The sequence below is a fragment of the Actinomyces graevenitzii C83 genome, from assembly GCF_000239695.1.
GTDB lineage: Bacteria > Actinomycetota > Actinomycetes > Actinomycetales > Actinomycetaceae > Actinomyces > Actinomyces graevenitzii.
Genome location: NZ_JH470338.1, coordinates 1 through 461373 on the forward strand (window position 1 = coordinate 1; position 461373 = coordinate 461373).

387 protein-coding genes, 16 tRNA genes, 2 rRNA genes, 2 other RNA genes and 11 pseudogenes are annotated in these 461373 nt (G+C 57.5%); 275 read left to right on the forward strand and 143 right to left on the reverse strand.

Translation table 11 applies throughout. From position 1 onward, the window contains the following. From HMPREF0045_RS00005 to HMPREF0045_RS09860, 24 genes are all read left to right on the forward strand, one after another. A 23S ribosomal RNA gene (locus HMPREF0045_RS00005) occupies positions 1 to 410 on the forward strand; the annotation flags it as partial. A 175-nt stretch (positions 411 to 585) separates the two neighbouring features. Then, positions 586 to 703, forward strand: a 5S ribosomal RNA gene (gene rrf / locus HMPREF0045_RS00010). 289 nt (positions 704 to 992) lie between these two features. Continuing rightward, positions 993 to 2777 carry a tetratricopeptide repeat protein gene (locus HMPREF0045_RS10300; protein ID WP_005984295.1) on the forward strand — a complete coding sequence of 595 codons (1785 nt, stop codon included), beginning with the start codon at positions 993 to 995 and terminating at the stop codon, positions 2775 to 2777. After that, positions 2774 to 3820, forward strand: a complete 1047-nt coding sequence (locus tag HMPREF0045_RS00020; protein WP_005984297.1) for an HAD-IIA family hydrolase — start codon at positions 2774 to 2776, stop codon at positions 3818 to 3820. Before HMPREF0045_RS10300 ends, HMPREF0045_RS00020 begins: the two co-directional genes overlap by 4 nt. Continuing rightward, positions 3820 to 4674 (forward strand): TlyA family RNA methyltransferase, encoded by an 855-nt coding sequence (locus tag HMPREF0045_RS00025; protein ID WP_005984299.1) that lies wholly within the window; start codon positions 3820 to 3822, stop codon positions 4672 to 4674. The genes HMPREF0045_RS00020 and HMPREF0045_RS00025 overlap by 1 nt, the downstream gene beginning before the upstream one ends. A gap of 70 nt (positions 4675 to 4744) precedes the next feature. Then, complete coding sequence (locus tag HMPREF0045_RS00030; RefSeq protein ID WP_050807401.1) at positions 4745 to 5587, forward strand: NAD kinase; 843 nt, start codon at positions 4745 to 4747, stop codon at positions 5585 to 5587. Beyond that, positions 5587 to 7323 carry a DNA repair protein RecN gene (gene recN / locus HMPREF0045_RS00035; RefSeq protein WP_005984302.1) on the forward strand — a complete coding sequence of 579 codons (1737 nt, stop codon included), beginning with the start codon at positions 5587 to 5589 and terminating at the stop codon, positions 7321 to 7323. Before HMPREF0045_RS00030 ends, recN begins: the two co-directional genes overlap by 1 nt. Further along, positions 7320 to 8525: a putative cytokinetic ring protein SteA gene (gene steA / locus HMPREF0045_RS00040; protein ID WP_005984304.1), complete on the forward strand. Its 1206-nt coding sequence runs from the start codon at positions 7320 to 7322 to the stop codon at positions 8523 to 8525. The genes recN and steA overlap by 4 nt, the downstream gene beginning before the upstream one ends. Before the next feature lie 11 nt (positions 8526 to 8536). Beyond that, positions 8537 to 9451 (forward strand): copper transporter, encoded by a 915-nt coding sequence (locus HMPREF0045_RS00045; protein ID WP_005984306.1) that lies wholly within the window; start codon positions 8537 to 8539, stop codon positions 9449 to 9451. Between the two features lie 27 nt (positions 9452 to 9478). Continuing rightward, positions 9479 to 10456, forward strand: coding sequence for a hypothetical protein (locus HMPREF0045_RS00050; RefSeq protein ID WP_005984307.1), 978 nt, complete (start codon positions 9479 to 9481; stop codon positions 10454 to 10456). After that, the gene (gene murJ / locus HMPREF0045_RS00055) at positions 10438 to 12114 is read left to right on the forward strand and encodes a murein biosynthesis integral membrane protein MurJ (RefSeq protein WP_005984308.1); all 1677 of its coding nucleotides are present in this window, start codon (positions 10438 to 10440) and stop codon (positions 12112 to 12114) included. Before HMPREF0045_RS00050 ends, murJ begins: the two co-directional genes overlap by 19 nt. 2 nt (positions 12115 to 12116) lie before the next feature. Next, positions 12117 to 13322, forward strand: a complete 1206-nt coding sequence (locus tag HMPREF0045_RS00060; protein WP_005984309.1) for a glycosyltransferase — start codon at positions 12117 to 12119, stop codon at positions 13320 to 13322. Positions 13323 to 13354: 32 nt separating this feature from the next. Next, entirely contained in the window at positions 13355 to 15112 is a 1758-nt protein-coding gene (locus HMPREF0045_RS00065) for a CTP synthase (protein ID WP_005984310.1), read from the forward strand. Beyond that, a complete protein-coding gene (locus HMPREF0045_RS00070; RefSeq protein ID WP_005984312.1) occupies positions 15112 to 15786 on the forward strand; it encodes an NUDIX domain-containing protein in 675 nt (224 codons plus the stop codon). Before HMPREF0045_RS00065 ends, HMPREF0045_RS00070 begins: the two co-directional genes overlap by 1 nt. 56 nt (positions 15787 to 15842) lie before the next feature. Then, positions 15843 to 16559, forward strand: coding sequence for a nitroreductase (locus HMPREF0045_RS00075; RefSeq protein ID WP_005984314.1), 717 nt, complete (start codon positions 15843 to 15845; stop codon positions 16557 to 16559). A gap of 356 nt (positions 16560 to 16915) precedes the next feature. After that, positions 16916 to 17647 (forward strand): helix-turn-helix transcriptional regulator, encoded by a 732-nt coding sequence (locus HMPREF0045_RS00080; protein WP_005984316.1) that lies wholly within the window; start codon positions 16916 to 16918, stop codon positions 17645 to 17647. After that, positions 17644 to 19080, forward strand: coding sequence for a Fe-S cluster assembly protein SufB (sufB, locus tag HMPREF0045_RS00085; protein ID WP_005984318.1), 1437 nt, complete (start codon positions 17644 to 17646; stop codon positions 19078 to 19080). Before HMPREF0045_RS00080 ends, sufB begins: the two co-directional genes overlap by 4 nt. A gap of 16 nt (positions 19081 to 19096) precedes the next feature. Beyond that, positions 19097 to 20314: a Fe-S cluster assembly protein SufD gene (sufD, locus tag HMPREF0045_RS00090; RefSeq protein WP_005984320.1), complete on the forward strand. Its 1218-nt coding sequence runs from the start codon at positions 19097 to 19099 to the stop codon at positions 20312 to 20314. A 28-nt stretch (positions 20315 to 20342) separates the two neighbouring features. Beyond that, positions 20343 to 21092: a Fe-S cluster assembly ATPase SufC gene (gene sufC, locus HMPREF0045_RS00095; protein ID WP_005984322.1), complete on the forward strand. Its 750-nt coding sequence runs from the start codon at positions 20343 to 20345 to the stop codon at positions 21090 to 21092. Between the two features lie 170 nt (positions 21093 to 21262). Beyond that, entirely contained in the window at positions 21263 to 22603 is a 1341-nt protein-coding gene (locus HMPREF0045_RS00100; protein WP_005984325.1) for an aminotransferase class V-fold PLP-dependent enzyme, read from the forward strand. A 7-nt stretch (positions 22604 to 22610) separates the two neighbouring features. Then, the gene (gene sufU, locus HMPREF0045_RS00105) at positions 22611 to 23108 is read left to right on the forward strand and encodes a Fe-S cluster assembly sulfur transfer protein SufU (protein ID WP_005984328.1); all 498 of its coding nucleotides are present in this window, start codon (positions 22611 to 22613) and stop codon (positions 23106 to 23108) included. Positions 23109 to 23120: 12 nt separating this feature from the next. Further along, complete coding sequence (locus HMPREF0045_RS00110) at positions 23121 to 23576, forward strand: metal-sulfur cluster assembly factor (protein WP_005984330.1); 456 nt, start codon at positions 23121 to 23123, stop codon at positions 23574 to 23576. Positions 23577 to 23691: 115 nt separating this feature from the next. Then, complete coding sequence (locus tag HMPREF0045_RS00115; RefSeq protein WP_005984332.1) at positions 23692 to 23916, forward strand: antitoxin VbhA family protein; 225 nt, start codon at positions 23692 to 23694, stop codon at positions 23914 to 23916. A 15-nt stretch (positions 23917 to 23931) separates the two neighbouring features. Beyond that, a complete protein-coding gene (locus HMPREF0045_RS09860) occupies positions 23932 to 24738 on the forward strand; it encodes a Fic/DOC family protein (RefSeq protein WP_005984334.1) in 807 nt (268 codons plus the stop codon). A gap of 4 nt (positions 24739 to 24742) precedes the next feature. Here HMPREF0045_RS09860 and HMPREF0045_RS00125 read toward each other — a convergent pair whose 3' ends face one another. Next, positions 24743 to 26566 (reverse strand): cation:proton antiporter, encoded by a 1824-nt coding sequence (locus HMPREF0045_RS00125; protein ID WP_050807402.1) that lies wholly within the window; start codon positions 26564 to 26566, stop codon positions 24743 to 24745. A 56-nt stretch (positions 26567 to 26622) separates the two neighbouring features. Between HMPREF0045_RS00125 and HMPREF0045_RS00130 the strand changes: the two genes are divergently transcribed. Further along, positions 26623 to 27648, forward strand: a complete 1026-nt coding sequence (locus HMPREF0045_RS00130; protein ID WP_005984338.1) for a quinone-dependent dihydroorotate dehydrogenase — start codon at positions 26623 to 26625, stop codon at positions 27646 to 27648. A gap of 81 nt (positions 27649 to 27729) precedes the next feature. On the opposite strand, the gene HMPREF0045_RS00135 is transcribed toward HMPREF0045_RS00130, so the two are convergent. Continuing rightward, positions 27730 to 28341 carry a DUF3043 domain-containing protein gene (locus HMPREF0045_RS00135; RefSeq protein ID WP_005984340.1) on the reverse strand — a complete coding sequence of 204 codons (612 nt, stop codon included), beginning with the start codon at positions 28339 to 28341 and terminating at the stop codon, positions 27730 to 27732. Between the two features lie 38 nt (positions 28342 to 28379). On the opposite strand from HMPREF0045_RS00135, the gene HMPREF0045_RS00140 reads away from it, so the two are divergent. The 5 genes from HMPREF0045_RS00140 (at position 28380) to HMPREF0045_RS11170 (ending at position 34156) form a co-directional block, all read left to right on the forward strand. Continuing rightward, complete coding sequence (locus tag HMPREF0045_RS00140) at positions 28380 to 29762, forward strand: dipeptidase (protein WP_005984342.1); 1383 nt, start codon at positions 28380 to 28382, stop codon at positions 29760 to 29762. A 3-nt stretch (positions 29763 to 29765) separates the two neighbouring features. After that, positions 29766 to 30830 carry a glycerate kinase gene (locus tag HMPREF0045_RS00145; protein ID WP_005984344.1) on the forward strand — a complete coding sequence of 355 codons (1065 nt, stop codon included), beginning with the start codon at positions 29766 to 29768 and terminating at the stop codon, positions 30828 to 30830. 12 nt (positions 30831 to 30842) lie between these two features. Continuing rightward, entirely contained in the window at positions 30843 to 32114 is a 1272-nt protein-coding gene (locus tag HMPREF0045_RS00150) for a deoxyguanosinetriphosphate triphosphohydrolase (RefSeq protein ID WP_005984346.1), read from the forward strand. Positions 32115 to 32166: 52 nt separating this feature from the next. Then, positions 32167 to 33552, forward strand: coding sequence for a DNA primase (dnaG, locus tag HMPREF0045_RS00155; protein ID WP_005984348.1), 1386 nt, complete (start codon positions 32167 to 32169; stop codon positions 33550 to 33552). A gap of 127 nt (positions 33553 to 33679) precedes the next feature. Continuing rightward, complete coding sequence (locus tag HMPREF0045_RS11170; RefSeq protein ID WP_330932958.1) at positions 33680 to 34156, forward strand: hypothetical protein; 477 nt, start codon at positions 33680 to 33682, stop codon at positions 34154 to 34156. Positions 34157 to 34180: 24 nt separating this feature from the next. Here HMPREF0045_RS11170 and def read toward each other — a convergent pair whose 3' ends face one another. Next, positions 34181 to 34672, reverse strand: a complete 492-nt coding sequence (gene def, locus HMPREF0045_RS00160) for a peptide deformylase (RefSeq protein ID WP_005984354.1) — start codon at positions 34670 to 34672, stop codon at positions 34181 to 34183. 134 nt (positions 34673 to 34806) lie between these two features. On the opposite strand from def, the gene HMPREF0045_RS00165 reads away from it, so the two are divergent. Beyond that, positions 34807 to 35613 (forward strand): hypothetical protein, encoded by an 807-nt coding sequence (locus tag HMPREF0045_RS00165; protein ID WP_005984356.1) that lies wholly within the window; start codon positions 34807 to 34809, stop codon positions 35611 to 35613. A gap of 260 nt (positions 35614 to 35873) precedes the next feature. Here the strand turns inward: HMPREF0045_RS00165 and HMPREF0045_RS00175 are convergent. Then, positions 35874 to 35948: transfer RNA gene (locus HMPREF0045_RS00175), tRNA-Asn, on the reverse strand. An 84-nt stretch (positions 35949 to 36032) separates the two neighbouring features. After that, the gene (locus HMPREF0045_RS00180) at positions 36033 to 36578 is read right to left on the reverse strand and encodes a hypothetical protein (RefSeq protein WP_005984357.1); all 546 of its coding nucleotides are present in this window, start codon (positions 36576 to 36578) and stop codon (positions 36033 to 36035) included. Between the two features lie 177 nt (positions 36579 to 36755). Between HMPREF0045_RS00180 and HMPREF0045_RS00185 the strand changes: the two genes are divergently transcribed. Next, positions 36756 to 37253: a DUF3145 domain-containing protein gene (locus HMPREF0045_RS00185; RefSeq protein ID WP_005984359.1), complete on the forward strand. Its 498-nt coding sequence runs from the start codon at positions 36756 to 36758 to the stop codon at positions 37251 to 37253. A gap of 117 nt (positions 37254 to 37370) precedes the next feature. Here the strand turns inward: HMPREF0045_RS00185 and HMPREF0045_RS00190 are convergent, their stop codons facing one another. From HMPREF0045_RS00190 to HMPREF0045_RS00200, 3 genes are read right to left on the reverse strand one after another with little or no spacing between them, the layout of a single operon-like run. Continuing rightward, positions 37371 to 38591: a beta-ketoacyl-[acyl-carrier-protein] synthase family protein gene (locus HMPREF0045_RS00190; protein WP_005984361.1), complete on the reverse strand. Its 1221-nt coding sequence runs from the start codon at positions 38589 to 38591 to the stop codon at positions 37371 to 37373. A gap of 29 nt (positions 38592 to 38620) precedes the next feature. Further along, positions 38621 to 38869, reverse strand: coding sequence for a phosphopantetheine-binding protein (locus tag HMPREF0045_RS00195; RefSeq protein ID WP_005984362.1), 249 nt, complete (start codon positions 38867 to 38869; stop codon positions 38621 to 38623). A 39-nt stretch (positions 38870 to 38908) separates the two neighbouring features. Continuing rightward, positions 38909 to 40087: a PucR family transcriptional regulator gene (locus HMPREF0045_RS00200; protein ID WP_005984364.1), complete on the reverse strand. Its 1179-nt coding sequence runs from the start codon at positions 40085 to 40087 to the stop codon at positions 38909 to 38911. A gap of 182 nt (positions 40088 to 40269) precedes the next feature. Here HMPREF0045_RS00200 and aspA point away from each other — a divergent pair, with 182 nt between their 5' ends. After that, complete coding sequence (aspA, locus tag HMPREF0045_RS00205) at positions 40270 to 41724, forward strand: aspartate ammonia-lyase (RefSeq protein WP_005984366.1); 1455 nt, start codon at positions 40270 to 40272, stop codon at positions 41722 to 41724. 113 nt (positions 41725 to 41837) lie between these two features. Here aspA and aceE read toward each other — a convergent pair whose 3' ends face one another. Beyond that, positions 41838 to 44591 (reverse strand): pyruvate dehydrogenase (acetyl-transferring), homodimeric type, encoded by a 2754-nt coding sequence (aceE, locus tag HMPREF0045_RS00210; RefSeq protein ID WP_005984368.1) that lies wholly within the window; start codon positions 44589 to 44591, stop codon positions 41838 to 41840. Positions 44592 to 44911: 320 nt separating this feature from the next. Here aceE and HMPREF0045_RS00215 point away from each other — a divergent pair, with 320 nt between their 5' ends. From HMPREF0045_RS00215 to HMPREF0045_RS11270, 4 genes are all read left to right on the forward strand, one after another. Next, positions 44912 to 45334, forward strand: a complete 423-nt coding sequence (locus HMPREF0045_RS00215) for a DUF3052 domain-containing protein (protein ID WP_005984370.1) — start codon at positions 44912 to 44914, stop codon at positions 45332 to 45334. A 42-nt stretch (positions 45335 to 45376) separates the two neighbouring features. Beyond that, a tRNA-Val gene (locus HMPREF0045_RS00220) sits at positions 45377 to 45453 on the forward strand. Positions 45454 to 45936: 483 nt separating this feature from the next. Further along, positions 45937 to 46434, forward strand: coding sequence for an Abi family protein (locus HMPREF0045_RS00225; protein ID WP_005984372.1), 498 nt, complete (start codon positions 45937 to 45939; stop codon positions 46432 to 46434). Then, entirely contained in the window at positions 46352 to 46639 is a 288-nt protein-coding gene (locus HMPREF0045_RS11270) for an Abi family protein (protein ID WP_414105142.1), read from the forward strand. The genes HMPREF0045_RS00225 and HMPREF0045_RS11270 overlap by 83 nt, the downstream gene beginning before the upstream one ends. Here HMPREF0045_RS11270 and HMPREF0045_RS10310 read toward each other — a convergent pair. From HMPREF0045_RS10310 to glgX (HMPREF0045_RS00240), 4 genes are all read right to left on the reverse strand, one after another. Further along, a complete protein-coding gene (locus tag HMPREF0045_RS10310) occupies positions 46636 to 46809 on the reverse strand; it encodes a hypothetical protein (RefSeq protein WP_005984376.1) in 174 nt (57 codons plus the stop codon). The genes HMPREF0045_RS11270 and HMPREF0045_RS10310 overlap by 4 nt on opposite strands. Positions 46810 to 46995: 186 nt before the next feature. Next, on the reverse strand, positions 46996 to 49203 hold the full coding sequence (locus HMPREF0045_RS00230; protein WP_005984378.1) for an alpha/beta fold hydrolase: 2208 nt from the start codon (positions 49201 to 49203) through the stop codon (positions 46996 to 46998). Between the two features lie 158 nt (positions 49204 to 49361). Next, a complete protein-coding gene (trpS, locus tag HMPREF0045_RS00235; RefSeq protein WP_040315612.1) occupies positions 49362 to 50480 on the reverse strand; it encodes a tryptophan--tRNA ligase in 1119 nt (372 codons plus the stop codon). Then, positions 50455 to 52791 (reverse strand): glycogen debranching protein GlgX, encoded by a 2337-nt coding sequence (gene glgX / locus HMPREF0045_RS00240; RefSeq protein WP_231196656.1) that lies wholly within the window; start codon positions 52789 to 52791, stop codon positions 50455 to 50457. Before glgX (HMPREF0045_RS00240) ends, trpS begins: the two co-directional genes overlap by 26 nt. Positions 52792 to 52947: 156 nt before the next feature. Here glgX (HMPREF0045_RS00240) and HMPREF0045_RS00245 point away from each other — a divergent pair, with 156 nt between their 5' ends. Both HMPREF0045_RS00245 and HMPREF0045_RS00250 read left to right on the forward strand, forming a co-directional pair. After that, positions 52948 to 53706 carry an electron transfer flavoprotein subunit beta/FixA family protein gene (locus HMPREF0045_RS00245; protein ID WP_005984384.1) on the forward strand — a complete coding sequence of 253 codons (759 nt, stop codon included), beginning with the start codon at positions 52948 to 52950 and terminating at the stop codon, positions 53704 to 53706. 14 nt (positions 53707 to 53720) lie between these two features. Further along, positions 53721 to 54692, forward strand: coding sequence for an electron transfer flavoprotein subunit alpha/FixB family protein (locus tag HMPREF0045_RS00250; RefSeq protein WP_005984387.1), 972 nt, complete (start codon positions 53721 to 53723; stop codon positions 54690 to 54692). Between the two features lie 203 nt (positions 54693 to 54895). Here the strand turns inward: HMPREF0045_RS00250 and mnmA are convergent, their stop codons facing one another. From mnmA to HMPREF0045_RS00270, 4 genes are all read right to left on the reverse strand, one after another. After that, complete coding sequence (gene mnmA / locus HMPREF0045_RS00255) at positions 54896 to 55987, reverse strand: tRNA 2-thiouridine(34) synthase MnmA (protein ID WP_005984389.1); 1092 nt, start codon at positions 55985 to 55987, stop codon at positions 54896 to 54898. 174 nt (positions 55988 to 56161) lie between these two features. Next, entirely contained in the window at positions 56162 to 56800 is a 639-nt protein-coding gene (locus tag HMPREF0045_RS00260; protein ID WP_005984391.1) for an excalibur calcium-binding domain-containing protein, read from the reverse strand. A gap of 160 nt (positions 56801 to 56960) precedes the next feature. After that, complete coding sequence (locus tag HMPREF0045_RS00265) at positions 56961 to 58154, reverse strand: hypothetical protein (protein ID WP_005984393.1); 1194 nt, start codon at positions 58152 to 58154, stop codon at positions 56961 to 56963. 33 nt (positions 58155 to 58187) lie between these two features. After that, on the reverse strand, positions 58188 to 59486 hold the full coding sequence (locus HMPREF0045_RS00270; RefSeq protein WP_005984395.1) for a cysteine desulfurase family protein: 1299 nt from the start codon (positions 59484 to 59486) through the stop codon (positions 58188 to 58190). Between the two features lie 41 nt (positions 59487 to 59527). Between HMPREF0045_RS00270 and nudC the strand changes: the two genes are divergently transcribed. Continuing rightward, entirely contained in the window at positions 59528 to 60502 is a 975-nt protein-coding gene (nudC, locus tag HMPREF0045_RS09455) for an NAD(+) diphosphatase (RefSeq protein WP_081466762.1), read from the forward strand. Between the two features lie 162 nt (positions 60503 to 60664). Further along, complete coding sequence (locus HMPREF0045_RS00280) at positions 60665 to 62710, forward strand: ATP-dependent DNA helicase UvrD2 (protein WP_005984400.1); 2046 nt, start codon at positions 60665 to 60667, stop codon at positions 62708 to 62710. A 7-nt stretch (positions 62711 to 62717) separates the two neighbouring features. Here HMPREF0045_RS00280 and HMPREF0045_RS00285 read toward each other — a convergent pair whose 3' ends face one another. Both HMPREF0045_RS00285 and HMPREF0045_RS00290 read right to left on the reverse strand, forming a co-directional pair. Continuing rightward, positions 62718 to 63704, reverse strand: coding sequence for a hypothetical protein (locus HMPREF0045_RS00285; RefSeq protein WP_005984402.1), 987 nt, complete (start codon positions 63702 to 63704; stop codon positions 62718 to 62720). Between the two features lie 108 nt (positions 63705 to 63812). After that, on the reverse strand, positions 63813 to 65021 hold the full coding sequence (locus tag HMPREF0045_RS00290; protein ID WP_005984403.1) for a YlbL family protein: 1209 nt from the start codon (positions 65019 to 65021) through the stop codon (positions 63813 to 63815). Between the two features lie 164 nt (positions 65022 to 65185). Between HMPREF0045_RS00290 and HMPREF0045_RS00295 the strand changes: the two genes are divergently transcribed. Then, positions 65186 to 66625, forward strand: a complete 1440-nt coding sequence (locus tag HMPREF0045_RS00295; RefSeq protein ID WP_005984405.1) for a zinc-dependent metalloprotease — start codon at positions 65186 to 65188, stop codon at positions 66623 to 66625. An 82-nt stretch (positions 66626 to 66707) separates the two neighbouring features. Here the strand turns inward: HMPREF0045_RS00295 and HMPREF0045_RS00300 are convergent, their stop codons facing one another. Further along, a complete protein-coding gene (locus HMPREF0045_RS00300; protein WP_005984406.1) occupies positions 66708 to 67268 on the reverse strand; it encodes a PPA1309 family protein in 561 nt (186 codons plus the stop codon). A 117-nt stretch (positions 67269 to 67385) separates the two neighbouring features. On the opposite strand from HMPREF0045_RS00300, the gene HMPREF0045_RS00305 reads away from it, so the two are divergent. From HMPREF0045_RS00305 to HMPREF0045_RS09460, 7 genes are all read left to right on the forward strand, one after another. Further along, a complete protein-coding gene (locus tag HMPREF0045_RS00305; protein WP_005984408.1) occupies positions 67386 to 70436 on the forward strand; it encodes a UPF0182 family membrane protein in 3051 nt (1016 codons plus the stop codon). Between the two features lie 237 nt (positions 70437 to 70673). Further along, complete coding sequence (gene orn / locus HMPREF0045_RS00310; protein ID WP_005984410.1) at positions 70674 to 71297, forward strand: oligoribonuclease; 624 nt, start codon at positions 70674 to 70676, stop codon at positions 71295 to 71297. Between the two features lie 177 nt (positions 71298 to 71474). Beyond that, positions 71475 to 71547, forward strand: a tRNA-His gene (locus HMPREF0045_RS00315). A gap of 153 nt (positions 71548 to 71700) precedes the next feature. Continuing rightward, positions 71701 to 71776, forward strand: a tRNA-Arg gene (locus HMPREF0045_RS00320). Positions 71777 to 71844: 68 nt separating this feature from the next. Next, positions 71845 to 73416 (forward strand): GTPase domain-containing protein, encoded by a 1572-nt coding sequence (locus HMPREF0045_RS00325; RefSeq protein ID WP_005984412.1) that lies wholly within the window; start codon positions 71845 to 71847, stop codon positions 73414 to 73416. After that, positions 73416 to 74846: a GTPase gene (locus tag HMPREF0045_RS00330; protein ID WP_005984413.1), complete on the forward strand. Its 1431-nt coding sequence runs from the start codon at positions 73416 to 73418 to the stop codon at positions 74844 to 74846. The genes HMPREF0045_RS00325 and HMPREF0045_RS00330 overlap by 1 nt, the downstream gene beginning before the upstream one ends. A gap of 290 nt (positions 74847 to 75136) precedes the next feature. Further along, a complete protein-coding gene (locus HMPREF0045_RS09460) occupies positions 75137 to 75895 on the forward strand; it encodes a single-stranded DNA-binding protein (RefSeq protein WP_005984414.1) in 759 nt (252 codons plus the stop codon). Positions 75896 to 75982: 87 nt separating this feature from the next. On the opposite strand, the gene HMPREF0045_RS09465 is transcribed toward HMPREF0045_RS09460, so the two are convergent. Then, entirely contained in the window at positions 75983 to 76453 is a 471-nt protein-coding gene (locus tag HMPREF0045_RS09465; RefSeq protein ID WP_005984415.1) for a hypothetical protein, read from the reverse strand. A 113-nt stretch (positions 76454 to 76566) separates the two neighbouring features. Between HMPREF0045_RS09465 and ftsE the strand changes: the two genes are divergently transcribed. The 5 genes from ftsE (at position 76567) to ssrA (ending at position 80870) form a co-directional block, all read left to right on the forward strand. Beyond that, the gene (gene ftsE, locus HMPREF0045_RS00345) at positions 76567 to 77256 is read left to right on the forward strand and encodes a cell division ATP-binding protein FtsE (RefSeq protein WP_005984416.1); all 690 of its coding nucleotides are present in this window, start codon (positions 76567 to 76569) and stop codon (positions 77254 to 77256) included. A gap of 10 nt (positions 77257 to 77266) precedes the next feature. Then, positions 77267 to 78184 carry a permease-like cell division protein FtsX gene (gene ftsX, locus HMPREF0045_RS00350; RefSeq protein ID WP_005984417.1) on the forward strand — a complete coding sequence of 306 codons (918 nt, stop codon included), beginning with the start codon at positions 77267 to 77269 and terminating at the stop codon, positions 78182 to 78184. A gap of 3 nt (positions 78185 to 78187) precedes the next feature. Continuing rightward, positions 78188 to 79507: a peptidoglycan DD-metalloendopeptidase family protein gene (locus tag HMPREF0045_RS00355; RefSeq protein WP_005984418.1), complete on the forward strand. Its 1320-nt coding sequence runs from the start codon at positions 78188 to 78190 to the stop codon at positions 79505 to 79507. A gap of 225 nt (positions 79508 to 79732) precedes the next feature. Next, on the forward strand, positions 79733 to 80260 hold the full coding sequence (smpB, locus tag HMPREF0045_RS00360) for an SsrA-binding protein SmpB (RefSeq protein ID WP_005984419.1): 528 nt from the start codon (positions 79733 to 79735) through the stop codon (positions 80258 to 80260). Between the two features lie 236 nt (positions 80261 to 80496). Then, positions 80497 to 80870: a transfer-messenger RNA gene (ssrA, locus tag HMPREF0045_RS09865) on the forward strand. Between the two features lie 560 nt (positions 80871 to 81430). Here ssrA and HMPREF0045_RS11275 read toward each other — a convergent pair. Both HMPREF0045_RS11275 and HMPREF0045_RS00370 read right to left on the reverse strand, forming a co-directional pair. Further along, positions 81431 to 82405, reverse strand: a pseudogene (locus HMPREF0045_RS11275) (recombinase family protein); the annotation flags it as partial. Between the two features lie 170 nt (positions 82406 to 82575). Continuing rightward, positions 82576 to 83502, reverse strand: coding sequence for a hypothetical protein (locus HMPREF0045_RS00370; RefSeq protein ID WP_005984422.1), 927 nt, complete (start codon positions 83500 to 83502; stop codon positions 82576 to 82578). 45 nt (positions 83503 to 83547) lie between these two features. Between HMPREF0045_RS00370 and HMPREF0045_RS00380 the strand changes: the two genes are divergently transcribed. The 3 genes from HMPREF0045_RS00380 (at position 83548) to HMPREF0045_RS00390 (ending at position 85318) form a co-directional block, all read left to right on the forward strand. Next, positions 83548 to 83868, forward strand: coding sequence for a helix-turn-helix domain-containing protein (locus HMPREF0045_RS00380; RefSeq protein ID WP_231196658.1), 321 nt, complete (start codon positions 83548 to 83550; stop codon positions 83866 to 83868). A 638-nt stretch (positions 83869 to 84506) separates the two neighbouring features. Continuing rightward, the gene (locus HMPREF0045_RS00385) at positions 84507 to 85040 is read left to right on the forward strand and encodes an antirestriction protein ArdA (RefSeq protein ID WP_005984424.1); all 534 of its coding nucleotides are present in this window, start codon (positions 84507 to 84509) and stop codon (positions 85038 to 85040) included. Between the two features lie 134 nt (positions 85041 to 85174). Beyond that, complete coding sequence (locus HMPREF0045_RS00390; RefSeq protein WP_159430574.1) at positions 85175 to 85318, forward strand: hypothetical protein; 144 nt, start codon at positions 85175 to 85177, stop codon at positions 85316 to 85318. A gap of 326 nt (positions 85319 to 85644) precedes the next feature. On the opposite strand, the gene HMPREF0045_RS00395 is transcribed toward HMPREF0045_RS00390, so the two are convergent. The 11 genes from HMPREF0045_RS00395 to HMPREF0045_RS00440 all read right to left on the reverse strand — a co-directional run bounded on the left by HMPREF0045_RS00395 (position 85645) and on the right by HMPREF0045_RS00440 (position 94010). Further along, positions 85645 to 86268 (reverse strand): hypothetical protein, encoded by a 624-nt coding sequence (locus HMPREF0045_RS00395; RefSeq protein WP_005984426.1) that lies wholly within the window; start codon positions 86266 to 86268, stop codon positions 85645 to 85647. Next, a complete protein-coding gene (locus HMPREF0045_RS10840; protein ID WP_231196659.1) occupies positions 86265 to 86909 on the reverse strand; it encodes a hypothetical protein in 645 nt (214 codons plus the stop codon). The genes HMPREF0045_RS00395 and HMPREF0045_RS10840 overlap by 4 nt, the downstream gene beginning before the upstream one ends. A gap of 85 nt (positions 86910 to 86994) precedes the next feature. After that, positions 86995 to 87651 carry an ABC transporter ATP-binding protein gene (locus HMPREF0045_RS00405; protein WP_005984428.1) on the reverse strand — a complete coding sequence of 219 codons (657 nt, stop codon included), beginning with the start codon at positions 87649 to 87651 and terminating at the stop codon, positions 86995 to 86997. Positions 87652 to 87988: 337 nt separating this feature from the next. Further along, positions 87989 to 89002 (reverse strand): IS30 family transposase, encoded by a 1014-nt coding sequence (locus tag HMPREF0045_RS00410; RefSeq protein WP_005984431.1) that lies wholly within the window; start codon positions 89000 to 89002, stop codon positions 87989 to 87991. Between the two features lie 132 nt (positions 89003 to 89134). Continuing rightward, complete coding sequence (locus tag HMPREF0045_RS10315) at positions 89135 to 89293, reverse strand: hypothetical protein (RefSeq protein WP_005984432.1); 159 nt, start codon at positions 89291 to 89293, stop codon at positions 89135 to 89137. Positions 89294 to 89310: 17 nt separating this feature from the next. Further along, positions 89311 to 89907: a hypothetical protein gene (locus HMPREF0045_RS09880; RefSeq protein ID WP_081466764.1), complete on the reverse strand. Its 597-nt coding sequence runs from the start codon at positions 89905 to 89907 to the stop codon at positions 89311 to 89313. Then, entirely contained in the window at positions 89855 to 91147 is a 1293-nt protein-coding gene (locus HMPREF0045_RS09885) for a relaxase/mobilization nuclease domain-containing protein (protein WP_081466765.1), read from the reverse strand. Before HMPREF0045_RS09885 ends, HMPREF0045_RS09880 begins: the two co-directional genes overlap by 53 nt. Continuing rightward, positions 91144 to 91404 carry a hypothetical protein gene (locus HMPREF0045_RS10320; RefSeq protein ID WP_129582511.1) on the reverse strand — a complete coding sequence of 87 codons (261 nt, stop codon included), beginning with the start codon at positions 91402 to 91404 and terminating at the stop codon, positions 91144 to 91146. The genes HMPREF0045_RS09885 and HMPREF0045_RS10320 overlap by 4 nt, the downstream gene beginning before the upstream one ends. 278 nt (positions 91405 to 91682) lie before the next feature. Further along, positions 91683 to 92006 (reverse strand): hypothetical protein, encoded by a 324-nt coding sequence (locus HMPREF0045_RS00430; protein ID WP_005984440.1) that lies wholly within the window; start codon positions 92004 to 92006, stop codon positions 91683 to 91685. Beyond that, positions 91990 to 93792: a DNA primase family protein gene (locus HMPREF0045_RS09470; RefSeq protein WP_005984442.1), complete on the reverse strand. Its 1803-nt coding sequence runs from the start codon at positions 93790 to 93792 to the stop codon at positions 91990 to 91992. The genes HMPREF0045_RS00430 and HMPREF0045_RS09470 overlap by 17 nt, the downstream gene beginning before the upstream one ends. After that, positions 93783 to 94010: a helix-turn-helix domain-containing protein gene (locus tag HMPREF0045_RS00440; protein ID WP_005984444.1), complete on the reverse strand. Its 228-nt coding sequence runs from the start codon at positions 94008 to 94010 to the stop codon at positions 93783 to 93785. The genes HMPREF0045_RS09470 and HMPREF0045_RS00440 overlap by 10 nt, the downstream gene beginning before the upstream one ends. A gap of 805 nt (positions 94011 to 94815) precedes the next feature. Between HMPREF0045_RS00440 and HMPREF0045_RS00445 the strand changes: the two genes are divergently transcribed. Beyond that, a complete protein-coding gene (locus HMPREF0045_RS00445; RefSeq protein ID WP_005984447.1) occupies positions 94816 to 95457 on the forward strand; it encodes a DarT1-associated NADAR antitoxin family protein in 642 nt (213 codons plus the stop codon). Positions 95458 to 95504: 47 nt separating this feature from the next. After that, positions 95505 to 96107, forward strand: a complete 603-nt coding sequence (locus HMPREF0045_RS00450; protein WP_005984449.1) for a class I SAM-dependent methyltransferase — start codon at positions 95505 to 95507, stop codon at positions 96105 to 96107. Here the strand turns inward: HMPREF0045_RS00450 and HMPREF0045_RS00455 are convergent. The 8 genes and pseudogenes from HMPREF0045_RS00455 to HMPREF0045_RS00495 form a co-directional block, all read right to left on the reverse strand. Continuing rightward, positions 96091 to 96876: an alpha/beta fold hydrolase gene (locus tag HMPREF0045_RS00455; RefSeq protein ID WP_040315822.1), complete on the reverse strand. Its 786-nt coding sequence runs from the start codon at positions 96874 to 96876 to the stop codon at positions 96091 to 96093. The two genes, HMPREF0045_RS00450 and HMPREF0045_RS00455, sit on opposite strands and share 17 nt — an antisense overlap. Positions 96877 to 98386: 1510 nt before the next feature. Next, positions 98387 to 99061 (reverse strand): LutC/YkgG family protein, encoded by a 675-nt coding sequence (locus tag HMPREF0045_RS00465; RefSeq protein WP_005984456.1) that lies wholly within the window; start codon positions 99059 to 99061, stop codon positions 98387 to 98389. Positions 99062 to 99063: 2 nt separating this feature from the next. Then, complete coding sequence (locus HMPREF0045_RS00470) at positions 99064 to 100668, reverse strand: LutB/LldF family L-lactate oxidation iron-sulfur protein (RefSeq protein WP_005984458.1); 1605 nt, start codon at positions 100666 to 100668, stop codon at positions 99064 to 99066. Between the two features lies 1 nt (position 100669). Further along, positions 100670 to 101467 carry a (Fe-S)-binding protein gene (locus HMPREF0045_RS00475; protein ID WP_005984461.1) on the reverse strand — a complete coding sequence of 266 codons (798 nt, stop codon included), beginning with the start codon at positions 101465 to 101467 and terminating at the stop codon, positions 100670 to 100672. Between the two features lie 364 nt (positions 101468 to 101831). Further along, positions 101832 to 102389 (reverse strand): hypothetical protein, encoded by a 558-nt coding sequence (locus HMPREF0045_RS00480; RefSeq protein ID WP_005984464.1) that lies wholly within the window; start codon positions 102387 to 102389, stop codon positions 101832 to 101834. A gap of 158 nt (positions 102390 to 102547) precedes the next feature. Beyond that, positions 102548 to 103087: pseudogene (locus HMPREF0045_RS00485) on the reverse strand (L-lactate permease); the annotation flags it as partial. Continuing rightward, positions 103079 to 103532: pseudogene (locus HMPREF0045_RS10625) on the reverse strand (helix-turn-helix domain-containing protein); the annotation flags it as partial. The pseudogenes HMPREF0045_RS00485 and HMPREF0045_RS10625, both read right to left, overlap by 9 nt. A gap of 264 nt (positions 103533 to 103796) precedes the next feature. Beyond that, positions 103797 to 107447 (reverse strand): CHAT domain-containing protein, encoded by a 3651-nt coding sequence (locus tag HMPREF0045_RS00495; RefSeq protein WP_040315627.1) that lies wholly within the window; start codon positions 107445 to 107447, stop codon positions 103797 to 103799. Between the two features lie 439 nt (positions 107448 to 107886). On the opposite strand from HMPREF0045_RS00495, the gene HMPREF0045_RS00500 reads away from it, so the two are divergent. Then, positions 107887 to 108360, forward strand: coding sequence for a hypothetical protein (locus tag HMPREF0045_RS00500; RefSeq protein ID WP_005984473.1), 474 nt, complete (start codon positions 107887 to 107889; stop codon positions 108358 to 108360). Between the two features lie 63 nt (positions 108361 to 108423). Beyond that, positions 108424 to 109728: an MFS transporter gene (locus HMPREF0045_RS00505; RefSeq protein ID WP_005984475.1), complete on the forward strand. Its 1305-nt coding sequence runs from the start codon at positions 108424 to 108426 to the stop codon at positions 109726 to 109728. 101 nt (positions 109729 to 109829) lie between these two features. Here HMPREF0045_RS00505 and HMPREF0045_RS00510 read toward each other — a convergent pair whose 3' ends face one another. From HMPREF0045_RS00510 to HMPREF0045_RS00525, 4 genes are read right to left on the reverse strand one after another with little or no spacing between them, the layout of a single operon-like run. Beyond that, entirely contained in the window at positions 109830 to 112964 is a 3135-nt protein-coding gene (locus HMPREF0045_RS00510) for a type I restriction endonuclease subunit R (RefSeq protein WP_005984477.1), read from the reverse strand. After that, on the reverse strand, positions 112951 to 113985 hold the full coding sequence (locus HMPREF0045_RS00515) for a virulence RhuM family protein (protein ID WP_005984479.1): 1035 nt from the start codon (positions 113983 to 113985) through the stop codon (positions 112951 to 112953). The genes HMPREF0045_RS00510 and HMPREF0045_RS00515 overlap by 14 nt, the downstream gene beginning before the upstream one ends. After that, positions 113978 to 115189, reverse strand: coding sequence for a restriction endonuclease subunit S (locus tag HMPREF0045_RS09475; protein ID WP_005984481.1), 1212 nt, complete (start codon positions 115187 to 115189; stop codon positions 113978 to 113980). Before HMPREF0045_RS09475 ends, HMPREF0045_RS00515 begins: the two co-directional genes overlap by 8 nt. After that, positions 115186 to 116760, reverse strand: a complete 1575-nt coding sequence (locus HMPREF0045_RS00525) for a class I SAM-dependent DNA methyltransferase (protein WP_005984483.1) — start codon at positions 116758 to 116760, stop codon at positions 115186 to 115188. Before HMPREF0045_RS00525 ends, HMPREF0045_RS09475 begins: the two co-directional genes overlap by 4 nt. A gap of 1033 nt (positions 116761 to 117793) precedes the next feature. On the opposite strand from HMPREF0045_RS00525, the gene HMPREF0045_RS00530 reads away from it, so the two are divergent. Next, positions 117794 to 118066, forward strand: coding sequence for a DUF1540 domain-containing protein (locus tag HMPREF0045_RS00530; protein WP_005984484.1), 273 nt, complete (start codon positions 117794 to 117796; stop codon positions 118064 to 118066). Positions 118067 to 118167: 101 nt separating this feature from the next. Next, a complete protein-coding gene (locus tag HMPREF0045_RS00535) occupies positions 118168 to 118686 on the forward strand; it encodes a methylated-DNA--[protein]-cysteine S-methyltransferase (RefSeq protein ID WP_040315630.1) in 519 nt (172 codons plus the stop codon). Between the two features lie 340 nt (positions 118687 to 119026). Here the strand turns inward: HMPREF0045_RS00535 and HMPREF0045_RS00540 are convergent, their stop codons facing one another. Continuing rightward, positions 119027 to 119791, reverse strand: a complete 765-nt coding sequence (locus tag HMPREF0045_RS00540; RefSeq protein ID WP_005984488.1) for a FadR/GntR family transcriptional regulator — start codon at positions 119789 to 119791, stop codon at positions 119027 to 119029. A 127-nt stretch (positions 119792 to 119918) separates the two neighbouring features. Between HMPREF0045_RS00540 and HMPREF0045_RS00545 the strand changes: the two genes are divergently transcribed. The 9 genes from HMPREF0045_RS00545 to HMPREF0045_RS00580 all read left to right on the forward strand — a co-directional run bounded on the left by HMPREF0045_RS00545 (position 119919) and on the right by HMPREF0045_RS00580 (position 129121). After that, complete coding sequence (locus HMPREF0045_RS00545; protein ID WP_005984491.1) at positions 119919 to 121532, forward strand: ABC transporter substrate-binding protein; 1614 nt, start codon at positions 119919 to 119921, stop codon at positions 121530 to 121532. A gap of 134 nt (positions 121533 to 121666) precedes the next feature. Further along, the gene (locus tag HMPREF0045_RS10325; protein ID WP_155813057.1) at positions 121667 to 121816 is read left to right on the forward strand and encodes a hypothetical protein; all 150 of its coding nucleotides are present in this window, start codon (positions 121667 to 121669) and stop codon (positions 121814 to 121816) included. A 230-nt stretch (positions 121817 to 122046) separates the two neighbouring features. Beyond that, complete coding sequence (locus HMPREF0045_RS00550; RefSeq protein WP_005984493.1) at positions 122047 to 123006, forward strand: ABC transporter permease; 960 nt, start codon at positions 122047 to 122049, stop codon at positions 123004 to 123006. Positions 123007 to 123009: 3 nt separating this feature from the next. Then, complete coding sequence (locus HMPREF0045_RS00555) at positions 123010 to 125133, forward strand: dipeptide/oligopeptide/nickel ABC transporter permease/ATP-binding protein (protein ID WP_005984495.1); 2124 nt, start codon at positions 123010 to 123012, stop codon at positions 125131 to 125133. Beyond that, positions 125133 to 125969 (forward strand): ATP-binding cassette domain-containing protein, encoded by an 837-nt coding sequence (locus tag HMPREF0045_RS00560; protein WP_005984497.1) that lies wholly within the window; start codon positions 125133 to 125135, stop codon positions 125967 to 125969. The genes HMPREF0045_RS00555 and HMPREF0045_RS00560 overlap by 1 nt, the downstream gene beginning before the upstream one ends. Positions 125970 to 126022: 53 nt before the next feature. Beyond that, positions 126023 to 126943, forward strand: a complete 921-nt coding sequence (locus HMPREF0045_RS00565; protein ID WP_005984499.1) for a dihydrodipicolinate synthase family protein — start codon at positions 126023 to 126025, stop codon at positions 126941 to 126943. Between the two features lie 87 nt (positions 126944 to 127030). Further along, positions 127031 to 127993: an ROK family protein gene (locus HMPREF0045_RS00570; protein WP_005984501.1), complete on the forward strand. Its 963-nt coding sequence runs from the start codon at positions 127031 to 127033 to the stop codon at positions 127991 to 127993. A gap of 13 nt (positions 127994 to 128006) precedes the next feature. Continuing rightward, positions 128007 to 128690: an N-acetylmannosamine-6-phosphate 2-epimerase gene (locus HMPREF0045_RS00575; protein WP_005984503.1), complete on the forward strand. Its 684-nt coding sequence runs from the start codon at positions 128007 to 128009 to the stop codon at positions 128688 to 128690. A 146-nt stretch (positions 128691 to 128836) separates the two neighbouring features. Further along, positions 128837 to 129121 (forward strand): HU family DNA-binding protein, encoded by a 285-nt coding sequence (locus tag HMPREF0045_RS00580; protein ID WP_005984505.1) that lies wholly within the window; start codon positions 128837 to 128839, stop codon positions 129119 to 129121. 142 nt (positions 129122 to 129263) lie between these two features. On the opposite strand, the gene HMPREF0045_RS11135 is transcribed toward HMPREF0045_RS00580, so the two are convergent. Further along, positions 129264 to 129386, reverse strand: coding sequence for a hypothetical protein (locus HMPREF0045_RS11135; RefSeq protein WP_269146524.1), 123 nt, complete (start codon positions 129384 to 129386; stop codon positions 129264 to 129266). A gap of 148 nt (positions 129387 to 129534) precedes the next feature. Between HMPREF0045_RS11135 and HMPREF0045_RS00585 the strand changes: the two genes are divergently transcribed. The 5 genes from HMPREF0045_RS00585 to HMPREF0045_RS00605 all read left to right on the forward strand — a co-directional run bounded on the left by HMPREF0045_RS00585 (position 129535) and on the right by HMPREF0045_RS00605 (position 135708). Beyond that, positions 129535 to 130332, forward strand: coding sequence for an ABC transporter ATP-binding protein (locus HMPREF0045_RS00585; protein WP_005984507.1), 798 nt, complete (start codon positions 129535 to 129537; stop codon positions 130330 to 130332). Then, on the forward strand, positions 130308 to 131942 hold the full coding sequence (locus tag HMPREF0045_RS00590) for a hypothetical protein (RefSeq protein ID WP_005984509.1): 1635 nt from the start codon (positions 130308 to 130310) through the stop codon (positions 131940 to 131942). Before HMPREF0045_RS00585 ends, HMPREF0045_RS00590 begins: the two co-directional genes overlap by 25 nt. Positions 131943 to 132101: 159 nt before the next feature. After that, entirely contained in the window at positions 132102 to 132836 is a 735-nt protein-coding gene (gene nagB / locus HMPREF0045_RS00595; RefSeq protein ID WP_005984510.1) for a glucosamine-6-phosphate deaminase, read from the forward strand. Positions 132837 to 133223: 387 nt separating this feature from the next. After that, positions 133224 to 133550 carry a DUF3039 domain-containing protein gene (locus HMPREF0045_RS00600; RefSeq protein ID WP_034479494.1) on the forward strand — a complete coding sequence of 109 codons (327 nt, stop codon included), beginning with the start codon at positions 133224 to 133226 and terminating at the stop codon, positions 133548 to 133550. Between the two features lie 442 nt (positions 133551 to 133992). After that, complete coding sequence (locus tag HMPREF0045_RS00605) at positions 133993 to 135708, forward strand: DEAD/DEAH box helicase (protein ID WP_005984515.1); 1716 nt, start codon at positions 133993 to 133995, stop codon at positions 135706 to 135708. A 120-nt stretch (positions 135709 to 135828) separates the two neighbouring features. Here the strand turns inward: HMPREF0045_RS00605 and HMPREF0045_RS00610 are convergent, their stop codons facing one another. Next, positions 135829 to 137181 carry a nicotinate phosphoribosyltransferase gene (locus HMPREF0045_RS00610; RefSeq protein ID WP_005984518.1) on the reverse strand — a complete coding sequence of 451 codons (1353 nt, stop codon included), beginning with the start codon at positions 137179 to 137181 and terminating at the stop codon, positions 135829 to 135831. A 257-nt stretch (positions 137182 to 137438) separates the two neighbouring features. Here HMPREF0045_RS00610 and murI point away from each other — a divergent pair. Next, a pseudogene (gene murI / locus HMPREF0045_RS11175) lies at positions 137439 to 138101 on the forward strand (glutamate racemase); the annotation flags it as partial. A gap of 443 nt (positions 138102 to 138544) precedes the next feature. Beyond that, positions 138545 to 139453 carry an MBL fold metallo-hydrolase gene (locus HMPREF0045_RS00620; RefSeq protein ID WP_005984522.1) on the forward strand — a complete coding sequence of 303 codons (909 nt, stop codon included), beginning with the start codon at positions 138545 to 138547 and terminating at the stop codon, positions 139451 to 139453. 169 nt (positions 139454 to 139622) lie between these two features. Here the strand turns inward: HMPREF0045_RS00620 and rdgB are convergent, their stop codons facing one another. The 7 genes from rdgB to HMPREF0045_RS00650 all read right to left on the reverse strand — a co-directional run bounded on the left by rdgB (position 139623) and on the right by HMPREF0045_RS00650 (position 142267). Next, the gene (gene rdgB / locus HMPREF0045_RS00625) at positions 139623 to 140282 is read right to left on the reverse strand and encodes an RdgB/HAM1 family non-canonical purine NTP pyrophosphatase (protein ID WP_005984524.1); all 660 of its coding nucleotides are present in this window, start codon (positions 140280 to 140282) and stop codon (positions 139623 to 139625) included. Position 140283: 1 nt separating this feature from the next. Next, entirely contained in the window at positions 140284 to 141060 is a 777-nt protein-coding gene (gene rph, locus HMPREF0045_RS00630; RefSeq protein WP_005984526.1) for a ribonuclease PH, read from the reverse strand. 59 nt (positions 141061 to 141119) lie between these two features. Then, positions 141120 to 141200: transfer RNA gene (locus HMPREF0045_RS00635), tRNA-Leu, on the reverse strand. Positions 141201 to 141256: 56 nt separating this feature from the next. Then, positions 141257 to 141733 (reverse strand): thioredoxin-dependent thiol peroxidase, encoded by a 477-nt coding sequence (bcp, locus tag HMPREF0045_RS00640; RefSeq protein WP_005984528.1) that lies wholly within the window; start codon positions 141731 to 141733, stop codon positions 141257 to 141259. Between the two features lie 23 nt (positions 141734 to 141756). Next, complete coding sequence (locus tag HMPREF0045_RS10630; protein WP_005984530.1) at positions 141757 to 141894, reverse strand: hypothetical protein; 138 nt, start codon at positions 141892 to 141894, stop codon at positions 141757 to 141759. A 196-nt stretch (positions 141895 to 142090) separates the two neighbouring features. Beyond that, positions 142091 to 142166 (reverse strand) — tRNA-Lys (locus HMPREF0045_RS00645). A gap of 28 nt (positions 142167 to 142194) precedes the next feature. After that, positions 142195 to 142267 (reverse strand) — tRNA-Lys (locus HMPREF0045_RS00650). A 173-nt stretch (positions 142268 to 142440) separates the two neighbouring features. Here HMPREF0045_RS00650 and HMPREF0045_RS00655 point away from each other — a divergent pair. Together HMPREF0045_RS00655 and HMPREF0045_RS00660 are read left to right on the forward strand one after the other, a co-directional pair. Continuing rightward, complete coding sequence (locus HMPREF0045_RS00655; RefSeq protein ID WP_005984532.1) at positions 142441 to 143361, forward strand: ATP-grasp domain-containing protein; 921 nt, start codon at positions 142441 to 142443, stop codon at positions 143359 to 143361. 157 nt (positions 143362 to 143518) lie between these two features. Then, the gene (locus HMPREF0045_RS00660; protein ID WP_040315829.1) at positions 143519 to 143911 is read left to right on the forward strand and encodes a YccF domain-containing protein; all 393 of its coding nucleotides are present in this window, start codon (positions 143519 to 143521) and stop codon (positions 143909 to 143911) included. 120 nt (positions 143912 to 144031) lie between these two features. Here HMPREF0045_RS00660 and ybaK read toward each other — a convergent pair whose 3' ends face one another. Together ybaK and HMPREF0045_RS00670 are read right to left on the reverse strand one after the other, a co-directional pair. Then, on the reverse strand, positions 144032 to 144526 hold the full coding sequence (gene ybaK / locus HMPREF0045_RS00665; protein WP_005984536.1) for a Cys-tRNA(Pro) deacylase: 495 nt from the start codon (positions 144524 to 144526) through the stop codon (positions 144032 to 144034). Continuing rightward, positions 144526 to 147180 carry a DEAD/DEAH box helicase gene (locus HMPREF0045_RS00670; RefSeq protein ID WP_005984538.1) on the reverse strand — a complete coding sequence of 885 codons (2655 nt, stop codon included), beginning with the start codon at positions 147178 to 147180 and terminating at the stop codon, positions 144526 to 144528. The genes ybaK and HMPREF0045_RS00670 overlap by 1 nt, the downstream gene beginning before the upstream one ends. 66 nt (positions 147181 to 147246) lie before the next feature. On the opposite strand from HMPREF0045_RS00670, the gene HMPREF0045_RS00675 reads away from it, so the two are divergent. From HMPREF0045_RS00675 to HMPREF0045_RS00685, 3 genes are all read left to right on the forward strand, one after another. Continuing rightward, positions 147247 to 148692, forward strand: a complete 1446-nt coding sequence (locus tag HMPREF0045_RS00675) for an alanine/glycine:cation symporter family protein (protein ID WP_005984540.1) — start codon at positions 147247 to 147249, stop codon at positions 148690 to 148692. A gap of 64 nt (positions 148693 to 148756) precedes the next feature. Then, complete coding sequence (locus tag HMPREF0045_RS00680) at positions 148757 to 150274, forward strand: alanine/glycine:cation symporter family protein (RefSeq protein ID WP_005984542.1); 1518 nt, start codon at positions 148757 to 148759, stop codon at positions 150272 to 150274. 167 nt (positions 150275 to 150441) lie between these two features. After that, positions 150442 to 151230 carry a fumarylacetoacetate hydrolase family protein gene (locus HMPREF0045_RS00685; protein ID WP_005984544.1) on the forward strand — a complete coding sequence of 263 codons (789 nt, stop codon included), beginning with the start codon at positions 150442 to 150444 and terminating at the stop codon, positions 151228 to 151230. Positions 151231 to 151329: 99 nt separating this feature from the next. On the opposite strand, the gene HMPREF0045_RS00690 is transcribed toward HMPREF0045_RS00685, so the two are convergent. Continuing rightward, the gene (locus HMPREF0045_RS00690) at positions 151330 to 152505 is read right to left on the reverse strand and encodes a MalY/PatB family protein (protein ID WP_005984546.1); all 1176 of its coding nucleotides are present in this window, start codon (positions 152503 to 152505) and stop codon (positions 151330 to 151332) included. Between the two features lie 61 nt (positions 152506 to 152566). On the opposite strand from HMPREF0045_RS00690, the gene gltX reads away from it, so the two are divergent. The 8 genes from gltX (at position 152567) to HMPREF0045_RS00730 (ending at position 163718) form a co-directional block, all read left to right on the forward strand. Further along, positions 152567 to 154141: a glutamate--tRNA ligase gene (gene gltX / locus HMPREF0045_RS00695; protein WP_005984548.1), complete on the forward strand. Its 1575-nt coding sequence runs from the start codon at positions 152567 to 152569 to the stop codon at positions 154139 to 154141. A 123-nt stretch (positions 154142 to 154264) separates the two neighbouring features. Beyond that, positions 154265 to 154339, forward strand: a tRNA-Gln gene (locus HMPREF0045_RS00700). Positions 154340 to 154368: 29 nt separating this feature from the next. Next, positions 154369 to 154441: transfer RNA gene (locus HMPREF0045_RS00705), tRNA-Glu, on the forward strand. Between the two features lie 48 nt (positions 154442 to 154489). Then, a tRNA-Glu gene (locus tag HMPREF0045_RS00710) sits at positions 154490 to 154565 on the forward strand. Between the two features lie 71 nt (positions 154566 to 154636). Then, entirely contained in the window at positions 154637 to 156331 is a 1695-nt protein-coding gene (locus tag HMPREF0045_RS00715; protein ID WP_050807405.1) for a ribonuclease J, read from the forward strand. Between the two features lie 15 nt (positions 156332 to 156346). Then, positions 156347 to 159778 carry a bifunctional lysylphosphatidylglycerol synthetase/lysine--tRNA ligase LysX gene (gene lysX, locus HMPREF0045_RS00720; RefSeq protein WP_005984550.1) on the forward strand — a complete coding sequence of 1144 codons (3432 nt, stop codon included), beginning with the start codon at positions 156347 to 156349 and terminating at the stop codon, positions 159776 to 159778. A gap of 79 nt (positions 159779 to 159857) precedes the next feature. Then, positions 159858 to 160823, forward strand: a complete 966-nt coding sequence (locus HMPREF0045_RS00725) for a PfkB family carbohydrate kinase (RefSeq protein WP_005984551.1) — start codon at positions 159858 to 159860, stop codon at positions 160821 to 160823. A gap of 105 nt (positions 160824 to 160928) precedes the next feature. Further along, positions 160929 to 163718 carry a DNA translocase FtsK gene (locus HMPREF0045_RS00730; protein WP_005984552.1) on the forward strand — a complete coding sequence of 930 codons (2790 nt, stop codon included), beginning with the start codon at positions 160929 to 160931 and terminating at the stop codon, positions 163716 to 163718. A gap of 52 nt (positions 163719 to 163770) precedes the next feature. Here HMPREF0045_RS00730 and HMPREF0045_RS00735 read toward each other — a convergent pair whose 3' ends face one another. From HMPREF0045_RS00735 to HMPREF0045_RS00775, 9 genes are all read right to left on the reverse strand, one after another. Further along, a complete protein-coding gene (locus tag HMPREF0045_RS00735) occupies positions 163771 to 164637 on the reverse strand; it encodes a HisA/HisF-related TIM barrel protein (RefSeq protein ID WP_005984553.1) in 867 nt (288 codons plus the stop codon). A gap of 2 nt (positions 164638 to 164639) precedes the next feature. Further along, positions 164640 to 165521, reverse strand: a complete 882-nt coding sequence (gene trpA, locus HMPREF0045_RS00740; RefSeq protein WP_005984554.1) for a tryptophan synthase subunit alpha — start codon at positions 165519 to 165521, stop codon at positions 164640 to 164642. A 4-nt stretch (positions 165522 to 165525) separates the two neighbouring features. Continuing rightward, positions 165526 to 167793 carry a tryptophan synthase subunit beta gene (trpB, locus tag HMPREF0045_RS00745; RefSeq protein WP_005984555.1) on the reverse strand — a complete coding sequence of 756 codons (2268 nt, stop codon included), beginning with the start codon at positions 167791 to 167793 and terminating at the stop codon, positions 165526 to 165528. A gap of 32 nt (positions 167794 to 167825) precedes the next feature. After that, positions 167826 to 168857 (reverse strand): anthranilate phosphoribosyltransferase, encoded by a 1032-nt coding sequence (gene trpD / locus HMPREF0045_RS00750; protein ID WP_005984556.1) that lies wholly within the window; start codon positions 168855 to 168857, stop codon positions 167826 to 167828. Positions 168858 to 168958: 101 nt separating this feature from the next. Continuing rightward, complete coding sequence (locus HMPREF0045_RS00755) at positions 168959 to 169609, reverse strand: anthranilate synthase component II (RefSeq protein WP_005984557.1); 651 nt, start codon at positions 169607 to 169609, stop codon at positions 168959 to 168961. Positions 169610 to 169612: 3 nt separating this feature from the next. Beyond that, entirely contained in the window at positions 169613 to 171268 is a 1656-nt protein-coding gene (locus HMPREF0045_RS00760; RefSeq protein WP_005984558.1) for an anthranilate synthase component 1, read from the reverse strand. A 301-nt stretch (positions 171269 to 171569) separates the two neighbouring features. Further along, on the reverse strand, positions 171570 to 172163 hold the full coding sequence (locus tag HMPREF0045_RS00765; RefSeq protein ID WP_005984559.1) for a DJ-1 family glyoxalase III: 594 nt from the start codon (positions 172161 to 172163) through the stop codon (positions 171570 to 171572). 259 nt (positions 172164 to 172422) lie between these two features. After that, a complete protein-coding gene (locus tag HMPREF0045_RS00770) occupies positions 172423 to 172905 on the reverse strand; it encodes a DUF4411 family protein (protein WP_005984560.1) in 483 nt (160 codons plus the stop codon). Positions 172906 to 172908: 3 nt separating this feature from the next. Then, complete coding sequence (locus HMPREF0045_RS00775; protein WP_005984562.1) at positions 172909 to 174042, reverse strand: ImmA/IrrE family metallo-endopeptidase; 1134 nt, start codon at positions 174040 to 174042, stop codon at positions 172909 to 172911. 908 nt (positions 174043 to 174950) lie between these two features. On the opposite strand from HMPREF0045_RS00775, the pseudogene HMPREF0045_RS11380 reads away from it, so the two are divergent. Next, positions 174951 to 175086, forward strand: a pseudogene (locus HMPREF0045_RS11380) (transposase); the annotation flags it as partial. 269 nt (positions 175087 to 175355) lie between these two features. Continuing rightward, complete coding sequence (locus HMPREF0045_RS00780) at positions 175356 to 177020, forward strand: hypothetical protein (RefSeq protein WP_005984564.1); 1665 nt, start codon at positions 175356 to 175358, stop codon at positions 177018 to 177020. A 123-nt stretch (positions 177021 to 177143) separates the two neighbouring features. Here the strand turns inward: HMPREF0045_RS00780 and HMPREF0045_RS00785 are convergent. After that, positions 177144 to 178280: pseudogene (locus HMPREF0045_RS00785) on the reverse strand (class I tRNA ligase family protein); the annotation flags it as partial. Between the two features lie 823 nt (positions 178281 to 179103). Between HMPREF0045_RS00785 and HMPREF0045_RS00790 the strand changes: the two are divergent. Beyond that, positions 179104 to 179802, forward strand: a complete 699-nt coding sequence (locus HMPREF0045_RS00790) for a recombinase zinc ribbon domain-containing protein (RefSeq protein ID WP_005984568.1) — start codon at positions 179104 to 179106, stop codon at positions 179800 to 179802. Here HMPREF0045_RS00790 and HMPREF0045_RS00795 read toward each other — a convergent pair. The 6 genes and pseudogenes from HMPREF0045_RS00795 to HMPREF0045_RS11185 all read right to left on the reverse strand — a co-directional run. After that, a complete protein-coding gene (locus HMPREF0045_RS00795; RefSeq protein ID WP_005984570.1) occupies positions 179786 to 182353 on the reverse strand; it encodes a DEAD/DEAH box helicase in 2568 nt (855 codons plus the stop codon). The genes HMPREF0045_RS00790 and HMPREF0045_RS00795 overlap by 17 nt on opposite strands. Then, positions 182353 to 184200 carry a site-specific DNA-methyltransferase gene (locus HMPREF0045_RS00800; protein ID WP_005984572.1) on the reverse strand — a complete coding sequence of 616 codons (1848 nt, stop codon included), beginning with the start codon at positions 184198 to 184200 and terminating at the stop codon, positions 182353 to 182355. Before HMPREF0045_RS00800 ends, HMPREF0045_RS00795 begins: the two co-directional genes overlap by 1 nt. A 103-nt stretch (positions 184201 to 184303) precedes the next feature. Next, on the reverse strand, positions 184304 to 186178 hold the full coding sequence (locus HMPREF0045_RS00805; protein WP_005984576.1) for an AAA family ATPase: 1875 nt from the start codon (positions 186176 to 186178) through the stop codon (positions 184304 to 184306). A gap of 146 nt (positions 186179 to 186324) precedes the next feature. Beyond that, positions 186325 to 186621: an ABC-three component system middle component 2 gene (locus HMPREF0045_RS00810; protein WP_005984578.1), complete on the reverse strand. Its 297-nt coding sequence runs from the start codon at positions 186619 to 186621 to the stop codon at positions 186325 to 186327. Next, positions 186621 to 186857, reverse strand: a complete 237-nt coding sequence (locus tag HMPREF0045_RS11180; RefSeq protein ID WP_040315632.1) for an ABC-three component system protein — start codon at positions 186855 to 186857, stop codon at positions 186621 to 186623. The genes HMPREF0045_RS00810 and HMPREF0045_RS11180 overlap by 1 nt, the downstream gene beginning before the upstream one ends. A 37-nt stretch (positions 186858 to 186894) precedes the next feature. Beyond that, a pseudogene (locus tag HMPREF0045_RS11185) lies at positions 186895 to 187209 on the reverse strand (ABC-three component system protein); the annotation flags it as partial. Positions 187210 to 187398: 189 nt separating this feature from the next. On the opposite strand from HMPREF0045_RS11185, the gene HMPREF0045_RS00825 reads away from it, so the two are divergent. Beyond that, positions 187399 to 188211 (forward strand): DNA polymerase, encoded by an 813-nt coding sequence (locus HMPREF0045_RS00825; RefSeq protein WP_005984581.1) that lies wholly within the window; start codon positions 187399 to 187401, stop codon positions 188209 to 188211. Between the two features lie 15 nt (positions 188212 to 188226). Here the strand turns inward: HMPREF0045_RS00825 and HMPREF0045_RS00830 are convergent, their stop codons facing one another. After that, positions 188227 to 189168: an Abi family protein gene (locus HMPREF0045_RS00830; RefSeq protein ID WP_005984582.1), complete on the reverse strand. Its 942-nt coding sequence runs from the start codon at positions 189166 to 189168 to the stop codon at positions 188227 to 188229. 430 nt (positions 189169 to 189598) lie between these two features. Here HMPREF0045_RS00830 and HMPREF0045_RS00835 point away from each other — a divergent pair, with 430 nt between their 5' ends. The 3 genes and pseudogenes from HMPREF0045_RS00835 (at position 189599) to HMPREF0045_RS09920 (ending at position 191316) form a co-directional block, all read left to right on the forward strand. Next, a complete protein-coding gene (locus HMPREF0045_RS00835) occupies positions 189599 to 190363 on the forward strand; it encodes a phage antirepressor (RefSeq protein WP_005984584.1) in 765 nt (254 codons plus the stop codon). Between the two features lie 138 nt (positions 190364 to 190501). Next, positions 190502 to 190771 (forward strand): hypothetical protein, encoded by a 270-nt coding sequence (locus HMPREF0045_RS00840; RefSeq protein WP_005984587.1) that lies wholly within the window; start codon positions 190502 to 190504, stop codon positions 190769 to 190771. Positions 190772 to 190937: 166 nt separating this feature from the next. Next, positions 190938 to 191316 (forward strand): annotated as a pseudogene (locus HMPREF0045_RS09920) (HNH endonuclease). Positions 191317 to 191517: 201 nt separating this feature from the next. Here HMPREF0045_RS09920 and HMPREF0045_RS00850 read toward each other — a convergent pair. Then, positions 191518 to 192360: an abortive infection family protein gene (locus HMPREF0045_RS00850; protein WP_005984590.1), complete on the reverse strand. Its 843-nt coding sequence runs from the start codon at positions 192358 to 192360 to the stop codon at positions 191518 to 191520. A 52-nt stretch (positions 192361 to 192412) separates the two neighbouring features. Here HMPREF0045_RS00850 and HMPREF0045_RS00855 point away from each other — a divergent pair, with 52 nt between their 5' ends. Further along, a complete protein-coding gene (locus tag HMPREF0045_RS00855) occupies positions 192413 to 193054 on the forward strand; it encodes a P27 family phage terminase small subunit (protein WP_005984592.1) in 642 nt (213 codons plus the stop codon). Between the two features lie 5 nt (positions 193055 to 193059). Here HMPREF0045_RS00855 and HMPREF0045_RS00860 read toward each other — a convergent pair whose 3' ends face one another. Then, a complete protein-coding gene (locus tag HMPREF0045_RS00860) occupies positions 193060 to 193401 on the reverse strand; it encodes a Fur family transcriptional regulator (RefSeq protein WP_005984594.1) in 342 nt (113 codons plus the stop codon). A 116-nt stretch (positions 193402 to 193517) separates the two neighbouring features. On the opposite strand from HMPREF0045_RS00860, the gene HMPREF0045_RS00865 reads away from it, so the two are divergent. The 4 genes from HMPREF0045_RS00865 (at position 193518) to HMPREF0045_RS00880 (ending at position 195927) form a co-directional block, all read left to right on the forward strand. Next, positions 193518 to 193760, forward strand: coding sequence for a BrxA family protein (locus HMPREF0045_RS00865; RefSeq protein ID WP_005984596.1), 243 nt, complete (start codon positions 193518 to 193520; stop codon positions 193758 to 193760). A 113-nt stretch (positions 193761 to 193873) separates the two neighbouring features. After that, a complete protein-coding gene (locus tag HMPREF0045_RS00870) occupies positions 193874 to 195028 on the forward strand; it encodes an AAA family ATPase (RefSeq protein WP_005984598.1) in 1155 nt (384 codons plus the stop codon). A 3-nt stretch (positions 195029 to 195031) separates the two neighbouring features. Next, positions 195032 to 195682, forward strand: coding sequence for a hypothetical protein (locus HMPREF0045_RS00875; protein WP_005984600.1), 651 nt, complete (start codon positions 195032 to 195034; stop codon positions 195680 to 195682). Positions 195683 to 195687: 5 nt separating this feature from the next. Then, the gene (locus HMPREF0045_RS00880; protein ID WP_005984601.1) at positions 195688 to 195927 is read left to right on the forward strand and encodes a hypothetical protein; all 240 of its coding nucleotides are present in this window, start codon (positions 195688 to 195690) and stop codon (positions 195925 to 195927) included. On the opposite strand, the gene HMPREF0045_RS00885 is transcribed toward HMPREF0045_RS00880, so the two are convergent. Genes HMPREF0045_RS00885 through HMPREF0045_RS00900 form a run of 5 tightly spaced genes read right to left on the reverse strand, consistent with a single transcriptional unit; the run spans position 195924 to position 199169 of the window. After that, positions 195924 to 196334, reverse strand: a complete 411-nt coding sequence (locus HMPREF0045_RS00885; protein ID WP_005984603.1) for a Fur family transcriptional regulator — start codon at positions 196332 to 196334, stop codon at positions 195924 to 195926. The two genes, HMPREF0045_RS00880 and HMPREF0045_RS00885, sit on opposite strands and share 4 nt — an antisense overlap. Next, positions 196327 to 197238 (reverse strand): metal ABC transporter permease, encoded by a 912-nt coding sequence (locus tag HMPREF0045_RS00890; RefSeq protein ID WP_005984605.1) that lies wholly within the window; start codon positions 197236 to 197238, stop codon positions 196327 to 196329. Before HMPREF0045_RS00890 ends, HMPREF0045_RS00885 begins: the two co-directional genes overlap by 8 nt. A 10-nt stretch (positions 197239 to 197248) precedes the next feature. Further along, positions 197249 to 197626, reverse strand: a complete 378-nt coding sequence (locus HMPREF0045_RS11190; protein WP_005984607.1) for a P-loop NTPase family protein — start codon at positions 197624 to 197626, stop codon at positions 197249 to 197251. Next, entirely contained in the window at positions 197599 to 198177 is a 579-nt protein-coding gene (locus tag HMPREF0045_RS11195; protein ID WP_005984609.1) for a metal ABC transporter ATP-binding protein, read from the reverse strand. The genes HMPREF0045_RS11190 and HMPREF0045_RS11195 overlap by 28 nt, the downstream gene beginning before the upstream one ends. Then, a complete protein-coding gene (locus HMPREF0045_RS00900) occupies positions 198174 to 199169 on the reverse strand; it encodes a metal ABC transporter substrate-binding protein (protein ID WP_005984611.1) in 996 nt (331 codons plus the stop codon). The genes HMPREF0045_RS11195 and HMPREF0045_RS00900 overlap by 4 nt, the downstream gene beginning before the upstream one ends. Before the next feature lie 189 nt (positions 199170 to 199358). Between HMPREF0045_RS00900 and HMPREF0045_RS00905 the strand changes: the two genes are divergently transcribed. Further along, positions 199359 to 200753 (forward strand): glycine--tRNA ligase, encoded by a 1395-nt coding sequence (locus tag HMPREF0045_RS00905; RefSeq protein WP_005984613.1) that lies wholly within the window; start codon positions 199359 to 199361, stop codon positions 200751 to 200753. Beyond that, positions 200754 to 202256 carry a YibE/F family protein gene (locus HMPREF0045_RS00910; RefSeq protein WP_005984614.1) on the forward strand — a complete coding sequence of 501 codons (1503 nt, stop codon included), beginning with the start codon at positions 200754 to 200756 and terminating at the stop codon, positions 202254 to 202256. It begins immediately after the preceding gene. On the opposite strand, the gene dusB is transcribed toward HMPREF0045_RS00910, so the two are convergent. Beyond that, a complete protein-coding gene (dusB, locus tag HMPREF0045_RS00915) occupies positions 202253 to 203533 on the reverse strand; it encodes a tRNA dihydrouridine synthase DusB (protein ID WP_269146529.1) in 1281 nt (426 codons plus the stop codon). The two genes, HMPREF0045_RS00910 and dusB, sit on opposite strands and share 4 nt — an antisense overlap. 149 nt (positions 203534 to 203682) lie before the next feature. Here dusB and HMPREF0045_RS00920 point away from each other — a divergent pair, with 149 nt between their 5' ends. Then, positions 203683 to 204273: a GNAT family N-acetyltransferase gene (locus HMPREF0045_RS00920; RefSeq protein ID WP_005984619.1), complete on the forward strand. Its 591-nt coding sequence runs from the start codon at positions 203683 to 203685 to the stop codon at positions 204271 to 204273. Positions 204274 to 204533: 260 nt separating this feature from the next. Here HMPREF0045_RS00920 and HMPREF0045_RS00925 read toward each other — a convergent pair whose 3' ends face one another. Both HMPREF0045_RS00925 and HMPREF0045_RS00930 read right to left on the reverse strand, forming a co-directional pair. Then, entirely contained in the window at positions 204534 to 207476 is a 2943-nt protein-coding gene (locus HMPREF0045_RS00925; protein WP_005984621.1) for a leucine--tRNA ligase, read from the reverse strand. A gap of 122 nt (positions 207477 to 207598) precedes the next feature. After that, a complete protein-coding gene (locus tag HMPREF0045_RS00930; protein ID WP_005984623.1) occupies positions 207599 to 207943 on the reverse strand; it encodes a hypothetical protein in 345 nt (114 codons plus the stop codon). A gap of 630 nt (positions 207944 to 208573) precedes the next feature. Here HMPREF0045_RS00930 and HMPREF0045_RS00935 point away from each other — a divergent pair. The 5 genes from HMPREF0045_RS00935 (at position 208574) to holA (ending at position 214464) form a co-directional block, all read left to right on the forward strand. Further along, complete coding sequence (locus HMPREF0045_RS00935) at positions 208574 to 209029, forward strand: Dps family protein (protein WP_005984625.1); 456 nt, start codon at positions 208574 to 208576, stop codon at positions 209027 to 209029. Between the two features lie 224 nt (positions 209030 to 209253). Beyond that, positions 209254 to 210378, forward strand: coding sequence for an aldose 1-epimerase (locus HMPREF0045_RS00940; RefSeq protein ID WP_005984628.1), 1125 nt, complete (start codon positions 209254 to 209256; stop codon positions 210376 to 210378). Between the two features lie 260 nt (positions 210379 to 210638). Further along, positions 210639 to 211493, forward strand: coding sequence for a ComEA family DNA-binding protein (locus HMPREF0045_RS00945; RefSeq protein WP_005984630.1), 855 nt, complete (start codon positions 210639 to 210641; stop codon positions 211491 to 211493). Between the two features lie 10 nt (positions 211494 to 211503). Next, entirely contained in the window at positions 211504 to 213402 is a 1899-nt protein-coding gene (locus HMPREF0045_RS09480) for a ComEC/Rec2 family competence protein (protein WP_196793385.1), read from the forward strand. 15 nt (positions 213403 to 213417) lie between these two features. Then, positions 213418 to 214464, forward strand: a complete 1047-nt coding sequence (holA, locus tag HMPREF0045_RS00955) for a DNA polymerase III subunit delta (RefSeq protein WP_005984634.1) — start codon at positions 213418 to 213420, stop codon at positions 214462 to 214464. A 364-nt stretch (positions 214465 to 214828) separates the two neighbouring features. On the opposite strand, the gene rpsT is transcribed toward holA, so the two are convergent. Then, on the reverse strand, positions 214829 to 215089 hold the full coding sequence (rpsT, locus tag HMPREF0045_RS00960; RefSeq protein WP_005984636.1) for a 30S ribosomal protein S20: 261 nt from the start codon (positions 215087 to 215089) through the stop codon (positions 214829 to 214831). A 152-nt stretch (positions 215090 to 215241) separates the two neighbouring features. Beyond that, a complete protein-coding gene (locus tag HMPREF0045_RS10850; RefSeq protein ID WP_005984638.1) occupies positions 215242 to 216003 on the reverse strand; it encodes a type II toxin-antitoxin system PemK/MazF family toxin in 762 nt (253 codons plus the stop codon). Positions 216004 to 216261: 258 nt separating this feature from the next. Here HMPREF0045_RS10850 and lepA point away from each other — a divergent pair, with 258 nt between their 5' ends. From lepA to HMPREF0045_RS01000, 7 genes are all read left to right on the forward strand, one after another. Further along, the gene (gene lepA, locus HMPREF0045_RS00970) at positions 216262 to 218136 is read left to right on the forward strand and encodes a translation elongation factor 4 (protein ID WP_005984640.1); all 1875 of its coding nucleotides are present in this window, start codon (positions 216262 to 216264) and stop codon (positions 218134 to 218136) included. Then, positions 218136 to 219137 carry a tRNA (guanosine(46)-N7)-methyltransferase TrmB gene (gene trmB, locus HMPREF0045_RS00975; protein WP_005984641.1) on the forward strand — a complete coding sequence of 334 codons (1002 nt, stop codon included), beginning with the start codon at positions 218136 to 218138 and terminating at the stop codon, positions 219135 to 219137. Before lepA ends, trmB begins: the two co-directional genes overlap by 1 nt. Then, positions 219130 to 220386: a radical SAM family heme chaperone HemW gene (gene hemW / locus HMPREF0045_RS00980; protein ID WP_005984643.1), complete on the forward strand. Its 1257-nt coding sequence runs from the start codon at positions 219130 to 219132 to the stop codon at positions 220384 to 220386. Before trmB ends, hemW begins: the two co-directional genes overlap by 8 nt. A gap of 71 nt (positions 220387 to 220457) precedes the next feature. Continuing rightward, complete coding sequence (locus HMPREF0045_RS00985) at positions 220458 to 220754, forward strand: hypothetical protein (RefSeq protein ID WP_005984645.1); 297 nt, start codon at positions 220458 to 220460, stop codon at positions 220752 to 220754. Positions 220755 to 220910: 156 nt separating this feature from the next. After that, positions 220911 to 222401, forward strand: coding sequence for a DUF1846 domain-containing protein (locus tag HMPREF0045_RS00990; RefSeq protein WP_005984647.1), 1491 nt, complete (start codon positions 220911 to 220913; stop codon positions 222399 to 222401). A 70-nt stretch (positions 222402 to 222471) separates the two neighbouring features. Then, entirely contained in the window at positions 222472 to 224070 is a 1599-nt protein-coding gene (gene ffh / locus HMPREF0045_RS00995) for a signal recognition particle protein (RefSeq protein WP_005984650.1), read from the forward strand. A 3-nt stretch (positions 224071 to 224073) separates the two neighbouring features. Then, entirely contained in the window at positions 224074 to 225204 is a 1131-nt protein-coding gene (locus tag HMPREF0045_RS01000; protein WP_155813060.1) for an amidohydrolase family protein, read from the forward strand. A gap of 50 nt (positions 225205 to 225254) precedes the next feature. On the opposite strand, the gene HMPREF0045_RS01005 is transcribed toward HMPREF0045_RS01000, so the two are convergent. The 4 genes from HMPREF0045_RS01005 to HMPREF0045_RS01020 all read right to left on the reverse strand — a co-directional run bounded on the left by HMPREF0045_RS01005 (position 225255) and on the right by HMPREF0045_RS01020 (position 228685). Then, positions 225255 to 225863 (reverse strand): response regulator transcription factor, encoded by a 609-nt coding sequence (locus HMPREF0045_RS01005; protein WP_005984654.1) that lies wholly within the window; start codon positions 225861 to 225863, stop codon positions 225255 to 225257. Continuing rightward, complete coding sequence (locus tag HMPREF0045_RS01010) at positions 225860 to 226861, reverse strand: sensor histidine kinase (RefSeq protein ID WP_155813061.1); 1002 nt, start codon at positions 226859 to 226861, stop codon at positions 225860 to 225862. The genes HMPREF0045_RS01005 and HMPREF0045_RS01010 overlap by 4 nt, the downstream gene beginning before the upstream one ends. 96 nt (positions 226862 to 226957) lie before the next feature. Continuing rightward, positions 226958 to 227719 (reverse strand): ABC-2 transporter permease, encoded by a 762-nt coding sequence (locus tag HMPREF0045_RS01015; protein ID WP_005984658.1) that lies wholly within the window; start codon positions 227717 to 227719, stop codon positions 226958 to 226960. A 39-nt stretch (positions 227720 to 227758) separates the two neighbouring features. Continuing rightward, positions 227759 to 228685, reverse strand: a complete 927-nt coding sequence (locus tag HMPREF0045_RS01020) for an ABC transporter ATP-binding protein (RefSeq protein ID WP_005984660.1) — start codon at positions 228683 to 228685, stop codon at positions 227759 to 227761. Positions 228686 to 229122: 437 nt separating this feature from the next. Here HMPREF0045_RS01020 and rpsP point away from each other — a divergent pair, with 437 nt between their 5' ends. From rpsP to HMPREF0045_RS01085, 13 genes are all read left to right on the forward strand, one after another. Further along, positions 229123 to 229548, forward strand: a complete 426-nt coding sequence (gene rpsP / locus HMPREF0045_RS01025; RefSeq protein ID WP_005984662.1) for a 30S ribosomal protein S16 — start codon at positions 229123 to 229125, stop codon at positions 229546 to 229548. A gap of 1 nt (position 229549) precedes the next feature. Beyond that, on the forward strand, positions 229550 to 229786 hold the full coding sequence (locus HMPREF0045_RS01030) for an RNA-binding protein (protein WP_005984664.1): 237 nt from the start codon (positions 229550 to 229552) through the stop codon (positions 229784 to 229786). Positions 229787 to 229873: 87 nt separating this feature from the next. Continuing rightward, positions 229874 to 230404, forward strand: a complete 531-nt coding sequence (gene rimM / locus HMPREF0045_RS01035; protein ID WP_005984666.1) for a ribosome maturation factor RimM — start codon at positions 229874 to 229876, stop codon at positions 230402 to 230404. Further along, positions 230404 to 231900, forward strand: coding sequence for a tRNA (guanosine(37)-N1)-methyltransferase TrmD (gene trmD / locus HMPREF0045_RS01040; RefSeq protein WP_005984669.1), 1497 nt, complete (start codon positions 230404 to 230406; stop codon positions 231898 to 231900). The genes rimM and trmD overlap by 1 nt, the downstream gene beginning before the upstream one ends. Positions 231901 to 232043: 143 nt before the next feature. Further along, on the forward strand, positions 232044 to 232397 hold the full coding sequence (rplS, locus tag HMPREF0045_RS01045; protein ID WP_005984671.1) for a 50S ribosomal protein L19: 354 nt from the start codon (positions 232044 to 232046) through the stop codon (positions 232395 to 232397). Between the two features lie 142 nt (positions 232398 to 232539). Further along, on the forward strand, positions 232540 to 233493 hold the full coding sequence (lepB, locus tag HMPREF0045_RS01050; protein ID WP_005984673.1) for a signal peptidase I: 954 nt from the start codon (positions 232540 to 232542) through the stop codon (positions 233491 to 233493). Continuing rightward, positions 233490 to 234206 carry a ribonuclease HII gene (locus HMPREF0045_RS01055; protein WP_005984675.1) on the forward strand — a complete coding sequence of 239 codons (717 nt, stop codon included), beginning with the start codon at positions 233490 to 233492 and terminating at the stop codon, positions 234204 to 234206. Before lepB ends, HMPREF0045_RS01055 begins: the two co-directional genes overlap by 4 nt. A 33-nt stretch (positions 234207 to 234239) precedes the next feature. Then, on the forward strand, positions 234240 to 234557 hold the full coding sequence (locus HMPREF0045_RS01060; RefSeq protein WP_005984677.1) for a DUF2469 domain-containing protein: 318 nt from the start codon (positions 234240 to 234242) through the stop codon (positions 234555 to 234557). Positions 234558 to 234610: 53 nt separating this feature from the next. Next, positions 234611 to 235699, forward strand: a complete 1089-nt coding sequence (locus HMPREF0045_RS01065) for an ankyrin repeat domain-containing protein (RefSeq protein ID WP_005984679.1) — start codon at positions 234611 to 234613, stop codon at positions 235697 to 235699. Positions 235700 to 235870: 171 nt separating this feature from the next. After that, positions 235871 to 236260, forward strand: coding sequence for a YraN family protein (locus HMPREF0045_RS01070; protein ID WP_005984681.1), 390 nt, complete (start codon positions 235871 to 235873; stop codon positions 236258 to 236260). Next, positions 236257 to 237813: a YifB family Mg chelatase-like AAA ATPase gene (locus tag HMPREF0045_RS01075; RefSeq protein WP_005984683.1), complete on the forward strand. Its 1557-nt coding sequence runs from the start codon at positions 236257 to 236259 to the stop codon at positions 237811 to 237813. The genes HMPREF0045_RS01070 and HMPREF0045_RS01075 overlap by 4 nt, the downstream gene beginning before the upstream one ends. After that, entirely contained in the window at positions 237806 to 238957 is a 1152-nt protein-coding gene (dprA, locus tag HMPREF0045_RS01080) for a DNA-processing protein DprA (RefSeq protein WP_005984685.1), read from the forward strand. The genes HMPREF0045_RS01075 and dprA overlap by 8 nt, the downstream gene beginning before the upstream one ends. A 27-nt stretch (positions 238958 to 238984) precedes the next feature. Next, a complete protein-coding gene (locus HMPREF0045_RS01085) occupies positions 238985 to 239896 on the forward strand; it encodes a tyrosine recombinase XerC (protein WP_040315849.1) in 912 nt (303 codons plus the stop codon). Positions 239897 to 240149: 253 nt separating this feature from the next. On the opposite strand, the pseudogene HMPREF0045_RS11200 reads toward HMPREF0045_RS01085, so the two are convergent. Then, positions 240150 to 240602: pseudogene (locus HMPREF0045_RS11200) on the reverse strand (M23 family metallopeptidase); the annotation flags it as partial. 206 nt (positions 240603 to 240808) lie between these two features. Here HMPREF0045_RS11200 and HMPREF0045_RS01090 point away from each other — a divergent pair. The 13 genes from HMPREF0045_RS01090 to HMPREF0045_RS01150 all read left to right on the forward strand — a co-directional run bounded on the left by HMPREF0045_RS01090 (position 240809) and on the right by HMPREF0045_RS01150 (position 255122). Beyond that, complete coding sequence (locus HMPREF0045_RS01090; protein WP_040315850.1) at positions 240809 to 242218, forward strand: amino acid permease; 1410 nt, start codon at positions 240809 to 240811, stop codon at positions 242216 to 242218. Positions 242219 to 242457: 239 nt separating this feature from the next. Further along, positions 242458 to 243264 (forward strand): 30S ribosomal protein S2, encoded by an 807-nt coding sequence (rpsB, locus tag HMPREF0045_RS01095; RefSeq protein ID WP_005984691.1) that lies wholly within the window; start codon positions 242458 to 242460, stop codon positions 243262 to 243264. Positions 243265 to 243334: 70 nt separating this feature from the next. Then, positions 243335 to 244174 (forward strand): translation elongation factor Ts, encoded by an 840-nt coding sequence (gene tsf, locus HMPREF0045_RS01100; RefSeq protein ID WP_005984693.1) that lies wholly within the window; start codon positions 243335 to 243337, stop codon positions 244172 to 244174. Positions 244175 to 244321: 147 nt separating this feature from the next. Beyond that, complete coding sequence (gene pyrH, locus HMPREF0045_RS01105; RefSeq protein ID WP_005984695.1) at positions 244322 to 245074, forward strand: UMP kinase; 753 nt, start codon at positions 244322 to 244324, stop codon at positions 245072 to 245074. After that, entirely contained in the window at positions 245071 to 245628 is a 558-nt protein-coding gene (gene frr / locus HMPREF0045_RS01110) for a ribosome recycling factor (RefSeq protein ID WP_005984697.1), read from the forward strand. The genes pyrH and frr overlap by 4 nt, the downstream gene beginning before the upstream one ends. A 60-nt stretch (positions 245629 to 245688) precedes the next feature. After that, complete coding sequence (locus HMPREF0045_RS01115) at positions 245689 to 246666, forward strand: phosphatidate cytidylyltransferase (RefSeq protein WP_005984699.1); 978 nt, start codon at positions 245689 to 245691, stop codon at positions 246664 to 246666. Between the two features lie 77 nt (positions 246667 to 246743). After that, positions 246744 to 247973: a dual-specificity RNA methyltransferase RlmN gene (gene rlmN, locus HMPREF0045_RS01120; protein ID WP_005984701.1), complete on the forward strand. Its 1230-nt coding sequence runs from the start codon at positions 246744 to 246746 to the stop codon at positions 247971 to 247973. A gap of 3 nt (positions 247974 to 247976) precedes the next feature. Continuing rightward, on the forward strand, positions 247977 to 248519 hold the full coding sequence (locus HMPREF0045_RS01125; RefSeq protein ID WP_005984703.1) for a DivIVA domain-containing protein: 543 nt from the start codon (positions 247977 to 247979) through the stop codon (positions 248517 to 248519). Between the two features lie 15 nt (positions 248520 to 248534). Then, on the forward strand, positions 248535 to 249782 hold the full coding sequence (gene dxr / locus HMPREF0045_RS01130) for a 1-deoxy-D-xylulose-5-phosphate reductoisomerase (protein ID WP_005984704.1): 1248 nt from the start codon (positions 248535 to 248537) through the stop codon (positions 249780 to 249782). A gap of 6 nt (positions 249783 to 249788) precedes the next feature. Continuing rightward, the gene (locus HMPREF0045_RS01135; protein WP_005984706.1) at positions 249789 to 251096 is read left to right on the forward strand and encodes a M50 family metallopeptidase; all 1308 of its coding nucleotides are present in this window, start codon (positions 249789 to 249791) and stop codon (positions 251094 to 251096) included. Between the two features lie 8 nt (positions 251097 to 251104). Next, positions 251105 to 252301 (forward strand): flavodoxin-dependent (E)-4-hydroxy-3-methylbut-2-enyl-diphosphate synthase, encoded by a 1197-nt coding sequence (ispG, locus tag HMPREF0045_RS01140; RefSeq protein WP_005984708.1) that lies wholly within the window; start codon positions 251105 to 251107, stop codon positions 252299 to 252301. Beyond that, positions 252301 to 253212 (forward strand): GNAT family N-acetyltransferase, encoded by a 912-nt coding sequence (locus tag HMPREF0045_RS01145; protein WP_005984710.1) that lies wholly within the window; start codon positions 252301 to 252303, stop codon positions 253210 to 253212. Before ispG ends, HMPREF0045_RS01145 begins: the two co-directional genes overlap by 1 nt. A 110-nt stretch (positions 253213 to 253322) precedes the next feature. Further along, complete coding sequence (locus HMPREF0045_RS01150) at positions 253323 to 255122, forward strand: proline--tRNA ligase (RefSeq protein WP_005984713.1); 1800 nt, start codon at positions 253323 to 253325, stop codon at positions 255120 to 255122. A gap of 115 nt (positions 255123 to 255237) precedes the next feature. Here HMPREF0045_RS01150 and HMPREF0045_RS01155 read toward each other — a convergent pair whose 3' ends face one another. Continuing rightward, positions 255238 to 256179: a hypothetical protein gene (locus tag HMPREF0045_RS01155; RefSeq protein WP_005984715.1), complete on the reverse strand. Its 942-nt coding sequence runs from the start codon at positions 256177 to 256179 to the stop codon at positions 255238 to 255240. 62 nt (positions 256180 to 256241) lie between these two features. Between HMPREF0045_RS01155 and HMPREF0045_RS01160 the strand changes: the two genes are divergently transcribed. The 8 genes and pseudogenes from HMPREF0045_RS01160 (at position 256242) to HMPREF0045_RS01190 (ending at position 264493) form a co-directional block, all read left to right on the forward strand. After that, positions 256242 to 256727 (forward strand): ribosome maturation factor RimP, encoded by a 486-nt coding sequence (locus HMPREF0045_RS01160; protein WP_005984717.1) that lies wholly within the window; start codon positions 256242 to 256244, stop codon positions 256725 to 256727. A 25-nt stretch (positions 256728 to 256752) separates the two neighbouring features. Continuing rightward, positions 256753 to 257790 (forward strand): transcription termination factor NusA, encoded by a 1038-nt coding sequence (gene nusA / locus HMPREF0045_RS01165; RefSeq protein ID WP_005984719.1) that lies wholly within the window; start codon positions 256753 to 256755, stop codon positions 257788 to 257790. 32 nt (positions 257791 to 257822) lie between these two features. Then, positions 257823 to 258113 (forward strand): YlxR family protein, encoded by a 291-nt coding sequence (locus HMPREF0045_RS09930; protein ID WP_081466811.1) that lies wholly within the window; start codon positions 257823 to 257825, stop codon positions 258111 to 258113. A gap of 109 nt (positions 258114 to 258222) precedes the next feature. Next, positions 258223 to 261279 carry a translation initiation factor IF-2 gene (infB, locus tag HMPREF0045_RS01170; RefSeq protein ID WP_005984721.1) on the forward strand — a complete coding sequence of 1019 codons (3057 nt, stop codon included), beginning with the start codon at positions 258223 to 258225 and terminating at the stop codon, positions 261277 to 261279. 125 nt (positions 261280 to 261404) lie between these two features. Beyond that, a pseudogene (gene rbfA, locus HMPREF0045_RS10645) lies at positions 261405 to 261893 on the forward strand (30S ribosome-binding factor RbfA); the annotation flags it as partial. 165 nt (positions 261894 to 262058) lie between these two features. Further along, on the forward strand, positions 262059 to 263291 hold the full coding sequence (gene truB / locus HMPREF0045_RS01180; protein WP_330932954.1) for a tRNA pseudouridine(55) synthase TruB: 1233 nt from the start codon (positions 262059 to 262061) through the stop codon (positions 263289 to 263291). A 15-nt stretch (positions 263292 to 263306) separates the two neighbouring features. Continuing rightward, the gene (locus tag HMPREF0045_RS01185) at positions 263307 to 263498 is read left to right on the forward strand and encodes a hypothetical protein (RefSeq protein ID WP_040315636.1); all 192 of its coding nucleotides are present in this window, start codon (positions 263307 to 263309) and stop codon (positions 263496 to 263498) included. Continuing rightward, positions 263495 to 264493 (forward strand): bifunctional riboflavin kinase/FAD synthetase, encoded by a 999-nt coding sequence (locus HMPREF0045_RS01190; protein ID WP_005984727.1) that lies wholly within the window; start codon positions 263495 to 263497, stop codon positions 264491 to 264493. Before HMPREF0045_RS01185 ends, HMPREF0045_RS01190 begins: the two co-directional genes overlap by 4 nt. A gap of 111 nt (positions 264494 to 264604) precedes the next feature. Here HMPREF0045_RS01190 and HMPREF0045_RS11140 read toward each other — a convergent pair whose 3' ends face one another. Beyond that, the gene (locus HMPREF0045_RS11140) at positions 264605 to 267412 is read right to left on the reverse strand and encodes a choice-of-anchor M domain-containing protein (protein WP_005984728.1); all 2808 of its coding nucleotides are present in this window, start codon (positions 267410 to 267412) and stop codon (positions 264605 to 264607) included. Positions 267413 to 267703: 291 nt separating this feature from the next. On the opposite strand from HMPREF0045_RS11140, the gene rpsO reads away from it, so the two are divergent. Both rpsO and HMPREF0045_RS01210 read left to right on the forward strand, forming a co-directional pair. Beyond that, positions 267704 to 267973 (forward strand): 30S ribosomal protein S15, encoded by a 270-nt coding sequence (rpsO, locus tag HMPREF0045_RS01205; RefSeq protein WP_005984730.1) that lies wholly within the window; start codon positions 267704 to 267706, stop codon positions 267971 to 267973. 150 nt (positions 267974 to 268123) lie between these two features. Then, on the forward strand, positions 268124 to 270469 hold the full coding sequence (locus tag HMPREF0045_RS01210; protein ID WP_005984732.1) for a polyribonucleotide nucleotidyltransferase: 2346 nt from the start codon (positions 268124 to 268126) through the stop codon (positions 270467 to 270469). Positions 270470 to 270583: 114 nt separating this feature from the next. Here HMPREF0045_RS01210 and HMPREF0045_RS01215 read toward each other — a convergent pair whose 3' ends face one another. The 3 genes from HMPREF0045_RS01215 to HMPREF0045_RS01225 all read right to left on the reverse strand — a co-directional run bounded on the left by HMPREF0045_RS01215 (position 270584) and on the right by HMPREF0045_RS01225 (position 273237). Beyond that, positions 270584 to 271093, reverse strand: a complete 510-nt coding sequence (locus tag HMPREF0045_RS01215; RefSeq protein WP_005984734.1) for a hypothetical protein — start codon at positions 271091 to 271093, stop codon at positions 270584 to 270586. 61 nt (positions 271094 to 271154) lie between these two features. Then, positions 271155 to 272075 carry a hypothetical protein gene (locus tag HMPREF0045_RS01220; RefSeq protein WP_155813063.1) on the reverse strand — a complete coding sequence of 307 codons (921 nt, stop codon included), beginning with the start codon at positions 272073 to 272075 and terminating at the stop codon, positions 271155 to 271157. Positions 272076 to 272463: 388 nt separating this feature from the next. Continuing rightward, positions 272464 to 273237, reverse strand: a complete 774-nt coding sequence (locus HMPREF0045_RS01225; protein ID WP_081466768.1) for an ATP-binding cassette domain-containing protein — start codon at positions 273235 to 273237, stop codon at positions 272464 to 272466. A gap of 457 nt (positions 273238 to 273694) precedes the next feature. On the opposite strand from HMPREF0045_RS01225, the gene HMPREF0045_RS01230 reads away from it, so the two are divergent. Then, positions 273695 to 275035: a M16 family metallopeptidase gene (locus HMPREF0045_RS01230; RefSeq protein ID WP_005984741.1), complete on the forward strand. Its 1341-nt coding sequence runs from the start codon at positions 273695 to 273697 to the stop codon at positions 275033 to 275035. 67 nt (positions 275036 to 275102) lie between these two features. On the opposite strand, the gene HMPREF0045_RS01235 is transcribed toward HMPREF0045_RS01230, so the two are convergent. From HMPREF0045_RS01235 to HMPREF0045_RS01245, 3 genes are all read right to left on the reverse strand, one after another. Beyond that, the gene (locus HMPREF0045_RS01235; RefSeq protein WP_005984743.1) at positions 275103 to 275639 is read right to left on the reverse strand and encodes a GNAT family N-acetyltransferase; all 537 of its coding nucleotides are present in this window, start codon (positions 275637 to 275639) and stop codon (positions 275103 to 275105) included. Positions 275640 to 275735: 96 nt separating this feature from the next. Continuing rightward, entirely contained in the window at positions 275736 to 277718 is a 1983-nt protein-coding gene (locus tag HMPREF0045_RS01240; protein ID WP_005984744.1) for an AMP-binding protein, read from the reverse strand. A 158-nt stretch (positions 277719 to 277876) separates the two neighbouring features. Then, positions 277877 to 280186 (reverse strand): HelD family protein, encoded by a 2310-nt coding sequence (locus HMPREF0045_RS01245; RefSeq protein WP_005984745.1) that lies wholly within the window; start codon positions 280184 to 280186, stop codon positions 277877 to 277879. A gap of 221 nt (positions 280187 to 280407) precedes the next feature. Between HMPREF0045_RS01245 and HMPREF0045_RS01250 the strand changes: the two genes are divergently transcribed. Then, positions 280408 to 281376 (forward strand): PAC2 family protein, encoded by a 969-nt coding sequence (locus HMPREF0045_RS01250; protein ID WP_005984746.1) that lies wholly within the window; start codon positions 280408 to 280410, stop codon positions 281374 to 281376. Positions 281377 to 281491: 115 nt separating this feature from the next. Beyond that, on the forward strand, positions 281492 to 282763 hold the full coding sequence (locus tag HMPREF0045_RS01255; protein WP_040315638.1) for an MFS transporter: 1272 nt from the start codon (positions 281492 to 281494) through the stop codon (positions 282761 to 282763). A gap of 629 nt (positions 282764 to 283392) precedes the next feature. On the opposite strand, the gene HMPREF0045_RS01265 is transcribed toward HMPREF0045_RS01255, so the two are convergent. Next, entirely contained in the window at positions 283393 to 284223 is an 831-nt protein-coding gene (locus HMPREF0045_RS01265; protein WP_005984749.1) for a spermidine synthase, read from the reverse strand. Positions 284224 to 284239: 16 nt separating this feature from the next. Here HMPREF0045_RS01265 and HMPREF0045_RS01270 point away from each other — a divergent pair, with 16 nt between their 5' ends. The 25 genes from HMPREF0045_RS01270 to HMPREF0045_RS01395 all read left to right on the forward strand — a co-directional run bounded on the left by HMPREF0045_RS01270 (position 284240) and on the right by HMPREF0045_RS01395 (position 312206). Further along, the gene (locus HMPREF0045_RS01270) at positions 284240 to 285463 is read left to right on the forward strand and encodes a DNA polymerase IV (RefSeq protein ID WP_005984750.1); all 1224 of its coding nucleotides are present in this window, start codon (positions 284240 to 284242) and stop codon (positions 285461 to 285463) included. A 177-nt stretch (positions 285464 to 285640) separates the two neighbouring features. After that, positions 285641 to 286024, forward strand: a complete 384-nt coding sequence (locus HMPREF0045_RS01275) for a DUF3040 domain-containing protein (RefSeq protein ID WP_005984751.1) — start codon at positions 285641 to 285643, stop codon at positions 286022 to 286024. 234 nt (positions 286025 to 286258) lie between these two features. Further along, positions 286259 to 286690, forward strand: a complete 432-nt coding sequence (gene mraZ, locus HMPREF0045_RS01280) for a division/cell wall cluster transcriptional repressor MraZ (protein ID WP_005984752.1) — start codon at positions 286259 to 286261, stop codon at positions 286688 to 286690. Between the two features lie 137 nt (positions 286691 to 286827). Further along, positions 286828 to 287838: a 16S rRNA (cytosine(1402)-N(4))-methyltransferase RsmH gene (rsmH, locus tag HMPREF0045_RS01285; protein WP_005984755.1), complete on the forward strand. Its 1011-nt coding sequence runs from the start codon at positions 286828 to 286830 to the stop codon at positions 287836 to 287838. After that, complete coding sequence (gene ftsL / locus HMPREF0045_RS01290; protein ID WP_005984758.1) at positions 287835 to 288263, forward strand: cell division protein FtsL; 429 nt, start codon at positions 287835 to 287837, stop codon at positions 288261 to 288263. Before rsmH ends, ftsL begins: the two co-directional genes overlap by 4 nt. A 27-nt stretch (positions 288264 to 288290) precedes the next feature. Beyond that, on the forward strand, positions 288291 to 290219 hold the full coding sequence (locus HMPREF0045_RS01295) for a peptidoglycan D,D-transpeptidase FtsI family protein (protein ID WP_005984760.1): 1929 nt from the start codon (positions 288291 to 288293) through the stop codon (positions 290217 to 290219). Between the two features lie 83 nt (positions 290220 to 290302). Then, positions 290303 to 291880, forward strand: coding sequence for a UDP-N-acetylmuramoyl-L-alanyl-D-glutamate--2,6-diaminopimelate ligase (locus tag HMPREF0045_RS01300; protein ID WP_040315640.1), 1578 nt, complete (start codon positions 290303 to 290305; stop codon positions 291878 to 291880). Further along, complete coding sequence (locus HMPREF0045_RS01305) at positions 291877 to 293286, forward strand: UDP-N-acetylmuramoyl-tripeptide--D-alanyl-D-alanine ligase (RefSeq protein WP_005984764.1); 1410 nt, start codon at positions 291877 to 291879, stop codon at positions 293284 to 293286. Before HMPREF0045_RS01300 ends, HMPREF0045_RS01305 begins: the two co-directional genes overlap by 4 nt. Continuing rightward, a complete protein-coding gene (mraY, locus tag HMPREF0045_RS01310) occupies positions 293287 to 294378 on the forward strand; it encodes a phospho-N-acetylmuramoyl-pentapeptide-transferase (protein WP_005984766.1) in 1092 nt (363 codons plus the stop codon). It begins immediately after the preceding gene. Next, entirely contained in the window at positions 294371 to 295867 is a 1497-nt protein-coding gene (gene murD / locus HMPREF0045_RS01315) for a UDP-N-acetylmuramoyl-L-alanine--D-glutamate ligase (RefSeq protein ID WP_005984768.1), read from the forward strand. The genes mraY and murD overlap by 8 nt, the downstream gene beginning before the upstream one ends. 1 nt (position 295868) lies before the next feature. After that, positions 295869 to 297137: an FtsW/RodA/SpoVE family cell cycle protein gene (locus tag HMPREF0045_RS01320; protein ID WP_005984770.1), complete on the forward strand. Its 1269-nt coding sequence runs from the start codon at positions 295869 to 295871 to the stop codon at positions 297135 to 297137. Continuing rightward, positions 297130 to 298254 (forward strand): undecaprenyldiphospho-muramoylpentapeptide beta-N-acetylglucosaminyltransferase, encoded by a 1125-nt coding sequence (gene murG / locus HMPREF0045_RS01325; RefSeq protein ID WP_005984771.1) that lies wholly within the window; start codon positions 297130 to 297132, stop codon positions 298252 to 298254. The genes HMPREF0045_RS01320 and murG overlap by 8 nt, the downstream gene beginning before the upstream one ends. Before the next feature lie 2 nt (positions 298255 to 298256). Next, positions 298257 to 299660, forward strand: coding sequence for a UDP-N-acetylmuramate--L-alanine ligase (murC, locus tag HMPREF0045_RS01330; RefSeq protein WP_005984772.1), 1404 nt, complete (start codon positions 298257 to 298259; stop codon positions 299658 to 299660). Positions 299661 to 299669: 9 nt separating this feature from the next. Then, positions 299670 to 300767, forward strand: coding sequence for a cell division protein FtsQ/DivIB (locus HMPREF0045_RS01340; RefSeq protein WP_155813066.1), 1098 nt, complete (start codon positions 299670 to 299672; stop codon positions 300765 to 300767). Positions 300768 to 300909: 142 nt separating this feature from the next. Beyond that, complete coding sequence (ftsZ, locus tag HMPREF0045_RS01345) at positions 300910 to 302187, forward strand: cell division protein FtsZ (RefSeq protein WP_005984775.1); 1278 nt, start codon at positions 300910 to 300912, stop codon at positions 302185 to 302187. A 49-nt stretch (positions 302188 to 302236) separates the two neighbouring features. Next, a complete protein-coding gene (pgeF, locus tag HMPREF0045_RS01350) occupies positions 302237 to 302998 on the forward strand; it encodes a peptidoglycan editing factor PgeF (RefSeq protein WP_040315862.1) in 762 nt (253 codons plus the stop codon). Positions 302999 to 303075: 77 nt separating this feature from the next. Next, positions 303076 to 303525, forward strand: coding sequence for a cell division protein SepF (locus HMPREF0045_RS01355; protein ID WP_005984777.1), 450 nt, complete (start codon positions 303076 to 303078; stop codon positions 303523 to 303525). Positions 303526 to 303533: 8 nt separating this feature from the next. Further along, positions 303534 to 303836, forward strand: a complete 303-nt coding sequence (locus HMPREF0045_RS01360) for a YggT family protein (RefSeq protein ID WP_005984778.1) — start codon at positions 303534 to 303536, stop codon at positions 303834 to 303836. Between the two features lie 85 nt (positions 303837 to 303921). Then, entirely contained in the window at positions 303922 to 304572 is a 651-nt protein-coding gene (locus HMPREF0045_RS01365; protein WP_005984779.1) for a DivIVA domain-containing protein, read from the forward strand. A gap of 264 nt (positions 304573 to 304836) precedes the next feature. Next, positions 304837 to 305454: a DivIVA domain-containing protein gene (locus tag HMPREF0045_RS01370; RefSeq protein ID WP_005984780.1), complete on the forward strand. Its 618-nt coding sequence runs from the start codon at positions 304837 to 304839 to the stop codon at positions 305452 to 305454. An 80-nt stretch (positions 305455 to 305534) separates the two neighbouring features. Then, the gene (lspA, locus tag HMPREF0045_RS01375; RefSeq protein WP_005984781.1) at positions 305535 to 306029 is read left to right on the forward strand and encodes a signal peptidase II; all 495 of its coding nucleotides are present in this window, start codon (positions 305535 to 305537) and stop codon (positions 306027 to 306029) included. A gap of 37 nt (positions 306030 to 306066) precedes the next feature. Continuing rightward, positions 306067 to 306984, forward strand: coding sequence for an RluA family pseudouridine synthase (locus tag HMPREF0045_RS01380; RefSeq protein WP_005984782.1), 918 nt, complete (start codon positions 306067 to 306069; stop codon positions 306982 to 306984). Positions 306985 to 307071: 87 nt separating this feature from the next. Next, complete coding sequence (dnaE, locus tag HMPREF0045_RS01385) at positions 307072 to 310629, forward strand: DNA polymerase III subunit alpha (RefSeq protein ID WP_005984784.1); 3558 nt, start codon at positions 307072 to 307074, stop codon at positions 310627 to 310629. A gap of 14 nt (positions 310630 to 310643) precedes the next feature. After that, positions 310644 to 310865 (forward strand): RNA-binding S4 domain-containing protein, encoded by a 222-nt coding sequence (locus HMPREF0045_RS01390; protein ID WP_005984786.1) that lies wholly within the window; start codon positions 310644 to 310646, stop codon positions 310863 to 310865. A gap of 66 nt (positions 310866 to 310931) precedes the next feature. After that, on the forward strand, positions 310932 to 312206 hold the full coding sequence (locus tag HMPREF0045_RS01395) for a threonine/serine exporter family protein (protein ID WP_005984788.1): 1275 nt from the start codon (positions 310932 to 310934) through the stop codon (positions 312204 to 312206). A 104-nt stretch (positions 312207 to 312310) separates the two neighbouring features. Here HMPREF0045_RS01395 and HMPREF0045_RS01400 read toward each other — a convergent pair whose 3' ends face one another. Next, positions 312311 to 313927 (reverse strand): aspartate:alanine exchanger family transporter, encoded by a 1617-nt coding sequence (locus HMPREF0045_RS01400; protein ID WP_005984790.1) that lies wholly within the window; start codon positions 313925 to 313927, stop codon positions 312311 to 312313. A 242-nt stretch (positions 313928 to 314169) separates the two neighbouring features. Here HMPREF0045_RS01400 and HMPREF0045_RS01405 point away from each other — a divergent pair, with 242 nt between their 5' ends. From HMPREF0045_RS01405 to HMPREF0045_RS01425, 5 genes are all read left to right on the forward strand, one after another. Continuing rightward, the gene (locus HMPREF0045_RS01405; protein ID WP_050807411.1) at positions 314170 to 315948 is read left to right on the forward strand and encodes an acetolactate synthase large subunit; all 1779 of its coding nucleotides are present in this window, start codon (positions 314170 to 314172) and stop codon (positions 315946 to 315948) included. A 3-nt stretch (positions 315949 to 315951) separates the two neighbouring features. After that, the gene (gene ilvN / locus HMPREF0045_RS01410) at positions 315952 to 316467 is read left to right on the forward strand and encodes an acetolactate synthase small subunit (RefSeq protein ID WP_005984794.1); all 516 of its coding nucleotides are present in this window, start codon (positions 315952 to 315954) and stop codon (positions 316465 to 316467) included. A gap of 9 nt (positions 316468 to 316476) precedes the next feature. Continuing rightward, entirely contained in the window at positions 316477 to 317505 is a 1029-nt protein-coding gene (ilvC, locus tag HMPREF0045_RS01415) for a ketol-acid reductoisomerase (protein ID WP_005984796.1), read from the forward strand. An 83-nt stretch (positions 317506 to 317588) separates the two neighbouring features. Next, positions 317589 to 318746 carry a branched-chain amino acid aminotransferase gene (locus HMPREF0045_RS01420; protein ID WP_005984798.1) on the forward strand — a complete coding sequence of 386 codons (1158 nt, stop codon included), beginning with the start codon at positions 317589 to 317591 and terminating at the stop codon, positions 318744 to 318746. Between the two features lie 251 nt (positions 318747 to 318997). After that, a complete protein-coding gene (locus tag HMPREF0045_RS01425; protein ID WP_005984801.1) occupies positions 318998 to 319189 on the forward strand; it encodes a hypothetical protein in 192 nt (63 codons plus the stop codon). Between the two features lie 78 nt (positions 319190 to 319267). Here HMPREF0045_RS01425 and HMPREF0045_RS01430 read toward each other — a convergent pair whose 3' ends face one another. Continuing rightward, complete coding sequence (locus HMPREF0045_RS01430; RefSeq protein ID WP_040315642.1) at positions 319268 to 319987, reverse strand: YggS family pyridoxal phosphate-dependent enzyme; 720 nt, start codon at positions 319985 to 319987, stop codon at positions 319268 to 319270. Between the two features lie 138 nt (positions 319988 to 320125). Between HMPREF0045_RS01430 and HMPREF0045_RS01435 the strand changes: the two genes are divergently transcribed. Next, complete coding sequence (locus tag HMPREF0045_RS01435) at positions 320126 to 321544, forward strand: sodium:proton antiporter (protein WP_005984805.1); 1419 nt, start codon at positions 320126 to 320128, stop codon at positions 321542 to 321544. Positions 321545 to 321686: 142 nt separating this feature from the next. Here the strand turns inward: HMPREF0045_RS01435 and HMPREF0045_RS01440 are convergent, their stop codons facing one another. Then, positions 321687 to 322604, reverse strand: coding sequence for a DUF3097 domain-containing protein (locus HMPREF0045_RS01440; RefSeq protein WP_155813067.1), 918 nt, complete (start codon positions 322602 to 322604; stop codon positions 321687 to 321689). Positions 322605 to 322810: 206 nt separating this feature from the next. On the opposite strand from HMPREF0045_RS01440, the gene hrcA reads away from it, so the two are divergent. The 3 genes from hrcA to HMPREF0045_RS01455 all read left to right on the forward strand — a co-directional run bounded on the left by hrcA (position 322811) and on the right by HMPREF0045_RS01455 (position 325838). After that, positions 322811 to 323854 carry a heat-inducible transcriptional repressor HrcA gene (hrcA, locus tag HMPREF0045_RS01445; protein ID WP_005984809.1) on the forward strand — a complete coding sequence of 348 codons (1044 nt, stop codon included), beginning with the start codon at positions 322811 to 322813 and terminating at the stop codon, positions 323852 to 323854. 98 nt (positions 323855 to 323952) lie between these two features. After that, a complete protein-coding gene (dnaJ, locus tag HMPREF0045_RS01450; protein ID WP_005984811.1) occupies positions 323953 to 325065 on the forward strand; it encodes a molecular chaperone DnaJ in 1113 nt (370 codons plus the stop codon). Between the two features lie 2 nt (positions 325066 to 325067). Next, positions 325068 to 325838, forward strand: a complete 771-nt coding sequence (locus tag HMPREF0045_RS01455) for a 16S rRNA (uracil(1498)-N(3))-methyltransferase (protein ID WP_005984813.1) — start codon at positions 325068 to 325070, stop codon at positions 325836 to 325838. Positions 325839 to 325866: 28 nt separating this feature from the next. Here the strand turns inward: HMPREF0045_RS01455 and HMPREF0045_RS01460 are convergent, their stop codons facing one another. Continuing rightward, positions 325867 to 327027, reverse strand: a complete 1161-nt coding sequence (locus HMPREF0045_RS01460; protein WP_005984814.1) for an oxidoreductase — start codon at positions 327025 to 327027, stop codon at positions 325867 to 325869. 152 nt (positions 327028 to 327179) lie between these two features. On the opposite strand from HMPREF0045_RS01460, the gene HMPREF0045_RS01465 reads away from it, so the two are divergent. From HMPREF0045_RS01465 to miaB, 15 genes are all read left to right on the forward strand, one after another. After that, positions 327180 to 328211: a PhoH family protein gene (locus HMPREF0045_RS01465; RefSeq protein WP_005984816.1), complete on the forward strand. Its 1032-nt coding sequence runs from the start codon at positions 327180 to 327182 to the stop codon at positions 328209 to 328211. Further along, entirely contained in the window at positions 328208 to 328690 is a 483-nt protein-coding gene (ybeY, locus tag HMPREF0045_RS01470; RefSeq protein ID WP_005984819.1) for an rRNA maturation RNase YbeY, read from the forward strand. Before HMPREF0045_RS01465 ends, ybeY begins: the two co-directional genes overlap by 4 nt. Continuing rightward, the gene (locus HMPREF0045_RS01475; protein WP_005984821.1) at positions 328690 to 329973 is read left to right on the forward strand and encodes a hemolysin family protein; all 1284 of its coding nucleotides are present in this window, start codon (positions 328690 to 328692) and stop codon (positions 329971 to 329973) included. Before ybeY ends, HMPREF0045_RS01475 begins: the two co-directional genes overlap by 1 nt. After that, positions 329966 to 331060, forward strand: coding sequence for a GTPase Era (gene era, locus HMPREF0045_RS01480; RefSeq protein ID WP_005984823.1), 1095 nt, complete (start codon positions 329966 to 329968; stop codon positions 331058 to 331060). Before HMPREF0045_RS01475 ends, era begins: the two co-directional genes overlap by 8 nt. A gap of 63 nt (positions 331061 to 331123) precedes the next feature. After that, positions 331124 to 332878 carry a 2-isopropylmalate synthase gene (locus HMPREF0045_RS01485; RefSeq protein ID WP_155813068.1) on the forward strand — a complete coding sequence of 585 codons (1755 nt, stop codon included), beginning with the start codon at positions 331124 to 331126 and terminating at the stop codon, positions 332876 to 332878. A 23-nt stretch (positions 332879 to 332901) separates the two neighbouring features. Continuing rightward, positions 332902 to 333645 (forward strand): DNA repair protein RecO, encoded by a 744-nt coding sequence (recO, locus tag HMPREF0045_RS01490; RefSeq protein ID WP_005984827.1) that lies wholly within the window; start codon positions 332902 to 332904, stop codon positions 333643 to 333645. A gap of 1 nt (position 333646) precedes the next feature. Continuing rightward, positions 333647 to 334480: an isoprenyl transferase gene (locus HMPREF0045_RS01495; protein WP_005984828.1), complete on the forward strand. Its 834-nt coding sequence runs from the start codon at positions 333647 to 333649 to the stop codon at positions 334478 to 334480. A 26-nt stretch (positions 334481 to 334506) separates the two neighbouring features. Continuing rightward, on the forward strand, positions 334507 to 335103 hold the full coding sequence (pgsA, locus tag HMPREF0045_RS01500) for a CDP-diacylglycerol--glycerol-3-phosphate 3-phosphatidyltransferase (RefSeq protein ID WP_005984829.1): 597 nt from the start codon (positions 334507 to 334509) through the stop codon (positions 335101 to 335103). Beyond that, positions 335100 to 335594 (forward strand): CinA family protein, encoded by a 495-nt coding sequence (locus HMPREF0045_RS01505; protein WP_005984830.1) that lies wholly within the window; start codon positions 335100 to 335102, stop codon positions 335592 to 335594. Before pgsA ends, HMPREF0045_RS01505 begins: the two co-directional genes overlap by 4 nt. A gap of 188 nt (positions 335595 to 335782) precedes the next feature. Beyond that, positions 335783 to 336193, forward strand: a complete 411-nt coding sequence (locus HMPREF0045_RS01510; RefSeq protein WP_005984831.1) for a helix-turn-helix domain-containing protein — start codon at positions 335783 to 335785, stop codon at positions 336191 to 336193. Then, positions 336193 to 336429 (forward strand): DUF3046 domain-containing protein, encoded by a 237-nt coding sequence (locus tag HMPREF0045_RS01515; protein WP_005984832.1) that lies wholly within the window; start codon positions 336193 to 336195, stop codon positions 336427 to 336429. Before HMPREF0045_RS01510 ends, HMPREF0045_RS01515 begins: the two co-directional genes overlap by 1 nt. Before the next feature lie 312 nt (positions 336430 to 336741). After that, on the forward strand, positions 336742 to 337926 hold the full coding sequence (gene recA, locus HMPREF0045_RS01520; RefSeq protein ID WP_005984833.1) for a recombinase RecA: 1185 nt from the start codon (positions 336742 to 336744) through the stop codon (positions 337924 to 337926). Further along, positions 337926 to 338426: a regulatory protein RecX gene (locus tag HMPREF0045_RS01525; protein WP_005984834.1), complete on the forward strand. Its 501-nt coding sequence runs from the start codon at positions 337926 to 337928 to the stop codon at positions 338424 to 338426. Before recA ends, HMPREF0045_RS01525 begins: the two co-directional genes overlap by 1 nt. Before the next feature lie 40 nt (positions 338427 to 338466). Then, positions 338467 to 340137, forward strand: a complete 1671-nt coding sequence (locus HMPREF0045_RS01530; RefSeq protein ID WP_005984835.1) for a formate--tetrahydrofolate ligase — start codon at positions 338467 to 338469, stop codon at positions 340135 to 340137. A 32-nt stretch (positions 340138 to 340169) separates the two neighbouring features. Next, positions 340170 to 341720: a tRNA (N6-isopentenyl adenosine(37)-C2)-methylthiotransferase MiaB gene (gene miaB, locus HMPREF0045_RS01535; protein WP_005984836.1), complete on the forward strand. Its 1551-nt coding sequence runs from the start codon at positions 340170 to 340172 to the stop codon at positions 341718 to 341720. A 66-nt stretch (positions 341721 to 341786) separates the two neighbouring features. On the opposite strand, the gene HMPREF0045_RS01540 is transcribed toward miaB, so the two are convergent. Further along, positions 341787 to 343160, reverse strand: a complete 1374-nt coding sequence (locus tag HMPREF0045_RS01540; RefSeq protein WP_005984837.1) for a ClC family H(+)/Cl(-) exchange transporter — start codon at positions 343158 to 343160, stop codon at positions 341787 to 341789. A 68-nt stretch (positions 343161 to 343228) separates the two neighbouring features. On the opposite strand from HMPREF0045_RS01540, the gene miaA reads away from it, so the two are divergent. Together miaA and HMPREF0045_RS01550 are read left to right on the forward strand one after the other, a co-directional pair. Further along, positions 343229 to 344173, forward strand: coding sequence for a tRNA (adenosine(37)-N6)-dimethylallyltransferase MiaA (miaA, locus tag HMPREF0045_RS01545; RefSeq protein ID WP_005984839.1), 945 nt, complete (start codon positions 343229 to 343231; stop codon positions 344171 to 344173). 3 nt (positions 344174 to 344176) lie between these two features. Then, complete coding sequence (locus tag HMPREF0045_RS01550) at positions 344177 to 345124, forward strand: hypothetical protein (protein ID WP_005984841.1); 948 nt, start codon at positions 344177 to 344179, stop codon at positions 345122 to 345124. 22 nt (positions 345125 to 345146) lie between these two features. Here HMPREF0045_RS01550 and HMPREF0045_RS01555 read toward each other — a convergent pair whose 3' ends face one another. After that, positions 345147 to 345758 carry a class I SAM-dependent methyltransferase gene (locus tag HMPREF0045_RS01555; RefSeq protein ID WP_005984843.1) on the reverse strand — a complete coding sequence of 204 codons (612 nt, stop codon included), beginning with the start codon at positions 345756 to 345758 and terminating at the stop codon, positions 345147 to 345149. A gap of 49 nt (positions 345759 to 345807) precedes the next feature. On the opposite strand from HMPREF0045_RS01555, the gene hflX reads away from it, so the two are divergent. From hflX to HMPREF0045_RS01570, 3 genes are all read left to right on the forward strand, one after another. Beyond that, a complete protein-coding gene (hflX, locus tag HMPREF0045_RS01560; RefSeq protein ID WP_005984845.1) occupies positions 345808 to 347385 on the forward strand; it encodes a GTPase HflX in 1578 nt (525 codons plus the stop codon). Next, positions 347385 to 349367: an ATP-dependent DNA helicase gene (locus tag HMPREF0045_RS01565; protein WP_005984847.1), complete on the forward strand. Its 1983-nt coding sequence runs from the start codon at positions 347385 to 347387 to the stop codon at positions 349365 to 349367. The genes hflX and HMPREF0045_RS01565 overlap by 1 nt, the downstream gene beginning before the upstream one ends. Positions 349368 to 349538: 171 nt before the next feature. After that, positions 349539 to 350537 carry an L-lactate dehydrogenase gene (locus HMPREF0045_RS01570; protein WP_005984850.1) on the forward strand — a complete coding sequence of 333 codons (999 nt, stop codon included), beginning with the start codon at positions 349539 to 349541 and terminating at the stop codon, positions 350535 to 350537. A gap of 209 nt (positions 350538 to 350746) precedes the next feature. Here HMPREF0045_RS01570 and lexA read toward each other — a convergent pair whose 3' ends face one another. Then, positions 350747 to 351433 (reverse strand): transcriptional repressor LexA, encoded by a 687-nt coding sequence (gene lexA / locus HMPREF0045_RS01575; RefSeq protein ID WP_005984852.1) that lies wholly within the window; start codon positions 351431 to 351433, stop codon positions 350747 to 350749. Positions 351434 to 351651: 218 nt separating this feature from the next. On the opposite strand from lexA, the gene HMPREF0045_RS01580 reads away from it, so the two are divergent. After that, complete coding sequence (locus HMPREF0045_RS01580; RefSeq protein WP_005984854.1) at positions 351652 to 352167, forward strand: hypothetical protein; 516 nt, start codon at positions 351652 to 351654, stop codon at positions 352165 to 352167. 123 nt (positions 352168 to 352290) lie between these two features. Further along, the gene (nrdR, locus tag HMPREF0045_RS01585) at positions 352291 to 352788 is read left to right on the forward strand and encodes a transcriptional regulator NrdR (RefSeq protein WP_462138028.1); all 498 of its coding nucleotides are present in this window, start codon (positions 352291 to 352293) and stop codon (positions 352786 to 352788) included. Positions 352789 to 352877: 89 nt separating this feature from the next. Here the strand turns inward: nrdR and HMPREF0045_RS01590 are convergent, their stop codons facing one another. Continuing rightward, positions 352878 to 354017: a glycosyltransferase family 4 protein gene (locus HMPREF0045_RS01590; protein WP_005984858.1), complete on the reverse strand. Its 1140-nt coding sequence runs from the start codon at positions 354015 to 354017 to the stop codon at positions 352878 to 352880. 30 nt (positions 354018 to 354047) lie between these two features. Continuing rightward, a complete protein-coding gene (locus tag HMPREF0045_RS01595; protein ID WP_005984860.1) occupies positions 354048 to 354785 on the reverse strand; it encodes an IclR family transcriptional regulator in 738 nt (245 codons plus the stop codon). Positions 354786 to 354955: 170 nt separating this feature from the next. Between HMPREF0045_RS01595 and murA the strand changes: the two genes are divergently transcribed. The 4 genes from murA to thiL all read left to right on the forward strand — a co-directional run bounded on the left by murA (position 354956) and on the right by thiL (position 359533). After that, on the forward strand, positions 354956 to 356278 hold the full coding sequence (gene murA / locus HMPREF0045_RS01600; protein WP_005984862.1) for a UDP-N-acetylglucosamine 1-carboxyvinyltransferase: 1323 nt from the start codon (positions 354956 to 354958) through the stop codon (positions 356276 to 356278). 167 nt (positions 356279 to 356445) lie between these two features. Then, positions 356446 to 357198, forward strand: a complete 753-nt coding sequence (locus HMPREF0045_RS01605) for a lysophospholipid acyltransferase family protein (protein ID WP_005984864.1) — start codon at positions 356446 to 356448, stop codon at positions 357196 to 357198. A gap of 85 nt (positions 357199 to 357283) precedes the next feature. Next, positions 357284 to 358408 carry a D-alanine--D-alanine ligase family protein gene (locus tag HMPREF0045_RS01610; protein WP_005984866.1) on the forward strand — a complete coding sequence of 375 codons (1125 nt, stop codon included), beginning with the start codon at positions 357284 to 357286 and terminating at the stop codon, positions 358406 to 358408. Positions 358409 to 358429: 21 nt separating this feature from the next. Continuing rightward, positions 358430 to 359533, forward strand: a complete 1104-nt coding sequence (gene thiL / locus HMPREF0045_RS01615) for a thiamine-phosphate kinase (protein WP_005984868.1) — start codon at positions 358430 to 358432, stop codon at positions 359531 to 359533. 42 nt (positions 359534 to 359575) lie between these two features. On the opposite strand, the gene rnpB is transcribed toward thiL, so the two are convergent. Then, positions 359576 to 359949: RNase P RNA component class A (gene rnpB, locus HMPREF0045_RS09785), an RNA gene on the reverse strand. Between the two features lie 34 nt (positions 359950 to 359983). Here rnpB and HMPREF0045_RS09490 point away from each other — a divergent pair. The 5 genes from HMPREF0045_RS09490 to HMPREF0045_RS01645 all read left to right on the forward strand — a co-directional run bounded on the left by HMPREF0045_RS09490 (position 359984) and on the right by HMPREF0045_RS01645 (position 362891). Then, positions 359984 to 360907: a YaaA family protein gene (locus HMPREF0045_RS09490; protein ID WP_005984870.1), complete on the forward strand. Its 924-nt coding sequence runs from the start codon at positions 359984 to 359986 to the stop codon at positions 360905 to 360907. A 75-nt stretch (positions 360908 to 360982) separates the two neighbouring features. After that, positions 360983 to 361063 (forward strand) — tRNA-Leu (locus HMPREF0045_RS01630). Between the two features lie 25 nt (positions 361064 to 361088). Continuing rightward, positions 361089 to 361179, forward strand: a tRNA-Ile gene (locus HMPREF0045_RS01635). Positions 361180 to 361319: 140 nt separating this feature from the next. Beyond that, positions 361320 to 362144, forward strand: a complete 825-nt coding sequence (locus tag HMPREF0045_RS01640; protein ID WP_005984873.1) for a Nif3-like dinuclear metal center hexameric protein — start codon at positions 361320 to 361322, stop codon at positions 362142 to 362144. A 15-nt stretch (positions 362145 to 362159) separates the two neighbouring features. Then, positions 362160 to 362891, forward strand: coding sequence for a zinc ribbon domain-containing protein (locus HMPREF0045_RS01645; RefSeq protein WP_005984875.1), 732 nt, complete (start codon positions 362160 to 362162; stop codon positions 362889 to 362891). A 123-nt stretch (positions 362892 to 363014) separates the two neighbouring features. Here the strand turns inward: HMPREF0045_RS01645 and ppgK are convergent, their stop codons facing one another. From ppgK to panB, 3 genes are all read right to left on the reverse strand, one after another. Beyond that, a complete protein-coding gene (gene ppgK / locus HMPREF0045_RS01650) occupies positions 363015 to 363767 on the reverse strand; it encodes a polyphosphate--glucose phosphotransferase (protein ID WP_005984877.1) in 753 nt (250 codons plus the stop codon). Between the two features lie 139 nt (positions 363768 to 363906). Beyond that, positions 363907 to 364782, reverse strand: coding sequence for a type I methionyl aminopeptidase (map, locus tag HMPREF0045_RS01655; RefSeq protein ID WP_005984879.1), 876 nt, complete (start codon positions 364780 to 364782; stop codon positions 363907 to 363909). Between the two features lie 20 nt (positions 364783 to 364802). Then, on the reverse strand, positions 364803 to 365627 hold the full coding sequence (gene panB, locus HMPREF0045_RS01660) for a 3-methyl-2-oxobutanoate hydroxymethyltransferase (RefSeq protein ID WP_005984881.1): 825 nt from the start codon (positions 365625 to 365627) through the stop codon (positions 364803 to 364805). A gap of 178 nt (positions 365628 to 365805) precedes the next feature. On the opposite strand from panB, the gene HMPREF0045_RS01665 reads away from it, so the two are divergent. The 3 genes from HMPREF0045_RS01665 to HMPREF0045_RS01675 all read left to right on the forward strand — a co-directional run bounded on the left by HMPREF0045_RS01665 (position 365806) and on the right by HMPREF0045_RS01675 (position 371006). After that, positions 365806 to 367140 (forward strand): glutamine synthetase family protein, encoded by a 1335-nt coding sequence (locus HMPREF0045_RS01665; protein ID WP_005984882.1) that lies wholly within the window; start codon positions 365806 to 365808, stop codon positions 367138 to 367140. A 12-nt stretch (positions 367141 to 367152) separates the two neighbouring features. Then, positions 367153 to 370242, forward strand: a complete 3090-nt coding sequence (locus HMPREF0045_RS01670; RefSeq protein WP_005984884.1) for a bifunctional [glutamine synthetase] adenylyltransferase/[glutamine synthetase]-adenylyl-L-tyrosine phosphorylase — start codon at positions 367153 to 367155, stop codon at positions 370240 to 370242. Positions 370243 to 370325: 83 nt separating this feature from the next. Continuing rightward, on the forward strand, positions 370326 to 371006 hold the full coding sequence (locus tag HMPREF0045_RS01675; protein WP_005984886.1) for a histidine phosphatase family protein: 681 nt from the start codon (positions 370326 to 370328) through the stop codon (positions 371004 to 371006). A 189-nt stretch (positions 371007 to 371195) separates the two neighbouring features. Here the strand turns inward: HMPREF0045_RS01675 and HMPREF0045_RS01680 are convergent, their stop codons facing one another. The 4 genes from HMPREF0045_RS01680 to HMPREF0045_RS01695 form a co-directional block, all read right to left on the reverse strand. Then, positions 371196 to 371990, reverse strand: coding sequence for an amino acid ABC transporter ATP-binding protein (locus HMPREF0045_RS01680; RefSeq protein WP_005984889.1), 795 nt, complete (start codon positions 371988 to 371990; stop codon positions 371196 to 371198). 10 nt (positions 371991 to 372000) lie between these two features. Next, a complete protein-coding gene (locus HMPREF0045_RS01685; protein WP_005984891.1) occupies positions 372001 to 372945 on the reverse strand; it encodes an amino acid ABC transporter permease in 945 nt (314 codons plus the stop codon). 24 nt (positions 372946 to 372969) lie between these two features. Continuing rightward, positions 372970 to 373905 carry an ABC transporter substrate-binding protein gene (locus HMPREF0045_RS01690; protein WP_005984892.1) on the reverse strand — a complete coding sequence of 312 codons (936 nt, stop codon included), beginning with the start codon at positions 373903 to 373905 and terminating at the stop codon, positions 372970 to 372972. 131 nt (positions 373906 to 374036) lie between these two features. Then, complete coding sequence (locus HMPREF0045_RS01695) at positions 374037 to 376577, reverse strand: DNA gyrase/topoisomerase IV subunit A (protein ID WP_005984894.1); 2541 nt, start codon at positions 376575 to 376577, stop codon at positions 374037 to 374039. Positions 376578 to 376641: 64 nt separating this feature from the next. On the opposite strand from HMPREF0045_RS01695, the gene HMPREF0045_RS01700 reads away from it, so the two are divergent. After that, a complete protein-coding gene (locus HMPREF0045_RS01700) occupies positions 376642 to 378075 on the forward strand; it encodes an alkaline phosphatase family protein (RefSeq protein ID WP_005984896.1) in 1434 nt (477 codons plus the stop codon). A gap of 59 nt (positions 378076 to 378134) precedes the next feature. On the opposite strand, the gene sepH is transcribed toward HMPREF0045_RS01700, so the two are convergent. After that, entirely contained in the window at positions 378135 to 379205 is a 1071-nt protein-coding gene (gene sepH / locus HMPREF0045_RS01705; protein WP_005984897.1) for a septation protein SepH, read from the reverse strand. Positions 379206 to 379463: 258 nt separating this feature from the next. On the opposite strand from sepH, the gene HMPREF0045_RS01710 reads away from it, so the two are divergent. Genes HMPREF0045_RS01710 through HMPREF0045_RS01725 form a run of 4 tightly spaced genes read left to right on the forward strand, consistent with a single transcriptional unit; the run spans position 379464 to position 381586 of the window. Next, positions 379464 to 379769 (forward strand): DUF4193 domain-containing protein, encoded by a 306-nt coding sequence (locus tag HMPREF0045_RS01710; protein WP_005984899.1) that lies wholly within the window; start codon positions 379464 to 379466, stop codon positions 379767 to 379769. A gap of 55 nt (positions 379770 to 379824) precedes the next feature. Continuing rightward, positions 379825 to 380505 carry a DUF3710 domain-containing protein gene (locus tag HMPREF0045_RS01715; RefSeq protein WP_005984901.1) on the forward strand — a complete coding sequence of 227 codons (681 nt, stop codon included), beginning with the start codon at positions 379825 to 379827 and terminating at the stop codon, positions 380503 to 380505. A gap of 32 nt (positions 380506 to 380537) precedes the next feature. Beyond that, positions 380538 to 380873, forward strand: a complete 336-nt coding sequence (locus HMPREF0045_RS01720; RefSeq protein WP_231196662.1) for an OB-fold nucleic acid binding domain-containing protein — start codon at positions 380538 to 380540, stop codon at positions 380871 to 380873. Positions 380874 to 380878: 5 nt separating this feature from the next. After that, the gene (locus tag HMPREF0045_RS01725) at positions 380879 to 381586 is read left to right on the forward strand and encodes a DUF3159 domain-containing protein (RefSeq protein WP_231196663.1); all 708 of its coding nucleotides are present in this window, start codon (positions 380879 to 380881) and stop codon (positions 381584 to 381586) included. Here the strand turns inward: HMPREF0045_RS01725 and HMPREF0045_RS01730 are convergent. Then, a complete protein-coding gene (locus HMPREF0045_RS01730) occupies positions 381521 to 382258 on the reverse strand; it encodes a potassium channel family protein (protein ID WP_005984906.1) in 738 nt (245 codons plus the stop codon). The genes HMPREF0045_RS01725 and HMPREF0045_RS01730 overlap by 66 nt on opposite strands. Beyond that, the gene (locus HMPREF0045_RS01735) at positions 382258 to 382923 is read right to left on the reverse strand and encodes a potassium channel family protein (RefSeq protein ID WP_040315643.1); all 666 of its coding nucleotides are present in this window, start codon (positions 382921 to 382923) and stop codon (positions 382258 to 382260) included. Before HMPREF0045_RS01735 ends, HMPREF0045_RS01730 begins: the two co-directional genes overlap by 1 nt. Before the next feature lie 48 nt (positions 382924 to 382971). Here HMPREF0045_RS01735 and HMPREF0045_RS01740 point away from each other — a divergent pair, with 48 nt between their 5' ends. The 15 genes and pseudogenes from HMPREF0045_RS01740 (at position 382972) to HMPREF0045_RS01805 (ending at position 399159) form a co-directional block, all read left to right on the forward strand. After that, positions 382972 to 384954: an APC family permease gene (locus HMPREF0045_RS01740; RefSeq protein WP_005984911.1), complete on the forward strand. Its 1983-nt coding sequence runs from the start codon at positions 382972 to 382974 to the stop codon at positions 384952 to 384954. A gap of 65 nt (positions 384955 to 385019) precedes the next feature. Beyond that, the gene (locus tag HMPREF0045_RS01745) at positions 385020 to 386285 is read left to right on the forward strand and encodes a class I SAM-dependent RNA methyltransferase (RefSeq protein WP_005984914.1); all 1266 of its coding nucleotides are present in this window, start codon (positions 385020 to 385022) and stop codon (positions 386283 to 386285) included. A gap of 229 nt (positions 386286 to 386514) precedes the next feature. Next, a pseudogene (locus HMPREF0045_RS11205) lies at positions 386515 to 386739 on the forward strand (DUF421 domain-containing protein); the annotation flags it as partial. Beyond that, positions 386740 to 387147 carry a DUF421 domain-containing protein gene (locus HMPREF0045_RS01750; RefSeq protein WP_330932959.1) on the forward strand — a complete coding sequence of 136 codons (408 nt, stop codon included), beginning with the start codon at positions 386740 to 386742 and terminating at the stop codon, positions 387145 to 387147. It begins immediately after the preceding pseudogene. A 119-nt stretch (positions 387148 to 387266) separates the two neighbouring features. After that, the gene (locus tag HMPREF0045_RS11280; protein WP_414105154.1) at positions 387267 to 387395 is read left to right on the forward strand and encodes a hypothetical protein; all 129 of its coding nucleotides are present in this window, start codon (positions 387267 to 387269) and stop codon (positions 387393 to 387395) included. A 24-nt stretch (positions 387396 to 387419) separates the two neighbouring features. Continuing rightward, complete coding sequence (locus tag HMPREF0045_RS01760; RefSeq protein ID WP_005984919.1) at positions 387420 to 388613, forward strand: VanZ family protein; 1194 nt, start codon at positions 387420 to 387422, stop codon at positions 388611 to 388613. A 109-nt stretch (positions 388614 to 388722) separates the two neighbouring features. After that, complete coding sequence (locus HMPREF0045_RS01765; protein ID WP_005984920.1) at positions 388723 to 389250, forward strand: hypothetical protein; 528 nt, start codon at positions 388723 to 388725, stop codon at positions 389248 to 389250. A gap of 11 nt (positions 389251 to 389261) precedes the next feature. Beyond that, entirely contained in the window at positions 389262 to 389894 is a 633-nt protein-coding gene (locus tag HMPREF0045_RS01770) for a GyrI-like domain-containing protein (protein WP_021603108.1), read from the forward strand. A 53-nt stretch (positions 389895 to 389947) separates the two neighbouring features. Beyond that, the gene (locus HMPREF0045_RS01775) at positions 389948 to 390991 is read left to right on the forward strand and encodes a DMT family transporter (RefSeq protein ID WP_005984924.1); all 1044 of its coding nucleotides are present in this window, start codon (positions 389948 to 389950) and stop codon (positions 390989 to 390991) included. A gap of 41 nt (positions 390992 to 391032) precedes the next feature. Next, a complete protein-coding gene (locus HMPREF0045_RS01780; RefSeq protein WP_005984925.1) occupies positions 391033 to 391548 on the forward strand; it encodes a YfbM family protein in 516 nt (171 codons plus the stop codon). 29 nt (positions 391549 to 391577) lie between these two features. Beyond that, positions 391578 to 392093 carry a hypothetical protein gene (locus HMPREF0045_RS01785; RefSeq protein ID WP_005984926.1) on the forward strand — a complete coding sequence of 172 codons (516 nt, stop codon included), beginning with the start codon at positions 391578 to 391580 and terminating at the stop codon, positions 392091 to 392093. A 95-nt stretch (positions 392094 to 392188) separates the two neighbouring features. Beyond that, positions 392189 to 393052 carry a DUF2262 domain-containing protein gene (locus HMPREF0045_RS01790; RefSeq protein ID WP_005984928.1) on the forward strand — a complete coding sequence of 288 codons (864 nt, stop codon included), beginning with the start codon at positions 392189 to 392191 and terminating at the stop codon, positions 393050 to 393052. A 54-nt stretch (positions 393053 to 393106) separates the two neighbouring features. Beyond that, positions 393107 to 393565: a tRNA (cytidine(34)-2'-O)-methyltransferase gene (locus HMPREF0045_RS01795; RefSeq protein ID WP_005984931.1), complete on the forward strand. Its 459-nt coding sequence runs from the start codon at positions 393107 to 393109 to the stop codon at positions 393563 to 393565. Positions 393566 to 393779: 214 nt separating this feature from the next. Beyond that, complete coding sequence (locus HMPREF0045_RS01800) at positions 393780 to 396035, forward strand: glycoside hydrolase family 66 protein (RefSeq protein WP_005984933.1); 2256 nt, start codon at positions 393780 to 393782, stop codon at positions 396033 to 396035. 259 nt (positions 396036 to 396294) lie between these two features. Further along, the gene (locus HMPREF0045_RS01805; protein WP_005984935.1) at positions 396295 to 399159 is read left to right on the forward strand and encodes a hypothetical protein; all 2865 of its coding nucleotides are present in this window, start codon (positions 396295 to 396297) and stop codon (positions 399157 to 399159) included. Positions 399160 to 399243: 84 nt separating this feature from the next. Here HMPREF0045_RS01805 and HMPREF0045_RS01810 read toward each other — a convergent pair whose 3' ends face one another. From HMPREF0045_RS01810 to HMPREF0045_RS01820, 3 genes are read right to left on the reverse strand one after another with little or no spacing between them, the layout of a single operon-like run. Further along, positions 399244 to 399780: a YbhB/YbcL family Raf kinase inhibitor-like protein gene (locus HMPREF0045_RS01810; protein WP_005984937.1), complete on the reverse strand. Its 537-nt coding sequence runs from the start codon at positions 399778 to 399780 to the stop codon at positions 399244 to 399246. Between the two features lie 45 nt (positions 399781 to 399825). Further along, entirely contained in the window at positions 399826 to 400548 is a 723-nt protein-coding gene (locus HMPREF0045_RS01815; RefSeq protein ID WP_005984939.1) for an SDR family oxidoreductase, read from the reverse strand. Then, entirely contained in the window at positions 400545 to 401126 is a 582-nt protein-coding gene (locus HMPREF0045_RS01820; RefSeq protein WP_180962951.1) for a phosphatase PAP2 family protein, read from the reverse strand. The genes HMPREF0045_RS01815 and HMPREF0045_RS01820 overlap by 4 nt, the downstream gene beginning before the upstream one ends. A gap of 240 nt (positions 401127 to 401366) precedes the next feature. Here HMPREF0045_RS01820 and HMPREF0045_RS01825 point away from each other — a divergent pair, with 240 nt between their 5' ends. Continuing rightward, complete coding sequence (locus tag HMPREF0045_RS01825) at positions 401367 to 401891, forward strand: hypothetical protein (protein WP_040315645.1); 525 nt, start codon at positions 401367 to 401369, stop codon at positions 401889 to 401891. A gap of 246 nt (positions 401892 to 402137) precedes the next feature. Here HMPREF0045_RS01825 and HMPREF0045_RS01830 read toward each other — a convergent pair whose 3' ends face one another. Continuing rightward, a complete protein-coding gene (locus HMPREF0045_RS01830; RefSeq protein WP_005984945.1) occupies positions 402138 to 404102 on the reverse strand; it encodes an NlpC/P60 family protein in 1965 nt (654 codons plus the stop codon). A gap of 778 nt (positions 404103 to 404880) precedes the next feature. Then, on the reverse strand, positions 404881 to 406212 hold the full coding sequence (locus HMPREF0045_RS01835; RefSeq protein WP_005984947.1) for an AI-2E family transporter: 1332 nt from the start codon (positions 406210 to 406212) through the stop codon (positions 404881 to 404883). 85 nt (positions 406213 to 406297) lie between these two features. On the opposite strand from HMPREF0045_RS01835, the gene HMPREF0045_RS01840 reads away from it, so the two are divergent. After that, entirely contained in the window at positions 406298 to 407185 is an 888-nt protein-coding gene (locus tag HMPREF0045_RS01840) for a D-hexose-6-phosphate mutarotase (protein ID WP_040315884.1), read from the forward strand. Positions 407186 to 407625: 440 nt separating this feature from the next. Next, a tRNA-Leu gene (locus tag HMPREF0045_RS01845) sits at positions 407626 to 407717 on the forward strand. A 422-nt stretch (positions 407718 to 408139) separates the two neighbouring features. Here HMPREF0045_RS01845 and HMPREF0045_RS10875 read toward each other — a convergent pair. The 5 genes from HMPREF0045_RS10875 to HMPREF0045_RS01865 all read right to left on the reverse strand — a co-directional run bounded on the left by HMPREF0045_RS10875 (position 408140) and on the right by HMPREF0045_RS01865 (position 412130). After that, entirely contained in the window at positions 408140 to 408757 is a 618-nt protein-coding gene (locus tag HMPREF0045_RS10875) for a hypothetical protein (protein WP_050807413.1), read from the reverse strand. Positions 408758 to 408905: 148 nt separating this feature from the next. Beyond that, on the reverse strand, positions 408906 to 409601 hold the full coding sequence (locus HMPREF0045_RS09940; protein ID WP_005984952.1) for a DUF6318 family protein: 696 nt from the start codon (positions 409599 to 409601) through the stop codon (positions 408906 to 408908). 35 nt (positions 409602 to 409636) lie between these two features. Further along, positions 409637 to 410128 (reverse strand): hypothetical protein, encoded by a 492-nt coding sequence (locus HMPREF0045_RS10880; RefSeq protein ID WP_050807414.1) that lies wholly within the window; start codon positions 410126 to 410128, stop codon positions 409637 to 409639. A 280-nt stretch (positions 410129 to 410408) separates the two neighbouring features. Then, positions 410409 to 411101, reverse strand: a complete 693-nt coding sequence (locus HMPREF0045_RS09950) for a DUF6318 family protein (protein WP_005984956.1) — start codon at positions 411099 to 411101, stop codon at positions 410409 to 410411. A gap of 294 nt (positions 411102 to 411395) precedes the next feature. Then, a complete protein-coding gene (locus tag HMPREF0045_RS01865; RefSeq protein WP_005984958.1) occupies positions 411396 to 412130 on the reverse strand; it encodes a DUF6318 family protein in 735 nt (244 codons plus the stop codon). A gap of 750 nt (positions 412131 to 412880) precedes the next feature. On the opposite strand from HMPREF0045_RS01865, the gene HMPREF0045_RS01870 reads away from it, so the two are divergent. Continuing rightward, positions 412881 to 418007: a DUF4011 domain-containing protein gene (locus HMPREF0045_RS01870; RefSeq protein ID WP_196793388.1), complete on the forward strand. Its 5127-nt coding sequence runs from the start codon at positions 412881 to 412883 to the stop codon at positions 418005 to 418007. A 306-nt stretch (positions 418008 to 418313) separates the two neighbouring features. Here HMPREF0045_RS01870 and glnA read toward each other — a convergent pair whose 3' ends face one another. From glnA to lipB, 4 genes are all read right to left on the reverse strand, one after another. After that, positions 418314 to 419735: a type I glutamate--ammonia ligase gene (glnA, locus tag HMPREF0045_RS01875; protein WP_005984964.1), complete on the reverse strand. Its 1422-nt coding sequence runs from the start codon at positions 419733 to 419735 to the stop codon at positions 418314 to 418316. A gap of 236 nt (positions 419736 to 419971) precedes the next feature. Next, positions 419972 to 420697 carry a DUF4191 domain-containing protein gene (locus HMPREF0045_RS01880; RefSeq protein WP_005984965.1) on the reverse strand — a complete coding sequence of 242 codons (726 nt, stop codon included), beginning with the start codon at positions 420695 to 420697 and terminating at the stop codon, positions 419972 to 419974. A 46-nt stretch (positions 420698 to 420743) separates the two neighbouring features. After that, positions 420744 to 421766 (reverse strand): lipoyl synthase, encoded by a 1023-nt coding sequence (locus HMPREF0045_RS01885; RefSeq protein ID WP_005984966.1) that lies wholly within the window; start codon positions 421764 to 421766, stop codon positions 420744 to 420746. A 76-nt stretch (positions 421767 to 421842) separates the two neighbouring features. Further along, positions 421843 to 422502, reverse strand: coding sequence for a lipoyl(octanoyl) transferase LipB (gene lipB / locus HMPREF0045_RS01890; protein WP_040315648.1), 660 nt, complete (start codon positions 422500 to 422502; stop codon positions 421843 to 421845). A gap of 86 nt (positions 422503 to 422588) precedes the next feature. Between lipB and HMPREF0045_RS09495 the strand changes: the two genes are divergently transcribed. The 4 genes from HMPREF0045_RS09495 to HMPREF0045_RS01905 all read left to right on the forward strand — a co-directional run bounded on the left by HMPREF0045_RS09495 (position 422589) and on the right by HMPREF0045_RS01905 (position 428006). Further along, positions 422589 to 423959 (forward strand): protein kinase domain-containing protein, encoded by a 1371-nt coding sequence (locus HMPREF0045_RS09495; protein ID WP_005984968.1) that lies wholly within the window; start codon positions 422589 to 422591, stop codon positions 423957 to 423959. A 207-nt stretch (positions 423960 to 424166) separates the two neighbouring features. After that, on the forward strand, positions 424167 to 425537 hold the full coding sequence (locus HMPREF0045_RS01900; RefSeq protein WP_005984969.1) for an SWIM zinc finger family protein: 1371 nt from the start codon (positions 424167 to 424169) through the stop codon (positions 425535 to 425537). Positions 425538 to 425836: 299 nt separating this feature from the next. Beyond that, on the forward strand, positions 425837 to 426799 hold the full coding sequence (locus tag HMPREF0045_RS11285) for a DUF6493 family protein (RefSeq protein ID WP_414105155.1): 963 nt from the start codon (positions 425837 to 425839) through the stop codon (positions 426797 to 426799). A gap of 19 nt (positions 426800 to 426818) precedes the next feature. Further along, positions 426819 to 428006 (forward strand): DUF7824 domain-containing protein, encoded by a 1188-nt coding sequence (locus HMPREF0045_RS01905; RefSeq protein WP_462138030.1) that lies wholly within the window; start codon positions 426819 to 426821, stop codon positions 428004 to 428006. Between the two features lie 242 nt (positions 428007 to 428248). Here HMPREF0045_RS01905 and sucB read toward each other — a convergent pair whose 3' ends face one another. The 3 genes from sucB to HMPREF0045_RS01920 all read right to left on the reverse strand — a co-directional run bounded on the left by sucB (position 428249) and on the right by HMPREF0045_RS01920 (position 433075). Then, positions 428249 to 430039, reverse strand: a complete 1791-nt coding sequence (gene sucB, locus HMPREF0045_RS01910; RefSeq protein ID WP_005984972.1) for a 2-oxoglutarate dehydrogenase, E2 component, dihydrolipoamide succinyltransferase — start codon at positions 430037 to 430039, stop codon at positions 428249 to 428251. A gap of 20 nt (positions 430040 to 430059) precedes the next feature. After that, complete coding sequence (lpdA, locus tag HMPREF0045_RS01915; protein ID WP_005984973.1) at positions 430060 to 431433, reverse strand: dihydrolipoyl dehydrogenase; 1374 nt, start codon at positions 431431 to 431433, stop codon at positions 430060 to 430062. Between the two features lie 169 nt (positions 431434 to 431602). Next, on the reverse strand, positions 431603 to 433075 hold the full coding sequence (locus HMPREF0045_RS01920) for a leucyl aminopeptidase (protein ID WP_050807415.1): 1473 nt from the start codon (positions 433073 to 433075) through the stop codon (positions 431603 to 431605). A 96-nt stretch (positions 433076 to 433171) separates the two neighbouring features. Between HMPREF0045_RS01920 and HMPREF0045_RS01925 the strand changes: the two genes are divergently transcribed. Continuing rightward, positions 433172 to 433654 (forward strand): hypothetical protein, encoded by a 483-nt coding sequence (locus tag HMPREF0045_RS01925; RefSeq protein ID WP_040315649.1) that lies wholly within the window; start codon positions 433172 to 433174, stop codon positions 433652 to 433654. A gap of 191 nt (positions 433655 to 433845) precedes the next feature. Here the strand turns inward: HMPREF0045_RS01925 and HMPREF0045_RS01930 are convergent, their stop codons facing one another. After that, positions 433846 to 435849, reverse strand: coding sequence for an alpha/beta hydrolase family protein (locus HMPREF0045_RS01930; RefSeq protein WP_005984977.1), 2004 nt, complete (start codon positions 435847 to 435849; stop codon positions 433846 to 433848). Between the two features lie 300 nt (positions 435850 to 436149). Between HMPREF0045_RS01930 and dxs the strand changes: the two genes are divergently transcribed. From dxs to pflA, 4 genes are all read left to right on the forward strand, one after another. Continuing rightward, positions 436150 to 438030 (forward strand): 1-deoxy-D-xylulose-5-phosphate synthase, encoded by a 1881-nt coding sequence (dxs, locus tag HMPREF0045_RS01935; protein WP_005984978.1) that lies wholly within the window; start codon positions 436150 to 436152, stop codon positions 438028 to 438030. A 269-nt stretch (positions 438031 to 438299) separates the two neighbouring features. Then, positions 438300 to 440426 (forward strand): formate C-acetyltransferase, encoded by a 2127-nt coding sequence (pflB, locus tag HMPREF0045_RS01940; RefSeq protein ID WP_005984979.1) that lies wholly within the window; start codon positions 438300 to 438302, stop codon positions 440424 to 440426. 93 nt (positions 440427 to 440519) lie between these two features. Beyond that, complete coding sequence (grcA2, locus tag HMPREF0045_RS01945; RefSeq protein WP_005984981.1) at positions 440520 to 440768, forward strand: autonomous glycyl radical cofactor GrcA2; 249 nt, start codon at positions 440520 to 440522, stop codon at positions 440766 to 440768. A 22-nt stretch (positions 440769 to 440790) separates the two neighbouring features. Next, a complete protein-coding gene (gene pflA / locus HMPREF0045_RS01950) occupies positions 440791 to 441666 on the forward strand; it encodes a pyruvate formate-lyase-activating protein (RefSeq protein WP_005984983.1) in 876 nt (291 codons plus the stop codon). Here the strand turns inward: pflA and HMPREF0045_RS01955 are convergent. From HMPREF0045_RS01955 to glgX (HMPREF0045_RS01965), 3 genes are all read right to left on the reverse strand, one after another. Beyond that, positions 441653 to 442927, reverse strand: a complete 1275-nt coding sequence (locus HMPREF0045_RS01955; protein WP_005984985.1) for an HRDC domain-containing protein — start codon at positions 442925 to 442927, stop codon at positions 441653 to 441655. The genes pflA and HMPREF0045_RS01955 overlap by 14 nt on opposite strands. Then, positions 442924 to 443526: a DUF3000 family protein gene (locus HMPREF0045_RS01960; RefSeq protein ID WP_180963001.1), complete on the reverse strand. Its 603-nt coding sequence runs from the start codon at positions 443524 to 443526 to the stop codon at positions 442924 to 442926. The genes HMPREF0045_RS01955 and HMPREF0045_RS01960 overlap by 4 nt, the downstream gene beginning before the upstream one ends. Positions 443527 to 443598: 72 nt before the next feature. Further along, positions 443599 to 445722 (reverse strand): glycogen debranching protein GlgX, encoded by a 2124-nt coding sequence (gene glgX / locus HMPREF0045_RS01965; protein WP_005984989.1) that lies wholly within the window; start codon positions 445720 to 445722, stop codon positions 443599 to 443601. A 119-nt stretch (positions 445723 to 445841) separates the two neighbouring features. Here glgX (HMPREF0045_RS01965) and HMPREF0045_RS01970 point away from each other — a divergent pair. The 16 genes from HMPREF0045_RS01970 (at position 445842) to HMPREF0045_RS02045 (ending at position 461342) form a co-directional block, all read left to right on the forward strand. Then, positions 445842 to 445914, forward strand: a tRNA-Gly gene (locus HMPREF0045_RS01970). A gap of 1 nt (position 445915) precedes the next feature. Beyond that, positions 445916 to 445987: transfer RNA gene (locus tag HMPREF0045_RS01975), tRNA-Val, on the forward strand. 51 nt (positions 445988 to 446038) lie between these two features. Further along, the gene (gene uvrC, locus HMPREF0045_RS01980; protein WP_005984992.1) at positions 446039 to 448060 is read left to right on the forward strand and encodes an excinuclease ABC subunit UvrC; all 2022 of its coding nucleotides are present in this window, start codon (positions 446039 to 446041) and stop codon (positions 448058 to 448060) included. A gap of 43 nt (positions 448061 to 448103) precedes the next feature. Further along, positions 448104 to 449051, forward strand: coding sequence for an RNase adapter RapZ (rapZ, locus tag HMPREF0045_RS01985; protein ID WP_005984994.1), 948 nt, complete (start codon positions 448104 to 448106; stop codon positions 449049 to 449051). Then, a complete protein-coding gene (locus HMPREF0045_RS01990; RefSeq protein ID WP_005984996.1) occupies positions 449051 to 450040 on the forward strand; it encodes a gluconeogenesis factor YvcK family protein in 990 nt (329 codons plus the stop codon). Before rapZ ends, HMPREF0045_RS01990 begins: the two co-directional genes overlap by 1 nt. 4 nt (positions 450041 to 450044) lie before the next feature. Beyond that, complete coding sequence (whiA, locus tag HMPREF0045_RS01995) at positions 450045 to 451052, forward strand: DNA-binding protein WhiA (protein ID WP_005984998.1); 1008 nt, start codon at positions 450045 to 450047, stop codon at positions 451050 to 451052. 281 nt (positions 451053 to 451333) lie between these two features. Then, positions 451334 to 452338, forward strand: coding sequence for a type I glyceraldehyde-3-phosphate dehydrogenase (gap, locus tag HMPREF0045_RS02000; protein WP_005985000.1), 1005 nt, complete (start codon positions 451334 to 451336; stop codon positions 452336 to 452338). A 152-nt stretch (positions 452339 to 452490) separates the two neighbouring features. Beyond that, complete coding sequence (locus HMPREF0045_RS02005) at positions 452491 to 453684, forward strand: phosphoglycerate kinase (protein ID WP_005985003.1); 1194 nt, start codon at positions 452491 to 452493, stop codon at positions 453682 to 453684. A gap of 4 nt (positions 453685 to 453688) precedes the next feature. After that, entirely contained in the window at positions 453689 to 454468 is a 780-nt protein-coding gene (gene tpiA, locus HMPREF0045_RS02010; RefSeq protein ID WP_005985005.1) for a triose-phosphate isomerase, read from the forward strand. A gap of 169 nt (positions 454469 to 454637) precedes the next feature. Further along, complete coding sequence (gene secG, locus HMPREF0045_RS02015; protein WP_005985006.1) at positions 454638 to 454880, forward strand: preprotein translocase subunit SecG; 243 nt, start codon at positions 454638 to 454640, stop codon at positions 454878 to 454880. Further along, positions 454873 to 455805: a site-specific tyrosine recombinase XerD gene (xerD, locus tag HMPREF0045_RS02020; RefSeq protein WP_005985007.1), complete on the forward strand. Its 933-nt coding sequence runs from the start codon at positions 454873 to 454875 to the stop codon at positions 455803 to 455805. The genes secG and xerD overlap by 8 nt, the downstream gene beginning before the upstream one ends. A 79-nt stretch (positions 455806 to 455884) precedes the next feature. Further along, the gene (locus HMPREF0045_RS02025) at positions 455885 to 456745 is read left to right on the forward strand and encodes a ParA family protein (protein WP_005985008.1); all 861 of its coding nucleotides are present in this window, start codon (positions 455885 to 455887) and stop codon (positions 456743 to 456745) included. Positions 456746 to 456797: 52 nt separating this feature from the next. After that, positions 456798 to 457694, forward strand: a complete 897-nt coding sequence (locus HMPREF0045_RS02030; RefSeq protein WP_005985010.1) for a pseudouridine synthase — start codon at positions 456798 to 456800, stop codon at positions 457692 to 457694. 149 nt (positions 457695 to 457843) lie between these two features. Beyond that, entirely contained in the window at positions 457844 to 458941 is a 1098-nt protein-coding gene (locus tag HMPREF0045_RS02035) for a prephenate dehydrogenase (RefSeq protein WP_040315892.1), read from the forward strand. Between the two features lie 86 nt (positions 458942 to 459027). Beyond that, a complete protein-coding gene (der, locus tag HMPREF0045_RS02040) occupies positions 459028 to 461163 on the forward strand; it encodes a bifunctional cytidylate kinase/GTPase Der (protein WP_005985014.1) in 2136 nt (711 codons plus the stop codon). A gap of 102 nt (positions 461164 to 461265) precedes the next feature. Continuing rightward, a tRNA-Pro gene (locus HMPREF0045_RS02045) sits at positions 461266 to 461342 on the forward strand. The last annotated feature ends 31 nt before the right edge of the window (positions 461343 to 461373 follow it).

The window sequence follows — 461373 nt, forward strand, 5'->3', positions numbered from 1 at the left end:
GGCACCTCGATGTCGGCTCGTCGCATCCTGGGGCTGGAGCAGGTCCCAAGGTTGGGCTGTTCGCCCATTAAAGCGGTACGCGAGCTGGGTTTTAGAACGTCGTGAGACAGTTCGGTCCCTATCCTCTGCGCGCGTTGGAAAACTTGAGAAGGGCTGTCCCTAGTACGAGAGGACCGGGACGGACGAACCTCTGGTGTGCCAGTTATCCTGCCAGGGGTATGGCTGGTTTGCTACGTTCGGGATGGGTAACCGCTGAAAGCATCTAAGCGGGAAACTAGCTTCGAGATTAGGTTTCCGTCCCTGTTTTTTGGGGGGAGGTTCCCGGTAGATTACCGGGTTGATAGGCTAGGAGTGTAGACATTGTAAGGTGACCAGCTTACTAGTACTAATTGACCGATTACTAACAATAACTTGTTGCATCAGCTTTGGTTGGTGTTTGTTTGATGGTGTTTGCGTCCACTGTGCGGTTCACGACCAACACGGCCTCGAATCCTTAATGGGTTTGTGGGTTGGGTTGTTAAGTGGATAATTGTTTCACTGACTTGGGTTTCGCCCTTTTTGTTGGGGTGTTGCTTGTTTGGTTGTGTTGGTGGTTTTAGCGAGGGGGTTACACCCAGTATCCTTTCCGAACCTGGAAGTTAAGCCTTTCTGCGCTGATGGTACTGCAACTGGTGGGTTGTGGGAGAGTAGGGCGCTGCCAACCGTTTCCTTATGGTGGTGGGGGTGTTGATCCTTCGGGGTTGGCACCCCCACCACTTTTTTTGTTTGTGTTTCGAGCCCCCACCGCTTTTTTTGTGTTTGTGTGGTGGGGTTGTGTTTGGGGGGTGGGTTGCCCCCCAAAATTTTTTGTGCGTTTAGAAGAAGGCAGACACCGGTAAAGGTAGTCAAAGACACGCCTACGGTTAGATGCCAGACATACTAGAACTGCACCTACCCGGCTAAACTTGATACTAGGTTTATACGTATATTCTCAACTAAACAGGATGGTTTTGATGGCGCAACGCTTTGATGATTCTCGTTCAGGCGGCGATAACCGCAATCAGGGGCGTGGCGGCGACCGCCACGGTGGCGATCGACGTCGTCGAGATGAGGCGCATAACCGTTCTGGGGCACGTGACTACCGTAGCGAAGGCCAGCGCGGACACTACCGCAACAATGACGAGCACAGCCGCGACCGTCGTCATGACGGTGAGCGTTATGGCGAACGATCCAACTCTCGCTACGGAGACCGTCACGAGGGCGGCCGTAACTGGCATGAGGGTGAGCGCCGCGATGAGCGTTCCCGCCGCGAAGGGGAACGCCGTGACGGGGGCCGTAACTGGCGCGATTCGCGTGATGGTGAGCGTCGCGAAGGCCGCAGCTGGCGTGATGGGGACCGTCGTCGTGATGGTGAGCGCCGCGAAGATCGCCCGCGCCGTGAAGAAGGCCGCCGTGAAGAGCGCAATTGGGGCGATCGTCCCCGCCGCGACGAGCGTGGCTGGGAAGAGCGCGGTCACGAGCGTCGTCGTGATGGTGAGCGCCGTGATGAGCGTAACTGGCACGAAGGTGAGCGTCGCGAAGATCGCCCTCGTCGTGAGGGAGACCGTCGTGATGAGCGTCCGCGCCGCGACGGCGAACGCTCCGATTTCCGTCGTGGCCAGGGCCGTGGCGGCAGCCGTAACGGCCGCTTTGACCGTGACCGCCTGCGCGGAGAACGCCGCAACTCGCGTCCGCCCCAGCGTAACCGTGTGCCCGAGCCGGAGTTGCCTGAAGACGTTAGCGCCAAGGACCTAGAAAGCCCCGCCCGTATGGCGCTGCGTGCGCTTAGCCGCCTCAACGCCGAAAACATTGCCCGTCACCTCGTGATGACCCAGCGTCTGCTAGACACCGATCCGGAAGTGGCTTACGCCCACGCCCGCTACGCCGCCTCGCACGCTGGCCGTATCGCTATTGTGCGTGAAGCTGCCGGTATCGCCGCCTACGTGGCCGGGCTGTATTCAGAGGCGCTGCGTGAACTGCGCGCGGCCCGTCGCCTCAGCGGCATGGACACCATGTACCGCGCCATGGAAGTTGACTGTGAACGCGCCCTGGGCCGCCCTGACGCCGCATTGCGCTCAGCCCAGAACGCCCTACAGCTAGACCTGGAAGATGACGAACGCGCTGAGCTGGCCATCGTGGTCACCGGCATTTACCACGACCAGGGCAATGACGAGCTGGCCCTGATCACCATTGAGGACGCCATTCGTAAGGCTCCCAAGGACACTGAGATCCTGCGTCGCCTGCACTCCGTGCGCGCTGACCGCCTAGAAGACCTAGGCCGGGTGCGTGAAGCCGAGGCTATTCGTGAGCGCATTTACGTGCCCGAAGAGCCCGAAGTTGAGCTATACGACATTGAGGAAGAATCTGCCCCCGAACTGGCTGAAATTGCTCGCCAGCTAGAAGAGCAGAGCCAGGCTGAGGCTGCTGAGCGTCGTCGTGAGGCTGAGGAGCTAGAGGCCGCCCGCCAGGAGGGTTCCGCCGACGGCGCCGCTGCCGACGACGCCGCTGCTGACGGCATCGAGGGTGCTGACGGCGCCGAGGATGCAGATGGCGCCGCTGCGGATAGCGAGAGTGCGGACTCTGCTGTGGGTGGTGAGACCGACGACGTCGTAGACACCGTCCAGGACGGGGCGGATGAGGACGCTACTGCTGAGGAGAGCGAGCCCGAGGCAGCTGAAGCAGCTGGCAACGCTGAAGGCGACGACGTCGACCCTATTGCCGCCGAGGTAGAGGACGTAATCGAAGGACGTAGCAAATGAGCGCCACCCTGCTGGGCACCACCAAGCCGCTAGTTGAAGAATTTGAACTTGCCCTGCTGGACCTAGACGGGGTGTGCTACTCCGGCGCCGACCCGGTTGTACACGCCGCTGACTCAGTCATGGCCGCCAAAGGCCAGGGGCTACGCACCTGCTTCGTCACCAACAACGCCTCACGCACCCCCGCCCAGGTGGTAGCTAAACTTGCCGGCTTTGGCATTGAGGCAGATGAGCAGCAGATCTACACCGCCGCCATGGACGCGGTGGCGCTGCTAGCTGAGCACGTGCCGGCCCCCGCAACCGTGCTGGTAGTCGGTGGTGCCGGGGTGGAGCAGGCCCTAACTGAGGCCGGTTACACCACCACCCGCAGCGCCCTAGATAACCCGGTGGCAGTGGTACAGGGCTATGACCCCAGTGTTGACTGGGCGGCCATGAGTGAAGCCGCCTACGCCATCACCAACGGGGCCCTGCACGTGGCCACCAACCTGGACTCCACCTTGCCCACCGAGCGCGGCTTTGCGCTAGGTAACGGCTCGCTAGTGGCCGCAGTAGTGCACGCCACCGAACGCCAGCCGCTAGCTGCCGGTAAGCCTTTTGCTGGTATCTACACGCGCGCCATTGCCCGCTCAGGCGGTGGCAAAGCCATCGCGGTAGGCGACCGGCTAAACACCGACCACGCCGGAGCACGCCAATCCTCACTACCCTCGCTGCACGTACTTACCGGTGTGGCCAGCGCGCGCGACGTGCTGCTAGCCCCGCCCCAGTACCGGCCCACCTTCCTGCACACTGACCTGCGCGGTTTGCTTGAGCCTGCGCCGGCGCCCCAACGCGTCGACGACGGCTGGCTGGTGGGTGACGCCGTCGCCAAGGTAGAAAACGGCGCCGTAACCCTAAGCTTTGACGGTAAAAACGTTGAGCTGGGCGGCCAGAGCGTAACTTTGAGCCTAAACGCCTACCGGGCCGCCGCCGTGGCCGCCTGGGACCTGGCTGATCAGGGCCAAACCCTAAGCAACCTGCCAGATATCACGGTTGCAGAAGCGCGTTAATGGCTAGGCTGACCCGCTTAGACACCGAGCTGGTACGCCGCCAGCTAGCACCTTCACGTAACCAGGCTGCCGCGCTTATCAGTGATGGCAAAGTGAAAGTTGACGGTCAGGTAGTTACCAAACCCGCCCGGCAGGTCAACCCGGCACAAGCCATTTTGGTAAGCCAAGACCAGGGGCCTAACTATGTTTCGCGTGGCGCCCACAAACTAGCTGGCGCCCTAGACATTCTGGCCCAGCGCGGGATTGAGGCCACGGTTGCCGGGCGCCAATGCCTTGATGCGGGCGCCTCCACCGGGGGCTTTACTGACGTTTTGCTGCGGCGTGGGGCGGCCCGGGTTACCGCCGCTGACGTGGGCTATGGGCAGCTGGCCTGGTCGCTACAAAGCGATCCGCGCGTAAACGTCATGGACCGTACCAATGTGCGCACCCTGGCAGCCGGGGATATCACTCCTGCCCCCACCCTGGTGGTTTCGGATCTGTCTTTTATCTCCCTGACCCTGGTACTGCCGGCACTGGTGGCAGTGGCCGCCGCCGCCGCTGACTTCCTGCTAATGGTTAAGCCCCAGTTTGAGGTAGGTAAAGAACTTATCGGACATGGTGGGGTGGTGCGTGACGTGCGCCTACACGCCCAGGCCATCACCAAGGTGGCCACCTGCGCGTTAGAGCTAGGTTTAAGCATTGAGGCCGTGGCTCCCTCACCCCTGCCCGGGCCAGCCGGAAACGTCGAGTACTTCCTGTATATGCACGCTGGCGCTGAAAGCTCCTTGACCGCCGATGACTTACAAGCTGAGATAGAAGCAGCCATAATTTCAGGTCCGGCTGGAAAAGGCGCGAAGGCTAAACTTCGCCGCTAAGCCAAGATAGGGGAGGAAGATTTTGGCCGCTGCGCGCACAACCTCACCGCGTAGAGTTTTGGTGCTCGAAATGAATCGAGCCCTACCCCCATCAACTATTCGCAGCCCGCGTGAACCCTCTAGCTCGCAGCTAGACACTGTCTCTAAGGCTTTGGTTAAACATGGGGTGCAGGTGCTGCGCAAACGCAGCCAAGCTAAACAGGCCCAAGCCATTGTGGTGCTGGGCGGCGACGGCACTATCTTGTCTGCCGCCGAGATTGCGCGCGAATACGATATTCCGCTGCTGGGTATTAACACGGGTCACGTAGGTTTCTTGGCTCAAGCTGAGCCCGCTGAAATGCTTGACGCCATTGAATCTCTATCTGAAGGTGACTACACGGTAGAGCCACGCATGACCCTGGCAGTATCTGTGCGCCAACCCAACGGGGACATCAGCCACGGCTGGGCCCTTAATGAGGCAGCCTTGGAGCGTCGCGACCGGGCGCATATGGCCGAAATTTCTTTAGGTATTGATGGTCACGCCGTCTCCTCATTTGGCTGTGACGGCCTGATTACTGCCACCCCTACCGGCTCAACCGCCTACGCTTTTAGCTGTGGCGGGCCGGTGATGTGGCCAGACACCCAAGCCATGCTGGTGGTGCCGGTGGCTGCCCATGCGCTGTTTACCCGGCCCCTAGTAATTGGTCCGCATTCACGCCTGGAAGTGCAGGTACAGTGGTGCGGCGATTATCCTTGTGAAATCTGGTGCGACGGACGCCGTTCCATACCGGCTCCGGCTGGCTCAACAGTGAGTGTGAGTGTGGCGCAGCGCCCAGTGAAACTGATCCGTATTGGCCAGATGCCCTTCTCGGCGCGTCTGGTAGCTAAATTCGAGCTGCCCGTACGCGGCTGGCGTGAATCTAAGAGTCATTAATGATTGAAACTATTTCCATAGAAAACCTTGGTGTTATCGCCCAAGCTGAGCTGCCGTTAGGTCCGGGACTAACCGCCCTAACCGGTGAAACTGGTGCCGGTAAAACCATGGTGCTCACCTCCCTGAAACTACTGTTGGGAAGCAAAGCTGACCCGGCGATTGTGCGCGCAGGCACCCAGCGCTGCGTGGTTGAGGGAGCCTTTGCTTTAGAAGAAGACGCCAAATGCATCCAAATCGCCCAAGAAGCCGGCTGCGAAATTGAAGACGACCTGCTGCTAGCCTCCCGGGTGGTGCCCGCAACTGGCCGCTCGCGCGCACACCTAGGGGGCCGGGCCGTACCCGCCTCAGTGCTTGGCCAGGTGGGTAGTCGTTTAGTGTCTATCCACGGGCAAGCTGACCAGCTGCGCCTGCGCACTGCCGCCGCCCAACGCCGCGCCCTGGACGCCGTCGGAGGTAGCGAACACGAGCAACTATGCCGCCAATACAGCACCTGCTACCGGGCTTGGAATCAGGCCCGCCAAGATCTAGAAACCTGGCGTGAACAGGCCTTGGCGCGCGAAGGCGAAATTGCTGGCCTGCGCCACGCCCTTGAACAACTAGAAGCCCTAGACCCCAAGCCGGGGGAGGACCAGGCCCTAGCCGAAGAAGCCGGCCGCCTAGAAAACCTAGACCTGCTGCGTAGTGGGGCCGCTGAGGCCGCTAGTGCCATTAGTGGAGATGAGCTTAACGACGACGTCGCTAACGTTATCGCGTTAGTTTCTGTGGCACGCCGCGCCCTAGAAAACGCTGCCGACCACGACCCGCGCCTAGCTGCCCTAATGCCCCGACTTAACGAAGTGGCGGCGCTGACCAGTGACCTAGCCATGGAGCTAACCGACTACCTATCTGACCTAGACGCCGACCCTGACCGCCTAGCCTGGGTACATGAGCGGCGCGAACAGCTACGGCGCGGCTGCCTAGAAATCGGCGGGCTGGGCCAAGTATTTACCAATGTTGATGAGCTACTAGCTTTTGGCCAGCACTCCGCCGCCCGTCTAGCCCAACTAGATGGGCCGCTAGATCGCGAAACAGAACTAGCAGCTGAAGTTGAGCGCACCGGCAAAGAACTAAAAGCTGTTGCCAAACGCCTAAGCCAAGCCCGCACCAAACTCGCCAAGCTGTTAAGCCAACAGGTCAGCGCCGAGCTGGAGGGTTTAATGATGCGTGGGGCTAAGCTGCAAGTGAGGCTTAACCCGCTAGAACAGCCCGGCCCTACCGGCATGGAAGAAGTAGAGCTACTGCTACGCGCTCACCCAGGTGCGGCGGCGCTACCGCTAGAAAAAGGCGCCAGTGGCGGTGAACTAAGCCGCATCATGCTGGCCCTGGAAGTGGTTCTGGCGCAGCACACCGCCACCAAACGCCACACCTTCGTCTTTGACGAGATTGACGCCGGCGTTGGTGGGCGCGCCGCTGTAGAAATCGGCCGCCGCCTAGCCGCCCTAGCCCGTCACCATCAGGTGATTGTGGTTACTCACCTAGCGCAAGTGGCCGCCTGGGCTCAAACCCAACTGGTTGTAGTCAAACAGGTGGGTCAAGCCAGTAATGAAGCCACAACCACCGCCGTCGAGACCGTAGAGGGACCCGAGCGGGTGCGTGAACTGGCGCGAATGCTATCAGGACAAAGTGACTCACAAACGGCCTTACGCCACGCCGAGGAGTTACTTGAACAAGCGAACATGGCACAATCGAAACTGTGAAGCTACCCTTCCGTAAAAATGCAGCGTCCACCGCAGACCTATCGCAGGCTCGAGTGCGGGTAGATACGCGCACCAAAAATCTAACCAAACGCCTGCAACCGGGCGAAATTGCCGTCATCGACCACGGCGACCTAGACCGGGTAGCCGCCGAAGCCCTGGTGGAATGCCAGGTGCGGGCAGTTCTTAACGCCTCACCGTCAGTGTCGGGGCGTTACCCCAACCTAGGCCCAGACGTGCTGCTCGACAACGGTATTGTGTTAATTGACGGCCTAGGCCCAGACATCATGACCCTGCATGAGGGTAGCCAGGTACGTATTGAACAAGACGGCCAGGTTTTCTCCAAATCCGGCAAGCTAATCGCCCAGGGCACGCTGCAAACCAAGGAAAGCGTAGCCCAGCTGATGGACCAAGCCCGCCAGGGCTTATCGCATCAGCTGGAAGCTTTCGCCGCCAACACCATGGACTATATGAAGCAGGAACGTGACCTGCTGCTAAACGACGTGGGTATGCCTGAGCTACGCACCAACTTCTCTGGCAAACATGTGCTGGTAGTGGTGCGTGGCTACAGCTACAAAGAAGACCTAAAGGCGCTACGCTCCTACATTCGCGAATATCGCCCCATCATCATTGGTGTAGACGGCGGCGCTGACGCGGTTATGGAAATTGGTTTCAAACCCGACCTGGTAGTTGGGGATATGGACTCAGTTTCCGACAAAGCCCTAAAGAGCGGCGCCGAGATTATCGTGCACGCCTACCGTGACGGGCGCGCCCCCGGCCTGGCCCGAGTAGAAGAGCTAGGGGTAGAACACACCGTCTTTGCCGCCACCGGCACCAGCGAAGACATCGCCATGCTGATCGCTGATTCTGGCGGCGCCCAGCTGATCGTAGCGGTGGGCACCCACGTAACCTTGCTGGAATTTTTAGACAAGGGCCGTGAAGGTATGAGCTCCACCTTCCTAACCCGCCTTAAGGTAGGCTCCAAACTAATTGACGCCAAGGGCGTCTCGCAGATCTACCACACTCGCGTCTCTAACTGGCAAATCATGTTGCTTGCGCTAGCTGGACTACTAGCCATCTTTGCGGCGCTATACGCTACACCTGCCGGTCAGACCCTATTAGGGCTGTTGGCAGCCGGTATTGATGACATGGTTGATACCGTGCGCTCATGGGTTGGCCTACGCCCCACCACCCCCAATATTTAAGGACTACTGCCATGATTGACTTTCGCTACCACCTAGTTTCTTTGATCGCGGTGTTCATGGCGCTAGCCGTCGGCGTGGTGTTGGGGGCCGGTCCCTTGCAGGGCACGCTCGGCAGTGCGCTATCTGACCAGGTCACCCAGCTACGTGCAGACCGCAATAGCCTCTCGCGTAACCTGGAAACCACCCAGAAAGCCGTCAACGACCGCGACAGCTACATTAGCGCCAGCTCCAAGACCCTACTGGCAGGGTCTTTGTCCGGTCAGCGAGTAGCTGTGGTGAGCCTACCGGGAGCCAATAGCGACGACGTCGACGCTACCGTAAGCGCCCTGACCAACGCCGGCGCCACCATCAGCGCCCGCGTGAGCCTAACCGACGCCTGGGTGAGCAAGAGCCGCGAAACTTTCCGCTCCACCTACGCCGCCCAGTTCGCCAGCTACCTGCCCGGCACCGTTAAAGCCGCCAGCGGCAACGAACTACTGGGCCAGGGCCTAGCCGTAGCCCTAACCAGCCCCGAATCCCAGGGCTCAAACCTGCAGGATCTACTCACCGCCTCCGAAAACCCCCTGATCAAGGTGGAAAGCAAGGACGGCGCCGCTGGACGCATTGTGGTGGTAGGCCCGCGCTCGGCTGACCCCAAGAGCGTCAACTCCTCTGAGATTGCAACCCAAAACACCAACTGGCTCACCGCTCTGCGTGGCGTCAGCTCCGTGGCCCCCACCGTACTGGAGGGCGCCGCTAGCAGCGACACAGATCTAGTTTCAGCCGCCCGCAGCGCCGGCACCACCCTAACCACCGTGGACAGTGTGGGCTCAGCACCCGCCGCAGTTACCTCCGCCCTGGCCCTGGCCAACGCCAAGGCAGCCACCAAAGCTGCCTACGGTTTCGCCGCTAACGCCGACGCCCTCATGCCCGGCGTGGCCAAGTAGCAGCCAAGTAAAACAGGAGCTAACCCTATGCGCCTTAGTATCAGCCCCCGTCAGCTACCCGTAGTGGTCGCCGGCATCGGGGTATGCGCCGGCCTTGGCTATGTGCTGCGCCGCAAACACATTAAAGCCAGCCAATGGGAGCGCACTAACTTCCACGGCGCCACCGTGAGCCTACGCGGAGGCGTAGCCATGGCCGGTGCCAGCGTGGCTAGTGCCGCCGTGGCCAGCGCGCTCAGCGACCAGCCCCGCGCCGCCCTGGGTGGGGTAGTAGCTTCCTTGGGTGGGGGCCTGGCCGGCTATATCGACGACGTCGATCAAGGCGCCCACGACGGCGGCAAGGTAGCTAAAGGCCTCAAAGGCCACCTAGGCGCCCTAGCCCACGGGCAGGTAACCACCGGCGTAATCAAAATTGCTGGAATTGGCGCTAGCGCGCTCGCGGCCAGCGCCCTGGTGGGGTCTAAGGCCACCAGCGTGGGCGGGAAAGTAGCGGACCTGGTGCTAAACACGGTGCTGATTGCTGGCACCGCTAACCTGGCGAACCTGTTGGATCTGCGTCCAGGGCGGGCCCTTAAAGCCACAGTGCTGGTGGCTACGCCGCTAAGCTACTTCAGCGCCGCCGCCGCAAAGGCCCCGGCCTGGGAGGCGTCAGTTACGTCAGCGACGGCGTCGGCGTCAGGGGCGGCGTCGGCCACGCCAGCCGCGCCGGCTTCAGCCTCAGGGGCTAGCGCCCAGCGTTTGCTGGCTAGCGGGCTTAACGCCGCCGCTATCACTGCCCTGGTGGAAGACCTGCAAGAAACCACCATGCTGGGAGACACCGGCGCCAACGCTGCCGGCGCCCTGCTGGGCACCTCCCTGGCAGCCAATGACTCCTGGAAATTGCGTCTGGGGGCAGCCCTGGGCGTGGTGGCTTTGATTCTGGCTTCTGAGAAAGTTTCATTTTCTAAGGTGATTGCCGCCAACCCGGCCCTGAACTGGCTTGACCAGCTATGGCGTCGCCCGCTGTAAAACCTAGTGGCGCCCAAAAACCTAGTGGCGCCCAGCAGGGCGAGATTTCAGCTACTCAAGGCGCTAAGACCGGCGCCTCCCTGGGGGCTAAAGCAGGCCAGGTAGGCACCTTCACCTTAGCCTCGCGACTGCTGGGATTTTTGCGCTGGGTAGTGCAGGCCGCCACGGTTGGCTCTGGCGCCATGGCGGGGGCCTACAGCTCCGCCAACCAGATCCCCAACGTGTTTTACGAGGTGGTGGTCGGTGGAGCCCTGGCCGGCACGGTAGTGCCCCTGCTAGCCGGCGCTATTGCCCACGGTCAACGTGAAAAGGTGCGTGAGACTGCTAGTGGCCTGCTGGGTTTAACCCTGGCAGTGCTGGTGCCCCTAGCGCTGCTAATGGCGCTATTTGCTGAGCCCCTGGCGCAGCTGCTGGTCACCAGTGACACTCGCATGGGTGCCGATAAGGCCGCAATCACCTACTGGGGTGGCAGCCACCAGCTAGTGGTGGCGTTTTTGCGCATGTTTGCCCTGCAAATCCCGCTTTACGGCTTGGGTGTGGTGCTCACCGGCGTGCTGCAGGCTTACAACCGTTTCACCTGGCCGGCGCTGGCCCCGATTTTTTCCAGCCTGGTCGTGATGCTCACCTATGGCATCTATGGCTTGCTTATAGATGCAGGTCACTATGCTCAGGCAGTGCTTGTCCTGGGGTGGGGTACAACCGCTGGCGTGGCCGCGCTGAGTTTGCCACTGCTGTGGCCGGTGCATCGCCTGGGGCTGGGGCTGCGTGCGCGCCTGCGCCTGCCTGCGGGCACTTTCACCCAGCTGCGCTCACTGGCGGGGGCGGGGATTGCGGCCCTGATTGCCCAGCAGATAAGTGTGCTAACGGTAGTGGCAGTGGCGCGTCGTTACGGCAGCGCCGGTACGATCGCTATCTACCAGTACACCCAGGCTATCTACGTTTTGCCCTATGCAGTGCTCGCCGTACCCCTGGCCACGGTGGTATATCCGCAGCTGGCAGCCCGTTTGGCGAGTAAGCATGTTTCACGTGAGACAAAGGATCTAATCGCTAACTCCACAGCTTTGGTTACTTTGGCGGCCTGCGTGGGGGCAGGGGCTTTAATGCTGGGAGCGCCGGTGGCCCAGCAGGTATTTGGGCTGATCACCACGGTGGACTATATGGGGGCCGCACTGGTGGCTTTCGCTCCGGGCCTGGTGGGTTATGCCCTGATTTATCAACTCACCCGGGTGCTTTATGTGCTCGACGCCGCCCGTAGCGCCGCCCTGGCTACTTGCCTGGGTTGGTTGGTGGTAGCCGGCGCTAGTTGGATGTTTAGTGCTAACGCTAAAGGCGCAGCGGTGCTGGTATATCTGGGCGCTGCCTCCTCAGCTGGTATGAGCCTGGCTGGGGTGGCGTTAGCGCTGGTATTGGCGCGCCGGGTAGGGGCTAGAGCCTTGGTGCCCAGCTTGAAAATAGTGGCTTTGTATCTGGTAGTGAGCGCGCCGGCATTAGCGCTAGCACAGCTACTTGACCCCACTAGTGCGCTAGGAATAGTGGGCTTGTTAGCTTTGGCTTTAGCCGTAGCTGGCGTTATCGCCCTAGGTGGGGTCCGTTTGGTGCCCCAAAGCATTAAAGTGCTGCGCTCACGTAAAGCGCTGGCCAAAACTGAGCAGGAGTGAGCATGACGCGCGTTTTAGAGTTAAGCGCCCAGGCCGCCGGGGGAGTGCGTGCACACATCCGCCAGGTGTCCCAGCTACTGGCTAAAGACGGCCATCAGGTTTTGCTAGCGGGACCTAGTAACGTCATCTCGCCGGCCGACGACGCTGTGAGCGGTGCTTGCCTGCGCACCTACCAAATCGATATTGGCGCCCGCCCCTCAGGAGCTGACTTAAAAGCGCTGCGCCAACTAAAACAGCTGGCTGCTACCGCGCAGGTAATTCACGCCCACGGCCTGCGCGCCGGAGCTTTAGCGGTGCTAGCTGTTAAGCGTCTACCTGCCGCCAAGCGCCCGCGCGTGGTGGTGACCCTACATAACTTGCCAGTAGGCTCAGCCCCCACCCGCCTGGTGGGCCAGGTCCTGCAACTAGTGGTGGTTAAGGGCGCTGACTATGTGCTCACCGTCAGCCCCGATCTACTTGAAAAAGCTAAACAGCTAGGCCTTAAGGCAGGGGAAATCGCGGTTGTGCCCGCCCCGGCGCGCGGCTGCGCGGACTGCGGCTGCATGGATCGCGCCGCCCAGTCAGAAATCAGCCAGGCCAGTGCGCAGAGTTCGCACGCCGGCTCTGGTGTTGGCACTGGCTCTGGTGTTGGCACTGGCTCTGGTGTTGGCGCCGGTTCTAGTTATGGCGCCAGCTCTGCGGCCGGCTCTGGCGCTACCCCGTGCGTGCTTACCATTGCCCGCCTGGCCCCCCAAAAAGGCTTAGACCTGCTGCTAGAAGCAGCCGCCCTAATCAAACAACGCGGCATTGACTTCACCTGGCTAGTGGCGGGAGACGGCCCCCTTAAGGCGCAGTTAAACCAGCAAATTGCCGCCGCCGCCCTACCCGTCAAGCTGCTGGGGCGCCGTGAAGACATTGGCGCTCTGCTGTCCCAAGCTGATGTGGTGGTGCAAACCTCCTACTGGGAAGGTCAGCCGCTGACCCTGCGTGAAGCTATGCAAGCGGGCCGCGCTATTGTGGCCACCGATGTTGGCGGCAGCGCCTACACTTTGGCCGGCTGCGGTCAGTTGGTAGAGCCCCAGGCAGGTCCGCTAGCCGACGCCGTCGTCGCCGTAATCAGCGACCCTAAGCGGCGCGAAAGCTTAGAAGCAGCCTCGCGCGCCGCCGTCGCCAAAATCCCCGGGGAAACGCAACTACGTGAGCAACTAGACCGAGTACTAAAACTTTAAAGGTCACTTTAGGGGGAGTAGGCTGGAAGTCCGTGATAGATGCATACGGAAACCACGGCCACGTAACCCGACACATTTTCGTAACCGGAGGCGTAGTTTCCTCCCTCGGTAAAGGGCTAACCGCCTCCAGTCTGGGGCGACTGCTACGTTCACGCGGACTAAGCGTGGCCATGCAGAAACTGGATCCCTACATCAACGTAGACCCGGGTACCATGAACCCCTTCCAGCACGGCGAGGTGTTCGTAACTGAAGACGGCGCCGAAACCGACCTAGACATTGGTCACTATGAGCGCTTCTTGGATGTAAACCTATCGGGCAAAGCCAACGCCACCACCGGGCAGGTCTACTCAAACGTAATTGCTAAAGAACGTCGCGGCGAATACCTAGGCGACACGGTGCAGGTCATCCCGCACATTACTGACGAAATCAAGCGCGTGATGCGCGCCCAGGCTGAGCCCGACAGTGACGGCAACGCCCCCGACGTAATCATCACCGAAATCGGCGGAACCGTTGGTGACATTGAATCCCAGCCCTTCCTAGAAGCCGCCCGGCAGGTGCGCGCCGACATTGGCCGCGCCAACGTGGCTTTCGTGCACGTATCCTTGATTCCTTTCCTGCCCGCCGCCGGCGAGCTCAAAACCAAGCCCACCCAACACTCGGTGGCGGCCCTGCGCAATATTGGTATCCAGCCAGATGCGCTGGTGCTACGCACTGACCGGCCCTTGCCTGAAGGCATCAAAGGCAAAGTGGCGCTCATGTGCGACGTAGAGCGCGAAGCCGTAATTGAATGTAAAGACGCCGCCTCCATTTACGAAGTTCCCCCCACCTTGCACCGTGAGGGCCTAGATGCCTTCCTGGTGCAGCGCCTGGGGCTAACCTTCCGTGACGTGGACTGGCGCGAATGGAATGCGCTGCTAGAGCGGGTGCACTCGCCTAAGTACCGCGTTGAGGTGGCGCTGGTTGGTAAGTACGTGGATCTGCACGACGCCTACCTGTCCGTCTCTGAAGCTATTAAGCACGGCGGTTTTGCCAACAACGCCCATGTGGATATCCGCTGGGTGGCTTCTGACCAGTGCGAAACCCCTAACGGTGCGCAGCTGGCCCTGGCCGGGGTGGACGCTATTGTGGTACCCGGCGGTTTTGGGGTGCGCGGCATTGAAGGCAAGCTGGGGGCACTACGGTGGGCCCGTGAACACGGCGTGCCCACCTTGGGTATCTGCCTGGGCCTACAGTGCATGGTGATTGAAGCCGCCCGTAACCTGTTGGGGCTAAAGGCTGCCGCCTCCACTGAGATGGAAAGTGAAACCCCTGACCCGGTGGTTACCACCATGAATTCGCAGCGTGAATTTGTGGAAGGCGAAGGCGACCTGGGTGGCACTATGCGCCTGGGGGCTTACCCGGCTAAGCTCACCGCCGGCTCGGTGGTGGCCCAAGCCTATGGCACCTGTGAGGTTAGCGAGCGTCACCGTCACCGCTACGAGGTCAACAATGACTACCGCGAGCGCCTAGAATCTGTGGGCTTGCACGTGTGTGGTACCTCGCCGGATGGTAGTTTGGTGGAGTTCGTGGAGCTGGATTCTAAGCTTCACCCCTACTATGTGGCCACGCAGGCTCACCCTGAGTTTAAGTCTCGCCCCACTAAGGCTCACCCGTTGTTTGCGGGCTTGGTTAAGGCGGCTTTGGCTCGGCGTAGTGAGGTTTTTGCTTCGCCTAAGGCTCACTCACTGCCGCGTGAGGCTAGCTTGCAGGCGCGTGAGGCGGCCGCAGCTAAAAATGGAGAGGAACGCTGATGCAGTTGCGTGATGAGCGCGATCTTAGTCGGGAGCTGGTAAGTCACCAGCGTATGTGGTCTGGGCCGGTGTTTGCTTTGGATGCGGACACGTTGCGTCTAGAGCCGGGTGCGGATCCGATTGGGCGCCAGTATTTGGCGCATCATGGGGCTGTGGCGGTGGTGGCTTTGCGTGAGGGTGAGGATTCTTCTCAGCCCGACGGCGCCCCTGAGGTGCTTATGATCCGCCAGTATCGTCACCCGGTGCGCGCTAACCTTTGGGAGTTGCCGGCGGGTTTGATGGATCATGCGGGTGAGTCTGCTTTGGTGGCGGCTGAGCGTGAGCTGCGTGAAGAGACTGACATGGAGGCGCTCACTTGGCACACCTTGGTGGATGTGTTTTCTTCGGCTGGCTGTTTGACTGAGTCGCTGCGGGTGCTGCTGGCGCGGGATTTGCGCCGCGTGGAGCGTAACGATTTTGTGCGTGAAGATGAGGAAGCTGATTTGCGTCCCACCTGGGTGCCTTTGGTGCAGGCGGTGGATGCGGCGTTAGCTGGCCAGATTCATAATGCGGCGGCGGTGGCTGGTTTGCTGGCTACGGAGCGGATGCGTGCAAAGGGCTGGCAGGGGTTGCGTAGTGCGGATGCGCCGTGGCTGCGGGCTCCTTATGGCTTTGAGGTTGAGCCTGAGCTTTAAGCTGTTAGCTAGCTGTTTGGCGCTGTAACTGGGGCGGGGTTGCTAGGGTGGAAAGTATGAATGATTTTTCTGCTTTGGCAGCCTCGCGCCGTTCTGTGCGGGCTTATTTGGATAAGCCGGTTAGCGCTGAGGATTTACGCGCTATTCTCGACGACGCCGCTAGTGCCCCCAGCTGGTCTAATACGCGTGCTTTCCGGGTGGCTATTGCCCAGGGGGAGCAGGCCCAGCGTCTGCGTAAGGATTATGTGGAGCGTTTCGATAAGACCTTAGATATTCAGCATCACAAAGCTATGGCTGGCGCTAAGGCGGCGCTGCGTGGGGATTTGCCTGATGGGGATTTCCCGGTGTGGAAGCCTTATCCCAGTGAGCTGCGCCCGGCCCAGGTTGAGGTGGCTAAGCTGCTGTATGGGGCTTATGGGGTGGAGCGCTCTGATCATGCTGGGCGCGACGCCGCTAATAGGCGTAATGTGACTGCGTTTGATGCGCCGGTGATGGGTTTTGTGTTTGTTCATGAAAAGATGCTGCCTTGGTCGGCTATGGATGCGGGTTTGATGTTGCAGACCTTGTTCTTGTCGGCTAAGTCGCGTGGGATTGATTCGTGTGCGATTGGGATTTTGTCTACTTGGCGTGCCCCGGTGGAGGCTGAGTTTGAGATTCCTGAGCATTACAAGCTGATTACTGGTTTTGCTTTGGGTTATCGCGATCCGCAGGCGCCTATTAACCCGATGGCGGCTCCGCGCCCTGCGATTGAGTTATTGCCATCTAAAAATTGATTTGTGCGGCCTAATTTGCCGCTCTTTGGGCTTACGTCACCTGCCGGCAGGTGGTGGCGTAAGCCCTACTTATTTAAGGACATAGGTCCTTATCTGCTACGCTCGCTGCTAGCCGAATGTGGCCAAGTGTTCAACTTGGGTTTGGATGGGCTTAGGGGAGTGGCTAAAGCGTGAAATTGTGCAGGTAAACCTAAGTTAGGTTGAGCAAAGTTGGCGTGTTTCCGCTCTCAACAAAGCGGTTTTAGTATTTATGCAAGCCTAATCTTCGCTATTGTTGTGGGTGCCAGGTATGCTGGAAGCGACCAGGATATATGGCATCCCTAAGTTAGTTGCGGGCGATGCGTAAAGGAGGACCAATGAACTACGGCGACGACGCCGGCACTAGGGCTAAAGTCCTTGATCTCATTGTTGAGAAGGGGCCTATTACAGCCGCCCAGCTCGCGCGCGTACTTTCGCTAACCCCAGCCGCAATTAGGCGTCATATCACCGCCCTAGAAAACACCGGTCAGATTGAAGTCCATGAGCGTCTAGCGGCAGGTAGACGCGGACGCGGGCGCCCCGCACGCCACTATGTAGCCACCGCAGCCGCCCGCACCAACCTCCAAGAAGGTTACTCAGAACTTGCTAGTCGGGCCCTTTCCTACCTCTCCCAAATCGCTGGCGAAGATGCGGTAGATTCTTTTGCTGCAGCTCGCGGGCGAGAGTTAGAGCGGCGCTACAGCGGCGTCGTCGAGAGCGTAGGCAAAGACCCGGCAGCACGCGCACGCGCCCTAGCGGACGCACTTAGCGCTGACGGATACGCAGCCACCGTTCGTGAAATCGGGGACGGTACCTTTGCGGTCCAACTGTGCCAAGGCCACTGCCCAGTACGCGAGGTAGCCGGCAAATTTAATGAATTATGCGACGCGGAGACCGCTGCGTTCTCCAGGCTACTAGGAGTGCCGGTACAAAGACTGGCCACCCTAGCGGGCGGAGAACATGTGTGCACCACCCATGTGCCACTAGCGATGCCTACCGTGCGCGCCAGGGCCATCAGGCACCCACAGGAGCCTGCAAACTTACGCAGGCAAAAGGAAGGACAACGATGACAAGTACCACGAATGAGGCACAACGTAGCGACGAGGAGATCATTGCGTCTATCTCCACGTCCTACGACTACGGGTGGCATGACTCGGACGCCGCCGGCCAAAGTGCCAAGCGTGGACTGGACGAGCAGGTGGTACGAGACATCTCGGCCATCAAGCAAGAACCGCAATGGATGCTCGAACGCCGCCTGAAGGCATATGAAATTTTTGCGCGCAAACCCATGCCCACCTGGGGTATCGACCTATCCCAGCTAGACATGGATCAGGTCAAGTACTATGTGCGCTCCACTGAGCGTCCCACCAACAGCTGGGACGACCTACCCGAAGACATCAAAAACACCTACGACCGTCTAGGCATCCCCCAGGCCGAACACGAGCGTCTGGTGGCTGGTGTGGCCGCGCAGTACGAATCTGAAGTGGTTTACAACCAGATCCGTGGCGACCTAGAAGAACAGGGCGTTATCTTCGTCGACACCGACACCGCCCTCAAGAAGTACCCCGAACTGTTCAAGGAATACTTCGGCACCGTAGTTCCCGCCGGCGACAACAAGTTCGCCGCCCTGAACACCGCCGTATGGTCAGGTGGCTCCTTCATCTACGTGCCCCCGGGTGTACATGTAGAAATCCCTTTGCAGGCCTACTTCCGTATCAACACCGAAAACATGGGCCAGTTCGAGCGCACCCTAATCATCGCCGACGAGGGCTCATACGTGCACTACGTAGAAGGCTGCACCGCCCCCATCTACTCCACCGACTCGCTGCACTCAGCCATCGTGGAAATCGTAGTCAAAAAGAACGCCCGCGTTCGCTACACCACCATCCAAAACTGGTCTAACAACGTCTACAACCTAGTCACCCAGCGCGCCACCTGCGAAGAAGGCGCCACCATGGAATGGGTAGACGGCAACATCGGCTCCAAGCGCAACATGAAGTACCCGGCAGTATTCCTGCTCGGCCCCCACGCACGCGGTGAAGCCCTCTCCATCGCCTTCGCCGGCGAAGACCAGCACCAAGACACCGGCGCCAAGATGGTACACATGGCGCCCTACACCTCCAGCCACATTGTCTCCAAGTCCATCTCCCGTAACGGTGGACGCAGCGCCTACCGTGGCCTAGTAAAAATCATGCCCAACGCGCATCACTCCAAGTCCAACGTGCTCTGTGACGCGCTACTAATCGACGAAATCAGCCGTTCAGACACCTACCCCTACGTTGATGTACGCAACGACGAGGTAGAAATGGGCCACGAAGCCACCGTCTCCAAGGTAAGCGCAGACCAGCTGTTCTACCTGATGCAGCGCGGGCTAACCGAAACCGAAGCCATGGCCACCATCGTGCGTGGCTTCGTCGAGCCCATTGCCCGTGAGCTACCCATGGAATACGCCCTGGAACTCAACCGTCTAATCGAGCTACAGATGGAAAACTCGGTCGGCTGACCGCGAGGAGAAGAAAATGAGTCAAAACCTAGCAACCGACCATTCCCAAGCCAAGCTCGTCGGGGCCCACTCACACGGCGGCCCGCGTTACGTCTCCAGCCGCGCAGACCGCAAAACCTCCTTCGACCTAGCGGATTTCCCGATCCCCACCAAGGAAGAAGAATGGCGCTTCACCCCGCGCAAACGTTTTGCCCCGCTATTTGACCTAGAGGCCGTCAGCGCCGCCAAAGACCAGGTAAAGGTAACTGCCAACCAGGTTGAAGGCATCAGCGTGCAAAACGTTGAGCGCACCGATGAGCGCCTAGGCCAGGTAGGCCAGCCCGGCGACCGCGCCTCCGCAGTAGCCTGGAACGCCTTCAACCAAGCCACCGTGGTGACCATTGGCGCCGGCGTTCAGGCAACACAGGCCCTGGTAGTGGAAATTACCGGCCAGGCTAAAGACGCCGACGACGCCGCCGCTCACCCCAGCGCCGGACACCTACGTATCATCGCTGAAACTGGCTCCAAAGCCACCGTGGTGCTCTCCCACAAAGGCATGGCCTACTACACCCAGGGCGTCGAAGTTAGCGTAGCCCCCGACGCTGAGCTAACCCTGGTCACCAACCAGGAATGGGACGACCACGCCCTACACGCCAGCCAACACCGCGTCGAGGTAGGCGCCAACGCCACCCTCAAACACGTAGTGGTCTCCCTGGGCGGCGACGTGCGTATCAGCCCCGAACTGGGATTTAGCGGCGAAGGCGGACACATCGACGCCTACGGCGTGTACTTCACCGACGCCGGACAGCACCAAGAACACCGCCCCTACGTGGCCCACACCGAGCCCCACTGCTACTCGCGCGTCACCTACAAGGGCGCCCTACAGGGTAAAGACGCTCACGCCGTGTGGGTAGGCGACTGCCTCATCGGCCGTCGCGCCCGTGGCACCGACACCTACGAACTCAACCGCAACCTGGTACTAACCACCGGGGCCAAGGCTGACTCAGTACCCAACCTGGAAATCGAAAACGGCCAGATCGAAGGCGCCGGTCACGCCAGCGCCACCGGCCGTTTTGACGACGAGCAGCTGTTCTACCTGCGCGCTCGCGGCATTCCCGAGATTGAGGCTCGCCGCCTGGTGGTGCTGGGCTTCTTCAACGAAATCGTGGCCGAAATTGCCGTGCCCGAGGTGGAAGAACGCTTGATGAGCGCCATCGAAGCAGAACTTGAAGTCAACGGGCTGCTGGAAGCCTGATCCAATCAAATAAGTTAAGGAAAAAGACGTGAGCACCCTAGAAATCAAGAACCTACACGTACAGGTAGAAACCAACGACGGCCCCAAACCGATTCTGCGCGGCGTAAACCTAACTGTTGGCTCCAACGAGGTACACGCCATCATGGGCCCCAACGGCTCAGGTAAGTCCACCCTGGCTTACTCCATTGCCGGTCACCCCGCCTATGAGGTCACCGAAGGTGAAGTGCTGCTCGACGGCGAAAACCTGCTAGACATGAGCGTAGACGAGCGCGCTCGCGCCGGCCTGTTCCTGGCCATGCAGTACCCCGTGGAGGTACCCGGCGTAAGCGTGGCTAACTTCCTGCGCACCGCCAAGACCGCTATGGACGGTCAGGCCCCCAAGGTACGCCAGTGGATCGGTGAAGTTAACGCCGCCATGGAGCGCCTACGTATGGACCCCGCCTTCGCTCAACGTGACGTGAACGCCGGCTTCTCCGGTGGTGAGAAGAAGCGTTTTGAAATCTTGCAGATGGAACTGCTGCGTCCGCGCTTTGCCGTGCTTGACGAAACCGACTCCGGTCTGGACGTTGACGCGCTACGTATCGTCTCTGAGGGCGTCAACCGCCTACACGACGACTCCGAGGCCGGCTTCCTGCTGATCACCCACTACACCCGTATTTTGCGCTACATCAAGCCTGACTACGTGCACGTGTTTGTTAACGGCCGCGTGGCCGAGCAGGGTGGCCCCGAGCTGGCCGACCGTCTTGAAGAAGAAGGCTACGACCGCTTCTTGAAGTAACCTACTAGCTGCTTAGCCAGCGCGAGGGCACAAAGCCTCTAGCTGGCGTGGTTGGATAGGCCAACTGGGCTATCCAACCACGCCGCCACCGGCTAATAAATACGCAAAATAACCGGCCCGCCGTAGCCTAAAGCTACGGCGGGCATAGACCTAAGAAGTTAAGAATCCTCATGACGCAATTAACTGGAATTGGTATCGCCGCCCACGACACTGTGGCGCTTAGCCAGTCAGAGCTGGCAGCTATCGTGGCCGATTTTCCAACCCTGGCTACGCCGGCCCGTGATGGCGGCCGCCTAGCCTACCTGGACAGCGCTGCCACCAGCCAAAAACCTAACTGCGTCATTGACACCGTCACCGAATTCTATGAGCGCTCCAACGGGGCGGCAGGCCGCTCCACCTATGAACTGGCTGACCGCGCCACCGCCGCCTGGGATGACGCCCGCGCCGCAGTGGCCAGCTTTGTAGATGCCCGTCCCCAGCAGCTGGTATTCACCAAAAATGCCACCGAAGCCATCAACCTGGTGGCACTGGGCATCGGTAACGCCTCCCAAGGCGTAGTGGGAGGTGACGGGCCGCTGGATCTAAACCTGGGCGCCGTCGACGAAATCCTAGTAACCCCCGCCGAACACCACGCCAACCTGGTGCCCTGGCAGATCCTGGCCCAACGCACCGGGGCGAAGCTACGCTGGCTGGAACTAACCCCTGACGGGCGCATTGACACTAACCCGGCGCTGCTGGCCCAGGCTATTAACAGCCGCACCCGCGTGGTGGCGTTAACCCACGTTTCTAACGTGACCGGCGCAATCACTGACCTGGAACCCATTTTGGCGGCGGTGCGCGCCCAGGAACGCAAGCCCGTGGTGGTGCTAGACACCTGCCAGTCCAGTGCTCACCTGCCGCTTTCTTTCGCTCAGCTGGCTAGCGCCGGGGTGGATGCGATCTGCCTGTCATCCCACAAGATGCTGGGCCCCACCGGTATTGGGGCGCTGGTGGCCACCGGGGAGCTGCTTTACAGCCTGCCCCCGGTGCTCAGCGGTGGCTCCATGATTGAGCTGGTGGATATGGAGCACTCCACCTATATGGCCCCGCCGGCCCGGTTTGAGGCTGGCACCCAGCCGCTTGCGCAGGCCGCCGGCTGGCACAGCGCCGTCGATTATCTGCGTGAACTTGACCTGTCGCGTTCCATGCTTAACGAGCACGAGCTCACCGGCCAGCTACTTGAAGGCATGAACCAGGTTGAAGGCGTGCGCCTACTGGGCCCAGCCAACACCACTCAGCGCCTGGGGGTAGTGGCCTTTGAAGTGCAGGGGGTACACCCTCACGATGTCGGCCAGGTGCTAGATGCCAGCGGGGTGGCGGTACGCACCGGTCACCACTGCGCCCAGCCGATCCACGCCCACTTCGGGCTGCGCGCCTCCGCCCGCGTCTCGCTAGGGGTATACTCCACGCCCGCAGACGTGCGTCAATTCCTCGACGCGCTACAAAACGTACGTAAGTATTTCAACCGCTAGGTCGCTTATGAATGAACTAGATCAGCTTTACCAGCAAGTTATCCTCGACCACTCGCGTGAACGCCACGGCCAGGGCCTATTAGAGGCACCCCAGGGTGACTCTTTCCAGGTCAACCCCACCTGTGGTGATGAGGTGCAGTTACAGGTGCGCCTAGAGGGCCAGACCCTGGCCGAGCTGGGTTGGCAGGGCAGCGGCTGCTCAATTTCGCAGGCCTCCATCTCCGTGATGAACGATCTGGTGGTGGGTAAAAACCTAGAGCAGGTGCGTGAACTAGAGGAAGACTTTGACGCCCTGATGCATTCACGCGGCCAGGGAGTGGATGACGCGGTTTTGGATGCGCTTGACGACGGCGCAGCTTTCGAGGGCGTGTCTAAATACCCCAACCGGGTTAAGTGCGCCCTACTGGGCTGGATGGCTTTAAAAGACGCAGTAGCTAAAGCAGTAGTTAACGGCGAAAACCAGGTTGCTAGTGGCAGTGCCAGTGCTGCTCACTGTGACGAATAAAGGAGTTAGTAGATGAGCGACAACCCTATGGCTGCTAGCTACACCCCGCGTGTGGCTAGTCAGGAGGAGGTTAAGGCCGCCTCCCAGGCTCAGCTTGATGGCCAAAGTGCAGCCCGACTAGCGGCTGATAACGCTTTTGCCCCGCGCGCTGAGCCGGGCAGCTTTGACGTGGCCGACGTCGAAGAGTGCCTGCGTGACGTGATTGACCCGGAGCTGGGCATTAACGTGGTGGATTTGGGTCTGCTTTACGGGGTGGAGATTGGTTCTAGCAACGAGATCACCCTGGACATGACGCTGACCTCGGCTGCCTGCCCGCTCACCGATGTGATTGAGGAGCAGGCCCGCCAGGTGCTAGATCACCTTTCCGACGACGTACGGGTGCAGTGGGTGTGGCTGCCGCCGTGGGGTCCGGACAAGATCACCCCTGAAGGGCGCGAACAGCTACGAGCTTTAGGCTTTAACGTATAAGCCTGAGCCAAGCAATTAGGGGCGTTTAGCGAAATGCTAAATGCCCCTTTGTAGTTTCAGGAAAGCCACTCGTAGTTTGTATAAAATGATGGGCGAGTTAAGGGAAGGGGACGTAATGGCTGAAACACTTGATCTTGATAAGCGTTGGCCAGAGCTGTTTGCCCAGCTTGATCAGGCTCAGCACAGGGCTGTCATGCAAGCTTTGGCTGCTAGTTGGCATGAAGGCGTGCAGCATACGCGTGAAGACGTAGAAAATCTGACTGACTATGTGCGCGGGGCGATTGATAAAGACGAATATCGCCGCCGGGCTCATGCCGCTGCCAGGCGTGGCACAGCCTAGATAGTGGGGAGTCATATGCGTTATGAGACTTGGGAATCCTACTTCTATCCAGAAACTTATGACACAGCTACTAGGCAAGGCACACTGCGCAATCTTTATGGTGAACGTAATGCTGAAATATTGGCGCGATTGGAGTACACAGAAACTGATATAAATTACTATGAGCTCGTGAGTGGTAAAGTTTATATACCTCACACCTATGATGCTGTGCACCTATGTGCGATCCATAGCTATTTATTTCAGGATGTATATGAATGGGCTGGTCAATATCGCTGTGTCAATATTTTCAAAGGTGTATCCTCTTTCGCTGACGTTCATGCGGGGCAAATAGATAGATATTTGGGTGACGCAAAGCAACTTATCCAAGAAATCGACTGGAGTAGTCTTAATCATAGCGATTTTGCACAAGTCAGTGCTGAGGTATTTGCATACATAAATCAAGCCCATCCATTTAGAGAAGGAAATGGGCGCAGTTCTAAAGTATTTATGGAACATGTTGCGCAACAGTCACAATTCACTTTTGACTTCAAACGTGTTTCACCACAGCAATGGAATCAAGCTAGTATGTTATCGGGGCCAGATCTTGGATCGTATAAACCAGTGCCTGATTTGCTTGTGCCAGTTTTTGAGGTAATTTCAATTCCGCGCATAGAGCCTGTACTGATGCAGGAAAAGTCGTCTATCAAGCAACCTGTTCAGGCTGGAAAACAACTGCACGCAAAGGCTGATGTTTTAGCTGAGTTAGGTCGTAAACGTACGACAGGTTCTACTAACTCAGTCGATAAGCGCCTACCGAACCCTGGCAGGACAGTCAAACGCTAACTAATTAGTCGTCGGAGCGGTTGTCTTCAGCCAGGCTGTTTTCCTCATCCTCAAGGATTCGGTTCATGCCGCCTTGGGCCATATTTAGCTGAGTTTCAACGCGCATTTCAGAGCCATCAATTAGCTTCAAAGTAAGGCGATAAACGTCAGAAGTAATTGTGCCCTTGCGGTTTTGCTCAACTAAGGCCTCGCGTTCAGCGCGATGCACTTCAAGCTGGTATTTGCACATCAAAATACGCACTTCCAAGGCTACCAGCGGATCCTCAATGCGGTGCGCATTCCATTTACGTAGCTTGGCGGCAACCGTGTGGGAGTCACAGGGACCAATAATCCGTGTTAGCTCCTCGGGCATGTCCACGCTTTCCTTAGCTACCTCAATAAGCTGGTAGACAGCGTCAAGTTCATCTGGGGCATAGCCGCCAGCGCTGTCAGGCTTAATCCAGCGAATAAAAGCCGCCAGAGTGCCGCCTTGAATAATCAGCGAAATAGCCGCCACTAAAAAGGCGGTAAACATCAAGAAATTACGGTTCGGCGTCGACAGTGGGAAAGTTTGCGCCGCAGCCAAAGTAATAGCCCCACGCATACCAGCCCACACCATAGTTAGGCCCTCACGGTAGCCCAGGTGAGCTTCCTCATAATACTGCATATCCGCGCGGCGTCGATCCAAACGCATACGAATCCGCTCTAAACGCTGCTGAGAAGTGGGGGTGCGCCGGCGTACCAAGTTTGGCAACTGCGGGCCGTAAGGTAACCCCTCAGGCAGCTGTCCGTCGTCGACCTCATCAAGAATCAGCTCCCAAGAATCTAAGTGGGCGCGCTTAGAAATCAAATCCCGGGCACGAAAACGCGCATAATAGGTGGTAGCAAAAACCACTAATGTGCGCATAATCGTGACTACTAGCAAAGAAATAATTGCAGCTTTAAAAGCTAGTGAAAGCTCGTAACCGGAATCTTTAAATGAGCTCAAAATATTGTTCAGCTGCAAGCCCATCAGCAAGAACACTAAAGACTCAAAAATCAACCCAAAGGTTTGCCACGAGTTATTTGAGATCATGCGCTGGGCGGGGCTGAGTTTATTGTCGTGGTGGTAGGAGGTAACCAGCCCGGCCACCACCGCTGCCACCAGGCCGGAAGAGTGCATCTCTTCAGCGGGGATAGAAGCCGCAAAAGGCACAATAAAACTCAAAATCGTGGCCGCCCGGGCGTCCCCAATGTGCGAGCGCAGCCAGAGCGTCAAATGTCCCACGATCATGCCCACCACCAGTGCGCCCACAACAGACCACACCAGTGACTGGGTTATGCTCAGCAGGCTAACTGAGCCGGCCACAGCCCCCAGTGCACTACGCAGCAGCACCAGGGCAGAGGCGTCGTTAATTAGGCCTTCACCTTCCAAAATTGTGACAATACGCCGCTGCACACCCTGGCTTTTAACGATAGTGGTGGCCACGGCATCCGTGGGGCTCATAACCGCACCCATGGCCATACCAATTGGTAGTCCCAGGCCTGGGATGATGGCGTTAAGAACAAAGCCCAGCGCCACCGTAGAAGCAATCACCAGCAAAAAAGCCAGCGAAGTGATCGCGCTTAGGTTACGGCGAAAATCCTGCACCGGGGTATTAACTGCAGTAGCAAACAGCAGCGGCGGCAAAATTACTTCAATAATTAAATCCGGATCCACTTCAAATCCGGCAAACTGAGGCAGAAAACTTAAAGCGCCCCCAATCACCAGCAAGATGACGGGCGTGGCCAGGCGCAGTTTCTCGCTTAAAGGTTCAGATAACGCGATGATAGCCAGGGCGCTCAGCGCGATGATGAGAGTTTGCGTCATAGTCATAGCTTCCCACACATCTACAGACTCGCTTAGCTTTGCGGTAGCCTGAACACGTGCTTTATAACCTGCTCTATAAAAGCGTCTTAACCCACACTGATCCGGAAAAAATCCACGACCTAACTATCAAAGGCTTGCAGGTAGCTGCAGCTGTGCCGCTAGTGTCTGACCTTTTGCGTGGCACTTGGGGTTACCTGCCCGGGCGCCGTCGTCCCACTATTAGCGGCCCCTTTGCCCGGCCTGTGCCCGGGGTACTGGGCCTAGCTGCGGGTATGGATAAGGAAGGCAAAACCGTTGCCGGCATGGACATGCTGGGCTTTGGTTTTGTTGAGGTAGGTACGTTTACCGCTAAGGCCCAGCCGGGCAATGAGGCGCCGCGACTGTGGCGCTACCCGGATGTGCGCGCAGTGCGTAACAAGATGGGCTTTAACAACTCCGGCGCCGATGAGGCGGCAGCTACGCTGCGTAAACTGCGTTCCACTAAGCGTGGCCGCTCCATTATTGTGGGCGCCAATATTGGTAAAACTAAGGTGACGCCGCTGGAAGATGCGGTAGCTGACTATGTGTACTCGGCGCGGGCTGTGGCGCGTTGGGCCGACTACCTGGTGGTTAACGTCTCCAGCCCCAACACCCCGGGGCTGCGTAACCTGCAAAGCGTAGATAGCTTGCGTCCCATCCTCACTGCTGTGGGTCAGGCGGCTGATAAGGCAGCCGGCCGTCACGTGCCGCTGTTCGTTAAGATCGCCCCCGATTTGGCTGATGAGGACGTCGACGCCGTAGCTGCGTTGGTCCTTGAGCTTAAGCTCGACGGCGTGGTGGCTACTAACACCACTATTGCCCACAACCTGGGGGAGGGGGGCCTGTCTGGCGCCCCGCTGCGTCCGCGCGCCCTGGCGGTAGTGCGCCGCCTGCGCGAAAAGCTAGGCCCTGAGCCCACCATTATTGGGGTGGGGGGAATTTCCTCCATTCAAGATGGCCGCGACATGCTGGCGGCTGGGGCTAACCTGCTGCAGGCCTACAGCGCTTTCATTTACGGCGGCCCGGCTTGGCCTGGACGCATCAACCGCGCCCTGAGCGCCTAAGCGTCAGTGCCCTAGCGCTGGTTGCAACTAAAAAACGTGAGGCCCGCTTTAAGCGGGCCTCACACAGTTTTATAAGTCGATTTACTTAGGGAACTGGCGGCGCTTGACACGCGGCTTAGGCTGACGCCAAGAGCGGAACTGGAAGCAGCGGCCAAAAACATAGAACACATAGCTCCAAGGCAGGTGCTTGTCCGGGTACTTCTTGGCTAGCTTGTGGCGCACAATGAACCAAACCACCAGGGCATCAATGATCGCCAACACGAACATGATGTAAATAGACATCAGCACCACAAAAGAAGTCATGGTGGCGCGGGTGCCGCCCTGGCCGATCACTAGCAGGGCAATCAGGATCGCGAAAGATAGCGGCACAAAAATCTCGCCAATGGAGTAACGCGCGTCGATGTAGTCGCGAATATAACCTGCTAGCGGACCCCGGTCACGGGTGCGGAAATAGCGTTCATCACCGGCCATCATGCGCTCATAGGCGTGCTGCTGTTCGGCGCGCTTTTGCTCACGAGAAGCCTTATCCGCAGCTTTGCGGTCAGCAGGAACTAAGGGCCTGAGGTTGCGGGCCTCAGACTGGCTACGTTTGGGGGTAGGGTGTCCCTTGGGGCCCCGGCCACGCACGGGCTTGGCTTCTACCGCCGGGGTGCTTTTTTCAGGCTCCGGCTCGGACTTCTTAAACCACTTCACATGCTTAGATTAGCCGCTTGACGCGATACCCTGAAGTTATGGCAACAACTGAAGCACTCCGCAAGCAAATTTCGCAGGCTATGCCGGAGATTATTGATGAACTAACCGAGCTGGTAGCCATCCCTTCCGTGGCTTTTGCTGGCCATGACCTAGCCCAGGTGCGTCGCAGCGCTGAGCACGTGGCAAGCCTATTTGAGCAGCTAGGCGGCCAGGTGGAGATCCTTTCTGCACCCACCGAAAGCGGCGCCAAGGGCCAGGACGCCGTCGTCGCCCACTTCGACGGACCCGCCGGCGCCCCCCGCGTACTGCTATACGCCCACCACGACGTACAGCCAGCAACAGGCCAGGCCGGTTGGGACCAGGCCGACCCCTTCAAGGCTGAGCGTCGCGGGGACCGTCTCTACGGGCGCGGCACTGCTGACGACGGCGCCGGCGTAATCACCCACGTTGAGTCGCTGCGGGCCCTTAAGGCCCTAGGTGAACTGCCGGTAAGCGTCACCGTTTACATTGAGGGTGAAGAAGAAGTTGGTAGCCCCTCATTCGTTAACTTCCTAAACACCTACCGTGAGCGTCTAGAAGCCGATGTGATCGTGGTGGCTGACTCTTCCAACTGGAAGGTGGGCACGCCCGCCCTGACCACCTCGCTACGTGGCGTGGTACAAAGCGACGTCACCGTCACCACCTTGGACCACGGGCTACACTCGGGCCAGTTTGGTGGGCCGGTTCCTGACGCCACCACCACCCTGATCCGCGTACTGGCTTCGCTGCATGATGAGGCCGGCGACGTGGCCGTTAAGGGCCTGGTCAGCCAGAGCCAGGCAGACCCGGACTTCCCCTTCTACCCTGAGGAAGATTTCCGCGCTGATGCTGGCCTACTTGAAGGCGTGCAGCTGATGGGCACCGGCGATCTAACCGCTCGCGTGTGGACTAAGCCCTCCATCACTGTGATTGGCATTGACACCCCCTCAATCGCCCAGTCTTCCAACACCCTCACCCCCAGCGCCAGCGCCCGCATCTCTATGCGTATCGCCCCTGGTCAGGACCCGCGTGAAGCCCACGCCGCGCTAGAGGCTCACCTGCTTGAGCACGCTCCTTTTGGGGCTCAGGTGACGGTTTCTAACCGTGAGCTGGGTCAGCCTTTCAAGGCCGACGGCGACAGCGAAGCTACCGTGGACGCTATGGAGTCCCTGGCTGCTTCCTGGCAGACCGGTGCGGTAAAGATCGGTCAGGGTGGTTCGATTCCCTTCATCTCTGACCTGCGCGAAGTATTCCCGCAGGCCCAGGTGCTAGTGACCGGCATTGAAGACCCCGACTCGCGCGCTCACAGCGCTAACGAATCCATGCACCTAGGGGAGCTGGAAAATATTGTGTTGGCTCAGGCTCTGCTACTGGCGCGACTAGGTGGCGCGCTTGAAGACTGAGCTATGCGCGTAGTACTAGCCCCGGGCTCGTATGCTTACGAGCCCGGGGGAGTGCCCCTGGTTGCAGGCTCTTATAGTGCCGCTTGGGTAGCTGATTGTTTGGCTCGGGGCTGGCGTGCCAAGCGTCCTGGCGATCGCCTTGATGTGGCCGGCCAGCCCGACATGGCGGTGGAATCTGGTGCCTATGGGCCGGTGGTAGCCGCCCAAGGCCAGCATTACGTTGATCTAGCGCGCCTGTGCTCACTGCCAGCTGATACTCACCAGGCCGGCCTTCAGGCTGCTAGTGGCTCCACTTTTGCTTTAGGGGTTGCTTTTAAAGCGGCTTTAGAACAGCTTCCGGCGGGCTCAACCGTGGTGGTGGGGGCAGCTCGCAGCGCTATTCACGACGGCGGCGCCGGGTTCTTGCAGGCCCTGGGTGGGGCGCAGGCGGCTTGGCAGCTAACCGCGCCCTACCAGCTGATTGTGGCTTTAAGTGACGCCATGGCCCTGTCTGGTTTAAGCGGGGCTGGGGCCAACCTGAGTGCACTAACAGATCTAGACGCTGTCCAGGTGCAGGAAATTGATCGGCGCGCGGGAGCCGCTAGCGCCCAGTGCCTGCGCCAATTAGAGGCGGCTCGCCCAGCCCATAGGCGTCAGCTGCTAACCCAAGGCCCGCGTTTAACGCCTAGTGCTTGGGGTAGTGGCGCGCTTGGAGGCGTGAGCCTGATTTTGGCGGCTCTGGGAGCTAATTTGGTTTTGGCCGGCAACTATTACGCCCAGGCCACCGACTTAGTGCAGCTAGCGGGCCAAGCGCAACTGCTAGTTACCGGCTATGGGCAGGCTTTCGACGTCGTCGCAGGCAGCCCCCTAGAAACTGTGGGGCAGGCAGGGCTTGAGCATGGGGTGCCGGTGGTGGCGCTGCTAGGGCAAGGCACTTTGGGGCGCAGCGAGCTGGCTGAAGCTGGCATAACCCGCCTGCACACGCTTGATGAGGTACTAGATACCCCCTGGTGGCAGGCCAGTAGCGAGCAGGTAGCCCAGGGGCTTGAGCAAATTGGACAGCGTTTGGCGCAGGCTTGGTCGCGCTGAAAAGGAAAACTTATGGAATTTATAACTGGTGCTTATAGGTCGCATGATTGTGAGCGTTACCTGCCTGAAGCCAGCAAGTCGGCTGAGCGCACCGCCTTTGAACGTGACCGTGCCCGCGTGCTGCACTCTTCAGGCCTGCGCCGCCTGGGCGCCAAAACCCAGGTGCTTGGCCCTACCAGTGACGATTTCGTGCGCACCCGCCTAACCCACTCACTGGAAGTAGCCCAGGTAGGCCGCGCCCTAGCCGGTGAAATGGGCTGCGACCCGGACGTGGTGGACACCGCCTGCCTCAGCCACGATCTGGGCCACCCTGCTTACGGTCACAACGGCGAAAAAGCCCTAGATATAATTGCCGCCGACATTGGCGGATTTGAAGGCAACGCCCAAACTTTGCGCCTACTTACCCGCTTAGAGCCTAAAGTGATCGCCCCCGATGGGCGCAGCCTGGGCCTAAACCTGACCCGCGCCAGCTTGGATGCCACCGCCAAATATCCTTGGGCTAAAGGTGCCGGGCCCGGGGGAGAAGAGGGTAAAAGCGCCCGCAAATACTGCTTTTACAGCGACGACGCCGATATCGCGGCCTGGATGCGTCAAGGTGCCCCCACCTTCAAACGCTGCATCGAAGCCCAAATCATGGATCTTTCAGACGACATCGCCTACTCAGTGCATGACGTGGAAGATGCCATCAGCTTAGGGGCTATGGATCCGGTAGAGGCAGATAAAGACAGTGAGCTGGAGGGATTAATTAACTCCACGCTTTCCTGGTACCACCCCGACTTTAGTGCCGATGAGCTAGGCCAGGCCTGGCATCGCCTGCGCAACAGCTCCTACTGGCTGGCTAGCTACGACCATTCACGCCTTGACCAAGCTGCCCTTAAAACCATGAGCTCCCAGCTCATTGGCCGCTTTGTAGATGCCACCGTGCTGGCCACGCGCCAATGCTACGGGGCCGGGGCGCTTACCCGCTACGCCGCTGATCTAGTGGTGCCGCGAGAAATCCAAGCCGAAATCATGATCCTTAAAGGCGCCGCCGTGCGCTACGTAATGGCGCCGCGTGAACATGAACCTACTTACCTACGTCAGCGCACCATCCTTTTTGACCTGGCCCAGGCCATGGAAGAAGGCGGCGAAAAGCTACTTGACCCGGTATTTCGCGCTGACTGGCGAGCTGACACCAGCGACAGTGCCCGCAAACGTGTAATTGTGGATCAACTCGCCTCACTGACCGACAACTCAGCGCGGGCCTGGCATGCACGCTACTGCGGCTGGTTCAGCCAGATTTAACCCGTCGGGGAAGTTAAAAATCAGCTTAACTAAAACCCGCTAGTATGGGCTCGTGGCTGGCAAGATCCTACGTGAAGACATTGATGAGGTCCGCTCACGGGCAAACATTGAAGAGATCGTGGGCCAGCACGTCACGCTCAAAAGCGCCGGGGTGGGCTCTCTAAAAGGGCTGTGTCCTTTCCACGACGAAAAGACCCCCTCCTTCCATGTGCGCCCACAGGCTGGTTTCTTCCACTGCTTTGGTTGCGGTGAAGGTGGAGATGTAATCACCTTCGTTGAGAAAATTAACCACCTGACCTTCGCTGAGGCAGTTGAGCAGCTGGCGGCTCAAACCGGGGTGAGCCTGCGCTATGAGGAAGGCAGCGCCCCCACTAACGCCATTGAACCCGGTACCAGACAGCGTCTAGTGGCTGCTAATCGCGCCGCTGAAGCCTTCTACCGCAGTCAACTAACCAGTCCAGAAGCGGCCGCCGCCCGCCAATTTTTAGGTCAGCGCGCCTTTGACCGCCAGGTGGCTGAGCGTTTCGGTATCGGCTATGCCCCTAAAGGCTGGGATAACCTGGCCCGCCACCTGCGCTCACTGGGCTACACCGAATCTGAACTCACCGACTCGGGCCTGTGCACCCCCGGTAAACGCGGCGTCTATGACCGTTTTAGAGGCCGCCTGATCTGGCCCATCCGCGACATCACCGGGGTCACCGTGGGCTTTGGGGCCCGCAAACTCTATGACGATGATGAAGGCCCCAAATACCTAAACACTCCCGAAACTGTTCTATACAAGAAAAACCAGGTGCTTTACGGGCTAGACCTGGCTAAAAAAGCTATCGCCTCCACTCACCAAATTGTGGTAGTTGAAGGCTACACAGACGTGATGGCCGCCCAGCTGGCCGGGGTGGAGACCGCTGTGGCCACCTGCGGCACCGCATTTGGGGAAGGCCACGTGCGCATTGCCCGGCGCCTGATTGGTGACTCGGCTGACCCAGCCGCCGGGGTGCTGCTGCGCTCAGGTGGGGCCCGGGGTGGGGAAGTGGTTTTCACTTTCGACGGTGACGCCGCTGGGCAAAAAGCCGCCCTGCGTGCTTTTGGTGAAGACCAGCACTTTGCTGCCCAAACTTTCGTAGCTGTCTCTCAAGGCGGCATGGACCCGTGCGAGCTGCGCCTAGCGCGCGGCGATGAGGCAGTTAAAGCCCTGGTGGCTGGGCGCAAGCCACTGTTTGAGTTCGTTATCCGCAACGCCCTTAAAAACGTTGATTTATCAACCGCTGAAGGGCGGGTTAACGGTTTGCGCGCCGCCGCCCCGGTGGTGGCCGGAATCCGTGACCGCGCCCTGCGCAGCGAATACACCCGCTCCCTGGCCGGCTGGCTGGGGATGCGTGAAGCTGAAGTAGCTGGAGCCGTGCGCGCCGCTGGGCGGCGCGGGATAGGGGCCCAATGGTGAACGCGCTGGCGTCCCCGGGGCGGCGGAAGCTGCCAGTGCTAGCGAGGCGCGGCGTCGGGCCATAGAAGCAGACCCACTGCTGCGCCTACAACGCCAAACCCTAGAGGTAGCCCTGCAACTGCCCCAACTGGCCGCCCAAGCCGGGGTAGATAACTGGACCCGGGAACTATTTGACCTACCCAGCTACCGCGCCGTGTTTGACGCCATCATGGCTGCCGGCGGCTACGCCAAATACACCGAAATTGCCCGCGAAATTAACGCCGCCCACCCGGGCCTACCTGAGACTGAACGCGAGCGCCAAGCCCTGCAACAGTGGGGGGCGCAGGTGCGCGAATTTACCCCGCAAATAATTGATTCTTTGCTTACTGAGTTGGCGGTGGCCCCCCTGCCGGTTTCTGCTAAAAACGACGACGTCGCTGGGCAGATCAACTATGGTGCCGGGGTGCTGCGCTCGGCAGGGGAGATGTCTTTTAACCGCCGTTTGGCCGATCTGCGTTCACGCCAGCGCCGTATGGCCCTGGACGATCCTGAATATCGCCAAGTGTTTACGCAGATCGTGGAGCTGGAAACGCAGCGTCGCCAGCTTTTCCACCATGACCGTTAGGGTTATTGGGGTTTACCGGCTCTTTTATAGGCCCTTTTCGCGTAGCTGACGCATGGCCTGCACGCGGTACTTGCGCTCTAGGCGGTCAATGTAAAGCTTGCCTTCAAGGTGGTCGGTTTCGTGCTGCAAGCAGCGGGCCATGAGCTCTTCACCCTCAACCACTACCGGCTTGCCGTCCAGGTCGATGCCCTCCACGCGGGCATACCAGGCGCGCTCGGTGGGGAACCATAGGCCGGGCACGGACAGGCAGCCTTCGTCGCCGTCCTGGTACTCGTCCTTGGAAACTTCCACTAGCTTGGGGTTGAGGACGTAACCGATTTCGCCGTCGATGTTCCAAGAGAAAGCACGCAGCCCCACACCAATCTGGTTAGCGGCCAGGCCGGCGCGGCCTTCATCGTCAACGGTTTCTAGTAGATCTTCAACGAGCTGCTTAACAGTGTCGTTGATGTCAGTGATCCAGTCGCATTCAGTGCGTAGTACGGGGTCTCCAATAATACGGATATCGCGGTAAGCCATGGGCCTATTGTCTCACGGCTTAAGGAACGGTATAAACTATCCCGGTTAGCGCTTAAAGCGCCCTTCATAGCTAGGTCATCCCCCTAAACGGCCTGCTCGTAAGGTTTAAGTTCCCATCAACCCTAAAGGTTCATATGCAGGTTTCACGCCGTAATGTAACGCGCGCGGCGCTTTGGAGTGCGCCGGCTTTGATTGCTACCTCAGCTGCTCCGGCTCTGGCGGTTTCTGCTGATAAGCAGGCTGGCCAGGTGGTGGCTGTGCTGTGGTCTAACACTTTCTCTGATGTTGGTCAGGGTAAAACTACCGGTACCGATAAGCACTACCAGCCGTGGATTATTTACCCCACTGCCACTAAAACCGGCTCAAATACGCTGGTGGTGACTAATGCCACGGCGGCTTCTACGCTGGGTTCAGCCCAGAAGGGTACTGGCAAGCTAACCCCGGCTCCGGCTAGCAAGAGTGGCTACTACGAGCAGGTTGGTAGGGGCCAGCAGATCCATGTGGTGATTGAAAACATTGGCGATACTTCATCTCCCGGTTCAGATGAGTACGCTGATGTGGCACGTATCAGCCAGGAGGATGTGCCCAGGGGTACGCGTTACACGCGCGGCACGGCTGCTAACCCGGCTTGGCCTTCGCTAGTTATGCGTGACCAGGGTTGGTATTCGGTGGTACAGGGGACTCGCTCCACTTCGGATGGTAATCACTGGTTTGGGGTGCGCTCTAAGGGCGCTAATGGCCGCACTAAGTGGGATTTGACCTTGCAGCTCAACCAGAACTTCACTTCGCCTAACGACGGCGCCAGTGCGGTTACCTTCGATCTGTTCTGGCCTTCACGTCTGCCGGCTACATTCCCTAAGCGCATTAGTGCCAAGCTGATTTACCGCGTGACGGTTACCAGCCCGTGGGGGACCGTGGTTTACACCACCAGCCCCATCTAAAGCGCTTATGCCCCGCTTGTCGGCCCGTTTTGGGTGGCAGGCGGGGTTTTTGTTTTGGGTGCGGCTAGGGCGGCGCTCGACGGCGGCGCTGGGCGGACTCGACGGCGCCAGGCTGGCCCTGGCCGTAGCTGCGGATAGTGGTGGCTGCTGAGGGCCGGCGCAGTGGCTGGGAGCTGAGGGGGAAGCTGGCAAGGGGGAGCAAGGGGGAGCCTGGGCTGCTTGGGTAAACAAAAACCCCGGAGGTTTTACCTCCGGGGTGCTGGCTCCTGCGACTGGATTCGAACCAGTAACCGTCCGATTAACAGTCGGATGCTCTGCCGTTGAGCTACGCAGGAATTGCTCGCGCAGGAAGAAACTTTATCAAGCCTGCCCACGCATGTCTAATCGGCGCAAAGGTGGCTTTTCCTTGAAATTCCGCGCTAATCTTCTTGTGTGGCCAGGCCCACACTAAGTTTAGTTTGGGTTTCTGCCTGCTTTAGGGCCGCCAATTGCTCCTCATTAAGGGATGCATCGGCCTCAATTAAAGACAGGCAATACAGTGAATCGTCGCTGCGACGACGGATAGTGATAGTGGCTAGCGCCCCACCGCCAAGGGGTACGTTGTCGCGGCGCACCACAATGGCACGCTCGACTTGCTGCCTTAAAGTGCGTGCCAACTGATCAAGCCGCTCACGCTCACCCTTATCAGTGGGCTTAGCTAGCACGCACTGGGTGGGGGAGGCGTTGATGGGGTTGATGGTGAATTTGCGCTCCTGGCCATCCCACGCGGCCCGCTCTACCTCATCCCAAGCGCAAAGCGGGGTTTTGGTTCCGTCGCTAGCTACGCGTACCAGGCCGGACTTAGCGGCCACCAGCCAGGCGTCGTCGTCGCCTTCTAGGCGGTAAGCGGCAAGTAACTTATCGGCACTAAAGGCCTGATGGATCGGGGCGGGCAGCTTTGGGCCCGGATGCAACCAAGCGAACATACAATTAATTAAATCATTGTCTAGTTAACGATGACGTGGGCGGCCTATTGGTATAAACTTCGCGTTATACATAACGTGCGTATAACGCCGCTAGGTGATCCACACACTCTCGGCTCGACACGATGTTTTTAGACGTAGGGGAAGACGAGCTAAAAACCACTCAGGAGGTGTTTCGTCGTGGCTGTTGGTTACACCCGCGGTGTAGTTTTCGTGCACTCTGCACCCAGGGCTTTGTGCCCACACGTGCAGTGGATGCTAGAAGACGTATTGAAAACTGAGGTGCACTTGGAATGGGGTGTTCAAAAAGCTACTCCAGGTGTGCTGCGTACCGAGTATTCATGGGTAGGTCCCGTTGGTACTGGGGCGCTGCTGGCTTCGGCAATGCGTGGCTGGGCTAATCTGCGTTATGAAATAACTGAGGAAGCCACCTTAGGCCACGACGGTTCGCGCTGGTCACACACGCCCGACCTGGGGATTTTCCACGCACAGATGGATGTGCATGGAAACATTGTGGTTCCTGAAAACCGTATTCGCGCCGCCCTTGAGGCTGGCGACCCCGAACAGATGCGCCGTCAACTAGACCTGGCCCTGGGGCAGGCTTGGGATGACGAGCTGGAGCCCTTCCGCTACGCGGGCGCTGACGTTTCGGTGCGCTGGCTACACAAGTTCGCCTAAACTCCCCAACCCCCCTTTAAGTTCCCTCCCGCCGCGTCCATTGGGCGCGGTTTTCCTTTGCTTTAAGCGGCTGCTTTAGGTGGTGGTGATTAGGCGACAGTGAACAGCGCGGCTGCTTTAGGCGGCGGTAAATACGAGCGCCACGTTGTGCCCGCCAAAGCCAAAGGAGGTAGAGGCGGCCGCCTGGGTCTTTAGCTGGCGCCCCTGGGGTCCGACGACGTCGATGGCGGTTTGTGGGTCTAACTCACCTGGCATAAGTGTCGGGGGAGCCCACTGCTTAGCCAATGCCAAAACCGTCAGCACCGCCTCAAGGCCGCCAGCCCCACCTAGCAGGTGACCGGTCATAGATTTAGTGGCGCTAACCGCCGCCTGGGGAACAACCCGTGCCAGCATAACGGCTTCAACGCCGTCCCCGGCCGGGGTGGAAGTAGCGTGGGCGTTAACGTGTCCCACCTGTGCGGGGCTAATGCCAGCCTGAGCAATAGCCTGGCGTAAAGCCTGTTCTTGACAGTGTCCATCAGCCATCGGACGCGCCACATCGTAGGCATCGCAGGTAACTGCGCTGCCATCAAGATAAGCCAAAACCTTAGCCCCACGCGCCTTGGCGTAAGACTCAGCCTCAAGCACCAGCGCACCCGCGCCCTGACCCAGCACAAAACCGTCACGGTCACTAGCAAAAGGCCTGCAAGCCCCAGATGGGTCAGGGTTAGTAGATAGCGCCCGCATGGCCGCAAAAGCCGCCACCGTCAGCGGGTGCAGGGCGTCGTCGCAGCCACCGGCAACAACCACGTCGGCCCTACCTAAACGAATCAAATCAGCGCCATAACTAATGGCCTCCGCCCCTGAAGCGCAAGCCGAAACCGGGGCGTGGGCGCCTGCGCGGGCCGTAAACTCCATAGCTAATGTGGCCGCAGGGGCATTAGGCATTAGTGCCGGCACAGTAGTGGGGGCAACCCTACGCGGCCCTTTAGTGCGCAAAGTATCCCAAGCATCCATAACCGTAGTTACGCAGCCCATGCCGGGGGAGAAGCTAACCGCCAAACGCTCGGGATCTACCTGCGCCGTCGAGCCAAAAGCCTGCGCCCAAGCCTGACGGGCAGCAATCAAAGCGCACTGGGTGGCCGGATCTAAGCGCCGCACCTCGCGTGCAGAGAGCAGCTCGCTAGGGGGAACCGGCAACTGCCCGGCCACGCGCACAGCCAACCCATACTCATCCACCCAAGGAGCCTCAAGGGCGCTAATCGCGCATCGCCCCGCGCGTGCCCCGGCCCAAGTTTGCTCCACATCAACCCCCAGCGGGTTAATAGTGCCCAGGCCGGTAACTGCAACGCGCTCCATTAGCTAAAACCTAGTTTCAGGACTTTGGGTCAGGACTCTAGGGAAGCCACCAAATCAACCGCCTCGCCCACAGTGCGCAAAGCAGTGGCCTGAGTGTCGGCGATAGTGATGTTGAAGTGCTCCTCAATGCGGGTGGTAATGCTCAGCAGGTCCAAAGAGTCAATATCCAAATCCGCCGCAAAACTGGCGCCCTCAACTACTCGCGCGGCATCTACCCCCGTCTCCTCATTGACGATCTGGGCGATTGCCTTAACGATTTCACTACGCTCATGTGCCATATCGACTCCTTTGAAGCAGGACTAGTAACGATATAGATTCTACTGGTCAGCCTTAACGCTTTGGGCCAAACGGCCTAAAATAATTGCGGTGTGTAACACAAAAGCCTCGCGCGGATCCGTGGCATCCCAACCCAGCTGCGACGCCACCCTCCCCAGGCGGTAACGCACCGTGTTGGTGTGCACAAACAAAGCCCGCGCCGTACCCTCTAAACTAGCCCCAGAGAGCAGATAGGTGTAAATAGTCTCCTCAATAGTGGAGCCCAAAGCGTGCAAAGGCTTATAAATCTGCTCAAACAGTTGCGCCTTAGCCAACTCATCACCAGCAAACACGCGCTCAGGCAACAAATCATTAGCCTGCACCGGACGCGGCGCCCCCGGCCAAGCAGGCAAGGCATCCAAACCCGCCATCGCACAACGCAGCGAATACGAACCCTCACTAATATCAGCCACAATCGGGCCAATCACCGTATCGCCCTCAAGAGTTTTAGCTAGCTCAGTGGCGGCCTTACTAAGCCGCTCACGCACCTGCTTGTCCTGCCAGTCACCCTCAGAGCCCAGCAAAACCAGCACATTTTCTGAGTGCACCGAGATCAGGCAGTCATAGGCTGCGTTATGGGCTTCATGGCGCAGGCGTGAAACGGCGACGGCGTCCAAAGTGGCTTGGGCACTAATGGCCACTGCCGGCCCATGGCAGCGCCACCCCGCAGCAGACACCCGCGTCATAGCCACACTGGCGTCGTCGTGAAGTAAAGCATCAACCGCCACTGACTCTAGCCGCGCATCCCAAGCCCCACGCACCTCAGCGGCGCGAGCGTAAACCCCAGCAGTAGCAAAACCAACGTCAGAGCCAAACTGGGCCACTGCCAGTCGCACGGCGTCACGCATCTGGGGCGGCACAATCGTGGGCGCCTCCGCCTGCACCGTATCCACCACAATGCGCACCAAGGCAATAGTTTGATCCAAACTAATAACGCCAGTAAAAGTCTGGGGGGCAGCAGAGAAAATACGCATCGGCGCGCCGGTATCAACCTGACCCGCAATCCAATCAATAAAAGTAGAAACACCCGCACGAGCCACAGTCTCAATGCGCTCGCGGTCAGCGCGCGGCAATTCACGGAACCAGGGAAGATCCGCGCTTATGCGGTCTATAGAGTGCTCAATTAGACGTTCCTTGGCCTCACGCAGAGTATTGATCGCATCCGGGCTCAAAGGTTCCATAAGCCTATGTTAGGGCCCATGTCATCTATGTCTCAACAATACTGACAGATTGTCAGTGTTACTGGTGGTGTTTGGGTGCAAAACCCCTAGCAAACCGTTAGTGTTGTAATGCCGTCAGGCATAAGTGTTAGCGACCCAAAAGGGTGCTAGCGCAGCAACTATTAAGGAGCTGAACTTAGATAATGACTCAGGCAACCCGGATCGAGGAAGATCTCCTTGGCCAGCGTCAGGTGCCCCTTGAAGCCTACTGGGGTATCCACACCCTCAGGGCTCAAGAAAACTTCCAAATCTCTAAGGAAAAAGTAGCTGACCTACCTACCTTCGTGCGGGGCATGGTTACCGTCAAGAAAGCCAGCGCGCTAGCCAACAAGGAGCTGGGCGTTATTGACCCCCAGATCGCTGACGCCATTGTGTGGGCTTGCGACCAGGTGCTAGAAAACCGCCGCTGCATGGATCAGTTCCCCATTGACGTCTTCCAGGGCGGCGCGGGCACCAGCATCAACATGAACACCAATGAGGTTATTGCCAACCTGGCGCTAGAACACATGGGCTACGCCAAGGGCCGCTACGACATCATTAACCCCAATGATCACGTCAACAAATCCCAGTCCACCAACGACGCTTACCCCACTGGTTTCCGTCTAGGCCTATTCCACAAGGTTGACCAGCTAGAAGCCGAGCTGTCCCTGCTGATTGGCGCGTTTAACGCCAAGGGTGACGAGTTCGCAGACATCCTCAAGATGGGACGCACCCAGCTGCAAGACGCGGTGCCCATGAGCCTAGGCCAGGAATTCCACGCCTTTGCAGTGCTGCTAGGTGAAGAAATTCCGCGTCTGCGTAACAACGCCAACCTGCTGCTAGAGGTAAACCTGGGCGCCACCGCCATTGGTACCGGCCTAAACACCCCTGATGGCTACCAGGACTGCGTGGTACGCCACCTGCACGAAATCACCGGCCTGGATGTTTCGGGGGCCACCAACCTGCTGGAAGCCACCAGCGATACCGGCGCCTATGTGTCTATCCACGCCGCTATTAAGCGTCTGGCCGTCAAGCTATCAAAGATCTGTAACGACCTGCGTCTGCTCTCTTCCGGCCCGCGTGCTGGTTTAGGCGAGATTTCTTTGCCTGAGCGCCAGGCTGGCTCTTCGATTATGCCCGCTAAGGTAAACCCGGTAATCCCTGAGGTGGTTAACCAGGTTTGCTTCAAGGTGATCGGTAATGATCTGGCCGTCACTATGGCGGCAGAGGCTGGCCAGCTACAGCTAAACGTGATGGAACCGGTAATTTGCCAGGCCACCTTTGAGTCTTCCAGCCTGCTTATCCACGCCATGCAGGCGCTGCGTGAAAAGTGCGTTGTGGGCATTAAGGCCAATGTGGATGTGTGCCGCAACCACGTGCTGGGCTCCATTGGGATTGTCACCTACCTCAACCCTGTCATTGGGCACCACAACGGTGACCTGGTTGGGCGTGAATGTGCTCGCTCTGGACGCAACGTGCGCGAAGTGGTGCTGGAGATGGGCTTGCTAGACGAGGCCACCCTCGATGAGCTGCTGAGCGTAGAGAACCTGCTGCGCCCACACTACCGCTCCAAGAAGTACTACTCCGGCGGTGACCCGAACACCCTGGTATCTGAGTAGTCGCAGCTAAGCTGCTAAGTTGCAGTTAAACTGCGGCGTTATAACTAAGCAGCGTTAAACAGTGGGGGGCCTGGCTGGTAGCCAGGCCCCCACATTATTTACTGCGCGGCGTTTTAGGCGTCGCCGCCCTGAGCGCCGGAGTTGCCGGCGCGCACGTTGAGCAGGTCGTAGCGGTCAATGGCCTGGCTTACTAGGGAGCGGTCAACCTGCCCCTGCTTAGCCAAAGCCTCCAGGGCCTTGGTGACCACACTGGCGGCGTCGATCTTGAAGAAACGACGGGCAGCAGCGCGAGTGTCGGAGAAACCAAAACCGTCAGCACCCAAAACGTGGTAGTCACCGGGGATCCACTGGCGGATCTGGTCGGGAACCAGGTGGTCGTAGTCGCTGGTGGCAATGAACGGACCGGTGGCCCCAGCTAGCTTCTGGCTCAGGAACGGCACCTGGGCCGGCTGCTCGGGGTGCAGGAAGTTGTGCTCATCCACCTCAAGGGCGTTGCGGCGCAGCTGGTTCCAGCTGGTAACCGAGTAAACGCTGGCGCGCACGCCCCAGTGTTCAAGTAGCATCTCGCGGGCCTGCAAAACCCACGGCACACCCACACCTGAAGCCAGCAGGCTCACCTGCGGGCCCTGGCCGGCGGGGGCGTCAGCCACCTTGTAGATACCACCCAAAATGCCTTCAACATCCACGTTTTCCGGCTCAGCGGGCTGAACCATGGGCTCGTTGTAAACCGTCAGGTAGTACATCATGTCGCGGTTGCGGCCACTGTCGGGGCCGTACCAACGCTCTAGGGCGTCACGCACAATGTGGCGGATTTCGTAGGCGTAGGCCGGGTCGTAGCTGATCACGGCGGTGTTGGTGGCTGCGATCAGCGGCGAGTGACCATCCATGTGCTGGGTGCCCTCACCGGTCAGGGTGGTGCGTCCAGCCGTGGCGCCAATGATGAAACCACGGGTGAGCTGGTCGCCGGCAGCCCAGAACTGGTCGGCGGTGCGCTGGAAACCGAACATCGAGTAGAAGATGTAAACCGGGATCATCGGCTCATTGTTGACCGCGAAGGAGGTGCCGGCCACCTGGAAGGCGCTAGCGGAACCAGCCTCGTTAATACCGGTGTGCATGATCTGGCCGGCCTGAGCTTCACGGTAAGACAGCATCATGTTTGCGTCTACCGGCAGGTAGTTTTGGCCCAGGGTGTTGAAGATCTTAGCTGAGGGGAAGATCGAGTCCAGGCCGAAGGTACGTGCCTCGTCAGGAATGATCGGGACAATACGCTTACCGATGTGCTTGTCCTTGATCAGTTCCTTAAGCAGGCGCACAAAGGCCATGGTGGAGGCCACTTCCTGCTTGCCGGATCCGCCCTTTAGGATGTCGTAAATCTTGGGGTCGGGTAGCTCAATCTCCTTGTTGCCGGGGCGGCGCTCAGGGATAAAGCCACCTAGGCGACGACGGCGGTCCAGCATGTAGAGCAGGGCCGGGTCGTCTGCGGCGGGCTTGTAGTAAGGCGGACGGGTGGGGTCAGCCTCTAGCTCTGCGTCGCTGATCGGAATGTGTAGGGTATCGCGCAGGGCCTTGAGGTCATCAAGCTTGAGCTTCTTCATCTGGTGCGTGGAGTTACGCGCCGCGAAGTGGGAGCCCAGGGCGTAGCCCTTAACGGTGTGGGCCAAGATAACGGTGGGGGCGCCGGTGTGCTCAGTAGCGGCCTTGTAGGCGGCGTACATCTTGCGGTAGTCGTTACCGCCACGCTGTAGGGCCCAGATTTCCTCATCGGTCCAGTCCTTGACGAGGGCGGCAGTGCGCGGGTCGCGACCGAAGAAGTGCTCACGCACGTAGGCGCCGTCGTTAGCCTTGAAAGTCTGGTAGTCACCGTCGAGAGTTTCGTTCATCAGGTGCACCAGGGCGTGGTCCTTATCGGCAGCCAGCAGGCGGTCCCAGCCACGGCCCCAAATCACCTTAATGACGTTCCAGCCGGCGCCACGGAAGAAGGCCTCCAGCTCCTGAATGATCTTGCCGTTACCGCGTACTGGGCCGTCTAGACGCTGCAGGTTGCAGTTAATGACGAAGGTGAGGTTGTCCAACTGCTGCTGAGCAGCCAGCTGCAACATGCCACGGCTTTCAGGCTCATCCATTTCGCCGTCGCCCAGGAAAGCCCAAGTGCGCTGCTGGGAGGTGTCTTTAATGCCGCGCATGTGCAGGTACTTGTCGAACCAAGCCTGGTAGATGGCCTGGGAGGGGCCTAGACCCATAGATACAGTGGGGAACTCCCAGAAGTCCTCCATGCGGCGCGGGTGTGGGTAGGAGGGCAGGCCGCGTCCCTGCTCCGGGTGGGAGTATTCCTGACGGAAACCGTCCAGGTCAGCCTCGGTTAGGCGGCCTTCAATGAAAGCGCGTGCGTAAGGGCCGGGGGAGGCGTGGCCCTGGAAGAAGATGTGGTCACCGCCGCCGGGGTGGTCCTTACCACGGAAGAAGTGGTTTAAACCTACTTCGTACAAGGTGGCTACGGAAGCGTAGGAGGAGATGTGTCCACCCACGCCGATGCCCGGACGCTGGGCGCGGGTAACCATAACGGCAGCGTTCCAACGGATCCAGCGACGGTACTGGCGCTCTGCGGCTTCATCGCCGGGGAAGTAGGGTTCTTCGTCAACAGCAATGGTGTTGACGTAAGGGGTGGTTAGCTGGCCGGGGACGTTTACGTTCTTTAGACGTGCTTCAGCCAGCATGGATAGCAGGATGTAGCGTGCTCGGGCTTGACCCTTTTCGGCGATAAGCGCGTCTAGAGACTGCTTCCATTCAGCTGTTTCCTGTGGATCATTATCGGTGACCTTGGCTAACAGGCCATCGATAAGCGGCGTGGATTCATTCGTTGGGGCCACGGTTATTCCCTTCGCGTCGTTGTGGTCGACTGCGCGCGCCGGAGCGTCAGTCCGTGGGGCTAAGCCCGCTGTACCTAACTAATCTACGACTTTTGACCTAGATAAAGCGAATAAATCGGGCATTAAGTCCCAGATAGTGGTGTGAAGTACTGCATGTGTGCTGGGTGGGGATGTTTTATCGCTCCTGATGGGGAAGTTAATGGAGATGCGGGCAATACTAAGTGTGGCTGAGCTCGCTTAATGTCAGAAACATTTGAATAGATGCAGGTAAAACGCGCATACAGCTTGCAAAGCCAGCGATTTTGGGGTGTGCTTATTCCATGTCGCTTAACCACGACGGCACAACTTCAGCCGCTACCCGCCTGGGCTTCGAGGCCGGGCAAATCATTCAGGAATATTACTTCGACGACGACGCCGACATGGCGTTAAGGGCTCAGCTTGAGGAAGCGCTGGGCAACCAACTAGTAGACGAAGATTATGCAGATGTTGTTGACGGCGCTATCGCCTGGTGGCGTGAGGAAGACGGGGGAGTAGATGAACTCACCGATCTTTTGGTCGACGTCGCCGCTAACTTGGATGGGGAAGGGCTAATTTGGGTGTTCACCCCCAAGGCTCGCAGTGCTGGCGCAGTTTCACCGATCGTGGTGGAAGAGGCGGCAGGCAATGCGGGTATGCACGCTACCAGCGCACGGCAAGTAAGTGACGCCTGGAGCGGAGTGCGAATTTCTTCACGTCGCAAATAATTTGTAATCTCCCTAGCGGGTAGGGTAACTTTATACCCGCAAGGACCTGTAGCTCAGTTGGTTAGAGTATCTGGTTTACACCCAGAGGGTCGTGGGTTCGAGTCCCGCCGGGTCCACCAATGCAGTGTTTAAAACTGCAGCAATAAATTAGCTCCCATGTAAAACATGGGAGCTTTTTTGTGTCTAAAGCAATACAGTTCACAAAGACCTCCACAAATAAAAAATTTGGGCCTCAGCGCTTTTGCGCTGAGGCCCAAACTAATGATCAACCAGTTATCTAGTGATCGCCAGCTATCTAATGATTAGCCGGTTATCTAGCTAATGATCAGCCGGTTGCAGCGTTAACTGGTTATAGCACCAATCGGTTGCCGATCAGGCTTCCTTGCGACGGCTACGCAGCACAGCTACGCCCCCGAGGGCCGGCGAATCCGGACGGGTCAGAGAACACACTGGTGTGTGAACGTACCGATGGCTCCGTGCCTCGTGTTCTTGCTTCGGCGTCATCAACCAGGTAACCTTGTGATCAACATGACCGGTTCCGCTGCCCGCCTCGGTGGGAGTCCAGGGCCGGTCTTCGTTTTTCGTATCAAACAGGGGTGCGCGTGGAGCAGGTGAAGCAGTTCAAGACCTACGGTGAACAGGTCGAATTGCTTCGTCAGCGTGGGATGCGAGTGAATGATCCCGAGCATGCCGAGATGTTGCTGGCTCGATTGAACTACTACCGCTTGTCCGGATACTGGTACCCGATGCGCCGTTTCTCCCAAGGCGACGGCACCGCCCAAGATGAATTCGTTGACGGAGCATCGTTTGACCTGGTGGTAGCCCTCTACGGGTTTGACGAGCAATTGCGCCACAGCGTGTTCATCGAGCTTGATCGCGTGGAGTTGGCTATTCGAACCAAGCTCGGTCACGAACTGGGCCGCCTTGACCCGTTGATCTATTTGGATCCTCAACGTTTGAACGCCCGGGCACGGCAGCGACCTAACTGGTCCTCAGCTCGAATCGTGGCTGAAATCCTTGAATATTCTGCGCAACTACGCAGCTCATCATGCAAGGATGTTCAACCGTGTTTACGACATCAAACCGAAACTGAACAATGACGTCAGGCTGGCTCCGGTAGCTGAAGGAATGAATCGCGTGTTCGGGCAGCTCTCCCTTATCCAATACTTGCACCGCCAACTGGAGTTGTCTCCAGCCGACCGGCTACCGAAGCTGTTCGACACTTACCCGCACAATCCCATCGTGCCGTTTTCTCGCATAGGCGCACCTGACAACTGGCGCGAGTTGCCTCTTTGGCGCGTCTAATCCTTCCCCATCCGTAGGGCACCCATCGCCTTGAGCGCTCCGACGGAGGCGTTGTAACCGCAGGCCAGCGTGGCGATCTTCCCTTTCTGGCGCAGCTCAGCGTTGATGCCGCAGTAGAAGCTGCCTATGGCGTTAACTTTGACGGGGACGAGGAAAAGATTGTGGCGCATCTGTTCAAGCTATATGCGCAAGCAACGGCATAGCCAAGTTTGGGCCTCAGCGCTTTCGCGCTGAGGCCCAAACTAATGATCAACCAGTTATCTAGTGATCGCCAGCTATCTAATGATTAGCCGGTTATCTAGCTAATGATCAGCCGGTTGCGGCGTTAACTGGCTATAGCGCCAATCGGTTGCCGATCAGGCTTCCTTGCGACGGCTACGCAGCACAGCTACGCCACCGAGGCTGGCCAGCAGGAAGGACACAATCGCCACGCTGGAAACACCAGTGTGAGCTAGCGGCTTCTTGTCGCCCTTACCGGGAGCGGCCACAACGGTCTTGCCGGTGGTGGGAGCTGCGGTAGGCAGGGCGCTGGGGGCCATGGTCGGCAGCGGCACAGCAGTGGGGGCGCTGGTGGGGCCACTGGTAGGAGCAGCGGTCGGGTTCGGAGTCGGGTTAGGAGTCGGAACCGGGTTGACCGGGTTGTCCGGGTTGACCGTCTGCTTGTAGGACTTGATCGTGCAAATCTGCGGGTACTTGCCATCTTCCGGTACGACGCCCTCGTTGATGTACTTGAGGGTGATCTCGTTTACACAAGCGTACTTGGCAGCGTTGTTACCGAAAGCGGTGTGGGAGTCACCCTCAACGCTCAGCAGAGTACCGTGTACCAGCTCAGCCATGACCGGGCCGTTCTCGTACGGGGTGGCCGGGTCGTGAGTGGTAGAGATGATCAGAGTGTTAGGCAGGCCCTTGAGCTCGCCACCAGCCTGCAGGTTACCGGAGAACTTCCACAGGTCACAGGAGTCGGGGGAGCCGACCTTGTTGCCCGGAGCGCCCGGGTCCTGGAAGGGGGAGTACTTGAGGTAAATCTGGGTCAGGCGGTCAGACAGGCTCTGGTCGTAACCGTTGGGGTTAGCCGAGTCAGCACAGCGAATAACGGTGAAGGCAGCCTGCGAGGGGTCGTAGGTGCCGTCAGCGTTACGGCCGTCGTAAGAGTCAGCCAGAGACATGAACAGCGAACCGTTGTTGTAGTCAGAGACCAGTTCCATGGCCAAAGCAGCGTAAGGCCAGTAGGACTCGGCGTACAGGGCCTGACGCATACCGGTCAGGGCCAGGTCGAAGTTCAGGGTACGCCCATCGCTACCAGCCGGAATGGCCTTGGTGGTCAGCGGACGCATCATGTTCTGGAAGGCGCGAGTGGCCACCGGGATGCTGGCGTCGTCGTCGGCCAGGTCGCCGTCGTGAGGCTGGTACTGAGCCTTACCCAGAGCACAGGTGGCCTTCTCATTCTCAAAGCGAGAACCCTTAACCAGACGCGGCATCAGGTCACCCCAGGTCTGACCGGAAGCATCCAGCTTCATGCACCAGTCGGAGAACTGGTTGAAGTTGTCCTGGAAGCCCTTAGCCTGACCCAGCAGAGCCGAGTTAGCGGCCTCAAGCTGTGCATCGGTGATCTTGGAGGAGTCAACGCGCTGACCACTCTTAGGGGCGGTGTTAGAAAGCGGGTCAACTACACCGTCAAGCACGATGTGCCCAGCGTTAGCCGGGAAGGTCTGCAGGTAGACGTAGCCCAGGCGGGTACCGTAGGAGTAACCCACGTAGTCCAGCTTGGTGGCGCCCATGATAGAGCGCAGGGTGTCGATGTCACGCACGGCGGTGGAGGTGCCCAGGTGGTAGAGCAGGTCCTTACGGCCTTCAGCGTCAAAACCGAAGATGCGGCCGGTGTTGTTGAAGCAGCCGTTGACAGAGTTCTCAGTGCCAGCGCGCAGCTTCTTAGCGATCTCCTCAGGGGTGCCGGTGTAGAGCAGCTCACGGGCCTTGTCGCGCTCAGCGTTAGTCTCACACTGGGCGAAAGGTAGGGAGACACCCACGCCGCGAGGGTCAAAACCAATCAGGTCGTGGGTCTCGTTGAGCTTGCCGATAGCACCAGCATCGTTCTGGTAGGCCATCACCAGGTCCACACCCGAGCCGCCGGGGCCGCCGGGGTTAAAGAAAACCGGGGAGGCGTTGGTGCCCTTGGCGGGTACCTTCACCACGGCCACAGCGATGGTGGCGCCGTTGGGTTTGGAGTAGTCCACGGGCACAATCGCGTAACCGCACACAGCGCGGGTAGCTTCCTTGCCCATGGCCTCACAGTTAGCCTTGGAGAATTCAATCTTCTGGCTGTAGAAGGACTCTAGGCCAGCGGGCACAGTTCCGGTAGAGCTACCCCCAGCCTTGGGGGCACCAATACGGTAGGTGTTCTCACCAGTCTTGAACTGGGCGGCGGAGGCGGGCAGAGCCGCAGCCAACTCAGCGTCACTTGCTGACGAAGCATCTGCCGCAGCGGCCACGGGGGCCAGCAGCGCAGCAGCAAGAGGCAGCGCTGTCAAAGCGGTTAGGCGACGCCGTATCGTAGTAATACGCATAGCATTCCTAAAATTGGGTTTACATTTAGTTGCCGAGCAACCTATGTGCCATCCTAGTTCACCAATTGCACTACGCGCAGAAAATCCCCGTGCTGAAAAGCTAAATCAGCACGGGGACTAGTCCCCAAGTAGGGACGGTAGATGGTTTTTAGTTATCTTTAGTAATCCATCTTCATGGCCTTGCGGACATTGTCTAATGTCTCATTTGCCACTTGGTTGGCCTTGTCATTACCGGCGTGAAGTACTTCCAGTAGGTAGTCCTCATTGTCAGCCAGCTCCTGGCGGCGCTGACGGATGGGGGCGAAGTAGTCGTTAATGGCCTCAGTAACCAGGGCCTTGAGCTTGCCCGCGCCGCCGTCGCCAATTTCTTCAGCCAACTCACGCGGATCGCGGCCGTTACACAGCGAAGCCAGCATCAGCAGGTTAGAAACCTCAGGGCGCTCGCAGGGGTCGTAAGTAATGGTGCGCTGGGAGTCAGTCTTAGCCTTCTTAATCAGCTTGGCGGTCTGATCAGCGTTCATACGGATCTCAATGGTGTTGCCGCGAGACTTGCTCATCTTGGCCCCATCTAGCCCTAGCAGTAGGGGGGCCTCGCTTAGCAGGGCTTCAGGACGGCGGAACACCGGGTGCTTCTTGTCGGCGCGTCCGTAGCGCTTGTCAAAACGCTGGGCAATCAGGCGGGCCTGCTCCAGGTGCGGCAGCTGATCTTTACCTACCGGCACCAAATTGGCCTGGCAGAACAAAATGTCTGCGGCCTGGTGTACCGGGTAGGTGAGCATAAGCCCACTCATAGCGCGCCCGTCGGTGGCCTCAAGCTCAGCCTTAACGGTGGGGTTGCGATGTAGTTCAGACTCGGTAACTAGTGATAGGAAGGGCAGCATTAGCTGGTTTAGGGCCGGCACGGCCGAGTGGGTGAAGATAGTGGAACGTTCAGGGTCCACACCCACCGCCAAAGCGTCAGCAACCAGCGACAAAACCCGCTCACGCAGCGGGCCTACGCCGTCGCGGTCGGTAATTACCTGGTAATCGGCAACCAAAATCCACGTATCTACATTGGCGTCCTGGAGCTGTTTCCAAGACTGCATAGTGCCAAAGTAATGGCCTAGGTGTAGGTGCCCGGTAGGACGAGCACCGGTGAGCATCCGGAAATATTCGGGATGCTCACCGATCTGGGCGGCAATTTCTTCACTGCGCGCCTGGGTGCGCCGCAAAGAAGCCTCGTCAGTGGAATTGGCTAGCGCCTGTTCTGCCTTAGTTGGCTGTGTCGACTGCGTCATGAGCCCCATTGTAACGGGCCTGACGCTTAGGCTTAGTCAGGTAGATACGCATGCTCAGGGGCGACAAAGCAATCATGGAGCCAGGCTGAGCCAGTGAGGTGGCCACAGAGTCCGTGTCGTCGTCGTCATCATCATCATCAAGCAGGGCGTAATCAGCGTGGGGGGTGTCCCAAACCGAGTACCAAGCCAGTTCGTAGTCGTCGCCGCGCCCGGCAGGAAGCTTAATTTCATGCGGGTTGAGTGTGCCGTTAATCAAGATCAGGGCGTCGACGTCGCCAAAAGGCTTACCCGAGCGCAGCATGGAAAGTACACGGGTGTAGTTGTCATGCCACTGCTCAGGGCGCATGAGGTTACCGGTGATGTCGTACCAGGACAGGTCGGGAATCTTGTCTCCGGGGGCAACCTGGCCGGTAGCGAATTGGCTTCGGCGCAGCGCCGGGTGCTGCTGACGCAGCTTAATTAGGTAGCTGGTGGTGGCAATTAGTTCTTTTTGCCAAGTCTTTAAGTTCCAGTCGTACCAGGAAATCTCGTTATCTTGGCAGTAGGCGTTGTTGTTACCACCCTGGGTGCGGCCAAACTCGTCACCACCTAGCAGCATGGGAGTGCCAGAGGAGATGAACAAGGTGCCCAGTAGGTTACGCGCGTTACGCAAACGCATCATGTTGACGGTTTCAGCGCCAGGAACCTGGTCTGCTTCACCATCAAAATCATGGTGGTTCCAAGAACGGTTATCCCAGGTGCCGTCGCGGTTGTCCTCTCCGTTGGCAACATTGTTCTTGTGGTTGTAAGTGGTTAGATCATGCAGGGTGAAACCATCATGGGCGGTAACGAAGTTCACACTGGCTAGCGGGGTGCGGCCGTGCACGGTGTCACCCCAGGCGAACAGGTCTGCGCTACCAGCAATGCGGGTAGCTAGCTCACGGGCGTCATGGCCGTTGTTGCCGTGACTCATTTCCTTGGGGTCACTGAGCCAGAATTCACGTAGAGCCCCACGGTAGCGGTCGTTCCAGTCGAGGAATGGGATGGGGAACTCGCCGGTGCGCCAGCCGCCCGGGCCCACATCCCAAGGTTCAGCAATCAGCAGCTTGGAACACAAAACCGGGTCGGTAGTCATGGCCACCAGCAGCGGGTGGTCGCGGCGCCACTCACCGGCGTGACGGCCCAGGGTTACCGCTAGGTCGAAACGGAAACCATCCACACCCATCTCGCTAACCCAGTAACGCAGCGAGTCTAAGGTGAGGCGGATAGCTTGGCGGTTACGGAAGTCTACGGTGTTACCGGTGCCGGTCACGTCTAAATACTGGCGCTTGTTTACCGGATCGTGCAGGTAGTAGCCCAGGTCATCGAAGCCACGCAGGGACAGTGTGGGGCCATCAAAGCCACCTTCAGCGGTGTGGTTGTAAACCACATCCAAAACTACTTCCAGCCCGGCCTCGTGCAGGGCGGAGACCATGGCACGCACTTCATTAAGCACTGCCTGGGGGCCGCTTTCCTGGGCGGCCTTGGTGGCATAGGTGGGCTCAGGGGCAAAGTAAGACAAGGTGGCGTAACCCCAGTAGTTGCTAAGGCCACGGCGGGTTAGCCAGGGTTCGTCGAACTTGGCGTGGATAGGCAGTAGCTCAATGGTGGTTACACCCAGGTTCTTTAGGTACTCAATCATCACCGGGTGGGCTACCCCTGCGTAGGTGCCGCGTAGCTGCTCAGGAATAGCTTCTAGCTGCTTGGTTAGCCCCACCACGTGAGTTTCGTAAATTACGCGCTTATCGGCACTGATGCGCGGAGAGGGGGCAACCGGCTGGTAGTTAGGGTCAGCCACCACACCAATAGCTGCGTAGGGCAGGGAATCTAGCTCAGAAATCTCCCAATCTGCCCTGGTGGGTAGGCCATGCTCGTTTACCTTGTGGGCGTACAGGGAGTCATCTAGGACCGCTTTAGTGGCTAGCGCCTTGGCATAAGGGTCTAGCAGGAACTTGCGGGGGTTGTAACGCAAGCCCTCGTTGGGGTTCCAGGGCCCGTAAACGCGGTAGCCGTAGCGCTGGCCGGGACCTAGGCCGCTAATGTGAGCTGACCAGGAACCGGTAAGGTGGTCGTGCATGCCGATACGGCGTTCGCGCAGGTCAGCACCCTCGCCGTCGATCAAGCACAGATCAACTGCACTTGCACCAGGGGCGTTCACTACGAAATCGACCCCGTCGTCGTTAAGCGTAGCGCCCAAAACGTAGGGGTTTAATGCTGCCTGTTCGCTTAGCGGGGCGGGCAGTAGAACTTCCTCATCGGTTTGCATATGACACACAGGGTTATTGTCTCTCATTTTGAACCAGCTTGGGACAAGATAAATATTACGTACTTATTACAGGTACAGCTCACATGTATTTGTGCACTGAGCTAATCAAGCCAATTGTGAAACGCTAGGCGTGAGGCTGGCCTAACATGGTGTTGCTGGCGGGCCTGTGGCAGTCTATTTGCTATGAAAATTGTGGTCTGCGTGAAGCACGTACCGGATGTGCAATCCGAACGTCGCCTTGAAGATGAGCGCCTAGTGCGCGGTGAGGACGATGTTCTAAACGAACTAGATGAAAACGCCGTTGAGGCGGCGGTGTCTTTAGTAGAAGAGCACGACGGCGAAGTTGTGGCCCTGTCTATGGGCCCTGAAGATGCTGAAGAAGGTTTGCGTCGCGCCCTGCAAATGGGTGCAGATAGTGCCGTTTTGGTTAGCGATGAGGCGTTGGCTGGTTCCGACGTCGTCGCTACCGCCCGCGTTTTGGCTGCGGCAATTGAAAAAATCGGTGAGGTTGACCTGGTTATCACCGGTATGGCCTCGCTAGACTCGATGAGCGCTATGCTGCCGGGCGCGTTGGCTTCCGCTTTGGATCTACCGGCCCTGACCATGGCCCACAGCCTTGAGGTTGAGGGAGATGTAGTAAACGTGCAGCGCAACCTGGGCACTGTGCACGAAGTTTTGCGCGCCCAGCTGCCGGCCCTGGTGTCTGTAACCGACCAGGCCAACGACCCGCGTTACCCCAACTTTGCAGCCATGCGCGCGGCTAAGAAGAAGCCGCTGGAAACCTGGGATCTTAGCGATCTAGGTATTGAGCCGGCCCCCGGCGTCATTGAAATGGTTGACGCTCAGGCCCGCCCGGCCCGTAGCGGTGGCGTAATCGTTACCGACGCCGGTGAAGCCGGTAAGCAGCTAGCTACCTGGCTAGTGGAAAACAAGCTGGTGTGAGGGGAGAAGCCAATATGTTAGACGCTACGATTTTGGTGGCTGGTGGGCTAAGTGACGGCGCCCCCAGTGCTGCTGCCGTTGAACTACTAACTGCCGCCCGCTCGCTGACCAGCGCCGCTGTGGTGGCCGTGGTTTCGGGTAAGGTCGACGCCGCCGCTTGGGGTAACTATGGTGCCAGCCGCGTGCTGGTGGCTGATTACGCCGGGGCTGACGAGCTGGTTTCTGCCGCTGGGGCTGACGCAGTAATTGCTGCCGCCCACGAGGTTAAGCCTGCCCTGATTTTGCTGGGTAGTGACCACCGCGCCAAGGAAATCGCTGGTCGCGCCGCCGTTAAGCTAGCCAGCGCCTGCATCGCTGACGCCGCCTGTCTGGAGGTTGTTGACCAGCATGTGCGCGCCTCCAAGCTGGTACTTTCGGGTTCTTGGAACACCACTTTTGACCTGCGCGCTGACTCTGGCGCCAACCCGCCGCTGGTGTGCCTGCGCGCCGGCGCGGTAGAGGCTGAGCCCTGTGGTGGGGCTGCGGCCCAGGTTGAGACCCTGGCGGTGAGCGTAAGCCAGGCCGCTAAGCGTGTTGAGGTAGTTAGCCACACCGAAGATGAGGCTGCTGCCGGCCCGCAGCTGGCTCAGGCCCGCACTGTGGTGGTTGGTGGTCGCGGTGTCGACGGCGACTTTGACCTGGTCCGTTCGCTTGCGCAGCTGCTTAACGGAGCTGTGGGCGCCACTCGCGTGGCCTGCGATGAGGGCTGGATTGAGCGCTCAGCGCAGGTAGGCCAGACCGGTGAAACTATTGCCCCGCGCCTATACATTGGCCTGGGTGTTTCTGGAGCTGTGCACCACACCAGTGGTATTCAGGGCGCCGGCACTATTGTGGCCATCTGTGACGATTCTGAAGCCCCCATCTTTGAGATGGCAGACTTTGGCGTGGTTGGCGACGTGTCCACGGTGGTACCTCAGCTGATTGAGGAGCTAGCCAAGACTCGCTAACTGGCCTGTTAGCTAAAAACCTTGGCCCCGGTTAGTAACTAACCGGGGCCAACGCTTTGTTTGTGAGCTTTGTGGGCTTTGTGGGCACCTGCGCCTGCGCGGGTGGTTGGCCCTGTGGGGCCAAGCGCCAGCTACTTTGGTTCTGGCCAGCTCGGCATGGCTGGCGCAGTTGGTGGGGCGCTTTCTAGGCGCGGTGGCTTGTTCTAGGCCACGGTGGCTTGGGCTAGTACGCGCTCGCCGTCGTAAACCACTAGTGACTGGCCTGCCGCAATGCCGCGCACCGGCTCTTGCAGCTGGGCTTCCAAGGTGGCGGCCTGGGTGTCGAGCTTTACCTGTGCGGGCACGGCCCGCCCGTGGGCGCGCAGCTGCAAGCTCACGTGCTCCCAATCGGCGTCATCAACCAAAGTGATCAAGTCAGTGGCGCTGACCGTGGTGCGGCTAAGCAGCTGGGCTGGGCCTACCACCACCTGGTTAGTGGCGGGGCGAGTTTCTAAAACGTAGCGCGGGCGCCCATCGGCAGCCGGATGGTCTAGTCCCAAGCCTTTACGCTGGCCAATAGTGAAACCGTAGTAGCCCTGGTGGGTGCCTAGCACGTTTCCTTCAGGGTCAACCATCTGGCCTTCTTGTACACCCAGGTTGCGCTGAAGGAAACCACGCGTGTCGCCGTCGGCCACAAAACAAATATCGTAAGAGTCAGGCTTACTGGCTACCGGCAGGCCCCTCCGGGCGGCCTCGGCGCGCACCGCAGCCTTGTTTTCTACATCTCCCAGCGGGAAAATCGCCCGTGAAAGGGCTTGGCGGCCCGAAACAGCCAGCACATAAGACTGGTCCTTGACGGTGTCTACCGCTCGGCGCAGCTCCAACTGGCTGGTGTCTCCAGGCTTGCCGCTGGCGGCGCCGCCACTAATGCGGGCATAGTGTCCGGTGGCTACCGCGTCAAAGCCCAGCGTCATGGCGCGCTCTAGTAAAACATCAAATTTGACTCGCTCATTGCAACGAATGCAGGGGTTGGGGGTGCGTCCAGCGCGGTACTCGGCTAGGAAATCCTCGATTACTAGCGCCTCAAATTCTTCCGATAGGTCCCACACATAGAAGGGGATACCCAGCACATCTGCGGCTCGGCGTGCGTCGGAGGCGTCTTCAATCGAGCAGCAGCCACGTGAACCTGAGCGTGATTGGGCGCGGTTGCGTGAAAGGGCCATATGTACGCCGACGACGTCGTAGCCAGCTTCCACGCAGCGTGCGGCGGCCACCGCAGAATCCACTCCACCACTAAGTGCCGCCAAAACACGCATATTTTCCTCCTAAAGATTGGGGTGTTTGCACCCTTTAAACCAGCAAAGCCAGACTTTAGGGGAGTAAAGGTTTAAGCGTCAATTGAAATCAGCGCGTGGTGAGCGCTCTATCAAAACTGCCGTTGGGCACTGGCTGTTGGTGAAACTGCAGCCCGGCGTTCACTCTGGCTGCTCTTAGCGGCGCGGCCAGCTTTCGCAGGCAATGCCGTTACCGTTGGGGTCTAGGCCGCGACGGTAACCGGGCTGGCCCCAATAGATAGGGGTGGCTCCGGCGTAGTAGGCATCACGGCAGCTGCGATAGTAGGCCTCATTGGAGCGGTCAAGGTTGCGCGGACGGTGCGGGCGCACCTTAGTTTCAGGGGACTGGGCAGTGGTGGGCTGGGTGACAGGGTGCTGCTCTGTGCTAGTAGTAGGAGCAGAAGTGGGGATAGTTATATTTGGCTGCTGCTGAACGGGTGCTTGCGTTGGGGCGCTAACAGTAGGTTCTGGGGCGGCGCTAGTGCTGTGTTCTGGGGTGGGGGTAGGCTCTGCCTCAAAGGTGGGCTCTTCAGTGGGGGTTGCGGTAGCCGCAGGCAAGGGAGAGTCCTTTGGCTTTGGTTTAACTAACCCTGCCGCCAAGGGTTTAGCTGTTGGCGTGGGGGTGTGAGTGGTTGCCGCAACTTGAGGGGTGCCGCCTTTAGATTTTGCGGCAGGCGCGCACATGCTCAAACCGGTTAGCAAAGCCACAACCATAACTGCGGCAATTACTAAGGTATAGAACTTGGTTTTAACGTCTCGATCCCACTGACTAAATGGTACGAATCGTATATTCAATTTCTACACCTCCTGTTCTTACATGTGCGCTACCGCCGAATTTTTGAGCTGGGGAGCGCGGCTGGACTAAACCAGCCAATAAATTAATAACAAATTTGGCTGGAAGTAGTCTGAGAATAACCTGGAAGTGGGGGTTTATTAGGTCAAACAGTAATATTTGTTAGCTATTTGAGTTATTTGGGTCACCTGGTCCAGGCACAATGTAATTATTGCCATCGTCGTCGTCGTTATCGTCGTCGTCATCATCATTACCCGGATCGTTCGGATAAGGCGAAGGGGAAGTGTAACTAGGCTGCGACGGCGCAGAGGGGTAATTCTGCTGCGGCGGCTGAGTATATTCAGGCTGGCTAGGCTGCACAGGCTGGTTGTTATTGTTGTTGTTATTGTTATTTTCCTGCGTCGGCGACGGCGAGGACTTACTCAGCGGCTTAGTGGTGGAAGTTGGCGCAGGGGTAGCCGTGCTGTCCAACGAAGGAGTAATCACAGCCGGAGCGCTAGGTGTGGGGTCGGGCACAGAATTGCCGGTAGCAGACCAAGCAATAGCGAAACAGACCGCCAAGAAGGCAAGCAGCGCCAAAATGAACCACAGCATAAATTTGCTGCGCTTGGTGGGCTCTTCATCCTCAGCGGGCTCATCATCAGTAAGTGGCCCGCCCGGGGGAATACTACTTGGGGGGACGCTGCCTGGAGGAATACTGCCTGGGGGAATACTGCCTGGCGGCACACTTGGCGGACGCTGCGCCGCACTAGCTGCGCCGCCTGCTGCCATCGCGCCAGCTCCTACAGCTCCCGCTGCGCGGCCACGGCGCGGGGAAACTGAAGGCGGTAAAGCTTCCTGGGCGTCAATTGGGGGCATAGCCTGGGTGGCCGCAGGCATAGCTCGCGTGGCCGGGGCGGCGTGAGCGCCTCCGGCAGGCTGTGAACCAACTGGCGCCATGGCCTGGGTGGCATAAGGCAGATCTTGGCCCGCGCTCTTGGGCTGAATAACTGGCGGCATGGCCTGGGTAGGTTCTGGCGTGAACGCGTCAATCGGGTCCATGGCTTGGGTGGCCGGCGGGGCGGCGTGAGCGCCGCCGGCAGGCTGTGAACCAACTGGCGGCATAGCCTGTGTGGGTTGGTAAGCAACCGGATCTGGCTCTACAGAGTTATAGGGGGCCTGGCCAGAAGCGTTAAAAGCCGTGGGGGGCTGCTCGCAGGCGCCGTCGTAGGGAGCCTGGAAGGCCGCAGTAGGCTGCTGCCCGGGGGTAGCCGGGATAGCAGACCCGGAAGCAGTCGGGGCAGAAAAATAGCCGTTTTGCTGGGAATTCTCAGGCGCGGCTGGCTCGCGGCGCTGTCTGGGATCATAGGCGCTCATGTAACAAGTGTTACAGACAATGGTGTCAAAAGCCTAAAGGTAATTTAGTTTCGACCTGTTTTTTGTGGCCCAAGCTCGCCTGGCAACCTCAATAGCGCCCCCCAAAGCCGCCTGCGCGGCGTCAATTTGCGCCTGGGTAGTAGACCAGCCAAAGGAGAAACGCAGGCCACAGCTAGCGCCGTCGTCGTCAACCCCCATAGCCTCCAAAACGTGAGAGGCCCCGGCCACGCCTGCATGGCAGGCCGAACCAGCAGAGGCCGCCACCTGTGCCATATCCAAAGCCATAAGCAGTGCTTCACTATCAACCCCACTAAACCAGGCATGTGCGGTGGAACTAATTGTGGGAGCTGAGTTAGCAGAAACCGTGCCTCCCGCTGCGCGCGCGCAATCGCGTAGCTGCTGCTGCCAAAGCCGCCACTGGGCAGTTTTAGCTTCACGCTCACCCTCAGCCAATTCCATGGCTAAAGCCAAAGCCCGCGCCCCGGCCACATCCTGCGTGCCTGAACGCAGCCCCCGCTCCTGGCCGCCGCCCCCATAAGGGCTTTTCAGCGGCATAGAGCGGTTGGCTACCAGCGCCCCAATCCCTACCGGGGCTCCCAGCTTGTGGCCAGACAGGCTCAGGGCGTCAACTTGCAGCTGGCCCATATCCACCCGCATTTTGCCGACGGCGGCGGTAGCGTCAGTGTGCAGCCAGGGCCGGTTTTGGGGGCTAAGCGCCGCCACTGCTGCGCTACCCACGCGCTTGGCTCGGCCCCCATTCGCGGCGCGCTGCTCAATAACCTCAGCGCGGCGGGCGGCCTGGGAGGCAAGCAGCTGGGCAATCTCGTTTAACGGCTCAATCACGCCAGTTTCATTATTGGCCAGCATGACACTTACCAGTAGGGCATCATCCACGCTTACCTGCTGCAGCGTTTGCGCTAAAGCCTCCAAATCCACCTGGCCCTGGGCGTCAACCGCCAACAGGCGAGTAGTGGAGCCAAAATTTTGGGCGCGCTGGGCTGAGTCAAGCACCGCCGGGTGCTCCACAGCGCTAACTAGCAGGGCGCACCCCTGGCCGCGCTGGGCGGCGTCGAAAGCAAAACCGCTAACCGCCAGGGCATCGGCTTCAGAGCCGCCACTGGTGAAAATAACCTCATGGGCACTGGCCCCAAGCAGGGCAGCTACTCGCTCGCGAGCCTCAAACAGGGCCCCGGCGGCGCGCCGGCCGCTGCTGTGGGTGGAAGCAGGGTTAGTGCCCAGTCCAGAAAAATCAACTAAGTCTTTAGCGTAAGCCTCAGCCACTTCGGGTCGGACCGGACTGGTGGCTGCGTGATCTAGATAGGCCAAGCTCATGGCTTTAGTTTAGAAAATACAAGCGGCCTATAGTTGAAGGCATGGATTTACCCATGGCTAGCGGACAGTTTGATAGAGACGCCGCCAGGCGTAACGACGCCAACTACCTGAACTCGCTTAAAGACTCGCCCAACACCAGCTACATCCTGGTTACTGCGCGCGGCGAAGTGGCCATTAAATCGGACCACGTCTATGGCCAAGCCCCCCACGGCGGGTTAACCCCACCTGATCTGGCCAATATGGAAGCTGAGCAGCTACTTGAGCTAAACCACGCCCAGGTGGCGCAGCTACCCTTTAGCCCCCAAGAGCCTTACTACCTGGGTAAATATGGTGAAAAAAGCTACTTGGCTCTGCGCGTTGAAGCCTCCAGCCAGCAGCCAGAAGAGAACTGCCAGTACTGCTTTGCGCCGCTACGGGCAGTGGCCGGAATGCTAGAGCCCTACCAGGGCGAACTGGCGGCGGCGGCCGTGGCCCTAGCAACTTGGGACAAAAACACTAAATTCTGCGAGCGCTGCGGCGCCAGCTTAAAGCTTGCCTGCGCGGGCTGGGAGAAGCATTGCACCGCCTGCGCTCATATCACCTATCCGCGTACCGATCCGGCAATTATTGTGGCAATCACCGACGACGCCGAGCGGCTACTGCTAATTCACGGCGCCACCTGGCAGCCGGGACGCTACTCGGTGGTGGCCGGGTTTGTGGAGGCCGGAGAGTCTTTAGAGGCGGCAGTGGTGCGTGAAGCTTTAGAAGAAACTGGCATTAAGATCAGCCAGGCCAGCTACTGCTCTAGCCAGCCGTGGCCATTTCCACGTTCACTAATGTTTGCTTTCACCGCCCGCGCTGGCGGCCAGCAAGAACCCAAGGCCGATATGCAAGAGGTAGGCCACGCTTTTTGGGTTAGCCGCGAGGAGTTCACCCAGCTGGTGCTTGAGGGCAAGGTGATTGTGCCCGGGCGGGCCTCCAGCGGTCACGCCTTGGTGCGTGCCTGGTATGGGCGCGAGCTACCCCAGCCGCGCTGAGCCCTAGCCGGGCATTGGTCCCGCCGGTGCATTAGCCGCGCTGAGCCCTAGATGCGCCCGTAGAGCGAGCGGCTAGGGTCTGCCGGTCACGCCCAAGTGCGCCGGGCGCCCAAGCGTACCGGTCACGCTAAGGTGCGGCCGGGAAGCCATTAAAGTAGCTATATGACCTCAACGCCTCCCACTAGCGAGCAGCTACTGCAAGCCCTTGATGACGATCAACGCCAGGTAGCTGAGCAGCTTTCGGGGCCACTATGCGTGTTGGCGGGCGCCGGCACGGGTAAAACCCGCGCCATTACTTACCGCATCGCTAACGGGGTGGCCCAGGGGGTGTACCAGCCCAGCCAGGTGTTGGCGCTGACCTTCACTGCCCGCGCGGCGGGGGAGATGCGCTCGCGGCTGGCTAATTTGGGGGTGCCGGGGGTACAGGCGCGTACTTTTCACGCCGCCGCGCTGCGGCAGCTGACCTATTTTTGGCCTAACGCCATTGGGGGAGTGTGTCCGCCGATCCAGGAGCATAAGGCCCCGCTGGTGGGCGTGGCAGCGCGGACGCTGGGCTTGCAGGTTAATAAAGACTCGGTGCGTGACTTGGCTGCTGAGGTGGAGTGGGCCAAGGTCACTATGACTTCCCCTGAGCACTATCTGGAAAAGGCCGCTGAGCTGGGCCGTGAAGTGGCTGGGTTAGAGCCGGAAACTGTCTCTAGACTGCTGCAAACTTATGAAGAGGTTAAAGCTGACCGGCGCACTATCGACTTTGAAGATGTGTTGCTGCTGATGGTGGGGATTTTGCGGGATCGTGAGGATATCGCCATGCGTATCCGCCAGCAGTACCGCCATTTTGTGGTTGATGAGTATCAGGACGTGTCCCCGTTGCAGCAGCGCCTGCTGGATTTGTGGCTGGGGCCGCGCCGTCGCCAATTATGCGTGGTGGGCGACGTTTCCCAGACCATTTACTCTTTTACCGGCGCCACCCCCTACTTTTTGACCCATTTCAACCAGCGCTATGAGGGCGCTAAAACTGTGCGCTTGGTGCGCGACTACCGCTCTACGCCGCAGGTGGTGAGCTTAGCTAACACGGTTTTGGCCGGCCGTAGGGGTGGGCGCCTGGGTCAGTTGCCGCCCGGGGCGGTGGAGTTGGTGGCGCAGCAGCCCGCTGGTCCGCCGGTTACCTATATGGCTTATGACGACGACGTCGCCGAGGCTAACGCTGTGGCTGGCGCTATCCGCCGCCTGATTGACTCTGGCGTCAGTATCAGCCAGATCGCGATTTTGTACCGCACTAACTCTCAGTCGGAAGCTTTTGAGCAAGCTTTGGCTGACGCCCAAATTGGCTACCTGGTGCGCGGTGGGGAGAAATTCTTTGCCCGTGAAGAAGTCAAACGCGCCATGATTGTGCTGCGGGCGGCGCTGCGTGAGGCCAATGGTGACCGTTTGGATATGCCTGAAGCGGTGCGTGAAGCGCTGGGGCGTGAAGGCTGGACGCGTGAGCCGATCGCCTCACGTGGGGCGGTGCGCGAACGCTGGGAGTCGCTAAACGCCCTGGTGAAGTTGGCCGATGAGATTTATAAGGCGCGCGGGGCGAGCCTAGCTGATTTTGTGGCCGAGCTGGCTGAGCGTGCGGCCACCCAAAACGCCCCCACGGTGGCCGGGGTGACGCTTTCATCGCTGCACGCCGCCAAAGGTTTGGAGTGGGACGCGGTGTTTTTGGTGGGGGTCAGCGAGGGGCTAATGCCGATTTCGCTGTCAACCACTGAGGCGGAGATTGAGGAAGAAAAGCGTCTGCTGTATGTGGGCGTTACTCGTGCCCGCAAGCATCTGCATATTTCTTATGCCCGCTCACGTTCGGCGGGTGGCAAGGGCAGCCGTAAATATTCGCGTTTCCTGGAGGGTATTTGGCCCCAGGAGGCGAAAGCTGAGCGTAGCGTCTCTAAGCGGCAGGCTAATAAGCGCACTAGTGAGCTGTTTGCTGCCGAGCAGGATGCGGAAACTGTGGCCTTGTTTGAGGCTTTGAAGGTTTGGCGTAAGCAGCTGGCTGACGAGTACAGCCGCCCCGCTTACACGGTGTTTGCGGATGAGACTTTGCGCTCAATTGCGGTGGTTAAACCCAAGACGTTAAAGCAGCTGCTGCTTATTCGTGGGGTGGGTAAGCGCCGCCTGGAAACCTATGGGGCCCAGGTTTTGGCGCTGGTGCGTGAGCACTCTAGTAGCTAGTTTGGTTTTAAGCGGCGACGGCGCCTGGGGCTTCCAGCGTCTTGCTAGCTTCCAGCGTTTCTGTGGCTTCCAGTGTCTTGGGGGCTGCCAGCGCCTCTGCGGTGACGGGGCGAATGGGCTCTAGCAATTGCAGGCCGCCACAGCCGCACTCGGGGTGGGGGCTGAGCACTTGGCTGAAGCCAACCAGATCGGTCTGGCTAAATTCCAGGTAGCGCCCAAGCCAATGCCCGCTGCCACTAAAGAAACTAGAAGCCACCTGCGCCACAATATTTATGCAGTGCCTGGCCACGCTTTGGCTGCTAGCCGCAACCGGCTGACACAGCAGCTGGGTGGCTAGCGTGGGCCAAGCCGGATCAGCCTCGCTAAGGTAAAGATCCAAACAGGTGGAGCATTGACTTAAGCCCGGCACGGTAAGCGGGCCGATCAACCAGCCGCCGTCGCGCGCCAAAACCGGCAAAAAATTGAAGTTTTGCTGCAAAAAATAGCTGTTTAGACGCGGAGGCAACACCTGGGAGCCTAGCGGCACTAGCAACTGGCAGCGCCGATCAGGTGGACTGGGGCTAAACCCATGCTGCATTAAGGCCTGCTCAAGCTGGCTGGCTAAGGCGCCCTGGCTGTGGGCGTAGTCGAAAATGTGGAAGGTAGGCTCAGCGGCAAAGCTGCGGGCAGGGGAAACTGAGCCGCAGGCAGGGGGAGCTGAGCCGCTGGCAGAGGGCGCTGACCGGGCCGCGCGCAGCGCCCAACGTAGCTCATGGCTTAGCTTCCAGCAGCGCCCCAGCGGCAGGCGCAAAGAGCGCGCCAACTGCTTAACTTCAGCCTCCAAATCCGGCGGCTCGCCCTGCTCCAAGGCAATACCCCGGCTTTGGTAGAGCTGCAAAAGCGCCTGCAAAAACTTGTGTTCCTTATAGCAGCTAACGCCTATGCGCTGGCCCTGGGGCAGCTGGCTGTAGCCGTCACCGCGCCACAGTAGTCGCGTGTAAGTATTGCTAGACATCCTAGCCTCCTATCTACTTAAGACTAAGTTTGATAGTTGGCTATGATGTTTGACAATATTTAATATTATCCTGTGGATAACTTTTGCAGACTTGGTGCTTCTGTTAGCTCACTTCTGCTTCTGCAGAACCGCCTTGCAAGTAGTGGCCGGAGCTTGACCGGCAGCCACGCGCTGCATAGCCGCGCGCGCCTCACTCAAGGTAGAAACCGGGATCACCGTCATCCCCTTAGGCTCATTGCCTACCACATCGGAGCAGTTACCAGCCGGAGCCAAGAACACCTTGTAGCCTTCATCCCTAGCGCCCAGCATCTTTTGCTTAATGCCACCAATGGCGCCCACATTGCCACTTAAATCAATCGTGCCCGTGCCGGCCACGGGAGTAGTGCCCGCATAGTTCTTGCCCTCCAGGCGCTGAGCAATATCCAAAGCGAAAATCATGCCAGCACTAGGGCCGCCAATATCCTTAATCGCATAAGTAACCTCATGGCCAGCAGGCGGGTTGATATTCAAAGTAATGCCCAGCATGGCGCCCTTACGGCTAGAATCCTCAGGCTTAGCGCCAACTACACTTACTTCCTGAGTGGCCGAGTCGCGCTCAATAGTGACCTTAATGGGCTTGCCCGGAGTCAGCTTCTCAAGCACTTCGCGTAGCTGCTTGTAGCTAGTGATCTGTACGTTCTTAGAATCAGCGTCCACGATAGAAACCAGCTTGTCGCCCTTCTTGAAGGCCTGCTTAGCGCCGTCGGTCACTGCCTGCTCAACAGTCAAAGTGAATTTAGTGTCCGGCTTGGTCAGCTGCCAGGCGGCCACCACCGCACTGTCTTGCGAACCGGTCATCTGGGCTGCAGAAACCTGGGCTACAGTCTTTTCGCTAATGTTTTTAGGACACACGTTATCGCGCTCGACGACGGCGTCAGAGCTGGTCAGTGTCGATTTGATCAGCTGCCAGTAGGTAATTCCCTTATCGTCGCAGCCCTGCACGCTCACGGTAGTCATAGCTAGGGGAGTGGTGGAGGTGTTGGTGTTTTTAACCGAAATTACCTCTTTACCCTCAATCTTGGCGTTAACATTCAAGACGGGTCCAGGAGACTCAACGACGTAGTCAGTGGTCGGCAAAAAGCCAAGCGCCACAACCAAAATCAGCACACTTAGCAGCGAGCAAAGCGCGACCAGGCGACGCTTGCGCTCGCGGCGCAGCTGGTTATCAATAGCTGCTTGCACCTCTTTTTCAAGATCTGTCTGCACCTGAGGATCTACGGCAGTTTGAGAGCTAGAAACGGCTGAAGTGGGGGAGGCGGGGTTGGGATCATGACTCACTTACCTAGTGTCTCATTGCAACTATGTGCTTGTGAGTTATCGCCACCACATGAACAGATTCGCTTACAGCCACAATTATCAACAAAGTTGAGTCTATCTAACGCAACTTTATTTTTGGGGCGCTATTGTAGAGCATGTAACGAACTACGTACGAAAGGCCCACCATGGACGACAAAGAGTTTGAACAGCTCGTGGCCATGTTTACCCCCATGCTGGGGGAGGCGGGCGCGCGTGAACTAGCCCAGTCGATGAAAGACAGTGGCGTCACCGGCATCGACTTCTCCCAGCTTGGCCAGCAGTTCTCGCCCGAACAGATGGCTGCAGCCCAAGCCCAAATGGCTGGTTTCATGCAGATGATGTTCTCGGGCACCTCCGACGGCGAGGTCAACTGGGAATCTGGCAAGAATGTAGCCAAGCGCCAGCTGGAAAGTGAAGCAGTTATTACCGCCGCCCAGGCTGAACAGGTGCGCCAAGCCTTAACCGTGGCCGACCTATGGCTAGACAGTGTCACCGATTTTGCTCCCGCCGCAGGTAAACGTGAAGCCTGGAGCCGCGACAAGTGGATTGAGGCCACCTGGCCGGGCTGGCAGCGCGTATGCGAGCCGGTAGCCAAGGCCATCACCAATGCGCTAAGCGCCGCCATGCGCGCCCAGATCGCTGACCTGCCTGAAGAAATGTCGGGCATGAGCGAGCAGATTGACGCCATCAGCTCCCTGGTAGGCAACATGTCTAAAGCTGCCTGCGCCATGCAGGTGGGTTATGCCGTGGGCCAGGTAGCTAAGGGTGCTATCTCCGCTGCCGACATGGGTTTGCCGCTGCTAGCTAGTGCCGACGCCGCCATTTTGCCCGCCGGCGTGGCTGAGTTTGCTAAGGATTTGGACGTGCCCGAGGATGAGGTGCGCATGTACCTGGCGGTGCGTGAAGCCGCCACTGAGCGCCTCTATGCGCGCGTGCCCTGGCTACGCGGGGCCGTGCTAGGTGCGGTAGAAACCTACAGCCGCGAAATCTCCGTTGACACGGCAGGTATTGAAGAGGCCGTCAGCGGCATCGATCCTACTGACCCCCAGGCCGTGCAGGGCGCACTAAACGCCTCAGACATGTTCACCACCGCCTCCCCGGCGCAGGTGGCAGCCCTAGAAAAGCTGCAAACCTTGCTGGCAGTCATTGAAGGCTGGGTAGAGACCGTCACCTTCCAGGCCTGTGTAGCCCAACTGCCGCATGCGGTGGCCCTGCAGGAAATGATGCGCCGTCGTCGTATTAGCGGCGGCTCCCAGAAGGTGCTCCACGAGCTGATGGGGCTGGAAATCAGTCCGCGCCGCGCCCGCGAAGCATCCCAACTGTGGCAGCGTATCGGCGCCGAGGTGGGGGTAAGTGAGCGTGACGCGCTGTGGGCCCACCCAGACCTGACCCCGCGCGCTGACGAGCTAGACAAGCCCGAGCAGTTCCTGGCTATGCGCGCAGCTCAGGCCCAGATGGAAGCGGATATCGACGCCGATCTGGCCAGTTTGCTTGACGGCACCCTGGGTTATCAGGGCGACGCCGCCAACTCCGACAAGGACGACAAGGACGACGAGCCCGGCACTCAGGGCGGCTCTAACAACTGAGCATCCCGACAGCCCACGCGCTCGGCCAGTCCAGCGGGGCCGGCCAGTCCAGCGGGGCCAGCCAGTCCAGCGGGCGGCAAAACTAAACCAAAGTAGCTTTCAGGGCGGCGACCAGTCCCGGTACTAGGTCGCTGCCCTGAACTACCTGGGTGGGCTCATCATGCGAACGCATACGCAAAGCGCACCAGGATTCGCCTCCGCGCAGCACGCCCACCACCATGCGCACATCCTCACGCTCAGGGTGGTTGGCTAGGAAAGCCAGGCGTTCGTCGTCGTCGCTAATTGCGCTAGCAGCCTGCTCAGCCTGCGGGGGCAAAACCGAGCGCTCAACACTTAGCGCCGCCCCATCAACCTCAGCCGGCCAAGCCAACTGGCCCAGCAGATCCTCCAAATCAACGGCCTCAGGCAAGCCATCTTGCTCAATGCTCATCAATAACTGCGGGTCTTGCTGGGCATCTTGCACCACCTGGGCAGGCAGTAGCTGGGCTAGGGAAGGGTCATTAGCCAGTGCGTCGGCGGTACGCACCAACGCAAACACGCTGGTAGGCCCATCCCAGCCGCGCGTGCTGACATGCTCTTCGAGCTCCACAACTGCGCGGGCAAGGGCAAAATGAGCCGCTGAAGGACTTTCGTTGCTAGTCATAGGTAAATTCTTACATTCTTTAAGCCTCACGCACGCCTAAAGCGAGGCTACTAACAACTTAAGCGGCACATATGTAACCATTAGTCTTAGTGAACCCAAACACGAAGGAGACACAAGGTGAGTGAATCTGGCCGGGAGGGTCAAAGCCGGCCCAAAAAGGGCAAGCCATCCTCAACCCCTACACGCAAACGCACGGGTGCTTTGCCTATAACTATCTCGATCCTGTTTATTGCAGCTATTGCGGTTACCGGGTTTTCCCAAGTGTGGACCGACATTTTGTGGTTCAACCAGCTTGGTTTTGCGCGCGTGCTGTGGACCCAGTGGATCGCCTCTGCGCTGATGGCCCTGACCATGGGGCTACTAACAGCCCTGGCAGTGTGGCTGTCTATGCGTTTTGCCTATCGCGCCCGGCCGCTACGCGTGCCCAACCCTGACGACCGTGGCATGGAGGTCTACCAGAAGGCCATTGAACCCATGCGCCGCACCCTAACCTGGCTGGTACCCCTGGGGGTGGGCCTGTTTGTGGGCTTTACCCAAGCCATGCCGCATTGGCGTGAAATCCTGCTGGCTTTTAACTCCTCAGCTTTTGGGGTTAAAGACCCGCAGTGGGGCCTGGATGTATCCTTCTATATCTTTATTTTGCCGCTGCTGCGTACGCTGATTAGATTACTGGTTTCAATTACGATTACTGCCGCTATTTTTAGCCTGGGAACACACTACCTTTACGGCGGAATTACTTTAGCTCCACGTTTTAAGATCACCCGTGCAGCGCGCGTGCAGCTAACTATTTTTGCGGCTATTTACTGCCTAACCCAGGCCGTTAATTTCTGGCTGCAACGCTACAGTTTGCTTTTTGATGCAAGTGGCCGTTTCGACGGCGCCACCTACACTGATGTGCACGCCAATATTCCAGCTAAAACCATTTTGGCAGCTATTAGTGTGGTAATTGCGGTGCTGTTTATTGCCTCAATTTGGATGAAATCCTGGAAACTGCCGATCACTGGTGTGGTGGTTATGGTGGTTTCTTCACTGGTGATCGGCTCGGTGTATCCGGCGGTAGTGCAAAAGTTTGTGGTTGACCCCAACGCCCAGCGCAGCGAGGCGCCCTATATTCAACGCAATATTGACGCCACCTTGGCTGCTTACGGCCTAGATAAAACCGAAATCACCGCCTATAACGCCAAGACTGACGCCAGTGCCGGCCAGCTTAAGGCTGACGCCGAATCTACCGCTTCGATCCGTTTGCTTGACCCCAGCCTGGTTACCCCCACTTTCCGCCAGTTGCAGCAAAACCGCCAGTACTACAACTTCTCTTCGCAGCTAAACGTTGACCGCTACCAGGTCTCGGGCACCAGCCGTGACACGGTTATTGCGGTGCGTGAATTGAACCTGGCCGGTCTTAGCCAGGACCAGCACACCTGGGTTAATGACCACACCGTCTACACCCACGGCTACGGCGTCGTCAGTGCCTACGGCAATACCGTAGCCAGCGGCGGTTACCCCTCCTTCTGGGAGGGCGGTATTCCCTCCACCGGTGACCTGGGGGTTTACGAGCCGCGCATTTACTTTGGGCAGCAGTCTCCCAACTACTCCATTGTGGGCGGCACCGGCAATGCCAAGCGTGAACTGGACTATCCTGACGACTCCACTAAAGCCGGCCAGGTAAACACCACCTTCACCGGTAATGGCGGCCCAAATGTGGGTAACCCCTTCAACAAGTTCATGTACGCCGTCAAATTCCGGGAAATGAACATCTTGTTCTCTAAGGAAGTTGGCGCCAAGTCCCAGATTCTTTACGTGCGTGACCCGGCCACGCGCGTGCAGAAGGTGGCCCCCTGGCTCACCCTGGACGCTCACCCCTACCCGGCGGTAGTTGACACCGACGGCGACCCCAAGACTCCCAAGCGCGTAGTGTGGATTTTGGATGGTTACACCACCTCCAACAACTACCCCTACGCCGCCCACGAGTCCCTCAAGGACGCCACCGCTGACGCCCGCTCTGGCTCCTCCTCGCTGGTGGGGGCCGACACCGACAAGGCCAACTATGTGCGTAACTCGGTTAAGGCCGTGGTAGACGCCTATGACGGCTCAGTGACCCTGTACGAATGGGATCAAAAAGACCCCATTGTTAAGGCTTGGAGCAAAGTGTTCCCGGGTTCGGTTACGTCCATGAGCAAGATGAGCGCGGACCTGATGGCCCACATGCGTTACCCCGAAGACCTGTTCAAACTGCAGCGCACGGTTATGGCCCGCTACCACGTGCGTAGCGCCGATGAGTTTTACTCCGGTGGTGACTTCTGGAAGGTTCCTGACGACCCCACTCGCCGCGACGCCGGGGCACAGGCACCCTACTACCTGACCTTGAAGATGCCCGGACAGGAAAAGGCTTCCTTCTCCCTCTCCAGCGTCTACATCATTGGCGGTACCACTGACCGTAACGTGCTGACCGGATTTATTGCGGTGGATTCAGAAACCTCCAGCGGTAAAGCCGGGGTGCGTAACCCCAACTACGGCAAGATCAGGTTGCTGGAACTGCCACGTTCATCGAATGTGTCGGGACCTGGCCAGGTACAAAACAAGTTCTCCTCTGACGCTAACGTGTCGCAAACCTTGAACTTGCTGGCCCAGCAGTCCTCGCAGGTGTTGCGCGGTAACTTGCTGACGCTGCCGGTGGGTGGCGGCCTGCTGTACGTGCAACCGGTTTATGTGCAGTCCTCCTCGGGCACGCAATATCCGCTGCTGCGTAAGGTGCTGGTGCTCTTTGGTGAAAAGGTTGGCTTCGCTGACACCCTTAACGGTGCCCTGGATCAGGTGTTCGGGGGAGACTCCGGCGCTAAGACCGGTGAGCAGATCGTAAACGGTGATAACGGCGCCGCCAATAACACCAATAAGCAGCCCGCTGCCTCGCCTGGGGCCTCTGCGGCTCCGAGCGCCTCTGCCAGCCCGACGTCGTCTAGCCCGACGGCGTCGACGGCCACCACCCCGGCTACCGGCACCAACCCAGCTGGCGGCAATAACCCGGCGCTGAGCCAGGCCCTGTCGGACGCTAAGAAGGCCATGCAGGACTCCAACGACGCCATGAAGCGTGGCGACTGGAGCGCTTACGGCGATGCCCAAAAGCGACTGCAAGACGCCATCGAGCGCGCTACTAAGGCCCAAGGCAACTAACCGACGGCCGCGCAACGGCCCGGTAAAACGGGCCAGGCGCCGTCGGCCCTAAAAACGGCAGGACGCGAGTCTAAGGTGTGCCCTAGGCCACGCGCCTAAGCCGGCGGTGCGCCGAATGTGCCCTAGCAACTACCCAGCCCCACCGGGCCGAGCTAGCTGCTAGGGCACAGTTGTATCGAAAACTAACCCCCGCGCCGGCGCCTGCGTACACTTACCTACGTGAGTAAAGAGAGCCTGATGCACGATCCGCTGGTTTGGATCGACTGTGAAATGACTGGGCTGAGCCTAGTTGACGACGCCCTAATCGAGGTGGCCGTAATCGTCACCGACTACCAGCTACAGCCCCTAGATAAGGGCATTGACCTGCTGATTAAACCCAGCCAGCAAGCCCTAGAGCAGATGAATGACTTTGTGCGTAACATGCACACCCACTCGGGGCTGCTAGAGCAGCTAGCCGGGCCGGAGGCTATGGACATGGAGACCGCCACCGCCGAGGTTTTGGCCTACATCAAGCGTCTAGTGCCCCAAGAGCGCACCGCCCTGCTGGCCGGAAACAGCGTTGGTAACGACAAAAACTTCCTGGCCCGCGACATGCCTGAGGTTATTGAGCACCTGCACTACCGCATCATTGACGTATCCACCATCAAGGAGCTGGCCAAGCACTGGTACCCCCAGGCCTACAGCCACGCCCCCGAAAAGACCGGCAACCACCGCGCCCTGGGCGACATTGCTGATTCCATCGATGAGCTGCGCTACTACCGTCAGGCCCTATTTGAGGGCGAAGGGGAGCGCGACTACGGCGCCATTGCGGCCCAAATCAGTGCTGACTCCACTTTGGCGCGCATTGCTGAACGTTTCTAAGCCGTTTTTGGAGTGCCTGTGCAGCGCGCCCGGGGCGCTTTGGAAGCGTCCCTGGAGTGTGCCCGGCTCGCTTCTGGGCACTCCTGGACCAAAGCGTGACCTAATACACAGTCGCGTAAGTGGCGTACAGGTGGGTAAAGCAGCTAAAGTTCATTGCTGTTGCAGGTAATGCACATGGTGGCTGTAGCTCAGTTGGCAGAGCGCTTGGTTGTGGTCCAGGAGGTCGCGGGTTCGAGCCCCGTCAGCCACCCGCTTAAGACCCCGGTTAATTCCGGGGTTTTATTTTATGTGCGGGGGTGAATTACGCATGTCTTTTAACTGGTTAGTGATTAGTTGCCATAATTATTTACCGGTTTACACTCGCGTTTACCTTGCGCCGCTTTTGCTTTAAACTTAAAGCAAAGCCTCCGTAGCTCAATGGATAGAGCATCGGCCTTCTAATCCGCAGGTTGCCGGTTCGAGTCCGGCCGGGGGCGCCATTTCTTATCTTTTGATATATCCGTAATTTCTGCGTATGTGCGTGCAAACATAAAGTAAAGTTGTGGTTATGGTTACGTCTAGCTCCAGCGACGCTACTGTAGTGTCCTCCCTCAGCCGCGGTCAGCTTATAGATGTACTGCAAGATGTACTCAAAAATTTAGATCAGCTTTCCTTCCCGTTTGTCTCCGCGCTGGCGCCCTCTGCGGTAGCCCTGCGTGACAGCCTGAAGGTACAGGTGGGTGACAATTTGCTGCCTCAGCTTGAGGACGGCGACACGCCCGCCATTGTGGTGGTGGGTGGCTCCACCGGCGCCGGTAAATCCACGCTGGTCAACTCAATTTTGGGTACGGAAGTATCGGCTGCGGGTATTTTGCGCCCCACCACCAAAACCCCGGTGCTGGTGTGTAATCCTGAGGATCAAGAGGTGCTGCTTAAGCACCCCCTGTCGCAGATTTCGCGCATGGTTACTTCCGACGTCGTCCCGGCCGGCTTGGCCCTGGTGGACGCCAGTGACCTGGACTCGGTGCATGAATCCAACCGGGCCTTGGCGGCGCGCTTGCTGGAGGCGGCAGACCTGTGGCTGTTTGTAACCACGGCGGCGCGCTATGGCGACGCCACTCCCTGGTACACCCTGGAGCTGGCCAACACCCGCAACACTAAGATCGCGGTGGTGCTTAACCGCATCAGTGGCCCGGTGCTTAATGAGATCCGCACAGACCTGATGGAGCGCCTGGCCCAGATGGGGCTAGACCAGGCCCCCTTCTTCGTGGTTGGCGACGTCGGCCCCCACGAGGGCCTACTGCCTGTGGAGCAGGTGGCTGAGCTGCGTAATTGGTTACAGCTGCTGGCTGGCAAGCACCGCGCTGAGGGGCTGCTGCGCCGCACCGGGCGAGCCGTATGGGCCTCGCTACGTGAGCAGCTAAGCCGCCTGGCCGACGCCGTCGACGAGCAATCCCAAGCCGCCCACAACCTGGACACTAACTGCGCCCAGCTGCTGGGCTCGGTAATCCACGAATTTAACGATGATGTCGAGCGCGGCACCGCCGCCCAGGGGGCTGTATCCACCTCCTGGCTGGCCCTAGCTAGCTCCGGCGCGCCGCTAAGTACCCTAGCCCAGGGTCAAACCCTCAAAAACGGTTTCTTTGGGCTCAAACGTAAGCGCCGCCAGCAGGCCCTAGACACGCTTTCGCAAGAGTGCCGTCTGGCCCTAAACGACCGCCTAGAAGCCACCATTCTTGAGGGCATCGCCAAGGTTAAATTCGCTTGGGGGCAGGCCACGCTGGAAGGCGCCGGGGTAGAGCCGCGCACCAGCTCCTCTGCCGAAGTTATTGCCAAGTGGTACGAGGGCATTGCTGAACCCACCCATGTGCCGCGTGGTCTGACCGCGCCTGCCTTGAAAGACTTCCTGGTGGTGGCCGTTACCGGGGTGGTGCGAGCTCGTGAAGCTGCCGCGCGACTTGAGGTACAAGACGCATTAGAATTGGCTAGCGCACAGCTGCGGACTCAGGTAGAACAGACACTGACCGCGCTTTCGCCTGATGGAAGCGCTGTAGCTGTGGCTCCTACCGCGCAGTTGGCGGCGTCTTTACGCCTGCGTGCCAGTGAGCTGAAACCCTTCGGATTGTTTGGAGCGAATTGATGATCGACGCTGCCAGCCTTGATAGGCGGCTTGAGGAAATGCGCCGCGCCCTAGACGCGGCCCCCAACGAGGTAAGCGCCTCCTTGGTAATTCCTGCCCGTCAAGGAATGGATAATGTGGCTAAACGTCTAGCTTTGGGCGTAGACCACACCGTGGCAGCGTTTTTCGGGGGCACCGGTTCAGGTAAATCCTCCCTGTTCAACGCCCTAACCAAACTTGATTTTGCCGACGTGGGTGCCCGCCGCCCCACCACCTCACGCGCCGCCGCCTGCACTTGGGGCGACGACGCCACCGCCCTGCTGGACTTCTTGGGGGTAGACCCGCACCGCCGCATTAGGCGCGAGTCCATTCTCGACGGCGACGACGAAAACTACCTTGACGGCCTGGTGCTGCTGGATGTGCCCGACTATGACTCGGTAACCACCGCCCACGCCCTGCAGGTAGACCGCCTAGTGCCCCTAGCTGACCTGCTGGTTTGGGTTGTGGACCCGCAAAAATATGCCGACGCCGCCCTGCATGAGGGCTACCTGCGCGGCCTAGGTGCCCGCCAGGAAGACATGGTGGTGCTGATCAACCAGATCGACACCCTACCTGCGGGCGGTACCCAAGCCCTGATTGACGATGTGCGCGCGCTGCTGCTGGCAGACGGGCTGGATAAGGTGCGCGTGATCGCCGTATCCGCTAAGCGCGGGGACAACCTAGACCAGGTGCGTGAGCTGTTCCGCCAGGTTTCTGAGCGCGAATCTAACGCTGCCCGCACTGCTTCAGCTGAGCTGGACTCTATCGCCAAGCGATTGTCGGTGAGCGTGGCCGAGCGTGAGGCCACCTTAGATGAGCCGGCCACCTCCGACTTCCAGGAGCAAATGTCGCGTAGCGCCGGCGTGGGCGTAGTGGCTGACTCGATTGCCTCTGGCCTGCGTAAAATCTTCCCGCCTTCTTTGGCACGCCCCGAAGCCCCCTCGCGAGTGAGCGTGGCCGCCCAGGCATCCACTTGGCTGCACCGCAACACTGACTACCTGCCCCAGGCTTGGGTTAACTCGGTGCAGGACGCGGTTTCTGACCCTGAAGCCCTGGTCACCGGGGTGACTGACCTGGTGGCGCTAGTGCCCCTGCCGCGCCCGCGCAAGCTGCTGATTGAGCTGGGCTGGTGGCTAGGCTGGATTGCGGTACTGGCCGGGTTTGGCTGGATGTTCTTTAAGAATGGGGGCGTGCCCAGCTACGCGCTGGTGGCCGTGGGTTTGCTCTCGGCTGTGGCCAGCTACTGGCTGCGCCTGCGCCGCGCTAACCGGGAAGCTGCTGCTTATCGCGAGGCCGCCAGGGGACGCGTTGACCAGCTGGTTAACCGCGACATGGTTAAACCCATGCAGGCAGTATTTGCCCGCCACAACCGCCTACGTGCAGCTTTGGCAGTGGAGAAGACCCAAGCCTAGTGGGGTAAACCTGAGCCAGTTAAACCTGAGCCAGTTTTAACTTCGACGGCGGCCAGCATTGTTGTTGGCCGCCGCCGCTTTTTCTGCGCCGGTTCTGGGCGGTTTCTGGGGGGCCCGTTTGGGCAGACCTGCTTTGGGTAGGCGCCGCGCGGGGGCAGGCGAGGCCGCTTTTGTGCACAGGTGGGGAACTTTTTGGCCCCACGCGGCTTATACACACCGGCCAAGCGGGGTGCTTGCTTTTTGGCCGATCCTGGTTGCGTCACTAAACGATGCGCGCAAAGGAGAGGTAAATGAACCGCGCCATTGAAATCACCGTCCAGGGCACCGTGGCTACCGCCCCAGTGCTAACCAGGCAGGAAGGCAAAAAGCCCTACTGCCGGTTCCGTGTAGCCGCCTCATATGGGCAAATGGTGTCTGGCAGCTGGGTCAACTACGACACCTTATGGTTTACCGCCAAGGCTTGGGGAGACCTAGCTGAGCACTTATCCCAGTCATTTAAGCGAGGCGACCCGGTGATCTTGTGCGGCAGGCTGGGGGAGGACCACTGGATGCGCTCTGGTCAGCGAGTTAGCTCAATGGTTTTATACCTGCACTGCGCCGGCCATGATCTAACTCGCGGCGAAGCCCACTACACCAAGGTGGTAATCATCCACGACAAGGCTGGTGCCTCGGGTGAGGCGCAGCTAGCTGCGCAGCGCGCTGGGGGGGCGCAGGCCTTGGGCGGCCCGCAGGCTATGAGTGGTCCTGAGACCATGAGCGCGCCAGAGCCTGCCAGTGCGCCAGATGTTCTCGGGGCTGGCAGTGCGCCTGAGACCATGAGTGGGCCAGATATCCCTGGGGTTGCCAGTGCGCCTGAGACCATGAGCGGGCCTGACGGGCCTGAAACCGCCTACGCCCCAGAAATCACGGGTGTACCGGGTACCAATAGCTCCCCGGATATGGGCGCGGCCTTGGCTGCTGCTATTGCCTCCCAAAACGGTGGCCCTGAGCTAGTGACCCCCAGCCTGGAGGCACAAGATCAGTGGAGCACCGACTACACCCTGGTCTAAAGGCCTGCGCTGAAACTGGCCAAGTTCTGCGCTAAAGGTTAGAAACACAGCTTTGACCAGTCCAAATGTGGCTTGGTCATAATATGGCTAGGCCAGATCTAGGCCAAGATCAGCCGGGTGGGAGACTTTAAAAACCTCAAGCAGAGAGCGGGTGATTATTTCCGCCAGCTTAGCTGCATCAGTGGTTTTAAAAGTCAGGGCAGTAGGCTGGGCATCCCAGCCCAGCAAAGCCAGCTGCATAACGTGAGCTGGGCCCAGTAGCAGCTGCTCTAGGCCATCTACGCGCGGAGCTAAAGCCGTATAGCTAAGTGCGCCCTGAGTTTGGTTAACCAAAACCGCAATCCCTGGCTTATCGCTAGAAATCTTGGCTTTGCGGCGTAGCAGCTTATTAGCTAGGCCAGGCGCGGTTAGCTGCGTATCTGGCTCAAGTAAGGGCTGGCCCACGTAAAACACTAGGCGAGCGCCGGCGTCGACGTCGTTACTTAAAAAACTAACCAAAGAGGGGGTAAACCGAGCCCAAGAACCCAAATCAATACAGTCAACTGCCTTCTCACTCATAAGCTAATCCTAATTTAGTTCTGAGTGTGACTAGTCTGGGGTGTGTCACTAATAGGTAACGCGCCCTTATGCGCGTACGGTGAGGGAGTATGCATACTTAGGAGGGCTCCCCTATGATCCGTTTCGACCAAGTCTCTAAGGTCTACAAACGCGGCGCCAGGCCGGCGCTAAACGAGGTTGATATTGAGATCGAACGGGGGGAATTTGTATTCCTAGTGGGCGCCTCGGGTTCAGGTAAATCCACTTTCCTGCGCCTAGTGCTGCGTGAAGAGCGTCCCACCTCCGGCTCAATCCACGTACTTGGCCGCGACCTATCCCAGGTTTCCACCTGGAAGGTACCCCAGCTGCGCCGCGAAATCGGCACTGTGTTCCAGGACTTTAGACTCCTGGAAAACAAGACCGTACTCGAAAACGTGGCTATCGCCCCGCAGGTGATCGGCAAGCCGCGCTACTACATTCGCTCAGCCGTGCCCGAAGCCCTAGAACTAGTGGGCCTAAAGGGTAAGGAAAAGCGTCTACCGCACGAGCTTTCCGGTGGTGAACAGCAGCGTGTGGCAATCGCCCGCGCCATGGTTAACCGCCCCAAGCTACTGCTAGCCGATGAGCCCACCGGTAACCTTGACCCCTCCACCTCGGTAGGAATCATGCGTCTACTAGACCGGATTAACCGCCAAGGAACCACCGTGGTTATGGCCACCCACGACGACGAAATCGTAGACCAGATGCGCAAGCGCGTAATCGAACTTGAAGAGGGACACGTGGTGCGTGACCAGGCACGCGGCGTCTACGGCTCCAACCGCTGAGGTAGTTTTAATGCGTATCAGGTTTATTTTCTCCCAGGTTTTCCAGGGTCTAAGCCGCAACATGGCTATGACCGTGTCCGTCATCTTGGTTTCTTTCGTATCGCTGCTGTTTGTGGGTTCATCCTCACTGCTACAGATGCAGATCAGCGCCATGAAAGGGGCCTGGTATGACAAGGTTGAGGTGTCCATCTTTATGTGCCCCTCATCCTCCTCGCAGGCACGCTGCCCCAACGGTGAAGCCACCCAGGCACAGATCGCCTCAGTAGATTCCTTCCTACGTTCAGACTCACTCAAGCCCTACGTAAAGAGTTTCCAGATGGAAACCAAAGCGCAGGCCTTCAAAAACTTCAAAGCCGCCTACGGCAACTCGCCCATTGGCCGCAATGCCACCGAAGATATGATGCCGGTTTCATTCCGTGTCAAACTGGTTGACGCCAAGCAGTACCAGGTGGTGGCTGAGCAGTTCCAAGGCAGGGCTGGGGTTGAACGCGTGGTAGACCAGCGGGCCACCCTTGAACCACTGTTTAAGGTGATGGATAGGGCCTCATGGTTTGCTGCCGGCCTAGCCATTGTGATGGCGGTGGCAGCGTTCTTGCTGATCATCACTACCATTAAACTTTCGGCCATGTCGCGCAGCAAAGAAACCTCAATCATGCGCTTGGTGGGTGCCTCCAACACCTTCATCCAGCTGCCATTCATGCTTGAAGGTATGCTCGCGGCCCTGACCGGCGCCATCTTGGCGGTAGGCGTGCTACTGCTGGGTGTGCACTACCTGATTAACGACTGGCTGGCTAAGTCCCTGTCTATCACCATGGCCTTCATTGGCACCCGCGAGGTGCTCACCGTAGCGCCGTTCTTGATGCTTGGGGCGATTGTGCTAGCTGGAATTTCTTCCATGGTTTCACTCTCGCGTTACACCAAGGTCTAAATCATGAAAAAGCTTTCGCTTTCTAAAGCAGGCTCACTGGTGATGGCGGCCGCCGCCACCTTGAGCCTGAGCCTGGGGCTAGTGGGTCACGGCCTGCCGGTGGCTCACGCCGACGAGCGTGACGACGCCCAATCTCAGCTAAACAGCGCCAACCAGAAAGAAGCGCAGCTGCGCTCCTCGTTGGAAGGCGTGGACGCCAAGCTGGGCCAGGCCTACTTGGATGCCCAAAACGCCAACACCCAGCTGGCTGCGGCTAAAACTGAGTTGGCTAAAGCCCAGCAGATCCAAGCCCAGGCCCTGCAAACCCAGCAGCAGGTAAACACCCAGCTGGCTAGCGCCCAGGCCCAGCAGGAGCAGCTAAACAAGCAGGCCACTAACTCCTCCAAGGAAGCCAATGCTTCCAAGGCGGCAGTGGCTTCACTGGTGGTCTCCACCTACCAGGGCGACAACTCGCTAACCACGCTTTCTTACGTGTTGCAGTCTGACTCGGTTGCGCAGATGACTGAGCGCTCTAACGTCACCCAGGTGGCTTCCAGTGTGCAGGAGTCGATTTTGGCTGATGCCGAAGCCCAGCGCGCTAAGGACGCTAACCGCAAAGCCCGCCAGGACGCCGTCGCCAAGCGCATCAGCAACCTGAAGGTGCAGGCAGACAAGGCCGCCCAGGAAGCCACCGACGCCGCCAACCAGGCTGCCACCAAGCGCAACGAGGTTTCCGCTAGGGCCTCAGCCGCCTCAGCCGCCGCCTCCAACCTGGAAACCCAGAAAGCCGGCTTGCAGGCCCAACTAGACCAGGTTTCCAAGGACCAGGCCGCCGCCCAAGCCAAGATCGCTAAGATCGACGCCGCCAACGCCCAGGCTGTAGCTAGCGGCAGTATGACTAACGCTTCCTCTAGCTCGGCCAGGTCTGACTCGCTAGGCAGCGGCTATATTGGCCACCCCATCCCCGCGCCCTGGGTGGTGACTAGTCCCTTTGGTTACCGCATCCACCCGGTTACCGGCACCGCCCAAGGCCACGCCGGTACGGATTTTGCTGCTGACTGTAACCAGCCCCAATACGCGCCGGCAGCTGGGGTAGCCACCTACTGGTATTCGGTTTCCTGCGGTATCGGCTTGGATATCAACCTCGGTTACATTGACGGCCACTCCTACAACATCACCCTATGCCACATGTCTGGGCGCGCCGTGGGTGATGGGGCCAGCGTCAGCCGTGGCCAGGTGGTTGGTTACACCGGCGCCACCGGTTACGCCACCGGCTGCCACGTGCACTTTGAGGTCACTCGCGACGGCGTCAACATTGACCCCATGAGCCTGCCTGGTTTCTAAGCCGCAGCTCGCGCTGGCGGGCTTTGGCAGGTTATGCGGCGCACGTGCTTGCCCTGCCCAGCGCTTGCCCTGCCGCGCGCTGGCGAGCAGGACTGCGAGTGTGCGCCTGGGCTCGCCGCGCACTGGCGGGCTTTGGCGGGATGCTGAATTAATTCGCGCAACAGCCGGATGTATCGGGTAAACTGATGCGTCCGGCTGTTTTATACACAACGATTGGAGGCGCTTATGGCTAAGCAGGATAAAGCACCGAAGCTGACGGCCGCCCAGAAGGCTAAGGCTGCCTCGGATGCCCACAAGACCATTGCCCGCAACAAGAAGGCCCTACACGACTACGCCGTCGAGGAAAAACTCGAAGCTGGCCTGGCCCTAACCGGCACGGAAGTTAAGGCGCTGCGGATGGGGCGCGCGTCGCTGGTTGACGCCTGGGTTGAGCTTGACCGCCACGGCCAAGCTTGGCTGCAGGGCGCGCACATCCCTGAATACTCGCAGGGCTCGTGGAACAACCACTCTCCACGCCGCAAGCGGCGTTTGCTGATGCACCGTCGCGAAATTGACCGTTGGGCGTTTAAAACCCAGGCCAAGGGCTATACCGTGGTGCCGTTGGAGCTGTATTTCATCAACGGGCGAGCCAAGGTTGAGGTAGCTTTAGCGCGCGGTAAGCAGGAATGGGATAAGCGTCAGGCTTTGCGTGAGGCCCAGGATAAGCGCGAGGCTGCTCGGGCGGTAGCCGCAGCTCGACGTCGCCAGGGCTGAGAGACTCAGTTCGTGCCCCAGACAGAGGGGTGTGGGCTCAGTTCGTACCCCGGGGCTGAGGGCCGCTGGGGGAGTGGGCGACGGCGCTAGCGGCGTTAGTTGAGAGGCTACGCGGGCGGCGCTGGCTGAAAGGTGACGCGGGCGGCGTCGTCGGCACTAGCAAACCCCGCTGGGACTAGCGCTTTTCGGGAGGCTGTGCTAAAATGCAATTCCTGCCGTAGGCAGATAACTACATAGGGGATGATCGGTTTCGACGACGGTAGTGGATTCAGTAGAAGCGGGTCGAGGATGAGCAGTCATCTCGTTAACGCTCTGTTTCAAACCAATAGGTGCCAATAACAACCGCACCGACTTCGCCCTGGCCGCCTGAGCCAGTCGCCAAGTCCGTCAGCCCGGGTTTGCTTTCGCCCCGGTCACTGGCGTCATTTAGAGAGCCACTGCTTTAATTCCTTGTCGATGGGAATTAAGGGACTTTTAGTCGACTGAGCCTGTTCCAAGCGTCCTAGTTTGCGTGAGACGCTGAGGCCGAGAAACTCTTTAGCAAACTGCACCCGGAGAAGTCCTGTTGCATTGCTGTCGGACCGGGGTTCGATTCCCCGCATCTCCACCTGAGGGGGAAGTGTCGAACTTTCGCTTTCGAGCGTAGGTTCGCACTTCCCCCGCTCTGTGTCCGCTGGTGAGCGCTTCTTCTAGGTCCTCGAACTCGATGGGCGCTGCGCTGTCATGGAAATAGGACGCGATGATGATCTGCTCGCGCCCGATGAATACCTTATCCACGAAGTACTCGAAGAGCTGGTCGCGGGTCTCGGGTGTGTCAATGGTGGCCTCTGCGAAGCGCTTGTAGAACGCGCCGATGCTCGCCTCGTCCTCGTAAAGTGTGGCCTTTACATGCTCGGCCTGGATTGCTGCGTCAAGCTCACGCTTTTGCTCTTCTAGGGAGCGCATGGCCTCGGCAGTGGTGTCGTTGAAGATGCCTTGGGAGATGGCCTTGACGAAGTTGGCGAGCTTCCTTTCCACGTCTGCGCGCCGAGCTTCCAATGCCTTGAGGATGTCATCTCCACGCCCATGGGTCTTCTGGTAATGATCGGCTAGATCAACAGCAAGCGAGGCTAGCATCTCAGGATCTGCGAGGAAAGAGGCGACGATCTCCTGAATCCGTACCTCGATTTCGTCCTTGCGAACGGTCTTTGCTGAGCACTTCTTTTTGCGCTGATTGAGGCAGTAGTAATACCGATATGTCTTGCCGGTCTTCGAGGTGCCACTCACGCCCTCCATCGGCCCGCCACAGGTGAGGCAGTACGCCCTGCCTGTGAGCCAGTAGTCGGGTGCGTTCTCGCCTTGAGCAGCGAGCTCGGCTTTGGTCTTTGCCCCACGACGCTTGTTGATTGCGAACCGGCGTTGGACTTCATTAAACGTGAGGTCATCAACGAGGCGAGGCATCCCGTCCTCATGGACGTGCCCGCCATAGGCGTACTCGCCAATGTAGGCGCGATTCTTGAGCATCTTGTTGAGATTCTTCGGCGTGAACCTGTATCCGCGCGTTGTACGGATTCCCTGGGCGTTCAGCTGGTTACAGATTTTCTGCATGGACACGCCCGAGGCGTAATCGTGGAAGATCTGCGTGACGATGGGAGCCGTCTCCGGGTCCGGGATGTAGCGCTTGTCCTGGTCCACAGTGAAACCGAAGATCTTGTGGCCGTTGGAGAGGGCTCGCTCGGCGTTGTAACGCTGACCTCGTCGGATGTTGGCTGAGAGCTGGAGTGAGTAGTACTCGGCGAACGCATCTGCGACCCCCTCCACGAGCACAGAATCGGGCGAATCGGTGGGGGAGATCCCTTCGATGTAGTGGACACGCGCTCCGATGGAGCGGATCGCCTGCTTGACGAGGACCAGCTCTGCGCGGTCGCGAGCAAGGCGATCGTTCTTCCACACCGCGACGTAGGCAGGCCTGATCTTGGGCAGCTCGCGGAGCATCAACTGATAGCCCGGCCTGTCTGCGTTGGTGCCGGTCTTCGCCGCGTCTTCGTACTCATTGACTACGACGAGACCCTGTGACTTCGCCCAACGTTGCACCATCTCACGTTGCTGCTCGATGCTCGCCTCGTTCTGCGAGGAGGATGAATACCTGTAATAGGCAACGACCATCTGATTGTCGTTGTATTCGGAATGTAGCTTCACCTCATTACCCCCTCAACAGTTCGCAGTGATGCACCTGGCAATAATTTTACCGTTCAATGCGTCTCTATTCTCAGGCGCACAACACTTCTCCCCGAGCCTGCTCCAAGGCGATGGCTCGGGGAGAAATGAAAACGTGACTACTTCTTGAGCCAGTTCCCAGAGGAGTCCTGCTGGAAGCCGAGGACATTCGAGTCAGTGATGGTGATTTTTCCATCTTTCATGATGGTGAACCGGAGGTAGGCGAAGTCTTCTGGTGAAGATGAGCCCGTCTTCGTTATTCTCATGGTCTCAACGGCAGTATCGCTCGTGGAATTAGCAAACGGTTCCACGGCGCACTTCATCACATCGGTGATGACCGATGCATCGTCGCTCATATACCTACCCGGTTCTGGTGAAGCCTCATTAAGTTCACTGAGCGGCTTCGCGCCCTCGCGCTCCAGTAGCGTGGCCGTCGGATCGCTCTTCGGCGTACTCGCGCTCAGCTCGTCCTTGAGCTTCTGGACGCCCGCGTTGAAGGCGTCGACGTCAAAGCCTTCAAGGCCGATGTCTTGCAGTCGTGCGTCGCGGTCCGGGCCAGCAGGCATCTTGAGGATGAAACCCCTGTCTGTGGCCAGCAGCTCCTTGACGCTCATGGATGCCCCTGAATCCTTCAGGAGCGCATCAAGACGCTGGCCGGCTTCGTCGCTGCTTGCCCAGAGGTCGAGCAGTGACATCGACTGATAGTCGACCTTCTTGGGTGCCGAAAGAGTCTCAACCGCGCCCTTTGCGAAGGTACGAGTGACATCGACCGCGCAGTACTTCGCAGAATCCAGTTTGTGGGCCTTCAAGTCCACAGCTGTGACGAGCAAATTATCCGCGTCCGCTCCCATCGCATCAAGGAGGGGCTTCGGGAACTCCACGTGGATACTCTCGACAGGCCCGAGGGTGCCACTGAAGGTGAAGGTCTGGTTGCTGTCGGGGGAGTGGTTGGCTCCATCCGATGGGGACGAAACTCCTCCAGAGCACCCACTGAGCAGAGCTCCTGCTGCTAGTAGGGCGACGAATGAGAGATGTCGTTGGCTCATGAGAGCTCCTTCGTTGTGCTCGTGTTTCAGGCGAACCTACAAGGCATGATACAGCAGGCCTGGTATATAGGGTGTTCTTTCAAAGGCCTGTTTCACATGATGGAAGTCATGGTATGGAGTAATGAGGAGGCGAACCGACTTGCTGCCGCCCTGAAGGCGGCGCGAATAGAACGTGGTTTCTCTCAGGAAAAGCTGGCTTTTGGGGCGGGGATCACAAAAAATCAAATGCAATTGCTAGAGGCTGGACGTGCGTCAGGTCGAAAAGGTGAAACAGGCTGCTCCAATCCTCAAATGGCGACAATTTACGGACTTGCCAAGGCTCTTGACCTTACTGTTGCAGAATTGTTCGAGAGAGCTGGGCTCTGATAACTTCCAAGACTGCTCTCTGACGGACGCAATAAGGTAAAACTGCACAGCGCCCCTTCGGGGCGTATGACTATCTTCGCTCGTGCATGATCTCGTGGGAGGGAGGTTGCAGAGGAGGATTTTCACCGCCTAATCGGCGTTGATACCGGCTGTTTACCGCCTGAAAATGCAAAAGCGGTATAGCGTTTTCCCTCGTATCTCAACCGAATCCCAACCCTTTACCGCCTTCACCGCCTAAAACCGAAAACTTTTATATATACACACGCATATGTAGGAAGATGAACACTCGCGTGTACACTTTTTAGAAATTAGGCGGTAGAGGCGGTAACGCACCATGTTTTGACTGATATACCAACGTTTTCGATATACCGCTTAGCCTCAAACAGGCGGTAACCAAGCGGTGAAAGCGGTAATCAGGCGGTAAGACATGTGCTACTTGATATGCAAACCCCACCCCACTGAGATCGTATGAGGATGATAATTCCCCTCCTCATGAGCGATAAAGGTCCTCCTCCCGCTCATCCCCTGAGAAGGTCGCAAAGCGACCCCGAGCCACTCGTTGGAGGTGAGGTCGCCTGTGTGCGTCCTTACCCGAGCTGGACTGCCCGGCCTCACCTCCACCTACTCGGGAGGTTGGAATGATTACTCAAACTACTGTTCGTCCGTCGGTCTGGATCGGCTGTCTAGCCTGCTATAACGAAGGCATACTCAACGGGAGATGGTTCCCGGCAGAAGAAGCCGGTGAGGTAACACCTGAAGACCTACACCTTGGCCCCACATATCACGACGAGCTATGGATCTTTGATCACGAGGGGTTCCCCACAGGAACCAGCGAAATGTCACCCGATACAGCACAGCTTTGGGGTGAAGTCTTCGATGAGATCGGAGAAGAACAGTGGCCTGCACTGCTCGCATGGATTGAAACAGGCTGTTACGTAGCGTGTGGGGATACACTACCGAGCGTCTCCGACTTTAAGGAGCGCTACTGTGGTTGCTGGGACTCGTTCGAGGACTACGCGACACAGCTCGCTGAGGACATCTGTCTGGTGGACGGATGGCCTGAGGAGGCGAAGCGTTTCTTCGACTGGGACGCGTGGATTCACGACCTCGAATTCGACTACACCGTTGCGGATGCCGTTGATAGCGGTGTATTCATCTTTCGCACTCTCTGACTGCTCTCCCTGGAAGCCTCAGTGGCTTCCAGGGAGAGCTTTCTTTCTGGGTTATAGGACACTACGTGTTGCTGGTAGGGGGTGGTGCTACACCCACTCTGCCCCCCCAGCCAGCAGCGACAATCCTGGCCACCATGCCCACCGACGCAGCCCTCGAAAACGCCTGGTACCAAGCCTGTCAAACCCGCCAAGCCGCCGGCACCATCCCCGGCTGGGGCGACGCAATTTGCTGGAACGAACTCCACCACACCACCCCCTACCACAACACCTGGGACTAACCCCAGTAACACGAAATGTCCTATAACCCGACATTGTCGAGGTCCTTTGAAGATCGCGGTGGTAGAAGTCCGCTCATCATCAAGGACCTCGACCTCTACCCACAACCCCCGACCAATACCCGGTCACCCACACTCAACTCGGAAGAGCCGGAAATAGCCTTCGTGATAGCGGAATAAAACGAAGGTGTGGAACTTGCAAGGACCGATCTCAAACTGGGATTCGATAGAACAGTTTAGCAAACGCTGACTTCGCTTTGCTGTCACTTGGAAACCTATCCGTTGGAAGTGCAGCTATCCTCACATGCGGTTTTCCAAGTGAAGTATAACTATGCACGTTTCACCGACCTCAGTAAAAACCCCGAACTTATCGCAGCCAACAGAATCCCGGTAGAAAATATATAAGAGCCAAAGGTGGCACCTTTTAAAATCCAAGTAGTGGGAACGACAGCAAACAAGACCGGTGAGTTTGCAAAATCACCTGTGCTAATCGGAAGACCTGCCACCACAAAAAAGATGATAACAATCCATGAAACTAATGAAGTAGTCCAAAGCCGAAGCGTAAAACATGCCAGAGTTAGCACAACCGAAGAGAAAACAAGTACTAAAGCAGTATGACTCGACAGTCGCTCATTAACAAGCAAGCCAATGATAGAGACATAAAGCAGACTCAAACACAGGTTAACTACTTGTGCGAGAAGCAGCGATTTAGCAATGAACCGGAGCAGAAGTTTATCGTGAATACTAAACGAGACATACGAGGCAGGGACCTTAGCATGCGACAAAGCTAGACCTGCCGTGGCAATTGGGAGCATGATGAGTATCGCGGATTGCGCTACGGCAATGGTATTTCCATAGCGGAGAAACAGTAGCGGAAGAACTAGTGCACCGATATAAGCGATCGTGACCCAACGAATGATTGCGATTCGCTCGATAGAACACAAAGACTTCATTTTCTTACTGCTCCTTTACTTCGAAACCTAGCCACAAGAACATAGGTAATAATTAGGATTGGTACCGGGATAAGCGCAGAGAGACCGAAATTTGATTGCTCCTGGATATCTACGAACGAGATTGCGGTACCATTGAGATTCAGCCCTACGGAGTGGAGGGCGTTTGATATGTATGGGGTAGCATTGTCAGCTAGGTTACCGGGTAGCACTATCCAGAAGTACAGAAGAACACCTGAAATTGCCGCGGCAGCCGGAGGTCTTGAGAGACTTTCTAATGTCGAGTAGATCAGAGCAATTAGTATACTTTGGAAGGTAAGAAAGCAAAGCAGGGTCGCTAGCCCAGAGTGCATCTTCGAACCAGACAAAACCATTGTTAGATCGAATAGCAGCACACTAAGCAGGTTCACAAGAATTATTAAAAGCGTTCGACAGATAGTGCGCAGGACGCTAGGCAACCAAGCAATGTATACCTGCCGAGGCAAACCCCCGTAGTGGACCTTGGAAACCCTAGCATCAAGTATAAAGAGTAATGCGAGAGAAATCAGTGGCTGCGTTCCAGTAAAGAAGAAGCTGTATCCCCCTGTTATTGGAGTTCCGTTTGCCTCACTTGAAATCCATGCACCGAGGAATAGCGACGCCATTGAGCCCAAGATAGCCGCGAGAAAATACCAGATATTCCAATAGTAAGTAAGCAAAGCACGGATAGCTGAAGTAATTCGCATGGTCCTACCCCCGGTGATATAGGTCCGCGAGATTCACGCCGTTGAGGTCGGGGATATGCAAAGCGTTGCCGTTACGAACTACGACACACTCATCCGGGACGCCTTGAATCTCATGGAGGAGGTGCGTTGATATTACAACGCAGTTCCCTTCGTCCCGATAACGGCGAAGCGTCGCAGACAAGGAGATCATGCCATCTGGATCCAAACCATTCTGTGGCTCATCAAGGAACAAAAACTTTGGCCTAGATAATAAAGCAAGACAAAGCTCCAGCCGTTCCTTCATGCCGGTCGAGTAGTCCTTGGCTTTCCGCCCGTGGGCAGCGCGGACGATGCCCACACTATCCAAGGCCGACTCAGGATCAACATCCAGACCCCAGAATGCCGCGACGACCTGTACATTTTGTTTACCACTCAGATACGGAAAGTAGCTTGGATGGTCGATTGCAGCTGACATTTCGCTAATGTCTGTCTGATCGTATCTAATGTGGCCACTTAATGGTTTTATCCGACCAAGGAGCGTTTTCATTAAGGTGGTTTTACCTGCTCCATTTGGTCCAAGGAGGCAGATTATCCTGCCAGTATTTAGCTGCAAGTTAATGCCGCTCACTACTGGGGAATTCTTGTACCCAACCGACAAATCAGTTACCGATATAGCTGGCATGGCCTACCTTTCTAAGAAAACGGCCCTGGAGGTAAGGCCTAGGATGCTTTACCTCCAGGGCCGACTGCTGCGACAAAGCTACTAACCACTTGCAGCCAACAGAGATGCTGCAGCCGTTAGTACACTGGGTAGTGAAGCATGCAATGCCACCCGTCGGGCACCCAGGGGCGCACAGGAACTTCGAGGTGATGTGAGGACAAACAGCTTCCTCAACCTCTTCAACACGGGTGTCAAGGTCAATGGTGACCACGACTTCTCCAAGCTCTCAGAATCTGAACATATTCAGGTAACAGAAAGTTACCCGCACTGCTATGATACAACGATGCAAGGGGCGGTGTCAATGGGTGGTAGCAATGAGTTCGTTGAATGCTTCTGTTGGGGTGCGGTAGTCGAGGGTGGCTCTGGGGCAGTTGTTGAGCTCGTAGGCGATGGCGTCGAGGTATGGTTGGTGGCTGGTGATGGGGGTTCCTTTGGGTAGGTATCGGCGGATGAGCCGGTTGGTGTTTTCGTTAGTTCCTCTCTCCCAGGGGCTGTGGGGGTGAGCGAAGAACACGTCCACGCCGGTGTCGTGGGTGAGGCGCTGGTGTCGGGCCATTTCCCGGCCTTGGTCCCAGGTCAGTGTGCGCATCGCTTGGTCGGGCAGGCCCTGGATGCGGCGGGTGAGCGCGTCACAGACCTGGTCGGCTTTCCGACCCAGAGGCAAGGCGACGATGATCAGGTAGCGGGTCGTGCGCTCAACCAGGGTCGCGCACGCGCTGGCCCCGTCTTGGCCGATAATCAGGTCACCTTCCCAGTTGCCCGGGATTTTCCGATCAGCAATGTCGGGGCGCTCATCAATCAATCGCATCCCAACAATGGGGGGTTTGCGCCCGCCTGTGGGGGGTTTCTTGCGCATCCACCGGCGCGAGGGCAAGCAAATGCCGTGTTCGATGAGCGTCTTCTTGGGGTGGGCGTAGATCCACGTGTAGATCGCCTCGTGGCTGATCGTGTGGCCCTGAGCGTCGGGGGAAGTATCCATGGTGGGCAGTGTGCCACACGCTTCGGCGCGCAGGCGTCCGCTGATCTGGCGGGGCGTGTGCCCCTGAGACAAATCAGCAATCACGCGGCGGCGAAGAACCGAATTGCGATCCAACAGGCGCTTCTTCGGGCGGCGCCTGGCCGCGCGGGCGGCTTTGCCGGCTTCCTCGGCCCGATACGCCCCGTCAGGACCTGCATGGCGGGCGATCTCACGGCACACCACCGAGGGGCTACGCCCAATCAAGTGGGCGATACACACCTGGGACAAACCCGCCTCCAGCCCTGCCATGATCGCCGCACGATCTTCGACCCCAAGCATCCGACGACACCCCATGATCAGCCTCCAAACAGCACCGCCACTACACGAAAAATTGCTTACACCCTATGACACTGCCAGGTTAGTAGGGGCAACTTTCAGAATGTTCAGATCTGACTATGATTTAGCCTAATTACTTTAGACTGTTGATCAGACCGAGAACACGGCGCTGATACTCTCAACAACGCTCTCGCCTTTGCGCACCGTTCCATCGAACTGCTCAGCGTTCTTGTTGATCGGCCGAGAGTGATCGACCTCGACGCGAGGCTTGCCCAGTTTGATGCCCGTTCCAATCACAGGTTTCACCATCCTTCTCACCTCCTTCCTTACCTGAGTTCCTCGTAGACCCATCGGCTCACCCGCAGGACTACCCAGATGAACAACGCTGCCCCACCGAGCGTCGCAGCAGCGATCAACATCTTCTGCCACCACAGCGAGGCCGCTGTGAACGAGGCCCATGCCCAGCCAAAGAGAGGACCAATGCCAAACATGCTCATAACGCCCCACACGAGGCCACCCACGAGCAAGAGCGAGGCGAACAGCGGTAGCACAGCAATGGCAACTTTTCCGACCGTCGTCCATGGAATACGCCCCTCCAGATCCTCTAGACGGCGCTCATTGCGCTCTAGGGACGCAAACACCTTGTTAGCCTTGTCTGAGACCTCAGCGACCTTCTGAGCGGTTTCAGCGACTTTCTGAGCGCCAATATCAACAACGCGCTGCTCATACCCATCGAGAGTGCTCTCAATGCGCTGAACGCGCTCCTCCACCGCCACAGAAAGCCGCTCATCGAGCACCCCGACGGCGTACTCACTAAGTTTGCTCATATCGACACGCACAGTCCTACCGTTGCCGACGGTTTTCTTAAGCTCATCCAAGGCCGTAATAATCTTCGTCTGCTCGCTCTTGATCTGCTTCATCATCGAGAATGCTTGAAACTCGGAATTGCTCACTTCGCTTCCGTCGCTCAGCTTCAAGACGCGCTTGTCGCTCACGGTCTCCCCGAGCTCGCTCAGCGTCTCGCTCTGCTCGTTCAGCGTCTTCTTGATCGCGTTGATGTCGTTCGTCAGCGAGTCGGCTTCTGAGGCTTCCGAAGTCGAAGTCTTGGAGGTCAACACGAGCATTAGGCTCACCTGCGCCTCCTCGATCTTCTTTATTCGCTCGCTCTGCGAGGTCAACGTAGTAATCAAGACGCGGAGCGTCTCGTCGATCTTGCTCAACTGCTCTGAGTTCTGCGAGCGCTGCATCGAGCTGCTTTCCATCTTCTCCATAGCTCTGGACATCTTCTATCTCCTTTTCTCGCATAACGCGTTCATTCATCGTGTCGTGGAGAGTGCTCCACTGGTAATCAGTACCGAGCTTGCGAGCCGTGCACGCGGCCTTCGAGCGACCGAACCTGCGCACCTCGCCATTGTCATCAACGAGGGCATACGTGACGCTCGGATCACGACCCTCAGCCTCACTCTTCGCGCTGGTCTTCTTTTCGATGCTCACGCCGTACTCACGTGCAACAGCGCGCAACGAGTCGAAGCCCACCGAACGAGAATCACGCAACGCCTCATCAACACGATCAGCGAGAAACTCTCTCCACGTGTTCTTCGAAAGCTGCTCCACGTCATCCACGGTGAGACCTTCAGCGCGCTCACCAGAACGCGACCTGTTCACATCATGAGCGAGTTCATGAGGCTCCAAGACCTGCAAACCCATCTCTCGCATGATCTTGTCGTTGGCCTTCTTCAAGACCCAATGAGCAAGACCGTTCTCTCTCGCGGCTTTCCCCGATACGAGATCGACATTTGCGATTGTGATATGCGCGTGAGGATTGCCACCGTCGGAGTCCAGATGAACAACGACATCGCACGGCGAGTTCGGTGCAACCTCCTTCGCGAGTGCATAGGCAGCATCAGCAACGATCATCGGAGTCATCGGATCACGAGGATCAAGCTCGTCCTTTGAGAACGACTGGATCACCATGAGCGCTTGGTTCTTGCGCCCCGTGCCCTTCAACATCGACTCAATAGACGTAATCGCGTCGTACGGGTTACGGAAGTCCGAACGCCATGCAGCCGCACGTGAATGCTTCACGTCAGCAGGTTTTCCGAAGTGTGCATACATGATCGCCGCTGCTGCTCGCACCGTCGTCGTCTGCTTCGTAATACTCATCGTGACAACTCCTTCGCTAGAGCGAGGAACGTCGCAGTCGCACGACGCAAATCGTCGACGTCTGGCTCAATACCAGCCCACCCTTGCCGGGCGAGCTGGTTGACGTTGACACCTACGGCATTAACCTCGCCGATCAATCGCAACAAGTCGCGATTGACCAGCTTCGGCGCGGGCGCGCCGTCGAGGTAATCGACGGCGGCCCGAATCGCTCCAGACTCACTGAGTCCGTAGCGATTCTTAACGCGGGTAAGCTGCACATGTTCTCTTTCATCGAACCTGACAGTCACCCGCGACTCGCGAGACTTACGCCTCGCGATCCTACGGTCCCCGCCCCGAACTTGGTCTTCGACCTCGTTCGTTGTGGCGACCTCCGGTTGGACAGGCGTACTCTTAACGCTCGTCTCATCTGAGTCGAGCTTCAGGGGTGGTACCGCCTGTCGGCCAGCAGACGGTCTGTCTGACGACAGTCCGTGCTGGCCAAAGGGTGGCGTCCCGCCCCCTTTGGAAACCCCCCTCGCGTTCACGACGACATTCATCATTGTTCTCCACCCCAAACGGGCTGAGAACCTGACTCATTCGTCGCTCCGCTGTTCGCCTCACGGCGACGCGCGGCTGCCTTAGCAGCAGCACGCTTACGCTTCGCGTTTTGCGCATCAATCTTCGCCTTCGCTCGATTCATAAGCGCAGTAACACTCACCTGATCGGCGTTCTCATTTTCGTTGTTCTTGATCTCGTCAAGAACACTCAAAATCGCCTCTGCAAGACGCGCACGTTCCTTTGCTTCAGCAACGCGCTTCTTCTCCTTCAGACGCTCGACTCTTGCACGAGCGGCTGCAATTTCCTTATCGAGATTCGACATGATTCATGTCCTCCTTTTCGTTTGTACTTTGGAACGGATCAAACGACGAATAACTGTCCTCGTCGTCATTAGGTGAAGTGCCTGCTCGCATAAGACCACGTGCATTAATCGGGATGTTGTGCGGGATCCCGATCTTGCGCATAGAACCGCCTACAGGTTGGAGATCAATCCAGTCACTCAGGTCATATTCCACAGCTAGGGGTTCATCTCCGACGATTCGATTTCGTGTGCTCATAGCCTTCTGATTACCGTCCGCACCACGAGGGACGAACCATCCACACGAGGGGTTCTTGTCCACGTAGTCAGTCATGCGCTTGGTGAACTCTCTAATGCCCACAGGATGCCCAGAGGGAACCTCCTTGCGCATCCACGCGGAGTAAAGCCTGAACGAGAACTTCCACGGAAGCAGATCCCACTTGAACTGGACCAAGAACTCCTCAGCAAACTGAAGAACCGGATCGTTCTCAACACGAATCTGACCGAGCAGCTCCTTACACACAGCAGGCTCGATGAACGTGTCGAACCAGGGCATCATCAAAGCCTTATGAGCGACGTATTCAAGAACCTCAGGACGCTTCACGTAGTCGTTCTTGATCGCCGTGTTCTCATCCGCGCCAACATAACGCTTGAGGAACGGGATGGCGACAAAACGACGGTAGAGAGACTCAGACTTGTCCTTGGATGAGGGCAGCTCGTTGACACAAAAGACGCACAGGCCACGGCCCTTAACGCTCCTCGCTGGGCCGTACTTAACGTTAATCCGGATCCAGTCATGAGTCACCCATGCCTTGAACGCTCCAGCTTTCCGCAAGAAATCGCCAACCTCGTTCTCATCCGAAAGAACAGCAAAAGCACTGCACAGCGCCTCAGGAAGAAACTGCTCTCCAAAATCAGAGATCGAAAGAGTAGCCACTCGATCGACCCCGACAAGATGACGCAGCAGCTCAAGAAAAGTGCCCTTACCATTCGATCCAGTAGGGGAGTACAAGAGCGCAGCCTTCTGAAACGGATGTTCGGGACGGAACAAAGCAGCAATAATCTCCCAGAACAGTTGTTCGACCTGGGGATCATTGTTCGCAAGCTCCCTGATCCACTCGTCAATGCTCCAGCCATCGATCACCGGGCACGTAGTGGCATCTTCACGGAAAGCAACAGAGGCTTTCGACCTGAGAACGACATCGGGCGAGAACGGGCGCAGCTCCTTAGAGTCCAGATGGAACAACCCGTTCGCCAATGCCACGACATCGCCATCCTCGCTCTCGGAGAGCAGCTGTGCCGAGTCGCGCACACATTCCACGACAGCGTTGAGATCCTTGGATGAGATCGTGTAGTGGTACTGACGAGCCAGGCGACGGATACGATCCTCAGCAGGCACATACAGGCCCTCGTCAGGCCCCGCGTCCTCATAGGTCACCAACTCAGCCGTCGCTCTTGACTTACCGATCAGACCCGTGTGCTTAAGCTCGCGGTGGAGAATACACGTCGCGATTGTCGAGGGCGGAAGCACTTTGAGCGGACGATGAGCGAGCCCGCCCCTGAGGCCGTTCCTCTCGTTCTCACCAAGCAGGCGCTTGTTGATCTGGTTCAGCAGGAACCTCTCCGCATCCGCAGGGCAGTACGTGCTCTGCTTCTTCGGAGCGAGGAAGATTGCGACCTCCTCAGAGATGAGTTGATTGATCGTCGGCAGCGCTGTACCACTCACGAGCGACGTGGTAGAATGGGTGTCAACAGAACTGATTGCCTCGGTGCTCTCCTTGGGGGTGCCGGGGTGATTTTTTATGCCCATCGGACTTCACCTCCGTTGGAGGCGAAACGCTCGGTTGAAGCGCGCATATAGGCATCGAGTGCTTCGGCGCTGACCTTGACGCTCCCGCCGACGCGGACGGCATCTAGACGCCCCTCGCGAATAGCGCGGCGGAGCGTAGCAATTGAGCCGTATCCGGCTTCAGACAGTGTTCTCAGCGAATACAGCTGAGGTAGGGTAATTTTGGCAATCGCAGCCATTTTGAACCTCACAGAGTAGTGGCATCATTGCCCACCACTCGCACCAGGTGTGACCTGTCCTGATGTCTCCGGGGTACATCTCCCCGATAAGGTCCCTCACGTCCGATCCTCATCTCGCTTAAACGAGATCGGCGGCTGCGCCTCCCCGCGTGGGCTCCATGCGGGGCAGTGATATTCTATCGCGAATCGAATGATTTAACCACATTTACACGGGGCTTTCTGATTCTGCTCGTGTATGAGCGGAAATGAATACGCCTCACGCTGCCATAGCCACCAACAAAAGGTGATCGCGAACCGGCACGAGTTCGACACGTACCCCCTGAGCTCCACCATCCCTCCCCGGGCTTCCGTTGGAAACCCGGGGTTTTCTGTGCCTAGAAGCGATGGGTAGGCATACGGAGACCTCATTTTTCAGATATCCCAGGGGTATCATCAAAACAATCAATGAAGAGGAGCCCCAACCCGAGAGCGGAAGCTCGCAACACCATACAGCGGGTCCAACGAGGAGCTCGAGGCGCGACAACGAAGGAGACAATCATGTGTCGACCCACCACCTGCGAGGTATGCGGAAAGACCACGTGGAAGGGCTGCGGCAAGCACATTGACTCGGTGAAGGAACAGGTTCCCCCGGATCAGTGGTGCGACAAGAACCATACTGACGAGGAGTATGCCGCTGCTGAGAAGAGCAGTCTGAATTAGTATGAAAGTATTTGTAGTCAGTGGAAAGCGAAAATTCTCGATAGTTTGAGCATTTTTGCTTTCCGTGATTGTTTGGATAGCGTGTTGAGTGAGAAGGTGGCTCGTCATGGCTCGTAGGCTGGTGTTTGTGCCTGACTCTGGCAGGCCGTATGTTTCAGAATTGTCTCTGGATTTTGAGCAGCATTCCGGATCTTCTATTCAGCAGAAGCAGCGTTCGATTGCAAGTTTGCATGCGTCGTATGCGGCTAAGTTTCCTTCGTCGCGCGTTCTGGAGGTGTCATCCAAGAGTGAAAGAGACCTTGGAGTTCACTTAAGCGCGTTCAATTTGATGATTGAGCATCCGGGACGTGGAAGTTACAGTGTTGAATGCGCTTTCCAGGCTTCAAAAGTGTTTGAGCACGGTGGCCCGTTTGTTGATCTTTTCGATGTCTCGAGTCGTGCGGCAAAAACAGATCGGAGATTGAGGGCAAGTGGAAAGCTAGTTGGTTTCAAGTATTTTGCACATGAATTCCCATTAGAGCCGAAAACTTATTTTTATGACTGGTTGTACGCCTCGGCTCTTTGTCGTGATGACAAGCTCGTTGAGCAGGTAATGATGTTCGACGCATTCACCGATATCGAGCATAATCCTGAGCGGTCGATCAACTGCCAGGCAAGGACTGTGGCTAAAGTGGTGGGTCTTGCCCGGGCGGGGCTTCTGGAGGATGCCCTGCAGTCGCCTCGAGCGTTTCTGGAACTTGGGTATTAATAGGTTTTCGTTGATCTGTCACTTTGTTCGACAGTGGAGGAACAATTATGATCTGGGATCGAGTTGCCCCGCTCTACGACCTCGCTGTCAACACGCTCAACAGGAGGGTGTACTACGGGACAGGCGCCGTCGTTGCCCGGTTGATTCGCCCCGGCGACACCGTGCTCGAATGTGCGTGCGGCACGGGCGCGATCGCCTCAGCCATCGCCCCCGCATGCGCGCGCGTGGTTGCGACCGACTACTCCGAGGGGATGCTCAAGCAGGCCGGGAAGAAGCTCGCGCGCTACCCGAACGTGGTTGTCGAACAGGCGGATATCACCGACTTGCACTACGCGGACGACTCGTTCGACGCCGTCGTGGCGGGTAACGTCATCCACTTGCTGCCTGAACCGGGCGAAGCGCTCAAGGAGCTCAAGCGGGTCGTGCGCCCGGGCGGCACGATCATTGTTCCTACCTACGTGATTCCCAAGAAGCGCGCGCACACCATGTTTCTGAGGGTGATCTCCCGATTCGGCGTGCACTTCCAGGAGCACTTCGACCCGGCGTCCTACCGGGCATTCTTTGAGCGCATGGGCTGCGTGGGCGTCACCTACCGCGTCGTGCGAGGTCGAATTCCCTGCATGATCGCCTCCTTTACGAACGATCAGTAGGTGCTGAGCCCAGGACGACGTTCCGCAGCATCGCCCCGTAGGCGACCGAGTCGCGGCTCATACGCTCGCAGTGGCCCCACCCCGGCCACACGACCAGCTCCGTGCCGGGATAGAGGCGCGGAGCCGTGCGTCGCGCGAGCCGTAGGTCCGAGTCTTTCTCTCCGTACGCGAACGTGCAGCGGCGCTGAACGTCGGGGGATAGGTGTGGCAGTGTGACCCGCGAGCAGTCGCGCACAATCGCCCGAATGCTCTCCTCGCTCATCGCAGCAAGGCTTTCGGCCATGGGGCGGGCGACCTCCTCTCCGAAAAGCCGCGCGAGCTTGCGAACCCCGGCCTCGGGGTCGCGCACGGCCTTGCGGTGCTTCGCGACCATGATGCGGCTCAGGATTGCGCCGCCCGCCCTCGAGATCGGCCCTCCCGAGTAGAAGCTCACGCCTTCGATGAAGAGGCGGTCGAACGACAGATCGGGAAAGCGCAGTAGCTCGAACAATACGACGCCGCCGAGCGACGCCCCAAACCCCAGAGCCAGACGGCGGATCCCGTGGTCCACCAGCCAGGAGTGGATGGCCTCCGCTTCCTCGATGGCTGACGAATAGGGTGCCGAGGCCTCGTCCCCGTGGGCGGACAGGTCGGGTATGAGGAAATGCAGCCCGTCGCCCATGTGGTCGGCGACTGCGGCCTTCATGCGCGAGGCAGACGACAGCATCGGGTGAATAAGGAGGATGGTGGGGGAGTCGTCCTCAACAGCCTCGTAAACGTGCATTCTCATGCAATATCCTCGTGCGGTGTCCTTTTCAATCTTTGCGGCCTGTAGTTTGTGTGCTTCACCAAGGGTAGGGGCGAGGTCGGTATCCCGAGAGGCGAGGGTAACGGTAACGACGTCGTAGCTGCCTGATCGGGCGAGCCTAACGAGCGCGAGGGCGCACATAATGTCAATGCCCTCGATTTCGTGGATGGGGCAGTCTGGTAGACGCTCAACGAGATGAGCGGCCAGGCGTCAGCCTTGGGCGGGTGTGTTCGCGGCATATCCAGCGTCGTATTGTGCCACCGGATCCTTGCCGGGACCCTGGCCCAGGGTGCGTCGATCACCTTCACCACCGCGCGCCCGTGGCCTTGAGCGATTCAGCCCACAACCTGGGTAGCCAGCACAGCGGTCACGGGACTCTGTGTCGAGCGCCAGAGCGCACTCAGGCCGAGCGGCAGCAGCCAGATGGAAGCCCTCCAAGTCGACGAGCGCATCACACCGATCACAACGATCAAGCGACACAGAGCAGCAGCAGGTAGGGTGAGACACCGCCCGAGGTCCTTAAAGACAGCGGGGGTTGAAGTCTGCTCATCATCAAGGACCTCGACCTTTACCCGCAACCCCCGACCAACACTCGGTCACCCACACTCAACTCTGAAGAGCCGGAAAATGTCGCATGCAATTCGGCTAACAGGCCTTTAAGATTTGAGTCAGAACGTTGAAATTCTGCGGTTTCCTGGTGCTTATTGATACGTGGACTAGGCAATTGCATGCGAGATTTTGGGTGCTCGGTGCTTTCTAACTTACCCGTATGGAGGTCTCCGCCTCTCGCAAGGTCGAGTCTTAATGCGCCGTTTGGCGCTCGGTGCTTTCTAACGGTACGCCGTATCGTGACTGGTAGCGCCTATATGGGGTCTTAATGCACCTTATGGCGCTCGGTGCTTTCTAACTGAGGATACCGCGTTTAGCATTAAGGGCACCATTATCGGGTCTTAATGCACCGTTTGGTGCTCGGTGCTTTCTAACTGCCCGGCGTGTCGTGCTCCCTGTGATCAGGGGAACGCCATGTCGGATCGCTAATGGTCGAAAAAGCACCCCTTCGACCAGCAAGCACGAGGTTAGAATATCAGACTTTTCGTTGCGCCTACATGCATCGCCGCGGACCGCCCGCAGGATGAGTTTCGCTCCGGAAATCGCTTCCCTCATTGGCGTGTCGCGCGGCCACAACACTCAACGCTTGTAGAGCAACTGCAAGGTTGTTGACTGGAAGGACAGACGATGACGATACCTGCCATGGTCTCGTCCCTCGCACAGGCGCTCACCGCCGAGGCCCTTACTCGCGCCAGAGGCCGACTCCTCACAGGACACCCTGAGCCCACCAGAGCGAACACCCCCACGTCGGCAAGCCTCACCGATGACCAGCTGCGCGTCCTTGCCGCAAGCGACTGGGCACCGCCACGCATGACTACACTCGATGCGAAGACGCTCGCGACGGCTGACGCCGTCACCCGGGCACACTTGCGTCGTGATCAGATCACTTGACGATGACGACTCGCAGGAAGCGGGGGCCGTGCACGCCGTTGACGCGGACCAGCTCGATGTCGGAGGTCGCCGAGCCGCCGGCGATCCAGGTCATCGGGCGGGTGGGGTTCTTGCCGAGGATCTCGACGGCCTGGGGCACCGTGGGGACGATGTCGGAGGCCTTGAGGACGACGACGTGGGTGTCGGGCACCAGAGAGATCGCGCGGCGGCCCTGGTCGGGCTCACCGTCGAGGACGATGGTGCCGGACAGGGAGATGGCGACGCGGCAGCGCGTAACGACGGCGTCGATCTCGTCGAGCTCCAGCGTGGGGATGGCCTTCTCACGGCTATCCTCGCGCACCGTGCGGCCCTCGCGGGCGGCGGCCTTCTTGAAGGCCTCGTCCAGGCCGGTGGGGACCACAACGGAGGTGGCCTTCTGGCCGGCCAGGAACTTCGAGATCGCGTCGGTGACCTCGGACTCTTTGGACACGACGACAACCTGCGCGGAGTAGTCCTCAAGCGTCTCGATCATTTCCTCGATGACCGCGTCCGAACCGGGAGCGTGCTCGGTGGAGCGGATGTAGTCGCGGGGGATTGGGCGCACCGGACGGCCCTGCTGGGAACGGGAGATGGCGTCGCGTGCGCGCGCCAGGATCGCGGTCTTTGCATCCATCGTGGTGGTGCTCATGTTCACGCCTCCTTTGGGGTCGTGTTGGTGGTCATGCCATGCTCGGAAGCGAGCGGGAGGCCCTTCGCGGGAGCGTCGGTGCGCGGCGCGTTGGCGTCGGAATCCTTGTGTGTGCGCTTCCACCACTCGCGGAAGGTTTCCTTCGGGGCGACCGGCAGGTCGCGGGCGTGCGTCCACAGCGAGGCCGGGAACGGCAGCGCGCCGATGGAGCCCTTCTTGGCGAACAGGCGGGTGGCCTTCGTGCCCTTTCCGGCGGCCTTCCACAGCTTCGCGTTCGTCATCACCGGGGTGGTCGCGCTCATGGCGAGGTCCCACACGTCCGGCACGAGGTTGCGCTTGACGTCAACAATGCGCGCACGCATGTGGATGAGGATCGTCGGGATGTCGATCTTGACGGGGCAGACCTCGCCACACGCGCCACACAGGGAGGACGCGAAAGGCAGGGTGTGCACCGGATCGTCCTCGGCGAGGCCCTGGGTGAGCTGCGGGGTCAGGATCGCGCCGATGGGGCCCGGGTAGATGGAGCCATAGGCGTGACCGGAGGTGTGCTGGTACACCGGGCAGATGTTCATGCACGAGCCGCAGCGGATGCAGGCCAGGGCCTGGCGGCCGATCGGGTCGGTGAGGACCTTGGTGCGGCCGTTATCCATAAGGATAAGGTGGAATTCCTGGGGGCCGTCGCCGGGGGTGACGCCCGTCCACATGGAGGTGTATGGGTTCATGCGCTCGCCGGTGGCGGAGCGGGGGAGCAGCTGGGAGAAGATCTCCACGTCCTGGAAGCGGGGCACCAGCTTCTCGATGCCCATCAGGGTGATGAGGGTGTCCGGCAGGGTCAGGCACATGCGGCCGTTGCCCTCGGACTCGAAGATGGAGACGGTGCCGGTTTCCGCGATGCCCATGTTAGTGCCGGAGACGGCGACCTTGGCGTGCAGGAACTTCTTACGCAGGTGGGCGCGGGCGGCGGCCGTCAGCTCGGTCGGGTCGTCGGAGAGGTCGCGGGGCGCGTCCTCCATGCGATCCAGGAAGATGCCTCGGACCTCGGAGCGGTTACGGTGGATCGCGGGGACCACGATGTGGCTGGGCATGTCATCGGCCAGCTGGACGATCATCTCGGCGAGGTCGGTCTCGCGAGCGCTGATGCCCTGTTCCTTCAGGTACTCGTTGAGGTTGGTCTCCTGGGTGGCCATGGACTTGACCTTGACGACCTCGTCAACGCCCTTGGACTTGATGATGTCCGCGACGATGCGGTTGGCCTCGTGCTTGTCGCGCGCCCAGTGGACGATGCCGCCGCGGGCGGTCACGTTGCGCTCGAACTCTTCGAGGAGCTCGGGCATGCGGGAGGCGACCTCGAACTTGACGGCCTCGGCGGCGTTACGCAGGTTCTCCCAGTCCGGCATTTCCGCGACGCGCTGCGCGCGTTTGGTGCGGATGGTGCGGGTGGCGTGGCCCAGGTTGCGGCGCATCTGGGTGTTGGCCAACGTCTTGTGGGCGCCCTCCGGGAAGGTGGGGCCCCAGCAGAGGGTGTCCTCGGGGATGGTGACGGTGGTGCGCCAGCCGCCCGTGTGTGACTCGGGGGCGGAGGGCATTCCGATGAACGTTGTGGCCATGTCAGATCACCTGTGCGCTTTCGGGTGCGAAGGAGATGTTGCCCTCGAAGGGCTGGTCCTTGGTGGATGCCAGGATTTCGGCGAGGTGCATGGGGCGGATGCCCGAGTTGAGGCGGGAGAGGCCGCCGCCGACGTGCATGAGGCAGGAGTAGTCGCCCATGACCAGGACCTCGGCGCGCGTGGACATGACGTTGGTGACCTTGTCCGCGAGCATCGAGGTGGAGGTCTCGGAGTTCTTCACGGCGAAGGTGCCGCCGAAACCGCAGCAGACCTCGGCGTCGGGCAGGTCGACGAGGGTCAGGCCCTCGACGGCGCGCAGGAGGCGGTAGGGGCGGTCGCCGACCTTGGCGACACGCAGCGAGTGACAGGTCGGGTGGTAGGTGACCGTGTGGGGGAAGTAGGCGCCCACATCCTCCAGGCCGAGGACGTCGGTGAGGAGCTCGGTGAGGTCGTAGGTGTGCTCAGCGATGCGCTGGGACTGCTTCGCGAGATGCTCGTCGCCCACGTGCTCGGCGACGACCTTCTGCTCGTGGCGTGCTGCGCCGGTGCAGGAGCCGGAGGGGACGACGATGGCGTCCCACTGGCCGTCGAGCACGGGCTCGAAGGTCTTGGCGTGGTTGCGGATAATCTTTGCGGCGTCTTCGAAGTAGCCGGTGTTTGCGTGCATCTGTCCGCAGCAGACCTGGTCTTCGGGGAAGACGACCTCGTGGCCGAGGCGTTCGAGCAAGGTTACTGTGGCCTGGGCAGCCTGGGGGAACATGACGTCTGCCAGGCAGGTGGAAAAGAGAGCGATGCGCACTGGGGGATCCTTCCTCGTGGGTGCTGTCCAACTCAGGTTATGACTGTCCGAGGTACCAGCGGCACGTTTTGTCCGGACAGCTTGGGTGAGGTCGTTTTTCCTGCTATTTCTTGCGGAAAAATCTCCGCCGATAATCGATGAAAATTCGCTTCTCATTGGGCGTTTTAGGACCTTCGGGGCACGACTTAGCGCAGGGTGAGTTTTCGTTTTTCAGTTTGCGATGGTTTCGTCTGCGCAAGAGGTCGCCCCGGCCTCGTTCATGGTGGTTCATGGACGAGGCCCGGGCTGGGTTCTCGGGGGTGTGGCGCGGCCTTTCGGGACGCGACGGCGTAACGCCAGCGAAGCATCGGGGCGTGTGCGGGTGCTAGCCGGTGGTGCCCTCGCCGGTGACGATGATGAGGTTGCAGTCCGCGGAGGCCGCAAAGTTGGTGATCGTGAACGACCCCCAGTCTGAGTAGATATCGTTCGCTTTTGTCTGGAGGACAGTGTTTGCGTGGTCGGCGGGGATGGTGACGAAGTGGCAGTCCTGGGGAACGTACTGGTAGAGGCCTGGGTAGATGCCGGGCAGCAGGGTGTTGTTGCCGGTGGCGCCCTCGCTGAGCTTCTGGATTGACTCGGGAGCAACGGTGGCGACGCCGGTCACCCAGAAGTGGTGGTCGGGGGAAGGCAGGGAAGAACGTCCCTCTGGGAAGTTGGCTGCCGCGACGTGTCCCGCGGTGGCACCCAGGGCGGGCATGCGCTCGTTGAAGGAGTCGGTGCGCTCCTGAACCTTAATTTCTCCGTCGGTCTTGTAGATGAACTCGGCGAAGCGCGAGTCCTCGGGGAGTCGATTGCGCGATGAGGTCGAGCCGAAGGGGGTGCAGGCGGTGGTGAGCGCCACGACGGCTGTGAGCGTCAGGATCAGGCGGAGGCAAGCCCTCATGTGAACAGTCCTTCCTCGGGGCTACGGGTACTAACGTGGCGTCACTGAGTCGTTCATCTGTTGCGAGCCTACAGGTAGGGCGACGTGGGCGGCAATTAGGGGCGGGTCCCGAAAGACGTGAGTCTTTCGGGACCCGCTGGGACAGTAACTGGAGCGGATCAGTGCGGCATGTAGGTGCCGATCCAGCCCTGGGATGCGATGAACACCAGGGTGCACAGTACCAGGAGCAGGCCGATCGAGTAGGGAGCAGCCTTCTTGAGGATCTCTGCGTCGGAGCCCTTCGAATCCACCGCGGTCGCGGCGATTGCGAGGTTCTGCGGGGACACGATCTTGCCCAGGCCGCCGCCGATGGTGTTGGCGGCTAGCAGGATCGACGGGTCGAGGCCGGCGCCGGTAGCGGCGGTCGACTGCAGGTTCGCGAAGAGCGCGCCCGCCGAGGTCGCGGAGCCTGCAACGGCGGTGCCGATCCAGCCCAGGATGGGGGAGAGGAACGCAAAGGCCGCGCCCGTCGTCGCCAGGGCGGCGCCGATCGAGGTGGTCTGGCCCGAGAAGTTCATGACGAAGGCCAGGGCCATGACCGAGGCAATCGTCAGGATCGCCATGCGCAGCGAGTAGATCGTCTGGGACAGCACCGCGAACATCTTGCCCACGGAGGTCTGGAAGCGGCCGCCCGAGGAGTTCGTTCCGTAGACGATGGCTTCGGTCTTTAGCCTCGCCGTTGGTTCCTCAAGTCCCGCAATTTTTTTAGGTATGCATTTTCCGCCCGAAGTTTCTCCACTTCACGCAGAAGTCTGTCTTCCTCGGTCAACAGTGCAGGCTTCGCAGAGCCTTTCGGTCGTCCCTTCGGTTTGGACCTAAGCGCTTCATCACCGCCTTTGCGCCACTTACTCACCCAGTCTTTGACCTGTTGAGGTGAGGACAGTTCAAATTCCTTCGCCAGGTCCATGCGTGTTTCGCCAGCGAGGAAACGGTCGACCACTTCCTTCTTGACCTCGAAGGAGTATTGCTTCTTGGTTGGTTTCTCCACAAGAGATAGCCTGCCATGTAGAAGCCAGCGACGGTACAGGCTACGAGTCGGGTCGTGCCGGACCCCAATCCGACTTGCCGCAGCCGCAAAACCCAAGTCTTGCTCGAATAGGCCAACGAGCTGTTCTCGTTGTTCCTCTGACAGAGAACTTCGTGCTCTCATAGAAACACTCCCCATTAGTCGGTGTCTGATTTCTCAGTCCAACTAAAGGGGAGCAGTTCAGTATTTTGGACCGTAGGGGCGTCGTGTTTATCCATAGCAATCAAGTTGCTTGGACTTGCCTTCCCATGCAGAGCGGCTAGGGGGCGGCATTTACCAATGTTCAAAAATTTTAGTAATTCCCCAGCTCAGCGGTGTTGTGGCGCTCTATCGTGAGCGTCTTAACGGAGATGACTGCTGAAGTGTGCGTAGGGCACCCAAGATAAGGGATCAACTGCGTACCGAGAATCCATACGAAGTTTATCGACGGCGTCAGTCATGGCCTGTGCCACTGCCGGAGCAAAGGTCTTATCTACAGGTTCTGCGGTGATGTCTGCATATAGGGTCGTTACGAAAGGCACAACCGAGTCGTCTCGTACCGGTAAGGTGGCGGCCACGACCTCCTTAAATCCGGCCTGCTGCGCCGCCCCAGCTACGTGCAGGGCCTCATTAGGGGTCGTGAAGTCACCTGACGCCGAGTCGCAGGTTAGGAGAACCGCTAACTGGCCCTTGTCTGCACGACTCGCTGCCAGATCACGGAGCGTGAACCGACCGTCGAATAGGTCGATTCCAGCCTCGAATGAATCATTCCGGTCTAGCCAGCCGTGCGCACTTACGTGGAGCAGAGTGCATTCTGGTAGTGCAGCGCGGAAGGCAGAAATCGTGGCGTTATCATCAAAGAGGTGGTTTATGTGTGCCTGTGGCAGTGCATTATCGATAACCTGCCGCTCATCCTCCAGAGATATGAGCTGTTCAGAGGGATCTACCGATACGTGAAGTACAGTATCCAGGGGCCCGTTCTCTGCTTCAGGATGCGAGTCAACCAGTAGGATTGTCGGCAGGTATGACGAAATCACCCGCTCGTGCATGTTGGGCCATTTTGATGGGTCGTTTTTACGCTGATTAATCTGCGGTTTCCTGCGAGGGTGAATACCGGCGGCGTGTACAGGTAGAAGAGCGAACTCTCCAAGCGGTGACCACCATACGTGCGGCCGCTCTTCTGCGGTAGTGATCCGCTCCAGAATAGGGGCAGTTACATTTTCCCAGAGCCACCCTAGGCAATCGAAGATCGCATCTGACTCAGAGCCATAGGTACATTCGTTATCGGTAATTTTGGCCTGAAGCTTTTCCACCTGCTCTCGCAACTGTCCCTTTGATGCTTTCGGGAGATGGATAAGCAACGGTTCAGCATCCCCCTTTAGAACTAGCGCTAATGACTTTTCCTCCCCTGGAGCAAGCAGGACAATCGGACCGTCAGTGCCGAGGCCCTGGTACGCATAAGGATCAGGCACTGTTTGTCCGAGCTCTGCTTCACCCTCATGGGCCCGAAGTCGTAGCTGCTCATCTGGACGCATGTTAGACCGTCGTCTGTCAGTCTCTACATTACTAATGAAACCGGAGAGTGACGCCCACTGTTCGTCTCCCCTCTTTTCTGCCAGTGACCGAGCTTGGAGGCCCTGGCGCCACAGGACTGATCGGACATGATCAGCCCAGGCAAAAGCTTCGAGACGTTGCTGATTAGCTGCATGCGCAACGGCATGCTCCAGCACTTCCTGCATGTCAGTCAACAGTTTGCGGCGTTCCCTGAGAGTTAGTCCGATCCATGCTACCTGTGTGGTCAAGGAAACGGCTCGTTTGAATGCTTTGAATGCCTCTTCGTAATCCCCTATCGCTTCCGCATCACGGGCCCAGCGGGCGGACTGCCCGAATTTTTCTGCCGGGGTGATCCCCTCAAGCAGAGCAGCTTGTCGCTGTGCCTCAAGCGTCTTCTGGGATTGAGATACGCCGGGTACCAGGTGTTCGAGCCAGCGCAGAGACTGAGCTAGGTTAGACAGAGCTGGCAGGAGACGAGCATCGCTAGACCCCGCAGCAGCAACTGCCTCCTGAGCTGTTGTGACCGCACTTTTTGCATCCTCGAGTGCTAAGTTATGGTGCCCGCCTTCTTGGAACATCAGTGACCGCTGCCGATACGTGTAGGCTAGATTCGAGATTTGATATGCTCGATCTGGGTGAGACGTTGGCAGTAGCTCTATGGAGCGCTCCATGTGCAGCAGGGCCTGGTCTATGTCATCCATTGACCCTGTATCCTGTGCGCGCGCAGCCAACGCAATCCCAATGTTTGTCTCATACCTATATGCTTCAGTTAGTCGGTTATTTGATGCCACCAGCGCCTCGTTGAAGCAGTTGATTGCTTTGGTTAGATCCGCTGGGTTATGGTCACGCTCATACCGCTCGAACAGTGCATTCGCTAAGTTGTTCACATAGCCGGCGTAGGTTAGTTCATCGATTGTTGAGGCTGCTGCAGCTTGTTGGGCATGCTTGATGGATTCGTCGAGATCCTGTGAGTTCTCGGTATCTCGGTGCCGGTCGCGTAGTGCTAGTGCCAGGTCGTTTCTACGCTCGGATACTAGGCTAGCTACAGGTTCAGGTAGGGACAGTGCCTGGCGGTATAGCTCAATAGCATGATCTAGCTGGCTCCTATTGGCGCGCTCTTTGAAGTCATCTGACAGGAGCACAGCGAGGTTAGTCAGGCGTGCGGCTCGCTCTGGATGCTGTTTCGGCGTCAGAGTTAGTGCTTCTTCAGCATGTTTGAGTGCCTCATCCAAATCACTTAGGGAGCCGGTTTCGCTGTAGCGGTCGCGCTGGGCGTTACCCACGGCAGAAAGTGCCGCTGCGCGATACAAGTCAGGATCCGAGAACAGTTCCAGTGCTTTGCTGCCTTGGGTGAGGGCTTCGTCGAGCAGTGCAGAGTCAGGATCCAGCTCATTCGCCTTTCGATAGGCAGACACCAGGTTTACTATTGCCACACCCTGATCTTGTGATCCCTCGGGTGCGATATCGATAGCTTCCCGGTACATGCTGAGAGCCTCATCGATCAGGCCTAGATCTGAATCGCTCTTGACGGACTCTAAGAGGGCTGAAGCCGTGTTAGTGAGGATGAGGGGACGATCTGAGTCGTCGTCGGGAATTCGTTCCAGTGCCTTACGACCCAGGCAGACTGCTTCCTTAATATGGTCTGGGTTTCCGCTCTCGCGTGAGAGACGTCGGAGTAATGTGACAAGGTTAGCTGTATGTCTGGGGTAATCGCGGTGGTTGATTCCAAGAAGGTCTAGGCCGTTCCGCATGTAATAGATAGCCTTATCGAGGAAACTTTTGTTGGTTGAAGTGTCGTGTAGGCGTTCCAGGGCTGCCGCGAGATTTAAATGGGCGGTGGCTGCATATTCTGGGCTCGCTGCCTCTGTCACAGCTCGACGGCCCCAGATCACGGCACGTTTGAGTTCTTCTTCTGAAGCCTTGGTATGACTTAGGGTCAGTATGAGGTTTCCCTCGATTCCTCGTTTGGCATCTTCGCTCAGTTGGCCGGATGCAAGGGCTGACTCCCAGAGGGTCACGGCCCGTTGGCGTATTGGCTCTGGTACATCAGCGGCGGCCCCCTCCATTAGTCCTGTGGCAAGGTTGGCCTGGCACTCGGCGATGAGTCTTGAGTCTGTTCCGTCTTCTTCTGCCTTTTCAAGGGCATTCTCAAGCAACTCCACAAATATGGCGCAGTCCTCGGGATCTTCTCTCTCATCTAACCGGTTCAATATCATAAGAGCCACGTCATGTAGATGAGTAGCAGATGAGCGCCCCTGGCGTTCTACGACCGACATACCACGCCTGATTGCCTCGTTCAGATCCTTGGGATTGCCTTTGTCCAGGAATCGCTGGTATAGCGCACCTGCTACGTACCAGTGGCACTCCATCCAATCTGGATCATCGTTGGATAGGCTGTCTGCTTCCCCCATCATCTCATCCAACGAGGGTTCCTCGTCCTTTGATGGTATCTCATCCACGTAGCTAGTATAATTAGCACCTTTCTTTACATAGTTGTTTCACAAGGAGGAAAAATGGGCTTGTTTAAGTCTTCTCATAGCAATTCTGAGGAACTTCCGTACTGTCCGTCCGCTTCAGAAGAAATTGACAAACAAGCGGCCACCCTCTTTAACGGCCCTAACACCCGTATCGTTTGTTGCGACACTATTGATTTCCCCTCCGTTACTATCAATGGGCCATGTCCGCGTTGTAAACACGTTTTCAGTCAGACACGGCAGCTTGACCTCGCACCTCTTGTAAAACGTGGCTCAGGCAATAAACAAAAGGAGATCGTTCGAGAGGCACATTTTCTCTGTGAATGTGGGGTTACCCATCCGGGTGTTCCTTGTGGGGAGAACGGATGTGGGGCAAGCTTCAGGCTTACTATCCCCAACTAAGAGATTTGAGATAGTGGTTCTGATGCAAGCCGAAGATTCACCCAAAGAGCGTAGGCGTCCCTCCAATTCTGATCTGCGGTTAATACAGGAGCTGCAACGAAAAGAGCCTGATCAGGTTAGGGCGGAAGCTCGTGTTTGGCGTAACGGCTACACACTTCTTCTCACAGGAACTGGTGCTGTCTTGACGTTGGCTGCGCCTCGCTTAGGAAGTGCCTCTTGGCCGTGGCGTCTGGCTTTGTCTCTCTCTTTCGGTGTGGGGATTTTGTTGCTTGCTGTGGCGTTGTGGCTTGTTCTCAATGTAGAAGGCGGTGAACATAAACTTCTACGTGGATTCAGCCTTGATTCTGTTCTGGACAAATACGGCTCAGTGCAAGCGTTCCTCCTGGACGAAGCCGCCCAAGTACGCAAACGTATTCGTCGTTCCAAGATGTGGGCCAAGTTAGGTGCGTTGGCTGTGTTCATTGGCCTTATATTGACACTATGGATACCCTCATAATGGGCTTAGCTGCTGCGGTTAGCGATGCCGAAAGATAATGACAGGTAGGGGAGGGAGCGGTGAATGACTCTGTCAGGTAAAGCGCAAGCTAAACTGCTTAAAGCGCGCCGTTTAATGATCATCGGGCTTATCGCTTCGGTGTTTGGTAACTATGTTGTCAATGCTGGCTTCAGTGCCTTTGCGGCATCTGGGACTATCGCGGTTTCTGCTCTTGTTGCTTTAAAAACGATCGAGCAAATAATTGTTTTCACCTTCCCGTTTTACGCGCGCATCATTGGCAAAATCAGCCCAGATAAGGCACTAATCACTGTAGACCTGTGTGAAGCGGCAATGAGCGCCATCGCTTTAGCCGTCACGTTCTTGCAGCCCCAGCTGGCGATTGGCTGCCTTTTTGCCTACGTGCTTATCGACGCGCTGATCGCTCCGGTCAGTGACCTCGCCGATGAGTTCTACGGGGCCGCTATCGCTAATGTGGATGAAAAAGCCGCCTTAGCTTTTAACGCCACGCTCTATTCTTGGCTCGCATTTATCGGCTTTGTGATTGGCGGGCCGCTTGGCTCTTTCTTCGCCTCGGTTTCCATTGAGGCCTTATTGCTGACAAACCTGGTTTTATCGCTTTGTGGGGCGGGTTTGCGACTATTTGCGCGGACCACGTTTGCGGCTGAGCCAATCCTTGACGTTGACGATGACGAATACGCGGTGACTGGTAGCCGCTTGCCGGTAAAAGAGTTTTTCAAGGATCTTTTTACCTCGGGGCCGGCGTCTCCGCTGTTATCGCTGATGATACGAATCGCTAGTGCGATGACTGGTGAACTGTTCTTGCTTTGGGTGGCAGGGGTGTCTGCTGAACGGGCCTCTCACCTGGGTGCTTTTACGGGAATGGGGCTTGTGCTGGCGGTCTTTGGTGTGGGCGCCATGCTTGGGCCGACGGCGGGGCGCTGGCTGCGTCGTATTGGCTCGGCTAAAACGGTGCTTCTGGCTTCCGCGCTGGTGTCGGGCGCTATTTTGCTGCTGTTTGGCTTATTTGAGTTGACTGTGGGTAGCTCGTTTATTTTGGCTTTGGGTTTCGTGCTTGCCATAACCATTCTTAACCGGGCGCGGATGGTTGTTCTTGAAACGTTTCGCCAGGCAGAGTTTAAGGGCACGCGTTTTGTGCGGATCATGAGCTGGTCGTATTCGTTTGGGGCGCTTGGGACGATTCTTGGCTTGCAGATTGGTTACTGGCTGCACCTGTCTACGCAGCCGGTTGCTTGCCTGTTTATTGGCGGGATTTTGTGGGTCTTTATAGGTGTCATCGTCAACCTTAAGGTCACCCCCAATTATGAAAAGCCCGTATCCCTTCCAACTACAGAATCTTCATGCTCTTAATCAGTGCAGGCCCCGTTGCCTTCACCCTCACCTAACTATGAATAGCCAGTTATAGACACGTGCCCCTTTCGCGGAAATCGCGAAAGGGGCACGGCTTGCACCTAGTCCTGCTCTCCAGTAGCTAAGTGTTCCGCTTGTTCGATGACGAGCTGCACGGCTTGTTCACGCTTGTCCGGCGGGTACTTGTACTTGGCAAGTAGTCGTTTGATGCGTGAACGCATGCGGGCACGCACCGATTCTTTGACCGTCCAGTCCAATGTGGCAGATGAGCGGATTGTGGCCACCAGTTCCCGGGCGATCATCTTCAGGGTTTCGTCGCCCATTTCCAGGATTGCGGAGTCGTTTTGGATGATGGCGTCATAGAGAGCGATCTCCGCATCACTTAGTCTCAGCTGCTTAGCGCGTTCGCGGTCTGCACGCATATCCTTGGCCAGGCTGACCAGCTCGGCGATAATCTCTGCCGTCGTGAGCGATCGGTTGGTGTAGCGGGTCAAGGCATCATTGAGCATCTCGGAGAACTTGCGGCCCCTGACCAGGTTCTTCCGGCTGACGGTGCGGATCTGGTCCCCCAACAGCCGCCTCAGCAGTCCCAGCTGAAGGTTGGGAGTGGTGGAGTGTGCGACGGAGTCGAGGAACTCATCCGAGAGCAGGGACAGTTCCGGGGAGTCCATGCCGGCGAACTGGAAGACGTCAATGACCTGGTCTGCGGTGACCGCGTCATTGAGCATCTGCCCAAGGACGGTATCGAGGTTGCTGCCCCCGCGCCGTGATTCACCTGAGTCGGGGTTGAGTATCTTCAATACTGCAGCGCGCACATCGGTGAACAGGCGGACGTCGTTGCGGATGGCCTCAGCTTCAGGACGCGAGGCCACGAGCGCGAACGCCTTCGCCAGGGCGAGCACTTGGTCGTTGTACCTGGCGGTGAGGTCCGGGTCAGACAGGACGTGGTCAAGCACGGCGGCGTACTGCGACAGACGCTCCTTGGCTGGCAGGTCCGGGGAGGAATCGAAGGTGACGCCGTGGAGCATGCCCCGCACCACGTCATGCTTTTCCAGCATGACATCGACGAGCTCTTGGATGGGCACACCCGCCTGCTCACGGTCTGAGGGTGAGTACACGCTCAGTGCCTGCTGGAGGGAGGCGAATAGGCCGATGTAGTCGACGATGAGTCCGCCGGGCTTGTCCTTGAAGCGCCGGTTGACTCGGGCGATGGCCTGCATGAGGCCCGCGCCCTGCATCGGCTTGTCCACGTACATCGTGTGCACGGACGGCGCATCGAATCCGGTGAGCCACATGTCGCGAACGATGACGATCTCCAACTCGTCATCAGGGTTCTTCGCCCGGAGCTTGAGGTCACGCCGTTCATCCTTGGAATGGATGTGTGGTTGGAACTCGGCGGGGTCAGCAGCAGAGCCTGTCATCACGACCTTGATACGGCCCTTGTCGATGTCATCGGAATGCCATTCGGGGCGCAGGGCTGTGATCTTGTTGTAGAGGGCGACGGCGATGCGTCGGCTCATCGTCACGATCATTGCCTTGCCGGCCATGGAGGAGCGGCGCTTCTCCCAGTGGGCGACGATGTCGGCGGCAATCGCATCCAGCCGCGCTTCGGCACCGACGAGAGCCTCGAGGCGAGACCACTTGCTCTTGGCCTGCTCCGACTCTGTCTCGCTCGCCTCAGTGGTCTCGTCCACCAGTGCGTCCAGGCCCTTGAGCTGTTCGTCATCAAGGGCGATTTTTGCCAGGCGAGACTCGTAGAAGATCTTGACGGTGGCTCCGTCCTCGACTGCGCGAGTGAGGTCGTAGACGTCGACGTAGTCGCCGAAGACAGCGCGGGTGGAGCGGTCATTGGTCTCGATCGGGGTGCCGGTGAAGCCGAGGAAGGTGGCTCCCGGTAGTGCGTCACGCAGGTGCTTGGCCAGTCCGGCTTTCAACCTGCCCTGGCTGTCGAGGCTTTCCTCGAAACCGTACTGGGAGCGGTGGGCCTCATCGGCGATGACGACCACGTTGCGGCGGTCGGTGAGCACCGGGTTGGTGTCACCGTCCTGGCCGGGTGCGAACTTCTGCAGGGTGGTGAAGATGATCCCGCCCGAGGCGCGGGTCAACAGACGGCGAAGATCGTCTCGTCCAGTTGCCTGCACCGGGGTTTCCGGCAGGATCTGCGCGGGCGCGAACACCTCACCGTAGAGCTGGTCATCAAGGTCGTTACGGTCGGTGATGAACACGAGGGTGGGGTTGGCCATGCGCGGGTCACGCATGAGCTTGGCGGCGTAGAAGACCATCTCAAAGCTCTTGCCGGAGCCCTGGGTGTGCCACACCACGCCACCACGCTTGTCCCCAGCGGGACCGGCGGCGCGTACGGTTGATTCCACTGCGGCGTTGACGGCCCAGTACTGGTGGTACTTCGCGATGCGTTTGATGATGGCGCGGCGCCGCTGCCCGGTTGCATGGTCGGTGACCGCCTCGTCGGAGTAGACGACGAAGTTGCGCAGGATGTCGAGGAAACGCTCGGGTGCGAACACTCCCTTGAGCAGCACCTCGAGGGCAGGCCGGTTCGTGATGACGTCACGCCCGTCAATGGTCTTCCACGGTGCATAGTGCTCGAAGCCGCCAGTGAATGAACTCATCGCCGCACTGGTGCCATCAGAGATGACTGTGACGACGTTGGGAATGAATACACTCGGGATCTCACGCCGATAAGTCTGGATCTGGTTCCAGGCATTGCGGAGAGTGGCGTTCTCATCAGCCGGGTTCTTCAGCTCCAACAGGCCAACGGGCAGACCGTTGAGGAAAATGAGCACGTCGGGTCGGCGGTTGTGGCCGGCCTCGATAATGGTGAACTGGTTGAGCGCCCGCCAATCGTTGTTCCCCGGGGTATCGAAGTCCACGAGCTGTAGGCGCACGGTGGAAGGTCTGCCGTCATCACCAGTTGTTTCAACCGGCACGCCGCGCACCATCAGTTCATGAAGCCGCTGGTTCTCACTCATGACATCCTGCGACTCCGCGCGTTGAATCCGCGCCACAGCAGAACGAACAAGATCAGGATCAACGCCAGGGTTCAGACGGGTGAGTGCGTTAGCCACGTGGCTCCACAGGATGCAGTCACCAAGGGAATCCCTGACATCCTCCACTGCGGCATCCACGGGTGCGTACCCCGTGTGGAAACCAATCTCAGCCAGCCACTCCTTCGCCGCCTGCTCCACAGTCGACTCGTCGAAGTGATCAGTGCGCATCATCATTACCTGGATCAATGGCTTTGGCTGCTTCAATGGTGAAGCGGTCGAAGTCGGAGACGTAGTGGGCGTCCTGAACCTTACGGAACACCGTGAACTCCCGCAGGGCATGGTCATCAGCCATCTTCTTGCTGATGGTCCCTGCATTGTCGAGAATCTCGCGTGCATCCAGTGTGAGAACTTGGTCGAGAAATTCCACCCAGTCTTCCATTGTGGTGGCGATCTGGCGGCGTGCTCGAGATTCTGCCAGATTAAGATATGTCTCCACCAGGCGGCCCAGATCCTTGAGTTCATCGGTAGTGAGGTAGTTCTTACCGACGGTGACATCGCTCCGAAGAATTTTGCCGTCTGGGCTGTTCTTCCACGAGGTGAGACCCATATACGGTTGGGACGCATCCGCACGCTCTTTGATGAGTTCGGCGGCGGTGTGACCGTGGACCGCGTAGTGCATTTTGTTCTGCACGGTGGCGAAGAACTGTTTTGCAACCGGCGAGGAGGACTCGTAATCGACAGCGGTGGTGAAGATATCGGTCACCTTCTGGTAGAAGCGCCGCTCGGAGAGACGGATCTCCCGGATCTCCTCGAGGAGCTGCTCGAAGTAGTCCACTCCGAGGATCTCACCCTGTTCCATGCGCGCACGATCGATGACGTAACCGCGCAGTGTGAAGTCTCTGAGCACTTTGGTCGCCCACTGCCGGAAGTGTGTGGCACGGATGGAGTTCACCCGGTAGCCGACTGAGATGATGGCGTCGAGGTTGTAGTGCTGTGTGGAGTACGCCTTCCCGTCAACGGCAGTTATCCGGAATTTCCGGATAACTGAGTCTTCGTTGAGCTCGTGCGACCGGAAGATGTTTCGCAGATGTTCACTGATCGTGCGCACGTCCACGCCAAACAGCTGCGCCATGAGCTTTTGGGTGAGCCAGATTGTTCCGTCCTCGTAGCGCACCTCGATCGTGCCGTTCGCCTCGCTGGTGAAGACGAGAAACTGCGACGAGGTCACCTCAACATGCTTGTTCTCAGACACTTCTGACCTCCTCATCAAGAGCCTCACTGACCAGGCACCCAGCCTCATCCACCCGCATCCGCCCACTCATAAGCTCAGGTAGCAGAGCATCGCGTAGTTCAGTCAGTTTAAGTGACTGAACTTGGCAATAGTGTGCCTGCGCCTCGAGAGCAACCAACCTCGCAGAGAGCGGCCTTTGTTCCTCCAGTGAAAGCAATGGAACATTGAGTTGGGCTAGTCGTGACGGTGATAGTTCCGTCTGCCCTGTTGACCCGGTTGCCATATGCTCTATCTCATCTTGGAGAGGGAATACTAGGTACGGCATTAGCACTGGATAGATTCGCCGAGGATCCGCTTTCACTACAGTCACATGGCTATCTACATAAATGGGGTCATCTGAGTCCCAACGAGCTACACGGCCAAGCGTTCCTTGGCCAGTTGAGTTAACGAGAAGATCGTCCAATCGCGCGATGGCTTGTGATTTTTCACGTGCGCGGGGAGTCATTAGACGAGCCAATTCAGGTGTGACCCATCCATCGCGGATGCACTTTTGGTTCAGCACCAATACTGGCGACGTATCTTCATCTTTGTAATACTGTGGTGTGACGCCTCTTGAAATGGATGCTGCATAATGCTCAAGCTGAGTGCTTGGAGCTGAACGCACCGTATCGGCTACAAGATTTCCGCCTAAGTCTCGACACAGGTTTCGGACCCGTAGGTTGGATTCGATTTTGTCGTCCAGTGCACCCAGCACCTCAGCAATCCGCCGCTGCTCCATCAAGGGTGGAACATCAGGAAGGCGGAACGATCTAACATCGGCGACATTAAGGTGTGCAACGGTCGAACCGCCGACAGGCTGATTCAAACGTTCCTGCTGTTCGGGAGCAATAAGGAGATAGTAGAGATAGTCGCTGATTACTTTGGCTGTATCGGGCCGTAGTAGAACGGTTCGTTGCCCGGGTGCGACATTTTCCTCAATTGGAATCCTCACGACAGGGCCTACTGGTGCTTCGCGAGCAAGGAGGAGATCGCCATATCGTGGACGCAGACGTTTGGTCCACTCATCGAACGTGATGTCGTCTATCCGTCGCGCTAGTGAATAATCGATGCTGTTTCCACGCATTGCCGGTGTGCCTACAGCAAAGTAATTCCCAAGTTCGTTAATCGGGGCTGTCTTATGCAAACAGTCGACAATGTTCAAACATAGATCATCCAGCACAATCATCGTTGTTCTCCACCGATTGCTGTTCGAATTCGTTCCTCGAGTTCGCGGCCGCGGTCGAGCTCGGCGAGGAGTTCGGCGGTGAGGCGCTTGATTTTCTGCTCGGCGGGCTCGGCGTCGGGATCTTCCGTCTGGTCGAGGCCGACGTATCGGCCCGGGGTGAGGATGAAGTCGTTGTCGCGGATCTCTTCGAGCGTTGCTGCTTTGCAGAATCCGGCCACGTCCTCATAGTTCTCGTGCGCGTCGCGCGAGCGCCACGTGTTGTAGGTGCCGGCGATGCGTTCGATGTCGGCCTCGGTGAGCTGGCGTTGCGCACGGGTGATCATCTCACCCATGCTGCGGGCATCGATGAAGAGCACCTCACCGTGGCGGTCACGGTGGCCGTTACCGTGCCGGTTCTTTGCGAGGAACCACAGGCATGCCGGGATTCCGGTGTTGAAGAAGAGCTTGTCGGGTAGCGCCACGATGCAGTCCACGAGGTCTGCCTCAACGAGTGTCTGACGAATCGTGCCGTCCGTCTTTGCTTTGGATGACAGAGCGCCGTTCGACATAACGAAGCCTGCCGAGCCTGAGGGGGCGAGATGGTAGAGGAAGTGCTGGATCCACGCATAGTTAGCGTTGGAAGCATTTGGGGTGCCATAGGCCCAGCGTGGATCATCCTCCAGGACGGCTGACCAGTAGCCCTTCAAGTTGAAGGGCGGGTTGGCGATGATGAAGTCCGCGCGCAGGTCCGGGTGTTGGTCTTCAGTGAAGGTCTCCGCATCACGCGGGCCAAGATCTGCCTCGATACCGCGTAGCGCCAGGTTCATCTTAGCTAGACGCCAGGTAGAGGCGGCCTTCTCCTGCCCGTAGATGGATAGTGCATCCCGGCTACCTCCGTGTGCTTCCACAAAGCGGGCCGATTGTACAAACATGCCGCCGCTGCCGCAGCAAGGGTCGTACACGCGGCCGGAGAAAGGTTGGAGCATTTCGACGAGAAGATTCACCACGCTGCGCGGCGTGTAGAACTCGCCGCCATCCTTACCCTTCTCTGCCCCGGCAAACATGCCAAGGAAGTATTCGTAGACGCGGCCGAGAATGTCGTCAGCCCCATGATCAGAATCCGCGCCGAAACCGATGGAGCCGATGAGGTCAATGAGCTCACCGAGCATCTCATCCTTGAGGTCCTCGCGGCCGTAGTTGCGTGGCAAGACGCCCATCAGCGTGGGGTTCTCCCGTTCGATGAGTCGCATCGCCTCGTCAATGGCCTGGCCAATTCCCGGCAACTTAGCCTTGGCTTGTAACTGCTCCCAGCGGGCACCATCAGGAATCCAGAAGACGTTCTTACCAGAATATTCGTCCCGATCTTCCAAGAATGATGGGATCTGGTCGTCGTCGATACCCTCGTCCATCAGTTCCTGGGTGAGCTCTTCGCGCCGCTCGTTGAACTTGTCGGAGACGTATTTAAGGAACACGAGTCCGAGTACCACATGCTTGTACTCGGATGCCTCCTGATTACCTTTGGCTCGCATCGACTCGGCGGTCTCCCAGAGAGTTCGCTCGAGAGTCATTTCATCGCCCTTTTTACTCGCCATATGAGTCATCCAAACCTGTAGTTTTCTTGATACAGCGATTGTATAGGTGGCTTCAGTTCATTGATATCCATCAACTGGCAGTTCAACGCTTCACAGATACACACAAACGCTGCGGTCGTGACGGTCTCATCCTAGCCGAGCGTGAGCGCTTCGGGATGGAGATGTTCACTTGCCCCGGAAGACTTACTCAAACGATCATCTAGCGACCAACATAATCCATAACTAGTTGGTCTTGAGGTTGCTAGCAGGCCATTCATGAGGGTTTTCTGGCTCTTCCGAGTTGAGTGTGGGTGAGTGGGTGTTGGTCGGGGGTGCGGGTAGAGGTCGAGGTCCTTGATGATGAGCGGACTTCTACCCCCGCTGTCTTCAAGGACCTCGACAATGTCGTAGCTCGCTTAGGTCAAAACCAGCGCGTTAAGTATATCAGGGGGAGAGGTGACTGATTCCCGATCATCTTCTAGATTCGAAGTGTTTAAATTTATTGTCGCACGCTGCTTGGATATTTGATTTAGAAAATATGGTAGACAATGCAGGAATTGGCAAGGAAGTCATCCTGCTAAAACAGCCCGCTATCTTTGTGGTGCTGGATTATTTTCAGTTGTCTAGTTATCGGATTTGGGCGTGCTGGCGGCCTACCTGGACCTAACCACCTGGCCCGCTGCGACGTCGTCGGCCCTAAAAGCAGAGAAGCGCAAACCCTTAGAGCTTGCCGGGTCCAGGGCTGCACTGCACTACCAACATAAAGTGAGCGAAACCCTAAAAGTGAGCGCAACCCAAACCCACTGATCTTGCAAAAAGCTGCTAGAAAACCGCGCCTTTTGGGGCCATGTAAAGGATTACCTAAATTAGGGTTAACAATCTTTAGTCGTACAAAAGCGGCGCTAACCTCTTGCGTATTTGCATGTCCTAACTAAAGCCGCGCACCGTTGGAATTTCAAGGAAAAGTGGTAATGATTGAATTTTGCTTGTGTAGGGCTGAGCATTAATTTAACAAGCGCTGCTTCCTGCGGCGCCCCGGCGCAAAGGAATCAAAATGGAAACTGCACACGTAACCGACTGCTCGGTCAGCTCCTGCTCTTACAACCACGACGGCTGCCACGCCCTGGCCGTGAACGTCAAGGAGGCCGGTTGCTCCACCTTCATCTCCCTCAACGAGCGCGGCGGTCTGGACCGCGTCGTCACCTCCGTGGGTGCTTGCCAGAGCGCGGACTGCGCCCACAACAGCCACCTGGAGTGCACCGCCGCTTCCGTGCGCATGGGTGAGCGCGACGGCCAGGCCACCTGCCTGACCTACTCCGCCGCCTGATAGCTCGCGCTAGGCGCGCAAATACTGACATTTCATCCCTTCCCTATAAAACCCCATGGAATTTTTATAGGGAAGGGATGATTTTGTGTGTAAATAGGAGGGTGCTGCACACCGTTACCATTAACACCCCGGCGGGCGAGTTCACCATGCTGGGTGATAACTCGCGCCTGTACGGGGCTGGTTTTACTGGGGATTTGGCTCGGGTTATGGCTTCCATCCGGGCTCTTCCCGACGACGTGGGTTGGGAAATCCGCCCCGGCGCCAACCAGCTACTTGAGCAGGCAGTAGACGCTGTCAAGCAGTACTTTGAAGGAAATTTTGAGCCAGTTGCTAGCTTCCCAATTTGGCAGCAAGGCACCCCGTTTCGCCACCAGGTTTGGTCTACTTTGCGCCAAACTAAGGCTGGACAGCGTCTAAGTTACAGTCAGCTAGCTGACGCATCTGGTTTTCCGGGTGCCACCAGGGCTGCTGCAACCACCTGCGCGGTTAATAGTGTGGGACTGTTTATTCCTTGCCATAGGGTGATTCGGGCCGATGGGTCGATTGGCAAATTCGGTTGGAATCAGCAGGTCAAAGTTGATCTGCTAGAGCACGAGGCACGCCTGGCCGGGCACGCTTAGTGGTATGGCTTGAGCCCTAGCGGCGCGGGCCTGGGCTCTAGCGGCGTTGGGATTAGAAGTGAGACCAGCGGAAATGTTGGGCCTGGGGGAGTGGCATCAGAGGCTTGAGCCCTGGTGGTGTGGGCCTTTGCGGCTGAGCCTCTGCGGCGGCAAGCTCTGCAAATTCATAGGTAGGCCAGGCATATGGTGCAGGGTCACACATGTCCAGGACTGGTTTTGGGTGGGCCTTGCAGGCTGGCGCGCACAAATACTGACATTTCATCCCTTCCCTATAAAACCCCATGAATTTTTTATAGGGAAGGGATGATTTTGCCTGTGTTTGTTTGATTTTGTCTGACTTTTACTTGGAGTCTAGGACGCCAAGGAGAGGCTGATAGTGGGTAACCACGGCCTCGCAGTAGGCATCGGCGTCGCCAGCTACTGCCGCCTCATACATGAAACGGTGAGCCTGGGCGGTTACATGAATATCCTCCGGCGTGGGCACACCCAAAGACGGTGAAGTAATCATGTGCACCTCCCAAAAAGCATCGGTTAGTTGCTGGAACAGGTGGTTATTTAGCGGCGCCAGCAGAGCATTGTGGAAAGTGCGGTCTTGCTGGGGGAAAAGCTGGCCAGCCTGAGACAGCTGCTCCATTTCCAATAAAATCTGTTCCATAAGCGCTGAAGGCTTATCCTGCCAAGCATCAATAACCGGCTGCGCTAAAGCCAAATCCAAAGCCTGGCGCACCTGCACAATATCCTTTAAAGCGCGCCAATCATCGCCCGGGTTTAGCAGGCCCCTAAAAGCCAGTAGTTCCACCATGGGGCGCATAGAAACAGAACCCACAAACATTCCGCGCCCATGGCGCACTTCAACAATGTCCAAAGCTGACAAAGTACGCACCGCCTCGCGCACAGATGAGCGCGAAACATTTAAGTCGCTGCACATTTGCGTCTCAGTGGGGAGCGGATCGCCACGCTGCAAGTTGTGGCTAATGATGTGATGCTTAATAGCTTCAATGGCCACGCGCGCCTGACCCAGGCTGGCACTACCGCGTGAAACGCCGCCTGACGTGCTAGAAAGATCTATAGGTGTTTGCCCAAAAGGTGTGGAGTTATTAGACACGTGCCCCTCCGCGAATGGTTCGTCATTGAATTGTGTCCTTTAACCGTACACTCAAAACGCAACTTCATGGTACAGTTCATTTCACCAACGTCAGACATAAGACGTCAGGCATCCAGGAGGATCTTCAATGTCGAATCCCATTCGCTCAACCAGCCGCCGTGACTTCCTCAAGGTCACCGGTACCCTAAGCCTCGCCGCCGGTATTGCTGCTTCCCTAGCAGCTTGTGGTGGTGGCACCACTAAGAAGAAGGCCAGTGGCGCCACGGGTGACACCAGTAAGGCTAACAAAGATGGTGCCATTGTTGCAGGTATCTCTTATGAGCTAGGTACCAACGGTTACGACCCGGCCACCACCAGCTCGGCCCTAACCATTGCTGCCAACTGGCACACCCTAGAGGGCCTAACCGAGCTAGACCCGGCTGACCGCACCGTCTACAACGCCCTAGCTAAGGAAACCCCCAAGAAGGTAGATGACACCACCTGGGAGGTCACCCTGCGTGATGGCGCCAAGTTCTCCGACGGCGCTGCTGTGACCGTTGAAGACGTTATCTTCTCCTACACTCGCGTACTCGACCCCGAGCTTAAGAGCCTGTACCGTTCGATGATCGGCTTCATCGACAAGGTAGAGAAGAAGGATGACAAGACCGTCACCTTCAAGCTAAAGCAGGCTTTCTCCCTAGTTCCCGAGCGCCTAAGCATCGTCAAGATTGTTCCCAAGGCCGCCGTCGAGAAGGACGCCAAGACCTTCGACCTCAACCCCATCGGTTCTGGCCCCTACAAGATGACCGACAACGGCTCCGCCAGCCAGAAGGTTGTCTTCGAGCGCAACGAAAACTACAACGGCCCACGCCCGGCCCTGGCCAAGACCATGACCTGGCAGATTCTGCCCGACCCGGCCACCCGCACCAACGCCCTGACCTCGTCCACTGTACAGGCCATCGACTCTGTGCCCGCAGCTGACCTGGCTAACCTCAAGGCCCCCAACAAGGTCTCCACCGTGCAGGGCTTTGGTCTGCTGTTTGCCATGTTCAACCAGAACGGCAAGTTCAAGGACGTCAAGGCCCGCCAGGCCATCATGTACGCCATGGACTACAACAAGATCTGCGACAACGGCATGGCCAAGCTCGCCACCCCGGCCACCTGCTTCGTGCACAAGGCCCACGCCGACTACAAGCAGGCCAAGGTGGTCTACAAGTATGACGCCGCCAAGGCCAAGAGCTTGCTATCTGAAGCTGGCGTAACCGAGATCAAGGTGCTGGCCTCCAACCACGACTGGTTCTCCTCCGTGCGCGCCATCCTCAAGGAAAACTTCGAGGCCCTGGGCGTAAAGATCAGCTACGACGAGAAGAAGTCTTCCGATGTCTACAGCACTATCGACGGTGACCCCAACGCCTACGACGTACTGATCGCCCCCGGTGACCCCTCGGTCTTCGGTAACGACGCTGACCTGCTCATGCGCTGGTGGTACTCCACCGACGTGTGGACCGACAAGCGTATGCACTGGAAGGGCGCCGACAGCTACACCCAGGTTCAGGAAAAGCTCGACGCCGCCCTCAAGCTCACCGGCAACGACCAGAAGAAGGCTTGGGGCGAGATCTTCGACCTGCTCAGCGAGCAGGTGCCGCTGTACCCGATCTTCCACCGCAAGACTCCTACCGCTTACAACGGCGAGACCCTGGTTAACTTCCGTCCGATCGCGATCACCGGTCTGTCCTTCGAGAACGTAGGTTCAACCAAGTAACGCTTCACTGGCTAAGTTAGCCATGCTGGCTTAGCTAGTAAGTTTTAGCGGCCAGGGTAGCGCTTAAGTAGGCATCGCCATTAAGTTGCGCCCTGGCCGCGCCCGCTAGGGGATTTGCGGCCCGGCCAGGTGGTTTGCTTGGTTCCCTGTGTGGTTCCTGCGTGGTGCAGCTGGCGGCCCTGTCAGGTGGTTTCTGTGTGGTGCAGCTGGAGGCCCTGCTGGGACGTTGCTGGGCGGGGGAGGGGACGACGGCGTCGTCGGCCCCGCGCGCAAAGCTGGCTTAAAGGCTGGCTGGCCCCAAACCGGCTGGGCCGCAAACCAGCAGAAGCTAGCCCAAACCGCTTAGGCCTAAACCGGCAAATCTCTTAGTAGTCTTTGCCACTGTAGGCAAACAATCAATAGCACTTGCTATTAGACATCAGATGTCCGACAATAGACACAACGGCGGACCACAAACCTGCCGGGCGCACACGTGTCATAGAAGACGTGAACGCAAAAGCAAAGGAGCAAACTCGTGTCTAACCTGATCCGCCTAATTGGCCGGCGCCTAATCGCGCTGCCATTCATGGTGGTTGGTGTGACCTTGCTGGTGTTCTTGGTAATGTCGCTTTCTCCCGCAGACCCGGCCGTTTTGGCCCTGGGAGAATCAGCCAGTCCAGAAGCACTAGCGCAGTATCGCACCGCTCATCACCTAGATGACCCCCTATTTCAACGATTCTGGGATTACCTAGTTAACCTCTGCCATGGAGACCTAGGCCAGTCATTCAAAGGTAACGACATTACCCACCTAGTTAAAAGCGCTTTCCCCATCACCTTGCAGCTAACCTTCATCGGTATGTTCCTGGCGGTAATCATCGCCCTGGTGCTGGGTATCATCGCCGCCCTCTACCGTGACCGCTGGCCTGACCAGGTCATCCGCGTCATCTCTATCGCCTCTCTGGCCACCCCCTCCTTCTGGCTGGCACTGCTCATGATCCAGTGGTGGTCGGACGTGCCCGGAGGTACCGGCACCTTCCAGGCAGTAAACACTGGTTGGGTCTCCTTCGGAGACGAAGGCTACCTACGCCAAATCACCCTGCCCGCCATCGCCGTCGCCCTACCAAACTCCGGGTCACTAACCCGTGTAGTGCGTACCGCCATGGTTGAAGAACTCGATAAAGACTACGTACGCACCGCCATCGGCGCCGGCATCCCCAAAAACATTGTGGTAGCCCGCAACGTGCTACGTAACGCCCTAATCACCCCGCTCACCGTGCTGGGCCTGCGCATCGGCTACGCCATGGGTGGAGCCGTGGTTATCGAAATGATCTTCAACATCAAAGGTATGGGACAGTTGATCTTCCAGGGCATCACCCTCAATGACGTAAACATAGTTCAGGGTGTGTCCATCACCGTGGCCGCCGCCTTCATCATCATCAACATCATCGTTGACATGCTTTACGTACTAGTCAACCCGCGCATTAGGAGCGTATGAGTGATGCGCCACCAAAAGAAACTAGACAAGGTAACTGCCCCTGCGGCGCGCTTCCAAGGATGGAAAGCCATGCCGCTGGGAAGCAAAATCGCGTTAGTGGTTCTGGTAGCGCTCGCGCTCATGGCCATATTCGCCCCTGAACTTGCTCCCTTCAAACCCGGCCAAAGCAGCCTGACCAGCGTAGAGGAAGTAGTAACCCTCGACGACGGCACCGAAACCCACATCACCAGCCAGGCTGCCCCGCCTGGAGGCGAGTTCATCTTCGGGACCGACGGCTCAGGTCGCGACGTGTTCTCCCGCATCATCTATGGCGCGCGAGTATCACTGGTAGTAGGTATCTCCGCTACCGCCCTGGCCCTGGCTGTGGCCGTAGTGCTCGGCGCTATCGCCGCCACCGGCCGCAAATGGATCGCCGAAGCCCTGATGCGCACCCTGGACGTAATCATGTCCTTCCCCGGGATTGCGCTGGCGGCCGTGCTGGTGCTGGCGCTTAGCGCCACGCTACCCACACTGCCAGTGGTGGTGGTGTCCATTGCGGTTTTGTATGTGCCACAGTTAACCCGTGTAGTGCGAGCCAACATCATCTCCCAGTTCGGAGAAGACTATGTGGCTGCCTCCAAGGTAATGGGTGCCTCGGTACCCTGGATCTTGTTCAAGCACGTAGCTCGCAACTGCATCGCCCCGATCATGGTTTTCGCCACCGTCTTGGTGGCAGACGCGATCGTATTTGAGGCCTCACTAAGCTTCATGGGCGCAGGCATCAAAGCCACCAACACACCTACCTGGGGCAACATGCTCTCTGAAGGTAAGGGCCTGCTGCTCAAGGGTAACTGGTGGGTGACTTTCTTCCCCGGTCTGTTCATCTTGATCACCACCTTGTGCCTAAACGTTTTGTCTGAAGGTCTAACTGACGCTATGGCCGCGCCGCGCATCCGTTCGCGCGCCGACGTCGAAGCTGACGAAGCCGCCCTGGAAGAAGTCGCTGGCGAAGGTCACGGCAAGAATGGTGAGCTGGTGACCGAAAAGAGCATTTTCGAGTCCTCCTACCCCGAGATTCGCCGTCCTGAGGTGCAAGAGCACGTATCTCTAAGCGAGCGCCTAAACCAGCTGCGCGACTCTGAGCTCAAGCGCCGCGACCGCCTGGTTTACGCCACTCCCGAACAGGAGCCAGTGCTGGAGGTTAAAAACCTGTCCATTGCCTTCCCCGCCCAGCACGGTGACGTCAACATTGTTGACAACGTCTCCTTCTCGGTGCGCCCGGGTGAAACCATGGGTCTGGTGGGTGAATCCGGTTGCGGTAAGTCCATCTCCTCCATGGCGGTTATGGGCCTGCTCCCGCCCAGCGCCCGCATCAGCGGTGAAATCCTGTTCAAGGGCAAGAACATCTTGGAGATGACCCCGCAGCAGCACAATGACCTGCGTGGCCACGAAATGAGCATGATCTACCAGGACGCGCTCAGCTCGCTTAACCCCTCCATGCTGATCAAGGCCCAGATGAAGCAGCTAACTCGACGCGGGGGCACCCGCAGCGCTGAGGAACTGCTGGAACTGGTGGGTCTAGACCCGGTGCGTACCCTGCAAAGCTACCCGCACGAGCTTTCCGGCGGTCAGCGTCAGCGCGTACTGATTGCTATGGCCCTAACCCGCGACCCCTCGCTGGTGATCGCTGACGAGCCCACCACCGCCCTGGACGTGACCGTGCAAAAGCAGGTGGTTGACCTGCTCAACAAGCTGCGTGAAGAGCTCGGCTTCGCAATGGTCTTCGTCTCTCACGACCTGGCGCTGGTGGCCAAGCTGGCCCACCGCATCACGGTTATGTACGCCGGCCAGGTGGTTGAGCAGGCTGAAACCATGGAGCTGCTAACCAACCCCACCCACGAATACACCCGTGGCCTGCTAGGTGCGGTGCTCTCCATTGAGGCTGGCTCCAACCGTCTGCACCAGGTGCGCGGCACCGTGCCCTCGCCGCGTGAGTTTGTCGACGGCGACCGTTTCGCCCCGCGCTCTAGCCACCCCGAGGTTGGGCTACACACCCGCCCTGTACTTAAGCCGGTTGATGGCAACCCCAACCACGTATTTGCTATCACCCCTGAGCTTGAGGCGCTGCTGAAGAAAGAGGCAAAGTGATGAGCCAGGCATGGGACCCCAAAGATCCGGTAGTTGAACTACGCAACGTCAACGTCATCCACAAGTCACGTACCGGCGGGCTTTTCCACCCTGACACGGTGCACGCGGTTAACGACGTTTCGTTAACTGTCAGCCGTGGCCAAACCCTGGGAATCGTGGGTGAATCTGGTTGTGGTAAATCCACCACCGCCCGCGTAATGGTGGGTTTGCAGCCCATCACCAGCGGTGAGGTGCTGTTCAAGGGCCGCAAGCTCACCCACTCCAAGGCTGACCGACGCGATCTGGGACGCTCCATTTCGGTAGTGTTCCAGGATCCGGCCACCGCCTTGAACCCGCGCATGATCGTGCACGACACCCTAATTGACCCGCTTAACGTACACGGCATTGGTTCACCCAAGGACCGCGAGGCGCGCGTACGTGAGCTGCTGGCACTGGTTGGTTTGCCGCTAAGTGCCCTGGATGTGTTGCCGCGCCAAATCTCCGGCGGTCAGCGTCAGCGTGTGGCTATTGCCCGTGCGCTGGCTTTGGACCCCGACATTATCGTGGCCGATGAGCCCACCAGTGCTTTGGACGTGTCGGTGCGCGCCCAGGTGCTCAACCTATTGCAGGATCTAAAAGCCTCGCTGGGTTTGGGCCTGGTTTTCATCTCCCACGACATCAACACGGTGCGCTATGTATCTGACCGTATTGCAGTTATGTACTACGGCAAGATCATTGAAGAAAACACCACCCAGGAAATCTTTGCTCACCCCAAAGATGCCTACACCCGCAAGCTGCTTTCGGCTGTGCCTTCGCTTTTGAATGACGCGGGGCCTAAGGCGTCCCCGGCGGCCTAAGCACAGCTAAAAGAATCAGATAATTTCCACTAAAAAGAATCGCAGGAACAATCATGGATAAGCGTTTCACCGGTATGATCCCGCCGGTCGTAACCCCCTTCACCGCTGAAGGCGAAGTTGACCTAGAAGCCCTAGACCGCGTCATTGAGCACCTGATCGAGGGAGGCATGAACGGCCTGTTCATCCTCGGCTCTTCCGGCGAGGTGGCCTACCTAAACGACGCCCAGCGCGACGCCGTCACTGCTCGCACCGTAGCCACCGCTGCCGGCCGCGTGCCGGTGCTGGTGGGTGCCATTGAAACCACCGCCAAGCGCGTCATTGACCGGGCCCTGCGCGCCCAGGAGCTAGGCGCCGACGCGATTGTGGCCGCCGGCCCCTTCTACGCCCTGCCCAGCGCCGCTGAAGTAGCCGACCACTTCCGCGCCATCCACGCCGCCATTGACCTGCCCCTGTTCGCCTACGACGTGCCCGTGCGTCTAGGTGGCCTAAAGCTTGGCCGCGACATGCTGGTTGAGCTGGGTAAGGAAGGCGTAATCGTAGGTGTTAAGGACTCCTCTGGCGACGACGTCGGCTTCCGTCGCCTGGTGGCTGCCAACGAGGCCGCCGGTCACCCCCTAAGCCTGCTAACCGGCCACGAGTGCGTGGTTGACGGCATGTTGCTGCTAGGTGCCGACGGCGCCGTACCCGGCTACGGCAACGTAGACCCCCGTTCCTACGCGCAGCTGCTTGAAGCCGCGCGTGCCCACGAGTGGGACAAGGCCCGCGAGATCCAGGACCGTATCTGCGCAGGCTTCGAGATCGTGTTCGCGGTTAAGGGCCAGGGTGCTGACGGCACCGGTATCCCCGCGTTCAAGACTGCCATGGAGGCTGTAGGCGTACTAGACAATGCCTACATGGCTCCGCCGGTTAAGGCGCTAGAAGGCGAAAACCGTCAGCGCGTGATCGACATTGTGCACGCCGTGGGTCTGGCCTAGTTAAGGCCTGCGTATGGCCGGACCTGATTTATTTGGGTCCGGCCATTTGCGTAACTGCCGGTAGCTGCGCCGGATAGAAGGAAAATCATGCAAAAACTTGTTGTGGGAATTGACTTAGGCGGCACCAAAATGGCTGGCGCCCTGGTTGATAGTGCGGGCAACCTAGTTGGCCCCATCCTTAAAGTACCTACCCCCGCCCATGACGGGCGCGCGGCCATGCTTGACGCTATCGCCGAGCTGGCGGGCAAAGTTATTGCTGCGGGAACCGCCAACAGCGGTGAATGGACCATTGCCGGGGTGGGGATCGGCACGGCTGGGGTAGTGGATGTAACCAGCGGCTCTATCGTGGCCTCCACCGACGCCATCAGTGAATGGGCCGGCACCCAGGTGCGTGAAGGGGTAGGTCAGCGCCTTAAAGAAGCTGGCTACAACGTGCCCATCCACGTTGAAAACGATGTGGACGCTCACGCCGGCGGGGAAGCTTGGTTGGGAGCTGGACGCGGGGCCCGCTGCGCCATTGTGGTGGCCGTGGGCACGGGCGTAGGCGGCGCCGTCGTAATTGACGGGCAAACCTGGCGCGGCACCCACCACCTAGCCGGGGACCTGGGCCACTTCCCAGCCGTTGGGGCGCAAGGCGAGCCGTGCACCTGCGGGCGCTTTGGTCACCTCGAAGCCGTCAGCGCCGGCCCCCAAATTTACCGGCGTTACCTGGCCCTGGGGGGAGACGCGCAGGTCAGCGGCACCCGCGAGCTGGAAACTCGGGCTGAAGCCGGCGATGAGCTAGCCGCGCAGGTTTACCGCGACTCGGCCCAGGCACTAGCAAACGTGCTGGTGGGGCTGGCTTACACGCTTGACCCTGACTGCATCATTATTTCGGGCGGCCTAGCTAACGCCGGCAAGTGCTGGTGGGGCCCGCTGCAGGAAACCTTTAAGGCCCAGCTCAGTGGGCCGCTGGAAAATCTAGAACTCGTAAGCGCCCAGCTGGGCTCCACCGCCCCCATTGTGGGGGCCGCGCGCGGAGCCTGGCAGCTAATTAACGCAGCTAATTAACTAGGAGAAAATTGTGACTAACGTAATTGAGCAGATCAAAGGCGGTTTGATCGCCTCGGCGCAGGCTTACCCGGGTGAGCCTATGCGTGACCCGCGCACTATGGACCAGATCGCCCAGGCTTGCGTGCTGGGTGGGGCCGTGGCTATCCGCGCCCAGGGGCTAGCTGACCTGGCCCTTATCAACCAGCACGTGGATGTGCCCGTGATTGGTTTGTGGAAAGACGGTCACGACGGCGTCTTTATCACCCCCACGCTCACTCACGCTGTGGCTGTGGCCGCCACCGGCAGCCAGATTGTGGCTATTGACGGCACCCGCCGCCCGCGTCCCGATGGGCGCAGCTTCGCCCAGACGGTAAGCGAACTAAAGGCTGCTTTCCCGCAGGTGCTGGTGATGGCCGACTGCGGTAGCGTCGATGACGCTAAGGCCTCCCAGGATGGGGGAGCGGACCTAGTGGGCACCACCCTAGCGGGTTACACCGGTGAGCGGCCCAAGACTGAAGGGCCCGACTGGGAGGTGATTGAGCAGGTGCTAAACATTGCGCAGGTGCCTGTTATCGCCGAAGGACGCATTCACACTCCCGCTCACGCCGCCCAGGCGATCCAAATGGGGGTCCACGCAGTGGTGGTTGGAACCGCCATTACCCACCCCACCAGCATCACTTCATGGTTTGTAGGTGCTGTAAAAAACGTGCAATAAGCCTGCGATCGTGTTCTAATAAGGACATATAAGCGTATATTCTCAATCGCATGGCGTGTAGAAGGTGACAGATTAGCGCAATATGCGTACCGTTTGTCATACGAGACGCCGCCGGCGAATCCCTACCATTCCGGATGGAGAACACTATGTCCGTCAACCGCACTGAGCTGATTGCTGCAATTGCCGAGCGCGCTAACCTGACCAAGACCGAGGCCGAGGCTTTCCTGTCTGCTTTCCAGGACGTCTTGGTTGAGAACGTTGCTAAGGGTGAAGCCGTGAAGATCACCGGCCTAATGGGTATCGAGCGTGTTGAGCGCGCGGCCCGCACCGGCCGTAACCCCCGTACCGGTGAGGAAATCCAGATTCCCGCTGGTTACGGCGTTAAGCTAACCGTCGGCTCCACCTTGAAGAAGGCTGTAGCCAACAACTGATTGCGCCCAGGCGCAGTTAACACAGGGCAGCACCCGCGCAGTGCTGTCCTGTTTTGCTTTTACGGCCCGGCTATTTTCTTCGCTGGCGGAGCGCCGGAGCTGGCTGCGGCCGGCTGCGCTGGCAGCGGCGACGGCGCGCGGGCTAGCTGCGTAGCGTCAGGGCTTGCACGTGGCTGCGGGCGGCTGCGGCGCGGGCGCCGGCTTTAAAGGGGCGACGGCGTACTTTGTTAGCCCCTATGACGCGCGCTAACGCCGCCTTAGTCATGTGTTAGCACCCGGTTAAAGCCCCCGCTGCCTACCCAGGCTTTTGGCCCGGCAAATGTCCTGCAATGGGCCTTAAAAGACCTATAGGGGACCTGAATTCATCCCAGCGAATGAGGCCCCAGCAGCCTAAACGTGTTCAAAATTGCTTTATGAGCACAGCCACCCCTCCCAGCAACCCCACCCAGAGCCCAAACGCCCTGGATATGGTGGGTTTGGTTAAAGTTTTTGGATCCAAGGTAGCGGTCGATAACCTTTACTTATCAATCCCTACGGGATCTATTTACGGCGTCGTCGGCCCTAACGGGGCGGGCAAAACCACCACCTTGTCAATGACCACGGGCCTACTAACCCCAGATCACGGCAAAGCCTACGTTTTAGGCGTAGATGTGTGGGCGCAACCCCGCCGGGCCAAAGGACTACTAGGGGTGCTGCCAGACGGGCTACGCACTTTTGACCGCCTTAGCGGCGCAGAACTGCTCACCTATTGCGGCCTGCTGCGCGGCATGGAGCGTGAACAGGTGCTTAAACGCACCCAGCAGCTTCTATTGGCCCTGGGCCTAGCCGACACCGGCAACAAGCTGGTGGCCGACTACAGCGCAGGTATGCGCAAAAAAATCAACCTAGCCTGCGCCCTCATCCACGCCCCCAGCGTGCTGGTGCTAGATGAGCCTTTCGAAGCGGTAGACCCGGTTTCAGCCCAAGCCATTATCCAGATCCTGCACGAGTTTGTCTCACGCGGGGGCACCGTTGTGCTTTCCAGCCACGTGATGGATACGGTGGCCAAGCTGTGCACACATGTGGCCGTAATCAACGCCGGGCGAGTAGTGGCCTGCGGGACAGTGGCGCAGGTGGCTGACGGCATGGACCTCAATGAGCGTTTCGTGCAGCTAGTGGGCGGACCCATGCAACACGAGGAGATGACATGGTTGCAACCCTCGTCAAACTAAGGTGGCGCCTAACCATTAATAGCCTGCGCGGCGTCTGGTGGAAAATCCTGCTTGAAGCCTGGCTATTTCTAAACCTATTTGCATTTTTAGCTTTTGCTATTGGCGGCCTAATTGCTTTAGGTATGCTGGGCTGGCGCTACACCCCGCAGGTTTTAAGTGTACTAGTAACCCTAACTGTTACTGGCTGGCTTATTTTCCCGCTACTAATAACCGGTGCAGATAACTCTTTAGAGCCGCGCCAATTACGCCTCTGGGTAGTACCTTCACGTAAATTAGCAGCCGGGTTAATTGTGGCCGCCGGGGCTGGTGGGCCAGGAATTATTACCGGCCTGGTGCTACTAACCACGGTTATTACCTGGCTGTCACACGGCAGCGTAGTGGCAGCAGCATTTGCCCTAGTCAATATGGTGCTAGCCTGGCTAACTGCAGTGATCGGCTCTAGGTGGCTGGTTACTGCGGCCGCGCTTGGCTATCGACGTCGCAGCCGGGAACTGGTTACCAGCTTTGGCCTATTGCTGATTATTGGTTTAGCGCAGCTACCCAACCTATTTTTTAGTCTGCATTTAGATAGCAGCCTTAGCGGCTGGCTGAAGCTGGCACGCTACAGTCAATACCTGCCTACCGCTTGGGCGGGCGCTGCGCCGGCTCAGGCAGCTAGTGGAAACTACCTGCTAGCAAGTGCCTTTACAGTGTCTAGTGCGCTGCTAGTGGGCTGCCTGTACTGGCTTTGGCAGCGGGCCATGACTAACGCTATGACCGCCGATGTAGCCGCTAATGATAAGGGCGCAGGTAAAAACAGTGAACTTAGTAAAGTGTTTGCTGCGCAAGAATTCTTTACTAAATTCATGCCCTCCCCGGCGGCCACGGTTTGCGCGCGCAGCCTGCGCTATTTAGTGCGTGATTTTAGGCTGCGAATATCATTTATAGCCTGCATTTTTATGATCGTGCTGTTTATGGTGGTGTTTATTGGTCAAGCACAGCGCTCTGGCAGCGTAATTATGGTCTATTTTGCCTCACTGATGATATCCATAGTTATGGGTTTATCTGTGGCAGATGATTTAGCTACTGACTCCACCGCCATTCATACCTCCTTGCTAAGCGGTATTAGCGGCCTGCATGAGCGTCTAGGGCGCTTGGTGGCAACGGCGATCTGGCAGCTGCCGCTGGTATTGGTGGTTAGTCTGATCGCGCCGCTGCTTTCCAATCAGGCCAAACACTTACCCATTTTGCTGGGGCTAAACCTGGCCGTGTGGGGAGTAGTGGTAGGCGTGGCCCAAATTCTGGCAGTGGTTTTCCCCTACCAAACCAACCCGCCTGAAGCTAGCCCGTTTAGTGCCAAAGGCAGCGGGGCTGATGCGCTACTGGCTTCACTAGCTCAGATGGGTTCAATGCTGGCTTCTATGCTGTTGGTAACCCCCACCATTGCCCTGAGCGTTTACTGCGGCGTTAGCGAAAACTTCCAGTTGGCCTGGCTTTGCGTGGTTCTGGGAGTGGTTAACGCGCTGGTTGTGATGGTTGTAGGTGTACGTATGGGCGGCAAGCTGCTAGATGGGCGCTGGGCGCGACTGTTGTTCACCATTTCGCAGTGGCCTGGTCACACTCAAAGCTAGGGTTTGACGACGGCGCTGGCTAATGCGGGCTGTGAGCTTATGTTCACAGCCCGCGAGCATATGACCCTATTCACTTTAATGATAGAAGTTGATTGATTGGGTTATAATTTAATCGAAGTTAATCATCTGATTTCATTCGTTACATCATTGGAGATGGACATGGAAGTTGTTGTTCTACCTGATGCCCAAGCTATCGCTGAGCGCGCCGCAGACGCCATCGAAGCCGTCCTAGTGGCTAAGCCCAACGCGGTTTTGGGTACTGCCACCGGTTCTAGCCCGCTACCGCTCTATGACGAGCTAGTGCGCCGCAACCAAGCAGGCAAGCTATCTTTCAAGGACGTCACCGGCTACATGTTGGACGAATATGTAGGTCTGCCCGTTGACCACTACGAGCGCTACGCCAACTTCATGGAACGCAACCTGCGCTCGCGCACCGACATGGCTCCTGGCGCCCTACACGGCCCTGACGCCCTAAACCCTGACCCGCAGGCCGCCTGTGACGACTATGAGCGCGCCCTGGCTGAGGCTGGTTACGCTGACGTGCAGATTCTAGGTATCGGCTCTGATGGTCACATTGGCTTCAACGAGCCTGGCGGCCCGCTAGACTCGCGTACCCACCTCGATAAGCTCACCGAGCAGACTCGCCGTGACAACTCGCGTTTTTTTGATAACGACATCAACAAGGTGCCCACCATGTGCATTACTCAGGGCCTGGCCACCATCATGGAGGCCCGCAAACTGGTACTGATTGCCACCGGTGAGAACAAGGCTGAAGCCATCAAGCACCTAGTTGAGGGTGAAGTAAGCGAGCAGTGGCCGGCCACGGTAATGCAGCGTCACCCCGACGCCCTGGTGCTGCTAGACGCCGCTGCCGCCTCCAAGCTGAGCAAGTAACGCCGCCATAAGCCACTGAGGGGCGGCACAGCCCGCTTCAGTTGTCGTTCCCCCAGTTATGAAACAGCCGCTGCCCATTTGTTGGTAGCGGCTGCGGCGTTATTTGGGCTAGGCGGCGCCAGGATCTGTGATCGGCCTGACGGCGGCTGTGGCAGGGGAGCGGGGCGGTGCGTTTGGGCGTTGCGGCAGGGGCGACGTCGTAAGTGGGCAAAGCCACTGGTGAGGCTAAGGCAGGCTACAGCCCAGGAAATTTGGCGACTTTTGGGCGCCAGCTAGCCCGAAAAGCTCCCCAACCACCCCTTAAGTCAGGGCCCCTGTAATGACGCCTACACCGCTGAGAGCGTGATGACAAAGGTTAAAGCCCCAAGGGGACATAAAATTACAGCTATGAGTGAGCCTTTGGACCCCATGGAACCCGGCGGTAGCCCCAGCCAGTCAGCTGGGACCGCAGTTTTGGAGCGCGAAGAGCTCCGCTCCACTGACGACGGCGACGCAGACCGCTTCGCCCACTATGTACGTAAAGACAAGATCGCTGCTGCCGCCGCCTCCGGGCGTCCCGTAGTGGCCCTGTGCGGCAAGGTATGGCGCCCTCAGCGTGACCCTTCGGCCTACCCGGTGTGCCCCACCTGCAAGTCAATCTACGAGCAGATGAGCCAGTCCCCAAAAGGTAACGGCCCCAGGCGCCCGCGTTTCCCGTTCGGCGGCCGGGGCTAAAAGCCAAGGCTAAGGCTAAAAGCCAAGGCTAAAACCTGGGCTAAGGCTTGGGGCTAAAACCCGGGGCTGGAAGCCTGGGCTAAAAGCGCCTTCAACTAGAAGCCGCTGACTGCCTCAAAGCTGACTGCCTCAAAACTGTAAACACCAAATCTGCGCGCCGGGGCCTAGCCCCGGGCGTTAGATTTTTGGGCCCAAAATCAGGGCGCAGTGCGCCTTAGTAGGCTCGGGCCGTCAGCGCGCCAAGACCACAGATACGCGGCGCCGGCAGCGCCCCAAAACATAGGACGCGCCGAAAAAAGCAAAACCATTAGCCTCACCACGGTTGGGGGTAGCCTTGTGCAGGCCCCAGCCGCGCTAATGCAGGCCCCAGCAGCGCTAAACGTGGCTAATTTATTGGCTTAATTCATTTATGTGGCTTATTTATGAGAGGGATCGGTAAAAATTGGTTCAATTGCGCCGTTGGCAGCGTGAAGCTTTCGCCACATACATGTCTAGCCAGCCCCAAGACTTCCTGGCGGTAGCCACCCCCGGCGCAGGTAAAACCACTTTCGCGCTGACCTTGGCTAGCGAGCTCATACGCGCTGGTGAGGTACACAAGCTAACCATCGTGGCCCCCACCGAGCACCTCAAATACCAGTGGGCCGCCTCAGCCGCCCGCTGGGGGCTACGCATCGACCCCACCTACTCCAACTCCGGCGGGGGAGCAGGCAGCAACTTCGACGGCGTCGCCCTAACCTACGCGCAGGTAGCCTCCAACCCTAACCTGCACCGCGCCCGCACCAGCGCCAGCCGCACCCTGGTGATCCTAGACGAGGTGCACCACGCCGGAGACGCGCTGAGCTGGGGAGACGCAATCTATGAAGCATTTAGTGGGGCCCGCCGTCGCCTGAGCCTAACCGGTACCCCCTTCCGCAGTGACACCGCCGCCATCCCCTTCGTCACCTACGCCCCCGACAGCAACGGCATCAGGCGCTCACAAGCCGACTACACCTACGGCTACGCTGACGCGCTAGCCGAAAACGTGGTGCGCCCAGTTATTTTCATGTCCTACTCAGGCCAAATGCGTTGGCGCACCAAAGCCGGCGACGAGGTCTCAGCCCGCCTGGGCGAGCCGCTAACCAAAGACCTAGAATCCCAAGCCTGGCGCACCGCCCTAGACCCCACCGGGGAGTGGATCCCCGCCGTCCTGGCCGCAGCTGACCAGCGCCTTAGCGAAATTCGCCGGCAAATTCCTGATGCTGGCGGCCTAGTGATCGCCACCGACCGTGAAAAAGCTCGCGCCTACGCACGCCAACTAGCCGCCATCACCGGCGAAAAACCCACGGTGGTGCTCAGTGACGACAATGGCGCTTCAGAAAAAATCGAGCAGTTCTCCGCCAGCAACCAGCGTTGGATGGTGGCCGTACGCATGGTTTCCGAAGGCGTAGACGTGCCGCGCCTAGCGGTAGGGGTGTACGCCACCTCCACCTCAACCCCACTGTTCTTCGCCCAGGCCATTGGGCGTTTCGTGCGTGCACGCCGGCCTGGAGAAACCGCCAGCGTGTTCCTGCCTTCAGTCACCCCGCTGCTGGCGCTCGCGGCAGAGCTGGAAACTGAGCGCGACCACGCCCTGGATCGGCCCGCTAAAGAAGATGACGTACAAGACCTGTTCGCTAATCCTGAAGATAGGCTAATTGCCGCCGCTAACCGGGAAGAAAAAGCCTCTGACGCGCTACTGCCCGGCTTTGAGGCCATGGATTCCACCGCTGAATTTGACCGGGTACTTTTCGACGGCGGCGAGTTTGGTACCGGCGCCATGGTCGGTAGCGTGGAGGAGCAAGAATTTTTAGGCATCCCAGGTTTGCTCGACGCCGACCAGGTGAGCCAGATTTTAAAGGCCCGCCAGGCTGAGCAGGTTAAAACCCAAAAACGTTCACAGGCCGCCGCCGCCCAGCGGGCAGCTAACGCCGGCATTGAGGATGCCCGCCAGCGTGACGCGGCCCGTAAAGAGCTCAGCAAGCTGGTTTCTAGCTGGGCGCGCCGCTCGGGTCAAAGTCATGGGGCGGTGCACGCTGAGCTGCGTAGAGTCTGCGGGGGCCCAGAGGTGGCACAGGCGACGACGACGCAGATCCGCACTCGGGTCGATACCTTGCGTAAGTGGTTTGTGGGCCGGCGCTAAAACAGCAAGTGGCGGTGGATTTGCATCCACCGCCACTATTTATGCGGGAGCTCAGCTTTAGCGCTCAGCGCTGGCTTTGGCTGGCCTTAGCCCTGGTTGGCCCGGGGGCGCTGGCTTTGCTCAGCCCTGCTTGGTTTCACGTGAATCAAGATCCATGCGGCGGGTAGGAATAGCGATTTCACCTTCGCTCAGGCGCCAGGCCTGGTAGGGCAGCTGGGCGCGGGCGGCACGGTGACGCTCAGCGGCGCGGGTGAGGGCGCCGTCGTCGTAGTGCTCGGGGATGATCTGGCCGTTTTCTACCAGCTGTACCTGCAGCGGGCGGGCCTGGTTGCGTTCCAGCTCAGCCTCGGCAGCCTCGGGGTCAAGGGCGCTGATCAGTAGTTCTTCGGTGGCGGAGCCGTCAATGATCACGCGGCCAGCGGTCTTGCGACCGCCCACACTGGACTTACCGCCACTAGACTTCTTAGCTACCTTTTCCATCTCGCCGGCGCTGTTTTCGCGCTCAACCATCTTGTACACCAGCGCAGCCGTGGGCACGCCAGAGCCGGTAACCAGTTTGGTACCCACACCGTAGATGTCTACCGGGGCCGCACCCAGGGCGGCGATAGCGTATTCATCCAGGTCAGAGGTAACCACAATCTTGGTGTCGGGGCAGCCTAGGGAGTCTAGCTGGGCGCGTACCTTGAAGGCCTCGGCCACCAGGTCACCAGAGTCTAGGCGCACGGCACCTAAAGTGCCCCCAGCGGCCTTGGCTGCGTCAACAGCGCGCTGCACGCCGCGCGCAATGTCGTAGGTGTCAACCAGGATGGTGGTGCCCACGCCCAGAGAGGCAATCTGGGAGTCAAAAGCGGTGCGTTCGTCGTCGTGCAGCAGCGTGAAAGCGTGGGCGGAAGTACCTACGCAACGGATGCCGTAACGCATCCCAGCTTCCAGGTCACTGGTGGAGGTGAAGCCGGAAACCACGGCGGCGCGGGCGGCGGACACGGCGGCGTCCTCGTGAGTACGCCGGGCCCCAAAGTCCATGCAGGGACGGCCGTGGGCGGCGATAGTCATACGTGAGGCGGCTGAGGCCACGGCGCAGTCGTGGTTGAAAATGCTCAGCGCCATGGTCTCAATGATGCAGGCCTGGGCGAAGTCAGATTCAACGGTTAGCAGGGGAGAACCCGGGAAGTAGCATTCACCCTCGCCGTAGCCGTAAATGTTGCCGTCAAAGTGGAAGTTTTCCAGGTAGTTGATCGTGGCCTTGTCAACAATGCCCTGATCGGATAGGAAACGTAGCTGCTCTGGCTCAAAGTGGAAGTTTTCCAGAGCTTCAAGAAAACGCCCGGTGCCGGCAACCACGCCAAAGCGACGTGAAGGGGGCATCGAGCGTCCAAAGATCTCAAACACACTGCGGCGTTTGGCGGTACCATCTGCCAGCGCAGCTTGCAGCATGGTCAATTCATACATGTCGGTCAGAAGTGCCGTACTCATGGCTTAACTTTAGCCACACCTTGAAGGTTTTGCAGTGTCTTGGGGATAACTCCCGATTCCCTAAAGTGCTTTGTGTGGGTGGGCAAAGTGCGAGCTCACAGCGTTTTTGGCGGCGTTGGTAAGGTTTGGCTATGTTGGCGCACGCTTTTGTTCAGGTTTTAACCCGCCGGGCGGTGTCTGTTATCACTGATAAGAAAAGTGCTTATTAAAGCCAGAATCGACTAGGGTCTAATGACGTGAATGACGCACCGATTGGTATTTTTGATTCAGGAGTTGGAGGACTGACGGTAGCGCGTGCAATCCTCGATCAGCTGCCTGGTGAGCGTCTGCTTTACATCGGTGACACCGCGAACAGCCCGTATGGGCCTAAGCCTTTGGAACAAGTGCGTTCTATGGCTTTGAACGTGATGGATGAGCTGGTTGACTCGGGCGTCAAAATGCTGGTTATTGCCTGTAATACCGCCACGGCGGCAGCTTTGGATGAGGCGCGTGAGCGTTACACCAAAGGGATGGGCATTCCGGTTATTGAGGTGATTTCTCCGGCGGCGCGCACGGCGGCAGCTTTGACTCGTTCAGGGCGTGTGGGTGTGATTGCCACGGCAGGAACGGTTAACTCTGGGGCCTACGCGCGGGCTTTGCAGGGTATCCCGGGCTTGAACTTAACTCAGCAGGCTTGTCCGCGTTTTGTGCAGTTGGCTGAGGCTGGGATTACTACCGGCCCGCAGGTGCTGGATGTGGCTAAAGAGTATCTGGAGCCATTGCAGGCGGCGGCGGTGGACACTTTGGTGTTGGGCTGTACGCATTATCCGTTGCTGGCTGGGCCGATTAGTTACGTTATGGGGCGTAATGTGGCTTTGGTTTCTTCTAGCGAGGAGACTGCGAAGGATGTTTATCGTGAGCTAGCTGCCCGCGATTTGCTGCATTCTGACACTCAGGCTGTGGTGGGCTCTGGTGACGACGACGGCGCGGCTGGCACGGGTGTGGCAGGCGGCGTGGCTGGCTCTGCTGCTTTTGGGGCCGACGGCGCGGCTCAAGGCGTTGCGGGTGCTGCGGCTGCGGGCGGCTCTGGCCTGGCCGGTGGCGCGGGCGGTACTAACGCGGTCAAGCAGGTCTCTAGGCAGGGCGGCGCGCAGGGCGCCTCCAGCGGCACGGCAACTAGCAGTGCGGCAGCTAGCGGCAAGGGGGCTAGCAGTGCGACCCCTAGCGGCGAGGCGGCCAGCGGGCACGAGTTTAGGGCTACTGGCGATCCGGTAGCTTTCCAGGTGCTTGCCAAGCGTTTCTTAGGACCAGTGGTGGGTCAGGTACGTCAAGCTCATGCCACCGGTGGCGCGGGCGTGAAGAATTTAGATAGGGAGATTCGCGAGTGAAGCTCACGATTGTAGGTTGCTCAGGCTCGATGTCTGGACGTAAGTCCAGCGCATCAAGCTACCTGGTGCAGGCATGGGGGCCTAACACCAAGTTGCAGTTGCCAGGCACCGAAAAAATGCGGTTAGTGGTTGACGATGAGTTAGCAGCCATAAATTGTGCTGTGGCCCCCGAGGTCACGAACGCACAGCCTGATGCGGGCAATGACCAGCGACTGTGGTCTTTAGTACTTGATTTTGGGCCGGGCTCTATGGGCCAGCTGCTTAACTACCTAGACCCAGCTGATCTGGATGCAATCTGTATTTCGCACTGCCACGCCGACCACATGGTGGATCTGGTAGGTATGCATGTTTATCGCCGCTGGCGCCCTGAGGGCGCGCTAGGGCCGGTGCTGTGTATTGGCCCCAGCACCACCTGTGAGCGTCTGCGTGGGGTCGACGGCGCCGCTAGCTGCGAGGATTACCACACAGAGTTCTCCTTTGTTACCGCCGTACCTGGCCGCTCCACGCAGATTGGCCCGTTCACGGTGACGCCGTTTACGGCCCTACACCCGGTTGAGGCCTACGGTTACCTGGTGCAAGGCCCCAGCGAGGATGACCCCACCAAGCAGGTGACTTTAGCTTTCACCGGCGACACTGACCTGTGTGAAGGCATGAGCCAAATGGTTAGTGGGGGAGTGGACCTGCTACTAGCTGAGGCGGCCTTCGTGGAGGGACGCGATGTGCTACGCGGTATGCACCTAACCGGCTACCGCGCCGGCCAGCTGGCTAGCGAGGCTAACGCCGGGCAGCTGGTGTTGACCCACATCCAGCCTTGGACCTGCCATGATGTGCCTCTAGCTGAAGCGCGCCAGTCTTTCACTGGCCCAGTTTACGACGCCCAGCCTGGACGCAGCTGGAGCCTATAGACGGGCAAATAAACGTAGGCGCTGGGGCGGTTGCCGCCCCAGCGCCTAGTTTTTCCGGTATACATTAGCGCCGCGCTTTAGCTATGTATCAGCGCACCGCGCTTTGGGCACGTATTTAAGGCCAAATCGCCGCGCTTTAACCCTGGTTTAGCTCTGGTTTAGCCTTGGTTTAGAACAGCTGGGCTAGCTGCGGGGCTAGGGCCCGCAGGGCCTGGCCCCGGTGAGAGATAGCGTTCTTCTCAGCGGCGCTCATTTGGGCGCTGGTGCGCCCCTGGCCACCGGGCTCATCCTCCTGGCTGGGCACAAAAATCGGGTCATAGCCAAAGCCGCCCTCACCAATGCTTTGGTGTAGCAGGCGCCCATACATGCGGTGCTCTTCAACCACTACGCGCCCCCTTTGGTCCCCATTTTCGGGCACCACCAGCACTGCTGCGCAGGTAAAGTTAGCGCCCCGGTGCGGGTCTTTTACGTCTGAGAGCTGATCGAGCAGCAGCTGCAAGTTAGCTGCGTCGTCGCCGTGATGACCGCACCAGCGGGCCGAGAAAATCCCCGGCGCCCCACCTAAAACATCCACGCATAGCCCTGAATCGTCGGCCACCGCCGGCAAGCCGGTAGCCTGGGCTAGCGCATTAGCTTTAATGGTGGCGTTGGCGGCAAAAGAAATACCGTCCTCAACCGGTTCGGGCACCTGCAAATCAGCGGCGCTAATAACACTGGCAGGGTCAAAATTGGCGATCGCCTGCGCTAAAATCTCGCGAAACTCTGCCAGCTTGCCCTGATTGTGGGTGGCCAGCACCAGTTTTGCTCCCTGGGGTACAGATACAACCATGTCACAGAGCCAAATCACTAAGGCGAGCTACGCCGTCGTCGGCAGCCAAGGCCGCCCGCTGCAAACGTGCCAAAGTGGCGTTACCCTGGGCCGCTAGCTCCAGCAGAGTGTCCAGCTCAGCGCGGTCAAAGGGGGCGTGCTCAGCGGTGCCCTGAATTTCAATGAACTTACCTGAGCCGGTCATAACCACGTTCATGTCGGTGTCAGCGCGCACATCCTCCTCATAGGGCAGGTCCAGGCAGGGCACGCCATCAATAACACCCACCGAAATAGCCGATAGGGAGTCTGCCAGCACCGGGCGCTTAGCCTTGGCTTTAATCAAACCGCGCTCAGTTCCCCAAGCTACCGCGTCAGCCAAAGCCACATAGGCGCCGGTAATTGCGGCGGTGCGGGTGCCCCCGTCAGCTTGCAGCACGTCACAGTCCAAGGCGATAGTGTTTTCACCCAGCGCACTAATATCAATGATGCCGCGTAGCGAGCGACCAATTAGTCGAGAAATCTCGTGGGTGCGTCCGCCCACCTTGCCGCGCACAGACTCGCGGGCAGAGCGCTCCGAGCCAGCCCGGGGCAGCATGGCGTATTCAGCGGTAACCCAGCCCTCACCAGAATCCTTCTTCCAGCGCGGCACGCCCGCAGTAAAAGAAGCCACACACAGCACTCGGGTGCGGCCAAAGCTAACCAGCACATTACCTTCGCCGTGCTCTAGCCAGTTGCGGGTAATCGTAACCTCGCGCAGCTGGTTGGTGGCGCGTCCATCTTTGCGTACAAAATCGCTCATAAGCCAAGCCTACCGTAGACAAAAAACCGAGCCAGTTAAAAACTGACTCGGTTCAGCGGTGCGCGAGGGGGGACTCGAACCCCCACGCCTAGGGCACTAGAACCTAAATCTAGCGCGTCTACCAATTCCGCCACTCGCGCGTGCCGGATTAGCTTAAAACATTTCCGGCCTCAGACACAAATTATTTTAATGGGGTCTAGCTCACTCCCAGTTCTTTGCGCAGACGCTCCACGTGACCAGTGGCTTTAACGTTGTATTTAGCCAGAGCCACGGTGGCGTCAGGGTTGATAACAAAGGTAGAGCGACGTACGCCCACGCTGACGCGGCCGTAGTTCTTTTTCTCGCCCCATACGCCCCAAGCTTCCATTACCTGGTGATCTGCGTCTGAAAGCAGCGGGAAAGGTAGCTCCTGCTTGGTAGCAAAACGTTTTAGGGCCTCAACCTTGTCTGGGCTGATACCAACTACGCTGTAGCCGGCCTCAGCCCAGGCAGCTGAGGAATCGCGAAAATCGCAGGCCTCTTTAGTGCAGCCAGGAGTGGCTGCCTTGGGGTAGAAATAGACCACAACCCCCTTGGGGGCTTTGGCTAACAGCTGGCTTAGCGACACCAGCTCTCCATCTGCGTTAGGGAGACTGAAAGCCGGGGCTGGGCTGCCAACTTCAAGAGTGGTCATTTATTTCTTCCTGTCTAGATCTTTCAGGCGACTAGTTCGAGTGCTGCACGAGCGGCAGCGAGACGAGCTAGGGCGCGTTCTAGACGGGAGGGGGAGGCCGACTCGGTCAGGGACTCCAGCTCGCTCTGGGCCGCCTGTAGTTCGAGTTCTAAGTTACGCATATTGTCTTCACTCCTTTTCTTCTTCAGCATCCAACAGTCTGACGGGTACGGGTATGTAACCGCCATGAGGGTTGAATATATTCCACACCGGCTAAACCTTGTGGGAATGCAGCAGCTAACAAGAGCTAACTGTTTGGTTTAAAACTGTCACTCGCGCGGTGAGTAATCAGTGTTACCGCAATGGTACATGAACCGGTGGTACACCGCCAGGGACTCGAACCCTGAACCCGCTGATTAAGAGTCAGCTGCTCTGCCAGTTGAGCTAGCGGTGCAAGGAAGCAACCGTATGGTTGAGCTTCGTACACCGCCAGGGACTCGAACCCTGAACCCGCTGATTAAGAGTCAGCTGCTCTGCCAGTTGAGCTAGCGGTGCATTTTTGCTGCGCGTTTAACTTCGCAACGGAGAGAAACTTTATGTGCTTGGTGGGGGGCTTGTCCAGTCGAGAAAGCCCAAAATCGCAGTTTGTAAGCTAACTCACGTTTGTGTGGTGCTTATTGGTGCGTGCATAAGTACTTAGTGGCTTATGCGTGAGGTACGGTTAGGGCGTGTCTAAGCCGATCGTAACTTTGGCGACTTGCGCCGATTTCCCTAACCTTGACGAAGATGACCGCGGCCTACCCCAAGCCCTTTATGAGCGCGGTATCGAGCCGCGCATTGCTGTATGGAACGACCCTGGCGTTGACTGGTCTAAAGCTGGGGTAGTGGTGATGCGCTCGGTGCGTGACTATGCCCGTAAGCGCAACTACGCCAACTTCCTACGCTGGGCTCGCAGCCTTGAACGCCCTCTAAATCACGCCGAGATAGTTGACTGGTTTGGAGACAAGCACTACCTCAAAGACCTGGCCGCCCGAGGCGTGCCGATTATCCCCACCACCTGGCTAGAGCCCTCCGCAAACCTGTCTAAGCACCAGGTACACACCCGTTTCCCTGCCCACGGCGACTTCGTAATCAAGCCGGCCATCTCCTCAGGTGGTCGCGGCACCGGCCGCTACACGGCCACCAGCGCCACCTCACGTTCGGCAGCTATTAACGACACCATGCACCACCTGGCGCGGGGCCGCACCGTAATGATGCAGCGCTACCTAGAGTCCGTAGACCAAACCGGTGAGCTGTCCCTGGTGTACTTCAACGGTGTGCTCTCCCACGCGGTACAGAAAAAGCCCATGCTGCACCCGCGCTTTAAGGCGGTAGATGAAGTCCACGAGGAAATCGTTGAGGCCCGCGAACCCAGCGAAATGGAATGGCTGTGGGGTGAGCGAGTACGCCGCGCCCTACACGCCCAGATTAAGGAGCGCGCCGGGCGTGACATTCAGGTGCTCTTTAACCGCGTAGACGTAGTTAGCGACGGCGCCGGTGGCTTCTACCTGATGGAAGTATCTTTGGTGGACGCCCCGCTGTACCTAAATGCCGCTGAGGGAGCCCTAGAAAACTTCGCCGACGCTATCGCCCAGCGCGTCTTCTGGTAAGCGCCAGCTGACATGCCTGCGTGGTGCGCCCACGCCGCGACGTGCCTAGCTGCCTCTCAACTTAGGCCAGGGCCAGATCAGGGATAAACCAGATCAGGGATAAATCAGGGGACTTTAGGGTCCCTAAAATGCCCCTGACGTGCCTAAAATTGAGGCCGTGAAAACGTTACTAAACCTCATTTGGTTAATTTTTGGTGGCATTTGGCTGTCCCTGGGCTACATCTTCTTCGGCATTATCGCCTGCATTTTGGTGGTAACCCTGCCGGCCGGTGTGGCCTGCTTCAGGATCGCCAACTATGTACTGTGGCCCTTTGGTCGCGAGGTAGTGCCGGCGCCCGGAGCTGGCGCCATGAGCGGCATCTCCAATGTCATTTGGTTCCTGGTAGCTGGAGTGTGGCTGGCTATTGGCCACGTCACCACTGCCCTGGCCCAGGCCATCACCATCATCGGTATCCCGCTGGCAATTGCCAACATCAAGATGATCCCGGTGACCTGCTTCCCCTTCGGCAAGCAGATTGTCTCCTCTGACCAGGTTTACTACCGCAACTGACTAGCCGCCACGCGGCAGTTAGGGGCCACAAAGCAGCCAGGTGGCGCTCGCAGCAATGCCGCGAGCGCCACCTGGCCGGCTCAAGCTCAATAGTGCCGGTGCTACTTAGCTATTGCAGCGCTACTTAGCTACCTCAGCGAAACTAGCTTTTGTTAGCTGCGCTAAAACCTGGGGGTCTAACTCCAAATCCAGTCCGCGCCGCCCGCCGGAGACAAACACTGTCTCATGCGTGGCGGCGCTGGTGTCTATCAGCGTAGGTAGAGCCTTTTTCTGGCCCAGCGGCGAAATGCCGCCCACCACATAGCCGGTGGTGCGCTGGGCCAGGGCTGGATCAGCCAACTCAGCTTTCTTCCACCCCAACTGTTTGGCGATAGCCTTTAAATCCAGGCGGCTGGCCACCGGGATAACCACCACCGCCAGGGCCTTTTCGTGTGAAACCAGCAAAGTTTTAAACACTCGCGCCGGGTCTAGCCCCAGCGCCTGGGCTGCTTCCAGGCCCCAAGCCTGGGCGCGTTCATCATGCTCATAGGTGTGGATCACCGGGGTGATACCGGCTTTTTGTAAAGCTAAAATCGCGCCGGTACCGGCCTCAGAGTGCTTAGATTTTTTAGCCATCAGGCTTCGCCAACTTTCAAAAGATGCAAAATTGCTTTATCTTCACGATCACACTGGGCCACATCCACCAGGAAAACCAGGCGCCAGTCATGGTTATCGTCAGGGTCGTTTAGGATCTGCGTGGCCAGCCAGGCTCGGCCGCTACCAACAAGGGCCTCACGTAGCTTTTCGCTCACCCCAGCCAAAGCTAAAGCGGCGTCGTCGGGATCTTCATCAATTAACGCATACTGCTTAGAGTGAGCCTCAGAGTCGATAGCCAGCCACTCGTAGGCGTCATAGTAGTCATCGAGCAGATTATTAAAACGCTCACTATCCCAAGCTTTAGAGTTAGCCAGGTTCACCAGGCGATCCACATCCTCAGCGGCAATTGCCTCCACATAAGCCCACATGCTCTGACGCACCAAGGTACGCAAGCGGTGCTTATTGCGGCTAAGGGGCACGTGACCGTCGGCGTCGGCACCAAAAGCGCGCTCCGCTGGGGCAGGGTCATTGCGCACCAGCTCCACATTAGAGCCCGCCTGCAGCTGACCTAGGGCCTCCCACTCATCAAGTAGGGACGAGTCTACGCTGCGCACCAACTCGCCCAGCCAGTCAATTAGCTCCACCACCTCATCGGTGCGGTGCTCTTCGGGCACCACCTGGCGCAAAGCCCGGTAAGCGTCAGTTAAATAACGCAGCAGCACACCCTCACTACGGGCCAACTGGTACACCGAAATCAGGTCAGAGAAAGTCATGGCCTTCTCAACCATTTCACGCACCACCGACTTAGGGGCTAACTCATACTCCCTAACCCAAGGGTTGGCCTGGGCGTAAACCCCATAGGCGCCGGCCAGCAGCTCAGCTAAAGGTTGGGGCCAAGTAATAGCCTCCAAAGCCTCCATACGCTCGTCATAATCTAGGCCCTCAGCCTTCATAGCGGCCACCGCCTCACCCCTAGCGGCGCGCTGCTGGGCGTAAAGCAGCGGGCGTGGATCATCCAAAGTGGACTCCACCACCGAGACCACATCCAGGGTGTGCTCAGGGCTGTCCAAGCCCAACAAATCCATTGTGGCCAGGGCAAAAGGCGCCAAAGGTGCGTTGAGGGCAAAATCGTCGGGCAAATCAACCGCCAGGCGCAGACGCGGCAAACCATCAGCTGCGGCCTGGGCGGAAGAAACATGCTCCAGCACCCCGGCTGTGCGCAGCGAACGGTAAATCTCCAGCGCCCGCTTTAAATGTTGGTGGGTGGCCGCCTCACCTTCATGCACCGCCTGTAGCAAATTCCACATGGCCGCCACTGGGTTAGGCCGCTCCATCAGGTTCAAAACCATGGTGGTAGTGACACGGAACTGGCTAGTTAAAGTCTCCGGCGGGGCCGCGACCAGGCGCTCAAAAGTCTTATCAGTCCAGTTCACGCGGCCTTCGGGGGCCTTCTTGCGGGTAATTTTGCGTTTCTTGCGTTCATCATCGCCGGCCTTAGCTAGCGCCGCCGCGTTTTCAATCACATGTTCGGGGGCCTGCACCACCACATAGCCGTGCGTGTCAAAGCCCGCACGCCCCGCGCGCCCAGCGATCTGGTGGAACTCGCGGGCCGTTAAATGCCGCTCCTTGGCGCCGTCGAACTTAACCAAAGACGTAAACACCACGCAGCGGATAGGCACATTAATACCCACCCCCAGCGTGTCTGTGCCGCAAATAACCGGCAGTAAACCCTGCTGCGCTAAACGCTCCACCAGGCGCCGGTAACGCGGCAACATACCCGCATGGTGCACCCCAATACCGGCGCGCAACAGCTTAGAAAGCGTGGCCCCAAAACCCACCCCAAAGCGTTCGCCGGCAATGGCCTGGCTGATCTCATCACGCTGGGCGCGGTCGATTAACTTAGTGCTCAGCAGCGCACTAGCCCGCTCAATAGCCTCACGCTGCGAAAAATGCACCACATAAACCGGGGCCTTGTTCTGCCCAATCAGGCGCTCCAGCAAAGGCCCAATCGCCTCCACGGAATACTCAAAATCGAGGGGGACTGGGCGTACGGCGTCGTCAACCACGGCCACAGAGCGCCCGGTGCGCTCACGCAAATCCTTAACCAGCCACGAAACATCACCCAAAGTGGCGCTTAGCAGCACCATCTGCGCCTGGGGTAGCTCCAGTAGCGGCACCTGCCAAGCCCAGCCACGCTGCGGATCGGCGTAGTAATGGAACTCATCCATCACCACCGTATCCACATCCAGCGCCCGCCCCTGACGCAGCGACTGGTTAGCTAAAATCTCGGCGGTGCAACAAATAATGGGAGCGTCAGGGTTAATCGAAGAATCGCCCGTGACCATTCCCACATTCTGGGCGCCAAATAGGCGGATCAGCTCAAAAAACTTCTCACTAACCAAAGCCTTAAGCGGCGCTGTGTAGTAAGAACGCTCTCCGCGTGCCAAAGAAGTAAAATGCGCCGCCAAAGCAATCATTGACTTGCCTGAGCCCGTGGGCGTGGCGGCAACTACATGCTCGCCCTCCACAATGGCCAGCAAAGACTCCTCTTGATGGGGATACAGCGGGCGGCCGGTACTGTCAGCCCACTGCGTGAAGGCATCATAAAGCTCATCACTGGTGGGAACATAGTCCGGGTCACTCGCCGGTATTAAAGCATCAAGTACGCGATTCAAAGCAGGGGCATGGTCCACACTGGCTATTTTCTCATGTTCGTATATGCTGACACCGCACAAAGACACGGCTGCGAGGAATATCAAATGCAAGCATTAGCCCAAGCCTTACAGAATTTAGGCGATTGGCTCACCCTGCATCTGACCATGTGGATTTTGGTCGGCACCGGCCTTTATCTAACTATCAGGCTACGCGGGGTTCAGTTCAGGCTGCTGCCCGCGATGGTACGTTCCATCCTCTCCTCACGTGCGGGCGCCAGCGGAGGTATCTCCTCCTTCCAGGCCTTCACTATTTCCCTAGCCGCGCGCGTGGGTATCGGCAACGTGTTTGGTGTGGCCGCAGCCCTGATCCTGGGCGGGCCCGGCGCGGTGTTCTGGATGTGGGTAATTGCCCTGGTGGGTATGGCTACCGCTTTTGCTGAAGCCACCTTGGCCCAGATTTTCAAGGTACGCGCCGACGACGGAACTTTCCGCGGCGGCCCGGCCACCTACATGTGGCTGGGTATGGGCTCGCGCAAACTGGGCGTGCTCTTCTCCGTGCTAACCATTGCCACCTGCGGTTTTTCCATCATCATGGTGCAGTCCAACGCCATTAGCGGCATTATTGGCCCCGGCTCTAGCGTTAATGCCTCCAAAGAAGTGACGGCGGCGCTGCTGTTTGTGCTGGCGGCCCCGGTGATTTTGGGTGGTATCCGCTCTGTGGCCCGAGTTACCGAGTGGATGGCCCCCATTATGAGCGTGGTTTACCTGGCTTTGGGCCTGGGGACGCTGGCAGTTAACTATGACCGGGTGCTGCCCGCCCTGGAAATCATTGTGGAATCTGCCTTTGGCCCAGCCCAGTTTGCCGGCGGCGTTACCGGCGGCATTATGGCGGCGCTAATCAACGGCACTAAGCGTGGCCTGTTCTCTAACGAAGCCGGTCAGGGTACCGCCCCTAACGCGGCGGCCACTGCCACCGTGGCTCACCCCATCCAGCAGGGCCTGGTGCAGTCCCTGGGCGTGTTTGTGGACACCATCATTGTGTGCACCATGACCGCCATCGTGATTTTGAGTGCGGGTAGTTCGGTTTACGCCCCCGGCGCGCTAGACCCCAGCCAGGCCGCGAGCCTGACCCAAAAAGCCGTGGTTTCCGCCCTGGGCGGCTGGGCTGAGATTCCCATGGCCCTAATCATTACCGTGCTGGCTTTCTCCTCAGTGCTGGCCGCCGCCTCCTACTCTGAGGTGGCCGTTAACTTCATTAGCCCCAAAAAGGGCGGGCGCATTTTTGTGCGCGTGCTATCGGTGGTTAGCACCGTGCTGGGCGCCCTGGCCACGCTGGAACTGGTGTGGAACTCGGTGGATGTAATGATGGCCATCATGACCGCCACCAACCTGCTGGCCCTGATTTGGCTGGCCAAGTGGGTCTCTGGCGCCCTGCGTGACTGGGAGTCTCAGCGTCGCGACGGCGTCAAAACCCCAGTTTTTGTGGGTAAAAACAACCCCAATTTGCCTGCAGATGTAAAAACGAACGTGTGGGAAACGCCGGCGTCATAACCCTGAAACATAAAGCACTTAGGCTCGCAGTAGCTAATTTTTATCTCTGCGAAAGGAAGTGCCAATGTTGGCCATCGCAAAAACCGATGATTGGTTGGCTAAGCCAACCGCTGCCCTAGGGGATTTTTCCACCTACTTCTACGGCTATTTCCTGGCCTTCTTGCTGGTTGGCGTGGGGCTGTACTTCACGGCGCGCATGTATGGCATCCAGTTCCGCCTCTTTAGGCACATGGTTGCTTCACTAACCAACTCGCGTGATGGGCAAGGTGGGGGTATCTCCTCCTTCCAGGCCTTCACCATTGGCCTGGCTTCACGTGTGGGTACCGGTAACATCATTGGGGTGGCGCTAGCCATCATCATGGGTGGTCCGGGCGCCGTGTTCTGGATGTGGGTAGTGGCCCTGGTGGGTATGGCTACCGCATTCGTGGAGGCCACCTTGGCGCAGATGTATAAGGTAGCTAACCCCGACGGTAGTTTCCGTGGTGGGCCGGCCTACTACATTACGCGCGGACTAAAAATGAAGCCGCTGGCTGTGGCTTTCGCAGCGGTAATTATTTTCGTATTCGGTTTCGCCTATGAGGCCACCCAGGCTAACGCCATTTCCGGCATTATGGAGCACACTTTTAACGTGCCCACCTGGGTTACCGGCGTGGGTCTGTTGGTGATCACTGCCCCCATCATTTTTGGTGGTATGCGTCAGGTAGCTAAGGTCTCTGAGTGGATCGCCCCGATTATGGCGCTGGGTTATGTATTGCTGGCCGCAATTATTTTGCTGCTAAACATCACCGCTATTCCCGGTGCGCTGCTACAAATCTTTAAGGGTGCTTTTGGGCTAGACCAGGCCCTGGCTGGTATGGCTGGTGGTTTTACCGCCGCCGCCCTAAACGGTATTAAGCGTGGTTTGTTCTCCAACGAGGCCGGTGAGGGCTCGGTGCCTAACGCTGCCGCTGCCGCCACCACCGCCCACCCGGTTAACCAGGGTTTCATCCAGTCCATGGGTGTATTTGTGGACACCTTGCTGGTGTGTACCGCCACCGCCCTGATTGTGCTGCTGTCTGGGGTTTACAACCCGGCCGCTGCCCGCACGGGTCAGTTCAGCGCCGGTACGCTCACTTCAATTTCGGTAACCTCACAGCTAGGTGGCTGGGCCCAGTACCTGATGGCCGCCATGATTTTCGTGTTCGCCTACTCCTCGCTGCTGGGTAACTACACCTACGCGGAAATCAACGACTCCTTCCTGCGCGGGGCCACCAAGAAGCTCAACCACACTTGGTTGCGGGTAATGATCCTGGTTGCCACCTATGTGGGTGCGGTAGCCTCCCTGGACTTCGTGTGGAACCTGGCCGACGTGGTTATGGGCATCATGGCCACCATCAACATCTTCGCTATCACCATCATGGGCCGCTGGGCCTTTGGGGCTTTGCGTGACTGGGAAAGCCAGTACGCCCAGCTCAAGGCCGGCGAGATTGATGAGATTCGGTTTGTCGCTAGCGACAACAAATTCTTGCCTGGCAAGCTCCCCGGCGACGTGTGGTCTAGCGAAAACGCTGGCGTACACGTAAATGATCGCGCTGAGGCTTAAGGCCTGCGTGATTGTGCTGGCGCTAAGCGGCTAAACGCACCCTTGGCCCTTTGTGGCATCTGATTGTGGTTCTAAGGGGCGTGGCTGCTTAGCGCTGGTTTAAATGTCGACGTCGGCTCTGGCTGGTTTTAGCCGTTAAGGGCCGACGTCGGCGTTAGACTGAAGCCATGATTTTGGCTCGCTTTACTAGCGGTGATGAACCCCGCTACGGCATTGTGCAGGGCTTGGATTACACCGAACGCTGCGATTTAGATTTCCCCGACACTGCGCGACTAGTGGTGCTCAAAGGTGACCCGCTATTTGGCGCCCCTGAGGCTACCGGTGAAGTTATCGCGCTAAACGAGGTGCGTCTGCTCTCGCCGGTTATTCCCCGCTCTAAAGTGGTGGGGCTAGGTTCCACCTACGACGGCGAAGCGGGCTCACTAACCGAGCCGCCTTTCGTTTTCCTCAAGCCCAACACCGCCGTGATCGGCACCGACACCCCAATTATTAAGCCCGACTGGTCACAGACTTTGGTGCATGAGGCAGAGCTGGCCATCATTATTAAAGACCTGTGTAAGGATGTGGATCCCGCCGACGCCGCCCACCACGTGCTGGGTTACACGGTAGCTAATGATGTGGCCGCCCCCAGCGACAATATTGTGCGCTCTAAGTCTTTTGACACCGCCTGCCCGCTAGGTCCGTGGATTTATGTTCCCGAAGCCGACGACGAATTCAACCCGGCTAACGCCCGCGTAACCCTACGCATTGACGGCGAAGTAGTGGGGGAGGGCAACACCGCCAACCTGAACGTCAGCATCGAAAATATTGTGGCCAGTGTCTCACGCATGTTTACGTTACTGCCTGGAGATGTGATCCTAACTGGCGCAGCTGCCTATGCAAAAGATGTTCCTGTCGGCGTGGGTGTTGCGGCGCAGATCGATGGACTGGGTAGAATCGCTAGCGTAGTGCGCTAAGCACGCTTAGCGCTCCTAAAAAATTTAGGGGCGCAAAAAATGTAGGCCGCCTAAGTTGCCCCTTAACTTAGGCGGCCTACCTCTATCCGGTAGCCGGTTTTAGTTCAACTTGTTCACTGCAGCAGTGATTTGCTCCACAGTTTGGCGCTCAATGGCGTGGCCAGTAGCCATGTTCAGGCGGGCAAAGTGCTCGTAGCCATGACCACAGTCAGCCCCGTCGGTCAGGGCCACGCCGGCGTTTTCGCGCAGCCAAGTGGTGGGTGAGCCCTTAACGCCGCACTCTAGCAGGCTAGAGCAATCCACCCAGCCCAAGTAGGTTCCCTGCGGAACATCCATGTGTAGCCCCACCTTGGCCAGCTCCTGGCTAACTAGCTGCGCATTTTCATGCACGTAGCTAGAAACTTCGCGCACCCAATACTGTGCCTGGGTGAAAGCCGCCGTAGCCGCACGCACACCCAAAGGACCAGCGTGGTGGGCGACGTCGTCGGCAATAGGACGCCAAGCCTGACGCACCTTGCCATCCAAAATCAGCTGCGCCGCACCCAAAGCCGGCACATTCCAGCCTTTAGAGGCCGAAGTGGCGGTCCAGGTCAGATCCGGATCAGCCGCCGCCCGCAGCGGGTAGGGGTGGTGCTTGGCCTCAGAGGAGAGCAGTAGGGGAGCGTGAATCTCGTCATTAAAGACGGGCACGCCATACTTAGCGGAAAGCTCCGCTACCTTATCTAACTCAGCCTCGGTAAGCACACGCCCCACCGGGTTCCAGGGGTTGCACAAAATAAACAGGCTGGCCCCACGCGACATAGCCGCTTCAATACCCTCAAAATCTAGCTGCCAGGTGCCCTCGGCATAAATGCTAGGCACCTGCACGGCCTGAAAACCGCAGGCCGGAATGGTTTTAAGGAAGGTCATATAGGCCGGGGTGGGCACAATAACCGGCTTAGATTTGTCGCAGAAATCAGTCAAAATCCGGCGCAGCGCCATGATCACGTCATGGACCACAAAAATCTTGTCCGGATCCAAATCCCAGCCATAGTTACGACGCGAATAGGCGGCCAAAGCCCGCTCGCATTCAGTCAGCAGGCCATCTGGCATGTAACCTAGCTCGCCTACATCAACGGCCTGCTTAATGGCCTCGGCCACTTCAGGGGCAATACCTAAATCCATTTCGGCCACCCAGGCACCAATCGTGCCGGGCCAGCGCGTCCATTTCAAAGAGCCGCGCTCACGCATTTGCTGCGCGGTTAACGAATCCCAAGCCTGTGTAATAGTGCTCATAAGCTAACTGTACGCCCCAACCTAAGTGGGGCAAGGCCGGCGGCGGTAGGCTTAAGACATTATGAGTGAGCTAACCCAGGCATCAGCCGCCCACGCCCTGCCCACCGGCAGTGATATTCGCGTACGTTTTTGTCCTTCTCCCACCGGTACCCCCCACGTCGGTATGGTGCGTACCTGTCTATTTAACTGGGCTTATGCCCGTCACGTAGGTGGCACCTTCGTTTTCCGTATCGAAGACACCGACGCCGCCCGTGACTCTGAAGAATCCTTTGACGCCATCCTAGACTCGCTGCGCTGGCTGCACCTGGACTGGGATGAGGGCGTTGGCAAGGGTGGCCCACACGAGCCCTACCGCCAGTCCCAGCGCATGGACCTGTACAAGCAGGTGGCCAAGGAGCTGCTAGAAGCCGGCTACCTATACGAGTCCTACTCCACCCCTGAAGAGGTTGAAGCCCGCCACCGCGCCAAGGGTGAAGACCCCAAACTGGGTTATGACGGCTTTGACCGCAACCTCAGCGCCGAGCAGATTGAGGCCTACCGCGCCCAAGGGCGCCAGCCGGTGCTACGCGTGCGTATGCCTGATGAAGACATCACCTTCACTGACCTGGTGCGCGGCGAGATCACCTTCAAGGCCGGCTCCGTGCCCGACTATGTAGTGGTGCGCGCCAACGGTGACCCGCTATACACCCTGGTGAACCCGGTTGACGACGCCGAAATGGGGATCACCCACGTGCTGCGCGGCGAGGACCTACTATCCTCCACCCCCCGCCAGATTGTGCTCTACCAGGCCCTAATCGCCATTGGCCGAGCCCAGTTCATCCCCGCCTTTGGGCACCTGCCCTACGTAATGGGTGAGGGCAACAAGAAGCTATCCAAGCGTGACCCTTCCTCTAACCTGCTGCTACACCGTCGAAACGGCATGATCCCTGAGGGTCTGCTCAACTACCTGGCTCTACTGGGTTGGTCGCTGAGCAAGGATGAGGACATCTTCACCCCCGAGCAGCTGGTGGCCGCCTTCGACATTCACGACGTCAACCCCAACCCGGCCCGTTTTGACCCCAAGAAGTGCGTGGCTATTAACGCCGAGCACGTGCGCCGCCTAGAAGGCGAGGACTTCCGCAACCGCCTGGTGCCTTACCTCTACGACCTCTACGCTCCGGCCGAGGAGGCTCACGCCCTGGTTAGCGCCCCCGAATTTGGCCAGCTAACCGCTCGTGAGCAGGAGATTTTAACTGCCGCCGCGCCGCTGATTCAGACCCGCGTGCAGCTTCTAGGGGAGGCTCGCGGCATGTTGGGCTTCTTCTTTACCGACGCCGCCGCCTTGGACTACGACGAAAAGTCTTTCGCCAAGCTGGTAAAGAACCCTGAGACCGTAGCCGCCAACCAGCAGGTATTGCAGGCCGCCGACCAGGCGCTGCGTTCCCTAGAGCAGTGGAACCACGACGCCCTACAGCAGGCGCTGCGTCAGGCTCTAGTTGAAGGCCTGGGCCTCAAGCCGCGCGTGGCCTTTGGGGCGCTGCGCGTAGCCGTGACTGGCCGTCAGGTTTCCCCGCCGCTATTTGAGTCCATGGAAATCCTGGGTAAGGAGCTAACCATGGCCCGAATCGAAGCACTTTTGGCTGCAATTTCAAAGTAAAACCCAAATGTGCCCAGGGTCACGCTAAAAAAATTTGGCAAGCGGGGCAAAGATCCGATAGATTCTTACCCGTTGCGCCGCCGGGGCGAGCCCAAAAAGCTTGCAGCCGCAGCGTGATCCCCTTGGGGTATGGTGTAATTGGCAACACAGCTGATTCTGGTTCAGCCATTCTAGGTTCGAGTCCTGGTACCCCAGCCACTTACTGGTTAAACCAAAAAGTGAATAAGGCCCCCATCGTCTAGCGGCCTAGGACATCGCCCTCTCACGGCGGTAACACCGGTTCAAATCCGGTTGGGGGTACGGATACGCTCCATAAGGGCGTAGACACTGTTCCGCAAGGAACAAAAGGCCCCCATCGTCTAGCGGCCTAGGACATCGCCCTCTCACGGCGGTAACACCGGTTCAAATCCGGTTGGGGGTACCACGAGCCCGGGTTCTGCCCGGGTTTTTTTGTAGTTAAGCGGCATCTACTAACGCCGGTTCCTGAAGTTTAGGATGGTTTACGTGACCACTTTTGAAACGCTAAAGCCCCCCGCACCCGCTAACCCCGCCGCCCTACGCGTTTACCCCCTAGGTGGTCTAGGGGAGGTTGGCCGTAACATGACTGTCTTTGAAACCCAAGGACAGCTTTTAATCGTTGACTGCGGCGTACTCTTTCCTGAAGAAGACCAGCCCGGCGTGGACCTAATCCTGCCTGACTTTGGCCCCATCGCCGACCGTCTCGACGACGTCCAGGCCCTAGTGCTCACCCACGGTCACGAAGACCACATCGGGGCCGTACCCTACCTACTAAAGCTACGCCCCGACATTGAACTAATCGGCAGCGAGCTAACCCTAGCTTTCGTAGAAGCCAAGCTAAAAGAATTTCGTATCAACCCCAAGCTGCGCGTAGTAACCGAACACGAGCGCGTCCGCTACGGCGCCTTCGACATGGAATTTGTGGCCGTAAACCACTCCATCCCCGACGCCATGGCCGCCTTCATCCGCACCAAAGCCGGCACCGCCCTAATCACCGGCGACTTCAAAATGGACTCCCTACCCATCGACGGGCGCATCACCGACCTACGCTCCTTCGCCCGCTTTGGCGAAGAAGGCGTAGACCTATTCTGTGTAGACTCCACCAACGCAGAAGTGCCCGGCATGGTGGCTCACGAACGCGAAATCGGTCCGGTACTAAACCGCGTCTTTGACGAATCCCAAGGCCAAATCGTGGTGGCCTCCTTCTCCTCCCACGTTCACCGCGTCCAGCAGGTACTTGACGCCGCCGCCTCACACGACCGTAAAGTCGCCTTCATTGGCCGCTCCATGGTGCGCAACATGAAAATCGCCGCCGAACTGGGCTATCTGGACGTGCCCGAAGGCGTAATCGTAGACCAGCGCGAAATCAACAACTACCTACCCAGCCAGCGCGTACTCATGGCCACCGGCTCCCAAGGTGAACCAATGGCCGCCCTTAGCCGCATGGCCCACCGTGAACACCGCTGGATCACCCTAGACCCCGAAGACACGGTTATCTTCGCCTCCTCACTAATCCCCGGCAACGAAAACTCTGTTTTCCGTGTAATCAACCAGATCATGCGCCTAGGCGCACGCGTAGTACACCAGGCCAACGCCCGCGTACACGTCTCTGGCCACGCCTCCAGCGAAGAACTGCTGCACGTATACAACATCGTCCAGCCCCGCAACGTAATGCCTATCCACGGCGAAATCCGCCACATCGTGGCCAACGGTGCGCTCGCGGTAAAGACCGGGGTACCAGCCGACAACGTAATGCTGTGCGAGGACGGCGACGTCGTCGACCTCTATGAAGGAAAAGCCCAGGTAGTGGGCTCCTACCCGTGCGACTACGTGTACGTAGATGGCTCCAGTGTGGGCGAAATTGACGAAGACGAGCTAGCCGGGCGCCGCGTACTGGCTGAAGAAGGCTTTGTCTCAGTTTTTGCGGTCGTAGAGACCACAACCGGTACTATTCTGGCTGGACCACACATTCAGGCCCGAGGCGTAGCGGAAGACGACTCTGTATTTGACGAAGTTCTTCCTGACGTCACCGACGCGCTAGGTGACGCCCTCGACCGTGGCGTTAGCGACACCCACGCTCTACAGCAGGCTATGCGCCGTGCTTTAGGACGTTGGGTAGCTCGTAAGCTGCGTCGTCGTCCTATGATCGTGCCTGTAGTAATTAAAGCTTAAATAGGAAATTCACTAGTGACTGAACCCAAGAGCACCACTGTCCCGGCTAAGCTGATATCTCCGCTGCGACGTAGGGTAGGCGCAGATACCCGCAGATGGATCGACTCTATGCCGACCATCATGGCGCGGCTGTTGCAGATAGCTGCGGTGCTATCGCTACTTGGGGGACTGGGGCTCAGGCGCTGGAATCTATACAAGCTGGTTGTTGAGCCTTTCTACTTTATTGGTATCCCGGTGGGTGCCTCCTTCCTGGGGGCGGTGCTGCTACTGATTTGGGCGGGGGCAGCTAGTAGGCGCAAACGCTTGGCGCTTAACCTGGCCCTGACCTTGCAGTTCCTGTTTTTAACAGTGGGCTCGCTGACGCTGGTATACCAGCAGTTCCCAGATGACCTGGAAGAGCGCACCCATGTGACTGTCGCCCAGCAGGGTCCAGACTGGCTCATGCTGGCCTGGGTACTGGTGTGTATCCCGGTTATCGCGATTTTGTTGGCTTCGCGCCCAGCTTTCCCTGGGCGCATTGTGCGCGGCTCATGGTGGCGGGCGCTGCTGACCCTGGTGCTTGGTATGGCCGCCGTGATTGCCCTGGGAACGCTCCTGGTGGTGCCCGCACACAGTCCGGATGGTAACGAGTGGGCCATTCGTCACCGTATGCGCTGGGTAGCTTGGCGCACCCTGGGCCCTGAACTTGGGGGCATTGGGGGTGTGCCTGCCTACCAGGGGCCAATGTGGCTGGGTACTTTGCTTTACCTGCTGGCCGCTTTGGTGGTGCTAATTAGCTTGACCGTGTTCTTGCGTTCAGCTAAGCGCACCCCGCGCGCCGGCGATGACCTGCGCGTGCGCGGTCTGCTGCTGGATTGGGAGGAAGACTCCCTGGGTTACTTCGCTACCCGCCGTGACCGCCTGGCCGTATTTTCTCCCGACGGTAAGGCTGCAGTTTCCTTTGGCCTATCTACCGGTGTGGCCATGGCCGCCGGTGATCCGCTAGGTGACCCGGCCAGTTGGGATGACGCCATTAGTGCCTGGCTGGATGAATGCGGCGACTACGGCTGGGTGCCGGCAGTTATCTCCGCCGGTGAAAAAGGCGCGCGCGCCTATAAAAACTTTGGTTTCACCGTGCGCCGCATGGGGGATGAGTCCATTATTGAGGCCGCCAGCTTCTCGCTGCGGGGCCTGCCGCAGGTGGCTAAAGCGGTGCGCCGCGTGCGTGCCAGTGGTGCCCGCGTGGAAATTAGGCGCCTAGGTGACATTCCTCATGAGGAGCGCCGTCAGCTGCGCGATTTGGCTAATGCTTGGCGTAACGGGGAAGAGCGCGGCTTCTCTATGGCACTAGATCGCACTCTCGACGACGTCGACGAGCGTGAGCTGGTGGTTACGGTCCATGACCAAGACGACAAGACCGTGGCGCTACTGGCGTTTTGCCCCTGGGGTAAGCGCGGGGTGTCCCTGGATGTGATGCGCCGCAGCCCCAAGGCCCCCAATGGGGTAAATGAAGCCATGGTGGCGGCCCTGCTAACCGACGGCGAACGTTACGGGGTGGACCGGGTTTCGCTGAACTTCGCTATGTTCCGTTCCGTGTTTGTAGACGGCATGGCGGTGGACGCCTCCTGGGCCGCTAAAACTATGGCTCGGATCATGCGCTTTGCCTCGCACTTTTGGCAGCTGGAGCAGCTGTATGAATCCAACGCCAAATACAACCCCAGCTGGTACCCGCGTTACATGTGTTACGCCGACGGCACCCAAGCCGCCCGCGTACTGCTGGCAGCTGGCCGCCTAGAGGGTTTCATCCCTAACTTTGAGCGTTTTGGCCGCGCCCACGTAGATAACAGCGCCATTATGGGCAGCGAATATGCGGCTTTGGTGGCCCAGCAGGTTGAACGCCACATTCAAGCGCAAATCCCCACCCGGCGTCTGTCGGCTGAAGAGCGTGAACGCGCGGTGGCCCTAGAGCGCACCCTGGACGCCAAAATTGACCCCTATCCCACCGGGGTTAAACACGGTATGCCCCCGGCCCACGCCCTGGTGCAGCCGGTGTTCCGCCAGTTGGCGGCGGGTGAAGAATCCATTGTGCAGCTGCGCGTTGAGGGCCGCGTGGGCCTAGAGCGCGACCATGGTGGGCTTATCTTCGTTGACCTGGTAGAGGGCTACAAGCACATCCAGCTACTCTTTGACGCCTCAGAAAATGGCGCCCATCTGGAAATGTGGCGTTCACTGATTAACCGTGGCGACATTGTGGTGGTTTCCGGCTTGGCTATGCGCACGCGCACCGGGGAACCCTCAATCCTGGTGCAGGGCTGGCAGCTGCTGGCTAAAGCCCTAACTGCCTTGCCGCGCGCCCGGCGCGGTGGGCACGGCAAGATCACCATCCCGCTGGGGGCTAACGCCACCCGTACCCAGCAGCTACTGGCTGACGCTAATGCCATTGAGCTGATTGCACAGCGCTCAGCCATTGTTACTTCCATCCGCCACACCCTGGGCGAGCAGGGCTATGTGGAGGTAGAAACCCCAATCTTGCAGCCGGTGCATGGCGGGGCTAACGCCCGCCCGTTCATCACCCGCATGAACGCCTACTCCACTGATGTTTATCTGCGTATCGCCCCGGAGTTGTTCCTCAAGCGTCTGGCTGTGGCCGGCATGGGGGCCATCTTCGAAATTGGCCGCTCTTTCCGTAACGAGGGCGTGGACGCCACCCACAACCCTGAGTTCACCTCACTTGAGGCTTATGTGGCCCACGGCGACTACAACACCATGCGCCTGCTAACCCAGCGTATTTTCCAGGAAGCTGCCATTAAGGTACACGGCGCCCCAGTGGTGCTGCGTGCGGTGGGCACACCCGGAACTGAAGGGTTACCGGTGCATTCAACCCGCTCGGGGGTTGATTATGTGGCCGTGGATATTTCCGGTGACTGGCCGGTGGTGAGTGTGCATGAAGCTATTTCCAAGGCCCTGGGCCAGGAAGTAACCGTGGACACCCCGCTAGAACGTTTGCTGGAACTAGCTGAAGCCAACGACATTGAGGTGCCGGTGGCAGCTGGCAGCGGTGACGTGATTGGCGCTCTCTACGATGAGCTAGTTGAGGCCACCACCACCAAGCCCACTTTCTACATTGATTTCCCAGTGGAAACCAGCCCGCTAACCCGCCAAAACCGCCACGATCCGCGCCTAGCTGAGCGCTGGGACCTGGTGGCTTGGGGCATGGAGCTGGGCACGGCCTACACTGAGCTAACTGACCCCGGTGAGCAGCGTAAGCGTTTCACCGCCCAATCTTTGCGCGCCGCCGCCGGTGACCCGGAAGCGATGAGTTTAGATGAAGACTTCCTACGCACCTTGGAATTGGGTCTTGTTCCCACCGGTGGTTTGGGCCTGGGAGTCGATCGTGCAGTGATGTTGATCACCGGCGCGACTTCTATCCGCGATGTTATCGCCTTCCCCTACGCTCGCCCACGCTAAAAGCTGTCAAGCCCCTAAAATCGTGAGGTTTAGGGTTTTACAATCAATTTGCCCCTGCCCTAAGTGTTGAAGAGAGACTATGAGCCAAACCGCACTTCCCCAGCGCCCTAACTGCCTGGTATCTACCGGATCAATTCTGATTGACCTACCTTTGAAAGTTGCTCGCTTTCCCAAGGCCGGTAGTGCGGTTACTGCACTCTCAAATGGCACCAAGGTGGGTGGTGGCTACACCATCGCCCGCGCTACTGCCAGCCAGCAGGTTCCCGTGGCCCTGGCTTCAACCCTGGGTACCGGCCCCAACTCTGCACTAGTGCGTGCCTCCATGCTGCGCGACGGCGTCGAGAATGTAGTTCAGGAGCTGGTAGGTGACATCGGCACCTGCACCACCCTGATCGAACCCGGAGGCCAACGCACCTTCATCACCACTGAAGGGGTTGAAAGCGAGCCCCAGCTTGAGGATCTAGAAAATCTTAAGCTGGTGCCGGGAGATTACGTACACGCCGCCGGCTATGACTTGGTTCACCAGCGTACACGTGAAGGTATAAGTCAGTGGCTCTCTACCCTGCCTGCCGGGGTGCAGCTGGTGGTGGATTTTGGGCCGGCAGTGGTAGATATTTTGGACCGGATTTTGTTAAAAATAATGGCCCGCGCCGACATTATTACCGGCAACCGCCGAGAAATTGACCAGCTGCGCGCCCGCCTGGGGGGAGTGGAGCTAATGTACCGGGCCGCCCCTAACGCAATGTTTGTGCGCCGCATCGGCAGCGCTGGCTGTGAACTGCTGCTACCCGATCACGGCCAACCCACGCTGGTGAGCGGTTACCCCATGTCTGTTACAGATACCACTGGCGCCGGCGACACCCACACCGGGGTACTAATTGCCAGCCTGTTAAAGGGCTACTCGGTACTGCAAAGCGCCCGCCGCGCCAATGCGGCTGCCGCCCTAATGATCAGCCAACGCGAAGATAACCACGCCCCTAGCGCAGAAGATATTGACCAATTACTGCGTGAAGCAGGGGACACTGAATCTTTAGCGGCTATTTAAAAAAATCTAGTTTTTAATACTGGGGTGTGTGTTTTACCCCTTGCATTTAGCTTTCGGCGTGCCTGTAAGCACGCCTGAGCTTGCGTCTATTAACGTCTAACTATCATGGCTAAGCGAAACTCTCCCTCTGCTGCTACCCCTGCCGCTTCGCGTTCACGGGGCGGTGCGTCGCGTCAAAATGCGCCCAGTGACGCTTCGCCTTACCGCCGCCTAGGCGGGGGATTTGCGCTGATTGCGCTAGGTGCCCTGCTTACTTTGCGTGAATGGCTGGGGATTTCTGGCAGCGCCGGCTCCCTACTACACCACCTGGTGGCTTTCCCCTTTGGGGCACTGTCTCTACTGGCAGCTCCCATGGTGATTTGGGGCGGGATCATGCTTATACGCGGCAAACCGCTGAGCCCAACCACCAGCCGTATTGCTTTAGCCGCGTTAGCTATCGCTTTTGCTATTGGCGCCCTGATCCAGATTTTTAACGGCAACCAGCCCTTTGACATCAACACCCTGGAACAAACCGGGGGAGTGTTCGGCTGGCTACTGGGCTACCCGCTAGCTAAATTATTTTCTGCCGTAGGCGCGGTAGTGGTGTTGCTGCTGCTGGTGGCCTTCTGCCTGCTGGTGGCCTCAGGGCGCACCGCTTTTGACGTGTGGGAGATGGTGCGTGGCCAGGGCTTAGACGGTGGCTCTGGCGCCCCTCACGACGACGTCGCCAGCCGGGCCCTGGAGCGGATGCGTTCCGTTTTTGGTCGCGACAACGCCCAAGACCCCCAGCAAACCGCCGTCATGGACACCTACGACGCCGATGAGGCCTTCCGCAGTGCCATTGACAGGGAAGACCTACAAAACACGGCGGTTATCGACCCCCTAGACGAACCCAAAGCCCCACGCCGCCCCAGCGTGGCGGCCAAGGCCCGCCAAAGCCGCCCCGGGCGCCGTCGCAGTCAAGAACCAGACGTAACCAGCCCACGCGACATTGACGCCCCCTCTGAAGACGCCCCCACCCAGGCCACTGTGCCCATGAACACCGCCCAAACCGCTGAACTGGGCGATCTGGGACTGTACTCGCAGGCGGCGCGGCAAACCTCGGCGGCCACCGCCCCCACCGCAGCCACCGCACCGGTAGTTTCCACCGCCGCCAGCGTGGGTAGTGAACCCGAATTCTCCATGCAGCTACCCGACGGGGGCACCTACCACCTACCCGACATGAGCGACCTGGTGGCCGGGCGCGAACACGCCACACGTACCCCCGCCAACGACGCGGTAGTCCAAGCCCTGCAAGACGTATTCACCGAATTCAACGTGGACGCCAAGGTAACCGGCTACACGCGTGGCCCGCAGGTAACCCGCTACGAGATTCACCGTGGTCACGGCGTTAATGTTTCACGTATCACGGGACTAGAAAAAAACATTGCCTACGCGGTGGCCAGCGACGAAATCCGGGTGCTCACCCCCATCCCCGGCAAGAGCGCCATCGGTATTGAAATCCCCAACGCAGACCGCGAAATGGTGACTCTGGGCGACGTGCTACGCAGCTCGGTGGCCCAAAACTCCACCCACCCGCTAACCGTGGGCCTGGGTAAAGACGTTGAGGGTAACTATGTGGTCACCAACCTGGCTAAAACCCCGCACATGCTGGTAGCTGGGCAAACCGGTTCAGGTAAATCATCGTTTGTTAACTCCATGATCACCTCCATCATGATGCGTGCCACCCCCGAGGAAGTGCGCATGGTGCTGGTTGACCCCAAACGTGTGGAGTTAACCATTTATGAAGGCATTCCCCACCTGATCACCCCCATTATCACCAGCCCCAAGAAGGCTGCTGAAGCCCTGGAATGGGTGGTTAAGGAAATGGACGCGCGTTACGACGACCTGGCCTCCTTTGGGTATAAGCACATTGATGACTTCAACCGGGCAGTGCGCGCCGGCGAGGTGCAGGCCCCTCCCGGCTCCCAGCGTCAGATCGCGCCCTACCCCTACCTGCTAGTGGTGGTAGATGAGTTGGCTGACTTGATGATGACCGCGCCTAAAGACGTGGAAGCCTCAATTCAGCGCATCACCCAGCTGGCGCGTGCGGCCGGTATTCACCTGGTGCTGGCCACCCAGCGTCCAGTGGCGCAGGTAGTTACCGGTTTGATCAAGTCCAACGTGCCCTCGCGTCTGGCTTTCGCCACCGCCTCACAGCTGGACTCGCGCGTAATTTTGGACCAAAACGGGGCCGAGTCGCTCACCGGCCAAGGCGACGCCCTCTACCTGGGCCCGGGCGCCTCCTCACCGATCCGTGTGCAGGGCAGCTGGGTTACTGAGAAGGAAATCCGCACCGTAGTTGAGCATGTTAAGGACCAGCTCCAGCCCAGCTACCGCGAGGATGTGATTGTCCCCGAAACTAAGAAACGCATTGAGGAAGAAATCGGCGACGACATGGACCTGCTGTTGCAGGCCGCCGAGCTGATTATCACCAGCCAGTTTGGCTCCACCTCAATGCTGCAACGCAAGCTGCGGGTAGGTTTCGCTAAGGCCGGGCGCCTAATGGACCTGCTCGAATCGCGTGAAGTGGTGGGCCCCTCCACCGGCTCTAAAGCCCGCGAGGTGCTGGTGCCACCCGAGCGCCTGGAGGAAACCCTGGCTTGGATTAAGGGGGAAGGTGACGCCCCCAGCGACGACGACGCCCCCGCCCCGGGTAGTCCCGAGGATCGCGGGGATGGGTTTGCGGCCGCCGGTGCGGTTAGCGCTGCCAGCGTCAGCTCCTATGGGGCTACCGGGGCGTTTGCACCCAACCGTTACGCCACAGACCCGGTAGGTAGCTCCGACCTGCCTGAGAGTGAATCTTGGGATGACGACTCAGACTCTGAAGACTCTGAGGACGCCTGGAGCCTAACCAATCGCGGCCCCTCCTGGTAAGCGCGCGGCAAGGGCTAAGTGCTGGGCGGTAACGCCTGAAGCGCCGGGTGCTTTAGGGGCGCAGCGCGGCCTTGAGGTCGATCTGCCCGGTGTAAAGGGCTTTACCTAGGATCACCCCGCACAAATTGGGGTGGCTGGCAGCCAAATCCTGTAAGGCAGCAATATCACCCGCGCAGCTGACCCCACCTGAGGCGATAACCTGCGCACTAGTGGCGCCGCTAAGCGCCCCCAGCAGCGGCAGGTTGGGCCCCGATAGGGCGCCGTCGCGCACCCGGTCAGTAACCACATATGCACCAGTGCCGGCCTCATTAAGCGCCGCCAAAATTGGCTCTAGCGGCCCCACCGGCCCGCCCTGGCCGCGCGGATGCACCACATAGGTGGCCAAATCTGCGCTGGGCTGGGTGGCAGGCTGAGCCGCGCCCCGCTGGGCGCCTGCCAACTGGGCCGCGCCTGGCGTTGCTGGGTCGGCGGGAGCTGCTGGGTTGGGCGCGGCGCTCGCGGCTGACACGTCCAGGCATACGTTGAGGTGCCTACCAAAGCGGCCCACTAAGGCCGTGGTGGCAGCTAAATCTTTAAGCGCTCCGGCCCCCAGATTTACCCGCTTGGCGCCGGCGGCTAAAGCCCGCTCCACGTCGTCGGCGCTACTGACGCCCCCGGACCACTGCACGCTTACGCCCGGGTGCAGCCGCGCCAAATCGGCGATAACCTGTGCCAAAAGCGCTGCGTTAGAGCCGCGCCCAAAGGCCGCGTCCAAGTCAACCAGGTGAATCCAGTCGGCGCCCGCCTCCACCCAGCGCAGGCAAGCGTCCAGGGCAGAGATGCCCGCGCCGGCGTCGCCCCCAGCGCTAGTGCGGTGGGTGACGGCTAGGCCATTGGCGACGTCGACAGCAGGCAGCAGCCTAAGCGGACCTACAGCCACGGCTAGGCCTTGGTGGTGGCCGCGCACATGGAGGTGAAAAACTCACGCAGCTGAGCGCACAGCTCATCTAGGGGCTGGTTAACTCCCGGGGCGGTGGCCTGCAAAGCCGGGGTACCTGAGCGCTCCTGGGCGGCCACAATCTCCTCAGTGCGGGCAGCAATCATGCGCACAATCGCCGAGCCAGTAATGGCCCCATCGGCGCCGGCCACAATCGCGGCGCGCACATGCTTGGGCTTGGAAATACCAAAACCTAGCAGCACCGGGGTGGAGTTGTGCTCGCGCAAGGTGGGCACAGCATTATTGAGCCCCTGAGTTTGGGCCTCATTTTCCACGCCGGTAACCCCCACGCGCGAAACGGCGTAAACATAGCCGCGTGCAGCCTCAGCTACCTGCGCCAAAGTCTCCTCACTGGCTGAAGGCGGGGCAATGTAGACACTGTCAACGCCCACGGCCCTAGAGGCGGCAGAGAAAGGACGGCCCTCACGGATGGGCACATCCGGGATCAGTACCGAATCAACCCCGGCGCTGGCGCAGCGCTCATAGAAGGCCTCCAAGCCCATAGCGATTGGGATGTTGCTGTAAATCAGCAGGCCCATGGGTACCTGCGGGTGCTTGGCGCGCAGGCGGCCAATTAGGTCAAAACAGTCGGCAATGTTGATCCCACGGGCAAACACGCGCAGGTGGGCTTCCTGGATGGCTACGCCGTCGGCAACCGGGTCAGAGAAAGGCAAACCTAGCTCTAAAGCGTCGGCGCCGGCAGCAATCAACTCGTCAATAATGCGTTCGCTGGCCTCCAAAGTGGGGTCGCCCAGCATCACGAAGGGCACCATGGCGCCCCGTTTTTGCTGCTCGCAGGTGGCAAACATGCTTTCGTAACGGCTCATTGATTTACTCCTTGCCCTTAGCGGCGAACGCGGCATCTTGCTGGTGGGTGCGGTGGGTGCCGGTGCCCGCCTGACCGTTAGCAACCAGGTCAGCGGCCCGCGAGACGGCGCCGTCGGTGGAAAAAGAGCCACCTAGACGCTCACGGATCTGGTCCAGGTCCTTATCGCCGCGTCCGGACAGGCACACCAAAATGGTTTTCTGCGGGTCCCCACCTTCACGGCGGTTTTGCTCAGCCAGTTTCAGGGCGTAAGCCAGGGCGTGGGAGGATTCCATGGCGGGAATAATGCCCTCGTGGCGGCTAAGCAGCAAGAAAGCCTCAATAGCTTCCTCATCGGTGATACCCACATACTTGGCGCGGCCGCTTTGGGCCAGGTAGGCGTGCTGGGGGCCAACGCCGGGGTAGTCCAGGCCGGCTGAAACCGAGTAGGACTCTTCCACCTGGCCGTCATCGGTGCGCATCAGGAATGAACGCGCCCCGTGTAGCACCCCAACCTTGCCCTCATTGATGGGGGCGCCGTGGTGGTTGGTGTTTAGGCCCTCACCGGCAGGCTCGACGCCGTAAAGGGCCACTGCTTCGTCATCGATAAAGTCAGCAAACATGCCGATTGCGTTAGAGCCACCGCCCACGCAAGCCACCACCGCGTCAGGTAGGCGGCCAAGGCGCGCCAAAGTCTGGGCGCGTGCCTCGGTGGAAATAATGCGGTGGAATTCTCGCACCATGGTGGGGAAGGGGTGCGGGCCGGCAGCCGTACCCAGCAGGTAGTGGCTGGTGGCGAAAGTGGCAGTCCAGTCACGTAGAGCCTCGTTGACGGCGTCCTTAAGGGTGCCGCTACCAGCGGTTACGGGCACAACCTTAGCCCCCATCAGCTCCATACGCTCCACATTGGGGGCCTGGCGTACCACGTCGGTTGCGCCCATGTAAATGGTGCATTCGAGCCCCAGCAGCGCACACACCATGGCGGTAGCGGTGCCATGCTGGCCGGCGCCGGTCTCAGCAATCACGCGGGTTTTACCCATGCGCTTAGCCAGCAGGGCCTGTCCCAGAACCTGGTTACCCTTGTGAGCGCCGCCGTGCACCAGGTCTTCACGCTTAAGCAGGATGCGTGCGCCGCCGCCTAGTGGCAGGTTACGCAGCTGCGTAACCGGGGTGGGACGGCCCAGGTAGTTGTGCAGAAGATCGTTGATCTCAGCGATGAAGCTCGGGTCATCTACCGCCTCAAGGAAAGCCTGCTCAAGCTGGTCTAGGGCAGGAATCAGCAGCTCAGGCACATATTGGCCACCGAACTCGCCAAAGTAGGGGCTGATGCGGGTGTGCGCATCCGCGTCCAGGGTGCCCGCGCCAAGACGCTTAGAGGAGTAGGGCTGCCAGTCAATGGACTGGGCGTGGGCATCCAAACCAGCCGCGCCGGTGGTGGGCTGGCCAGCGGAAAGCTCCTGGGCGGCGGCGGCCGGGTCATCAGCGCCAGAAAGAGCCGATCCCACCAGCACCGCATCCACGTAGGGGGCCAGCAGTTCGACGTCGGCGCGCTCATGCACCCCAGACTCACCCACCAGCACCACGCCACGCGGGGCCAGGGGCGCCAAGGCGGCAGTGCGGTGCAGGTCAGTTTCCAAGGTACGCAGGTCACGGTTGTTAATGCCGATAATGCGGGCGCCTAGGCCGGCGGCGCGCTCCATCTGCTCAGCCTCATCAACCTCAGTGAGCACATCCAAACCCAGCTGGGCGGCCAGGGCCGCTAGCTGGGTGTAGGCCTGGTCATCTAGCACTGAGAGCATCAGCAAGATAGCGTCAGCGCCGTGGTGGCGGGCAGCAATCACCTGGATGGGGTCAATGATAAAGTCCTTATCCAGCACCGGCTGGCGCACAGCCTTAGACACGGCGGTCACATCAGCCAGGTCGCCGTTAAAACGGTCAGGCTCGGTCAGTACGCTGATGGCGGCGGCCACGGGCGCATAAGCCTGGGCCAAGGCGGCAGGGCTGTAACCATCAGAGACGATTGTGCCCAGGGTGGGGCTAGCGGCCTTGCACTCCATGATCAGGGCCGGGCCGCCGGCGCGCGGGTGCAGCTGGCCGTCCTCACCCAGGGTGCGGGTGCGCAGGGCGGCCTCAAAAGAACGCTGCGAACGCTCCATGGTGGCGGCGTCTAGATGCCCGTAGCGCTCATAAAGCTCAGGTAGGCGGGCTTTGCGGGCCTCTACCAGCGAGTCTAGGACGGTGCCGGTTTGCCGTAGACGATCGGCAATAGGTGTGCGTACTTGACGCTGACTCATTGATTTCCCTCTCTTAAATACGGCCCAGGCGCTTAGGCGCTTAGCTCACGTGCCTGCGTGACGATCTTATCTAGGTGGCTGGCTACCGTGCCGTTGGCGATAGCTTCCAGCGCGGTTTGTACACCCTGGGCGAGGGTGTCTGCCTTGCCGGTTACGTACAGTACGGCGGCGGCGCTGGCGGCGATGGCGTCGCGGTGAGCGGCTTGACCTGCGCCGTCGAACACAGCGCGAATTAGCTGGGCGTTAACGCTAGCGTCGCCACCAACCAGGTCAGCCACCGTGTAGGTGCCCAGTCCCAGCTGGGCGGGGGTGACCTCATAGGCGGTGATTTCCGCGCCGCGTAGCTCACGCACCTGGGTGGGGCCGTGCAGGGCGATCTCGTCTAGGCCCGAGCCGTGCACCACCAGGGCGTGGTCTAGGTTGGCGCTGGCCAGGGCGCTAGCCATGTCGTCTAGCAGGGCCGGGTTACCCACCCCAAGCACCTGGGCGCTGAGCGGGGCGGGGTTAACTAGCGGGCCGATCAGGTTGAAAACGGTGGGGTTTTTCAGGGCCGTGCGTACGGGCGCCACATAGCGCATAGCCGGGTGGTATTTCTGGGCGAACAGGAAGCAGAACCCGGTGCTTTCCAACAGCTGCACGCTGGCCTGGGGGGATAGATCCAGCGGAATACCTAGGGTTTCTACCAGGTCGGCGGCGCCTGAGCGGGAGGAGACAGCGCGGTTGCCGTGCTTAGCTACCTTCACCCCCAGGCTGGCGGCCACCAGCGCACTGGCGGTGGAGATGTTGATTGTGCCCGCGCGGTCACCGCCGGTGCCCACCACATCCACTAGGCCCGCCTGGCCCTTGGGGTAGGGGAAGTTCACGGCGGCGGCGCGGAAAGCCTGGGCGGCGGCGGCAATTTCCGCCGGGTCCTCGCCGCGTGCGTGCAAGGCGCCTAGGAAGGCGGCAATCTCAATCTCGTTAAACTCGCCGTTGGTGATGGCCGCAAATACTTCCACGGCTTGCTCTTGGCTCAGGACGACGCCGTTTAGCGCCTCACGTAGGGTGGCGGCGGCTTGGCTCATGGTTACTCCTTAAAAAATTGTTATTCAGCTTTTGGGGCGGCCACTCAAGCCTGGGTGCTTGAGCACCCGGTTTAAGCGGCCGGCGTTTAGCGGGTTGCCGCTTAGGCCTCTTGGGTTAAGAACGTGAACAGGGCACTGATTAGGGTGGGCCCGGCGGGGGTGAGGATAGATTCAGGGTGGAACTGCAAACCCACGGCGGGGGCGCTGGCGTGACGCAGGGCCATAACCACGTCGTCGCGCGAATGAGCCAAAGAAACCAGCTGCGCGGGAAGCTTGCGCGAGCCCAAAGAGTGGTAGCGGGCCACATCAATCCAGCCGTAAGGGGCCTGCTCGCCGCTGCGGGGCGCAATCACGCAGGGGGCCAGCGGGGCAAACTCGGCGCCAGCTTTAGTTACCAGCACCCGGTCGGTGCGCCCATGGGTTGGGCCCACCGGCGCCACCTGTCCGCCGCAAGCCTCCACCAAAGCCTGGTAACCCAAGCAAATCCCCAGGGTGGGGATGCGCTGCTCAAGGGCGTAGGTGGTTAGCTCCATTAGACACCCGGCTTCACGCGGGTGGCCCGGGCCGGGGGAGGTGATCAGCAGCGGGCGCTGGCCAGCGGCTGTCTCAGCCTCGGTGGGCTCCAGGGCGGCGGTGAGCACAGACATGGGGGTGGTGTTGCGGTAAACATCCACCTGGGCGCCGCGTGAAGTACACAGATCCACCAGGTTGTAGACGAATGAATCGCGGTTATCTAGGAAAACTACGCGCATGGCTCAGGCCTCCTTGCTAACTAGGTTGCGTTCAATACGCAGAGTTTTGCCTTGGGCGGCGGCAATTGCACGCAGCACGTTAGAGGCCTTGTGGGCGGTCTCGTCAGCTTCACGCTGAGGCACGGAATCGCTGACCACGCCCGCGCCAGCCTGCACAATTGCCTTGCCGCCGCGCGCGAAGGCTGAGCGGATCACAATGCAGGTGTCGAGTTCGCCGTCGCCACGCAGATAACCCACCGCGCCGCCGTAGGAGCCACGGCGGGTGCCCTCATATTGGCGGATCAGCTCGGCTGCGCGCAGTTTGGGGGCGCCGGTGAGCGTGCCCATGGTCATGGAGGCGCGGAAAGCATCTAGCGGGTGCAGGTCACTGGCCAGCTGCCCGGTAACCTCGCTGACCAGGTGCATTACTCGCGAGTAGCGGTCTACACGCAGCAGCTGGGTGACTTTGCGCGTGCCCGGGGCGCTGATGCGGGCCACGTCGTTGCGGGCCAGGTCTACCAGCATCACGTGCTCGGCTACTTCCTTGGCGTCGCTGCGTAGCTCCAGCTCCAGGCGGATGTCTAGCTCGTGGTCAATGCTGCCATCGGGGGCGAAGCCGCGTGGGCGGGTGCCGGCGATGGGGCGGATAGCCACCTGGCCGGTTTTGGCGCTGTGTAGCAGTGAGGACTCGGGGGAGGCCCCAAAGAGTTCAAAATCGTCGGTGGCGATATAGAACATGTAGGGGCTGGGGTCAGCATCGTGCAGGTAGCGGTAGGTTTGCAGGGGCTGGGGGCAGTCGATCACAAAGCCACGGCTGGGCACCACCTGGTAGGCGTCACCAATGGCGATATGCTGCTGCATTTTGGCCACCAGCTCGCAAAAGTCCGCGTCGCTCATGGTGGGGTAGGCGGTAATGGTGTCTTCAGCCGCCTGCTGGGTCGACGCCGCCAGGGTGGTTTGCTGGGCCGGTGCGGCTTGCTCTGCTGGGGCCGACGGCGCCTGGGCGGGCAGCTCATTAATGGCCGCCTCTAGCGCATCCATCTGCGCACTTAACTGGGCGGCGTCGAGCGAGGCACCAACTAGCTGGCAAGAGCCGCTGGGGTGATCCACCACCAAAATGATGCGGGCGTTAAAGAACAGGTAATCGGGGCAGGTGTTGGCGCCGTCGGCAACCGACGGCAGGGACTCGTAAGTGCCCAGATAATCAAAAGCCACCGCCCCGGCCACCAGCGGCAGGTGTGGGTGCGCCACCACCTGGTCAGTCAGGATCCGCAGTGGCTCCATGGTGGAGCGCTCACGCAGGCGGGCGTGCTCCTCAGCGCTATCTTCAGCCACGCTAGGCAGGTGCAAAACCAGCTCGCTGTCGCTTTGACGGGTGACGGCAGAGCTGAGGTACTGGGCCACAGCCTTAAGTGCCTGGGGGCCGTCGGTAGTGTCCAGGGCTTTAAGGGTGACGGTGTCGCCCGTGCAGGTGATCTGGGTGCTGGCAGCCAACACCGCGATAGTGGTCAGGTGCTGTTTTGAGGCAATATCAGCGCTTTCTAGTAGCACTGTGTTAGTGGGGCGAGAGCCGTCCTGGACAGTGTCAACCAAACCTAGCTGGGCTAGGTGGGCTAGTAGCGCGCCGCCGTCGGCATGGTATTTAACCGGGCGGGTGAAAACCGTTGGGGTATTAGCCATAACATTCCTTCTTGCCTGCGGCGAGCCGGAACGTAAAAGGCTCGCCGCGAGGGCGAGCCTTAAAACTTAAAACGCATCACGAAAGTGGCTCACCCGTTAAGGTAGCCACCACCAAGCGTGGGTCATGGATACGTTCTGCACGCGGTAAGCCTAGCATTCTTGGCGCTCAGGTAAAAACCTAAGTTTGTCAGGGCTATACCAGTGGTGGCGCTGAGCTGCGCCCATGGTGACGATCAGATGGTGAGGCTGGCACTGTGCGCACGGTGACGCTAGAGCTATACGCGCTGGCGCGGGGGAGGCGTTAGCGCTGGTAGACGATGCCCTGCTTGACGCGGGCCACCACCTGCTCGGCGTCGTCGCCCAAAAGCAAGCGGATAATCTCAAAACCCAGCTCAGTGGAGGTGCCCATGCCACGCGAAGTGATCAAGTTAGCATCACGCACCACCGCAGCCTCACTCATAAGCGCCCCACCTGCGGCAATAGCGTCCATGAAGCCGGGGTTGGCGGTAGCGTGGCGGGCCTGCAGAGCGCCATGCTCAGCCAGGATAGAAGGGGCGGCGCAGATAGCGGCTAGGGGCTGGCCTGCGGCGCTACGACGGCGCACCTCGTCAGTGACTAGGGCGCTGGCACCCAAGTTCAGCGTGCCCGGCATACCGCCAGGTAGGAACATTAGGGCGTAGCTGGCGAGGTCAACCTGGCTGGCCAGGGCGTCACAGCGCAAGTGAATGCCGTGGGAGGAGGTAACCTCAAGCGAATCAGAGATGGACAGCAGGTCAGCGCCAATACCGGCGCGGAACAGCACATCCACCACCGCCAGGCACTCGACCTCTTCAAGCCCATCGGCCACCATCACAGCAACGCGCTTATCAGTTACCACACTTGCAGGGGTAGGCATGGGAGCCTTCTTTCTATCTAGAGATTATGCCTAATGTGCAGTCTAATACCTGATCAGCCCCGCAGCCTGGAGGTGGGCTGGATCTTTTTGAAGCTTTGAGTGGCTATGAGGCTGATGTTAGGCGTTGGCTGGGATCTCCAGCTTGGGGAGAGAGGCCACTAGCTCCTGGGTGCGCATGGAGACAGTGACCAGGCGCTTGATCAGGTCCACGACCGCGTCGGGGCGGCCGCGCTCGACGCCTACTTCGACACCGGCGCAGCTAGATAGTCAGGCTCATTCCCCTGTCGCGAAGCATCATAAAGGGGTTGAGACACTCCACCCCGAGCGCGACACACGCGTCGGGAATTTTGATCCGTTTCTTCGCTCTTGGTGCTGACTTTTCGTGCGTGACGACCACCCACCCATTAGCCAGTGCATGCGCAACGATCCAGGAGTCCGCAACGCGTTGAAACTCGCTGACTGCTGGCGCCTCATAGTTGTCTTTTGCCCACTTCATAACCTGCTGATAGCGAGCCACCACGCGCGAGTCAGGAGCAATAAAGTGTTGTCTATTCTGCTTCGCCCAGTCCTTGAGAGGATCACCGTCGCCCGCCTCACCCAGTTCGTCGTACACCGACTTGATACTCACGGCGTGGTGAGAGTCGAATAGCTGAATGAGAAAGTCCCAATATCCGGGGGCCAGATCGAACGCATAGTATGCGTTTGCCGCATCAATGAAGACGTTCGTGTCCAGGACGTACATCGCTCACACCACCTGGAGACGTCTGGCCAGCTCGTCAAACACTTCCCGCTTATGACTACCGATCATGCGGAAACCCTCAGTGAAGCCCATGCGTCCCTCCAGGGTGGAGGTGACGATCGCGGTCGCGAGCGGTCGTCCGAGTCGCGTGGTGAGGGTGTTGTAATAGTTACCACCGCCAGTGTGGCGCTTCTCGCTCCCGTAGTCAGCGCGCACCTCCTCTAGAAGCGCACCGTAACGTTCCTCATCGATCCGGCGAGCCCCGTACAGTCTATGGAGTGCGACCTCAGCGGAAACACCAAAGCGACGCGCGGCTACCCGGTAGTCCTGCACAGATTGCGCCGCATCGAACGCTACCAAGGCATCGTCGGGTAGCAGCGCTAGCGCTGCGACACGGTTACACCATGCCTCCTCACTAGTGCCTCCGAGTAGATGGTCTCCACCAGAGAGAGCACTATGCCCTGCCAGCAAGTGAGCAAACTCGTGAACGAGCGTGAAATTCTGAGCGCCGTAGGACTCTCCGGCGAGATTGACAAAAATCAGGGGCGCGAGAACGTCGTAGAGGCAAAAACCACGGAACTCATCCGTAGACAAGGGCCGATGAGTATTGTTTCCGACGATCCCGCTCATCATCACAAGGACACCCACTTCCTCAAGTGCCTTGACAATGTCACGTCGCCATTGCTCCGGGGTGGTCGCTGTTATCTGATCAAGAAGCAGAAGCTCGCGAACACGGTGAGCAACCATGTGCGGATTATCCTGCGTGCTCACGGAACCGAGGAATGGAAGTTTCTGAGCCCCCTGTTCGCGAGCATAATCGTGATACCAGTCCTGGAATTGCTGGTAGCGGTCAATCGTATCGAGAAGATTCCCGGAAGGACGTTCGATAACCTTGCTTCCGCGGGTACGCATGTCTGCAATGGGAAGTGCCTCATCCGGCGGCTCGGGCATGATGAGCGCACCCAGGGACACATGCGTAAAGGATGCGAATTTCTCAAGCTCGCGGAGGCTTGGCAGGGCGTCCCCGCTCATCCAATCCCCGAGCTTCGGAAACTTTTTGACCGTTTCTTCGTATGAGCGGTCAGCGCGCTGGAGAGCCCACGCCAGCACAGATTGAGTGACAGCAACATGCGTGCTCACGGCGCACCTCCTCCGGGCATATTTTTATACCGCTATCGTACCGCGCCCCCTTGATGTTTCCGTCTCATCGCACAGTTTTCCACGCAACATCAACCTACGCGGTGCAAGCTGCTTCACAAATTAGCCCCTAGTTGCAGTCACGACGATCGTGGCGACGATGCCGCTGCGCGTGTAAAAGAGTTGTCGGCGCGAGCCTCAGGCCTGCGCCGACAATCTCAGCTCACGCCCGTGGGGCGAGGACAACGCGCTCGGCCAGCCAGTTCTTGTACACGGTGCCAGACCTGTCCGGGGCCAGGTCCACTCAAGCGGGCCGTGGGATGATCCTTCCCGCCAGTGGTCCACGATGCCAGTGAGCTCACGCGGGCCCCGGCGGCGTCGGTCTTGGTGGTATCACACGCCTCTCATCGACTCTGGGTACCCGCACGCCTGCGAAACGGGCGGGGCTCAGATGCGCCCGGGGTGCGCACACCTTCTCGCTATGCTCCAGGAATGTCACCGTCTGGCAGGTGCGTTCGCGGCATATCCAGCGTCGTATTGTGCCACCGGATCCTTGCCGGGACCCGGGCCCAAGGCGCGTCGATGACCTCCACCACCACGCGCCCGTGGCCTTGAGCGATTCACCCCACATCCTGGGTAGCCAGCACAGCGGTCACAGGACTCTATACCGAGCACCAGAGCGCATTCAGGCCGAGCGGAAGCAACCAGGTGGAAGCCCTCCAAGTCGACGAGCAGATCACACCGATCACAACGATCAAGCGACACAGAGCAGCAGGTAGGGTGAGACACCGCCCGAGGTCTTAGAAGACAGCGGGGGTAGAAGTCCGCTCATCATCAAGGACCTCGACCTCTACCCGCAACCCCCGACCAACACCCGCTCACCCACACTCAACTCTGAAGAGCCCCACTAGGCCTACTTCGACACAGCCGGAGCCAGCAACGGCCCCCACCAAAGCCATCAACGGAATTATCGAACTAGGCAGACGCACCGCCAGAGGCTACCGCAACCCCACCAACTACCAACTCCGAATGCTCCTCATCGCATGAGGCCTAGATGCCTCCATCCACACTCAACTCTGAAGAGCCGGTCAACTGCCAATGCTATTTCTATGTGTGCTGCACAGTTGGCAATTCTTGAGACTAAAGTCCCTACTTTATTCGGGCATTGGTGCCCAGGTGTTGCTGAGAGAGCGTCAGATAGTAGTGAGTCGAGGTCTGCAACTATGAAGGTATGTAATACTCATGGGTGCTAGATCAAATAGGTTGCGCCAGTCTCTCCTTGAGACTGTAGTTACTTTCTGCTGAGGGAATTTATTATGAGTTTGAATTCGGCTGTTCGTTCTGAGTCTTTTGATGAAAGTGTGAAAGCCTTGAGGCAGGATGCGGTCAAGGATTCATTCTTTGCAAATGGTGATGGTCCGTGGACTATCATTTATGATGAGTGGTTCATCAAATGTAGAGATAATGGCGGTCAGTTCATTGCTTTATCTCAACTGAATATGCGTGAAAGAGTGATACGAGATGTCGGTTGGGATGTTCGAAAGGGTGAGGGTATTCCAGGGTTTGTTGATCATGGGACAGAGGTAAGTTACTTCAAGTCTGGATCGCTTCCCGAATTCGAACCTTTGGTCGTGCTTCAGGAGTTCTTTGGTGTTGTCCCAGATGAGGTGAATATTTCCGAAGACTTTAGATTTCTGATGCGGTTGTGGCGTGATCCAAAATCGGGAAACTACTATGAGATTCAAGAAAGCGGTGACAAAGAACTTGCGATCAGAATCTCAGGTGAGAGGATTGAAGTTCGTACCCCACTCCTCAAGAGGTATTTGGCTGCGAGGCAGCTTGATGCTGTGTTGTACATTGACTCCAATGTGGGAGTGGACTATGACGGTGACCCTGCAGATCTAGCTGATCTTGATGAGGAAGCATTTTCGGTCGAAAACCTCACATGCTATTCTCGAAATGTCTGGCGGGACATGTCGCAGAGTGGTCGAATCTGGACGCGATTCTTGGCCAAGCGAATTATAAAGGCTCCGCCAAGGGAGAGGTGTAGGATATGGCCTTGGGACAAGGTTGCTGCCGATGAATATCCTGAGTTCATTATCTCCGAGGATGAGTATGGTGAGCCTGTCAGGTGGACCTGCAATCCCGACAGCCTTAGAAACTACTACGGCAAGAATCCCGATGCGCCTCACTATCTCACTCCAGTATTTTTTAAGCCGGAGGTCCTGAGTCGCTACTACGACAGTGATGACTATGAGGTCAGAGATGCATACCTTTCGTGTGGACAGCTGTGGGGAGTGAATCTCGATAATGGTTGCCTCGATTATGTCTCAGTGTTCTTGGGAGACATTGGTCGTGACATTCCACAAAGTCACTGGGATCACTGGAAAGCGTACAATATTGCACCGATAGGTCGCATGAGTGACGCGGCGATTCGGCGCTCATTCTTCAATCAGAGCGTCGAGAGTGGAAATCCGGAGCATCGTTTTAAGCGGGCGTATCGTGATCTGCAGGAGAAGTGGGAAGAGGCTTGGGGATGGCGTCTTCACCGTCGTGCTGAAGAGCTCGACGCGGGTGTTTTTTCTCGACTTCGTATTCCAGTGAATGAAACCGAAGCTGAGTTCCGGGCTCAGTCCCATAATCTCGCTCTCATTCTGGTTGACTTACTAAACGAGAAGAGTCTCATTCAAGGTATGGATAGAGTATCCGATGAACGAGGACTTGCTAAGCTGAAAAGATTTCTTGAGAACAATGAATATGAGTACGTCGACCGCGATATTTCGCTCTTGAAGAAGGTACAACAGATGCGATCACGCATCGCCGCGCACGCGTCTGGCAGCGGAGGGCGAGCATTTCTTGATAAGGAGCTCGGAGATCGTAGCCATCGAGAGTACTTTGTCGAACTCATCGAAGAATCCACTCAGATGCTTCTCGACCTGCAAAGGTTCGCAATGAGCCACGCATCTGCACTCGGCGGCTAAGAGTAGGTGGTCAGGTAGCGTCTGTCGAGGAACATGATGGAGATCGATGCTACCACTGATGCCAGCTTAACTGGGGGGGCCGCCCGTGGTTTCCCACGGGCGGCCCCCCCAGCAGCCTAACGCTCAGCCCTTGCGCTTAGCAGGAGCCTCGCCCAGCTCGAAGGATTCGACAGAGGCCTCGGTGGCCTCAGCGTCGTCGGAGGCGGCCACGGTCAGGGCACCCACAGCCTTGGATGCGGCCTCGAGGTCGCCCTTCACGGACTCCAGGGCCTCGACCTGAGCCTTCGGGGCGCGCACGGTCACCGCCAGGAATGGCGTACGCGGCGACACCTTCGCCTCGGACTTCACGCGACGCAGCGCGATCAGGGCAGAGGACGCGGCCTCGAGTACCGAGGGATCGCCCTGGGCATCCGCCAGATCCGAGGAAACCGGCCACGGGGCGGTGTGCACGGAGCCCTCGCGGTACCAGCTCCACACCTCTTCCGTCACGTACGGCAGGTAGGGGGCCAGCAGGCGTACAACGTTGTCGATGACGATCGCCAGAGCCGCACGGGCCGACGCGGCCGAGGCCTCGTCCCACGCGCCATCACGGTTGTAGGCGCGCTCCTTGACCAGCTCCAGGTAGTCGTCGCAGAACGTCCAGAAGAACGACTCCGTGACCTCGAGCGCGCGAGAGTGCTCGTAGGACGCCAGGGCGGCCGAGGCCTCGTCGATGACGGAGGCGAGCGCCGCCAGTACCGAACGATCCAGCGGCACCGTCACCAGCGCCGGATCCAGATCGATCGCTGCGCCCTCGCCGCCCATCGTGAGGGCGAACTTCGACGCGTTCAGCACCTTGATTGCCAGGCGGCGACCAATCTTCATCTGCTGCTCGTCGAACGCCGCATCCAGGCCCAGTCGAGCCGACGCCGCCCAGTAGCGCACGGCATCCGAACCGTACTTCTCCAGGATGCCCATGGGGGTCACGACGTTGCCCTTGGACTTGGACATCTTCTTGTGGTCCGAATCCAGGATCCAGCCCGACAGGCCCGCATGCTTCCACGGCAGCGCGCCGAACTCCAGGTCCGCGCGCACGACGGTGGAGAACAGCCACGTACGAATGATGTCCTGGCCCTGCGGGCGCAGATCCATCGGGTACGTGCGAGCGAACAGATCCTCGTCATCCAGCCAGCCACACGCCAGCTGCGGGGACAAGGAGGAGGTCGCCCACGTGTCCATGATGTCCAGCTCGCCCACGAAGCCGCCGGCCACGCCGCGCTGCCCGATGCGGTCCGAGGCCCAGCGAAGTGCGCGGAAGTAAGAGTCGTACAGGCTGTTCTTGTTTGCTCCGGTTGACTTAGCTGCGTAGGTGGCCGCGATGCGCTCGTCCAGGCGTGGGTACGCCAGGTTCTGGTTGTTATCATTCGTGCTGTTCTGACCCGACGAATACGGCGGATTCATGACGATCACCGTGATAGCCGACTCCTTCTCCGCCTTCGCGCGCTCGTTGTTGGCGGCCAGGCCCTCGAAGTCCTCGGTGATTGTTCCGTCGCCCTCGTGGAGCTGGAAGGTGTCCGTAAGTGTCATGCCCGGAAACTCAACATAACCCTCATCCATGCCCTGCTCCGTGCGCACCTGGTGGTACACCTGCTCAATATTGATAGAGGCAATATAGTAGGAGAGTAGCACCACCTCGTTGGCAAAAATCTCCTGCAAATACTTGCGCTCCAAAGCCTCAGGTGGAATCACACCCAATTGCAGCAGACGCGCCACAAATGTACCCGTGCCCACGAAGGGCTCGCAGACCGTATCGAAGTGGATGCAACACCATACGAGATGCGGTTGACGCAGATGGGGCAAAACCCGCTCGCCACTAGGCAAAACGAGCCGTGGTGTTGACCGTCGAGCCGCGTATTTGGACAGTGCGGCTTCGGTATCTGGTGCGATCGGGAGGTAGAGCCGGGCGACGTGAACCACGACAGGTGTGGCTGACAGTGGAGCGCTAAAAGATGTGGCAAGCGCCAAAAGGTAGTGCCGGTTACGACTTGCTATTAGCCCTGATCAGAGCGTGTATGTACGTGACGCAATGACAGGAGCCACCACCATGCACTACCCCGAACTCGCAACAGTACAAGTTCGCCTGACCTACCGGCTGACCAGCTTCCTCCTCGAAAACCTCGCCGCCGGGCACGCCGTCGAGTGGATGGACGCATCCCGTGCCCACCGCCACGCCGCTGAGACCCTCGGCATCGCAAACCGGGAGCTGCCGTGGCTGGCGACCCGCGTTGGCCCGCAAGGCCACAATTCTTTCGGTCGACGCATGTCTGGAAAGATCATCTGTGGCGACTGCGGACGGGCGTTCGGTCACAAGACTTGGCATTCGGGCACCCCAAATCGGGCCGACGTGTGGGAGTGCCCCACGAACTACGTCAAGCGCGGCACCTGCGCCACCAGTCACCTCTACCAGGAGGTTCTGTTGGTCAAGATGGCTGAGGCCATGCAAGTGCTCGCTGAGCGGAACCGCGCGGCGTTCGACCAGGCCGTGGACAGCCTGCAGTCAACGGGTGTGCGGCGACGATCCTCGACGCTGCGTACAGCGATCGACGCGATCCTCACCGCGTCGGCGATGCAACTCACCCTCCACATCCCGGACTTCCTTGCCGTGCTGGAGGGCGGCTGCATGCTCACCGACGGCAGGCTCGGCTTCGTGTTCATCACCGGTGAGGCCGTCACCCTCGACCTCCCGCAACGCTGGAGCCCTGTGATGCGCTCAGGCGAACTCGCAGCTACAGGGCGTTGCTGACTGGGCCGGCGAAGGCTTTGAGGTCTTCCCAGGAGTCGGCGCGGGCGGTGTCTTGCTCGTAGGCGATCAGATAGCCCCAGTGCTGACCGGCGTAGGCATCCTGAGCAACCAACCGGCGCACCAACGCCTCGGCAGCCTTACGCTTGGCCTGCACCCTGGCGTCATCGCGGCCGCGCTCGTCCTTGCCCTCGATGATCCAATGCACCCCGTTGGTGTCCAAGGCTACGAAGTCGGGGAAGTAGCGGTCTTTCGCGTTGTAGTACACGAACGCCTGGTCTTGCGGATGCAGGCGATGCCACCACACGATCCCCGGCGACGTGTTGAGCAGGCGAGCAAGCTGGTATTCGCCGGTGAAGGAGTCGAAGGATTCCTCTGCGAATAGTGACTTGAACCAGCCGCCGTAGACCCGGCCTCGCACGAACTGGTCACGACTCTCGATCTGGTCATGCACCTTCTCACCCAACGGGAGCGTGTAGCCGGTGCCTGGCATCGACTTGGGGTGTATGGTCGGCACCTCGCGGGTGGCTCGCAGTGTCTCGGTTGTGTAGTTCTTGATCAGCGCTAGGAGTTCGGCGCGGGCTGAGTCGAGGGATTTGACGGTCCAGCCGGTGAACGTCACGGTGCGCATGAACTTCGGCACCAGGAACGTGGCGACGTAGCGGGCGGTCTGTTCGGTTTTGGGCACCAGCGACATGTTGATCACTAGTTTGACCAGCGCCTCCTCGGCGTCGGCGTCGTCGACGTGGACGGAATTGACTTCGGCGCTTTCTCGATCCTCTGCCCGGAGTTTCTTGCCTAGGGCGGCGATGATCTCTTTGCGCAGCAGCACGTCCCCGGCAGAGGTGACCCGACGCGCCGCTTGCTCAATCTCGGCGTCACTGATTTCTGACAGGTCAATGGGCGGCTGCTGCACAGTCATCGTCGTCACCGGGAATTGGTAGGACACGTCAGCAAAGCTCGGATTCCGTCCGATCGAGACCAACTCCCAGGTGGGCTGATCCTCCTGCTCGGTGACGGCGCGAACCCCGACACCGGGCAAACCCAGACCTTCGTCACTACCGTTGACGGGAACGGTGCCCGGCTGCGGATCTACGCCACCGGTGCCAGCACCAGGCCCCGGCATAGTCGTAGTCGATGGTTGACCGCCGGTCGTGTCTGTGCCTGGATCCGTGTTGGATTGTTCGGCGGCTTTGCGGATCGCCTCCTCAACCTTGGCTTTGTCGGGTTCGGGGACGGCATCGTCCAATCCGAACTGCTGCAGCACGTTCTCCGCGTTCAACAATTCGGTGAAGGATTGGTGAGCAATGATGTCGAGTTGGTCGATCTGCCACACGCCGGTGTATCTGCCGAACGGCAGTCTGAGGCCCCTTCCCATGGTCTGCTGGGTAAGCACTTCGGAGGCCATCGCCCGTAGTGTCACGACGACCGCGATGTTTTTGACATCCCAGCCTTCCTTGAGTTTGTTGACACTGACCACTGCCAGCACAGGTGATTCGGGTCGGTCCAATTCGTCGAGGCGACGCTGGGTCAACTCATCTTCGTGCTTGGAGTCCACCTGCAGCACAGCCGATTCCCGGCCGAGGTACTCCGGGGTGCGCAGAAGGTCGGCGACCTGGGTGGCATGCTCAACATCGGAGCAGACGACAAAAGCGACCGCGTTCACATGATCGCGGTTCTGGGAAGCCGCGTACGAGTCGTAGTAGGCCTGCTTGAGCGCACGTAGCTGCAGCGCGTCACGCAACTGTTGCTCTTCGGAGGCTTCATCGGTGCCATATCCAGTCTTGCGGAACGCCAACACTGGGGCCTTGACGTACTTGTCCTGGATGGCGCGGTAGAGCGGGTACTCGTAAATGACGTGATCGGTGGCCTTGTCCACCGACGCGGTCAAACCGATCGCCGCTGCTGGATCGAGTTCCTTCAATGCTGCATTGAACGCGACCGCACTGGCCCCGTACAGGTGGGATTCGTCGGCGATCACAACCAGATCATCGAGACCCTTGAGGTAGTCGAAGAGCACGCCGGCGTTTTCATCGAACCGGCGGGGCTTACGGCGCATCGCATCCTGCGTAGCGCCGTGGGTGTCACCCTCGGCCTCTTTCGGCGCGATGAGCTGCTGAATGTTGAAGATAAACGCCAGCATTGGCACTTCACGGCCGAACGCGAGTCGAGCCGGGCCGTTTTGACGGGCCACCCAAGCAGAGTAGTCCTGTGGGGTCACCACTTCAGGTGGCACAGCCGATCCCGTGATGTAGCGGGGCATGCCGGGCGTGAAATTCTGCACGGTCTTGGCCTGCACCGTCTTACCCGGGGTGACGATGACGACGTTGCCGACCCCTTGGCGACGCAGATACTCCACGAAGGCGGCCATCAGATACGTCTTGCCCACACCGGTGGCTAGGTTGAGCACCTGCATCACGTCCGGGTCATAGTCGCCGTCCAGAGTGAAGACCAGCTGGCGCAGTGCTTCCTTGTTCGGAGCACGCAGGTCGAACTCGGCACTGATCGACTCCAGCATGTCCGAATCAAAACTGATGTTGAGCCTGTTCGCCATCACTGGTCACCACCTTCGCTGTACCGAAACACATCATCCGGCAAGACAACCACCCGCGAGCCCTTCACCGCACGGCGTAAATGCTGGCGGACCCCGTCCATCGCGGTGGTTGCTGCTAGCACGATCGTCTCTCCGGGTTGAACTTGGGAGGCCAGCCAGTTGACGATTTCGGTCGTGGCGACACCCTCCACGACCTTCAACAACGCGTTACCGCGTCGAGCGTCGAACACATAGTCATCGTCCGGGTGCAGCAGCGTGAAGCCGAGATTCGCAGCCACCGACTCGATCAAGGTCTCGCCGGTCGCAGCCGCTGTCAGCATCACCCGGTCCAGTTCAGGGGTGTAGTCGAAACACGCAGGCGACAGATGCGCCACCTGGAAGCCGCCGCCACCACGCCAGTTGACCACTTCCTTCGCGCGTCTGGTCTTCGAGGCAGCCTTCAGTGTCTTCACCTCGGCGCTCTTCTTTAGTTCCGGGTCGTCCTTGATCAGCTTGTTGAGTACGCTCGTGAATTTCGCGGCGTCCTCCGGCGAGACTCCATCAGGAAGTCCATTTTCCGTCGCGTCGACCCGTTCGCCCTTCGTCCGCGTAATTCCGCCTGGGTCTTCGTCGTTGACGACCTTCTCCAGACGGGGACGCGTAAACGTTGTGAACGTCGACTCCAGCAACTCGCACGTCACCCAACGCCGACCCATCTTCTGCGCCACCGCAGCCGTCGTCCCCGACCCACCAAACACGTCTAGCACGATGTCGCCAGGGTTCGAGCCGATGTGAATGATGCGTTCGAGGAGACGCTCCGGCTTGGGGGTGGAGAACGGCTCGGAATCAGGGAACAGGCGACGCAAGTGGTCACGCTTTGCTTCCTGGTTTGATCCAACCTCTGATGCTGGCCACCAGGTTCGCGGAACCACGCCGCCTTGGACTTCGTTTAAGTAACGCTTAATCACCGGGAGTGAATCCCCGTTCGCGCCGAACCAAATACGTCCCTCTTTCCTTGCAGCTTGAAAGGACGCGGCAGAGAAACGCCAGTATGACCCGGGTGGCGGGACAACTTTACGGCCAGAGGGAAGCTTGATCTGGAACCGGTAATCCTCGGAGCCTGATTTTGCAGTTCCATTGTCACCCTGTCGCCAGGGTCCGCGTGGATCATTATCTGGATTTTGATACCGTTCGATCTGTGCTGCGCTTCGTGGCAGTAGGTTCCGGACGCTCTTAAAGTCGATGGTCGGCGACTTCTTATACACGAGAATCAAATCCTGGGCGGATGAGATATCGGTATCGTTGCGCGCACCCTGCGCTTTCTCCCATGCGATAGTCGTCACAAACGAGCCTGGGGAGAACACTTCATCCAGTAAAAGGCGCATTCGGTGCACCTCTACGTCGTCAAGGTGTACCCAGATTGAGCCGTCGTCGGCAAGCAGCTTCTTCATGTGGAGCAGCCGGTCGCGCATCATGGTCAGCCAGATGGAGTGCTCTAGGTTGTCCTCGTAACTGGCGAATGTTTGCGCGGTGTTAAACGGCGGGTCGATATAGATCAGCTTCACCTGACCCACGTATTTCTTGGCCAGCTCGGGAACGCGGGTAAGCGCTTCGAGGACGTCGCCGGATTCGCCGAGGATGAGCAGGTTGTCGTCCTGGGGCTCAAGGTCGGCTCGTTCGGAGTAGGCAAAATCATCAGACTTTGGTGTCTGCGCACCTTGCACGTAGTCGTCCAGCACGAGGGTGTGGGTTTCGCAGTAGCGCGGATCAGAGGGGTCAACCCACGTGTAGCCGTACTTCCCGGTCTCAGTGGGGATGAGAGCTTTGTCCTTGTTGTACCAGGTGAGCTGCAGGCGTTGAGCGGGCATCTAGTCGGTTTCTCCCTTCGTGTCAGTGGGGACGACCTTGCAGATGTCGGCAATGTCGCGGTCGACGAGGAGTTTCCAGAGGGGCTTGTAGCTGAAGGCGCGGTTAGTTGTCATCTGTTTCCTCCAGATCGATTAGGTCTTCGTCCTGGGTATCGAGTAGGAAGCCGTAGCGTCCTTCTCCTTCGCGTTTCGTGAATACGATGAGTTTACATCGGTCCTTTAGTGGTTCTATGTCGGGCATGAACTTGGTGTTGTCAGCGATGATCATCTGACCGCCGTCTTGTTCGAGGGCGAGGTAGTCGTAGAGGACAGCGGGGATGGTTTCACGGGCTTCTTGAAGCTCGGGGTCGAGCTGTGGATCGTCGAGCCCCAGTAGTGGGGTGTCGATGATGAGCAGGCCGAGGTTGTGTGTGGTGTCCTCGGAGGCGAGGTATTCCCGGAGGGCGAGCATGACAGCGGTGTTGACGAACGACCGGTAGCCCTGCCCTTCCTTCGCTTTGGTTTTGCCGTTGATGACAGCATCGAACAGTTCACGCGAGAATCGGGCATCTTTGAGTCTGGGGAACGTGCAGGCTCCAAGGATGTCGAGCAGGTTAGTGCCCATCTGCGGCCAGAACGTTTTCGGGTATTCGTCGAGCGGATTGAAGTTGCCCTTGGGGAATGTGCGATTCTTGCGTTCTTCAAGTTCGTTTTCGATGGCTTGTTTGCGTTCGAGGTGCTGTTCTCTTTCTGCCTGCATGGCGATGATCGCGTTGTGGCTGGCAAGCGAAGTCGAGAGGGCTTGCAGTTGTGGCTCTAACTCGCCGCTGATACACCGGGCAATGCGCTCGGCTTCTGCGGCGAGATCCTGCTCTTGTTCTTGCAGGGGTGCCTGTTCAAGATCCATCTGATGGATCGTTTGACGAAGATCGTTGAGTCGGGCAGCTAGGTCGTGGCGTTCACGCGGATCGGGCTCTGGAACTGCGGATCGCGCTTCCGGTGGTAGTGCCTGCGTGCATACGGGGCAGGTTGTTGCCGGTTCCCTGTGTACGGTGAGGGCGTGGCCTTCCTCGACGAAATCGAACCGCTCGATGCGGGCACGGTAGGAGGCGGCAAGTTCCTCGTATCGGTTCCGCAGACTGCGGGATTCCGCCAGCGAGTCACGCACCTGTTGGAGGCGTGCGACGACGTCTTGCCCCTGCACTGTGGCGTGTGTGATGCGTTGCTGGACACGTTCCAGTTCTGCGGTCAGCTCATCGATGCGCTGCTGGATCTCTGCTGGGTCGCTGCTACCGAGTGCTTTCTCGATCAACTCGATTCGTTCTTCAAGCTGTTTGGGTAGCGGCTCGAGGTAGTCGATGATCGCGTTGTTACGCAGTTTCCTCGTTTCGACAGACTCATCACGAGCGTAGGCGGCATAGTCCTTGCCGGTGATCAGTGACGCGAGGGCGCATTTGAACGCGGGCTGTGCGGTGGTCTGAAGAGGGAGAAGGATTGGTTTCTTGGTGCTGATCCGGTCTTCGTCCGCGTACAGCGCATGCCAGAAGGTGCGCCACGTCAACGCCTGGGTTTCAAGGTTTTGATTCTTGATGATTTTCAGGTCTTCGGGGGCCTCGTAGCCGATGAGTTTGAGCCACACCGAGCTGAGTAGCGGGGAACGGCCAGACGATTGACGTTTGTAGGTTCCAGACTCAATTCGTGGGTCTGTGCTGGAGACCTCGATGTTATTGGCTCCCTCACCGATGGGGCGCGATAACGTGAGTGAGCCCTGCGCGGTGCGCACCCCCATACGCACCTCGGTGTAGCCGGAGTTTTCGTCGAGGACGAACTCGCCAGCTTTCAGCCCGAACACGTAGTCGATGCACTGAAGCATCCAGGACTTGCCGGAGTTAGACGGTCCGTAGATGACGTTGAGTCCAGATTCGAAACCGACGCTGGAGTCCCGCCGAGTGGGGTGCCCGGCCACGGTGATGCTGCTGATCCAGAAGCCTGGTGTCATCGCGTTTCTCCTTCCGGGGTCGCTGACCTGATGATCTGAGCCAGCTCGCTCGTGCTCAGGTCGCCAACCCGCTCGATCGTCTCCAACGCGGTGTCGAACAACTGACCGGCGTATCGGGAGCGGAAATGGTTGACGACTGATTCACCCTAGGCGGTAATCGTGAAGGCCGCCGGAGAACGATCTGGCTGTAGTTTCACGAATCCTTGGATCGCCAAATGCTGGAGAGCTTGGGTCATCAGGACTGTGCGCGTGTGGAGTTCCCCGCTGGCCAGTCGGTGGGTGCCGTTGAGATTTGCTGCCCCGACCCCGAAGGTGTGGGCGTTGACAGTGATGGTGTCTAGAGCACCCAGGTAGTCGGCATCCGCTGCATCTCCGAGTAGGAACAGCAAGATGAGCCCGCGCAGTTCAGCTTCGAAACTTGTGTCTAGGGACGTGGCGCGCATCAATCTACCCATCCCAGCCGGTTCCGGGCGACGAGTTCGTGGCAGGAACCTTTCCGGCTCCACACGTCGATCAGGTCAATGATCTGGTCGAGCCGGACACCGTCGAGTTGGACTGCGGCTGCTTGAGCCAGTGTCGCGAGGAGGCGTTCGAGTCCGTTGGGGTACTGACGCAAGTTGGTGTCGGAGACTCCCGCGTGCATCGTTTCCAGGAATCTCGTCAAACAATGGCCGCCCATCGTGGATGCAGTTCCACGATGTTTCTTGTACCCATTCGGCACGGTAGAACGCTTTGCGCTGTTCTTGGAAGTGCTGAACCAGACGCGACGGGATGTCGTCCAGCTCCACCTCAACGCCGGTACGGGCTTTGTCTTCGCAATACGCGGCCAGGAGCGCCGAAACATACACCAGATCAGCAGGCTGAACTGTGTCCGGTGCGGGATGCTTCGGCGGTAACGCGACCGAGAGGTCGCCAAGCCTGAGGCGATTCGTCTTCTCGTCAATGTACGGGATGCCAGATCGGTAGGCCTTGTCTGTCAAAGTCAAGGGCTCCGTTACGGCAGCGGTCTCACCGGCAGCTTCGGTGAACACCTTGTAGAACAGCTGGCCTAGACCTTCGGTGACATTACCCTTGTTGATCGACTCGTCAAGGTCGTGGAGCCGGTCGGCTAGGTCATTGAGTGCCGACTCCTCGTATGCCTGGGAGACGTTGCCGGCGAACCGAAACTGATCCCATCGCCCAGCTCGCTCGCTAACATAGTAGGCAGCTGGTTAGACCCGTTGGCGTACCCCTTCCACGTCGCCGACTACTCCGCGATTGAAGCCCGTGTCATCGCCTGGCTCGCCGGAGAAGCATCCACCCTCCAAGCCTTCCGCGACGGCAAAGACCTCTGCTGCGAGACCGCGAGCCGCATGTTCGGCGTCCCCGTCGAAAAACACGGCATCAACGCTGAGCTGCGCCAGAAAGGCAAAATCGCCACGCTGGCCTGCGGTTACAACGGCTCCGTCGGAGCGCTCAAGGCGATGGGTGCGCTGCGGATGGGTTTGGCCGAGCACGAGCTCAAAACGATCGTCGACGCCTGGCGGGCAGCGAACCCCAACATCGTGCAACTGTGGGCGGACGTCGAGCAGGCTGTGCTGGACGCGATCACCGCCCGCAGTACCGTCCGGCTGCGCAACCTGCGTTTCTCGGTCGAGTCGGGCATCTTGTTCATCACCCTGCCCTCGGGCAGACGGCTGGCGTATGTCCAGCCGTGCCTGGGTGAGAACCGGTGGGGCGGCACCTCCATCACCTACAGCGGTGTCACGACCGGGCGCAAGTGGGGTCGGCTGGAAACCTATGGCGGGAAACTCGTCGAGAACATCGTCCAAGCAGTCGCCCGCGACCTCCTCGTCCACGCCATGGGACTCGTCGCAGGGGCCGGGCATCGGATCGTCATGCACGTCCACGACGAAATCGTCATCGACGAACCCATGGGCTCCGGGTTCACCGTCGCCGACGCCTGCGCTCTCATGACCACCCCAGCCGACTGGACAGATGGACTCCCGCTGGACACCGACGGATACGAATGCTCGTATTACCGCAAGGACTGACCGGGCGGTGTAGAGCTAGTGGTCGGCGGTGAGCAGCTGCTTCTGCATTTCGCCGTAGCGGGCTGGGGTTGCGATGCCTGCGGCGAGAAGGGCATTCGTGGCAAGGATCGGCTCGACGCGGTTGGCGAGCCAATCCTGCTGGAGACCGGTCTTGGTGGCGACTTGGTCAAGCGCTACGAAGATCTTGTAGATCGAATGATCGCTGAACTGACGGTGGTCTCGTTTGGCTCGTCGGGCGATGTTGGAAAGGAGTCCTGGGCGGTCGAGAACAGCGTGGTTCCATAGCTTCGCACAGTGGGCGTTGCGGTTGCGTAGGTAGACGAATGATCGGACTTGGCTTGGCAGTGTAGCTGGAGAAACGTTCATCGACGCTGCCATGTCGTGCAGCACTCCGGACTTGCTTGAAGCCTCAATAAGCCTGGACAGGCTGCCAAACGAGAATGCCTCAACCGCTACCCAGACGGGCATGCGTGCGTAGGCTTCGATGCTGTAAGCGTTGCCCGTCTTGATCTCATCACGGTAGTGAGACACAAAGGTCTCCTTGCTGCGATCCAGATTCGACAGCGCATGTTCTTCGACACGTTCGTCATTAGGATCAGGCGATTGCGTGAACCCGTCACCACGGGCGAACGTTCCGATCGCTCCGACATGCTGTGCGTAGTAGTAGGCGAACCGAGTTCGAAGTAGAACCTCGATCGGGTGGAGAACTTCGTCACAGACTGCAACCAGGTCTTGTTCGGCTTCGTAGAGCCGCTGAATCACTTCAAAGGATGAACCGTCGAGGAAGCGATTGTTGCCCGCCATTGGGTCAACTTGCCAGTAACGGAAATATCCCGAGAGCCGGTAGTAGTTCACGCGAGATAGGAACTCAGCTGCTGATGCGGCGTCAGTGACGGTCAAACCGCGTTCTTGAAGCAGTTTGACTTGTTCGTCATAACTGAGCCAGCGCTTGACCATGAGCTCCCTAGAAAGTGAAAGGCCCCGGTCATTTGTGCATTGTCCCTTGCGGGACTAGAGGCCTGACCGGGGATCTATCACCTCCTACGGTACGTCACCGTGGCCGTCTGGTCAATGTCACGTGCCGAAGTCGGCGTCTCCACACGAGAGATCCAGCCCACTCCCGACAGGGGTCGAGTCGAGGTCGAGCTGAACGGTTACCCACAACCTAGCCGGGTTCATACCGGCACTCCAGCGACGCGGGTTGTTGTCAAGGCTGCCGCAGCGATTCTCCGGTGACCCGTCCGGATTTGCCAGTGCTCGGGGGCGTATGGGCGAGAGCCTTCCTCACACCGTGTCCGGTTTCGGTGCCTGCCGTGCCTGACAGGTGAGAGCCTGGCGCATCCCGCGCCCGCGATTGTCTACCCGGCTCTCAGAAAAGGAGCCGGTCATGGCTACCACGCTACAAGCGTTCACCAACCACGAGTTCGGCACGATCCGAACCATCACCTCGGGCGGGCAGATCCTGTTCTGCGGCAAGGACGTGGCGACCGCCCTCGGCTACTCCAACACGAAAGATGCCCTGGCGCGTCACTGCAAGGGGGTCGTGAATCACTACCCCCTTGAAACTGCTGGTGGTGTTCAGCAGGTCAGGTTCATCAGCGAAGGCGACCTGTACCGGCTGATCGTCTCCTCCAAGCTGCCTGCGGCCCAGAAGTTCGAGGCGTGGGTGTTCGACGACGTCCTCCCGTCCATCCGCCGTCACGGCATGTACGCCATCGACGAGCTTCTGTCCGACGACGAGTTCTTGGAGCAGGCCATCGTCACCCTGCGGGCTGAGCGGGCCAAGCGCCTCGCCGCCGAACAAGCCCTATTGGAAGCAGCACCGAAGGTGTCCTACTACGACATCGTGTTGGCCTCGCCTTCGCTGATCACCACCACCGAAATCGCCAAGGACTACGGCCTGTCGGCGAAGAAGCTCAATCAGATTCTGCGCGAGGAGCAGGTTCAGTTCCATCAGTCCGGCCGCTGGTTCCTCTACGCCAAGTTTGCTGAGCAGGGCTACACCCAGTCCAAGACGCACGAGTACGACAAGGGCAAGACCCGCACCCACATGTACTGGACACAGAAGGGACGGCTCTTCATCTATGACCTGTTGAAGAACACCCGTGGCCTGCTGCCGGTGATCGAGCGTGAAGGTGAGGAAGCCCGATGATCACCACCCTCGACGTCGGAATCCCGAAGAAGAACATCGAAGGATACCCCGACCCCACCTGCTACAAGGCGCTCAAAGAAATCCAACGCACCGAAACTCGACGGGCTGCCGCGCCACACGGATCTGCAAGCTGGGGAGATGCGTCTGGCGGAGACGTTGGATCGGATCGACATCTACCGTGCTCGTTACGGGCAGGCTCGGGAGTACATGGCGTGGTTCCTGCCCGCCTGGCAGCTGCTCACCGACGACGACAGGTTCGTGCTCGAAGCATTCTTCCTCGGCGACGGTACCCAGGATGAGGCGGTGCAGAGGGTGTGTGACCACTTCTACGTGGAGCGCGCCAGCGCCTATCAGAAGAAGTCCCGGGCGCTCGCCCGGCTGACGTCTGCGTTGTATGGCCGTTTGTGAGGGTTTTGCACCCTTGCGCCAAAAGGTGTCAAGAACAGCGGATGCATTTACCGTTTCCGGCCTGCAATGATGTAGGTAGTTGAAAAGTAGGAAAAGCCCCAGGGTAAACCCGGTTATCGGCTGGGTGTCTTGGGGCTTCGCCACATCTGGGCACGGGAAGAATAAGATGCCGGTCAAGCCTGCACGTCCGTGTTCCCAGCCCGGCTGCCCGAACCTCACTCACCAGCGTTTCTGCGAAGCCTACGCCAAGGCGGAGGACGAGCGCTACCGGCGATTGGCAGCGTGACCCGAAGATCAACTGGCGCTACGGTGCCCGCCGGCGCAGAATCCGTGCCGCCTACATCACCGCCCACCCGCTGTGCGAGAACTGCTTCGCGACCAGCCGGTACACGCCCGCGTAGGAAGTCCACCACGTGATCCCGCTGGAGCACGGCGGCACCCACGACCCCGGTAACCTTCGCGCCTTGTGTAAGCCGTGCCACTCCCGCCAGTCGGCGCTCGACGGCGACCGATGGAGGCAAGCCTCAAGGGTCTACACCTACTGAAATCAGCGCCACGTTCCGCCCTGACGCGGCCGAGAACGCGAACCTCAAAGTTGCCGACCTCGACCTTGTTCGCCGCACTCGAGGCAACGTCGCAGCGCTGGCGAAGGGTTGGGGCCTCTTGATCTCTACGACTCGTTCACGGGTCAGCGGGCGGGGCCAACCGCACACAAAGTCCCCGAATCAAACAGGGTATTGACGCTGTCACCGCCGATCGCGCCACGGCGCAAGCGGATCTAAGTAGGTTTCCAAGACCAGTTCGCACCACAAAGTAGCGGCGTTGATGGCCAGACGAGCGTGACGGGCGTAAAGACCAACGCGAGCTGTGGCTGGTCCATGACCGGTTCCGTGCCCGGCATTCCGCAGTTCGTTCAAGCCGAGCGCAACGCTCGATGCGCCACCGAGGATTCGCTTTACAGAATCCTCACTATCGACGCCTTTTGCGGTGCTGGGATCAAGCCCCAGCTCGGACTGGACAAGCTTCACCAGCTTATTGAATTTGGCATTCGGGTCGTAGGTCTTACCCAGCTCGGCGAGTATGACTTTCGCTGTCGATTCGATAAGTTCCTTAGAAGCCCCGATAACGGCTGCGGGATCATCTTGAGAGCGACGCAAGCGTTCAAGCTGTTCATGGATTGCGCTTGCATCCTTCAAATCACTCATCGCGAGACGAGATAGTTGGTCTTGGTAGGTGAGCGGGGAGATTTTACCTTCAGTAGTTATCTCCCATCCATCTTCCTTGAGGTAGCGAGTGAAGGCATCCCAAGTTGATATGTCATGTACAAATTGACGCGCCGGAGATATGGGAATGAGGATACGCTCCATCGCTCTTATCGCTCGGTCACACTCGTTGACATCAGTCCAATTCACAGCGTTAAGGAAGTTGTTGGCCGTCAAACGACGGTCGCTGGAGTCTTTGAAGTCTGGGTCGGAATTTGGGGAAAACCCTTCGTCCCTGAAGGCGTCTTCAATCTGCCCGACTGTCGAGTTAGTTGTGAGTTTCCTGAATTCGCTACGAGTCCTACGGCTTATTATTTCGCGCTGCATGACCACCAAGTATAGTTGGCGACCTAACGCTTACGAGCAAGGAGCAGAGACCGTGGCTAAAGACGGCACCAACCGGGGTGGCCGCCGCGTGCATGCCGGAGCGAAACCTGATCCGCTCAACGAGAAGCTCGCTGCCGGACGCCCCGCCACCCGCCTCGAAGACCCACTTAACGAACCATTCGACTTCGAAGGCAACGACATTGGCGACGGTGCGGTGCTGGCCGGTGAGACCATGCCAGAACCCTCCGACTACCTCTCTGAGGTTCAGCGCGACGGCAAACCGCTGGGCGCTGACATCGTCTACCGGGAAACCTGGCAGTGGCTCGACGCTCGCGGCTGTTCGCAGTTCGTGGTACCCCGCCTGATTGAGGCGTATGCGCAGGCGTTCGCGCGTTATGTGCAGTGCGAGCAGGCGATCTCCAAGTTCGGCCTGCTCGGCAAACACCCCAGCAGCGGTGCCGCCATCGCGTCTCCGTTCGTCGCCATGTCGCAGTCGTTTGGGAAGCAGGCGAATGTGTATTGGTATGAGATTTACGAGATCGTCCGCGCCACCTGTACCACCGACTACTCGGGCGCTGCACCTGGTGATGACGTAATGGAACAGCCCCTTAAAGCCCGCTCGTCGGCGCCAACCTGCAGACTTACGCGGTCAAGTATCAGGCGAGCGCGGCGCCTGAGGGAACAGGGTGTTTAGGTCGGTTAGTTATTGGCCTGCTTTTGGGAGCAGTCATTGCACAGGCCGAAGAATTCGGCCACGTGCTCTACCTTGGTGAAACCATTGGCTGAGGCAATGTCATTCACCCAGTTTTCAAACAGGGAGCCGGCAATCTCCACCGCCTTGCCGCAGCTGCGGCACACCAAGTGGTGATGGTGCCCCTCGTTAGTGCACAGACGATACAGGGCTTCGCCGTCGTCGGAGCGGACCGTATCTACCAAATCCTCCTCAGCCAAAGACTGCAAATTCCGGTAGACCGTAGCCAAACCAACCTTAGTGCCCTCCTCCTCAAGCTCGGCGTGAATCTGCTGGGCAGAAAGAAACACCTGGCTGTCGAAACGAGGGCGGTTGGATTCGCAGTGGGGACGCCGCTGTGTGATGATAGTGGCTGTCTTGGCGGAGATCCCGCTGCGTGCATTCGGGGAGACCGTGAGGGGGTGTCGTGTTGGATCGGAGTATTTCCTCGACTATTACGGTGGGTGGCGCGACGAATGCTGGGACGTTTGAGGCAGCGGAGCTGATGGTTGCCGGTATGAATGCCCGCGAGGCGAGCGGCGTGTTGTTCGAGCAGAATCTGGTGGTTGCGGATTCAGAATCGACAAGGAGGCGCTTGGCGACTGCGACGACGAAGCATCTGTCGTTCCTTGAGGATGATGCTCTTCGTTTCGTTGCGAATCGCGACTGACCTGAAGTGGGCTTGCGGAGAAATCAAGAAGAACAACGTGTGGTGGTCCTGACAGTGCCTCCACCCCGTGGGACACTGGAGAGGCACCCGGTCTAGCAACGAAAGGACGCGACGTGAAGCTGACGCACATCGCCATCACGAACTGGCGCAACTTCGCCCACATCGAGTTCGACATGTCCTCGCGCCTCTTCGTCGTCGGCCCCAACTCCTCAGGAAAGACCAACCTTCTCGGCGCACTGCGATTCCTGGGTGATATTGGGCGCCGTGGGCTTGTGGCCGCTTCGGAGGATCTGGGTGGCCCAGACCGATACTTTCGTTCTGGCGCGGATTCTGCCGCTTTCGTCGCGACGTTCAACGACACCCAGAACTCGGCGGAATTCGCTTTGTTTCTTCGGCTGATGTCGGCGGGTCCCAAGTCGACGAAACGCGGCAGTGATGCCGATCAAACGTTCGCGTTTCCGATGACGGATCCACTCACTGGTGAGCCCAACGACAGGTATCTGGACGTTCATCAAACAATCACGGCAGGGGGCAAGAAGCCTGCAGACGAAGGCGAGTCCTTCCCGGTTGAAGATGAGGAAGCGCAGCGAACAAGAGTTCGTCAAACCCTCGCGGGCATCCGATACATCCATCCGAATCCCAAGAAGATGCTTGAGCGTTCAGATCGCTACGACCCCGACCACGGGACGGGCTTCTTCCAGCACGCGGGGCGCTTCTCGGATCAGCAGCTGGATGCCGTGGTCGATCGTATTCGCCCGATCATGGCCTCGGTGGTTCCGGAAATCCCGAACCTGTCTTACCAGCGGATGGGGCTCGGCACGGAGGTAGTGTTCTACAGCGATACTCCCGTTCGTGGGGCGAGCGGCGTCTACTCGCACGAGCAGTTCTCCGAGGGAACGCTGCGCCTGCTTGGCATGCTTTTTGACCTGGCGACGCTACCGCGCGACACGAGCGTCGTCCTCATCGAAGAACCCGAGACCTTCCTGCAGGCCTCCGTCGTCCGTTCGCTCCCCTCGCTGCTGGCAGAGGTCGCCATGAACCGTGACGTGCAGATGGTCATCAGCACCCATTCGCCGGAACTCATCGACTCCGAGCTGGTGCTCCCCAGCCAGGTCCTGATGTTGCGCTCGGAGAACGGGGAGACGACGGGTGAGCTGCTGTCGGAGTCGAACGACCCGCGCATCAAAGCCGTGGTTAGCGCTGGCCTGCCCAAGTCGCAGGGCATCGACGCTGTCAATGGTCGCACGATTCCCCTGGGAACCTGGTAAGCGATGGAGGGCTACGTCTACGCCCAGGTCATCGTCGAGGGCTCGACTGACATACCGGTTGTTACCGCGCTGATGTACGCGGCGGGATGGGCCGATAGTGAATTCTCTGTCACGAGCGCCAACGGCAAGGGTGCGATTGACAGGGATATCAAGAAGTACTGGGAAGCCGCTCGCGTTCTCCCATACGTCATCTTTCGTGACCTCGATCAGGACGGTGAGGGATGCCCCGTGACACTTCGTGCGGAACTCGTCGAACACACTCCGGGTGAGTCACCGGATCTGCTAATTCGGATCGTCGACCAGTGTATCGAGTCGTGGATCCTGGCGGATCGGCAGGGCGTCGCAGAGTTCTGCGGCAGATCGGTGGCGAGTGTAAAGCCGCCCGCCTCCCACCACAAGCCCTACCTGCTCCGCATGATGAAGGACGCGAAGCTCAAGGATGCTGTCGAAGAAAAGGGACGCGAGCTGGATTTTGGTCCCGCTTACGCGCTACACCTACAGCGCCTCATGACGCGCCATTGGAGTATCGAGCGTGCCGCCGTCGAAAGCGATAGCCTCAGGCGTGCACTGGAGCGCCTGACGGACCTGCATTACCGACTCGGAGGAGGCACACAAGGAGCGGAATCGATGCCTCTCGGCTGGCAGAGGAACTGAACGCCTTGCTCGAGCAGGGGCGTATCGTCACGTGGTTGGATCGCAACAGCGAATATGCGGACGACCTTGACACCGTCCAAGAACTGCTCGACGACGCCACCCTGATCACCATCAACGCCAACCTCTTCGAGACCAAACTCCGCATCTTTGCAGAAGACACCAAGTCTCGCTACGCGCCCTTCTTCAAATCCAGCGCGCGTGTTGCCGACCTCAAGAAGCACCTCGGAGCTTTGTTTGTTGGCTAGTTATTGGCCTGCTTTTGGGAGCAGTCATTGCACAGGCCGAAGAATTCAGCCACGTGCTCTACCTTGGTAAAACCATTGGCTGAGGCAATGTCATGCACCCAGTTTTCAAACAAGGAGCCGGCAATCTCCACCGCCTTGCCGCAGCTGCGGCACACCAAGTGGTGATGGTGGCCCTCGTTAGTGCACAGACGATACAGGGCCTCGCCGTCGTCGGAACGAACCGTATCTACTAAATCCTCCTCAGCCAAAGACTGCAAATTCCGGTAGACCGTAGCCAAACCAACCTTAGTGCCCTCCTCCTCAAGCTCGGCGTGAATCTGTTGGGCAGAAAGAAACACCTGGCTGCGCTCCAACAAATCCACAATCGCGCTGCGCTGCCAAGTAGAGCGGCGCTTAACCTCAGCCACGGCTAGCCTCCACCTCAGGTAAACGTCCATCCACTAGACGCTCATCCTCCAAATCCTTGCGTTTAAACACTCGCTTAGCGCCCCACGTCAACACAGCCGTCAACGCGTAGGTGGCCACCAGCAGGCACACAATCATGGCGCCGGGAGAGACCGCCACCGCATAGGTGATAAACAAGCCAGCCAGGCAGGCGCACACACCCAAAACCATGGCCAGATTCATGGTGCGCCCAAAAGAATGCGAAACCAACTGGGCAATCGCCACGGGCACAATCATCACCGCGCTCACCAGCAGCACGCCCACCACCCGCATAGAAACAGACACTGTCAAGGCAGAAACTACGGCCACCAAAATGTTGAGCACACCCACCGGCAAGCCGCAGGCGCGCGCAAACTCCTCATCGTGGCATAGCGCAAACAGAGGGCCGCGTAGGCCAATACCTACCGCCAAGATCAGCAGTGCCAACACGGCTGTGGTGCGCACATCGTTTTCAGAAACCGTGGCTATAGAACCAAACAGGTAGCTGTTCAAATTAGTGGTGGTGCCGCCAGCAAACTTAATCAGGATCACGCCCCCGGCAATGCCGCCATAAAACAAGATTGCCAGTGCCACGTCGCCGCGCGTATGCCCAGCCTGACGGATCAGCTCAATCAGCAGCGCCCCCGCCAAGGAAGCCACAATTGCGCCAGGAACCGCCAAAGCGTCGGCAGGGCTAACCCCCAGCCAGGCACCCACCAGCCAGCCCAGGGCCACACCGGTTAAAGAGACGTGCCCAATACCGTCACCCATCAGCGCCAGGCCACGCTGCACCAGGTATGTGCCCACCACCGGGGCGGCTAGGCCCACCAGCACGGCGGCAATCAGGGCCCGCTGCATCAGTGGGGAAGCAAGCATTTCAGTGATCATGTCGGCCTCCTCAATCAGCCTGGTTTAGATGCAGGTTAGGGGCGTGGTGGTGCACATAGGCTGGAGCGGCCGAATGCGGGTCCAGGTGGTCACAGTCCGGCTCACAGTCTGGCTCTGGCCCGTAGCCCGGCTCTCGCTCTGGGGTGCGCTCTGGCCCGCGCCCCGGCTCCCGCTTCGAATCGCGCCCCGGCTCCCGCTTCGAATCGCGCCCCGGCTCATGGGCGGCCAAGGAGCGGCTGGCAACCACGCGCCCATCAGCCAAAGTCACGGTGCGATCCACCAGACCGGCCAGTTCACCCATCTCATGCAGCACCGTGACCAGGGTGATGCCCTGCTCTCGCAGCTGGGCCAGGCAGTCAGCTAAGCCCTGACGGCTGGCACGGTCCACCCCGCCAAGGGCTCATCCAAAAACAGCAGCTGCGGGCGGCGCACCAGGGCGCGAGCAATCATCACGCGCTGAGCCTGGCCGCCAGAAAACACCTGCACATGGTCATTGGCGCGTTTAGCCAGCCCCACCTGGGCTAAAGCCTCCATGGCCTGCGCCTTAGCGCCTCCGCCCCAGCTGGCAAAAGGCCGCCCCGGGCCCAGCAGCCCCGAGCGCACCACCTCCAGGGCGGTGGCGGGCACGCCCGCTGTGGCCGAGACACGCTGGGGCACATACCCCACTCGCATCCAGGGCACTTGGTGGCGTTTAGACAGCGAAGTGCCAAAAAGCTGCACGTCACCATCCGCCAGAGGGTAAAGTCCCAGGCAGGCCTTAATTAGGGTTGATTTTCCACATCCGTTAGCGCCCAATAACGCCACAGACTCCCCGCGCTCAACCGTTAGCGACACCTGATGCAAAATATGTGTGGAACCCATGACTACATCAATGGAATCCACCTTCAGGGGTGGTTGAGCGGGGGAGTTGGCGTGGGCGTGCTTAAGTGCAGCGCTCACTTGCAGTTCAAAGCCTCACGTAGGTTAGTCAGGTTGGTGGTCATGGCGCCCTCGTAGTCGCCCTTTTCGGGGGCGGACTCGATGGGGCTAAGCACCGAGGTCTTGGCGCCGGTTTCCTTAGCTACGGCCTGGGCGGTCTTGGGGGAAACTAGCTCTTCAGTGAAGATGGTGGTGGTGCCGGTCTGCTTAACCACCTGCTTGACCTTGGCGATGTCTGCGGGGGAGGGCTCGGAGTCGGGGTCAATACCCGAGACTGAAACCTGGGTTAGTCCGTAGCGCTCAGCTAGGTAGCCAAATGCGGCGTGGCTGGTGACGAAAGTCTTGCGGGTGCACTGGCTCAGGCCCTGCTTGTAGCTGGTGTCGAGTTTGGTCAGCTTAGCCAGGGTGGTTTTGAGGTTGGCGTCGTAGTCAGCCTTGTGGGAAGGGTCAGCCTTTACTAGCGCCGCGTGCACCTGCTTGGCGGCGTCAGCCATGCGGGTGGGGTCGAGCCAGAAGTGCGGGTCAGTGCTGCCGTGGTCATGGTCGTGATCGTCGTGGTCAGCTTCGGTGGCCGACGACGACGCCGCAGCCTCGTGGTCATGATCGTCACCGTCGTGGTCGGCGTGCTTTTCCAGCTTCACCGAGCTGGCCAGGTTCACCACGGTGGGGCCAGAAACCTGCTTGACCGCATCATCTAGGGAGGACTGGAAACCGGCTACATAAACCACCATCTTGGCGCTAGATAGCTTGGTGACGTCCTTGGGGGAGAGCTCAAAATCGTGCGGCTCTACGTTGGCGGGAGTTACCGAGTTGGCCTCAACGTGGCTGCCACCTACCGACTGCACCAGGTAGTTAACCGGGTAGAAGGAAGTGGCCACCTTGATCTTGCCTGAGGAAGAACCCTCAGAGGTAGTGGAAGAGCCACAGGCGGCCGCTGAGAAGGTCAGCGCCAAAACTCCAGTGGCGGCTGCCAGGCGACGTAAAGCAGTACGATTAATATTCATGACAATCATTATCAGTAACGGCTCCGGCTTAGTCAATTCGCCAGCCACCCGCAGGCGCAAGCTCACAGGCCCAGGCGCGAGCGGCGTCGTCGGCAATAAGCAAAAGCCACTAAACTAGAGGGAGCGCTGCGGGTTTGTTGGCCCGGGCGCATCGTTCCCGCCAGCCAGGCGTGGACAACGAAACTAAAAGGAGAACTCGTGGCTTCAACCCCCTCGCGTCTAGATAACGTAATCAACCTAGCTAAGCGACGCGGATTCGTATTCCCCTGTGGAGAGATCTACGGCGGTACCCGCTCAGCTTGGGATTACGGCCCGCTCGGCGTGGAGCTGAAAGAAAACATCAAGCGCCAGTGGTGGCAGTACATGGTGCGCAGCCGTGCAGATGTGGTGGGGCTAGACTCCTCCGTGATCTTGCCGCGCGAGGTGTGGGTGGCCTCCGGTCACGTCAAGGCCTTCACTGACCCGCTAATCGAATGCACCTCCTGCCACAAGCGTCTGCGTGAAGACACCCTGCAGGAGGCCTACGCCGCCAAGCACGGCGTGGAAAACCCCGATGAGGTGCCGCTAAGCGACCTGGTGTGCCCCAACTGTGGCACTCGCGGCCAGTTCACTGAGCCCAAGGCTTTCTCCGGGCTACTTAAGACCTTCCTGGGCCCGGTAGATGATGAAGCCGGCCTGCACTACCTGCGTCCCGAAACTGCGCAGGGTATTTTCGTTAACTTCGCCAACGTCATGAGCGCCGCGCGTAAGAAGCCGCCGTTTGGTATTGGCCAGGTGGGTAAGTCTTTCCGCAACGAAATCACCCCCGGTAACTTCATTTTCCGCACCCGCGAATTTGAGCAGATGGAGCTGGAGTTCTTCGTGGAGCCGGGCACGGACGAAGAATGGCACCAGTACTGGATTGACTACCGCAAGGCCTGGTACGTGGGGCTGGGCATTGACCCCGAAAACCTGCGTTTCTACGAGCACCCCAAGGAGAAGCTCTCCCACTACTCCAAGCGCACCGTGGACATCGAATACCGTTTCGGTTTCCAGGGCAGCGACTGGGGCGAGCTGGAGGGTATCGCCAACCGCACCGACTTTGACCTCAAGACCCACGCTGAGCACTCCGGCAAGGACCTAAGCTACTTTGACCAGACCAAGAACGAGCGTTGGGTGCCTTACGTAATTGAGCCCTCCGCCGGTCTGACCCGCTCGCTGATGGCCTTCCTGGTGGATGCTTACACCGAGGACGAGGCCCCCAACACCAAGGGTGGGGTAGACAAGCGCGTGGTGCTCAAGCTTGACCCGCGCCTGAGCCCGGTCAAGGCCGCTGTGCTGCCGCTGTCTCGCAAGCCTGAGCTGACCGGCCCCGCCTCCGAGCTGGCTGACCAGCTGCGTCAGTTCTGGAACGTGGAGTACGACGCCGCCGGTGCGGTGGGTCGCCGCTACCGTCGCCAGGATGAGATCGGCACCCCCTTCTGCATCACCTACGACTTTGACTCCCTGGAGGATGGCGCCGTCACCATCCGCGAGCGCGACACCATGGTTCAAGAGCGTATCCCGCTCGACCAGGTGCAGCGTTACCTAGCTGAGCGTCTTGTAGGCTGCTAAATGTCTCATGCTCACGGGCATGGCCACGCACCCGAACTAGCCCCCCAACAGGCTAAACGGGTGCGTGTGCTATTAGCGGCAATTGTTGTCCCGCTAGTGTTGGTGGCCCTGATTGGCCTGGTGGCTATCTACCCAAGCACAAACACCAAGATGGGTTCGCGGGCGTTTTTGTCTCAGGGCTCTTCTTTGGCGCGCCTGGAGGTCACTAGTTTGGATGTGACCGGCTGCCAGGGTGTTTTTGGGGGGATGCAAAGCGGTTACGGCACTACTGGTTCCGCTGGCTCTAGTGGGGCCGACGGCGCCGGGACTGGCAGCTCTGGCTCTAACGGCTCGGGCGGCGTCGGCACTGATGGGGCCGGGACCAACGCGAGCACCAGCGGGGCCACTTCCAGCGCGGACAGTAGCCTGCTTAAAGACGCCGTGTGCGCCAAAGTCATCAAAGGCAAGGGCAAGGGCCTGGTGGTGCCAATCCACGTGCCCACCGAGTCACGCAAGTTTGTCTCTGTGGGCGACCAGGTCAACGCCATGTACACCCCGGCCGCTATCAGCGCCGGCACGCCGTTCATTTTCATTGATTTTGAGCGCGCCCTGCCGGTGGGGATCCTAGCCCTGGTGTACCTGGTGGTTGTGGTGGCCGTAGCCGGGCGTAAGGGTGTGCTTTCCATCCTGGGCCTAGCTGCGGCGTTGGCGGTGCTGGTGGGGGTAATGATCCCGGCCCTGTTGGCGGGCACCAATCCGGTAGTGGTGGTGTGTGTTTGCGCGCTAGCCATGCTGATTTTGGCCCTCTACCTGGCCCACGGGGTTAGCGTGCGCACCACAACCGCGCTGCTGGGAACCGTGGCCGGGCTGGTGGTGACAGTGATTTTGGCTCAGCTAAGCGCCATCTACGCCCACCTAAACGGGGCTAGTAGTGAGGACGCCATTGCGCTGACTACTTCCGTGCCGGGGATTAACATGTCGGCGCTGTTGGTGTGCGGCATGGTGCTGGCTGGTTTGGGCGTGCTTAACGACGTAACCATCACCCAGGCCTCAGCGGTGTGGGAGCTGCACGGTGCCAACCCCACTATGGGCACATGGAAACTAGCGCGGGTGGCGATGCGTATTGGCCGCGACCATATCGCCTCCACCGTCTACACCCTGGCTTTCGCCTACGCCGGTAGCGCCCTGCCGCTGATTATGGTGGCGGCGCTGATTGACCGCTCAGTTTGGGCCACTGTGCTCAGTGGGGAAATCGCTGAGGAGGTAGTGCGTACGCTGGTTTCTTCCATCGGTTTGGTGCTGGCTATCCCGGCGACGACGCTTATCGCGGCGTTCTTGAGCGTGCGCACCGCCGACAAAGCTGCCATTGCCGACGGCGCCGGTGTGCCAACCGAAAGCTCTGGCGCTGACACTGTAAAGGCCGGCAGCTCCCATCGGGGCTCCTCCCATAGGGGCTCCCACCGCGCTGACAATGGCGGCGCTAGCGCCAGGGGCACTAGCAGCGCCGGCGCACCTGGCGCTTAGCCGCCGGAAACGTCGCTTTCTGCCAGATGCAGCTGGCGGGCTTGAGCTTCAGTTAAGTAAGGCGAGTCCAGCCAGCCATCAGGCAGATGCGGGCGTTTAGCGTGACCAGCCCGACCCCGAGGGCGCTCAGCGGCGTCGCCGGGGTAAGGGGCTGAAGCATCCAGGGCGGACAGGCGCTGCTCTAATTCTTCGCGGGTGCTCACCCGCATCAGGGCGTTACGGGCCTCTCCGCCCACGCTGTAACCCTTCAAATACCAGCCAATGTGTTTACGCAGGTCCCGAATGGCGCGGTCGGGGCCAATCTCGTCGCTAAGCAGATCCGCGTGGCGGCGGATCACCTCAAGCACCGCCGCCAAATCAGGGTGGGTGCGCTTACTGCTGCCGTGCAAAGCATGTACCAGGTCAGCAAACAGCCAGGGGCGCCCCTGACAGCCCCGGCCCACCACGACGCCGTCGGCGCCGGTAGCAGCCAGCATGTTAACGGCGTCGTCACCAACCCAAATATCCCCATTACCCAGCACGGGCACACTAACCGCCTGCTTAAGAGTGCCAATGTAATCCCACTGGGCGCTACCCGAATAGTGCTGCTGGGCGGTGCGCGCATGTAGGGCGATGGCGCTTACACCCGCATCCTCAGCCTCCCGGGCACTGTCTAGATAGGTGATGTGGTCATCATCAATGCCGATACGCATTTTGATGGTCACCGGCACCTCAAAGTCACGCTTGTCGCTAGCGGACTTGGCTGCCTGCACTGCCGCATTAACCAGGGCTTTAAACAAGTCACGCTTCCAAGGCAGAGCTGAGCCACCACCTTTACGCGTCACCTTGGGCACGGGGCAACCAAAGTTCAAATCAATGTGGTCGGCCAGGTTTTCGCGCACCAAAATCTCTACCGCCTGGGCGGTTACATTAGGGTCAACCCCGTAAAGCTGGATTGAACGCAGGCGCTCAGTGGGGTCAGTGCGCACCATCTGCAAAGTTTTAGGGTTGCGCTCCACCAGGGCGCGGGTAGTGACCATTTCGGTAACAAACAAGCCCGCCGGGGCCAGCAGGCCGCCGTCGTAGGGGATCTGGCCGCTGCTAGCCGGGCGCAGCTGCTCAGGCAGGGCTGATTCAGCAAATTCGCGGCAAAGACGCCTAAAAGAAGCGTTAGTGACCCCCGCCATCGGCGCTAACTCCACCGGGGTGGCCAGCGTGTGGGGGCCGATTTTGACTTGCGCCTGGTGGCTTGGTGTTTCAGAGGGGCTGCTTGGGGTGGCAGATAAATTTTGGGGCACGCTCACGCCTCAATCCTTACATACATTCTTATAGGTATGCCCACATGGTCTTTGACTGTTACCGCCACGACTTGGCAAACATAGTGCACATATCCCCCTATAGAAAAGTGTCTGACAAATTATTGTCGCAGTCTTTGTACACTTAGAGTATGTACAAGAACCTGCTCCGCTGGCGCCAAGCCATGCTTGAAGGGGCTAAGGTTCGCCTGCGCCCCGTTAAAGATTCTGACTGGGACATTTACGGTGCCTGGAATAACGAAGCTGCGGTGTCCATTGGGCAAAACGATCTGTTTATGCCCTTCAACGCTGACCAGCTAGAAAACCTTTTCAAAATGTGGCGGGTTGAAGACCCTGCCAGCGGCTTTACCTGCACTGTTGAAACCTTAGATGGCCAGGTGGTAGGCACTATCACCATCTATGGAATTAAATCTCCTGTGCGCTGCGCTACGTTGGAAATAACTGTCGCCCCAGGCCACCAGCACCGTGGCTATGGCCGCGAAGCTTTGCTACTCGCACTGCGTCTAGCTTTTGAAGAGTACAACGCACACAAGGTTGAGCTGGAAGTCTATGACTACAACCAGAGAGCCATTTGCCTATATGAATCTGTAGGTTTTGTAACTGAAGGACGCCGCCGCGAAGTGGTCTACCACATGGGACGCTACTTTGACCGAATCCTGATGGGCATCTTGGAAAGCGAATGGCGCCAACGCCAAGACATCGCCCCTGCTTGCGACGCCTAAAACCGCGCTGGCCCAGGCCGGCGCGTGAAGCTGGACCAGAGCGGACAAAACCAGCACTGGCCCAAACCGCGCCAAAGCGGCGCCAATACCAAAACAAGTGGCCCCGGCTGTTAGCCGGGGCCACCATGTTTAGCTACTAGCTGGCTTGCGTGGGCGGCGCGTTAACCACGCCCCGCCCAGCTCAAGCGCCTAGCCAGCCAAAGCGGTTAGCCGGCCAAAGCGCCTGAGCTAATCAAAGCGCTTGAGCTAGCCAAAGCTGCTTACTTGGCCGGGACAATGCTGACCAGCTTGGGGGCGCGCACGATCACCTTGCGGATCTCGCTGTCACCCAGGGTGCGCTTAACACCGGGGGCCTGCAGGGCCAGGCGCTCAAGCTCAGCCGGGTCAATGTCAGGGTCAACCTCAAGCTTGTCGCGCACCTTGCCAGCCACCTGAATCACGCAGGTGACGGCGTCAGCCTTAAGCAGGGCGGCGTCGGAAACAGTGGGGAAGGGCTCGCGGGCCAAAGAGTTCTCGTGACCCAGGCGCTTCCACAGCTCCTCAGCAATGTGGGGGGCCACCGGGGAAACCATCAAAACCAGGGCTTCGATAGCTTCACGCGGCACTGCCTTAATGGAAGTCAGGTGGTTGTTGAGCACAATCAGCTTGGCGATAGCCGTGTTCAGGCGCATGTTGGCGTAATCCTCGGTTACCCCAGCAATAGTGCGCGCAACCAGCTTCTTGGTGGCCAAGTCAGGCTCATCTTCGCTGATCACCAGCTCGCCGGTGACCTCATCAATGGCGTTACGCCACAGGCGCTGCAAGAAACGCTGCGAACCAACCACCGCGCGGGTCTCCCAGGGGCGGTCCATGTCCAGGGGAGCCATGCTCATCTCGTAAACACGGAAGGTGTCGGCGCCATAAGCCTCATACATGTCATCAGGGGTGACGATGTTCTTCAGGCTCTTACCCATCTTGCCGTATTCACGCTTAACGGGCTCACCATGCCAGGTGAAGCTGCCGTCTTCCTCTTCCACAACCTCATCTGCGGGCACATACTGGTCGCGCTTGTCCTTGTAGGCGTAGGCCTGCACGTAACCCTGGTTGAACAGCTTGTGGTAAGGCTCAGAGGAAGAGACAAAGCCCAGGTCAAACAGCACCTTGTGCCAGAAACGCGAGTACAGCAGGTGCAGCACCGCGTGCTCGACGCCACCGATGTAAAGGTCGGTACCACCCGAAGTGTTGCCAACCTCGGGACGCGGACCCATCCAGTAAGCCTCGTTAGCCGGGTCAATTAGAGCCTGAGAGTTGTGCGGGTCAATGTAACGCATCTCGTACCAGCAAGAACCAGCCCACTGGGGCATGGTGTTGGTTTCACGGTAGTAGACGCGTGGGCCGTCACCCAGGTCAAGCTCAACCTCAACCCATTCGCGAGCGCGCCCCAGCGGCGGCTCAGGTGAGGAGGAAGCATCCTCTGGGTCATAGGTGGTGGGGGAGTAGTTGGTAACTTCAGGCAGTTCAATCGGCAGCATCGACTCAGGCAGGGCGTGCACGCCGCCTTCCTCATCCCACACGATCGGGAAGGGCTCACCCCAGTAGCGCTGGCGCGAGAACAGCCAGTCACGCAGGCGGTAGGTGATAGCGCCGCGTCCGTAGCCCTTTTCTTCCAGCCAGGCGATCATCTTGGCCTTAGCTGCTTCCTTACCCAGGCCGTCCAGGCTCACCTCAGCGTTAGCTGAGTCAACAGCGACGCCGTCACCCACGTAAGCCTTTTCGTCCAGGTTAATGCCGCGCGGGTCCTTGGCCGGGCCGATGGTCTGGACAATGTCCAGGTTGAAGGCGCGGGCAAAGTCCCAGTCGCGCTGGTCGTGTGCGGGCACAGCCATAATCGCACCGGTACCGTAGCCCATCAGCACATAGTCGGCGATGAACAGTGGCAGCTGCTTGCCGTTAACCGGGTTGGTGGCCCACAGGCCAGTAAACACACCAGTCTTTTCGTGGTCTGCGTCAGTACGGTCAGCTTCAGAAGCGCGCGCAGCCTGGGCGCGGTAGGCGGCTACAGCCTCAACCGGGGTGGCGTAGCCACCCTTCCACTCCTCGCGAGTGCCCTCAGGCCAAGCCGAAGGGACCTTAAGCGCGGCGGCGTCGTCGGGAGCAGCAGGGTAAGTGCCACCCAAAAGCGGGTGCTCAGGGGCCACAACCGTGAAGGTAGCGCCAAAGAGAGTGTCAGGGCGGGTGGTGAACACGGTGATCTGACCGCCATCCACACCCTGGCCGCTAACCGCAAAATCAACCTGGGCACCCTCAGAGCGACCAATCCAATTGCGCTGCATAGAACGCACCTTGTCAGGCCAGTCCACAGTGTCCAGGTCATCAGCCAGACGCTCACCATAAGCGGTGATACGCATCATCCACTGGCGCAGGTTGCGCTTGAAAACCGGGAAGTTACCGCGCTCAGAGCGACCATCAGAGGTGACCTCCTCGTTGGCCAGCACCGTACCCAGGCCCGGACACCAGTTAACCGGCACCTCAGCCACATAAGCCAGGCGGAAAGAGTCAACCACGCGGCTCTGCTCCAGCGCGCTGAGCTCATCCCAGCTGCGCGAGTCAGCAATGTCCTTAGGCAGCTCAACCTCGCCGTTAGCCAGCTTCTGACGCAGCTCGCTGACCGGGCGGGCCGCACCCAAGCCGCGACCGTCACGACGCGGCGCCTGCGGGTCAAACCAGGAGTTGAATACCTGCAAGAAAATCCACTGGGTCCAGCGCACATAGTCAACGTCAATGGTGGCAATAGAGCGGCGCGGGTCGTGGCTCATACCCATGCGGTGCAGCTGGCGACGCATGTTGGCAATGTTGGCCTCAGTGGAAATACGCGGGTGCTGGCCAGTCTGCACGGCGTACTGCTCGGCGGGCAAACCAAAGGCGTCATAGCCCATGGTGTAAAGCACGTTCTTGCCCTGCATACGGTTGAAGCGGGCAACCACGTCAGTGGCCAGGTAACCCAGGGGGTGACCTACGTGCAGACCCTTACCAGAGGGGTAGGGGAACATGTCCAGGAGGAAGAACTTCTCGCGCTGGGAACGCTCTCCGGCTAGCGGCCCTACCGGGTTGTCAGCATAGAAGGTGCCATTTTCATCCCAGTAACGCTGCCAATCTAGCTCAATGGACTCAGCCAGAGCTGCGTTGTAACGATAAGGAGTGGGGTTGTCGGCGCTTGCAGGCATCGGTACTTCCTTTTCTGCAGATATTTAATGGCATAAGTGTAGTTCATGCCATCGGCGGCGCTGTTGCCCCGTCCGCTGAATGAGTGCGGGGTTACAGAAACGCTGACTTAGCTGATTTGCTGCTAGGCACGGCGCATCTCCTGGACAATTTCCTCAGCACTCATTGTCTGGTGAGGAGTCTGCCAGATCCCCACCAGATCATCGACCGTGGGTAGATCTGCGTGATCTTCTATCTTTTCAATGCGGCGCATCTGCAATGATTCTTTGCGTCCCTGTTGGTTACGGGTTAGTTCCCCACGGACACATACCCGTTTTCCTACTAGTTGCTTAATCTCTTCTAGTTGATTGGTTTGGAAAATCACTCTGACCGGATGCTTTTCAGTCTCATCGATAAGGCCAAACTCGCATCCGCCACGCGTGTTTATACGATCAATCTTTCCTGTTACAGATCCAATTGAGGTTTTCATTTCTGGTCTGCTTGCCCGGAGAGGCGGACTTTTAAGGTTGTGTCCACGACATCCTCTTTTCTACTTAAAGATATTTTAGTGCTTCTTTGATTATGTTTCAATACTGTATTTGTATCTAGGCTTGACTACTTCTCGGGGTGGTGGACTCTTCTGTCTAGGGTGTTCATCTGGTTTGGCAGGGTATTTGGGGTTGAGTGCGACACGTGCGGGCTATTCATGGCGCCTGTGGGCTGGGGATTTAGTCCCGACGGCGCTCGCGGCTGAGCGGTCAGGTGTAAGTGGGCTGGGTGGCTGGGTGCAAGTGGCTGGGCAGCTAGGTGCAAGTGAGGCGAGCGGCGTCGTCGCCCATAAAAACTGACGTAAAAGGTAAGCCTATTCAGCACAGGGGCAGTGGTGGGCCTAGCGGGGAGCGTAAGGCGGCGTCGTTATTAGAAAACTGCGGGTCAAGTAAGGCTTAACAACCTCAGATGGACCTTAGTCCCAGGTGAGTAAAGCAGCACGAGCCCTTCACAGTGGGAATTAAATGAGCTTAGATTGAGTTAACGCTTTCGTGAGGCGATGGCCCGCAGCTAGCCAGCCGCGCCCGCCCCGCGAGACGCGCCAAAGACTTTTAAGAAGAGGAGAATGAAGATGACTCAGCCCAACCCCGTAGTAGTTAAGGCCCTACAGCAGGCCCTCGTTGACCTGACCGACCTAAGCCTGCAGGCCAAGCAGGCCCACTGGAACATTGCCGGCTCCGGCTTCCGTTCCCTACACCTGCACCTAGACGAGATCGTCGACGAGGTTCGCCTAGCCGCCGACGACGTTGCCGAGCGTATGACTGCCATCCAGGCCATCCCGGACGGTCGCGCTGCCACCGTAGCCGCCGACTCCCAGGTTGAGCCCATCGACGGCGGCGTGCTGCCCACCGACAAGGCCACCGTCATGATCCAGGAGCGCCTGGAGGGTGTTGCCAACCGCATCAAGGCCACCCTGGACGAGGTTGACGAGTACGACCACCTGAGCAACGACATGCTGATCGGCATTGCCACCGGCCTGGAGAAGCACGCTTGGATGCTGCGCGTCTCCGCCGAAGAGCAGGCCTGATAGCAAGCTTGGTTGCAAGCCTGATTTGGACTCTGATTTAGGTGCTCTCTAGAGAGCTCTAAAGCAGACAGCTTTAAAGCCCTGATCATCAAGCGATGGTCGGGGCTTTTCTGTGCCTAAGGGGCAGGTCAGTCTGAGGGGCGGGGTCTTGGCGAGGGTGAGTCCAGCCCGTAAGTGGCGGCAAAGGCTTTCACAGTGGACCACAAAAGCGCTAAAGTGATGCTATGCACAAAGAAGTGAGTTCAGACTCCATTTCAGAATCATCGGCCCAGAACGCGCCTGAGCCTAGCTGTAAAACTAGCTGCATTGACGACGTCGCCGGTTCCAAAGCCCCAGAAGCTTTCAGCCGCCCCGCCCAAGCACCCCTAGATTCCAGCCTTTTCACCGGCACTACCTGGCGCCTTAACGCCGGCGAGGCTAGCGCCCTAATCGCCGCCCGAGGCGCGGTAGTTTTGGACTGGAACTGCGCAGGCGTACCGGTAATTGATGGTTACAGCGACCAAGCCGATATGGAAAGCGGTGCGGGCTGCCGCTGCGCCGTCATGGCTCCCTGGTCAAACCGCATCCAAAACGCCCGCTACACCTGGATGGGGCAAGAATACGATCTTGGCCCCGCCCCTGACGGTAGCCGCGAAGCCAACCACGGCCTGATGCTAAACACCGATTTTGAGCGCATCGACGACGGCCAGGACCCAGCCAGCCTAACCCTGCACACCGTTACCGGCGGCGTAGAAGGCTACCCCTGGCCGATTGACGTGAGGGTCACCTACCGGATCCACGAAAAGGCCCCTGAACAGGGCTACCAGGGCTACCGCCTCGAATTGGAGATAAACGCCCGCAACCTGGCCGATGTTACTGTGCCGGTGGGCCTGGGCTGGCACCCTTACTTCCACGCCAACGCCATTACCGACCAGGGCCTGGACTCGCTTTACATGGAACTGCCGGCAAAAACTGAGGTTGTCAGCGACGACATGCTGATTCCGTTGGAGGGCTCGCAGGCTTTTAAAGAGGCTGACTACGCTCACAGCCAGTGCGGACGCATCATTGTGGAGCTTAAAGGCTGGGAGGTAGATACTTCCTGGACTGATCTTTGGACTGACAAAGATGGCCTGATCCGCAGCTATGTGGTTGGCTCGCAGGGGCACTTGGTGCTCACCCAAGACACGCCCGTGGCCCACTCGGTTGTGCACGCCTTCACTGGCGACACTTTGCCCACGCGTAAGCGTCAAAGTCTTGCTTTAGAGCCGTGCTGGGCAATGACCAACGCTTTCAAGCGGATCCCGCAGGTGATGGAGCTAGAGCCAGGCCAGACCAGGAGCCTGCACACCAGTGTTGACTACGTGAGCTAGTTTTTCGCTGACTTTTGGCAACTGAGGCTGGTCGGTTTCCCTGATTTTCTAGCTGGCGGCCTTTGAGCTGCTGCGTAACGTTGACGGCGGGTGCCTTATGGGTGCCCGCCGTACTTCGTTTGGGGCGACGCCGTCGGCAATAACCACTTTTTGCACAGGGGGATAAATTTTTCGCCCACACAGGCCTATCCACACCCCGGTAGCTGGCGATTGCTGGCCAGGTTCATAGTGTGCCTATGGGCACTAGACAAAAACGGGCCATGCAAGATTTCATCCGCGTGGCCTACAGCGGCGACCATGAGCAGGTTGAACGCCCCTACCGGGTAGCCATGGGAGCAAAAGCCGCGCTTTGGGGCGGAATAACACTGATAGCGCTGGGTTTGCTGATTGCCGCCTGGCAGCTGTTCATAACCAGCTCAGAGCCCAGCCGGGCCCAAACCGGTGCAAAAACTGCCACCAGCCATGCCCAGAGTCTAGGGACTGCCAGGAGCGCATCGGCGGCCTCGGCCCAGGCCTCTGCTAGAAGTCCAGCTCTCGGGCCAGGGGGCGGGGTAACCAGCCCAACCAGTTCAGGCGGGGCTACAGCTAGTGCCAGCGGGGGCAGTGCGGCTGGTGGAGACGGCGCGGCTGGCTCGGGGCAAATAGTGGTTGATGTCGACGGCGCCGTGGCTCACCCTGGCCTATACAAACTTCCACCTGGCTCGCGAGTGCAAGCCGCTCTGGCAGCGGCTGGAGGTTTAAGTCCGCAAGCAGATGCTCACCGCATAAACCGCGCCGCCAAACTCCATGACGGCCAAAAACTCTATGTGCTCTCCCAAGGTGAAAGCGCCCCGCCACTGGCTGCTTCAAATGGCCAAGGCTGTGAAGGGCAGTCTTGTACCAGCGCCGACGGCGCCGACGCTGGCAGTGACGCTGAAGGGCAAGGACTTGTAAACATCAACACCGCCAACGCCACGCAGCTAACCCAACTACCCGGGATAGGCCCGGCCATTGCCCAAAAAATTATTGACTATCGCACCGCCAATGGGCCTTTTACCAGCGTAGATGATCTAACTAAAGTTCCCGGCATTGGCGCAGCCAAACTAGCCCAGATCAAAAGTCATGCCCGCGTCTAAAACGACTGCTGTGCCTAAAGTGCACGTTAGCAAGGCGCATATCAGCGAGCGCGAACGCGAGTTGCAATTGCTGCGTCGGCCTAAAGCACCCCAACCCTGGGACCTGCGCTTATGCCCGGCCATGGCACTGTGTTGGGGCTGCGCCTGGGCATTAGTGCAGGTAGATGCTCGCTCAAAACAAGCTTGGAAATTTTGGTTGCTGCTGGCCCTTATCTGCGCCCTGGCTGGGCTGGTTTGTATAAGCCGCCACCCGCGCCAGCCCACTCACCGCCTAGATAAACGAGCCGGCGCTGGGCAAACCCATAGCCACCTCTGGTTTAGTGTTGGCGCCTGCCTGCTAAGCGTATGTGCGCTGAGCCTAAGTGGCGCAGCCCAGGTTTATAACCGCTCACGTGACCCCATACTCGATTACATTGATACAGCTCAGAGCCCTAGCCAAAGCCAGGGTGCAAAGCAGGGCCGGCCGGCGCCGTCGTCGTCACAAAACCAAAAAAGCAGTACCGGGGCGCTAGCCGGTCCCAGCAGGGCAGCCGCCGGGGCAGCAGGCAGTGCTGAGACAACAACCAACGCCGCTAAGGCAGCCAGCGCCGGGGCGGTAAACCTAACCGCGCAGGTGCGCAGCGTCCCCAAACCGCTTACGCGCCCTGGGCGCTACCTGGTGACCCTCAAAGTTATTCGCGTAAACGCGCGTCCTAGCCGGGCGCTAATCACCCTGTTTGCCTCTTCAGCCTGGTCGGGGGTTAAACCAGGGGAAACAGTGAGTTTTCAAGCCAACCTGCGCGGAGCAAAAGCCGGCGGACGAGCCTTGGCTATCGCCAGCCATAACCGTCTGCCTCGCACTTTAAAACCACCGGGCGGTGTATATCGGCTGGTCAACGCGGCGCGGCGACAACTAGCGGGGGCTGCGCGCAATGCTAATCACGCCCACCCGCCTCCGGTGCCAAGCGTCTTGGCGCACTGGGGGAGTGGGGTAGGTGAGGGAAGCGCGGCAGCTGAGGGGAGCGTAGCTGGTGAAGCGGCTGAGGGAAGCACGGTAGATGAGGGGAGTGCGGTGACTGAGCCGGGCCAACTACCCCTGGGGGCTGATGCGCCAGAGCTGGTTATCGGCGTGGTGCTCGGCGACGACACCGGCCTGGAAGCCGCCACCACCAAAAACATGCGCGCCTCTAACCTCACCCACCTAACTGCGGTTTCAGGCGAACACGTGGCGCTAGTTTTAGCGGCTACGCTCACCCTATGCGGGCCACTACCAGTGCGCCTAAAAACCCTGATCGGGTTATTTACCCTGGTGGGACTAGTTTTACTGGTTCAACCCAGCGGCTCAGTGCTACGCGCAGCCGCCATGGGCTCAGTGCAGCTAGTGGGGTTAAGCGCGGGCCGGCAAGCCTCAGCCCTACCAGCTTGGGCTGCCGGCGCCATCGTGCTGCTGCTAATTGACCCCTGGCAGGCCTGCGACTGGGGATTTGCCCTATCTATTGCGGCCACCGGCGGCCTGATCATGCTGGCACCGGGCATAGAGCGCCAACTAGGGCGGCTAATGCCAACCTTCTTTGCGCAGCTAGCTGCAATTCCCCTGGCTGCCCAGCTTGCCTGCGGCCCGCTGCTAATCGCCTTAAACCCGCATATCAGCATGTGGGGCGTAGTGGCCAATATGTTGGCTGCTCCCGTGGTAGCGGTGGTTACCTACACTGGTCTGGCGGCCACCACCCTGGCCACGCTACTGCCATCCTTGGCGCAGCTGTTGGTGCTACCTGCGCTGTGGGGGTGTGCCTGGCTGGAGTGCATCGCACACTTTTTTGCGCACCTGCCCGGCGCCCAAGTGAACTGGCCGGGGAAAGTCAGCGGCGTTTGCTCACTGGCGGCTTTAAACGCGGGCATCTGGCTGCTGTTGGTTCGTATGCGACGTTAGTGGCAACCTTGGATCATGGCCGCCTCACGCTCAGCCCCACGTTCACGCTCTAGTGCCACCACGCGCTCACGCTCAGCCAATGCGCTAGGTAGCACTACCTGGGATCGGGTGGATTTAGCCCCCGTAGTGTTACTGCGGGGGAGTGAGTCTGTCCTGGTGCAGCGGGCTCAAGACAGGTTGCTGGCCCAGGCGCGTGCCAAAGACCCAAATGTTGAGGTCAGCCGCCTAGAAGCAGCCGGATACGACAAGGGCCAGCTAGCCGGGCTGGTTTCGCCCTCACTATTTGGCGAGCCGCGCTTGATCATCATTAACGATCTTGAACATGCCACCGACGCCCTGATTGAGGATCTGCTTAGCTACCTGCAAGCCCCAGAAGAAGACGTCAACCTGGTGCTGCGCCACGCTAGCGGCAATCGCGGTAAAAAACTGCTGGACGCTATCGCCAAGGCTGGTATGCCGGTGGTTGAATGCGCGCAAATAAAATCCGCCCGCGACAAAAGTTCTTTAGTGATCGCTGACGTGCGCCGCGCTAAGCGACAAATCGACCCTGACGCCGTCGAAGCCCTAGTTGAGGCACTGGGCAGTGACTTAACTGACCTGCTGGGCGCGGTTAAACAGCTGCTTGCTGATACCAGCGGCACCATCACTATCACCCAGGTAAACACCTATTATGGCGGGCGCATTGAGGCTAGTGGCTTTGCGGTTGCCGATGCGGCAATCAGCGGCGACGGCGCCAAGGCAGTAACCACTTTGCGTCACGCCCTGGCTACCGGCACTGACCCGGTAGTGATTGTTTCAGCCCTGGCCATAAAGATTCGCCAGCTAGCGCGGGTGGCCGCCAGTGCTGGCAGGAAAGACATCACTCCCGCAAAGCTGGGCATGGCTCCCTGGCAGATAGATAGCGCGCGGCGTCAGCTGCGCGGCTGGTCCGACGACGGTTTGGCGGACGCAATTGTGGCGGTGGCTAATGCCGACGCACAGGTTAAAGGTGAAGAGCGCGACGCCGTCTACGCTCTAGAGCGGGCAGTACTAAAAGTGGTGCACGCCCGCCGTGCCCGCTAGACACTGGCCTTAGCCAGGCACTAGTGCCCTCATTGGGTGCCACTGGCGCGCCCGCAAAGGCGGAGCATCTGGTACATCCGCGATCCCTTGTGAGTCAGTGGCAGATATGAATCTGCGCGGCTGGAGCCTGCTACGCCAGTTTTGGTGCCTGCCTGCGCTAGGGCGCAAGCCATTGGTTCACAAATACTGACATTTCATCCCTTCCCTATAAAACCCCATGAATTTTTTATAGGGAAGGGATGATTTTGCCTGTATTTGTCTGTGTTTGTCTGATTTTGCCTGCAGTGCCTGGCACTGCCTGCACAAACAAAATGGCCGACCCCCATGGGGGATCGACCATTTGCAGCTAGCTAACTAGCAAAGATCACATAGCAGCAATCTGCTTGCCCAGCTTGGACTTGCGGTTGGCAGCCTGGTTGCGGTGGATAACACCCTTGGAGACAGCCTTGTCCAGCTTGCGGCCGGCCTTGCGCATCTCGGCTTCAGCTACAGCCTTGTCGCCGGAGGCGATAGCCTCGCGTACACGGCGCACGTAGGTCTTGAGCTCCGACTTGACGTGTCGGTTGCGGATGCGGGCCTTTTCGTTGGTTTTGATGCGCTTGATCTGCGACTTAATGTTCGCCACGATTAATCTTTCTTACAGACGGATATGGTCAATGGCCGGTAAGAGGGTACGCAATAACCTTGACTATCAGGCGTGGGGTTGCCCTGGCTAAGGTTCCTGCTGGACCTACGAAGCCGGCCAGGCCCAAGGTCCAAGAGGAAACATTAGCATAATTACGAGCGTTTTCCCCAGTGCTTAGCTATGGCCGTAACCACCTTATTGTAGGTGGCCCTATCCAGCGTGGCCCCCTCGCGGCGCACGTCACGCTGGGAGACAAGCAGTAGTCGGTCCAGGCGCACCGAGCTAACTCGCCCCTGCGGATCCCACTCGCCGCTACCAATGGCCAGCCAGTAACGTCCCCAGTGGGCTTCCTGCTCGCGGTCAATATCGTGGTTTTTGCTGGTCAACTGGGCTACGACGACGTCGGAGCCGTTACGTGCCAGCACCACCACTGGGCGGTCTTTCCCCTGGGTGGGATCTTCCTCATAGGAGATCCAGGTCCACACCACTTCGCCCGGGTCGGCGTCGTTATCGGCGACCGGCTGGTAGCTAAATTCGGGTAGGCCGCGCATGGCCACATCCCACACCTGGTTACCACTGATATGTACGTCGCGGCTAGCAGTGCTTTTAGCAGCAGTTTTAGCGTTGGCTACGCTGCGGGGAGTGGGTTTTGTGCCCTGTCTGGTCCCGGCACTCTGGCTGGTTCCGACGCCGTGGCTAGCGGTGCCCTTAGAACTAGCGGGAGGTTTGGGGTTGCTAGCAGAGCGTCCACTAGTCGAGGGACGCAATGCTTCCTGATCAGCAGCCTGGTTGGGCTCAGCGGACTGGTTGGGCTCAGGCGCCTGCGAGCTGGTGTTAGCGCAGTCCTTATTGGTCCCAAATAAGGCTGCCGCCAGGCGTAAAGCGGCAATAAACACTTCGGATAAATTAGCCATGGCCTAATCCTATTTAACTGTCTGGCCTCTAATATCCACCTAAGCAGTGGCGCACAGCACCTGATGCGCAGCACCTGGCACCTGATGCGCAGCACCTGGCACGCGGCGCCCCCAGCTGCGCCCCCGCTGCCAGCCGGGCGGCGTCGTCGTAAACAAAACGTAAGACACACTGGTGACTTTGGTCGCTAGCTTTGAGGGCTAAGCGGGGCGCATGGGATAATGCCAAATAATCTGTGCTAAACCGTCGGAAGTGTCGCGTTGACCCCCATTGCCACCCCAGAGCAGCTAAAAAACGTCCAGCCTGCCTCCACCCCCCAGCACCTGCTGCGTAATTTCTCCATCATTGCCCACATCGACCACGGTAAATCCACCCTGGCCGACCGTATGCTGCAGGCCACCGGCGTGGTCCAGCCACGTGACATGCGCGCCCAATACCTAGACCGTATGGATATTGAGCGCGAACGCGGCATCACCATTAAAAGCCAGGCTGTGCGTATGCCCTGGACCGTTGAGGCTGAAGGGGTGAGCACCACCTACGCCCTAAACATGATCGACACCCCCGGTCACGTGGACTTCTCCTACGAAGTTAACCGCTCGCTGGCCGCCTGTGAGGGGGCAGTGCTGCTAGTAGACGCCGCCCAGGGCATTCAGGCCCAAACCCTAGCCAACCTATATATGGCTATGGAAGGCGACCTGACCATCATCCCGGTGCTCAACAAAATTGACCTACCCGCAGCCGAGCCCGAGCGCCACGCCGCCGAAATCGCCTCCCTGATCGGCTGCGAAATTGAGGACGTACTACAGGTTTCAGGTAAAACCGGCCAGGGCGTGCCCGAGCTACTAGACCAGATCGTGGCCCAGGTGCCCGCCCCGGCAGGCACCCCCGACGCCCCCACCCGCGCCATGATTTTCGACTCCGTCTATGACACCTACCGGGGCGTAGTCACCTATGTGCGTGTAGTTGACGGGCAGCTAAAGCCGCGCCAGCGCATTGAAATGCTCTCCACCAAAGCCCACCACGAGCTGCTAGAAATCGGGGTTATTTCCCCCGAACCACAGCCCACCCAGGGCCTGGGCGCCGGCGAAGTAGGCTACCTGATCACCGGCGTTAAAGACGTGCGCCAATCCAAGGTAGGTGACACGGTCACCAGCGCCGCCGAGCCAGCCAGCGAACCACTAGCGGGCTACCAAGAACCCAAACCCATGGTGTTCTCCGGCCTATTCCCGGTAGACGGCTCAGACTTCCCCAACCTGCGCGACGCTCTAGACAAGCTCAAGCTCAACGACGCCGCCCTAACCTACGAGCCCGAAACCTCCGTGGCCCTAGGCTTCGGTTTCCGCTGCGGCTACCTAGGCTTGCTGCACCTAGAAATTATTCGTGAACGCCTAGAGCGCGAATTCAACCTAGACATTATCTCTACCGCCCCTTCCGTGGTTTACGACGTAACCATGGAAGACAAAACCGAGCACCTAGTCACCAACCCCTCAGAATTCCCTGAAGGCAAGGTGCTAGATGTGCGCGAGCCGGTAGTGCGCGCCACTATCCTTACCCCCAGCGAATTTGTGGGCACCGTAATGGAACTATGCCAGTCGCGACGCGGCAACCTGCTAGGCATGGACTACCTGAGCGAAACCCGCGTGGAAATGCACTACACCCTGCCCCTGGCAGAAATCGTCTTTGACTTCTTTGACCAGCTCAAGTCGCGCACTCGCGGCTATGCGTCGCTGGACTATGAACCCGAGGGTACCCAAAGCGCCAACCTGGTTAAGGTTGACATTTTGCTTAACGGCGACAAGGTGGATGCTTTCAGTGCCATTGTGCACAAGGATGCGGCCTACTCCTACGGGCTGATGATGACTAAGCGCCTAAAGGACCTGATTCCGCGCCAGCAGTTTGAGGTGCCCGTACAGGCCGCTGTGGGTAGCCGCATTATTGCCCGTGAAACCATCCGCGCCCTGCGTAAAGACATGCTGGCCAAGTGCTATGGCGGTGACATCACCCGTAAGCGCAAGCTGCTAGAAAAGCAGAAGGAAGGTAAAAAGCGCATGAAGGCCATTGGCCGCGTGGATGTGCCTCAGGAAGCCTTTATTGCGGCTTTGGGTGCAGACACCCCCACTGGCAAGGAAAAGTAATGGATAAGGCGGCTAAGCACACTAGTGCCTGGGCTGATGCGGCCACCGGCCAAATGCATCCGGCCCGCTCGCATGAGGTTCATGCCCGGGTGCGCTCTTTTTCGCGAGCAGGTGGGCGCCTGCGTGCCAGCCAGCATGCCGCTTTGGAGCGTCACGGGGACAGCTACCTGGTCCAGGTGCCGCGCCGCGACGCTATCCGCACGGTAGATCCAGACTTTGTGCTTGACCCCCAGCAGGTGTTTGGCCGCAGAGCCCCGCTGATTGTGGAGGTTGGCCCAGGCGGGGGAGAGGCCCTACTGGCGGCCGCTAAAGCTAACCCGGACACCGACTTTTTTGCGGTAGAAGTGTGGGAAACCGCCATCGCCAAAATTGTTTCCGCAGCCGCCGCCCAGGCGCTAGACAATGTCAAGGTGGTTGCGGCTGATGCTTCACAGCTTCTAGCCACCGCCCTGCCGGTTGGTTGTGCTAGCGAGGTGTGGACTTTCTTCCCGGACCCTTGGCGTAAAAGCCGTCACCGTAAGCGTCGCCTAGTTAATGAGGCTTACGCCGCCTTGGTGGCGCGGGTGCTGGCACCGGGGGGAGTGTGGCGACTGGCTACGGACTGGGCTGATTACGCCTGGCAGATGCGCGACGTCGTAGAGGCAGTAAGCGCTAAAGGCCTGTTTACTTATCCCGACGCCGGCGCTCGCCCCCAGCTGGGCAGTGACACTTGGGTTGAGGGAGATAAAGGCAACGGCCCAGACCCGGGCTCACCGCGCGGCGTCATGGGCGGGTGGAGCCAGCGTTTTAGCGGGCGCAAACTGACCCGTTTTGAAGCGCGCGGCATCGCTGAAGGGCGCACTATTCGCGACCTAACCGCGCTGCGCACCGACCAGAAACTAACCCCTGAAATTGACTCGCGCGAGGCGGCACAGCGCGAGGTGGCACAGCGTGAGGTTGCACAGAGCGAGGTGGCACAGCCGGAAAATGGCGCTTCAGGCTTAAGGGCGCCTAGTGCCTAGCCAGCCTGAAGGCCAAAAACTTCCCGACCCCTACGCCCTACCTGACGCTGTCAACCAGGGTGATCAGGGAGGCCAGCCCAAAAACTTCTCGGTTTACCTGCACGTACCCTACTGCCGGGTGCGTTGCGGTTACTGCGATTTCAACACCTACACCAACCTGACCATGGGACCGGGGGCTAACGCCGGTGACTATCCCCAAACCCTGGCCGCTGAAGCGCGCCTGGTGGCTGGGGCAATGCAGCGAGCTGGCCTGTCCTTGCCACCAGCCTCTACCGTATTTATTGGGGGAGGTACCCCCACCATGCTGGCTGCTAAAGATTTAGCGGCAATGGTGGATACGGTGGCGCAAACCTGGGGCCTGAGCGACGACGTCGAGATCACCACAGAAGCCAACCCTGAAACTGTAGATGCCCCCTACCTGCAAGCTTTAGCAAGCGCCGGGTTTACGCGGGTGTCGTTTGGGATGCAGTCGGCTGTTCCTGCAGTGCTTAAAACCTTAGACCGCACCCACACCCCGGCGCGCGTGCCGCAAGTGGTGGCTTGGGCTAAACAAGCGGGCCTGCAAACCTCAGTTGACCTGATCTACGGCAGCCCTGGCGAGTCGCTGGCAGATTGGCGCCTTTCCCTGGAGGCGGCCGTGGCCATGGAACCAGACCACATCTCCGCCTACGCCCTGGTGATTGAGCCGGGCACAAAAATGTGGGGCCAGGTGCGTCGCGGTGAGCTGCCCATGCCCAGTGACGATGATGAAGCCAGTAAATATGAGCTGGCTGATCAGCTTTTAAAGGACGCCGGCTACAACTGGTACGAAATTTCCAACTGGGCTCGCCCCGGCTACCAGTGCCGCCACAACCAAGCCTACTGGCGCCAAGACACGTTCTGGTGGGGGCTAGGTCCAGGGGCGCACTCATATTTGGGCGCTGCCCGGCTATGGAACACTAAACACCCTCTGGCCTGGGCTAACCAAATTAACTCAGGGCAAATCCCGGTGGCTGGCTGGGAGCATTTAGGGGCTAGTGAGCGCGCCACTGAAGTGGTGATGCTGGCTGTGCGTACCCGCGCGGGCCTAGACATCGACCAGCTGCGCCAGCTGCGTGAAGATAAAGGCGCGGGCCTATCTCAAGTGGTGGCTAAGCTGATTGCTACTGGCCTGATAGAGCCGCGCCAAGCCCTGGCTGGAAGGGTTGTCTTGACACTGTCAGGTCGTTTATTGGCTGACGGCGTCACTTCCCAGCTTCTAGGATGGTAGGCTCACCCTCGGAGGGGCACTGCCCTCATACTTTTATTGTTCGCTAGGCTTTGCAAGCCTTAGGAGGAAAAATGACTGACCCCGGTTACTCCGGTGACATGAACTACGGCGGCGGCTATGGTTACCAGCCCCCGGCTGACCCGAAGCTAAAGCAGCGTGGCACGGTAGCGCTGGGCCTATCCATTGGTGGTCTGCTCTTTGGTATCTTGGCAATCGTTGGCCTAATCATGGGCATCATGGTCCTGAATAAGGCCAAGTCTGTTGGTGACGTCGAGGCCGCCAAGTACGCCAAGTACGCCGTAATCGCTGGCGGCGTGGTTGTGACCCTTAACGTGGTGTTCTCCGTGATGTATGTCATGGGCTCCTGAGCCTCACTAGCTTCTAACCAAGCTAGGTTCCAAAGTTATGGCAGGTCTGGCTAAGCCGGGCCTGCCAAGCTTTTACTTAAAACTTAGAGCTAATAGAATTGGCTTGTTTTTCCAATCCCTCTCTTGCACCGCATCGCCTAAATCTGGGAGCTAACTGTGGATAAAATCGGCTTTGATCACGATAAATATCTAAAGCTACAGTCCGAGCACATCGCCCAACGCCGCTCCCAGTTTGACGGCAAACTCTACCTAGAGTTCGGCGGCAAGCTAGTAGATGACCTACACGCCTCGCGCGTACTGCCTGGTTTTACTCCGGATAACAAAATCGTCATGCTTGAGCGCCTCAAAGATGAGGTAGAGATCGTGGTGGCGGTAAACGCCCAAGACTTCCAGCGTCACAAGATGCGCGCCGACTTTGGGATCTCCTACGAAGATGACGTACTGCGCCACATTGACGCTTTCCGCTCCTACGGGCTGTATGTGGGCTCAGTGGTTATCACCCGCATGAGCGAGCAAAACCACCAGGCTTTAGCTTTCAAAAACAAGCTAGAAAAACTAGGCGTAAACGTATTTGAGCACTACGCCATTCCTGGCTACCCCCACAATGTGGAGCTAATCGTTTCCGAGCAGGGCTACGGCCGTAACCAGTACATTGAAACCACCCGTGACCTGGTGGTAGTCACCGCCCCCGGGCCAGGCTCAGGCAAGATGGCCACCTGCCTATCCCAGCTTTACCAAGACCACCAGCGCGGCTTGCGCTCAGGCTACGCCAAGTTTGAAACCTTCCCGATCTGGAACCTGCCCCTAGACCACCCGGTTAACGTGGCCTATGAGGCGGCCACCGCCGACCTTGACGACGTCAACATGATTGACCCCTTCCACCTGGCTGCTTACGGGGTGCAAACCGTCAACTACAACCGCGACGTCGAAATTTTCCCGGTACTTAGCCGCCTATTTGAAAAAATCTTGGGTGCCAGCCCCTACAAGTCGCCCACTGACATGGGTGTAAACATGGCTGGCTACTGCATTAGCGACGACGAAGCCTGCCGTGAAGCCTCCAAGCAGGAAATTATTCGCCGCTACTTCAAAGCCCTGGTGCAAGAACGCAAAGACCAAAGCGAGCCGGTACAGTCCAACAAGATCGCTTTGCTGATGGCCGGGGTGGGCGTAAACGAGCTAGACCGCAAGGTGGTGGCCCCCGCCCGGAAGCTAGCTGAAGAAACCGGTGCCCCCGCTGCCGCCCTGGAACTGCCTGACGGCACCATTGAACTGGGTAAAACCACTGCGCTACTGGGCTCCTCCTCAGCGGTGCTGCTTAACGCGCTTAAGCACCTGGCCGGCATTGACTCTGAGGTTAAGCTGCTAAACGAAGCCACCATTGCCTCCATTCAAACCCTTAAAACCACCCATTTGGGTAGCCGCAACCCGCGCCTGCACACTGATGAGGTACTCATTGCCCTCTCAGTAAGCGCCCAGATGAACCCCACCGCCCAGCTGGCCCTAGAGCAGCTAGAAAAGCTGCGCGGCTGCGAGGTACACACCTCAGTGATCCTGGGCTCGGTAGATGAGGGTATTTTCCGCTCACTGGGTGTGCGCGTCACCAATGACCCCGTCTACCAATCCAAGGGCCTATACCAAAAGCGCTAACACGCTGATTAGCGCCCCAAGGCGCTAGACTGTTGCCAGCCATTTTGTTTCAACACGGAAAGCTAACCAAGTGTTCGGTAACCTCTCTGACCGCCTTAGTGCATCTTTTAACCAGCTACGCGGTAAAGGCCGCCTAAGCGAAGCGGATATTGACTCCACAGTCAGTGAGATTCGTCGAGCCCTCCTGGAAGCCGACGTCGCCCTGCCGGTGGTGCGTTCTTTCACCGCCCAGGTGCGTGAAAAGGCTAAGGATGTGGCCCGCTCTAAGGCCCTAAACCCCGGCCAGCAGGTAGTTAAAATCGTTAACGATGAGCTGGTTGAGGTTCTTGGTGGCCAAAGCCGTGAACTTAACTGGGCTAGCAGTGGCCCCACCATCATCATGCTGGCTGGTTTGCAAGGTGCCGGTAAAACCACCCTGGCTGGAAAGCTAGGTAAGTGGTTGGCTAGCGAGGGCAAGCGGGCCCTGTTGGTGGCTGCGGACTTGCAGCGCCCCAACGCGGTAACCCAGCTGAGCGTCGTCGCCGAACGTGCTGGCGTGGACGTGTGGGCCCCCGAGCCGGGCAACGGCATTGGTGACCCGGTGCAGGTAGCTAGCTCCGGTGTGGCCCAGGCCCGCGCTAAGGGCTACGACGTGGTGATTGTTGACACCGCCGGTCGCCTAGGTATTGACCAGGAAATGATGGCCCAGGCGGTAGCGATCCGTGACGCCATTAAGCCCAATGAGATCCTGTTCGTCCTAGACGCCATGGTTGGTCAGGACGCGGTTAACACCTCGGTTGCTTTCCGCGACGGGGTGGGCTTTACCGGCGTGGTGCTTTCTAAGCTCGACGGCGACGCGCGCGGTGGTGCGGCCCTATCTGTACGTGGGGTAACCGGCGCGCCCGTGCTGTTCGCCTCCACCGGTGAGGGCCTGGACGACTTTGAGCGTTTCCACGCCGACCGTATGGCCTCGCGCATTTTGGATATGGGTGACCTGCTCACCCTGATCGAGCAGGCCCAGAAGGCTTTTGACGAGGAAGAAGCCCAAAAGGCCGCCCAGAAGATGGCTGCGGGCACCTTCACCGTTGACGACTTCCTGGCGCAGATGCAGCAGATGCGCAAGCTGGGCTCTATGAAGAAACTGCTGGGCATGATGCCCGGCATGAACCAGTACCGGGATCTGATCGATAACTTCGATGAGCGCCAAATTGACCGTACTGAGGCCATTGCCCGCTCTATGACTCCCGGTGAGCGCGCTGACCTGAGTATTCTTAACGGTTCTCGCCGTGAGCGTATTGCGCGCGGTTCAGGTACCAGCACTGCTGAAGTCAACCAGTTTGTGCAGCAGTTCGAGAAGATGAAGACCATGATGGAGGCCATGACTCGCGGCGGTGGCCTGGGCGCTGGCCCCGGCGCCATGCCCGGTATGGGTTCGCTACCTGGCATGGGTAAGCACTCCAAGGGACGTCAGCCTGCCAAGTCCAAGAACAAGAAGGGCAAGAAGGGTAAGAAGAAGGGCAGCTTGATGCAGCAGGGCGCGGTAGCTGCGCGTGAAGCCGCTAAAGCCCAGGCCCCTGCCGCAGGCAGTGCTTTTGGGGTGGCTCAGCCTCAGGCTCCCAGTCAGCCGATGGATGTGGACTCCGCCATGGCGGGCCTGCCTGAAGACCTGCGTCGTCGTTTGGGGCTGTAATAAATGCGCCCAGGTGACATTGAGGACTCGATGCGCCAAGCCCTACGCAACAGCGGCATTGACCAGGTGCTTGCTGGTGGCGCTAAGCCCAGCCAGCTAAGCGCAGTAGATTTGGACGGCATTGAGCTTGCGCAAACCGGCTATGACCTAGACGGTGGCCTGGTAGATGTGCACTGTCACCTGGGGCTGGGACCTCAGGGCGCCACTGACCGCCAAACCACCTTGGACCAGGCGGCCAGTGCGGTTAGCGCCGGTATTTTAGGGGTGCGCGACTGCGGCGCCCCAACCGATACCCACTGGCTAGATGCTCAGCGTGAAGCGGGGGCTTTAGTGCCGCGCCTGGTGCGCGCCGGACGCCACATTGCCCGCCCTAAGCGTTACCTGCGCGGCTTTGCTTTGGAACTTGAGCGTCCCCAGGATCTACCTGAGGCTGTGGCCACCCAGGCCCGCGCCGGGGACGGTTGGGTCAAGGTTGTGGGGGACTGGATTGACCGCTCTTTGGGGGCCGACGCCGACATCACCCCGCTTTGGGATGAGGCCCTAATTGTCGACGCCGTCGCGGCCGCCCACGAAAATGGGGCGCGTATAACCGTGCACACTTTCGCGCACGCCACATTGAATCCCTGGATTGAGGCAGGGGTGGATTGTTTTGAGCACGCCACCGGCGCTGACAGCGACCAGATTCAAGAAATGGCCTCCCGCGCAATTGCGGTGACCCCAACCTTCCTACAGGTTGATAAGTTCCCCGAGTTTGCTGCCCAGGCGGGAGATAAATATCCGCGCTACGCCGCCACGGTTACGGCTTTGCATGCAGGCCATGAGCAGCAGGTGGCCGCCATGTATGAGGCGGGGGTGCGTCTGTTGCCGGGCTCTGACGCTGGCGGTAGCTTGCCCCACAACAGCCTGCCGCGTGAACTGCTGGCTTGGCGCCGCGCTGGGATTAGCGACAGTGAAATCATGCGTCTAGCCACGGTTAGTGTGCGCGAGTTTCTAGGTTTGGAAGCCCACTGGCTGGGCAGCGTCACCTATGAGGCAAACCCAGCTGAAAACCTGCAATACCTGCTAAACCCACTGGCAGTTAACCTGTCTGGCGCAGGCGCCACCCAAATCCCTGAGCAGCCAGTGCGTTTCTAAAGCGCTCTAGCGTTTAGCAAACATCTAAGCAAAACTAACGGCTGGCCGGTTTAAAGCCAGCCATTAGTTTCGGCTACACGCGCAGCCTCAGTGCGGTTACGCGAATTGGTTTTACCGATCGCGCTGGAGAGGTAGTTGCGCACAGTGCCTTCACTTAAATGCAGTTGCTTAGCAATCTCGCTAACTCCCGAGCCGGTTAAGGCCTCACGTAAAGTTTCCTGCTCGCGCTCAGTTAACGGGTTAGGCCCTAAAAACACTGATTCTTGCGCGAGGGATGGGTCAATTACTCGCAAACCTGCATGAACTTTACGTACCGCGTCAGCTAGCTGCTGAGGGGGAGTGTCTTTAACAATGAAACCACTGGCCCCAGCTTCCATAGCGCGCGAAAGGTAACCGGGGCGCCCAAAAGTAGTCACAATCAGGCAGCGGCAATTTAGATGAGCATCGCGGATGGCACCAGCGGCACTGAGCCCATCGCCGTCGGGCATATCAATATCAAGTAGCGCCACATCAGCGCCGCTAGCACGCACCGCCTCCACCACCTGGCGACCAGTACCCACCTGCGCCACCACCTCAATGTCAGGTTCCAACCCCAGCAAAGTGGCTAAAGCTCCACGCACTAAAGCCTGGTCATCAGCTAAAAGCACGTTAATGGTCATGGCAGTTCAATCTCCAAACTAGTGCCGCCAGTGGCGGGGACGATAACAGTGAATTTACCGCCCTCAGCTTCGATCCGCGAGCGCAGCCCGCTTAGCCCGTTACCGAACTGTGCGCCGCTAAAGCCTACGCCGTCGTCGCTGATAGAAAGGTAACCTTCACGCAAAACGAGCTTTACCTGCTTGGCCTGGGCGTGACGCAAAATATTTGTGGTGGCTTCACGCAGTGCCCAAGCCAGGATCTCACGCTGAGGTTCAGGCACCTGCTCCACCTGGCCCTCAACCGTGAATTCAATTTCAGCGGCTTTAAACGCGGTCACGCTGGTGGCCAACTGGCTGGCCAGATCCGGGGTGCGCAGGCGGGTGACGGTGGCGCGCACATCAGCTAAGGCGGTGCGTGATAGTTCAATGATTTCATCTAGTTCTTTGGCGGCGGCCTCAGGTTTAACCTCCACCAGGCGCCTGGCCACCTCGGCTTTAAGGGTTAGCACAGTTAAAGAGTGACCTAGCAGGTCGTGCACGTCGCGGCTGATGGCTTCACGCTGCAGTAGGGCGGCTTCACGGCGGTTGCGTTCATTATCGAGATATTGCCGTTCAGTCAAAACCCTAATTAGCATCACAAAGAAAGCTGACAGGGTGCTGCCCCAAATATTGCCGCTGCTTAGCAAGGCCTTATCCCAGAAGCCAGCGCCCAGGCAGACGGCCGCGCATTCAAGCACAGCTACGGTTAAACCAAAACGTAGGGGAGTGGTGAAGATGGTGGCAGAAACTACAAAGGGTAGGAAGAATGCCGCCATCCAGTTCATCGCTGGCACCGCCAAAGCCACCCAGGGCAAAAGCATGAGCGTTACTTTGGCTAGTGCCTGCCAGCGGTTTTCGGAGCTGCCAATTTGCCTGCCGGTCTTAAAGCGGGTTAGTTCAATGTAGAAGCCACAAAAAGCTAGGGTGGCAAAAGTGGCTAGTAGTTTTAACGCCAGCGAGCCGCTCTGACGCCAGAGCATTGATACTGGTTGCAGCAAGATCACTAGCCAAACAATGGCATACCAGTTAAGTCTGCGGCCTCGAGCGGCTGGCTTGCGGTTAAACATGACTACCTTTCACTTACGGCTGGTAGAGCGGTTGCGACCAAAGTAGCAAAGCACCGCGAAGATAAGCGTCCAGGCCACTACGTTAACAATCTGCATCCACAGCTGCTCGTGGTGGATACCGGAGGTGGTAATTACATAGCTGCCCTGAATGGGGTAGCGCACCAGGTTGGCCACACCATAGACGGGGGTGAAGCGGGCTACCTTCATTAAGCCATCAGACAGGGGCAGGAACAGACCGCCCATAAAAGCCAGTAGTGATAACACTGCGCCAGAAATGCTTGCAGAGTTGCGTGCCCCCAGCCAGGTTGCAGACATAATGCCGTAGAGGGTGAAGGGAATGCCGCCCAGGCAGCACAGGGCAAAAGCGGCCGCCCAGCGTTCAGGGGTGTCAATTACGGCGGTGGTCAGTGCCCCGGCGGTGAAGATAACGGCCACGGGCACCACCGAAATAACTGCGGTAACCAGTAGTTTGGTGAATAGGTAGCTGCTCAGGCCCCCACGGGTTAGGGCCACTTGGCGTCCCCAACCGTTTGATAGTTCCACGCTGATCTCGCTGGCGCTGGAAGTGGCGCAGGTAATCGCGGAGTAAACCGACATGGAAGCCATAATCCAGGCCGCCACATTGCCGTGCCCGGCCCTTGCCTCAGACCATGACTGGGCGGCGCCGAAGAAGATGTACATACCTAGGGGTAAAAACAGCGTGAAGAAGTAGAAACTGGTGTCAGTTAGACGCTGTTTAGCAACTAAAGCAATGTAACGGGGGTTAATCATTTCAAGCTCCTATAAAAATTCAAAAAGATTTAGAAAGATTTAGGCGATCAGGGCAGTAAATACGTCGTCAAGGGTGGAGGCGCTGATACGCAGGTCCTTGGCGCCGCGCTGATCCAGTAGGGTGCGGGCAACGCTGTCGGAGGCCTTGGTGTGCACGTTTAGCACTGCGCCGGTCAGCTCCAGGGCGGAAATTGCCTCGCTGTAGCTGCTCAGGGCCTGCTTGGCCTGCTCTAATGTGCCCGGCCAGGTAATGGTGACCACGTTATCGCTGGCCATGGCCTGCAGGTCAGCTAGTGAACCGTCGGCCACGATCTTGCCGTGGTTCATGATGATGATGCGGTCTGCGAAGTCTGCGGCTTCTTGCAGGAAGTGGGTGGCGAAAATCAGGGTGCGGCCGGTGCTGGTTTGGGCGCGCATGGTGTCCCAAAAGTCTTTACGCGACAGCGGGTCCATACCGGTGGTGGGCTCATCTAAAATCAGCAGCTGCGGCGCTGCCACTAGGGCAATAGCTAGCTTCACGCGCTGGCGCTCACCGCCCGAGAGCTTAACTACCTTGCGTTTGCGCAGCTCGGTTAGGTTTACGCGGTCCATGACCTGCATGACTTCGCGGCGTCCTAGGTGGTTAAGGGCCGCGATCATTTCAATGTTGCTTTGTACGTCAACGTCACCTAGCAGAGCGCTGGTTTGTAGCACGGCACTGATTTTTGCGTTTTTGGCGGCGTCCTTCACGCCGGTGCCCAGTACCTTGATGGTGCCGCTGGTGGGCTGGTTTAGCCCCAGCACCATGTCCAGCAGGGTGGTTTTGCCGGCGCCGTTTTCTCCCAGCAGGGCCACTACCTGGCCGGTGGGGATTTCTAGGCTTACGCCGTCAACCGCGTGTACGTTGCCAAAGTATTTAGTTACCTGCTTTACCTCAAGGGCGTGCGTGGCGCTGGTGTTAGCGCCCTGATCTGCGTAAGTGCTCATGTATCCATAATGTCCGCCGAGGGTGGGGGCTACTAAGGTGCCTTGTCACCGGCTTGGGCTGACATTTGTCATGGGGGTCGGCTTGCGGGTTTTGCTGCTTTTTTGGCGACGACGACGGCGCCTGGTTGCGTTAAAAGCGGCTGCTAGGTAGGGGCGCAACCACCGATCCAAGTGGCGCTTGGCAGATAGCGGGGCGGCGTCGTCGTCGCGGGCTGGGGCGCGCCACTGCCTAAAGGGCTGTGCGGTAAATCGCAGCGGGCTGGTGGCGCAGGTTAATTGGCTTAAATACGGGTTTCTGGCAAAATAACCAGTTGTACTCGACCGTACACGACCCCTCTCTCGGGTGCGGTCGCGTCCAGGTGTGTGCCTGAAACCGTTGCTTAACCCCACCGGGGAAGGGCATAGACCAAATCTACTTTGAACTGGAGTTCATAACTGTGGCAGTAAAGATCCGCCTAAAGCGCATGGGTAAGAAGTTCGCGCCGTTCTACCGCGTGGTTGTCCTAGACAGCCGCAAGCGTCGCGACGGTCGTGTTATCGAGGAGATCGGTATCTACGACCCCATGCAGGAGCCTTCACTGATTAAGATCGACGGCGAGCGCGCTAAGTACTGGCTAGGTGTTGGTGCCCAGCCTTCTAACACCGTGCACAACCTGCTTAAGATCACCGGTGACTGGCAGGCCTTCAAGGGCCTAAAGGGTGCCGAGGGTAGCCTGAAGGTCAAGGAAGTTAACGCCGACGCCGCTGCTCAGGCAGTTGCTGAGGTTGCTGACCGCGCCGAGAAGCTCAAGGCTGAGGCTTCGGCCAAGGCTGCCGAGCAGAAGGCTGCTGAAGAGTCCGAACAGGCCTCTGAGGAGGCCTGAGATGCTAGCTGATGCCCTAGAACACCTGGTTCGCGGCATTGTCGATAACCCTGACGATGTCACCGTCAATTCCCGTTCGCTGCGTCGCGGCGAGCTGCTGGAAGTGCGTGTGAACCCCGAGGATCTGGGGCGAGTCATTGGCCGTTCAGGTCGCACCGCCCGTGCTTTGCGCACGGTGGTATCGGCCCTGGCCAATGGTCCGGTTCGTGTGGACGTAGTTGACACTGACCGCCGCTAACTAGGCATTAGCACCTAACCCGGCTACCTTAAGTTAAGGAGCCGGGTTTTGTGTATGTAGCAATTCCCAATTCTTTTAAGGAAAAACGTGGAGCTTAACGTAGCAGTTATCGGACCGGCACATGCCCTTAAGGGCGAGGTGCGTCTAGAGATCCGCACCTCTGACCCCCAGGGGCGCCTCGCGGTAGGTAACGCCCTACCCACCCGTCCGGCGGCCAACGGCCCCCTAACCGTGGAGCGTCTACGCTACGACGGGCGCTACTATTTCGCTAAATTCGCTGAGGTTAACGACCGCACCCGCGCTGAGCAGCTACGCGGCACCATGCTGGTGGTGGAAACCGACGATGATGAAGAAAGCGACGAAGAAGGCTGGTACGCCCACGAGCTGATCGGTCTGGAGGCTCAAACTGAGCCCGGCGAGGTGCTTGGTGAAGTAGTGGATTTGATTCCCGGTATTGCCCAAGACCGCCTGGTGGTGCTCACCGAGGATGACCAGCGCATTGAGGTTCCCTTTGTGGAAGCGATTGTCACCGAAATTGATGTTGAGGCGCAGGTGGTTGTAATCAACCCGCCCGGTGGCCTGTTCCCGGGCCTGGGCCAGGCGGAGGACGCACGCTGATGCGTATTGATGTAGTCACCATTTTTCCCGACTACCTGCGGGCGCTGGATTTATCCCTAATTGGTAAAGCTATCGACGCCGGAAAGCTCCAGTTGGGCATCCATGACCTGCGTGATTGGACCCAGGACCGCCACAATACGGTTGATGACACGCCTGCCGGAGGCGGCGCCGGTATGGTGATGCGCCCTGACGTGTGGGGTAAAGCTTTAGATCAGGTACTGGCCTTGCCGCTAACGGCCGCGCCAGTCGCTGAGCCCACGTACCTTGCGGATGCACAAAGCGTGCCTGCTGCGCCCGCGCCAGATCCTCTAGCAGCGCCGTCGCCCCTGGCTGCAGCGGCTGAAACCACTGAGCCGGGTAAGACCGCCCCCCATGGCGCTCAAGAGCCCTTGCACCGCCGCGTGCTGGTTATTCCCACCCCCTCAGGCCAGGTCTTTACTCAGCGTGTGGCGGAAGAATTAGCCGACGCCGACCAGCTAGTTTTCGCCTGCGGGCGCTATGAAGGCATCGATGCGCGCGTAGCCGAGCATTACCAAAGCGCCGGCTACCAAGTGCGTGAACTATCCATTGGCGACTACGTACTAAACGGTGGGGAAGTAGCCACCCTAGTTATGGTTGAAGCCATTGCCCGCCTAATTCCCGGCGTTATCGGTAACCCCACCTCACTGGTAGAAGAATCCCATGCAGCCAGTGGCCTGCTGGAATACCCGGTCTATACTCGCCCAGTCAGTTGGCGGGGGTTAGAGCTAGACCCAGACCTACTAGGCGGCAACCACAAACTCATTGCCCGGCGTCGTCGAGACCAGGCCCTTACCCGCACCGCAACCAGGCGCCCAGACATGATTGCGCGCCTAAACCCCGCCACCCTGGACCGCGCCGACCGCGCCCTGCTAGCCCAGCTGGGATGGGCGGCGCTAGACGGCGAGCACTTTGAGCGCATTAAGCTACGCCCGGCGCGCGCCGAAGAAATCGAAGCCCTAGTGCAGCTAGGTCGGGCCACTTTCCCTGACGCCTGCCCCGCCTTCCTTAGCGACGACGACGTGCAAGCCTTCATGGATGCCACCTTCACCCCTGAGCAGGTGGCTAGCTGGGTAAATAGCGACGACGCCGCCCTGATTGTGGCCGAGCGCGTAGCTAGCGGGCAGCTGTTGGGATACATGCTAGTAGAACGCGACCTACCCGACGGGGCCAATGAGCTAGTAACAGATCCGCGCCCACGCTGCCTAGAAAGTTACAGCCAAGCCGAACTGGGCTACGTGTGCAAACTGTATCTACTGCCCAGCGTGCGTGGAGGCGGAATCGCCGGCGCCCTTATGGACCAGGCCAAAAAAGCCGCCGCCGCATGGGGCGTTAAAACCATGTGGCTGGCCACGCATGAAACCAACCGCCGCGCCCAAAAACTCTATAAACGCTGCGGCTTTAAAAACGCCGGCAAACGCAGCTTTAAAGTGGGCAGCGCTACCTGTAAAGACGTAGTTATGGTGGCCAGCTTGTAGTAACCTTAAGGGGTTGTCTGCCTAGAACTTATCCTGCCGCTGGGGGTTTGGTTCATAGTGGGTATAGACAATGTCCGTAACGCACCCATGCAGGTGCCGTGACAAACGTTCTTGACCAGCGGCATGGACGTTGGAGTAAATAGATGACCAACCTCATCGATCAGATTAACGCCGCCTCGCTGCGCGAAGACATTCCGGCTTTCCGCGCCGGTGACACCGTTAAGGTGCACGTGAAGGTTATCGAAGGTAACCGCTCTCGTGTGCAGGTTTTCCAGGGCGTAGTAATCGCCCGTAACGGTGGCTCCACCCTGGGCGCCACCTACACCGTGCGCAAGATTTCCTTCGGTGTTGGCGTTGAGCGTACTTTCCCGCTACACACCCCCACCGTTGAGAAGGTAGAGGTAGTCACCCGCGGTGACGTACGTCGCGCCAAGCTGTACTACGTACGTAAGCTGCGTGGTAAGGCTGCCAAGATTCGCGAGCGTCGTGAGGCCTAAAGCTTAATCGCTCTTGAGGTAGCGCTTGGAACACACTAGTTCCAGGCGCTGCCTTGTTTTTAAGCTAAGTGCCGTATCCTTAGGGTGCTTGGCTAGCCCAAGGTTTAAGCTCCCACTACGAGCTTTAAGGAAGGTAAGGGTCTTGGCTAATTCTGAAACTGATTTTGACCGTGATGTGATGGACTCGCCGCAGTCTGAAACTGTTGCACCAAAACGACACTCAGATAAAGCTCCCCGGCAGGGATTTATCAGGCGCAATATCAGCAGCGTGATAGTCATGGTGGTGATCATCGCCGTGGTGGCGCTGATCAAGACCTTTATCGTGCAAAACTTCTCTATCCCCTCAGCCTCCATGGAGCGCACTTTGATGACGGGAGACCGCATCATTGTTAGCGTCTGGGACCGTGAAGATGTAAAGCGCGGGGACGTGGTGGTTTTTGAAGACCCCGACAATTGGCTGCCTCAGCTGCAGCGCAGCGGCGTTAAAGGCGCAGCCGTAACCGCCCTGGAATATGTGCACCTGCTGCCAAAAAATTCCGGCAAGCACCTAATTAAGCGCATTATTGGTGTGCCCGGAGACCACATTGTGGCTGATGGCTCCGGCCCCATGACTATTAACGGGGTTAAGGTTAACGAAACCTACCTGGCTAAAGGCGTGCACTCTTCAGATATGGCTTTTGATATCACCGTGCCGGCCGGTTACGTGTGGGTTATGGGCGATAACCGCAACAACTCTGCTGACTCACGTATGCACCAAAGCGACGCTCATCACGGCCTGGTGCCGATTAAAAACATTGTGGGCAAAACCCGTATGGTGGTTTGGCCGCTAAGCCACTGGAGCTCAGTTGACTCTAAGGGTGTCTTTAACACTGTACCCAGCGCTAAATCCACCCCCACCAGCCTGCCTAACTCCACATTGAACCCGATTTCTACCAACCGCGTCCCTAAAGACCCAGCCCCGTACACTCCCAGCCCCACTGACATTGAGTCAACTGAGCCTGACCAGGGTCACCAAGGCGAGAGCAGTGATGGTAGCCAGGGCAGCGACAGCAGTGGGTCTGACTCCAGTCAGAGCGAAGAAGACAGCGGCCAGTGAGCCAGGTACCTACCCGCGTACTTGAAAAATCCCTGCTAGCCACCTGCCCACTGGTGGCCGGCATGGATGAGGTGGGGCGTGGAGCTTTAGCCGGCCCAGCCACTGTGGGGGTAGCCCTGGTTGATAACTCAACCAGCGATGCTTTCCCCAGCGGCCTAAAAGACTCTAAACTGCTTAGCCCCACCCGCCGCCAAAACCTGGTGGAGCCGGTTAAACAGTGGGTGGTTGACAGCCAAGTAGCCCACGCCAGCCCCAGTGAGGTTGACCGTTTTGGGATTGTGGGGGCGCTGCGCCTGGCTGGTTTTCGGGCCCTAGCCCAGCTAGCCAAGCGGGGCCACCACCCAGACGCCATTATTTTAGATGGCCGCGATAACTGGCTTAGTAGCGCTGACTTATTTCTTTCTTTGGCTGACGCTGAAATGGCAGATTTAATGGCAATTTCAGGTGAGCTGGCGCCGGTAACAATGCAAGTTAAAGCTGACGCTAACTGTGCGGTGGTGGCTGCGGCGTCGGTGCTAGCCAAGGTGGAGCGTGACAGCTTAATGGCCGCCCTGCCAGACCCCGGCTACGGCTGGGCCTCCAATAAAGGCTACGCGGCACCGGCCCACCGTGAAGCTATCGCCACTTTGGGCGCTAGCGAGCACCATCGCCGTAGCTGGCACCTGCCCGGACTTGACCAATATCGCCAGCGCCTCGCCACGGGCGAAAACTAAGCGAAAACTGTTAATTCAAGGCATTATGTAAAGGTGAGTGCCTACGATATCGAAGCCTACGAAAACGAGCAGCAGTTAGAGCTCTACCACGAATACCGTGATGTGGTGGGCCTGTTTAATTTCGTAGTGGAAACTGAGCGGCGTTTTTATCTGGCTAATTACGCAGATGTCCAGATGCATCAAAGCGCCGCCGGCGACATCTATTTTGAGGTAGTCATGGATGACGTGTGGGTGTGGGATATTTACCGCCCTTCACGTTTTGTTAAGCGGGTGCGGGTAGTTACCTTCAAGGATGTAAACGTTGAAGAGCTAAACAAACCCGAAATTGAAATGCCGCCCAGCCAGGTTTAAACCCCAGCCTGGCTTTGACAGGGCACGTTAAATCTCAGAGAGGAGAGCAGCGCATGCGCCTGCGTAAGACCCTGCCTGCCGATATTGAACAAATCATTGACTCAGGTGACGTTGAGGCGCTGGCGCGGGCAGTGCAGCGCTGCGAGATTGGGGCCTACCTGCGTAGTAGCGCTTTTGAGCTGCGGCTGATGCACTTTCCGGCCTCTAAGCAGATCACTGATTTTCTGTTAGAGCGCGGCGAGGATATCAACTCACGTGACCACTATGAGCGCACGCCTATCCATTCGCGCGTATGGTATTCACGCCTTGACCAGATCCCTTACCTGATTGAACGCGGCGGCGATATCAACGCCCGCGACAGCTCAGATCAAACCCCGCTGTTTGGGGTGGTTGAATACAAGCGGGCTAGCGACGTGGAAAAAATGATTGCCTGGGGAGCCGATCCGCGCGTGGTTGCTGATTCACAGGTTTACGGTAAAGCCACACTCACCGGCTATACGCTGCGCCATCGCTCATTTGTAGACTCTACGCGAGCGCTGGAAGTTATGCAGCTGCTGCTTTCTCATGGTGCGCCGGTAGATGAGCGCATATCTGTGGCGCTAGAGGAGATGGACCGGCAGCGCTGCACATTTATCAGCCACGGCCATGAGCATATTTCGCCAGCCGAGTTTGCAGCCATCTCAGATGCGTTTGCGCAGCTGTGCGCACTTTTTGGGGTGCAGATGCAGCAAGCTAGCCGGGCCCCTAAACCGGGTGAGCAGCTGACGCTGGATGCAAACAAGGATGTGTTTGAACAGTTTGATCAGCTGTGGCAACTGCTGGTGCCCAGCAGTGGTCAATGCGAGACAGTTCAAGGAGAAGTTATCCGCATTGCCGGCAAGGTGGGCTACGAAATCTACAACAATGGCGGCGTCAACTGGGGGCGCAGCTTCACGGCCCTACTTAGGCAGTACCTGACCATTGTGGCATCTGGCCAAGCCCTGGCCCCTGCTGATTTAGCCCGCGCCAAGGGGGCGGTTGCCTCCCTAAAGGCACGCAGCATGGATAACGACGACGCCAAAGAGATCACGCAGCTGGCAGTGCAGTGGGTGCGGCTAAACCCGCTTCTAAAAGCCTTAGACCTACCCGACGTGGGACGCTAAGAGGTAGACAAAGCATTAGAAAGCACCTAGGCCCCTAGCAGGCGTCAGCCTGCCTGAAGCTTGCCAATTTTTGCACAGGTGGAAAACTTTTTAGCCCCCTAGCACCTAGGCCACAGGCCTTAAACGCCAGGCTTGTACCTGCCTTCATCATGGAGGCAGGAGGTGGTCGAGGTGGCCGCAAAACAAAGCCCGCAAGATTTAGGTAAACGCGGTGAAGCCATAGCCAGCCGCTACCTGGCTGATCAGGGCTGGATTGAACTTGAACATAACTGGCGTCCCCACGCCCAAGGCCTACGCGGCGAGATTGACCTGGTAGCAATCGAGCCGCGCGGGGCGGCTAGTGCGTCCCTGGTGTTTGTGGAGGTTAAAACCCGCAGCTCCACCCGCTACGGCTGGCCCGCTGAGGCAGTCACCCACGCCAAGCTACACCAACTGCGCCTGTTGGTAGCCGCCTGGTTTAGAGAACATCCCGGCTCCTGGCCCCCACCTAGGGTGGATGTAATCTCCCTGCTAATTGGCGACGTCGCCCAACTACGCCACCACCGGGCGGTAGAGCAATGAGCAGCGCCACCACCCTAGCCGTAGCCCTAAACGGCCTGGCCGGCTCCATCATTGAGGTAGAAGCCCACTGCGCCAACGGATTGCCAGCGTTCGTGCTGGTGGGGCTAGCCGACACAGCCATCAAAGAAGCCCGCGAGCGGGTGCGGGCCGCCATTAACGCCGTCGGCATTAGTTGGGCTGAGCGGCGCGTAACCGTAAACCTTTCCCCAGCGGACATCCCTAAAACCGGCACCGGCTTTGACCTGGCACTGGCTGTGGCCCTGCTAAGCGCCGGCGGCTACATAAACCCCGCTCTTGCGCGCGGCGTAGTGCATATCGGAGAGCTGAGCCTGGACGGCTTTTTACGGCCCGTGCGCGGGGTACTGCCGGCAGTTAACGCGGCAGTTGCCGCCGGCTACAACACGGTGATCGTACCCACCCAATGCGCTGATGAGGCGCGGCTAGTGCCCGCCGCCCAGGTGATTGGGGCCAGTAATTTAGCCCAGGTGCTGCGCTACTACGGCAACCACCAGGTGGCCCTGCCTCGGGGGCGCAAAGTTAACCAAGTTAGCCCAGCCCCATCTGCGCAAAGTGAGGCCAGCCAAGCCAGTGAGCTGGATTTAAGTCAGGTAGTGGGCCAAAGCGAAGCCCGCTATGCGCTGGAAGTAGCCGCCGCCGGCGGGCATCACCTGCTGATGATAGGCCCGCCCGGGGCCGGTAAAACCATGCTGGCCCAGCGCCTGCCAGGAATTTTGCCGGATCTAAACGACGCCGACGCGGTCACCGTCACCTCCGTGCACTCCTTGGCGGGCACACTGGAAGCCAAAAAAGGCCTGCTACGCCGGCCCCCGCTACGCAGTCCACACCATAGCGCCACCCGCGCAGCCATTGTGGGGGGAGGCTCAGGGCTGGCCCGGCCAGGGGATATTTCACTAGCCCACTGCGGGGTGCTGCTACTAGATGAGGCCCCAGAATTTGCCCCCTCAGTGCTGGACTGTCTGCGCCAGCCGCTAGAGTCGGGCACCATCACAATTGATCGCGCTCGCGGGCGGGCCACCTATCCGGCTAAATTTCAGCTGGTGCTGGCCGCTAACCCGTGTCCTTGCGGTAAAGCCAGCGCTAAAGGGGATAAATGCACCTGCTCTTCGCTGCGCAGACGCAACTATTTACAGCGTTTATCTGGCCCGCTGCTAGACCGCATCGACATCCAAATTGAGGTTATGGCCCTTAGTAGCTCAGCCCTGCGCGGCCTGGGCCAGGGCGAGTCCAGTAGCCAGGTGGCCGCGCGGGTGGCCCGCGCCAGGGCCCACGCCCGCCGTCGCCTAGCTGATACGCCTTGGAGCCTGAACAGTCAGGTTCCTGGCTACTGGCTGCGCGGGCCGCAAGCCGATCTAGATGCGCAGGTTTTGGGACTGTTAGAGCTGGCTATGCGGGCGGGGCTGTCACTGCGGGCAATTGACCGGGTGCTGCGTGTGGCCTGGAGTATCGCTGATCTGCAAGGCCATGAGCGTTTAACAAAAACCGATGTGGCTAGCGCTATTAGCCTGCGCAGTAAGGGGATTTGTGATGGTTAAGCTGCCTTTTGATACCGCTGATCCGCACTTGGCGTGGGCGGCCTGGTCTCGCCTGGTGGAGCCCACCGACAATGCAGCCATCGAGCTGGTGCGGGCGTTGGGGCCAAGCGCGGCCCTTGACTGGGTTTGTGAGCCTAGCGGCGCGGCCCTGGTTGGTTTAGACGCGAAAACCATCCAGGGGATTTATAAGGGCGCTAAACGTTGGCAGGGGCGCCTAGATAAGCTCGATATTCGCCGTGAACTGCACGCCATTAAAGCTTTAGGGGGCTGGATCATTACTCCCAGTGACGCTAATTGGCCCAGCTGCCTTGCTGATTTGGCTTGGCCGCCGTTTTGCCTGTGGGGGAGGGGGAACCCAGACCAGTTACAGCAGTTGAGCCTAGCTTTGGTGGGCTCGCGCGCCTGCACTAACTACGGCCAGTGGGTGGCCAGCGAGTTAGCTGGTGGTTTGGGCTCTAAAGGGGTGAGCATCATTTCTGGGGGTGCCTATGGGGTCGACGCCGCCGCTCACCGCGCCGCCCTGGCTACGGGCACGCTGTGTGTGTGCGCTGGGGGAGTGGACTATCTTTACCCTTCAGGTAATGAGCAGCTGCTGCGCCAAATTTGCACCCAGGGGGCGCTGATCAGTGAAGTGCCGCCCGGCTGCGCGCCAGCTAGGCACCGGTTTTTAACCAGAAACCGGCTGATTGCGGCGTTAAGCTCGGCCACAGTGGTGGTGGAAGCCAACTGGCGTTCAGGGGCCATATCTACCGCCAACCACGCCCTAGAGTTGGGGCGCCCGCTGGGGGCTGTGCCCGGGCAGGTAACCAGTTTTAGTTCAGCAGGCTGTCACCGTCTGATCCGCCAAGGGGCAGTGTGTATAACCGACGCCGATGAAGCCTATGAGCTAATCACTCCGCTGGGACAGTTTTTCCCTGAAGTGGCTAAACAAGAAAAAGCCCGTATTGAACAGCCAGGCCTGTTAGATGGTTTAGATCCGCTCGCCTCCCGCGTCTATGACAGCCTGCCGCGCCGAGCCTGCGCCAGTGTGGACTCGCTAGTGCAGGTAAGTGGGCTAGATGCCGCCGCTGTGTTGGCGGCTTTAGGGCAGCTGCAATTAGCTGGCAAGGTAAAAGCTTTAGGCGGCGCGTATAAACGGGCTTAAACATAGGCCCTGGCTATGCTGATAGCCATGAAATCGGTTGCGATCACGTGCGGGCAGTTAATTGACGCCTTTTGTTGCTGGCTGGAGTTAGCTAAAGGCCGCTCTGAACACACTGTGCGTGCCTATCGTGGCGATTTAGAGACGCTGGTGGATTTTCTAGACATGCAGCCAGATACGCCGGCAACTGCGTTAGCTAAAAGCCTAGATTTGAACGATTTACGTGCCTGGCTGGCCCACATGCTGGCAAATGGCTGTTCACGTGCCACGGTGGCACGCCGGGCCGTGGCCGTGCGTACCTTCTCCACCTGGGCTTACCAGCAAGGCTACCTGCCCCATGATGTGGCTTCACGCCTGCGCAGCCCCAAAATCGACAACCGTCTACCCGCCGTGCTCAGTGTGGAACAAGCCAAGCACCTGGTTGAAGACATTGAGGGCGAAAGCATCACCGATATTCGTGACAAAGCTATTTTGGAGCTGCTTTACGCCACCGCCGTGCGTGTATCTGAACTAGTGGGTTTAGATCTGCGTGATCTAGACCGTGAACAGCGCACTATCAAGGTGCTCGGTAAAGGCAATAAAGAACGGGTAGTGCCCTACGGGCTGCCGGCAGCTAGGGCCCTAGAAAACTGGTTTAACCAGCGTTGGCAGCTAGCTAACGACTACTCGGGTCAAGCCCTGTTTTTGGGGGTGCGCGGCGGGCGCATAGGGGAGCGGGCAGTGCGCCAAATTGTGCACCGCAACTCCGCCCGTATCGGCACTGAGCTGGGCCCTCACGGTCTGCGCCACAGCGCCGCCACACACCTGCTTGAAGGTGGCTCAGATCTGCGCACGGTGCAAGAACTGCTAGGCCACTCCTCACTGGCCACCACCCAGCGCTATACGCATGTGACCAGTGAGCGTCTGCGCGCCATCTATGCTCAAGCCCATCCACGCGCCTAAAACTGGCTGCCTGGCCAGCCAACGCCTGCGTTGGCGGTCCAGCGCCGTGCTTTAGCATCCAAACTGCCTGCGTTGGCGGCCATGCGGGCTGTCTCACTGCTTCGGGGGCATCGCTGCCCAAGCGGGGTGCTTCGCTGACCAAGCTGGCTGGAGCGACGTCGTCGCCAATGCCGCCAGCAGCAACCTCACCCACGCGGGCAAGTGGCTTTAAAACTATGCGTGGCCGGCGCAACAAAGACAGCGGATCAATATAACGATCGCGCCCAAAACGCGCCCCCCAATGCAGCGCGTCGCGACCATCGCTGCGGTGACCTGCCTGCAAAACCCCAATCACCTGCCCAGCCCTAACGCTCTGACCAGCCTTAACTATGCCCACCACCGGCTCATAAGTAGTGCGCAAACCCGGTGGGTAACTATGCTCTATGGAAACCACCGGCTTAGTAGCCACCACGCCACTAAAAGCCACCACCCCCTCATAGCTAGCCATTACCGGGCTACCAGCAGCCAAAGCCAAATCCACACCGCGATGACCCGCCAGCCAACGCTGGGCTGGGGGAGAAAAACGCTCTAAAACCGCCACCGGCCCCCCGGTAGGCCACTGATGACGGCGCGCCCCGGATGCATAAACGCCACTAAATGAGCTTGCCACCAGGGCAAATAGGCTAATGCAAACAACTAAACAAGAAGTAATAAAACGGTTACGCACCTAAACAATAATTGTGGTTAGCAGCCAATAAGGGTAAGGAGGCTGTGGAAAATACCGAAATACGGACCCATATATTCAACCTGTGACGAAAATGGTATAAAAAGCCCACACCAAAAGTGCATATACAACATCGCAAACGGAAAGATTTTCAGGTGACAACCCCCGCAAAAGCACCCCGTGGCAACCTAAAAAACAGCCACCTGTCCATGATGGCTCTGGGCAGCGCAATCGGTGCCGGTTTCTTCCTAGGCACCGGAGTTGCCATCTCCCAGGCAGGACCAGCGGTACTCATTTCCTATGCGCTCGCGGCCCTAATCGCCATTTCTGTAATGTATTGCCTAGCTGAACTAGCCTCAGCGCTACCCTCATCAGGCTCCTTTTCCACCTACGCCCAAGCCGGTATTGGCCGCTGGGCCGGATTTACTGTGGGGTGGATGTACTGGTTCATGCTAATCATGGTGCTCGGACTAGAAATTACCGGTGCCGCAACCATATTCATTGGCTGGTTTCCACAGGTGCCCCAATGGGTAATTGCCTTAGCCATTGTGGTGGTGCTCGGTGGTATAAACCTACGCACCGCCGGCGAATTTGGAACCATCGAAGCCTGGCTAGCCGGTATTAAAGTCGCCGCCATTGCCGTATTCCTACTTGTAGGTCTAGGCCTAGTATTCAACATCATCCCTGGACGCACCCTGTCCCTAAGCCACAACCTCCTAGGTGAAGGCGGCTTCGCTCCCGCCGGCGTAGGTGGCATCGTACTAGGCCTACTGGCAGTAGTGACCTCCTTCGGCGGCATCGAAATCGTCACCATCGCCGCCGCTGAAGCAGAAGATGCCAAAGCCGCTATGGGCGCCGCCATCCGCCAAGTCGTGTGGCGCATCATGGTGTTCTACATCGGCACCGTCACCCTGCTAGTACTGCTGCTGCCCTGGAACTCAGCCGAGATGAAAAACAACCCACTAGCGGCAGTGCTAAACATGGCTGGCGTGCCCGCCGTCGGCCTAATCATGGAGATAATCGTATTCATTGCCCTGATCTCCTCCTTCTCAGCCAACGTTTACGCCTCCTCACGCCTGGCCTACTCACTAAGCGCCCGCAATATGGGCTCAACCTGGCTACTGGGCAAAAAAGCCGGTGCCCAAAGCGACCAAAGTGAACAAAACCCCCAAAATGAGCCGGTAAACCAAGACACCTCCGCCATCCTCACCCAAGAAGAAGAACTCACCGGCGACATGACCTACGGGCGCACCCCCAGGCGCGCAGTATGGATCTCCATCCTGCTGTCCCTAGTGTCAGTGGCCCTCAACTGGTACGTGCCAGATCAGCTGCTAGGCATTTTGCTAAACGCTATCGGCCTGATCTTGCTGGTGGCCTGGTTGTTCATCGTAATCTCGCAAATCCGCCTCCACCACAAACTCGAAAAGCTCGGCATTATTGCTATCCGCACCCCGCTATGGCCCTGGCTGTCCTGGGCAGCGCTCGCAGGTGTGGTAGCGGTGTTTGGGCTGCTAGCCACCACAGCAAGTGGTCGCGGTAATCTAGTGGTTATCGCCACTATGACGCTTATTGCAGTAATTACCTTCAAAATCCGTGAACGAGTTGTGGGCAAAGTGTGATAACCTCGCGCGTGCAGCTGTGTCACCACAGTTGACTTCGCGTGCCCGCCCCGTCCTTTCGGGCGTGTAGCTTCGGTCTATTAGCTGCTACATGCAGTGGGCACCAGGGTAGGCCTCTGATCAGCTTAAATGCTGACCAAACCTACATAAACCAAAACTCTCGGCCCTGCCAACCGGGCAAGGCCACCGGATAACCGTATGCTTGGCAACCTCCAGGCACACAAAGTGAAAGGACCATCATGGCCGTTGTAACCATGCGCCAGCTACTAGAGAGCGGTGTCCACTTCGGACACCAGACTCGTCGCTGGAACCCCAAGATGAAGCGCTTTATCCTCACCGAGCGCAACGGCATCTACATCATCGACCTGCGTCAGAGCGTTGAGGAAATCAACCGCGCCTACGACTTCGTTAAGGAGACTGTGGCTCGCGGTGGCAACATCCTGTTCGTTGGTACCAAGAAGCAGGCCCAGGAAGCCGTAGCCGAGCAGGCTCAGCGCGTGGGCATGCCCTACGTCAACCAGCGTTGGCTCGGCGGTATGCTGACCAACTTCTCCACCGTGCACGCCCGCCTAGAGCGTCTGCGCGAGCTAGAGCAGATTGACTTCGACGACGTGGCCGCCTCTGGCCGCACCAAGAAGGAACTGCTGATGATGCGTCGCGAGAAGGACAAGCTCGCCCGCACCCTGGGTGGTATCCGTGACATGGCCAAGCTGCCTGCCGCCGTGTGGATCGTTGACACCAAGAAGGAGCACCTGGCTGTAGCCGAGGCTAACAAGCTCAACATCCCGATCGTGGCCATCTTGGACACCAACTGCGACCCCGACGAGGTTACCTACGGCATCCCCGGCAACGACGACGCCATCCGCGCCGTCACCCTGCTCACCCGCGTTATCGCTGACGCTGTGGCAGACGGTTTGCTGACCCGTTCCGGTGGCAAGGCCAAGGCCGGCGACAACGCTGAGCCCATGCCCGAGTGGGAAGCCGAGCTGCTAGCCGGCGAGACCACCACCGAGGAAGACGCAGCCCCCGAGGCTGAGCAGGCCTGAGAATTTTTAACGACGGCGTGCCCGGGTTTGCCCGGGGGCGCCGTCACCTTGAAACTTTAGGAGCAGTTAAATGGCTAACTACAGCCTAAACGACATTAAGGCCCTGCGTGAGGCCACTGGCGCGGGCATGATGGACGTTAAGAAGGCCCTGGAAGAGGCCAACGGCGACCGCGAGAAGGCCGTCGAGATCATCCGCGTTAAGGGTCTAAAGGGTATCGCCAAGCGTGAAGGCCGCAGCGCCAGCGCTGGTCTGGTCGTCGCCAAGGTAATCGACTCGGCCGAAGGCCAGGTTGGTGTCCTGGTGGAGATCAACTCTGAGACCGACTTCGTAGCCAAGAACGAGAAGTTCATCGACTTCGCCAACACCGTTCTAGCTGCCGCCATTGAGTCCGGCGCCACCAGCGCCGAGGAGCTAGCCAAGGTAGAGGTCGAGGGCCAGAGCGTCCAGGCCCTGACCGACGGCATGCAGGCCGTCATCGGCGAGAAGATCGTCGTGCGTCGCCTAGCCCGCCTAAGCGGCGAGGTTGTCTCCCTATACCTGCACCGCACCAACCCTGACCTACCGGCTCAGGTGGGCGTGCTGGTAAGCACCGACAAGGCTGCTGAAGAGGTTGCCCACGACGTGGCCATGCACATCGCTGCTTACTCTCCCAAGTACCTCGACCGCACCCAGGTGCCCGCTGAGGACGTGGAGAAGGAGCGCGCCATCGTCGAGGAGACCACCCGCGCCGAAGGCAAGCCCGAGAAGGCTCTGCCCAAGATCGTTGAGGGCCGCATGAACGCCTTCTACAAGGAGAACTGCCTCGTAGACCAGGCTTACGCCAAGGACCCCAAGACCACCGTCGGCAAGGTTGTTGCCGCTACCGGTGGTAAGATCAACGGCTTCGCCCGTTTCCGCGTAGGCGCCTGATCTAAACCATAGTTTTGTGGGGACTCGCAGCAGCGCTGCGAGTCCCCACAGCTTTTAAGGTCGTTAGCCAAGCTAAAGCGCGATAGACTTTGCTAGGCCCCCAGTTATGTGGGCTTGCAATTAAGTCAACAACTTACAGGAGCATGCATGAGCGCGAGCGACTCAGGGCACCTTGGCCACCAGCGCCGAGTGCTGTTAAAGGTTTCCGGTGAAGTGTTTGGCGGAGGCTCCATCGGTTTAGACCCGGATGTCGTCTCAGATGCTGCTAGGCAGATTGCTGCGGCAGTGCGCCAAGGCGTGCAGGTAGCCATTGTGGTGGGCGGAGGTAACTTCTTCCGTGGCGCCCAGCTATCACAGCGTGGTATTGACCGCGCCCGCGCCGACTACATGGGAATGCTGGGCACAGTGATGAACGCACTGGCTCTACAGGACTTCATTGAGCAGGCAGGCGTACCTGCCCGCGTCCAGAGCGCTATTTCTATGCGTCAGGTAGCCGAGTCTTACATTCCGCTACGCGCCATTCGTCACATGGAAAAAGGTCGTGTGGTTATTTTCGGGGCCGGCGCTGGTCTGCCCTACTTCTCCACCGACACCGTTTCTGCCCAGCGCGCCCTAGAAACCCACTGTGACGAGCTGCTGGTGGGTAAGAACGGCGTCGACGGTATCTACACCGCAGACCCGCGCAAGGACGCAAACGCCCGCAAGCTAGACTCGCTCACCTACGACCGAGCCCTAGCTGACGGCCTGAAGGTGCTTGACGCTGCCGCATTCTCACTGTGCCGTGAAAACGCCCTACCCATGCGCGTGTTCGGCATGGAAGGCGCAGGTAACATTACCGCCGCCCTAGTTGGCCAAAAGATCGGAACACTTGTCACTAACGACGAAGGAGCCCTCAAGTGATTGAAGAAACCCTGCTAGAAGCCGAAGAAAAGATGGAAAAGGCCCTAGTGGCCGCTAAGAACGAATTAGCTTCCATCCGCACCGGCCGCGCTAACCCGGCCCTGTTCACCTCCCTGAGCGTGGAGTACTACGGCGCCCCCACCCCGCTGCAGCAGCTAGCTTCAGTGACCGTGCCCGAGGCCCGCACCGTGCTAATCACCCCCTTTGACCGCACCGCCACCAAGGACATTGTCACCGCCGTGCGTGAGTCTGACCTGGGCGTTAACCCCACCGACGACGGTAACGTCATCCGCGTTAACCTACCGGCCCTAACCGAAGAGCGCCGTAAGGAATACGTAAAGCTAGCCCGTTCGCGCGCCGAGGAGTCTCGCGTGCAGCTGCGCAACGTGCGTCGTAAGACCAAGGATGTGCTAGATAAGATCAAGAAGGACGGCGAAGCTGGCGAGGATGAGGTCGAGCGCGCAGAAAAGGAGCTTGACGCTCTAACCAAGCGCTACGTCGAGCAGGTCGACAAGGCCCTGACCGCCAAGGAATCCGAGCTATTGGAAGTCTGACATGACTGGGCCGGCTCGCTTGGGTCGGCCCAAATTCATGTCTCGTAAAGAAGTGAGCCCATGACCACAAATACCGCAGTTTCGGCGCCGCCTGCTAAACGCAGCCTGTTTGTGCGCTTGTTCTACCCCGGTCCTACCCAGAACCGGGTGGTTGAAGGCCCTGCCCGTAAGGGTGGACGTAATGTGCCCGCAGCGGTGGGCGTGGCCGTGCTACTGATTGGGCTGGTTGCGCTCAGCTTGATCTTCAATAAGGTTTACTTCGCGCTTTTGGTGGCGGTAGCTATCTGCGTGGCCCTGTGGGAGCTGGCCGGGGCTTTCGCTAGGCGCGCGGTAGGTTTGCCGCTGCTACCCCTATGGGTGGGTACTTTTGGTTCGGTTGCCTGTGCCTATGTGATTGGCCCGGAGGGGCTGCTGGCAGCCGTATTTGCCACTTCTGGGGCCTGCCTGGTGTGGAGTTTTACCACCCAGGCCCAGTATGACTATGGCACCGCCCTGGAGATTGCTCACCCGGAAGATCCGCGTACCTACGCCCACGACGTGGTGCGCCGCTCACGTACCCTGGAGGCGGCGGCAGCTATTTTCTCTGTCTGCTACCTGCCTTTCCTAGCTGGGTTTGCGGTTATGCTGCTGGCCCAGCATCAGGGCGTAGGCAAGATTGTGGCGCTAATTGCGCTACCTGCTCTCAGCGACACCGGCGGTTGGCTGGCGGGGATTACTTTCGGTAAGCACCCTATGGCCCCCAAGATTTCGCCTAAGAAAACTTGGGAGGGTTTCGTTGGCTCGGTAATTGCCACCACCATTGGCACCGGCGTTGTACTGTGGCTGCTTGGCGGTACGCTGTGGGCGACTCCACTACTAGCTTTAGCGGTGGTTATTAGTGCCACCTTGGGTGACCTTGGTGAGTCGCTGATTAAGCGCGATTTGGGCCTAAAGGACATGTCTAACCTACTGCCGGGACACGGTGGGTTACTTGACCGTATCGACTCGATCCTCACTACCGCCCCCGTGCTCTATATTGCTTCAGTGCTAGCTTTATAGTGGTAGCTTGCGTTGGCACTAGTTGTTAACGACGCCGCCGCCCACTAATCCCTACTGTCCAAGCCCCAAGGATTTTAATGGCTGACTCCCGCCCCGTATCAATTGCCGCCCCCCGCCGTCGGGGGCGTCAGGTGCTGCCCACGGACCAGCCACCGGAGGGCGCTACTAGCCCTGATGCCAAGCCGCGTCTATCTTTCGCGGTGCCGGTAGCTAAGGGTAAAGCCCCGCGTCACTTGGCTGACTTGGATCTGGCTGGACGTAAGCAGGCCCTGAAAGAGGCGGGGCTGCCGGCTTTTCGCGCCGACCAGCTTTCGCGCCACTATTTCACGCATTTCACCCGTAACCCGGCTGATATGACTGACCTGCCGGCCTCCCAGCGCACCGCGCTATGTGATGAGCTACTGCCGGATCTGCTCAGCCAGGTACGAGCCTTGAAAGCTGACCAGGGTAAAACCATTAAGTACCTGTGGGAGCTGTTTGATGGGGTGCGGGTAGAGAGCGTGTTGATGCGCTACAAGGACCGCACCACGCTGTGTGTCTCTAGTGAGGCCGGCTGCGGTATGGCCTGCCCATTTTGTGCCACCGGGCAGATGGGCCTGACCCGTAACCTGTCTACCGCCGAAATCATTGAGCAGGTGCGTCAAGCCGCAGCGGCTTCACGTGACGGTGAGCTAGCTGGGGGACCGGCCCGGCTTAGCAATATTGTGTTTATGGGTATGGGTGAACCCATGGTCAACTACAAAAATCTGATTCCGGCCCTGCACCGGCTCACCCAGAGCGCCCCTGAGGGTTTTGGTATTAGCGCCCGCAACATCACGGTTTCTACCGTGGGTTTGGTGCCGCTAATTAAAAAGTTGGCAACCGAGGGTATGCCGGTTACGCTGGCGGTTTCTTTGCACGCTCCCGACGACGAGCTGCGCGATGACCTGATCCCGGTTAACTCCCGCTGGAAGGTAGGGCAGCTACTTGACGCCGCCCACGAATACTTCGAGGCCACCGGCCGGCGTGTATCGATTGAATATGCCCTGATTGAGGACATGAACGATCACGCTTGGCGCGCCCAGCTGCTAGCTGACGAGCTCAACAAACGCGGTCACGGCTGGGCTCACGTTAACCCCATCCCGCTTAACCCCACCCCGGGCTCAATTTGGACTTGTTCACGCCCCCAGGTGCAGCAAGAGTTTGTAAACACCCTGCGTAGGGCTGGTATTACTACAACTGTGCGAGATACTCGCGGTTCTGATATTGATGGTGCGTGTGGCCAGCTGGCCGCCGAAGTGCTGCAGCAAGAAAGGCGCTTGAGTTAAAGCATGAGCGACTTATTCGAGACCGTAGCCTGGAACCAGAAGGGCTACCGTAAAAGCGAAGTTGACGAGTTTTTCAACCGGGCCCACGATCTTTATGAGGCTGGCGACACCACTAGCCTGACCCCCACCCAGGTGCGCATCAACTGTTTTGATGTGGCCCGTGGCGGCTATGACATTCACGCGGTAGATGCGGCTATGGACCGCCTTGAAGTGGCTTTGATGCGTAAAATGCGTGAATCATTTGTGGCCCGTAGGGGCCGCCAGGCCTGGATGGATGAGGCAGCCAATCTAGCTACCACGCTTTATCCGCGTTTGCTACGCCCGGAAGGTAAGCGTTTCGCGCCGGCTAAGCGCGGCTATTCGATTGCTGAAGTGGACCGCTTTATGGACCGTTTAGCAGCATTTTTTGACAAGGGTGACCCGCTTAAATCTACGCAGCTGCGTAAACTTACTTTCTCTGCGGCCAAAGCAGATAAAGCCTATGACGAGGCCAGTGTGGACGCATTTATTGAGCGAGCCATCGAAGTATTGATGCGCGTGGAATAAACACTAGGGAGTGTCGTGAGTTTTCCAAACCAACTAATCATTTTGGGCTCTACTGGGTCAATTGGGACCCAGGCCCTGGATGTAGTGCGTGAGCTTAAAGCTAGCGGCCAAAGTGATATCCAGGTACTTGGCTTGGCAGCAGGCGGCTCACAGTTAGAGCTGCTAGCCAAGCAGGTGGCAGAGTTTAGCCCGCGCGCAGTGGCGGTGACTAATCCTAACGCCGCTACGCAGCTACCGGATTTACTTAAGCACTATGGTGCCGGTGAGCAGCCGCTACAGATTCTTAGTGGCCCTGACGCGGCCGCCGAGCTGGTGCGTAGCCTAGCTATGGGGCAAGACGGCACAGTACTTAACGGCATTACTGGTTCGGTCGGTTTAGCTGCCACTTTAGCTACTTTGGCCGACGGCGCCCGCCTGGCACTGGCTAATAAGGAATCTTTAGTGGTGGGTGGGGCCCTGGTAAAGCAGGCCCTAGCCTACCCGGGCCAGGTGGTGCCGGTTGACTCTGAGCACAGCGCCATCGCCCAGGCCCTGCTAAGTGGCCGCCACGAGAAGGGCCTAACCAGCCCGGTAGTTAGCGGTTACAGCGAGGTCTCACGTCTGATCCTGACCGCCTCCGGGGGACCGTTTAGGGGTAAGAAACGTGAGCAGCTTAGCCAGGTAACTGCCGCCCAGGCTTTAGCTCACCCCACCTGGTCAATGGGGCCGGTAGTTACGGTTAACTCCTCCACGCTAGTAAATAAGGGCCTGGAGCTAATTGAGGCCCACCTTTTGTTTGATGTGGACGCCAGCGACATTGACGTGGTGGTGCACCCTCAGTCAATCGTGCACTCTATGGTGGAATTCGTCGACGGCGCCACTATCGCTCAGGCCAGCCCGCCCGACATGCGTTTGCCTATCGCCCTGGGCATGACTTGGCCCCACCGCCCCCGCCTGGTAGGTAAGCTAACTAAACCCACCGACTTCACCAAGGTAAGCAGCTGGGATTTTGAGCCGGTAGATAACCAAACCTTCCCGGCCCTACAGCTAGCTCGTCACGCCGTCAGCGCCTCACCTACCCACCCGGCAGTATTTAATGCCGCCAATGAGCAGGCCGTAGACGCTTTCCTGAAAGGCGCCCTGAACTGGGTGGATATCGTAGATATCGACATTGCGGTAGTAAACGAACATGAAGGGGTTAGCACCCCCAGCTTGGATGATGTATTGGCGGTGGACCGCTGGGCGCGTGCACGCGCAGATGAACTGATCGCGGCGAAAGGCTGAACACATATGTATTGGCTGGGCATAGTTATCTTCATTGTGGGGCTACTGATTTCGGTGGCCTTACACGAGCTGGGACATATGATTCCGGCCAAAGCTTTTGGCGTTAAGGTTTACGAGTACTTCATTGGTTTTGGGCCGCGTATTTGGTCACGCCAAAAAGGTGAAACCGAATATGGGTTAAAAGCCCTGCCCCTGGGTGGGTATGTGCGTATGGCCGGTATGCTGCCACCAGCTAAACCCGGCCACCCTGACAAAGTGAACTCCAAAGGCGAGCTAGGCATGGTGGGCCAAGCCCGTCAAGAGTCACTAGCTGAACTAGAGCCGGGTGAAGAACACAAGGCTTTCTACAATTTAAGCGCCCCTAAAAAACTGGTGGTTATGTTTGGCGGGCCGGTGATGAACCTGATCCTGTCAGGGGTGCTAATCATTGTCTCGATGAGTTTCATTGGGGTGCCCAAAGCCACCAACACCCTGGCCGGGGTATCTAACTGCCTACCCACCATTGAATCTGGTCAGTCAACATGCGACGCCAAAGCCACGGTTCCCGCTCGCGCAGCGGGCTTAAAACCCGGAGACACCATTACCTCCTGGGATGGCCAGCAAATCAGTGACTGGACCCAGCTGCAAACCGCTATCGCTAGCACCAAAGCCGGCACCGGCGTCGTCGTAACTGTAAAGCGAGGCAACCACAGCCAGCAGCTAAACGTGGTGCCCACCCAAGTGACCCGGGTAGTGCAAGACGCCCGGGGTAAAGCTCTAGCCGCTCCCGACGGCTCGGCCCTAACCCGCACCACCACCTTTGTGGGTATCAGCCCGCAAATCAGCGGCCAACCAGTCTCGCTGGGCACGGCCCTAAAAACTACCTGGCTGGTTAACGTCTCCACCCTCAAAGCCATTGTCACTTTGCCGGCAGGCCTCTACCACCGGGTGCTAAGCGCCCTGGGGCAAGAATCCACCTCAAACCAGTCGCTGGTGTCAATCGTGGGAGTCGGGCGTATGGCCGGGCAGGTATCAAGCGGCGGCGGTGGGGTAGTGGACCTGTCGGTGCGCGCATACTCCATGCTGATGCTACTAGCCAGCCTTAACGCAGCCCTGTTTGCATTCAACATGATCCCACTGCTGCCTCTAGACGGTGGACATATTGCCGGAGCTATCTGGGAAGGCCTGCGTCGCAGCTTCGCCAAACTACGTAAAGCCCCAGATCCGGGGCCAGTTGACACCGCTAAACTGCTACCAATTGGGCAGGGTGTGTTTATCTTACTGCTAATTGTGGGATGTCTCTTGATCTGGGCAGATATAGCTGCCCCGGTTTAGGTGCAATAATGTCAGGCGTGAATAATGCATCGATTGCTTTGGGAATCCCCACGCTCCGTGAAGAACAGCCCGTTCTAGGTAAGCGTAAGCCCACCCGCAAAATCATGGTGGGATCCGTACCGGTAGGTGGCGATGCACCGATAAGCGTGCAGTCCATGACCACCACCAAAACCCACGACATCGGCGCAACCTTGCAGCAGATCGCTGAGCTGACTGCTGCCGGCTGCGACATTGTGCGCGTAGCCTGCCCCACCGATAAGGACGCCGAAGCGCTGCCCATTATCGCTAAGCAGTCACGCATCCCGGTGATCGCCGACATTCACTTCCAGCCCAAATACGTCTACGCCGCCATCAAGGCCGGCTGCGGTGCAGTGCGCGTAAACCCCGGTAACATCCGTAAATTCGATGACCAGGTAGCCGAAATCTGCAAGATGGCCTCCGACTACGGCGTCAGCCTACGTATCGGTGTAAACGCCGGCTCGCTAGACCCGCGCCTACTGAAGAAGTACGGCAAAGCCACCCCGGAGGCCCTGGTGGAGTCAGCCGTGTGGGAAGCCAGCCTGTTTGAAGAAAACGACTTCCACGACTTTAAAATCTCCGTCAAGCACAACGACCCGGTCACCATGGTCCAGGCCTACCGCCTGCTAAGCGAAAAAGGTAACTGGCCCCTACACCTGGGGGTAACCGAAGCCGGCCCCGCCTTCCAGGGCACCATTAAGTCCTGTGCCGCTTTCGGCGTGCTACTAGCTGAAGGCATTGGTGACACCATCCGCGTCTCCCTGTCGGCCCCGCCAGTAGAGGAAGTCAAGGTTGGCACCAAGCTGCTCGAATTCATGGGCCTGCGCCCGCGCAAGCTAGAGATCGTCTCCTGCCCCTCCTGTGGCCGCGCCCAGGTGGACGTGTGGACCCTAGCCGAAAAGGTTGAAGAAGGCCTCAAAGATGTTAAGGCCCCGCTGCGCGTAGCCGTTATGGGCTGCGTAGTTAACGGCCCCGGTGAGGCCCGCGAAGCTGACCTAGGCTGCGCCTCCGGTAACGGCAAGGGCCAGATCTTCGTGCGCGGCAAGGTTGTAGAGACTGTGCCCGAAGATCGCATCGTAGAAACCGTGCTGCGCTACGCCAACGACATGGCCGCAGACATGGCTGCCGAGATGGGCGAGGAAGCACTAGCAAACTCCGCCCCGCAGGTGATGGTGCCCTCAGCCTGATGCTGCGTTTGCATCGCGACCCGCATCCGCTAACGCCCGCCAATAGCACTGCGCTAATGCAGCTGTTGGCGGGCGACGCCGTAGCGGGAGTACAACTAGGGGCGCAAATTAGCCGCTGGAATTACTGGGGTAGGGGAGACGTAGTTGCTTGCGGCACCCCCCAACCCCACGCTGGCGCTTGGGCCACCGGTTCGCTTATCCTCTACGGTCAGCGCCATTGCAGCCCCAGCGAGTTAAAAGCCCTAGCTAACCACGGGCGTCCCCGGTTAACTAGGCGCGGCTCAGTGATGGGGCCGGCTGATGATGTGGCCGCGCTATGGCCGTATTTGGATCAGCGCTATTTGGCGGTGCGCCAGGCGCGTTGGAATCAGCCTTTGCTGCTAGCCCCGCCGGCCAAGCAGGTAGCTCAGAATTTGGCAGCTGCTAGCTCTAGCTATGGCGATGAGCTGGTGGCCGCTGCTGCTAGCCAAACCCAAGCGGCTCAGGTAGAGATGGAGCCGCTGGTAGTGCCGGCGGCGGTGGCCATGTTTAAAGAAGAAGTGGGTTTTGACCCGCTCTCTAGCGGCTCTGGCTATAGGCGCCATATCGGCCAGTTAATTGAGCAGGGGCGCAGCTATGTACTTCTCGACGACGGCGCCGGCCACCTGGGCAATACACAGGTAGCTTTTAAAGCTGACGTGGGTAGCTTGTGGAACTCGGTAGCCCAAATAACCGGCGTGTGGACCCGCCCTGACCTGCGCGGTAGGGGACTGGCTAAAGTGGCGCTGGGGCGAGTGCTGGCCCTGATTTACGCCCAACACCAGGTCAGTCAGATCAACTTGTATGTTAATGACTTCAATGTGGCGGCCCTGGGCCTGTATAAATCTTTAGGTTTTACGCAGGTGGGCACCATGAGCACAGTACTGCTGTAAATGCTGCTATAAGCCTGGCTCAGCTTTAAACAGCTAAGTAGGCCAGACAACACCAGCTTCACTTAGCTACTGGGCTTGGCTACGCGTAACATATACGTGTGCTTCAGACAATGACCAACGCCTTTATCCGTACTTTGCGTGAGGATCCTGCCGACGCAGAGGTAGCTAGCCACAAACTACTGGTGCGTGCTGGCTATATTCGCCGCGCTGCCCCGGGAATCTACACCTGGCTGCCACTAGGACTGCGTACCTTACGCAAGGTGGAGCAGGTGGTGCGTGAAGAGATGGATACTATCGCGCAGGAAGTACACTTCCCGGCTCTGCTCAGCGCCGACCCCTACAAGGCCACCGACCGCTGGGAAGAATACGGCCCCACCTTGTTCAAGCTGCGTGACCGTAAGGGCGGGGACTACATGCTGGCCCCCACTCACGAGGAAATGTTCACCTTGCTAGTCAAGGACATGTACTCCTCTTACAAGGATCTGCCTGTTTCTCTCTACCAGATCCAGACCAAGTACCGTGATGAGGCTCGTCCGCGTGCAGGCTTGATCCGTGGGCGCGAGTTCATCATGAAGGACTCCTACTCCTTCGACATTGACGACGCCGGCCTGGAACGCTCCTACCAGCTACACCGCGCCGTTTACCAGCGTATTTTTGAGCGCCTGGGCCTTGAATACGTAATCGTTAACGCCGTGAGTGGAGCCATGGGGGGCTCCCACTCTGAAGAGTTCCTACACCCTTCACCCATTGGTGAAGACACTTTCGTGCGCTCTGCCGGTGGCTACGCTGCCAACGCTGAGGCCGTCACCACCCCGGTGCCAGAGGCTGTGGATGCATCCAACGAGCCGGCCCCGGTGGAGGTAGACACCCCCGAGTGCCCCACCATTGAATCCCTAGTGGAGCTGTTCAACACCAAATACCCGCGCGCCGACCGCCCCTGGAGAGCCGCTGACACGCTTAAAAACGTAGTGGTTAACCTGACCCACCCCGACGGCTCCCAGGAGCTGCTGGTAATTGGTCTGCCCGGTGACCGCGAAGTGGATATGAAGCGCCTAGAGGCCGCCGTGGCCCCGGCCGAGGTGGAAATGGCTGGTCACGAGCAGCTAGCCAAGCACCCTGAGCTGGTGGCTGGCTACATTGGCCCGCAGGTGGTGGGTCCCAACTCGCCTAAGCGTGTGGCTCAGGTGGTCGACGGCGTCGAGCAGCTTAGCGGCAGCGTGCGTTACCTGCTAGATCCGCGTGTAGTAGAGGGCACCAGCTGGATCACCGGCGCTAACGCCGACCAGCGCCACGTCTACCACCTGGTAGCTGGACGTGACTTTAAGGCTGATGGGGTAATTGAGGCCGCTGAGGTGCGCCCCGGCGACCCGGCCCCCGACGGCTCTGGCCCGCTAGAGCTAGCCCGAGGCATCGAAATCGGTCACATCTTCGCCCTGGGGCGCAAGTACGCTAACGCCCTAGACCTAAAGGTGCTCGACCAGAACGGTAAAGCCCAGGTAGTAACCATGGGTTCTTACGGCATCGGGGTTTCACGTGTACTAGCGGCCCTGGCTGAAACCAACTGCGACGAGCACGGCCTAGCTTGGCCCGTGCACCTGGCCCCCTACCACGTGCAGGTACTGGCCACCGGTAAGGATGAGGCAGTATTTGAAGCTGCCACCACCATTGCCAGCGAGCTAGATGGCCTAGGCTACGACGTGCTATTTGATGACCGTCGCAAGGTCAGCGCCGGCGTTAAGTTTGCTGACTCTGAACTACTAGGTATGCCCTACATTGTGGTGGTAGGGCGCGATCTAGCTAAGGACGGCACTGTAGAAATCCGCAACCGTCGCAGCGGCGAGCGCATCAGTGTTAGCGCTGAGCAGGCTGTAGCCCAGCTAAACGAGCTGCTAGCGGCCCAGCTGAGCTAACAAAGCAGGCCTTAAGCGCTTAGCGTGGGCTTTAAGCACTAAAGTGCTTAAAGAACCCAAAAAGCGTGGGGGGCGGGCTGGTTAACCAGCCCGCCCCCCTACGTTTACTTGGAAGCTACTTAACCCCTAGGGCTTGTTCTGTTTGAGTTAGCGACGCATTCCAGCTTTGGGCTTGTACTAGTGCCCAAGCTGCGGCGCTAATAGCCTGTTTACGCTGTGAGTCATCTTTAGCATTGGCTACTTCACCAAGCTCAGCGCTAACCACATTTAGCCATAGGCTAGCGCCCTGCTCATAGGAGTTGCCGCTGGGCAGTTGGTAGCTGCTTAGGCGCTGATCAGGGCATTTAATTGCCAAGCAGGCGTCTACTGTGGCGGCGGCAGCTTTAGCCTGGGCGCCGGTAGCGTCGTCACCGCTTTGCGCCGCAATCACCTCTAAACCGTAGCGGGCCTGGTCATAGGCGCTGAGTGTGCTCGCCTGCAGGGGGCTAGTTAAATTAACGCCGGTGCGCGGCTGCGGGGCCATCAGCTTGTCAAAATTCGTGCCATCAAGGGCGCGTGCCCAGCTAGCCCAAGTTAAACCGATAGAGGCATAGGTTTGGGCAGTTTTACCGCTAGATTCACTTGCAGCCTTAAGGGCCTCACCAGTGCCCTGCTTAAGGTACATAACCAGCTGCGCCGTCGTCGTATCAGAACCAGCCGTAGGAACCGGTGAGACAGTGGGATAACCGGTTGGGGGAGTGGTGTGCCAAGGCTGCCAAACCCCACCCAAAGAGCGCAACTGACTAGCCGAGCCTTTAGCTACTGCAGCCACCTCAGCTGACCCAGATTTAGCTAGCAACTGGGCGGCAGAGTTAATCAACGCAGTCCGGCGTGCTAAAGCATCCTGAGTTTGCTGTGACGCTGAAAGCGTAGGCAGAGCTGCGCGCGTGCCCTCACCTATCCGTAAACCACAGCCTGACAGAGCTAAAACGCAGGTCAGAGCCATGATTGAACAATTGCGGGCGGTAGCGCGAAAACTAAACGGGCGCAGGGCGGGGGTGATTACGCGGCACTTCACCCCCTGATCTTCCCACGTACAGGTAAGATATGGGCAGGTAATTATCGACAGAAGGATCAGCAATGGCACCCGAGGCTAAGGGAAACCACAAACAAGCACCGGCTGAACTGACCCAAATCCTGGCCCCAGTGGTTAGCGAAAACGGCTTAATGCTGCTGGAAACTGAGCTAACCAAGGCCGGAAAGTACTCGACCTTGCGAGTTATCGTGGACCTACCAGAAGGCCCCGGAGATGTTGACCTGGACACAATTGAACAGGTGGCGCGTCAAATCAGCGACGCGCTAGATGAAGCTGACCCAATTAAGGGCTCCTACCAGCTTGAAGTATCTAGCGCCGGCGCCGAGCGCGAACTGCGTGATGCGCGCGAATTTGGTCGTGCGGTAGGCCGACTGGCACAAATTAACACCGAAGCCGGTGAAGTGTTCGGGCGTGTACTAAGCGTCAACGAAAACGGGGTAGAGGTAGAAACCAAAACCGGCACGCAGCTAGTACCCTTTACGCAGATCATCAAGGCTCAGCAGGTAGTAGACCTCAGCGGTGCGCTGTAACCATAACTGAATAAAAGGAGCACACATGAAAATCGACATGGCTGAACTGCGCGTTGCCGCAGATGAGTTGGAAATAGACCTAGATAACCTGATCCCTGCTATTGAAGAAGCGATCCTAAACGCTTATCTCAAGCAGCCCGGGGCTATTAAGGGTGCCTACGTGCGTATAGACCGCCGCAACGGCGAAATGAACGTTTATGCCCCTGAGCTAGATGAAAACGACCAGCCCACCGGTGAATACTTTGACGACACGCCCCCGCACTTTGGGCGTATCGCTCAGGCTTCTATCCGTTCAGTAGTGGTCCAGCGCATCCACGACCGCCGTGACATGGAAGTGCTTGGCGCCTACAAAGACAAGACCGGCCAGCTAGTTTCCGGCATTGTGCAGCAGGGGCGCGACCCGCGCACTGTATACGTGCGCCTAGACGAAGAACGCGAAGGCATTATTCCTCCCGCTGAGCAGGTGCCCGGCGAGCGCTACCGTCACGGTGACCGCGTGCGTGCCTATGTAACTGAAGTTTCCCGTGGCCCGCGCGGCGCTCAGATCATTCTTTCGCGCACTCACCCGGGCCTGGTGCGTCAGCTCTTTGAGCGTGAAGTACCCGAGCTGTCTAAGGGTGAGGTGGAGATTGTATCCCTGGCCCGCGAACCTGGGCACCGCACCAAGATGGCAGTGCGAGCCAACAACCGCGACATTAATGCCAAGGGCGCCTTCATTGGCTCCATGGGCACGCGTGTGCGCGCGGTAAACCAGGAGCTGGGCGACGAAAAGATCGATATTGTCGACTGGTCAGCTGACCCGGCCAAGTATGTGGCTAACGCTCTTTCTCCCGCCCGCGTCTCCAGCGTGACCGTGCTAAACGAGGAAGAAAAGACTGCCCGCGCAGTGGTTCCGGACTTCCAGCTGTCGCTAGCAATCGGTAAGGAAGGCCAAAACGCCCGCCTGGCTGCGCGCCTAACTGGTTGGAAGATCGACATTCGCTCTGATGCTGATGAGGGTGAAATTCAGCCTGGCCGTACCTCAAGTGCTGACGTGAGCGGTGACTCAGACTACCAAGGCTGAAAAACACCCAAATAGACGTTAAAATGAGCGATATGAGTCAACCTATACGTACCTGTGTAGGTTGCCGGGCTAAGGACGCACGTAGTGCGTTAATTCGCCTCGTTCGCCGCGATACTCGTGTGGTGGTGGATACCGGTGCTTGTGCACCGGGAAGAGGCGCCTGGATGCATGACGATCCGCAATGTTATGGCACCGCCCGCAGACGGCGCAGCATTGAGCGTGCATTGCGTTGCAAAGGGACGCTCAACCTTGACGTTGTAGACAATTGGTTTTCCCCTACCCACGTGGGAAAACAACTGCCGCCTAGCGGCACCGACTACTAGACATGAAAGCGGGTAGAGAGCCGATGGGCACCCGATGAGTACCCAGCGATGAGCTGCCAGCAGTAAACACACCCACCTGTTTCAGGTGGGAGACTGGAACAGGAGAATAGTGGCTAAACCACGTGTACATGAGCTCGCTAAGGAGCTCGACCCCTCAGGCAAGAAGGTCACCAGCAAGATCATTCTGGCCTGGCTAAAAGACCAGGGGGAATTCGTTAAGGCAGCCTCCAGTGCTGTTGAACCCCCGGTAGCGCGCCGCGTGCGCGAACACTTCGCCCCGATGGTTGAGGGCGACGGCGCCAAGAAGGCTAAGAGCGACGCGCCTAAGCCTGGTGCCAAGAAAGCGGCTAAGCCCGCCACACCTAAGCCGGCTAAGCCTGCTGCTAAGCCAGCCCCCGTTGAGGGTGCTAAGCCCGCTGCCCCAAAGCCCGGGCCTAAGGCCCCCAAGCCGGTAGTAGCTGAGGAGCCCAAGCCAGTGGCTAAGCCCGCCCCTAAGCCGGCTAAGCCCGCTGCTAAGCCAGCCCCCAAGGTAGAGAAGGTAGAGGGCGCCAAGCCCGCCGCTCCCAAGCCGGCTGCTCCTGCGCCGCGTGGTGGCGCGCGCCCGGGTAACAACCCCTTTGCTTCTTCGCAGGGTATGCCCCGTCCTGGTGGGGCTCGCCCGCAGCCTGGTCAGGGTGGTCCGCGTCCGGCAGCCCCGCGTCCTGGCGGTAACGGTGCCCCGCGCCCGGGTAACAACCCCTTTGCTTCTTCGCAGGGTATGCCCCGTCCTGGTGGGGCTCGCCCGCAGCCTGGTCAGGGTGGTCCGCGTCCGGCAGCCCCGCGTCCTGGCGGTAACGGTGCCCCGCGCCCCGGTGGCCCGCGCCCGCAGGGTGGTGGCCGCTCTGGCGCCCCGCGTCCGGGTGCTCCCCGTTCTGGTGGTCCGCGTCCTGGCGGTAACGGCGCTCCCCGTTCTGGTGGCCCGCGCCCCGGTGGTAACGGCGGTCCGCGTCCTGGCGGCGCTAACGGCCCGCGTCCCACTCCGGCAACCGCTCGTCCCAGTGGCGCTCCGCGCCCCAACCCGGGCATGATGCCTGGTCAGTCCTCGATTGGGCGCCCTGGTGCACCCGCTCGTGGCAACGGCCGTCCCGGTGGTTCTCGTGGCGGTAATGGCGGCGGTGGCCGTGGTAATGGTGGCGGCGGCGCTCGTCCCGGCGGCGGCTTCGGCGGCCCGCGCGGTGGACGTGGCGGTAACGGCTCCACCCAGGGTGCTTTCGGTCGCGGCGGTGGCAACGCCCCGCGTCGTCGTAAGTCAAAGCGTGCTAAGCGCCAGGAATTCGAACAGCAGAGCGCACCCATCATTGGCGGCGTCGCTATTCCGCGCGGCAACGGCGTGACAATCCGCGTCCGTCAGGGTGCCACGCTAACCGACCTGGCTGAGAAGATTAACGTCAACCCCGCAGCCCTGGTTACGGCCCTGTTCAGCCTCGGTGAGATGGTGACCGCCACCCAGTCGGTGGATGAGGACACCTTCAAGCTGCTAGGTGAGGAGCTGGGCTATGACGTCCAGGTAGTCTCACCTGAGGATGAAGACCGTGAGCTGCTGGAATCCTTCGACATCGACCTCGAAGCTGAAGAGGACCACGACGACGAATCTGAGCTGGTTGTACGTCCCCCGGTTGTCACCGTTATGGGTCACGTCGACCACGGTAAGACCAAGCTGCTAGACGCCATCCGTTCTACCGATGTGGTGGACTCTGAGGCTGGCGGTATTACCCAGAACATCGGTGCCTACCAGGTGCGAGTTGAGCACGATGGCCAGATGCGCGCTATCACCTTCATTGATACGCCTGGTCACGAGGCCTTCACCGCTATGCGTGCACGTGGTGCTCGCGTAACCGACATCGCCATCTTGGTGGTTGCTGCCGACGACGGTGTGATGCCCCAGACCGTTGAGGCCCTTAACCACGCCCAGAGCGCTAACGTGCCGATCGTGGTAGCGGTTAACAAGATCGATAAGGAAGGCGCTAACCCGGAGAAGATCCGTGGTCAGCTCACCGAATACGGTCTGGTGCCCGAAGAATACGGTGGCGACACCATGTTCGTCGACATTTCCGCCAAGCAGCACCTACACATTGATGAGCTGCTCGAAGCCGTGCTGCTGCAGGCAGATGCGGGTCTGGACCTACGCGCCAACCCCAACGCTGATGCTCGCGGTGTGGCTATTGAAGCCAAGCTTGAACGCGGTCGCGGTGCGGTGGCAACCGTGCTGGTTGAGCGTGGAACCCTGCGCGTGGGTGACCCCATCGTGGCTGGTTCTGCCTACGGTCGCGTGCGTGCCATGTTTGACGAATACGGTAAGTCTTTGGAAGAGGCCGGCCCGGCTCGCCCGGCCCAGGTACTGGGTCTGACCAGCATTCCTAGCGCTGGTGACTCCTTCCTGGTGGCCCCCGAAGACCGCACTGCCCGCCAGATCGCTGACAAGCGTGCAGCTGCTGCCCGTAACGCCATGCTGGCTAAGCGCCGCAAGCGCGTTTCGCTGGAAAACCTCACCGATGTGCTTAAGGAAGGTAAGGTTGACACCCTTAACCTCATCCTTAAGGGTGACGCCTCTGGTGCCGTTGAGGCCCTGGAAGAGTCGCTGCTCAAGATCGATGTTGGCGAAGAAGTACAGCTGCGCGTTATCCACCGTGGCGTGGGTGCCATCACCCAGAACGACGTCAACCTGGCTACCGTCGACAACGCGGTTATCATCGGCTTCAACGTACGCCCGGCTGAGCGTGTACAGGAGCTGGCTGACCGCGAGGGTGTAGAGATGAAGTTCTACTCCGTCATCTACAACGCCATTGAAGATGTTGAGGCCTCGATGAAGGGCATGCTCAAGCCGATCTACGAAGAGGTCGCCCTGGGTAGCGCCGAGATCCGCCAGGTCTTCCGTTCCTCCAGGTTCGGTAACATCGCTGGTTCGATTGTCCGCAGCGGCATTATCAAGCGTGGCACTAAGGCCCGTTTGGTGCGCGACGGCGTGGTGGTTGCTAACGAGCTATCCATCGAGTCTTTGCGCCGCGAGAAGGACGACGTCACCGAGGTACGCGAAGGCTACGAATGCGGTATTAACCTAGGCTTCAAGGACATTGCTGAAGGCGATGTCATTGAGACTTGGGAGATGCGTGAAAAGCCGCGAGACTGACGTCTTAGGCTAACGGTAGTCGCCACCTAAGGCGACAGGTGGCGGGTCAGCAATGGCCCGCCACTTTTTGGCATTAAACTAAGTATGTAGATCACCTTGAACCATTTACATAAAAAGGAGTCATCATGGCTGACCCCGCACGCGCCCGTCGGGTTGCTGACCGAATCCACAAGACAGTGGCCCAGGTGCTTGAACGCCGTATTAAGGACCCGCGTCTAGGTTTCGTAACTATCACGGATGTGCGTGTCACTGGTGACCTACAGCAGGCCACCGTGTTTTACACGGTTTACGGCACTGAAGGTGAGCGCCGTCGTAGCGCCAGCGCCCTAAAGTCTGCCACCGGCCTGATCCGCTCTGAGGTAGGCAAGGCCCTGGGGATTCGCCTTACCCCCACCATTAGCTTCCAGCTAGACTCGCTACCCACCACGGCCCGCAGCATTGAGGATGCTTTGGCTCAGGCCCAGGTGCGCGACGCCGCCATTGCCCGCGCCGCTGAAGGGGCCAGTTACGCTGGGGACGCTAACCCCTACCGCACTAAGGATGAGGACGAGGACGCCGCCACCAGTGACAGCGCTGCCAGCGCTGAAAGCAGCGAGAGCGCTGCCAGCGCGGAAAGTGCCGCTAGCCCTGAGGAAGCCGTGCACGAGCAGGACGTTTTTGCTGACGAGCAGGACGGCGGCGTCGACAACCGCCAGATTGCTGCCCTGCAGGCACAGGCTATGGCTGAGGCTGCTCAGGCTGACGCCCAGGGTCGCTCTAGCCACGACCAGCTCTGATAAGTGAGCGAAAAACAAACTGCGCTCGGTCAAGACAGGCCCAGCCAAGCTGAGCCCGGCCAAGCCATGAGCCAAAGCGAGCCCGGTCAAGACGAGCAAGGTCAAGGCAGGGCCAGCCAAGCTGAGCCCGGCCAAGCCATGAGCCAAAGCGAGCCCGGTCAAGACGAGCAAGGTCAAGGCAGGGCCAGCCAAGGCGAGCCCAGCCAGGGCCCAGGCGCAACTGAGCGCGTACGGCCAGTGGATGTAGCCCGGGGGGCCGTAACCGCCCCCGACGGGCTGCTACTGGTTGATAAAGACCTGGGCATCACCAGCCACGATGTGGTTTCCCGGGTGCGGCGCCTGGCGGCCACGCGCAAAGTGGGCCACGCGGGCACGCTCGACCCTATGGCTACCGGATTGCTTACGGTGGGCGTTGGTAAAGCTACCCGGCTGCTGAACTACCTGGTGGGGGCCGATAAAACCTATGAGGCCACCATCCGCCTGGGGGTGGGCACAGACACTGAGGATGCTCACGGCCAAGTCACCCAGGTGGTGGCGCCCGATCAGGTGGATTTGGCGCGCCTGCAGGCTGCCGCCGCTCAGCTAACCGGCCAAATTAGCCAGGTGCCCAGCAGTTTTAGTGCCATTAAGGTTAATGGCGTGCGCGCCTATGACCTGGCCCGCAGCGGTCAGGAAGTGGAGCTGGAAGCTAGGCAAGTCACCATTCATAGCTTTGATCTGGGCCAAGTTAACTCCACTAGCGCCAGTTACCCAGGCTGGGGCCAAGTGCCAGTGGTGGATGTGAAGGTGCAAGTTAGCTGCTCGTCGGGCACCTATATCCGGGCTTTGGCCCGCGATTTTGGGCTGTCGCTGCAAACAGTTGCACATTTGACTACGCTGCGACGCACGCAGGTGGGTCCGTTTAAAGTTAGCGACGCGCGCACCTTGAGCGGCTGGTCGGCGCAGGTGAGTCAGGATGCTGAAGGCGCTAACCCTAAGGGTTTGGCCCTAACGCCTCTGCCGCTGGTGCTCAGGCAGGCTTTCAACTGGCTGGTTTTGGATCCCGGCCAGGTTAAAGACGTGCGTCAAGGTAAGTTTTTGCCGCGTCAGTTGGAAGAAAATGTGCAAGTGGCCAAGGCCCCTGTTAACGCTAAGCAAAAGGTGCTAGCCGCGTTAGACATGCAGGGCGAGGCCGTGGCATTGTTGAAGCGTCAAGGTAAACATTTGCGACCGGTGCTAGTTTTTGCGGGCGCGTGAAATAGGAGAAAAAGTTTGACTCAGCAGCTTTCGCAGCCGCAGGAGCCTAAAGCTCAGGTACCTCAGGCCCCCACAGTGCAGGCCAGCCCGGTCCCGGGACGTAAACCTGGCAATATTTTGGGGTTGCGTGCGGTGGATGCTAAGCCCCGCTCTGGCGGTTGTGGTTGCGCCGGTGGCTGCGGCTGCAATGGTGGCGCACACGCGTGAAGGTTTTACATTCGCCCAAGCAGGTAGCGCAGCTTGATTTAGCTGCTGGCTGCGTGCTCACTATCGGTATTTTCGACGGCGTCCATCGTGGTCACCAGGCGATTTTGGCTCATGCCGTGCGGCGCGCTAAGCAAATGGGCGTGCCTTGCGTGGTGCTGACTTTTGATCCTCACCCGCGCCTGGTGCATGATCCCGACACCCACCTGCACTTGATCACGTCTTTGGCTGACCGCCTTGAGGCGCTGGGGCAGCAGGGGGTGGATGCCACCTTGGTGGTTAACTACACCTTGGAGTTTGCCTCCCAAAGTGCCGAGGATTTTGTGCGCACCTGGCTGGTGGATCTGCTTAAGGCTCGCCTGGTGGTGGTGGGTTCTGACGTGCGCTTTGGGGCCGGCAATGCGGGCGATAGGCACACGTTGGAGCAACTGGGCCAAAAGTTTGGTTTTGAGGTTGAAATCGTAGATAACGTATGCGGTCACAGCGGTAAACGCTGGTCGTCAACTTGGGTGCGGCAAGCCCTGGAAAAGGGTGACGTGGCTGAGGCGGCGCGGATTTTGGGTAGACCGCATCGCTTGCGAGGCACGGTGGTGCATGGTTTGCAGCGTGGACGCCAGTTAGGTTTCCCTACCGCTAATTTGGATGCGGAAACTGCCGGGGTAGTGCCCCCTGACGGTGTCTACGCCGGTTGGCTTTGGGCTCACGACGGCGCCAGTGGGCTACGTAAAATGCCTGCGGCTATCTCGATCGGCACTAACCCAACTTTTAAGGATGTACCCAAACGCACGGTTGAAGCCCACGTGCTTGGCCGCGCCGACTTGAACCTGTATGGCCAAGAAGTGGCGGTTGATCTGGTCAGCTATCTGCGTCCAATGATCAGTTTTGCCGGCTTAGATGAGCTGCTAAAGCAGATGCACAAAGATATTGCTGACAGCGCGGCGGTGCTGAACGTGCCGGTGCCAGAGCCGATCGATCCGGCGCAAGTTACTGCCTGCTAAAAGCTACATTCTGCGTGCGGCTCAGACGCTGTCTAGGCACCTGCTGTCTAAACACTGTGCCCCCTGGTTTTTTAAACCAGGGGGCACGAGCGTTAGTTGGCGCAGAGCTCATTAGTTGGCGCGGCGCTGTCGCCTAAAACCTAGCGAGGCCAGGCACAGGCCAGCTCCTAGCATTGCCAGTATTGGTTCGAAGCCGGTTTTGGCTAGCGAGCCGCCAGCTTTGCCGCCAGCTCCACTAGCACTGGCGCCGCCCACGCCGCCCGCGCTGCCTAAGGCTCCGGTCGAACCAGAACCGCCCAGTTTCGCGCCGCTGCTAGAGCTGCCTGAAGTGCCACTTAGTGAGCCAGAACTCTTAGCGCCCTGGGAGCCAGACGCCGTCGGCTTAGATGCGCTAGCGCCAGCCGGGCTAGTGGGGTTAGAGCCAACCACATTATTGATAGGGGTGGTGGGGCTTGGACTAGTGGGCGTTGGGTTAGTGGGGCTGGCTCCGGGCCCTGGGGAGTTGCCATCTAGCTTGCAGTCGCTAACCTTGCCGGCGCGGTAATCGGCAATAGCCTGGTTACCCACTAAGAAAGTCAGGCATTTAGTGGGTGAGGCCAGAGCCTGGCCCTTGACTGTGGCCGTGAAGCTAACCTCGAACAGATACACGCCGGGCTTGGTAAAAGCCCAGTTGGCGTGAGCGTGGGTGTGCTCAGGAATAGACAGCTCGCTAAGCGAGGTGGAAGTGTTAAAAATATGTTCCACCTTGCCGGTTAAAGCGTCACTGTTAAACACGTGCGCACTAGCACCCTCGGGCAGCGAGTGGGGTTTAACAATGAATTTGACGCTGCCTTGAGCCAGCGAGTCACTGATGCCATTGGTGGACCAGCCAGGCCAAATGTGTACGCCGTCATTAATCGCGTCAGTGTAGTAGAACTGGCTGCCGGATTTACCCAAAAAGTCATACTGGCTACCAGCTAGGCGGCCGCTAGAGGGGCGGGTATGGCGAGCTGAGTCGTCCAAAGCTAAAGCCACCGAGTTGATATCGCGGTCAACTGAGGTTTTAGCGTTGGTGAGGGTGTCATCATGCAAACTGGCGCTTAACGCGGTGCCATCGGCGTTTAGTGAGCCGGCAATATCGACGTGACCGCGCTGCAAAATCACCTTTTCACTCACCGGCCCGCTGGGCTTAGTGGGGGTGGGTGCCGGGCTGGCCCCAGGGGGCGTAGGAGTTGGCTTGCCGGGTGCCGGTGTGGTGGTCGGTTGACTGGTCGGTGCCGGCGTGGGCCCAGCAGTGGGCTTAACGGTGGGTTGGGCCGACGCCGTCGGGCTAGGCGCAGGGGTAGCCGTAGGGGCCGCGCTAGCTGTGGGGGTGGGTGCCGGCGTCGCAGTGGCGGTGGGCTGCGAGGTTGGCGCAGGCTCAGGGGTCGGCTGCGGGCTGGGCTCAGTGCCACTGGCGCCATCGACCGCCAAAGAGCCCGAGTAGCTAAGCCCTGCGCGAGTATCAACCGGGCCAGGAGAATCAGCGCTACCACCAGCAGAGCCAATTAAAGCGTGGGGGATAACGTTGATACGCAGATATTTGCCAGAGCAGTCAGAGTGGGAGTCATTAATGCTCAGCTGCCCATTTACATCCGTCACCCCCTCAAAAATGCAGGTGGGGTACTGCTCAGTAGGCGAGTCATAGTAGCCGCCATTGATATAGGCCTTCACCTTGCTGTCTGACAGCGTGATGGTGGTGTTTAGACGGCTGTCGCTAATGGACTTAACATCCACGGTGTAGCTAAGCGCCTTAGGAGTGTAAGGCTGGGTGTCAAAAGCCGGGGCCGGGTCGCTGGAAGCCGGCTCGGGCAGACGCGAAACCGCCTGGGTGGAATCGGTGGAGGCAGGGGATTCCTCGCCGGTGGTGTATTCCACCGAAGCCGAAACCCAACGCGGCAGCCCACTAGCGGCGTCGGGAACATAAACAGCCTGGAAAGCACTGGTGGTAGAACCAATCATTTCTTTCCAGGTGGCTTTACCGTTAACCACCGGCACCTGAGCCAGGTAGTAGCCGTCAATGAAGAAGGTTACGTTTCCGCCAGCTTTAGCATCTCCCGCATCAAAAGTCAGGTCCGTGAGTTTGTCGTCGCCATCTTTTTGGCGTCCCTCATGGGGTGAGAGCGTGAAGGTGTAGGGCGTGGCCGGGGCGCCAGAAGGGGCAGCGGCAAACTGTTGGCTCAGCGGGGTAGAGGCCGTGTCAGAGGGGCGCGTGCCACCAACTTGCCACACAAAAGGCACAGTTTTAGAGGCAATCAGTGAGCCATCTTTAGCGCGCGCAGTAGCCCGGTAGGTCAGCACATAGCGGCCAGGCTTAGAGAAAATCGTGTCATTGTGGGTGTGGTTGCCCGGGGTTAGGAAGATTGAGCGCCGTCCCTCATCGTGGGAGGACAGGTAGCGCCGCACGCCGTCGTCGTCAGCGTAATAAACCAGCGCCTCCATGCGGCCCGGGCCATCAAAACCAACCAGGTCTAGGCTGAAGGAAGCATTCCTGAACTGCTCAGTGGGGATCTCGCTATCAGCCCCAAAACCAGCCCACAGGGGTTCCTTATTAACCCCGGGAATAGCTGGGGCGCGATACCACAGGTCACCAACAGAGCGAATAAAGTCAATGCCGGGGTTGGGTGAGCCCTCAAAGTTGAAGAAATACAGCTGCTCACCGCTGCGTTTATAGCCGGTGCCCACCCAGTTAACCGTGTCTTCTAGCGCATAGGTTTGCCCATTGGCTTCATTTAGCAGGGCAAAGTTGTTATCACGCCAATACACCTTGGGGGCGTCAATGTGGTGGGCGGTGGTTACGATCTTGCCGTCGTCAGGGCTGGCTAGGGAAGGTGCAGCAAGCGGGGAGAGGGCTAAAGCGGCAGTTAAGGCCATAGCTGCGATACGCGAACGTATTTTCATAGCGGGTCTTTCCAAATGTGCAGAGAAATGCCGATAAAAGCTTAACTATAATGATACTGATTATCAACTAGGGGTGACTTCGTGCCCGCTTGCCGATCTTGTGCGCTCATGGTTAGCACTCGCGGCTGTGGCGACGACGTCGGCACGTGATTTGTGGCAAAAGCACGCTTTAAGGGTGGTTGCTAGCTGTTGAGGCTGCTAAGCTTGCAGGGCCGTCAAAGCCGGCCACGGCGCGTCATGCTTGGGAGAACCTGCCCCAGGCTCCGTGTAACGACCATGAGGAGTAAATATATGTCGATCTCCGCTGAGCGCAAGCAGCAGCTAATCGCCGAGTACGCTACCCACGAGGGCGACACCGGTTCCCCCGAGGTTCAGGTCGCTATCCTCACCGAGCGTATCTCTAACCTGACCGAGCACTTCAAGTCCCACAAGCACGACCACCACTCCCGTCGTGGTCTTTACCTGCTAATTGGTAAGCGTCGTCGCCTGCTGGACTACCTCTACGAAGAGGACATTGAGCGCTACCGTAGCCTCATCGCTCGTCTGGGCATTCGCCGCTGATCACTGGCGCATAAGCATACAAACGGCAATCTCGTTTAGAGGTTGCCGTTTTTGCTTGCATTGCCTAGTTCACGCGCGGCCAAACCCACAAATGCCCTAAATGCCGCTAAGCTAGAAGGGATACATAAGAGAAGACGAAAGTGAATTTAGATGTTCATTGATGACCCTGAGGTCACTGCGGCTGAAGCCGTAATCGACAATGGCGCTTTTGGTAAGCGCGTAGTCCGTTTTGAAACCGGACGACTAGCCAAGCAGGCCGCTGGCTCCGCTATGGCTTACCTGGATGGTCAGACCGCCATCCTGTCTGCCACCACTGTTGGCAAGCACCCCAAAGACCAGTTCGACTTCTTCCCCCTCACTGTGGATGTGGAAGAGCGTCAGTACGCCGCCGGCCGCATCCCCGGTTCTTTCTTCCGTCGTGAAGGCCGCGCTGGCACCGAAGCTATCCTGGCTTGCCGTCTGATTGACCGCCCGCTACGCCCCTCCTTCGTTAAGGGCCTGCGTAACGAGGTCCAGGTAGTTGAGACCGTACTGTCTATCGCTCCCGACGACGCCTACGACGTTCTAGCTATTAACGCCGCCTCCATGTCCACCCAGATTGCTGGGCTGCCCTTCGCGGGCCCGGTGGCCGGTACTCGCATCGCCCTGATTGACGGCCAGTGGGTAGCTTTCCCCCGTTACAGCGAGATTGAGCGCGCCACCTTCCAGATGGTTGTGGCCGGTCGTGTGCTGGAAGACGGCGACGTGGCCATCATGATGGTTGAGGCTGGTGCCACCGAGCACGCCTGGAACCTGATCAAGGCTGGCGCTGTGGCCCCCACCGAGGCTGTAGTAGCCGAGGGTCTAGAGGCCGCCAAGCCCTTCATCAAGGTTTTGTGCGAAGCCCAGATGGAGGTGGCTGCCCACGCTTCCAAGCCCACCGCCGAGTTCCCGCTCTACCTGGACTACACCGACGAGCAGTACGACGCCGTCGAGACCGCTGCTAAGGAGGCTGGCCTAGCCCAGGCTCTAAGCACCGAAGGCAAGCAGGCCCGCGACGAGGCCGTGGAAGCTATCCGCGACCAGGTCCTGGCCCAGCTAGCTGAGCGTTTCCCCGAGGAAGACGACGAGAAGGCCCTCAAGGCCGCCTTCAAGTCCGTCACCAAGAAGCTGGTGCGTCACCGCACCCTGACCGAGGGCATCCGTATGGATGGCCGTGGCACCAAGGACATCCGTACCCTGGCTGCCGAGGTTGAGGTACTTCCGCGCGTACACGGCTCGGCCCTGTTCGAGCGTGGTGAAACCCAGATCCTGGGCGTGACCACCTTGAACATGCTGCGCATGGAACAGCAGCTGGACAACCTTTCACCCATCACCGCCAAGCGCTACATGCACCACTACAACTTCCCGCCCTTCTCCACCGGTGAGACCGGGCGTGTGGGTGCCCCCAAGCGTCGCGAAATCGGTCACGGTAACCTGGCCGAGCGCGCCCTGGTGCCGGTGCTGCCTAGCCGTGAAGAGTTCCCCTACGCTATCCGTCAGGTCTCTGAGGCTCTAGGCTCCAACGGCTCCACCTCCATGGGTAGCGTGTGTGCCTCCACCCTGAGCCTGCTGCAGGCCGGTGTGCCGCTGCGCGCCCCTGTTGCCGGTATCGCCATGGGTCTAATGCACGAGGAAATCGACGGCGAAACCAAGTGGGCCACCCTGACCGATATTCTCGGTTCTGAGGACGCCTTCGGCGACATGGACTTCAAGGTTGCCGGTACCGCCGACTTCATCACCGCCCTGCAGCTGGACACCAAGCTTGACGGCCTACCCTCTGAGGTTCTGGCCGGCGCCCTGGGCCAGGCTCGCGATGCCCGCCTGCACATCCTGGGCGTGCTCAACGAAGCTATCTCCACCCCGGACGAGCTCTCTCCCTACGCCCCGCGCGTGCTGACCGTTAACATCCCGGTTGACAAGATCGGTGAGGTTATCGGCCCCAAGGGCAAGATGATCAACCAGATCCAGGAAGACACTGGCGCTGAGCTAACCATTGAGGACGACGGCACCGTCTACATTGGCGCCTCTGACGGCCCCTCCGCTGAGGCCGCCCGTGAAGCCGTGAACGCTATCGCCAACCCCCAGATGCCTGAGGTGGGCGAGCGTTTCGTGGGTACGGTTGTTAAGACCACCACCTTCGGTGCTTTCATCTCCCTGACTCCCGGCAAGGATGGCCTGCTGCACATCAGCCAGATCCGTCGCCTAGTTGGTGGCAAGCGCGTGGAGAACGTTGAGGATGTCCTCAAGGTTGGCGACAAGGTCCAGGTTGAACTGGCCGAGATCGACCCGCGTGGCAAGCTCAGCCTGCACGCCGTGCTGAACGAAGAGCAGCTGGCTGCTGAAGCCGCCAACAACGAGGCTCGCGAGGCTCACCGCGCCGAGCGTGGCGCCCGTGAGGAGGGTGACGCCCCGGTACGTGAGCGTCGTCCCCGCCGTCGTCGCACCCGCACCCTGAGCGAAGAAACTCAGGACTGAACCGCCTGCACCTTGAGCCAAACTCAAGGAGCTTAGGTTTGGGGTCGGAATTTTCCGGCCCCAAACCTGTCTCTAAGTGCTCTAAGCTGCGCGCTACTTACTTTAACGTGAAGTTTAGAAATATTGCCGACTAAGGTGCAGACGGCTATCAACCACTGCCAACACTGTAAGCAGCGCTGCCAGGGGAGCCTGGAAGGGGGCAGTGTCTAAATTAAAAACAAAATTAAACTCCCAAGGTACAAGCCCAGCCAGGGACATTATCATCACTACCGCAATAGGAGCTAAGGCAGCTACATAGCGGTTAGTCCAACTAGCGCTTAATGCAGTTAAAGCGCAAAGAATTAGCAGCAGCCAAGTGCGAAACCAAGTATCTATATTGGCTGGTAAGAGCAGATTCGTTAAACCTATTAAGGCAAGATTTAACGCTAAAAACACGCTGGTGCGTAGCAGCTGTAAACGCAGTACACCACTCTTGCTAGTAAATTCAGCCCAGGGGACGCTTGGGGAAAGCATCATGGTGCTGGCACTAATCGCGACGGCGCCCGCTAGCGTGCCCAACTGCTCTTGGGAGGCAATGGAGGCAGTGGTGTCGGGGTGGACCCGAATTTGCACTTCACTGAGCACAGCTGAAGTTAGCCAAGCAGTAAGGCTAACTAAAATGCCGATAACTGTACTACGATGGCAGCTATTTTTTAATATCGTCAAGTGTGGCTTCACAGGCAAGAATCTTCTGGGCTTTACGGTTCAAAGTGTTCTCAAGGGAAGCATAAGGCACAGAGCTGAGATACTTTTCAGCCCCTAACGCCTCGCTAGTGGCAGAGGGGCGTAGCTGGGCATAGTCAGGCAAACTAGTTTCGCTCACGCCACTACGCTTTAACCACCACAGTGACAATCCTAAATTTAGGTCTTTACCTGCCGACTTATCTGTACAGTTAGCCAGCAGATAGTTGCTGGCAAGCTTGGCAGCTAGAGCATCTCTATCAACTAAAGCCGTATCCATATACTCACCAAAGCCACTTGGTGCATAGATAGCTTTTTGAGGTGCACTAGCTAAAGTAGCTTCAAGGTCAGTTACTGCGCCAACTAGGGTTTTGGGGCGTAAATTAGCAGGCAGCGTACTAATTAACGAAGAGCCATGAGTTAGGTAAGCGTCTAGACCCTGTGCCCCATAGGCGGGGCTACATACCGTAAGTGTGGCGTTAGATTTACAAACTGCACTATCGGCGCCGCTAATAGCTGTGCTGTTTATACCGTAGCTACCGGTTAGGACAGTGATAACTACCAGCAGTGCTAACGCACACCTGCGTAGTAGCCCGCTTGCTTGGAAAACAAAGGCCAGCAGTGTACAGGTGACAGCCGCCCAAAAAAGCAAACGCAGCGTAAGAGTAGCCGTGCTAGTGCGCAGGTACAGCCAAGGCAAGCTATCCCAAAAAGTGAAGGCCAAGCCGAGAGACTGCACCCCATCATAGGCTGAAGTAAGCGCAATCAGCGTATAGGGCAGGCAAGGGGCTATACAGATCGCGGGCACAGCCCCCAAATATCGGGCTAAAGCAAGGCCTAAAGCGGTCATCGCTGCGTAACTTACCAACACATTTAGCAGTGCCATAAGGCAAGGAAGCAATAAGTTTTGGGTATGCACAGAGGTCAGCCAGACATAAATCTGGACTGGAATGAAAATTAGCCAGGTAACGCCAGTGAAGGTTAAGGTTATGGCTGCAAAAAGCTCACGTGCAGGGGCATAGGGCTGGTGGGGGCTTAACCTGATCAAGTCTGGTAGAGGCTGATTTTTGAGGTAGCCACCAGCCCAAGCTGCAAAGGTGGCAGCAAAACACATGGGCAGCAAAGTGGTGCCAAGCAAAACGCCGGTTACGGCCGGATACCAGCCAAGCCACTGAGCACGCGGTTTAAATAATTCCCAGACAAAGTAACTAGATAGCACTGCGCAAACTAAGACAAAAGCTATCCGCTGGCGAGGCAGCAATACTTTAAACATATTACATACCGATCTTGGAGCGAAGGAGCTCTAAAGTTAATGCGTCTTGCTCGCGTAAAGCATCTATTGAAAAAGCAGATTTGATGGTTTTGTCTGCTATAGTCACGCAGCTATTAGCGGCTAAGAAAACATCTTCAAGGATGTGGGTCGATAGGATAATAATGCACTTGCTGCTAAGTGGCGTTAAAGCATTTAGGAAAGCTTGACGCTGCGTAGGGTCAAGTCCCACAGACGGTTCGTCTAGTAGCAACACTTTAGGGTTACCAAGCATAGCTCCGGCCAGAGTGACACGCCTGCGAGTGCCGCCTGAAAGCTGGCGCATAGGGCAAGCTAAAACTTGCTCAACTTCTAGCTGCTGGGTCAGGTTAGTTATAGCGGTTTCGGCTTCGCGGCTAGGAATTTGTTTAAGCCAACAAAGGTAACGCAAGTAATCTATTGCTACTATATTTTTAGCTAGGCTGGCCTGTTGGGGGAGCCAGCCTAAAAGTTTGCGATATTCAGCTAGCTTACTGGCTGAGGTGTGAATAGAGTGACCGCAGTAATTTATCTGCCCAGATTTGGGTTTAAGCAAACTAGCTAGTAGCCGCAAGAGAGTGGTTTTACCCGAACCATTGTCGCCTACTAGTGCGGTTATACCGTTTTCAAATGTGTGGCAGCAATTATTTAAAATCTGCTCACCGCTACGGTAGTGAAAACCAATCTCTTGCAACTCTAGCGTCATTATTTGCCTGTTCTCAGTAACTTGAGCTAAAGGAACGCATGTAATCTGCTTCATCGGCTAGGTTAACACGCTCACTTAGCGTCAATGACGTAAGCGCCCCGGCGTCGTCGTAAATATCGCCAGAGCTTGCCAACCATCCCTGTGATCAGCAGAAACTTGCCTATCGCTGTCAGCGCTAGCCTGCAAAGCAGGTCTGGTTTGCTAGGGTTAGTGTCCCATTAGGTGGACATATCTCACTTATCTGCCAACTATCTATGACCAGGGCCTTTGCATGCGTTAACATGTAACCCGTTAAGCCGCTTGCGCTTACATGCGGTCAATTTTGGCCGAAAAAGTCGAGGGTGGGACGTTTTAGGGGTACGTCTCACCCTCCTTTTTATTTGCCGACGCCGCCCGCTAAGTCCCTATCACCCCCGGCCGCCCACTAACCCTGCCTCCAGCCCTCAGCGCCAGCGCAACCATTTTTAGGCGCGTTTTCAGGGCTAAGTGGCTTGCTTGATATGCTCGCCTAGTGAGTGAATTTCAGTCTTATAGCGAGGTCGAACTGCTTCGCGGCGTCGCCGGCCAAGCAGACACAGAGCTGTTCCTTGACGACGACGGCGCCCACCTGCGTCGCTCAATTTTGCCTGGCGGCGTGCGGGTCATTACCGAGGATGTGCCTGGACTGCGCTCAGCCAGCGTGGGCTACTGGTTCGGGGTGGGTAGCCGCGACGAACGCCCTGGTCAAGAAGGCTCCACTCACTTTTTAGAGCACCTACTGTTTAAAGGTACCGCGCGCCGTAGCGCCGCCGAGATTGCCACCGCTTTTGACATGATTGGCGGCGAATCCAATGCGGCCACGTCAAAAGAACACACCTCCTACTATGCGCGGGTGCAGGCCAGTGACATGCCGGTGGCTCTAGATATTGTCACCGACATGGTTACCAGCTCCCTGCTGGATCCCAAAGAGGTGGAAACTGAGCGTGGCGTGATTGTCTCAGAGCTAGCGGAAGCCGCCGATGACCCTAGCGACCTGGCCCATGAAACCTTCGTTAAATCGGTTTTTGGCCAAGACACTGAGCTGGGTCGGCCGGTAGGCGGCACCGCCCAGGCCGTGGTGGATGTGCCACGCGACGCCGTGTGGGACCACTATCAGCGCAACTATGCTTCCGATACTTTGATTGTGGCCGCAGCTGGGCATGTTAACCATGACCAGATCTGCCAGCAGGTGTCTGAGCAGCTAGCCCAGGTAGGCTGGAATACAGACAGTCAAGCCCTGCCGCGTGCTCGCCGCAGTGAGGCCAGCCAGCTGCAGAAGCTAAAGCCCCAAGACATGTATGTGGAGCGCGAAAGCGAACAAAGCCACGTGTATTTGGGCACCCCCGGCATCGCTATCGGTGATGAGCGGCGCTGGCCCCTTAGTGTGATGACCACGATTTTGGGTGGCGGCATGTCTTCGCGCCTGTTCCAGTCCATCCGTGAGCAGCGCGGACTGGCCTACACCACCTACGCTTTTGACCTTAGCTACGCCGATGCGGGGGCCTTTGGGATCTACGCCGGCTGCGCCAAGGAAAACGTTGACCAGGTGCTGGAACTGATGAGCGCGCAGTGGGAGCGTCTCGCTAGCGACGGGGTCAGCGAACAGGAGCTAGAGCGGGCACGTGGTCAGCTGCGAGGTTCCATGGTGCTGGGGGGAGAGGACTCCCTGGCACGTATGGGGCGTTTAGGCCGGGCTGAGGTGAGTACTGGTCGCCTGCGTTCAATGGCTGAAAACCTGCGTCTACTTGATGCGGTTGACGCCGAGCAGGTGCGGGCAGTGGCGGCCTGGTTGGCTAACGGACCGCGCGCCCAGGTGGTGGTGGGCCAGCGCTGAGCTGGCACTTTTAACTGCCCAATTTGGGGTGCTCACTTTAGGGCACCTAGGTGCGGGGCGCCAGCGTCTAGAGGCTGGCGCCCCAGCATACTTCGCTTACGTCTTGGCCTACGCTCAGTTTGCGTTGAGCTCCGGCCATAGGTGCCAGTCCGGCGCTGGTTAGCAGGCGCACATATGATTCGTCTCCGCGAATAACCCACATGGAAATATTGGCCATCTTGTTTTGTTTGGCCAGGTCGGCGCAGGCGGCGAGGAGGCGTGAGCCGTGTCCGTGGCGCTGGTAGGCGGGGTGTACGGCTAGGGCGGTGATTTCGCCGTCGCCGTCGCTGTCAGGGGCTAGGGCTGCTAGGCCGACGACGGCGCCCGCCTGGGTAGCTACCAGCACGTGGTGGTTGGGGGAGGGTGGGTTAGTGACCGCTTCTTGCCAGCCTGAAGCCAGTACGGCAGGGGTGATCATGGCACTAACGCTCACCGGTAGCTCCTGGCTGCTGCCGGCCTGCAAGGTGGCTAGCATGGCGCCAGCGTGAGCTATGCCCATGGCCTCTAGGTCTTCAACCCTGGCGGGGCGTACAAAACAGTTGCTATCACTAGCCTGAGAAGTCATGGGCCAAAGTGTACTATGGCTGGCACCTTAGACATTGAAAGACCAGTTGCTAAGGTCCCAATGGAAACTTAGCAACTGGTCTTAAAGCTAGCGTGCTTAGCGCTTGAGCTTCTTGGCTGCCTCTTGGGCCTTGGCCGCTGCTTCCTGCGCTTTGGCAGCGGCTTGACCAGCTACCTCCTGTGCCTTGGCGGCAGTCTCCTGGGCCTTTGCGGCGGCCTGGCCAGCTACCTCCTGCGCTTTGGCAGCGGCTTCTTGAGCCTTTACGGCCGCCTGAGCAGCTGCCTCTTGGGCTTTAGAGGCGGTGTCCTGGGCGCGCACGGCGGCCTGACCGGCGGCTTCTTGGGCTTTGGTGGCCGCCTGACCAGCAGATTCGCGGGCGTTTAGTAGCTCTTCACGCAGCACGCGGCGCATAACCTTGCCGATCTGGGAGCGTGGTAGTTCCTGCACAATAGCGATCTGGCGTGGCAGGGCGTAGTGGGCAATGTGCTTCTCAGCCCAGGCACGTACCTCTTCTAAGGTGATGTTGGCGCCGGCCTGGGCCACAATCGCGGCCACTACTGACTCGTTACCGCTTTGCTCGGGCAGACCCACCACGGCGACATCCTCAACCCCCGGCATGGAGCGCACAGCAGCCTCCACCTCGGTGGGGTAAATGTTGAAGCCGCCAGAAATGATCAGTTCTTTACGCCGATCAGTCATGACATAGAAGTCATCAGTGTCGATGCGGGCTAGGTCACCGGTGCGTAGCCAGCCGCCTTCAAGCATCACCTGGGCGGTTTCTTCAGGGTTGTTCAGGTAGCCGGCAAACACCTGGGGCCCGCGCACTGCAATCTCGCCAACCTCACCCCTGGGTACCGGGCGGGAGGGGTCTGGGTCTTCAGGATCAACTAGCAAAATGTCGGTGGAGGGGAAGGGCACACCCAAAGCCCCTGGGCGACGCTCATCGGTGATGGGGTTACCCATGATGATGGGGGAGGTTTCAGTCATGCCATAGCCCTCAATGAGGTAGTGGCCAGTTAGCTCCTCCCAAGCAGTAGCCACTTCCCGGGGCGTGGCTGCAGCGCCACAAAGAGCAATGGAGCAAGAAGTGAAATCAGGCATTACCTGGCCGGGGCGCGGGTTGGCTGCGGCTTTAGCTAGGCGGTCAAAAATAACCGGTACGCCGGGGAAGAAAGTACAGGGCTGACGCTTCCAGGCCTCAATTACTAGCGACACGCTGAACTTTGGTAGCACCACCTGGGTGGCCGCCAAAGCAACTGCACACAGCATGGATAGGGTTAGTCCAAAAGCGTGGAAGTAGGGCAGTACCGAGTAGAACACTTCCTGCCCGTCCTTAACGTGCGGGCCAGCCCAAGCCAACCCCATGGCAGTGTTAGAACCCAGGTTCATGTGGGTTAGCTTTACCGCCTTAGGGGTGCCGGTGGTGCCACCGGTGTGTAGCAGCGTTGCTACATCATTAACGTCAGGTAGGGCAGTATCAGCCGGTAGGGCCGGGCTGGAGGCAACCAGGCGGTCCCAGGAGCCAATCCAGCTAGGTACCGGAGCGCGCATCTCTTCACGCTTAGCGCGTGCAGCCTTAACCGGTAGGCGCAGAGCCGCCTGTAGGTGACGTGGTAACGCCGAGGTCATGTTGACGGCGTAAACGTTGTAATCGCGCAGGTTGATGTCTTTATCTAGCTGAGCTAGAGATTTTTCCCAACCAATAATTAGCTTGCCGCCGTGTAGCTTAAGCTGCTCTTCGATCTGGCTGGAGGGGGCTAGCGGGTTGTGTTCAGCTAGCACCGCACCAATACGCCAGGTGGCGTAAGCCAACACCAAGTGCTGGGGGCAGTTAGGCAAAATAGAGGCCACTACGTCACCCTTGCGTACACCCAGACGTCGTAGCGCCTCAGCGGCGCGCTGCACCTGGGCATGTAGCTGGGCATAGGTGATGTTAGTGCCTAAAAAATCCACCGCGATCCGCTGCGGGAAACGCTTAGCGGTGTCGTCGAGCACAGTACTAAGGGGCTGGGTCGGTAGGGCCACCACTGCGGGAACGCCCGGGGCGTAGTGAGGGCGCTGGTAGTCTGCGGCGCTCAAGGTTCCTCCTAAAGAGTGTGCCAACTGGCTCGATAGGCAACGTAACTTACGGTTGCGTAAGTTACGGTAGCGTATTTTTTCCTTTTTCGCCGCAACTTAGAGAAAAAACGCATCAAGATCGCCTATCGAAAACCAATTTAGCAGCGCCCGGTATCCGCCTATTTCAGGGAAAAACCTAACTCGCCAGTGTGCAAAATATGCAGCTGCTTAGTGGGGCGAGTCATGGCCACATACAAGTCACCGGGAGAAACCTGGCCTATTTGGCCCGGCTGATCAAGCAACACCACATCAAACTCCAGGCCCTTACTGGTCAGCGGGCTCATAACCGCCACGCGGGCCCGCAGCAAATCCCCCTCAGGGCAAAACATTTGCTCGGCTAAATACTCATCTTCACCCAGCAATGCCTCAAGGTGGGCAGGGTCATTAGAAATCACCACAATAGTGCCCTGATCCTTCCCCAGCTGCTCATCAAGCTGGCTACATTTAGCGGCCACAACCTCACGCCAACGCTGGGCGTAAAGCTGCGGTGTAACCGCCTCAACTACCAGGGCATCATCTAAGTCACGCACCGAAGTAACCGGGTAAGGCACCTGCAAACCATAGCTGGCCACAGCCGCCTCAGCTGCCTTCATAATGGTCTTAGGGGTGCGGTAACACACGGTTAGTACCTCCTGGCGCATAGGGGTGCCACTAGCCCCCTTAGCAGCCTGAATATCAGCAGCTTCATCTGCACGCACCCCCAGGGGAGTAAGCACCTGACGCCAAGAACGCGGCGGCGTCGTGCCAGAGAACTGGGCCAAATCCCCAACCACCGTAAACGAACGCAGCGGGCAGCGCCTGGCTAAAGCTCGCCAAGCCATCGCCCCCAGCTCCTGGGCCTCATCAACCACCACATGGCCATAGGTCCAGGTCCGATCCGCCCGGGCGCGCTCAGCCAGTGGCGCAATAGCCCCGCCGCCACTGTAGCGGTCAACCAAAGTCTGGGCGCTAACCATGCCTCCACCTAGGCCCTGGGAAGCAATAGCCTGCTGGGCATACTCCAACTCACGAGCCCGCTCCGCCTCAGCCTGGCGTGCCTGGCGGGCTGAAACATCATCCATGGGGCCTAGCAGCTCCAACAGCTCATCAAGCAAAGGAATATCGGCCTCACTTAGCGGCGAGCCAGCCGGGCGCAGCAGTAGCTTACGTTGCGCTTTAGTTAGCTGCTTAGCGTGCTTATCTAGCAGCTGCGGGCGCGAAAACAGCTTATCGAGCAAAGCCTGCGCATCGGTAGGCATCCAGCACAGGTTAATTTCCCGGCGCGCATCACGGCTGGTACGAATATCCTCACGGATCCAAGCCCGCGTGTCGGGGTCAGAAGGATCAAGCATCTCCTTCTTAGCCGCATACTGATCAGTTAACCGCTCTAGTAGCCACAACACGAAAGTTTCCCGCGCCTGGTTATGGGGCTTACCCGAGCGGCGCGCCCGCGAACGAGCCTGACGCACATCTTCGGGAGTAAGCTGCAAAACCACCTCATTAACCACAATTGGGCGAGGCTCCTGCGGCACTCGCTGCAAAGCACGCGCCAAAGAATACAAAATGTCTTTAAACACCAGTGAACCTTTAAGGTGCGCCAGCTTGCTAGGCTCACTAACCGTGGCATGGTAGCCCGGGACCAAATCCCCGATCGTCGTCGAAACCACACCCGTTTCACCCAAAGAAGGCAAAACCTGCTCCACATAACGCAAAAACGTCCGTGACGGGCCCACCAACAACACCCCAGAGCGCTCCAAACGCTCCCGCTCGGTGTAGAACAAATAAGCCACCCGGTGCAAAGCCACCGCCGTCTTACCCGTACCCGGGCCGCCCTGAACCACCAAAATTCCCGGCCCATCAGCAGTAACAATCCGATCCTGCTCAGCCTGGATAGTGGCCACAATATCGCCCATACGACCCGCGCGGGCCTCATTAAGCGCCGCCATCAAAGCACCCTCGCCCTGAAGCGTCACGTCACTAGCCGCCGCAGCATCCACCACCAGCAGCTCATCTTCAACCCCGCTAACCGTGCGGCCCCGGGTGGTTATATGACGACGTCGTCGCAGCCCCAAAGGCTCACGCGCGGTAGCCTGATAAAAAGCCCGCGCCGCCGGGGCACGCCAATCCAACAGCACCTCACGGCGCTGATCATCATGCAAACCCACGCGCCCCACATAGTGACGTGAACCGTCACTATTATCCATACGCCCAAAAACCAGTCGGTGCTCCACACCCTCAAGGGTGGCAATCCGATTAGCATAGTGAGCCGCAAACGCGTCACGCTCACCGCGCGCCTGATGCGTGCCCGAAGCACCCCTAGCCTCAGTAGCACTTAAAGTCTTGCGAGCCTGCGCAATTTGGCTATCAAGCTCCCTATAAGCACGGTCAACTACAACCTGCTCATCGGCAATAGCCTGGGCCAACGCACTAGAGACAGACACATCAGACACTACAAACCTCACGCTTTACGCCAGTAAAAATCGAGTATCCATTATTCTTGTTTCAAAGCCACAACGCGAGCAAATCTTGCAACTTGTTCACAGTGAGCACTACGACACCAAACAAATGGAACAAAAGACCAGCTAAACCAGTTAGCCAACAAAGAAACAAAACCAGCAAAAAACTAATAGCGGCCATAAAATCTACAAGCTGCCACACACAAGGGGGAACCATGCAGACGCTATACACCATGAATCTAGAGCGCCACGCCCAGATCCACCCCCGCGTACTACTGCACCAATTCGACGGCGCCATCGACGCCGGTAACGCCGCCAACCTCGCTACCGAGCAGCTACTAACCACCCTGCCTGGCAAGGCAGTGGCCACCTTCAACATCGACGCCCTGATCGACTACCGCTCCCGGCGCCCCACCATCAGCTACGACCACGGCAAATTCCTAGAAGCCACGCACCCCAGTCTGGTCCTAGAACTACTACGCGACGATAACGGCGAAGAATTCCTCTTCCTACACGGCGACGAGCCTGACTACCGCTGGGACGAACTAAGCAACGCCATCATCCACCTGGCCCGCTCCCTAGGCGTAACCACCGCCATGGGAATGGCCGGCATCCCCATGCCCGTGCCGCACACTCGCCCCACCCAGGTATACGAACACGGCCAACACGTACCAGACGACCCAAACCATCCCAAAACCTTCGGCTACATGGAATTTCCTGCAGCCTACGGCAACTACCTAGAACTACGCCTAGGCCAAGCCGGATTCGACTCACGCGGCGTCAGCGCCTCCGTACCCCACTACCTACTACGAGACGACTTCCCTCAAAGCGCCTCAGCCCTGCTGCGCGCAATCGCCAAATCCATCAACCTGGCCCTGCCGGTAGGAGACCTGGAAGCCAACTCCATCACCAACCTAAACGCCATCGAAACCGAAGTCGCCAACCGTCCAGAAGTCGCCGCCCTCGTGCAAGCCCTGGAGAAGCAATACGACAAGTCACTAGACAGCGTCTTATCCCCGCCACCAGATCTAAGTCTGCAAAACGCGGATCTCAATGACACCGACCTGGACACCCTCACCGCCCAGCTCGAAGCCTTCCTCGAATCCAACAACTTGGGCAACGGCCCCAACAACTCGAGAAACGCCACCAGCCAAGGCCCCAACCGCGACCAGCCAGAAACCTAAAACTAGCCAGGAGGCCACTAGCCTCCCAGCCACTGTCTAAACGCGGCCAGCACCACAAACCCAACCCCCGTCCCAAATCCAGGAAATGCCCCAGGCACGGCTAACATCTAATACCGTGAAAAAATCAGCCCCCGCCCAACAGGCCACAAACCAAAAAGACGGGCTAAAAGCCTGGATCGTATTTTTAGGCGGAGGCCTGGCCTACTGCATGGCCATGTGCGCACGCACCTCCTTCGGCGTGGCCGTACCCTGGGCAGACCACCGCTTCGGCCTATCCTCAGCCCAACTAGCCGTATTCATCATGGGCCAGCTAGCCGTCTACGCCGCCGCCCAAATCCCCGTAGGCCTCCTACTAGACCGCTACGGCTCACGCAAAGTACTCACCTGCGGCCTAATCATCGTAGGTCTAGGCCAACTAGCCCTCGCCCAAGCCCACACATTCCCCACCGCGCTCGCGGCTAGGGCTCTGGTGGGGGCCGGCGACGCCACCGCTTTTATTGGTGTGGTGCGGTTTTTGCCGGCCTGGTTTAGTGCTTCCCGGGTGCCGCTACTAACCCAGATAACTAACGTGGGTGGCCAGATTGGGCAGGTAATCAGCGCTTTCCCAGTGGTGTGGTGGCTGCATGATTACGGCTGGTCTACCAGCTTTAACCTGGTGGCTTTGGCGGTGTTTATAGCGGCCGTGGCTACGGCGGTGCTGGTGCGCGATGATCCTTCAGGCACTAAGGCACCGGTGGCGCAAACTGAATCAGTTAGGCGCTCTATGGGGGCGGTGCTGCGTAACCGCGCCACCTGGGTGGGGTGGATGATTCACGCTACGGCAGCTTTTCCTTTTAACGTGATTGCCCTGATGTGGGGTTCAGCCTGGATGCGTCAGGGAATGCATTTAAGCGACACGGTTAGCGCCACCATGCTCAGCCTAGAGGGCTTATTTTTGGTGGCCGCCGGGATTCCGGCTGGAATTATTTCTGGGCGCTGGCCTAGGCGCCGGCTGCAAACCTGCCTGGCTGCCTATGCGATAAGTGTCTTGACCTGGGTGGTGGGGCTGGCTTTGTCGCCTTCAGCGGCGGCAGCGTTAATTGTGATTATTGGGGCTGCTATTGGTTCATGTGTGGGCGCTTTGGGTTTTGATATTGTGCGTGAATATACCCAGCGTTCACGTTGGGGCGTGGCTATTGGTACGGTTAATACCGGTGGTTTTGTTTCCTCAATTATTGCTGTTGAGCTGGTGGGATTAATTCTTGACCTGCGTGGGGGAGCGCGCACTGGTAGCGATTTTATCGTTGCTTTTGGCGCTATGGGCGTTATCATTGCACTACTGGTAGTAGGTTTGCTGATTGTTTCACGCCGTCTGCATCCCCAGGTAGTTATTCCTCAAGAAAGCTGAAATGCTCATGAGTAAGCTGCTTAAAAAAAACCGGTACTTAGCGTTGTAGCTAGTGCTTTGGGTTTAGTGTTGCTGTGTGCCTGCGCTGGCACAAAAACTGTAACGCCCTCTGGTGCGGTTAGCGCTAGTGTTACGGCTAGCGCAGCGGCCGCCGCAAGCTCCACTGCCACTACGCTGCCGTCTGCCGATCTGCGCCGCGACTACACTAAGGCCGAGGAGGCTGCAGTTTTTAACTGGTGTGTAAAACATGCCAGTGAGGCAAAAACGTTTACCCTCAGCCAGGTGCCCAAGTTAAACAACCAACCCTTTTGGGTTTGCTTCATTCTCAAAGACGGCACTGGGACTGTAGAAGCGCAACTGCCCAGCACCAGGGAAGTAAACACTTACGCCACTGATGGGGTAATCCCATTAGGATGCAGCAAACAAACTGCTACTGATCAGGGGAGAAAGGTCTTTCTCATCTCGAACGGCCAAATTTGGCAGGGCCGCGCCGATCTAGTGTGCAGCCCGGATATGGCCGCTTATCCCACCCCGGTAAGCACCTGGTAGCTTAGCTGGTTCTAACTACGACGGCGCCGCCAACTAGTACTGCCTGGTACTGTTTGGTGGCGCCGCACGTTTTTGGCTGGCTAGTTGTAGCGCGAGAGGGCGCCGTCACTGTGGCGGTAAAGCTGGGCTGGTAGCGGCAATTTACGTACCGCACGGGAAAGACAGTCAAAATCTTCAGCGCTAAAACCAGTTTTGCGCGCCACCAACACCAAATTGCCACGACGCTTGCCACGCGCCACGGCGGCGTCGCTAATAACCAAAAAATCACTTATCTGGGCTAAAGCCGCAAACTGCGCCTGCACTTGGCTAGTTGGGGCGGAGGCAGCATTAATTAAAAACAGCCCCTCGCTCTTAAGTGCATTCATGCACGAGTGCATAAATTCCGGTGTGCAGACACTGTCAGGTACCGTGCCGGCGCTAAAAATATCGCGCACAACCACATCCCAAAACTCAGCTTTTAAGCTGGGAGCAGCCACTACGGCGTCGTCAATGCGAATACGCAGACGCGGCGAACGTGGCAAATCAAACCACTGACGCACATAAGCGGCTAATTTAGCGTCAATTTCTACCGCCAACTGCGCAGAACCCGGGTGGGTTGCGTCCCAAGCGCGCGCTAAAGCACAAGCCGCCCCACCTAAATGCGCTGCATTTAAAGGTAGATCTTCACCTAGCAATACTTTTACAGCCGCATCCATATGCTGGTGATATTCAAAATCCAAATACGCTGGATCAGCCAAATCAATAAATGATGACTCAGTTTCATCCAAATACAGCAAAATACCCTGATCGCGAGCCTCTAAGCGGGCGCTGGCAAAAGAAGTAGCTACCGGCTCGGTAGGCAAACTAGACAGTGACAAGCTATCGCCAGTTTTGGCGGCAGGCTTAGATCGGCGGCGTTTACTCACCCACACAAGTTACCCTGTAGGCGTGTCCAAAGCACCGCGTAGTGACCAAGCCCGCCGCTTTTGGGGTGACGATGATAGCGCCACCCCGATTTTGCACGTGGACATGGACGCATTCTTCGCCGCCGTAGAGCTACGCGAAAATCCCTCCCTGCGCGGCAAGCCAGTAATTGTGGGCGGATCTAACGGCAGGGGAGTGGTGTGCGCGGCCACCTACGAGGCTCGCAGCTACGGCGTACATTCCGCCATGCCGGTAGGCCAAGCGCTGCGCCGCTGCCCCCAGGCCATTGTGCTGCCGGTACGTCACCAGCTCTATAGTCAGGTATCCAAGCAGGTAATGGGTATTTTGGGGGCGATTACCCCGCAGCTAGAGCAGTTAAGCATTGATGAGGCCTTTTTAGACGTTTCTGGCTCTAGACGCCGTCTAGGGAGTCCCAGCCAAATTGCTGCTAACCTGCGCCAGCAAATTTCCCAGCAGCTGGGGGTCACCGCCTCAGTAGGTATCGGCGCCAACAAACTAATCGCCAAACTGGCTTCCGCCCACGCCAAACCTGACGGGATGCTGCTTGTGCCCGCCAGTGCCACCCAAGAATTTTTGGACCTACTGCCGGTAGGAGCCATGTGGGGAGTAGGGGACAAAAGCGAGCGCAAACTACATGAGTGGGGTATCGACTCGGTAGTGGATCTGCGCCGCACCCCGCGCGCCCAGCTTGAGCGCATCCTGGGTAAAGCCGCCGCCTGGCACCTATATAACCTCAGTCGCGGCATTGATAACCGCCCGGTTAGCCCGGTGCGTGAAGAAAAATCCATCAGCACCGAAACCACTTTTGATACCTATATTCACGATCGCGCCCAAGCTAGGCAGGTACTGCTGGATCAGTGTCACCAGTGCGCTATCCGCCTGCGCAAACACGGCTGGCAGGCGCGGGTAGTGGGAATAAAGGTGCGTGACGGCAATTTCAAGACTCTCACCCGCTCGCGTACCCTAGCTGAGCCTACAGATACAGCCCGTTATTTATGGGAGCAGGTTTCTGAGCTGTTTGCGGCGCTGCCGATGCCGCCCCAGGGGATCCGGCTGCTAGGGGTGCGCACTGAGTCTTTGGTGCGTGCCGACGGCGCCGTGCAGCTCAGCTTCGACAGTGACGAGCGCAGCGCTAAAACTGAAAAAGCTGCCGACGCGATCCGTGAACGCTGGGGGGCAGGCCTCATTGGCCCAGCTGCGCTGCTGGGGACGCCCAAACGCGACTAGTGCATAAAACTACTAGTACATAAGCTGCGCGCGTATAACTGGCACGGGCGTAGTTAAGCCGCTAAGCGCGAGTAAGCTGTGGGTTTAGGTTCCAGTTTTTAGCCGTCCCTGCACACTAAGGTGACAGCGAGACTTAAGCCGGCCTAGAGTTTGGGTAAATAGAGAGGGTGAACAAACATGGCACTATCAGAACGGGAAAAGGAAGTCCTGCGTGACCTTGAAGCGCAGCTGGGTAGCACGGATCCGGACCTGGCTGCCTCTATGTCTGACGCCATGGATGAGCGCTCTGAACTTGGCTGGCGGCCTTCGCCGCGCCACGTTGGCATGGGTGTTTTTGCGGTTATCGTCGCTTTTACAGGCATGATCGCCTGCGTGGCCTTCTTCCACTCAGTGTGGTCGGTACTAGGGGCCTTGATTTGCTTTGGCCTGGCCGTATGGGGCGTGGTGATCGCACTAACCAACGCCAACACCCTAAGTAAGGGTGGCACTAAGGCTGCCAAGGCTAAGAAATCTAGCTTCATGGCTCGCCAAGAGGAGCGCTGGGACAAGCGCAACTCCTGAGCTCCCATAGCCCATCTGGGCGCCCAGGTCTAGCACCAAATTTTCCCTCCACAACGCACCCCGACCAGGTCGGGGTGCGTTTTTGTTGAAGACGCACAAAGCAGTTTTTAGCTTTTGTATGTTTTGCACAACTTAGCTCAAAGTTACAACCGTGTAATTTACCAAAATGTAGTAATTGGTGGGGGGAAGTGGGGTATTGTGGAGGGGTCAAATAGTGCGGCGGAGGGAGCGTCCATGTTCATGGGCTCTTACTCCCCGAGGCTAGATGACAAAGGACGCTTAATCCTGCCAGCTAAGTTCCGTGAGGAGCTGAGCGATGGGCTAGTTCTTACGCGCGGCCAAGAGCGTTGTCTCTACGCCTTCCCTATGCGTGAGTTCGAGCGCATGTACGCCCAGCTACAAGCGGCACCTATCTCTCAGAAACGAGCTCGCGACTACATGCGTGTCATGCTCTCCGGAGCTGACCAGCAAACTCCTGACAAGCAGGGGCGTATAACAATCGCGCCGCCCCTGCGGGCTTATGCCTCACTGAGTCGGGAGCTAGCGGTCAACGGTGTTGGTTCGCGACTGGAAATCTGGGATGCGGCAACTTGGGATGCTTACCTAGCGGAACAAGAAAGCGTCTTCGCCTCCACTGCGGAAGAGATCATCCCAGGTTTCTTCTAACCCTGTTGCTTGAGGCCTGAGCCTGAACGCTCCGAGTTCACTTCCCCGATCTCGGATCGACGGGCGCAGACCTGAGGCCGCAGAATTCCCCGTTCCCTTCGTACTGTGCCCGACTTATACCCTCAGATAGGACAGCTATGGAACACATTGGTGTTTTACATACACCGGTCCTACTTGAGCGCTGTCTAGATCTGCTTGCAGGAGCCTTCACCAGCCAAAACCCGGTGATGATTGACTGCACTTTGGGTATGGGTGGGCACAGCGAAGGGGCCTTGGAGCGGTTTGAAAACTTAACCGTAATAGGTATCGATCGTGACCCGCAGGCCATTGCTTTGGCTAGCGAGCGCTTAAAGCGTTTCGGAAGTCGTTTTCAGGCAGTGCACACCACTTATGACCACATTGATGAGGTAGCTCGTCTTTATGGTCACGGTGGTTACGTCGACGGCGTGCTAATGGATCTGGGCGTGTCTTCCCTTCAGCTAGATGAAGTTGAGCGCGGCTTTTCCTATGCCCACGACGCAGCCTTGGACATGCGCATGGATCAAAGCAGCGGGGTTAGCGCCCAGCAGCTGCTTGATACCGCTAGTGTCCAGGAGCTGACCCGCTACTTGCGTGAATACGGCGAGGAACGGTTTGCCAGCAAAATCGCCAGCGCCATTGTGCGCCGTCGTGAAGCTGGCAAGCGCGTAACTTCTACCGGTGAACTAGTTCAACTGGTGCGTGACGCATTACCAGCAGCAGCTAAACGTACAGGAGGTAACCCTGCTAAGCGTACTTTCCAAGCTTTGCGTATAGCCGTTAATAACGAGCTTGAAGTCCTTTCCAGCGCAATCGTTAGCGCAGTTGATGTACTGCGTGTGGACGGGCGGATTGTGGTTGAGTCTTACCAATCACTAGAAGACCGCATTGTTAAGCAAACATTCACAAAGGCTGCTTCCCTTGCAGCTCCCGTGGATATGCCTGTAGTGCCCGACGACGCTCTGCCCGTCGTCGAGTTACTTACCCGTGGCGCCGAACGCGCAGACGCTAAAGAACTGGAGCACAATTCCCGCTCCGCTTCAGTTCGCTTGCGTGCTGCTCGTAAATTGCGTCAAGTTCCCATCTCCCAACACATCTCCCTCAACACAAAGCAAAGGAAACACCGGTGAGTAGTTCAGCTGCCCTCAAAACTGAGCCTGTAAAGGCTAAGCGTGCTGCCTCCCGTGCCAGTGAAGCAGCGCCCTCGCAACAGCCAAAACTGTCCGTAGTAGCTGGGATCGCCCCAGCTCAGCGTCGTCACCTGGGAGTAATCATGATGGTTATTCTCGGTTTAGTTATCGCCATTGGTGGTCCGCTACTGGTTAGCGCCCGCACCACCTTTGAAGCGATTGAAACCTCGCGGCTAACCCAGGAACTGGAAGTAGCCCGCGATCACACCACCACCTTGCGTCAGGAACTGGAAAAGGCTGAGTCTCCCGTAGTCATTGAACAGCGGGCCCGCTCCTTGGGTATGGTTCCGGCAGGTTCCTCCGGCGTAGTCCAGCTCGATAAGGGTCTTGTCAGCGGCGGCAGTACTTCAGATAGCGCTAAGTGACGCTAGCCGCCAGTTACACTGTTTCCTATGCCTAGCCTTGGTAAAGAGTTTGATCGCCGTCAAGTACTAAAGTTCATTGGCGGCGGTTGCGCTACTTTAATCGCTGCGCGACTAGTACAACTACAGGTGTTAGAAGCCAAAGCCCTTAGCGAAGAGGGCGCCAGCGCTTACACCAAAGTAATTGAAAAACTAGCTCAGCGCGGACAGATCAAGGACCGTAAAGGACAGATACTGGCTGGCTCAACCATTACCTACGACGTCGGCGTAAACCAGATCAAACTGGGTAGTTACGTCCACACCTCACCATTTAAAAATGCCGATGGCTCCACTACATACAAAGTGGTGGGCTACGGACCGGCTGAAGTTGCCAAGCAGCTGGCGCCGATTTTGCAAATGGATCGCCACGAATTAGGTGGACAGCTCATCGGTGACTCCACCTATAAGATCCTGGCCAAGGACATCACTCCTGACGAGTGGCGTTCAATCAAAGTGCTAGGGATCCCTGGTGTTGAGCCTGACTCCCATGTGCGCCGCACCTACCCCTCAGGGGCAGTGGCAGGCAACATTTTGGGCTACGTAATTGAGCAGGCTTTCTACACCTTCCAAGACGAATCCGGAAAAATGGTTGAGGTTAACCAAGATGACCTTACCGAAGCTCAGGCAAGCGCCATCAACTCCGGCACCCTATATGCCACGCGTGAGCTGCGTAACGTAGGCCAAGCCGGGCTGGAACTTAGCCGCAATAAAATCCTTACCGGCACCCGTGGGCTTGAACGTGTAGAAATTTCTATCAACTCAGACGTACTGCCAAACGGGGTTATTGAGGACAAGCCAGCCCGGCGTGGCCAAAACATCACCACTACCATTGACCGTGACCTGCAAATGCTGGCCCAAAAAGCGCTAGATGAGCATGTTAAAAAGATGGGTGCGCGCTGGGGCTCAGTGGTAGTTATGGATCCAGCTAGCGGTGACGTGTTGGTGCTAGCTGACTCTAACTCTGTGGATCCCTCCCAGCCATCTAAAACCCCTGAAGCTAACCGCCGTTCACGCACCGTAGAAGCTGTCTTTGACCCCGGTAGCGTAGGCAAGGTGGTTACCTTTGCCGCCGCGCTAGACCAGGGCAAAATCACTCCCGAGCGCAGCTGGGTGGTGCCCGATGCTTGGACTAGCTCCAACGGGCAATCATTTAGCGACTCTCACGAGCACGAAACAAAGTCTTATACCGCCACCCAAATTTTGGCTGAATCATCCAATATCGGCACAATTTTCGTTGGCGACACTATTAGTGATGAAGTTCGTTATAACTACATGCGCAAATTCGGTTGGGGCAGCCTGACCGGTATTGAAATGCCCTCCGAAAGCGCCGGTTTACTGACCTCCTATAGCAAGTGGGATGGGCGTCAGCGCTACACCACTATGTTTGGTCAAGGTGTCTCTACCACTGCCTTGCAGGCCGTATCCACCCTGGCCACAGTGGCTAACAAGGGCGTGCGCGTACCCCCCAGGCTAATCAAGCAGTACACCGACTACACCGGTAAAGTCACCAAACCACAGGCTCCCACACCCACCAGGGTAATTAGTGAGGCTAGCGCGGCTACGCTAGAAAAAATGCTGGTCGCCGTCACCCAAAAGGGCGGTACTGCTGAAAGCGCTGCCATTAACGGCTATCAGGTGGCAGGTAAAACCGGTACCTCAGAAATTATTGGGGGAGAAGCCAGTGGTGGCACGGTGGCTTCTTTTGTGGGTTTCCTACCGGCCGGACTTTCTAAAGGTAAGCCGGCTGTGGCCGTGTCGGTGGTTATTTATGACCCGCAAGCCGCTATCTATGGCGGTGATGTAGCCGCGCCGGTATTTAGCCAGGTGGCCACCGCTGCTATGCATAACCTGGGCCTGGCTCCAGATCCGCAGCTGGTAGAGAAGAATCCCACTTCTAACCCGAGCCAAACTCCCAGCTAATAAGCAGGTAAATAAGAGACTATTACCTAGGTGTGGCAAACCGATTGCCGCAGTTAACGGAAATAGCGCTAAATTAGGAAGCTATGAGCATGAAAGCTTACGAAGAGACCGATGCGCTGCGCCCCACGCAGGTGGAGGGCGTACCCCTGGCTCAGTTTGTAAAGACCTTTGAGCTGCACGAGCTTGCCCCCGTTGGAGACCTGAAAGTAACGGGTGTAAGCGTTGACTCAAGTGATATTGCCCCGGGTGATCTCTTTGTTGCTATTGCTGGCCTGCGTTCACATGGGGCTCGCTATGCTGCCGACGCCGTCTCGCGCGGGGCTGTAGCTGTGCTTACCGACGCCGCCGGTGTGCAGTACCTCGAAGGTCTAGAGGCTGCGGTAGTTACTAGCGAGCAGAATCTACGCGAACTAACCGCCAAGATTGCCGCCACTATCTATGACAATCCCAGCCAGAAGCTATTCGTAGCTGGGGTTACCGGCACCAACGGCAAGACCACCACCACCTTCTTGCTGCGCGCCATGCTCGACACCCACTTTGGGACTTCAGCCCTGGCTGGCACGGTTTTGCTAGGTGTTGGTGACGAACTTTACCCTTCCCCGCGCACCACCGTAGAGTCCCCGGTGCTCCAGCGTCTGCTGGCCACCGCCGTCGAGCGGGGAGCTAGCGCCGCCGTCGTAGAAACCTCCTCCCACGCCATTGCTCTTAACCGCGTGGACCAGGTGGCCTACGACGTCGTCGGCTTTACCAACCTGCAGCACGACCACCTGGACTTCCACCACACCATGGAGGAGTACCTAGAGACCAAGGCACGCATTTTCACCCCCGAGCGTGCTCGCCACGCAGTTGTGTGCGTAGATGACGAATGGGGCGTCAAGCTAGCCGATATGTGCGCCCAGCGCGGTCTGCCTTTTGACACGGTCAGCGCCTACGCCGGTGAAGGCAAGGCCCACTGGTGGGTTAGCTCGGCGCACGCTTCGCTTAAGGACGTGGCCACCACCTTCGTGCTGCACGGGCCTGAAGGCGAAGAAATCAAGGCTTACTGCCCACTGCCGGGCCTAGTGAACGTACAAAATGCGGCCCTGGCCCTGGTCATGGCGCTACGTAGCGGGGTGAGCGTGGATGAAGCTGTTGAGGCCATGCGCCACGCCCACAACATTCCTGGACGTATGCAGCGCATCTCCAACCGCGACGGGGTACGCGCCCTGACCATCGTGGACTACGCCCACACCCCCGAGGCCCTACAGCTGGCCCTGGAAGCAGTACGTGAAATCACCCCCGGCAAGCTGATTATCGGCTTTGGTTCCGACGGCGACCGCGACAAGGGCAAGCGCCCGCTGCTGGGTGAAATTGCCGCCCGTGAAGCAGACCTGCTGGTAGTAACTGACGAAAACCCGCGCCACGAGGTAGCTAGCGAGATCCGCGCCGAAATTCTGGCCGGTGTGCGCAAGGTTCGCCCCGACTTTGCTGGCGTTGAAGAAATCACCACCTGCCGCGCTGACGCTGTACGCCGCTGCGTAGAGATAGCCGGCCCTGGCGACACCGTAATCGTCACCGGTAAGGGCCACGAGCCCTACCAAGAAGTTGGCGACGACAAGATCCCTTACAACGACGCTCCGGTTATGGCCGCTGCGGTCGCTGACAAGTGGGGTGACAAATGAGTGGCATGTGCCGCGACGCCGCTTGGCTAGCTAGCGCCTGTGAAGGCCAGCTGGTGGGCCTTGAGGGCACTGAGCTAGTTAGCGCCCCGGTAGTTATTGACTCACGCAAGGTTAGTGACCACGGCTGTTTTGTGGCCATTGTGGGTGAAAACGTAGATGGGCATGACTACGCGCCCGCCGCCTACAACTCCACCGAGGGGCTTGTGATTATCAGCTCCAAGGATCTGGACGTGCCCCACATTCGCGTCCAAGACACCGTTGATGCGCTAGGCAAAATTGCCTACAGCTACCTGCGTGAGATCCGCCAGTACCGTGAAGCTAACGGTTTGCCCTTTGATGTGGCCGGCGTAACTGGCTCGGTTGGTAAAACCACCACCAAGGATCTAACCCGCCAGATTTTTGCCTCCCAGGGCCCCACGGTAGCCCCGCAAGCCTCCTTCAATAACGAGATCGGCTTGCCGCTAACCATTTTGGAAGCCGATAACGACACCCGCTACCTGCTGCTAGAAATGGGTGCCTCGGGGCCTGGGCACATCGCCTACCTGACCGATATTGCCCCCCTGGACGTGGCCGCAGTGCTTATGGTGGGTCACGCCCACATGGGTGGTTTTGGTTCAGTTGAGGCTGTGGCTCGCGCTAAGAGCGAGATTATCCAGGGCCTGCGTAGCAGCGGGGTGGCGATTTTGAACGCTGACGACCCGCGTACCATGGCCATGGCTGAGCTAGCTCCCGGCCCGGTATTTAGCTTCTCGCCTTCTGGCGCCCCCGCTAACGTACGTGCCGACGACGTCGTCATTGGCCCTGACGGACGCGCCAGCTTCACCGCCCGCACCGCTGGCGCCAGTGCCCCAGTCCAGCTACAGCTAGTGGGCGCGCACCATGTGGCTAACGCCCTGGCGGCGCTAACCATTGCCCTAGTGGTGGGCATTGATCTGCAAGCCGCCGCCCAGGTGCTCAGCCAGGCGCAGGCACTTAGCCCGCACCGTATGGACGTGCGCAATCTAAGCGGACAGCTGCTGCTAATCGACGACTCTTACAACGCCAATATTGACTCCGTAACTGCCGCCCTAGTGGCACTTAAACAGCTGGCTGAGGGGCGCCGCAAGGTGTTTGTAGCCGGGCAGATGCTGGAGCTAGGCGACACCTCTGAGCAAGTGCATATGCGCACTGCCGAGCTGGCCCAACAGGCCGGGGTGAGCGACATTTTGGCCATTGGCGAAGCTGCCCGGCCTCTTGCCCGCCGCGCCCGCGAGTTAGGCATTGCCACCACTTACGTTGACGATGCTGATCAGGCCTTGGCCATGATCGATCAGATCGTGGCAGACTTCGATGCAGTGTTGGTTAAAGGGTCCCACTCCTCAGGGGCCTGGCGAATTGCCGACTATCTCAAGGAGGTTCGCGCCTAAATGGTTGCATACCTGGTAGCAGCGGTTGTATCCCTACTGGTGTCCATAACCGGCACCCCGCTACTGATCCGTGTTCTGCACAAGAAGCAGTATGGGCAATTCATCCGCCAAGATGGCCCCACTAGCCACTTCACTAAGCGCGGCACCCCCACCATGGGTGGCCTGGTGATGATTATCGCCACGGTGCTGGGCTACTTGGCCGCTAACCTGTTTGATATGCGCACTCCGCGCGCCTCAGGTTTGCTGCTGTTGTTTTTGATTGTGGGTCTAGGCGCAATTGGTTTCTTTGACGACTACGTCAAGATTTCCCATGAGCGCTCACTGGGTCTAAAGCCGATGCAGAAGATCATTGGCCAGGCTTTTGTGGGTATCACCTTCTCTGTGTGCTGCCTGTTCTTCGCTAACAAGGCTGGTATCACCCCCGGTTCTACCGCTATCTCCACAGTTCGCGACACCGGTTTTGACCTGGCCGCCTGGGGCACTGCCCTGGGGCTGGTGCTGTTTGTGCTTTGGTGTAACTTCCTGATCACCGCCTGGTCTAACGCGGTTAACCTAACTGACGGTATGGATGGTTTGGCCGCAGGCTGCTCCACAATTGTGTTTGCCGGCTACACCATGATCGGGATTTGGCAGTCCAACCAGTCTTGCCAGGGCGGCTACGCCCAGGCCCTGGGTTGCTACGAGGTGCGCGACCCGCGTGACCTAACCATGATTGCTATCTCGCTGATGAGCGCCTGCCTGGGCTTCCTGTGGTGGAATGCGGCTCCGGCCAAGATCTTCATGGGTGACACCGGCTCCCTGGCTCTAGGTGGCGCGGTAGCTGGTTTGTCAGTGCTTACCCGCACCGAATTCCTGGCGGTAATCTTGGGCTTCCTGTTCCTGGTTGAGGTTATGAGTGACGTCATCCAGGTTGGTTACTTCAAGGCCACCCATAAGCGTGTATTTAGGATGGCCCCCATCCACCACCACTTCGAGGTAGGCGGAATGCCTGAAGTTACCGTAGTGATACGTTTCTGGATTGTGGCCTCTATGGGTGTGGCCCTAGGTTTGGGTCTGTTCTATGCAGAATGGTTGGCAGCCAACCATGTCTGATTCTTTCTCTGAGCTTCTAGCTTCACGTACCGTAAGCGTAGTTGGTTTAGGGGTTTCTGGGCGTGCCGTGGCTAAGGTTGCGGCACGTCGCGGCGCTAAAGTTATTGCTTTTGATGCTAAAGCTGGCGCTGGCGAGGCGCTCTGCAAAGAGCTTGATAACGCAGTTGATAATGCGGATGTCAGCCTATTTATTGACGCTGACCCCAAGTCCTTAGCTGACAAGATCCGCACTCATGCCCGCGACCTGCTAGTTATTTCTCCGGGAATTGCCCCCACCTCTGCGCTGTACCAAGCCGCTAGCGTGGCCCCGGTAGAAATGATTAGCGAGGTGGAGCTAGCTTGGCGTCTGCACGCCGTCGGCCCCAACGCAGCCAGCCCCTGGCTAACCATTACCGGCACCGATGGCAAAACCACCACCGTCAATATGCTGGCCTCAATTTTGCAGGCCCAAGGGCTAAACGCCCCGGCAGTAGGTAATGTTGGTAAACCCATCATCCAGGTGGTTGATGAAGGCGGCTATGACGCTTTGGCCGTGGAGCTATCATCCTTCCAGCTGCACCTGACTAAGTCAGTAGAGCCGCTAGCGTCTATCTGCCTGAACCTGGCGGCTGACCACCTTAACTGGCATGGCTCGCTGGAGGCTTACGCCGCCGATAAAGCCAAGGTTTATACCAACACCAAGCTGGCTGCTATCTATGATCTAGCCAGCGAGGCTGCCCTAAAAATGGTGCAAGAGGCAGACGTGCGTGAAGGCTGCCGCGCTATTGGTTTAAGCCGCGCGGTGCCTGAAATCAGCCAGTTTGGTATTGTCGACGGCGCCATTGTGGATCGCGCTTTTGTGCCTTTGCCCAATAAGAACGCCCAGATTGTGGCTGAGCTAGAAGACCTGGCTCACCTGGCCCCCGGCGGCAAGCTAGAGGCACTGCCCAGCCACATTATTTCTGATGCTTTAGCCGCAGCTGCTCTAGCGCGCGCAGCAGGCGTGCAGCCAGCTGCCGTGTCTAAAGGACTGCGTGACTTTACCCCCGGCGCTCACCGCCTGCAGACTGTAGCCACCATAGATAACGTGGCATGGGTGGATGACTCTAAAGGCACCACCGCCCACGCCACCGCCGCAGCTTTAGCTTCACACGCCCCCAACTCGGTGGTGTGGATTGCTGGCGGTGACGCTAAAGGCGCAGACCTTAGTGAACTGGTGCGCCAGGTGGCCCCGGTGCTGCGTGGGGTAGTGGTGCTAGGGGTGCACCCAGAGTTCATCACTGAGCCGCTGGCTAAATACGCCCCCCAGGTGCCCTACACGATTGTTGGCCAGGGTAGCCCCGCTGAGCTGGCTAAAACCATGGTGGCTCAAGCAGCTAGCATGGCTCAAAGTGGCGACTGCGTAATTTTGTCCCCGGCTTGTGCCTCCTGGGATCAGTTTGTCTCCTACAACCAGCGCGGTGACCTGTTTGCTCAGGAGGTTGCGGCACGTGCGGGCCGGGTAGGTTAATGTGAAGCGAGCTTATTTCTGGGTGCGCGGGCGCTATCGAGGCGTTAAAAGCTGGCTAGACCAGTTTGATGCGCTTAGCTACTATCTGCTAATCATCTGCGCCACCACCTTGGTGCTAATTGGCCTGTATATGGATATTTCTATCCAGCAGGTGCAGATCGCCAGCGACTCAGAAGGCTCCGCCTCACTTACCCAACTGTATGAACCCTACTTACGCACCACCTTGATCTATCTGGTGGGTATCGCGGCAGCTTGGGGAGTTTCCCGCCTAAAACCAGCCATTATTATCCGCTACGGTTGGCTGATGCTGGTGCCGGCAGCGATTTTACAGACGCTGATTTTCACCAGTCTGGGGGTAACCATCGGTGGTAACGCCGGTTGGGTGCAGCTGCCCGGAATTGGTCCAGTGCAGCCTGCTGAGCTGTCAAAACTGGCTTTGATTTTGGCGCTAGCCGCAGTGCTAGACCGCTACACGGGGGCGATTACCTCCCGCGTGGCCCTGGCACTTATGGGCTTTATAGTTGCGGCCACAGCCGGTCTAGTGGTGCTTGGTAAAGACCTAGGCTCAGCCCTGGTGATGGTGGTGATTGTGGCCGCGATGCTAGTGATGGCTAAATTCCCGGCTAAATACATGGCCATAACCGGTACCCTGGGAGCAGTGGGCATCAGCATCCTTACCTATATGAGTGCCAACCGTCGCGCCCGCATCTCCGCCTGGTGGAATATGCCTTCTTTGGCCGATGACGAATCGGGCCTGACCTACCAGCCTCACCACGCTGAATACGCCTTCGCCCACGGGGGAGTGCTAGGCGTGGGCAGTGATGGTTCACGTGAAAAATGGGGTTACCTAACCCAGTCCGAATCCGATTATGTATATGCGGTTTTAGGCGAAGAACACGGCCTGGTGGGTACTTTGGCGGTGCTAGTCATTTTCCTACTGATCGGCTACTGCTGTATGCGCGTGATGCGCGCCCATGTGCGTAACCGCTACATTCTGTTTTCCACCACTGGGATCTGCACCTGGCTGGTGGGTCAAGCCCTGATTAACATCATGGTGGCTACCGGTTTGCTACCGGTTCTGGGGGTGCCATTACCGCTAATTTCTAAAGGTGGCTCATCAACTGTGGCCATCATGCTGGCGGTAGGGGTACTTACCTGTTTTGCTCGAAACGAGCCCAGCGCTATCGCTGTACTGCGTTCACAATCTCAAGCTAACCGCCGCACGGTGCTTGAGGCCCTTAGTAAATGGAGGATATGGCATCGTGGCTAAAAAAATTAATGCCCTGCTAGCCGGTGGAGGTACCGCTGGTCACGTCAACCCGCTGCTGGCTACCGCCGCGCAGCTGCGTGAACGTGGCGCCCAGGTGCTGGTGCTAGGCACCCATGAAGGTCTTGAAGACCGACTAGTGCCTGCCGCCGGTTTTGAGCTGCGCTACATCCCCAAGGTACCCCTGCCGCGTAAGCCCTCCACTGATTTCCTGCGTCTGCCGGGCCGTCTGCATGAGGCTATCGACGGCGCCAAGGCGGCCATTGAAGAAAACGAGTCCGACGTCGTCGTAGGCTACGGCGGCTACGTATCCCTGCCGGCATACTGGGCCGCTAAGTCCATGGGCGTGCCGGTAGTTATCCAGGAGCAAAACGCCCGCCCCGGCATTGCCAATAAGCTGGGCGCTAAGCAGGCCGTGGCGCTGGGACTAAGCTTCCCCGACACACCCTTGCAGGCCCGCCACGGCGTCACCGAGGTTACCGGTATGCCGCTGCGTGCAGCTATCACCACCTTGGCCCGCAGTCGCCAAGATCCGATCCAGCGCGCCCAGCTACGCCAGCAGGGCGCCAAAGAACTGGGCCTGGACCCCCAGCTGCCCACCGTGCTGGTCACCGGCGGTTCGCTAGGGGCCTTGAGCCTTAACCGCGCCGTCGCCCAGGCCTACCGCGACTACCAGGGCCAAGTGCAGGTGCTGCACCTAACCGGTAAAGGCAAGAACGAGCAGGTGCTGCAGCTGCTAGAGGGCGCCGACACCACCCACTACCACGTGCTCGAATACCTTGACGGCATGGAATACGCTTACGCCGCAGCCGATGCGGTGATTTGCCGTTCCGGCGCGGGCACAGTCAGTGAGCTAACCGCTGTGGGCCTGCCGGCGCTGTATGTGCCCCTACCTATTGGCAACGGTGAGCAGCGCCTAAACGCCGCCGCTGTGGTTGCTGCCGGCGGTGGCAAGCTGGTGGCTGATGACAGGCTAAACGCCAGCCACATCGCTGACCTATTTAACCTAACCAATAACACTCGCCGCCTGGAAGTAGCTTCACATGCGGCCGCCAGCTGCGGTAACCCCGACGGCACCGCAAAATTCGTGGACCTGATCGAGTCGGTAGTAGGAGAGTAACCATGACGCAGTTTCACCTGATTGGAATCGGTGGGGCAGGTATGAGCGTAGTGGCTGAGCTACTAGCCCAGTCCGGCTTTGAAGTACGTGGCTCTGACGCCCGCGCCAGCGCTGTCACCGAGGCGCTTGAACAGCAGGGCATCAAGGTTTACATCGGCCAGGCTGCCGAAAATGTTGATCCGCAGGCAATTGTGGTGGTTTCCAGCGCTATTAAGGACGCCAACCCGGAGCTGGCCTGCGCCCGCGCCCGAGGCCAGCGCATTTTGCACCGCTCACAAGCTTTGGCGTTAGCTTCTGAAGGCAAAGATTTTGTGGCGGTGGCCGGTGCGCACGGCAAAACCACCACTTCAGGAATGCTGGCCCAGGCCTTTAGCTCGCTAGGCCTAGAGCCCTCGTTTGCGGTTGGCGGCACAGTTTCCGCCCTGGGCACCGGCGGTCACCTGGGTAATGGTTCCATGCTGGTGGCTGAAGCTGATGAGTCAGATGGTTCCTTCCTTAACTACCACCCGCGTGTGGAGGTAGTGCTTAACGTAGAGCCCGACCACCTAGACCACTACGGCACCCGGGAAGCTTTCGAGCAGGCTTTTGTGGACTTTAGTCAGCGTCTAGTGCCCGGCGGTTTGCTGGTGGCCTGCGCCGACGACGCCGGTTCGCGAGCTTTGGGGGTAGCGGCTGCTAAGGCTGGTAAGCGCGTAACCTTCTTTGGCCTAACCGCGCTCGAAGCTAAGGCTAAGGTGCCCGGCTGCGCCAGTGCGCAGCTGACTATTACTTCCCGTAGCGCTACCGGCACCCAGGCCAGCTTGGAATTTGTTGGCCCCAACGGCGAGCGCGGCCAAGCTCAACTTAACCTGCATACCCCCGGCGACCACGTGGCTGTAGATGCCTGTGGGGCTTGGGCTGCAGGTATTGAGCTGGGAGTTGACTTTCAGCAGATGGCCGATGCTTTAAGTACTTTTGCTGGCACCGGGCGTCGCTTTGAAAAGCGCGGCGAGCCCAGGGGAGTGGAGGTAGTAGATGACTACGCCCACCACCCCACCGAGGTTGAGGCGCTACTAAGCGCTGCCCGCGAAGTTGCCGACGCACGCGGCGGCCGCCTGCTAGTGCTTTTCCAACCCCACCTGTTCTCACGCACCCGCAACTTTGCTCAGCGTTTCAGTGCGGCTTTAGCTAAAGCCGATAAGAGCATTGTGATTGATATTTACCCGGCGCGTGAAACTCAGGCAGACTTCCCGCAAGTCACTTCGGCTCTGCTAGCTAATGGCACCAATGTGCAATACGTTAGCGGGCGTGAAGCTGGTGCCCTGCAGCTAGCTGGTGAAGCTAAGCCTGGTGATCTGGTGTTGACTGTAGGCGCCGGAGATGTTACTGAGCTTGCTAATGTGATTATTGATGCTATCGGTGAGTAGACTTAACGTGTGAGAAGGCCCCAGACTCCCCGCCCACTGCCTATCAATAAGGATGGCAGTAACGGGGCTGCCCGCGGGGCGGCTAAATCTGCGCAGCCAAGGCAGCGTTCTGCAGCCACTGACGCTAGCGCTGGGCCTGCTAAAACTGGCTCAGCTGCTAGTGGTCGGCAGCGAGAGGGTAGCCAGCAATCAGAAACTTCTCGCAGGCGTGAAAGTGGACGCCAAGATTCAGCGCGTTCACGCCCCGCTCCTGGACGTCGTCCAGTGCGCAGTGAAGCAGTTAAAGCTCCTAGTAAAGCCGTCACCCGCACTAGCTCTGGGGTAGTTGCTAGTGCCAAAGTGGCTGAAGCTAGCCTAGCTAGCACTGATGACCATGTGGTCTCTCATGGTTTGCAGCAGCGCTATGAAGAACAGCGTGCAGCAAACCGCAAGCGCAGCTTTAATAAGCTCAAACGCCTGATTTATGTGCTGGTGGCGCTAGCTTTGGTGGTTTGGGTGGCGCTGGCCTCGCCACTGTTTGCCCTGCGCATGAGTGAGATTAGGGTTAGTGGCTCAGGTGGCCAGCTTTCGCCAGCTTCAGTAGCCAAAGTGATTGGTGATCAAGAGGGGCGCAGTCTGCTGCTGATCGACGTCGCCAAACAAGCCAAGCGGGTAGATAAAGCCTTTGTGCGAGTACGCAGCGTAAGTATTGAGCGTGACTGGCCGCGCGGTTTAAATGTAATGGTGACTATGCGCGTGCCCGTGGCCGTGTTAAAAACCGCTAAGGGTTACCAGATACTTGATGCTGACGCGGTGGTTTTAGAGACTCGCTCAAGTCAGCCATCTGGTTTAGCGCTTATCGAATCAAGCGGCAAAATTAATTCTGTGCAGGTGCAGTCAATAACTACTGCAATGGGTGCGCTTGATGAAAGTGTGCGTTCACAGGTAGCTTCAGCAAGCGCCACTGAAAGCGGATATGTGAGTTTTAAGTTGTCTTCCGGGGCCAGTGTGATTTGGGGGGACAACGATCGTCCGGCCCTCAAAGCACGTGTGTTAAAAACGCTGTTGAGCATACAAGCATCGGTTTATGATGTTTCGTATCCGCTTAACCCAACCACTAAAAAATAGCGGTTAGGAACACGCAAGACACACCGAGGAAAATAATGACTTGGAGCGATTTTGCACGTAGCGTTATCCATGCGCGAGTGATCTAGGAAACAAATTCTAAACCTAAAGTTAAGGTTTAGAATTTTAATGAAAGGCTACAGTTTTGGTTGAGACACAGAACTACCAGGCGATTATTAAGGTAGTCGGCGTTGGTGGCGGTGGCGTTAACGCAGTTAACCGCATGATCGATTCTGAACTTAAGGGTGTCGAGTTTATTGCCATCAATACCGATGCTCAGGCCTTAATCATGTCCGACGCCGATGTGAAGCTAGACATCGGCCGTGAGATCACCCGTGGCCTTGGCGCTGGCGCCGACCCGACCATCGGCCGTAAGGCCGCTGAAGACCATGAAGACCAGATCCGTGAATCCATTGAGGGTGCGGACATGGTTTTCGTAACCGCAGGTGAGGGTGGTGGTACCGGTACCGGTGGCGCTCCGGTGGTGGCTCGTCTAGCCCGTGAGCTAGGCGCCTTGACCATTGGTGTGGTCACCCGCCCCTTCAACTTTGAGGGCTCTCGCCGTATGAACCAGGCCGAAAATGGCATTAAGGCTCTGCGTGAAGAGGTGGACACCCTAATCGTTATTCCTAACGAGCGTCTGCTGGCTATCTCTGACCCCAACATCTCTGTGACTGAGGCCTTCATTGAGGCTGATAAGGTGCTGCTGCAGGGTGTGCAGGGTATTACTGAGCTGATTACTACGCCCGGTGAAGTTAACGTTGACTTCAACGACGTCAAGTCGGTTATGCAGGGAGCCGGTACGGCACTTATGGGTATCGGTACCGCCACCGGCGATGACCGCGCCCTACGCGCTACCGAGCAGGCAGTTTCCTCCCCGCTGCTGGAAACCTCCATCAACGGTGCCCAGGGTGTACTGCTGCAATTCCAGGGGGGCTCTGACCTGAGTATCATGGAAGTTTCGCGCGCTGCTGAGATGATGCGTGAAGCCGTTCACCCCGATGCCAACATCATCTTCGGTTTGGTCACCAACCCCGCTTTCGGCGACGAGGTGCGCGTGACCGTTATTGCTGCTGGTTTTGACGAGGAGGACGAGGGCGACCTGGCTGTTCAGCCTCCGGCCCGTCGTTCAGCCCCCGCCGCTGCTCCCGCTCCGGCGGTAACCACCAGCCAGCCGCGCACCACCGGGATTCACCGCGCCGACAAGCCGGTTACCCGCCCGGTGCCCGTGGTCCCCGAACCCAAGCCCAGGCCGCGTCCCGAGCCGGTAGCCCCCTCCATCCCGCCGCGCACCGCCACCAGCGAGGTGCCTGCTTACGTGGATGAGACTGCTACCTCCACCTCTCCGGTTTTGGAGGTTCCGCGCGTGATCGGCGTTGACGACGACAGCACCGATCTCGACCTGCCTGACTTCCTGCTCTGAAATGGAAGCCAGCTACTCGGCCCGGCCTAGCCATGTGCTTCGCCGGGCCGTGGGCCCTTTAGCACGACTGTGGATTACCGCCGTCGCCTATGACCGCCCCTGCCAAGGCTATGAGCTGGGCTTTAACTTGGGGCCGCATGTTGGTGATAGCCCAGCAAAGGTTCTGGCTAACCGTCAGCGGGTAGCTGAGTTGATTGGGGCAGACCTAAGTTTAGGTCGCCCGGCGCGTATTGCCTGGATGGATCAGGTCCATGGCGATCGGGTGGCCCTGGCTGACAGCGCTGCCACCCCACAAGCCGACGCCTTATTGCTGCAGCGTTCCGATTTAGGGGCCAGCTGCGCTGATGCGGCGGCGGTGATGGTGGCGGATTGTTTGCCGCTGGTACTTGCTAGCGACGACGGCGCCCTGGTGGCGGCGGTACATGCCGGGCGGCGTGGGGCTATGGCGGCTATTGCAGCTAAAACTGTGGCGCAAATGGTGGCGCGTGGAGCTAAAGCTAGCGCTATCCATGCGTTTATAGGCCCCCATATTTGCGGCAAATGCTATGAAGTACCTGCTGATTTAGCAGCCCAGGCCGCTAAGCTCAGCCCTCAAGCGTCTAGTCGCACGCGGCAAGACACCCCGGCAATCGATCTAGAAGCCCTGGTACGTAGCCAACTTTTAGAAGCCGGCTTACCCAGCGCCAACATTGCTAGCGAGCAGGTATGCACTTTTGAAAACAAGTCCTATTTTTCCTATAGACGTAACTGCCATACCGGGCGTTTCGCGCTATTAATCGCACCTATAGGACACGCCGAAACAAATCCGTGACCTTAAAATCCCTACCGGTAACGTCAACTAGCAGGGGAAGTCCCCACCCCTAACCAGCCCAACCAAGAGGAGCATAAATGAAGGCCCTTAAGCGCATGAGTAGCGCATTCGGATATAGTGAAATTGAACCTGCGACCGATCTGGTTGAGCCCTTCGCGGAAACTGAGGATGAGTACGTGAACGAAGACGATTCTACGGACTACTATGACGACGCAATCATCGAAGACCGGGAACCTAACCCCGATCTGGCTCGTATTGTGACCGCAACCCCCACCAAGTACAACGATGTAGTCAACATTGGCACGGTGTACCGGGAGGGGACGCCGGTTATCGTTAACCTGACCCAGATCAACCCGAAGGAAGCCCGCCGTATCGTGGACTTCATCTCGGGCCTGGTTTACGGCCTAAACGGTGCTGTCGAACGTGTATCTGAAGCAGTATTTCTGCTTACTCCCGATAGCGTAGCTATCGAGAACAGCAATGGGGACAGCGCCGGCAGTCGCTTTGTCCCCTTCAACCAGAGCTGAGTTTATTTGTGCTAGCCCCAATTTTGTCCATAATTTCCAGCCTACTAAACCTATATGTGCTGATCTTGCTGCTGCGTGTGGTGATCGACCTGGTCAGCGCCTTCGTGCGCAACTGGCGTCCCAAGGGTCTGGTTTTGATACTGGCCAACGTGGTGTACACGCTGACTGATCCGCCGTTGAAGGCTTTGCGCCGGGTGATCCCCCCGCTAGGGATCGGTGGAGTTGGAATCGATATGGCGTTTTTGGCGCTGTACTTCATTATTTACGTCGCTCAGAACATCATCGGCATGTTATTTCGCGCGGTGTACTGACGCCTTCTTACACTCTTGGTATAAACCCCGTAGTGTCATAAAGACATTGCGGGGTTTATTATTTACCTGACTTAAAGGAGGAAATGTGCTTTCTGCCGTACAGGTACGTGATACCCAGCTGCCCACCACCTTCATGCGCCAGGCCTACAACCAGAGCCAGGTAAATGACCTGATCGATCGTATAGCTGCTACCTTAAGTGCCTACGAGCTGGATATGCCGACCCTGCCCTCACGTGCTGTTCGAGCTAGCGAAGTGCTAAATTACCGTTTCAACTCGGTTAGCTTCGCTAAAGGCTACGACCGCCTAGCGGTAAATGACCTACTGCACCAGGCAGCTAAGGCGCTAGGAGCTTGGGAAACACGTTACGCCGATAAGTATGCGCAGCCAGATAATGCGGTCGGCGCTCAGCGATCTGAGCAGCCAACTGGCGCTATGCGCCAAGCAACCGACATTAATGTGCTAAGTTCTAGTGCAGTTAGTAGTGCTCAGTTCCCTAAGCATAAATTTTTCGAAGGCTATGCTTGTGGGGAAGTTGATGACCTACTAGCTAAGGTAGTTGAAGCGTTGGCTAGCTATGAACGCGGTTCCAACGTTAAACTGCTTAGCTCAAAGGATGTGGAAGCTGCCCGGTTTAAGCCAACTGGGTTTGGTGTAGTTGGCTACGAACAGGACTACGTTGATGAGTTCTTGGATCGGGTAGTGGCCAGCCTTGAGTACTGGGAAGAACACGCTTAAGCGCGTAAATCCTGCCATAAGGCGCAGCCTTGAGGTAGCCTTAAGTGGTACAAACCGTTGTATATAGCTGCCGGCTACCTAGCTGGCCGGGGAAGTATATGCGCGGGTTGTGCTGACTCCCATCCCACCAGCTGGGGATTATCCCAATTCCCACTGGTAACAAAAACAACAAGTGTCACAATTGTGTATCTTGTTGTAGTCTAAAGGAAGTGGGCTCCGCGCTGGAGTCCTGCAAAGACCCCAAAGCAAATGCGAGGTAACGAGATGACGCAGCTAACCGCTGATGACGTCCTCAACAAGAAGTTCCAGCCCACCAAGTTCCGTGAGGGCTACGACCAGGACGAAGTTGACGAGTTCCTTGACCAAATCGTCGAGGCTATGCGCGACCTGGAGAACGAAAACGCTGAGCTCAAGGCTAAGCTCGAGGCTGCTAACGCTCGCGTTGCCGAGCTGAGCGAAGGCGCTCCGGTAGTAACCGCCACTCCGGTATCCCCGGTGGCCCCGGTTGCTCCTGTGGTCGAGTCCCCGATTGTGGACACCCCCAAGATCGAGCCCAGTGGCAACAACGCCGAGTCTGCCGCTGCCATGCTCGAGATGGCCCAGCGCCTGCACGACGAGTACGTCGCCAAGGGTAAGGCTGAGCGTGAGCGTATCGTTACCGAGGCTCGCGCCACCGGTGAACAGCTCACCCGTGAAGCTGAAAACCAGCGCAACCAGACCCTATCTCAGCTTGAGAAGGAACGTGCCAACCTGGAGCACAAGATCGATGAGCTGCGTCGCTTCGAGAGCGACTACCGCACTCGCCTGCGTTCTTACCTGACCAACCTGCTCAACAACGTCGAGGACGCTTCCGGCGGCGGCCAGAGCAACCTGGGTCTGTGAGACTACCCCAAGCTTAAAATTGCTGCGGCGAGGGTTTTAAAGCCCTCGCCGTTTGCGTGTCTGGTTAGTAGGGAACAGCCATGGATGCACACCTAAAAAATCTCATCTGGTTTTGGTCAGTGGCCCTAGTTGTAGTGGCCACTGATCAGCTAAGCAAAATCTGGGCCCTTAACGCATTGGGGCAGGGTCAACAGATCAAACTAGTAGGAGATTTCTTAGGTTTAGTGCTAGTGCATAACGCCGGCGCATCCTTCTCATTAGGTAGTCAATACACCTGGGTGATCACGGTTTTAGCGGTAGTTGTTAGCGCAGCCGTGATCTACCTAAGTCGCAAACTCAACTACCTGCCCTGGGCCCTAATCCTGGGAGCAGTGCTGGGGGGAGCGGTAGGAAACCTTATTGATCGTCTACTGCGTAGCCCCGGCTTTGGACGCGGGCATGTGGTGGACTTTATCGATTACAACGGCGCTTTTGTAGGCAACGTAGCTGATATAGCGATTGTGGCCGCCGGCGTCGCAGTAGTGTGGCTTACCACTGTGGGGCGTAACCTTGATGGTAGCCAAAACAAGTCATAAACAGCGGTGAACTTTAGATTGATTATCAGGAGTTAGCATGGGCTTCAGAGTGCTTCCGGTTCCCGATGGCCTAGATGGTCAGCGTGTAGATAGCGCGCTAGCACGCATGCTAGGCCTTAGCCGCACCAAAGCTGGAGAGCTATGCGCTCAAGGACGGGTAGTGTCTGAGGGCAATGTGCTAACTAAATCTGATCGCCTGCTAGGTGGCTCAATGCTGGAAGTGGATCTGCCTCAGCCACGCAGCCCTGAGCCGGTGGCCCGCCAGGTTGACGATATGGGCATTATCTATGTTGATGATGACCTGGTGGTGGTTGATAAACCTGCTGGAATTGCCGCCCACCCCTCTATGGGTTGGGAAGGACCTGATGTATTAGGAGCCCTTAAAGCCCGCAATATTTCGGTAACCACCTCCGGGGCTGCTGAGCGTCAAGGTATTGTTTCACGTCTAGACGTGGGCACCAGTGGAGTGATGGTGGTAGCCCGCAGTGAATACGCCTATTCCAGCCTAAAACAGCAATTTCGTGAGCACAGCGTAGACAAGATCTACCACACCTTAGTGCAAGGTCACCCCGATCCCACCAGCGGTACAATCGACGCGCCAATCGGGCGTCACCCCTCACGTGAGTGGAAAATGGCCATTATTGAAGGTGGCCGTGCCTCGCGTACCCACTACGACATGATTGAAGCCATGCCGCGCGCTTCACTGCTAGAAATTCATTTGGAAACTGGCCGCACCCATCAGATCAGGGTGCATATGAGCGCAGTTGGCCACCCCTGCGTAGGTGATGAAACCTATGGTGCAGACCCGCAGCTAAGCCAAGAAACCGGCTTAAAACGCCAGTGGCTGCACGCCGTCGAGCTGAGCCTAACCCACCCAGCTACCGCCCAAAGAGTCACTTTCACCAGCCAATACAGCGCCGACCTAGCCCACGCCCTAGAAGTAGTGCGGCTTTAAAACCAGGGGCGTAGAAAAGCCACGCCGAGCTAGCCAGGTATTTCTCAACGCGATACGTTGGGGCAAAGCTGGCTTAGGGCCCATACAATGGCACCTATGGCAGCTAGTGATTCCTTCGTGCACCTCCATGTCCACACCGACTACTCCATGCTGGATGGAGCCGGCAAAATCTCTAGCTATGTAGCTGAGGCGGCGCGCCAAGAAATGAGTGCACTAGCCATCACCGACCACGGCTACATGTTTGGGGCCTACGAGTTCTACAATGCCTGCAAAAAGGCGGGGATCAAGCCAATTATCGGCGTCGAAGCCTATATGACCCCGGGCACCAGCCGTTTTGATAAAACCCGCGTGTTCTGGGGGGATGAATCCCAGCGTAGCGACGACGTCTCCGCACGCGGCTCCTACACCCACATGACCCTGCTTAGCCGCAATAATGAGGGCCTACACAACCTCATGCGGCTAGATTCCTACGCCTCCCTAGAAGGCCAGTGGGGTAAAAGCCCGCGTATGGACCGTGAGCTACTCTCGCGCTACAGCAAGGGCCTGATCGGCACCACCGCCTGCCCCAGTGGCGAGGTCCAAACCCGACTGCGCCTGGGGCAATATGACGAAGCCCTACGCGCGGCCGGCGAATTTCAAGACATTTTCGGTAAAGATTTCTTCTACGTGGAAATCATGGACCACGGCCTAGAAATTGAGCGCCGCGTAACCAAGGATCTGCTGCGTCTGGCAGCTGACCTTAACGCCCCGCTGCTGGCCACCAACGACTCGCACTATGTAAAGCCCACGGACCGCGAAGTCCAAGACGCCATGCTGTGCATCAACTCTGGCTCAGTACTTTCAGACCCGGATCGTTTTAAGTTCGACGGCGACTCTTACTACCTACGTCCAGCTGCGGAAATGCGCAAGCTATTTGCTGATTTTCCCGGCGCCTGCGACAACACGCTGCTAGTAGCCCAGCAATGCGACATTCACTTCACCACCACCGATGAGGGCGCCAACTACATGCCGGTATTTGACGTGCCCGAGGGGGAGACTGACGAAAGCTGGTTCATCAAGGAATGCTGGAAAGGCATGGACCGCCGTTTCAACGGCAACATTCCAGAGGAGTGCCGCAAGCAGGCTGAATACGAAATTGGCGTGATTGTGCAGATGGGGTTCCCTGGCTACTTCCTGGTGGTAGCCGACTACATTAACTGGGCCAAGCGCCACGGTATCCGTGTAGGGCCAGGTCGTGGCTCGGGTGCCGGTTCCATGGTGGCTTACGCCATGGGTATCACTGAGCTAAACCCGCTGGAACACGGCCTGATTTTCGAGCGTTTCCTAAACCCTGAACGTATCTCAATGCCTGATATCGACGTCGACTTTGACGAGCGCCGTCGTGATGAAGTAATCGAATACGTACGTGGTAAATACGGCTCAGACCGCGTCTCCCAGGTGGTCACCTACGGTGTCATTAAAGCCAAGCAGGCCCTTAAAGACTCCGCCCGCGTCATGGGCTACCCCTACGCCATGGGGGAGCGGCTAACTAAAGCCATGCCTCCAGGTGTGCAGGGTAAAGATATTCCTGTAAACGGTATTTTTGATAAAGAACATGAGCGTTACGGCGAGGCTGAAGAGTTCCGCAAGCTCTATGAGGAAGACGCTGACGTTAAACGCATTGTGGGCCTAGCACGCGGCCTGGAAGGCATGACCCGTCAGTGGGGCGTGCACGCCTGCGCAGTAATCATGTCCTCTAAGACACTCACGGATGTAATCCCCATGATGCAGCGTGTGCAGGACGGCGCCGTCATCACCCAGTTTGACTACCCCACCTGCGAAACCCTGGGGCTGCTCAAAATGGACTTTTTGGGGTTGCGTAACCTGACAGTTATTTCTGATGCGCTAGTGAATATCACCGGCAACGGTAAACCCGCCCTGGACATAGATAATGTGCCACTGGACGATAAAAAAACCTATGAGCTGCTCTCACGCGGTGAAACCCTGGGTGTTTTCCAGCTAGATGGTGGGGGTATGCGCACCCTGCTGCGACTGATGCGCCCTGACAACTTCGAAGACATTTCGGCTGTGGGCGCCCTCTACCGCCCCGGACCTATGGGCGCAGACTCACACACTAAGTATGCGCTGCGTAAAAATGGCGTGCAAAAGATTGAGGCTATTCACCCTGAACTAGCCCAGGTGTTGGAGCCAATTTTGTCTACCACCTATGGCCTGATCGTGTATCAGGAGCAGGTTATGCAGATTGCCCAGAAACTGGCCGGTTTCTCCATGGGTAAAGCAGATAAGCTGCGTAAAGCCATGGGTAAGAAAAAGCCCGAGATTCTAGCTAAAGAATTTGTGGGCTTCCGTCAGGGCATGCTAGACAATGGCTACTCCGAAGAGTCCATTAAAACCCTATGGGACATTGTGGTGCCCTTCAGTGCCTATGCCTTTAACAAGGCCCACTCGGCCGCCTATGGCGTGGTGTCCTACTGGACCGCCTACTTAAAAGCCAATTACCCGGTTGAATACATGGCGGCGCTGCTGACCTCCCAGAAAGATAATAAGGATAAGCTTGCCGTTTACCTGGCCGAATGTCGCCACATGGGGATTACGGTGCTACCGCCTGATGTTAATGAGTCGCGCGCAGCCTTTGCCGCTGTGGGGGATGATATCCGCTTTGGCCTGGCTGCTATCCGTAACGTTGGTACCAACGTGGTGGAGGCAATTATTAAGGCCCGTAAGGAAAAAGGGGCCTTCACTTCCTTCACCGACTTCCTAGATAAGGTGCCTTCTACGGTGTGTAACAAGCGCACCATTGACTCGCTGATTAAGGCCGGCGCCTTTGATTCTATGGGTGGTTCTCGCCGTAGCCTGCACCTGGTGCATGAGGACCTGGTAGATGAGGTTATTGGGATTAAGCGTAATGAGGCTGCCGGTCAGTTTGACTTGTTTGCGGCGCTCGACGGCGGCGCTGAGTCTATCGGGGCCGGTCCGGTATTTTCTACTCAGGTGCCTGATGTGCCCGAGTGGGATAAAAAAGACAAGCTGGCTTTTGAACGTGAAATGCTGGGCTTGTATGTTTCTGACCATCCGCTGCTGGGGATTGAACATATCCTTGCCCAGCTGGCTGATACTGAAATCTCGACTTTGCGTGAGGATGAGGAAAATACCCCGCAAAACGTTACTATTGCTGGTTTGATTACCTCACTGAACCGTAAAACCACTAAGAACGGTAACTTGTGGGCCATTGCCACGGTTGAGGATCTGGGTGGCTCGATCGAGGTCATGTTCTTCCCACAGACCTACCAGACAGTGTCTACTATGTTGGCTCCAGACACGGTGGTTACGGTGCGCGGTAAGGTTAACCGGCGCGACGGCGAAACTAGCATCTACGCCCAAGAGATGACGCTGCCGGATGTATCTTCTGCGACCCATGAAGCAGTAACTATTACCGTGCCCGCCTCACGCTGCACCACCGCCCTAGTGGAGCAACTGCGTGAAGTGCTAGAACGCCACAGTGGTCCTTCCAATGTGCGCATGACACTAACCAGCCCGGGCCGCGAGGTGCGCACTCAGCTCGATGAGCGCTGGCGTGTTAGCCCCACAACCGCCCTGTTTAGCGATCTAAAGGCTATTTTGGGGCCCAACTGTCTAAATCACTGAGCATAGGAGTTAAAGTGGAACTGGAAATTATCCCGGTTACCGGCCAGATTAAATTAGGCCAGTTTCTTAAACTAGCTAATCTGGTTGAAGATGGTGCCAATGCCACCATCGCTATTCAAGGCGGGGATGTAAAGGTAAACGGCGAGGTAGAGACGCGTCGCGGGCACCGTTTAAACGCTGGCGATAAGGTAATAGTGGACCTTCCTACTGGAGTTGTGGGGGCCCAAGTCGGCTAAAATTTAACGGTGACTAGCCAAGACCCCAAACAATTCCAAGATCCTCCGCTAGATGCGGATCGCCTCATGGCGCAATCTAATGTGGTGCTGCGACTGGGCTCAATGATGCTCACTTGTGGCGCCGGCGCCTATCGCGTTAAGTCTGCTATGGCCCGGGCTGCTGCAGCTGTGGGCCTAGACCGTCATGAGGCGCAAGTAACCATGAATGAAATCGTGGCCAGCGCTTTTGTAGGTAAAGAAAGGTTCCGCACGGTTGCTGTAGAACAGCGCCGCGTGGGCGTAAACGTAGACAAGCTTGAACGTCTACGCACTGTGGTAGAAAACCTTGAAGCCCATGAACGGGTTGAAGATCTAAATGCCAAGCTAGATGAAGTAGCTAGCGTTAAACCCCTATATGGGGCCTTCGCTAATGCGGCAGCCTCAGGTGTGGCTTGTGCAGGTTTCTGTTTCCTAAATAAGGGTGGCCTTTACGAGTGCCTGGGCGTGTTGATTGCGGCATTCTTGGGCCAGGCACTACGCCGCTTCCTGCTGCACCGTGGCTGGCAGCACTTTGTGACCTGGCTACTGTGTGGTCTGCTGGGCTCTGGCGCCTATATGGCGGTGCTAGCTGGCATGGATCTAGCGGGCATCACTGACAACACCCACCAGGCCGGGGTTATCTCCGCGATTTTGTTCCTGATCCCCGGTTTCCCAATGGTTACCGCCATGCTGGATATGATTCGCCAAGACTTTTTGTCGGCGCTTACCAGGATGTCCTACGTGATTATGGTGATGGCTGCTGCCGGTATTGCGGTGTGGGTTACCAGCTACGTAGCGAACTGGCCGGTAGATGGCCCTAAGCCAGCTGGCCCCACAGGATTGGCACTTTACTCGCTGGACCTGCTGTGTTCTTTTGTGGCCGCCTATGGCTTTGCCATGCTGTTTAACGCTCCTGCACGAGCTGCCCTAGTAAGTGCTATTACCGGAGCCGTGGCTAACACTGGCCGTATTATTTTGATTAATGAAACTGGCCTGCCCTGGCACTTGGCAGTAGGCCTAGCCGCCTTGGTAATTGGCTTGATGGCGCAGCTGTTTGTTTCCTCTGCTTCCCTGTCGCGTGTGGCTTTGTCTGTACCTGCAGTAGTGATCATGATTCCAGGTGTGCCCTTCTATCGGGCTCTGAGTGCAATTAATGACCACACCATTGACACTTCAGTGGCTGTATCTACCGCTTTTGGCAACATTGCTGAGGTGGTTCTAGTTATTACCGCTATCGGTGCCGGCTTGGCATTGGCACGTGTAATCACTGACCGCAACTGGCGTCACGACTTTTCTACTTCGTCTCTACCTGACCTGCATTAAAACTGTCTGTAGAGAGACAAAATCGGGGAGGCATTAGCCTCCCCGATTTGCTTGTAGACCTGCTCTTTATTATCTGCAGCCCTGCTTGCCACGCAGGCCGCAGATTACAGGCCACCCATGATTTGGGCGATGAAGATCTTGGCCACCATAGCTACCGGATAAACCATGGCGTAACCCAGGGCCACACGTGGGTCCATGCCGGTGCGGTCGTTTGCAAAGGCCAGTACAGCAGGCTGAGTCTGGGCACCAGCTAACAAACCAGATAGGCGCGTACCGCCCATCTTGACCAGCCAGCGCATGCTTGCATACAGACCAGCGCCCACAATAGTGGTTACCACGATGCCGACAATCAAGATGTTAATCCAGCTACCGCTGGTGAAAGCCACACCAATCTGAGTACCAGCCTTAGTACCAGCCTGGGCCAGGAAGATTAACAGACCAAGCTCAGCTAGCACCTGCGTAGCAGTGGCCGGCAAGGAAGTAACCATTTTGCCGATACGGCCCAGGCGGCCAAAAATAAGACCCACAATTAGCGTGCCGGCAGCTGAACCAATGGAGAATGTAGCACCGGTGGGGGTGAAGAACTTGTACTCACCGATGAAGATACCCAATGCCATGCCCAGGCCTAGAGCCACAGGGGAGAGGGAGGATAGGCCGCGCGCAGAGTCACCAAAGTACTTGGTTACCTCAGCTAGACGGTGAGTGGGGGCTACTACACGCAGACGGTCACCCATCTGTAGCACCAGACGCGGATCAGCCATCAGGTCTACGTCACCACGACGTACACGTGATACCGAGGCATCAAAGCGGTGGTCCAGGTCAACCTCAGCCAGGGTGCGTCCAGCCAGCTTGGAGTTGGATACGGTGATGCGACGGAAGTCCAGATAGCGGCGGTCAGCAATAAGCGAGTGTGAAGAGTGGTGGCCTAGTAGATCCTGAGCGGCCTTAACCTTGTCCTCGGTACCTACTACGGTCAGTAGGTCATCGTGGTAGACACGGTCAGTTAGATGCGGGGTCTTAATGGGCTTGTCCTCACCGCGAGCCAGACGCGAGAAACGCAGGTCACCGCCGGCGTCGATATCTTTAAGGATCTGGGCCAGGGTGAGGTTGTCGCGGCGGTCGACGCGGATAGTGGCGTTAATGATAGGGGTGGGGGCGTCAGTGTCCTTAGCGCGGTAGTGCAGGGCTAGCGAGGCAAAGAACAGCATGCCGATAACCCCAAATAGGTAGGCCACCGCATAACCCACAGTTGCAGTGGCAGGCCCATCTTGATTACCGGCGTTTTGGGCGGCGTCACCCGCAGCCGCTAGGGCCGGGGTGTTAGTGATGGCGCCTGCCCAGGTGCCGGCAATAAGTGCAGAGTTCATCCCAAAGGCACGCCCCAAAACTTGAGCAGCGCCAGCGGAAACGATAAATACGCCCAGCATGGCCAGCAGCGGACCAGCGGCAGTTTTAATTACCTGGAAGAAACCCGGGCCGGAAGAAACACCAATTGAGAAGGTGAAGATAGCTAGGCCCAGCGTGCCCAACAGCTGTGGTAGTTTTAGGTCAACGCCTAGGAAGTCTGCGTACGCACCCAGGGCAATACCTGCAAACAGTACGGCAGCTGCGCCTAGACTGATGCCTTTAATCCTTATGTGTCCCACCAGCATGCCGACGCCGATTAGTAGGAACAGCACCAAGACTGGGTTTTTAGCTAGGTGCTCCATTATCTCGTGCAAGGCCTAGTCTCCTTTGAATATAAGCAGTGTGGCGACAAACCTTGTCGCCAAAGCCAACCTTCACGTTACAACGTGGCTGTGCCGGGACTTCAGGGCGTAGGTCCCTCTTGTCGGACAAGAAATGTCATGTCAAACACAGTGTAGCGCAACCATAATTATCTTGCATTCTAAGACATGAACTTAAAATTTGAGACGATCTTGTTTGCTTTAAAGCTTGGCACTAGTCTTACTTAGGCTTAACCATGCGGAAAATCAAAAGGAGGGCTACAAGCATGACCGTCATGACCGGTGCACAAGCTTTAGTGCACGCCCTGGAGGAATTAGGGGTAACGGATGTGTTTGGGATGCCTGGGGGCGCTATCCTCCCCTTCTATGATCCGTTGTATGCATCGACGAAAATCCGTCACGTCTTAGTGCGTCACGAACAAGGCGCTGGGCATGCTGCTGAAGGCTATGCCGTGGCTACCGGTAAGACTGGTGTATGCATCGCTACCTCCGGACCTGGCGCCACTAACCTGATTACTGCTTTAGGTGACGCCATGATGGATTCGGTTCCGCTAGTGGCCATCACCGGCCAGGTGGGCTCTGCTTCAATTGGCACCGACGCCTTCCAGGAAGCTGACATTGTAGGCGCCACCATGCCCATGGCCAAGCATTCCTTCCTGGTCACCCGTGCCCAAGACATTCCTCAGCGTATTGCTGAGGCCTACCACCTGGCTAGCACCGGCCGCCCTGGCCCGGTACTAGTTGACGTCACCAAAGATGCGCAGGTGGGTGAAGTTGACTTCCAGTGGCCGGTAGAACTGGATTTGCCTGGTTACAGCATTCCTACGCGGGGGCGTGAGGATAAGTTCCAAGTCGCCGCCGACATGATTTTCGCAGCCTCCAAGCCGGTTATTTACGCCGGTGGTGGTATCACCAGGGCAGGCGCGTCTGCAGCACTTAAGGCTCTGCTCGACGTCGCCCCCATCCCGACCGTAACCACCCTAAACGCCCTTGACGCGCTGGCAGCTACCCACCCACTAAACCTGGGTATGCCCGGTATGCACGGCACGGTGGCAGCAGTAGGGGCTCTGCAGCAAAGCGACCTAATTATTGCTCTGGGTGCACGCTTTGATGACCGCGTGACCGGCAAGCTTGATTGTTTCGCCCCGCACGCCCGCGTCATTCACATCGACGTTGATCCGGCTGAAATCGGTAAGATCCGCGCCGCTGACCTAGGTATAGTGGCAGACCTTAAATACGCTCTGCCGCAACTAACCGAGGCCATTGCCGAGCTAAGCGCCCAGGTGGGGGAGAAGCCGGAATATGCCAGCTGGACTAACTACACTGCTTCGCTGCGCCGTCGTTACCCCGCTGGCTGGGCTCAGCCCGAAGACGGCAAGCTTTCGCCCCAGGAAGTAATCACTAAGATCGGCCGCTCTATTGCCGACGACGCCATTGTGGTTACCGGTGTGGGCCAGCACCAGATGTGGTCGGCCAACTTGATCGATCACCGTCACGCACGTTCCTGGCTATCTTCAGCTGGTAGCGGCACCATGGGCTACGGCGTTCCTGCCGCTATGGGTGCCAAAGTGGGTGCGCCCGAGCGCGACGTGTGGCTAATTGATGGCGATGGCTGTTTCCAGATGACCAACCAGGAGCTAGCTACTTGCTCGCTGGAAGGTATCGCCATCAAGGTAGCTATTATCAATAACTCTTCGCTAGGTATGGTGCGCCAGTGGCAGACGCTGTTCTACGGCGGACGCTACTCCAACACTTCGCTACACACTGGCGATGAGATTCGCATCCCCGACTTCGTGACCTTGGCACAGGCCTACGGGGCAGTGGGACTGCGTTGTGAGCGAGCCGAGGACATTGAGGACGTTATTGCCCAGGCTAACGCCATCACGGACCGTCCGGTGGTAATCGACTTTGTCTGCTCGCCTGATGCTCAGGTGTGGCCGATGGTAGCGCCAGGTAGCGACAATAGCGACATTGAATATGCCAAGGGCCTACGCCCGGTTTGGGATGAGGAGTAATACATGAGCACCACTAAACACACCCTCTCCGTGCTAGTTGAGAACAAGCCTGGCGTGCTTACCCGCGTGTCGGCACTATTTGCTCGACGCGGCTTCAATATTCACTCTTTGGCGGTAGGCCCCACCGAGCATCCCCAGATCTCGCGTATCACCGTAATCGCCAATGCTGATGACACCGCCATGGACCAGGTGGTTAAACAGCTCAATAAGCTAGTAAATGTGCTCAAAATCGTTGAACTAGATCCGGCAGACTCTGTTCAACGTGAGCTACTACTAATTAAAGTCTTGGCTAACGATGCTTCACGTACTGCGGTACTACAGATCGTTGACCTATTTAGGGCCCACGTCGTAGACGTGCACCCAGACTCAGTGGTGATCGAAATGGTTGGCTCTGAGTCAAAAGTCCAGGCTCTGCTCAACTCCCTGCGCCCTTACGGCGTGAGTGAGATCGTTCAGTCTGGCACCGTAGCTATTAGTCGCGGTTCCCAGTCCATTACCGAAGAACTCAAAGAAAAGTGAGAGGCCACTATGGCGCAGCTATTCCATGATGCAGACGCAGACCTGTCGGTTATCCAGTCCAAGAAGGTAGCCGTAATCGGTTACGGTTCCCAGGGCCACGCTCACGCGCTGAACCTACGTGACAGCGGCGTTGAGGTAGTTGTGGGTCTACGTGAAGGCTCTTCCTCTATCGCTAAGGCACAGGAAGCCGGCCTGACCGTTAAGCCCATCGCTGAGGCCGTGGCTTGGGCCGACGTCGTCACTGTGCTAGCCCCCGACCAGGTGCAGGCAGCCCTGTACGAGGCTGAAATTGCTCCCAACATCAAGCCTGGCGCAGCTTTGCTGTTCAGCCACGGCTTCAACATCCACTTCGGCTACATCAAGCCCAGTGCCGACATCGACGTGGTTATGGTTGCCCCCAAGGGCCCGGGCCACACCGTGCGTCGTGAGTTTGAAGCTGGCCGTGGCGTGCCGGTACTAGTTTGCGTTGAGCAGGACGCCACCGGCCAGGCTTGGCCGCTAGTGCTTTCCTACGCCAAGGCCATTGGTGGTACCCGCGCCGGCGCCATCAAGACCACCTTCCGTGAGGAAACCGAAACTGACCTATTTGGTGAGCAGACCGTGCTTTGCGGTGGTATCTCCAAGCTGATCCAGTACGGTTTCGAGACCCTAGTTGAGGCCGGTTACCAGCCCGAGATGGCCTACTTCGAGGTTTGCCACGAGATGAAGCTGATCGTTGACCTGATCAACGAGGGTGGTATCTCCAAGCAGCGTTGGTCTTGCTCTGACACCGCTGAGTACGGTGACTACGTTTCCGGCCCGCGTGTGATCACTCCTGACGTCAAGGAGCACATGAAGGAAGTCCTCGGCGACATCCAAAGCGGCGCTTTCGCCAAGCGTTTCATGGACGACCAGGCTGCTGGCGCCCCTGAATTCAAGCGTCTACGCGCTGAGGGCGAAGGCCACCCGATCGAGACCACCGGTCGTGAGGTACGCTCCTTGTTCGCATGGCGCAAGGACATTGACACTGACTACCACGAGGGTTCTGTAGCTCGCTGAGCGCAGCGCGCTATTTAAGTCAAGATGATAACGGTGGCCACCGCGAAAGCAGGTGGCCACCGTTGTTAGAACAGGAGAAAATGATGAGTGCAAACCACGCAGCTACCCCTGAGGTAAGCGCTCTGGCCCAGGCTGCGGCCCAGCCGCTAGCACCAGCTGCTGAACTAGCTAAGCGTTTTCCACTAAGCGCCAGCGATCACCGCGCCAGTGACACCCAGCGCCAGCAGGCCTTAGATGAGCTGCGCTTCGGTACGGTTTTTTCTGACCACATGGCCCACGCTCACTGGAGCTATGAAGCAGGCTGGTCCCAGCGTGAAGTAGTGCCTTTCGCTCCGCTTACGCTCTCTCCGGCAGCTGCCGTATTCCACTATGGCCAGGAAGTTTTTGAGGGCATTAAGGCCTACCGCCATGAGGATGGTTCAATCTGGACTTTCCGTCCCGGCTATAACGCTGCCCGACTAGCCGCCTCATGCCGCCGCCTATGCCTGCCTGAGCTAGAACATGAAGATTTTGTGGCTTCAATTGCCTCCCTGGTACGTGCTGATAACCAGTGGGTGCCCTCCAAGCCCGGTTCAAGCTTGTACCTGCGTCCCTTCATGATCGCCTCGGAGGCTTTCCTCGGAGTGCGCTCTAGCCATGAGGCTGACTACTACGTAATTGCTTCACCGGTGGGCCCCTACTTTGGTGACAAGGTACAGGCTGTAGACATTTGGGTAACCACCTCCTACCACCGCGCTGGTGTGGGGGGTACGGGCGCAGCTAAGTGCGGCGGTAACTACGCTGCTTCGCTGATCGCCCAGGAAGAGGCTTATGCCAATGGCTGTAAGCAGGTTTGCTTCCTAGATGATGTCACCGCCTCGCACATTGAGGAGCTAGGTGGCATGAACGTATTTGTAGTGCGCGCTGACGGCTCAGTGGTAACTCCGCGTCTAAGTGGCACCATCTTGGAAGGCTGCACCCGCTCGGCCATTATTGAGCTACTCAAGAGTGAAGGCACTAGCGTAAGTGAGGCAGACTTGACGCTGTCTGCTTTGCTTGACGATGTACGCAGCGGCAAGGTAACTGAAATCTTTGCCTGTGGTACGGCGGCGGTAGTGACCCCGATCGGTGCCCTAAAGGGCAAAGACTTCGAGGTCAGGCTTGAAGCTGGCCCGGTCACCAGTCACATTCACCAGCGTCTAACTGGTATCCAGTTTGGCAAGGTGGAAGACGAATTTGGCTGGATGTACCGTCTCGCCTAAGCGGGCAGCGGCCTGCTTAAAGACTTGGCTTAGGCTGCGCTAGTAGCCTGAGTCCATTTACAACCCTAGCTGGTGCGGGTGGTTGGTATTAGCCGACCACCCGCACCGGCTGTTTTTTGGGTGCAGCTTAATTAGACCTGTTGGACTATTTTGTCAATAGCAAAGCTTGCTTATTTGTAAGGTTGACCCCTATCATAGAGGGGAGACTTGTACCACAATTAAGTCAATGAAGGACGGTGAGCAGGATGCAAATGGATGATCGTTGTAATCGCTATGAAAAGCAGATTCAAAACGCCGCAACTGTGTTAATTGCCTCGGCTATTGTTGGTTTGGGGCTTTTTGTAATCGGTCTAGCGCCTTTTGGTGGAATTTGTTTTTTGATCGCATCTGTTAGCGCTTTAACGATTATCGCAAATAAGCTGCTGCTAATGCTGCGTGAGTAAACCTAATTAGACCCACTAGCCCTGCTGGCGGTGGGTCTAACTAGTTTTAACAGTGGGTCTAACTAGTTTTAAGGCTGGCTAGTTTCTTTCCCCAAATACGGCGCGGCCCACGCGTACCTGGGTGCTGCCCTCAGCAATAGCCCACTCAATATCATTAGTCATGCCCATAGATAGCTGGGTGCAAGCGGCTGTGCCCGGCGCGCCACTGGCGGCAATTTCCTGGGCTAGCTCACGTAGACGTGCGTAGCCGGCGCGCACCGGTGCCTCTTGGGAAGAATTTAGCCCAATCGTCATTAAACCAATTAGGTTCAGGCACTTTAACTCACCCACCTGGCAGGCTAAATCTAGGGCTGCCTCAGGGCTAACCCCGCTCTTGGTTTCCTCATCCGAAACGTTTACCTGCACCATTACATCTAGCTGACGCTCTTGACGCTGGCAAGCAGCCTCCAGGCGGTTAGCTAGCTCTAAGCTGGCAATAGTTTCGATGCCATCAGCCCAACGCAGCATGTGGTTAATTTTGTTGTGTTGCAAGGGCCCAATTAGGCGCATCTGGTGGGCGGCCACCTCCGGCTCAGCTAGAGCCGGGCCACTAGCCACCATTTCCTGCACCCGGTTGTGCCCCAATACCACCGGGCCTGGACGCAAAGTAGCCAGGGCATTAGTGGCCTGCACAATAGTTTGCGGGGTTTGGGTTTTAACCGCCAGCATCAGCCCAACCTGATCGCTGCGGCCAGCACGCTGGCGAGCTGAGTCAATACGTTCAAGGATGCGCTGTAGTGAATCGTAGATAGGACTCATAACAGTCACCTTACACCGCTCAAGGAGCGGATACGCGCTGACATTTAGACTTATTCCTGCCACAATTACAGACAATTACTTTATCCTTGCCCTACTGCAGGCAAGATAATTTGTTGGCCGAGCATAAAAGGACACCTAATGCAATTGCCCTTATGGTCCATCACCCCATTCGTGGTGATGCTGGCTTCAATCGCGATATTGCCGCTGGTGGGAGCCACTAAACACTGGTGGGAAAAGCCCTCAAGTCAGCTCACTTTAGCTGTTGCGCTAGGTATTCCTACCGCAATAGCCACCGGGCTGGCCGTAGGCTGGTCACACGTAGGCGGCGCCGTCGTCGAATATATCCAGTTCATTTCGCTGATCCTGAGCCTTTTCGTAGTAGCCGGAGGCATCCACCTACGCGGTGATATTCAAGCCACCCCCAAGAACAACACCATTTTCTTGGCTATCGGTGGCACCATCGCCTCATTTGTGGGCACCACCGGCGCCGCCATGCTGCTTATCCGCCCTCTGCTGGCCACCAACAAAGAACGTAAATACCGCGTACACACGGTGCTTTACACCATCTTCATTGTGGCTAACTGCGGTGGTTTGCTCACCCCCTTAGGTGACCCGCCACTGTTCTTAGGTATGCTGCGCGGCGTGCCTTTCGCCTGGACGCTGCACCTGTTTCCTGAATGGCTGCTGGTTAACAGCCTGCTATTGATCAGCTACTACGCCCTGGATAAGGCCTACTACGCCAAAGAGCCGGCCGTTGCCGTGGCTGAAGACCGCACCCACATTGAGCCGCTTAGCGTTGAAGGCAAGCTTAACTTCCTGTGGTTCGCAGTGATTGTGGCCGCCGTGGCGCTATTGCCCTCCATTGATGAAGAAGCCATTGTGGCTGGGCATGCCGGTGTCATGGACTACCTGCCTATCCGTGAACTGGTCATGCTGGGGGCTGCGGCTTGCTCCTACTTCATTGGCGACAAGCAGGTGCGCTACGTAGCCAACCAGTTCTCCTGGGCGCCGGTGCAGGAAGTGGGTTACCTGTTCATTGGTATCTTCTTGACCATGGTGCCGGCGCTGCTGGTGCTCGACGAGGTAGCCCCCAAGCTGCCGCTTAATGAAGTCACTTTCTTCCTGTTCACCGGTGGGCTCTCCTCTGTGCTTGATAACGCCCCCACCTACGCCACCTTCTTCGAGATGGGCTCGCACCTGGGTGCCACTGGCGCCCACCAGGTGATGGTGGCTGGCGTGCCCGAGCACTACCTGGTGTCTATCTCGCTAGGTGCCGTGTTCTGTGGCGCCCTGACCTACATCGGTAATGGGCCTAACTTCATGGTTAAGGCAGTAGCTGAAGCCGACGGCGTAGAGATGCCCTCCTTTGGCCGTTACGTCTTTGACTCCTTCACCCTGCTGGGCCCGGTTTTGGCCGCCATGCTGTGCCTGACCATCTGGCCTAACACCATTGCTAAGGTAGTGGGCGCAGTGATTGTGGCGCTGCTGCTAGTGCGCGCCGCCTGGCTGATTTTCAGCTCGCACCGCAGCCAATTAGCTGACAGCGTCAGCGCCTGACAGTTTAAGGCCCGCCCTATAGCGCCGCTGTGTAGGCAAAATTTGGTTCTAGCCCCCGGTCAAAAAACAACTTTGACCGGGGGCTAGTTGCTGGGTTCTTTTACTGGCTTGTAGAGTTCTTTTATTGGGATTGAGGGTTCTTTTAGTGGGTTCCAGGCGCAGTTACAAAATCGATGATTTCTTCCATGCGCCCTAACAGTCCCGGCTCAATATCCTTATAGGAGTTAACGCGGGCCAAAATACGCTGCCAACCGTGGGCAATATCTGCCTGGGTGGCGTGAGGCCAGCCTAAAGCTGCCAGCGTGCCGTGCTTAATATCGGTTCCCCTGGGCACATTGGGCCAAGCCGATAAACCAAACAGACTAGGTTTAACAGCCTGCCACACATCCACATAGGGGTGGCCAGTGACCAACACATTGTTACCCCCTGGCAGCTTGGCCACCTGGGCGGCGATACGTGACTCTTTAGAGCCAGCCACCAGGTGATCAACCAGCACTCCGGCTCGGCGAGTAGGGGAGGGGGCAAACTCGCGCATCACCTCCACCAGGTTATCTACGCCTTCTAAAAGCAGCACCACCACGCCCTCATGGCGCAGGTCGTCACCCCAAACTTTCTCCACCAGCTCGGCGTCGTGGCGTCCTTCAACCCAAATACGTGAAGCCCTAGCCACTTTGGCTCGCTGGTTTGCTACCGCATAGGAACCTGAGGCGGTTAGCCTCCTTCCGCCCGCTGAACGCGCTGGGGCTGGGCCGGCTTTAGCCAGGTGGCCGGCAGCAATACCGCCGTCGGTAGGGGCCAGCAGATCCACTGGGGCGCCGTCGACCCAATACCCTGGCCCTAGCGGGAAACCGCGCCGCACCCCCCGGCGGTCCTCCAAAACCATAATGTGGCGCCCACCGGACTTTTCCACCCGGATCACCGCACCCACAAAACCCGTGGCCACATCCTCAACCACCTCACCAATACGCACCGGGCGTCGCTGCGAGCGCGGGCGCACCGCAAAACGCCCCTCACGATGGGGGTTTGAGGACAAAACGTTTTTGCCATAGCGATCCTGCATGCGTTTTAGCATACCTGCACGGGGTAAATCAGCTCACCGGCTGACGCTAGAGTCTAAGAAGACCGGTTCGTTTACCTGCAAGGGGAGCTGATCCTTAAGTGAGTCGGCTTGGCAGGTGCCCTCACCCCTGAGCGAATCAGATAGCCAGGTGGCACTCTGGGACGTAGAGTGCTAATAGTAGAAGCAAGCTATTGAAGGGAGGCGCCATGGTTGAAGGCAGGAGAATGGCCGTACTTAACGCGATCGTTAGCGACTATGTGCGCACCCGCGAGCCAGTAGCCTCACGCGCCCTAGCTGAACGCTACTGTCTAGGGGTTTCACCAGCCACTATCCGTAATGACATGGCGGCGCTAGAAGCGGAGGGCTACATCAACCAGCCCCACACTTCAGCTGGACGCGTGCCCACCCATAAGGGTTACCGCTCATTTGTGGACCATATTGCGGCCATCAAACCACTTAGCGGACCTGAGCGGGCAGCTATCGACCGACTTCTAGCGGGGGTAGTGGATCTTAACGACGTCGTCGAAGGCGCCGTGAGGGCCCTGGCCGAGCTAACCGGGCAGCTGGCTGTGATTGAATACCCCTCGCTGCGCCACGTGCACCTGCGTCACCTAGAGCTAGTGCCACTGCCGCCTAGGCGACTGCTGCTGGTGATTATCACCGATTCAGGGCAGGTAGAGCAGCGCACCCTAGCGGTTGCACAGGAATACTTAAACGATCTGAGCAGCCTAGAAACTCTGCGTCAGCGCCTAAATCAAGCCTTGGTAGGAACCCATTCAAGCGAAATTTCCGCCGTGGTTTCCACCCTGCTAAAACAGACTGAGCCCGATATGCGCTCGCTCATGCATCAGATTGCGGCCCAGCTCGTTGCGGCTTTGCAGTCCGACGTCGAAGAGCGCCTAGTGGTGGCAGGTACGGCTAACTTGGCGCGCACTACTGCAGATTTTTCCTCACTAGAGCCGCTGCTAGACGCGGTAGAAGAACAAGTAGTGCTACTGCGGCTACTGACCGGCGCCACCGACCAGCCAAGCCAAAGCGTCAGCGTAAGCATCGGTGAAGAAAACGGCCAAGAGGCTCTAGCTGAAGCCTCAGTAATCACCACCAGCTACCAAACCGCTGAAGGGGGAGGCGTGGCTCGCCTCGGTGTATTGGGACCCACCCGCATGGATTACCCAGCAGCCATGGCCAGTGTGCAGGCTGTAGCCAATTACTTAAGCCGCTATTTCAATCAAGGGGCCCAAAACCAGTAGCCATAGGCGGGTTAATAGTGGCCCGTTAAACGCGCTGCATGGGCCCGCCAACAGCTAGAATTTTGCAAGCCTTTTACTGTAAACGAGAGAAGATCTTAGTGAGCGACTATTACCAGCTACTTGGGGTTGACCGTAAGGCCACTGATAAGGAAATTAAACGGGCCTATCACCGGCGTCTACGTAAAATTCACCCCGACTACGCCGGCCCTGGCCACGAAGAAGAAGTAAAACAGGTAAACAAGGCTTACGAAGTTCTCTCTGACCCAGAAAAACGCCAGATGTACGATCTGGGTGGAGAAGATGCGCTTAGCGGACGCGGCCCGGCCGCTGGTGCTGGCGACTTCGGGGCTTTCGCCTCAGCTTTCAGCTCCATGTTTGGGGGCGCATTTGGTGGCGGCGGGCCGCGTTCACGCCAAAGCCCCGGCAGTGACCGCGTACTGCCAGTAGAGCTAGACCTGGCGGATGTAGCCTTTGGCACTACGCTCAAACAGGACATTGAAGTTTATGTAGTGTGCGAGCAGTGTCAGGGTAGCTGCACCGCCCCGGGCACCTCCCCGGTTACCTGCACCCAGTGCCACGGCACCGGGAACGTGCAGCGCACCGTACGCTCCCTGTTTGGCGAAATGCTCACCTCCCAACCCTGCCCGCGCTGCGAAGGCTTTGGTGACGTGATCGTTACTCCCTGCCAAAACTGTTCAGGCACCGGCTGCGTACAGTCCCATAAGGAAATCGAAGTTGAGGTACCCGCCGGGGTTAGCGACGACATGACGCTACGCATGCGCGGCCAAGGCGACGTAGGCCCAGGCGGTGGCCCCGCCGGCGACCTATACATCAAGTTCCAGGTGCGCTCACACCCCTTCCTAGACCGCGACGGCGACGACCTAGTCACCGAGCTGCGCGTACCCATGACTGCCGCCGCCCTAGGCGCCACCATCAACCTTGAAACCCTGGACGGTACCAAGAAAATCAACGTCCGCCCCGGTACCCAAAACGGCACGGTGGTGACCTTAAAACAGCTGGGTATTAACCACATGCGTCGCCCCGGCCGTGGCAACCTGCAGGTACGCATCGTCGTTGAGACCCCCTCCCAGCTCGACGATCACCAGCGTGACCTACTCATGCAGCTAGCCCAGGCACGCGGCGAAGACAACTACGAACCGGTTAAGGATGAATCCGTTCTAGACCGACTTAAAGGGGCACTAGGTAAATAACCATGACACTGCCAGTATTTCTAGCTGACACCAACACTTTGCAACCCGCCCCAAGCCAGCTAAAAGTGGGCCAACAAGCCCAGCTGCGCGGGGAGGAAGCTCGCCACGCTATTTCCGTGCGCCGCCTGCGTGTAGGTGAACAGCTAGATCTGGTAGATGGCCAAGGTTTACGCGCCACCTGCACGGTTAGCGCAGTAGCGAAAGATACGCTGAGCGTGCAGGTGCAATCACTAAGCCACACTCCACCTCCAGCGCTACGTCTAGCCTTAGTACAGGCCCTGGCTAAAGGCGGGCGCGACGAACAAGCCGTAGAAACCTGCACTGAAGTGGGCGTTGACCTGATCGTGCCCTGGCAAGGTGAGCGCTGCGTGTCAGTGTGGAAAGGCCCTAAAGCAGATAAGGGCCGCCAGCGTTGGCAAGCCACCGCCCGCCAAGCCGCTAAACAGGCCCGACGCTGCTACCTACCCCAGGTAGAGCAGCTGCATAGCACCGCTCAGTTAGCTAACTGGGTGCGTGACAGCTGCGCCGCCGGCCAGGTAGTGGTGCTATTACATGAAGAAGCCAGTGCCCCAATCGCTAGCGTACAGCTACCCCAAAGCGGCCAGATAGCCGTAATTGTGGGCCCCGAAGGCGGCATTGGCACTAGCGAAACCCAAGCCTTGGTTGACGCCGGCGCCCAGCTGGTACGCCTAGGCCCCCACGTTATGCGCACCGCGAGCGCCGGGGCAGTGGCGCTCGCGGTACTGGCACAACGTGCAGGCCTGTGGGGCTAGGCCTGTGTGGTTTTAAGTCCAGCGAAGGCTAGAAACCGCGCGCGTACTGGGGCGGCATGTAGTCCACTTTGGTGCCTAGCTCTTTAGCCCAAGCTAGTGCTAGGCGCGGGTTGGCTAGGGCTGGGCGGCCAACTTCTACAATGTCGGCTTGGTTGGTAACTAGGATCTGCTCGGCGCTGGCCGGGTTGGTGATTAGGCCGACGGCGCTAACCACCGGGGCGCTGTTAGCTGTACTAGCGCCGCTAGTGGCGTCGTCGTTAGCAGCCTTAGCGCCGTCGCTGGCAACCCCGCTAGAGCCGTTGCCAGCCGTGCCAGCTAGGGCAGCCTTAACCGCCTGAGCAAAACGCACCTGGTAGCCCGGCCCCACCGGGATAGGAGCCGTGGCCAAACCGCCGGTAGAGATATCAAACCAATCCACCTGGGGTAGCTGGCGCACTAGAGCCACCGTGTCGCTTAGCTCTAGGCCGCCCTCCAGCCAGTCGGTGGCGCTTAAACGCAGTGAAAGTACAGTGTCGGTACCGGCCAAAGCTTCATGCACAGCCTGCACGGTTTGCTCACTCATGCGGTTACGGGCGCCTTGGCTGCCACCCCAAGCATCACTGCGCTGGTTGCTAAGCGCCGAACGGAACTCGTGCAGCAAATAGCCGTGGGCGCCGTGGATTTGAATAATGTCAAAACCAATCTCACTAGCTACCTTGGCGGCCTTAGCGAAAGCAGCAATTATCTGCTCAATTTCCGACTCACTTAGGGCCTGCGGGCGGGCGTGATCGGCTAGAGCTAGCTCGCTGGGGGCCAGTGGCTGCCAGCCGCCCTGATCGGCGGGGATAGTGCCGCTGCCTTGGTTCCAACGGTAAGTTGAGGCTTTACGGCCGGCGTGAGACAGCTGGATACCTGCCAGGGCGCCGTGAGCTTTAATATCGGCCACGATCGGCTCCAGTGCCTGCGCCTGCTGCTCATTCCACAGCCCCAGGTCCCAGGGGGTGATGCGGCCTGCGGGGGCTACTGCGGTGGCCTCCACAATAATTGCGCCCCAGCCGCCGCGTGCCAGTGCCCCATAGTGTTGGGCGGTTTCGTAGTTGGCGACGCCGTCACGATTTTCCAGCGTGTACTGGCACATGGGAGGCACAAACAGGCGATTACGAGCTACTTTGTTCCCTACCCGCAGGGGACTAAACAATGCTGGTGACATGGCGTTCCTTAAAATATAAGCCGCTAATTTTAGGGTTTTTAGCGTTTAGCTACGCTGAGCCAATTGTATGGCTTAGGGACTTATAAAACCTGTTATGAGTCAGGGGCGCGGGTGGGCAGGGGCGGCTTAAATTCGGTAAAATAACGGGCAATATGACTGACGCTTTAAACAGTGACAACTCTGTACGTGTGGTGACCTTGCCCGACGACGTTGCCCCAGTGGTGTTGTTCGGCTCTCGTGATGAAGTGCTGCGCGCCATGGAACGCGGTATGCGTGAAGTATCCTTCCATCTGCGCGGCAATGAGGTGACCATGGCGGGTGATGCCGGGGCTGTAAACACTGCCGTCACCCTGCTAAGTGAGCTCATTGACGTGGCCCGCACCGGCACGCCTTTAGATGCCGACGCCGTAGAGCGCGCTATCGGTCTGTTAAACATTGAGCAGCGCCCCGCCCAAGTTTTCACTGATGATATTCTCACCGCCCGGGGGCGCACAATTCGCCCCAAAACCCTGGGCCAAAAACAGTACACCGACGCCATTGACCACTCCACCATCACCTTTGGCATTGGCCCGGCTGGTACCGGTAAAACCTACCTGGCTATGGCCAAGGCGGTAGATGCGCTGCGTCGTCGGCAAGTTTCACGTATTATCCTCACCCGCCCAGCTGTAGAAGCGGGGGAGAACCTGGGTTTTTTGCCTGGCTCGCTAACCGACAAAATCGATCCCTACCTGCGGCCACTTTATGATGCCATGCATGACATGCTTGAGGCTGACGCCCTGCCTAGGCTAATGGCTGCGGGAACAATCGAAGTGGCGCCACTGGCCTATATGCGTGGACGTACCCTTAATGATGCTTTCGTGATTTTGGATGAAGCCCAAAACACTACCTCCGAGCAGATGCGCATGTTCCTAACCCGTCTAGGGTTTGGCTCAAAAATGGTAGTTACCGGCGATGACAGCCAGGTGGACCTACCCGGTGGTAAAACCAGTGGCCTAATTGTGGTTTCCAAAATCTTGCCGGGTGTAGATGACATCAGTTTTTGCCATTTAACCAGTGCCGATGTGGTGCGCCACCGACTAGTTGGCGACATTATTGATGCCTATAGCCGCTGGGATGCGCGCCAGGCCGCTGCGGTAGCCCAAAATCGTTCACGCCGTCGCACTATGCAAACGAGGAAAGCATGAGCACAGAAGTTTTAAACGAGACCGAAGTAGACATTGACGGCACCGAATTCGCTGATCTGGCTGCTTTTGTCCTGGAATCGATGCATGTGTCGGTAGATGCGGAGCTATCAATTACCTTCATCGATCCTGAACCCATGGAGGAACTACACCTGCGCTGGCTGGATCTGCCCGGACCTACAGATGTGATGAGTTTTCCCATGGACCAGCTGCGCCCGGGCCACCCCAATAGCCCTACCCCCGCCGGTATCCTAGGTGACCTGGTGATCTGCCCGCAGGTGGCCGCCGCGCAGGCACTTAAAGCTGGACACAGTGCGGCCGAAGAAATGCTGCTGCTAACCACGCATGGGATCTTGCACTTGCTGGGCTATGACCACAGCGAGCCGGAAGAAAAACGCCAAATGTTTGACCTGCAGCGCCGCCTACTGCTGACTTTCCTAGCAGCGCGTCCCGCCTCCATTAACTTCCCGCCGGCCAGCTGATGCACCAAGCTCCAGTTGCAATCCTGTTAGCCATCTGTGCGGCGCTGCTGCTACTTGGCATGTTGCTAAGCGCCAGTGAAACAGCCCTGATCCGTATCACTAAAGCTAGCGCTGAGGATCTAGTACAGGCTGGGCGCCGACGCGGCAAGTCAGTAGCTTTCCTGGCTGATAATCGCCGCCAGATGCTGCTAATCCTCTCGGGCGTGCGGGTAGTGGTGGATATGAGTAGCGCCGTGCTGCTAACCGTGGCGGTATCATCCCTAGCTTCCGCCTGGTGGCAGGTGCTACTGATTGCCCTAGCATGTGGGGCGCTGGTGCTGGGTTTTATTGTGGGTATTTACCCCAAATCCTTGGCCCGACGCCGCCCTGAAGCAGTGCTGCTTTTTAGCTCCCCGGCGCTAATCCAGATTTATCGTCTGTGCGCCCCGCTGCGCTGGTGGCACCAAAACTATGGTCACCAAGCCAAACTTACTGAGGCTGAGCAGCGCGCAGAAGTAACCGATGACCTGCGTGAAATGATTGATGAAATCGGTGAAACTGACAGTATTGAGGCTGCAGATAGGCAAATGATGCGTCAGGTGGTAGAGCTGGGCCAAACCTTGGTGCGCGAAATTATGGTGCCGCGCCCTGATATGGTCACCATCGACTGCCAAGACAGCGTGGAGGACGCCTTTGATCTGTTTGTGCGCTCAGGCTACTCGCGTATTCCCGTAATTGGCTCTGATGCCGACGACGTACGCGGCCTGCTGTACCTAAAAGACCTGGTGCGCCGTCGTCAACAAGACCCCACCATAGTTAACCAGGACGTAGCCGGCCTGGTGCGTGAAGCCACCTATTACCCGGAAACTAACGCCGCCGACGACGTGCTACGCCAAATGCAACGCGAGCATGTACATATGGTGCTGCTGGTGGATGAATATGGCGGCACTGCCGGGCTAGTAACCATGGAAGACCTGGTTGAAGAAGTAGTCGGGGAGCTTACCGATGAACACGACCACCGTGAACCCGAGGTAGAAAATCTAGGCAACGGGGTTTGGCGCGTGCCCGCCCGACTGGGGCTAGATGAGCTTGGGAACCTGTTTGACTTAGAAATCTCCGACGACGACGTAGACACCGCCGCCGGCTTGCTCACTAAGGCCCTGGGGCGGGTGCCGTTACCGGGATCCAGTGGGGAAATTCAGGGACTGCACCTAGAAGCAGAAGACTTAGTAGGACGACGTCGACAAATACTTTCCCTCTTAGCTTGGGCCCTACCCCAGCAGAAAGAAGTAGACAATGACTAAAGCCGCCCCGGGCCACGAAGAACTAGCAGCCCAGGAACCTGACGCCGAAGAACTTGGCAGCCAGGAAGAGTTTGACGCCGCACAGCCCGATGAAATCGATGCTCAGATGGCAGATTTCGCCGCCGAGTTTGGGCTTAGTGACCTGCCCGAGCCCGAAGCTATTGAAATGCCCGAAACTGACCCAGAGTTTCGCGCCGGCTTTGCCTGCCTGGTGGGGCGCCCCAACGCCGGAAAATCTACGCTAACCAACGCACTAGTGGGAACTAAGGTAGCCATCACCTCTATGCGCCCACAAACCACCCGTCACAACGTACGCGGGGTAGTGAACCTACCCCAGGCCCAACTGGTGCTGGTAGACACCCCCGGCCTGCACCGCCCACGCACGCTACTAGGTAAGCGCCTCAACGACATGGTGCGTGAAACCCTAGCCGACGTGGATGTGGTGGCTTTTTGTATTCCGGCAGATGAAAAAATTGGTCCCGGTGACCGTTTCATTGCCCGTGACCTAGCCGACCTGCGCGTCCCCGTGGTGGCGGTAGTAACCAAAGCCGACAAGGTCAGTAAAAAAGCGCTAGCTATGCAGTTGCTGGCAGTACATGAGCTAGGCCAGTGGGCCCAGATTGTGCCGGTAAGCGCCGTAGGTGGCATTCAGGTGAATACTTTGGCTGAGGTTTTGTCCTCCTACCTACCCCACGGCCCCCAGCTGTACCCCACCGGGGAGATCACTGATGAGCCGCGCGACGTGATGATTGCGGAGCTAGTGCGTGAAGCAGCCCTAGAAGGCGTACGCGACGAGCTGCCCCACTCACTGGCTGTGGTGGTAGATGAGGTTATGGATCCCGAGGTTGATGAAGGAGCCTATAAAGGCGGGGGTAAACTGCAAGTGCGCGTGTCGCTGGTAGTTGAACGCGACTCGCAAAAGGCCATTATTATCGGTAAAGGTGGCTCTAGGCTAAAGCATGTAGGTATGCGCTCGCGCCGTGAAATTGAGGCCTATTTGGGCCGCAAAATCTATTTAGATCTGCATGTGCGTACCGCTAAAGACTGGCAGCAAGACCCTAAACAGCTGGGTAAACTCGGCTTTTAAAAATTAAGAAAGGCAGCTGGAAGATTGCGTCCGGCGCAAAAACCTATTCCTGAACCTAGTTTAATGCCGGTGGCCAAATACCTGCGGCCGCCCGCATTTAGCTACCCGCAGCGTACCTGGCCAGATAAGCAATTAACCCAGGCGCCACGGTGGCTGAGCACAGATTTGCGTGACGGTAATCAGGCTTTGGCTGAGCCTATGGATCTAAAACGCAAACAGCGTCTACTGCGCCTGCTAGTGGGCTTGGGTTTTAAAGAAATCGAGGTGGGTTTTCCCTCAGCCAGCGCCCTAGACTACGATTTTGTGCGCACTTTAGCAGCCCAGCCGCAGCTAATTCCAGACGTGAATGTAAGTGTGTTAACCCAGATCCGCCCCGATCTAATTGAGCGCACACTGCAAAGCCTTAAAGGACTTAAACGGGTTAACGTACATATCTATAACGCCACCTCACCGGTGTTTCGTAAACATGTTTTTGGGTTAACTAAAGCGGAAGTAAAAGCCCTGGCAGTAACTGGAGTTGAGCTGGTTTGCCAGGCTGCCGAGCGCTATTTGGATGACGATACGCATTTCGGTTTAGAGTATTCACCTGAAATGTTTAACGACACTGAGCCTGAATTTGCGCTGGAAGTGTGCAACGCAGTAATTGCCGCCTGGCAGCCGCAAAAGCGCGGGGAGTTAATTATTAACCTGCCTGCCACTGTGGAGCGCTGTAGCCCTAACGTATTTGCTGACCAGGTGCAGTGGTTAAACGATAATTTAGAGCAGCGTGAAAACGTATGTTTAAGCCTGCACCCCCACAATGATCGCGGTAGCGCTGTGGCCGCAGCTGAACTGGGTATGCGCGCCGGTGCCCAGCGTATTGAGGGGTGCCTGTTTGGCCAAGGCGAGCGCACCGGGAACGTAGATCTGGTGACTTTGGCGCTTAACCTTTACAGCCAGGGCATTGACCCCTGCTTGAAACTAAGCGACATTGACCGCGTACGCCACGAGTGTGAGGTAGTCACCCGCATGGAGGTAGGGCCGCGCAGTCCCTACGCGGGGGACCTGGTTTACACCTCTTTTTCCGGCTCCCACCAGGATGCTATCCGCAAGGTCATGATGGTGCGTAGCGCTGCGGTGACGCAGGCTGACGACGCCGCCGCAGTGGCTTGGCAGGTGCCGTATCTGCCGGTAGACCCTCACGACCTAGCCCGTTCCTACGAAGCGGTGGTGCGGGTTAACGCCCAATCAGGTAAAGCTGGGGTGGCCTACCTGATGCGCGCCCACTACCAGATGCGTCTACCTAAGCGGCTGCAAAAAGAGTTTTCTGCCCAGGTGCAGCGCTACGCCGACGGGGCTGGGGCAGAAATTGATGCCTACACTATCTGGCAGCTTTTCGTAGACCAATACCTACCCGCTGACACCCAGCTAATTGGGGTCACCGGTGAGCCCTCGCACAATCGCGCCGCTCTAACCCCAAAGTGGGGGCGCTTTGGGCTGCGTGGCTCGGCGGTGTCTTCAACTGATCGTGGCCAGGGCACTTTACTTACCGTAGAGCTTAGTGACACCACATTAAACGCTCCCAGGGTTATTAGTGCCCAAGGTAAAGGACCCCTAGAGGCTCTAGCTAATGCGCTAGCCTCACTTGGGGTTAATGTGCAGGTGCTTAACTACAGTCAGCATTCCCTAGGTAAAGGCGCCCACTCACGGGCCGTTACCTATATTGAATGCGAAGTAAATGGGGTCCCCTACTGGGGAGTGGGCATTGACCGATCCATTACTACCGCCTCCTTTAAAGCCGTGATTTCCGCTGTTAACCGCGCTTTGCGCGCTAAATAGGCAGAATCTGGCAAACTTTAACCGTGGCTAGCAAGCTCTATCGGGATGAAGCGGTAGTTTTACGCACCTACAAACTAGGTGAAGCTGACCGCCTGCTGGTGCTGCTGACCAGGCAGCACGGCCAAGTACGCGCCGTCGCCAAAGGCGTGGCCCGCACTAATTCAAGATTTGGTGGGCGCCTGCAGCCCTTTAATCTGGTTGATCTACAGCTGCACAAAGGCCGTAATCTAGACACTGTCACCCAGGTGCAAACTCTGGAGGCCTACGCCGGCCCCATTATGGCTAACTACAGTGCCTACACCTGCGCAGCCACCATGGCCGAAACCGCCCAGCGGCTAACTGAAGAAGTTAACGCCTACGAGGGAGCTAATTCCCAATATTTATTACTGGTAGGTGCGCTAAATGCACTAGCGCGCGCCCGCCACCCTAGCGGTTTAGTGCTGGACTCGTATTTGCTGCGTTCACTATCGCTTGCAGGCTGGGCCCCAAGCTGTTTTGACTGCGCTTTATGTGGGGCTAAGGGCCCGCATGAATATTTTTCGGTGCAAAATGGTGGGGCGCTATGCGACGCCTGCCGCCAACCTGGCTCAATTCATGTTGACAGTGAGGCTATGGTGCTACTGGGTGCTTTACTTAGTGGCGACTGGCCTACAGTCTATGCGTGTCCACAGCTAGTGCGTGGACAGGTTTCCGCTATCGTATCGGCCTACGTAACCTGGCACTTAGAGCGCCGGCTGGCTTCTCTATCCCTGGTAGAAAGAGCTTAAAATGCCCACCTACATTGACCCACCCAAGCACCCTAGTGGCGCCGTCGCCCCGCAGCTAGCTAAAGTCCCCGGCCATGTGGCCGTAGTTATGGACGGCAATGGGCGCTGGGCCAATGCACGCGGCCTGCCGCGCACTGAGGGACACAAAGTAGGGGAGGCCACCCTCATGGACGTGGCCGCCGGGGCAGTAGAGCTAGGCGTTAAAGAGCTAAGCGCATACGCATTTTCAACCGAAAACTGGCGTCGTTCTCCTGCCGAAGTGCGCTTCATTATGGGCTTTACTCGCACCGTGCTGCGCCAGCAGCGTGATGAGCTAAATTCCTGGGGCGTGCGCGTACGCTGGGTGGGACGCACCCCTAAGCTTTGGCGCAGTGTGCTTAGTGAGCTGCGGGCAGCTGAAGAGCTAACTAAAAACAATGACCGCATGATTTTGAATATGTGCATTAACTATGGTGGCCGCGCTGAAATAGCCGACGCCACCGCACGTATTGCGGCTGATGTGGCCGCCGGTAAGCTAAAAGCCTCCGGGATTAATGAGCGCACTATTTCGCGCTACCTATATGCCCCCTCCATGAGTGACGTGGACCTATTTATCCGTACCGGTGGCGAGCAGCGCACCTCTAACTTCCTTATGTGGCAGTCTGCCTATGCAGAACTGTATTTTTCAGATCTACCTTGGCCTGAGTTTGATCGACGCCAGCTATGGCAAGCTTGTGCCGACTACGCCGGCCGCGAGCGCCGCTTTGGTGGCGCCGTCGATAAGGTAGCTCAAGCCACGAACGTGCAGGCCAACCCCACTGACGGCGTGCACGAGGGTGAAAACCACTCCAGCTAGAGCCAAAGGCGGTTAAATTGGAACAGATGAGTAAGCAATCTAGTGCCGACGTGCCAGTAGTGAACATAGCTAACGCGCTGACCGTGGTGCGTTTAATTTTGGTGCCAGTATTTATTGTCATGGTGCTGCACGGTAACGACATGGGCATGCTGCTAGCCACGTTGGTGTTTACCGTGGCTGCGCTAACCGACAAGCTTGATGGCTACCTGGCGCGGCGCCTTAACCTGATCACTAACTTCGGTAAGTTAGCTGACCCCATTGCCGACAAGGCCCTTACCATGAGCGCGCTAGTGCTGCTCAGCTATCTGGGTCAGCTGTGGTGGTGGGTGACCATTGTGATTATTGTGCGCGAACTAGGGATCACCTTCATGCGCATGGCGATGGTGCGTAAAGGCGCGGTAATGGCGGCCTCTAAAGGCGGCAAGCTTAAAACCACACTGCAAATGGTGGCCATTGTTGGTTTGCTGATGCCCTGGCAGATGTTCCTGCCAGATGCTATTGCTAGTGGCCTGATTGCTACCGCGCTTTGCATCATGATGGTGGCTTTACTGGTTACCGTGGTGACCGGCGTCGACTATGTGCAGCAGGCAATTACCCTTAACCGCGCAAAGGAAGCTAAGTGACCTACAGTCAGCTGAGCACCTACGAACTAGCCCAAAGCTTGGTGGCCCGACTAACTCAAGCCGATTTAACCATTGCGGCAGCTGAATCACTCACTGGGGGACTGGTGTGCTCAGCATTAGTGGATGTACCCGGGGCCAGCGCGGTTTTACGCGGTAGCGTCACCGCCTACGCTACTGAACTAAAAGCTCAGGTTTTAGGGGTAGATGCTGCACGTTTGGCTAGCGTTGGTCCGGTAGATGCCCAGGTGGCCCAGGAAATGGCCGACGGCGTGGCGCAGCTTTTAGGGGCCGACGTCGCCGTGGCTACTACCGGCGTGGCAGGGCCGGGGCCAGCTGACGGACACGAGGCGGGCACCGTCTATATTGCGGCCATTGCCCCTTGGGGAAGCGTATGGCGCCTACTGGAGCTAGAGGGGCAGCGCTCGCAGGTGCGCACCCAAACTGTGCACCAGGTGTTGGTATTAGCTTTAGAACTGCTTGATCAGGCTTAACACTTAGGGTTTAGCGAAGCTAGCGGGAGTAAAAAACCTATAGCTATCCATTAGCTTCTCACAGCGAAAACATAGCCTGAGAGGGTTTACTTGACTATGAAGTTGATAGTTTAAGAAAAGAAGTTGAGACGTCAACCACTTTCCAGCTTCACGGAAATAATGGCCCTAGATGAATGGTTGGAGTAGACGTGAACAACAGTACCCACCCCCGCTCAAGCGTCCGTCCGGTTAACCGTGGCGTTTCGCGCCCTGGTGCCCCTATGCACTACCGTGGTGTTATGGATGCTTCGTTGAATGAACCCGTCCTGCTTCGCCGGGAAATTGGCGAGGTGCTGCGTGCCGTACGTCAGCACCAGGGGCGTACCCTACGTGAGGTTTCCGCTGAGGCGCGTGTCTCCCTGGGTTACCTATCCGAGGTAGAACGTGGCCAGAAGGAAGCTTCCTCTGAACTACTAGGCTCAATCTGTCAGGCTCTACAGGTGCCGCTATATGTGGTGCTACGTGAAGTGTCTGACCGTATCGCTCGCGCAGAGCGCTCCATGGTTCCCGACACTGTGCCCGATGAGTTGGTGCGCAGCCAGTCGGCACTAAGCCACTGATGAAAAACTCTGAGTTTACGCTGGCACTGGAAGAGGTTTTTGGCCCGGTTTTTGGTAACTCACTGGCCCAGGACCTAGTGCTTAGCCCCTGGGGGTTAAGCGCCAGTGCTGCGTTAGCTCAAGGAGTTGATCCGCGCGAAGTTTGGGATCGGCTATGCGATGAAATGCAGGTCAGCGAGACTCAGCGTTGGGTCTACCGGATGGATCCTAAACAACGCCGGCGCGCTAAGCGCTAAAACATAAATGGGTGCCCACTGGGCGCCCATTTTTTTGTGCACAGGTGGAAAAATGCTGCTAGCCAAAGTTGGCCTAGGTGGGCTGGTGGTGGCCATGGTCACGACCAACTAGTTATACAAAGATGCTTGGCTTTCGAACAAAGGTTCGGATATAGTTTTTCACAGACAACATTTCTTTGATGTCCCAGCCTGGTTATCCACAGGGGCTAAGAAATATGTCGCTGGTCGGACATAGCGTTGTTGGCAGGCTCTCGGAGAGGGAGCTGAAGTAAACAGACCAGCCCTATCCGCAAACTCGTAGAAGGTAGACCCATGGCCGCTAATCAGCCCCAGGATCGTGCTAAGGCGCTCTCGCTAGCATTGGCTCAGATTGATAAGAACTTCGGTAAAGGCTCTGTTATGCGCCTTGGTGATGACACGCGCCCGCCGGTAGCGGTTATCCCCACTGGTTCGGTGGCTTTGGATGTTGCCCTAGGTGTAGGCGGATTGCCGCGTGGACGCGTGGTAGAAATTTACGGCCCTGAGTCTTCCGGTAAGACCACCGTGGCCCTGCACGCAGTTGCTAACGCCCAAAAAGCTGGCGGTAACGCTGCCTTTATCGACGCCGAGCACGCCCTAGATCCTGAATATGCACGCAAGCTTGGTGTGGATGTAGATAACCTGCTGGTCTCTCAGCCAGATACGGGGGAGCAGGCCCTAGAAATTGCCGACATGCTGATCCGCTCTGGCGGCCTAGACATTATCGTGATCGACTCAGTGGCGGCCCTGGTGCCCAAAGCTGAGATCGACGGCGAAATGGGTGACTCTCATGTAGGTTTGCAGGCCCGCCTAATGAGCCAGGCGCTACGTAAGATCACCGGCGCCCTATCTGCCACCGGCACCACCGCCATCTTCATTAACCAGCTGCGTGAAAAGATCGGCGTGTTCTTCGGTTCACCCGAAACCACTACCGGTGGTAAAGCCCTTAAGTTCTATGCCTCGGTGCGTATCGACATTCGCCGTATTGGCGCCCTTAAAGATGGTGACCAAACCGTTGGTAACCGCACCAAGGTCAAGGTAGTTAAGAACAAGATGGCCCCGCCGTTTAAGGTAGCCGAGTTCGACATTCTTTACGGTGAGGGTATTTCACGTGAAGGTGGCCTGCTGGATCTGGGTGTAGACACTGGCGTGGTACGTAAATCTGGGGCCTGGTACACCTATGGCACAGATCAGCTAGGTCAGGGTAAAGAAAACTCGCGTAACTTCCTTAAAGACAACCCGCAGCTAGCAGCTGAGATTGAAGAAAAGATCCTAGCTGCCCTAGGTGTTGGGGAGCCTGGCCGCCGCGCCAAGGAACAGGCCGCTAAGGAACAGGCCGCTAAGGCTGCCCAGGCTGACGCAAACGAGCAGACTGAGCAGAGCGAGGAGGCCAAGACAGTGTCTAAAAAGCCTGCTGCCAAGGCTAAGCGCGGCAAAAAAGCTGAAGACGCCTTTGGTGAAGAGGGCGCCGGCTTCTAATGGTCTGGCTTGAAGCAGACGAACACACTATTGCATTCGAGGCGGCGCGAGACATTGCCTTGCGCCGCCTCGAGCGCTCCCTGGCGTGCCGCTCGCAAGTGCAGCAAGCTTTAGAGCGTAAACAGGTTGATCCAGACCTCATTGAACAGGTGCTAGATCGCCTAGAAGAAGTAGGTTTGCTTGATGACCTGGCCTACGCCCAAACCCTGGCCCGCACCCGGTTTCGTGAAAAATTTGCAGCCCGTCGCGCTATTGCTAGCGAGCTAAAAACTAAAGGCATCAGCGCGGCTAATATTGCCGCCGCTTTAGAACAAATTGATGACGCCGATGAGGCCCAGGCCGCGCTAGCCTTGGCCCGCAAAAAGGCTGCCACCCTAACTAATGTGGAGCCGGCAGTAGCTAAACGTAGGCTAGCTGGGGCTTTACAGCGCAAAGGCTACGGGCCAGCAGACACCTGGCATGCCATTGAAGTGGTTATGGGTGAGCAGCTAACAAACTAAAGCGTTGTTTGCGCTAAGGCTAGCCTTTTAGACTTAGCCCATGAGCGAGCCTACCGTTGATTTGCAAGCGCTAGCCCAAAAGGCTGGTATCGCCCCCGAATATGTAGTTCCCTACGGCCGCGAAGTGGCCAAAATTGAGTTAGGAGCCCTTGGCTCCAAAGAACAAAAAGCCCGCTATGTGGTAGTTACTGCCACTAGCCCCACGCCTTTTGGTGAAGGTAAAACCACCACCGCTATCGGCCTGGTGCAGGGCATGGCCAAGATTGACCGAAACGCAGTTTTGACTATTCGCCAGCCTGCCCAGGGCCCGGTATTTGGTATTAAGGGCGGGGCCACCGGTAACGGGGCCAGCCAGGTTGAGCCAGCCACCCTAATTAACCTGCACCTAACCGGTGACTTTCACGCCATCACGGCAGCTCACAACCTGCTAAGCGCGATCATTGACAACCACCTCTACCAGGGCAATGAGCTAGAAATTGAAGAGCGCTCGATTACCTGGCCCAGGGTTTTGGATGTAAATGACCGTGCCCTGCGCCATATTGTTACCGGCCTAGGTGGACGTATCGACGGGGTAACACGCCAGTCTTCCTTTGACATCACTCCTGCCAGTGAAGTCATGGTGATCATGTCCCTGGCTACCTCCCTAAAGGATCTACGCGAGCGCCTAGGACGCATCGTGATTGGCCGCTCTAAGTCGGGCAAGTGGATTACCGCTGAAGACCTACAGGCCGCCGGCGCCATGACTGCCCTGCTGCGTGACGCCTTGCAGCCTAACTTGCTGCGCACCAGCGAAAACACCCCGGTGCTGATCCACACCGGCCCCTTTGGGAACATTGCCACCGGCTGCTCTTCAGTAGTGGCCGACCTAATCGCCGCCCAACACGCTGATTATGTGGTAACCGAAGCGGGCTTTGGCGCCGATATGGGTGCTGAGCGTTTCTTTGACCTTAAGTGCGCGGTTTCTGGGCTACGTCCGCACGCAGCGGTGCTGGTAACCACGGTGCGTTCACTTAAGAGCCACTCGGGTAAGTTCAAGATTACCGCCGGTAAGGGCTTGCCTGAGCAGATGCTGGCCGAAAGCCCCCAGGATGTGCGCGCAGGCCAAGCTAACCTGCTCAAGCACATTGAGATTGTGCGCGGCTTTGGGATGGAGCCGGTGGTGGCTATCAACGTATTCCCCACCGACCACGAAAGCGAGCTGGCAGAAATCGAAGCCATTGCCCGCGAAGCTGGCGCCCGCGTGGCCCGCTCCTATGGTGTGGTACGCGGGGGAGAAGGCTGCATTGAACTGGCCCAGGCGGTTGAGCAGGCCTGCCAGGATAGCGAAGGTCAAAACCAGGCGCGCCCACTTTACGAACGCGAAGATGACCTAAAAACTAAGATCGCTAAGGTCGCCGCCATGTATGGCGCTGATGGTGTTGACTACACTCCGGCTGCCGCCAAGCTACTGGCCACCTACCAGGCTGAAGGCTTTGGTGAGCTAAACGTAGTGGTAGCTAAGACGCCTATGTCGCTTAGCGCTGACCCCAGCGTTAAGGGTGCTCCTACCGGCTGGCGCCTGCCCATTCGCGAGGTGCGCCTAGCGGCTGGGGCCGGGTATGTGTACGCCATTAGCGGCAATCTTTCCACTATGCCGGGCCTACCCTCCACGCCGGGAGCTGCCCGCATTGATGTAGACACCACTACCGGAGAGATCCACGGTCTACACTAACGCGCTTTGGGGGGTGGGTTAAACTGACGCCGATGAGCGTAAGTATTCCCACCCCCCGCACTTATCACGTACGTACACTGGGCTGCCAGATGAACGTACATGACTCTGAGCGTATGGCTGGTCTGCTTGAAAAGGCCGGCTACACCAAAGTTGAGGACCTACCTGAAATCGCCGCGCGCGCCACTAAGGCCGGTGACGGCGGTGCAGACGTGGTCATTATTAACACGTGTTCGGTGCGTGAAAACGCCGCTAACCGACTCTTTGGTAACCTCGGCCAGCTAGCTGAGGTCAAACGCAACCGCCCGGGGATGCAGATTGCCGTGGCCGGCTGCCTAGCCCAGCAGATGGGGCAGGGCATTATTGACCGGGCCCCCTGGGTGGATGTGGTGTTTGGTACCCACAATATTGACGTGCTGCCGGCACTGCTTGAACGTAGCCGCCACAACGCCGCAGCCGCCGTGGAGCTGGAAGAGTCACTGAAGGTTTTCCCCTCCACCCTACCTACCCGCCGTGAAAGCGTTTATGCAGGTTGGGTGTCTATCGCGGTGGGCTGCAACAACACCTGTACTTTCTGTATTGTGCCCTCACTGCGCGGTAAGCAGCGTGACAGGCGCCCAGGTGACATTCTGGCTGAAGTTGAGGCCCTGGCCGCCCAAGGCGCCGTCGAGGTTACTTTGCTGGGCCAAAACGTTAACTCCTATGGGGTTGGTTTTGGCGACCGTAAAGCTTTCGCTAAGCTGCTGCGCGCCGTGGGTAGCGTTGAGGGTATTGAGCGGGTGCGTTTTACCTCCCCGCACCCGGCTGCTTTTACCGACGACGTCATTGAAGCTATGGCCACCACCCCCACCGTGATGCCTAGCTTGCACATGCCACTGCAGTCAGGCTCTGACCGGGTACTGCGCGCTATGCGGCGCTCTTACCGCACTGAGCGGTTTATGGGCATCCTTGAGCGGGTACGTAAGGCTATTCCTGAGGCGGCCATTACCACCGACATTATTGTGGGTTTCCCGGGGGAAACTGAGGAAGATTTCCAGGCCACCCTCGACGTCGTCGAGCAAGCCCGCTTTGCCTCAGCCTTCACCTTTGAGTATTCCCCGCGCCCGGGCACGCCCGCAGCGGACCGTGAAGACCAGATTCCTCAAGAGGTTATGAAGGAGCGCTACGCCCGCCTAGATAAGCTGGTGCGCCGCATCACCCAGGAGGAAAACGAGGCTCAGGAAGGCAAAGTCGTTGAGGTGCTGGTAGCCCAGGGGGAGGGTCGTAAAGACCTGGCCACTGAGCGTGTTTCTGGTCGCGCCGCTGATAACCGCCTGGTGCATGTGGCCCTACCGCAGGGGGTTCATGCTGGTGATTACGACGCCGGCGCCCCACGTCCAGGTGACATGGTGCGTGCCCGGGTAACTCACGGCGCCCCCCATAACCTGATCGCTGACAGTGCCCTTGATGGTGGCCTATTCGAGGTGCGTCGCACTCGCGCTGGGGACGCTTGGCTTGAGGCTCAAAAGCACTCTGGGGCGCCTGAGCCTGACAGTGCCCCGGTGTCGCTAGGGATCCCCACGATTGGACGTCGCCCAGGACTGTAAAGCTTTAGAACCAAAGCTTTCAAAGCTTATGGCGTTAAGCCCGGGTGTTAAGGCCCGGGCTTAACACTACTTTTTAGCAAATAGATACACTTTGCGGCGTTTAGCTAAACGAGACTTGCGTTTAGCTAAAGCCTCATAAACCGGGGGAGAGGCCAGCAGCATCGGGATTGACATGGCAATCGCGCAGGCCGCCAGTGAGGCGGGCAGCATAGCGGTAGCCCCAGTCATCTCCGCAGTAAGCACCAGGCCGGTTACCGGCGCCTGCACTACGGCTGCGAAAAACGCGGCCATACAAACCACCGCTAGGCTGCCACCAACTGGCCCAAAGCCAAACAGGGTTTCCCCCAGGCGGGTAAGTAGTAGCCCTATGCCGGTGCCCACCACCAGCATGGGGGCGAAAATTCCACCCGGGGTGCCGGCGGCGTAGCAGATAGGGGCGGACACAATACGGATAGCTAGCATTAGCGCTACGCCCCCGAGCGTGCCCGCGCCTAGTAGGGCGGATTGGGTTAGGTTGTCGCCCCCACCCACCACGGTGGGGTAGAACCAGGCCAGCAGCCCAACCCCGGCACCCACAATCATGCAGCGCTTGGCGCGGCTAATACCGATACGGTCGGCAATGTTTAAAGTGGCCAAAATGTAGTGGGTGTAGGCGGTACCAGCCAGTCCACACACCAGCCCGGCCACCAGATACCAGGGAATATCGGTCAGGTTTGAGCCAGAGATAGGGCCGGTAACAAATTCCTGGTTAGTGTCAACCAGCATGCGGGCAGACAAAAAGCCACTGGCTGAGGCCAGTAGGGTGGCTATGGCATAGCGTGGGTTGAAAGTTTGCAGTAGTTCTTCAAGCACAAACACGCCGCCGGCAATTGGGGCGTTAAAAGCGGTGGCTAGTCCAGCGGCAGCTCCGGCCGCCATAAGCACCCGCAACTGGGCGCGCGTAGAGCCGATACCGCGAGCAATAAAAATCCCAACAGTGCCACCCATTTGCACCATGGGACCTTCACGCCCCAGCATCATGCCGCTACTAATGGCCAGCACCCCACCTAGGAACTTAATGGGCAGCACTCGGCGTCGGTTGGGCTCTGCCCTACCTTGCACCACTGCCTCAGTGCGGGGGATACCTGAGCCTTCAGCAGCTGGTTCTAGACGTGAAACCAAAAACCCAGCTAGCCCTGCCAAAGAGGCACAAACCAGCACCAGTACCGGTAAACCAACTAGGCCCTGGGAGTGTAGAAAACTAATCAGCCAGTTACGCCACTGGGCCCCATAGTTTAGACAAAGCCGAAAACTTCCCGCCACTGCCCCAGCTAGTAGCCCCACACAAATAGCGGCTACAAACAGGCTGAACAGGTCACGATTTTGATGCACCCGCGCACGTATCTGCGGCCCTAAATATAGTGGAGGTAATTCAGGCAGGTCATCTGGCTTTAAGGCCATCTAAATAGCTCCTGCGTGGTGATAACAATTAACTATGCAATGATACGCCTAAACGTTAGGGTGCATACGTGAGTGAGTCAATCGCCGTCGTCGGCCCCACCGCAACCGGCAAATCCCAGCTAGCCCTAAGCATTGCCCAGCACCTAGGCGGCGCCGACGCTGCCGAAATTATTAACGCTGATGCCTACCAGCTTTACAAAGGCATGGATATCGGCACCGCTAAACTCACCCCAGCTGAGCGAGGCGGCATCCCGCACCACCAGTTTGACGTGCTGGAAGTAGACCAGGAAGCCTCAGTGGCCGCCTACCAGCGCCACGCCCTAGCCGACGCCGCAGACATCACTAAACGCGGCAAACGAGTAATTTGGGTAGGCGGCTCAGGACTATATCTACGCGCAGTCACCGACGATTTCGTCTTCCCAGCTACCGACCCCAGCGTGCGTGAACGCTTTGAGGCCCGCTGGCAAAACGAAGGCGGCCAGCTACTTTACAGCGAACTTGAACGCCTAGACCCCCTAGCCGCCGCGCGCATCCAAGCCACTGACAGGCGCCGCGTAGTGCGGGCCCTAGAAGTAATCGAACTAACCGGCAAACCCTACTCAGCCTCCCTACCCACCTACCGCGACCGAGTACCCACAGTGCACCTTGCCTTACGGGTAGAACGCGAAAGCCTACGCCAAGCCATCGCTAGACGCACCCGCAAAATGTTTGACGCCGGCCTAATTGAAGAAACCCGCACCCTACTAGATAAAGGCCTGCGTAACTCGCCAACTGCCTCGCGCGCCATTGGCTACGCCCAAGCCATAGCGGTAATCGATGGCCAAATGAGCCAAGAGCAAGCCTGCGAGGCAGTAACACTGGCCACTAATCAGCTGGTAAGCCGGCAGCTCAAATGGTTTAGACGCGATCCACGGGTAAACTGGATAGACGTAGAACTAACTAAGCAGGGCTATCTTGAGCCCGCCCAGGCCCGTGCTGCCTACGCTAAGGCCTTTGCGCTTTTAGAAAGGTGAGCCATGTTTGACGCGCTGCATGAAGCTAACGCCGTAAAGGTTGAAGTAGCTGGCAAACGTGTACTGGTGCTCATTGACCCCTCCAAACAGCTACAGCTAAACACCACTGAGGTTGCGCTAGCCTGCTCGCCGCGCGCGCTAGGGGCCGACGCCCTAGTGCGCTGCTTATACACCCAGTACGTACCCGGCACTGCGCGACTACTAGAGTTAGCTCCCCAAGCCGAATGGTTCATTGAAGCCTACGCCCCTGACGGCGCCGTGCTAGATGTCAGCGGCGAATTGCTGGTAGCCAGCGCCTGCGCCCTGGTAGAACAAGCCCTGGTCAAAGCCCCCATCGACTTCGCCACCCGAGCAGGGGTGCGCAGCGTATCCAAACTAGACAATGTCTGGAGCGTGGCCGGCCAGCCCATTAACTACGCCCACCCAGCCCTAGCTGCCCAAGCAGGCATGGATAGCGCCGTTAACCTACAAGGCACCACCTACGGCTCACTTGGCCTACAAGTACCCCAAACACTTAACGTGGTAGCCCAAAGCGAGATAGACCAAAGCGCTCAAACCTTCAGCGGTGCAGGCGACTGGGCCCTACTAGTTAGCAGCCAAACCACCAACTACCTCACCCACATCTACACTCACCTAGTGCCCAACCAAGCACAAAACACCGCTAGCGCCCCCTGGCCCAGCCAGCTAGCCCTAGCCGCCGCCGGCGCCATGTACTGCTGGCTCAGCCCGCAGATAGCTGCGCTCGCGGATGTTTCTGTCGGTGACGTCGCCGAGACCAGCGCTGCGCCCGAGACTAGCGGCGCCTGCGAGACCAGCGCCGCGCCTAGTGATTACCTAGTGAAAATCGCTGACCATGACCTGGCTGTGCACCTAGACGGCAACCCCTTTGCTGGCGAGCGCGCCCTTATCAGTATGCGGGCCAATGTGGTGGCTCAAGCCATGCTGTTCTAGCGGCTGCTCTAGCACTAGGGGGCTAGCGGGTTACTTTAAAAACCCTAAAACCCTTAGAAGAAGCTGCCTTTTCAACCTGCCAGCCTTGGGCGCTCAGCCATTTAGCTAGCGAGTCCGCACCCAAGTTACGCTGCACCACCAGCCAGGCGGCGCCGTCGTCGGCCAAAAAAGCCAGCCACTTAAGCAGCAACTCATGCAGGGCCTGCTTACCGATACGCACCGGGGGATTAGACCAAATAGTGCGTAGCTTTAGGTCATTGTCTAGCAGATACTTTTCCAGCTGCTCAGGGGTAAAAGTGGCTACGCTATAGCCGGCAGTTTTAGCATTTTCGCTACTAAGCTCCAGGGCGCGAGTGTTGATATCAACCGCTAAAACTTCACTGTCACTGCCTTTAAGCGCATCACACAGCGCCAGGGTGATCGGCCCCCAACCACAGCCCACATCCAAAGCCAAACCCGCCTGCGGGTCGGGTACATGCGAAAGCAGCACCTGGGTACCCAAATCCACGCGGCCCCCACTAAAAACTCCCGAAGCGGTAGTCACCTGATGCTCAGTGCCGCGAATATTTAAAGTGCGTACATGCTTAGTTAGCTCCACCGCAGGGGTGGCAGAAAAGTAATGTTCCTGGCTCACAGCTAAACGCTATCCCACTGCGCTTGCTGCGTGGTACCGTCTGTGCCGTATGACTAAAACAAATAATTTCTCTGCCGGCAATCCCTTAGTTTCGAGCGAGGCTGCACCCAGCCGGGACTCTAGCGCACAGGCGCGCGACATCATTGACCGAGTGCTATCACGCTCGGGCACCGCCCTAGCCTCCACAGCAGCTCAACACGAACGCGGCGAAAAAAACGACGCCGGTGCGCTAGAGCGTGCCGAACGTGCCGCCCTAACCCGCGTGGCTGGACTATCAACCGAGCTAGAAGACGTAAGCGAAGTTGAATACCGCCAAATCCGCCTCGAAAAAGTAGTGCTAATCGGCATCTACAGCACCAACGCCCAAGAAGCCGAATACTCTCTACGTGAGCTAGCCGCGCTAGCTGAAACCGCCGGCTCCCAGGTACTCGACGCCCTCCTACAACGACGCGACACCCCCGACCCAGCCACCTACCTAGGCTCAGGTAAAGCCAAAGAGCTAGCCCAAATCGTGGCCGACACCGGGGCAGACACTGTAATCGCTGACGGCGACCTAGCCCCCTCACAGCGGCGCGCCCTAGAAGACGTAGTCAAAGTTAAGGTAGTAGACCGCACCGCCTTGATCCTAGACATTTTCGCCCAACACGCTAAAAGCCGTGAAGGTAAAGCCCAAGTAGAACTAGCCCAGCTTGAATACCTCCTGCCGCGCCTACGCGGTTGGGGTGAATCCATGTCACGCCAGGCCGGTGGGCGCGTAGCCGCAGGTCAAGGTATCGGTTCACGCGGCCCAGGGGAAACCAAAATCGAGCTAGACCGCCGCCGCATCCGCGACCGCATGGCCAAACTACGCCGCGAAATCAAAGCCATGGCCCCCGCGCGCGAAACCAAACGCGGCTCACGCCAACGCGGCGCTATCGCCTCAGTGGCTATTGCCGGCTACACCAACGCCGGTAAATCCTCACTGCTAAACGCCATCACCGGCGCCCAAATCATGGTGCAAGATGCCCTGTTTGCCACCCTAGATCCCACCGTGCGCCGCGCCAGCACCCCAGATGGGCGGGTCTACACCCTCACCGACACGGTAGGTTTCGTACGCAACCTACCCCACGAACTAATCGAAGCCTTCCGCTCCACCCTAGAAGAAGTCGCCCAAGCTGACCTGATCCTACATGTGGTAGACGCCGCCCACCCCGACCCGGTAGGCCAAATCAGTGCCGTACGCCAAGTCCTAGCTGACATCGACGGCGTCGAAAACATCCCCGAACTAGTCGTCTTCAACAAAGCCGACCTGGCCGACCCGGTAGACCTGGTGGGGCTACGCACCCGCGAACCCAACTCGGTAGTAGTCTCGGCCTACACCGGCAAAGGCATTGAACAGCTAGTAGAGCGCATCGCCCAGCTACTGCCACGCCCCGAAGTAATGGTGGACCTGATCCTGCCCTACTCACGCGGAGACCTACTAGCGCGAGTACACGAAGACGGCGACATTGAAATCCTCGAATATGTAGAAACCGGCACCCACCTACGCGCTCGCGTGCACCCTGGCCTGGCCTCTGCGCTTAAACAAGCAGCCCTAGCTGGTAGCGGTACACGTGGGGCTGACCGGGGCGGCGTCGAACCAAACTAATGAAAAAACCAGACAGTGTCCAAAGCTCTAGTAAGCTAGCTCGCACTAGCCTGGCTGCCCTAGAAAAAGCAGTCGAAAAGCTTGGCGGCACCCCGCGTGCTGGCCAAGAGCTGATGGCTCAAACCGTGGCGGAAATAGCCGATGAGGGTGGACACCTGCTAGTGCAGGCAGGTACCGGCACCGGCAAAAGTTTGGGTTATCTGATCCCGGCCATGGTCTATGCGGTGCAAAACGAGCAGGTGGCGGTAGTTTCCACGGCTACCTTGGCGCTGCAGCGCCAAATCGTCACCAAAGATGCGCCCTTAGCAGCTGAGGTAGTTGAGCAGGTAACCGGTAAACAACCCACCGTGGCCCTACTTAAAGGCTGGCAAAACTACCTGTGCGTCCATAAGGTTAACGGCGGCTACCCAAGCGACGATGATCTATTTGCCGCCGCAGGCCTTAATATGCGCCGCAAACGTAAAGGTGAAGAAAGCTTAGGTGACCAGGTTCTGCGTCTAAATGAGTGGGCTAGCCTCACCCAAAGTGGGGACCGCGATGATCTGATCCCGGGAGTTAGTGACCGGGCCTGGGCGCAAGTGTCTCTAGACCGTACCGCCTGCCTGGGTAAAACCTGCCCAGTCTATGAGCAGTGTTTTGCTTACGCTGCCCGTGAGCAAGCCGCTCAAGCAGATATTGTGGTCACCAACCACACCATGCTGGGGGTGGCCGCCGCTGGCAACACTGGCTTGATCCCCCCACACCAGCTGCTAGTTGTTGATGAAGCCCATGAACTGGCCTCACGCGTACGCAGTCAAGGCGCCATCACGCTATCAGCCACCTCCATCAACCAAGCCGCTAAAGCTGCCCGCCGTTGCCAAGTAATTGCCACAGAGCTAGAGACCGCCGCCAAAACCCTGCAGGAGGCCTTAGAAAACCTTCCGCAGGGGCGCCTGGCCGCGCTGACCCCCAGCTTGCAAGACGCCCTAATCTTGCTAGATGCAGCGGTGCGTCAAGCTCTCGAAGACCTCAAAGACGGCAAAAAACCAGGCGAAGCTCCCAGCCCTGAACTAGTGCTAGCTAAAAGCGAGCTAACTAAAATCAATGAGGCGCTCTCGCGGCTGCTATCAAATTCGATTGCTAGCGCCAAAGACGTACTCTGGTGTGAACAAACCACCAGCTCTAAAGACCCAGTAAGGCTGCGTCTAGCGCCTATCGAGGTGGCCTCCACCATGGCCAACACCCTGATTGAAGACCACAGTGTCATTATGACCAGCGCTACCCTCACTTTGGGCGGATCGTTTAACGCTATGGCTAATGAGGTGGGTTTAAGCTTTGCCGGTGGCTGGGACCAGCTAGATGTGGGTTCCCCGTTTAACTACTCTAAACAGGGCATTCTTTATGTGGCCGCGCACCTGCCAAAACCCACCCAGGGCATTTCTCCGGCCGCACTGGAAGAAATGTGCCAATTGGCGCAGGCTGCAAATGGGGGCATGCTGGGCTTATTTTCTTCGCGCCAAGCCACCCAGGAAGCCGCCAAATATTTACGTGAACACACTGATTTGCCGGTGCTTGTGCAAGGAGAAGAGCAGCTACCCACTTTGGTGGAAGAATTTAAGGCCGATGAAAATGCCTGCCTGCTGGGGACTTTGAGCCTATGGCAGGGGGTGGATGTGCCCGGACAAACCTGCCGTTTGGTGGTGATTGACCGTATTCCTTTCCCGCGTCCGGATGACCCGCTAGCTCAGGCACGCATCCAGGCGGTGCAAGATGGGGGCGGTAATGGCTTCATGCAGGTTAGTGCCAACCATGCAGCGCTGTTATTGGCGCAGGCTGCCGGCAGGTTGATTCGCTCCAGTAGTGATAGGGGAGTGGTGGCAGTGCTGGACTCACGTCTGCGTACGGCCCGCTACGGGAGTTATCTAATTAAATCGATGCCAGATTTTTGGCGCACTACCGACTCGCAGCTGGTTCATGCTGCTTTGGAGCGTTTGGCGGTCTAACGTCCTATTAGGCTTCACTTACTGCAGCTATTTGATCTGTCAAAGTCCTAAGAAATAATTAGGAATTTGTTTTAGGGGCTTAGCAAGAGACGATTTACGCTTTAGGCTTGTACTTGTCAGGTACAAGGGATACCTTGTCAGACCGAATTCAGCTTTATTTAGGAGTTCACCGTGTCAGACACCATTACCAACGCAGCACAGGGTGGCTACCCTACCGCGCAGGGTCGCCCCTCTAAGGTTGCCATTATCGGCGCCGGTGCAGTTGGTTCCACTCTTGCCTACGCTTGTGTCAACAAGGGTGTTGCCCGCGAAATCGTTTTGCAGGACATTGCTAAGGAAAAGGTAGAGGCTGAGGCGATGGACATCGCCCAGGGTATTCAGTTCACCTCTGCTGGCTCCGTTTCCGGTAGCGACGACCCGGAGATCTGCCGTGGCGCTGACGTAATCGCCATCACCGCTGGTGCCAAGCAGAAGCCCGGCCAGAGCCGTATTGAGCTAGCCGGCGCTACCGTGGGCATCATGGAGAAGATTCTGCCCAAGCTGGTCGAGGTTGCTCCTAACGCTATCTTCGTGCTGGTTGCCAACCCGGTTGACGTAGTTACCTACTGCGCCAAGAAGATCACCGGCCTACCCGAGAACCAGATCTTCGGTTCCGGTACCGTACTGGACACCGCCCGTATGCGTTACCTGGTCTCCCTGGAGACCGGCACCGCCGTACAGAACATCCACGGCTACATCGCTGGTGAGCACGGTGACTCTGAGGTGGCTCTGTGGTCGAGCGCCCAGATTGGTGGCGTGCCGCTAACCCAGTGGGGCCCCACCCTTGACGGTGGTCACTTCGACCAGGAGAAGCGTGAGCGCATTGCTTACGACGTAGTGCGCAGCGCCTACCGCATCATCGAGGGTAAGGGCGTTACCAACTACGCTGTGGGTCTGGCTGTACAGCGCATCATCTCCGCCGTCCTCAACGACGAGCAGCGCGTACTGACCATTTCCCCGCTGCTGGAGCAGTGGCACGGCATCTCCGACGTGTGCATGTCCGTTCCCACCATCGTGGGCCGCGAGGGCGCTGGCCGTCGTCTGGACCTGCCGCTGACCGTGGAAGAGCGCGACAAGCTGACCGAGTCTGCAGACCGTCTGCGCTCTGTGGCTCGCTCGCTGGGCTACTGATCTAAATAGCTGATCACTTAAAAAGGCTGGCGCCCGCTTGAGGCGTCAGCCTTTTTGTTTGTGCCGGTTTGCGTTGTACTGGCTTGCTTTGTGGCGCGCTAGCGTTGGTTGTAGCGTTTTTTAACGACGACGCAGCTAAGGCTTTTGCTGACGACGGCGCCGCTAGCTGAGAGAGCTGTTGCACTGGTCCCTGCTAAGGCGCCAGCTACTTAGAGTGAGCGCAATACCGTTACCACTTTGCCCATAATCATGGCCTGGTCGCCGTCAATGGGGGCATAGGCGTTATTGCGTGGCAGTAGCCACTGGTGCCCATCGCGGCGTGAAAGTACCTTGACGGTGGCGGTTGGGCCCTCGTCTAGGTTCAAAAGCGCGGCCACAATATCGCCATTATTGGCGTCAGGCTGGGCGCGCACCACCACCCAGTCGCCGTCACAAATGGCGGCGTCGATCATGGAGTCACCTTGTACCTTGAGCATAAATAAATCTCCAGAGCCGGTTAAAGCCCGAGGGATTTCGTAGTATTCCTCCAAATGCTCCTGAGCCAAAATGGGACTACCGGCAGCGATTTGTCCCACCAGGGGGACGCTGACGGTTTCGGTTTGGCCTGCGTGCATATGCACCACATTGCCAATGGCGTGTTCAGAGGTGTCGTGGCCCGTGTCCAGGGCAACCACTTCAATAGCTCGCGGGCGGTTAGGGTCGCGGCGCAGCAGCCCTAAACGCTCAAGCTTGTCCATCTGGTGCTTTACTGATGAGGGGCTGGTTAGCCCCACTCCAGCCCCAATCTCCCTAAGCGAAGGGGGATAGCCCTTGGTGCTAACTGCTTCCCGGATAAAGTCGTATACGGCTTGGGCTCGCTTATCTAGGTTTTTGTAGATCAGGCGCTTGCTGTCCATCGAGTTTTCCTTGCAAATAAAGGCGTTTGCAAAAACTGACAGTTTCCGCGTGGCCAAGGTGTGGTGTGCTGGTGTTAGTCCCTAAGACTTGCCCTAATTGTAAAACATTTGTTCGACAAATGTTGGACTTGAAGGAAAGTATGCGCTAGGCTATCGAACAGACGTTCGAAAACGAGTTGACCTTGCTTTGGTTCCCCCCTTAACAGAAAGGCTAGGCAATGAACGCGCACCAGCTACCGGCATCCGTGCCTGCTAAAACTACTACTCGCCCCAAGTTATGCCTGGTAGATAGCCAATATCTCGAGCAGCTAGCTAGCCAAGAGCGCCGTTGGGATCAGCCCCATGCGGTTAAAAGTGTGTCGGTTAAAAATGTTGCGGTTAAACGAGCCGCTAGTGCCCGCCCGGCCAATCGAGCCGGTGCTAAAGATCGCGTTAGGGGTGGCGCCGCTGCCTCTAACGTAGCTAGGTGCGCCGTAGCATCTAGCCGCCCGGCCGTTAGTGGCCATGCTGGAACGGGGAAGTCCAGTGTGGCCGCTAACGTAAGGGTAGGGGCTAATGTGGCCCGTCTAGTGGGCTGGATTGAGAAGCTAAATACGGCTTTGGTGATGTTGGCGGTATTTATTGGCGTTATTGGCTGCGCGGTTATTGGGGTAAGTGCCTTAAGTAACAGCCAATCTATCTGCACTGCAGATCTAGTGAGCGCTAGTCAAAATAACCTGCCTTATTGCCCCTAGATGCTCGCCTATAAACCTTAAGCAAAAATCTTTAGCTGCCCCTAGCTGGGCTGGTTGGCGCGCTTGCCGGGACTAATTTTGCTAAGTAAAAAAGGGGTTGCTAAGGCTAGGCCTTAACGCTTAGTGTCTAGGGATAGGAATATTTACTATTCAAGGACGCTCGCTTTGCATTGCCCTTTTTGTCGCCACACGGATTCTCGCGTTGTAGATTCACGAACCGCTGAAGATGGCAGCTCGATTCGACGTCGTCGTGAGTGCCCCAACTGCGGGCGCCGCTTCACCACGCTCGAAAGCTGCTCACTATCAGTGCGCAAACGCTCGGGGGTAATTGAGCCCTTTAGTCGCGACAAAGTAATTTTCGGGGTGCGCCGCGCCTGCCAAGGACGCCCAGTAACTGACGATCAACTAAGCCTGCTAGCTCAGAAAGTAGAAGAAAATATCCGCAACAGTGGCCAAGCCATAGTTAACTCACACCAGGTGGGTCTAGCTATTTTGGATCCTTTGCGGGAGCTAGACGAAGTAGCCTACCTGCGCTTTGCCTCAGTGTATTCATCCTTTAACTCAATCGATGACTTCGCCAAGGCTATTGAGGAGCTACGTAAGCGTAAGCAGACAGATTGAAACTAGCAGGCAAGGCCCCAACTGGGCTAGTTGGAACTGGGCTAGTTGGCTTTAGCGGGCTCAAACTAGGGTTAGCTGGGCTAATTTAATTAGCTCAGGGTTAAGGCTTGCTCTAGACGCTCCACCAGATGCGGCCAGGTCCACTGCTGTTGCATATAGCTACGTCCAGCAGCGCCCATACGTTCGCGCAGCTGGGGGGAGCTAAGTAGCTCCACTATGCGGTTAGTTAACGCGTCTTCATCGCGTCCGCCCACCACATAGCCGGTTTCGCCTTCAATAACAGTTTCGGGGGCGCCGCCGCTGTCTCCCGCAATTACCGGCTTTGAGCAGGCTGAAGCCTCCAGATAGACAATGCCTAGCCCTTCAACATCTAGTCCACCCCAGCGGGTGCGGCAGGGCATGGCGAATACATCGGCCATGTCTACGTGTGCGCTTAGCTCCTCATAGGGGATCTGGCCGGTTAGCGTAATGGCCTGGCAGGCGCTAGAGCGCTGGCGGGCTTTAGCTAGATCCTGGGCGTAGGGGCCTTTACCCACAATTACTAGTCGCGCCTGGGGTACGGCGGCCACAACCCTTGGCCACACCTTAATCAAAGTATCTTGACCCTTGCGTGGCACTAGGCGCGAAATACACACCACCGTTGGGCTTTGCCCGAGCCGGTAACGCTGACGCAGCATAGGGGTTAGCTTATTGCCCGGCTCAAAACGAGTCGGGTCAATGCCGCTAGGTAGCTGCACTAGCTGGTTGTGAGAGGCCAGGTGTGGGCGCAGACGCTCAAGGGTGTAGTTTGAAATGTAGGTGACCACATCACTGTGCTTAAAAATAGTGCGCAGTGCCCGGCGGGCGCCGGGGATTTTACCCCAACCGATCTCGTGGCCATGGGTGGTGGCAACTACGCGTTTAGCCCCGGCTTCTTTAGCGGCTTTAGCCATTAAACCTAGCGGCGCAGCCGCCCCAAACCAGACAATGTCAATGTTTTCGCTTTTAATTAGCTCCTGCATGCGCCGGCGCACCTTGGCAGTTGGCAGCAGCATGGTGGTATCTACCCGCACTACCTTATAGGGCAAGGTGGCGTCATATTCTTTAGCTACCTGCATGCCTTCAGGGGGAGTGGAGGCTAGTACTACCAGTGAGGTTGGATCTAGACGTTTGGTGTAGTCATCTAGATAAGACTGGATACCACCCACTACCGGCGGGAAATCGTTAGTTACCAGTAAAGTGCGGTTCACGGCTGCCTCCAGTTTTAGTGGGCTTCAGTCTTAGTGGGCTTCGCTGTTTGCTAGCAGCTCAGATAGGTGACGTGCCGCAGCGATCACGGCAGCCCCGTGCAGGGCTCCGGGCTGGCGCCCCATGCGCTCGATGGGGCCGGAGATAGAAATAGCGGCCACCACGCGCCCGCCGGCCCCGCGCACCGGAGCGGAGACTGAAGCTACCCCAGGTTCACGTTCGCCAACGGACTGAGCCCAGCCGCGCCGTCGTACCACTGAAAGCACTGTGGCATTAAAGCGAGCATTTTGCAGGCCCCGGTGCAAGCGCTCGGGTTCTTCCCAAGCCAGCAGCACCTGGGCGGCTGAGCCAGCCAGCATTGATAGGGCTGCCCCCACCGGGATTGAGTCACGCAGCCCAATGGGGCGCTCGGCGTTGGCTACACATACACGCATATCTCCCTGGCGGCGATAAAGCTGGGCGGATTCATGGGTTTTGTCGCGCAGGGCGTTTAGGACCGGGCCGGCTAAGGCTAGTAGGCGGTCTTCACCGGCAGCCCCGGCCAGCTCAGAAATACGTGGGCCTAGTGTGAAGCGAGAGTGGGCATCGCGGCTAACTAACCGGTGGTGCTCTAGTGCAACTGCAATTCTGTGCGCAGTGGGGCGAGCTAAGTGTGTGATGCTAACTAGCTGCGCTAGAGTGGCAGGGCCGGATTCTAGCGCGGATAAGACCAATGCGGCCTTGTCGATAACGCCGACGCCGCTGGGGGATTCAACCGGTCCACTGTCCATGGTCCGATATTGCCATTTCGGTATATAAGACGCAAACTTTTTGGAGATTTTCCCCAAAAAGGGTGAGCCAATTGCCAATCGCGCCGTGAGCAAATCCAATAGCGGGTTTAAGGGCAGTTGCGGCTATTGTTAACCTTTGGATATTAGGTAGCAAGAAAAGGGGACAACCAGTGGATGGACTACTGCGAGTAGAAGGCGGTAAGCCGCTACGCGGACAGATCAACGTGCGCGGAGCTAAAAACCTAGTGCCTAAAGCCATGGTGGCCGCGCTTTTAGGTGACACCCCCTCAGTTATTAGCAACGTTCCCCACATTCGTGATGTTGAGGTGGTCTCCGGGCTGCTGCGAGTACACGGGGCCACCGTGGACTTTGACGCCAAAGCGGGTGTGCTCAGCATTGACCCCAGTGCTATTGAGACTGCCTCTAGCGCCTCAATTAACGCTCACGCCGGCTCTTCGCGTATCCCGATTTTGTTCTGTGGTCCGCTGCTGCACCGTCTAGGTCGAGCCACCATTCCGGACCTGGGAGGCTGCCACATTGGTGACCGCCCGGTTAACTTCCACCTAGAGATCTTGCGTCGCTTTGGGGCTAAGGTGGACCGCACCGACGGCGCCCTACACCTAACCACTAATGGTCGCCGCCTGCAGGGCACCACCATTGACCTGCCTTACCCCAGCGTGGGGGCCACCGAGCAGACCCTGCTGACCGCTGTGCGTGCCGAAGGTAAAACCGTGCTCACCGGGGCTGCGGTTGAGCCGGAAATCATTGACCTAATCGACGTGCTACAGAAGATGGGCGCAATCATCTCTGTAGACACTGACCGCACCATCACCATTGAAGGCGTGGACGCCCTTGAAGGCTTTAACCACCGCGCTATTCCCGACCGTATTGAAGCGGGTTCTTGGGCTTGCGCTGCGCTAACCACCGGCGGTGACATCACCGTGCTGGGTGCGCGCCAAACCGCCATGAGTGCCTTCTTGAACGTATTTCGTAAGGTTGGCGGCGCCTTTGAAGTTAAAGAAGAAGGCATCCGCTTCTACCACCCCGGCGGTGAGCTGCACTCCATGGCTATGGAAACTAATGTGCACCCCGGTTTCATGACTGACTGGCAGCAGCCCCTGGTAGTGGCCCTAACCCAGGCCAAAGGCTTGTCTATCGTGCACGAAACTGTTTACGAAAACCGTCTAGGTTTCACTAACGCCCTAAACCAGATGGGTGCCAACATTCAGCTATACCGCGAGTGCCTAACCGGCGCTGAATGCCGTTTCGGGGCCCGCAACTACTACCACTCGGCAGTTATCGCCGGCCCCACCCCGCTGCACGGCAGCGACATTGTGGTGCCCGACCTGCGTGGTGGCTTCTCCTACCTGATTGCGGCCCTGGCTGCTGAAGGTATCAGCCACGTTAAAGGTATTAACCTTATTGACCGTGGCTACGCTGACTTCATGGACAAGCTCTACGCCCTAGACGCTCAAGTCCAGCGCCTAGAGTAGCCCTTGCTTTTGGGTGAAACTGGCGCCTGCCTGGGGCTAAAACCACCTCAGCTGGGGGTTAGGGCTTAACCCAAGCAAAACCTAAAGGCGGCCGTGTGTTAACTATCAGTGACGCACGGCCGTTACAATGGGGGAGGTTTAGCAGCACGCGCAGAATAGGCTTAGACGTGACTCGTAAATTTACCCCCTTCTACCGCTTCGCAGCGCGCGGAGTGCTGATTCCATTTCTGAAACTGGTTTCACGTCAGCATGTGGAAGGTTTAGAGAATCTACCTAAAGATGGTGGCTTCATTGTGGTGGCCAACCACCTAACCGATCTAGATTCGCTAACCGCTATGCGTACCCTAGTGGACGCTGATATTCCGGTGTATTCGCTAGCTAAAGCCAGTCTGTTTAAAGTTCCGGTGGTGGGCCAGGTGCTAGCTGCCGGCGGGCAGATCCCGGTTCAGCGCGGCACTGCGCATGCTACTGATGCCCTAGCTGAAGCCGCTAAGCGTCTACAAGAAGGCTCCTGCGTCATTATTTTCCCTGAAGGTACCCTTAGCCGTGACCCGCTTAAGTGGCCTATGGTTGGCAAAACCGGGGCGGCGCGCCTAGCTATGCAGTCGGGTGTGCCCGTGATTCCTATGGGCCAGTGGGGTGCCCACTTTATTTTGGACACCTACTCGCACCGCCTAAAGCTAGGTAAGCGTAAAGATGTGCGGGTAAAGATCGGCCCGGCCCTGGATTTAAGCCAGTATGGTAGCGACATTGAAGACCGCCAGAAGGTACGTGAGTGTACCGCTGCGATCATGTCGGCAATTACCCGCCTGGTTGAGGATCTGCGTGGTGAAAAGGCTCCGCGCCCCTACGACATGCACTACGACGGCGACCCGGGTAAGGGCAAAATCGGTGTGCGTAAGCCTGACCCGCAAAACTAGCTAGCAGCCCATCACAGATGGGCGCCTAAAACAGTCGTCAACAGAAGAGAATTTGGCCGCCCGGCCAGCTTTATGAGGAAAACTAATGAGTGAAGTAAAAACTCGTGTCGCAGTAGTTTTTGGTGGCCGCAGTGGTGAGCACGGTATTTCTTGTGCCACCGCCGCCGGCGTACTAGGCGCCATCGACCGTGAACGTTTCGACGTCGTACCCGTGGGCATTACCCGCGAGGGCAAGTGGGCGCTGGTAGAAGACAACCCCCAGGCCCTAGAACTACACGACAACCAGGAAGCCGAAATCACCCTAGGTGGTCTAGGGGTGCAGGAAGTAAGCCTAGAGTACGGCGGTGAACTGGTAGCCCGTAACGCAGACGGCACCTCAAGTTCGCTAGGCAAAATTGATGTGGTATTCCCGCTGCTGCACGGGCCTTACGGTGAAGACGGCACCATCCAGGGAATGCTGGAGATGCTAAACGTGCGCTATGTGGGTTGCGGCGTAACCGCCTCAGCTGCCGGCATGGACAAGCACGTCACCAAAGTTTTGCTAGCCGACGCCGGCATTGAGGTAGCCCCCTATGAGCTAGTGACCCCGCTGCGTTGGCGCCACGAACGCGAGCAGCTAGTCAACGCCTGCCGCCAGCTGAGCTTGCCCCTGTTCGTAAAGCCCGCCCGCGCCGGCTCCTCCCTAGGTATCAGCAAGGTAGATGACTTTAGCCAGCTAGAGCAGGCCATTGAGGCCGCCGCTAAGGTTGACCCCAAGGTGCTGGTAGAAAGCGGCATTAAAGCTCGCGAAGTTGAATGCGCAGTGCTAGGTGGCCGCTACGGTGAAGCCCCGCGCGTAGCCCCGCCCGGTGAGGTAGTCATGGACGCTAACCAGGGCGCCGGCGAGTTCTACGACTTCGAAACCAAATACCTGGCCCACGACGCCGTACAGATGGTGTGCCCGGCCCAAATTCCCGACGCCGCCCGCGACCTGATCCGCGCCACCGCCGCCAAAGCCTTCACCGCCCTAGACTGCGAAGGCCTAACTCGCGTGGACTTCTTCCTAACCGAGGACGGGCGAGCAATCGTCAACGAAGTAAACACCATGCCGGGCTTTACCCCCTTCTCCATGTACCCCTACATGTGGCAGGTAGCCGGGGTGGACTACACCAGCTTGGTAAGTGAGCTGATCGACCTAGCCTTGGCCCGTCCGCTAAACGTAAACCGCTAAGCCAGCAAGGAAGGGCTACCCATGGCTACGCTCACAGTAGGACAGCTCAGCGAAGCTGAACTACTCAAAGTTATTAACACTGAACTGTCTAAAGCACAGGGCAGTGTAGATAGCTTTGACGTGCTGGTGGGTAGCGGCGATGACTGCGCAGTGCTAACCACCTCAGATGGACGCTACTGCGTATCAACCGATGTGTTAGTGCAAGGCCACCACTTTCGCACCAGCTGGTCAAGCGCCGAGCAAATCGGCGCACGCGCAGCCGCCCAAAACCTAGCTGACATCGCCGCCATGGGGGCCCGCCCCAGCGCCGTCGTAGTGGGCTTAGCTATGCCTACTACGACGCCGCTACCCTGGCTAGAAGGATTCACCCGAGGACTAGGGCTCACCTGCGCCCAAGCCGGAGCCCAAGTAGTAGGCGGCGACCTATCAGGCGGGCAAAACATTTGCGTAAGCGTATGCGTCCACGGAGATTTAGGCGGACGCGACCCCGTGCTACGCACCGGCGCCAAACCAGGCGACGTACTAGTACACGCCGGTAAACTAGGCCACTCAGCAGCCGGCCTGGAACTACTTCAACGCTGCCCAGACTTCGGCACAGTACGCCAACGCGAAGACATGGAACGCATCTTTTGGCGCATGGACGGACACACCCGTATCAGCCAAGAACTGCTAAGCAGCGCCTTTGAATGCCTAACCGCCTTCCGCGCCCCCCAATGCCCACTCGAATACGGGCCCCTACTAGCACAATGCGGCGCCCACGCCATGATGGACGTCTCAGACTCCCTACTACGCGACGCCACCCGCATCGCCAAAGCCAGCGCCGTCGCCATAGACATAGACGACCCCCTAGAAACAGACGCCTTCACAGGCGACGTAGCCGCCCTACGCCCACTAGCAAAATTCCTAGGCGACTTCAGCCTAGTGCGCAAATGGATCCTAAGCGGGGGAGAAGACCACGGCCTACTAGCCACCCTAGCCGCAGCCGACCAACCCAAACTCAAAGGCCACCCACAAGCACGCCCAATCGGACGAATCCTACCAGCAGACGGCCTAGAGGCAGGCACCGTACTAGTAGCCGGCCAACCCACAAACCTACCCCTAGGCTGGGACCACTTCGGCAACTAACCAGCCCGCTAACACAAAAGCAGGCCTCAAACACAAAACGCGGAAACGAGCCAGCCATAAGCCGGGTTCTGTTACCGCCCACCGTTACCGGCCAGGCGGCGGCGACCATCCATCTTGGACCAGCGTTACCACTGGCCTCACGCGATCTACCCGCGAACTTGGGCGGGCAGCCCTCAAACGTCCGCTGTGCGATCTTGCTCCCAGTGGGGTTTACCATGCCAACCCAGTCACCTGGGCTGCGGTGAGCTCTTACCTCACCCTTTCACCCTTACCAACGGCCTAAACCAAAGGCGGTTTACTTTCTGTGGCACTTTCCCGCAGGTCACCCCGGGTGGCCGTTAGCCACCACCGCGCCCTAAGGAGCCCGGACTTTCCTCGATCCACAAACGTGGTACCGCGGCCGCCCGGCTGGCTCGTCCGCCCTATGCACTATACCCGTACAATGCCCATATGCGTATATTGCTGCCACCATCTGCCGGCAAAACCACCAAAAAATCAACCAACCACTTACAACTAGAAAAACTCTGGCAAGCAGAACACCTAACCCAAACCCGAGGCCAACTAATAAACGACGTACAAAACACCGCCCTACTGGCAGACGCCGCACAAATCTTTAAACTCGGCCCCAAAAACGCCCACGAAATCAGCCAAAACCTAGAAATCTATGACGCCCCGGCGCTCGCGGCTTGGCAGCTTTATGACGGCGTGCTTTATGAGGCAGCTAAGTTTGCGCAGATTTTTAGCTCCGGCGCGCTCGCCCAGGGCGGCCAGGGTCAGGGTAGCCAGAGCCAGGATGCCCAGCATCAGGGCGGGCAGCATCCGGCAGGTCAGTATCAAGGCGCCCAGTGCCAGGCAGATCAGCCCCAGGGCGGCCAGGGGCAGTTGGAGGAGCTGACACTGGTGTTTTCAGCCCTGTTTGGGCCGGTGCGTTTAACTGACCTAATTACGCCCCACCGCCTAAGCGGCTCAGTGAAGCTGCCGGGCCAGGGCGCTGTGTCCTCAATTTGGAGCAAACCTCTAAAAGAGCTGTTGGCCCAGCAGCTAAGTGGGCATGTGGTTGTGGATCTGCGCTCGGCTGAGTATGGGGCAATGTATCGGCCCTCGCGCGGGGGCGAGTGTCTGACGCTAAATATTGCGGTGGCTAAAGTTAACCCTGCAACCGGTAAACGCTCGGTGGTCTCACATTGGGCTAAGCATACGCGCGGCCTGCTAGCAGGGGCCTTGCTGGAGGCGGTGGCAGCCGGGCAGCTAGCTGCTAATGAGGGCGATGTGGATGAGATTTTGCAGGTGGCCGCTGGCCTGGAGGGGGTTAAAGAGGTGGAAATAACCCCGCTAGATGCACGTGGGCAGGCCAAAGTGACTTTGGTGCTCTAATAAGTGCCGGTTTGAATATGTATTTTTGGTAAAAACACGGTAGTATGTCGCTCGTGACTTAAACCGTCACAAAGTGCCCCCGTGGTGGAATTGGTATACACAACGCACTTAAAATGCGTCGCTTTATGCTTGCGGGTTCGAGTCCCGCCAGGGGCACTAGGCTGTGATGAAGGCAGCCTGCGCCCCCGTAGCTCAGTGGTTAGAGCAGCGAGCTTATACCTCGTCCGTGCCTGATAAGCACATGGTCGTGGGTTCGAATCCCACCGGGGGTACCGTTAATGGATAAAATTCTCCAGCTTCGTTTCGCCTTTAGTGTGGAGCTTGGTTTTAAATTGTTTTTTAGCGGGAATTGAGTGCCGGTTGGGGCAGTGATTGGCTGCGCACAGGGCCCTGATCCAGTTAGGCTTGTGCCATGGTACGTCTAGCACAGGTGACCGACTTTTTACAGGAGCTAGCTCCACTGGATTTGGCGCAAAGCTGGGATTCAAACGGGCTTATTTGCGGTGACCCTGATGAAGAGGTTAAACGCATTTTGCTTGCGGTTGATCCAGTGGAAGAGGTGGTTGATGAGGCGATAGAAAAAGGCGCCCAGTTAGTGATCACCCACCACCCGCTGTTTTTGCGTGGTACTAACACGGTGGCTGCCAGTAACTTTAAAGGCCGCGTGGTTCATCGCCTTATTCGCGCTGGGGTTGGGCTTTATAACTGCCACACTAATCTCGACGCCGCCGCTGACGGGGTGGCTAAGGCCCTGGCTGACGTGGTGGGTTTGGTAGACACCCGGCCTTTAGAAGCCGACGCCGCCCGCCCCGAGCTAGGTATTGGTCGCGTGGGGCGCCTAGAGCAGCCAATGAGCCTGCAAGATTTTGCCTACCAGGTTGCCGCCGCTTTACCCGATAGCGCCCCGGGCCTGCTAGTTGGGGGAGACCTGCAAGCGCAGGTAGTTAAAGTAGCGGTTAGTGGTGGGGCGGGAGACTCTCTGCTACAGGCGGCGCGTGAGGCGGGCGTGGATGTTTTCCTTACCGCCGATCTGCGTCACCACCCGGCCAGTGAGCATTTGCAGGCGGGTAAACCCTACCTGCTAAACGCCACCCACTGGGCTAGTGAATGGGTGGGCCTGCCGCCTCTAGCTAGGGCGCTACAGCAGTGGTCCACTCAAAATGGCCATGATTTACAAGTTGAGGTTTCACAGTTAGTAACCGACCCCTGGAACGCACGTATTTCCACCAAGAATTAATTTAAGGAACGATCAATGACTAGTGCCCCTTTAAGTCAGCAGCGTCAGCTGCTAGAGCTGCAAGATCTAGACAACCAGCTTTCACGTCTAGCGGCTAAGCGCCGTAACCTGCCGGTGCTAGGCGAAATTGAAAACGCGGTTAAAGAGCTTAAAGAAAACAAGCGTCTGCAGGTTTTAGCCCAGGCTGAGGCTGGTGCAGCTAAACAGGTTTTAAAGCGTGCCGACGACGACGTTGAGCAGGCCAACAACCGTGCCAAGGTACTGCGTAAGCGTCTGCATTCAGGCACTGTAAGCGCCCGCGATTTGGGGGCCCTACAAGGTGAACTAGACCAGCTCGGTAAGCGCCTGAGCGTACTGGAAACTAAGCAGCTTCAGGCCCTGGAAACCTATGAGGACTTAAGCGGCAAATATAACGAACTACAGGTGCGCGAAGGCGAAATCCGTGCCTTTGGCCGTGAGTTAACCGCCAAACGTGACAGCGAATTTGCGCGCATTGACAGCGAAACTAGCCAGGTTACCCAGCGTCGCGAACAGCTGGCTGCCTCACTGTCACAAAGCCTGGTACAGATCTATGAGCGGGCCCGTAAAGCCACTGGCGGGCTAGGCGTGGTTGGACTATACGGGGCCCGCAGTGAACCTGCCATTGAAATTAGCCCCCAGGAACTGTCAGCCATTCGCGCCGCTGAACGTGACGCAGTGATTATTTCGGAAGAAACCGAAGCCATCATTGTGCGTATGGATGACTGACTCCAGCGCTAATAAAACTGACGCCAGGGCTATTAAGACTATTTTTGGCGCCGCAGCGCCAAAAATAACCCAGTTTGAACGTGGTTTCGCGGCTAGCATCTAGCCGCGAAACCACGTTTGTTTTTACTCGTCTGCTGCGGCTAGGGCTGCCGCGCCAGCAATACCGGCGCCGTTAAATAGCACGGCGGGCACGATAGGAGTGCGTAGCTTGAGCAGCGGCAAGAACTTGTCGTGCTTGCGCGAAACACCGCCGCCCACCACGAAGATGCTGGGGCTAAAGAGCATCTCTACAGTCTCGTAGTAGCGCTGTAGTCGCTCAGACCATTCAGGCCAGTCCAGCTTCTCGAGGGTACGGATCGAGGCGGCAGCGCGCTTTTCGGCGTCGTAGCCATCAATTTCTAGGTGACCTAGCTCGCTGCAAGGAATCAGTACTCCGTTGTAGATCAGGGCCGAACCAATACCGGTACCTAGGGTGGTGGCAATAACTAGGCCTTTAACTCCACGGGCGGCGCCGTAACGGGCTTCGGCGTAACCGGCGGCGTCGGCGTCGTTAATGACGGTGACGTGGCGGCCCATAATGTCACGCATGATTTCGTTGGCGTCTACCCCGGTCCAGGACTGGTCCAGGTTAGCCATGAAGGGAATGTGACCGTTGTTTACCGGGGCCGGGATGGCCACGCCCACGGGCACCTCAGAGTCGAGGTTAAAAGTGGTGGCAATCTCGGCGCACACCTGCGCCACAGCCTGCGGAGTGGAAGGTGAGGGGGTGTCGATGCGTACACGCTCGGCCAGCAGCTGACCCGTCTCTAGGTCTACCGGGGCACCCTTGATACCCGAACCGCCGACGTCAATACCTAACGCAATTTTGGTGCTCACGAAGCTACTCCTGAAGATAGAAAAACGTGTCAGTGAGACACAGCATACTCTGGCTTAGTTTAGCTCACAATTGCTTATAAAAATTAACCCCACCAGTCTATTTAAAACTGATGGGGTCAATACGTATGGAAAAGAAAAGTTAGGGCAGGGTAAGGATGTCGGCCCCGTCTTCAGTTACCACTAGGGTGTGTTCAAATTGGGCGGTGCGTGAGCGGTCCTTGGTGACCACAGTCCAGCCGTCATCCCACTGCTCCCACTCGATGGTGCCCAAGGTGAGCATGGGTTCAATGGTGAAAACCATGCCCACTTCCATCACGGTGTCATATAGGGGAGCGGAGTCGTAGTGGGGGATGATCAGGCCTGAGTGGAAGGCTTCACCTACGCCGTGACCGGTGTAGTCGCGTACCACCCCGTAATCGAAACGCTTGGCGTAGGACTCGATTACGCGGCCTAGCACGTTGACTTCACGCCCCGGGCGCACTGCTTTAATGGCGCGCATCATGGAGTTGCGGGTGCGCTCAATTAGTAGGGCGCTTTCCTCATCGATCTGGCCTACGCCGTAGGTGGCGTTGGTGTCTCCGTGGACACCGTCAATGTAGGCGGTCACATCCAGGTTAATGATGTCGCCTTCGTTTAGGACGGTGGAGTCGGGGATACCGTGGCAGATCACCTCGTTAATTGAGGTGCAAATGGATTTGGGGAAACCCATGTAGCCCAGGCAGGAGGGGTAGGCGCCATGGTCGCACAGGTACTCGTGGGCGATTTTGTCCAGCGCGTCAGTGGTTACCCCGGGGGCGATGGCAGCGGCGGCGGCCTCCATGGCCTGGGCGGCGATGCGCCCGGCGTGGCGAATCTTTTCTACCGTTTCGGGGGTTTTAATGTCTGAAGCGGTAACTACCTCGGGGCCCGAGTGGAACATGTACTCGGGGCGGTCAATGTGGGCTGGTACTGCGCGTTTAGGGCTGAGTGTGCCCGGCTTTAGGGTTCCGCGCGGGGCGCGATCTGCAAGCGACATAAGTTAATCCTTTTAAGTGGTTACTTGGCGAACCAGTGGTCGGCGTCGGGGAAAGCCCCGCTACGTACGGCTTGGCCGTAGCTGGCGGCGGCTTTTTCTAGCTGCGCGCCGACTTCACCGAAGCGGGCGGCAAAACGCGGGGTCCATTGGGTCATGCCAGCCATGTCAGTCCACACCAGTACTTGGCCATCTACCTGGGCCCCGGCACCAATACCAATGGTGGGGATAGACAGCATCTGGGTTACTTCGGCGGCTAGGGGTTCGGGCACCATTTCTAGCACTAGGGCGACGGCGCCGGCTTCCTGGAGGGCCCTAGCGTCAGCTAGTAGTTGCTCGCCAGCTTCGCCGCGTCCTTGCACGCGGTAGCCGCCCAGCAGGTTAACTGACTGGGGGGTGAAACCCAGGTGGCCTACCACCGGGATACCCGCTTCAGTTAGGGCCTTTACCGACTTAGCGCGGGTGGCGCCGCCTTCTAGCTTGACTGCTTGGGCGCCGGCTTTAAGTAGACGCACGCCGGTGGCTAGCGCCTGGCTGGGGCCAGACTCGTAGGTGCCGAAGGGGAAATCAGCTACCACCATGGCGCGGGTGGTGGCACTGGCGACGGCGCGGGTAGCTACCGCCATTTCGTCCAGGGTTACCTCCAGGGTGTTTTCACGCCCCAGCATGGTATTTCCAATTGAATCGCCTACCAGCAGTAGGTCTGTGCCGGCGGCGTCGAGAATACGGGCGGTGACGGCGTCGTAGGCGGTGAGCATAACTAGTTTCTCGCCGCGCTGCTTAGCCTGGGCTAGATGGTGGACGCGTAAACGCTGGACCTTAGTTGATTTCTCCGAATAGGTGGACATATACCGGATTCTACGCTGGCTAGGAGCTAAGTCTTAGGCTTGTAAAGCTAATGGGGGGCTAAGGTTGTTTGAGGTTGGCCATATTACAGCGCCGTTACCTGCCGCCGGGCACAATAGTCATAGCAACCATGCATAGCCGCCCAGCGGCCTACCATCCCAACCAGCTGAAAGATATCCCATGGACAAGCAGCAAGAGTACGTCCTGCGAGCAATTGAAGAACGCGATATCCGTTTTGTGCGCCTGTGGTTCACGGATGTGCGAGGCCAGCTCAAGTCTGTGGCTATCGCCCCAGCTGAGGTAGAGGGGGCCTTTGAGGAAGGTATCGGTTTTGACGGCTCAGCGGTAGAAGGCTTAACCCGCGTCTATGAGTCAGACATGCTGCTGGCTCCAGACCCCTCAACTTTCCTGGTGCTGCCCACCTACCTGGGGCGCGACGAGGGCGTGGCGCGCATGTTCTGTGACGTGCTCACCCCTGACGGCCAGGTGGCCCGCACCGATCCGCGCGCCGTGCTTGAGCGTCAGCTAGAGCGGGTAGCTAACGCTGGTTTCACCTGCTACGTACACCCTGAAATTGAGTTCTACCTGGTTAAACGTAATGCTGATGGGCAGATTGTGCCCAGCGATAGGGCTGGTTTCTTTGACCACGTGGCTGGCGGCACCGCCCACGATTTCCGCCGCCGCGCCATTGAAGTACTAGAGCAGATGGGTATCTCAGTGGAGTTCTCCCACCACGAGGGGGGACCTGGCCAAAACGAGATTGATCTGCGTTTTGCTGACGCCCTATCCATGGCCGACAACATCATGACTTTCCGCGCCGTGGTAGAAGAAATCGCTTTGGAAGAAGGCTATATTGCTACCTTCATGCCTAAGCCTTTCAAAGACCAGCCCGGCTCAGGTATGCACACCCACTTTTCACTATTTGAAGGTGAACGCAACGCTTTCTTTGACCCGGCAGGTGAATACCAGCTTTCTGCCGTGGGGCGCTCCTTCGTGGCCGGGCTGCTGCGTCACGCCAGTGAAATTACCGCTGTCACCAACCAGCACGTCAACTCCTACAAGCGCCTATGGGGAGAAGACGAAGCCCCCTCATATATTTCCTGGGGCCAAACCAACCGCTCTTCACTTGTGCGCGTACCCACCCACAAGCCGGGCAAGGCCCAGTCAGCGCGCATTGAATACCGCGCCCTTGATTCAGCCGCCAACCCTTACCTGGCTTTCGCGGTGATCTTGGCCGCCGGCATGAAAGGTATTGAAGAGGGCTATGAGCTGCCCGCCGAAGCCAATAACGACGTGTGGGCGCTAAGCGAAGTTGAACGCCGCGCCCTAGGTATCCAGGCCCTACCCACCTCACTTAAGAGCGCAGTAGCCCAAATGGCTAACTCTGACGTGGTGGCAGACACCCTGGGGGAGGATGCGTTCGCGTTCTTTATGCGTGACAAAGAAAGTGAATGGCGCGCCTATGACCGCGAAATCACTAACTTTGAACTAAACCAGTTCATCACCCAGTTCTAACAGGGGACCTAGATGCTCTCTAGCCGTGAGCAAAACGCAGCTGGCCAGGCCCCTAGCCGGGCAGATTTAGCCCGGGCAGGTTTCATCAACACCACCCGGGCCCAACGCCTCCTAGCAGAGACGGTTTTAACCCCACTGCTACAAGCCATACCAGTGGGCCAGCTGCTTAGCGACCTATCTGACAGCCCCGACCCTGACCAGGCCACCTTAGCCCTAGTACGCCTATGCGAAGCTAGTCCAAGACCAGAGCAGCTAGCCCAAGACCTAAAACACAGTCCACGTCTGCGCCGTCGGCTACTGGCACTACTAGGTGCCTCCAGCGCCCTAGGGGACTTCCTAATCGCCCACCCAGAGTCGGTGACCTACCTCGACCAAGAATTTAACGCCGAAAAAGTCGCCGCCACCATGACCAGCCGGGTTAAAAGCGCCCTAGAAGCCGGTAACATCCCCGACGCCGTACATGCCCTGCGCCTGGGCTACTACCAGGCCCTATGCACCATAGCGGCAGGCGACCTAACCCACCCCCAGCCTCTGCAATACATGCCCCAGGTGGGGCTGCAACTATCCCAACTAGCAGACGCCGCCGTCGCCGCCGCCCTACCAATCGCCTACCGTAAAGCCGGGGCAAGCGACCAGCTAGCCTTCTGCGTCATAGCCATGGGTAAAACCGGCGCCCGCGAACTAAACTACATCTCCGACGTCGACGTCATGTACGTAGTAGGCGGAGCGCTAGACGAAACCCAAGCCACCGCCTTAGGTAGCGCCGTGGCCAGCGCACTAACCGACATAATCAGCGGAGTAGGCACCCTAGCCCCACTATGGCCCCTAGACGCCGCACTACGCCCAGAAGGCAAAGACGGCGTACTAGTACGCTCCATCGACTCCTACCGCTCCTACTACACCAAATGGGCCCAATCCTGGGAATTCCAGGCCCTACTCAAAGCCCGCCCCATGGCCGGCGACATGAACCTAGGCCAACAATTCATAGACCTAACCGCCCCCTTAGTGTGGCAAGCCTCCGCCCGCGAAAACTTCGTTAGCGACGCCCAAGCCATGCGCCGCAGAGTAGAAAAAGAATCAGCCAAAACCCGCGACGACCGCCGCATCAAACTCGGCCCCGGGGGACTGCGCGACGTAGAATTCACCGTCCAACTACTCCAACTAGTACACGGCCGTAGCGACACCCACCTACGCTCAGCCGCCACCCTAGAAGCCCTAAACGAACTAATCGACGGTGGCTACATCGGCCGCAGCGCCGGCCAGGCCATGTCACGCTGCTACCGCTTCGAACGCCTAATCGAACACCGCGCCCAACTTTCACGCCTACGACGCACCCACGACCTACCCAAAAAAGAAGCCAACCTAAGACGCATCGCCCGCTCAATTAGCACCGACCTAGAAGGCAAAAACCTCACCAACGCCACCGAACTAGAAAAAGCCTTCAACCGCACCCGCCGCCAAGTACGCACCCTACACGAAGAAATCTTCTACCGGCCCCTACTATCAGCCACCGCCTCACTATCAGAGGCAGAAATGCGCCTAAGCCCCCAAGCCGCCCGCGAACGCCTAGCCGCCTTCGGCTACCGCGACCCAGACGGGGCCATGCGCCAAATCGAAGCCCTCACCGAAGGACTCTCACGACGCGCCGCCATCCTACGCCAACTACTACCAGTGATGATCGGCTGGATGGGCATGGGCGCCGACCCCGACCAAGGCCTACTATCCTTCCGCCGCCTCTCCGACGCCATCGGCTCCTCCCACTGGTTCATGGGCATGCTCCGAGACTCACGCCTAGTAGCCAAACGCCTCAGCTACATCTGCTCCGGTTCACGCTGGACCAGCGACCGCCTCAGCGAAACCCCCCAAGCAGTCTCCTGGCTCGACGACGACGCCGACCTACAAATGCGCCCACGCGAAGTCCTAGCCGGAGAAGTAGCCTCACTACTACGCCGACGCCTGTTAGGAATGCACAGCGAAAACTACGAACAAGTAGCCACCGAAGCCATCAGCGCCCTACTAGCAATCCGCAGCCGCGAACAACTACGCAGCGCCATGGCCGACACCCTAGACGGAGTAGACCCCCTACGCGGCGCAGCAGCCCTATCACAAGTAACCGAAGTAGTCCTCGACGGCGCCATGCGAGTAGCCCACGCCGTCGCCATCGCCCAAACCCAAGGCCCCCAAGCACTCGAAAAAGGCGTAGACGAAGCAGGCCACCTACTAGCCGCACACGCCGAACACGCCCTAATCGCCATGGGACGCCTAGGCGGAGCAGAACTATCCTACGCCTCAGACACAGACGTACTATTCGTACACCGCCCCCGCCCAGGCGCAACCACCACCCAAGCCCAAACCGAAGCCGACCAGCTAGCACGCTGGCTAATCAGCGCCCTCAAAACAGACGCAATGCACGCCCTAGTGCTAGACGCCGACCTACGCCCAGAAGGACGCAACGGCGCCCTATCACGCTCCCTAGACGCCTACCGAGAATACTACGAACGCTGGGGCCAAGTATGGGAACGCCAAGCCCTAATAAGAGCCAGATACATAGCCGGCTCACACACCGTAGGACAACTATTCACCGAACTAATCGCCCCCCTACGCTACTCAACTAAAGGCCTAAACACAGACGAACTACGCCAAGTACGCCACCTCAAAGCCCGCATGGAAACCGAACGCCTACCACGCGGCACCAACCCAAGACGCCACCTAAAACTAGGCCCCGGCGGACTAAGCGACGTGGAATGGGCCGTACAACTACTACAACTACGCCACGCCCACACCCACCCAGAACTACAAACCACCTCAACCCTACAAGCCCTACAAGCAGCCAACCAAGCCCAACTAATCAACCAAACAGACACCCAAACCCTACGCCAAGCCTGGCTAGCCGCCTCACGCCTACGCAGCGCCAACGTACTAGCCACCGGACGCACCAGCGGCTACCGCCTCGAACTACTACCCAACACAGCCCTCGACCTACGCATGGTCGCACGCCTGCTCTACTACCCAGCCGGCCAAGACGCCCAAGTAGAAGAAGACTACCTACGAGCCGCCCGCCACGCCCGCACAGTAGTAGAAAAACTACTATTCGCCGCCTAAAAAACCAGGCCAAACACCACCAAACACAAACCACACTCCAACCACCTAACACACCAGCCAAACCAACTGACACAATAGGCCAAATGCAACTAATCCTAATTCGCCACGGACAAACCGAAGCCAACCTCCTACGCGCCCTAGACACCGCCATCCCCGGCGCCCCCCTAACCGAAACCGGCCAAGCCCAAGCACAATCACTACCCCAACGCGTCACCCCACTACTACGCGGACAAACAAGCCTATGGGTCTCACCCATCCTACGCACCCGCCAAACCATCGCCCCCCTAGAAAAAGCCCTAGGACTACAAGCCAACATACGCCACGGCCTACGCGAAGTAATCGCCGGCGAACTAGAAATGCGCAACGACGACGACAGCGTAGGCTGCTACATCGACACCACCCGCGCCTGGATGACCGGACGCATGCGCAGCCGCATGCCCGCAGGACAATCCGGCGTAGAAACATTCCAACGCTTCGAAGCCGTAGTACGCGAAGCCGCCGCCTCCACCCCCCAAGACGGCACCATAATCATCACCGCCCACGGCACCATCCTGCGCCTATTCGGCTGCGTAGGCACACGCGGAGCAGACCCAAACTGGCTCTGCAACCAACCCATCGCCAACACCGGCATCTGCATCGCCCAAGGTAACCTACTACAAGGCTGGGACCTAAAAGTATGGAACAACGGCCAATGGGTAGCAGACGACTACCACGGCCCAATCCCCACCGGCTACGAAGGCGCCACCAGCTCACTAGCCAACTAAACCACCAACCCACTGACGCCAACCCCAAAAACTAACGCCCCCACCAAGCGCCCACAACAGCCCTCGTAAAGCACTCGCGGCAAACAAACCAGCCACCACAAAACCGCGCTCGCGGACAGTAGAAATGAGTGGTGGCCAGCGTCTAAAGACGCTGGCCACCAACCGTTAAACCTGGTTTAAGAAGTGATTTTAGATCACGCTAGCTAGGAAAGCGGCAGTGCGCTCCTGCTGGGGATTGTCAATCACCTGGGCGGGGCTACCGGCTTCACACACCACGCCCTGATCCATGAACACCACCTGGTCGGCTACTTCACGAGCAAAGCCAATTTCGTGCGTAACTACCATCATGGTCATGCCGTCATCTGCTAGTTCCTTCATAACGGTTAGCACTTCACCCACCAGCTCAGGGTCCAAAGCTGAGGTAGGTTCATCGAACAGCATGATCTCAGGATCCATAGCCAGGGCCCGGGCAATAGCTACACGCTGTTGCTGACCGCCCGAGAGCTGACTGGGGTAGTGGTCCATGCGGTCACCTAGGCCTACACGCTCAAGCTGTACTTTGGCGGCCTGGGCGGCCTCGGCCTTGGAGCGGCGCAGCACCTGCACCTGGGCTTCCATGACGTTTTCAAGCGCAGTCATATGCGGGAAAAGGTTGAACCGCTGGAACACCATGCCGATACGGCTACGCTGCTTAGCGATTTCACTGTGGCGCAGCTCGTGCAAGGTAACTGAACCATCGGCGTGGACCTGCTCGCGCATTCCCTGTAGCTGGCCTTCAACATAGATCCGGCCGGCAGAAATGGTTTCCAGCTGGTTTACGCAGCGCAGCAAAGTGGACTTACCTGAACCCGAGGGGCCCAGCAGACAGCACACCTGACCTGGTTCAATATTCAGATTAATGCCGCGCAAGACGTGTAGGTGCCCAAAAAACTTGTGCACATCACGGATCTCAACCATTGCGGTGGTCTCATTTGTGGCAGCCATTATGCTTCTTTCAGGGCAGGATCTTGTCTACGGGCTTAGCTGGCGTAGTGCCAGCGCGAATAATCGCTTGTTGGCGCTTAGAAGTGTTACGCAGCTTCTTGCCTGAATCGGGGGCAAATCCACGTCCGTAGTAGCGCTCAATGTAGTACTGGAACACCATCCAGATACTGGTGATCAGTAGATACCAGATCGCGGCTACGATCAGCAGCGGAATAGGCAGGAATAGACGCGTGCCTGCAGCGTTGGCGACGAAGGTGAGCTCCTTGGTGAAAGGCACTGCCAAAACCAGTGAGGTGGTCTTAAGCATGGAGATAGTTTCGTTACCGGTAGGAGGCACGATCACCCGCATAGCCTGAGGCAGCACAATACGCCGTAGAGTCTGACCTTTGCTCATGCCCAGGGCCTGGGCGGCTTCAGTTTGGCCCTTATCAACCGAGTCGATACCCGAGCGCACAATCTCACTGAGGTAGGCGCCTTCGTTAAGACCCAAACCTAGGATTGCTGCAAACGCACCGGCAAACAGCTCTTTAGTGGAGAAGGTAAAGAACTCTGGCCCAAAGGGGATACCTAGCGAGAGCTTGTTGTACAGCGTAGGCAGCAAACCCCAAAACACCAGCTGGGTGTAAATAGGGGTACCACGGAAGAACCAAATGTAAATGTAGGCAACCCAGCGCAGTACCGGGTTATCGCTTTTGCGGCCCACAGCAGAGAGCACTGCCAGCACAATACCGATAGCCATAGCGGCCACGGTCAGCATTAATGTCCAACCCACAGCCTGGACCACGTGAACGTCACGGACATAAAGCCACACCACGTCCCAGCGGTAGTTGGCATTGGTGAATAAACCATTAACCAACATGGCAGCCAGGATTAAGACTACGGCAGCTGCCAGCCATGTGCCCGGCCTGGGCAGACGCTTGAGCTTAATAAGCTCTACATCGCTATTAGAATTCATGATTACCTATATTCGACTGAATAATCATTCAGCGGGGTTGATGGTGGCAGTCTTGAGTGCCTGGGAGGTGTCGATACCCCAGGCGGTCAGGATTTGGTTCCACACACCCTTATCAATCAGGTACTGCATGGCCTTTTGTACGGCCTGGGTGGTGGCGGCGTCGTTCTTGTTAATGACGATGGCTTGAGTGGCCGGATCAACCAGCTCACCTACGGCGACGACGGCCCCGTTAGTCTGCTTGGCGGCGTAGTCCGCCACCGGCGAGTCAGCGAAGGTAGCGTCTAGAGCCTTGCCGGCAAGGGCCGTAGTGGCGTCACCGAACTTGGCGTAAGACTTGACGTTAATAGCCTTCTTGGAAGCCTTAGTGCAGTTGGTGGAGTAGGTGTTAATGGCCTCTTCCTGGGAGGTGCCAGTTTGTACCCCAATGGTTAGGCCGCACAGGTTTAGCGGGTTAGAGGGGTCAACCTTGGAGGGGTTGCCCTTGGCCACGTTAAAGCGTGAACCTACCTTGATGTAGGCCACCATATTGACTGACTTAGTCCGCTCACTGGTTACCGTGAAGGAAGAGACGGACATGTCGTACTTAGAGCCAACTGCCGGAATGATGGAGTCAAATTCGGCGTTAACGAACTTAACCTTCAGGCCCAAAACCTTAGACAAGGCGGTAGCCAGATCAACTTCGTAACCAATGGGCTTGCCATTAGCATCCAAGAACTCAGCCGGTGAGTAGTCCGCGCTGGTGGCGATAGTCAAAGTGCCGTCGCCGCTAACCGAAGCAGGTAGCAGTGAGGCAATGTCGTCCTGCTTAGTGACGCCGCTAAGATCCACGGTGGGAACTGAAGCGGAGGCGGTGGAACCGGATCGCTGTGCCATTTCCTTCGCAGCGTCGGTGCAGCCAGAAAGCCCCAAGGCACAGGTGGCTACTAGTAGTGAAGCGATAACGGGAAGCGACTTCTTCATTTCCCTCTCCCGAGGATGATTGTGAATATTACTCTATGCGGTGATTATTCACCGCTGAGAAATATTATAGATAGTTCTATGCATTGGTATGCAAACTAATGCAAAAAGTTGGACTGTTTGTCCAGTCACAACTAACCGATGCTGACAATCATTTCACTAAGAGGCTGACCTGATCCGTCACGACGCTCATCACTAGCAGGTAAAGCCACTGGATCACCATTAGAATCCAGTGCTCGCGCGGGTTCTAGGCCCACCCAAGCTAAAGCTAGAGCCTGCTCACCAGCTAAGAATCGTTGGCAACGCACCCCGGCTGTGGCCCGCCCCTTGCTGGGGAAGCGATCTAGTGGCGTTACCTTAACTGAGCCTTTAGTCCCCATCTGGCTGTCTGTTTCAGCTTCGCTGCCGGCTTCAGCTTCACTTTGGATAGCTGCGCCAGCCACGGTGACTACTTGACTTTGTGCCAGTTCCTCACTAGCCACCACTCCGGCGGCGATAACCTTGGCGCCTGCGTGCAAAGAAATACCGGCCATGCCGCCAGCGCCGCGTCCCTGAGGACGCACCTTGGCGGCGTCGAAACGCAGCAGCTGGGCGTCGTCGGTAATTAAAACCAAGCTGGAAGTATCAGCTGCGTGAGAGGCGTAAACCAGGCGGTCAGTGGGGGAGAGGGAAATAATCTCCCAAGCTTGTCCGCGCGCCGGGTGATCGCCCGGCTTTACCCGTTTAACTACGCCCTGGGCGCTAGCTAGGAAAATCGGGGCTTGGCTTTGGGTGGCTTCATCCAAAGACACCAGCCCAACTACCTGCTCGCCTTCACCCAGTTCCACCAGGGCCGCAATTTCAGTGCCACCGCTGAGGCTAAGGTTGTCGCTGCGCTGCAGCTCAGGCACGGCTACCACATCAAGTTTAACTAGGCGCCCCTGATTGGTAACGGCCCCAACCTGGGTGCGGGCCGTGGCCCCAACTGTGCTAACCCAGGCATCGCTGTTTTGGCGTGCGCCCTCACGGTTCAGCGGCTCAGGCCCAGAAACACGCGCCACCAAGCCGCCGGTAGACAAAACTACTTGGCAAGGATCGTCGGGAATAGTTAACGGCACCTCAGCGACGCTAGCGCCAGGGGTCAGGGCTGGGGTCACGCGCGCAGCGCGGGTGCGGGTAGCTTTGCTGCGCGGGCCTGGGGTGCCGTCAGCCTCCAACAAAATAGTGCGACGCGGCGTGCCAAAACGGTCAGAAATCTGCTTTAGCTCCAGCGAAACCGTGGCGCGCAGGCGCTCATCAGAGCCCAGAATCTGGCGCAGCTGCTCAATATCTTTATTTAGCTCATCGCGCTCTTTTTCCAGCTCAATGACAGAGAACTTAGTTAGGCGCCGCAGCTGCAACTCCAGGATGTAGTTGGCCTGGGCTTCGCTTAAATCAAATACCTGCATCAGGCGGGTGCGGGCGCTAGCACTGTCATCACTAGAGCGAACTACCGCAATTACCTCATCGATATCCAAAATGGCAACCAGTAGCCCCTCCACCAGATGTAGTCGCTCTAGGCGCCTATCTAGGCGGAACTGGGTACGGCGGCGCACCACATTGAGGCGGTGATCAACAAATACTCGTAGCAGCTGAGCTAACCCCAAAGTGCGTGGCTGGCCATCGACTAGGGCCACATTGTTAATGCCGAAAGATTCTTCTAGCGGAGTGAACTTATATAGCTGCGCTAGCACAGCTTCAGGGTTGTAGCCGGTTTTAACCCCGATAACTAGGCGTGTGCCGTGGTTGCGGTCAGTTAGGTTGGCGACGTCAGTTACGCCCTGGAGCTTTTTAGAGCCGACGGCGTCCTTAATTTTTTCAATTACCCGTTCAGGCCCTACCAGGTAGGGCAGCTGGGTGACAATGATGCCTTTTTTGCGGGCGGTGATGTTTTCGATGTGAGCGCTGGCGCGAGTACGGAAAACTCCTCGGCCGCTGCGGTAGGCGTCGCGGATACCGTCGAGGCCCACAATCATGGCTCCCTCGGGCAGGTCAGGCCCGGGCACAAACGCCATCAGGTCTTCGAGGCTAGCCTCGGGGTGGGTTACCAGGTGGCGGGCGGCGCCAATTACCTCCACCAGGTTATGTGGAGCCATATTGGTGGCCATACCCACCGCAATGCCGCTAGCGCCATTAACTAGCAGGTTAGGGAAGGCGGCCGGTAATACTTCAGGCTCTTGCAACGTGTAGTCATAGTTGGGGGAGAAGTCTACGGTGCCCTCATCAATGTCGGCGGTTAGCGCCAAGGCCGGGTGATCCAAACGTGACTCGGTGTAACGCGGGGCGGCCGGGCCGTCGTCGAGAGAACCAAAGTTGCCGTGACCATCAACCAGTGGCAAACGCATAGTGAAAGGCTGGGCTAGACGCACCAGTGCCTCATAAATAGCTACGTCTCCGTGCGGGTGTAGGCGCCCCATCACGTCACCAACTACGCGCGAGCATTTGACGTGCGGCTTTTCAGGGCGCAACCCCATGCGGTCCATCTGGAACAAGATGCGTCGCTGTACGGGTTTGAGGCCGTCACGCGCGTCGGGCAGGGCACGCGCGTAAATAACTGAGTAGGAATACTCCAGGAAGCTGGAGCGCATTTCTTTAGACAGATCGATGTCTACGATAGCGCCATCAGTATGAGTGCTTGCAGAAGTCCCTTTGGCCATAGCCGGTATTTTCCCAGTTTAGGCGAATTTACGCCACTTTAGTGCCTCGAAGCATAATAGAGCTATGAGCGTAGTACCTGATAAATTAGCGGCTTTAGCCGCCCCCCTGGGCACGCGGGGAGCTTTGGCTGACGTACTGGCGGGTATTTGCAGTGCGTTGGGGGCAGATATCGAGCTTGTAGACACTGTCAATGATGAGGCTACCTGCCCGACTACTAGCCTGGTAACTAATGCTCAGGCCACCCAAGCCGCTAAACGCCTGGGTTTAGACCAGCTAGGTGATGCGCAGGCACCGATAGTGATGGTGCTAGTAGATGGTCTGGGCTGGCAGATGCTGCGCGAGCGCGCTGGGCACACCCCTAACCTGCGTCGGCTACTAGCTGATTCTGATTATTTACATACCTGCGCGCCCTCCACCACGGCGGCGGCGTTAACTACTTTGGCTACCGGCGTTTATCCCGGCGCCCACGCCATGGTGGGCTATGCGGTGCGTGACCCACTATTGCGCGGGCATCTGGGCGCAGGGCATGTGCCCGGCCCGGGCGACGTATTTGACCTGATTACCTTTAAAAACTCTAGCCATGACCCGCTCACCTGGCAGAGTGTGCCCACCCTAATCGAACGCGCTAACGCTAAAGCTAATGCTGGCTGCGGGCCGCAGCTGGGGGCGGTGAGCATTGGCCGCTCAAAGTTTGCCGGCTCAGGTTTAAGTCTGGCGGCTTGGCGCGGTTTTAAACATATCGGGGTAGATGCCCTCGACCAGCGCCCCTACCAGGCTTACCGGGCCATTAAGGAGGGGGCCAAGCTGGTTTACCTATATGTGGGCGAGCTTGACCATGCCGGACACAACCACGGCTGGCATTCAGATAAATGGTTAGAGGCCCTAGAAGCTTTAGATGCCATGGTGGGGCAGCTGTTTAGGCGCCTGCCCGCCGGCACCCGGATTGTGCTCACCGCTGATCACGGCATGGTTGATACCGACCGGCATCACCGCATTGATCTGGCTAAAGAAAAAGAACTGGCTAAAGATGTGGTGGCGGTGGCGGGGGAGTCTCGCTTCTTACAGCTTTACGTTCCTGACGACGTCGCTAGTGCCCCCGCAGCTGGTAGCCCTGGCCTGGGCGTGGCTGGAGCCCGGGGAGATGGCGATAACGGCCAGGCAATCTCCGCTCCTGCCAGGGTTAGGGCTGACATGAAGGCAACCGGCGGCGTCGTCGAAAACAGCGGACGCGAAGAACTAGCCCAAAGCGTGGCTAAACGCTGGGCCGAATTTTTAGGTGACCGAGCCATTTGGGTGGGCACAGATCCAAGCCCACTTATGGGACCACTAAGCCCAGGCGCGCGCGCCGCAGTGGGCGACGTACTGGTCGCATTAAACGACAACTGGACCGTAGTCGATTCGCGCGTACAAAGCTTTCACGCCACCCAGCTAATTGGGGTGCATGGCTCACTAACCCCAGTTGAGCTGGAAGTACCTCTGATCAAGGCAGTGGTTTAGTAGTCGTAAGAAAGTGTGGGAACTAGCCGGGAATTTAGGGGAAATAGCGGTGCTAGCTCTTACTCGGGCTTAGCGCCAAACATGATCTCATGCCAAGGCGGCACAGATTGGCGGCCTTTACTGCGACTACGTGCCTCTGAAGCCTCTAAGCTACGTCTGACCATAGAGTCTTGCTTAGTGATAGCAATAGTTGAGGTGGGCAGGTAAACCTCGCTGTCGGCGTCAGTTGACGGTAGAGAATGCGAGACTGTCTCCTTCAAATCCTGGCGTAAAGCTTCTGCACCAGAGATAGCTTCAGGGGCTGAGTGTGTTTGTGGATCAGTCTCGCTTCGGCCAAAAGGGACAATCTGTCCAGTCTCATCCGAAACAGTGGGGATAGATCCAGTGAAATCCTCGTCAGCAAATTCAGACAAGTCCATGCGCTGAGGCTGACCACGTTGGGCGTTAAGCTCAGCCACTAAAGCCTCAGTGGAAGTATCTTCCACCACGATGGGCTCTATCGTGACCGCTTTAGGGTTGGCGTTAGCGCCGGGAGCCTTAGAGTCTTGGTCAAACACCTGCGGGCGCGCAGAGGCCACATTCTCAGTTAACCAGCGTGCTTCTTCATCAAGGGCGCGCACAGAGTTGGTGTGCAGGTCATAACTCCAGCTGGCCTGCTTTTCTTCAGCGCCTTGCACGAAAGTAACCATAATCTGCCAGGGATCACGGTTTTCCCGCACCGCATCCCAAGTAACCAGCTCAGGGTCAACTCCGCGCGTAGCCAGGCGGTCCAAAACCAGTTCACCCAGCAGCGGAGAATCCTTACCCCAACCAATGTGGCATTTTTGGGCGCGATTTACCGCCCAGTTACGCTCAGCAATGATAGGAGCCTCATAGGTTTGCACGCGCGCCAAGGGGAAACCGGTAAGATCAGAAACTTCCTGGGCACTAGCCCCGGCGCGCATTAACACCTGCATCTGCTTAGGTGACATATTGGCGGCAGCTTCAGGGGGAGGAATAGGCACACTGACCCGGTCGCGACGAACCGCCGAACGCAAGGCATCGTCGATAACAAGGGTGAAACGCTGCCCTTGGGCATCAGTGAGGACAACTGAATCCCCATTCACACCCAGCAGCTCAAGCTCGATCATGTGGCCTCCTAATAAACGCACGCGCTAATAGAGTGCCACTAACCTTAAGTAAAAACAGACTAATTTACCGGTGTGGCGCCAACCAAAGCACACACATAAGTTTACCTGGCTAAACATTGCATGGGTGTTCACATAAGCGATGCCAAATCGAGCTTTGACAAAGCCTATTAATGTGTTACTATCCGCGTGCTTACATATGGTATTGCGCACCCGGCGCTATACCCTTCACGGCCAAGAAAGATAGGAGCGACAAGCGCAATGGCAACTGACTACGATGCCCCGCGTCGCAACGAGGATGAGCCGGAAGCCGATTCCCTTGAAGAGCTTACAACTCATCAAAAAGACCAGTCTTCTGCGGCGATCGAAGAAGACGAAAACGAGATTGCTGAAGGCTTTGAGCTCCCCGGGGCCGATCTGTCTCGTGAAGAACTAAGTGTCCACGTAGTTCCCCAACTCGAGGATGAGTTCACCTGCTCTGAGTGCTTCCTGGTACACCACCGCAGCCAGCTGGCTTATGTTGATGATGCCACCAACCTGCCGGTGTGCACCGATTGTGCAGGCTGAGCCCAAACGGCTAGGCCTAAGCAATTAAAAAGGACAAAAGAAATGAGGCTCCCATATGGGTTGGCTACGCAAAAGTCGTCAGCGTGACGAAGAAGTAGAGCAAGTCGAATCAGATAAGCTCGAAAAGGAAGAAAAGGAAATCCCACTGGCCTATGGGCCGCGTGACTGGGCCGATGCCGATGAGGACGAAGACCTAGTCGACATGGGGGCCATCCGCCTACCGGCAATTGAAGGTATGCAGGTCACCTTGATTCCTAGCACCGGCACCGAGCTCGACACTGTTGTAGCCGCCCTGGGAGGTTCAAGCATTGAGCTGCGTGCCTTTGCAGCGCCGCGTAGCGGCAAACTTTGGCCGCAGGTGCGCGAAGACCTAGTAGCTGAACTAGGTCGCATCGGGGCCCGTACCCAAGAGCTAAAACTTGGCGAGCGAATTGAAATCGCCGCCCTAGTGCCAGCCCAAAACCCGGCTGTTGACGGTAATATCGCTATGCGCGTGCTGGGCTTTGACGGTCCGCGTTGGTTTTTGCGGGCAGTTATTACCGGCCCGGCCGCCACCGAGCAGCGTGCCCGCGCAGCTATTGATGAGATTGTGTGCGGCATGGTGGTTTATCGCGACGGCGCCCCACACCCGCCGCGTGACGTACTGCCCCTGCACGCTCCCGGAGCAGTAAACAGTGAAGCAGATTCCGGCCTGGACATTCTCGCTCCCGGCCCCACTATTGCAGAGGTACGCTGAGGAAATTGAGTCTTTTCCGCAAGTTAAAGCACTTGCTGACGACTTCTCGAGACGACCTTGAGGCCGCCGATGAGCAAGAGGTTGCCGGTGCTCACGCACAAACCAAGATCGCTGAGGTTAAAGAACGCCAGCCCGTCAAAATTGCGGGGGTAGTGCGTTCAGTAACCTACTCGCCAGCAAAAGCCAGGCCTATTTTTGTGGCCTGCCTATATGACGGCACCGCCTCAATCGACCTGGCCTGGATGGGTCGGCGCGAAGTTGCCGGTATCTGGCCCGGTATTCACCTGGTGGCTAACGGTACCGTGGTAGCTGGACGTACCCGGCCAACTATTTTCAACCCCGCCTACGAGATTGTGGATGAAGCCTAGTGGTTTTGCCTAAATCCCCCCATAACGACGACGCCACGCCAGCAGCAGATAAAAACGCCCAGGCGCCGTCGTTGCCTGTAAATGCGGGGCTGAGCCAAATCGCCTCCCAAAATTTCGATGCCAAAGCGGCAGTAGGCGGCTGGCGTGGAATTACCGAATCAGTACTGCCCGTAGTGGTGTTCATTGGCGCCCTGGCCTTAAGCGGACAAAACCTAAAAGTAGCGGTCATTGCTGCATTAATGGTGTCTGGCGTGGCCATTGTGGCGCGCCTGTGCCAACGCCAAAGCCTGCTGCAAGCTCTAGCTGGTGGGGCTATCACCATCATCTCAGCGGCCCTGGCCTGGTATAACCAGGACGCCGGCCAGTTCTATGCCATGGGCCTGCTAGTTAATGTGGTCTGGCTGGCGGTAGTGCTGATCTCAATGCTTATGCGCTACCCGCTGGTGGGAGTAATTGTCGCAGTGGTGACCGGCTGCGGGATGGACTGGCGCAAGCAGCCCGGCGAGCGGCGTCGTCGTTACTACCTGGCCACCTGGCTGCTGGCGGGCATGTTTAGCCTACGTCTAGTTGTAGAAGTACCCCTCTACCTGGCGGGTGCCAGCGCCCTAACCGCGCTGAGCATTGCCCGCCTGGCTTTGGGGACGCCGCTATTTTTGCTCGCTGTCTGGCTGATCTGGCTTCTGGTTCAAGGGATAGATCGCACCAGTAGGTAGAGCCGGCTGAGTACTTAGAATCTGGGGGATTAGCCCAACTTGATCCTCACCCTCGCGGGCGGTTAGGAAAATAAGCTCATCTCCCGGCTCAAAGCGCTCATCCTCGTCGGGATTAACCGGCCGGTAGTCACGCAAAATCGCTGCCAACACGGTGTGCGGGGGCCACTGCATCTGACTGATTAAGTAGCCAATCACCGGTGCATCGGCAGGCAAAGTGTACTCATGCATATGCGCCCCTGACTGGTGGAAACGGAAAATGGACACCATAGAGCCCACCGAAACCGCTTCCTCCACCAGGGAAGTCATAATGCGCGGGGTAGACACGGCCACATCCACGCCCCAAGAGTCATCAAACATCCACTCATTTTTAGGGTTATTTACACGTGCCACCGTACGCGGCACCCCAAACTCAGTCTTAGCCAGCAGGGAAATAACCAGATTTACCTTGTCATCGCCAGTGGCGGCCACAACCACCTCGCAAGCGTCAACATCTGCCTGGCTTAAAGAATCAATGTCGCAGGCATCAGCCAGCAACCAGTCGGCGTCGGGCACAGAAGCCACGCGCATAGCGTCAGGAGCGTTATCAACCAAGGTGATTTCATGGCCGTGAGAAATCAGCTCACGCGCAATAGAACACCCCACCGAGCCGGCGCCAGCAACTAAAATACGCATCAGAACTCCTTAACAGGCGCTTTAGATAAGGTCCGGCGCAGCTTACTGGCCTGAGCCACCGTCACTGCGCAATGCAGCAGATCCCCATCTTGCAAAATTTTCTTATCGCTAGCCACGATCATGGCTGAACCGCGCGTAAGCCAAGCCACGCGCATTTCAGCACGCCGCTCAATTTGCTCAATACTCATCCCCACCCAGGCCGGGTGCGGGCTTAGCTGCACCATCACCACTGCGGTTTCATCGCCCGGCAGGGGAGTTGAGGTGGTGTTAGGCAGCATACGTGACATTATCTGCTCAGTAGTCCAACGCACGGTAGCTACTGAGGGAATACCTAGACGCTCATAGACGTCGGCGCGGCGGGCGTCATAAATACGTGCCACCACATGCTCCACCCCGAAAGTCTCGCGCGCCACACGGGCGGCCAAAATATTGGAGTTATCACCGTTAGATACGGCAGCAAAAGCGTAAGCGTCATCGATGCCAGCCTGCTCTAACGCGTCACGGTCAAAGCCCATGCCCTTGACTTTGCGACCAGAGAAATCGGCTGGTAGACGCCTAAAAGCATCACTGGAACGATCGATAACTGCCACAGAATGGCCATAACTATCTAGCTGTGCGGCCAGGGCTGCCCCCACACGGCCGCATCCCATAATGACGAAATGCACGGGTTAAACGCTACCTTATTTACCTCAATTGGCATACCATGACGCTACGTGCGTGACTTTATAGACCGGACTAAGCGTTTATTTGTAGGCCGCCCTGTTTCTAGTCGAGGACTAGGACAGACTTTATTACCTAAGCGTGTGGCACTGCCTGTCTTTGCCTCAGATGCGCTTTCGTCAGTAGGTTATGCGCCTGATGAAGTACTAATTACCCTCTCCGTTGCCGGCGCCGCAGCAGCTACCCTATCGCCTTGGATTGGCCTAGCCGTGGTGGCAGTTTTGGCGATTGTGGTGATGTCTTACCGCCAAACCGTTTACGCCTACCCTTCAGGTGGTGGCGACTATGAGGTAGTTACCGACAACCTTGGTCCGCGTGCCGGTACCTTAGTGGCCTCAGCGCTACTTAGTGACTATGTGCTGACCGTAGCCGTGTCTATCTCCTCGGGCACAGCCTACCTGGCTGCGGCCGTGCCGGCAGTGGCACCCTATAAGGTGCAGATAGCTGTGGCAGTGGCCTCGATTTTGGCCATCATTAACCTGCGTGGCACCAGGGACGCCGGCTCAGCTTTTGCTATCCCCACCTACCTGTATATGGCGGCCATTGGGATTATGGCCGTGGTCGGTTTTGCCCAGGAATTTACTGGGCATTTGGGCCAGGCTCCTTCTGGCGCTTACACCCTAGAAAGCAGCTGGGATCAGGGGCTGACCTCACTGGCCGGTGTTTTCCTGATTTTGCGCGCATTTTCTTCCGGATGCGCGGCGCTGACTGGGGTTGAGGCTATCTCCAACGGGGTACCCTCCTTCCGCCGTCCTAAGTCCAAAAACGCCGCCACCACCTTGGCGATGCTGGGGCTGATTGCCGCCGTCATGCTTATGAGCGTGATCCACCTAGCTGGCAGCACCGGCGTCAAAATGGCTGAGCACCCGGCCACAGAGCTGCTGCTTAACGGCCAGCCGGTAGGCCCCAAATACCACCAAGACCCGGTGATTGGGCAGCTGGCTGCCACTATTTTTGCTGACTTTAAACCTATGTTCTACCTGGTCACGGCCGTGACCGGACTAATTTTGGTACTAGCCGCCAACACCGCATTTAACGGTTTCCCGGTGCTAGCCAGTGTCTTGGGCCGCGACCAGATGCTGCCGCGTCAGCTGGCTGCGCGCGGTGACCGCCTGGCTTACTCCAACGGTATTGCGGTGCTGTGGCTGGGAGCATTGGCCTTCATTATTGGTTTTGCTGCCGACGTTAACCGCCTGATTCAGCTCTACATCGTGGGCGTGTTTATTTCCTTCACGCTCTCCCAGGTGGGCATGGTGCGTTACTGGACCCGCCAACTTAAAACTTCCACTGACGCTACTCGACGCAAGCAGATGCGCCGATCGCGTGTAGTTAACGCAATTGGCGTGTTTGGTACCGGCGTAGTGCTCATTATTGTGCTGCTGACTAAGGTCACCCGTGGCGCCTGGATCACTCTGCTGGTTATGGCAGTGCTGTACCTGATCATGAACGCAATTCGCCGTTACTACACCAGCGTGGGAGAGCAGCTGGCTATCGATGACCTGCATGATTGGCGTGTGGGCCCGGCCCGCGTGCACGCCATTGTGTTGGTTTCGCGCCTGCACAAGCCCACCATGCGCGCTATCACCTACGCCGTTAGCACCCACCCCACCTCGATTGAGGCGGTAAATGTTGACACCGGTGGGGATGAAGCTCGCGAGCTAGTTAAGCTTTGGCGCGAAGATCAAATTGATGTGCCGCTGACTATTTTGGATTCACCTTTCCGCGACATTGTGCGTCCCATCCTCACCCATGTGCGTTCAATCCGCCGTGACTCTCCGCGTGACCTGGTGGTTATTTACCTACCTGAATACGTGGTGCGCCACTGGTGGCAGCAGATTTTGCACAACCAAAGCGCCCTGCGTTTAAAGGCCGCGCTGCTGTTTATTCCGGGAGTGGTTACCGCCTCGGTGCCGTGGCTGATCGGTTCAGCTGCGCCGGTAAGTCAGCCGGCTGCTTTGCCTTACCGCGCCAGTTAAAATAGGGCAGTTGCGTTTATAACCCTCAGCACCCCTAAGTACCTTTAACCCTTAAGGAAGAAGCTATGAGCGAGCTGGTTGGTAGTGAACTGGTAATTGAAGCTGGCAAGCCCGCTCACGGCGGTTACTGCCTGGCCCATATTGATCAGGGCACGGTTTTTGTGCGCTTTGCTCTTCCTGGTGAAAAGGTACGTATCCGCATCACGAATCGCTCGAAGCGAGTTTTGTTCGCTGACGCCATTGAGATTCTTGAGCCCTCACCTGACCGCGTGCCCAGCGTCTGGCCGGCAGCCGGGCCGGGCGGCGTCGGGGGAGGGGAGCTAGCTCACGTATCCCTAAAGGCTCAGCGCACCTGGAAACGCTGGGTGCTGCAGGACTGTTTAACTCGCTTGGGCGGCACGCAGGTGGCCGAGCAGCTTAGCCAGGTGGGTTTGCCCCAGGTACAAGCTTTGGGCTCCGACGGCGATGAGCACGCTAAGGGCCTGGGGCGACGCTCCCGAGTGGAGCTAACTGTTTCACCTGCGGGCCAGCTGGGGATGCACGGCTACCGCTCCAAAAAAGTTATTGCCTTGGACTCTATGCCGCTAGCTGCCCCGGCCATTAGAGATCTGGAGTTGTTTAGCCGTAAAGCTTGGCGGCATTTGCTTAAGCCGGGTGCGCGAGTGCGGGCAGTGGCTCCAAGTGGCGGCCAGGCTATGGTTAGCGTGGGTGAGCAGGTCTATGGCTCTAACGCTAAGCCCAGTTCTCGACGCCGTGTTCAGGAGATTGTTGACGCCTCCGGGCTGGGTTTGGGGCAGCTGCACTATCAGGTGCATGTAAATGGTTTTTGGCAGGTTCACCCGCTAGCGCCGACGACGCTGGTGCGCGAGGTGGTAGGCCAGGGCTTAGCTGGTCTGGATAACCCTAAAACTTTGGAGCTTTACAGTGGGGCGGGCCTGTTCACGCTGCCTTTGTCGCTGCTGGGGGCGCAGGTTACTGCTCTGGAAGGCTCTCTGCAGGCGGTGCGTGATGGGCGTCGTAACCTGCACGATCAGGGTGCTCGCTTGGTGCAGGCTAATGTTGACGCCGCTGCGGTAAGCCAATACGGCGACGGCGCCCAGCTGGTGGTGCTAGACCCGCCGCGCGCCGGGGCGGGGCGTGAAGTGGTAGAGGCAATTGGCAAGCTGCAAGCCCAACGCGTAGTACTAGTGGCCTGTGATCCGGCGGCTTTGGCCCGTGACCTGGGATTGTTTGTGGCCCAGGGCTACCAGCTGGAGCACATGGCGGCATTTGATCTGTTCCCGCACACTCACCACTTTGAGACGGTTTGTGTGCTGTCAAAAGTGGCATAACCGCTATGCTTGCCTAAATGATAAAGTGCGCTACGGAACTGATGCTTTGACTGTGCTGCCACACTAGAAACAAATCTCCGGTGTATTAGTGATTCATGCCGCTTAGATGAGTGTCATCTTGGGTAGTGGATCTCTAGATTGCTTTGCGAGCTTTTTGTTGTATTAGTAACTACCGGTGTGACGGATATTTTATGGTATAAGGTTTGCTGAATCAAGAAAGTGTAAAAATATGAGTCCATTTTTGTTAGTGGCTGTAAAGCTACTAATTGGTTTCCTGGTGATGGTTGTTATCATCAACATTTCAGGTAAAGGAAACCTGGCTCCATCGTCAGCTAGTGACTAAATTGTAAACTATGTGCTTGGTGGGATCATTGGTGGCGTTATCTATAACAATAGCGTCAAAATCCTTAATTTTATTGCCATTTTGTGTATCTGGTGTGCCCTGGTTCTCGGGATGAAGTGGATAAAGGTGCACAATGTAAAAGCCAAGCAGCCTATCGATGGCAAGGCTCTGTTGATCATCAGTGATGGCAAAATTGATACAGAAAATTGTAGGCGAACTGGGCTGTCGGCTCATGATGTGGCTTTCAAGCTGCGAACAAATGGAATTTACTCATCAAAGTCTGTAAAACGGGCCGTGGTGGAACAGAACGGTCAGCTAATTATCATGCAAGATGGTGACGAGACCATAAAGTTCCCGCTCATTACTGACGGTCAGGTGCAAAATGACATCCTAGAGGTGATTGGCAAGGATGAGCAGTGGCTTCAAGCTGAACTAGAAAAACAGGATATCGCTAAGGCTAGCGATGTATTCCTACGGGAGTATTTAGGTGGCTGCCTGGTTGTGACTACCTATCAATAGACACTAGCTATTTGCCGCGCCTGGCTATTTACTAACAGAAATCGATTAATTAAATACTATAAAATAGCCTTAGCTAGAAAGAAGCAAAGATGGCTAACATCGCTACCGCGCAGTGGATGATGGTATTTTCAATTATTCCACTGTGTTTCTATAACGGAAAACGTGGGCGCGGGGATAAAAATTTCTTCTATATCTTCTATCCGACCCACATTTACGTGCTATACATAGCAGCTAGCTTGCTGCATTGATCCTATATTTTAGAAGGAAACCTAATGGGGTATCTGGTCTCTATAAAAGTGGCCATGCTGGTTTTTCCAGAGCTAGCATTTCTCTTAACGCTGCCGTACATGGTTGTCAACTATCGTAAGTACGGTTCTATAAATAAACTGCGAACCCTGATTCTATACTCGTTCGTTTTGTATCTGCTAACTATCTACCTGTTAGTGGTATTGCCATTACCTGCGATAGCTGATGTGCATACAAGCTACACGGAAATGCTGAATCTAGTTCCGTTTATGTTTGTGGCAGATTTCGTTAAAGAAAGCCCGTTAGTCCTATCTAAATCGGCAACCTGGCTGTCGGCGTTAGGGGACTCAACTTTCTATGTGCCAGCCTTCAACGTTTTGATGTTAATTCCGTTTGGAATGTACTTGCGTTACTACTTTACATGTAGCTTTAAGAAAACGGCATTGCTGACGGCATTGTTGAGTTTGTTCTTTGAATTGACCCAATTATCTGGACTCTACTTTATGTATTCAGGGCCGTATCGCTTGGGCGACATTGACGATATTATCCAGAACACCAGCGGAGGTTGCATTGGTTATGCGCTAGGATGGTTTGCTATCAAGTTGCTACCTTCCAGGGAAGAAATTGATAAGCAAGCATTGCATGCAGGGATGAAGGTTTCTGGAATTCGCTTCGGTTTATCGATCATTATTGACGCGTTGCTTGTGTATGTTCCGTATGCTGTATCAAAAACATCTCTACCATTCGTATTGTTTATAACTCTCTATTTTAGTTTAGTTCCATTACTAAATGGTAAAACTCTAGGTAGTGCCTTGTTGAAATTTGGTGTGGAGTTTGAAAATGTCAAATGGGGTCGCACGATTCTTAGAGGAATCTTACTTGCAGCATATTTTTGCTTAGTTCCTCTGGGGTTACTGTACCTAGCAAACGAGTTTAATAAAGGCGCGGATTCTCTGTTATTCCTTTGTCTGCTCGTGATCACACTTTTGGTGCTGGCGCTCTATGTGTTAGTTACGGTCGCAGTGATGCTTTTGAATCGTAGATTATTGTTCGATCGTCTATCTGGTGCCAGCTATATAAGCACGGTTGTGAAGAAACCGCTGGATGAGAAGCCCGAGTCTGATAAGTCCGAGCTTGAGAAGCCTGAGCTTGAGAGGCTTGAGCTTGAGAGGGTTGAACTTGAGAGGGTTGAACTTGAGAAGCCTGAGCTTGAGGAGTAGCTAAGGTTAGAAGGGTGCGAAGATAGTCTTGGCACGACTGGCCTTAGCGTTCTATGTGTCACCAGGATGATTGCTTTGAATACCCTGTAAAACAAGATAGGATGACCTTATGAGTCAACTAAATCAAGCTACCAATGACGGCCAGTTGGACTATCGAGACAATGAGGCCTACTTTGAGGCCGCCTGGATATTTAACCAAGATGAGTACTCCAGGGAGTCTTTCGCAGCGGAATTTAATGAGATTCTAACAGAGCGTGTTGGTGAAAATTGGCGTGAACACAAGGTTAATACGCCCATTAAAGAAAAAGCGCTGCTAGTCGTATATGAAGCTTGGATTCAGGGGCTTGATCAGCTTCATCAAAACGAGCTGCTTGCTGAGGGTGAAGAACTTCTAGAGGATGAGAGCGACGATGGTTGGTGGCAGGTAGAAGTAATTGCCTACCTTGAACCGGATGACAAAGTTGCCTTCTCTATCGAAGAGCTGCTGTTTAAGCTGCAAAACCTCATGGCAAATAAGGAACTTGGTGACCACGTTTTCTTTGAGGGCTTCGATTATGTAGGCCTATACAACAAGGAAACCGGAGTTAAAGACGAAGAAAACGGACTGCCGACACTTTACGTGTGCTGCGGCAGCTGATTGGCTCAACCATGGCCTTCGATTTTAAGAAAGAATACAAAGAGCTCTATAGACCTAAGAACAGGCCAGAGATCGTGGATGTGCCCAGCGCAAATTATATTGGCGTGAGTGGACAGGGTGATCCAAATGAGGCAGAGGGAGCGTATCAGCAGGCAATTAGCGTGCTATATGCTGTCGCCTACACTTTGAAAATGAGCTATAAAACCGACTATAAAATAGAAGGTTTCTTTCAATATGTAGTTCCTCCACTTGAAGGCTTCTGGTGGCAGGATAATGTTGTTGGCGTAAATTACGCTGACAAGTCAAGTTTTAACTGGATATCCGTTATTCGTTTACCCGATTTTGTCAGTCAAAAAGATTTTGACTGGGCGGTTGAGACTGCAACTAAAAAGAAAAAGCTAGATTGCTCATCGGCGCAGTTCATGACTATCGCTGAGGGACTGTGTGTGCAGATGATGCACCTAGGGCCGTTCGCTAACGAGCCAGCAACCGTTGCAGTCATGGATGAATACCTTAAGCAACACGGATATGTTAATGATCTAAATGCAGATAGGCTGCATCACGAGATTTATCTATCTGATGCTAGGAAGGTTGCTCCAGAAAAATGGAAAACCGTAATTAGGCACCCTGTGAATAAAGCTTAAAACTTTACACTTATTTGAGTTTAAGACAGTCCAGGTGTAGTGGATATTAACTTATGGGAAGTAAAAAGTATCAAGCGCTGTTATATGCTACATTAGCGGCGGTGTTCTATGCTATAAATATCCCGGCGTCAAAGCTTTTGCTGCACGAAGTTGGGCCAACCACTATGGCTGCCTTGCTGTATTTGGGTGCAGGTATAGGTGTGGGTATATTGGTGCTAGTTAACAGGAAAGAGGCTGCGCAGGCGACGTCACTTTCTAAACAGGATCTTCCCTATGTAATCGGAATGATTGTGTTAGACATAGTAGCTCCCATACTTCTTATGCTGGGTATTAGCTATGGAACCTCAGCTAATGCCTCATTATTAGGAAACTTTGAGATCGTAGCAACCGCAATAATTGCTCTACTAATTTTCAAAGAGTCAGTAAGTAAAAGACTCTGGGGTGCTATTGCATTAATTAGCTTATCTAGTGTGCTGCTCTCCTTTGAAGGCGCCGATAGTTTCAAATTTTCTCTCGGTTCACTATTTGTGCTGCTAGCTACTACTTGTTGGGGTCTAGAAAATAATTGCACTAGAAGTATTGCCTCAAAAAGCACCTATCAGATTGTGGTGTTGAAAGGAATCTTCTCTGGTCTAGGCGCGCTGGTCATAGCCCTTATAAAGGGGGAGAGCATGCCTGAACTTAGCTACGTACTAGCTGCGATGCTGCTGGGATTTGTGGCTTATGGACTGAGCATATTCATGTATGTGCGCGCCCAAAATGTGCTAGGAGCTGCCAAAACAAGCGCCTGTTACGCAGTTGCCCCATTTGTTGGGGCTTTCTTATCTTTCGTGTTCTTGCGTGAAAGCTTGTCGTGGATGTATCTGGTCGCTTTGGCGGTAATGGTTGCTGGTTCAGTACTAGTGATGGCCGATACCTTGATACTTAGCCACACTCATAGTCATGAACATACTTTTGTGCATACACACGATGGCACAACGCATGCACATACAGTAAGTCACTCACATAGGCACAATCATTACCTAAACGAAGACAAGCACGCTCATCATCACGACGTTGCAAAATTAGAAAAGTTACCCGGGGCTAGGCATGTATAATGTCTAGCAGGTGCTGAAGTTACTATCAGGAGGCCACAAAGATGGGTTTGCGAGCAGGCTACCAGTATTTAAACGATGAGAACTTAACAAAGCTTAAAGCTTGTAGCGGCGATGAAGAAGTCTTCGATTACCTGGAAGCTATCTGTGCAGACTCAGATGATGACTTTGCAGATATGCTCGACATTGACAAAATGTGGGACGTTTTGCACTTCACACTCACCGAGGCAGATGACAACATGCCAGAGCATGTTAAGCCTCTTAGTGAAGCTGTGATGGGAGCAACCCCGATCGAAGACATCGAAAATCACGTTGCCTACACTGATAAATCCAAAATTGCCGCAATCGTAGCAGCACTTAACGCCTTCAACATCGACAAAGCTATAGAAGCGTTCAGCATGGAAGCATGCGCAGTAGAAGAGCTATACCCCTATATCTGGGATCGTGAAGACGAAACTGAAGAGATCAAAGAAGAACTACTGGACTGCTTCACAAACATGCGTGCTTTCTACCGTAAAGCACTAGAAACGAACAGTAATGTACTAGTCGGCATTTACTAAACTACCTAATTGAATGTTGTGAGGTAAAAATGACTGATACCTACGAACAGCTAAAAAATCTGTTTGAAGATGAGCAAACGATTGACGATCTTTGGGATTCTGGGGATATCGTCTGGATTGACTGGCGTGAAGATGATGAAGATATCATCAGCTACTTCAATGACTTACTAGAAGAGCGAGTAGAAGTTCAAACCATAGACAACGCTAAGCCCTACGGCCCTGACATCGTACTAAGCAAAGCTGGCAAACAATTCCAGATTCCTTACGGCCAGGAGAAGGATCGCGACACCACCATTAAATACTTCAACGACTTCGTTAAAGAGGAGTATGGGGTCAGGTGGTTCGTGGAAAGTCTAGGCGATGACACGCTTGGTTTCATCGTGCTACCAGCGGCTGAATGGCAAAAGCTAGAAGATGACTTTGGAGAGCAGACAGTCAGGTACTACTTTGCTCCCATCGATCTTGAAACAAAGATGTTTGACTTGGATGTCAGTGAAGTGTCCAGCCTGATCGAACTGCGCGCTGCAACCAAAGAAGTTAAGTAACTGCTGTTGGCGCTAGTGGCCAAGCTAGCGCCAACACTACAAGCACCGCATTGAATGTTAAAGCTGCTATGCAGCCCTGAATCTAATAGGAGCAGGTGGATCTGTTGGAACAAGTAAAGCCAGTCGCTAGCCTCACGCAGCAAGAATGGGAAAATCTTTTCGAAGCCAAGCCGCGTGAAGTTTTGGTGCTCATTGCCGGGGGAAGTAGCGGGGCTGCCAAGTCAAACGGTTTTTGGGAAAACATTGTGCATTTCTTGGCCTATGTAGACTGTGAAACCGGAGTGCTACACAACCTACCTGGTCGCATAGTGTATCCAGTGGCTGATGACGAGCCTGATAAGATCTCTTACCTGCATCTTAAACCTGAAACAATTTATCGCTTAAAAGTACGTCCTAGGTTACCTTGGCAGCTAGAAGAATTTATTCCGCAGCTGCACAACCAACTGCTATTTGTAGAAACTTTGGATGAGCAGGCACCTTGTCCGCAGCTAGAAGAGGTACTTACACAGTATCTGCAGCCAGTGGTTTTACAAGATGACGTGCTGGGGGAGCTGGAGTATATTCGCGAATTTGACTTCTTTGAAGGCAGCGTGGACTGGCTAGGGGAGGAGATTGACATTTGCCTTGAGGTAGAGAAAGGCGATGCTGACGGCATAAAGCTGGCGCGCGAAGCAATGGGAACCATGGTCACGAACCAAGACAAGTGGGATGCACAGCTGCGAAGCTTTGCTGCTAAAGAGCTCACTGAGCTAGCACGTGACTGGAGCGAAACCGAGGAAGACGCAGCTAAAATCACTGAGGAAACTTTTGCTAAAAGGATACCCATGGGCTCAATCACCATGGAACCAGATGGTAGTTTCTGCGTGTTCTTTGGCGATGACGACATGTTCTATGGCCACTGCATAACTGCATATGGAAGTTTGAACAAGGGGCTAGAATCGGCCTACATCCAAGGCTGATAAGGTAGAGCCCGGCTAAGGCCACGCAAAACACTTAAGCAGTTAGGTATAAGCATGTTGCATGTAGTTTTCTTTGAGCCACGGATTCCGGGCAACACTGGGGCTGCAATCAGGCTCTCTGCCAACTCTGGCTCTATGCTGCATGTGGTGGATCCGTTGTTCGAAATGGAGGATTCGAAGCTGCGCCGCGCGGGTCTGGACTACCACGACCTTGCTAATACCGTGGTTCACGACAGTTGGGAAGAATGCCTAGAGCAACTACCGGGCCGTATCTTCGCTTTTACGGCTCACACCGAGCTGCTGTACACAGAGGTTGACTACGTCGACGGCGACGCCTTGCTGTTTGGCCCTGAACCCACCGGTTTACCTGACCACATCATGCACCATGAACGGGTGACTGATCTGGTGCGTATCCCGATGGTGGATGGTAATCGTTCGCTAAACCTAGCTAACTCTGCGGCTATCGGTCTGTATGAGGCTTGGCGTCAGCTGGGTTTTGCGGGGGGACACTGAGTGATCTGCTACTAGCGTTGACTAGCTGACGGGTTCGACGTCGTCGCAACCGTCTCACAATGCGATACGCCGTTTCAAGATTCTTAGATTATTTTGCCAGTATGTTCGGCTAATTCCCAGCTTTGTAAGTGAGCATCGTAGATGGTGTCCAGTCTTCCAGGCTTAAGACTCCTGGTGGGCAAGGATGCCGCCGATATTCACTAAGGGGAATTAAATGAAAACTCAACCTCGCGCTCTGCGTGGCGCGCTGGCTGGGGTTTGTGCCTTTACGATGCTGGGCCTGGCCGGGCCGGCGGTTTATGCTGAAGACGCTAAAGCAGATGTTGACAGCGTCTGGATTAACACCGCCATGGCCACGCCCGGTGAGAAAATCAAGATTTGGGCTCAAACTAAGCCAAATGTGGAAGTTAACTTCACGGTTTCTAACCTGGGTGCAACCAAAGCCAAAGCCAAAGACCGCGCCAATAGCAAGGGTATTGCTGTCATTGAATTTACTGTGCCAAGCGCAGACGGCCGTGGCTACCTGGTAGATGCTGAGGCTGGTGGGGGTCACGCCTACACCGGCATTGATGCCTCCAAGAGCTGGACCCGCTACCCGCGTATGGGTTACGTTGGCGATTACAGCTCCTCAGTTTCTAGCCAAGCACAGCTGGGAACCATGGGTGAGCTGGCTCAGAAGTACCACATCAACTCAGTGCAGTTCTATGACTGGATGTGGCGTCACGATGACCCAGTAAAAACCGAAAACGGTCAGGTTGCTGACCAGTGGCAAGACTGGCTGCACCGTCCAGTTGAGAAAAGCGTGGTGCAGGGGTTTATCAAGTCCGCAGATACTAATGGCATAGCCTCCCTGCCTTACTCGATGGCTTACGCAGCTCTCAATGATGACTATGAACAGCACGGCGTGCAAAAAAGCTGGCTGATCAACCGCACCCAGCCCAATGACAAAGGGCAGATGGAAACCAAGCCCTACACCGAAGTCATGTTCATCTACAAAGAAAACGGTGTAGAGAAGTGGCGCTCAGAAGAACACATTGTCGACGTCGGTGATGCTGCTTGGCGCAACCTGATTGTGCCCCGCTTCAATGACCAGATAATTAAATTAGGCTTCAAGGGCACTCACATCGACCAGCTTGGTTCTGGGGCTCAGACCACCTTCACTAACAGTCGCGGTGAGGTCATTGACCTGCCTTGGGGTTTTGCGCAGCTCGTTAACGACACCGCCAAAGCCACTGGCAAGCCGGTAGGTCTTAACGCAGTTGATGGTTTTGGTGCTAGCGAGCTAGCTAAGTCAAACGCTAGCTACCTCTACACCGAACTGTGGGGTGCCCACGAAACTAACGCCCAGGTAAAGCAGTATCTGCAGCAGCAGCGTATTGATTCGCACGGTAAGCCTGCGATTATTGCGGCTTATATGAACAAGGGCGAGAACATCGATGACGGTAAGGGTAAGCAGACCTTTAACACTGCTTCAGTGCAGCTTGCTGATGCCGCTTTTGCCGCTAACGGTGCCACTCACCTGGAACTGGGCCAAAATGGTGACCCGCAGGTAAAGCCTGGTAACTACACCAAGATGCTGGAAGGGCCTTACTTCCCTGACCGCAACCGTTACATGCAGGAAGACCTTAAGTACTGGCTGCCCAGCTACTACAACGTAATTACCGCCTACGAGCAGGTACTTTACGGCCCACAGCTGACTAGCACGGGGCGCACTGTTTCGATTGAGGGCCAGCCCACTTCTACCGACGGCGCCGCTAACACCATTTGGACTAACACCATGCGTAACTCCACCGGTGACGTGCTGCACCTGATTAACCTTAAGGGCGACGACGGCAAGTGGCGTAACGCTACCGGTGCGATTAAGGAGCAAAATAACCTCAAGGTTAAGTACTACGTAGGTCAAGATGGGGTACCTGCCCGCATCAACCTGGTCAGCCCTGACATTAATGGTGGCGCCGCCAAGGACTTGAGCTTCACCAAGGGTACTGACGCCAAGGGCACCTACATTACTTTCACGGTTTCTAGCCTGAAGGTGTGGGACTTTATCTACATGATTAAGGGCAACGGCGAGGGGGCTAACACTCGCGTAGTTAACGCCAACTCTGGCCTGTGCATGAACGTGCGTGACGGCAAGCTGGCTAATGGAACCCAGGTAGAGCAGGTCAACTGCGACGCTAATTCCTACAGCCAGAACTTCCAGTATGTTGACGGTCAGCTGCGTTTGGCTGGCAAGAACCTGTGCGTGGATATTAAGGAACACCGTAACGTTGACGGAGCCGGTATCCACACCTGGGAGTGCAACAGTGCTTTGAAGTCACAAAAGTGGGAGTACACCTCTGCAGGTCAATACCGTAACCCTGAAACCGGTAAGTGTCTGGGTGTAAGTGGTGACTCCAAGCAAACCGGAGCGCCAGTACACCTGTGGACTTGCCACAGTGGCGCCTCGCAGCGTTGGACTAACCCCAACTAATAGCCACAACTAGCAAACCACGGGGCCCCTAGACAATGTCTAGGGGCCCTACGGTTTTTGCAGGAATCATGTAGTTTACATGGTAGCTAGGACCTAAATCCTAGATTGCTGTAGATTCTCAGTAGCAACGTGTACTAACTTTGACTTACGAGCCCAGCTTGTTTTTAGGCGACGGCCTTGCTGAAACAAGCACAGGCCTGAATCCAGTTCTGTATGTTTAAGACGGGTGAGGATGATTCATAGACAAGGAAACGAATCAGTGTCAGAGCTTAATATTTTGCCTTTGAAAGCCCTGTCTATAGAGACTTTGTATAAGCGTTACAAACGATTAACTCAGAGTCTACCAAGGTGTATGCGTTGGTTTGCCTTAGTGTTCGCCCCAGCAGGTATCAGCCTTATCGTTTTTAGTGCTGGTCTATTAAACATGGCTGGGGCCTTGGTAGTCACGGCAGGTATAGATCATGTGACAGCTACTAGGGAAGGCGTCTCCTATGTAACTTGGTTACTGATCTTAGCTTTCTTAGTTGAATCCCTGAGCTGTTGGGTCAAAGACCGTTACGAAATGCTGCTTACGGTAGTAGTGCGGCAGTTAACCTATCGTCGTTTCCGACAGTTGTTTCAAACTTCAGCTTCTACAGCCGAAGCTTGCGAGCATGTTCTAACCTATCCCGGACAGATCAGCCAGTTTGCCTACGTTGTAGATTTTGCTGTTTCAACGATTCAAATCATTATCTTTGTTATCGCTTCATTTGTGCTTTACGGGGCAAACGGTGTCATTGCCACGCTGCTTATCGTTGCCTTGGTAATCGTCAGTCTCCGACTTATCAACCTAATTGGTCGCCTATGGGAACAATACGTTGGCTTTGAAGGAGAGCGCAGACGCTGGATTCAGAAGGTAGCTGACTCATTACCCAGAGGACGCTATATCCCCAGTTGGGGCGCAGCGCTAGACAAGATTTCTAGCATCAGGAGTAGCGAAGAAAAACTCTTACACGCAAGAGTGCGCCTGCAGGTTCTAAACGGTTTTCTTGAAAAAGGCGCGCTAACCACCATGCTTGCCTTGGTGGCAATAGTGGCTGCTTGGCTCTGGCCGAACGCTGGTTTTGGGTTGGGAATTATCCTGGCAGCTCGCTACTTGTACGCAGCGGTACAAAACAACGTCGTTAACTATCGAGTGATCCGTCTAGCCCTGCCGATGATGCGTGAACTTGATAAGTTAGAGAAAAGCTCTCAAAAAGACCAGACTTCACTTGAGGCTCTAGGTGCCTGTGAGGTTATCCCAGCTGATTCTAAACGAGCCAATAAGTTACGCGAATACGTGAGCGTGACAGGCTCTGCGTTTGTTCCACGTAACCCGGAGCTATCACAGGCAATTTTATCTGCCTGGCATACTGGCGCTTCGCCGCGTCAAGTGTCATTGTTTGCTGAACTGGCTGAGGCTATGGGACTTAACCAAGAGGTGGTCTCACGGTTGTGGCGGGACGTGAAAACCCTTTCGTCAGGGGAAAGACACCGGGCTGCGGTAGCTATTGTCTTGGCTGATGAGCCTAACTGGCTAATTTTGGATGACACATTCGCAGCTCTAGACCCAGCGATGCGAGAAATCGTTGCTAAAAAAATCTTAGCCAGTGTGCCAAACTGCACGCTTTTAGCGAGCTCTGAAGAGTATGTTCCAGACGCATTAGCTAATCGACTGTCCCTAACACATCGCGAGCTGTCACTTGGTCAGTTACATGCTGAGCAGCTAGCAAGCCAAGAACTGGAAAGTGTGGAGGAAGTAGTCGACCTGCCTGATCCTCAGACAGAAAAGGCAACATTCCAGCGAACAGTAAAGCTTTTGTTTGGGCCGCATATTGTCTGGGTAGGGTTAGGTGCGTTGCTGCTTAGCGGGTCCACGGTTGCTTTTGCGCTTACGGTAGCTCAAAACAATCTGCACTCTGAGATTGTGGGAGTTTCACTAGGTTGCATACTGGCCGCAGTGCTTGGTTCTATCATCTTTTTTGGGGCACTTTATCGAGCGCCAATTACTAGATTGACTGCGCTACATGAGCGGCTTGTCTATAGGCTTGACCAATTCGCGTCTCCTAGAACTAGTGGTGCGGTTGTGGGGAGGCTAGGGGAAGATTTCTCTGATTTACAAATGTCTGTGCCTGGCGCTGTGGGGTCAGTATTTTTAGTTTGGGTGCAGTCTGCTCTGCTTATTGCTGGTGCTGTGGCCGGCGCGCCCCTCTTCATAGTTGTAGTTTGTGCGGTAGCTCCACTTGCTTGGCTTGTTGGGCGTCAGGGTTCTAAATGGATTCTTCCGGCGTCGACGGCGTGTGCTAACGCGCGCGGGGAATTTATTGGGGTGGTTGGTGCGCAGGCTAGCGCCCATACTGCGCCGGTTAGTGTTGGTCTGCGTCAAGCAGGAGAGCGTGCCTATGTTGATTTGGAAACCAGCTATGTTGCTAGCTCTATTCAGTTAGCTGATGCCTACGCGCTTCGTAGCGGACTTATTCAATTGCTTGTATTGACTTTGAAAATCTCTGCGGTTCTTCTAGTTTCACTGAGCGGTGGAGCTAGCGTATTGATAGCTCCTGCGGCCGTGATTTATTTTGCGTTGACCTTGTCATCTGGCTTGCAGTCTGTGGTGGAGACATTACAGGAAGTGGGAGTGGTCAGTTTGACGGCTGAGCGTGTGAGGATGCTTGAAGAATTTCAAACAAAACGTTCCCAGGTTCGGGTCCGTCATGCTGAGTTGGAACAGTTGAAGAGTCTTATTGATTCAGGTTGTTCTTTAATCGCTTTGATTGGGCCAACTGGTGCTGGAAAATCTGTCATGCTTGATGTCCTTTACCGTAACTATGGCGAGGATAAAGTTACGGTTATCCCTGAGGTAGATCCGTTAGCTGTTGAAGTATCTGACTTAAGCGGGTTAGAGCTTGCGCGTTCTGTGCTAGAAGATGGTGCCTGGCAGCTTGTTTTACTTGACGAGACTTTGAAGGGGCTTAACCCTGTTGAAGAACGTAGTGAGATAGAGTCAATGAAGCAGGTTTTAGACCGTACTGGTAAGCAAGCTGTGGTTGTACTCCACTCACGTTCTAACCTTGATTGTTTCGAGACAGTAGTGAACATTGGGGAGTGAACTAGGTTTTAGCTGAATACGTTGTAAAAGGTGAGTCCCTAGACATCGTCCAGGGACTCACCTTGTTTTTAGGCTAAGGCCTGGTTAGGCCTTGATTTCATAGGTAACGGTCAGCTCGGCTCGCGCCAAGGTATGTGACAGCGCGTGGAAAGCCACAGCTGCGATTGAAGTGTCACCATCAAGTTCCAGTGTGGGCACATCCAAGGCATAGACCGTGAAGATATAGCGGTGCGGGCCATCTCCGGCAGGTGGGTAAGGGCCATAGTAGGCCCAGGTGCCCGAGTCGTTACGGGCGTGGAAGCAAGCACCTTCCAAGAAAAGATCGCTGCGGCCCACATTTTGCGCCAAATATGGAGTGGCGACGTCGATATCAAGCACCACCCAGTGCCACCAACCTGAAGGTGTGGGTGCGTCAGGGTCAAAGCAGGTCACTACAAAAGACTGGGTCTGCTCGGGGTAACCATGCCACGCCAAGGCGGGGGAGATATTCTCATGCGGGGCAGCAAACTTATCTGCTAGAGGTTTGCCATCTTCCATGTCCTGGCTAGTGATAGTGAAAGTAGCCGGAACTTTAGGTAGTAAATCGTATGGGTAGGGGGCTCGAGGGCGAGTTAAATCCATGTTCTCTCCTGGTTGAGTCTGGAGGTAAGCCGGAGGAAATCGGTTTCAGTTTTTAGGCAGGTCAGAGGGGCGGATATGTAGATCCTCAATAGTGGCATCAAGCGGCATATCTACAGCCAGGCGGATAGCTTTAGCCACCGAGGCAGCCTGCATATGGTCGGCGGCGCAGTAATCCCTGCCCTTGCCAGACCCGGCGGTTACCCCTAAGTTGTGTAGGCGCTGCTGCATAGCAGTGTCGGTGCGACCAGGGTAAATAGTGGTGACGCGGATATGACCACGCTCTTCTTCGCGCAGTGCATCAGCTAGCGCCCGCAGACCATGCTTGGCGGCGCAATATAGACCTTGACCAGGCCATACGCGTGTGCCCGCACCAGAATTTAGCATCACCACTAAACCGTGAGCTTCACGCAAAGCTGGCAGCAGCAGGGTGGTTAGCTGAGCTGGGGCCACCAGATCCAAATCCAGTACCTGGCGCCACTGCGAAACGCTGAGCTCTTCGAGCCTTCCAGCAGCTTCCACCCCGGCACTGTTAACCAGTACGTCCAGGCGCTTAAGACCTAGCTCGCTTACAGCCTTAGCTACTGCCTCGGCGTCGCTAAGATCCACAGAAACTGCCTGGGCGCTGGGTAGTGAAGCCACCAAATCGTCTAGGCGCTGACGGTTCCTGGCTAGCGCAATAATATGGTGATCGGCTGCTAGTGCCTGGACAGTGGCTAGGCCAATGCCGCTGGTGGCGCCGGTGATCAGGGCGATTGGAAGAGTGCTCATGTCGTAGAGTTTTTCTGGAACGGGTTTACTACTAGCGCGGCCCAGGGGGCTAGTAACTGCACCAACATAATTATCAGTGCGGCCACCAGCCAACCACCTAACAGATCTGTGGGCCAGTGATAACCCAAGTATATGCGGCTATAGGCAACCGCTAAAGCCACCATCCAAGGTAATACGTAAAGAACTGACAAAGCTACTTTGCCAAGCGGGGTTTGCCAGCGTTTAGGCCAAAAAGTAGCGATCAAGAAACTTAGCAAGGCTGCAAACACTAAGCTGCACAGGGTGTGTCCAGAAGGAAAAGACATGCTGTGCTCAGGTACCCCCAACAGCTGAGCGCGCGGCGGTCGTTCGCGCCCCACCAGTGCTTTCAAACTCATATTCACACCCGAGGAAACCGCCATAGTGGCACTAATTAAAATAGCCATGCGCCACTGCTTGGCAGCCAGCAGGGCCAGGCAGATCAAAATCGTGGCCACAGTCAAAGTAAGCGTATTACCCAAGACGGTGATAGCTGTGTAGACACGTGTAGCGGTGTGGGTGCGTGAAGCCAAAGCCCAGTTGCGTACGGAATAATCCAATTTAGATAGGTAACCAACCAAAACCAGAGTTATCAGAGCTAGACAGGCTACTAGCGGTGTGGTGATAACCGAATTGCAACTAGGGCGTATCATTTGTTAACCTTCTAAGGGTGGGGGATGAAGGTGCACTTAGGGGGTGCGCCATAAGTTTAGGGCACAAAATCTCTAGTTTTTCCACTTTTGCCAGTTAAGGGTCCAAATTCCCGACATTTGCCAAGCTAGTGCAATACAATCGCAAGTATGTTTAAGCCTATTGCAACTGCATCAGTAATGGCGCTGATCTGCGCATCTGTCTTAACTGGTTGCAGCTCAGGAACCCCTAAGGCCGGAACCATTAACACACAGCCAGCCTCCGATGGCTGCGCTGCCATGGATAAGGTGTACGTCAGCGCCCTTAAAGAATCTAGTACCGGTAAGACTTTTAGCTCACTGCCTAAGGATGCTTCCCCAGAAGTTAAACAAGCCTCCTGGCAAGCCTTCACGGTTACTTTAAATACGGATTATCGCGCGAAGTTTACTAAAGCTGCAGCTAAAGACAAGACTGCCCAAGCCGCCCTGGGGGCGCTGGGTACCTACGCGACACTTTCTGCCCAAATTAGCGACGGCAAGCTAAGCGAGTTCGCTAACCCCACCCAAGCTGAGGCAGATCTAAAGATTGGTCGCACCCCCACCCCTAACCCCACCTATGTGCAGGCGGTTAATAAGCTGGCCGATGCTGGCGCAACCCTAGCTAAATGCATGCCGCACTGGCCAGTAGCCTTCTAGACGCTGTCAGGTGTCTGGTTTTCAGAGGCTGGCTTTCCAGTCAGCACCAGGCTGAAGTTTCTGGATTACCAGCTTTGCGTGACTGGTAGCCTTCTAGACGGACTTGGGCTTTAGATAGCACCAATCCCTAAGGTCACTAACTAGCAGGCTCACTAACTAGTTAGTCCCAGCCACAAAAAATCGCCCGCCTAAGTCACGAAACTAGGCGGGCGACGTCGTCGTAAACAATACGACTAAAGGTGCTGTTTACGGGAAGGGACGCACCACCTGGCTGGCAATATTGCCCCAACCATAAGAGACCGTAATGTGCTCAATGCGGGCGGGCCTACCCATCCAGTCGGTGTGAATTACCTGGTCGTCACCGAGATAGATAGCTACGTGGGTAACCACTCCGTCGGTGGTGTAGAAAATCAGGTCACCGCGTTGGCGTGCAGACAGCGGCACATGCTGGAAATTAGAGTATTTGTAAAGTTCCTGCGAAGTACGGTAGCTAGGCCAACCATGCTTGACCACATTGATCGGCTGCGGATCCATACCAGCGTGGTAAAGCGCCTGCAAAGTAAGGCCCGAGCAGTCATAACCCAAACCGTAAGGACCAGCCCCGCCCCAAGTGTAGGAAGAACCGCGCTGGTTGTAGGCGTAGCCGATCATGGCCTCAATGCGCTCTGAACGCGTGGCGGAAATAGACACCGGGGCGGCCTGATACTGGTCTACATACCAGCTGTAACCGGTTTGCATAGCGTCCCAAGTGGTCTTATCAACAACACCGGTCTGGCTTAACCCCATGCGGCGCTGGAAAGAACGCACCGCAGTTTGGAACGCTCCATCAACACTGGCCAGTTTAGTGGAGTACCACAAACCCAAACGCTGCTGCACAATGCGCACCTTCACCCCATTCATGCCATAGGTGAGGGTATTAGTTTGACTGCCAAGTGAAGTGATCGACTGGCTGGGCTGGAGGTAACCGCCGGGGGCGGTGTAACCAATCCACTTACCCGAAGGCAAGAAGCGGTAAGTTGTACCGTTAATTACCGTGTTGCCGGTGACGTAGTTGCCGGTGGCCGGGTTGAAGTAGTACCAGTCTGAGCCGTCTTTAACCCAGCCTGAAGTTACCCGGGCGCCGTCGCTACCATACAAATGCCAGGTGCCGCCCACCTTAAGCCAGCCAACATAGGCCGCGCCTGAGGACTGCATGAAATATTCTTTGCCGCCCACCTTGAGCGGGCCCACATGCATCACGGTGGTGGAGGGGTCTAGGTAGTACCACTTACCGCCATCCTTGAGCCAGCCAAGCACTGCGGCGCCAGTGGACTTGTCGTAGTAGTGCCACACACCGTTGTGCTTGGTCCAGCCGGTGGCCATATCCCCGGTTAGGCCGTAGAAGTAGTAGTACTTGCCCGAGAGGTTAATTTGTCCCTGGAGCATAACCCCGGTGGCAGGGTCTAGGTAGTAGCGGCGGCCGCTGACAGTGATCCAGCCGGTTACTCGAGCGCCAGAGCCGGAGAGGAAATACCAGTCTTTGTCTAGCTTCAGCCAGCCGCTGGCTAGGTAGCCGTCAGCTTTGAAGTAGTAGACGGTGCCTTGAACGCGCAGCCACTGGGATTTGGGCCAAGTCCCGTCAGAGTTGCGCCACCACCAGCCCTTGGGATCCTTTAGCCAGTAACCTTTGGGGTCGGCGTCAGGGATATTCGGTAGGTCTGTGCGCGGCGGGGTAATCGCAGCTGAGCCAGGTGACTTAGTGGCCGAGCCTGTAGGGGTAGCCGAGGCAGCTGGGGCGCTTGGCTTAGCGCCAGGTTGCTGGCCGGGGTTAGGTTGTGGGTCAGCTGGCTGAGATGGATCAGCCGGTTTGCCAGGAGATGGGTTGCCAGGAGATGGGTTGCCGGGGGAGGGCTGAGCGGGGTTAGGCTGGCCTGGGCTAGGTTGGCCTGGGTTAGGTTGGCCGGGGGCGGCACTTTCCGAAGGGGCCGGAGCCACTGGCTGTGAGGGAGAAGCCCCTGGAGTGGTGGGCTCAGCCGAGGGCGTGGCTCCCGACGACGGCTGGCTGGTCTCTTGGCCTGGCGCTGGAGCTAGAGGCTGCTGCGCCGTAGTACCTACGTTAGCGGCCTGAGCTGGGGCGGTAGAGACAGTTGTTAAACCGCCTGCCGCGCCCATAGACAAGGCCAGGCTTAACGCGATGCACCAGCGACGATGCCGGTAAAAGTCTGACTTCATGGTGATTCCTGTGGAGTATGGAATTAGTGAGCTTGGAGCTGCAACTACATTGTGGTTCTGGACGATGGTGGATACCTACATAGTATGCCCAAACTAAAATTTGTGTGACAGCTTGGCACAGATACAGGCAAAATCGTCCCTTCCCTATAAAAATACAGCGGAAAATCATGTGCAACGGACGATTTTGTATGTAAATAACCGGGTAAAAATTTGACTGGTCAAATACTGGACAATTTAGGTCGAATGTTGGGAAATTGGTCAGGCAGATTCCTTAGGGAAGTAGGGGAGAGTGAGCTTTGTCTAGAGAAGTGTAGGCAAAATGCGAAGGAAGTGCGGGAAAGCGTAGGAAAGCGTAGGGAAGCGTAGGGAAGCGCAGGGGAGTGCGGGAAAGGGCGGGGAAATGGGGAGAAGCAGGGCGCAAGCTTTTGTTTAGACAAGTGGGCATAAGCTGCAGCCTTGCCGCGACATATGACTATTAAATCCTTAGGAACTGGGGGAGTGCGCAAGCAGAGGAGCCATAGAGGTTGGTTCTTGCCGATGCTCGACTTTTGCTGGTGTGTCTGGCGTTAATCAGTATTGGCTTTATTGGGGCGGTTACCTGCCAGCCAACGCCGGTTACTGGCAGTAGGGGCCGACGGCGTCGTCGTAGTTAGCTGCGAAAGTTTCAGGAGAGTGGGGGTGTAAGTACTGCAACCGTTACAAATACTGAAAAATCGTCCGTTGCCTATAAAACCCCACGGAAAAATTATAGGCGACGGACGATTTTGCCTGTATTTGACTATTCGATAGCTTCTAAATCTTCAGCAACTTTTTGATTTAGCTTAGCTATATCCTCATCATCCAATGGTGTGTCACGCACATGCAGCTCAGAATATACCGCCCATGCCACACTGACCAGGGGCACAGCAATTACCGCACCCAGCAAACCGGCGGAGAATGAGCCGGCAGCCACTGCAATACCTACTACCACCGGGTGCAAGGAAACCTGCTTGCCCATAATTAGCGGCTGCAAAATGTGCCCCTCAAACTGACCGATTGCGGCCACACCAATACCCACCAGCAAGAACTTGCCGATACCGCCAGAAGCCAAGCCCACCAGCATGGCCACAAACATGGCAATTGGCGCACCCACCATCGGAATAAAAGCACCCATAAACACCAGCACACCCAGGGGAGCGGCCAAAGGCACCGCAATCATTTGCAAAAAGATTGCAGCAAAAATTCCATCAGTTAATGCCACCATCATGGTTCCACGCACATAACCGGAGAAAGTGAACCAGCCGGCGCTAGCGGCGCGGTGAGTACGGTAACGACGCTCTTCGGGTAATTCATTTAAGAACCAACGCCACATGTTTTTACCCGAACCCAGGAAAAAGATTGCCGTAAACAATGCCAAAGCCAACACAGCCATAACCTCACCCAGTGCAGAAGCATTAGATAATAGCTGTTCGGCCAGGGAAGGCGCGTTAGAACGCAAATATGCCTGCCCCCTATCCAGGGCCGCATTTACCTGCATATTCAAGTCATGCTGAGAAATATGGAAAGGTAAAGGACCGTGCTCAAGAAAGTCCACAATCGTGTGCGCACCATTAGTAAATTGCTGCGCTAGGGAATCCCATTGGCCCGTTACAGAGGTAATCACATAAGTGAACATGGCACCTACAATGCCCAACACCGTCAATAATCCTAAGAATGTGGCAGGATAGCGCGGCAGCACCTTGTTATAAAGCTTAACAATGGGGTGCAAAATAGCGGTAATAACTAGCGCTAAAAAGACACCAATAAAAACCGGGACAATCTTTGAGGTGGCAAAAATAATCACCCACACGATTGCCAATACGCCCAAAATAAGCCAGGAACTAAGCCCTGCGCGTACCAGCCATTCAGGCAAGAGAGCTAGGCCGCTTTGTTTCTCTGTTTGTGCCGGCTTGGCCAGCACATACGTGGTAGGGATCGGTGGCATCTGTGGCTCGTTTTGACGCGAGTCCATAAAACGCCGATGCTGCTCGCGGGCCTTGCGTATGGCCCCAGCCGTGTTAGTCACCCAACGATGCTGGGTGAGAATTGGTTTTTGCGGTTGTGTTTCTTTGTGCTCAGAGTTCTCAGCCATGCCAGCCTCTAGTTGCTAATAAATCTTGGCGGTTCGTTTGCTGAAACTGCCCCTTAACAGCCCCAATCTTACTAACGTGGTAGGTATGAGTTTGTTTAACCCTACCGGTCAAATTAGTCACGCAGTCTCGCTACCCTCGTGCGTAGCCTTAACCCCTGGTCGCGGCGGTTTGGAACGCCTACTGATCGACGCCCCCGCAGGATACGCAGAAATCTACCTGTTTGGTGCGCACATCACCTCATGGGTGCCGCGCGGTGGTAAGGAAGTCCTGTTCACTTCAAGCCGCGCTGTCTTTAACGGCCAAAAGGCTATTCGCGGTGGTATCCCGCTGTGCCTGCCTTGGTTCGGGGTGGGGGCTTTACACCAAGCTCCGCCCGCACATGGTTGGGCCCGTAACAGCGTGTGGCAGCTACGCAGTGTAGTGACCACTGACGAGGGCGGTGTGCGCGTAACTCTAAGCTTGGAAAAGAACGGTTTTTACGCCCTATATGAGGTAACTGTGGGCGAGAAACTGGAGCTGAACCTGTCACTGCGCAATGTGCAAAGCGAACCGGTCGTCGGCGAGCTTACCTTCCACACCTACCTGCGCCTATATGACCTGACCGCAACGGATCTTAGCGGCCTGGCTGGAGGCGAGTACATCGATAACGAGCCTGGCGCCACCCGTGCTAAGCAGGAACATGAGCTGAAAGTTGCCGGCTCTTGCGACCGTATTTTCACCACCGGCGAGGCAGGCAATGTGGTGCGCGTGCGCGATAGTGGCAACCGTCGCACCATTGTGGTTACCAAGCACGACGCCCCCAACACTGTGGTGTGGAATCCTGGTCCGCGTGGCGCTGCTGAATTTTCTGACATGGCTCCCGACGAGTGGGTGCAGTTCCTGTGCGTAGAGCCTGGCCGCATTCGCGAAAACGCCGCCAAGCTTGAGCCAGGGGAGAGCTTTAGCATTTCTATGACGCTCTCGGTTGAGTGAGTCTGTAGCTAGAGCAAGGTAGCTAGGGTGAGCTTGCAGCTCAGGTGAGTCTACGGCTGGCGTGAGTTTGTGGCGGTTTCGCCGAGGCCAGCGTTTACCTGAGCTGTAAGTAGGTCTGTAGCTTGCGCGAGTTTACGACTCAGGCAAGTTTGTATCTCGTGCTAGGTTAAAGGCGCTTTTAGCGGGTACTTTGTGGCGGCAGCTTTAGTTGCACGGTTTTGGGCTTTAGCGTGTGGGGCTCTTTGAGAGACGACGGCGCCCTAGCTGCGTGCGGGTACGTTTGCGGTTTTGTTATGGCCGCACCCCTGATTGGCATGGTCCCATAGCTGCCCCAAAAACTGTAGCTGTGGCGTGAACCATAGCTAGCTAGTTGGTGCTAGCCATCTGAACGTGATACATTTTCACGAGTCGATCGCATTAAATGCGAATGGCAGCACCAAGTCCGAGTGGCGGAATCGGTAGACGCGCTAGCTTGAGGTGCTAGTGCCTAATTTAAACGGGCGTAGGGGTTCAAGTCCCCTCTCGGACACCACCAAAGACTCTCTGGTTTCAGAGAGTCTTTTTTCATACACATACAGGCAGGCACCTACAGGCAAAGGTAAATACAGGCAAAATCGTCCCTTCCCTATGATTTTTTCATGGGGTTTTATAGGCAACGGACGAAAACCCCGTATCTGTAAACCTCTTCCCTGTCCTACCCCCTACCTGCCCAGTCCCTTATCTGCCAGGCCTTGCCACATGCTTAGCCGTAAGTTAGCCGTCAGCATTGCCAGCCTGGTGCGGTCTGTCCTAGGGGCAGCCTCTTGTTTTGCGGCCGTTTAGAGTAACGACGACGGCGGTGCACCCCCTGCCTAACTATGGCACCTGGATTTATGTTAGGCGGGAGTCAACACCACCGTCGCCGTAGCTTAAATTTACCTAGTTTGAAGCTCTTTTACAGCTACTAGGTCAAACTTATGGAGTGGTTCCGTAAGAGTCAGCGATGTAGAGGTTGAAGGGGCTGGATGTTTCGGTGGTGGTGACTGTGCCGTTGACTTGGTGCCATTGGGCCTGTCCAGCTATGCGCCACCGGGCCGTCCAGGAAGTACGTAACCTAATCACGTATCCGTTACCGGTTACTTCGTAGGGGTGGCTGACCGTGTAGTTAGGGTATGGGGTGCCCGGATCAGTAGTCTCAAAGGACTGGCCGTCTCCCCAATCCCAGTTAAAAGACACAGGGGTCGCCTCAACCTCAACAGGGGTACCCAACAGGGTGATGTTGAAGGTTTGCTTATCAGGGCTGGTCCACACCATCATGGGTTGCTTGAAAATAACGAAAACCTCGCCGCTGGGGTAACGGTTAATCCCAGAACCATGCGGGATGAGCCGGGCTACTTGCTCATTACTGACCGTGGTAGGCCCAGCAGTCAGTGGCGCGCCAGTGTTGACTTGGGCAGCGCATTCCTGGGGAGGTCCTGGGGCCATCCCCATTGTCATGAGTACTTCTACCTGTGGCAGTATGCATTTTTGGGCGTATTCTTCAGCGGCTCGTTTAGCCGCTTCAGGGTCTACCGGCCCGGCCGGCTCAGCCACAGACGAAAAACCACCAGGAGTGCTGCTGTTTTCGTTGCCATGAATAATCCACCCTTGATCATTATTAGTAACATCTGTCGAGGCAAAAGTCGCTGGAATGCAGAGTGCAGTAGTTAAGCATCCCGTAATTGTTGCTGCAATCAGTGACCTAGTTGAATTTTTCATTTTTCTGCCTAACTACGATCCAGTGGTTATTTTGATAACTAAGTTCTACTGCAGCCCAACATTTTGCACCGGCGTAGAGTTTTGAAGAACCGTCCCCATAGTATTGATAGAAATCCTCTTGTTCGTAATCGATTTCAATAATCATTGAGTTAGGAAAATCGTCTCTACGATAAGCTTTAAGCACTCTAATATTTACTGGGCTCACCCAGCCGCCCTCAGAGTGATTTTCTATGGTTGTTTTGATTACTCCGGCGCATCCGTCATTACTGCCTGGGCATAGTTCTTTGTATTGGCTGGTGTTGCCACTGATGTAGGTGTAGTAATACAGCTGTAGCCAGTACTTTGCGGTGGCTATCGCGCCATCTTCACTATTGATAGTGATTAGTTCAGGTTTGACTGGAGGTTGGGTGCTGCGGGCTTGTTTCCTGGCAGTCTCAAGTTCTGGTGACAAGGTTGCGGTCGGTCTTGCACTGGCTGTGGGTGTACCAGTGGCCTTGCCGCTGGCTTTGGGCGTGGCTGTAGCTGCTTTAGTGCGTGCGCTGGCGACGGCGGCTTTACCACCAACACTGCTTGATACGCTCTGCTCTTGACTGTCACTACACCCGGCTAGGCCTGAACAGGCTAGTAAGGTTAAGGCCAGCGCAGCCTGCAGGCGGTGTTTATATGGTGGTGTCCTCATTGTGTTTCCCCCGTGATTAATCTGCGTTGATTCATCTAATTTGAAGTGGTGCCGTAGGAGTCAGCGAAGTAGAGGTTGAAGGGGCTGGATGTTTCGGTGGTGGTGACTGTGCCGTTGACCTGGTGCCATTGGGCCTGTCCAGCTATGCGCCACCGGGCCGTCCAGGAAGTACGTAACCTAATCACGTATCCGTTACCGGTTACTTCGTAGGGGTGGCTGACCGTGTAGTTAGGGTATGGGGTGCCCGGATCAGTAGTCTCAAAGGACTGGCCGTCTCCCCAATCCCAGTTAAAAGACACAGGGGTCGCCTCAACCTCAACAGGGGTACCCAACAGGGTGATGTTGAAGGTTTGCTTATCAGGGCTGGTCCACACCATCATGGGTTGCTTGAAAATAACGAAAACCTCGCCGCTGGGGTAACGGTTAATCCCAGAACCATGCGGGATGAGCCGGGCTACTTGCTCATTACTGACCGTGGTAGGCCCAGCAGTCAGTGGCGCGCCAGTGTTGACTTGGGCAGTGCACATTTCGTGGACTGTTACAGGTTTTCCTCCTGTTGCATGCGATAACAGGTTTGGGATTATGACGCATGCGAACTGGTATGTTGCCGCGTATATCGCGGCTGCTTCAGGGTCTGCCGGTCCGGCTGGCTCAGCCACCGCAGAAAAACCACCAGGGGCAGTCGTAGTCTCGCCTCGGCCTATGACAATTGTATTTCCTTCAGAATCGCCTTCTATGTGAGAGCTAGAAGCTGAAGCTATAGGGCTTGAAAGAATAAGCGACGATACAAGTAAATAGGTTAGAATATTAGTCTTCATGAGTGAATGCACCTTTAACTAACCACTGTGAACCGTTATATTCAAGTTCCACGGCAGCCCAGCGTGATTGTTTTTGATGATATTTCGTTTCACCCGTACTGCTATATTCGTTAAAAGGTTCTCTCTCGTAATTTACTTGTATTACTATCCTATCTGTAATGTCACCTCTGCGAAAAGCGGCAGTAAATTTTGGTATTACTGGATCTATCCAATTTCCTTTAGAATAGTCTTCTGTTGCATTTTCTACTGGTTTGGATGCGCCAGATTTGTTGGCAGAGCATAACTCTTTATATTCATCTACTTTGCCAGTGGTGTAGATGTAGTAATAGAGCTGTACCCAGTATTTGGCGGTGGCAATCGCCCCGTCATCACTGTTGACCGTGATCAGTTCAGGCTTAGGTGGGGGCTGAGTATCGCGCGCTTGTTTTCTAGCAACTTCAAGTTCTGGTGACAAGGTTGCGGTCGGACTGGCGGCGGCTGTGGGTGTACCAGTGGCCGTGCTGTTGGCTTTGGGTGTGCCGTTTGGCGTCTTGGCGCGTGCAGTGGCGACGGCGGTCTTAGCACTAGCCGTGTTTGAGGCGTTTTGTTCTTGGCTGTCACTGCACCCACTCAGCCCTGAGCAGGCCAGCAGGGTTAAGGCCAACGCCGCCTGAAAACTGCGTTTAGTTGGTGATGTCTTCATTGTGTTTCCCTCATGATTCATCTACGTTGATTCATCTAATTACGAGTTGCAACAAGCCATTGTTTAAAATTTTGGCTCTAGGTATTTTGGGCGTATTCTTCGGTGGCTCGTTTAGCTGCTTCAGGATCTACCGGCCCGGCCGGCTCGGCCACCGCAGAAAAACCACCGGGGGTGGTCGTAGTCTCACCGCGACCTATAACGATCCCATGTCCAGTACCATCTTTTTCTCCCTACTCGTCTGTATACATGGGAGTTGGTACAGCAATTACTGGAACCAGTAAATACACTAATTGGTTAATTTTCACGATTAACTGCCTCTTTAACTATCCATTGTGTGCCATTGTATTCGAGCTTTACACCCGCCCAGCGTGATTCTTTTTCGTGATATTCAATTCTGCCGTCGCTGTGATACTGAGTTACGCCTTCACGCTCAAAATCCACTTGTATCACTACATCGTTTTTAAAATCAGATCTACGAAAAGCATTAGTAAATTTTAAAGTGACCGGTTCGCTCCAGCCGCCGCGTACATGAGTTTCAGTCGCATACTCGACAGGCTTGGTTGCCGTGTCGCCGTTTCCTGGGCATAGTGCTTTGTATTCATCTACTTTGCCGGTGGTGTAAATGTAGTAATGCAACTGCACCCAGTACTTGGCGGTAGCTATCGCACCGTCATCGCTATTGACCGTGATCAGTTCAGGTTTGGGTGGTGGCGGTGTGGCCAGAGCACGCTTCTTTGAAGCTTCGAGCTCCGGCGTCATGATGAGTGTCGGGCTAGCTGTAGCGCTGGGCGTACCGGTTACAGTAGACGCGCCGGTTGCGGCAGGCACACCACTGGCCCTGGTTTTACCGCTGGCTTTTGGTGTTGCGGTGGCCGTCTTGGCGTGTGTAGTGGCGATGGCGGCCTTACCGCTGCCAGCATTTGAACCGCTTTGTTCCTGGCCTCCGCTACACCCACTCAGCCCCGAACAAGCCAGCAGGGTTAAAGCCAACGCCATCTGAAGACTGCGTTTAGTTGCTATGGCCCCCATTGTGTTCCCCTGTGATTTATCTACACTGATGAAGCTTTAAGGGAGTGTCGGGGAAGTATTACAAAGCATGGTACATAACACCCCATACTTTTGGAGTGTTATACATCGCGTTTAGTAATGCCTAATATTTTAGATCTGCAATCTGGATCTCGCAGGCAAATCAAAAAACCTGCACCAATGTGTCTTGCATCACCTATGAAACTGAAAAAAATTGCTGTCAAACCTTCTATTGGGCCCTATGTCAGCCTGTCGCGCTGTCCTTTAGTAAGTAGGTTTCCGTTTGATAGCAGGTTTGCCACCTCTTCTTCGTAGGCTCTTCAATGCTCCTGTCCGCCAACCCTTCCCGTAGCCTTGCTCGCCAACCCTTCCTGCTGAGTTCTTCTGGTGCGCCCCTAATGTTGGGTTGGTTGGATGCGTGATGTTGGGTTGATTGGAGATGGCTTGGCAATGTTGTCAACGCTGCCCAGCTGGGCGTTGTCAACGCTGTCCAGCTGGGCCCTAAGTTGGCTTTAGGCTTCTGTCGCTTAACTAGCTCCCTAAAACTGTGATCTTAGAAATAAAAGAAACCCGTAAAAGCCACCAAGCGGCATATGTAAGATAGGGGAGCTTATCAACACTGCTTACGTTGAGGTTTAAATGGAGCACTATCAACAGGTCGAAGTACACTGCGGTCCGCTTGTTGCCACTTTGCGCTACATGCCAGCAACCGGTCGAGTAATGGCCAGAGCTAAGCTAGGACTGGTTGCAAGTGTGGAACTAAGTAAAGCCGATGGTAGTGGGATCGATGCCTTAGATGCCAAAGTATCGATTTGTGCTAAGTTTCAAGGTAAACAATTATTTACACCAATTGTTATAACTAAAAAGATCTCTGAACGTGCTCATCAATGGGATTTGCGCTCCAAATCCCACGTAAACCCTGATGCTTTAGGCGCCCTACCTGAACAGCGCGAAGGCACCTTGGTAGTAACCGTTGAGTCCTTGGGTAAGAGTGTTAGCGAAGAGTTCCCGCTTAAAATCCTGGCCAACACAGAGTTTTTGCTACTACCTGAGCTTTGGGGCATGCTTGCCAGCTACGTGCAAACTCAAGACCCAGCTCTAAAGCGATTGCGTGAACAAGTACAGGAACTACTAGATACCCAACCAGCAAGTTCAGGGCGTCAAGAGCTGAAAAATTTAGCTGAAGCCTGTTATCAAGTACTTGGCCAATTTGAATTTCAACCAGATCACAGCGCTAACTCAACAGCAGCAACAAACATTTCGATTACTGCTGGAGAAGAAAGTTGGCAAGTGCCAGTAGTGCGTCTGCGAACTTCAGGTGAGGTTTTGCGACAAGGCACAGCCACGGCCTCGGAACTAGTCCTACTGTATTCGGCCATAGCCGCAGCTTGCCGACTAGAACCAGTATTAGTTATAGCGCGCGGTAGACTATTAGCTGCAGTAAACCTAGAACGCCCCTTAAATTCTGCAGTAGTGCAAGGCAAAATGAAGCCGCAGAATTATCTACGCGGTAAAAAATTATTGACCTTTGATCCAGTGCAGGCACTTAATCGAGTACCTTTTGAAAAAGCCGTTGCAGAGGCTGAAAAATATTTTGAGTTAGCACAGGGACTGGTAGATGTATGTTCGCATCTTAAAAACCATGTTGCAGAGTTGCCTATCAATGAATCTATAGAGGGCTTTGATGCTGAGGAAATTATGGCCAGCAATTGCGCCCTAGCTAACAGCGACGGCGCAGCTGAAGTAGTTCCCGATGCTACGGTTCTGGCTGATAATAGTAGTGGAAAACAGGGCAAAGTTGCCGAAAATATTGAAGCTCTAGAGCAAATTGAAGCGCCAGGGCAAGACTTAAAGGTAGATAATTCAGCTGAGCCACCTCACCGGGTGCAAGACTGGCAGCGACGACTGCTAGATCTAAAACTAACTAACCCTTTGCTAAGTCTTAAAACTAAAGCTTATAAATTAGAGCTACGTCAAGGTATGCTAGCTGAACTAGAGCAGCTAATTCTTGCCGGTCACAGCCTGTCCTTAAAGGATATGAAAGCGATTGACCCATTTGATAGGGGTAAAGGCATTGATGATGCCACACAGCTGTCAGATCAAGCCCTTCGCAATAAATTATTAGATCAACACAAAGTCCATATTGACACTAATCGCTCCACCTACACTAACGGCTTAAATGAACTGAAGAAAAAATCGTTGATGCTGGCTGAAGAAACCGGCAACGCTAACCTATACTTAAGCTTAGGGGAACTAACCTACGCTAAGGCAGGTAGAACCAACAAAGCCCCACTATTTTTAGTTCCAGTTAAGCTGGAACGATCATCTAAAATGGCTCCCTTCAAAATCAAATGTGATGGCGAAGGTGAAATAATCCCTAATTATTGCCTATCTGAATGGCTGAAAAAAGAATATGGCTTAACGCTGGTTACACTTAATGAGCTACCTGAAGATAACCTTGAGCTAGACATTTTGCAGATGTTTACGGCAATAAGCCGTGAGCTGGTAGAGGCTAACAGCGAGATGAAGGTGTCACAGACGGCATACTTGTTCATCGCTAACTTCTCAACCTTTAACATGTGGAAAGATATGGGGGAGTGCTGGGAAAAGTTTATGGCTTCTCCAGTTTTCACCCATATCGCTACCAGTTCTGGGCGTGCTTTCCTAGATCCCAATGGGGACAGCGATATAAGCACTCTTAAGACCGATGAAACTAAAAATATTTTACCAATTGCTGCTGATGGCTCTCAGTTACAAGCAGTCGTAGCTGCCACAAGTGGCCGTAGTTTTGTATTGCAAGGCCCGCCTGGAACTGGCAAAAGTCAGACTATCACTAACCTAATTGCCGCCAACCTAGTGGCTGGTAAAAAGGTGCTATTTGTGGCAGAAAAACAGGCGGCGCTAGACGTTGTCAAGGTTCGCTTAGAAGACATAGGTTTAAGTAAATTCGTGCTAGACATGCACGGAACCGACAATGTTAACAAAGCTGTACGCAATCAAATTAAAGCTGCCATTGACGCTAAATACAGCTATGAACCTGAACGCTGGCAGTTACGTAAGTCAAGGCTAGTTGAGGATATAAACGCGTTACAGAAATATTCTGATGCTATTCACACCCCAAACAAACTTAATAAATCACTTTGGGGAGCATTAACGTTAAGCGAAGATATTAAGCGTAATGATGATGCAAAGCTTATCTGCCTGCCAAGCGGTTATGCCCAAAATCCAAACCCTAGCCCAGACGAGCTTGAAGGTTTAGTGAAGGATGTGGCTAAAAACTGGGTTGATCCTGAGCTACTAGCCAGGTGGGAAGGCTTCGACCTAAGCGGCTCACTAAATAGTCTTAAAGAAGCTGCCTTAAATCTGTCTGCCGCCTGCGCTGAGCTGGCAGAAACTAGCGCTTTTGACCAGCTCATTGCCGGTGAGCTAAGCGCATCTAAAACAGGGGAGGACCTAGACTCATTCCTGGCTGTTAACCAAAAACAGTTACTTAGCCGCCCCCAGCGTGAAGAAGTTGAAGATACGCTGGCGCTAATTAAAACAGTGGTAAGCCAGGCTCGCTCACTTAAAGACCTACTCGAAGCCCTGCTAGCTACTTACTCGCAAGCTTTTATTGAAATCGGTGATCTTGACCAGCTAGAACAAGCCGCCACCCAGGCTAGAAGCTGGAAGCTGGGTAGGCGAGCACGTCGTCGCCACTTTGCCTCCATACTGGCAGGCGCCCTGCAGGCTGAACTTGCGGTAACTGCGCAAAAAAAGCTTGTTAAAACTTACCGGCCTAAAAAAGTTATGGAGTCGGTAGGGCAGATGCGCGCCTTGCGTGTCCAGATGTCCCATATCCTTGACCAACTCGATCAGCTACCTGAGCTAAAAAAGCGCCTGATGCTTTGGGATAACGATTTTGTGCAGCGCCTGGAAGATTTCCAAGCCTCGCTAGAGCTACAAGAAAAGCTACCGATTTGGTTGTGGGATGCGGGCGAACTGGCTGAGCTAAGGCAAGCCCTTAGGCAGCTAGAGTCCTCTGAGCGCACCTGGCGTGAGCTAACCCAGGCCCCTGAATGCAATCTTGGCGGCCAGGAACTAAAAACCCATATTGACCAGTGGATACAACGCGGCCAGCAGGTAGAGCAGGATTTGCCCAAACTGCGCCAAGTGGCGCGGCTAAACAAAGCTATCCAAGCTTTAGAAAGCAAAGGTTTAGATGAGCTTGCCGGCTACCTCAAACACCAGAAGTTAACCCCGGCCCAGGTGGAGGCTTCCCTAGAGCTGGCTCTGTGTGCTCAGTCAATTGAGGAGAGACTGGCGGCTTTTGAGCTAGATAATTTCGATGACGTCGAGCAGCAAGAGCTAACGCAAAATACCAACAAAAACTGGCAGCAGGTACGCGACATGTACCGCCAAGTTTTACCCGCCAAACTCTTTGAGGCCAGAGGCTGGACTAACCAACCAGACCAAGACACGCAGCAGCTACGTATGCAGCTTGACGCTAAACGTAACTCGGCTTCTATCCGTACACTGTTTTCCAAATACGGCCAGCAAATTTTAAGCGCCACTCCGTGTGTAATGGCCTCGCCTGCCAGTCTAGCCACCCACATTGAGCCAGGTGCGCTCATGTTTGACCTGGTGGTTTTTGATGAAGCCTCCCAGGTGACCGTGCCTCAAGCTATGGGTGCGATTGGGCGCGCTAAAGCCGCAGTGATTGTGGGTGACAATAAACAGATGCCTCCCACTAACTTCTTTGCCGCCAATCAAGACGATGACATGGCTGAAGATAGCGAAACCATTAACGATTTAGAGTCAATTTTGGATGAGGCCATGGAAGTGCGTCTGCCAAGCCTAATGTTGACTTGGCATTACCGCTCCCAGACAGAATCTTTGATCGCTTTTTCAAACCAGCACTACTACTCTAATGAGCTGGCCACTTTGCCTGCCGCCGGGCAAATGCCGGGCACGGGCATCTTCTGGCGCCGGGTAGATGGCCACTTCATGCGTAAAGCAGACCCCCACTACCAAGCCAATAAGCTAAACACTAACGAGGTGGAAGCTAAAGCTATCATTGAGGAAATTTCGCGGCGCCTAAACGATCCGCTAACTAAGGATCAAAGCCTGGGCGTGGTAACTATGAACGCCAAGCAGATGGATTTAATTACCACTTTGCTTGAAGAAAGCGATGATCCGCTAATTGCTGAGCATATGCCGGGGGAGGGGGTGGCCCCCGATAAAACTATTTTCGTTAAGAATCTAGAAAACGTGCAGGGTGATGAGCGCGACGTAATTTTAATGAGTGTGGGTTTTTCAAAGGACCCGTTAAAGAATCGTCTGCCGCTGAATTTTGGGCCGCTTAACCGTCAAGGTGGTCAGCGCCGGTTGAATGTGGCCGTCACGCGTGCGCGCACCGCCGTGGTGGTGTTTGCTTCGTTTGACCCTGAAGACATGCAGCTAACTAAAAACTCCGCCCAGGGTTTGCAAGATTTGCGTGACTATTTGCTGCTGGCCAGGGATGGGGTTAAAACAGATACCTCAACTCGCGGCGATAGGCAGGAGATTTTACTTCGTGATCTTTTGGCTAAAGCTTTGCGTGAGCGAGGCTGGCAAGTGCAAAACGATTATGGGTTAAGCGCCTATAAGGTTGATATTGCGCTGCGCAAACCTGGCCAGGAAAACTGGCAGTTCGCCTTGATTATGGACAGTAAGCGTTGGGCTAATTTGGCTACAGTCACTGACCGGGAACTGACGCCGTTGTTTTTGGAGCAAAAGCTTGGCTGGATCAAAACTATTCGCGTCTACACCCCGCTGTTGACTGAGGGGATTGAGCAATACGCTGATGCTTTAACTAGCCACCTGGAGGAAAAGTTAAAGGGCGAGTGTTTATGGGATTAGTTGTGGTCGGCGCCGCTGCCAGCCCCTGCTTCGTCGCTGACCTTGGCACCGACGTCGCTGGCGGAGCTATCTCCACCAGTCGCTTATGGTGACGCCCTGACTTTTGATAACGACGGCGCCGCTGGCTGCCTCTAAAAAGGGAAGGCGCTTATCGATGTCGGCCCCTGCGTCGTCGTTAAAGGTAGCGGGCGCGTAAAAAGACTGCTCCGGGCAGTTCCTAAACGGAAAATCCCGGAGCAGTCTTAAACTACCGCTAGCTAGACAGTGACTAGTAACTGTCTTGGCGGCGCGTAGTTAACCCGTGGTTTACAGGTCGTAGTAGAGCTGGAACTCTAGCGGGTGGGGTAGGGCGCGTAGCGGCTGAATTTCGTTGTCGCGCTTGTACTTGACCCAGGTTTCGATCAGGTCGGGGGTGAATACGTCACCTTCGGTGAGGAAGTCGTAGTCAGCCTCTAGGGCGTCTAGGGCCTGGTCCAAAGAGTAGGGTAGCTTTTCGATGTCGAAGTACTCTTCGGGGCTGAGCTCGTAGAGGTCCTTGTCGATAGGTTCGCGTGGCTCAATGCGGTTACGGATACCGTCGATACCGGCCATTAGTACTGCGGCGAAGCACAGGTAGGGGTTAGCCGAAGGGTCGGGCACGCGGTATTCGATACGCTTGGCCTTGGGGGAGGTGCCGGTGACCGGGATACGGATACAGGCGGAACGGTTACGGGCCGAGTAAACCAGGTTGACCGGGGCTTCAAAGCCCGGAACTAGACGGCGGAAAGAGTTAACCGAGGGGTTGGTGAAGGCTAGCAGCGCCGGGGCGTGCTCCAAAATACCGCCAATGTACCAGCGGGCTAGATCCGAAAGCTGACCGTAGCCGCGCTCGTCGAAGAACAGCGGCTTGCCATCTTTCCAAAGTGAGTGGTGGCAGTGCATACCAGAGCCGTTGTCGCCAGCTACCGGCTTGGGCATGAAGGTGGCGGTCTTACCAGCCTGCCAGGCGGCGTTCTTGATGACGTACTTGAACTTCATCATGTCGTCACCGGCAGCAAGCAGAGAGTTGAAACGGTAGTTGATTTCCTGCTGGCCGCCAGAGCCTACCTCGTGGTGAGCGCGCTCAATGTCTAGGCCAACTTCCTGGCAGTAGCGCACCATTTCGTCGCGCAGGTCTGCGTTTTGGTCGTTGGGGGAGACGGGGAAGTAGCCGCCTTTAAGCGCGGTCTTGTAACCCTGGTTGCCGCCCTCTTCGTCACGGCCGGTGGCCCAGTGACCTTCGGAGGAGTCTAGCTGGTAGAAGGTGTGCTCGGGGCTGACCTGGTAGCGGATGGAATCTAGCAGGTAGAACTCGGCTTCAGCGCCGATGTAGCAGGTGTCAGCGATGCCGGTGGAGCGCAGGTAGGCCTCGGCTTTAGCGGCAACAGAGCGCGGGTCGCGAGAGAAAGACTCGTCAGTGAAGGGGTCAACCACGCGGAAGTTAACGATTAGTGTTTTAGCGTCCCGGAAGGGGTCTAGGTAGGCGGTTGATAGGTCAGGCACTAGCTTCATGTCTGACTTTTCAATGGAGGTAAAACCACGGATGGAAGAACCATCAAACATTACGCCGTCTTCTAGCGCATCGCCTAAAGTGTGGGCGGGGATAGTGAAGTGCTGCATCACCCCCGGCAAGTCACAGAAGCGAACGTCAATGAACTCGACGCCCTCTGACTTAATGTATTCCTCTGCCTGGCGCGCATCCGCGAACATATGTTCCTCTTAAGTAGCCTAGGGAATGGGCAGCCGCTGTTTGCGACATAAACACTCTAACCGCTACAAGTGACGAAACCATAGAGACAATGTAAACAGTTTGTTTCATACAAAGTGGTTCTTAGCCTAAAAACTGCTGCTCGGGACGAAGTTCCTAGCTGGCAGGGGGCTAAATGTAGGGATAAAAAAAAGTAGCCGCTGACTTTGTCGGTCAGCGGCTGTGGGGCTAGTGAACTTTAGCGTCCACGCAGTGCGCGGCGGTTAATGCGGGCTTTGCGTGGGTCCATGCCCTTGGGGATGGGCAGGCCGTTAGAACCAATGGTGCTAAGACGCTGGGAGACGCGAGTAATTTCGACGCTGGTGAGGTACTTGGGTTTGGTGGGTAGTTTACGTAGGCGCTTGGTTAGTTCGATCAGGCGTACCTGGCCGTCTTCTGTGCCTACCTCAATGGCGTGTACCGCAACGTTGGGAACTACGCGGTTGACTTTGCGGGTTTCCTCATTGATGAGCTTGCCGGCGCGAGAGTGAGGGGCCTCAACGATTAGTACCACGCCGGGGCGGCCAACCATGCGCCACACCACGTCACGGTTCTTTTGGTTAATGAACACTGGGTTTTCTTCCAGGGTCCAGCCGCGTGGTAGCTGGTCGAGTACGGCTTTGGCGGCGCCGGGCATACCCTCGATCTGGCTGTAGGAGGCGCGCCTGACGGTCCATGACAAAATCATCAGGTCAATGGCGGCGATAACCAAAAGCGCCATCAAAATCCAGTACCACAGCGGCTGGCCGCTGGCCACAGAAATGGCTACAGCCAGGGCTAGGAAGGCCACTAACACACCCAGCAGGGCCCAACCTACCCAGGGGTAGGTGCGCTTTGAAATTGTGTAGGCGTCCTTCAGGTTTCGGGCGAAGGTACGGATGCGCGCCAGGCGCTTCTTCTTGGTAGCTGGGGTTTTCTCACTCACATGTATAAGGATAAACGATTTGGTGCTTTAACCAATAAAACGTCCCTTAGCTAGCTAAGCCTTGATGTGCTAGTAGCGAGCTGGCTTCTTGCATGGTGGTAACCGGTTTGGCCAGGTCACTTAGGTGCTCAGGGATAGGCCAGCCGCGTTTAAGCATGGCCCGCCCCCACAACAGCCCGGCGCGGTAGGAAGAGCGCACCATGGGGCCGCTCATAACTGCCGCAAAGCCCATCTGCTCCGCTAATTTAGCTAGAGCCACAAACTCTTGGGGTTTAACCCACCGGTCAATGGGGTGGTGTAGTCGTGAGGGGCGCAGGTACTGGGTGATGGTCAGGATGTCACAGCCGGCATCTACCAGGTCAGCTAGGGCATCTTCAATCTCGTCAGGCTGCTCACCCATACCTAAAATCAGGTTGGATTTGGTCACCAACCCAGCCTCGTGGGCGCGGGTGATTACCTCCAGTGAGCCCTCATAGGAGAAAGCGGGACGAATTTGTTTAATGATGCGCGGCACGGTTTCTAGGTTGTGGCCTAAAACTTCGGGGCGTGAGGAGAAAACCTCGTCCAAATGCTTGGGGTTTACCCGAAAATCAGGGATTAGTAGCTCCACGCCGGTGCCGGGGGACTGGGCGCGGATCTGGCGGGCAGTTTCGGCGTAAAGCCAGGCCCCGCCGTCGTCCAAGTCATCGCGAGCAACCCCGGTGACGGTGGCATAACGTAGCTGCATGTCGGCTACGGACGCCCCTACTCGGGCGGGCTCTTCACGGTCGAAAGTACCTGGGCGGCCGGTAGCGATATCGCAAAAGTCGCAGCGGCGTGTGCATACCCCGCCACCTACCAGGAAGGTAGCTTCGCGGTCGTTCCAGCATTCATAAACGTTAGGGCAGTTAGCTTCGGCGCAAACAGTGTGTAGTTTCTTTTCGCGCACAAGTTTACGTACGTCTTTATAGGTGTCGCCCACAACCGCCTTGGTACGGATCCAGGAAGGCTTTTTTTCGATAGGAACCTGAGCGTTGCGTGCTTCTACACGCAGTAGCCTACGTCCTGCCGGATTTACTGGGTTGGTCACGAATCTTCCTTTACGTCCGGTCTGTGCTTAGCCGTAACAACTATTTTAGGACTTTTTTCCCTGGTGGGATCGCGGTTTATAGTGATTTTGGATCCGCTAGCGGGCTCAGGTGCTCTTCCAAGTAGGGACGTAGCTGGTTGGCAACCTCGTTAACAGACCAATTCCCAGGCAGCTCAGCGGCCAGGGAGGTAACTCCGGCGTCGCTAATGCCGCAGGGAATGATCCGCTCTAGGCTAAAAGCTTCCAGGTCAGGATTCACGTTTAAACCAATGCCGTGCATGGTTACCCCGCGTGTAACGCGCACTCCCAGGGCGCAAATTTTACGTTCTGGGCGTTGTTCGTCAGCGGGCAGCCACACCCCAGAGCGCTGGGGTACTCGTATAGCGCCCAGCCCCAGGGAGGCTAAATACTGCATGACGGCGCCTTCTAAAGCACGCACGTACTCAATAACATCTAGGTGGGCTAGCTTTATTAGAGGATAAACTGTCAGCTGCCCAGGCCCATGCCAGGTGGTTTTGCCCCCACGGTCAACGTCAATAACCTCTACGCCACCAACCAGGTCACCGCTGGGGCGCTCCCAGGAGTGGGTGCGTTTACCCACGGTGTAAACCGGTTCGTGTTCAACCCAGATTATGGTTGATTTTCGCTGCCCAGAGGCAATTTGCGTGACATAATCGTGTTGGAGCTGCCAACCTTGACGGTAGGGGATTAATCCCGTAGTCACAACCTGCTCCACGCCTGTAACTCTATTACAACCTGACCCAAGCTTTGATACCGTTTCTTAACGGCGGATAGAATTCAGTTGTTACGTTAAAGGAAACCATGTTTAAACGACGCTCTCCTTCACAACCCGTAAAGACGGGGATCAAGGTTCCCAAGGTGGGTGCCTTGTGGGATGAGCGTGCCACTAAGGCTTTACAGAAACAGGGTTTCACTATTGGTGGCACGTTGGGCGGTGAAAATGGGTTGGTGCCGCGCCGCTGCCTGGACCGTAACGGCCGCCATGTGGTTATCCGTATTTGTAAACGTGGTGACGACGCCGAAATTAAAGCCCGCCGTCTGCTGCCGGTAAGCCACCATGGCATTGAGGATGTTATTGAAATCCGCCAAGCTGGCCCCGAAAAGGTAGCCATTGTCAGCCGCTGGGTAGAGTCCACTAACCTAGCAGTCATTTTAGCCGGCGGACGCACCCTGGAGCCGGGAGAGCTGGCTACGCTACTAGACCAGGCAGCCACAGCCCTGGCCTACCTGCACGAAAACCGCCTGGTACACGGCGATATTTCCCCCGCCAATGTTTTGGTGCTGCCAGATGGGTCAGTGAAACTGATCGATTTACTTACCGCCTATGGGCAGATTGGTACACGCCGCTATACCCCACCTGAAGGAGCCTATGGCGGTCACAGCGCCGCCGGTGATGTTTATTCACTAGGCGTGGTGCTGCAGGAAGCAGCTGGTGATTACGCACCGCCGCGACTAAGCGCAATTACTTCTTCGATGTGTCGCACTGACCCAGCTGAGCGTATTAGTGCCCGCACAGCGGCAGCTAGAGCTGCCGAGCTAGGTGCCCCCCAACCAATTAGGCGAGGCAACGCTGACGCTTTAGCGGCCAATGCGCTGCGTGATAGGGCAGTACGTGAACCCACCCGCTACTTGCCACGCGCCATGGAAAGCAGAAAACGCTACTTCAGCTTCATCACTTTAGCGGTGGTGGCAGCTTTAGCTGTAGGCGTTGGAGTTTGGCTACCCCACTCAGGCTGGTTAGATACCGACCCCGCCCCAGTGGTTAGCTCCTCAGCCACACTAGACGCAGACGCAGACCCCAGGGTCGCGTTGCAGTCTTTAGCCAGTCAACGCGACCAGGCCATTATGGGGCTTGACGACAAGAAAATGGCTACTGTCAGCGAGCCAGGCTCCACCGTAGCCAAGGACGACGCTAACCTGATGAGCCAGCTTAAAGCTAAAAACGTTAAAATCACGGGACTTAAAACAACCCTAGATGATTTTACGGCCGTGGCCGTGCCCGAGCATTTAGCTTCTAAATACCCTGGCGCCCAAGCTTGGCGGGCACGAGTAACACAAAGCGCCACTACACGCACCGAAAACGGCCAATCACGTCAAGTAGACGCCCCAGAACCTAAGTATCAAACTTTCGTACTACTTTCTTCCCCCTGGCGCCTAGTAGAGGTTTACTAACCCGCCTGGGCCCGGGGCTGCCTTAAGCTGTTGTGGGGCTTGTGACTGTGGGGTGCGTCAGTGGTTTTTGCAAGGCACTGGTTTGCGGCGAGCGACGCGACGGTCTAAAGCCGCGAGCGCCATTTGACACTGTCATGGCTTTGGGTTTGGCTGTTTAGGGCTTTGTTTGTGTTAGCCTGAAGCTAGGATTTATGTCAAGGGGGCGCCATGGAGCTGACCTACCGTTACCTTGCCCCTTCACGCCTGGACGCGGGCGGTCTCACTTTAGCTACTTCTGGTGGCTTTACCCCTAGCGGGCAGGTAGCTAATCCTTATTTTTTCTCTGGTTTTATGCGCCACCCTGACGTGGTTGGGGCCGGCCTGTTAGCGGTGGCACGCCTGGCACGCACCAGGTTTTACACGCCCCCCACTATGGGGCGTGGCGGTGAACCTACAGGCACACTTGACCCGGTGGTTACTAGCACAGATGAGGGCCTGCGTTTTGAATCTTTCAGTGCCTGCTGTGGGGTCTATGCGCGCCTGGACGTTGACAAGGCCGCCTTGGATGCCACCCATTTGGGGGTGGGGGTAACTAATGTGGATGTTAACCAGCCTTTACGTGCGGCCTTAGCGTCACTGCGGGTAGGGGAGCCTTTACACCTGAGCGTGGGTCAGGCAGGGTTAAAAGCCACCACTTTGGATTACCAGGTACATGAAGAAAAAGTACCTTTGACGCAGCGGTGGCTTAAAAGTTTTGCCCAAACCCAGGTGCTTAGTTCAAATATGGCTTTAGTGCATCGGTTAGACGCCACCCAGGCGCGGGCTTTTATTCGCGCCCTGCCGCGCTCTAGCTCTACCGGCTGCGTGATGTGGGCGGCTAAAGCCTTACGAGGCCTGCGCCTGGGCACAACCCCCACCCCGGCTAGCGTGTGCGTGGCCGGCCCTGAGCGGCTGCGAGTGTTTGAGCCTTTAATGCATCAGGTAACTTGTCTAGAAGCCTATGGGCCTAGCGTTGGCGAAAACAGTGAAGCAGTGGCTAGCCTGTGGGTGGCGCACCTGCCCGGGGCACGGCTAAATGTTGGGCTTAGCCCCGCTAAAACACGTGGTTTTTCGGGGGAAGGGGCAACGCTTGCACTACTAGGCTCCGCCCCTGAAAAAGACGACGCCGCCTGGCTTAACACCCTGCTATCTTTCCAAGGGCGTATTGATGTGCCCGAGATAGCTATCCAAGTGGGGCTTAGCAAGCAGCGGGTAGCTGCGGCACTGGCTTTGCTGGCCGCTAGTGGCCAAGTGGGTTTTGATGTAACCAACTCCAGCTACTTTCACCGCCCCTTACCGGTTAAAGACACGCTAGAAGCCATGCATCCACGCCTAGCCGGGGCGCGCGCACTACTAGATAAGGGAGCTATCAGACCCCAAAACAATCTGTGCTACCAGGTAGTTTCAGACGCCAACCACTACCAGGTACAAGCCCCCCAGAACCGTCTTAATATAGGCGCCTACCAGTGCACCTGCCCCTGGTGGCTAAAACACCGGGGCGGACGGGGCCCATGCAAACATGTTTTAGCCGTATACCTAAAACTTAAGGAAAACAAATGAACCCAAAACGCCGGCCACAACAACTAGACCAATGCCAAGACTTTTGGGCCCTAGACCATTGGGTAGACACCCACCCAGACCAGTTCACCCTAGAGCAAGTCTACAAACGCATGGTTGAAATCAACCAAGGCCCACCAGAAGCATCACAACTACAACTATGCGCCAAAACAGACTCCTACTGGATAGCTGGCATAGGGTTCATACACCTAGCCCAAATGCATGGCGAGCTAAACCTAGAGTACAACCAAACCTACCAGACGGCCCTAATTGGCCTAACCCCCGCCCTGCAGATGCCACTTATGCGCGCAGATAAACACCTACGCCAAAAACTAGTGTGGCTCATGCTAGCCCAAGAAGGCAACCAAGGCCTATCCCTAGCCAAATGCGACAACTCCGCCACCCGCCCCGCCGGCACAATGGGCTGGTCACGCACACTAAAAACCTGTATCGACGAAGGCCTAATTGAACGCGACCAGCTACTAGATACGCTTTTACAAATGCTAGCCGCAGACTTTCCCGCCACCCGAGCCGGCTGGTATTCACGCACTTTACGCATGCTAGCAATGACCCCAAACGAAGCAGCTTCACGTCAAGCACCCCTATGTGCACTGCTAACAAGCCCAATCACAGCCACCACCACCCTGGCAGTAAACGAACTAGCAAAAACCTCCCACACCAACCAACTAGACACCACCCTTTTCCTACACCACTGCCCAGGCGCACTAACAGGCACCAAAACCAACGCCGTCGGGGTACTAAAAAATCCTGCTAGACAACCTCAACGCCATAAACCCAAACCAAATACAGCCCCTACTAGACCTAGCCCTAACATTCCCACACCCCCAAGTCCAGCGCCTAGCCCTAGACCTAGCCGAACAAAGCCTCAAAGCCAAACTCATCGAACCAACACAACTAACCCAACTACTAGCCCAAACCCAGCTAGACCCCCTAACACAACCCACAGCCCAAAAACTACAGGCCACACTAACCACCCCCACCCCCCAAGACCCAACAAACACCAACACAGCAGAACCCACCCCAAAACCCAACGCACCAACGCCGTCACCAATCACAACCCCACCCACCCAAACAACCAAACTAACCCCCATAACCAGCCACAACCTATACGGGCAAACAACCCTAATAGCCCAAGAAGAAAAACTAGGCCTCAACTTCGAACTACTACTCAACTACCTAGCCACCAACCCAATCCAACCCACCCAACCCCTAACCAAACTAGCCACACGCCTAGCCAAAGGTAAACCCAGACCAAAACAAATAATCGGACTCCTCCTACAACTAGCCCTCAACCCCCAAACCACAACCCAAAAACAACTAGCCTCAACCCTCAACAACCTAGAAACACAAATACCAACCCTAATGCGCCAAAGAATCAACGAAATCGGCGCCCTACTAAAAAACCACCAAACCTACCAACTCCTCGCCACCCCCACCCACAACGACGGAACCATAAACCCACTAACCCTAGTACAACGCACCCTACAAAACACCACCACCAACCCACCCCCAGCCGACCTAACCCAAGCCCTACTACGCCTAAACCCCAACCACCCCGACACCCCAACCGCCCAAAACCTACTAAACCAACACAGCCACAAACTACCCCCCAACCAAACCAAACAAATAACCCAAGCCCTAAACGGCACCCTAGCCAAACAAGCCCAAAAATACCTAAACACCATAACCATCACATGGGTCGGCCAACAAGCCTACAACCCACGCACCGGCACACCCAAAACCAAAAACAACACCCCCATCTACGCCTACTGGCGCCCCCAAATAAACACCCCCACCCCACCCACAAACCCACAACTAACCCCCCTAACAGACACCACCAACACCGGCACAGACATTGAACCCCACCAATACACCCACCCCACCAACCCACGCCACCTAACCATCTGCCTACTAACCAGCCAATGGTACAAACAAGACAGCCAACAACTAACCCCAAACTGCTACCAAGCCATAACCCAACACACCAACCACCTAGACCCACTCACCGCCCAACTACTACCCCTAGCCATGGGCGAAAACAAAACCGAACTACGCACACTCGGCACCGAAACCCTCAACAACCTCACCACACACCAACAACTCAACTACAACGACACACTCACCGCCTTCCTCACCACAGCCAAAACCATAAAACTAAACCGCTGGGCACAAGCCTTCAACGACCTAGCAAACCTCAACCCACAACTAAGCCTCAAACTACTACTAGACATACTCCCAACCCTGAACCCAAACCAACCCGGCATCAACAAACTCCTAGCCACAACCACCACCCAATACACCCACGCCCAAACCCAAGGCTGGGCACCCCCACTAAACCAAAACACCCACACCTGGCTAAACCAAATCACCGGCACAACCCAAACAGCCAAATACGCCCACACCCTAAAACAACTAGACACCAAAAACCCCACAGCGCTCGCGGTTGATTAGGACTTGGCGGTTGACCACAGCTTGGTGGCTGACCACAGCTTGGCGGTTACTGTGGCCAATGCGTCCTAACAGTCGGCTCTAGCACTGGAGTAACCGGGGACTGGGTCTAGCGCTAGAACAACCGGTTCTAGTGGTGGAGCAATAACGTGCAGACTGGATTCTAGGGGTGGTTTTATAAAAAAGGGGGGCTTGCAGCTAATGCTGCAAGCCCCCCTAGAAACTGTTGGTTACAGTTTCTAGTTTTACAGTCCCAGCTCGCCGGCGAAGTCGCCCTCTTCCAAGCGCTTCTTGACGGTCATCAGGTAACGGGCAGCGTCAGCACCGTCAACCAGGCGGTGGTCGTAGGACAGAGCCAGGTAGCACACCGAGCGGATACCGATGGTTTCGTTGCCATCAGCGTCACGCACCACGCGCGGCTGCTTGGTGATTGCCCCCAGGCCCAAAATAGCTACTTCAGGCTGGTTGATGATGGGGGTGTCAAACAGGGCGCCACCGCTACCAGTGTTGGTAATGGTGAAGGTGGAGCCGCTCAGCTCCTGCGGGTTGACCTGGTTGTCGCGGGTGCGGGCCGCAAGGTCGTTAATACGCTTAGCCAGACCCGGAATGTTCAGGTCACCAGCGTTCTTAACTACCGGAACCAGCAGACCACGCGGGGTGTCTACGGCAATACCGATGTGCTCTACCGCGTGGTAGGTAACTTCCTTGCCGTTGATAGAGGCGTTGATCTTGGGGTGAGCCTTGAGCGCCTCGGTGGCCGCCTGCACGAAGAAGGGCAGGAAGGTCAGCTTGGTGCCGTTAGCAGCCAGGAAGGCGTTCTTGGCGCGAGCGCGCAGCGAAGCGATCCGGGTTACGTCAACTTCCACCACAGTGGTCAGCTGCGCAGAGGTCTGCAGCGACTCGATCATGCGGGTGGAGATGACCTGACGCAGGCGGCTCATCTTCTCAGTCTTACCGCGCAAAGTGGTGTCCACAGCCGGCTTAGCAGCTGCCGGCTTTGCAGAGACCGGGGCGGGTGCAGCCGGGGCCGGAGCCTGGGCGGCAGCCTGAGCAGCAGCCTTAGCGGCGGCTTCCTGAGCAGCCTTCTCAGCGGCAATCTGGGCGGCCTTAGCTTCCACATCTTCCTTACGGATGCGTCCACCAACCCCAGAACCGGTGACGGTGCTTAGGTCTACGCCCTTTTCACGCGCCAGCTTGCGTACCAGCGGGGTTACATAGGCCGAGTTAGTGACAACGCTAGGTGCCGGCTCAGCTACTGCAGCGGGAGCGGGCTCAGTTACCACAGCTGGTGCCGGTGCCTGAGCTACCGGGGCGGGAGCAGCCGGAGCTACCGGGGCAGGTACGGCCGGAGCGGGAGCCGGGGTGGGCTCTGCTGCTACAGGTGCCGGGGCAGGCGCAGCCGGGGCAGCGCCGGGAGCGCCAATGATGGCGATAGGAGTGCCAACATCTACGGTCTCGTCTTCAGGAACCAGCAGCTTAATAACTACACCGGAGACAGGGGAGGGCACGTCGGTGTCTACCTTGTCAGTGGCCACCGATACCAGCGGCTCGTCAGCCTCAATGGTGTCGCCTACAGCCTTGTACCAAGAAGAAACGGTGCCTTCAGTTACAGATTCACCCAGGGCCGGCATGGTTACCTCAGTGCCAGCGGTGTCGTCACTGTGGGCCGGGGTTGCAGCAGGCGCAGCTGGTGCCGGGGTGGGCTCTGCTGCTACAGGTGCCGGGGCAGGTGCAGCCGGGGCAGGAGCCGATTCGGCCACGGGCGCCGGCGCAGCTTCAGCGGCGCCACCTAGGCCAGAGCCGTCACCAATAATGGCGATGACAGTGCCTACGTCAACGGTCTCATCTTCAGGAACTAGGATCTGCTCAACTACACCAGAGACAGGGGAGGGCACGTCAGTGTCTACCTTGTCGGTGGCCACCGATACCAGCGGTTCATCGGCTTCGACGTGCTCGCCTACAGCCTTGTACCAAGAAGAAACGGTGCCTTCAGTTACAGATTCGCCCAGGGCGGGCATTTCAACGGAATGTGACATGGTCTTACTATCTACCTATCTCAGCCGTGGTTGTGTAAGGGCTTGCCGGCAAGTGCCATTGCGGCCTCGCCGAGAGTCTCGTTCTGAGTGGGGTGGGCGTGTACCAGGGCGGCGACGTCGTCGGCGTAAGCCTCCCAAGTAACCATCAACTGGCCTTCACCTACCTGCTCACCCATGCGGGCACCGATGGCGTGGAAGCCCACGATGGGGCCATCCTTGAGAGCTACCAGCTTGACGAAGCCCTGGGTGCCTAGGATCTGGCTCTTAGCGTTACCGGCTACGTTGAACTCACTGGTGACGACGGCGTCCGCGCCGTACTTGTCCTTAGCCTTAGCTTCACTTAGACCCACCGAGGCAATCTCAGGCTCACAGAAAGTCACCTTAGGAACCAAAGTGTCGTCAACCGGGCGGGTTTCTAGGCCAGCAATGGTTTCAGCGACCTGAATACCCTGGGCAAAGCCACGGTGAGCTAGCTGCACGCCGGGGACAATGTCGCCCACAGCCCAGACGCCAGGGACATTAGTGCGGCAGTAGGCGTCAGTGAGCACGAAGCCACGCTCCATCTTTACGCCCACCTGCTCAAAGCCCATGTTTGCGGTGACCGGGCCACGGCCGACGGCGATCAGCAGCACCTCAGCCTCGTACACGCCCCCGTCACGGGTGAACACCTTCACGCCGGTAGCGGTGCGCTCAACGCGTTCAAACATGGTGGAAGTCTTGAAAGCAATCTTGCGCTTACGGAACGCACGCTCAAGCTGCTTAGAAATGGCCTCATCCTCATTGGGAACCAGGTGGGGCAGGCCCTCAATAATGGTGACCTGGCTGCCTAGGCTGGTCCAAGCTGAAGCGAACTCAACACCAATAACGCCACCACCCAAAATAATGGCGCTGGCCGGTACGTGGTCTAGTTCCAGAGCCTGCTCACTGGTGATAACCGGGTAGGAAATCTCCTGGCCGATAGTTTTAGAGGTAGAACCGGTAGCCAAAACCACGTTCTTACCACGGTATAGACGCCCATCAACCTCGACGGTGTCAGCGGCAACCAGGCGTCCCCAACCGGAGACATACTCAATGCCGCGTGAGGCAATTAGGCCCTGCAGGCCCTTATACATACGGTTAATGATGCCGTCTTTGTAGGCCTTAACTTTAGGCATGTCAATTCCCGTTAGCTGGGCGTTAATACCCAGGGCGGGAGCCTCACGTAAAGAATCTACAGTTTCAGCGGCATGTAGTACTGCCTTAGTGGGCACGCAGCCTCGGTGCAAGCAGGTGCCGCCAACCTTATCGGCTTCGATAAGGGCAACCTTGAGGCCAAGCTGGGCGCCACGTAGGGCGGCAGCGTAGCCACCTGAACCAGCGCCAAGGATAACCAAGTCGTACACGGTGTCAGTCACGAAATGCTCCTCGCATTATGGGGGTCCGTCCCAACTGGGGCGGTAGGTGCATGACCTAATTGTCTCATTGTTTAACAACGAGGTGTGCCAAAATGCCCGGCCGATCGGGACTGTAGTCCCGATCGGCCGGTGATAGTGGTCACGACATGTCGTTATTTATGCTGTTTTCTTAGGCTTTGGCCTCAATGAAGGCCAGCATGGTGCGTACACCCGCGCCGGTACCGCCAGGCAGGTTGTAGCCCCAGGCGGCGCCGTCGTTATAAGCCGGGCCGGCCACATCCAGGTGAGCCCAAGGAGTGTCAGCCACAAATTCTTTAAGGAACAAACCAGCCTTAAGCATGCCGCCGGCACGGTTGCCCATAGTGGCGTTGGTCAGGTCAGCGAAAGGAGTGTCGTACTCGGCTGCCATGTATTCAGGTAGCGGCATGGGCCAGAAGTCCTCACCAGCAACCTTGGCGGCTTCAACCACCTCAGTGCGGGTGCTCTCGCAGCCCATCACGGCCGAGGTGCGGTTGCCCAGCGCCACAATCTGGGCGCCGGTTAGGGTAGCAATGTCGAGCACGGCATCAGGGTTTTCAGTTACAGCCTTCGCTAGCGCATCGGCCATAACCAGGCGACCTTCAGCGTCGGTGTTGGTCACTTCAACCGTCTTGCCGTTGAACATGGTGATTACGTCGCTGGGGCGAGTAGCGTCGTTAGCAGGCAGGTTCTCCGCAATAGCCAACCAACCAGTTACGTGCACATTTACGCCCAAGCTGGCGGCAGCAATCACAGTACCCAGCACCGCAGCGGCGCCAGCCATATCCGACTTCATCTCAGGCATGGAGGAAGCAGGCTTAATAGATAGACCGCCCGAGTCGAAGGTGATGCCCTTACCGATCAGAGCCACGTGGGACTTAGCGGACTTGGGGTGGTAGTCCACGCGTACCAGACGCGGGGGGTGAATAGAGCCCTTACCAACCCCGATAATGCCGCCAAAGCCTTCCTTAACCAGCTGCTTTTCTTCCCACACCTGGTAGTCAACCGGTAGGTGCTTAACTGCTTGCTTGGCAAATTCGGCGAAATCAGCGGGAACCAGCTTGTTGGGCGGGTCGTTGACTAGGTCACGGGCAATGTTGACGCCATTAACTACTTTCTGAGCGCGCTCAATTTCTTCAGGGCAGGCGCCTAGAACGTAAATCTTGGCTACCGGCTCAGGTGAGGCGGGCACGCGTCGAGCCCATACATAAGCTCCCAGCAGGGCGCCTTCAGCTACCGCCACACTGTCTTGGGCAGTGGGGGTGGGGAAAGCAATAGCGGCGCTGTCGGTGCCAGATAGTTCACGGGTGGCGCGGCCAGCCGCGCGGCGCAACGTTTCCTGGCTTAGCGTCTGCTTACCAACACCAACTAGCAAAATGTTCTTGGCGCTTAGTCCAGAAACAATCGCAGCGGGTAGGCGCAGTACCTGGTCTAGTGAGGCCTTGAAACCTAGCTCCTGAGCGGTTTCAGTCAGTTTTTGGACAGCTGACTGGCCTAGCCCTTCCAAGCCCTTGTGCTCGGGCAGGTGTAGTACGACGCCGTCGGCGCCGGCACTAGCCAGTAGGATCAAGTTATTTACCTCGACCGTGGTAAGTGCCTCTTTGGAAGCAATTAGTTCACTCATGCCCCTCATGTTACCCGTCCTCTAGGCCTTATGGGCCGTGTGGGCTGCACAGTTGCGTTAGAATTCCTGGTGGTTACAAATGGGAAAGGTGTAAACGTGGCTGATACTCAAGAGTGCACCCCAAGTGCCTCACCAGCGCGAACGGTTAAGGATGACCGTCGTACTGCTTATGGCTGGGGCAGGTTAATGGTGGTGCTCTATGCAGTGCTTGCGTTAGTTATCTTGATTCCGGTTTTCAACACCACCGACTACCAACTAGGCACCTATATGGATTGGCTAGCGGTAGTGGTTTACGCGGTGATTGCTGTGGCCGTGGCGCATAACGGGCGACGCATGCGCATCCTAGGTGGGGTGGCTTTAGCTATAGCCACCATCCAGTGCCTGGTCGGTTTTGCTTTCAATGAGGCCACTTATGGTGCTGCCTGGGCTGGAGGCGGGGCGGCTTTAAGCTATGTGCCACTGGTGTCTTGCCTGCTAGGCGCAGTGTGGATGTGGGCCTCTAATCCGCGTCGTATCGTGCAAAACGCTGAGCGTATTACCGACATCAAGCGTGAGCTGGCCGAAAAAACCGCTAGCTAAGCACAGGCTGCTAACCGCCAGATTAGCTAAGCCCCAGACTAACTAAGCCCCAGATGCGTAGGCTGAGCCTGGGTTTAAGCCCTACATGAGGCTATTAAAACTTCTAGACAGTGACTAGTATTAGACGGCGACTAGCGGCTAACAAGTAGGGGCGGCTCCCAAAAGGAGCCGCCCCTACTTTGCGTTAAGGCTTACTTGAGGTTCAAGATCGCGGGGGAGTAGAGCTTCTCCTCGCGGTGGATACCCCAAACCTGGCAGTAGAAGCTGAGCTCAGCTTCCAAAGCCTTAGTAATGTTTTGGGCCAGACGGAAACCGTGCTCTTCTCCACGGAAAATCTCTAGGGCCACCGGCAGTCCCTGAGCGTCAACAGCATCGAACATAGATTCAGCCTGGTTGACCGGCACGATCGGGTCAGAGCTACCCTGCAGCAGTAGTAGCGGTGCGTTAATCTCATCAACATGGTTGATGGGGGAACGCTGGGCCACTACCGGATCATCTAGATCCTTATAGCCGATCAAGGTTTGCACGTAGTGAGCCTCAAACTTAGGCATCTTGCTTTGGGCTAACAGCTTCAAGTCAGCGATGGCGTAGCGGGTGCATACCGCAGAGAACACATCAGAGTGAACTGCGGCGTTAAGAGCGGTGAAACCACCGGCGCTAGCGCCGCGTACTGCGATGCGCGCGGGGTCTACCAGACCACGCTCCACCAGGTACTTGGCGCCGCTGATTACATCAGCAACGTCCACCTCACCCCAGCGGCCGTAAATAGCCTTGCGGTAAGTGGTGGAAAAACCACTAGAACCACGGTAGTTCACGTCCAGGTAGGCAAAACCACGGCTGGTCCAGTACTGCACCCCAAGGTTGTAGGTGGGGTCTGCGGCACTGGTGGGTCCACCGTGAACATTAACGATCAACGGGGGTAGCTCCGAGGCGCCTTCCTCGCTTTCAACGACATTATCGGGGTGGTAGAAGAAACCGTGCGCTACCTGGTCATCGCTGGTGGGCCAAGTTAGGGGAGTAGCAAAGGCGATGGAGTGCAGGTCAGGCTCGCTAGCTCCTGAAGAGCGCAGCACGGTTACCTTGCCATCGACCACTTCAATAATGGAGGGGCCGTTGGTTTCGGTGGCCGCCAAAACCACTACACGCCCGCCGTCACTGGCCACGTTACCGATAGGCTGCCAGCCGGTGTGCCATTCTTCAAGTTCACCATTAGACAGCTTGACGGTGCCCAGGTGCCACACCGCGTTGCTGGCCCAAGAGGCGATCAGGTGTTCGCCGTCGAGAACATCGTAAGAGTGTAGGCCCAGTTCCCAAGCCGGACGCGAGAAGGTGGCCTCCATCGGGTGCAGAGCGCGTACTCGCAGGTGGTCAGCCCAGTCATCGCCGTGCACCCCCAAAGGCGGGAAGCCTTCCGTGCGGTAAAGGTTGCGGTAGCCAGACTTGTTGGAAATGAAGCACAGATCCACGTTGTCAGCCCAACGCGGCTCAGAAACAGATACGCCTTCCTCATCGGCTAGCGTGCGCTGGATGCCAATGGTGCCATCCTCATTGAGGTTACCTACGTGCAAAGTGGAGTAAGCCCAAGGCATGTAGGGACTGTTCCAGGTGATCCAGGCTAGGTGTTCGCCGTCGGGGCTGGGGGTAGGGGAGGCCACAAAGTCTGCGTCCGCAAAGATTGTCTTAACCTTGGAGTCGTCGCGGGCTGCAGAGCCATCGAGCGGAATAGCTACCAGGGTGTTTACAGTCTCAGCTCCACGGTGGTCTTCACGTACTGCGTAGACCAGCCCACGGGCGGCGTCGATCTCTAGATCACCATGGCGCATTTCGCCGTAACCAGTTAGCGGCACTAGGCCGGCAATACGCCGCTTTAAGTCAAAACGGTATACACGCCCATCGTTGCCGTCACAAACCACAATCACGCCATTTTTAACGGCGTAAGCCTTGCCGCCGTACTCGTGCACGCGTGAACGTACGTCCACCAGGGAACCTGAAGGCGTGGGCGGCAGAATCTCACCAATAGAACCGTCACTGCCACGACGCAGTAGTACTTGACGCCCGCCCCGGTTAGAGCGGCGTTCAACCCAATAGGTGTCCGCGCCATCAATGCGCAGTTGCGACAGGTGTACGGTACGCGAAGTGATTAGCTCCGGCGTCACCGCCGATGGCCAGGTACCGTAAGGTGCTTGTTGAGTCATGGATGCTTCCAATCAACGCTCGAAACCGTTTGCGTAGCTAAAGAGTAACTGGTTTTTAGGCTCTATACATGTTTCGATAACAAATTATCGCTATGTGAAGCACTAGCAAAGCGTGCGTGCAGGGCTGGGGGGCTGATAAATTTGCTCGGTTTCTATCTGGTCACGGCTCACATTAGGCTCTAGCTGGTTTGATGCTTGAGGGTTTAGCGTGGAAAATTAGCAGAGGCTATCGCGTGGTCCCCGCCGCCTGGAACCACCAAGACGGTCAAACGTAAGACGGTCAAGAAAGGGTCGAGACAATTGGGCAAACTTCTGGAGTCGATCAGTAATCCCGATGATCTCAAGGCTCTAGGGGCGCAGCAATTACCTGAGCTAGCCGAGGAAATTCGCCAGTACTTGATTCAATCGGTAGCTCGCACTGGTGGTCACCTAGGCCCCAATTTGGGGGTTGTGGAGCTAACTATTGGGCTGCATCGCGTCTTTGATTCTCCACGCGACACCATAATTTTTGATACTGGGCATCAGTCATATGTGCACAAGCTGCTTACTGGCCGGCAGGATTTTTCCGCTTTGCGGGAGCGCGGCGGCATCTCGGGATACCCCTCACGCGCTGAGTCTGCTCACGACGTCGTCGAAAACTCTCACGCTTCTACTGCCCTGTCTTGGGGCGACGGCGTAGCGCGCGCTAAGGCTTTAAAGGGGGATACTCGCTCGCACGTGGTAGCTGTGATTGGTGATGGGGCCATGACCGGCGGCATGGCTTGGGAAGCCATGAACAACATTGCGGTTTCTCCCGATAAGCACCTGGTGATCGTAGTTAACGACAACGGCCGTTCCTATGCCCCAACTATTGGCGGGCTAGCTCACCATCTAGATGCACTACGTACCTCAGCTGAATATGAACGTACTTTAGGGCGCATAAAGTCGGCGCTACTTAGCCAGGGGGCAGCGGGCCGTAAAGCTTTTGGGGCGCTGCATGGGCTTAAGCGGGGGCTTAAGGATCTGGTAGTTCCCGAGGTTATCTTTGAGGATCTGGGCATTAAATACACTGGCCCGGTTGATGGACATGATTTACAGGCCCTGGAGGCGGCGCTGCAACTGGCCCACGACTATGAAGATCCGGTGATCGTTCACGTTAAAACTGAAAAGGGGCGCGGCTATAGCCCGGCTGAGGAGGATGTGGCCGATCGTTTCCATGCAGTCGGCAAGATCCACCCGGAAACTGGCTTACCAGTAGTGCCTTCGCGTTTTGGCTGGACCAAGGTTTTTGCTGAAGAAATCTTGGCTATTGCCCACGAAAATGACTCGATAGTGGGTGTTACTGCCGCCATGAAGGCCCCGGTGGGGCTAAACCTGCTATCTGAGGCCTATCCGCAGCGGGTTATTGATGTGGGTATTGCCGAGCAGCATGCGTTGACTATGGCGGCTGGCATGGCTTTTGCGGGCATGCACCCGGTGGTGGCTCTGTATGCAACTTTCTTAAACCGTGCCTATGACCAGCTGTTGATGGATGTGGCCATGCACCACGCCCCGGTGACAGTGGTGCTTGATCGAGCCGGTATTACTGGTGCAGATGGGGCCAGTCATAACGGCATGTGGGATATCGCTATGGCTGCCATGATTCCTGGTATGCGTTTAGCGGCTCCGCGTGATGAAGCTACTTTGCGCCGTCAGCTGCGTCAGGCTGTGGCTATCGACGACGGCCCTAGCATGCTGCGTTACCGTAAAGGCTCTATGCCTGCCCCGATTGAGGCTATTGAAACCCTAGAAGGGATGGACTGGCTTTACCGCAGTAGCAAGCAGGGGGCTGGTAAGCGTGTGCTACTAGTGGCGGCTGGGGCTATGGCTGAGCCGACGCTAGCGGCGGCGGCGCAGTTAGAAACTTTGGGATACGCCCCTGATGTGATTGATCCGTGCTGGCTGTTGCCGATTAACCCGGCTCTAGTTCAGTTAACTCGCGACTATGACCTGGTGGTTAGCGCTGAAGACGGGCTGGTTGATGGCGGTTTTGGCTCTGCATTGCGCGATCAAATGGAGGTAGCCCAGCTGTACACCCCCATGTCGCGTATTGGCATTGCTAAAAAGTTCCTCGAAACCGCTACCCGTGCGCAGCTAATGGCTGATATGGGCATGGATAGCGAGGGGATTGTGGCGCGGGTACAGGCTTTTTTCGCGCAGTGAAAGCCTAGTCAAACCACCCCCTTGTGTGGGACTATAGTCCTTGCGTGACCTGGGGAACCCTACTTAAAACGCTGCAATTATGCGCTAGTCTGATAGGACTAACGTTTGGTTGTGAGGGACCTAACGCCGCTTTTAAGGCTTAACTTAGACAGAAGTTAAGCAGAAAGACTTAGAGTTAAGGAGACGGCGCGAAGGAGTCGCTGTCTCGCCCACAGGACGATGAACCACCAATGTCGGGCGGCTAACGCCGACCGAACAGGAGGATTTGGATGACTACAGAGGCAGTGGCAAACGCCACGCAGGTGCCTGAAGCTTGGCAGGGTTTTAACCTTGGCAAATGGAATGAAGAGATCGATGTTCGCGACTTCATTCAGCGCAACTACACCCCTTACCTGGGCGGTGAAGAGTTCCTAGCTGGCCCCACTGAAAAGACCACGAGCCTGTGGGAGACCCTGGAGAAGGACTACCTGTCTGAGGAACGCAAAGTACGCATCCTTGACGTAGACACCCACACCCCCACTGATATCGACGCTTTTAAGCCCGGTTACATCAGCGAGCAGGACGACGTAGTGGTTGGTCTGCAGACTGACAGCCCCCTCAAGCGCGCCATGATGCCCAATGGCGGCTGGCGCATGGTTGAGACCGCTATTCACGAAGCAGGCAAGGAATACGACCCTGCCGTGAAGGAGATCTTCACCAAGTACCGCAAGACCCACAACGATGCCGTTTTCGACATCTACACTCCCAACATTCGTGCGGCTCGCTCTAGCCACATCATTACCGGTCTGCCTGACGCCTATGGCCGTGGCCGCATTATTGGTGACTACCGCCGCGTGGCCCTATACGGTGTTGACTACCTGATTGCGCAGAAGCAGAAGGACAAGGACTCTGTAGTTGGCCAGCCCTTCTCTGAGCACTGGGCTCGTTTCCGCGAGGAGCACGCTGAGCAGATCAAGGCTCTTAAGAAGCTCAAGAACATGGCTGCTTCTTACGGCTACGACATCTCCGGCCCGGCTAAGGACGCTCACGAGGCCGTGCAGTGGACCTACTTCGCTTACCTGGCTTCCGTTAAGAGCCAGGACGGCGCGGCCATGTCCATTGGTCGTCTGTCCGCATTCCTAGACGTCTACTTCGAGCGTGACCTAAAGGCCGGTAAGATCACCGAGTCTCGCGCTCAGGAGCTGATCGACAACCTGGTCATGAAGCTGCGTATCGTCCGCTTCCTGCGCACCATCGCTTACGACCAGATCTTCTCCGGCGACCCCTACTGGGCCACCTGGTCTGACGCTGGTTTCGGCGACGACGGCCGTACCCTGGTCACCAAGACCTCCTTCCGTCTGCTGCAGACTCTACGTAACCTGGGCCCGGCTCCCGAGCCGAACATCACCATCTTCTGGGATGAGAACCTACCTGAGGGTTACAAGGACTTCTGCGCTGCTATCTCCATCGAGACCTCCTCGATTCAGTACGAGTCTGACCCCCAGATTCGTGAGCACTGGGGCGACGACGCCGCTATCGCCTGCTGCGTGTCCCCGATGCGTGTAGGTAAGCAGATGCAGTTCTTCGGCGCCCGCGTTAACGCCGCCAAGGCCCTGCTTTACGCCATCAACGGCGGCCGTGACGAAATGAGCGGTAAGCTCATCGTTCCCGACCACCAGGGTGTTGAGGGCGACGGTCCGCTGGACTTTGACGACATTTGGGAAAAGTACGAGCAGATGCTGGACTGGGTTGTGGGCACCTACGTTGAGGCCCTCAACATCATCCACTACTGCCACGACCGCTACGCTTATGAGGCCATCGAGATGGCTCTGCACGACAAGGAAATCGTGCGCACCATGGGTTGCGGTATCGCTGGTCTATCCATCGTGGCCGACTCCCTGTCCGCCATTAAGTACGCCAAGGTTTACCCCATCCGCGACGAGTCTGGCCTGGTGGTTGACTACCGCACTGAGGGTGACTTCCCGATCTACGGTAACGACGACGACCGCGCCGACGACATTGCGGCCACCGTGGTTCACACCGTGATGAGCAAGATCCGCGCCATTCCGCTCTACCGCGACGCGATCCCGACCCAGTCCGTACTAACCATTACCTCCAACGTGGTTTACGGCAAGGCCACCGGTTCCTTCCCGTCCGGTCACCGCAAGGGCACCCCGTTCTCTCCTGGTGCTAACCCGGAGAACGGTATGGACACCCACGGTATGGTCGCCTCCATGCTCAGCGTCGGTAAGTTGGACTACAACGATGCTCTAGACGGCATCTCGCTGACCAACACCATTACCCCGCAGGGTCTGGGCCGTACCAAGGAAGAGCAGGTAGCCAACCTGGTTGGTATCCTCGACGCCGGCTTCCTGGCCGACGAGTCCTGCGTGGAAGACGCAACCAAGGGTTTCTAACCCACACAGCATCCAGTAAACCTAGGCCCGCCGCCTAACCCAGATGGCGGCGGGCCGCCGGAAATCCCGGCAATCTCTAAAAGGAGAAAGAAAATGGCCACCACTTACGAAGAGCGCCTAGCTTCCATGAAGGCTAACCGCGAGGCTCAGCAGGGCGTCAAGGGTCTGTACCACGCCAACATCAACGTGCTAGACCGCTCCACCCTCGAGGACGCCATCGAGAACCCCGAGAAGTACCCGAACCTGACCGTTCGCGTTTCTGGCTACGCTGTTAACTTCGTCAAGCTAACCCGCGAGCAGCAGCTGGACGTTCTGGCTCGTACCTTCCACCAGAGCGCCTGAGGAAAGTTGTCTGTTACAGGCAATGACTTCAGTAACAACTTCTACGCAGGCGGGACCGCGTGACCAGGACTTCCTGGCGCCAGGTGCCCGCCTGCGCGGCGCTGGTACCGGTGGGCTAGTAGAGCTCACCGATATCGAGCGTTCGCAACGTCTAGCGAAAATGCGTGACGGTTCCCTGGGTTCTATTCACTCTTGGGAACTGGTAACTGCAGTGGATGGTCCGGGCACACGCATGACCGTGTTCCTGGCCGGTTGCCCACTGCGCTGTTTGTACTGTCACAACCCCGACACCTTCCTGATGAAGGATGGTGAACCGATCGAGGCTGATGAACTGCTGCGCCGTATGCGCCGCTACCGGGGTCTGTTTAGGGCCACCAATGGCGGCATCACCCTGTCCGGGGGAGAAGTACTAATGCAGCCGGCCTTCGCTAAACGCCTGGTTAAGGGTGCCAAAGCGATGGGTATTCACACCTGCCTGGATACTTCTGGCTACCTGGGGGCGCACGCAGACGATGAGATGCTCGATAATGTGGATCTGGTGCTGCTTGATGTAAAAAGTGGCGATCCGCAAACCTACAAGCAGGTAACTGGGCGCGAACTAGCTCCCACCATTGAGTTTGGCAACCGTCTAGCTGCTAAAGGTATTGAGGTTTGGATCCGTTTTGTACTGGTTCCCGGTCTAACCGATGATCCAGACAATATGCGGGCAGTGGCTGAAATCGTAAAGCCTTGGAAAAACGTTACTCGCTTCGAAGTGCTGCCTTTCCATCAGATGGGCACCGATAAGTGGGATGCTTTGGGCTTGGAATACAAGCTACGAGACGTAAAACCGCCTAGCCCTGAGCACACTGATGAGGTACGTCAGCTCTTTAGAAGCTACGGTTTTAACGTTTTTTAGAGCCGGCTACACGCTTATATTCTCGGTCAGCTTGTAGCTGCGCTTGGGTAAGATTTAATTCTTCCAGGCGCAGCTGCAAGGCTGGGGCTACCTGGTGAATTTGCCATGCCCTAGCGCCGTTATCAGCTAAGTATTCGGCCACATCCATGCCTGGGTACCAGTACCAGGCTAGTTTTCGTTGTAAGCCGGGATAAAGCAGGTTTTCTTGAATTAAAGTTAGCTGCGCAGCGCAGCTATGCACGGTTTCGCGTACTGTTTGTAGTACTTCGAAATGCAGCGGGTAGCGTCGTGACCATACACGTAGTTCTGGCACCTTACCTACAGGAGCTAGATCGATGGGCTTAGGTAGCTGTGATTCTGGCAGTTTCATAGCGCTATCAACTGCCTTCCACCATTGCTCCATATATGCACGCGCATCGCGCGAGGACATCTCTCGAATAGCTCGCAGCTGTTTACGTGAATTTGGCATACGTTTAGCTACAGCTACGATCGCGTAATGTGGTAGTACCTTCACTGGTGGTAGATCTTGTGCTTTAGCTATTTCTTCACGGGTAAGCCACAGATTACGTAAAATTGCTCGTCCACGTGCGGTGGTTACCCTGCCGGCTCCATGCATGTGACGCCAGGGATCTACACGTTCAGGGCGCGGGGGAGCGGTGCGTTCAAATTCAAATTCGGCTAGTGCCCACTGCAGTTTTCCGGCTAACTCCAGTTCAGTTAGTAGAGCTGAGCGTAGATCAATTAGTAGCTCCACATCTAGCGCGGCATAGTTAAGCCAGGAGGTGGGTAGTGGCCTCACTGACCAGTCAGCTGCGGAGTGCTCTTTGGCTAAATGCCAACCTAAAGTGTCTTCAATCAGGTGGCCTAGCCCGCGCTTTTCACGTCCCAAAATGCGGGCAGCTAGCTCAGTGTCAAAAAGCGCATCAGGGCGCATACCTAGCTTAGCTAGGCAAGGCATATCCTGGTCTGCCGCATGTAAAATCCACTCCACCCCAGTTAAGGCCTCATTGATGCAACTAAAGTCACGCCCAGTGCCTACCGGGTCAATTAATAAGGTGCCTACGCCGTCGCGACGTAGCTGCACCAGATAAGCATCTTGACCATAGCGGTAGCCTGAGGCACGCTCTGTATCTACTGCCACCGGGCCGGTACCTGCGCGTAAACGCTCAGCAGCTAAATGAAGTTTCTGGGGAGTGTCGGTCAGATCTGGTAAACCGTCTGCTGGAACTGTAATTTTCCGCGAGGGTTCACCAGTGCTCATACAACCACTTCCACATCTTTAAACGGACGTATCCCAGCCATTTGGGACACCAAGTGCAGCCAAGCCACCATGTGCGGGGCCAGATCCTCACTGGTGGGGGACCAGGAACAGCGCAACTCTACGTGTGCCTTGGCACGGGTCAATTCTATGCCACCAAAGCTCTCTGAAAGTGTACGAGTTACAGTTCCAGACACATTTGAGTAGCCAGCCCCGGCCCGATCTAATTCTTCAGGCAAGCGTGCCCAGGTGATTTGACCCAAGTAAGGATCAGTGCTGGCTTCTTCATCTATCTGTGCACGTACCCCGGCTACTAGCCGGAAAGGCGAACCCCACAGGGAGATCTGCTCCTGATCGTAGAGAATCACGAAGGATCCGGTGCCTACTGACTCCCCATCTGCCATGAGTAGTGTGCGCGAGTCTATGGCCGCAGAGTATTGGCTTACCCCACGTGGGGGTTCAACTTCCTCCACGGTGACGCTGGGAGGTACCTGCGCTAGACGCAAAGATTCCAGCGCCTTAATAAATTCGCGCGGCTCTTGGCCAGCCCGGCTGGGGGCTTCCTCCAGATCGGCAGGTGGGGGAGCTATATGCAGACTCACACTGCCAATGTAACGGCGGGCTAGCACAAAATACGCTAGCCACGCCGCATTTAAAGCACCAGATCCAGGGCTTTAGTTCATCAGTAGGCACAACGAGTGGGACTCGACCTCAACTTTGGCTTTGGGCTTGAGCTTTCGTGGCAAGCCCTTAGTTGGTTGAGTATCAATTACCACCTTCCAGGCTTTACTGGTGCCGGTAGGTTCAGTGGGAATAGTGAACTCAATGTCTTCCTCAGAGGCGTTAACCAGCAGCAGGAAGGAGTTGTCCACGATCTTTTCGCCACGTCGATCAGGCTCAGAGATAGCGTGACCGTTGACGTAAACCATCAGTGAACGCGCATACCAGGCGGTCCAGTCCTCATCGCGCATGTGCTCGCCCGAGGGACGCAACCAGCCGATTTCCTGCAGCTTACTCTCACCGCCGTGGGCGGCGTCACCGTAGAAGAAACGACGACGGCGCAGTACCGGGTGGTCTTTACGTAGCTTGATTACCCGGCGGGTAAAGTGCAACAGATCCTGCTGGGTAGCAGTTAAATTCCAGTTAACCCAGGAAAGCTCGTTGTCCTGGCAGTAAACATTGTTATTGCCTGCCTGAGTGCGTCCCATTTCGTCGCCATGGCAGATCATGGGCACGCCCTGGCTAAAGAGCATGGTGGTGAGGAAGTTCTTAATCTGGCGGCTACGCAGAGACAAAACTTCGGGATCTTCGGTTGGTCCTTCCTCACCGCAGTTCCAAGAGCGGTTGTTGGATTCACCGTCGGCGTTACCTTCGCCGTTAGCTTCATTGTGCTTGTTGTTGTAGGACACCAAGTCATTCAAGGTGAAGCCATCATGGGCGGTGATGAAGTTAATTGAAGCCATCGGCGCACGTCCCGAGTGCTGATATAGGTCAGCGGAGCCGGAAATGCGGGCAGCAAACTCACCCAAAGTAGAGGGCTCACCGCGCCAGAAGTCACGCATGGTGTCACGGTACTTACCATTCCACTCGCTCCACAGAGCGGGGAACTCACCTACGTTGTAACCACCGTCGCCCACGTCCCAGGGCTCAGCAATTAGCTTGACGCCGCTAAGTACCGGATCTTGGGCGATAAGTTCAAAGAAGGTGGAAAGCTTGTCTACCTCATGGAATTGACGAGCCAAAGTGGAGGCTAGGTCAAAGCGGAAGCCGTCCACATGCATCTCGGTAACCCAGTAACGCAGTGAGTCCATAATCAGCTGCAAAACTGCGTGTGAACGCATCAGTAGGGAGTTACCCGTACCGGTGGTGTCAAAGTAGTGGGCTTGATCGCCGTCGACAAGACGGTAGTAGGAGGCGTTATCGATACCCCTGAAGGAGAGGGTGGGGCCCATGTGGTTACCTTCAGCGGTGTGGTTGTAAACCACATCCAAAATTACTTCAATGCCAGCCTCGTGCAGGCTTTTAACCATGGTCTTGAACTCGTTGACCTGGTGGCCGTCTTGCCCATAGGTAGCGTAACCATTGTGGGGAGCAAAGAAACCAATGGTGTTGTAACCCCAGTAGTTACTCAGGCCCTTGTCCTGCAAACTGGTGTCATTAACGAACTGGTGCACCGGCATTAGCTCAATTGCGGTTACGCCCAGATCAGTCAGGTGCTTAATGGCGGCCGGGTGAGCTAGACCCAAGTAGGTGCCCTGTAATTCCTTGGGAATATCTGGGTGCAGCTTGGTGAAGCCTTTTACATGAGCTTCATAAATGATGGTTTCGTTGTAGGGGTGAGCTGGGGGGCGGTCGCGGCCCCAGTCGAAGAAGGGGCTAACTACCACTGAGCGCATGGTGGAATCGGCTGAGTCTTCCTCGTTGCGCTGGGTGGGGTCAGCAAAGTCATAGGAGAACAAGCTGGGGTCGTTTTTCACCGTGCCACTGATGGCTTTGGCGTAAGGGTCTAGTAGTAGCTTGCTAGGATCACAGCGGTGACCATTGGCTGGATCATAGGGGCCGTAGACGCGGTAACCATACTGATGACCAGGGACGATACCCGGCAGGTAACAGTGCCAGACGTCGTTATCGACTTCGGTTAATTCAATACGGTTCTCATTACCCTCGCGGTCAAAAAGGCACAGCTCAACCTTGGTGGCAACGGCGGAATAAATAGCGAAATTCGTGCCCGAACCATCAAAGGTTGCGCCTAGCGGGGCGCGGTTTCCGGGCCAAATTTGCGTGGGGGCATTAAGCATGAACCAATTCTATTGGTAATGACACAAACCTTGGTGTGATGCATGTAACTGTATTTCGATTTGCATCAGCGGGCTTAAGGCGGGTAAGTTTCTACCTGCACCCCGCAAGGGGAGTTAATGCGGATGTGGCTCAGTTGGTAGAGCATCACCTTGCCAAGGTGAGGGTCGCGGGTTCGAGTCCCGTCATCCGCTCGGGCGATTGGCGCAGCGGGAGCGCGCTTCCCTGACACGGAAGAGGTCACTGGTTCGATCCCAGTATCGCCCACGCGTTTCCCAGCTTTTAAGGCTGGGTTTTTTTATACCATTTTGTATTGTCATGGCGGATCCATCTACTTATAAACCAGCTCCTGGCCAAATTCCTACTTCTCCGGGCGTCTATCGTTTCCTCGATGAGCAAGGCAGAGTTATCTATGTTGGCAAGGCCAAAAATCTGCGTCAGCGCCTGAGTAACTACTTCCAGGACTTAAGCGCGCTACATCCACGTACCCAAAAAATGGTGACCACTGCAGTGGCAGTTAAGTGGACTGTGGTGCAAACCGAGGTGGAGTCACTGGCCCTGGAATATTCCTGGATTAAGGAATTTAACCCGCGCTTCAACGTCATGTACAAGGATGACAAGTCCTACCCCTACCTGGCTGTAACCATGGGGGACACCATTCCGCGCGTGCAGGTTATGCGCGGGGCGCGTAAACCTAAAGTGCGTTACTTTGGGCCATTTGTACAGGCCTGGTCTATTCGCGACACGGTTGATCAGCTACTGCGGGTCTTTCCGGTACGCACCTGCTCTCAAGGGGTACTAAAACGCGCCCAAGCCTCAGGTCGGCCCTGTCTGCTGGGGTATATAGATAAATGCTCAGCTCCCTGTGTAGGGCGCATTTCGGTAGCAGACCACTACGCCTTAGCGGAAGATTTTTGCTCTTTCATGTCTGGGCGCACCGGCCCCTACGTGCGTGCGCTTGAAAAACAGATGCAGGAGGCTGCCCAAAAGCTTGACTATGAGCGGGCAGCACGTTTACGTGACGATATTGCCGCCTTGAAAAAGGTAATTGAAGCTAACGCCGTGGTGCTTCCAGACGCCACTAATGCCGATGTTTTCGCCCTGGTACGCGACGAGCTAGAGGCCGCCGTACAGGTATTTCACGTGCGTGGCGGACGTATTCGCGGTCAGCGCGGCTGGGTGGTGGAGTTGGTTGAGCCACTAGACGACGCCGCCCTACTGGAAAACCTAATCGAACAGGTTTATGGGGACGCAACCCCCGGACGCGGCAACATGCAGGCCCCTACCAGCGTAGACGACGTCGCCCACAGTGACACCTCAGCTGTACCGCGAGAAATCCTGGTGCCCACCCTGCCCCAAAATCTAGATACTTTACGCGACTGGCTCAGCTCACTGCGCGGTGCCAACGTAGAAATCAGGGTGCCTCACCGTGGTGACAAACGCGCCTTACTGGGCACAGTACTAAAAAACGCTGAAGACGCTATGCGCCTACACAAAGCCAAGCGCGTAGGCGATCTAACCCAGCGTTCGGCGGCGCTGGAAGAACTCGCCCAAGTTTTGGAGCTAGAAACCGCCCCACTACGCATCGAATGCTACGACGTCTCCCACACCCAGGGCACCCACCAGGTGGCCTCGATGGTGGTCTTTGAAGACGGAGCCCCGCGCAAGAGTGAATACCGTAAATTCATTATTCGCGGCGAAGACGGCAACGGCGCAAGTGATGACACCGCTGCCATGCGTGAAGTGCTAACCCGTCGAGTACGCCGCTACCTGGCTGCCTCAGGGCACCCGGAAATGAGTGGGGAAGACGAGGATGGAGTCACCATTACCTCCGGCCCCATTGACCCACAAACGGGCAAACCCAAGCGTTTTGCCTACGCCCCTTCACTGATTGTGGTTGATGGTGGTCTGCCTCAAGTTAATGCCGCCCAGGCCGTGATTGAGGAGATGGGCGCTGACATCCCCGTAATTGGCTTAGCTAAGCGCCTGGAGGAAGTGTGGGTGCCCGGCCATCAATTCCCGGTGATTTTCCCGCGTACCTCAGCAGCCCTATACCTGCTGCAGTATTTGCGCGACGAATCCCACCGCGCTGCCATTACCCATCACCGCAAACGCCGCGCTCAAGCCATGACCCGCTCAGTTCTAGATGAGGTACCTGGTCTAGGCCCGGCCAAGCAGAGCGCATTACTGCGTCAATTTGGTTCAGTGGCCGCCATGCGTGAGCTTAGCGTTGAACAATTAACCCAGGCTAAAGGGGTCGGACCTGCATTAGCGCAGGCCATCAAGGATCACCTGGATGCACATCCGGCGGGTGGAGCTAAAAAGAATAGTCATAAATAACCGCAGGCTGTTAACACGCATCCAAACATGGGATCATGAGTTCATGACCCACAGCGAAAGCGCATCACTTAACACTGTCCCTCAAGGTATTCCTGTACTAGATGCGCAGGCCGCGCCAGTTGAGCCTGCTCAGCGTCCTGAATTATTAATTGTTACCGGCATGTCTGGAGCCGGCCGTTCACGCGCCGCCATGGCTCTGGAAGATCTCGATTGGTATGTGGTTGATAACCTTCCGCCTCAGATGCTGCCGGCGCTGGCAGGCATGATGACCGCTGATGGCGGGGGAGTGCACCGCCTAGCCGTAGTGGTTGATGTGCGCAGCCGTGACTTTTTCAGCCAGTTCTATGACTACCTAAAGCGTCTGCGTGACACGGACGTAAACTACCGGGTTATTTTCCTAGACGCCTCAGATGCAGCCTTGGTGCGTCGTTTTGAGTCTTCACGCCGCCCGCACCCGTTGCAGGGGCGGGGGTCAATTTTGGAAGGTATTAACCGCGAGCGCGCGCTGCTAGGTGATTTACGCACTCGCGCGGATGATGTGATTGATACTTCAAACTGCTCTGTGCATGATCTGTCACGCCAGATTCGTGACCTGGTGGCTACTGAGTCTGACTTGGCGTTAAAGATCAATGTGATGAGCTTTGGCTTTAAATACGGCATTCCGCTAGATGCAGATTACGTATGTGACGTGCGTTTTATTCCTAACCCTTACTGGGTGGGGGAGCTGCGTCATTTAACCGGTCGCGATGCGCCTGTGGCTGAATATGTCTTCGCTCAGCCCGGTGCAGCTCAATTTGTTGACCAATACGCCAACCTGCTGGTTCCGGTTCTGCCACACTATTTAGATGAACTTAAACCGAACGTCACGATTGCGATGGGATGCACCGGCGGTAAGCACCGCTCGGTGGCTAGCGCAGAGCGCGTGGCTGCACGTTTGCAGGCAGCCGGGTTCTGCGTGCGTACCTATCACCGTGACTTGGGACGGGAGTGATGAGTGTGGCGTTAGATGAAAACTGTATTGAAGCTGATGAGCCTGGTGGTGCCCGCCGCGACCGGGTAGTAGCCCTGGGGGGTGGACATGGTTTGTCTGCCACCTTAAAGGCTCTGCGTAGCATCGACATTGACCCCACTGCAGTGGTTACGGTTGCTGATGATGGCGGCTCTTCTGGGCGCCTGCGTCGCGAGTTTGACTGTCTGCCGCCGGGGGATTTGCGCATGGCTTTAGCGGCGCTTTGTGATGACTCCACCGACTGGGGTACCACTTGGCGTGATGTTTTACAGCACCGTTTTAAAGGACAGGGGGAGCTGGATAATCACGCCCTGGGAAACCTACTGATTTTGGCGCTATGGCAGCTGCTTGAAGATGACTTAGTGGGGCTTGACTGGGTGGGCAGGCTGCTTAATATTCATGGGCGCGTAGTGCCTATGAGTTCTTCGCCGCTGGTTATCGAGGCTGATTCTTGGCAGGGAGATAACTGTGAGCACCTAAGTGGGCAGGCTGCCGTAGCTAAGGCTACTGGTTGCGTGAAGCATTTAGCGGTGGTGCCTGCGGACGCTGATGCTCACCCGGAGGCTGTGCGCGCTATTGACGCAGCTGACTGGGTGTTGTTAGGGCCGGGTTCTTGGTACACCTCGGTACTACCGCACCTATTACTGCCGGCTATGCACCGAGCTTTGGTTTCTACTAAGGCTAAAAAGGCCGTGATTATGAATTTGGGAACTTCTAAAGCTGAGACTGTGGGCATGGGAGCGGCAGACTTGCTGGAGGCTTTAGAAGCTTATGCCCCTGATTTACGCATTGATGCAGTTATCTGTGACCCGCGCCAGTGTGGTGATCGGGCTCGTCTGGTGGCTTGTACTGAGCGTATGGGGGGTACTTTGATGGAGTTTGAAGTTTGTGGGGATGCTTGTGGCGGAGTACATGACCCGCTCTTGCTAGGATCTGCTTTGAAACAGACCTTTGAATCCCTGGGAGCCTAGGTAAATGTCTTTGACCTTAGACGTTAAAAATGAGCTAGCCTGCGTCGTCCCTGCCAGTGTTAAGGAGGCGCAGGCAGAGGTGGCGTCTATATTGCGCTTTGCAGGTGGTTTGCAGCGTCTAAGGTCTAGCTATCTGGTGTATGCGGAGTTAGATCACCTAGCTAGCGCCCAGCGACTGCGTAAACTTATTGCCCGCTATTACAAGGTAGAGACTGAGCTGATCAGGCTTAATCAGACCACTCCTGAGCGTGGGGAGCGCTATATGGTGCGCACCTTGGATAGCGGCAATAAGCTGGCTGTAACTGTTCCCAGTAATTTGTTTGCACGCCAAAGTGGGCTGTTGAATTCCAAAGATGAACCGGTGTTGGGTCTGCCTAAGCCGGTGATTTGGGGTGGTCGCACTGTAGTTGGGGCAGCCTGGCGAGGAGCTTTTTTGGCGCGCGGTTCGCTAACTGCTCCGGAGCGTTCCTATGCCATGGAGGTTACTTGCCCTTCTGAGCAGGCGGCGGTGGCTTTGGTGGGGGTGGCCAAGAGTATTGATTTAACTGCTACTCACCGTGAAGCTAGGCGCAGCTACCGAGTGGTGATTCGTGACGGGGAGGCTATTTCTAAGATGCTCACCCGTATGGGGGCTAAAAAGACGGTGGCCCTGTGGGATGAGCAGCGTTCACGGCGTGAGTCGCGAGGTACTGCTAACCGCCTAGCTAATTTCGACGACGCTAACTTGCGTCGCAGTGCTCGGGCGGCAGTAACTAATAGCGCCAAGGTGGAGCGGGCCTTTGAAATTTTGGGTGATGATATCCCTGAAAACTTGCGCCAGGCCGGTTTGTTGCGTTTGGAGCATAAGCATGCGTCCCTGGAGGAGCTAGGGCAGTTGGCGACGCCGCCGCTTACTAAGGATGCTATTGCGGGGCGGATTCGGCGCTTGCTAGCTAGCGCCGATAAGGTCGCTCATGAGCGTGGTATGGCTGACACTAGCTCAGTGCTGACCGGGGAGATGCTCGAAGACTGACGCCCATCGTGTTTGCATTAACAACGATGTGACCAAAGCCGTTTAATGGGACTTAAGTCCTATTAAACGGCTTATCTGCTTTGAGTATGTATACGATCCTTTACGCTCTGTGAAATCCGTAAGGGGCAAATTGCCAAACTGGATAGGCAAGCGGGCTTTTGTGAGGATAGACTGGCTGCGTCCGGTAAGGAACCGCACCTCGCGGAATCTGACTCCGGGGCACGTAAAGTGCATTTGACCAAGAAGAACTGTGCGCTATGTGCGCACTAGGAGGACACAAAGTGACCACCCGCGTTGGTATTAACGGCTTCGGCCGCATCGGCCGTAACTTCTTCCGCGCCGCCCTAAAGCAGGGAGCAGACTTTGAGGTTGTCGCCGTCAACGACCTGACCGACACCAAGACCCTAGCCCACCTACTCAAGTACGACTCCATCCTGGGTCGCTTCGATGGCGAAGTTTCCTTCACCGAGGACTCCCTCATCGTTAACGGCAAGGAAATCAAGGTTCTAGCTCAGCGCAACCCCGCTGACCTGCCCTGGGGCGAGCTAGGCGTTGAGGTCGTTGTTGAGTCCACCGGTTTCTTCACCGATGGTGAGAAGGCCAAGGCTCACATCGAGGCTGGCGCCAAGAAGGTCGTCATCTCCGCTCCCGCGAAGAACGTTGACGGCACCTTCGTCATGGGTGTTAACGACGGCGACTACACCAACGACCTAAACATCGTTTCTAACGCCTCTTGCACCACCAACTGCCTAGCTCCTCTAGCCAAGGTTCTACACGAGAACTTCGGTATCGAGCGCGGTATCATGACCACCATCCACTCCTACACCGGTGACCAGCGCATCCTGGACGCTCCTCACAAGGACCTGCGTCGCGCCCGCGCCGCTGCCCTGAACATGATCCCCACCAAGACTGGTGCTGCTCAGGCTGTGGCCCTGGTTCTGCCCGAGCTCAAGGGTCGTTTCGACGGTCTAGCCGTCCGCGTCCCCACCCCGACCGGCTCCCTGACCGACCTGACCTTCGTGGCCGAGAAGGAAGTTTCCGTCGAGGCCGTTAAGGCTGCCGTCAAGGCCGCTGCTGAGGGTGAGCTCAAGGGTGTCCTAGAGTACACCGAGGACCCGATCGTCTCCCACGACATCGTTGGTAACCCCCACACCTCCATCTTCGACGCCACCGAGACCAAGGTTATCGGCAACCTGGTCAAGGTTCTGTCCTGGTACGACAACGAGTGGGGCTACTCCAACGCTCTGGTTCGCCTGACCGCTCTGGTCGGCTCCAAGCTCGCCTGAGTTAAGTCGAACTAACGGGAGTATCACTCTCTAAAAAGCTGAGCCCGCGCACATTAGTACGCGGGCTCAGCTGCACCGGACCTGCTTAAAGTAGGCAACCGGATAACTCCGCTATTAGCGGATACAAAGCTGTATTAAAGGAGAAAACGATTATGAAGACCATCGAGAGCCTCGGTGATCTAAGCGGCAAGAGCGTACTAGTTCGCTCCGACTTCAACGTGCCGCTAGATGCAGACAAGAACATTACCGATGACGGTCGTATTCGCGCCGCCCTACCTACCCTGAAGCTGCTGCTTGACGCAGGCGCCAAGGTAATCGTGGTGGCTCACCTGGGCCGCCCCAAGGGCAAGGTCAACCCCGACTACTCGCTAGCCCCCGTGGCCAAGCGTCTACAGGAGCTGTCTGGCGCCAAGGTAATCCTGGCCAGCGACACCGTAGGCGAGGGTGCCAAGGCTGCTGTGGCCGAAGCCAAGCCCGGCGAGATCGTGCTGCTGGAGAACGTACGTTTCAACGCTGCTGAGACCTCCAAGGACGACGCTGAGCGTGAAGCTTTTGCTAAGGAACTAGCCTCCCTGGCTGACGTGTTCGTCTCTGACGGTTTCGGTGTTGTGCACCGCAAGCAGGCTTCGGTTTACGACGTTGCCAAGCTACTGCCGGCCGCTACCGGTCTGCTAGTTGCCAAGGAAATCGAGTCCCTGGGCAAGGCCGTAAACAACCCTGAGCGTCCCTACGTAGTGGTGCTGGGTGGCTCCAAGGTTTCCGACAAGCTCGGTGTTATCGCCAACCTGCTGTCCAAGGCTGACAAGCTGATCGTTGGTGGCGGTATGGCCTACACCTTCCTAGCCGCTAAGGGCTACGAGGTTGGTACCTCGCTGCTGGAGAAGGACCAGATTGACACTGTCAAGGGCTACATCGAGACCGCCGAAAAGAACGGCGTCGAGCTGCTGCTGCCCGTTGACACCGTAGTGGCCCCCTACTTCGGTGCTGACGCCCCGGCCACCGTGGTTCCCTCCACCGAGATCCCGGCCGACCAGATGGGTCTAGACATCGGCCCCAAGACCCGCGAGCTGTTCGCTGACGCGATCAAGTCTGCCAAGACTGTGGTATGGAACGGCCCCATGGGTGTATTCGAATTCCCCGCTTTTGCCGAAGGCACCAAGGCTGTAGCCAAGGCCATGAGCGAGTCTGACGCCTTCAGCGTCATCGGTGGTGGCGACTCCGCTAGCGCCGTACGTAACCTGGGCTTCGACGAGTCCACGTTCTCCCACATTTCCACTGGTGGTGGCGCCTCCCTCGAGCTGCTCGAGGGCAAGGTTCTACCCGGTATTGCTGTTCTGGAAGGCTGAAAATATGACCAACCGTACCCCCCTTATGGCCGGTAACTGGAAGATGAACCTCGACCACCTCGAGGCTAACCACCTAATCCAGGGCCTGGCTGTGGAGCTGAAGGAAGACGAGCACGACTACTCCAAGTGTGAGGTAGTTGTTTTCCCGCCTTTCACCGACATCCGCTCTGTGCAGACTGTCGTCGAGGCTGACGAGCTGGGCATCAAGTACGGTGCTCAGGACGTATCCACCCACGACAACGGTGCCTACACTGGTGAAATCTCCACCGAGATGCTAACCAAGCTAGGCTGCACCTACGTGCTAATGGGTCACTCCGAGCGTCGTGAGTACCACGGCGAGTCCGACGAGTACGTTGGCGCCAAGGCCCGCAAGGTCCTCGACGCTGGCATGACCCCGCTGCTGTGCTGCGGTGAGGCCCTAGAGGTCCGCAAGGCCGGCACCCACGTAGAGTTCGTGGTTGGCCAGATCCGCGCCGCCCTCAAGGGCTGGAGCGGTGAGGACGTCGCCAAGATCGTCATCGCTTACGAGCCCATCTGGGCCATCGGTACCGGTGAGACCGCTACCAGCGAAGATGCTCAGGAAGTTTGCGGTGCTATCCGCGCTGCCCTGCGTGAAGACTACGGCGACGAAGTTGCCGACGTCGTGCGCGTGCTCTACGGCGGCTCTGCCAAGCCCGGCAACATCAAGGAGCTCATGGCTCAGCCCGACATCGACGGCGCCCTGGTTGGTGGCGCTTCCCTGAAGGCTGACTCCTTCGGCGAGATGGCCAACTTCTACGCCTGATAACACTCAGTCGTAAAACGGGGGTCAACCTCAAGGTTGGCCCCCGTTTAGCGCTGCAACTATCTAGTGTTTAAAGCTAGTAATTCGTTAAAAACTTCTTTGCACAGGTAGTATTTCAATCAGTGCAGCTATAGCTGCAAACCCGACTAGTAATAAGGAGGCGCGTAAGGTGGCTATCTTGGCAATCGTGCTTAAGGTTTTGCTGTTCCTGTCTAGCTTCTTCCTGATTTTGACGATCCTGCTGCACAAAGGCCAGGGCGGCGGTCTATCCGACATGTTCGGTGGCGGTCTGTCTAGCTCGGTAGGTTCTTCTGGCGTAGCCGAGCGTAACCTCAACCGCATTACCATCGGTGTAGGCATCGTTTGGGTTGCCACCATCGTAGGTCTAGGCCTAATCGCTCGCTTTGCCTGATCGCGATCAGCTGGCGAAAGCCTTAGAAACTTACCTTTCGCACCTGCGGGTCGAACGCGGCTTAAGTCAAAATACCGCTGGAGCTTACCGGCGTGACTTAAGCCGTTACGTCAATTTTCTTCGCAGTCGCGCAGTCACTGACCCCAGTGCTATCACCAGCACTGACGTCAGTGACTTTCTTCTTGCTATCCGCTCAGGGGCCGACGGCGCCTCGCCGTTAGCTCCAGCTTCGGCCTCACGCTGCATTACGGCTGTGCGCGGCTGGCATAAGTTCATTGCTGAAGAAGGCATAACTGCAGATAACCCCGCAGCGCAAGTTAAGCCACCGGCTATTGCTAAACGACTGCCTAAAGCTCTAAGCATCAGCCAGGTTGAGGCTTTGATAGAAGCCGCCAATATTGATGACTCACCTTTAGGCCTGCGTGATCGAGCCCTGATTGAGTTGCTTTACGCCACTGGCGCGCGTATTTCCGAAGTAGTTTCACTAAGTATCGATGATTTTGACCGTGACAACGGCGTAGTGCGCCTATTTGGTAAAGGTGCAAAAGAACGTATCGTGCCGGTAGGGCGCTACGCCCTGGCTGCCTTGGATGCTTACCTGGTGCAGTCACGCCCCATCCTTGGTTTAAAAGGCACCGGTTCACCAGCTATTTTCCTAAATACTTTAGGTAGGCCCCTAAGCCGCCAAAGCGCTTGGGCAGTGCTGCAAAGTGCAGCTAAACGGGCAAACTTAAGTGAGCATATTTCTCCACACACTTTGCGCCACTCGTTTGCCACCCATCTACTAAACGGTGGGGCAGATGTGCGTGTAGTACAGGAAATGCTAGGCCATGCCTCAGTAACCACTACGCAGATATACACCAAGGTCACCATTGACCATCTGCGCGAGGTATATGCCACCAGCCATCCGCGAGCACGCGGCTAAAAATCCTCAAATAAGTTTGCTCTTAGCTATCCGGCGCGGCTGTCCTGGTTTTAAAGCCAGCTTGCACTAGGCTTGAGCCGTGAACGATTCCCAGCAACCCGGCAACGACACCCACGAACTACCGGTCGTGGATTTTCCGGTTCCCATGCCGTTGGATGCTCACGGCCCGGCTCGAGTTATCTCGGTATGTAACCAGAAAGGTGGGGTAGGTAAAACTACTACCACCATTAACTTGGCAGCTGCACTGGCAGAATATGGCCGTAAAGTGTTGATCGTTGACTTTGATCCGCAAGGCGCGGCCTCAGCTGGTTTGGGCATCAACTCTAATGTCTTGGACACCACTATCTATGACCTACTAGTGGCTAACCGTCCAGATGTGCGTCCAGCTATTCACCACACTGCGGTGGAGGGGCTAGATATTGTTCCTGCCAACATTGACCTATCTGCTGCTGAAGTGCAGCTGGTTAATGAGGTGGCCCGCGAGCAGGCTTTGCATCGAGTGCTGCGTCCAATCATGGATGACTATGACGTTATCTTTGTAGACTGCCAGCCTTCACTAGGTTTGCTCACCATTAATGCCCTAACTGCTTCACACGGGGTGTTGATTCCCCTAGAAACTGAGTTCTTTGCGCTACGTGGTGTGGCATTGCTAGTTGAAACTGTTGACCGTATTCGCGATCGTCTAAACCCGCGACTACAAATTGACGGTATTTTGGCCACCATGGTTGACCCACGCACTTTGCATTCCCGTGAAGTACTTGAGCGGCTAGAAGAAGCTTTCCAAGAGCGGCTTTACAATACTCAGATTCGCCGTACGGTTAAGTTCCCTGACGCGTCTGTGGCTAGCGAACCGATCACCGTATATGCGCCCACCCACCCGGGGGCTGAGGCTTACCGGCGTCTTGCCCGTGAAGTGATCTCACGCGGTAACGTAGCCTAGAAGTGGCTGAGGCTAGATAGCGTTTAAGCCTCAGCAATGAGAAGATTAAAGGGTGAGTGACGTTTCCCTTGATTTTTCAGGTCAAGAATTTTATGACGACGACGATCTGGAAGAAATAGAAGTTGATGACAGCGATTTAGAGCTGTCTACTGGCCATGCTGATGCGGATAAATCAGGCGGTGAGCACCATGATCCACATCAGGAACAAGGTGAGCGTCTACAAAAAGTCTTAGCCCATGCTGGTGTGGGCTCTAGGCGCATGAGCGAAAAGCTAATCGCTGCAGGTCGAGTAAGCGTAGACGGTGTCAAGGTTAGGGACATGGGTTTACGAGTTGATCCGCAGACCCAAGAGATCCGTGTTGACGGCCAGCGTATTTTGGCTGATCCTGACGTGATTACGGTGATGCTTAATAAGCCCACTGGGGTAGTTACCACGATGGAAGATCCACAGGGGCGTCCTACTGTGGCTGCTTTTGGGCGCCGCTACGTAGAAGAGCACAAGCTTGGCTCAATCCGTTTAGTGCATGTTGGTCGGTTGGATACTGATACTGAGGGCTTATTACTACTGAGTAATGATGGTCAGCTTTCGCATCGTTTGATGCACCCTTCATATGAGACCTCAAAAACTTATATCGCCATTGTTAAAGGTAAGTTTGAGCGCGGCACTGCGCGAAAGTTGCAGCGCGGCATTGAACTAGATGATGGCCCTATTAATGCCGACAAAGTAACCATTAAAGAAGCCACTAAGGCTGGCTCGATTGTGGAGGTTACACTCCACAGTGGCAGGAACCGGATCGTGCGCCGCATGCTAGCAGCAGTAGGTCACCCGGTGCAGCGTCTGGCGCGTACCCGTATTGCTAATTTGCATTTAGGTTCACTTGCTCCCGGGCAAATGCGGGCTTTAAGTAGTGAAGAAATCATGGAGCTACAGCGAGAGCTAGAACTGTGACTAAGCTGCAAGAGGGGCTAAACCCTATAGATGAAGTTGTGGCGGGGGAGGGGAGATCTTCTGACCAGCTAGACGCTGTCAAGGATGCGCTAGAACAGTCGCTTACTAAAGAATTAGACAGTGTCAATGGTTTAGTGTCTGCGAACCTGATTAGTGCACCCGCGCCTCTTGTTAACTCTCCGGTACTTATTATTGGGGCAGGTTTACTAGGAGCCAGTATTGGTTTAGCTCTAACCCGCACTGGCGTGCAGGTATGGCTAGAAGACTCTTCACCCACCGGTTTGGAACTCGCTTGCGATTTAGGTGCAGGTCAGCCGTTATCTGCTCAGCCTGCGCCGGTGCCAGCCCTGGTAGTAGTGGCCACGCCCCCGGATGTGGCCGGCGACGTCGTCGTACACGCCCTACGCAACTACCCCGGCGCCGTCGTAACTGACGTAGCCAGCGTAAAAGAACCCATTGCCAAGTGCGTACTAGAACATGCCCCTGACCTAGCCCAACGCTACGTGGGTTCCCACCCCATGGCGGGCCGCGAGCGCTCCGGGGCGGCTAGTGCCCGCGCTGACCTGTTCGACGCGCGCCCCTGGGTGCTAGTTGCAACCTCTGCCACCAGCCCAAATGCCCTAAGCGCAGTGCGGCAACTAGCCATTGACCTGGGTGCTCTACCCACCCAGCTAGGTGCAGCTGAACATGACCGGGCGGTAGCGCTAATATCGCACACCCCGCAACTAGTAGCCTCAGCGTTAGCGGCGCGTCTAGAACAAGCCCCTGAAGTGGCCTTAAACCTAGCCGGTCAGGGACTGCGTGATACTACCCGTATTGCCGCCTCCGATCCGCGCCTGTGGGCAGCCATCCTAAACGCCAACCGTTCTTCGGTATCCCAAGTGCTACGTGAACTGCGGGTGGATATAGACGCTCTGATCGAGGCGCTGGAACAGGGGCGCGGCGCGGTGGGGACAGTCGTAGACGTAATGCAACGCGGCAACCTGGGCCGTGACCGTATTCCGGGTAAACACGGCGGGGCCCCCAGCCGATATGCCGAAGTGATGGTGCTGATCCCAGATGCTCCCGGGCAGCTAGCGCGGCTATTTAACGATGTGGGCGCGGCGCAAGTAAATATTGAAGACCTGGTGATTGAGCACTCGGCAGGTCAGCGTCAAGGCCTGGCCACATTACTGGTGGCGCCGGCGGCGGCGGTAGGGCTGCGGCAAGCTTTGGAGCAGCAGGGATGGAAGATAGTGGCTAATTAAACCCTGCGCCGCTAGCGCTAAAACGTGGTATCTGGCTTGTTTACATGGCAAGCTGACACTAGAAGCTTAAAAATTAGGAGTAAAAGATGGGGATTGTTGTAGCTATTGACGGGCCTAGCGGCTCGGGTAAATCATCTGTATCCCTGGCGGTAGCCCGCCAGCTGCAACTGGCCTACCTGGACACGGGGGCCATGTATCGCGCAGCCGCCTGGTGGTGCGAGCATTTAGGGATCGATCTGGAAGATCAAGAAGGCGTAAGCGACGCCGTCATTTCCATGCCCCTACACATGGATACTGACCCTGGCCGCCCTGGCCTAAGCGTGGATGGCATTGATATCGCTCAGGCTATTCGCGAGCCGCATATCTCTGCGGTAGTTTCCAAGATTGCTGCAAACCTGGATGTACGCGCCGAATTAGGCCGTCGCCAGCGTGAATTGATTGAGCATGGCGCAGCCAACGGCGGCATTGTGGCAGAAGGGCGCGACATCACCACCGTGATTGCTCCCGACGCGCAGGTGCGCCTACTAATCACTGCCTCTGAGGAAGCTCGCCTAGAGCGCCGCGCTGCTCAGCTAGAGGCTGCTGGTAAGAGTGTGGATGCAGCTGCTCTGCGTGACCAGGTGCTACGCCGCGACCGTGATGACGCTAAAGTCTCCCAATTCCTTGAGGCTCCCGAAGGCGTCACCCTAGTTGACACCTCCAACTTGGACTTTAACCAAAGTGTTGAAAAGGTCAGCGCTCTAGTGCGCGCAGCCATTGAGGAAGACCAGGCGCTGGGGGAGAGCGAGCGTCTACGCACTGACGCTATGCGCGCCACTTTGAGTGAATATGACCTAGATGCTGAAGACTTAGCACTCCTAGATGGTCCCGCCCGCAACGGCGCTGAAGAAAAAATTGAGGCTGGTTTACCCGTGTTGGCCGTGGTTGGCCGCCCCAACGTAGGTAAATCTACGCTGGTCAACCGTGTACTAGGGCGACGTGAGGCAGTAGTTCAAGACCGCCCCGGGGTGACCCGTGACCGCGTTTCCTACCCGGCCCACTGGGCTGGACGCGACTTCACCATTGTTGACACCGGTGGTTGGGAAGTTGATGTGGCCGGGCTCGATGCCTCGGTAGCTTCTCAGGCCGAAGTGGCAATCGAAATGGCTGACGCAGTGCTGCTGGTAGTGGACGCTACCGTAGGCATTACCGAAACTGACGCCCAGGTGGTTAAGCTGCTGCGTCGCTCCGGTAAGCCCGTGGTGCTAGCCGCTAACAAGGTCGATTCTTCTGTGCAGGAAGCCGATGCCTATGCGCTGTGGAATCTTGGCCTGGGGGAGCCCTACCCGGTATCTGCGCTACACGGGCGCGGTAGTGGCGATGTGCTAGATGCCTGCATGAAGATTTTGCCTCTAGTCAGCGCAGTTGCTGGCCCCGCCCCTGAGGGTGACCTGCATCGAGTGGCGCTGGTGGGCCGCCCCAATGTGGGTAAGTCTTCTTTGCTTAACTCCATTGCGGGCTCGCAGCGTGTGGTGGTTAATGAACTCGCGGGCACCACCCGTGACCCGGTTGACGAAATCATTGAGCTTGATGGGCGCAAGTGGGTGTTTGTTGACACTGCAGGTATCCGCCGGCGCGTCAAGCAGTCTCGCGGCGCTGATTTCTATGCGGTTTTGCGTACTCAGGCTGCCATTGAAAAAGCTGAAGTTGCCGTGGTGCTACTTGATGGCTCTGATGTGGTTAGCGAGCAGGATGTGCGCGTAATCCAGCAGGTAGTTGATGCTGGTCGCGCCCTGGTGTTGGTTAACAACAAGTGGGACCTGGTAGATGAAGATCGCCAGGCACAGCTTAAGTGGGAGATTGAAAAAGACCTGGCCCACGTTTCCTGGGCGCCGCACATCAACCTGGCAGCTAAGACTGGCTGGCACACTAACCGTCTGGTGCGTGCTCTCGACGCCGCACTTGAGGGTTGGTACACCCGCATTCCGACGGCGCGGCTAAATGCCTTCCTAGGGGAGTTGCAGGCTGCTACCCCGCACCCGCTGCGTGGAGGTAAACAGCCACGCATCCTGTTTGGGGCGCAGGTGCAGGTGGCCCCGCCGCGCATAGTGCTGTTTACTACCGGTTTCTTGGACCCAGGCTATCGGCGCTTTATTGAGCGACGTCTGCGTGAAGAATTTGGCTTTACTGGTTCTCCGATTCAGATCGGTGTGCGCGTACGTGAGAAGCGTAAGCGTAAGTAGCCAAATAAAAGTGACATAGCTCATTGGGTTTCAATTTCCCTTTGAGTGGTTGCTTGCGGTAATCTCTTATCCGTTGCGAGCGAAGAGAAAATCGTAAGCACACGGGCTGTGGCGCAGTTTGGTAGCGCACTTGACTGGGGGTCAAGGGGTCGTGGGTTCAAATCCCGCCAGCCCGACCAACAAATCCCGTAGCTTTAGAGCTACGGGATT

What these genes read in the sequence shown, in the direction of transcription:
- HMPREF0045_RS10300 (WP_005984295.1), top strand. Translation starts at nt 993, where the DNA reads ATGGCGCAACGCTTTGATGATTCTCGTTCAGGCGGCGATAACCGCAAT.
- HMPREF0045_RS00020 (WP_005984297.1), top strand. Translation starts at nt 2,774, where the DNA reads ATGAGCGCCACCCTGCTGGGCACCACCAAGCCGCTAGTTGAAGAATTT.
- HMPREF0045_RS00025 (WP_005984299.1), top strand. Translation starts at nt 3,820, where the DNA reads ATGGCTAGGCTGACCCGCTTAGACACCGAGCTGGTACGCCGCCAGCTA.
- HMPREF0045_RS00030 (WP_050807401.1), top strand. Translation starts at nt 4,745, where the DNA reads ATGAATCGAGCCCTACCCCCATCAACTATTCGCAGCCCGCGTGAACCC.
- recN (WP_005984302.1), top strand. Translation starts at nt 5,587, where the DNA reads ATGATTGAAACTATTTCCATAGAAAACCTTGGTGTTATCGCCCAAGCT.
- HMPREF0045_RS00045 (WP_005984306.1), top strand. Translation starts at nt 8,537, where the DNA reads ATGATTGACTTTCGCTACCACCTAGTTTCTTTGATCGCGGTGTTCATG.
- HMPREF0045_RS00050 (WP_005984307.1), top strand. Translation starts at nt 9,479, where the DNA reads ATGCGCCTTAGTATCAGCCCCCGTCAGCTACCCGTAGTGGTCGCCGGC.
- murJ (WP_005984308.1), top strand. Translation starts at nt 10,438, where the DNA reads ATGGCGTCGCCCGCTGTAAAACCTAGTGGCGCCCAAAAACCTAGTGGC.
- HMPREF0045_RS00060 (WP_005984309.1), top strand. Translation starts at nt 12,117, where the DNA reads ATGACGCGCGTTTTAGAGTTAAGCGCCCAGGCCGCCGGGGGAGTGCGT.
- HMPREF0045_RS00070 (WP_005984312.1), top strand. Translation starts at nt 15,112, where the DNA reads ATGCAGTTGCGTGATGAGCGCGATCTTAGTCGGGAGCTGGTAAGTCAC.
- HMPREF0045_RS00075 (WP_005984314.1), top strand. Translation starts at nt 15,843, where the DNA reads ATGAATGATTTTTCTGCTTTGGCAGCCTCGCGCCGTTCTGTGCGGGCT.
- HMPREF0045_RS00080 (WP_005984316.1), top strand. Translation starts at nt 16,916, where the DNA reads ATGAACTACGGCGACGACGCCGGCACTAGGGCTAAAGTCCTTGATCTC.
- sufB (WP_005984318.1), top strand. Translation starts at nt 17,644, where the DNA reads ATGACAAGTACCACGAATGAGGCACAACGTAGCGACGAGGAGATCATT.
- sufD (WP_005984320.1), top strand. Translation starts at nt 19,097, where the DNA reads ATGAGTCAAAACCTAGCAACCGACCATTCCCAAGCCAAGCTCGTCGGG.
- HMPREF0045_RS00100 (WP_005984325.1), top strand. Translation starts at nt 21,263, where the DNA reads ATGACGCAATTAACTGGAATTGGTATCGCCGCCCACGACACTGTGGCG.
- sufU (WP_005984328.1), top strand. Translation starts at nt 22,611, where the DNA reads ATGAATGAACTAGATCAGCTTTACCAGCAAGTTATCCTCGACCACTCG.
- HMPREF0045_RS00110 (WP_005984330.1), top strand. Translation starts at nt 23,121, where the DNA reads ATGAGCGACAACCCTATGGCTGCTAGCTACACCCCGCGTGTGGCTAGT.
- HMPREF0045_RS00115 (WP_005984332.1), top strand. Translation starts at nt 23,692, where the DNA reads ATGGCTGAAACACTTGATCTTGATAAGCGTTGGCCAGAGCTGTTTGCC.
- HMPREF0045_RS09860 (WP_005984334.1), top strand. Translation starts at nt 23,932, where the DNA reads ATGCGTTATGAGACTTGGGAATCCTACTTCTATCCAGAAACTTATGAC.
- HMPREF0045_RS00125 (WP_050807402.1), bottom strand. Translation starts at nt 26,566, where the DNA reads ATGACGCAAACTCTCATCATCGCGCTGAGCGCCCTGGCTATCATCGCG.
- HMPREF0045_RS00140 (WP_005984342.1), top strand. Translation starts at nt 28,380, where the DNA reads ATGGCAACAACTGAAGCACTCCGCAAGCAAATTTCGCAGGCTATGCCG.
- HMPREF0045_RS00145 (WP_005984344.1), top strand. Translation starts at nt 29,766, where the DNA reads ATGCGCGTAGTACTAGCCCCGGGCTCGTATGCTTACGAGCCCGGGGGA.
- HMPREF0045_RS00150 (WP_005984346.1), top strand. Translation starts at nt 30,843, where the DNA reads ATGGAATTTATAACTGGTGCTTATAGGTCGCATGATTGTGAGCGTTAC.
- def (WP_005984354.1), bottom strand. Translation starts at nt 34,672, where the DNA reads ATGGCTTACCGCGATATCCGTATTATTGGAGACCCCGTACTACGCACT.
- HMPREF0045_RS00165 (WP_005984356.1), top strand. Translation starts at nt 34,807, where the DNA reads ATGCAGGTTTCACGCCGTAATGTAACGCGCGCGGCGCTTTGGAGTGCG.
- HMPREF0045_RS00180 (WP_005984357.1), bottom strand. Translation starts at nt 36,578, where the DNA reads ATGTTCGCTTGGTTGCATCCGGGCCCAAAGCTGCCCGCCCCGATCCAT.
- HMPREF0045_RS00190 (WP_005984361.1), bottom strand. Translation starts at nt 38,591, where the DNA reads ATGGAGCGCGTTGCAGTTACCGGCCTGGGCACTATTAACCCGCTGGGG.
- HMPREF0045_RS00195 (WP_005984362.1), bottom strand. Translation starts at nt 38,869, where the DNA reads ATGGCACATGAGCGTAGTGAAATCGTTAAGGCAATCGCCCAGATCGTC.
- HMPREF0045_RS00200 (WP_005984364.1), bottom strand. Translation starts at nt 40,087, where the DNA reads ATGGAACCTTTGAGCCCGGATGCGATCAATACTCTGCGTGAGGCCAAG.
- aspA (WP_005984366.1), top strand. Translation starts at nt 40,270, where the DNA reads ATGACTCAGGCAACCCGGATCGAGGAAGATCTCCTTGGCCAGCGTCAG.
- HMPREF0045_RS00215 (WP_005984370.1), top strand. Translation starts at nt 44,912, where the DNA reads ATGTCGCTTAACCACGACGGCACAACTTCAGCCGCTACCCGCCTGGGC.
- HMPREF0045_RS10310 (WP_005984376.1), bottom strand. Translation starts at nt 46,809, where the DNA reads ATGCGCCACAATCTTTTCCTCGTCCCCGTCAAAGTTAACGCCATAGGC.
- HMPREF0045_RS00230 (WP_005984378.1), bottom strand. Translation starts at nt 49,203, where the DNA reads ATGCGTATTACTACGATACGGCGTCGCCTAACCGCTTTGACAGCGCTG.
- trpS (WP_040315612.1), bottom strand. Translation starts at nt 50,480, where the DNA reads ATGACGCAGTCGACACAGCCAACTAAGGCAGAACAGGCGCTAGCCAAT.
- glgX (WP_231196656.1), bottom strand. Translation starts at nt 52,791, where the DNA reads ATGAGAGACAATAACCCTGTGTGTCATATGCAAACCGATGAGGAAGTT.
- HMPREF0045_RS00245 (WP_005984384.1), top strand. Translation starts at nt 52,948, where the DNA reads ATGAAAATTGTGGTCTGCGTGAAGCACGTACCGGATGTGCAATCCGAA.
- HMPREF0045_RS00250 (WP_005984387.1), top strand. Translation starts at nt 53,721, where the DNA reads ATGTTAGACGCTACGATTTTGGTGGCTGGTGGGCTAAGTGACGGCGCC.
- mnmA (WP_005984389.1), bottom strand. Translation starts at nt 55,987, where the DNA reads ATGCGTGTTTTGGCGGCACTTAGTGGTGGAGTGGATTCTGCGGTGGCC.
- HMPREF0045_RS00265 (WP_005984393.1), bottom strand. Translation starts at nt 58,154, where the DNA reads ATGAGCGCCTATGATCCCAGACAGCGCCGCGAGCCAGCCGCGCCTGAG.
- HMPREF0045_RS00270 (WP_005984395.1), bottom strand. Translation starts at nt 59,486, where the DNA reads ATGAGCTTGGCCTATCTAGATCACGCAGCCACCAGTCCGGTCCGACCC.
- nudC (WP_081466762.1), top strand. Translation starts at nt 59,528, where the DNA reads ATGGATTTACCCATGGCTAGCGGACAGTTTGATAGAGACGCCGCCAGG.
- HMPREF0045_RS00280 (WP_005984400.1), top strand. Translation starts at nt 60,665, where the DNA reads ATGACCTCAACGCCTCCCACTAGCGAGCAGCTACTGCAAGCCCTTGAT.
- HMPREF0045_RS00285 (WP_005984402.1), bottom strand. Translation starts at nt 63,704, where the DNA reads ATGTCTAGCAATACTTACACGCGACTACTGTGGCGCGGTGACGGCTAC.
- HMPREF0045_RS00295 (WP_005984405.1), top strand. Translation starts at nt 65,186, where the DNA reads ATGGACGACAAAGAGTTTGAACAGCTCGTGGCCATGTTTACCCCCATG.
- HMPREF0045_RS00300 (WP_005984406.1), bottom strand. Translation starts at nt 67,268, where the DNA reads ATGACTAGCAACGAAAGTCCTTCAGCGGCTCATTTTGCCCTTGCCCGC.
- orn (WP_005984410.1), top strand. Translation starts at nt 70,674, where the DNA reads ATGCACGATCCGCTGGTTTGGATCGACTGTGAAATGACTGGGCTGAGC.
- HMPREF0045_RS00325 (WP_005984412.1), top strand. Translation starts at nt 71,845, where the DNA reads ATGGTTACGTCTAGCTCCAGCGACGCTACTGTAGTGTCCTCCCTCAGC.
- HMPREF0045_RS00330 (WP_005984413.1), top strand. Translation starts at nt 73,416, where the DNA reads ATGATCGACGCTGCCAGCCTTGATAGGCGGCTTGAGGAAATGCGCCGC.
- HMPREF0045_RS09460 (WP_005984414.1), top strand. Translation starts at nt 75,137, where the DNA reads ATGAACCGCGCCATTGAAATCACCGTCCAGGGCACCGTGGCTACCGCC.
- HMPREF0045_RS09465 (WP_005984415.1), bottom strand. Translation starts at nt 76,453, where the DNA reads ATGAGTGAGAAGGCAGTTGACTGTATTGATTTGGGTTCTTGGGCTCGG.
- ftsE (WP_005984416.1), top strand. Translation starts at nt 76,567, where the DNA reads ATGATCCGTTTCGACCAAGTCTCTAAGGTCTACAAACGCGGCGCCAGG.
- ftsX (WP_005984417.1), top strand. Translation starts at nt 77,267, where the DNA reads ATGCGTATCAGGTTTATTTTCTCCCAGGTTTTCCAGGGTCTAAGCCGC.
- HMPREF0045_RS00355 (WP_005984418.1), top strand. Translation starts at nt 78,188, where the DNA reads ATGAAAAAGCTTTCGCTTTCTAAAGCAGGCTCACTGGTGATGGCGGCC.
- smpB (WP_005984419.1), top strand. Translation starts at nt 79,733, where the DNA reads ATGGCTAAGCAGGATAAAGCACCGAAGCTGACGGCCGCCCAGAAGGCT.
- HMPREF0045_RS00370 (WP_005984422.1), bottom strand. Translation starts at nt 83,502, where the DNA reads ATGAGCCAACGACATCTCTCATTCGTCGCCCTACTAGCAGCAGGAGCT.
- HMPREF0045_RS00380 (WP_231196658.1), top strand. Translation starts at nt 83,548, where the DNA reads ATGATACAGCAGGCCTGGTATATAGGGTGTTCTTTCAAAGGCCTGTTT.
- HMPREF0045_RS00385 (WP_005984424.1), top strand. Translation starts at nt 84,507, where the DNA reads ATGATTACTCAAACTACTGTTCGTCCGTCGGTCTGGATCGGCTGTCTA.
- HMPREF0045_RS00390 (WP_159430574.1), top strand. Translation starts at nt 85,175, where the DNA reads ATGCCCACCGACGCAGCCCTCGAAAACGCCTGGTACCAAGCCTGTCAA.
- HMPREF0045_RS00395 (WP_005984426.1), bottom strand. Translation starts at nt 86,268, where the DNA reads ATGAAGTCTTTGTGTTCTATCGAGCGAATCGCAATCATTCGTTGGGTC.
- HMPREF0045_RS10840 (WP_231196659.1), bottom strand. Translation starts at nt 86,909, where the DNA reads ATGGCGTCGCTATTCCTCGGTGCATGGATTTCAAGTGAGGCAAACGGA.
- HMPREF0045_RS00405 (WP_005984428.1), bottom strand. Translation starts at nt 87,651, where the DNA reads ATGCCAGCTATATCGGTAACTGATTTGTCGGTTGGGTACAAGAATTCC.
- HMPREF0045_RS00410 (WP_005984431.1), bottom strand. Translation starts at nt 89,002, where the DNA reads ATGGGGTGTCGTCGGATGCTTGGGGTCGAAGATCGTGCGGCGATCATG.
- HMPREF0045_RS10315 (WP_005984432.1), bottom strand. Translation starts at nt 89,293, where the DNA reads ATGGTGAAACCTGTGATTGGAACGGGCATCAAACTGGGCAAGCCTCGC.
- HMPREF0045_RS09880 (WP_081466764.1), bottom strand. Translation starts at nt 89,907, where the DNA reads ATGATGAAGCAGATCAAGAGCGAGCAGACGAAGATTATTACGGCCTTG.
- HMPREF0045_RS09885 (WP_081466765.1), bottom strand. Translation starts at nt 91,147, where the DNA reads ATGAGTATTACGAAGCAGACGACGACGGTGCGAGCAGCAGCGGCGATC.
- HMPREF0045_RS00430 (WP_005984440.1), bottom strand. Translation starts at nt 92,006, where the DNA reads ATGTCGAATCTCGATAAGGAAATTGCAGCCGCTCGTGCAAGAGTCGAG.
- HMPREF0045_RS09470 (WP_005984442.1), bottom strand. Translation starts at nt 93,792, where the DNA reads ATGGGCATAAAAAATCACCCCGGCACCCCCAAGGAGAGCACCGAGGCA.
- HMPREF0045_RS00440 (WP_005984444.1), bottom strand. Translation starts at nt 94,010, where the DNA reads ATGGCTGCGATTGCCAAAATTACCCTACCTCAGCTGTATTCGCTGAGA.
- HMPREF0045_RS00445 (WP_005984447.1), top strand. Translation starts at nt 94,816, where the DNA reads ATGGCTCGTAGGCTGGTGTTTGTGCCTGACTCTGGCAGGCCGTATGTT.
- HMPREF0045_RS00450 (WP_005984449.1), top strand. Translation starts at nt 95,505, where the DNA reads ATGATCTGGGATCGAGTTGCCCCGCTCTACGACCTCGCTGTCAACACG.
- HMPREF0045_RS00455 (WP_040315822.1), bottom strand. Translation starts at nt 96,876, where the DNA reads ATGAGAATGCACGTTTACGAGGCTGTTGAGGACGACTCCCCCACCATC.
- HMPREF0045_RS00465 (WP_005984456.1), bottom strand. Translation starts at nt 99,061, where the DNA reads ATGAGCACCACCACGATGGATGCAAAGACCGCGATCCTGGCGCGCGCA.
- HMPREF0045_RS00470 (WP_005984458.1), bottom strand. Translation starts at nt 100,668, where the DNA reads ATGGCCACAACGTTCATCGGAATGCCCTCCGCCCCCGAGTCACACACG.
- HMPREF0045_RS00480 (WP_005984464.1), bottom strand. Translation starts at nt 102,389, where the DNA reads ATGAGGGCTTGCCTCCGCCTGATCCTGACGCTCACAGCCGTCGTGGCG.
- HMPREF0045_RS00500 (WP_005984473.1), top strand. Translation starts at nt 107,887, where the DNA reads ATGCAAGCCGAAGATTCACCCAAAGAGCGTAGGCGTCCCTCCAATTCT.
- HMPREF0045_RS00505 (WP_005984475.1), top strand. Translation starts at nt 108,424, where the DNA reads ATGACTCTGTCAGGTAAAGCGCAAGCTAAACTGCTTAAAGCGCGCCGT.
- HMPREF0045_RS00510 (WP_005984477.1), bottom strand. Translation starts at nt 112,964, where the DNA reads ATGATGCGCACTGATCACTTCGACGAGTCGACTGTGGAGCAGGCGGCG.
- HMPREF0045_RS09475 (WP_005984481.1), bottom strand. Translation starts at nt 115,189, where the DNA reads ATGATTGTGCTGGATGATCTATGTTTGAACATTGTCGACTGTTTGCAT.
- HMPREF0045_RS00525 (WP_005984483.1), bottom strand. Translation starts at nt 116,760, where the DNA reads ATGGCGAGTAAAAAGGGCGATGAAATGACTCTCGAGCGAACTCTCTGG.
- HMPREF0045_RS00530 (WP_005984484.1), top strand. Translation starts at nt 117,794, where the DNA reads ATGGAAACTGCACACGTAACCGACTGCTCGGTCAGCTCCTGCTCTTAC.
- HMPREF0045_RS00545 (WP_005984491.1), top strand. Translation starts at nt 119,919, where the DNA reads ATGTCGAATCCCATTCGCTCAACCAGCCGCCGTGACTTCCTCAAGGTC.
- HMPREF0045_RS00555 (WP_005984495.1), top strand. Translation starts at nt 123,010, where the DNA reads ATGCGCCACCAAAAGAAACTAGACAAGGTAACTGCCCCTGCGGCGCGC.
- HMPREF0045_RS00560 (WP_005984497.1), top strand. Translation starts at nt 125,133, where the DNA reads ATGAGCCAGGCATGGGACCCCAAAGATCCGGTAGTTGAACTACGCAAC.
- HMPREF0045_RS00565 (WP_005984499.1), top strand. Translation starts at nt 126,023, where the DNA reads ATGGATAAGCGTTTCACCGGTATGATCCCGCCGGTCGTAACCCCCTTC.
- HMPREF0045_RS00570 (WP_005984501.1), top strand. Translation starts at nt 127,031, where the DNA reads ATGCAAAAACTTGTTGTGGGAATTGACTTAGGCGGCACCAAAATGGCT.
- HMPREF0045_RS00580 (WP_005984505.1), top strand. Translation starts at nt 128,837, where the DNA reads ATGTCCGTCAACCGCACTGAGCTGATTGCTGCAATTGCCGAGCGCGCT.
- HMPREF0045_RS11135 (WP_269146524.1), bottom strand. Translation starts at nt 129,386, where the DNA reads ATGACTAAGGCGGCGTTAGCGCGCGTCATAGGGGCTAACAAAGTACGC.
- HMPREF0045_RS00585 (WP_005984507.1), top strand. Translation starts at nt 129,535, where the DNA reads ATGAGCACAGCCACCCCTCCCAGCAACCCCACCCAGAGCCCAAACGCC.
- HMPREF0045_RS00590 (WP_005984509.1), top strand. Translation starts at nt 130,308, where the DNA reads ATGGTTGCAACCCTCGTCAAACTAAGGTGGCGCCTAACCATTAATAGC.
- nagB (WP_005984510.1), top strand. Translation starts at nt 132,102, where the DNA reads ATGGAAGTTGTTGTTCTACCTGATGCCCAAGCTATCGCTGAGCGCGCC.
- HMPREF0045_RS00600 (WP_034479494.1), top strand. Translation starts at nt 133,224, where the DNA reads ATGAGTGAGCCTTTGGACCCCATGGAACCCGGCGGTAGCCCCAGCCAG.
- HMPREF0045_RS00610 (WP_005984518.1), bottom strand. Translation starts at nt 137,181, where the DNA reads ATGAGTACGGCACTTCTGACCGACATGTATGAATTGACCATGCTGCAA.
- rdgB (WP_005984524.1), bottom strand. Translation starts at nt 140,282, where the DNA reads ATGGTTGTATCTGTACCCCAGGGAGCAAAACTGGTGCTGGCCACCCAC.
- rph (WP_005984526.1), bottom strand. Translation starts at nt 141,060, where the DNA reads ATGAGCGATTTTGTACGCAAAGATGGACGCGCCACCAACCAGCTGCGC.
- bcp (WP_005984528.1), bottom strand. Translation starts at nt 141,733, where the DNA reads ATGACCACTCTTGAAGTTGGCAGCCCAGCCCCGGCTTTCAGTCTCCCT.
- HMPREF0045_RS10630 (WP_005984530.1), bottom strand. Translation starts at nt 141,894, where the DNA reads ATGCGTAACTTAGAACTCGAACTACAGGCGGCCCAGAGCGAGCTGGAG.
- ybaK (WP_005984536.1), bottom strand. Translation starts at nt 144,526, where the DNA reads ATGGCTAAAAAATCTAAGCACTCTGAGGCCGGTACCGGCGCGATTTTA.
- HMPREF0045_RS00675 (WP_005984540.1), top strand. Translation starts at nt 147,247, where the DNA reads ATGCAAGCATTAGCCCAAGCCTTACAGAATTTAGGCGATTGGCTCACC.
- HMPREF0045_RS00680 (WP_005984542.1), top strand. Translation starts at nt 148,757, where the DNA reads ATGTTGGCCATCGCAAAAACCGATGATTGGTTGGCTAAGCCAACCGCT.
- HMPREF0045_RS00685 (WP_005984544.1), top strand. Translation starts at nt 150,442, where the DNA reads ATGATTTTGGCTCGCTTTACTAGCGGTGATGAACCCCGCTACGGCATT.
- HMPREF0045_RS00690 (WP_005984546.1), bottom strand. Translation starts at nt 152,505, where the DNA reads ATGAGCACTATTACACAGGCTTGGGATTCGTTAACCGCGCAGCAAATG.
- gltX (WP_005984548.1), top strand. Translation starts at nt 152,567, where the DNA reads ATGAGTGAGCTAACCCAGGCATCAGCCGCCCACGCCCTGCCCACCGGC.
- HMPREF0045_RS00715 (WP_050807405.1), top strand. Translation starts at nt 154,637, where the DNA reads ATGGTTTACGTGACCACTTTTGAAACGCTAAAGCCCCCCGCACCCGCT.
- HMPREF0045_RS00725 (WP_005984551.1), top strand. Translation starts at nt 159,858, where the DNA reads ATGAGCCAAACCGCACTTCCCCAGCGCCCTAACTGCCTGGTATCTACC.
- HMPREF0045_RS00730 (WP_005984552.1), top strand. Translation starts at nt 160,929, where the DNA reads ATGGCTAAGCGAAACTCTCCCTCTGCTGCTACCCCTGCCGCTTCGCGT.
- trpA (WP_005984554.1), bottom strand. Translation starts at nt 165,521, where the DNA reads ATGAGCCGTTACGAAAGCATGTTTGCCACCTGCGAGCAGCAAAAACGG.
- trpB (WP_005984555.1), bottom strand. Translation starts at nt 167,793, where the DNA reads ATGAGTCAGCGTCAAGTACGCACACCTATTGCCGATCGTCTACGGCAA.
- trpD (WP_005984556.1), bottom strand. Translation starts at nt 168,857, where the DNA reads ATGAGCCAAGCCGCCGCCACCCTACGTGAGGCGCTAAACGGCGTCGTC.
- HMPREF0045_RS00755 (WP_005984557.1), bottom strand. Translation starts at nt 169,609, where the DNA reads ATGCGCGTAGTTTTCCTAGATAACCGCGATTCATTCGTCTACAACCTG.
- HMPREF0045_RS00760 (WP_005984558.1), bottom strand. Translation starts at nt 171,268, where the DNA reads ATGGCTAATACCCCAACGGTTTTCACCCGCCCGGTTAAATACCATGCC.
- HMPREF0045_RS00765 (WP_005984559.1), bottom strand. Translation starts at nt 172,163, where the DNA reads ATGCCTACCCCTGCAAGTGTGGTAACTGATAAGCGCGTTGCTGTGATG.
- HMPREF0045_RS00770 (WP_005984560.1), bottom strand. Translation starts at nt 172,905, where the DNA reads ATGTACGTCCTGGACACGAACGTCTTCATTGATGCGGCAAACGCATAC.
- HMPREF0045_RS00780 (WP_005984564.1), top strand. Translation starts at nt 175,356, where the DNA reads ATGAGTTTGAATTCGGCTGTTCGTTCTGAGTCTTTTGATGAAAGTGTG.
- HMPREF0045_RS00790 (WP_005984568.1), top strand. Translation starts at nt 179,104, where the DNA reads ATGCACTACCCCGAACTCGCAACAGTACAAGTTCGCCTGACCTACCGG.
- HMPREF0045_RS00795 (WP_005984570.1), bottom strand. Translation starts at nt 182,353, where the DNA reads ATGGCGAACAGGCTCAACATCAGTTTTGATTCGGACATGCTGGAGTCG.
- HMPREF0045_RS00800 (WP_005984572.1), bottom strand. Translation starts at nt 184,200, where the DNA reads ATGCCCGCTCAACGCCTGCAGCTCACCTGGTACAACAAGGACAAAGCT.
- HMPREF0045_RS00805 (WP_005984576.1), bottom strand. Translation starts at nt 186,178, where the DNA reads ATGACACCAGGCTTCTGGATCAGCAGCATCACCGTGGCCGGGCACCCC.
- HMPREF0045_RS00810 (WP_005984578.1), bottom strand. Translation starts at nt 186,621, where the DNA reads ATGCGCGCCACGTCCCTAGACACAAGTTTCGAAGCTGAACTGCGCGGG.
- HMPREF0045_RS11180 (WP_040315632.1), bottom strand. Translation starts at nt 186,857, where the DNA reads ATGGGCGGCCATTGTTTGACGAGATTCCTGGAAACGATGCACGCGGGA.
- HMPREF0045_RS00830 (WP_005984582.1), bottom strand. Translation starts at nt 189,168, where the DNA reads ATGGTCAAGCGCTGGCTCAGTTATGACGAACAAGTCAAACTGCTTCAA.
- HMPREF0045_RS00835 (WP_005984584.1), top strand. Translation starts at nt 189,599, where the DNA reads ATGGCTACCACGCTACAAGCGTTCACCAACCACGAGTTCGGCACGATC.
- HMPREF0045_RS00840 (WP_005984587.1), top strand. Translation starts at nt 190,502, where the DNA reads ATGCGTCTGGCGGAGACGTTGGATCGGATCGACATCTACCGTGCTCGT.
- HMPREF0045_RS00850 (WP_005984590.1), bottom strand. Translation starts at nt 192,360, where the DNA reads ATGCAGCGCGAAATAATAAGCCGTAGGACTCGTAGCGAATTCAGGAAA.
- HMPREF0045_RS00875 (WP_005984600.1), top strand. Translation starts at nt 195,032, where the DNA reads ATGGAGGGCTACGTCTACGCCCAGGTCATCGTCGAGGGCTCGACTGAC.
- HMPREF0045_RS00890 (WP_005984605.1), bottom strand. Translation starts at nt 197,238, where the DNA reads ATGATCACTGAAATGCTTGCTTCCCCACTGATGCAGCGGGCCCTGATT.
- HMPREF0045_RS00900 (WP_005984611.1), bottom strand. Translation starts at nt 199,169, where the DNA reads ATGATTGTCATGAATATTAATCGTACTGCTTTACGTCGCCTGGCAGCC.
- HMPREF0045_RS00910 (WP_005984614.1), top strand. Translation starts at nt 200,754, where the DNA reads ATGTCTCATGCTCACGGGCATGGCCACGCACCCGAACTAGCCCCCCAA.
- HMPREF0045_RS00920 (WP_005984619.1), top strand. Translation starts at nt 203,683, where the DNA reads ATGTACAAGAACCTGCTCCGCTGGCGCCAAGCCATGCTTGAAGGGGCT.
- HMPREF0045_RS00925 (WP_005984621.1), bottom strand. Translation starts at nt 207,476, where the DNA reads ATGCCTGCAAGCGCCGACAACCCCACTCCTTATCGTTACAACGCAGCT.
- HMPREF0045_RS00930 (WP_005984623.1), bottom strand. Translation starts at nt 207,943, where the DNA reads ATGAAAACCTCAATTGGATCTGTAACAGGAAAGATTGATCGTATAAAC.
- HMPREF0045_RS00935 (WP_005984625.1), top strand. Translation starts at nt 208,574, where the DNA reads ATGACTCAGCCCAACCCCGTAGTAGTTAAGGCCCTACAGCAGGCCCTC.
- HMPREF0045_RS00940 (WP_005984628.1), top strand. Translation starts at nt 209,254, where the DNA reads ATGCACAAAGAAGTGAGTTCAGACTCCATTTCAGAATCATCGGCCCAG.
- HMPREF0045_RS00945 (WP_005984630.1), top strand. Translation starts at nt 210,639, where the DNA reads ATGCAAGATTTCATCCGCGTGGCCTACAGCGGCGACCATGAGCAGGTT.
- holA (WP_005984634.1), top strand. Translation starts at nt 213,418, where the DNA reads ATGGCCGCCTCACGCTCAGCCCCACGTTCACGCTCTAGTGCCACCACG.
- HMPREF0045_RS10850 (WP_005984638.1), bottom strand. Translation starts at nt 216,003, where the DNA reads ATGGCTAATTTATCCGAAGTGTTTATTGCCGCTTTACGCCTGGCGGCA.
- trmB (WP_005984641.1), top strand. Translation starts at nt 218,136, where the DNA reads ATGGATAAGGCGGCTAAGCACACTAGTGCCTGGGCTGATGCGGCCACC.
- HMPREF0045_RS00985 (WP_005984645.1), top strand. Translation starts at nt 220,458, where the DNA reads ATGACTGACCCCGGTTACTCCGGTGACATGAACTACGGCGGCGGCTAT.
- HMPREF0045_RS01000 (WP_155813060.1), top strand. Translation starts at nt 224,074, where the DNA reads ATGCGCCCAGGTGACATTGAGGACTCGATGCGCCAAGCCCTACGCAAC.
- HMPREF0045_RS01005 (WP_005984654.1), bottom strand. Translation starts at nt 225,863, where the DNA reads ATGACCATTAACGTGCTTTTAGCTGATGACCAGGCTTTAGTGCGTGGA.
- HMPREF0045_RS01010 (WP_155813061.1), bottom strand. Translation starts at nt 226,861, where the DNA reads ATGCTCTGGCGTCAGAGCGGCTCGCTGGCGTTAAAACTACTAGCCACT.
- HMPREF0045_RS01015 (WP_005984658.1), bottom strand. Translation starts at nt 227,719, where the DNA reads ATGATTAACCCCCGTTACATTGCTTTAGTTGCTAAACAGCGTCTAACT.
- HMPREF0045_RS01020 (WP_005984660.1), bottom strand. Translation starts at nt 228,685, where the DNA reads ATGAGCACTTACGCAGATCAGGGCGCTAACACCAGCGCCACGCACGCC.
- HMPREF0045_RS01030 (WP_005984664.1), top strand. Translation starts at nt 229,550, where the DNA reads ATGCTAGCTGATGCCCTAGAACACCTGGTTCGCGGCATTGTCGATAAC.
- trmD (WP_005984669.1), top strand. Translation starts at nt 230,404, where the DNA reads ATGCGTATTGATGTAGTCACCATTTTTCCCGACTACCTGCGGGCGCTG.
- rplS (WP_005984671.1), top strand. Translation starts at nt 232,044, where the DNA reads ATGACCAACCTCATCGATCAGATTAACGCCGCCTCGCTGCGCGAAGAC.
- HMPREF0045_RS01065 (WP_005984679.1), top strand. Translation starts at nt 234,611, where the DNA reads ATGCGCCTGCGTAAGACCCTGCCTGCCGATATTGAACAAATCATTGAC.
- HMPREF0045_RS01075 (WP_005984683.1), top strand. Translation starts at nt 236,257, where the DNA reads ATGAGCAGCGCCACCACCCTAGCCGTAGCCCTAAACGGCCTGGCCGGC.
- dprA (WP_005984685.1), top strand. Translation starts at nt 237,806, where the DNA reads ATGGTTAAGCTGCCTTTTGATACCGCTGATCCGCACTTGGCGTGGGCG.
- HMPREF0045_RS01085 (WP_040315849.1), top strand. Translation starts at nt 238,985, where the DNA reads ATGAAATCGGTTGCGATCACGTGCGGGCAGTTAATTGACGCCTTTTGT.
- HMPREF0045_RS01090 (WP_040315850.1), top strand. Translation starts at nt 240,809, where the DNA reads ATGATGGCTCTGGGCAGCGCAATCGGTGCCGGTTTCTTCCTAGGCACC.
- rpsB (WP_005984691.1), top strand. Translation starts at nt 242,458, where the DNA reads ATGGCCGTTGTAACCATGCGCCAGCTACTAGAGAGCGGTGTCCACTTC.
- tsf (WP_005984693.1), top strand. Translation starts at nt 243,335, where the DNA reads ATGGCTAACTACAGCCTAAACGACATTAAGGCCCTGCGTGAGGCCACT.
- pyrH (WP_005984695.1), top strand. Translation starts at nt 244,322, where the DNA reads ATGAGCGCGAGCGACTCAGGGCACCTTGGCCACCAGCGCCGAGTGCTG.
- HMPREF0045_RS01115 (WP_005984699.1), top strand. Translation starts at nt 245,689, where the DNA reads ATGACCACAAATACCGCAGTTTCGGCGCCGCCTGCTAAACGCAGCCTG.
- rlmN (WP_005984701.1), top strand. Translation starts at nt 246,744, where the DNA reads ATGGCTGACTCCCGCCCCGTATCAATTGCCGCCCCCCGCCGTCGGGGG.
- HMPREF0045_RS01125 (WP_005984703.1), top strand. Translation starts at nt 247,977, where the DNA reads ATGAGCGACTTATTCGAGACCGTAGCCTGGAACCAGAAGGGCTACCGT.
- HMPREF0045_RS01135 (WP_005984706.1), top strand. Translation starts at nt 249,789, where the DNA reads ATGTATTGGCTGGGCATAGTTATCTTCATTGTGGGGCTACTGATTTCG.
- ispG (WP_005984708.1), top strand. Translation starts at nt 251,105, where the DNA reads ATGTCAGGCGTGAATAATGCATCGATTGCTTTGGGAATCCCCACGCTC.
- HMPREF0045_RS01145 (WP_005984710.1), top strand. Translation starts at nt 252,301, where the DNA reads ATGCTGCGTTTGCATCGCGACCCGCATCCGCTAACGCCCGCCAATAGC.
- HMPREF0045_RS01150 (WP_005984713.1), top strand. Translation starts at nt 253,323, where the DNA reads ATGACCAACGCCTTTATCCGTACTTTGCGTGAGGATCCTGCCGACGCA.
- HMPREF0045_RS01160 (WP_005984717.1), top strand. Translation starts at nt 256,242, where the DNA reads ATGGCACCCGAGGCTAAGGGAAACCACAAACAAGCACCGGCTGAACTG.
- nusA (WP_005984719.1), top strand. Translation starts at nt 256,753, where the DNA reads ATGAAAATCGACATGGCTGAACTGCGCGTTGCCGCAGATGAGTTGGAA.
- HMPREF0045_RS09930 (WP_081466811.1), top strand. Translation starts at nt 257,823, where the DNA reads ATGAGTCAACCTATACGTACCTGTGTAGGTTGCCGGGCTAAGGACGCA.
- HMPREF0045_RS11140 (WP_005984728.1), bottom strand. Translation starts at nt 267,412, where the DNA reads ATGAAAATACGTTCGCGTATCGCAGCTATGGCCTTAACTGCCGCTTTA.
- rpsO (WP_005984730.1), top strand. Translation starts at nt 267,704, where the DNA reads ATGTCGATCTCCGCTGAGCGCAAGCAGCAGCTAATCGCCGAGTACGCT.
- HMPREF0045_RS01210 (WP_005984732.1), top strand. Translation starts at nt 268,124, where the DNA reads ATGTTCATTGATGACCCTGAGGTCACTGCGGCTGAAGCCGTAATCGAC.
- HMPREF0045_RS01220 (WP_155813063.1), bottom strand. Translation starts at nt 272,075, where the DNA reads ATGGCACTGCTAAATGTGTTGGTAAGTTACGCAGCGATGACCGCTTTA.
- HMPREF0045_RS01225 (WP_081466768.1), bottom strand. Translation starts at nt 273,237, where the DNA reads ATGAAGCAGATTACATGCGTTCCTTTAGCTCAAGTTACTGAGAACAGG.
- HMPREF0045_RS01235 (WP_005984743.1), bottom strand. Translation starts at nt 275,639, where the DNA reads ATGACTTCTCAGGCTAGTGATAGCAACTGTTTTGTACGCCCCGCCAGG.
- HMPREF0045_RS01250 (WP_005984746.1), top strand. Translation starts at nt 280,408, where the DNA reads ATGCAGACGCTATACACCATGAATCTAGAGCGCCACGCCCAGATCCAC.
- HMPREF0045_RS01275 (WP_005984751.1), top strand. Translation starts at nt 285,641, where the DNA reads ATGGCACTATCAGAACGGGAAAAGGAAGTCCTGCGTGACCTTGAAGCG.
- mraZ (WP_005984752.1), top strand. Translation starts at nt 286,259, where the DNA reads ATGTTCATGGGCTCTTACTCCCCGAGGCTAGATGACAAAGGACGCTTA.
- rsmH (WP_005984755.1), top strand. Translation starts at nt 286,828, where the DNA reads ATGGAACACATTGGTGTTTTACATACACCGGTCCTACTTGAGCGCTGT.
- HMPREF0045_RS01295 (WP_005984760.1), top strand. Translation starts at nt 288,291, where the DNA reads ATGCCTAGCCTTGGTAAAGAGTTTGATCGCCGTCAAGTACTAAAGTTC.
- HMPREF0045_RS01300 (WP_040315640.1), top strand. Translation starts at nt 290,303, where the DNA reads ATGAGCATGAAAGCTTACGAAGAGACCGATGCGCTGCGCCCCACGCAG.
- HMPREF0045_RS01305 (WP_005984764.1), top strand. Translation starts at nt 291,877, where the DNA reads ATGAGTGGCATGTGCCGCGACGCCGCTTGGCTAGCTAGCGCCTGTGAA.
- mraY (WP_005984766.1), top strand. Translation starts at nt 293,287, where the DNA reads ATGGTTGCATACCTGGTAGCAGCGGTTGTATCCCTACTGGTGTCCATA.
- murD (WP_005984768.1), top strand. Translation starts at nt 294,371, where the DNA reads ATGTCTGATTCTTTCTCTGAGCTTCTAGCTTCACGTACCGTAAGCGTA.
- murC (WP_005984772.1), top strand. Translation starts at nt 298,257, where the DNA reads ATGACGCAGTTTCACCTGATTGGAATCGGTGGGGCAGGTATGAGCGTA.
- HMPREF0045_RS01355 (WP_005984777.1), top strand. Translation starts at nt 303,076, where the DNA reads ATGAAGGCCCTTAAGCGCATGAGTAGCGCATTCGGATATAGTGAAATT.
- HMPREF0045_RS01370 (WP_005984780.1), top strand. Translation starts at nt 304,837, where the DNA reads ATGACGCAGCTAACCGCTGATGACGTCCTCAACAAGAAGTTCCAGCCC.
- lspA (WP_005984781.1), top strand. Translation starts at nt 305,535, where the DNA reads ATGGATGCACACCTAAAAAATCTCATCTGGTTTTGGTCAGTGGCCCTA.
- HMPREF0045_RS01380 (WP_005984782.1), top strand. Translation starts at nt 306,067, where the DNA reads ATGGGCTTCAGAGTGCTTCCGGTTCCCGATGGCCTAGATGGTCAGCGT.
- dnaE (WP_005984784.1), top strand. Translation starts at nt 307,072, where the DNA reads ATGGCACCTATGGCAGCTAGTGATTCCTTCGTGCACCTCCATGTCCAC.
- HMPREF0045_RS01395 (WP_005984788.1), top strand. Translation starts at nt 310,932, where the DNA reads ATGGCGCAATCTAATGTGGTGCTGCGACTGGGCTCAATGATGCTCACT.
- HMPREF0045_RS01405 (WP_050807411.1), top strand. Translation starts at nt 314,170, where the DNA reads ATGCGGAAAATCAAAAGGAGGGCTACAAGCATGACCGTCATGACCGGT.
- ilvN (WP_005984794.1), top strand. Translation starts at nt 315,952, where the DNA reads ATGAGCACCACTAAACACACCCTCTCCGTGCTAGTTGAGAACAAGCCT.
- ilvC (WP_005984796.1), top strand. Translation starts at nt 316,477, where the DNA reads ATGGCGCAGCTATTCCATGATGCAGACGCAGACCTGTCGGTTATCCAG.
- HMPREF0045_RS01420 (WP_005984798.1), top strand. Translation starts at nt 317,589, where the DNA reads ATGAGTGCAAACCACGCAGCTACCCCTGAGGTAAGCGCTCTGGCCCAG.
- HMPREF0045_RS01425 (WP_005984801.1), top strand. Translation starts at nt 318,998, where the DNA reads ATGGATGATCGTTGTAATCGCTATGAAAAGCAGATTCAAAACGCCGCA.
- HMPREF0045_RS01430 (WP_040315642.1), bottom strand. Translation starts at nt 319,987, where the DNA reads ATGAGTCCTATCTACGATTCACTACAGCGCATCCTTGAACGTATTGAC.
- HMPREF0045_RS01435 (WP_005984805.1), top strand. Translation starts at nt 320,126, where the DNA reads ATGCAATTGCCCTTATGGTCCATCACCCCATTCGTGGTGATGCTGGCT.
- HMPREF0045_RS01440 (WP_155813067.1), bottom strand. Translation starts at nt 322,604, where the DNA reads ATGCAGGATCGCTATGGCAAAAACGTTTTGTCCTCAAACCCCCATCGT.
- hrcA (WP_005984809.1), top strand. Translation starts at nt 322,811, where the DNA reads ATGGTTGAAGGCAGGAGAATGGCCGTACTTAACGCGATCGTTAGCGAC.
- HMPREF0045_RS01455 (WP_005984813.1), top strand. Translation starts at nt 325,068, where the DNA reads ATGACACTGCCAGTATTTCTAGCTGACACCAACACTTTGCAACCCGCC.
- HMPREF0045_RS01460 (WP_005984814.1), bottom strand. Translation starts at nt 327,027, where the DNA reads ATGTCACCAGCATTGTTTAGTCCCCTGCGGGTAGGGAACAAAGTAGCT.
- HMPREF0045_RS01465 (WP_005984816.1), top strand. Translation starts at nt 327,180, where the DNA reads ATGACTGACGCTTTAAACAGTGACAACTCTGTACGTGTGGTGACCTTG.
- ybeY (WP_005984819.1), top strand. Translation starts at nt 328,208, where the DNA reads ATGAGCACAGAAGTTTTAAACGAGACCGAAGTAGACATTGACGGCACC.
- HMPREF0045_RS01475 (WP_005984821.1), top strand. Translation starts at nt 328,690, where the DNA reads ATGCACCAAGCTCCAGTTGCAATCCTGTTAGCCATCTGTGCGGCGCTG.
- era (WP_005984823.1), top strand. Translation starts at nt 329,966, where the DNA reads ATGACTAAAGCCGCCCCGGGCCACGAAGAACTAGCAGCCCAGGAACCT.
- HMPREF0045_RS01485 (WP_155813068.1), top strand. Translation starts at nt 331,124, where the DNA reads ATGCCGGTGGCCAAATACCTGCGGCCGCCCGCATTTAGCTACCCGCAG.
- HMPREF0045_RS01495 (WP_005984828.1), top strand. Translation starts at nt 333,647, where the DNA reads ATGCCCACCTACATTGACCCACCCAAGCACCCTAGTGGCGCCGTCGCC.
- pgsA (WP_005984829.1), top strand. Translation starts at nt 334,507, where the DNA reads ATGAGTAAGCAATCTAGTGCCGACGTGCCAGTAGTGAACATAGCTAAC.
- HMPREF0045_RS01515 (WP_005984832.1), top strand. Translation starts at nt 336,193, where the DNA reads ATGAAAAACTCTGAGTTTACGCTGGCACTGGAAGAGGTTTTTGGCCCG.
- recA (WP_005984833.1), top strand. Translation starts at nt 336,742, where the DNA reads ATGGCCGCTAATCAGCCCCAGGATCGTGCTAAGGCGCTCTCGCTAGCA.
- HMPREF0045_RS01525 (WP_005984834.1), top strand. Translation starts at nt 337,926, where the DNA reads ATGGTCTGGCTTGAAGCAGACGAACACACTATTGCATTCGAGGCGGCG.
- HMPREF0045_RS01530 (WP_005984835.1), top strand. Translation starts at nt 338,467, where the DNA reads ATGAGCGAGCCTACCGTTGATTTGCAAGCGCTAGCCCAAAAGGCTGGT.
- miaB (WP_005984836.1), top strand. Translation starts at nt 340,170, where the DNA reads ATGAGCGTAAGTATTCCCACCCCCCGCACTTATCACGTACGTACACTG.
- HMPREF0045_RS01540 (WP_005984837.1), bottom strand. Translation starts at nt 343,160, where the DNA reads ATGGCCTTAAAGCCAGATGACCTGCCTGAATTACCTCCACTATATTTA.
- HMPREF0045_RS01550 (WP_005984841.1), top strand. Translation starts at nt 344,177, where the DNA reads ATGTTTGACGCGCTGCATGAAGCTAACGCCGTAAAGGTTGAAGTAGCT.
- hflX (WP_005984845.1), top strand. Translation starts at nt 345,808, where the DNA reads ATGACTAAAACAAATAATTTCTCTGCCGGCAATCCCTTAGTTTCGAGC.
- HMPREF0045_RS01565 (WP_005984847.1), top strand. Translation starts at nt 347,385, where the DNA reads ATGAAAAAACCAGACAGTGTCCAAAGCTCTAGTAAGCTAGCTCGCACT.
- lexA (WP_005984852.1), bottom strand. Translation starts at nt 351,433, where the DNA reads ATGGACAGCAAGCGCCTGATCTACAAAAACCTAGATAAGCGAGCCCAA.
- HMPREF0045_RS01580 (WP_005984854.1), top strand. Translation starts at nt 351,652, where the DNA reads ATGAACGCGCACCAGCTACCGGCATCCGTGCCTGCTAAAACTACTACT.
- HMPREF0045_RS01595 (WP_005984860.1), bottom strand. Translation starts at nt 354,785, where the DNA reads ATGGACAGTGGACCGGTTGAATCCCCCAGCGGCGTCGGCGTTATCGAC.
- HMPREF0045_RS01610 (WP_005984866.1), top strand. Translation starts at nt 357,284, where the DNA reads ATGAGTGAAGTAAAAACTCGTGTCGCAGTAGTTTTTGGTGGCCGCAGT.
- thiL (WP_005984868.1), top strand. Translation starts at nt 358,430, where the DNA reads ATGGCTACGCTCACAGTAGGACAGCTCAGCGAAGCTGAACTACTCAAA.
- HMPREF0045_RS09490 (WP_005984870.1), top strand. Translation starts at nt 359,984, where the DNA reads ATGCGTATATTGCTGCCACCATCTGCCGGCAAAACCACCAAAAAATCA.
- HMPREF0045_RS01640 (WP_005984873.1), top strand. Translation starts at nt 361,320, where the DNA reads ATGGTACGTCTAGCACAGGTGACCGACTTTTTACAGGAGCTAGCTCCA.
- HMPREF0045_RS01645 (WP_005984875.1), top strand. Translation starts at nt 362,160, where the DNA reads ATGACTAGTGCCCCTTTAAGTCAGCAGCGTCAGCTGCTAGAGCTGCAA.
- map (WP_005984879.1), bottom strand. Translation starts at nt 364,782, where the DNA reads ATGTCGCTTGCAGATCGCGCCCCGCGCGGAACCCTAAAGCCGGGCACA.
- panB (WP_005984881.1), bottom strand. Translation starts at nt 365,627, where the DNA reads ATGTCCACCTATTCGGAGAAATCAACTAAGGTCCAGCGTTTACGCGTC.
- HMPREF0045_RS01665 (WP_005984882.1), top strand. Translation starts at nt 365,806, where the DNA reads ATGGACAAGCAGCAAGAGTACGTCCTGCGAGCAATTGAAGAACGCGAT.
- HMPREF0045_RS01670 (WP_005984884.1), top strand. Translation starts at nt 367,153, where the DNA reads ATGCTCTCTAGCCGTGAGCAAAACGCAGCTGGCCAGGCCCCTAGCCGG.
- HMPREF0045_RS01675 (WP_005984886.1), top strand. Translation starts at nt 370,326, where the DNA reads ATGCAACTAATCCTAATTCGCCACGGACAAACCGAAGCCAACCTCCTA.
- HMPREF0045_RS01680 (WP_005984889.1), bottom strand. Translation starts at nt 371,990, where the DNA reads ATGGCTGCCACAAATGAGACCACCGCAATGGTTGAGATCCGTGATGTG.
- HMPREF0045_RS01685 (WP_005984891.1), bottom strand. Translation starts at nt 372,945, where the DNA reads ATGAATTCTAATAGCGATGTAGAGCTTATTAAGCTCAAGCGTCTGCCC.
- HMPREF0045_RS01690 (WP_005984892.1), bottom strand. Translation starts at nt 373,905, where the DNA reads ATGAAGAAGTCGCTTCCCGTTATCGCTTCACTACTAGTAGCCACCTGT.
- HMPREF0045_RS01695 (WP_005984894.1), bottom strand. Translation starts at nt 376,577, where the DNA reads ATGGCCAAAGGGACTTCTGCAAGCACTCATACTGATGGCGCTATCGTA.
- HMPREF0045_RS01700 (WP_005984896.1), top strand. Translation starts at nt 376,642, where the DNA reads ATGAGCGTAGTACCTGATAAATTAGCGGCTTTAGCCGCCCCCCTGGGC.
- sepH (WP_005984897.1), bottom strand. Translation starts at nt 379,205, where the DNA reads ATGATCGAGCTTGAGCTGCTGGGTGTGAATGGGGATTCAGTTGTCCTC.
- HMPREF0045_RS01710 (WP_005984899.1), top strand. Translation starts at nt 379,464, where the DNA reads ATGGCAACTGACTACGATGCCCCGCGTCGCAACGAGGATGAGCCGGAA.
- HMPREF0045_RS01715 (WP_005984901.1), top strand. Translation starts at nt 379,825, where the DNA reads ATGGGTTGGCTACGCAAAAGTCGTCAGCGTGACGAAGAAGTAGAGCAA.
- HMPREF0045_RS01730 (WP_005984906.1), bottom strand. Translation starts at nt 382,258, where the DNA reads ATGCGTATTTTAGTTGCTGGCGCCGGCTCGGTGGGGTGTTCTATTGCG.
- HMPREF0045_RS01745 (WP_005984914.1), top strand. Translation starts at nt 385,020, where the DNA reads ATGAGCGAGCTGGTTGGTAGTGAACTGGTAATTGAAGCTGGCAAGCCC.
- HMPREF0045_RS01750 (WP_330932959.1), top strand. Translation starts at nt 386,740, where the DNA reads ATGAAGTGGATAAAGGTGCACAATGTAAAAGCCAAGCAGCCTATCGAT.
- HMPREF0045_RS11280 (WP_414105154.1), top strand. Translation starts at nt 387,267, where the DNA reads ATGGTATTTTCAATTATTCCACTGTGTTTCTATAACGGAAAACGTGGG.
- HMPREF0045_RS01760 (WP_005984919.1), top strand. Translation starts at nt 387,420, where the DNA reads ATGGGGTATCTGGTCTCTATAAAAGTGGCCATGCTGGTTTTTCCAGAG.
- HMPREF0045_RS01765 (WP_005984920.1), top strand. Translation starts at nt 388,723, where the DNA reads ATGAGTCAACTAAATCAAGCTACCAATGACGGCCAGTTGGACTATCGA.
- HMPREF0045_RS01770 (WP_021603108.1), top strand. Translation starts at nt 389,262, where the DNA reads ATGGCCTTCGATTTTAAGAAAGAATACAAAGAGCTCTATAGACCTAAG.
- HMPREF0045_RS01775 (WP_005984924.1), top strand. Translation starts at nt 389,948, where the DNA reads ATGGGAAGTAAAAAGTATCAAGCGCTGTTATATGCTACATTAGCGGCG.
- HMPREF0045_RS01780 (WP_005984925.1), top strand. Translation starts at nt 391,033, where the DNA reads ATGGGTTTGCGAGCAGGCTACCAGTATTTAAACGATGAGAACTTAACA.
- HMPREF0045_RS01785 (WP_005984926.1), top strand. Translation starts at nt 391,578, where the DNA reads ATGACTGATACCTACGAACAGCTAAAAAATCTGTTTGAAGATGAGCAA.
- HMPREF0045_RS01795 (WP_005984931.1), top strand. Translation starts at nt 393,107, where the DNA reads ATGTTGCATGTAGTTTTCTTTGAGCCACGGATTCCGGGCAACACTGGG.
- HMPREF0045_RS01800 (WP_005984933.1), top strand. Translation starts at nt 393,780, where the DNA reads ATGAAAACTCAACCTCGCGCTCTGCGTGGCGCGCTGGCTGGGGTTTGT.
- HMPREF0045_RS01810 (WP_005984937.1), bottom strand. Translation starts at nt 399,780, where the DNA reads ATGGATTTAACTCGCCCTCGAGCCCCCTACCCATACGATTTACTACCT.
- HMPREF0045_RS01815 (WP_005984939.1), bottom strand. Translation starts at nt 400,548, where the DNA reads ATGAGCACTCTTCCAATCGCCCTGATCACCGGCGCCACCAGCGGCATT.
- HMPREF0045_RS01825 (WP_040315645.1), top strand. Translation starts at nt 401,367, where the DNA reads ATGTTTAAGCCTATTGCAACTGCATCAGTAATGGCGCTGATCTGCGCA.
- HMPREF0045_RS01830 (WP_005984945.1), bottom strand. Translation starts at nt 404,102, where the DNA reads ATGAAGTCAGACTTTTACCGGCATCGTCGCTGGTGCATCGCGTTAAGC.
- HMPREF0045_RS01835 (WP_005984947.1), bottom strand. Translation starts at nt 406,212, where the DNA reads ATGGCTGAGAACTCTGAGCACAAAGAAACACAACCGCAAAAACCAATT.
- HMPREF0045_RS01840 (WP_040315884.1), top strand. Translation starts at nt 406,298, where the DNA reads ATGAGTTTGTTTAACCCTACCGGTCAAATTAGTCACGCAGTCTCGCTA.
- HMPREF0045_RS09940 (WP_005984952.1), bottom strand. Translation starts at nt 409,601, where the DNA reads ATGAGGACACCACCATATAAACACCGCCTGCAGGCTGCGCTGGCCTTA.
- HMPREF0045_RS10880 (WP_050807414.1), bottom strand. Translation starts at nt 410,128, where the DNA reads ATGTGCACTGCCCAAGTCAACACTGGCGCGCCACTGACTGCTGGGCCT.
- HMPREF0045_RS09950 (WP_005984956.1), bottom strand. Translation starts at nt 411,101, where the DNA reads ATGAAGACATCACCAACTAAACGCAGTTTTCAGGCGGCGTTGGCCTTA.
- HMPREF0045_RS01865 (WP_005984958.1), bottom strand. Translation starts at nt 412,130, where the DNA reads ATGGGGGCCATAGCAACTAAACGCAGTCTTCAGATGGCGTTGGCTTTA.
- glnA (WP_005984964.1), bottom strand. Translation starts at nt 419,735, where the DNA reads ATGTTCGCGGATGCGCGCCAGGCAGAGGAATACATTAAGTCAGAGGGC.
- HMPREF0045_RS09495 (WP_005984968.1), top strand. Translation starts at nt 422,589, where the DNA reads ATGTTTAAACGACGCTCTCCTTCACAACCCGTAAAGACGGGGATCAAG.
- HMPREF0045_RS01900 (WP_005984969.1), top strand. Translation starts at nt 424,167, where the DNA reads ATGGAGCTGACCTACCGTTACCTTGCCCCTTCACGCCTGGACGCGGGC.
- HMPREF0045_RS11285 (WP_414105155.1), top strand. Translation starts at nt 425,837, where the DNA reads ATGCGCGCAGATAAACACCTACGCCAAAAACTAGTGTGGCTCATGCTA.
- sucB (WP_005984972.1), bottom strand. Translation starts at nt 430,039, where the DNA reads ATGTCACATTCCGTTGAAATGCCCGCCCTGGGCGAATCTGTAACTGAA.
- HMPREF0045_RS01920 (WP_050807415.1), bottom strand. Translation starts at nt 433,075, where the DNA reads ATGAGTGAACTAATTGCTTCCAAAGAGGCACTTACCACGGTCGAGGTA.
- HMPREF0045_RS01930 (WP_005984977.1), bottom strand. Translation starts at nt 435,849, where the DNA reads ATGACTCAACAAGCACCTTACGGTACCTGGCCATCGGCGGTGACGCCG.
- pflB (WP_005984979.1), top strand. Translation starts at nt 438,300, where the DNA reads ATGACTACAGAGGCAGTGGCAAACGCCACGCAGGTGCCTGAAGCTTGG.
- grcA2 (WP_005984981.1), top strand. Translation starts at nt 440,520, where the DNA reads ATGGCCACCACTTACGAAGAGCGCCTAGCTTCCATGAAGGCTAACCGC.
- pflA (WP_005984983.1), top strand. Translation starts at nt 440,791, where the DNA reads ATGACTTCAGTAACAACTTCTACGCAGGCGGGACCGCGTGACCAGGAC.
- HMPREF0045_RS01955 (WP_005984985.1), bottom strand. Translation starts at nt 442,927, where the DNA reads ATGAGCACTGGTGAACCCTCGCGGAAAATTACAGTTCCAGCAGACGGT.
- glgX (WP_005984989.1), bottom strand. Translation starts at nt 445,722, where the DNA reads ATGCTTAATGCCCCCACGCAAATTTGGCCCGGAAACCGCGCCCCGCTA.
- uvrC (WP_005984992.1), top strand. Translation starts at nt 446,039, where the DNA reads ATGGCGGATCCATCTACTTATAAACCAGCTCCTGGCCAAATTCCTACT.
- rapZ (WP_005984994.1), top strand. Translation starts at nt 448,104, where the DNA reads ATGACCCACAGCGAAAGCGCATCACTTAACACTGTCCCTCAAGGTATT.
- HMPREF0045_RS01990 (WP_005984996.1), top strand. Translation starts at nt 449,051, where the DNA reads ATGAGTGTGGCGTTAGATGAAAACTGTATTGAAGCTGATGAGCCTGGT.
- whiA (WP_005984998.1), top strand. Translation starts at nt 450,045, where the DNA reads ATGTCTTTGACCTTAGACGTTAAAAATGAGCTAGCCTGCGTCGTCCCT.
- HMPREF0045_RS02005 (WP_005985003.1), top strand. Translation starts at nt 452,491, where the DNA reads ATGAAGACCATCGAGAGCCTCGGTGATCTAAGCGGCAAGAGCGTACTA.
- tpiA (WP_005985005.1), top strand. Translation starts at nt 453,689, where the DNA reads ATGACCAACCGTACCCCCCTTATGGCCGGTAACTGGAAGATGAACCTC.
- der (WP_005985014.1), top strand. Translation starts at nt 459,028, where the DNA reads ATGGGGATTGTTGTAGCTATTGACGGGCCTAGCGGCTCGGGTAAATCA.